335 protein-coding genes, 8 tRNA genes, 1 rRNA gene, 1 other RNA gene and 1 pseudogene (1 of these 346 cut by a window edge) are annotated in these 438,490 nt (G+C 42.6%); 143 read left to right on the forward strand and 203 right to left on the reverse strand.

The genetic code is table 11. From position 1 onward, the window contains the following. The 7 genes from lpxK to rsmG form a co-directional block, all read right to left on the reverse strand. Positions 1 to 347, reverse strand: the 5' end (the start) of a protein-coding gene (gene lpxK / locus ACQKC9_RS04295; protein ID WP_427620628.1) for a tetraacyldisaccharide 4'-kinase. The gene continues 784 nt to the left of window position 1, outside the view; only the first 347 of its 1,131 coding nucleotides appear in the window; it begins with the start codon at positions 345 to 347; its stop codon lies beyond the left edge, outside the window. Between the two features lie 66 nt (positions 348 to 413). Continuing rightward, a complete protein-coding gene (msbA, locus tag ACQKC9_RS04300; protein WP_427620629.1) occupies positions 414 to 2,201 on the reverse strand; it encodes a lipid A export permease/ATP-binding protein MsbA in 1,788 nt (595 codons plus the stop codon). A gap of 75 nt (positions 2,202 to 2,276) precedes the next feature. Continuing rightward, on the reverse strand, positions 2,277 to 2,708 hold the full coding sequence (locus ACQKC9_RS04305; protein WP_057759437.1) for an ExbD/TolR family protein: 432 nt from the start codon (positions 2,706 to 2,708) through the stop codon (positions 2,277 to 2,279). 65 nt (positions 2,709 to 2,773) lie between these two features. Further along, the gene (locus tag ACQKC9_RS04310; protein ID WP_427620630.1) at positions 2,774 to 3,499 is read right to left on the reverse strand and encodes a MotA/TolQ/ExbB proton channel family protein; all 726 of its coding nucleotides are present in this window, start codon (positions 3,497 to 3,499) and stop codon (positions 2,774 to 2,776) included. An 85-nt stretch (positions 3,500 to 3,584) separates the two neighbouring features. Next, the gene (locus tag ACQKC9_RS04315; RefSeq protein ID WP_427620631.1) at positions 3,585 to 4,754 is read right to left on the reverse strand and encodes a ParB/RepB/Spo0J family partition protein; all 1,170 of its coding nucleotides are present in this window, start codon (positions 4,752 to 4,754) and stop codon (positions 3,585 to 3,587) included. A gap of 157 nt (positions 4,755 to 4,911) precedes the next feature. Continuing rightward, positions 4,912 to 5,691, reverse strand: a complete 780-nt coding sequence (locus ACQKC9_RS04320) for a ParA family protein (RefSeq protein WP_427620632.1) — start codon at positions 5,689 to 5,691, stop codon at positions 4,912 to 4,914. Between the two features lie 238 nt (positions 5,692 to 5,929). Continuing rightward, entirely contained in the window at positions 5,930 to 6,607 is a 678-nt protein-coding gene (rsmG, locus tag ACQKC9_RS04325; protein ID WP_427620937.1) for a 16S rRNA (guanine(527)-N(7))-methyltransferase RsmG, read from the reverse strand. A gap of 395 nt (positions 6,608 to 7,002) precedes the next feature. Here rsmG and ACQKC9_RS04330 point away from each other — a divergent pair, with 395 nt between their 5' ends. From ACQKC9_RS04330 to ACQKC9_RS04340, 3 genes are all read left to right on the forward strand, one after another. Further along, on the forward strand, positions 7,003 to 9,843 hold the full coding sequence (locus tag ACQKC9_RS04330) for an AAA family ATPase (protein ID WP_427620633.1): 2,841 nt from the start codon (positions 7,003 to 7,005) through the stop codon (positions 9,841 to 9,843). Between the two features lie 227 nt (positions 9,844 to 10,070). After that, entirely contained in the window at positions 10,071 to 11,213 is a 1,143-nt protein-coding gene (locus ACQKC9_RS04335) for a helix-turn-helix transcriptional regulator (RefSeq protein ID WP_427620634.1), read from the forward strand. A 97-nt stretch (positions 11,214 to 11,310) separates the two neighbouring features. Next, complete coding sequence (locus ACQKC9_RS04340) at positions 11,311 to 11,958, forward strand: TerD family protein (RefSeq protein ID WP_427620635.1); 648 nt, start codon at positions 11,311 to 11,313, stop codon at positions 11,956 to 11,958. Positions 11,959 to 12,085: 127 nt separating this feature from the next. On the opposite strand, the gene ACQKC9_RS04345 is transcribed toward ACQKC9_RS04340, so the two are convergent. Next, entirely contained in the window at positions 12,086 to 13,069 is a 984-nt protein-coding gene (locus tag ACQKC9_RS04345) for an ion transporter (protein ID WP_427620636.1), read from the reverse strand. Positions 13,070 to 13,245: 176 nt separating this feature from the next. Further along, positions 13,246 to 13,500: a hypothetical protein gene (locus tag ACQKC9_RS04350; RefSeq protein ID WP_427620637.1), complete on the reverse strand. Its 255-nt coding sequence runs from the start codon at positions 13,498 to 13,500 to the stop codon at positions 13,246 to 13,248. A gap of 282 nt (positions 13,501 to 13,782) precedes the next feature. Between ACQKC9_RS04350 and ACQKC9_RS04355 the strand changes: the two genes are divergently transcribed. After that, on the forward strand, positions 13,783 to 14,409 hold the full coding sequence (locus tag ACQKC9_RS04355; protein WP_427620939.1) for an OmpW/AlkL family protein: 627 nt from the start codon (positions 13,783 to 13,785) through the stop codon (positions 14,407 to 14,409). 196 nt (positions 14,410 to 14,605) lie between these two features. On the opposite strand, the gene ACQKC9_RS04360 is transcribed toward ACQKC9_RS04355, so the two are convergent. Continuing rightward, a complete protein-coding gene (locus tag ACQKC9_RS04360) occupies positions 14,606 to 16,327 on the reverse strand; it encodes a 2-oxo acid dehydrogenase subunit E2 (protein ID WP_427620638.1) in 1,722 nt (573 codons plus the stop codon). Between the two features lie 28 nt (positions 16,328 to 16,355). Continuing rightward, positions 16,356 to 19,166, reverse strand: coding sequence for a pyruvate dehydrogenase (acetyl-transferring), homodimeric type (aceE, locus tag ACQKC9_RS04365; RefSeq protein ID WP_427620639.1), 2,811 nt, complete (start codon positions 19,164 to 19,166; stop codon positions 16,356 to 16,358). A 609-nt stretch (positions 19,167 to 19,775) separates the two neighbouring features. Between aceE and ACQKC9_RS04370 the strand changes: the two genes are divergently transcribed. The 5 genes from ACQKC9_RS04370 (at position 19,776) to ACQKC9_RS04390 (ending at position 30,980) form a co-directional block, all read left to right on the forward strand. Continuing rightward, positions 19,776 to 21,689 carry a hypothetical protein gene (locus tag ACQKC9_RS04370; RefSeq protein ID WP_427620640.1) on the forward strand — a complete coding sequence of 638 codons (1,914 nt, stop codon included), beginning with the start codon at positions 19,776 to 19,778 and terminating at the stop codon, positions 21,687 to 21,689. A 241-nt stretch (positions 21,690 to 21,930) separates the two neighbouring features. Continuing rightward, positions 21,931 to 22,395, forward strand: a complete 465-nt coding sequence (locus ACQKC9_RS04375) for a hypothetical protein (RefSeq protein ID WP_296207876.1) — start codon at positions 21,931 to 21,933, stop codon at positions 22,393 to 22,395. Positions 22,396 to 22,472: 77 nt separating this feature from the next. Further along, positions 22,473 to 24,581, forward strand: coding sequence for a beta strand repeat-containing protein (locus ACQKC9_RS04380; protein ID WP_427620641.1), 2,109 nt, complete (start codon positions 22,473 to 22,475; stop codon positions 24,579 to 24,581). 139 nt (positions 24,582 to 24,720) lie between these two features. Continuing rightward, positions 24,721 to 30,048 (forward strand): hypothetical protein, encoded by a 5,328-nt coding sequence (locus ACQKC9_RS04385; RefSeq protein WP_427620642.1) that lies wholly within the window; start codon positions 24,721 to 24,723, stop codon positions 30,046 to 30,048. A 155-nt stretch (positions 30,049 to 30,203) separates the two neighbouring features. Next, a complete protein-coding gene (locus ACQKC9_RS04390) occupies positions 30,204 to 30,980 on the forward strand; it encodes a hypothetical protein (RefSeq protein WP_427620643.1) in 777 nt (258 codons plus the stop codon). Between the two features lie 116 nt (positions 30,981 to 31,096). Here the strand turns inward: ACQKC9_RS04390 and ACQKC9_RS04395 are convergent, their stop codons facing one another. From ACQKC9_RS04395 to glpK, 4 genes are all read right to left on the reverse strand, one after another. Beyond that, a complete protein-coding gene (locus tag ACQKC9_RS04395; RefSeq protein ID WP_101205430.1) occupies positions 31,097 to 31,789 on the reverse strand; it encodes a TetR/AcrR family transcriptional regulator in 693 nt (230 codons plus the stop codon). A gap of 237 nt (positions 31,790 to 32,026) precedes the next feature. After that, the gene (locus ACQKC9_RS04400; RefSeq protein ID WP_397476971.1) at positions 32,027 to 33,049 is read right to left on the reverse strand and encodes an endonuclease/exonuclease/phosphatase family protein; all 1,023 of its coding nucleotides are present in this window, start codon (positions 33,047 to 33,049) and stop codon (positions 32,027 to 32,029) included. 265 nt (positions 33,050 to 33,314) lie between these two features. Beyond that, complete coding sequence (locus ACQKC9_RS04405) at positions 33,315 to 33,827, reverse strand: hypothetical protein (protein ID WP_427620644.1); 513 nt, start codon at positions 33,825 to 33,827, stop codon at positions 33,315 to 33,317. A 247-nt stretch (positions 33,828 to 34,074) separates the two neighbouring features. Further along, complete coding sequence (glpK, locus tag ACQKC9_RS04410) at positions 34,075 to 35,685, reverse strand: glycerol kinase GlpK (protein WP_427620645.1); 1,611 nt, start codon at positions 35,683 to 35,685, stop codon at positions 34,075 to 34,077. A 528-nt stretch (positions 35,686 to 36,213) separates the two neighbouring features. Between glpK and ACQKC9_RS04415 the strand changes: the two genes are divergently transcribed. The 5 genes from ACQKC9_RS04415 (at position 36,214) to ACQKC9_RS04435 (ending at position 42,590) form a co-directional block, all read left to right on the forward strand. After that, complete coding sequence (locus ACQKC9_RS04415) at positions 36,214 to 37,872, forward strand: TolC family protein (protein ID WP_427620646.1); 1,659 nt, start codon at positions 36,214 to 36,216, stop codon at positions 37,870 to 37,872. 102 nt (positions 37,873 to 37,974) lie between these two features. Beyond that, positions 37,975 to 38,841 (forward strand): YihY/virulence factor BrkB family protein, encoded by an 867-nt coding sequence (locus tag ACQKC9_RS04420; RefSeq protein WP_114700932.1) that lies wholly within the window; start codon positions 37,975 to 37,977, stop codon positions 38,839 to 38,841. 48 nt (positions 38,842 to 38,889) lie between these two features. After that, on the forward strand, positions 38,890 to 40,089 hold the full coding sequence (locus ACQKC9_RS04425; protein WP_427620647.1) for an HlyD family secretion protein: 1,200 nt from the start codon (positions 38,890 to 38,892) through the stop codon (positions 40,087 to 40,089). Positions 40,090 to 40,092: 3 nt separating this feature from the next. After that, positions 40,093 to 41,400, forward strand: coding sequence for an ABC transporter permease (locus ACQKC9_RS04430; RefSeq protein ID WP_427620648.1), 1,308 nt, complete (start codon positions 40,093 to 40,095; stop codon positions 41,398 to 41,400). Continuing rightward, the gene (locus tag ACQKC9_RS04435; protein WP_427620649.1) at positions 41,400 to 42,590 is read left to right on the forward strand and encodes an ABC transporter permease; all 1,191 of its coding nucleotides are present in this window, start codon (positions 41,400 to 41,402) and stop codon (positions 42,588 to 42,590) included. Before ACQKC9_RS04430 ends, ACQKC9_RS04435 begins: the two co-directional genes overlap by 1 nt. Before the next feature lie 93 nt (positions 42,591 to 42,683). Here ACQKC9_RS04435 and sthA read toward each other — a convergent pair whose 3' ends face one another. From sthA to ppsR, 3 genes are all read right to left on the reverse strand, one after another. Continuing rightward, a complete protein-coding gene (gene sthA, locus ACQKC9_RS04440) occupies positions 42,684 to 44,333 on the reverse strand; it encodes a Si-specific NAD(P)(+) transhydrogenase (RefSeq protein WP_057759390.1) in 1,650 nt (549 codons plus the stop codon). Between the two features lie 100 nt (positions 44,334 to 44,433). Next, on the reverse strand, positions 44,434 to 44,835 hold the full coding sequence (locus tag ACQKC9_RS04445) for a DUF4377 domain-containing protein (RefSeq protein WP_427620650.1): 402 nt from the start codon (positions 44,833 to 44,835) through the stop codon (positions 44,434 to 44,436). A 129-nt stretch (positions 44,836 to 44,964) separates the two neighbouring features. Next, complete coding sequence (gene ppsR / locus ACQKC9_RS04450; protein WP_101205440.1) at positions 44,965 to 45,861, reverse strand: posphoenolpyruvate synthetase regulatory kinase/phosphorylase PpsR; 897 nt, start codon at positions 45,859 to 45,861, stop codon at positions 44,965 to 44,967. Between the two features lie 691 nt (positions 45,862 to 46,552). Here ppsR and ppsA point away from each other — a divergent pair. The 8 genes from ppsA (at position 46,553) to ACQKC9_RS04490 (ending at position 55,173) form a co-directional block, all read left to right on the forward strand. Next, a complete protein-coding gene (ppsA, locus tag ACQKC9_RS04455) occupies positions 46,553 to 48,937 on the forward strand; it encodes a phosphoenolpyruvate synthase (RefSeq protein WP_191115062.1) in 2,385 nt (794 codons plus the stop codon). A gap of 114 nt (positions 48,938 to 49,051) precedes the next feature. Continuing rightward, complete coding sequence (locus ACQKC9_RS04460; RefSeq protein WP_427620651.1) at positions 49,052 to 50,032, forward strand: RDD family protein; 981 nt, start codon at positions 49,052 to 49,054, stop codon at positions 50,030 to 50,032. Between the two features lie 291 nt (positions 50,033 to 50,323). Further along, positions 50,324 to 50,728 (forward strand): 30S ribosomal protein S6, encoded by a 405-nt coding sequence (rpsF, locus tag ACQKC9_RS04465; protein ID WP_101205443.1) that lies wholly within the window; start codon positions 50,324 to 50,326, stop codon positions 50,726 to 50,728. A gap of 16 nt (positions 50,729 to 50,744) precedes the next feature. Next, positions 50,745 to 50,975 (forward strand): 30S ribosomal protein S18, encoded by a 231-nt coding sequence (gene rpsR / locus ACQKC9_RS04470; RefSeq protein ID WP_010198808.1) that lies wholly within the window; start codon positions 50,745 to 50,747, stop codon positions 50,973 to 50,975. A 20-nt stretch (positions 50,976 to 50,995) separates the two neighbouring features. After that, a complete protein-coding gene (gene rplI / locus ACQKC9_RS04475; protein ID WP_057759378.1) occupies positions 50,996 to 51,502 on the forward strand; it encodes a 50S ribosomal protein L9 in 507 nt (168 codons plus the stop codon). A 354-nt stretch (positions 51,503 to 51,856) separates the two neighbouring features. Then, positions 51,857 to 52,096, forward strand: coding sequence for a hypothetical protein (locus ACQKC9_RS04480; protein ID WP_179798876.1), 240 nt, complete (start codon positions 51,857 to 51,859; stop codon positions 52,094 to 52,096). A 470-nt stretch (positions 52,097 to 52,566) separates the two neighbouring features. Next, entirely contained in the window at positions 52,567 to 53,925 is a 1,359-nt protein-coding gene (locus tag ACQKC9_RS04485) for a GntP family permease (protein ID WP_427620652.1), read from the forward strand. Between the two features lie 111 nt (positions 53,926 to 54,036). Then, positions 54,037 to 55,173 carry a glycerate kinase gene (locus tag ACQKC9_RS04490; RefSeq protein ID WP_427620653.1) on the forward strand — a complete coding sequence of 379 codons (1,137 nt, stop codon included), beginning with the start codon at positions 54,037 to 54,039 and terminating at the stop codon, positions 55,171 to 55,173. A gap of 111 nt (positions 55,174 to 55,284) precedes the next feature. On the opposite strand, the gene ACQKC9_RS04495 is transcribed toward ACQKC9_RS04490, so the two are convergent. Beyond that, the gene (locus ACQKC9_RS04495; protein WP_427620654.1) at positions 55,285 to 56,154 is read right to left on the reverse strand and encodes a LysR family transcriptional regulator; all 870 of its coding nucleotides are present in this window, start codon (positions 56,152 to 56,154) and stop codon (positions 55,285 to 55,287) included. Between the two features lie 107 nt (positions 56,155 to 56,261). Between ACQKC9_RS04495 and ACQKC9_RS04500 the strand changes: the two genes are divergently transcribed. Both ACQKC9_RS04500 and ACQKC9_RS04505 read left to right on the forward strand, forming a co-directional pair. Continuing rightward, positions 56,262 to 56,762 carry a lactoylglutathione lyase family protein gene (locus ACQKC9_RS04500; RefSeq protein WP_101205448.1) on the forward strand — a complete coding sequence of 167 codons (501 nt, stop codon included), beginning with the start codon at positions 56,262 to 56,264 and terminating at the stop codon, positions 56,760 to 56,762. 194 nt (positions 56,763 to 56,956) lie between these two features. Next, positions 56,957 to 57,769, forward strand: coding sequence for an enoyl-CoA hydratase (locus tag ACQKC9_RS04505; protein ID WP_427620655.1), 813 nt, complete (start codon positions 56,957 to 56,959; stop codon positions 57,767 to 57,769). 190 nt (positions 57,770 to 57,959) lie between these two features. Here ACQKC9_RS04505 and ACQKC9_RS04510 read toward each other — a convergent pair whose 3' ends face one another. The 3 genes from ACQKC9_RS04510 to ACQKC9_RS04520 form a co-directional block, all read right to left on the reverse strand. Continuing rightward, entirely contained in the window at positions 57,960 to 58,298 is a 339-nt protein-coding gene (locus ACQKC9_RS04510; RefSeq protein WP_102091315.1) for a RidA family protein, read from the reverse strand. 163 nt (positions 58,299 to 58,461) lie between these two features. Beyond that, a complete protein-coding gene (locus ACQKC9_RS04515; protein ID WP_427620656.1) occupies positions 58,462 to 59,709 on the reverse strand; it encodes an NAD(P)/FAD-dependent oxidoreductase in 1,248 nt (415 codons plus the stop codon). A 342-nt stretch (positions 59,710 to 60,051) separates the two neighbouring features. Further along, positions 60,052 to 62,256 carry an ATP-dependent helicase gene (locus ACQKC9_RS04520; RefSeq protein ID WP_427620657.1) on the reverse strand — a complete coding sequence of 735 codons (2,205 nt, stop codon included), beginning with the start codon at positions 62,254 to 62,256 and terminating at the stop codon, positions 60,052 to 60,054. 410 nt (positions 62,257 to 62,666) lie between these two features. Between ACQKC9_RS04520 and ychF the strand changes: the two genes are divergently transcribed. From ychF to ACQKC9_RS04540, 4 genes are all read left to right on the forward strand, one after another. Continuing rightward, entirely contained in the window at positions 62,667 to 63,758 is a 1,092-nt protein-coding gene (gene ychF, locus ACQKC9_RS04525) for a redox-regulated ATPase YchF (RefSeq protein WP_427620658.1), read from the forward strand. 128 nt (positions 63,759 to 63,886) lie between these two features. Further along, complete coding sequence (locus ACQKC9_RS04530; protein WP_427620659.1) at positions 63,887 to 64,495, forward strand: hypothetical protein; 609 nt, start codon at positions 63,887 to 63,889, stop codon at positions 64,493 to 64,495. A gap of 274 nt (positions 64,496 to 64,769) precedes the next feature. Then, positions 64,770 to 66,185 (forward strand): deoxyguanosinetriphosphate triphosphohydrolase, encoded by a 1,416-nt coding sequence (locus tag ACQKC9_RS04535; protein ID WP_427620660.1) that lies wholly within the window; start codon positions 64,770 to 64,772, stop codon positions 66,183 to 66,185. A 104-nt stretch (positions 66,186 to 66,289) separates the two neighbouring features. Further along, positions 66,290 to 66,970 carry a TetR family transcriptional regulator gene (locus tag ACQKC9_RS04540; protein WP_057759356.1) on the forward strand — a complete coding sequence of 227 codons (681 nt, stop codon included), beginning with the start codon at positions 66,290 to 66,292 and terminating at the stop codon, positions 66,968 to 66,970. 22 nt (positions 66,971 to 66,992) lie between these two features. Here the strand turns inward: ACQKC9_RS04540 and gspK are convergent, their stop codons facing one another. The 8 genes from gspK to tsaA form a co-directional block, all read right to left on the reverse strand. Next, positions 66,993 to 68,054: a type II secretion system minor pseudopilin GspK gene (gene gspK, locus ACQKC9_RS04545; protein WP_427620661.1), complete on the reverse strand. Its 1,062-nt coding sequence runs from the start codon at positions 68,052 to 68,054 to the stop codon at positions 66,993 to 66,995. 54 nt (positions 68,055 to 68,108) lie between these two features. Further along, entirely contained in the window at positions 68,109 to 68,927 is an 819-nt protein-coding gene (gene gspJ, locus ACQKC9_RS04550) for a type II secretion system minor pseudopilin GspJ (RefSeq protein WP_427620662.1), read from the reverse strand. Continuing rightward, positions 68,924 to 69,394, reverse strand: a complete 471-nt coding sequence (gspI, locus tag ACQKC9_RS04555) for a type II secretion system minor pseudopilin GspI (RefSeq protein ID WP_427620663.1) — start codon at positions 69,392 to 69,394, stop codon at positions 68,924 to 68,926. The genes gspJ and gspI overlap by 4 nt, the downstream gene beginning before the upstream one ends. A gap of 38 nt (positions 69,395 to 69,432) precedes the next feature. Next, complete coding sequence (locus tag ACQKC9_RS04560; protein WP_427620664.1) at positions 69,433 to 70,062, reverse strand: prepilin-type N-terminal cleavage/methylation domain-containing protein; 630 nt, start codon at positions 70,060 to 70,062, stop codon at positions 69,433 to 69,435. Between the two features lie 362 nt (positions 70,063 to 70,424). Beyond that, on the reverse strand, positions 70,425 to 71,108 hold the full coding sequence (locus tag ACQKC9_RS04565; protein WP_057759351.1) for a TetR/AcrR family transcriptional regulator: 684 nt from the start codon (positions 71,106 to 71,108) through the stop codon (positions 70,425 to 70,427). A 234-nt stretch (positions 71,109 to 71,342) separates the two neighbouring features. Continuing rightward, positions 71,343 to 72,131, reverse strand: a complete 789-nt coding sequence (locus ACQKC9_RS04570; protein WP_427620665.1) for a TatD family hydrolase — start codon at positions 72,129 to 72,131, stop codon at positions 71,343 to 71,345. 158 nt (positions 72,132 to 72,289) lie between these two features. Beyond that, positions 72,290 to 74,077 carry a GspE/PulE family protein gene (locus tag ACQKC9_RS04575; RefSeq protein WP_394124215.1) on the reverse strand — a complete coding sequence of 596 codons (1,788 nt, stop codon included), beginning with the start codon at positions 74,075 to 74,077 and terminating at the stop codon, positions 72,290 to 72,292. Between the two features lie 59 nt (positions 74,078 to 74,136). Next, positions 74,137 to 74,994 carry a tRNA (N6-threonylcarbamoyladenosine(37)-N6)-methyltransferase TrmO gene (gene tsaA / locus ACQKC9_RS04580; protein WP_427620666.1) on the reverse strand — a complete coding sequence of 286 codons (858 nt, stop codon included), beginning with the start codon at positions 74,992 to 74,994 and terminating at the stop codon, positions 74,137 to 74,139. A 426-nt stretch (positions 74,995 to 75,420) separates the two neighbouring features. Between tsaA and ACQKC9_RS04585 the strand changes: the two genes are divergently transcribed. From ACQKC9_RS04585 to ACQKC9_RS04615, 7 genes are all read left to right on the forward strand, one after another. Next, positions 75,421 to 76,194, forward strand: coding sequence for a ferredoxin--NADP reductase (locus tag ACQKC9_RS04585; RefSeq protein ID WP_427620667.1), 774 nt, complete (start codon positions 75,421 to 75,423; stop codon positions 76,192 to 76,194). A 152-nt stretch (positions 76,195 to 76,346) separates the two neighbouring features. Further along, positions 76,347 to 76,433, forward strand: a tRNA-Leu gene (locus tag ACQKC9_RS04590). A gap of 163 nt (positions 76,434 to 76,596) precedes the next feature. Beyond that, positions 76,597 to 77,952 (forward strand): tyrosine-type recombinase/integrase, encoded by a 1,356-nt coding sequence (locus ACQKC9_RS04595; protein ID WP_427620668.1) that lies wholly within the window; start codon positions 76,597 to 76,599, stop codon positions 77,950 to 77,952. Between the two features lie 107 nt (positions 77,953 to 78,059). After that, positions 78,060 to 79,313 (forward strand): DNA cytosine methyltransferase, encoded by a 1,254-nt coding sequence (locus tag ACQKC9_RS04600; protein WP_427620669.1) that lies wholly within the window; start codon positions 78,060 to 78,062, stop codon positions 79,311 to 79,313. A 492-nt stretch (positions 79,314 to 79,805) separates the two neighbouring features. Further along, a complete protein-coding gene (locus ACQKC9_RS04605) occupies positions 79,806 to 81,239 on the forward strand; it encodes an McrB family protein (RefSeq protein WP_427620670.1) in 1,434 nt (477 codons plus the stop codon). A gap of 45 nt (positions 81,240 to 81,284) precedes the next feature. Beyond that, positions 81,285 to 83,759 carry a DUF2357 domain-containing protein gene (locus ACQKC9_RS04610; RefSeq protein ID WP_427620671.1) on the forward strand — a complete coding sequence of 825 codons (2,475 nt, stop codon included), beginning with the start codon at positions 81,285 to 81,287 and terminating at the stop codon, positions 83,757 to 83,759. Between the two features lie 86 nt (positions 83,760 to 83,845). After that, complete coding sequence (locus tag ACQKC9_RS04615) at positions 83,846 to 85,681, forward strand: DUF4209 domain-containing protein (RefSeq protein WP_427620672.1); 1,836 nt, start codon at positions 83,846 to 83,848, stop codon at positions 85,679 to 85,681. A gap of 11 nt (positions 85,682 to 85,692) precedes the next feature. On the opposite strand, the gene ACQKC9_RS04620 is transcribed toward ACQKC9_RS04615, so the two are convergent. Continuing rightward, positions 85,693 to 86,751: a hypothetical protein gene (locus tag ACQKC9_RS04620; protein WP_427620673.1), complete on the reverse strand. Its 1,059-nt coding sequence runs from the start codon at positions 86,749 to 86,751 to the stop codon at positions 85,693 to 85,695. Positions 86,752 to 86,862: 111 nt separating this feature from the next. On the opposite strand from ACQKC9_RS04620, the gene ACQKC9_RS04625 reads away from it, so the two are divergent. The 5 genes from ACQKC9_RS04625 to eutC all read left to right on the forward strand — a co-directional run bounded on the left by ACQKC9_RS04625 (position 86,863) and on the right by eutC (position 93,994). Continuing rightward, the gene (locus tag ACQKC9_RS04625; RefSeq protein ID WP_427620674.1) at positions 86,863 to 87,759 is read left to right on the forward strand and encodes a competence protein CoiA family protein; all 897 of its coding nucleotides are present in this window, start codon (positions 86,863 to 86,865) and stop codon (positions 87,757 to 87,759) included. 451 nt (positions 87,760 to 88,210) lie between these two features. Further along, positions 88,211 to 89,737 carry an aldehyde dehydrogenase gene (gene adh / locus ACQKC9_RS04630; protein WP_427620675.1) on the forward strand — a complete coding sequence of 509 codons (1,527 nt, stop codon included), beginning with the start codon at positions 88,211 to 88,213 and terminating at the stop codon, positions 89,735 to 89,737. Positions 89,738 to 90,004: 267 nt separating this feature from the next. Beyond that, the gene (gene eat / locus ACQKC9_RS04635) at positions 90,005 to 91,447 is read left to right on the forward strand and encodes an ethanolamine permease (RefSeq protein ID WP_427620676.1); all 1,443 of its coding nucleotides are present in this window, start codon (positions 90,005 to 90,007) and stop codon (positions 91,445 to 91,447) included. Positions 91,448 to 91,611: 164 nt separating this feature from the next. After that, a complete protein-coding gene (locus tag ACQKC9_RS04640; protein WP_427620677.1) occupies positions 91,612 to 93,006 on the forward strand; it encodes an ethanolamine ammonia-lyase subunit EutB in 1,395 nt (464 codons plus the stop codon). A gap of 43 nt (positions 93,007 to 93,049) precedes the next feature. After that, the gene (eutC, locus tag ACQKC9_RS04645) at positions 93,050 to 93,994 is read left to right on the forward strand and encodes an ethanolamine ammonia-lyase subunit EutC (protein WP_427620678.1); all 945 of its coding nucleotides are present in this window, start codon (positions 93,050 to 93,052) and stop codon (positions 93,992 to 93,994) included. A 108-nt stretch (positions 93,995 to 94,102) separates the two neighbouring features. On the opposite strand, the gene ACQKC9_RS04650 is transcribed toward eutC, so the two are convergent. From ACQKC9_RS04650 to ACQKC9_RS04665, 4 genes are read right to left on the reverse strand one after another with little or no spacing between them, the layout of a single operon-like run. After that, on the reverse strand, positions 94,103 to 94,594 hold the full coding sequence (locus ACQKC9_RS04650; RefSeq protein WP_427620679.1) for a hypothetical protein: 492 nt from the start codon (positions 94,592 to 94,594) through the stop codon (positions 94,103 to 94,105). 59 nt (positions 94,595 to 94,653) lie between these two features. After that, positions 94,654 to 96,762 carry an AIPR family protein gene (locus tag ACQKC9_RS04655; RefSeq protein WP_427620680.1) on the reverse strand — a complete coding sequence of 703 codons (2,109 nt, stop codon included), beginning with the start codon at positions 96,760 to 96,762 and terminating at the stop codon, positions 94,654 to 94,656. Beyond that, a complete protein-coding gene (locus ACQKC9_RS04660; RefSeq protein WP_427620681.1) occupies positions 96,762 to 99,446 on the reverse strand; it encodes a Z1 domain-containing protein in 2,685 nt (894 codons plus the stop codon). The genes ACQKC9_RS04655 and ACQKC9_RS04660 overlap by 1 nt, the downstream gene beginning before the upstream one ends. A 3-nt stretch (positions 99,447 to 99,449) precedes the next feature. Beyond that, entirely contained in the window at positions 99,450 to 100,922 is a 1,473-nt protein-coding gene (locus ACQKC9_RS04665; protein ID WP_427620682.1) for an ATP-binding protein, read from the reverse strand. 517 nt (positions 100,923 to 101,439) lie between these two features. Between ACQKC9_RS04665 and ACQKC9_RS04670 the strand changes: the two genes are divergently transcribed. Together ACQKC9_RS04670 and ACQKC9_RS04675 are read left to right on the forward strand one after the other, a co-directional pair. Continuing rightward, positions 101,440 to 102,123, forward strand: coding sequence for a hypothetical protein (locus tag ACQKC9_RS04670; RefSeq protein WP_427620683.1), 684 nt, complete (start codon positions 101,440 to 101,442; stop codon positions 102,121 to 102,123). A 44-nt stretch (positions 102,124 to 102,167) separates the two neighbouring features. Next, positions 102,168 to 102,581, forward strand: coding sequence for a hypothetical protein (locus ACQKC9_RS04675; protein WP_427620684.1), 414 nt, complete (start codon positions 102,168 to 102,170; stop codon positions 102,579 to 102,581). Between the two features lie 653 nt (positions 102,582 to 103,234). On the opposite strand, the gene ACQKC9_RS04680 is transcribed toward ACQKC9_RS04675, so the two are convergent. The 6 genes from ACQKC9_RS04680 to ACQKC9_RS04705 all read right to left on the reverse strand — a co-directional run bounded on the left by ACQKC9_RS04680 (position 103,235) and on the right by ACQKC9_RS04705 (position 108,344). Further along, positions 103,235 to 103,486, reverse strand: a complete 252-nt coding sequence (locus ACQKC9_RS04680) for a helix-turn-helix transcriptional regulator (RefSeq protein WP_427620685.1) — start codon at positions 103,484 to 103,486, stop codon at positions 103,235 to 103,237. 168 nt (positions 103,487 to 103,654) lie between these two features. Next, positions 103,655 to 104,566 (reverse strand): hydrolase or metal-binding protein, encoded by a 912-nt coding sequence (locus tag ACQKC9_RS04685; RefSeq protein WP_427620686.1) that lies wholly within the window; start codon positions 104,564 to 104,566, stop codon positions 103,655 to 103,657. Between the two features lie 140 nt (positions 104,567 to 104,706). Next, the gene (locus ACQKC9_RS04690; RefSeq protein ID WP_427620687.1) at positions 104,707 to 105,810 is read right to left on the reverse strand and encodes a YqaJ viral recombinase family protein; all 1,104 of its coding nucleotides are present in this window, start codon (positions 105,808 to 105,810) and stop codon (positions 104,707 to 104,709) included. 109 nt (positions 105,811 to 105,919) lie between these two features. Next, positions 105,920 to 106,915 carry a DUF932 domain-containing protein gene (locus tag ACQKC9_RS04695; RefSeq protein ID WP_427620688.1) on the reverse strand — a complete coding sequence of 332 codons (996 nt, stop codon included), beginning with the start codon at positions 106,913 to 106,915 and terminating at the stop codon, positions 105,920 to 105,922. A gap of 68 nt (positions 106,916 to 106,983) precedes the next feature. Further along, on the reverse strand, positions 106,984 to 107,271 hold the full coding sequence (locus ACQKC9_RS04700; protein WP_238068674.1) for a hypothetical protein: 288 nt from the start codon (positions 107,269 to 107,271) through the stop codon (positions 106,984 to 106,986). Between the two features lie 185 nt (positions 107,272 to 107,456). Beyond that, complete coding sequence (locus ACQKC9_RS04705; RefSeq protein WP_427620689.1) at positions 107,457 to 108,344, reverse strand: YagK/YfjJ domain-containing protein; 888 nt, start codon at positions 108,342 to 108,344, stop codon at positions 107,457 to 107,459. 389 nt (positions 108,345 to 108,733) lie between these two features. Here ACQKC9_RS04705 and ACQKC9_RS04710 point away from each other — a divergent pair, with 389 nt between their 5' ends. Beyond that, positions 108,734 to 110,002: a hypothetical protein gene (locus ACQKC9_RS04710; protein WP_427620691.1), complete on the forward strand. Its 1,269-nt coding sequence runs from the start codon at positions 108,734 to 108,736 to the stop codon at positions 110,000 to 110,002. A gap of 277 nt (positions 110,003 to 110,279) precedes the next feature. On the opposite strand, the gene ACQKC9_RS04715 is transcribed toward ACQKC9_RS04710, so the two are convergent. Next, positions 110,280 to 110,525: a hypothetical protein gene (locus ACQKC9_RS04715; RefSeq protein ID WP_201572470.1), complete on the reverse strand. Its 246-nt coding sequence runs from the start codon at positions 110,523 to 110,525 to the stop codon at positions 110,280 to 110,282. Positions 110,526 to 111,032: 507 nt separating this feature from the next. Here ACQKC9_RS04715 and dinB point away from each other — a divergent pair. The 7 genes from dinB (at position 111,033) to infA (ending at position 119,575) form a co-directional block, all read left to right on the forward strand. Further along, complete coding sequence (dinB, locus tag ACQKC9_RS04720) at positions 111,033 to 112,118, forward strand: DNA polymerase IV (protein ID WP_427620692.1); 1,086 nt, start codon at positions 111,033 to 111,035, stop codon at positions 112,116 to 112,118. A gap of 170 nt (positions 112,119 to 112,288) precedes the next feature. Beyond that, the gene (gene queA / locus ACQKC9_RS04725) at positions 112,289 to 113,491 is read left to right on the forward strand and encodes a tRNA preQ1(34) S-adenosylmethionine ribosyltransferase-isomerase QueA (protein WP_427620693.1); all 1,203 of its coding nucleotides are present in this window, start codon (positions 112,289 to 112,291) and stop codon (positions 113,489 to 113,491) included. Positions 113,492 to 113,601: 110 nt separating this feature from the next. After that, the gene (locus ACQKC9_RS04730) at positions 113,602 to 115,365 is read left to right on the forward strand and encodes a peptigoglycan-binding protein LysM (protein WP_427620695.1); all 1,764 of its coding nucleotides are present in this window, start codon (positions 113,602 to 113,604) and stop codon (positions 115,363 to 115,365) included. A 51-nt stretch (positions 115,366 to 115,416) separates the two neighbouring features. After that, on the forward strand, positions 115,417 to 117,093 hold the full coding sequence (locus tag ACQKC9_RS04735) for a FimV/HubP family polar landmark protein (protein WP_427620696.1): 1,677 nt from the start codon (positions 115,417 to 115,419) through the stop codon (positions 117,091 to 117,093). Between the two features lie 162 nt (positions 117,094 to 117,255). Further along, the gene (locus ACQKC9_RS04740; protein ID WP_427620697.1) at positions 117,256 to 118,356 is read left to right on the forward strand and encodes an asparaginase; all 1,101 of its coding nucleotides are present in this window, start codon (positions 117,256 to 117,258) and stop codon (positions 118,354 to 118,356) included. Positions 118,357 to 118,399: 43 nt separating this feature from the next. Further along, a complete protein-coding gene (gene truA, locus ACQKC9_RS04745; protein WP_427620699.1) occupies positions 118,400 to 119,233 on the forward strand; it encodes a tRNA pseudouridine(38-40) synthase TruA in 834 nt (277 codons plus the stop codon). Positions 119,234 to 119,353: 120 nt separating this feature from the next. Continuing rightward, on the forward strand, positions 119,354 to 119,575 hold the full coding sequence (infA, locus tag ACQKC9_RS04750) for a translation initiation factor IF-1 (protein ID WP_021814850.1): 222 nt from the start codon (positions 119,354 to 119,356) through the stop codon (positions 119,573 to 119,575). A 260-nt stretch (positions 119,576 to 119,835) separates the two neighbouring features. Here infA and ACQKC9_RS04755 read toward each other — a convergent pair whose 3' ends face one another. From ACQKC9_RS04755 to leuC, 5 genes are all read right to left on the reverse strand, one after another. Next, entirely contained in the window at positions 119,836 to 120,957 is a 1,122-nt protein-coding gene (locus ACQKC9_RS04755; RefSeq protein ID WP_427620700.1) for a L,D-transpeptidase family protein, read from the reverse strand. A gap of 367 nt (positions 120,958 to 121,324) precedes the next feature. Further along, a complete protein-coding gene (gene leuB, locus ACQKC9_RS04760; RefSeq protein ID WP_427620701.1) occupies positions 121,325 to 122,428 on the reverse strand; it encodes a 3-isopropylmalate dehydrogenase in 1,104 nt (367 codons plus the stop codon). A 62-nt stretch (positions 122,429 to 122,490) separates the two neighbouring features. Next, positions 122,491 to 123,210 carry a hypothetical protein gene (locus tag ACQKC9_RS04765; RefSeq protein ID WP_427620703.1) on the reverse strand — a complete coding sequence of 240 codons (720 nt, stop codon included), beginning with the start codon at positions 123,208 to 123,210 and terminating at the stop codon, positions 122,491 to 122,493. A 136-nt stretch (positions 123,211 to 123,346) separates the two neighbouring features. Beyond that, entirely contained in the window at positions 123,347 to 123,997 is a 651-nt protein-coding gene (leuD, locus tag ACQKC9_RS04770; protein ID WP_427620704.1) for a 3-isopropylmalate dehydratase small subunit, read from the reverse strand. Between the two features lie 142 nt (positions 123,998 to 124,139). Next, positions 124,140 to 125,558, reverse strand: coding sequence for a 3-isopropylmalate dehydratase large subunit (leuC, locus tag ACQKC9_RS04775; RefSeq protein ID WP_427620705.1), 1,419 nt, complete (start codon positions 125,556 to 125,558; stop codon positions 124,140 to 124,142). Positions 125,559 to 125,933: 375 nt separating this feature from the next. On the opposite strand from leuC, the gene ACQKC9_RS04780 reads away from it, so the two are divergent. Together ACQKC9_RS04780 and putP are read left to right on the forward strand one after the other, a co-directional pair. Beyond that, entirely contained in the window at positions 125,934 to 126,806 is an 873-nt protein-coding gene (locus tag ACQKC9_RS04780) for a LysR family transcriptional regulator (protein ID WP_057759318.1), read from the forward strand. 458 nt (positions 126,807 to 127,264) lie between these two features. Next, positions 127,265 to 128,764, forward strand: coding sequence for a sodium/proline symporter PutP (putP, locus tag ACQKC9_RS04785; protein ID WP_427620706.1), 1,500 nt, complete (start codon positions 127,265 to 127,267; stop codon positions 128,762 to 128,764). 594 nt (positions 128,765 to 129,358) lie between these two features. Here the strand turns inward: putP and ACQKC9_RS04790 are convergent. From ACQKC9_RS04790 to ACQKC9_RS04800, 3 genes are all read right to left on the reverse strand, one after another. Continuing rightward, the gene (locus ACQKC9_RS04790) at positions 129,359 to 130,783 is read right to left on the reverse strand and encodes an outer membrane protein transport protein (protein ID WP_427620708.1); all 1,425 of its coding nucleotides are present in this window, start codon (positions 130,781 to 130,783) and stop codon (positions 129,359 to 129,361) included. A gap of 375 nt (positions 130,784 to 131,158) precedes the next feature. Then, positions 131,159 to 132,658 (reverse strand): outer membrane protein transport protein, encoded by a 1,500-nt coding sequence (locus tag ACQKC9_RS04795; RefSeq protein WP_427620710.1) that lies wholly within the window; start codon positions 132,656 to 132,658, stop codon positions 131,159 to 131,161. Between the two features lie 219 nt (positions 132,659 to 132,877). Beyond that, positions 132,878 to 133,135, reverse strand: a complete 258-nt coding sequence (locus ACQKC9_RS04800) for a SlyX family protein (protein ID WP_427620711.1) — start codon at positions 133,133 to 133,135, stop codon at positions 132,878 to 132,880. 240 nt (positions 133,136 to 133,375) lie between these two features. On the opposite strand from ACQKC9_RS04800, the gene ACQKC9_RS04805 reads away from it, so the two are divergent. The 6 genes from ACQKC9_RS04805 (at position 133,376) to ACQKC9_RS04830 (ending at position 139,750) form a co-directional block, all read left to right on the forward strand. Further along, positions 133,376 to 135,319: an ATP-binding cassette domain-containing protein gene (locus tag ACQKC9_RS04805; RefSeq protein ID WP_427620712.1), complete on the forward strand. Its 1,944-nt coding sequence runs from the start codon at positions 133,376 to 133,378 to the stop codon at positions 135,317 to 135,319. Between the two features lie 521 nt (positions 135,320 to 135,840). Beyond that, positions 135,841 to 136,425, forward strand: a complete 585-nt coding sequence (gene petA, locus ACQKC9_RS04810; RefSeq protein ID WP_057759305.1) for a ubiquinol-cytochrome c reductase iron-sulfur subunit — start codon at positions 135,841 to 135,843, stop codon at positions 136,423 to 136,425. Between the two features lie 22 nt (positions 136,426 to 136,447). Then, positions 136,448 to 137,653, forward strand: coding sequence for a cytochrome b (locus tag ACQKC9_RS04815; protein WP_178379291.1), 1,206 nt, complete (start codon positions 136,448 to 136,450; stop codon positions 137,651 to 137,653). Then, on the forward strand, positions 137,653 to 138,369 hold the full coding sequence (locus ACQKC9_RS04820; protein WP_298807958.1) for a cytochrome c1: 717 nt from the start codon (positions 137,653 to 137,655) through the stop codon (positions 138,367 to 138,369). Before ACQKC9_RS04815 ends, ACQKC9_RS04820 begins: the two co-directional genes overlap by 1 nt. Positions 138,370 to 138,564: 195 nt before the next feature. Then, on the forward strand, positions 138,565 to 139,179 hold the full coding sequence (locus ACQKC9_RS04825) for a glutathione S-transferase N-terminal domain-containing protein (RefSeq protein WP_427620713.1): 615 nt from the start codon (positions 138,565 to 138,567) through the stop codon (positions 139,177 to 139,179). A gap of 133 nt (positions 139,180 to 139,312) precedes the next feature. After that, positions 139,313 to 139,750, forward strand: a complete 438-nt coding sequence (locus ACQKC9_RS04830) for a ClpXP protease specificity-enhancing factor (RefSeq protein WP_427620715.1) — start codon at positions 139,313 to 139,315, stop codon at positions 139,748 to 139,750. A 149-nt stretch (positions 139,751 to 139,899) separates the two neighbouring features. Here the strand turns inward: ACQKC9_RS04830 and dcd are convergent, their stop codons facing one another. The 8 genes from dcd to ACQKC9_RS04870 all read right to left on the reverse strand — a co-directional run bounded on the left by dcd (position 139,900) and on the right by ACQKC9_RS04870 (position 147,741). Further along, positions 139,900 to 140,475, reverse strand: a complete 576-nt coding sequence (dcd, locus tag ACQKC9_RS04835) for a dCTP deaminase (protein ID WP_057759295.1) — start codon at positions 140,473 to 140,475, stop codon at positions 139,900 to 139,902. 154 nt (positions 140,476 to 140,629) lie between these two features. Next, on the reverse strand, positions 140,630 to 141,784 hold the full coding sequence (locus ACQKC9_RS04840) for a DUF2804 domain-containing protein (RefSeq protein ID WP_427620716.1): 1,155 nt from the start codon (positions 141,782 to 141,784) through the stop codon (positions 140,630 to 140,632). A 12-nt stretch (positions 141,785 to 141,796) separates the two neighbouring features. Then, positions 141,797 to 142,234 carry a hypothetical protein gene (locus ACQKC9_RS04845; RefSeq protein WP_427620717.1) on the reverse strand — a complete coding sequence of 146 codons (438 nt, stop codon included), beginning with the start codon at positions 142,232 to 142,234 and terminating at the stop codon, positions 141,797 to 141,799. A 64-nt stretch (positions 142,235 to 142,298) separates the two neighbouring features. Then, positions 142,299 to 143,522, reverse strand: a complete 1,224-nt coding sequence (gene apbC / locus ACQKC9_RS04850) for an iron-sulfur cluster carrier protein ApbC (protein WP_427620718.1) — start codon at positions 143,520 to 143,522, stop codon at positions 142,299 to 142,301. 196 nt (positions 143,523 to 143,718) lie between these two features. Further along, on the reverse strand, positions 143,719 to 144,519 hold the full coding sequence (locus ACQKC9_RS04855; RefSeq protein ID WP_427610978.1) for a 3-hydroxybutyrate dehydrogenase: 801 nt from the start codon (positions 144,517 to 144,519) through the stop codon (positions 143,719 to 143,721). 141 nt (positions 144,520 to 144,660) lie between these two features. Beyond that, a complete protein-coding gene (locus ACQKC9_RS04860) occupies positions 144,661 to 145,290 on the reverse strand; it encodes a 3-oxoacid CoA-transferase subunit B (RefSeq protein WP_427620720.1) in 630 nt (209 codons plus the stop codon). Between the two features lie 141 nt (positions 145,291 to 145,431). Beyond that, positions 145,432 to 146,145: a CoA transferase subunit A gene (locus ACQKC9_RS04865; protein ID WP_427620721.1), complete on the reverse strand. Its 714-nt coding sequence runs from the start codon at positions 146,143 to 146,145 to the stop codon at positions 145,432 to 145,434. Positions 146,146 to 146,400: 255 nt separating this feature from the next. Next, the gene (locus ACQKC9_RS04870) at positions 146,401 to 147,741 is read right to left on the reverse strand and encodes a short-chain fatty acid transporter (protein WP_427620722.1); all 1,341 of its coding nucleotides are present in this window, start codon (positions 147,739 to 147,741) and stop codon (positions 146,401 to 146,403) included. 417 nt (positions 147,742 to 148,158) lie between these two features. Between ACQKC9_RS04870 and ACQKC9_RS04875 the strand changes: the two genes are divergently transcribed. Together ACQKC9_RS04875 and metG are read left to right on the forward strand one after the other, a co-directional pair. Continuing rightward, entirely contained in the window at positions 148,159 to 149,574 is a 1,416-nt protein-coding gene (locus tag ACQKC9_RS04875; protein WP_427620724.1) for a GntP family permease, read from the forward strand. A 352-nt stretch (positions 149,575 to 149,926) separates the two neighbouring features. Beyond that, positions 149,927 to 152,026: a methionine--tRNA ligase gene (gene metG / locus ACQKC9_RS04880; protein WP_427620725.1), complete on the forward strand. Its 2,100-nt coding sequence runs from the start codon at positions 149,927 to 149,929 to the stop codon at positions 152,024 to 152,026. A gap of 113 nt (positions 152,027 to 152,139) precedes the next feature. Here the strand turns inward: metG and ACQKC9_RS04885 are convergent, their stop codons facing one another. Then, positions 152,140 to 152,541: a hypothetical protein gene (locus tag ACQKC9_RS04885; RefSeq protein WP_427620726.1), complete on the reverse strand. Its 402-nt coding sequence runs from the start codon at positions 152,539 to 152,541 to the stop codon at positions 152,140 to 152,142. A 617-nt stretch (positions 152,542 to 153,158) separates the two neighbouring features. Here ACQKC9_RS04885 and ACQKC9_RS04890 point away from each other — a divergent pair. The 10 genes from ACQKC9_RS04890 (at position 153,159) to ACQKC9_RS04935 (ending at position 164,359) form a co-directional block, all read left to right on the forward strand. Further along, positions 153,159 to 154,208, forward strand: a complete 1,050-nt coding sequence (locus ACQKC9_RS04890) for an ABC transporter substrate-binding protein (RefSeq protein ID WP_427620728.1) — start codon at positions 153,159 to 153,161, stop codon at positions 154,206 to 154,208. A 77-nt stretch (positions 154,209 to 154,285) separates the two neighbouring features. Next, positions 154,286 to 155,326, forward strand: a complete 1,041-nt coding sequence (locus ACQKC9_RS04895; protein ID WP_160020900.1) for an ABC transporter substrate-binding protein — start codon at positions 154,286 to 154,288, stop codon at positions 155,324 to 155,326. Positions 155,327 to 155,768: 442 nt separating this feature from the next. Next, a complete protein-coding gene (locus ACQKC9_RS04900) occupies positions 155,769 to 156,668 on the forward strand; it encodes an ABC transporter permease (protein WP_101204314.1) in 900 nt (299 codons plus the stop codon). Between the two features lie 64 nt (positions 156,669 to 156,732). Further along, positions 156,733 to 157,527, forward strand: coding sequence for an ABC transporter ATP-binding protein (locus ACQKC9_RS04905; RefSeq protein ID WP_057759272.1), 795 nt, complete (start codon positions 156,733 to 156,735; stop codon positions 157,525 to 157,527). A gap of 214 nt (positions 157,528 to 157,741) precedes the next feature. Further along, positions 157,742 to 160,063: an FdhF/YdeP family oxidoreductase gene (locus ACQKC9_RS04910; protein ID WP_427620729.1), complete on the forward strand. Its 2,322-nt coding sequence runs from the start codon at positions 157,742 to 157,744 to the stop codon at positions 160,061 to 160,063. A gap of 94 nt (positions 160,064 to 160,157) precedes the next feature. Next, positions 160,158 to 161,240, forward strand: a complete 1,083-nt coding sequence (locus tag ACQKC9_RS04915; protein WP_427620731.1) for a formate dehydrogenase accessory sulfurtransferase FdhD — start codon at positions 160,158 to 160,160, stop codon at positions 161,238 to 161,240. Positions 161,241 to 162,024: 784 nt separating this feature from the next. Continuing rightward, a complete protein-coding gene (locus ACQKC9_RS04920; RefSeq protein ID WP_427620941.1) occupies positions 162,025 to 163,674 on the forward strand; it encodes a sodium:solute symporter family protein in 1,650 nt (549 codons plus the stop codon). Positions 163,675 to 163,758: 84 nt separating this feature from the next. Beyond that, complete coding sequence (locus ACQKC9_RS04925; RefSeq protein WP_427620733.1) at positions 163,759 to 163,893, forward strand: putative transporter small subunit; 135 nt, start codon at positions 163,759 to 163,761, stop codon at positions 163,891 to 163,893. 181 nt (positions 163,894 to 164,074) lie between these two features. Next, positions 164,075 to 164,148 (forward strand) — tRNA-Cys (locus ACQKC9_RS04930). A 124-nt stretch (positions 164,149 to 164,272) separates the two neighbouring features. Beyond that, a tRNA-Leu gene (locus ACQKC9_RS04935) sits at positions 164,273 to 164,359 on the forward strand. 281 nt (positions 164,360 to 164,640) lie between these two features. On the opposite strand, the gene ACQKC9_RS04940 is transcribed toward ACQKC9_RS04935, so the two are convergent. The 3 genes from ACQKC9_RS04940 to ACQKC9_RS04950 all read right to left on the reverse strand — a co-directional run bounded on the left by ACQKC9_RS04940 (position 164,641) and on the right by ACQKC9_RS04950 (position 167,677). Further along, positions 164,641 to 166,269: a long-chain-fatty-acid--CoA ligase gene (locus ACQKC9_RS04940; RefSeq protein ID WP_427620735.1), complete on the reverse strand. Its 1,629-nt coding sequence runs from the start codon at positions 166,267 to 166,269 to the stop codon at positions 164,641 to 164,643. A 292-nt stretch (positions 166,270 to 166,561) separates the two neighbouring features. Then, positions 166,562 to 166,920, reverse strand: a transfer-messenger RNA (tmRNA) gene (gene ssrA / locus ACQKC9_RS04945). An 85-nt stretch (positions 166,921 to 167,005) separates the two neighbouring features. Further along, the gene (locus ACQKC9_RS04950) at positions 167,006 to 167,677 is read right to left on the reverse strand and encodes an alpha/beta hydrolase (protein WP_347161908.1); all 672 of its coding nucleotides are present in this window, start codon (positions 167,675 to 167,677) and stop codon (positions 167,006 to 167,008) included. Positions 167,678 to 168,122: 445 nt separating this feature from the next. On the opposite strand from ACQKC9_RS04950, the gene ACQKC9_RS04955 reads away from it, so the two are divergent. From ACQKC9_RS04955 to ACQKC9_RS04970, 4 genes are all read left to right on the forward strand, one after another. Then, the gene (locus ACQKC9_RS04955) at positions 168,123 to 169,493 is read left to right on the forward strand and encodes a glycerophosphodiester phosphodiesterase family protein (protein WP_427620736.1); all 1,371 of its coding nucleotides are present in this window, start codon (positions 168,123 to 168,125) and stop codon (positions 169,491 to 169,493) included. Positions 169,494 to 169,725: 232 nt separating this feature from the next. After that, complete coding sequence (locus ACQKC9_RS04960; protein WP_427620738.1) at positions 169,726 to 170,505, forward strand: response regulator; 780 nt, start codon at positions 169,726 to 169,728, stop codon at positions 170,503 to 170,505. A gap of 16 nt (positions 170,506 to 170,521) precedes the next feature. Next, entirely contained in the window at positions 170,522 to 172,303 is a 1,782-nt protein-coding gene (gene creC / locus ACQKC9_RS04965) for a two-component system sensor histidine kinase CreC (protein WP_427620739.1), read from the forward strand. A 235-nt stretch (positions 172,304 to 172,538) separates the two neighbouring features. Next, positions 172,539 to 172,739: a hypothetical protein gene (locus ACQKC9_RS04970; protein WP_427620740.1), complete on the forward strand. Its 201-nt coding sequence runs from the start codon at positions 172,539 to 172,541 to the stop codon at positions 172,737 to 172,739. 134 nt (positions 172,740 to 172,873) lie between these two features. On the opposite strand, the gene aroC is transcribed toward ACQKC9_RS04970, so the two are convergent. Then, positions 172,874 to 173,977: a chorismate synthase gene (gene aroC / locus ACQKC9_RS04975; RefSeq protein ID WP_427620742.1), complete on the reverse strand. Its 1,104-nt coding sequence runs from the start codon at positions 173,975 to 173,977 to the stop codon at positions 172,874 to 172,876. A 145-nt stretch (positions 173,978 to 174,122) separates the two neighbouring features. Next, positions 174,123 to 175,295 (reverse strand): 50S ribosomal protein L3 N(5)-glutamine methyltransferase, encoded by a 1,173-nt coding sequence (gene prmB / locus ACQKC9_RS04980; RefSeq protein WP_427610952.1) that lies wholly within the window; start codon positions 175,293 to 175,295, stop codon positions 174,123 to 174,125. 340 nt (positions 175,296 to 175,635) lie between these two features. Between prmB and ACQKC9_RS04985 the strand changes: the two genes are divergently transcribed. After that, complete coding sequence (locus tag ACQKC9_RS04985) at positions 175,636 to 177,039, forward strand: L,D-transpeptidase family protein (protein WP_427620744.1); 1,404 nt, start codon at positions 175,636 to 175,638, stop codon at positions 177,037 to 177,039. A 143-nt stretch (positions 177,040 to 177,182) separates the two neighbouring features. Here ACQKC9_RS04985 and ACQKC9_RS04990 read toward each other — a convergent pair whose 3' ends face one another. Then, positions 177,183 to 177,395, reverse strand: a complete 213-nt coding sequence (locus tag ACQKC9_RS04990) for a hypothetical protein (RefSeq protein ID WP_057759250.1) — start codon at positions 177,393 to 177,395, stop codon at positions 177,183 to 177,185. A 276-nt stretch (positions 177,396 to 177,671) separates the two neighbouring features. Between ACQKC9_RS04990 and ACQKC9_RS04995 the strand changes: the two genes are divergently transcribed. The 5 genes and pseudogenes from ACQKC9_RS04995 to ACQKC9_RS05015 all read left to right on the forward strand — a co-directional run bounded on the left by ACQKC9_RS04995 (position 177,672) and on the right by ACQKC9_RS05015 (position 185,018). Beyond that, positions 177,672 to 179,411 (forward strand): TIGR00341 family protein, encoded by a 1,740-nt coding sequence (locus ACQKC9_RS04995; protein ID WP_427620745.1) that lies wholly within the window; start codon positions 177,672 to 177,674, stop codon positions 179,409 to 179,411. A gap of 154 nt (positions 179,412 to 179,565) precedes the next feature. Next, positions 179,566 to 182,238: an alanine--tRNA ligase gene (gene alaS, locus ACQKC9_RS05000; protein ID WP_427620746.1), complete on the forward strand. Its 2,673-nt coding sequence runs from the start codon at positions 179,566 to 179,568 to the stop codon at positions 182,236 to 182,238. 357 nt (positions 182,239 to 182,595) lie between these two features. Continuing rightward, positions 182,596 to 183,882: an aspartate kinase gene (locus ACQKC9_RS05005; RefSeq protein ID WP_057759246.1), complete on the forward strand. Its 1,287-nt coding sequence runs from the start codon at positions 182,596 to 182,598 to the stop codon at positions 183,880 to 183,882. Positions 183,883 to 184,305: 423 nt separating this feature from the next. Further along, positions 184,306 to 184,473: pseudogene (gene csrA, locus ACQKC9_RS05010) on the forward strand (carbon storage regulator CsrA); the annotation flags it as partial. Between the two features lie 170 nt (positions 184,474 to 184,643). After that, a complete protein-coding gene (locus tag ACQKC9_RS05015) occupies positions 184,644 to 185,018 on the forward strand; it encodes a HopJ type III effector protein (RefSeq protein ID WP_057759243.1) in 375 nt (124 codons plus the stop codon). 108 nt (positions 185,019 to 185,126) lie between these two features. Here the strand turns inward: ACQKC9_RS05015 and ACQKC9_RS05020 are convergent, their stop codons facing one another. Both ACQKC9_RS05020 and ACQKC9_RS05025 read right to left on the reverse strand, forming a co-directional pair. After that, positions 185,127 to 185,438, reverse strand: a complete 312-nt coding sequence (locus ACQKC9_RS05020; RefSeq protein ID WP_102094259.1) for a YeaC family protein — start codon at positions 185,436 to 185,438, stop codon at positions 185,127 to 185,129. Between the two features lie 55 nt (positions 185,439 to 185,493). Further along, positions 185,494 to 186,498: an NAD(+) kinase gene (locus tag ACQKC9_RS05025; protein ID WP_427620748.1), complete on the reverse strand. Its 1,005-nt coding sequence runs from the start codon at positions 186,496 to 186,498 to the stop codon at positions 185,494 to 185,496. A gap of 319 nt (positions 186,499 to 186,817) precedes the next feature. Between ACQKC9_RS05025 and ACQKC9_RS05030 the strand changes: the two genes are divergently transcribed. Then, positions 186,818 to 187,540, forward strand: a complete 723-nt coding sequence (locus tag ACQKC9_RS05030) for a Bax inhibitor-1/YccA family protein (RefSeq protein WP_057759239.1) — start codon at positions 186,818 to 186,820, stop codon at positions 187,538 to 187,540. 98 nt (positions 187,541 to 187,638) lie between these two features. Here ACQKC9_RS05030 and ACQKC9_RS05035 read toward each other — a convergent pair whose 3' ends face one another. Next, complete coding sequence (locus tag ACQKC9_RS05035) at positions 187,639 to 190,437, reverse strand: heavy metal translocating P-type ATPase (protein ID WP_427620750.1); 2,799 nt, start codon at positions 190,435 to 190,437, stop codon at positions 187,639 to 187,641. Between the two features lie 437 nt (positions 190,438 to 190,874). Here ACQKC9_RS05035 and mrcB point away from each other — a divergent pair, with 437 nt between their 5' ends. The 6 genes from mrcB to purH all read left to right on the forward strand — a co-directional run bounded on the left by mrcB (position 190,875) and on the right by purH (position 199,057). Beyond that, positions 190,875 to 193,379, forward strand: coding sequence for a penicillin-binding protein 1B (gene mrcB, locus ACQKC9_RS05040; protein WP_427620752.1), 2,505 nt, complete (start codon positions 190,875 to 190,877; stop codon positions 193,377 to 193,379). Positions 193,380 to 193,459: 80 nt separating this feature from the next. Next, a complete protein-coding gene (locus ACQKC9_RS05045; protein WP_427620753.1) occupies positions 193,460 to 194,272 on the forward strand; it encodes a tetratricopeptide repeat protein in 813 nt (270 codons plus the stop codon). Between the two features lie 134 nt (positions 194,273 to 194,406). After that, complete coding sequence (gene prmA / locus ACQKC9_RS05050) at positions 194,407 to 195,333, forward strand: 50S ribosomal protein L11 methyltransferase (protein ID WP_427620754.1); 927 nt, start codon at positions 194,407 to 194,409, stop codon at positions 195,331 to 195,333. A gap of 172 nt (positions 195,334 to 195,505) precedes the next feature. Beyond that, positions 195,506 to 196,786, forward strand: coding sequence for a DUF3426 domain-containing protein (locus ACQKC9_RS05055; protein WP_427620755.1), 1,281 nt, complete (start codon positions 195,506 to 195,508; stop codon positions 196,784 to 196,786). Between the two features lie 178 nt (positions 196,787 to 196,964). Then, a complete protein-coding gene (gene fis / locus ACQKC9_RS05060; protein ID WP_427620756.1) occupies positions 196,965 to 197,327 on the forward strand; it encodes a DNA-binding transcriptional regulator Fis in 363 nt (120 codons plus the stop codon). Between the two features lie 149 nt (positions 197,328 to 197,476). Continuing rightward, positions 197,477 to 199,057 (forward strand): bifunctional phosphoribosylaminoimidazolecarboxamide formyltransferase/IMP cyclohydrolase, encoded by a 1,581-nt coding sequence (gene purH, locus ACQKC9_RS05065; RefSeq protein WP_427620757.1) that lies wholly within the window; start codon positions 197,477 to 197,479, stop codon positions 199,055 to 199,057. A 181-nt stretch (positions 199,058 to 199,238) separates the two neighbouring features. On the opposite strand, the gene ACQKC9_RS05070 is transcribed toward purH, so the two are convergent. Then, positions 199,239 to 201,113, reverse strand: coding sequence for a SurA N-terminal domain-containing protein (locus ACQKC9_RS05070; RefSeq protein WP_427620758.1), 1,875 nt, complete (start codon positions 201,111 to 201,113; stop codon positions 199,239 to 199,241). Between the two features lie 351 nt (positions 201,114 to 201,464). Further along, a complete protein-coding gene (locus tag ACQKC9_RS05075) occupies positions 201,465 to 201,737 on the reverse strand; it encodes an HU family DNA-binding protein (RefSeq protein ID WP_045445077.1) in 273 nt (90 codons plus the stop codon). A 524-nt stretch (positions 201,738 to 202,261) separates the two neighbouring features. Between ACQKC9_RS05075 and ACQKC9_RS05080 the strand changes: the two genes are divergently transcribed. From ACQKC9_RS05080 to fdx, 8 genes are all read left to right on the forward strand, one after another. Further along, positions 202,262 to 202,906 (forward strand): hypothetical protein, encoded by a 645-nt coding sequence (locus ACQKC9_RS05080; protein ID WP_427620759.1) that lies wholly within the window; start codon positions 202,262 to 202,264, stop codon positions 202,904 to 202,906. 394 nt (positions 202,907 to 203,300) lie between these two features. Further along, positions 203,301 to 203,810: an Rrf2 family transcriptional regulator gene (locus ACQKC9_RS05085; RefSeq protein ID WP_057759222.1), complete on the forward strand. Its 510-nt coding sequence runs from the start codon at positions 203,301 to 203,303 to the stop codon at positions 203,808 to 203,810. Continuing rightward, entirely contained in the window at positions 203,807 to 205,033 is a 1,227-nt protein-coding gene (locus ACQKC9_RS05090; RefSeq protein WP_238053183.1) for an IscS subfamily cysteine desulfurase, read from the forward strand. The genes ACQKC9_RS05085 and ACQKC9_RS05090 overlap by 4 nt, the downstream gene beginning before the upstream one ends. Before the next feature lie 152 nt (positions 205,034 to 205,185). Continuing rightward, positions 205,186 to 205,596 carry a Fe-S cluster assembly scaffold IscU gene (gene iscU / locus ACQKC9_RS05095; protein ID WP_057759218.1) on the forward strand — a complete coding sequence of 137 codons (411 nt, stop codon included), beginning with the start codon at positions 205,186 to 205,188 and terminating at the stop codon, positions 205,594 to 205,596. A gap of 232 nt (positions 205,597 to 205,828) precedes the next feature. Further along, positions 205,829 to 206,149 carry an iron-sulfur cluster assembly protein IscA gene (gene iscA, locus ACQKC9_RS05100; RefSeq protein ID WP_021814983.1) on the forward strand — a complete coding sequence of 107 codons (321 nt, stop codon included), beginning with the start codon at positions 205,829 to 205,831 and terminating at the stop codon, positions 206,147 to 206,149. Between the two features lie 170 nt (positions 206,150 to 206,319). Next, entirely contained in the window at positions 206,320 to 206,901 is a 582-nt protein-coding gene (hscB, locus tag ACQKC9_RS05105; RefSeq protein WP_427620760.1) for a Fe-S protein assembly co-chaperone HscB, read from the forward strand. 209 nt (positions 206,902 to 207,110) lie between these two features. After that, complete coding sequence (gene hscA, locus ACQKC9_RS05110; RefSeq protein ID WP_427620761.1) at positions 207,111 to 208,991, forward strand: Fe-S protein assembly chaperone HscA; 1,881 nt, start codon at positions 207,111 to 207,113, stop codon at positions 208,989 to 208,991. Between the two features lie 86 nt (positions 208,992 to 209,077). Then, the gene (fdx, locus tag ACQKC9_RS05115) at positions 209,078 to 209,416 is read left to right on the forward strand and encodes an ISC system 2Fe-2S type ferredoxin (RefSeq protein ID WP_427620762.1); all 339 of its coding nucleotides are present in this window, start codon (positions 209,078 to 209,080) and stop codon (positions 209,414 to 209,416) included. A gap of 96 nt (positions 209,417 to 209,512) precedes the next feature. On the opposite strand, the gene ACQKC9_RS05120 is transcribed toward fdx, so the two are convergent. The 5 genes from ACQKC9_RS05120 to ACQKC9_RS05140 all read right to left on the reverse strand — a co-directional run bounded on the left by ACQKC9_RS05120 (position 209,513) and on the right by ACQKC9_RS05140 (position 217,190). Further along, a complete protein-coding gene (locus ACQKC9_RS05120) occupies positions 209,513 to 210,934 on the reverse strand; it encodes an adenylate/guanylate cyclase domain-containing protein (protein WP_427620764.1) in 1,422 nt (473 codons plus the stop codon). Between the two features lie 310 nt (positions 210,935 to 211,244). Further along, positions 211,245 to 211,676 (reverse strand): HIT domain-containing protein, encoded by a 432-nt coding sequence (locus ACQKC9_RS05125; protein ID WP_057759208.1) that lies wholly within the window; start codon positions 211,674 to 211,676, stop codon positions 211,245 to 211,247. 150 nt (positions 211,677 to 211,826) lie between these two features. Continuing rightward, complete coding sequence (mfd, locus tag ACQKC9_RS05130; protein WP_427620766.1) at positions 211,827 to 215,537, reverse strand: transcription-repair coupling factor; 3,711 nt, start codon at positions 215,535 to 215,537, stop codon at positions 211,827 to 211,829. Between the two features lie 217 nt (positions 215,538 to 215,754). Next, a complete protein-coding gene (gene rraA, locus ACQKC9_RS05135; protein ID WP_427620768.1) occupies positions 215,755 to 216,291 on the reverse strand; it encodes a ribonuclease E activity regulator RraA in 537 nt (178 codons plus the stop codon). Between the two features lie 197 nt (positions 216,292 to 216,488). Next, complete coding sequence (locus tag ACQKC9_RS05140; protein WP_057759204.1) at positions 216,489 to 217,190, reverse strand: NAD-dependent epimerase/dehydratase family protein; 702 nt, start codon at positions 217,188 to 217,190, stop codon at positions 216,489 to 216,491. Positions 217,191 to 217,654: 464 nt separating this feature from the next. On the opposite strand from ACQKC9_RS05140, the gene rpsT reads away from it, so the two are divergent. Continuing rightward, positions 217,655 to 217,921: a 30S ribosomal protein S20 gene (gene rpsT, locus ACQKC9_RS05145; RefSeq protein ID WP_010200097.1), complete on the forward strand. Its 267-nt coding sequence runs from the start codon at positions 217,655 to 217,657 to the stop codon at positions 217,919 to 217,921. A gap of 155 nt (positions 217,922 to 218,076) precedes the next feature. Here rpsT and ACQKC9_RS05150 read toward each other — a convergent pair whose 3' ends face one another. From ACQKC9_RS05150 to ACQKC9_RS05240, 19 genes are all read right to left on the reverse strand, one after another. Next, positions 218,077 to 218,913 (reverse strand): histidine phosphatase family protein, encoded by an 837-nt coding sequence (locus tag ACQKC9_RS05150; RefSeq protein WP_427620770.1) that lies wholly within the window; start codon positions 218,911 to 218,913, stop codon positions 218,077 to 218,079. Between the two features lie 156 nt (positions 218,914 to 219,069). Continuing rightward, a complete protein-coding gene (locus tag ACQKC9_RS05155) occupies positions 219,070 to 219,867 on the reverse strand; it encodes a metallophosphoesterase (RefSeq protein ID WP_427620771.1) in 798 nt (265 codons plus the stop codon). A gap of 225 nt (positions 219,868 to 220,092) precedes the next feature. Continuing rightward, positions 220,093 to 220,791, reverse strand: a complete 699-nt coding sequence (pyrF, locus tag ACQKC9_RS05160) for an orotidine-5'-phosphate decarboxylase (RefSeq protein ID WP_102091941.1) — start codon at positions 220,789 to 220,791, stop codon at positions 220,093 to 220,095. Positions 220,792 to 220,895: 104 nt separating this feature from the next. After that, the gene (locus ACQKC9_RS05165) at positions 220,896 to 221,303 is read right to left on the reverse strand and encodes a lipopolysaccharide assembly protein LapA domain-containing protein (protein ID WP_102091942.1); all 408 of its coding nucleotides are present in this window, start codon (positions 221,301 to 221,303) and stop codon (positions 220,896 to 220,898) included. A gap of 62 nt (positions 221,304 to 221,365) precedes the next feature. Beyond that, complete coding sequence (locus ACQKC9_RS05170) at positions 221,366 to 221,671, reverse strand: integration host factor subunit beta (protein ID WP_057759195.1); 306 nt, start codon at positions 221,669 to 221,671, stop codon at positions 221,366 to 221,368. A 324-nt stretch (positions 221,672 to 221,995) separates the two neighbouring features. Then, the gene (gene rpsA / locus ACQKC9_RS05175; RefSeq protein ID WP_427620772.1) at positions 221,996 to 223,687 is read right to left on the reverse strand and encodes a 30S ribosomal protein S1; all 1,692 of its coding nucleotides are present in this window, start codon (positions 223,685 to 223,687) and stop codon (positions 221,996 to 221,998) included. A 307-nt stretch (positions 223,688 to 223,994) separates the two neighbouring features. Beyond that, positions 223,995 to 224,702 (reverse strand): (d)CMP kinase, encoded by a 708-nt coding sequence (gene cmk, locus ACQKC9_RS05180; RefSeq protein ID WP_427620943.1) that lies wholly within the window; start codon positions 224,700 to 224,702, stop codon positions 223,995 to 223,997. A gap of 249 nt (positions 224,703 to 224,951) precedes the next feature. Further along, on the reverse strand, positions 224,952 to 225,476 hold the full coding sequence (gene tadA / locus ACQKC9_RS05185) for a tRNA adenosine(34) deaminase TadA (protein ID WP_427620773.1): 525 nt from the start codon (positions 225,474 to 225,476) through the stop codon (positions 224,952 to 224,954). Between the two features lie 27 nt (positions 225,477 to 225,503). Continuing rightward, the gene (locus tag ACQKC9_RS05190; RefSeq protein ID WP_427620775.1) at positions 225,504 to 226,241 is read right to left on the reverse strand and encodes a uracil-DNA glycosylase; all 738 of its coding nucleotides are present in this window, start codon (positions 226,239 to 226,241) and stop codon (positions 225,504 to 225,506) included. A 179-nt stretch (positions 226,242 to 226,420) separates the two neighbouring features. Next, positions 226,421 to 228,952: an ATP-dependent Clp protease ATP-binding subunit ClpA gene (gene clpA, locus ACQKC9_RS05195; RefSeq protein ID WP_427620776.1), complete on the reverse strand. Its 2,532-nt coding sequence runs from the start codon at positions 228,950 to 228,952 to the stop codon at positions 226,421 to 226,423. A 636-nt stretch (positions 228,953 to 229,588) separates the two neighbouring features. Beyond that, complete coding sequence (locus ACQKC9_RS05200) at positions 229,589 to 229,984, reverse strand: ATP-dependent Clp protease adaptor ClpS (RefSeq protein ID WP_101206289.1); 396 nt, start codon at positions 229,982 to 229,984, stop codon at positions 229,589 to 229,591. A gap of 163 nt (positions 229,985 to 230,147) precedes the next feature. After that, entirely contained in the window at positions 230,148 to 231,014 is an 867-nt protein-coding gene (locus ACQKC9_RS05205; protein WP_427620777.1) for a hypothetical protein, read from the reverse strand. A gap of 103 nt (positions 231,015 to 231,117) precedes the next feature. Continuing rightward, complete coding sequence (gene argC / locus ACQKC9_RS05210; RefSeq protein ID WP_404692448.1) at positions 231,118 to 232,185, reverse strand: N-acetyl-gamma-glutamyl-phosphate reductase; 1,068 nt, start codon at positions 232,183 to 232,185, stop codon at positions 231,118 to 231,120. A gap of 137 nt (positions 232,186 to 232,322) precedes the next feature. Beyond that, complete coding sequence (gene hemE / locus ACQKC9_RS05215; protein ID WP_379543983.1) at positions 232,323 to 233,459, reverse strand: uroporphyrinogen decarboxylase; 1,137 nt, start codon at positions 233,457 to 233,459, stop codon at positions 232,323 to 232,325. 92 nt (positions 233,460 to 233,551) lie between these two features. After that, entirely contained in the window at positions 233,552 to 234,724 is a 1,173-nt protein-coding gene (gene proB, locus ACQKC9_RS05220) for a glutamate 5-kinase (protein WP_057759177.1), read from the reverse strand. 78 nt (positions 234,725 to 234,802) lie between these two features. Beyond that, the gene (gene cgtA / locus ACQKC9_RS05225) at positions 234,803 to 236,008 is read right to left on the reverse strand and encodes an Obg family GTPase CgtA (protein WP_057759175.1); all 1,206 of its coding nucleotides are present in this window, start codon (positions 236,006 to 236,008) and stop codon (positions 234,803 to 234,805) included. 290 nt (positions 236,009 to 236,298) lie between these two features. Continuing rightward, positions 236,299 to 237,741 carry a glyceraldehyde-3-phosphate dehydrogenase gene (locus tag ACQKC9_RS05230; protein WP_427620779.1) on the reverse strand — a complete coding sequence of 481 codons (1,443 nt, stop codon included), beginning with the start codon at positions 237,739 to 237,741 and terminating at the stop codon, positions 236,299 to 236,301. A gap of 378 nt (positions 237,742 to 238,119) precedes the next feature. After that, positions 238,120 to 239,352, reverse strand: coding sequence for a lipocalin family protein (locus ACQKC9_RS05235; RefSeq protein ID WP_427620781.1), 1,233 nt, complete (start codon positions 239,350 to 239,352; stop codon positions 238,120 to 238,122). Positions 239,353 to 239,801: 449 nt separating this feature from the next. Beyond that, the gene (locus tag ACQKC9_RS05240; protein ID WP_427620782.1) at positions 239,802 to 240,938 is read right to left on the reverse strand and encodes an NUDIX domain-containing protein; all 1,137 of its coding nucleotides are present in this window, start codon (positions 240,936 to 240,938) and stop codon (positions 239,802 to 239,804) included. 299 nt (positions 240,939 to 241,237) lie between these two features. Between ACQKC9_RS05240 and hemP the strand changes: the two genes are divergently transcribed. Continuing rightward, positions 241,238 to 241,396, forward strand: coding sequence for a hemin uptake protein HemP (gene hemP / locus ACQKC9_RS05245; protein WP_227672156.1), 159 nt, complete (start codon positions 241,238 to 241,240; stop codon positions 241,394 to 241,396). A 151-nt stretch (positions 241,397 to 241,547) separates the two neighbouring features. On the opposite strand, the gene ACQKC9_RS05250 is transcribed toward hemP, so the two are convergent. After that, positions 241,548 to 246,542: a translocation/assembly module TamB domain-containing protein gene (locus ACQKC9_RS05250; protein WP_427620783.1), complete on the reverse strand. Its 4,995-nt coding sequence runs from the start codon at positions 246,540 to 246,542 to the stop codon at positions 241,548 to 241,550. 102 nt (positions 246,543 to 246,644) lie between these two features. Next, positions 246,645 to 250,205, reverse strand: coding sequence for a BamA/TamA family outer membrane protein (locus ACQKC9_RS05255; protein ID WP_427620784.1), 3,561 nt, complete (start codon positions 250,203 to 250,205; stop codon positions 246,645 to 246,647). Between the two features lie 483 nt (positions 250,206 to 250,688). Here ACQKC9_RS05255 and ACQKC9_RS05260 point away from each other — a divergent pair, with 483 nt between their 5' ends. The 7 genes from ACQKC9_RS05260 (at position 250,689) to ACQKC9_RS05290 (ending at position 260,227) form a co-directional block, all read left to right on the forward strand. Then, complete coding sequence (locus ACQKC9_RS05260; RefSeq protein WP_427620785.1) at positions 250,689 to 252,020, forward strand: MFS transporter; 1,332 nt, start codon at positions 250,689 to 250,691, stop codon at positions 252,018 to 252,020. A 246-nt stretch (positions 252,021 to 252,266) separates the two neighbouring features. Continuing rightward, the gene (gene coq7 / locus ACQKC9_RS05265; RefSeq protein ID WP_201548047.1) at positions 252,267 to 252,911 is read left to right on the forward strand and encodes a 2-polyprenyl-3-methyl-6-methoxy-1,4-benzoquinone monooxygenase; all 645 of its coding nucleotides are present in this window, start codon (positions 252,267 to 252,269) and stop codon (positions 252,909 to 252,911) included. A gap of 236 nt (positions 252,912 to 253,147) precedes the next feature. Beyond that, a complete protein-coding gene (locus ACQKC9_RS05270) occupies positions 253,148 to 254,272 on the forward strand; it encodes a hypothetical protein (protein WP_427620787.1) in 1,125 nt (374 codons plus the stop codon). A gap of 301 nt (positions 254,273 to 254,573) precedes the next feature. Next, complete coding sequence (locus ACQKC9_RS05275; protein ID WP_427620788.1) at positions 254,574 to 257,051, forward strand: esterase/lipase family protein; 2,478 nt, start codon at positions 254,574 to 254,576, stop codon at positions 257,049 to 257,051. A 451-nt stretch (positions 257,052 to 257,502) separates the two neighbouring features. Next, complete coding sequence (locus tag ACQKC9_RS05280) at positions 257,503 to 258,999, forward strand: cytochrome ubiquinol oxidase subunit I (RefSeq protein ID WP_298808092.1); 1,497 nt, start codon at positions 257,503 to 257,505, stop codon at positions 258,997 to 258,999. Further along, positions 258,999 to 260,015 carry a cytochrome d ubiquinol oxidase subunit II gene (gene cydB, locus ACQKC9_RS05285; protein ID WP_057759155.1) on the forward strand — a complete coding sequence of 339 codons (1,017 nt, stop codon included), beginning with the start codon at positions 258,999 to 259,001 and terminating at the stop codon, positions 260,013 to 260,015. The genes ACQKC9_RS05280 and cydB overlap by 1 nt, the downstream gene beginning before the upstream one ends. Positions 260,016 to 260,110: 95 nt before the next feature. Beyond that, positions 260,111 to 260,227, forward strand: a complete 117-nt coding sequence (locus tag ACQKC9_RS05290) for a DUF2474 domain-containing protein (protein WP_101206161.1) — start codon at positions 260,111 to 260,113, stop codon at positions 260,225 to 260,227. Positions 260,228 to 260,410: 183 nt separating this feature from the next. On the opposite strand, the gene murU is transcribed toward ACQKC9_RS05290, so the two are convergent. Together murU and ACQKC9_RS05300 are read right to left on the reverse strand one after the other, a co-directional pair. Beyond that, positions 260,411 to 261,148: an N-acetylmuramate alpha-1-phosphate uridylyltransferase MurU gene (gene murU, locus ACQKC9_RS05295; protein ID WP_427620790.1), complete on the reverse strand. Its 738-nt coding sequence runs from the start codon at positions 261,146 to 261,148 to the stop codon at positions 260,411 to 260,413. Between the two features lie 46 nt (positions 261,149 to 261,194). Beyond that, the gene (locus ACQKC9_RS05300) at positions 261,195 to 262,298 is read right to left on the reverse strand and encodes an aminoglycoside phosphotransferase family protein (protein ID WP_427620792.1); all 1,104 of its coding nucleotides are present in this window, start codon (positions 262,296 to 262,298) and stop codon (positions 261,195 to 261,197) included. Positions 262,299 to 262,679: 381 nt separating this feature from the next. Between ACQKC9_RS05300 and ACQKC9_RS05305 the strand changes: the two genes are divergently transcribed. Continuing rightward, positions 262,680 to 265,724 (forward strand): LPS-assembly protein LptD, encoded by a 3,045-nt coding sequence (locus tag ACQKC9_RS05305; RefSeq protein WP_427620794.1) that lies wholly within the window; start codon positions 262,680 to 262,682, stop codon positions 265,722 to 265,724. Positions 265,725 to 265,880: 156 nt separating this feature from the next. After that, the gene (locus ACQKC9_RS05310; RefSeq protein ID WP_427620796.1) at positions 265,881 to 267,272 is read left to right on the forward strand and encodes a peptidylprolyl isomerase; all 1,392 of its coding nucleotides are present in this window, start codon (positions 265,881 to 265,883) and stop codon (positions 267,270 to 267,272) included. Positions 267,273 to 267,748: 476 nt separating this feature from the next. Here the strand turns inward: ACQKC9_RS05310 and ACQKC9_RS05315 are convergent, their stop codons facing one another. Continuing rightward, on the reverse strand, positions 267,749 to 268,879 hold the full coding sequence (locus ACQKC9_RS05315) for an endonuclease/exonuclease/phosphatase family protein (protein ID WP_427620797.1): 1,131 nt from the start codon (positions 268,877 to 268,879) through the stop codon (positions 267,749 to 267,751). A 439-nt stretch (positions 268,880 to 269,318) separates the two neighbouring features. Between ACQKC9_RS05315 and asd the strand changes: the two genes are divergently transcribed. Then, the gene (gene asd, locus ACQKC9_RS05320; RefSeq protein ID WP_427620799.1) at positions 269,319 to 270,452 is read left to right on the forward strand and encodes an aspartate-semialdehyde dehydrogenase; all 1,134 of its coding nucleotides are present in this window, start codon (positions 269,319 to 269,321) and stop codon (positions 270,450 to 270,452) included. A 64-nt stretch (positions 270,453 to 270,516) separates the two neighbouring features. Here the strand turns inward: asd and ACQKC9_RS05325 are convergent, their stop codons facing one another. Then, positions 270,517 to 271,167 carry an SOUL family heme-binding protein gene (locus tag ACQKC9_RS05325; protein ID WP_427620801.1) on the reverse strand — a complete coding sequence of 217 codons (651 nt, stop codon included), beginning with the start codon at positions 271,165 to 271,167 and terminating at the stop codon, positions 270,517 to 270,519. A gap of 360 nt (positions 271,168 to 271,527) precedes the next feature. Between ACQKC9_RS05325 and tgt the strand changes: the two genes are divergently transcribed. Then, entirely contained in the window at positions 271,528 to 272,679 is a 1,152-nt protein-coding gene (tgt, locus tag ACQKC9_RS05330; protein WP_057759140.1) for a tRNA guanosine(34) transglycosylase Tgt, read from the forward strand. Positions 272,680 to 272,820: 141 nt separating this feature from the next. Here the strand turns inward: tgt and ACQKC9_RS05335 are convergent, their stop codons facing one another. From ACQKC9_RS05335 to rimO, 12 genes are all read right to left on the reverse strand, one after another. Continuing rightward, complete coding sequence (locus ACQKC9_RS05335) at positions 272,821 to 274,173, reverse strand: sodium-dependent transporter (RefSeq protein WP_102094408.1); 1,353 nt, start codon at positions 274,171 to 274,173, stop codon at positions 272,821 to 272,823. Between the two features lie 318 nt (positions 274,174 to 274,491). Then, positions 274,492 to 275,271 carry an acyl-ACP--UDP-N-acetylglucosamine O-acyltransferase gene (lpxA, locus tag ACQKC9_RS05340; RefSeq protein ID WP_427620802.1) on the reverse strand — a complete coding sequence of 260 codons (780 nt, stop codon included), beginning with the start codon at positions 275,269 to 275,271 and terminating at the stop codon, positions 274,492 to 274,494. A 173-nt stretch (positions 275,272 to 275,444) separates the two neighbouring features. Continuing rightward, the gene (gene fabZ, locus ACQKC9_RS05345; protein WP_057759133.1) at positions 275,445 to 275,981 is read right to left on the reverse strand and encodes a 3-hydroxyacyl-ACP dehydratase FabZ; all 537 of its coding nucleotides are present in this window, start codon (positions 275,979 to 275,981) and stop codon (positions 275,445 to 275,447) included. A 52-nt stretch (positions 275,982 to 276,033) separates the two neighbouring features. Then, positions 276,034 to 277,050: a UDP-3-O-(3-hydroxymyristoyl)glucosamine N-acyltransferase gene (lpxD, locus tag ACQKC9_RS05350; RefSeq protein WP_427620803.1), complete on the reverse strand. Its 1,017-nt coding sequence runs from the start codon at positions 277,048 to 277,050 to the stop codon at positions 276,034 to 276,036. A gap of 146 nt (positions 277,051 to 277,196) precedes the next feature. After that, a complete protein-coding gene (gene bamA / locus ACQKC9_RS05355; RefSeq protein WP_427620804.1) occupies positions 277,197 to 279,596 on the reverse strand; it encodes an outer membrane protein assembly factor BamA in 2,400 nt (799 codons plus the stop codon). A 262-nt stretch (positions 279,597 to 279,858) separates the two neighbouring features. Beyond that, positions 279,859 to 281,235: an RIP metalloprotease RseP gene (gene rseP, locus ACQKC9_RS05360; RefSeq protein WP_201579405.1), complete on the reverse strand. Its 1,377-nt coding sequence runs from the start codon at positions 281,233 to 281,235 to the stop codon at positions 279,859 to 279,861. A 96-nt stretch (positions 281,236 to 281,331) separates the two neighbouring features. Beyond that, complete coding sequence (gene ispC, locus ACQKC9_RS05365; RefSeq protein ID WP_427620805.1) at positions 281,332 to 282,540, reverse strand: 1-deoxy-D-xylulose-5-phosphate reductoisomerase; 1,209 nt, start codon at positions 282,538 to 282,540, stop codon at positions 281,332 to 281,334. Between the two features lie 176 nt (positions 282,541 to 282,716). After that, complete coding sequence (locus tag ACQKC9_RS05370) at positions 282,717 to 283,526, reverse strand: phosphatidate cytidylyltransferase (RefSeq protein WP_420230311.1); 810 nt, start codon at positions 283,524 to 283,526, stop codon at positions 282,717 to 282,719. Between the two features lie 189 nt (positions 283,527 to 283,715). After that, the gene (uppS, locus tag ACQKC9_RS05375; protein WP_427620806.1) at positions 283,716 to 284,474 is read right to left on the reverse strand and encodes a polyprenyl diphosphate synthase; all 759 of its coding nucleotides are present in this window, start codon (positions 284,472 to 284,474) and stop codon (positions 283,716 to 283,718) included. Positions 284,475 to 284,853: 379 nt separating this feature from the next. After that, entirely contained in the window at positions 284,854 to 285,408 is a 555-nt protein-coding gene (frr, locus tag ACQKC9_RS05380) for a ribosome recycling factor (protein WP_057759123.1), read from the reverse strand. Positions 285,409 to 285,520: 112 nt separating this feature from the next. Beyond that, positions 285,521 to 286,246: a UMP kinase gene (gene pyrH, locus ACQKC9_RS05385; RefSeq protein ID WP_057759121.1), complete on the reverse strand. Its 726-nt coding sequence runs from the start codon at positions 286,244 to 286,246 to the stop codon at positions 285,521 to 285,523. A gap of 172 nt (positions 286,247 to 286,418) precedes the next feature. After that, complete coding sequence (gene rimO, locus ACQKC9_RS05390) at positions 286,419 to 288,005, reverse strand: 30S ribosomal protein S12 methylthiotransferase RimO (protein ID WP_427620807.1); 1,587 nt, start codon at positions 288,003 to 288,005, stop codon at positions 286,419 to 286,421. Between the two features lie 135 nt (positions 288,006 to 288,140). On the opposite strand from rimO, the gene ACQKC9_RS05395 reads away from it, so the two are divergent. The 3 genes from ACQKC9_RS05395 (at position 288,141) to ACQKC9_RS05405 (ending at position 291,689) form a co-directional block, all read left to right on the forward strand. Then, entirely contained in the window at positions 288,141 to 289,505 is a 1,365-nt protein-coding gene (locus ACQKC9_RS05395) for a two-component system sensor histidine kinase NtrB (protein ID WP_427620808.1), read from the forward strand. A gap of 99 nt (positions 289,506 to 289,604) precedes the next feature. Next, positions 289,605 to 291,386 (forward strand): sigma 54-interacting transcriptional regulator, encoded by a 1,782-nt coding sequence (locus ACQKC9_RS05400; RefSeq protein ID WP_427620809.1) that lies wholly within the window; start codon positions 289,605 to 289,607, stop codon positions 291,384 to 291,386. A 218-nt stretch (positions 291,387 to 291,604) separates the two neighbouring features. Continuing rightward, positions 291,605 to 291,689: transfer RNA gene (locus ACQKC9_RS05405), tRNA-Leu, on the forward strand. 213 nt (positions 291,690 to 291,902) lie between these two features. On the opposite strand, the gene ACQKC9_RS05410 is transcribed toward ACQKC9_RS05405, so the two are convergent. From ACQKC9_RS05410 to ACQKC9_RS05420, 3 genes are all read right to left on the reverse strand, one after another. Then, the gene (locus ACQKC9_RS05410) at positions 291,903 to 292,301 is read right to left on the reverse strand and encodes a ribbon-helix-helix domain-containing protein (RefSeq protein ID WP_427620810.1); all 399 of its coding nucleotides are present in this window, start codon (positions 292,299 to 292,301) and stop codon (positions 291,903 to 291,905) included. Between the two features lie 57 nt (positions 292,302 to 292,358). Then, positions 292,359 to 292,919, reverse strand: a complete 561-nt coding sequence (locus ACQKC9_RS05415) for a DJ-1/PfpI family protein (protein WP_323969952.1) — start codon at positions 292,917 to 292,919, stop codon at positions 292,359 to 292,361. Positions 292,920 to 293,073: 154 nt separating this feature from the next. Continuing rightward, positions 293,074 to 294,099, reverse strand: coding sequence for a serine/threonine protein kinase (locus tag ACQKC9_RS05420; protein WP_427620811.1), 1,026 nt, complete (start codon positions 294,097 to 294,099; stop codon positions 293,074 to 293,076). 191 nt (positions 294,100 to 294,290) lie between these two features. Here ACQKC9_RS05420 and ACQKC9_RS05425 point away from each other — a divergent pair, with 191 nt between their 5' ends. After that, positions 294,291 to 295,262 (forward strand): ATP-binding protein, encoded by a 972-nt coding sequence (locus tag ACQKC9_RS05425; RefSeq protein ID WP_427620812.1) that lies wholly within the window; start codon positions 294,291 to 294,293, stop codon positions 295,260 to 295,262. Positions 295,263 to 295,302: 40 nt separating this feature from the next. Here the strand turns inward: ACQKC9_RS05425 and ACQKC9_RS05430 are convergent, their stop codons facing one another. The 7 genes from ACQKC9_RS05430 to ACQKC9_RS05460 all read right to left on the reverse strand — a co-directional run bounded on the left by ACQKC9_RS05430 (position 295,303) and on the right by ACQKC9_RS05460 (position 303,634). Next, a complete protein-coding gene (locus tag ACQKC9_RS05430; RefSeq protein ID WP_427620813.1) occupies positions 295,303 to 296,439 on the reverse strand; it encodes a ribonuclease Z in 1,137 nt (378 codons plus the stop codon). 103 nt (positions 296,440 to 296,542) lie between these two features. After that, complete coding sequence (locus ACQKC9_RS05435; protein ID WP_335731483.1) at positions 296,543 to 296,854, reverse strand: hypothetical protein; 312 nt, start codon at positions 296,852 to 296,854, stop codon at positions 296,543 to 296,545. Positions 296,855 to 296,948: 94 nt separating this feature from the next. Further along, positions 296,949 to 297,617 (reverse strand): glutathione S-transferase, encoded by a 669-nt coding sequence (locus tag ACQKC9_RS05440; protein WP_057759100.1) that lies wholly within the window; start codon positions 297,615 to 297,617, stop codon positions 296,949 to 296,951. 194 nt (positions 297,618 to 297,811) lie between these two features. Continuing rightward, positions 297,812 to 298,882: an EamA family transporter RarD gene (rarD, locus tag ACQKC9_RS05445; protein ID WP_057759099.1), complete on the reverse strand. Its 1,071-nt coding sequence runs from the start codon at positions 298,880 to 298,882 to the stop codon at positions 297,812 to 297,814. Positions 298,883 to 299,122: 240 nt separating this feature from the next. Then, the gene (gene rarD, locus ACQKC9_RS05450; protein ID WP_427620815.1) at positions 299,123 to 300,193 is read right to left on the reverse strand and encodes an EamA family transporter RarD; all 1,071 of its coding nucleotides are present in this window, start codon (positions 300,191 to 300,193) and stop codon (positions 299,123 to 299,125) included. 176 nt (positions 300,194 to 300,369) lie between these two features. Further along, positions 300,370 to 303,162, reverse strand: a complete 2,793-nt coding sequence (gene gyrA / locus ACQKC9_RS05455) for a DNA gyrase subunit A (protein ID WP_427620816.1) — start codon at positions 303,160 to 303,162, stop codon at positions 300,370 to 300,372. 292 nt (positions 303,163 to 303,454) lie between these two features. Further along, entirely contained in the window at positions 303,455 to 303,634 is a 180-nt protein-coding gene (locus ACQKC9_RS05460) for a hypothetical protein (RefSeq protein ID WP_201605401.1), read from the reverse strand. A gap of 415 nt (positions 303,635 to 304,049) precedes the next feature. On the opposite strand from ACQKC9_RS05460, the gene ACQKC9_RS05465 reads away from it, so the two are divergent. Both ACQKC9_RS05465 and ACQKC9_RS05470 read left to right on the forward strand, forming a co-directional pair. Next, entirely contained in the window at positions 304,050 to 304,331 is a 282-nt protein-coding gene (locus ACQKC9_RS05465; RefSeq protein ID WP_427620818.1) for a hypothetical protein, read from the forward strand. 54 nt (positions 304,332 to 304,385) lie between these two features. Next, positions 304,386 to 305,237 carry a methyltransferase domain-containing protein gene (locus tag ACQKC9_RS05470; protein ID WP_427620820.1) on the forward strand — a complete coding sequence of 284 codons (852 nt, stop codon included), beginning with the start codon at positions 304,386 to 304,388 and terminating at the stop codon, positions 305,235 to 305,237. A 33-nt stretch (positions 305,238 to 305,270) separates the two neighbouring features. Here the strand turns inward: ACQKC9_RS05470 and ACQKC9_RS05475 are convergent, their stop codons facing one another. The 7 genes from ACQKC9_RS05475 to ACQKC9_RS05505 form a co-directional block, all read right to left on the reverse strand. Beyond that, a complete protein-coding gene (locus ACQKC9_RS05475) occupies positions 305,271 to 306,596 on the reverse strand; it encodes an ABC transporter ATP-binding protein (protein WP_427620821.1) in 1,326 nt (441 codons plus the stop codon). 124 nt (positions 306,597 to 306,720) lie between these two features. Then, positions 306,721 to 308,397, reverse strand: coding sequence for an ABC transporter permease (locus ACQKC9_RS05480; protein ID WP_427620822.1), 1,677 nt, complete (start codon positions 308,395 to 308,397; stop codon positions 306,721 to 306,723). Positions 308,398 to 308,581: 184 nt separating this feature from the next. Further along, complete coding sequence (locus tag ACQKC9_RS05485) at positions 308,582 to 309,706, reverse strand: extracellular solute-binding protein (RefSeq protein WP_427620823.1); 1,125 nt, start codon at positions 309,704 to 309,706, stop codon at positions 308,582 to 308,584. Between the two features lie 264 nt (positions 309,707 to 309,970). Further along, entirely contained in the window at positions 309,971 to 310,693 is a 723-nt protein-coding gene (locus ACQKC9_RS05490; RefSeq protein ID WP_427620824.1) for a 16S rRNA (uracil(1498)-N(3))-methyltransferase, read from the reverse strand. Beyond that, positions 310,690 to 312,246, reverse strand: a complete 1,557-nt coding sequence (locus ACQKC9_RS05495; RefSeq protein ID WP_427620826.1) for a 3-deoxy-D-manno-octulosonic acid transferase — start codon at positions 312,244 to 312,246, stop codon at positions 310,690 to 310,692. The genes ACQKC9_RS05490 and ACQKC9_RS05495 overlap by 4 nt, the downstream gene beginning before the upstream one ends. A 132-nt stretch (positions 312,247 to 312,378) precedes the next feature. Then, positions 312,379 to 313,893: a tetratricopeptide repeat protein gene (locus tag ACQKC9_RS05500; protein ID WP_427620827.1), complete on the reverse strand. Its 1,515-nt coding sequence runs from the start codon at positions 313,891 to 313,893 to the stop codon at positions 312,379 to 312,381. A 119-nt stretch (positions 313,894 to 314,012) separates the two neighbouring features. Then, positions 314,013 to 315,650 (reverse strand): cardiolipin synthase, encoded by a 1,638-nt coding sequence (locus tag ACQKC9_RS05505; protein ID WP_427620828.1) that lies wholly within the window; start codon positions 315,648 to 315,650, stop codon positions 314,013 to 314,015. A 283-nt stretch (positions 315,651 to 315,933) separates the two neighbouring features. Here ACQKC9_RS05505 and ACQKC9_RS05510 point away from each other — a divergent pair. Both ACQKC9_RS05510 and ACQKC9_RS05515 read left to right on the forward strand, forming a co-directional pair. After that, positions 315,934 to 316,009, forward strand: a tRNA-Val gene (locus ACQKC9_RS05510). 37 nt (positions 316,010 to 316,046) lie between these two features. Continuing rightward, positions 316,047 to 316,123: transfer RNA gene (locus ACQKC9_RS05515), tRNA-Asp, on the forward strand. Between the two features lie 157 nt (positions 316,124 to 316,280). On the opposite strand, the gene modB is transcribed toward ACQKC9_RS05515, so the two are convergent. The 12 genes from modB to surE form a co-directional block, all read right to left on the reverse strand. Continuing rightward, positions 316,281 to 316,982 carry a molybdate ABC transporter permease subunit gene (modB, locus tag ACQKC9_RS05520; RefSeq protein ID WP_427620829.1) on the reverse strand — a complete coding sequence of 234 codons (702 nt, stop codon included), beginning with the start codon at positions 316,980 to 316,982 and terminating at the stop codon, positions 316,281 to 316,283. 46 nt (positions 316,983 to 317,028) lie between these two features. Continuing rightward, a complete protein-coding gene (modA, locus tag ACQKC9_RS05525; RefSeq protein ID WP_427620830.1) occupies positions 317,029 to 317,901 on the reverse strand; it encodes a molybdate ABC transporter substrate-binding protein in 873 nt (290 codons plus the stop codon). Then, positions 317,894 to 318,385, reverse strand: coding sequence for a molybdenum cofactor biosynthesis protein MoaE (locus ACQKC9_RS05530; protein WP_427620831.1), 492 nt, complete (start codon positions 318,383 to 318,385; stop codon positions 317,894 to 317,896). Before ACQKC9_RS05530 ends, modA begins: the two co-directional genes overlap by 8 nt. 77 nt (positions 318,386 to 318,462) lie before the next feature. Beyond that, the gene (locus ACQKC9_RS05535) at positions 318,463 to 318,744 is read right to left on the reverse strand and encodes a MoaD/ThiS family protein (RefSeq protein WP_427620833.1); all 282 of its coding nucleotides are present in this window, start codon (positions 318,742 to 318,744) and stop codon (positions 318,463 to 318,465) included. Between the two features lie 85 nt (positions 318,745 to 318,829). Then, positions 318,830 to 319,336 carry a cyclic pyranopterin monophosphate synthase MoaC gene (gene moaC, locus ACQKC9_RS05540; protein WP_427620834.1) on the reverse strand — a complete coding sequence of 169 codons (507 nt, stop codon included), beginning with the start codon at positions 319,334 to 319,336 and terminating at the stop codon, positions 318,830 to 318,832. 30 nt (positions 319,337 to 319,366) lie between these two features. Continuing rightward, positions 319,367 to 320,110 carry a molybdenum cofactor guanylyltransferase gene (gene mobA / locus ACQKC9_RS05545; protein WP_427620835.1) on the reverse strand — a complete coding sequence of 248 codons (744 nt, stop codon included), beginning with the start codon at positions 320,108 to 320,110 and terminating at the stop codon, positions 319,367 to 319,369. Between the two features lie 18 nt (positions 320,111 to 320,128). Further along, complete coding sequence (gene moaB, locus ACQKC9_RS05550) at positions 320,129 to 320,659, reverse strand: molybdenum cofactor biosynthesis protein B (RefSeq protein WP_102078147.1); 531 nt, start codon at positions 320,657 to 320,659, stop codon at positions 320,129 to 320,131. Between the two features lie 128 nt (positions 320,660 to 320,787). Continuing rightward, positions 320,788 to 321,900 carry a GTP 3',8-cyclase MoaA gene (gene moaA, locus ACQKC9_RS05555; RefSeq protein ID WP_427620836.1) on the reverse strand — a complete coding sequence of 371 codons (1,113 nt, stop codon included), beginning with the start codon at positions 321,898 to 321,900 and terminating at the stop codon, positions 320,788 to 320,790. Between the two features lie 130 nt (positions 321,901 to 322,030). Next, complete coding sequence (locus ACQKC9_RS05560; protein WP_427620837.1) at positions 322,031 to 323,326, reverse strand: molybdopterin molybdotransferase MoeA; 1,296 nt, start codon at positions 323,324 to 323,326, stop codon at positions 322,031 to 322,033. A 406-nt stretch (positions 323,327 to 323,732) separates the two neighbouring features. Continuing rightward, on the reverse strand, positions 323,733 to 325,031 hold the full coding sequence (locus tag ACQKC9_RS05565; RefSeq protein ID WP_427620839.1) for a lytic murein transglycosylase: 1,299 nt from the start codon (positions 325,029 to 325,031) through the stop codon (positions 323,733 to 323,735). A gap of 69 nt (positions 325,032 to 325,100) precedes the next feature. Beyond that, on the reverse strand, positions 325,101 to 325,889 hold the full coding sequence (locus ACQKC9_RS05570; RefSeq protein ID WP_057759055.1) for a peptidoglycan DD-metalloendopeptidase family protein: 789 nt from the start codon (positions 325,887 to 325,889) through the stop codon (positions 325,101 to 325,103). Positions 325,890 to 326,024: 135 nt separating this feature from the next. Beyond that, positions 326,025 to 326,843, reverse strand: coding sequence for a 5'/3'-nucleotidase SurE (gene surE / locus ACQKC9_RS05575; RefSeq protein WP_427620841.1), 819 nt, complete (start codon positions 326,841 to 326,843; stop codon positions 326,025 to 326,027). Between the two features lie 540 nt (positions 326,844 to 327,383). On the opposite strand from surE, the gene ACQKC9_RS05580 reads away from it, so the two are divergent. Then, on the forward strand, positions 327,384 to 327,818 hold the full coding sequence (locus tag ACQKC9_RS05580) for an MCR_0457 family protein (protein ID WP_057759051.1): 435 nt from the start codon (positions 327,384 to 327,386) through the stop codon (positions 327,816 to 327,818). Between the two features lie 500 nt (positions 327,819 to 328,318). Then, complete coding sequence (locus ACQKC9_RS05585) at positions 328,319 to 329,485, forward strand: D-alanyl-D-alanine carboxypeptidase family protein (RefSeq protein WP_201579371.1); 1,167 nt, start codon at positions 328,319 to 328,321, stop codon at positions 329,483 to 329,485. Positions 329,486 to 329,672: 187 nt separating this feature from the next. Here ACQKC9_RS05585 and ACQKC9_RS05590 read toward each other — a convergent pair whose 3' ends face one another. The 12 genes from ACQKC9_RS05590 to ACQKC9_RS05645 form a co-directional block, all read right to left on the reverse strand. Beyond that, a complete protein-coding gene (locus ACQKC9_RS05590) occupies positions 329,673 to 331,625 on the reverse strand; it encodes a sensor histidine kinase (protein ID WP_427620842.1) in 1,953 nt (650 codons plus the stop codon). A 205-nt stretch (positions 331,626 to 331,830) separates the two neighbouring features. Continuing rightward, on the reverse strand, positions 331,831 to 333,252 hold the full coding sequence (der, locus tag ACQKC9_RS05595) for a ribosome biogenesis GTPase Der (RefSeq protein WP_201572747.1): 1,422 nt from the start codon (positions 333,250 to 333,252) through the stop codon (positions 331,831 to 331,833). A gap of 384 nt (positions 333,253 to 333,636) precedes the next feature. Then, entirely contained in the window at positions 333,637 to 334,845 is a 1,209-nt protein-coding gene (gene bamB, locus ACQKC9_RS05600; RefSeq protein WP_427620843.1) for an outer membrane protein assembly factor BamB, read from the reverse strand. Between the two features lie 126 nt (positions 334,846 to 334,971). Then, a complete protein-coding gene (locus ACQKC9_RS05605; protein ID WP_427620845.1) occupies positions 334,972 to 335,766 on the reverse strand; it encodes a YfgM family protein in 795 nt (264 codons plus the stop codon). Positions 335,767 to 335,835: 69 nt separating this feature from the next. Then, positions 335,836 to 337,125 carry a histidine--tRNA ligase gene (hisS, locus tag ACQKC9_RS05610; RefSeq protein WP_427620847.1) on the reverse strand — a complete coding sequence of 430 codons (1,290 nt, stop codon included), beginning with the start codon at positions 337,123 to 337,125 and terminating at the stop codon, positions 335,836 to 335,838. A gap of 123 nt (positions 337,126 to 337,248) precedes the next feature. After that, positions 337,249 to 338,364, reverse strand: a complete 1,116-nt coding sequence (ispG, locus tag ACQKC9_RS05615; protein ID WP_427620848.1) for a flavodoxin-dependent (E)-4-hydroxy-3-methylbut-2-enyl-diphosphate synthase — start codon at positions 338,362 to 338,364, stop codon at positions 337,249 to 337,251. 158 nt (positions 338,365 to 338,522) lie between these two features. Beyond that, entirely contained in the window at positions 338,523 to 339,335 is an 813-nt protein-coding gene (locus tag ACQKC9_RS05620; RefSeq protein WP_102092029.1) for a helix-turn-helix domain-containing protein, read from the reverse strand. Beyond that, positions 339,332 to 340,267 (reverse strand): type IV pilus biogenesis/stability protein PilW, encoded by a 936-nt coding sequence (gene pilW / locus ACQKC9_RS05625; protein ID WP_427620850.1) that lies wholly within the window; start codon positions 340,265 to 340,267, stop codon positions 339,332 to 339,334. Before pilW ends, ACQKC9_RS05620 begins: the two co-directional genes overlap by 4 nt. A gap of 210 nt (positions 340,268 to 340,477) precedes the next feature. Further along, positions 340,478 to 341,707 carry a 23S rRNA (adenine(2503)-C(2))-methyltransferase RlmN gene (rlmN, locus tag ACQKC9_RS05630; RefSeq protein ID WP_427620851.1) on the reverse strand — a complete coding sequence of 410 codons (1,230 nt, stop codon included), beginning with the start codon at positions 341,705 to 341,707 and terminating at the stop codon, positions 340,478 to 340,480. 513 nt (positions 341,708 to 342,220) lie between these two features. Then, positions 342,221 to 342,652: a nucleoside-diphosphate kinase gene (gene ndk / locus ACQKC9_RS05635; protein ID WP_057759031.1), complete on the reverse strand. Its 432-nt coding sequence runs from the start codon at positions 342,650 to 342,652 to the stop codon at positions 342,221 to 342,223. Between the two features lie 331 nt (positions 342,653 to 342,983). Further along, on the reverse strand, positions 342,984 to 344,273 hold the full coding sequence (locus tag ACQKC9_RS05640; protein WP_057759029.1) for an adenylosuccinate synthase: 1,290 nt from the start codon (positions 344,271 to 344,273) through the stop codon (positions 342,984 to 342,986). 208 nt (positions 344,274 to 344,481) lie between these two features. Continuing rightward, the gene (locus ACQKC9_RS05645) at positions 344,482 to 345,780 is read right to left on the reverse strand and encodes an ATP phosphoribosyltransferase regulatory subunit (RefSeq protein ID WP_427620853.1); all 1,299 of its coding nucleotides are present in this window, start codon (positions 345,778 to 345,780) and stop codon (positions 344,482 to 344,484) included. A 488-nt stretch (positions 345,781 to 346,268) separates the two neighbouring features. Between ACQKC9_RS05645 and ACQKC9_RS05650 the strand changes: the two genes are divergently transcribed. Beyond that, positions 346,269 to 346,658: a DUF2237 family protein gene (locus tag ACQKC9_RS05650; RefSeq protein WP_057759025.1), complete on the forward strand. Its 390-nt coding sequence runs from the start codon at positions 346,269 to 346,271 to the stop codon at positions 346,656 to 346,658. 162 nt (positions 346,659 to 346,820) lie between these two features. After that, entirely contained in the window at positions 346,821 to 347,975 is a 1,155-nt protein-coding gene (gene corA / locus ACQKC9_RS05655; protein WP_371546973.1) for a magnesium/cobalt transporter CorA, read from the forward strand. A 79-nt stretch (positions 347,976 to 348,054) separates the two neighbouring features. Here corA and ACQKC9_RS05660 read toward each other — a convergent pair whose 3' ends face one another. From ACQKC9_RS05660 to ACQKC9_RS05735, 16 genes are all read right to left on the reverse strand, one after another. Beyond that, positions 348,055 to 348,573 (reverse strand): phosphate-starvation-inducible protein PsiE, encoded by a 519-nt coding sequence (locus tag ACQKC9_RS05660; protein WP_057759021.1) that lies wholly within the window; start codon positions 348,571 to 348,573, stop codon positions 348,055 to 348,057. Positions 348,574 to 348,672: 99 nt separating this feature from the next. Next, on the reverse strand, positions 348,673 to 349,551 hold the full coding sequence (gene folD / locus ACQKC9_RS05665) for a bifunctional methylenetetrahydrofolate dehydrogenase/methenyltetrahydrofolate cyclohydrolase FolD (protein WP_427620855.1): 879 nt from the start codon (positions 349,549 to 349,551) through the stop codon (positions 348,673 to 348,675). Positions 349,552 to 349,833: 282 nt separating this feature from the next. After that, positions 349,834 to 351,033, reverse strand: a complete 1,200-nt coding sequence (locus tag ACQKC9_RS05670; RefSeq protein WP_427620857.1) for a DegT/DnrJ/EryC1/StrS family aminotransferase — start codon at positions 351,031 to 351,033, stop codon at positions 349,834 to 349,836. Between the two features lie 145 nt (positions 351,034 to 351,178). Then, positions 351,179 to 351,790, reverse strand: a complete 612-nt coding sequence (locus tag ACQKC9_RS05675; protein WP_427620858.1) for a sugar transferase — start codon at positions 351,788 to 351,790, stop codon at positions 351,179 to 351,181. A 3-nt stretch (positions 351,791 to 351,793) separates the two neighbouring features. Further along, entirely contained in the window at positions 351,794 to 352,936 is a 1,143-nt protein-coding gene (locus ACQKC9_RS05680; RefSeq protein WP_427620859.1) for a glycosyltransferase, read from the reverse strand. 32 nt (positions 352,937 to 352,968) lie between these two features. Then, positions 352,969 to 353,832, reverse strand: a complete 864-nt coding sequence (locus ACQKC9_RS05685; RefSeq protein ID WP_427620861.1) for a glycosyltransferase family 2 protein — start codon at positions 353,830 to 353,832, stop codon at positions 352,969 to 352,971. Next, complete coding sequence (locus ACQKC9_RS05690) at positions 353,832 to 354,872, reverse strand: EpsG family protein (protein WP_427620862.1); 1,041 nt, start codon at positions 354,870 to 354,872, stop codon at positions 353,832 to 353,834. The genes ACQKC9_RS05685 and ACQKC9_RS05690 overlap by 1 nt, the downstream gene beginning before the upstream one ends. A gap of 39 nt (positions 354,873 to 354,911) precedes the next feature. Next, positions 354,912 to 356,024 (reverse strand): glycosyltransferase, encoded by a 1,113-nt coding sequence (locus ACQKC9_RS05695; protein ID WP_427620863.1) that lies wholly within the window; start codon positions 356,022 to 356,024, stop codon positions 354,912 to 354,914. Between the two features lie 5 nt (positions 356,025 to 356,029). Further along, positions 356,030 to 357,052 carry a glycosyltransferase family 2 protein gene (locus tag ACQKC9_RS05700; protein ID WP_427620864.1) on the reverse strand — a complete coding sequence of 341 codons (1,023 nt, stop codon included), beginning with the start codon at positions 357,050 to 357,052 and terminating at the stop codon, positions 356,030 to 356,032. A gap of 20 nt (positions 357,053 to 357,072) precedes the next feature. Then, complete coding sequence (locus ACQKC9_RS05705) at positions 357,073 to 358,155, reverse strand: polysaccharide pyruvyl transferase family protein (protein ID WP_427620865.1); 1,083 nt, start codon at positions 358,153 to 358,155, stop codon at positions 357,073 to 357,075. A gap of 13 nt (positions 358,156 to 358,168) precedes the next feature. Continuing rightward, positions 358,169 to 359,359, reverse strand: a complete 1,191-nt coding sequence (locus ACQKC9_RS05710; protein WP_427620866.1) for a hypothetical protein — start codon at positions 359,357 to 359,359, stop codon at positions 358,169 to 358,171. After that, positions 359,352 to 360,368, reverse strand: coding sequence for a glycosyltransferase family 2 protein (locus ACQKC9_RS05715; protein ID WP_427620867.1), 1,017 nt, complete (start codon positions 360,366 to 360,368; stop codon positions 359,352 to 359,354). The genes ACQKC9_RS05710 and ACQKC9_RS05715 overlap by 8 nt, the downstream gene beginning before the upstream one ends. 69 nt (positions 360,369 to 360,437) lie before the next feature. Beyond that, on the reverse strand, positions 360,438 to 361,754 hold the full coding sequence (locus tag ACQKC9_RS05720; RefSeq protein WP_427620868.1) for an oligosaccharide flippase family protein: 1,317 nt from the start codon (positions 361,752 to 361,754) through the stop codon (positions 360,438 to 360,440). Positions 361,755 to 361,896: 142 nt separating this feature from the next. Next, positions 361,897 to 363,906, reverse strand: a complete 2,010-nt coding sequence (locus ACQKC9_RS05725) for a polysaccharide biosynthesis protein (RefSeq protein ID WP_427620869.1) — start codon at positions 363,904 to 363,906, stop codon at positions 361,897 to 361,899. A 58-nt stretch (positions 363,907 to 363,964) separates the two neighbouring features. Continuing rightward, positions 363,965 to 366,226: a polysaccharide biosynthesis tyrosine autokinase gene (locus ACQKC9_RS05730; protein WP_427620870.1), complete on the reverse strand. Its 2,262-nt coding sequence runs from the start codon at positions 366,224 to 366,226 to the stop codon at positions 363,965 to 363,967. A 198-nt stretch (positions 366,227 to 366,424) separates the two neighbouring features. After that, positions 366,425 to 367,471 (reverse strand): polysaccharide biosynthesis/export family protein, encoded by a 1,047-nt coding sequence (locus tag ACQKC9_RS05735; RefSeq protein WP_427620872.1) that lies wholly within the window; start codon positions 367,469 to 367,471, stop codon positions 366,425 to 366,427. Between the two features lie 629 nt (positions 367,472 to 368,100). Between ACQKC9_RS05735 and rluB the strand changes: the two genes are divergently transcribed. Continuing rightward, positions 368,101 to 369,027, forward strand: coding sequence for a 23S rRNA pseudouridine(2605) synthase RluB (gene rluB / locus ACQKC9_RS05740; RefSeq protein WP_101206234.1), 927 nt, complete (start codon positions 368,101 to 368,103; stop codon positions 369,025 to 369,027). 155 nt (positions 369,028 to 369,182) lie between these two features. On the opposite strand, the gene ACQKC9_RS05745 is transcribed toward rluB, so the two are convergent. From ACQKC9_RS05745 to ACQKC9_RS05755, 3 genes are all read right to left on the reverse strand, one after another. After that, on the reverse strand, positions 369,183 to 369,734 hold the full coding sequence (locus ACQKC9_RS05745; RefSeq protein WP_427620874.1) for a hypothetical protein: 552 nt from the start codon (positions 369,732 to 369,734) through the stop codon (positions 369,183 to 369,185). Between the two features lie 40 nt (positions 369,735 to 369,774). Beyond that, complete coding sequence (locus tag ACQKC9_RS05750) at positions 369,775 to 370,461, reverse strand: hypothetical protein (RefSeq protein ID WP_427620875.1); 687 nt, start codon at positions 370,459 to 370,461, stop codon at positions 369,775 to 369,777. 175 nt (positions 370,462 to 370,636) lie between these two features. Further along, positions 370,637 to 371,365, reverse strand: coding sequence for a hypothetical protein (locus tag ACQKC9_RS05755; protein WP_427620946.1), 729 nt, complete (start codon positions 371,363 to 371,365; stop codon positions 370,637 to 370,639). A 166-nt stretch (positions 371,366 to 371,531) separates the two neighbouring features. Between ACQKC9_RS05755 and ACQKC9_RS05760 the strand changes: the two genes are divergently transcribed. Beyond that, positions 371,532 to 372,134, forward strand: coding sequence for a LysE/ArgO family amino acid transporter (locus tag ACQKC9_RS05760; protein WP_427620876.1), 603 nt, complete (start codon positions 371,532 to 371,534; stop codon positions 372,132 to 372,134). A 148-nt stretch (positions 372,135 to 372,282) separates the two neighbouring features. Here ACQKC9_RS05760 and ACQKC9_RS05765 read toward each other — a convergent pair whose 3' ends face one another. From ACQKC9_RS05765 to ACQKC9_RS05775, 3 genes are all read right to left on the reverse strand, one after another. Continuing rightward, positions 372,283 to 372,924, reverse strand: a complete 642-nt coding sequence (locus tag ACQKC9_RS05765; protein ID WP_082624565.1) for a MarC family protein — start codon at positions 372,922 to 372,924, stop codon at positions 372,283 to 372,285. A 299-nt stretch (positions 372,925 to 373,223) separates the two neighbouring features. Beyond that, a complete protein-coding gene (nadC, locus tag ACQKC9_RS05770) occupies positions 373,224 to 374,084 on the reverse strand; it encodes a carboxylating nicotinate-nucleotide diphosphorylase (RefSeq protein WP_427620878.1) in 861 nt (286 codons plus the stop codon). A gap of 160 nt (positions 374,085 to 374,244) precedes the next feature. After that, positions 374,245 to 375,276, reverse strand: a complete 1,032-nt coding sequence (locus tag ACQKC9_RS05775; protein ID WP_101206240.1) for an NUDIX hydrolase — start codon at positions 375,274 to 375,276, stop codon at positions 374,245 to 374,247. A 360-nt stretch (positions 375,277 to 375,636) separates the two neighbouring features. Here ACQKC9_RS05775 and nadA point away from each other — a divergent pair, with 360 nt between their 5' ends. The 3 genes from nadA (at position 375,637) to ACQKC9_RS05790 (ending at position 379,772) form a co-directional block, all read left to right on the forward strand. Continuing rightward, positions 375,637 to 376,776 (forward strand): quinolinate synthase NadA, encoded by a 1,140-nt coding sequence (gene nadA, locus ACQKC9_RS05780; protein WP_427620879.1) that lies wholly within the window; start codon positions 375,637 to 375,639, stop codon positions 376,774 to 376,776. Between the two features lie 70 nt (positions 376,777 to 376,846). Next, positions 376,847 to 378,757, forward strand: coding sequence for an L-aspartate oxidase (nadB, locus tag ACQKC9_RS05785; RefSeq protein WP_427620881.1), 1,911 nt, complete (start codon positions 376,847 to 376,849; stop codon positions 378,755 to 378,757). 121 nt (positions 378,758 to 378,878) lie between these two features. Beyond that, positions 378,879 to 379,772, forward strand: coding sequence for a phosphatidate cytidylyltransferase (locus tag ACQKC9_RS05790; protein WP_427620883.1), 894 nt, complete (start codon positions 378,879 to 378,881; stop codon positions 379,770 to 379,772). A gap of 26 nt (positions 379,773 to 379,798) precedes the next feature. Here ACQKC9_RS05790 and ACQKC9_RS05795 read toward each other — a convergent pair whose 3' ends face one another. From ACQKC9_RS05795 to ACQKC9_RS05805, 3 genes are read right to left on the reverse strand one after another with little or no spacing between them, the layout of a single operon-like run. Then, positions 379,799 to 380,614 (reverse strand): SDR family NAD(P)-dependent oxidoreductase, encoded by an 816-nt coding sequence (locus ACQKC9_RS05795; protein WP_427620884.1) that lies wholly within the window; start codon positions 380,612 to 380,614, stop codon positions 379,799 to 379,801. Further along, positions 380,611 to 381,807 (reverse strand): patatin-like phospholipase family protein, encoded by a 1,197-nt coding sequence (locus ACQKC9_RS05800; protein WP_427620886.1) that lies wholly within the window; start codon positions 381,805 to 381,807, stop codon positions 380,611 to 380,613. The genes ACQKC9_RS05795 and ACQKC9_RS05800 overlap by 4 nt, the downstream gene beginning before the upstream one ends. Positions 381,808 to 381,810: 3 nt before the next feature. Next, positions 381,811 to 384,519: an alpha/beta fold hydrolase gene (locus ACQKC9_RS05805; protein WP_427620887.1), complete on the reverse strand. Its 2,709-nt coding sequence runs from the start codon at positions 384,517 to 384,519 to the stop codon at positions 381,811 to 381,813. A gap of 266 nt (positions 384,520 to 384,785) precedes the next feature. Between ACQKC9_RS05805 and ACQKC9_RS05810 the strand changes: the two genes are divergently transcribed. Continuing rightward, positions 384,786 to 385,697, forward strand: coding sequence for a lysine exporter LysO family protein (locus ACQKC9_RS05810; protein WP_427610843.1), 912 nt, complete (start codon positions 384,786 to 384,788; stop codon positions 385,695 to 385,697). A gap of 3 nt (positions 385,698 to 385,700) precedes the next feature. Here the strand turns inward: ACQKC9_RS05810 and ACQKC9_RS05815 are convergent, their stop codons facing one another. Continuing rightward, positions 385,701 to 386,984 (reverse strand): FAD-dependent monooxygenase, encoded by a 1,284-nt coding sequence (locus ACQKC9_RS05815; protein ID WP_427620888.1) that lies wholly within the window; start codon positions 386,982 to 386,984, stop codon positions 385,701 to 385,703. A 167-nt stretch (positions 386,985 to 387,151) separates the two neighbouring features. Next, positions 387,152 to 388,480 carry a UbiH/UbiF/VisC/COQ6 family ubiquinone biosynthesis hydroxylase gene (locus tag ACQKC9_RS05820; RefSeq protein WP_427620889.1) on the reverse strand — a complete coding sequence of 443 codons (1,329 nt, stop codon included), beginning with the start codon at positions 388,478 to 388,480 and terminating at the stop codon, positions 387,152 to 387,154. Between the two features lie 601 nt (positions 388,481 to 389,081). On the opposite strand from ACQKC9_RS05820, the gene ACQKC9_RS05825 reads away from it, so the two are divergent. Next, positions 389,082 to 390,185 (forward strand): PhoH family protein, encoded by a 1,104-nt coding sequence (locus ACQKC9_RS05825; RefSeq protein WP_179798643.1) that lies wholly within the window; start codon positions 389,082 to 389,084, stop codon positions 390,183 to 390,185. A gap of 317 nt (positions 390,186 to 390,502) precedes the next feature. Beyond that, entirely contained in the window at positions 390,503 to 391,102 is a 600-nt protein-coding gene (gene ybeY / locus ACQKC9_RS05830) for an rRNA maturation RNase YbeY (RefSeq protein ID WP_427620891.1), read from the forward strand. 49 nt (positions 391,103 to 391,151) lie between these two features. Here the strand turns inward: ybeY and ACQKC9_RS05835 are convergent, their stop codons facing one another. Next, entirely contained in the window at positions 391,152 to 392,027 is an 876-nt protein-coding gene (locus ACQKC9_RS05835; protein WP_427620893.1) for a mechanosensitive ion channel family protein, read from the reverse strand. Between the two features lie 193 nt (positions 392,028 to 392,220). After that, the gene (locus ACQKC9_RS05840; protein ID WP_191114835.1) at positions 392,221 to 393,108 is read right to left on the reverse strand and encodes a TonB family protein; all 888 of its coding nucleotides are present in this window, start codon (positions 393,106 to 393,108) and stop codon (positions 392,221 to 392,223) included. A 581-nt stretch (positions 393,109 to 393,689) separates the two neighbouring features. Between ACQKC9_RS05840 and ACQKC9_RS05845 the strand changes: the two genes are divergently transcribed. Further along, entirely contained in the window at positions 393,690 to 394,469 is a 780-nt protein-coding gene (locus ACQKC9_RS05845; RefSeq protein WP_227676866.1) for a hypothetical protein, read from the forward strand. Positions 394,470 to 394,577: 108 nt separating this feature from the next. Here the strand turns inward: ACQKC9_RS05845 and ACQKC9_RS05850 are convergent, their stop codons facing one another. The 14 genes from ACQKC9_RS05850 to ndhC form a co-directional block, all read right to left on the reverse strand. Further along, positions 394,578 to 395,408, reverse strand: a complete 831-nt coding sequence (locus ACQKC9_RS05850) for a ferredoxin--NADP reductase (RefSeq protein WP_427620948.1) — start codon at positions 395,406 to 395,408, stop codon at positions 394,578 to 394,580. 190 nt (positions 395,409 to 395,598) lie between these two features. Continuing rightward, complete coding sequence (locus ACQKC9_RS05855) at positions 395,599 to 397,077, reverse strand: NADH-quinone oxidoreductase subunit N (protein WP_427620895.1); 1,479 nt, start codon at positions 397,075 to 397,077, stop codon at positions 395,599 to 395,601. A 3-nt stretch (positions 397,078 to 397,080) separates the two neighbouring features. Next, positions 397,081 to 398,706, reverse strand: a complete 1,626-nt coding sequence (nuoM, locus tag ACQKC9_RS05860) for an NADH-quinone oxidoreductase subunit M (protein ID WP_341608817.1) — start codon at positions 398,704 to 398,706, stop codon at positions 397,081 to 397,083. Between the two features lie 2 nt (positions 398,707 to 398,708). Then, entirely contained in the window at positions 398,709 to 400,583 is a 1,875-nt protein-coding gene (nuoL, locus tag ACQKC9_RS05865; protein ID WP_427620897.1) for an NADH-quinone oxidoreductase subunit L, read from the reverse strand. A 4-nt stretch (positions 400,584 to 400,587) separates the two neighbouring features. Beyond that, positions 400,588 to 400,896 carry an NADH-quinone oxidoreductase subunit NuoK gene (gene nuoK, locus ACQKC9_RS05870; RefSeq protein ID WP_025653102.1) on the reverse strand — a complete coding sequence of 103 codons (309 nt, stop codon included), beginning with the start codon at positions 400,894 to 400,896 and terminating at the stop codon, positions 400,588 to 400,590. 98 nt (positions 400,897 to 400,994) lie between these two features. After that, positions 400,995 to 401,738, reverse strand: coding sequence for an NADH-quinone oxidoreductase subunit J (gene nuoJ / locus ACQKC9_RS05875; RefSeq protein ID WP_114700722.1), 744 nt, complete (start codon positions 401,736 to 401,738; stop codon positions 400,995 to 400,997). Then, positions 401,735 to 402,283, reverse strand: coding sequence for an NADH-quinone oxidoreductase subunit NuoI (nuoI, locus tag ACQKC9_RS05880; RefSeq protein WP_010198902.1), 549 nt, complete (start codon positions 402,281 to 402,283; stop codon positions 401,735 to 401,737). The genes nuoJ and nuoI overlap by 4 nt, the downstream gene beginning before the upstream one ends. A gap of 55 nt (positions 402,284 to 402,338) precedes the next feature. Continuing rightward, positions 402,339 to 403,331: an NADH-quinone oxidoreductase subunit NuoH gene (gene nuoH / locus ACQKC9_RS05885; protein WP_179798733.1), complete on the reverse strand. Its 993-nt coding sequence runs from the start codon at positions 403,329 to 403,331 to the stop codon at positions 402,339 to 402,341. Positions 403,332 to 403,383: 52 nt separating this feature from the next. Further along, complete coding sequence (gene nuoG, locus ACQKC9_RS05890) at positions 403,384 to 406,452, reverse strand: NADH-quinone oxidoreductase subunit NuoG (RefSeq protein WP_427620899.1); 3,069 nt, start codon at positions 406,450 to 406,452, stop codon at positions 403,384 to 403,386. Positions 406,453 to 406,462: 10 nt separating this feature from the next. After that, positions 406,463 to 407,887 carry an NADH-quinone oxidoreductase subunit NuoF gene (gene nuoF, locus ACQKC9_RS05895; protein WP_427620901.1) on the reverse strand — a complete coding sequence of 475 codons (1,425 nt, stop codon included), beginning with the start codon at positions 407,885 to 407,887 and terminating at the stop codon, positions 406,463 to 406,465. Next, on the reverse strand, positions 407,884 to 408,393 hold the full coding sequence (gene nuoE, locus ACQKC9_RS05900; protein WP_057758927.1) for an NADH-quinone oxidoreductase subunit NuoE: 510 nt from the start codon (positions 408,391 to 408,393) through the stop codon (positions 407,884 to 407,886). The genes nuoF and nuoE overlap by 4 nt, the downstream gene beginning before the upstream one ends. 147 nt (positions 408,394 to 408,540) lie before the next feature. Then, positions 408,541 to 410,316, reverse strand: coding sequence for an NADH-quinone oxidoreductase subunit C/D (gene nuoC / locus ACQKC9_RS05905; protein ID WP_057758925.1), 1,776 nt, complete (start codon positions 410,314 to 410,316; stop codon positions 408,541 to 408,543). 152 nt (positions 410,317 to 410,468) lie between these two features. Then, the gene (locus tag ACQKC9_RS05910; RefSeq protein ID WP_101206265.1) at positions 410,469 to 411,137 is read right to left on the reverse strand and encodes a NuoB/complex I 20 kDa subunit family protein; all 669 of its coding nucleotides are present in this window, start codon (positions 411,135 to 411,137) and stop codon (positions 410,469 to 410,471) included. Positions 411,138 to 411,311: 174 nt separating this feature from the next. Beyond that, positions 411,312 to 411,935 carry an NADH-quinone oxidoreductase subunit A gene (gene ndhC / locus ACQKC9_RS05915; protein WP_427620902.1) on the reverse strand — a complete coding sequence of 208 codons (624 nt, stop codon included), beginning with the start codon at positions 411,933 to 411,935 and terminating at the stop codon, positions 411,312 to 411,314. An 828-nt stretch (positions 411,936 to 412,763) separates the two neighbouring features. On the opposite strand from ndhC, the gene ACQKC9_RS05920 reads away from it, so the two are divergent. The 5 genes from ACQKC9_RS05920 (at position 412,764) to argB (ending at position 419,913) form a co-directional block, all read left to right on the forward strand. Next, positions 412,764 to 414,797, forward strand: coding sequence for a UvrD-helicase domain-containing protein (locus ACQKC9_RS05920; RefSeq protein ID WP_201547616.1), 2,034 nt, complete (start codon positions 412,764 to 412,766; stop codon positions 414,795 to 414,797). Between the two features lie 150 nt (positions 414,798 to 414,947). Then, the gene (gene mgtE, locus ACQKC9_RS05925) at positions 414,948 to 416,351 is read left to right on the forward strand and encodes a magnesium transporter (protein WP_427620904.1); all 1,404 of its coding nucleotides are present in this window, start codon (positions 414,948 to 414,950) and stop codon (positions 416,349 to 416,351) included. 165 nt (positions 416,352 to 416,516) lie between these two features. Further along, a complete protein-coding gene (dut, locus tag ACQKC9_RS05930; protein WP_427620906.1) occupies positions 416,517 to 416,981 on the forward strand; it encodes a dUTP diphosphatase in 465 nt (154 codons plus the stop codon). Positions 416,982 to 417,106: 125 nt separating this feature from the next. Further along, positions 417,107 to 418,924, forward strand: a complete 1,818-nt coding sequence (locus ACQKC9_RS05935; protein WP_427620907.1) for a phosphomannomutase — start codon at positions 417,107 to 417,109, stop codon at positions 418,922 to 418,924. A gap of 77 nt (positions 418,925 to 419,001) precedes the next feature. Continuing rightward, the gene (gene argB / locus ACQKC9_RS05940; RefSeq protein WP_057758912.1) at positions 419,002 to 419,913 is read left to right on the forward strand and encodes an acetylglutamate kinase; all 912 of its coding nucleotides are present in this window, start codon (positions 419,002 to 419,004) and stop codon (positions 419,911 to 419,913) included. 126 nt (positions 419,914 to 420,039) lie between these two features. Here argB and ACQKC9_RS05945 read toward each other — a convergent pair whose 3' ends face one another. After that, complete coding sequence (locus ACQKC9_RS05945; RefSeq protein ID WP_427620908.1) at positions 420,040 to 420,411, reverse strand: Spx/MgsR family RNA polymerase-binding regulatory protein; 372 nt, start codon at positions 420,409 to 420,411, stop codon at positions 420,040 to 420,042. Positions 420,412 to 420,622: 211 nt separating this feature from the next. Between ACQKC9_RS05945 and leuS the strand changes: the two genes are divergently transcribed. The 7 genes from leuS to ACQKC9_RS05980 all read left to right on the forward strand — a co-directional run bounded on the left by leuS (position 420,623) and on the right by ACQKC9_RS05980 (position 429,737). Continuing rightward, complete coding sequence (leuS, locus tag ACQKC9_RS05950) at positions 420,623 to 423,310, forward strand: leucine--tRNA ligase (protein ID WP_427620909.1); 2,688 nt, start codon at positions 420,623 to 420,625, stop codon at positions 423,308 to 423,310. A 66-nt stretch (positions 423,311 to 423,376) separates the two neighbouring features. Next, complete coding sequence (locus ACQKC9_RS05955; RefSeq protein ID WP_427620910.1) at positions 423,377 to 424,093, forward strand: hypothetical protein; 717 nt, start codon at positions 423,377 to 423,379, stop codon at positions 424,091 to 424,093. Between the two features lie 159 nt (positions 424,094 to 424,252). Then, a complete protein-coding gene (holA, locus tag ACQKC9_RS05960; protein WP_427620911.1) occupies positions 424,253 to 425,353 on the forward strand; it encodes a DNA polymerase III subunit delta in 1,101 nt (366 codons plus the stop codon). Between the two features lie 280 nt (positions 425,354 to 425,633). After that, the gene (locus ACQKC9_RS05965) at positions 425,634 to 426,959 is read left to right on the forward strand and encodes an efflux RND transporter periplasmic adaptor subunit (protein ID WP_201547608.1); all 1,326 of its coding nucleotides are present in this window, start codon (positions 425,634 to 425,636) and stop codon (positions 426,957 to 426,959) included. Between the two features lie 323 nt (positions 426,960 to 427,282). Further along, the gene (locus ACQKC9_RS05970) at positions 427,283 to 429,232 is read left to right on the forward strand and encodes a MacB family efflux pump subunit (protein WP_427620950.1); all 1,950 of its coding nucleotides are present in this window, start codon (positions 427,283 to 427,285) and stop codon (positions 429,230 to 429,232) included. Between the two features lie 194 nt (positions 429,233 to 429,426). Continuing rightward, positions 429,427 to 429,502 (forward strand) — tRNA-Lys (locus ACQKC9_RS05975). Between the two features lie 159 nt (positions 429,503 to 429,661). Continuing rightward, positions 429,662 to 429,737 (forward strand) — tRNA-Lys (locus tag ACQKC9_RS05980). A 102-nt stretch (positions 429,738 to 429,839) separates the two neighbouring features. Here ACQKC9_RS05980 and ACQKC9_RS05985 read toward each other — a convergent pair. Then, positions 429,840 to 430,628 carry an MBL fold metallo-hydrolase gene (locus ACQKC9_RS05985; RefSeq protein ID WP_427620912.1) on the reverse strand — a complete coding sequence of 263 codons (789 nt, stop codon included), beginning with the start codon at positions 430,626 to 430,628 and terminating at the stop codon, positions 429,840 to 429,842. A gap of 315 nt (positions 430,629 to 430,943) precedes the next feature. After that, positions 430,944 to 433,031 (reverse strand): catalase, encoded by a 2,088-nt coding sequence (locus ACQKC9_RS05990; protein WP_427620913.1) that lies wholly within the window; start codon positions 433,029 to 433,031, stop codon positions 430,944 to 430,946. A gap of 559 nt (positions 433,032 to 433,590) precedes the next feature. Here ACQKC9_RS05990 and ACQKC9_RS05995 point away from each other — a divergent pair. Beyond that, positions 433,591 to 434,382, forward strand: a complete 792-nt coding sequence (locus tag ACQKC9_RS05995; protein WP_427620914.1) for a dienelactone hydrolase family protein — start codon at positions 433,591 to 433,593, stop codon at positions 434,380 to 434,382. Between the two features lie 127 nt (positions 434,383 to 434,509). On the opposite strand, the gene ACQKC9_RS06000 is transcribed toward ACQKC9_RS05995, so the two are convergent. The 3 genes from ACQKC9_RS06000 to ACQKC9_RS06010 all read right to left on the reverse strand — a co-directional run bounded on the left by ACQKC9_RS06000 (position 434,510) and on the right by ACQKC9_RS06010 (position 436,177). Next, complete coding sequence (locus ACQKC9_RS06000; protein WP_427620915.1) at positions 434,510 to 435,199, reverse strand: DUF938 domain-containing protein; 690 nt, start codon at positions 435,197 to 435,199, stop codon at positions 434,510 to 434,512. A gap of 98 nt (positions 435,200 to 435,297) precedes the next feature. After that, positions 435,298 to 435,762, reverse strand: a complete 465-nt coding sequence (locus tag ACQKC9_RS06005) for a flavodoxin family protein (RefSeq protein WP_427620916.1) — start codon at positions 435,760 to 435,762, stop codon at positions 435,298 to 435,300. 1 nt (position 435,763) lies between these two features. Next, positions 435,764 to 436,177 (reverse strand): OsmC family protein, encoded by a 414-nt coding sequence (locus ACQKC9_RS06010; RefSeq protein ID WP_057758892.1) that lies wholly within the window; start codon positions 436,175 to 436,177, stop codon positions 435,764 to 435,766. 121 nt (positions 436,178 to 436,298) lie between these two features. On the opposite strand from ACQKC9_RS06010, the gene ACQKC9_RS06015 reads away from it, so the two are divergent. Then, positions 436,299 to 438,017 (forward strand): hypothetical protein, encoded by a 1,719-nt coding sequence (locus tag ACQKC9_RS06015; protein WP_427620917.1) that lies wholly within the window; start codon positions 436,299 to 436,301, stop codon positions 438,015 to 438,017. 387 nt (positions 438,018 to 438,404) lie between these two features. Here the strand turns inward: ACQKC9_RS06015 and rrf are convergent. Then, positions 438,405 to 438,490, reverse strand: a 5S ribosomal RNA gene (gene rrf / locus ACQKC9_RS06020); the annotation flags it as partial.

Raw genomic sequence — 438,490 nt, forward strand, 5'->3', positions numbered from 1 at the left:
CACGGCTCATCCCCTACTACATGGGGTAAACTGGTAGCACTAACCAATGCGGGCATTTGACTCGTATCACCGCCATATCCGCGACTGATTACCCCTACTTTTACGCCTTTTTTCTGTAAGTAGCTGACCAGAGCAATGATCAGCGGCGTCTTACCACTACCGCCCACACTGATATTACCAATGACCATCACGGGAATAGGTGCTCGATAGCTTGATAATAGGCCAGCCTTATAAGCTTGACGACGCAAGAAGGTGATGAAACCGTATAACCAACTGATAGGCAGCAACAACCACAACCAAACAGCTTGACGTTGCCATGCGCGGGTGACTGTCGTCTCAATACTCATTAATCAATATCGCTTATCTTATTGGTTCATGGCTGCGTGAAAATTGGCTAAAAGCTTCTAAACTGGCTACTCGAAGTCTCGAGCATACATTTGCGCATAGTGACCTTGCAGTTGCATTAGCTCATTGTGCGTTCCTAATTCAACAATCTGACCACCATCCATCACAGCAATACGATCAGCTGATTCAATAGTCGTTAATCGATGGGCAATGACTAACGTGGTACGGTCTTTCATCACATTATCGAGCGCTTGCTGGATATAATACTCAGACTCATTATCAAGCGCGCTGGTGGCTTCATCTAAAATTAAAATCGGTGCATCCTTTAATAGTGCACGAGCAATCGATAATCGCTGACGCTGACCACCAGATAGTTGCAACCCTTCAGCACCAATTTCACTCTGATAGCCGTTTGGCATTTTCATAATAAAGTCATGAGCGAAGGCATCTTTTGCGGCTTGTTCAACCTCAGCTTGAGTCTTATCAGCTAAACTGCCATAAGCAATATTATTAAATACAGTGGTATTAAACAATACTACCTGCTGGTTCACCATTGCAATCTGGGCACGCAAACTCTCTAACTTAATGTCTTCGATTGGCATACCATCTAATGTGATTTGCCCTGAGGAAGTCTCTAAAGTACGCGTTAACAAATTAACTAGTGATGACTTGCCCGCACCACTTCGCCCTACTAGCGCAACTGTCTCGCCTGCTTTAATATTCAAGGTAAAATCACGTAGAGCCACCGTCGAATCTGGATATACCAAGTTGACATTGTCTAATGACATTTGCCCTGATAGCGCTTTACTGATTGTGCCTGTGTCTTCTTCTTCTGGCTCATCAAGTAGTGCAAAAATCGACTCACCAGCAGCCAGACCTTTTTGCAGCTTCTGATTAATATCAGTCAGTGAACGTACTGGCTTACTTAATAAACCTGCTGCTGCAATGTAAGAGATGAACTCACCTGCTGAAATATCATCTATTACTTCAGGTCGCAGCGCAAGCCAGACGACAACCGCCATCGCAATCGCCATCAATAGCTGTACGGCTGGTGTATTAATACTATTGGTAACAACTACCTTCATACCTTGGCGTAGGTTTTTCTTCGATGTTTTGTCAAAACGTGCTGACTCGTATGATTGACCGCCGTAGTTTTTGACCACTTGATAGCCGCCGATGACTTCATTAGTAATGTGACTGACATTACCCATCGTCTCTTGGATACCTTTTGAGAGCTTAAGATAGCGCTTTGATGCAATGCGCACCAGCCATAGTATTGGTGGCAATACCACAAATAAAATAAGCGTTAGACGCCAATTGCTATAGAACAAAAAACCAATCAACGCGACGACGGTCAAACCATCACGCAGCAAAGTCTTCATTGAGTCTGTACTGGCGGCCGTGACCTGTTCAACATCAAATATCAATTTCGATGAAATCGTACCGGCTGGATTGGCCAAATAAAACGAACTAGGCAAGCGCAGTAACTTATTAAAAACTTCTACGCGTAGCTCATAGACTAAGTTGCGTGAGACCAATGCAGAGTAATAGTTACCCAAAAAACTACCAACCCCGCGCACAAAGAATAGCAATATAATCAATAGCGGAAATAAGGCTTGTTTGCTTCGATCATTCTGATTGATAGCATCAGTAATATATTGCAAGAGCTTGGCAGTCCAAATCTCTGTCCCTGCATTAATCGCAAAACCTAAAGCTGTCAATAGCAATGCCCACCAGTAAGGCTTCAAATACCTTAATAAGCGTAATAATGTCTTACTCTTAGGCGTAACGGGCGATACTGCCGATGCATTTTTAGCAGAAGATTTTTTAGAGTCAGGTAAGTAAGCTTGGCTCATAAAAGCCTCAATTTGGGTATCGTGGTATGAATGGGCTGTGTGTCACACAGTTTTATGATGATAAGGCTATATCTGTTATTGCGGCAGCGTTTGGCCAAGTGGTACCACTGTACTGATGTTTAAATTCAAAAATCCGAGCTTTCCAGCGATATCCATTACTCGTACCACAGACTGATGAGTGGCATTGGCATCCGCTGCAATGACAAATAGCATATCGCGATTGCTGCCCGCCTCTTGCTGCAACATACTGGTCAGTTCAGCCTCATTGCTACTAGCAAGTGTAATGCCGTTGACTAAATAGCTACCATCTTCTTGTACAGCTACTTCGATACTGTTGTTTTGTTCTGTCAGTGCAACACCTTCCGCTTCAGGAAGGATAATATTTAAACGACTAAAGTGATTGAATGAGGTAGCAAGTAATAAAAAAACAATCAAAAATAGTAAACAATCAATCATTGGTGTCAGATTAATTTCAAGCGGTTCAACCGTTGGTTTTCTAAAACGCATATCAATCTCTTTAATTCAGTTACCATTTATAGGCTTAAGACTTCTATTCTTTAAAACCGTATTTACTACACTGCTGCTATACTGGTTTTATCCGAATCCAACGCACCGAATGAACGTTCTTGCACAATGCTATCATCTATTGACTTATGGCTAGAAGATGTAGATGCCTGCGTACTAGCAAGCAAATGATAATCATACAGCTCTTGAATCATAAGCCCTGCTTGAGTCTCAAACTGAGCGTTAATATCAATGATACGGCGCTGAAAATAACGATAAGCAACCAGCGCAGGGATAGCAACAATCATACCAGCAGCGGTAGTGATTAGTGCCTGTGATACGCCAGCGGCTAGCATCGTCGGATCTTGCATCGCGCCATCGGTAATCGCCAAGAACGACGAGATGATTCCTAGTACCGTACCTAGTAGGCCAAGTAACGGAGCTATCGCACCAATAGTACCTAACATATTGATGTTTTTTTCTAACTGATGAACTTGGATGCTGGCACGATTTTGCATGTGCATCGTCATCGACTCTAGCCCATACTGACGATATAACAAACCCGTTGCCAAGATATCGCCAAGTGCCGTCTTTTCTTTTACATTCATCAATTGTGTGCGGCCAATATCACCATTTTCACGTAAGCGAGTGATTAGCTGTTCGCGCAACCTACTAGGAGCGACTTTGTTAAACTGTAGCGTATGGCTACGTTCAATAATAATGACTAATGCCAATATAGAACAGACCACGATAGGTGTCATTAGCCAGCCACCTGCTTTTACCAACTCCCACATACCCACTCTCTTCCGTATTTTTGCAAAAATAGTTGTTCAGAGGCGATTTAGCATTTGGATAGATACAGCTAACTCGCAAACGTTCTTAAGCCTGAGCTTCTATATGTTTAATCAACGCAGCTAATTGATCTTGATTGTGGAAAAATATCTCAACACTACCTTGACCATCTTTTTTATGTTTTAGTTTGACTTCAGCACCAAGCATGTCTGTCAATCTTTGGGTCAAACGCTCTACATCTCGAGATTGTACTTGTTCAGCACGATTGATTTTGGGCGCTGGCTGCAAGATTGACTTGACCAACTTTTCAGCTTCTCGCACGGTCATACCGCCATCGATAATCTTTTGCGCGATGATAGGTTGCTGTTCAGAGGACAACGCCAACAGTGTACGAGCATGACCCATATCTAGCGCACTGTTGGCCAAATGGTCTTTTACTGTATCATGCAGCTGATTTAAACGAAGTAGATTCGATACTGTCGTACGCGCCTTGCCAACGACTTCAGCAATCATGGCATGACTCATACCAAATTCCGTATGAAATCGCTGCAACGCCGCTGCCTGCTCAATCACTGATAAGTCTTCGCGCTGGATGTTTTCAATCAGTGCCAATGCAATTGCCAACTCATCAGATAAGGCACGCTCAATCGCAGGGATAACCGCTTTTCCTGCCATTTTTGCTGCGCGCCAGCGGCGTTCACCAGCGATAATTTCGTGGGTGACAAATGCTTCACTCTTATCCTCATTTGCCAATAGTGGGCGGATAACGATAGGCTGCATCACGCCATGCTGCTCGATAGAGGACGCTAATTCTGCAAGTGCTGTCTCACTCATATCACGACGAGGCTGATACTTACCTGCTTGCAAGCGTGTGACATCAATCTGTACAAGGCTAATCTGATCTTCGGTTGCGCTCGTATCTGCACTATTGCCACGTGATTTGTTGAGCGACACCTTACTAGTAGCACGAGATGAACGTGGCGCGCGAGTGCTACTCTCACTAGCAGCATCGTTATCAGTAGTCTTCGCAGATGATTTTTTACTGGCTTTCGTCGGAGTGATATCAGGCGCCACATCCGTAGACACAGTATCTACAGGCACATTAGCATCTACAGGCACATTAATATCTGGCGCAGCATTTTCACGCGCCACCATGTCGTCTTGCAAGGCAGAGGCGGTAATTTGCTTTTCTTTTTTGATTGACCCTAATAAGGCATCTAAGCCCCGATTAGCAGCCAACCCTCTTTTCTTCGCCATGATTACCTATCCTCTAACGCTAAAATAAAAGCCAATTGATTACTGATGCGGCTTACTAAATACAATGTTAAGTGTTCTATACTTATGCTATTCATTTACTGTCTTGATCAGTGACACTTTTTATCTAAAAATTCTTTGTGAGAACTTTAGATAGAAACTAGCTGCTTTGCTTCATCACTTCAGCGGCCAGCTTTTGATACGCGCGTGCGCCTTTTGACCACCTCTCATACGCAATAACTGGTAAGCCGTGCGCAGGAGCTTCTGCCAAGCGAATATTCCTTGGAATATGAGTCTTGTACATGATATCGCCAAAGTGCGCTTCTAGCTCAGTAGAGACATCACGGGCAAGCGTGTTACGCGCATCAAATAGCGTTCTGACCACACCGCGAATATATAGCTTGGGGTTTAACTCTGTAAGGCGTTCAATGGTTTGTGATAAGTCAGCCAACCCTTCTAGTGCATAGTACTCACACTGCATAGGGATAATCACACTATCTGTAGCCACCAACGCATTAATCGTCAGTAGGTTCAAACTAGGCGCACAATCGATAATCACATAATCGTATGGCTGTTTTTGTGTAGATATCTGATCGTTAACCAATTCGGCCATAGCGGTTTTGAACAGCTCATGACTGTCCGTCTTGCTCATTAAGGTAATGTCCATGCCAGCCAGATCGCGATTGGCACCGATGACATCGAACCCTGCAGGACTGGTAACAATTGCTTCAGACAACGCGACACCATCTAGCAAAACGTCCGCTATGGTAAGATTCAACTCGTTTTTGTCAACACCTGTACCACTGGTCGCATTACCTTGTGGGTCTAAGTCAATCAGCAGTACATGCTTGCGTTTAGCAGCCAAGCTGGCGGTCAAATTTACTGCCGTTGTGGTTTTACCCACACCGCCTTTTTGATTCGCAATTGCTATGATTTCCATACACTCACTCAATTTTATTAGGGTCTATTACTTTTGACTCGGTTGGTACGATTATTTTTATTCAATCTTGTACAGCGACACTCGCTCAGTATTTAAAAATAAGCAATTTATGGTCTAAAATACTCAGTTTATGGTCGAGCATTTTAAATGCTTTTAAATACTATGTCATTTAGATACAGACGTAAACTGTGTTTCACAAAAAACAGTGCCTGTTTCATGACTGCGAAGTATTTATGGTTCAACTATCTTTAGCAGACATTTCAATTAAATGACGACTGTCGTGCAAACGTGGCACCGTCAGCTTGATGGTTTTGATATGCCAATCGCTATCTAATGCATGCAGCTCTTCTTCACTCGGGACTTTGCCTTTCATAGCACATAAGAAGCCACCATCTGCTAATCTTGGCTGCGCGACTTCTACAAAATCTATCAAACTGGCAAACGCTCGTGATGTCACCACAGCATAGCTTGCTTCGTGCGCTTCAATACGAGATGCAATCGGCTGCATATTACTCAAACCGAGCTCGCTGCTGATCTGCTTAATAAAGCGAATTTTCTTCTGATTGCTATCAAGCGCAGTACACTGGCGCTCAGGCTGACAAATGGCAATAATAACTGCTGGCAACCCTGCTCCCGTGCCGATATCTAGCAACGATCCGGCAGGTAAATGCGTTATAATAGACAAACAATCTATCACATGCTTGATCAGCGCTTCTTCTGGATCAGTGATCGCGGTCAGATTATACGCCTTATTCCATAGTAAAAGCTGGTCTAAGTACAATAATAACGTGCGCTGCTGCGTTTCACTTAACGGCAGACCCAGCTCATTTATCGCTTGCGCCAAGATGTTGGCTAGCTTCGGCAGTTGCGAACCAAGCTTTACGAAACCAGTCGGATCAATATTGATAGTACCCATACTAGCAGACGATGAAGAGTTTTTAGCGAAAGCTGACATACAACGAGTTATCCAGTTTGACTTGTGAACCGTTTATTTTATCATGCAGTCTGCCCATTGAATAGTTGCAGATTGCGCCAATGTGGGACATCTTATACTATCTACGCTTATCATGAGGCGTTATTCTGCTTTGATTGTCTCCAATTCGCTGATTAAGTCATTCGTTTTTTACTGTTTACGCTCAAGCATTTGCCTAAATATGATACAAAACTGCGCTTAATGACTTCGCTAATAGGTGACTATATCTTGTAAGATGTCATGATTGATTATAAAAAACTCAGAATACGCATGACTAGATAAAACCAATCACTTCTCATATTCCTTTAATACTTTTTAAGATGATTTTTCAAACGCCTATGACAGAACAACCCTATACCCCTATATTGCAAGTATCAAAAGACGCTAACAATATGGTAGTACCTGCTACCGATACAAAAAACACTAAGCAAACAGCACCTGATACCCCAAACCCTATCTTCACAGAAGTTCAGCAAAATTGTCGCATTTCCGCTGAGCAATTAAAACGCTATAGCGACCCTGATGAATTGCCTACAGACACACGCACGGCGCCCGACTTAGATGTGGGCTTCGGTCAACAACGCGCGCTTAAAGCATTACATACAGCGCTAGATATTAAAGCCAGTGGTTATCATGTGTTTGCCGCTGGTGAAAACGGTTTGGGCAAGCGTACCGTCATTAGTCGTCTGTTAACACGTATTGCCGCCGACGCACCGACGCCAGATGATTGGGTATACGTGCATAATTTCACCGATCCACGCACACCTTTGGCGCTGCGTCTACCAGCTGGTCAAGCCTCGCTATTACAGCAGCAAGTTAATAACTTATGGCAGCAAGCAAAAAAGCGTTTAAGCCAACGCTTTCGTAGCGATCAATACCAGAGCAAAATCGAAGCTATCAAAAACAGTACTCATCAAAAAGAAAGTCATGCCTATGACGCGCTTAATGCTGAAGGCAAACAATATGACCTAGCATTAACGTTTCGCTCGTTCGATAATAAAGCCGTATTTGTTCATCCCAGTCAACTGCCTACAGAAAGCAATAGCGGTGATGATAAGCAAATAAAAATACCTAGCAATCGTAAAAATTCAGAAAAGCTCAACGATAGCGAAAAAGTTCACATTTTGGGCAATGAAAATAATGAGCGTAAGGAAAGCCAAGATTCTACATATGACAATAATGAGTATGAAGCTGAGCTGAATAACTTTGTACAAAAAAACCATATGCAAAAGCGCCTGAGTCAATTGACTATCGCTTTAGAGCAACTAGAAGATGAAGCCAACGATGAGATAGAGGCGTTACATCGTAGTATTGCGCAACGTGCTCTACAGCCGCTATTTACCCCTATCTATGAGCAGTTTTCGACTCACCCACTTGTCGTGGCATATCTCAAGGCTGTATTCGACGACATGGTCACTCATGTAGAGCGTATCGTCAATGGCGATGATGAGGAGTTTGTGACGGCAGTGTTGGCTACAACGCCCAGTCGTTATGCGGTCAATGTTATTGTCAGTCATGCACCTGACAGTGGCGCACCTGTGGTCTTTGAGGATTTGCCAACCCATCTCAATTTGTTAGGGCATGTCGAGCAAATCACCCAATTAGGCACAGTAACCACTGACGTAAGTATGATTCGTGCAGGTGCGCTACATCGCGCCAATGGCGGCTATTTACTGTTAGAAGCTAGCCACGTCCTTGAGCATCCTTATGCATGGCAAGGCTTAAAGCGCGCATTACAATCACGAAAAATCAAACTATCAAGTCTAGAGCAAATGCTGACGCTAACCGGTAGCTTGTCTCTGTCACCAGCGCCTATTGATTTAGATATCAAGGTTATCTTGTTAGGTGAAGCAGATTTATATTACGAGCTGCTAGAGCTTGAGCCTGAATTTGATGCGGTATTCAAAGTCCGCGCTGACTTTCATGACGATGTGCCTCGTACCATTGAGCATGAATTGGCACTGGTCGCAAAAATGGCCGATATCATCGACTATGCCGACCTTTATTCGTTTGATAGTAGCGCGCAGGCCACACTACTTGAGCACTTAAGCCTGCAAGCTGAAGAACAAGATCGCTTAAGCCTACACAGTGATTTGTTGATTAAACTCTTGCATGAATCAAACCGTCACGCTCGCTTAAACAATGAGACTATGGTGACGGCAGATCACGTCACTCAAGCAATCGATGACATGGATGAGCGTTCAGGATATTTGCGCGATCTGTACTGGGATGAGCTTAAAAACGGCCAACAGCTGATTCAAACGCAAGGCGATGCTATCGGACAAGTTAATGCATTAACCGTGGTCAGTTATGCCGATAGTGAGTTTGGCATGCCAGCACGGCTTACTGCGGTCATTCAGCCCAATATTGGCACAGGTGAAATTCTTGATATTGAGCGTGATGTAGACTTGGGCGGTAGTTTACACGCCAAAGGCATGCTGATTATGACCAGCTATTTGCGTGCGTTGTTTAGTCAACATCATGCGCTGAATTTTAGTGCCTCACTGGCGTTCGAGCAAAGCTACGCGCAAATCGATGGTGATAGTGCTACTGTTAGCGAGGGCTGTGCATTGCTATCCGCGTTAGCAAACGTCCCTATCAATCAGTCTCTCGCGATTACTGGATCAATGAACCAGCTAGGCGAAGTACAGGCAGTTGGTGGCATCAATGCCAAAATCGCAGGTTTCTTCGACGCTTGCCGCGAGCAAGAGCTAACAGGCGATCAAGGCGTCGTCATTCCGATGGCTAATGTCAAACAACTGATGCTACGTGACGACATTATCGATGCAGTAAATAGAGGCAAATTTCATATCTATGGCGTCTATACGCTAAGTGAAGCCCTGACGCTGATGACTGGTTTGCCCATCGACACCATGAATAAAAAAGGCCGTTATCGTAAAGATACTTTATTTGGCAAAGTATTAAGCCGTCTGATGCTGTGGGATGAAAACCAAGACAGCACGGACGATATCGATGATGAAAAGTCCAAAAAGAAAGCGAAGAAAAAGCGTAAAGAAAAACGTCAAAAGAAAGAAGATAAGAGAATAAAAGAAAAGCGTAAAGATGAGAGAAGTAATGAGAAAAACAGCGAGACAAGTAGCAAGCAAAGCGATGCTAAGCCTATTGATGACACCCTAAACGATAGCGAGACAACAGCTGTCGATGAAGATGGCAATTAAAATTTGAACGGTACTGCCGATACGTACGCACATTGCTGTTCGACTAGATTCATTGTTATGTCTATGCCTAGATCGAGCAGCTATCATCGAATAACAACTATTAAATAAACATACGCATGTATGAACGTCGCTAGACGCTACGCTGCTTTTCTGCGATGATTAACGGTTCCTGATCGAGTAATATCGTGCCAGAAACCGACTTGTAACTTCATAAAGGGTATCTCTTAATGACTGTACATCCTACTGATGCTGATAACATCCAAGCTCAGTCCAATCCTAGTGAGCAGGCAGGTGCGCTTGCAGCTGTAGACACTGGCACCTCAAAAGAGGTCAATGCCGCCAATATTAATGACAATCGACATGGTGCGGCAACGACTGCTCGGCAATGGCAGGTACTATCACAACTACAGCGCAATCGCTGGGTAGGCACCACGCATATTTATGAGCAGCTGATGATGGCAGGCTTCGATATCAGCCTACGTACTGTCCAACGCGATTTGAACGCCCTTGCCAAACGCTTCCCTATCGAAAAAAACAATGCCAATCCTCAAGGTTGGCGCTGGAAAGAAGACGCCCCATTACAAAGCTTGCCGCATATGAACTTATCACAAGCGGTTGCTTTTAATATGGTCGAGGCCAATCTGACCCAGTTACTGCCACCTGTGATCTTAGATGAATTATTTCCTTGGTTTGACTTAGCACGGCGACAGCTCAAAAACAGCAAAGTGACCCACTCTTGGATAGACAGAGTCCGTATCGAGCCTGCCACACAGCCACTTATCGCACCAGATATAGATTTAGATAGTAAAGACAATATTTACCATGCGCTATTTTATCAGCTGCAAATTCATGCTTGTTATACTCGTAGCAACAAATTACAAGCCAGCGAATATATCCTAAATCCAATCGCAATTATCCAGCGCGGTGTGATTATCTATCTGCTGGCAACTCGTACTGACGATCCAGAAGCCACCATTCGCACCTTTGCCTTACATCGGTTTGATAGTGTTGAGATTCTCGAAACCGCTGCAAAAACACCAGAGAATTTTCAACTCGATACGTATTTGGATGAAGGCAGCATGGGCTTTAGCCACCCACTGTTTGGCGAATTGGACGAGCGTGGCAAGAATACCGCTGTTGAGCTTAGGTTCACTAGGCAAGCTGGTAAGAGTCTGACCGAAAGTAAACTTAATGACGATCAAACCGTGACGCTAAATGAGGATAATACCCTTACTGTAAAAGCCACTGTTAACTTAACCTCACAGCTGGTCTGGTGGCTACGTGGATTTGGTAGTGGCTTATTAGATGCTAAGCCTGAACTACTTTATCAAGCGGTATTAGACAAACCTGCGACAGCAATCAGTGAGTGATATCACTGGTATTAAGCTTGCTTACATCACCATTACTCGAGTAAGCAGTCACTAAATCTAGATAACGGTTAAAAACTAAGAATAAAAAAGGAAAGTTATGTCGACCACCGCCCCATCACCACTGTTGTCAGATAGTTTACGAGGACTGGGACTAGACGCAGGGACTTTATTCTTTGCGCTCAATTATGAATTTACCAAAATTGAGCCAAAAGGCATGTTTAAACGCTTCAAAAAAAATCAAAGCGCGATGGATATTGATCTGGCTTGCGTGTTGTACGATGACAATTGCGTCATCAGTGACATCGTTTGGTTTAAGCAATTACGTGATAAAGCTGAATCGGTCAAGCATCAAGGTGACAGCTTAAATGGTAAGGATCGCGGTGAACAAGCCACGTATCTGGCTCCGCTTGATCAAGAGCAAATCAGATTGGAACTCGAAAAAATTCCCGCTCATATCACTCATATTGGTTTAATCGCCAACTCATACCACGGTCATTCGTTCTCTAGGGTGAAAAAAGGCGAAATTCATCTGAGTGACGATGAAGGAAACCGTTGTTTTGAAGTCAACCTTAAGCAGCTTCCACGCGACTGCACGACGTTATGGGTAGCGCATCTGCGTCGATCTGTTGACGACTGGCATTTAACATTGCAAAACTTACCACTCACTGCAGAAGATCTAGCAGATGCAGCACAAGAAGTGGCTCATGAGTTAGCACGTGCATTGCCTATTCCTCAGGGAATATAAGAGCAATTAGTAATCGCATATAAAAGAGGTCTTGTGCTATCCAAACACAAGACCTCTTTTTATGGGCAAATCATTAGCTGTAATTAATTGCTAAAAACCTATCTGTTATAAATCATCTTACACTTGCCTATAAAACTTCACCGCAATGCGGACAGAAGTTCTTTTGACGTGTCTCAACTTCTCTTTCACGCCGTTCGAGCTCTTGCTCTCGAAGTACTTGTAAAACGATATTTTGTGCCTGCTCTTTATCTAAGCCTAGCTCTCGACGAATTTTATCAATCATCATCTGATTTTGTACCAGATCAAAATCGCTATCAATTAACTGCTCACGAAAGTGCTGTTCAAGCTCTTCACGGCGCTGAGCCAATTCATTCGCTAGTCCTGTCGCTAGAATACCAGCTGGCAGTGCTGCGAGACCTACGCCCAATATCGTAATGACCGCACCCAATATTTTGCCAGCATTAGTAATTGGCGTGACATCTCCATAGCCTACGGTTGTCAGTGTTACCACAGCCCACCACATCGCTTTAGGTATGGACTCAAACTCATCTGGCTGTGCGTGATTCTCTACCAGATATATACCGCTAGAGGCGGTCACAATCATAATAATAAGAATAAAGATAACAGCCTGAAATGAGCCTCGCTCCTTGCTAATCACGACTAGCAAAATACGCATTGAAGCAAAATAACGCGTCAACTTTAGGATTCGAAACAAACGTAAAATACGCAAGAAACGCAAATCAATATTGACAAAGAAATTCAAAAAGGCGGGCACGATGGCTACTAAGTCAATCAATGCGGATGGGCTTCTGAGCCAATCCCATCGCTGTTTCCATGTTGTGTTATCAGGCTTGGCTTCAGCCACACTCCACAGGCGCAATAAGTATTCAATAGAAAAGACAACGATAGAGAAATTTTCAAATAAGGTGAAGTAATCTTGATAAGGGTAATACCACTGATCGACAGACTCTGCTATCACAGCAGCTACGTTAGTCATAATCAAAAATATAAGAAAATAATCAACGTAACGGCTAAATAACGTGTCATGTTCTTCATTTTGTAAAATATCATAAACAAAATGACGCAAGCGCCGTATAGATTGGAATAACATGCCAGCCCTATGCGGTGAAATACCGATTTGATGTTAGTAGAATAAAACAACAGTCAAACAATAAAAACCAAACTTTCATCACAGAACATAGGAGATATTTGCAGCAATCATCCGTGATTTTTATCAGAAACGCTTCATTTGGTACTGACCTGTCCATTATCAGCCATGACTAGCGGCTATACAAAATGCAGATAATAAACATAGACCGATACCAGCAGTATAAACACAATTAATAGGATAGAGAACCTTAAGAACTGTTCGTCAGCACGAAGCTGCTGACTAATATCCTGTGCAGGTATCAAAAACAAGTGACATTCAGGACAACAAGAGTCTACCTGATTCAGTATTTTCATCGTACGCGCATTCGTACAGCGTAGAGGGGAGTTACTGCAATAGCCAAGCATAATATATTGCACCTCTTGTTGAATCATAAATAAGAGATACCGACTCACGTCAATGACACTTACTTAAAGAGCAGCTTTTGTTGTGTTTAATTATAGACTGTAGACAATTGAATTACACGTAAATGTAATTTATTGCAGAAACATTGCTAATTTATATTTAAAACCTTACCGGTAATAATGATTTTCGTATCATAATAGAGATTAAATGTTACAGATTAAACTTTAATCATGACATCATGTATCAGTAGCTAATGCCATCCCTCATTAGATAACTGCTGATAATTTTTTATTACGTTAAGGAATGAAATGATGAAACTACAATCCCTAGTTTTAGCAACTGCTGCTGTACTTACAATGACAACTGCTTTTGCAGTCCCTGCTGGTACTTGGTCTGTTGCTGCTGGCGCACATTATGTTGATCCTAAAAGCGACAACGGTACTCTAGATAACGGTTTATCTGTTGATGTTGATGGCGATGTACGTCCAACTATCAGTGGTGAATATTTCATCGCTAACAACGTTGGTGTTGAACTGCTAGCTGCTATTCCATTCCATCATGACATCACTCTAAAAACTGGTGATACTACTATTGATGCAGAAACTCAGCACCTACCACCTACTCTATCTGTACAGTATCACTTCGATGGCTATGACTTGCCTATGAATGTGAAGCCTTTTGTTGGTGTTGGTGTGAACTACACAACATTTTTCAAAGAAAGAATTTACCTTGGTAACGGTAATGATTTAGAGCTTGATGATAGCGTTGGTGTAGCTGGCCATGTTGGTCTTGATATTCCTTTTGCTCCTACCGAAGCTTTCCGTATCGATGCCCGTTATATGGACATCAAAACAGATGCAAGCCTAAACGGTACTGATATTGGTGAAGTTGATATCAGCCCTTGGGTATATGGCGTAGCATTCGTTAAACAGTTCTAAATTAGTAAAGATACCATGCGTAATAAGAGCCAGCTTGATAGCTGGCTTTTTTGTGCCTATTAACTATGGTTACTACCATCTGTCTACACTAGCTACTAGGCAATTATTTATAAAAATAGCTAATAACCTGTAAGAACAAATAATCTTCATAAAAAAAGACCACCCGTGGGCAGTCTTTTTTTATTGCTAGCTAGCTTTAGATCAAGATACGACGTGGGTCTGCTAGTAACGTTGCGATATAACGAGTAAATACAGCAGCATCTGCGCCATTGATCACACGGTGGTCATAAGACAAAGACAGTGGCAGCATCAAACGTGGCTCAAAGCTTTGTTTTTTAGCATCCCAACGTGGTTGCATACTTGCTTCAGAGACACCTAAGATACCAACTTGTGGCCAATTAACTAGTGGCGTAAACGCTGTACCGCCCAAGTTACCTTGGCTCGATATTGTAAAGCTTGCCCCTTGCAAATCTTTGGTACTGAGCTTCTTATCACGAGCTTTTACTGCAAGCTCGCCGATCTCAATCGCGATTTGCTTCAAGCCTTTATCTTGTACGTTTTTGATAACAGGTACGATAAGACCATCATCAGTTGCCACTGCGATACCCATATTGACACTTTTACGCAATATAACCTGAGTATTGTCATCGCTCAAATGACTATTGAATCGTGGGTGCTGAGTCAACGCGTAAGCAGTAGCTTTAACCACAAATGCCAAGATAGTAAAGCCAACACCTTCAGCTTTCATGCCACCTTTTATCTCACCACGTAGTTTTTCAGTCTCGGTAATATCAGACAGATCGAACTGCGTTACTTGCGGTAGCAAAGTATTGTAGTTGAGCTGTGGTATCGAGACTTTCTGCAAGCGGCTGAGGTCTTGTGTTTCTGTCTCACCCCAGATCTCAGCGTTACTCATGTCAGGCAGCTTCGGTAGACCTGAGCTAACAGGATTACTGCTCACAGGTGCCGCTTTCTGCTTGGTTAGACTGTTTTTAACATGTGCAAACAAGTCTTCTTTTAGAATGCGATCGTTTAGAGCTGAACCATTCACTTGTGTGATATCCACACCCAACTGACGCGCTAGTTTACGGACGGCAGGACCTGCGTACACATCAACCAATTTTTCATTGACCTGTGCTTCAGTTAATTTACCCTCTGTTTTGCTAGCAGGTGTATCAGTATTGATCGGTTTAGCAGCTTGTTTTGGCTCACCAGCGGTTTTAGCAGCTGACTTATCTTCTTTTTTAGCTGGTGCTGACTCTTGTGGTTTAGGCGCTTCAGATTCACTATCAGTAGCATCATCTGCACCACTTGCCATGATGACGATAAAGTCCTGACCATTAGCAACCATATCACCTGCTTCGACCAAGATTTTCTCAATCTTACCAGCAACTGGCGCTGGTACTTCAACCGATGCTTTATCTGATTCGATTAGCAAAATCGATTGCTCAGCGCTAACAGTATCACCAACACTAACCATAATTTCAGAAACTTGTGCCTCATCAACACCTAAGTCAGGTAATGCATGAGTAGTTGCTTTACCAGCATTAGCGGCTGGCTTGGCAGCAGTCTCTGATTGCTTTGATTCAGTTGCAGCAGGTTCAGGTTTTGATTCTGGTTTAACATCGTCTGTGCTGTTCGCTTCTTGCTCTTCAGCAGCAGCACTGTCATCATTGCTTTCTGCGCTATCCTCTGCGCTTTCAAGCTCAATTAGCACCATACCTTCGCTGACTTGATCACCGATAGCAACGCTAATCTTAGTCACTTTACCAGCAGCAGAGCTTGGTACTTCAACTGATGCTTTGTCAGATTCTAATAATACGATGTTGTCGTCTTTTGCGATGACATCACCAATTTCTACCATAATCTCGCTGACTTCGGCGCTATCCACACCTAAATCGGGGGCTTTAATGTCCATGATTTATTTCCTCGTCTTATGGTTATTATTATTTGACATCTTTATCATCAAGTACGTTTGCATCTGCTTGATCTTCAGCACGGCCTTCATTACTAATTTCATCATCGTCTTCAGCGATAAATTCAGGTACAGGATTTGGATTTACGTTACCTGGCGCTGGTGCATCTGGAGACTGATCATAGTAAGACTGCTGCTGCCATGCAGGTGGATGATCCACATCGATACCTAAGCTTGAAATCGCGTCTTTAACCAAACGCATCTCAACTTCACCTTCATCGGCTAGGCGTTTAAGCGTTGCCACAACGATATGCGCAGCATCAACGTTGAAGAAACTACGTAGGTTTTCGCGCGTATCAGAACGGCCGTAACCATCGGTACCTAGAGTCGTGTAAGGACGATTATCTGGTAACCAAGCACGGATTTGCTCTGAGTAGTTACGCATATAATCTGTCGCTGCAACCACGATACCTTCGTGCGGTGCTAACTGCTCAGTAACCCAAGGCACTTTCTCTTCATCCATTGGATGTAGACGGTTGTAATCGTCACAAACCATACCATCACGAGTCAACTCATTAAAGCTGGTTACGCTCCAAACGTTGGACGTAATATTGAACTCGTCTTTTAATATTTGTGATGCTTTTTGTACTTCGCGTAAGATAACACCAGAACCTAATAGCTGCACTTGTGTTGAACCGTTGTCTTCAAGCAAGTACATACCACGTTTGATACCTTCCTCGCTTCCTTCTGGCATAGCAGGTTGCTCGTAGTTTTCGTTCATCAACGTCAAGTAATAGTAAACGCGCTCGCCTTCACCATACATACGGCGTAAACCATCATGCATGACCACAGCTAGCTCATAACCAAAGCAAGGATCGTAGCTGACGCAGTTTGGCACGACATTGAATAGAATCTGTGAATGACCATCTTGATGCTGCAAGCCTTCGCCATTAAGCGTTGTACGACCAGCAGTTGCGCCTAACAAGAAGCCTTGTGCTTGACAATCACCTGCCGCCCAAGCCAAATCACCCACACGTTGGAAACCAAACATTGAGTAGTAAATATACATCGGAATCATCGGTAGCGCGTTCACAGAGTAACTGGTTGCCAATGCAATCCAAGTGCTCATTGCGCCTGCTTCGTTGATACCTTCTTCTAACATGTGACCATCGATAGCTTCTTTATAGCCCATTAACGCTTCACTGTCTTCTGGTGTATATTTTTGGCCAACAGCCGAGTAAATACCCAATTGACGGAACATACCTTCTAGACCAAACGTACGCGCTTCGTCAGGTACGATTGGTACAACGCGATCTTGGATGTCTTTGTTTTTGAGCATCGCAGATAGCAATCTTACAAATACCATCGTTGTAGATTGTTCTTTACCATTGCTACCTTTTAATACCCGATCGAACATTGATAGTTCAGGGATATTTAGTGGAATATGACCACTACGGCGGTTTGGTAAATGACCACCTAACGACTCACGCCGACCTTTTAGATACTTCATTTCCGCCGAACCTTCTTCAGGGCGGTAGAATGGTAGGGTCTCTAACTGCTCATCAGTAAATGGTAAATCAAAACGATCACGGAAATACATCAACGCTTCTTGATCAAGCTTCTTCACCTGATGCGATTTGTTGACTGCTTGCGTTTGAGCAGACAAGCCATAACCTTTAACGGTTTTAACCAAAATAACCGTCGGTTGGCCTTTGGTTTTCATAGCTTCGCTAAAGGCAGCGTAAACTTTGACTGGATCATGGCCGCCACGGTTTAGACGTGAGATTTCTTCGTCAGTCAACGCATCTGCCATCTCTTCTAGCTCTGGATATTTACCAAAGAACTCTTTGCGGGTAAATTCAGGCGTACGCGCTTCATATAGCTGATACTCACCATCCACCACTTCTTCCATACGTTGTTTAAGGACACCCGTATGATCTTTACCAAGTAATGAATCCCAGTTACCGCCCCAAATGACTTTGATGACTCGCCAGCCTGCGCCGCGGAATACTGACTCTAGCTCTTGAATGATTTTACCGTTACCACGGACTGGACCATCAAGACGCTGCAAGTTACAGTTAACTACCCATATTAGATTGTCCAGCTTCTCACGACCAGCGAGAGAAATAGCACCCAAGCTTTCTGGCTCATCCGTTTCACCATCACCTAAGAATGTCCAAATCTTACGACCTTCTTTTTCTAGCAAGCCACGGTTTTCCATATAGCGATGTACATGGGCATGATAGATAGACATGATTGGGCCAAGTCCCATTGATACCGTTGGGAACTGCCAGTAATCAGGCATTAGATATGGATGCGGATAGCTTGATAGGCCTTTGCCGCCTACTTCACGGCGGAAATTATCGAGCTGATCTTCGGTCAAACGACCTTCTAGATAAGAGCGTGCATAGATACCTGGTGCTGAGTGACCTTGATAATAGATCATGTCGCCACCGAAGTGATCGCTAGCGGCGCGGAAGAAATGGTTAAAACCTGTTTCATAAAGCGTTGCACTAGAGGCAAATGTCGCTAAGTGACCACCCAAATCATCATCGTTTTTATTGGCACGCATAACCATAGCAAGTGCGTTGTAGCGAATTAGCGCACGTATCTTACGCTCCATGCCTAGATCGCCTGGGTACATTGGCTCATCTTCGACAGCGATACTATTGACGTACGCAGTGTCTAGTCTGTTGAACGGGAGACCTTCTTGAACTGCCATATTATATAAGGCTTTTAGGAGAAACTGAGCACGGTCCTTGTTTGCGTGTTTAACCACAGATTCAAAGGCTGCCAGCCATTCCTGAGTTTCGGTGCTATCAGCATCCTTATAATAATTCATTCTTGTTAATCCTTTTATATCAGTCATACCTACCTAATGGCAGGGCTTCATTGAAAAATGCATGATGAGAGATTGGTTTACTTATGACATCCTTGCTACGTCCAAGCATTCCCTTGTTTTGTGCGACGATATACAGCTTGATTATAAAAATAGTATTACTCATATCGACAAATGCATCAAAGCAACACATCTGCCAAACCGTCATAATGCTACGACTATTCTATTCAAACGTTAATTACTATGACGTTCCATTATAAGCGTTTACGCGTTGGTTGTTTATGGCTGTAGAGAAATGATGGAATAACAAGTATTTTTTAAATAAATAATGATTAGTTTTTAGGTAAATATTATTTATTAATAGCTTTGCGGAATATGATTGATTGAATATACAACATACGGTAACTGGTCATGACAAAAACGCCATTCATCTATTTAATATGATTTTTACAAAAATATTACTTAAAATACAAAATATGTATAACACATTTTTTTTTGGTAAATAAACGTTTACATTAGGCTTTAATACATAGGAATATTGAGATGCAAAAGGTAGAACGACTTTTGAATTCAACGAAAAAGCATTTATTCAATAGATATATATGTCAGATAATGACATTGCTAGCTGCTATTCCTATGTTTTTTATTAGTAATGTAGCTTTTGCTGAAGCTGATCCCGTATGTCCAAGTGGACATGCTATGTATTATTTAGGTTCTAAGAGTACTACAACAGCGCCTAAAGCTACTTTGAGTTGGTCAGCAGCAGGCAACTCTAGTACCACTTATAGCTTTGACAGTGGTCTTAAACTTGTCTTATCTTTTTCCGATATTAACTTTGTTAGGACTGGCTATCCAGAAGTTAGCAGTTTTACTGGTGTTACTACCAATGCTCTTAACATGCGTCATAGCAGCGAAAAAATCGATGTGAATCATAGGTTGACGGCCACTATTAATAAACCCGTTACAAAATACGGTTTTGTCGTTCAAGACTTGGATGCGAATGCTGCTGGAAGATACACTGAGTCGGTATCAATTGTTACTACAGGTGGTTCTTTTAGCAATTTCGCTAATAACTTTACCGTATCTAATTCAAATAAAACGATTACTGCAAACCAGTGGACCAATTGTAGTCCCACTTTTCCCTGTAATTTTAATATTGAATGGGATGCACAAGCAGCAAATACACCGTTTATTACGACTCATGGCAATAATTATGCTAGTGCCTCTACAACTACATCAACAGGTGATCACGTAGTAGGTTATTCAGACTTCTATTTCTGTCTGGCACCGCCTAAGCTCATCGTAAAAAAAGCGTTGAGTAGTACACGTGTCAACACTAACGACCAATTTGAAATAGCAGTTAGTGGTGGATCATTAGCTGCTAATAGCTTTACTACTACTGGTACAGGCTCGACCATCACTAACGGAACCAGTGCAACGCTTACATTAGCAGATAGTACAAGTTATACCATTACTGAGCGTGTGATGAATGGCACAACCTTAGGTGATATAGCGAACTATAATGCGACTTATATTTGTAGTAATGCTACGACAGGTAGTACTACAGTCATGCCTACCTCAGCAATGAGCTATAATGCTTCAGCCAAGACTCGTTCATTTACGCTTAGTAATGCCACTTATGGCGATGATATTACTTGTACTATTACTAATACTGCAAACTATGTGTTCTCAGGCACCGTATTTAACGATAATGGTAAAATCGTAAGCCCAAATAAAGACGATGTATCAGACAAATATCTAAATAATAGCCTTTACTTTAACGGTAAGTATGATTCACCAACTGAATCTGGTATTCCTTTTACTACAGGTCATACCGTTACTCTAAATAAATGTACAGGTGATAGTGGTACGTTCTCACCTCAGACGGTAAACATTGGTAATGATGGAACCTATAGTTTTAGCTTGACGGCAGCACAAGTAGGTAGTTATACAAGGCTTTGCGTTACTCAAAATGAGCCTAGCAACTATACATATTCTGTAGATACTACGAGCAATGTCCTACAAATAGACATTACTAATAGTAAATACAACTACCCTAGCAATGATTTTGGTGATGTTGTTCAAGAAAATGCTGCGTTGGTATTAATCAAAAGTCAGTATGTCCATGACTGTAGCCTAAATAACCTTGCCACAATTGGTGTTAATTATGACGGTAGTGCTAGTAGTGCGTATAGTACAAAACCAATATCTAATATTATCCCTGGACAATGTATCGCTTATAGAATTGAAGCTATAAATCGCGGTAATGTTTCCTTAGCAGATATTGTTATTAAGGATACGCTACAGAGTAAAAATGACTCTAATAATTCATTGATTACCTCTACCTTAGTCAATCCAACACCTATTGGTGAAAATAGTGGCACTCCATCATTTGCAACAAATTCGGTATCTATTGGCAACAACGGTACAGTTACTACCAATACTTTTTCTTTAGGTACTACCACCACTACTCGCCGTCAGGCCATTCGTTTTAATACTAAATATGGTACTACCATTAGTAACTAAACACTTGTTTATTAAACATTTACTCAAGCCCTGTCTAACCAGACAGGGCTTTTACCGTTTGTATACTCCAAAATGCCAGTTGTCATTTTTGTGATGATTAATTGTATTAATTACGTGAAAATAGAAGAAAGGGAGATAGATGCCTTTTAAAACGACGAATGATATTAGATTACTAGCTCCTCCATCATGATATACGACGTTCGCTTTTTACTGATAGTCATGTTCTAAGAAAGGATTTTATATGAAACGTTTTAACCTCTTACATAATGTCATGCTAGCAACTTTTGCCTCTGCTTGTTTGCTAGGTACTGCTCATGCTGACGACGCTCTAAAAATGGAACTGACTGCTAATCAGGTCATTAAGAATGCGGACGGCAAAACAGTATATTCACCAGTACGTACAGCACCAGCTGGTACTGTCATTCAATACAAAGCAACTTATACCAATACCATCAATAAAGACATTAATGATCTGATGGTGACACTGCCTATTCCTGCAAACATGACTTTTACTGGTGAGGCAAATCCTGCCAGCGCACAAGCCAGCACTGATGGCAAGAACTATGCTGATATGCCGCTAATGCGCAAGGTCGATGGCAAAATGGTTAAAGTTCCGTATTCTGAATACCGTACCTTACGCTGGAATATCAAGTTGTTACCAGCTAAGAAATCAGCTGCTGTGGCTTTAAACACTACTGTTAACTAATTAACAGAAGGTTAAACCTTTATTTTTCACCCTCCCATTATTTATTCGACCTTTTACCATCCATTTTGGAGTACTACATGAAATCAAATACTTTTAACTATAGCTTGCTTGCTGTCGGTATTGCCGCAGTAATGGGTATCTCTGGTGGTGCTAATGCAGCTACTCCTAATACTACTGGTGGTGTTAGTGCAGGAGCGGCACCAATTACCAACGTCGCAACCGCAAACTATAGTGTTGCTGGTATCGCTCAGCCGAACGTTACTTCTAACACAGTGACTGTAAGCGTTAGCGAAACAGCTAACTTTGCACTCGTATCGACTGTTGATGATGGTAGCATTGGTAACGATACTGCTGTTAACAGAACTGCTACGCCAGGTGGTACGACTACCTTTACTCATGCTTTAACCAATACGGGTAACGTAACGGATACTTATACCGTTAATACCACAGGTAATGACTCAGCACTAGTAACAGCTACGCCAGACTATGCTTTAGGTACTGCGCCTGTTACGTTTACTATTGTACAAGCAGATGGTACTCCTCTAAGTTCTGCTCAAGTAGCCGCTTTAAATGGTCAAGCACAGACAGGTACCGTAGCTAATGGTGGTACTATTAAACTACAGCCAGGCACTAGAGCTAATCTAAGCTACGAAGCAGCTACGCCAGACGCTCGTAATGGTAATGACAAAGGCGTTGGTACGTTAACAGCAACCAGTACTTTCTTTACTGCTAATCTTCCAGCAAACGCGACGTTGGTGAACGAAAACCAAACTATCGTGAGATTGCCTACCTTTAAAATTGCAAAAACAGCGACCAGTACTGTCGATTTGACAGTGGCTAATCCGCAGATCAACTATAGTATCGTAGTCACTAACGTGGATACTGAATATAGTACTGCTGCGACTGATATTGTCATCAGGGATGTCCTTCCTGCAGGTTTGAGTTTGCCTAATGGCACAGCCTCAGACGTGACCGTAACTGGTGCTGGCACTGCTACGATTTCTACTGTTGGTACTCGACAAGCTATTAATGTTGCCGTAGCAAACTTAGCCGTTGGCGCAAGTCGCACAATTACTTTCACAGTTAATGTCGATAAAACTCAGTATACAGCTGCTAATAGTTCAGTAACTAACAATGCAGAAGTCTACGATAAGTTCATCGGTGCGGTTAGTCCGTTAATTGCTGCTCCTGTACTTGGTACTGACTATAACATTTTGGATAGTACAAATAACAATATAGATGTGACTAGAGTTCCTGCTGCTGCAGATCAAGCTAACGGCGCTGGTATAGATACTGCTGGTGTGACTAACTTCACCAGACGAGCGGTTGTAGTGAGCAATCCAACGACTAGAGAGATTGCCCCTGCCTCAGGTACTGCTAATCAAGCTATTCACTCAACTCTTATTACTAACAGCGGTCAAGATGCTGAAGGTACCAATGCTAACCCATTGACCTTTACTATTGCTGATGGTGGCAATAATGGGGCTGTTAGACCTGCTACTGGTCCTGTTAGTGCTACTTATACGCCGCCTGGTAATGGAGCTCCGGTTACTATAACACTGCAACCTACCGTTGCTGGTGGTAATACATATACTCTTAATAGCACTACACTACCAACAGCTCAATTTCCAAATGGTATTGCACCTGGTGGCACATTAGCGATCAACTATAATGTGTCGTCGGGCAATGTAGCTGCTCCTGCAACTGTTGCTGATGCTGCAGCTGTTGGTAGCACTGAAACTTCTGTTGTAACGTTAACGCCTGCTGGTATTAATCCACCTGCTGTGACTTCAGTTACGGATACGACTAATGTCAGAGGCTTAACTTTAGTGAAGGCTCAATCCCTAGATGCTGCTTGTGAAGCTACCGTCGCTGCAAGTACTTTTGTTGATACTGCGCTCGAGGCGAAACCTGATCAATGTGTTATCTATCGTATTCAGGCGACTAACACTTCTTCGGCAGCATTAGGTTTTAATCTTACTGGTGTAACGATTTCGGATTTGTTGTCTAACTTTTCAGCTGGTGCGGATTTAGTAGCTAATTCACCTGCTACTTCTGCTACTACGTCATCTACTGCAGGCACAGCTAGTACTACCAGTACTGCGGTTCTTGGTACTAACTATACATTAGTTCCTGGCGGCGTTGGCACCTTGACCTTTAAGATCAAAATTAAAAACGCTCGTTAATTTATATTTAATATTGCAAAGTCTATAAGCTTCACAAGACGCTTATAGACTAACTGTCCAGCTTGACCTAATTGATTTTGATTAGCCAAGCTGGAGCGTTACTACCCTACCCCTTTATATTTTATTGGATAAGCGACATATGACTAAATCTTTGATGACACTGTCTAATCGTGCTACGTTGCATACAGCGAAGATCTCTGCGCTGTCATTTGCAATGTTGCTTATGCAATCAAATACTGCCTCTGCTGCAACTGATTCATTGGTACAACTGATCAATAATACTGCTCAGGCCAGCTATAACGTTGACAGTGATACCAGTACGACTATCAGTACTGACTCAAACCAAGTACAAGTAAAAGCCTCTGCCTTACCTGAGTATGGTATCAGTTTGACTCAGCATGCTTTACGCACAGTCATGCCTAATACACAGGTAAATTGGGTCAACGTGCTGAGTAACACCAGCTATAGTGATCAGACTGTTGAATTGACACTTGCTATATCGCCAACTGTCTCTAATTTAAAGGTCTATCAAGATCTTAATAATAACGGAGAAGTCGATTCAGAAGATCGACAAATCATGCTCGATAACCTTAGCGCTCAGATCAAACTTGGTCAGAGTGAGAGTATTCAGCTTATCGTACAGGCTCTATCAGATGCCAATGGTGAAGATGGCGATACTGCCGACGTGAAGATTGGCGCTATCATATTAGAAGACCCATCAATAGCAGCTGTTGAAGCAATTGACAGACTGGTTATTGTTGAACCTAAAATCAACTTTACTACCCCTCAATTTGACGGTACTAAAACCACCTCGCAAATCGGGGACAACGTTTATATTGATGCCAGTTACGCGCAGTGTAACGTGCAATCTGATAAACCTGATCAAGTATGGATTACTGTTAAGTCGCCAATGACTGGTGATACTTACTCTTTCAAAGGAATCGAGACTGGCAACAATACAGGTAAGTATCACTTATCTGCACCAACACAGAATAATGCCAATGCTATTGACGATAAACTGATTCAGACATTGGTCGACGATACGTTGACTGCTGAGTTAACAGCTTGTATCGATCCTTCTGTTGGCACAGGTGCTGATCAGCTACCAAGTAATAGTGATTTTACTGTACGTATCGATGATCTGAGCTCTCAAGTAAACATCATCGATAATAATGCAAGCCTAGTCGTCACTAAAGAAAGCGATGTCAAAACTGCAGAGCTTGGTGATTATGTCAGCTATACCATTGATATTACCAATAACGGCAAATCGACTGCTTACGATGTACAACTAAAAGACGCTTTACCACGTGGTTTTGACTACGTTGAGAACAGTGTACGTGTTAGTCCAACGACTGATATTGATATCAATCAAGCACAGACTACCGAGTTTAAAGCTGATGGTAAATATCAGGTATTGAACTTAGGAAACATGGCAGTTGGCGAAAGTAAAAAAGTTACTTATCGTGTGCTCATCGGTGCGTCATCACTAGGCGGCGATGGTATCAACCGCGCCACCGCAGTTGCTAGAAATGACCAAGGTCAAAGCGTCGGCTCAAGAGAAGCTCAGTGGAAAATTGATGTAGAACGTGGCGTGATGAATACCGATGGTATTATCGTCGGTAAGGTCTATCACGATATCAACCGCGATGGTATTCAGCAAAAAGAAGACGGCGAGCTTGGTGTCGCTGGTGTACGTATCTATATGGAGAACGGCAACTTCATCGTGACTGATCCTGAAGGTAAATATAACTTCTATGGTATCAGTGCCAAAACACACGTACTAAAAGTCGATCGTACTACTATCCCTAGAGAGACTGAACTGGTTACCCAAAGCAATCGCAATGCTGGTGATGCCGGTAGTCGTTTTGTTGATTTGAAATACGGCGAATTACATCGTGCGGATTTTGCAATCGTTGGTGGCATGGCAGATAGCACTGAGCGCTTAAACGCTGAGCTAATTGCTCGTAGCAAATTAGTAGAAGCTAAAAATGACACGTTAGAGCAAGCGGTAAAAACCGAGCTGACTTTAGATCCTGATTATGATACCGATACTACCGATAATGTAGATGCTAGTGGTTGTAACATCAATGGTGACTTAGACCTTGGTAATAACTGTGATTCGGCTATCGTTAATGACATGGTCAATCCAGTAGATAGCCGTGTTGATATGACAGTGATCACTGTTGCTCCGCCAGTAGAAAAAGAGCTCGAAGAATACTTAAAAGAAGTGGCAAGTAACGATGTTGCCTTCATCAACCTAAACGAAGGTCAGCAGCTTAGCACTTATAAACAAATGGTACAGGTTCAGGCACCGCTTGGGTCTGTGTTCACACTATATGCCAACGGCAAAGCTGTATCAGAACAAAAAATAGGTAAAACTGCTGAGCAAGAAAAACAGAATGTAACGGCTTTCGATTACTATGCTGTTGATTTACAGCGCGGCAAGAACACCTTACGTGGTGTTGCGACTGATATAAATGGTCAGCTCATCTCTGAGCAGACGATTAAGGTATTAACTCCTGACAGCCTACAAGCTATCGACTACCGTACTCAAGCACAGTTAGTACCAGCTGATGGTATTAGTGAATACCAAGTCGTCATCAGCCTAAAAGATCGCGATAATCGTCCTTATATTGGTACTACTTCTCTTACGCTTGATACTAATATCGGTCGTATCAATTTGGAAGACAGCAGCAAAGATCAAGCTGGCACCCAAGTGACTGTATCAGGTGGTGAGCTACTCATACCAGTCATCGCGTCAAGCGTACCAGGTAAGGGCGAGCTCGTCATTGACACTGGTAGCAGCAAACAAATCATTCCGTTACAGTTTACAGCTCAACTACGTCCACTACTCGCTGTTGGTATTGTAGAAGGTGCTATTTCACTAAAAGACTTTGATGGTAGCAGCATTACCGATGCCCAAGGTGCGTTTGAGCAAGAGCTAAATGACTTTGCTGGTAATGATGATTACACAGCTTCTGGTCGTGCCGCGATGTTCCTAAAAGGAAAAGTACGTGGCGACTATCTGCTAACGCTTGCATATGATAGTGATAAAAAAGGCGAGCGTTTGTTCCGTGATATCGATCCGGGCGAATACTATCCTGTCTATGGCGACTCATCAGCTAAAGGCTTCGATGCGCAGTCTACTAGCAAGCTTTACGTGCGCCTTGATAAAGGTCGTTCGTTCGCTATGTATGGTGATTTGAAAACTCAGATTGATGATGACGAAGGTATCAAGCTTGGTCAATATAACCGTACATTAACTGGCCTAAAGGCTCAATTTGAAGATAGCAATACTCGCGTTACTGCCTTTTTAGCAGAGACCAGTACTAGCCAACGTGTAAATGAGACTCGCGGTTTGGGCATTTCAGGCCCATATCCATTGGCTGAGAACTTCGATGCGGTATTAGAAAACTCTGAAACAGTTGAAGTTATTACTCGTGACGCCAACAACCCTGGGCTTATTATCAATCGTGAGACGCTTACTCGCTTTGCTGATTATGAGATCGACCCAATCAGCCGTAGCTTATTCTTGACGGCACCGATTGCTAGTCAAGATATCGAGGGCAATCCTATCTATATCCGTGTCACTGTAGAAGTTGATGAGGGTGGTGAAGATTATTTGGTTGGTGGTATTGCCGCGAAACAGCAACTGACGGATAAGGTCGCCATCGGTGGTAGCTATGTAAATAGCGATGACCCACTGAACAAAGAAGAGTTGGCTAGTGTTAATAGTGTTGTTAAATTCAATGATAAGCTAAAGCTGGTCGCAGAATATGCGATGAACAAAGCTGAAAACCCAAATTTTCAGTCAAGTAATCAAATCAACGCGACAGAATTGACTGATAGTGATGTTGAAGGTAACGCACTACGTATTGAACTTGATTTTGATAATAAGAAAAACACGCTTGCCAAAGCTTATTATAATGATGCTGATGAAGGTTTTGTCACTGGTGCATCACCGCTTACTGCTGGACGTACTGAATCTGGTATAGAGGTTACTCATACTTTAAATGATAAGAAAACTGCTCTTAAGTTAGAAGGCATACGTACAGAAGAGCATACTACTGACGCTAGCCGCGAAGGCGTGCAAGCAAGCGTTGAGCATCGTTTAAGTGAAAACATCGTTGGTGAAATTGGGGTTCGTTATTACAAACAAGACGCGACTGCTGCCTCACGTAATACTCAAGCCGCGACAGACGTTGTAGATATTACAGACGACACTTTGTTTAATGATGACATCATCAATCAGTCAGCGTTAAGCAGTGTTAGTAGTGCTGAAGAAGATATTGAAGGTACGACTGTTCGTGCTCGTATTACCTCTCGTCTACCTAAGTTGAATGATAGCTTGGTATTTGCGGAGTATGAGCAAGATATCGAAAATAGCTCACGTAATGCAACTTCTATCGGTGGTGAGACACCGCTCGGAAATCTAGGTCGACTATACGCACGTCATGATTTGATCAACAGCCTATCTGGTACTTATGGTCTTGATGATACAGATGAGCGTCAACGTACCACTGTTGGTTTTGACGCGACTTACATGAAAGATGGTAAGGTTTATAGTGAATACCGTATGCGCGATGCCATTAGTGCACGTGAGGCAGAAGCAGCCATCGGTCTAAAAAACAAGTGGTATGTTCAAGAAGGTTTAACTTTAAACACTTTATTTGAGCGTGTTGAATCTCTGGAAGGTGAAGAAAGTAACACTGCAACAGCGGCAGGTATCGGTGTTGAATATCTTGCCAAAGAGAATTATAAAGCATCAGGACGTTTTGAAAAACGTTGGGGCGAAACAAGTGATACGCTACTTGGTAGTGCTGGTATCGCCTATCGCTATACTGATGAGGTTACCTTCTTAGCCAAAGACATCTATTCACGCACTGACTATAGTGATGGCGATCGCACTATCAATCGTTTTCAGCTAGGTGCTGCGTATCGTGACTACGATAGCAATCAGTTAGATATGCTTGCAAAATTCGAATATCGTTTGGATGATAATAATACTGGCGATGACGCTTATCAAAAAGACACCATGGTTTGGTCATGGAATGGTAATTACCATCCTACTCGTCCGTTGACGTTGTCTGGACGTTATGCTGGTAAGTATACAGAATACGAGGCAGATAGCTTCACCAGCGATAACACGGCTCATGCTGTTTATGGCCGCGGTCTTTATGATATCAGTGAGCGCTGGGATATTGGATTACAAGCAGGTACTTACTGGAATGATCAAGCAAATGATTTGGCTTATATGCTTGGTGCAGAAGTGGGTTATAGCCCAATGACCAACCTTTGGTTATCACTTGGTTATAACTTCATGGGCTTTGAAGATGAAGATATTGCTTATGACGACAGTACTCAGCAAGGTGCTTACTTTAGATTGCGCTTCAAGTTCGATGAAGACTTATTCAAACGTGAAGACCCACGTAAGAACCAACGTCTGAGCAGCAATTCTGCATTTTAATTGTTCGATACTAATGATACTGTCGTAAGTACAACCCTATGACAGTATCATGATTGTCTTATGGCAAATTATTTTGTCATTCGATAAACAATTAAGTCAGCCCTAGTAATGGTAAATAATACCAACGTTTATTACCTTAACATAAGGTTTACACCATGTTTGATTCAGCCATCAATGCAGCACCTTTCAAGCGCTCAGTATGCGTTACACTATCAGCTTTATTTTCGTTAACCTTTATGCAGCCAGCTTTGGCTGAGAGTGAGACTGTCCAAGTGGCTAATTCAACTAGCATGGGTGAATATTGCCGCGATGATAGTCAGACTCAAGCACGTTCTTATAGATATCAAAGCGAACAACAGCGCCTGTTAAATTGTATGGTCACGCAATTAAAACCCTATCAACAAAAAGACAAGACAGCAGCTCAACAGTATTTCGCTTATAAAGCGCAAGCGTGGTTGAACTATGCTATTCATCAAGACAGTATGAATAGCCGCTCATCCGCAGGTCAAGTTGCGTTAGAAATGGCAGAGCCTATATTGCAAGCGCTGGATAATGATACGGTACAAGACTTGGGCTTGCATCAAGATATTCCGTCTAACTCTGCCTTGATGCGTCCTGATCTATGGGCAATGTTAAGCGCGCTTAAAGACGGTGATGGCATAGCGTCAGCACCACGTGAGATGGCATTTAGTGAAGTGGCTTTGATTTGGGCAGCAACCAACCAATGCGCACGAGGCTGGCGCGAATCTGGTATACATTTTCGCATGGCCGATCGTTGGCTTGAACAAGCCCGCGAAGCTTACGTCAATGCCAATGACTCACAGACCAATGTAGCGCTAGAGAAGTCAATAGTCAGTTATCATAAGCAGTACTCGCCTTTAGATGCGAGCGATGATACTTGCCGTGGACAAGATTTAACATCTAACCGTTAGAATAATCGCTGTTTTATTAAAAATATGACTTTCTATAACTTTCAATCCTATACTAAAAACCAAACATAAAAAAGCCGACATATTTGTCGGCTTTTTCGCGTTTAACTCAAGTTCAATTAGCGGTTTTTACGTGGCAACTTTTCTGGTAGGTAACAACGTAAATAAGCAATAAATGCTGTATTTGCTTCTTGGATATACTCTTCAGTAATACTCTGATGACGGCGATAAGACAACGTAAAGATAGCATTTACGATGCTATAAGCAATCAACAAGGTATCTTGGATATCGTGGAAGTTTGGCATCTCATAACGCTCTGACAAACGCTTATAGACCAGATCAACGATTTGATGATCCATATCTTCACCAAAGCTGTCACCTTCAAAATCAGGTGTATTGGTGTCATAGATAAGCTTGGCTTTTGTCTCATCGTTATGGAATATCGTAATACAATGGTCGATAAGCGCCGTTAAATACCCCTGCCATCTATCATAGTTACCAATATCGACCGTCTCTACCATCTCTAATATTTCAATCGCATTTAAAAAACGCAATGCTAAAAATATTGCTTCAATATTGGGGAAAAAATGGTAAGCAGACGCTCTTGGTATGCCCGCTTCTTCACACACGGCCGCTAACGTAATATCGTTAATAGCATGTGTTTCGCTCAACTTTTTGGCACCAGCCAATAGTTTTTGACGACGTGCACGGCCTTGCTGGCTAGTAAACTTAAACTTATTAGGAACAAGCTTTTTTGCCAATTCCGAATCTACCAACACATCTTCAATCTTTTCGTCTTTATTATCACTCATTGTGAATCTCTTAATGTTGCGCCCTATTTTATAAATATAATCTTCATTGAATAGTATTTATCCTCAAATAAAGGATGGTTGACTGTTGGCTAAAATATAAAGCCTGTATGGTCACTACTATACTCAATGCAGAGGCATCATAAACGCTTGCACATTATCAAGCAAGGGACATGAATAGGTTAAAAAATAATACTACGATCAGCAATTTAATAGAGCTAACCGTCTAATTTTATAAAGTTAATCATTGAGTTTTATTTTCGCCCTTATAATACCATGATCAGTGACTCTATCGGCATAGTCCCACTTCAAATGATCATTAAAATAATCGACTCGTTCGACATAACCAAGCGAAAACTTACTATCAGGCAAGAACTCTTCTGAGACAAATAACTGGTCGATAACTTCTGGCATGCCTTGATATATATGGGTATAGGCAACATCTTTCATCCAGCCATATCGTGCTTGGATACGAGCAGCATCAAAAAGTGCGACATCACGCATACTTTTATCGTAATTAACTTCCCCAGTTTCTGTCATCAACTGAGTAGTCACGCTACCTGTGACATCATTCATATCGCCCAATAGAATCAATGGTTCACGGGTATGTTGCAATCGCTCTATAATAGACATACGGATAGAGGCCGCTTCTGCTGCGCGCATACATAAACTACGAAGCTTGGCGCGAACTCGAATATTTGGATCGTCCATGTCTTCTAATAGGTCACCATTTTCGTCACGTAAGAAAAAAGCACGTTTGCTTTTTAGATGCGCTGTAATAATAGTAATGGGCTGCCCGTAGGCGTCAACACGTAACACTAATGGAGGACGGTTAAAGCGTTGATAAGGACCGATATCAGGTACATCAATAATGGCTTTTGGTGCTATATTTTCTAGCAAACTGGTTTCTAACTGTTTAAATCGGCTGATAATACCGACAGCAGGTGTATTCTGTGCACCCATGCCTTTGGTATATATACTGGCGCTATCGTTACTTGCAAGTGGAATGACCGCATGCTCGGGCTTGAAACCTAGTGAAACAGCTAACGCTTCTAATGCATTACTATCCCAAACCTCTTGTACTGCGATAATGTCAGCATGCGCTTTAGCCAATAAATCTGTAAGACCTCGCAGCTTATGTTCATAGGCTTTATCGTTATAAGCTGGTGCATTTTCATAATAAGTTCGATTAGGGTTCGCAAAGTTCAGCAGGTTGGCCGTTGCGATATAAAACTGTTTATTGCCTTCAGTGTTATTACTCATATATTCCCCATCGCTCTCATTATTATAGTACATAATATTCACGTACGTGTATACGCTGCAAATTTTATGCCTAAAAAAACTTCCAAAGCTAAACCTTGGAAGTTTTAAAATAGCATAAATGTTGATAAGTAGATTTATTAATAGAACTGGACATACAATTAGTCTATTTTAGGTAATGATATAGCAATCCCTGATACTAGTTAATTACTAAATGCATTGATTGCCAAAATTTTGACTAACCGCTCTATTAGTTGCCTAAATTCTCTTATGATACGCGGTTCCATGCATCACGTGATGCTCGACGCGCTTCGTTCCATTCCATGCGAGACTCACCTTTTACTTCGTGCCATGAGCGTTCTAAATCTGCTTCATGATCTTCAAAACGAGCATCTACTGGATAACGAGCACGGTTCGCATAACCAACTGCATATGCTGGATGCAAATCACGGTCGAAATCGTATTCTTCTCTATGGTAGTCCGCATTTGCATACTCTGCACGCCAGTACGCTTCTTCATGAGTTGGATCAATAGCTTCTGCTGCTGCATGACCTGCGCCGCCACCAACGATAGCACCAATAGCACCACCAATTAGCGTACCTAATGGACCTGCCATTGTGCCGATAGCTGCACCTGCTGCTGCACCGCCTACACCGCCGATACCTGTACCTACTGGATGTGAACCTGGCTCACCGGTAATGATGTCTGCGTTTAAATCTTCTTTTGTCTCTTTTGACATATGTTTTACTTCACTGCGATCGATAGCGTCATGGTTACTCATAATATTGTCCTTAAATTATTTATTATTTATTGAATTATTTATTTGCTAATTATTAGCGATCTTACTAAATCCAACTGAAGTATAGAAATTTATAGGTAAGGACAGATAGGCCGATTTTGTAAACTGTGTCCGTATTGCGATTATCTTGCGTTACAGCCTGTATCTTTATCACATTTGTGTACGGCAGCCTCATACTTTGAGTAATTATAAATGTACGATCACAATAAATTTACTAATTAAATCAATCTTATAACGGCATTAGAGACCTTTTGATAGCCTGTTGCCATTTAGCAAGATGTCGCTCACGAGTATCAGCCGACATACTTGGTTTAAACACGCGATCTACTTGCCATGAGGCCTTCATGGTCGATTCGTCATACAGCCCAGTCTTTAAACCTGCGAGGAGTGCTGCGCCCTTTGCCGTAATCTCTGTATCTCTAGGACGTAATACTGGAACACCTAGCAAATCTGCTTGGAACTGCATGAGTAAATCATTATTTGCAGCGCCGCCATCTACCCTCAGCTCAGTCAAAGGATGAGGGCTGTCCTTTTGCATAGCGATAAGCACATCATAGGTTTGATAGGCAACGGCCTCCAATGCAGCGCGAGCAATATGTGCCTTAGTAGTACCGCGGCTCATACCAGTAATGCTAGCACTAATATCCGAACGCCAGTAAGGCGCCCCCAATCCAGTAAATGCCGGCAATAGAACGACATCTTCGCTACTGTCCACTTGACGGGCTAAGTCTTCGACATCACTACTTTGCTGAATCATACCCAAATTATCACGCAGCCATTGAACAATAGCCCCCGCCATAAAAACACTGCCCTCTAGAGCGTAAGTGACTTCCTTTTTGGGTGGTTGTAGCATGCGTTTGCCTGACTGTACGATTTGGTCAAATGACAAATTGTCTGGACGAATTGGTGACGTTTTACGTTGCCATGCGATGGTGGTTAGCAGCTTATGCTCACTCAGTTTTGGCTGTTGGCCAATATTCATTAGCATAAAGCAACCTGTGCCATAAGTGTTTTTGGCCATGCCTGCATCAAGGCAACCTTGCCCAAAGAGCGCTGCTTGCTGATCACCCAATACTGCTTGAATAGGTATTTGCTTTGCAAACAGACCTTTTTTGGTTTTGCCAAAATCACCGTCGGACGATAGTACTTTAGGCAATATATTCATAGGTATGGCAAATCGGTCACAAAGTATCTCTGACCATGCCAGCTTATGGATATCGAATAACAATGTACGAGAAGCATTCGTCACATCGATGACATGCTCCCCGCCTGTGAGCTTATAAATCAGCCAACTATCAATCGTGCCGACCGCTATCTCACCTCTGCTGGCTCGTACACTTAGCTTCGGATTGTTTTCAAGCAACCAAGCAATCTTACTGGCACTAAAATATGGGTCTAAACGCAGGCCTGTAATACGCTGAACTTCATGTGCCATGTTGACGCTATCAACACCCGGATGCACAGGGTCATTCATACTATTGCTAGCGCTTTCAGCAGCAAGCGTCTTACAGTAATTTGCGGTACGCCTGTCTTGCCAAATGATGGCAGGAGCCAGTGGCTTACCAGTTTGCTTATCCCACATCACAATAGACTCGCGCTGATTGGTAATCGCGATACTGGTAACGTCAGTGGCAAGCAACCCTGCCCGATTAATAACATCGTGTGCACAGCTAATCTGAGTTTGCCAAATCTGCTGTGCATCTTGTTCAACGAATCCAGCTCTGGGTGTTTGCAGCGTCGTTGGCTGTTGTACCATTTTGATAGGACGCGCATGATCATCGTACAATATCGCTCGACTCGATGTGGTCCCTTGATCCAACGCTAAAATATACCCTGCCATGACACACCCTCTGCTAATGTTATTTATTCTATTAGATAGCCATTTAGTGACTATTCATTGACTGCTATTTATCGACTAATGCTTATTGAGCATTTTTTATTTATTAATTACTACCTAAATGTTTTCATAATAAGATTAAAAACAAAACCTACTTAAAAATAAATTGCGCGAATTTAAAACGTCTTGTTGGCTATGTTGTTACTTATAAACAGATATTTAAAAATCAAATCAAACCTCTATCATACCGCTACTGGTCGCACAATAGAAAATGGCATAATACTGAGCATTGACCCGTCACCATTGTGGCTCTACAGTGTACCTCTTATGACGAATGACCGCTTGCTAGCGCTTTTAATATAGACATATTTTTATATTAGAATATGAATGATTTATTTGAGCATCATTTTTTCGCTAGCTGGCAAATAGTCTATAATAGTTCAGCAACTTTATATCCTGAGCAATGAAATCTACCGGTGCTGTTCCTTATTTTATAATACCTTACATTCTAATTAATGGCTTATGTGACTTATGAAATTCATTTTATCAGCGCTACCGACTGCTATGATGACAGTTGCAGTCATGAGCGTGCCTGTCATGACTTACGCAAGCACTGACGCTGACAGTATAGAAGTGTCAGATGATGTTACACCAGTGGCTGTGACACAAATCATAGATGTTGATAGTCCAACTGATAATGATAAACCAGCTGTAGCGCCTTTTCATACAGTACCAAACCCTCAAGACGCTGAGTCGCAGGCACTGTCTACGCTTGTTGACCCTATTACACATAAAGCAGTCGATAACAGCTACGCACTAGACGTCTCAAGCTTTTTGAGCTTAGAGCAAGCGCAGCAGCTTCTGGTACAAGTATCACCTAAAATTGCTGCCAATCAAGCAGCGATTGCTGCTAGCGAATACCAAACTGACGCGCTCAGAACTATCGACAATCCACTCGTATTTGCTCGAGTATCTGCCAGTGCCTATCACTTAGACGAGGATATAGATTTATCCTCTCTCAGAAGCGGTATCGTCAACGAAGTAAACAATGGCGTAGATAACATAGTCCCTCCGATAGCAGACCTACCAGACTTTGGTGAGCTGGTCGGTGAGCGTATACCCGACTCCTATAACCTCAAGCGCTCAGGCTCTACATCGGGTGCAGGTCTTGGAGTCGTTTGGCCTATTTATACTGCTGGACGTACAGACGCATTGACTGGCGCCTCGGATGCACGTACACAAGAAGCGATGGCTGATAGCGTGCTGGATAAAAATGAGCTTTATAATACGTTAATTGAGCGTTATTTTAAGGCACAGTTAGCGATTATCGCCGCTTACTTACGAGAAGACGCTTACGATACATTGCAGCAGACCGACCATATGGCCGAGCGTCTGTTTGAAGAAGGTTTTATCTCACGTGTCGATAGACTAGAAGCACAGTCTGCGCTTGCGGATGCCAAAAGTGAATCCGTCAATGCCAATAATGACGCGCGCCTAGCTATGATTGCGCTACAGCGTCTACTACGTACCGACTATCGCATCAAGCCAACCACACCGTTGTTTGTCTCTAGTCGCCCTCTACCAGATGTGAGCTACTTTCAGGACTTGGCACTAAACAACCATCCTGGACTGCAAAAAGTTGCAGCCAAGCGGGCACAGGCTCAGCAGTTACATGCGCTATCAGATACGGGCTACAAGCCTACGGTATTGCTATACGGTTATGGTCAGGTGGAGAAAGATCCAAGCTGGGTCGCTGGTATATCTGCCAGTTGGAAGCTATGGGGCGGACTCGATAAAGCCGCATCATTAGCATCCAGTAGTGCCAAAATACGTCAGGCCGATCTCTCTGAGATTGAAGTTAGTGACAATTTATTGCTATTGGTAGAAAAAAACTGGCACGATGTCAATAATGCTCAATCACGCTATCAGGCACTGCAAAGTAATGTTGATTTGGCAGCAGAAGTATTGCGATTACGACGCTTAGGATTACAAGAAGGTGTAAATACCACCGTTGATGTAGTGCAAGCACAGACGCAATCGCTGAAGGCACGTACTGAGCAAGCACAAGCTGCTAATGACTATGTACAATCATTGGCTGCCCTTATGCAAAGCTGTGGTACGCCACTTGCTTTTAATGCTTATCTCAATGCCGCTGACATTCAATTACCTACTTTATATACTGAGCAATAATGTGATGTGAGAAACCATAAGTCGTGCTGATAAACGCTTTGTATTACCATGAAGTCGACATCAAAAATACTATTACCAACCCTATTACGAACAGCTGCTTTTATGAAAAAACTGACCTCTAAATCGATAAAAAACTGGCTACAGACGTTACTAGAAACGTGGCGTATTGCCAACAACTCTAATGTTTGGGCGCATTGCGCAAGTGTAGGTTTCTTTGGATTCTTATCAATTTTTCCAGTGATGGCTGTATTCGTCCTGCTTTATGGTCTCGCGTTTTCTCCTGCCGAAATGCAAGAGCAAATCTCGCTTTTGAGTCAATTTATACCTGATACAGTATATGAAGTGCTCAACTCCCGTCTGAGCGAGTTGGTTTCTACAACTACGTCTGCTCTGACTTTCAGCCTGCTTATATCGTCCTTGCTCGCACTTTATGCGGGTTCTAAAGGTATTAAGTCTTTAATTATTCTTATTAATCTTGCGTTTCATATCACTCAAGAGCGTAGTTTTGTACAAAGCACGATCCGCGCAGTTGGTTTGACCTTTGCAGCAGTAGTCGTATTGATTATCGCAGTCTCCTCTATCGCGATTATTCCCTTGGGAGCTGCCTACTTCCCTTTCCCTCAGATAGCAAAGACGATTGCGCTTTGGAGCAGGTGGCCCATATTGACAGGTATCATATTCTTAAGCTTTTTGGGTCTTTATCGTCTAGCCCCAAATCGTGATGCCGTCGCCCTCAAAAAACTAATGCCGGGCGCTGCGCTAGCAACGGTTTTATGGATTATATTGTCCATCTTGTTTTCAATTTATGTGCAAAATTTTAATAACTATAGTGCTGAGTTTGGCGCGCTTTCAGCTGCTGTGGTCATTATGCTATGGCTCTATTATTCAGCATTTATCGTCGCTCTTGGTGCTATTTTTAATTCTGAAACTATAGACAACGCCAAACCTTATGCGTTTCGAGTGTACTAGTAATAAACCCTTTATTTTCAACTTTGTTGCTTTAGGAATCTCATTGTCATGACAGAATTACCACGCGAATCAGACGACTCAAATAAATCAGCTGATGCAACCGAGTCAGTGACCTCTCAAGACACACAAAATTCAGTCGATCCTGTAGAAGACGTGTCTGATATTGAACCAGAGCAACCGACACCTGCTTATAATCGTGACGCCTCTAAAACTGACAAATCTGCGCGTATAAAAAAAGCATTACTTGCACTATTCATACTGATTGTTCTGGGTACGATTGCGTATGGCCTATACAAAAGTAATGCGCATAGCGAGCCAGAAGTTATTACGCTGCAAGGGCAAATGCAGATGCAGCAAACGTCTATCGCTGCAAAAGTACCAGGGCGTATTGCCCAGATTATGGTAACAGAGGGCGATACGGTAACAGCAGGTCAGCAACTGGTTGAGATGGATTCGCCTGAGATTAATGCCAAGATTAATCAAGCACGTGCTGGTAAGCAAATCGCGCAAAGCCAATTAGACAAAGCAGAAAATGGGGCGCGCCCGCAAGAAATCGCCCAAGCAAAAGCTGCTTGGCAAGCCAATAAAGCCGCGTCTGACTTGGCAGAAAATACCTATCAGCGTGTCAATCGCCTTTACGAAGAAGGTTTGATGGCGCGACAAAAGCGCGATGAGGCGTATGCTCAATATCTTGCTACTCAAGACCAAACCGAAGCAGCCCGCTTGCAGTATGATCTGGCGTTAGAAGGCGCACGTACTGAAGATAAGTCAGCGGCCACTGCACAAGTCGCACAGGTCGATGCAAAGCTCGATGAAGCGCTAGTAGCAAAAGAGGAAGCGAACCTAAGAAGTCCTATCGCTGGTATCGTTGATAATGTCATTGTGAGTGCTGGAGAAGTCATCGGGCAAGGGGTTCCGCTCCTGACGTTGGTGGATACCAAAGACCAATGGGTAGTACTTAACGTCACTGAGTCTTATTTAAATCAATTTGCTATTGGTCAGACATTTACGGGTACTATCCCAGCGCTGTCATCAACGGATAAACCTTATACGAAACAGTTTACCGTCTATGCGACATCGACCTTATCAGACTTTGCCACTTGGCGTCCGACCAATAATGATGATGGTTTTGATGTGCGTACTTTTGAAGTGAAAGCACGACCATCTAAGCCCGATGCCCGTATCCGCTCAGGTATGAGTGTGGTCGTACGTATCAATCCTACTCCTGTCAATCAGAACCAAGAGTAAGCCATGCACTTGACTAAGTTAAGTGAGGCTTTTTTACGCAGTGCAGCCTACGAGCGCCGTTTTTTGGCAAAAAATCATTGGGACTTTAGCATGGTGGTATGGATACCACTGGCAACAGTGCTGCTAATATGGTGGATATTTTCACAGACTCAAATTACCGATTTGCCTATCGGAGTCATCGATCAAGACAATAGCGATGTTGCCAATACTGCTGTCCGTTACTTAGAGGCCAGTCCTACTTTGACGGTCAGACAGCTGTATTACTCCCAAGCGGATGCAGAGGCTGCCATTTTACAGCGTGACATTTACGCTGTCGTCATTATCCCAGAGGACTTTTCTCGTAATATATTATCAAGCCAGCCTGCTCCATTGATTCTACAAGTCAATGCACAATACGGTACGCACTCTGGTATTATTCAGGCAGGTGTCCAAGCAGTCGCTAGTACATTATCCGCAGGTGTAGAGATTAAGCGATTGGTTAAACAAGGCGTAGCACCATCACAAGCGATGACGGCTTACGCGCCTATCAGTGTGCAGCGTATTAGCTTATTCAATGCTGCAACCAATTATCAGCAGTTTTTGGCATCGACTGTCATACCTGCCTTATTGCATATATTGGCAATGGTCATTGGCGCAACTACGATAGGCCGCGAGTTACGTGATAAGAATATCGGTCGCTGGTACCGTTTTATTGATATAGGAAAGCCTAATTTAACCTTATCTAAACCTTCAAAAACGACATCTTCGCTATCAACCAAACAAGATAGCAGCAATAACAAAACATCATCGAATGCAAAAATGCCCAATTCGGTCAGCCTATCAGTATTGGTCTTTGGCTTATTAGGTAAATACTTTTGGCCAATACTGGCTTATAGCTTGTGGTCAGTGTTGATATTGTGGCTGGCAACGGCCAATCAGAATATCAACATCATGTCTCTCATGGCAGTCTATGCTGGGTTTCTGTGCCTAATGATATTGTCGTTTTGGTTAGGTGCTATTTTTACTTTGAATTCTTTTTCATTACGTATGGGTCTATCGACTACTGGATTTATTTCAGCGCCTTCTTATGCCTTTGCCGGTGTTACTTTTCCATATATTGCGATTAGTGATAGCGCACAATATTGGTCAAATGCCCTGCCGCTAACGCATTATCTCAAACTCCATATTGCACAGTTACAAATGCAAGCACCGATCGCCATCTCTCTACCCATCGTCTATGGCCTCACGCTTGCTGCCATACTAGCGCTAGTACTTGCAGCACTATTAACCAAACGCGCATTGGCGCATCCTGAACGTTGGGGAGCACGCTAATGTCTGCACAATCAAATCATACATACTCAAAAGCTAATTTAACCGACACTCCTGCTTCGCAAAGTTTTTGGACCAGCTTTATTCAAACTTTCAAAGACGTCTTTAGTGATAAAGGCGTACTTTTGATGTTGATTATTGCCCCTATTATTTATGGGTTTTTCTATCCTTGGCCTTACTCGTCTGAGGTGGTCAATCATGTGCCAGTAGGTATCATTGATCATGACAACAGCAACTTATCGCGTACTCTCGTACGCTATGCGAGTGCTAGTCCATATCTAAATACTGAACGATTTATCAATGAGCAGGCTGCCAAAGAAGCCATATGGTCAGATCAAATTGCAGGCTATATGGTGATTCCAACTGGTCTTGAAGAACAAGTTCAGTCCGGAGAGCAAGCGCACGTCAGCGTACTGGGTAACGGCGGTTATTTTATTTTAAATAAAAACGTCCAATTGGGTTTCTCTCAAGCAGTAGGTACAGTATCGGCTGGTATCAAGGTAAAGAAAAGTATTGCGAAAGGCGCTTATGCATCTACCGCAGCACAGAACACGCAAGCTGTACCGCTACGGATTATGCCACTGTATAACCAAACCGAAGGCTATGGTGCTTATGTCGTACCTGCTGTCTCTGTTATTATCTTACAGCAGACACTTTTAATGGCGACTGCGATGCTGATTGGCACATGGTATGAGCAGCGCCGTCACAGTACGAGTGTACGTGGCTGGCTAGGACGTATTGGAGCGCTAAGCTCACTTAGCTTTATCGTTGGCTGCTTTTATTATGGGTGGGCGTTTGAGCTACATCATTATCCACGTGGACAAAATATGCTTGGTACGCTGCTGTTTTTGGCACTATTTTGTCCGACAGTCGCAACGCTCGGCTGCGTACTCGGATTATGGTTCCGGCAACGTGAGCGCAGTATGCAGATCTTAATTTTTATCTCCTTACCGATATTCTTCTTGAGCGGCTACCCTTGGCCAGCAGACCAATTGCCTCAAGTATTACAAGTAATACGTTGGCTAGTACCGACTACGCCTGCAATTAACACCTCTGTGCAGCTTAACCAAATGGGTGCCAGTGTCTCTCAAGTCGCTATAGGATTTTATGCGTTGGCTGGCTTGTGGTTGCTCTATTTTGTTTTATTGCTATTTTTACGCAAGCGTATTCCACAGCGAAAATCCTACTTATAAACCCTCAAATTAATTAAATCTATGAGCATAAAAAAAGCGCTTACTAATAATAGTAGGCGCTTTTTTATTTATACGATATAAGTAGACAATGGTTTAAAACACTCGGTTCAAACCATTCAATGCTGCCACACGATATGCTTCTGCCATCGTTGGATAGTTGAAAGTCGTATTTACAAAGTACTCAAGTGTATTGTTGCTCTTACACTTCATCACTGCTTGACCAATATGAATAATTTCTGAAGCGTGGTTACCATAGCAATGGATGCCTAGAATTTCTAACGTATCACGATGGAACAATATCTTTAATACGCCCGAACGTTCACCAATGATTTGGGCACGTGCCAGATGTTTAAAGAACGCCTGACCCACTTCATACGGAACTTTTTCATCCGTGAGCTCTTGCTCTGTCTTACCGATACAAGAGATTTCAGGAATCGTATAGATACCAGTCGGTACACTAGATACTGGCTCGGCATCACTATCACCAACCATAAATGCAGCGGCACAGCGACCTTGGTCATAGGCAGCAGAGGCTAGTGATGGCCAACCGATTACGTCACCCGCCGCATAGATATTGTCGACGTCCGTACAGTAAGTATCATCTACTTTTAACTGACCACGGCCATTTGCTTTTAGCCCAATGGCTTCTAAGTTCAAGCCTTCGGTGTTACCTGAGCGACCATTTGACCAAAGAATGGCATCAGATTTGATGCGCTTGCCGCTCTTTAAGTGTAAGACCACATAATCATCATGAGTTTCTAGATGATCAATCTCTTCATTACTACGGATAAGCACACCGAACTGTCTAAAGTCATGCGCGATGGCATCACTGATTTCGCTGTCTAAGTAGTTGAGCAACTGATCTTGGTTATTGATCAAATCAACTTTGTAGCCAAGACCGGTAAAGATAGACGCGTACTCACAGCCAATCACCCCTGCACCATAAATGATGATTTTTTTGACCACATAATCCATTTGCAAGATTTTGTCAGAGTCAAAAACGCGTGGATGGTTAAAGTCTAAAATCTCAGGACGGTAAGGACGACTACCGACAGTGATGATGGCTTTATTAAAAGTGATGGTTTCATAAACATTTTCATCGACTTCAATACGTAGCGTATGGGCGTCAATGAAACTTGCCCAACCTTGGATGACTTCAATACGGTTGCGCTCATAAAAACGTGTATGGGTACTGACTTGACGACGAATAACTTGACGCGCCTTAGCCAATACTTCATTTAGCGGTACCTGCTTATATTCCATCGCCTTGGTAAACATTGGATCGCGGCGGAAGTTAATCAAGTTAAATACAGATTGGCGCAATGCTTTACTTGGAATCGTACCAACGTGAGTAGAGTTACCCCCTACTTGATCACGCGGATCGACGACGACAACTCTTTTACCAGATTTAGTCAGCTTCATGGCAGCGGCTTCACCAGCAGGTCCCGCCCCCAAAACAACGGCATCGTACTCATACTCATGATCGTCACTTTTTAGACGACGAGAGTCTTTGGTAAAACCAGATTTAATATCGATTCGTGTGTCATCGAGCGGATTCACTAAGTCAGGATGATGCATAACATCATCAGTCACTTGCTCATGAGTCTGCTCTATCTTTTCTTTTTTGTTCTTACCTTCGGTATGTTCAGGGCTTGGCACGTGTCCGCTAGATTTATTTGATACTTCGGTATGAATATCTTTACCAGTATCGTTGGTCTCGTCGCTTGCACTTTTACTTACCATGATGTCCTCTTTATATTTATTTATCGAGTAAATGTTTGAGATATAAATGAATCAATATGTAGCTGAGTTAGTATCATGTAGATAAATGAATACCGCCCTACTAAGGCATGCCCACCATACGTTGTGACAATATGTTTTGCAATGTCCAATGACCAGTAGCGCTCTGTTGCCCTTCATCAATCTGCGGGCGGGCACTAATGATGTACTCTGTACCAAGGGCTGGTTTGAAATCGTCGATCCAGTCATAAGGAATCTGGAATACGCTACCGTCTTTAGACTTAGCAAGTAGGCATTGCATTGGCAATTCTGAAGCACAAGCAACACGGTTTGGCATGACGGTCAGTGTCTGTGCTTCTCCCAATACGATACTTGGAATATAGCGCGGCTCAGGTACTGGATCCTTTGCAAATGGTGATGTTTGACAAGCACTCAGTAAAGTCGCTGCACTGATTAAACCTGCCAGCAACAACGATGGCTTTATAGATTGAAAGGCTGAAATCATAATATTCTCTATATGATAATTATCTAGGATGAAATGATGTATGTTTATTAGTGTTTTATACGCACTTATTAAAGCTGCCTGAACACTTATTGATACTGATTGAACAGAGACTGTTTAAGCTGACATTCATTATCCAATACGGCGTTTGAGACCTGTCATCTGCAAAATACGCGTGGCAATCTCTTCAACAGACATCTCCGATACATCTAAGCTTGGGATACCGTGCGTGATATAGATACCCTGAATCGCGCGCTGCTCTTGCTGACATTGCTGATAGCTTGAGTAACGACTGCCTGCACGGCGCTCTTGACGGATTTTTACTAAGCGATCAGTATCAATAAGCAAACCAAACAGCTTATCTTTATGCTCACGTAATGCTTTCGGCAACTGATTGTCGTACAAATCATCTTCGGTCAAAGGATAGTTAGCCGCTCGAATACCGAATTGTAATGCTAAGTATAGAGAAGTCGGCGTCTTACCTGAGCGCGACACACCCACCAGAATAATATCGGCTGCATTATAGTGACGAGTACGCGCGCCATCGTCATTGTCTAAGGCAAAATGCACTGCATCGATACGCTCTTTATAGGTCTCAGAATCGACATCATCATGTGCATGCCCTGAATGACCATCTGGCTCCACACCAGTCTCTTCTGCAACACGACCAATCAGACCTTCATACATATCCAAGTTACAGCTGTGTGCTGAGTTGATCTTTTCACGAATCTCAGGATTAACGATCGTATCGAAAACCAATGGCAACGATCCATCGCGCTGATACGCCATATTGATTTGTTCAACCGCATCTTCCGCACGCTCTAAGCTATCGACGTATGGCAATACTCTTGTTTCAAAAGGAACCGAGGCAAACTGACTCAAAATAGCGCGTCCAAGTGTCTCAGCCGTAATTGCTGTGCCATCTGAGATAAAAAACGCCGTTCTAATGGCTTGTGAGCTGTCCAAATTTAGCGCATGGCGATTTTGGATAGTGGACTTAACTTGTTCAGATGGATTGCTTGAGTACATATCGTTGACACCTCGGTTGAAAACTCAATAGTGACCTTCATTTAGTTTTTGGTATAGATTTTAGTAATAATTCAGACTTGGTAGACGTTTAGCAGTTATTGACTATTAATAGCGTGAATTTTACTCGGCTTTTTATAGTTACCTTTATAACTCGTATAACTAGGCTTTATAACTGCCTTCTTAAAACGAGCATTTTTCAGCACCTATACCGCACATTTATCATGCAGTGTGCATCAACTATCTATGCGCTACATTATACGCATATTAGCCTCTTAATAGAAATCAATGTTACAGGCGTACACTTAGCACCAACATTGTCTTTCAACTTGTCGTCATAGTTAATTCACTTCTCATTAAGGCGTTTTTTATGCTTCTTCTATTATGCTTTTTTTATATAGATACATAAGATTGAAACATAAATTATGGAAATACTCTAAATGTGGCTTATTTGAATACGTTTATTTTATGCAGTAATTGGCTTTTATAAGCGCATAACATCGTCACTAACAATGATATTTTTCATCCTAGTAAATACGAAACTTGATTAGACTGGCCCTAATTTATGTAGCAAACCCCACAATTTGTATATTTTTAACAAGTTTTTTGGTGAAAACCCTCGAAATTGTCCTAATATGGCGGTATAATTCACCGTTATAATCTTTACTAAATAACCTTATTTTCTGGAGTTATCATGGCAGCGCAATCTACAGCACTTGTAATCAATCTTGATCAGCTAGGAAAAGACGACATCGAAATGGTTGGTGGTAAGAACGCTTCGCTTGGCGAAATGATCAGCCATCTTTCTGATTTAGGCGTTAGTGTTCCAGGCGGCTTTGCCACCACTTCAAATGCATTCAACCGCTTTTTGACTGAAACAGGCTTGCTTGACAAAATCAACAGCGAGCTAAAAACACTAGATGTAAATGATGTTAATAAGCTTGCGGCTACTGGTAAAAAGATTCGTACTTGGATTATTGAACAAGAACTGCCAAAAGATCTTGAGCAAGAAGTACGTCAATCATTTGAAACCATGAGTGGCGGCGAAGACATCGCTGTTGCTGTACGTTCTTCTGCCACTGCTGAAGATTTGCCAGATGCGTCATTTGCCGGTCAACAAGAAACTTTCTTGAACATTCGCGGTATTGATAACGTCCTAATTGCTATTAAAGAAGTATTTGCCTCTCTATATAACGACCGTGCAATCTCTTACCGTGTACACAAAGGTTTTGAGCACGAGGGTGTTGCACTATCTGCTGCTGTACAGCGTATGGTACGTTCAGAGACTGGTGCTGCTGGTGTTATGTTCACGCTAGATACCGAAAGTGGCTTTGATCAAGTGGTATTCATCACCTCAAGCTATGGCCTAGGTGAAATGGTTGTACAGGGTGCGGTTAACCCAGATGAGTTCTATATCTCTAAGAAATTGCTAGCCAATGGCAAACCGTCAGTTATCCGTCGTAACCTAGGTAGCAAGCATAAGAAAATGGTTTATGGTGATGAAGGCAGCACAGCTAAATCAGTTAAAACCGTTGATGTTGAAAAACAAGATCGTATGCAGTTCTCTTTATCTACTGAAGAGCTAACCTCACTTGCCAAGCAAGCGGTAACGATCGAACAGCATTATGGCCAAGCGATGGATATCGAGTGGGCAAAAGACGGCGATACTAACGAAATCTTTATCGTTCAAGCACGTCCTGAGACTGTTAAGAGCCGTCAAGACAGCAACGTAATGGAACGTTATGTCATCGACACGACTGGCGCAAAAGTATTGTGTGAAGGTCGTTCAATCGGTCAACGTATCGGTTCAGGTAAAGTGCGTATCGTTAGCAACCTAAACGAGATGGACAAAGTAGAAGAAGGCGACGTACTCGTATCAGACATGACTGATCCGGATTGGGAACCAGTTATGAAGCGCGCTTCTGCTATCATCACCAACCGTGGTGGTCGTACCTGTCACGCTGCTATTATCGCGCGTGAGCTAGGTGTGCCAGCTATCGTTGGTTGTGGCAACGCAACTGAGCTATTGGTTGATGGTCAAGACGTAACTGCTTCTTGTGCTGAAGGCGACACTGGTTTCATTTATGAAAGCCAAATCGACTTTGAAGTACAGACTAACTCTGTTGAATCTATGCCAGAGCTAGCATTTAAAGTCATGATGAACGTTGGTAACCCAGATCGCGCATTCTCATTTACCCAAATGCCAAACGAAGGTATTGGTCTTGCACGTCTAGAGTTCATCATTAACCGTATGATTGGTGTGCATCCAAAAGCCTTGCTAAACATGAACAGCTTGCCACGTGAAATTGCGCAAGCAATCCAAGAGCGTATCGCAGGCTATGCATCACCTGTTGACTTCTATGTTGATAAATTGGTTGAAGGTATCTCAACGCTAGCTGTTGCCTTCATGGATCAGCCAGTGATCGTTCGTATGTCAGATTTCAAATCAAACGAATACGCTAACCTGCTTGGTGGTAAGTTATACGAACCATCAGAAGAGAACCCAATGCTTGGTTTCCGCGGTGCTAGCCGTTATGTGTCTGATAACTTCCGTGACTGTTTTGAGCTTGAGTGTAAAGCACTAAAACGTGTACGTGATGACATGGGCTTGACCAACGTTGAGATCATGATTCCATTCGTACGTACTGTTGGCGAAGCCAAAGAAGTCATCGAATTACTTGAGAAAAATGGTCTAAAACGTGGCGAAAATGGTCTACGCGTCATCATGATGTGTGAGCTACCAACCAACGCCCTATTAGCAGAAGAGTTCCTAGAGCATTTCGATGGTTTCTCAATCGGTTCTAACGATTTGACTCAGTTAACACTTGGTCTTGACCGTGACTCAGGTATCGTCTCACATCTATTTGATGAGCGTGATCCTGCTGTTAAGAAACTATTGTCTATGGCTATCGAAGCTTGCCGCAAAGCTGGTAAGTATGTCGGCATCTGTGGTCAAGGTCCATCAGACCATCCAGATCTAGCGTTCTGGTTGATGGAGCAAGGTATTAGCTCAGTGTCATTGAACCCAGACTCAGTACTAGATACTTGGTTCTTCTTAGCTGGTGAAGAAGCGAAGTAAACCGCTGCGTTTAATTACGGCGGTCATTCACACAGTCATTAAAGATACCACTATTAGGGTCTATTTGATTTTTTCAAATAGACCCTAATATAATGTCCTAAGACATGACTAACTATGCAGGCAATTATGCAGATTTTCCTTGCTCGAAATAACGTACAAGCTGGCCCATATCAGTTGGAGCAGCTGAATATCATGCTGGCATCTGGTGAAGTATTGCTTGATGATCTGATGTGGCATGAAGGCTTAGCCCAGTGGCAGCGCGTAGGTGATCTTACCAATAACCAAACGGTTTATCGCCCGACCAGTGCTAACACGCCTGAAGTAAACGACTCTATCATCAATAACGTGACCGTCTTCCCTGAAGATACCAATAAAGCGAAAGATGATAAGTCAGTATCGTTAGATAGACTATATGGCAAACCTGAACGTCCTAAAAACGTAAAAGCCGACATGACAACCAATCGTCATCAAACGCCGCACAACAATGTCTCATTAAACAAGTCTACTCTCAAAAAGGCTGTTGCAGACAACGATAAAGTCGTCGGCAACGTGGTACTTGCACCAATCATGTCACGCATTTTGGCGACTGCATTGAATGGCCTACTTTATGTATTGGCCATACTGCCGCTAGTAATGGCATTGACTAAGATGGATGTGGACTATACCAAGTTCCAAAACATTCAAGATATGGACGCCGCCTATCAATATTCAATGACGCTAATGGAAAGTCTTCCTAGTAGCACATTGATGATGTCACAGGTGATGGTCTTTGGGCTATTTGCCTTGCAATTGGTATTTATTACCATGCGCGGTCAATCACTAGGCAAGCTAATCACTGGTATTCGTGTCGTGGATCAAACCACGCATCGCCTACCTTCGTTCATTAAGCTTATTGGTACACGTACGTTATTGTTATTTATTATCTATAACTTACTGTTTTCGTTTACCAGCTTTTTAGGCTTTGTGATTATTGCTATCCATTATTACATGGCATCTAAAAGCCCTGAAAACATTGGTTGGCATGACAAACTTGCCAAAACCTTAGTGGTAAAAGCAGACAGTAGCCAATTGGTAAAAAAGTCAAAATCTGAATAACAGTATTTTGATTTGGCTATTGGGTTTATAGCTCGTTATACTTAAAAAAGCTGCGTACTATCGCGGCTTTTTTATTTAGCAAAGCTTATTTAGCCTCTTTTTATATTTTATTGGCAGTAGCTTGGTGATTAACCTTTGTGTTAGTTGCCGAGTACTGTTATAATACGGCGCTTTATAAACTAAGCTTATTCTTGATTGTTTTTTATAAAATATGACTAGAATTGGGCTTACCTTATAAATCTCCTTGCTATTAACATAGGGTTAATAGCTACTAATCCGTAAGGAGTCATAATGCGACATTACGAACTGGTGTTACTTGTACACCCAGACCAAAGCGACCAAGTGGTCGGCATGGTTGAGCGCTACATCAAGTTAGTTCAAGACAACAACGGTGTTATCCATCGTCTAGAAGATTGGGGCCGTCGTCAACTGGCTTATCCAATCAACAAGATTCACAAAGCTCATTACGTTCTTTTCAACATTGAAACTGACGGTGAAACTTTAGCTGAACTTGAAGAATTATTCCGTTATAACGACGCGATCATTCGTAGTCTAGTTATGCGCCGTGACGAAGCTGTCACTGAAGAGTCGCAGTTAGCCAAGAATGCCGATGAAAAACGCGCACGCAAAGCAACTACTCGTCGTCCAGACAATCGTGAAAACGATAATGACGACAACGACAACAGTGAAGACTAATTAAAGGAGAATACTCATGGCACGTTTCTATCGCCGTCGCAAATTCTGCCGTTTCACTGCTGAAGGCATCACTCACATCGACTATAAAGATGTTGAATTGCTAAAACAGTACATTAGTGATAATGGTAAAATCGTACCAAGCCGTATTACTGGTACATCTACTAAATATCAGCGTCAATTAGCGACTGCTATCAAGCAAGCTCGTTACTTATCGCTACTTCCATACACTGATAACCATCAAGGTTAACCGCTAACTAGGAATGACTCATGCAAATTATTTTGTTACAGCGTATCGTCAACCTTGGTAAACTCGGTGAAACTGTCGATGTAAAACCAGGTTACGGACGTAACTTTCTTATCCCTCAGGGCAAAGCACTACCTGCTACCAAAGCTAACATCGAAAAGTTCGAAGCACGTCGTGCTGAACTTGAAGCTGAAGAAGCAAAAGAGATCGCTGTTGCTCAAGAGCGTGCTGATGCATTGACTGACGTTAATGTTATCATGCGTGCTAAATCAGGTGACGAAGGCAAGCTATTCGGCTCTATCGGTACTCGCGATATCGCTGAAGCATTGACTAACTCAGGTCTAGAAGTAGACCGTGCTGAAATCAAGCTACCTGAAGGCACTCTACGTCAAGTTGGCGAATACAATGTTGATATTCAGCTACACCATGACGTTACTGCTAGCATCTTAGTTACTATTCTTTCTGAAGATGGTAACAACGAAGATTCAGCTGACGAAGAAGCTGCTGAAGAAGACTATTCTGAAGAGTAATCTTCTATGTAGTTAGACTCAGTCTGCAAAAAGCCAGCAACTTAGGTTGCTGGCTTTTTTATGTGCGTCATTTTTGACATTAGAGTCTATGTATTTAGACAATCTATATCGCTAACTTGTACTCTTTTATCTCGATAAATTAGGATTTTATATATTCCTAAACAGCTGAGGATTCTCAAAAAATCTATTGCTATGATAGCAGTGTTATCTATGCAATATTGTAGTAACTAAATGCAACAACTACCTTAAAAACGCTATACTAAACAACAAGATACTGCCTATATAATCATCTTTATTACTATTAGCAGAATTGGTAATCTACTGCTATCTAATGTACTAATAGGGCGCAAGAACATGAAAGAAAATAATAACATCCATACCAATGACAAGCTTATCTGTACCCAAGGTAATGCATACTATTCCGAAGGTGAAGTATATACAGTTGGCAGAATAGTCAATGACAAATACTTTCAGCTGTTGACCAGTGGCAATGATGATCATTGGTATGCCACGTTGGATGATCAAGGTATTTATGTCAGCTTTGATACTGCAACTGCTACCAATAACAAAGCTTTTTTTGATAAGATTGCCTAACTGTCAATCAGGGCACTCCTTAGAATACCTATCTTAAGAATAACTATTACTCAGGTAGGTAAATATTGCTTAGACAAAAACTGGTCATTATAAATGGCCAGTTTTTTTTGGTTTGAAGTATTAGCAATTGCTAGTTATACAAGTATTTCCATTAGATTCTTCGATGTTTTCTTACTAACTTCCATCATTTCAAAATTAAGTCTCTCTCAATTTTTTGTCAACAGCGCCAACTATTTAACGAATCTATTTCCTAGCGGCGTCTATTTGCTATAAAATATGCCCCTTTAAAATTTCGTATCGTTAGTGATGCAGATAGTTGGTTCGATATCGTTTAAATGTAGACATGGTAAAAGCCTGTGAAAGTACTACGCAAAGTAGACTTAGCACGCTATATACCGTGTTTAATCTCGATATAATTGACTATATTGGCATTGGTAATCAATTAAGATATAAACCATATTGAGACAGTGATGATTGTATTTTGGCTTGTGCTGACCATTCTTTTTATTATTTTCGCTACCGCAAAATTAAAGTGGCATCCCTTTTTAGTGTTGATTTTATCCGCTTTTTTGGTCGCGCTATTTTATCAAGTACCACTTAACACGGTCGCCAAAACGATTTCTGATGGTTTCGGTGGTATCTTAGGTTATATCGGTCTTGTGATTGTATTTGGTACGATTATTGGCTTAATCCTTGAAAAAACGGGTGCTGCTATCGTAATGGCAGAGTCCGTCATCAAAGTATTGGGGCCACGCTTCCCTACTTTGACCATGTCTATTGTCGGTGCAGTCGTTTCTATACCTGTATTTTGTGACTCTGGCTATATTATCTTGAACTCTCTAAAAGAGTCTTTAGCTGAGCGTCTACATGTATCAAGTGTCGCGATGAGCATTGCCTTGGCCACTGGTCTATACGCTACCCATACCTTTGTCCCGCCTACGCCAGGCCCAATCGCAGCGGCAGGTAACTTAGGTCTAGAGTCAAACTTAGGTTTGGTCATCATGGTCGGTGTGGTGGTGACAGCGGTTGCGGTACTGGCTGGCTGGTGGTGGTCTAATCGCTTCCTTAACGCCACTCCTGACAATATCAATGTGGCAGATGCTCCTACAGCCGCAATGCCTGACGGAATGAAAACTCGTGAAGATTATAGCCACTTGCCTTCAGCGACAATGGCTTTCTTACCGATTATCGTTCCTATCATATTAATCTGCCTGTCTTCGGTTGCTAATTTCCCAAGCGCACCATTTGGCAGTAGCATGGTAGCGGAAATTCTGATATTTATTGGTAACCCATTGACTGCGTTACTTGTCGGTTTGTTCTTATCGTTTTTCTTGATTAAATCAAGCCAAAAAACGCAAGAAATCAGCGACAGTATCTCGCAAGGTTTGGTAGTAGCTGCCCCTATCCTATTGATCACTGGTGCTGGTGGTGCATTTGGTGCCATGCTAAAAGTAACACCGATTGGCGATTACCTAGGTTCGACGCTATCTGCTTTGGGTTTAGGTATCTTTATGCCATTTATCGTTTCTGCTGCGCTAAAAACAGCACAAGGCTCAACCACAGTCGCATTGGTTACGACTTCTGCTATGGTTGCCCCACTATTGAGTCAGATCGGCCTAGACAGCGAACTTGGCCGCGTGTTCTGCGTTATGGCAATCGGTGCCGGTGCCATGACCATTTCACATGCCAATGACAGCTTCTTTTGGATTGTTAGCCAGTTTAGTCGCATGAGCGTGGCACAAGCGTACAAAGCTCATTCAATGGCCACTGGTATCCAAGGTGTGACTAGCATCGTATTTATCTGGTTGTTGACCCTAGTGTTTATCTAATCCTAAGATTAGCTGTTTTTACATACGTTTATTTGATGATTGTTAAATAAACGTTTTAAAACATGACACTATCGCAATGATCGTGTCATTAAGATATTCAAAGAGAGCCGTATGAAAATTTTGATTGCCCCTGACTCGTTTAAAGAAAGTTTAGAAGCACTTGATGTTTGCCACGCCATTCAATCTGGCTTTAGTCAAGTGTTTCCAGATGCTGACTATAAGCTGTTGCCAATGGCCGATGGTGGTGAAGGTACCTCAGCGGTATTGTCTTATGTATTGGGCGGGCGCTGGAAAGAAGTCAGAGTACATGACCCATTGATGAGACCGATTACGGCGAAGTACCTATTATTGCCAGACGCGACCGCTGTTATCGAAGTGGCTCAAGCGTGCGGATTGCACCTACTGACAGCTGATGAGCGTAATCCCGTTATTGCGAGTAGTTATGGGGTTGGGGAGCTGATCGAAGATGCGTTAGCAGAAGGTGCTAAGCGTATTGTTATCGGTCTGGGTGGTAGCGCAACCAATGATGCAGGCCTTGGCATGCTAATGGCGCTAGGCATAACATTTCATGACATCAATGATAGCCTACTCACTCATGGTGGTGGCGCACTTGCCAGCCTACATAAGCTCGATAATACTGGCCTTCATGCAAAAATATCAGACACGGTATTTGAGGTTGCTTGTGATGTAACCAATCCACTCTGTGGTCTGCTAGGAGCAAGCGCAGTATTTGGCCCGCAAAAAGGCGCTTGCCCAGAACAAGTCAATACCTTGGATAAAGCACTCAGTCACTTTGCGACCATCTGTGGACAGCATGGCTATGAAGACTGTCAATACGTTGAAGGCGCTGGCGCTGCTGGCGGTCTTGGCTATGCGATGATGACATTCTTTCAAGCTCAGCTAAAGTCAGGCTTTGATACGGTGGCCGAAGTGGCTCATCTGTCACAGCATATCGCAGAGGCTGATCTTGTCATCACTGGCGAAGGTAAGCTTGATGCGCAAACCGCCATGGGTAAAGTGGCAGGCGGTATTAGCCAAATCGCTAAGGCTAGCCGCACACCTGTTATCGCTATCTGCGGCAGCGTCGATGGACTAAAACCTGTCCAAACCAGTCAGTTCGATGTGGTTATGCCGAGTATCCAAAAAGTCGACACGATTGATAATGTGTTGGGTTCTGCTTACAATAATATTGAGACTACTGCTGCTAATATCGCTGCAAGTATCAAACTTGGGCAGACTTTAAAATAGTCGCAATCTTTTATAGTCGCAATCTATCAATGAACATCTTTTGTTAAACGCACAGCTATTGAACTTTCGATTAACCCTTCATTAGCTGTGCATTTATCATTCTCAACATATCTATAGCCATTCTTTTACTTCATCGATGACCGTATGCATTCTATTAGAAAGTGCCTGCTGTCGTCTGACTGCCAGATATAGCGTTTCGCTAACGGCAACTGGTAAATGATGACTGCTAATCAGTTCAGGCTTCGGATAGGCAGCCACTGCATGTGCTGGCAAAACAGTAAAGCCTATTCCTCTGCTGACTGGCTCTAAGATTAACCCTATCTGATTCGAAAAGCCTTTTTTCTCAAAATTATTAATATGCTGGAATTGCTCATAATTGGCAGTCAGTAGCATACCTGCATGATGAGCGCCATCTGGATGATCGATAAATCCAAGCTCGATAAGTTGCTCCCAGCTCGGCTCTACTGTAGTCGCAGGGGTTACTAGTATCAATGCTTCTTGCGCCATAGGCTTGCAGCTAACCGTTTCATCCTCTGAGACATCCGTCATAAAACCAATATCAATCTCGTGATTAGCCAGTGCTCGCTCTATATCAGAATTTGGAGCAAAACGGTAATCAATCACTAGTTTTGGATACTGCTGCTGTAATGTCAAAAGCTGCGGATATAACTTAAGTCCCACACTACCTGGTGACATTAAACGCACCAATCCTTCATAAGATGGATCTTCACCGATACGCTGTTCTAAATTTGATAATCGCTGCAATATCTCGCCTGCTTCTTTATATAGCTGCTCACCTGCATTGGTCAATGAGAACTGCTTTCCTTGTCTAATCAACAAGTCTGTATCTAGTTGCTCCTCTAACTTACTTATGTGTTGGCTCACACCAGACTGCGTCATATATAGACGTTCAGCTGTGCGGGTAAAGTGCCCAACTTCAGCAAGCGTACAGAAAGTTCGTAGCCATGTGATATTAATCATTACGTTTTATACTTATTTATATAATATTTGATAATTTTACATAATGACAGTGCATTTGTATACTGGGCTCACGTTAAACAAGAGTACAGCAAACAGGAGCACAAGCTATGAACAACGTTTATCCAAGAAGCTTTTCACACATCGGTCTGTCAGTCCCTGACTTAGATGCCGCCGTAAAATTTTATACTGAAGTGATGGGTTGGTACACCATCATGGAACCAACTGAGATTGTCGAAGATGACAGCCCGATTGGTGAGATGTGTACTGAAGTATTCGGTGCAGGTTGGGGCAGCTTCCGTATCGCTCACCTATCTACTGGTGACCGTATCGGTGTTGAGATTTTTGAATTTAAAAACCAAGAAAACCCTGAAAACAACTTTGAATACTGGAAAACAGGTATCTTTCACTTCTGCGTCCAAGATCCAAACGTTGAAGAGTTAGCTGAGCGTATGGTTGCCGCAGGTGGTAAAAAGCGTATGGAAAAACCACGCTACTACTACCCTGGCGAAAAACCTTACCGCATGATTTATATGGAAGACCCGTTTGGTAACATCGTTGAGATTTATAGCCACAGTTACGAGCTTATCTATAGCGAAGGCGCATACTAGGTTTAGTATATATACAGCTTAGTATAGATTTAGATTATATCTGATTGAAAAACCAATAGCGTACTCATCATCTGAGTGCGCTATTTTTTCGTGCGCTTTCTATGTGCTCCATCTATCGTATAGAATATGAGCCATGCTACTATTTAGTCAGCTATATATAAAACTATAAACCAACCCATTATCAAGGATGATAAATGACTCAATTAGGCACCACTCTAGACCTAGACGACCTTCTGGTTATTAGAGAAGACAATAAAGAAAGTGGCGTCGTCACGCTCACCTTAAACCAACCCAAACAATTCAATGCGTTGTCCGTTGAAGTGCTGTCTGCTATGCAAGCAGAGCTAGACAGTATCGCTCCAGACAATACAATCAGAGTGGTGGTGATTCAAGCGACAGGCAAGGCGTTCTGTGCTGGTCATAATCTAAAACAAATGCGTGCACACTCAGATGCAGCATTTCATCGTGCCCTATTCCAGCAATGTAGCAAAATGATGCTTACCATCAACCGTATGCCGCAAGTCGTTATCGCAAAAGTACAAGGCATTGCCACAGCCGCAGGATGTCAGCTGGTCGCCGCTTGTGACTTGGCCGTTGCCGCTGATGATGCAAAATTTGCCACCTCTGGGATAAACGTTGGACTTTTCTGCTCCACGCCTGCCGTTGCTGTCAGCCGTAATCTACCTCGTAAGCAAGCGTTTGAGATGCTAATCACAGGTGAGTTCATAGATGCGCATACCGCTTTGCAATATGGATTGATCAATCGAGTTGCACCAGCAGAGCAGTTAAATCAAACACTACAATCACTGATAACGGCGATTACTACCAAGTCTCCGGTAGCAATAAAAACTGGCAAAGATATGTTTTATAAACAACTAGATATGAACATCGAAGATGCGTATGACTATGCCAGTGACGTGATGACTTGTAATATGATGGCAGACGATGTGAGCGAAGGTATTGATGCTTTTATTGAGAAACGCCAAGCGGTATGGAAAGAGTGTTAGTACCTATGACACTAATCATTGTATTGCTTCGCTGACGTTATACGGCGTGTGCTTGGATTAAAAAGCTAGCATATTTCTTTTCAATAATCGAGTTGGCTTATTGCCAAGCATAAAAAAGGCCACGATATCATTATCATGGCCTTTTTTATTTCTATTTAATACTGGTGTTATAGGTACTATGAGCCGTTTATTACTCAGCAGCGATGGCGATCATCTCAACCAATAGCTCAGGACGTGCTAAAGCTGACTCACCACAAGCGCGAGCTGGTGGCTGAACACCTTCAAACCACTGGTCATAGACTTCATTCATAGCAGCAAAATCAGCCATGTCTTTGATCCAGACAGTGACTGATAGTAGCTTTGATTTATCACTACCAACTTCTTCTAGCAACGTTTGAATTTTTTCTAGACAAGTCAATGTTTGCGCTTTGATATCGTCTTCTGCATTACCGACCTGGCCACACAAATAGATAGTTTGGTTATGAATTACGGTTTTACTCATACGTTGATTGCTGTGTAGCTTCTTAATCATGTCTATACCTTTCATTTATTAATTTAAGTCTGTGCTAACTATAGTCAATCCACTATAAAAGCGTTACAGCGTTAACCTCGCTTGAAGTATGACATATACATCTGCACTCGGTTGCCTTGTACCGCTCTTAAATTGGATCAACTATATATCAGATACGCTCTTAGTTAGAAAAACGCTGGGCACTGAACGGTGCAAGATCGACCAATGCAGGTTTATCGTGAATCATTTCTTCAACCAGACGCCCTGTCATTGGCCCTAAGGTAAAGCCTTGATGGCTATGACCAAATGCGAACCATAGCTTGTCATGCTTGTCAGCAGGACCGATTACTGGCTTCATATCAGGCATACAAGGACGTGACCCTGCCCATGCTTCACTCTCAACCGCATCTTCTAATGGCAAGATTTTTTTAGCAAGCTTCAATACAGTTTTTAACTGACCAAAGTTCTTTGGCGCATTCATCGTGGTCATCTCAGCACCAGTAGTGATACGGATACCCTGTTGCATCGGCCCCATCACAAAGCCTTTGTCCATATCAAACATACTATGATTGATAGTATTCTTTTCTGTCACTTTGAAATGCTGATGATAGCCGCGCATTGGGAATAGTGGCAAGTTATAGCCAAGTGGTCTGATCAAATCATTAGACCATGGGCCTGCTGCGATAACCAATTTGTCACTATAGTAGGTATCATTATCAGTGATAACTTTCCAGCCTTCGCCGTCTTGAACGATTTCTTTCACATCGCTTTCTTTGATCGTACCCTGCATATCTTGGAAGTTTTTTGCATAAGCTTTTACGAGCGAGCTTGGGTTTGATACTTGCCAAGAGTTTTTCCAATGAATTGCGCCAACAAAACCTTCAAAATTGGCGCTAGGCTCCATTGCTTTTAGCGCTTCAAGGTTTAGTACGTTATGCTCAACACCTTGGTTACGCGCGTCGATTGCTGATACTTGAGCTTCTTTAAACGTCTCTTCTGAGCGATGCAATTGCAACCAACCATCACGAGTAATGAGCTCGTCAGCACCAGAAGCGCTAATCATAGTTTGGTGCTCACTGGTACAATGCTCAATCAACGTCTGCCACTCTGATTCAATCTTTTTGACTGAAGCTGGCGTAGAGTATTTCCAGTACTGAAGCAGCGCTTGGTGATAACGCAAAATGGCCGGAATACGATAGCGAATATCGGTACCTTGGTTTGGCAACACTCTGATCATTTCTGTCAGCTGACGAGGAAAAGGATGTGTATGAATGGCTTCGCGCTGAATCAATCCTGCATTGCCGTATGAGGTCTCTGACCCTGGCAATTTTTTGTCTAATAATAATACATTTGAGTTATTTTTTTGTAGATGCCACGCGATTGACGTGCCAACCATACCTGCACCGATAACGATAACTTCGTAGCGCATAACCTATCCTTTTCTTAGGGTGTTAATACAGAGTATCAAATATAAGGGTCTAACAGAATTAGGTGGTAATAGTAACGCATTAGGATAAATTTGAAACCCTTATCTGAGAAATATTTTCGCGTCACATACTTTTGGTTATGGGGTTTTTGAGAAGGTATTTTTGATAGGAATAATACTGGCTTTGAGCAATAATATAGCAACAATTTTAGTGAGAATCGCGGCAAATTATCTGATGTTTTTGATCGTGAAATTTTCGACTATTCGAAAGTTCATTTATCTATATTACTCAATAACTTTATTAGCTTATGTTTAATTAGTCAAATAATCAACTAAACATGGGTATTACCACCAAATGGGATCATCGTCTTCTATCATGGTTCGCCTTGTCGTCTCAACCGATACCTCGTTCGTAGATAGTTCAGCGATAAAACGTGACGGTTTATCAAAGTATCCAGAATAACTAGAGAAGTAGTTTGGTGCCGTCAGATATAACTGCGTTTTGGCACGACTACAGGCAACATAAAACAGCTTACGCTCTTCTTCTAATGCTTCAAAGTCATCTAAAGAACGATGATGCGGCGTGATGCCATCTACTAAAGAATTCACAAACACTACTGGCCACTCAAGGCCTTTAGCGCTATGAATGGTCGAGATAGTGACTTTGTCATTGCTACTGTCTTGTCCATTATTCGAATTGCCCATCACAGCAACCGAATCATTGGGTGGGTCTAAAGCGAGATTTTCTAAAAAGCTATCAAGGCTTGTGTGCTCTGTCGCTAAGTTCTTTAGCACCCGAAAATCTTCGGTACGCTCACGCCAATTTTCTTCAATCAGCTTTAGCACTGGAATATAAAACTCAAGAATATGTTCAATAGCTGTCTCGACCGATTCGGCTTGCTGTGCCTTGGTAAGCGCATGATATAGAGGTTCTAGCTGATCGCTCTTTTTTGCAAAAGGCGCGGCCAGTAAGGATTCAAACGCATTGTTGTCAGCAGTAATAGCTTGGGTTAAGCGCGTCGCCGTTACTGCTCCTACCCCTTTAAACAAAGTTAAAATTCGATGCCAAGCAATCGTGTCATTTGGATTGTAAAGGATTTTGACAAAGGCCAATACGTCTTTGATATGCCGTCTTTCAATGAACTTGATGCCACCCACCACGATAAAGGGAATGTTGCGCGCCATAAACTCTAGCTGTACGTAATTGGACTGAAAAGACGTACGGCATAATACCGCAAAGTCGTTGTAGTCATACTCTGGCTTAAGCGCGACAATTTTGTCAGTGATATAGCTCGCTTCTTTTGGCTCATCACTGAGTCGTCGAAATACTGGCTTGTGTCCTTCTATTAGCGCATCAGAATACAGCTGCTTTTGATAACCTAGCGTGATTTGCTCTGACAAAGCATTGATATAATTTAAAACGGACGGCGTACTGCGATAATTTTGCTCAAGCTTAATAAGTTTGGCATGAGGATAAGTCTCACCGAACAGAAGAATGTTTTCATAATTGGCACCGCGAAACGCGTAAATACTTTGATTGTCGTCACCCACTACCATCAGCGATACCGACTCAGGCTCACATATTAAATCGATCAGCTGCTTTTGCGGAATATTGGTGTCTTGGTATTCATCAACCATAATGTAACGATATTGGCTTTGCAGCAGCTGTCGAAAGGTATCATTGGTCTTCAAATGGCGCACTACTTGACTGATGATATCGTCAAAATCATATAAGTGATTGGCGCGCTTGTACTCATGAAAGTCAACTGCCAGCTGCTCGATGATAGGAATGTGCACGGCAATATCAGGGTAGTTACTTTCGATTAAGTCGCGAATATGTATACGTCTGTTTCTAGACGTCGATATGATATTTTGCAGCGTTTTTTTACGTGGAAAGGCTTGTGACTTGGTTTGAGCAGGATACTTTTTTTCTTTATGCACCAAGTCGATAGCATCCTCACTATCGCCAGTATCCAAAATCGTAAACCTTGGATTGATACCGAGCAACCCTGAATACTGGCGTAGCAACATATTACAAAACGAGTGAAAAGTACCACTAGTGATGCTATTTAATGCTTTATCAGTTGGCAGCTTATCCTCAGCCAGCTCTTCATCTGATAGCTCTTGATTTGAAAGACTGCTTGCTAGCAAAGACTTAGCTCTATCTTTTATTTCATTTGCGGCTTTACGCGTAAAGGTCAGTAGCAAAATTTCTTTAGGCGACACCCCATTTTCCAATAGATAACTGGTCCGATAGGTCAAGGTTTTGGTCTTACCTGAGCCAGCTCCAGCAATGACCAATACTTTGCCTTCGATCGTAGTCGCGGCCATTAGCTGATCGGGATTTAACTCACTGGCATAATCGACCTTTAACCCCAATCCACTATCTAGCCTCTGCTTTAACAATTTGATATTTTTCGGCTCAGCAGTATCAATTAAATTTGCCTCTAGCTTCTTAATAGCCTGCTCAAGTCGAGTCAGTTTAGGCTTCATCTCAAGGAAGTTCTGCGGATATTTATAGTGGCGTGTGTCAAAAATCGAGGTTGTCATTGTCTACAATTGCCTTACATTTTATTTTGGCGATATTATCAGCTTATGTCTGACTGTTTATAGCTTTAGAATAAGTATGACTTGTTAAACCTAGCAGAGTATATGTGCTGAATTTTCGGTGAACTTTAAGCCCTTATCTATACGTGACAGTTTAGCATATTAAAAAATAGGATTTATTAGCCCACATAAGCTATGTGTCACTCTTATTGATTCGCCTTATTCATTTTTAAGCCCCAAATATGACCTGCTTTTATCATAAAGCTGCGTATTGTCATCGAGTAAAAACCTGAGCATATACCGTAACAACCTCACCCCTATTCAGGTAAATTTGCTACAATGTGCCCAATTTTGATTTATCATTTAACCAAACTTTATACCAACTGATTTTATTAATACATTGAGAGAATGTTATGGGTTTTAATTGCGGCATCGTCGGCCTACCAAACGTGGGTAAATCCACCTTGTTTAATGCGTTGACCAAAGCGGGTATCGCCGCTGAAAACTTTCCATTTTGTACCAAAGATCCCAACACGGGTATCGTACCAGTACCAGACCCACGCCTAAAACAACTGGCTGACATCGTCAATCCTGAGCGCGTATTACCAACGACGATGGAGTTTGTCGATATCGCAGGTTTGGTTGCAGGCGCGTCAAAAGGCGAAGGCATGGGTAACCAGTTCCTAGCGAACATCCGTGAGACCGATGCAATTGCTCACGTTGTACGCTGTTTTGATGATGACAATGTGGTACACGTTGATGGCCGCGTTAGCCCGATTGATGATATCGAAACTATCAACACTGAACTGGCACTTGCTGATTTAGAAGCTGTTGAACGTGCGGTATTTAACTTGACCAAAAAAGCAAAAGGCGGTGATAAAGACGCTGGCGCCATGCTTAATGTGTTCAAAAAGATTGAGCCATTACTAGCAGAAGGCAAAGCGGCTCGTGCTGCTAACCTAGACGCTGATGAGAAAAAACTGATCAGAAGCTATGGTCTAATCACGCTAAAGCCAACCATGTATATCGCTAACGTTTCTGAAGATGGTTTTGAAAATAACCCATACCTTGACGCTGTTCGTGACTATGCCACTGGTGAAGACTCTATCGTCATCGCGCTATGCAACCAGATCGAATCTGAAATTGCTCAGCTCGATGAAGATGATAAAAAAGACTTCCTAGCTGAAATGGACATGCTCGAGGCCGGTCTTGATCAAGTAATCCGCGGTGGCTATGACTTACTTGATATGCAGACTTATTTTACCGCTGGTGTAAAAGAAGTACGTGCTTGGACCGTCGCTATTGGTGCTACAGCACCGCAAGCAGCTGGCGTGATTCATACTGATTTTGAGCGCGGCTTTATTCGCGCTGAAGTCATTGCGTATGACGACTTTATCGAATACAACGGTGAAAAAGGCGCTGCTGCTGCTGGTAAATCGCGTCTAGAAGGTAAAACTTACATCGTGCAAGATGGCGATGTTATGCACTTTAGATTTAACGTGTAACTTTAAGTAGTGTAGCTTGTTTAAAGTTAATTAGCCGATGTTGGATATTCTCCATCATCGGCTTTATTTTACCTATTTATTGTTATATTATAACATATCTTTATTTTGCTTACTTGAGGACTTATATTTTGACTAATTATTTTTCTAAATTTGCAGGTATTACTATACTAGGTAGTGTGATGGCAGGCTCTCTACTAGGCTGTCAGCCGAACAACAATACCGATGCAGCGGTATCTGAAGAGGCGCCTGTAGATAATCATGCCGAACATGAACAAGGTCATGAGATGCATGATGATAAAGAGCATGAAGATCACGGCCACGAAGAGCATAGTGATATGGAACACGATCATGAAGGGCTTAATCATGAAGATCACAGTCATGAAAGTCATAGCTACGAGGAACATGCGCACGCAGGTCATGATCATGCAACTCATGCCAACAGCAGCACTCCTTTCTCTTGTGAGCCTACTGCTACTATTGGCGTTTCTTATCATAGCGACAGTACACCACAGACAGCGCATTTACTCATCGATGGTATCGAATACGATTTAACAGCTACTGCTAATAGTGAAACTGATGCTGATAAAGGCATCTATACCAGCGATATCGGATTAGACGATACCCACGGCATCATATGGCAAGTAAATGGAGATAAAGCGACGTTGCTTAATAAGACACTGGACAGCGATGTAGCTATCGACAAGGAAGACGTACTTTTTAACTGTCAAAAGTCTTAATATAGTTGGTTCAATATAATTTGAATACAAGCAAGGCGAGTGAAATTACTACCAGTAGTAGGCTAAGCAAAACTGGCACCGTATCCGATTTATAGGGCATTAACTCTAGTCACAGAAGTCTAAAACGGGTACAAGACAGCCGACTACAGATTGTACAAATAGTACGTCTAAGGAGAGTAACGCCGTAGCAGTTTAGTAGTTCTCTGACTATATAGCTGAACCAAGGGTGCTATTTTGCTATGCTAGAGGTTCCCTTGGTTCCGGATGTTTCAATATGCTAAATAAACCAATCTCCTTGTCGTCCCCTACCACACAATGGTCACATCTCCTTAATTCACAACGTCTTGGTGCTTCCAAAAAATTTAATGCCAATACCAGTACTCGTTCTCAGTTTCACAAAGACTATGACAGACTGGTATTTTCTCACTCTTTTCGCCAGCTAAATCAGAAAACCCAAGTCCATCCATTGACCAATCAGCTCGGTATTCATACGCGCCTGACTCACTCTCTAGAAGTTTCTTCTATTGGTCGCTCTTTGGGAATGATGGCTGCCGAAAAAATCCATGATGCACTAGGTAGCGGCCTACCAGCAGGAGTTTCACCAGCAGATGTTGGCGTGATTGTACAAGCAGCTTGTCTCGCTCATGATATTGGTAATCCACCTTTTGGCCACGCTGGAGAATATGCGATTCGTGATTGGTTTAGACAGCCTGAACCGCAAGCAATTTTACAAAATTTAAGCAGCAACGAGCGACTGGATTTACTGGCATACGAGGGTAATGCTCAAGGGTTTCGCCTATTGGCACGTAATGAGCATCATCCTGACAAGGGTGGTATGCGGCTCACCTGTGCCACGCTAGGCGCCTTTATGAAGTATCCGTGGTTGGCAACTCACAGTAACGATGTCAATGACAACCATTATAACGTGCAAAAATTTGGCTGCTTTTATAGCGAGGCGCCTCAACTAGAAGAGTTAGCTACGTGTTTGCACTTACCGCGCTCGGAGCAACACGATGGCTTTGCGCGCCATCCATTGGCTTACTTATTAGAAGCGGCAGATGATATCTGTTATGCGCTAATCGATTTAGAAGATGGCATCAATCTGAATATGCTAACCTATAGCGAAGTTGCCATGATATTTTATGAGCTGATTGGTGAACGTCCAAGCAGCGTAAACTTGCCAGCGCATATGTCTGTCAGACAAAGCCTCGCCTCCCTACGGGCACGAGCCATGATGCGTTTGGTCAATACCGTTACCGATGCTTTTGTATCCAACAGTGATGCATTACTAGCTGGCACGTTGCAAGGCAGCCTATTTGCTCATTGCGATACCAGCGTACAGAATGGTATCAATCAAGCTAAGCAATTAGCACGCGAAAAAATATTCAATCATCCGAGCAAAGTAAGAATGGAGCTGATGGCCAATCAATGCCTGCATAGCCTATTAAATGCCTTTATGCCACTCGCTTGGACTGGCTCCGAATCTGCCACTATGCAGCCGCCGATGTCTTTTGAGCAGCAACGTCTGTTAAAATTGCTACAGCCCCATCTTGACGAACATCGCCGCATATTGTCTGACGATATCTATCATAATGTCTTAAATATTTTGGATTTTATTACAGGTATGAATGACCATGAAGCTTATCGACTGGCGCAAGAACTGCAGGGTCATTGGGGCACAGTGGTTTAAAAGACCAATGAAGGTTTAGTAAATTAACACGAATGGCGTATTTCAGTCGTATTTGTGCGTTGAAATGAGTATGATAAACACCTACCGGACAATTTTGAAATATTATGAGCAGTCGCGAACAAAAGAAACTTCAAACTCGGCACGCCTTTTTTAATGCTGTGCTCGATTTATGTATGACAGGGCAATCTTTTAGCTCTATCAGTCTCAGACAAGTAACACGCGAGGTTGGCGTTGTGCCGACTGCGTTTTATCGCCATTTTGATGATATGGAGTCACTCGGGCGCGCTTTGGTCATTGAGGAATTGGGCGGCACATTAGCCACGTTAAGTGATAGCCTGCAGATTGGCCGCAAACGTAGCTTTGATCGTCAAATCGCAAAAAGTATTCAGCTGTTTTTGTATATGGTCAGCGATCAGCCTTATTACTGGCAGTTTTTGGTCAGTGAGCGTTATGGTGGATCAGAAGCAGTACGCAAAGCCATTAATGAGTTGATTAAGATACACGCTCAAGGTTTGGCAGACGACTTAGCGTTGCAGCCAGCGTTTACCCATATCAATGCTTATGACCGTCGCTTATTGGCTGAGGCTGGCGTAAATATGTTTTTCTCTTGGATTATTGATTGGCTAGAGCTGACTTACACGGAAGATCATGATGATGAAATTGATCTAAACGAAATTGAAGAGAACAAACAGCTAATGCTACATAACTGTACTCGTCAAGCACAGATGCTTTTTTACGGGGCTTATAATTGGAAGTCTAGCGAAGAAACACGTCTAAAAGACTAAATGTCGATCTCAATACCATCCGCTAAAAGCTCGGACGAAATGCCCATAGTCGCTGTGTCACTACTTTGACTTCCTTGGGCATTTTACTGTCTACCTCACTACTATTACTCGCCTGATTATTATTAGCTGTCTGACTACTATTAACTGCTTGATTATTATCAACGACAGCTTTACTAATCAAAACAGTGGCAAAACGCTCTTTCGCCTGACCGACTGTTGCATTATCAGTCGCTGTGATAAGCGCCATAAATGCTTGGCTATCAACGGCAAGCGTTGGTGTTAACGCTTTTCGTTGCTCATCATTTACACTGCCAAATATCGGTAATTGCCATACTGCATCAATAGACGTCAGCGCCTGCTGCGCGCGCATATCTACCAGTGCTTGCATCTGTTGGCTGTTAGCACCATCAACTAGTGCGGCTAACAATACGGGACTGGCAGTATTAATATTAATCGGCACATAATAAGGCACCGCGGTAAGATAAGGCCGTAATACTGCTAATGTCTCAGCACTCACCCCTTTCACCTCTAGTAGCTGATCGATGCTAACAAAAGGCTGATTTGGCAAAGCATTTGTTGCTACAGCGTTTGACTGCTGCGCATATACCGTACTTTCATCACCGCCATCTTGATATACCTCGCCGTCTGCATCTTGCCAATCAAGTATAGTAATAGCGATATCAGGCTCTAGATTTAGTTGCGTGAGTAGTCGTTGGAATACTTCTAAAGCAGTGGTGTTGGCCGCCCCACCTTGATACAAGTTATTAATGTTAAAACGACCAGACTCATCGCGTAGCTCGATGCTGACACTGTGACTAGCCAATGTATAAGGTGGTATAGGCTGCGCCCAGATATCTTGCGCACTATCCGTATCATTGAGGTTGCTATCAGCGCGAATCATCATCACTGCCAACTGTTGACCTGCATCGATATCTTGCAGCAACTGATTTTGATCGAATAACAGACCACTACGCCTAATTGCAATTTTTTGGCTAGCAAGCATCGACCCTGCAACCACAGTAATACTTACTACCAATAATAAGATAGTCAGCAGCGCAACACCGCGTTGAGAGTTCGCAGTCATATACATACATAGCCTTTGTTATTGAGCAATTGATGCATTTTAACTACTACCTTCTCAATTATTCGTTCTCGCACTGCTATTATTGTCACTACTATCATTACCGCTGTTGTCATTATTGGCATTATCATTGCTACTATCATCTGTATCATTGGCTGTGCTTTGACTATTGCTATGCGATATCGGTTGTGGGGCAAGTGCCCATTGCCAAGTGATTGGTATGTCTTGGTATGTAAAGCTAACCACTACTCCTTTCGGTAATAAAACAGCTGTGGGCTTAGGACTCGCCGTATTCGCTGATTGTCTCACCGCGGTATTTGTACTACTACCACTGTTAGCGTCATCGCTCGGAAACTTGGTACTTAGCTCTGGTAGATAAGCTTGCCAGCTTCCTGCTATGACACCTTCGAGCAATACGCTGTCTAGGCTGATGCTGTCACGCCCGCCTTCCATACTGGTATATTGGCGACGTATCAAACGCTCATCCGCAAAAATATATTCGATACGTTGGATGCTATTACTATTCTGATATCTTGGATCAGGATCGGCAAAGCGTACAAAGCTGATATGCTCTCCATCTAAGCTCATAAAGGGCTCAGGCGCTATCTCGCTTATTTGCTCGCTTGATTGGGGTTTATTGTTTGCTACACTAACACTTTGAGTAGTCGACGCTTGATAAGGGATAATTTGACCCATATCTTGCTGTAACTGTAAATAAGCGTACTGCAAGACAGCCAGATTGTCAGCATGGAATTGTGCGCGCTCACGAGCACGGTTGACCCCATCAAACACTTGCCAGCCTGCAACGGCTAACATCGCAAATATTGCCATGGCAACCATTAGCTCAAGCAGTGTAAAACCACGCTGATGCCTCACAGACCGCCCCCGGCCTGCTCGCTATTACCCATCATGTTTAGACCACTCAAATCCAAACTGCCCGTATCTTGCTCAGTATTACTTAGCATCACAGTGATATCAGTGACTGATGTACGCGTCTGTCCATCTATAATAGGCGAAACTGCGATATTTACTTCTTTTAGGGCAGGTGTGATGGCGTCACCGACTGTCATTGCTATTTGCCAATCATGCCCTTGTGAATTAACGGTTTGGGTGCGGTTGGCTGTCAGCCACGTCTCTTGAATACGTAAATCAGCGGCGGCATTTTGAGCGACGAAGTGAGCAAGCGTACGAGTACGCAATATATCAACTGAGCTCAGATATGCACTACTGGCACGGCTCGCCGCGACTGCTACCACTGCCAAAATAGCCAGAGCAACCATCACTTCGATAAGGGTAAAGCCGCTCTCGCGCCCAGACTTGAGTGATATAGATTTTGGTGACATAGGCTGGCTTGTCATAGGAGGTTTGTATAATTTAGTCACTATAACCTCTGTCCGATTCGCATGCTACCATCTGGCATTATGGTAATCACCTCGCCCACTAAACGCGAATCGTGAAGTACTTCAATGGTGACAGGCGTTGCTTGTCCTGTACCAAACCACAATACCTGCGGTACGTTTTGATCGCTAAACCAAGGCTGCAACGTTTGGGTTCGTCCCATATTTTGTAAACTACTAGAATCCAAATTTTGAACTCTAATACTTACGCCAGTAGGCAGTGCAGGTAAGCTAACACTCGACTCAACCTCCCAACTTGGCGTTGGTTTTTGCTCATCAGTAGAGCCTGATAGACCAGCAACCTCTGCCGACAGCTCCATAGCATTCTTAGGCTGACTGTCGGTGCTATCTAGCGTCATATTAGTTTTCTGATACGCAACATATGGATTTGATAGGGTAACGATGACTGGCTCTACTTGTCCTTGCTTATCTGCCTGCATACGCAAACCCATCGGCTGCATACGTTCAGCCGACAATAGGCGAACGTAGCTCAACGAATCGGTAAGATGCTCATAAAAAGCGCGGTTTTTGCGGGATTCACTGCTACCGACAGACAAACTCATTATGCCAGCAAATATAGATAAGATAACCACTACCACCACGATTTCTACCAATGTAAAACCAGTCTGTGTCCGACTGTTTATTGGTGAGACTGATGTTAAGTGATAGGTATTAGTTGATATAGAGACGCAGCGGCGACAATGGCCTGTAGGGCTTATATCTAAGCAATTTGACTGAGACGTTTGACTAATTAGAGTAAAAGAGCAAATAGCCGCTGAACTGGACTGAGTCTTGACAGTGACCGGCATATTGCACCTATAAGCCCAATTTTAATTGTCGCAGAATGAGAAAGGGTTTTAAAGAATGTAGAGGATATATGAATTCGTGCTGCAATAGTAAGCATTACAACACGATTTATTAAAGCCGAAAAAGGTTCACAACCCAAAAATTACTTGCTACTTTATTAATAACTACTTTAGTAGTTGGTATTACGGTGCTCTTCTGATTCAGTATCGATTTGCTCTACCAGCTCTTGCATATCCTCATCCATGACCTCTTCATCATCAGCAGGATAATGGCTTGGCAACTCTAGCACTTGCTGAACAAAGGCATAACGCAGCGTATCACGGCGACCTAAGTAGCGTTGGTAAAAGCTTGAGTTTAAGAGCCCTGCACCGCCCTGACCAATTGCCCAAATAGACGATAGATAATCACGAGTACTCAAATTACTGTGCTCATCTTTTAGGTATGCGCTAATAATATCAATCAAACGCTTCATGCGCTGGCGACGGATATCATATAACTCACCAAACAAACGATTGAGCCCAGTCACTGATGCTGCCAGACGCTCTTCGATTTGGTTCAATAGCATGGCTTTTTGCGGGTTGAACAACTGCTGAAAAATCATACGGGCAACGCCTGCTGACGGGCAGTCATCAATACGGTTAATCTCAAACAATTGCTCTTCGTAACGAATAATAATACGCAGATAAAGCTCATCTTTACTGGAGAAATGCTTGTACAGGGTGCCTTTAGCCAAATCGAGCTGATCTGCCAAACTGTCTAAAGTGATATCACCATCGCCTGACTCAAGTAGCAATTGTTCTGCCATCGCTAAGATGTTCTCTTCTCGTGCCTTGAACTGGTGCTGACGACTCATAATCTCTCCTAAAACATGACAAGATTAAGCATATGACCATCAATTATGTGCGTACATTTGGCAATGAGCGTATAAAACTATACAAGAACTGCTGAAATACCATAAAAGGGATATGCTTATATTTACAAATAGTCATTGATAATCATATAGTTACATTTAGTAATTCAAATACTAAAGGGGGATTGAACTATGAGACCATCACATAAATGACTGACTGGTCATAGCATAACCATTTTAGTGATACTGTGCCAGTAAATTTTCAAAGTTTTTTGCGGTTAATGCTCCGACCTCGTTACTATCACAACCATACATATCTGCGATAAAGCTTGCGACGTAGGGTACGTAGGCGGGCTCATTGGGACGACCACGCTTAGGCACAGGCGCCAGATATGGACTATCTGTTTCAATCAAGATTCTGTCTCTAGGCGTATGTCGTGCAGCGTCTTGGATACTTTGGGCACTTTTGAAACTGACAATACCTGAGAAGGAGATATAAAATCCTAAATCTAAAGCACGTTTCGCAGTCTCCCAATCTTCAGTGAAACAATGGATAATACCATGCTCAGCACCTTCACTTTTTAAGATATCGATTGTATCTTCTTTTGCATCACGCATGTGTATGACAAGCGGTTTTTTTAGTTGCTGACTGGCATGGATATGACGTGCAAGACTGTCTTGCTGCTCTTTTTTATTTTCTGTAGACCAGTAGTAATCTAGCCCTGTCTCGCCTATTGCCCATACATGCTCTTTATCAGCAGTCTCTATTAGACGCTCAACCGTCGCTGATTTCAGTACATCGATATCTTCGCAAGGATGGATTCCTACACTCATCCCTAGATTTAGCGTCTCGTCACCATAGGTGCTCACAATATTGGCAATCTCATCATATTCTGCAAAATCACACATGATTGCCATCGCACGGGTAACATTAGCAGTTTTCATGGCGTCAATCGCGCCAGATAATTTACCATCGTATTTCGTCAAATCTAAACGGTTGAGGTGGCAATGAGTATCTGTAAACATAAATAATCTCGTTGTTAAAACTTTCTCAATTAAAAGTCTGGGAGTTAAAAATTTAAATCTTATTTGCATTGATTGCTGTGAAGGAAGCTGTTTTCAAGTAGCATCGTATTTCCTATTTTTAAAAACCTATTCACTAATGCACGTCCTAATACATGAGACTAATTAAGAGGCACGACTCGCATCACCTCTTCTATGGTTGTCACGCCTTCACTAATACGTTTTGCACCTGATAGACGTAATGGCTGTAGACCTTCACGATAGGCTTGTTGTTTGAGCACATCTAAATTTGTATCGGCTGCGACCAGTTTTTTTAATTCGTTAGACAACGGCATAATCTCGTATAGGCCGACTCGTCCCTGATAACCAGTATGTCGACAATGCTCGCAGCCTTGAGCCATATAAATTTGTGCTGGGGCAGGTGCGCGCCAAGGTTGTACCAACTCCTGCCATTGAATGGCAATCTCACTGTCTGGCACAACGTCTACCGCTTTTTTGCAATGCGGGCATAGCGTACGTAACAAGCGCTGTGCCATTACGCCTAAGATAGTTGCTGATGTCAAAAATGGCTGAATCCCCAAATCATGCAAGCGAGTGATTGAACTTGGCGCATCGTTAGTATGTAGTGTCGAGAGCACCAAATGCCCTGTCAATGAGGCTTGTACTGCCATATTGGCTGTTTCAGCATCACGAATCTCTCCTACCATAATGATGTCAGGATCTTGACGCATCAAGGAGCGAATGCCGTCTGCAAAGTTTAAATCAACGCCTGGATTTACTTGCATTTGGTTAAATGCAGGTTCAATCATTTCAATAGGATCTTCAATGGTACAGACATTGACTTGTTCAGTCGCTAACTGCTTGAGAGTACTATACAAGGTCGTGGTCTTACCTGAACCTGTAGGCCCAGTGACCAAAATAATGCCGTTTGGATGAGCAGTCAATTCATGCCACGTTTCAAGCTGCTTGCCGGATAGACCAAGCTGAGCAAAGGAACGTACCAGTACTTCAGGATCGAACACCCGCATGACCAACTTTTCACCAAACGCGGTTGGCATAGTCGATAAACGAAGTTCTGTCTCTAACCCCTTCGGCGTTCGCGTCTTTAAACGACCGTCTTGTGGTTTACGCTTTTCTGCAACATTTAGCCGTCCTAAAATTTTGATACGTGCGGTCACCGCGACGATGATTGCCAATGGCATCTCATACACCGTATGAAGTACACCATCGATACGGAAGCGCACCTTACCTGTCTCACGGCGTGGCTCTAAATGGATATCACTAGCTCGTTGCTCAAAGGCATATTGCAACAGCCAATCAACAACTCTGACAATATGCTGGTCATTGGCATCAGGGTTGGTATTGTCACCCAATTGCAATAATGCTTCGACATTGGTCACATCGGCAGCTGCACGCTTATGGACACTATTTGCGCCTGCAATCGCTTGGGTGACTTGATAGAACTCTTGACGGTAGCGTTTGATCTGCTCAGGATTGATATAGACCGTACGATAGCTTTTTGATTTGATCAATTTTTCAATACTTGAGTGCCAGTCAGTATAAAAAGGCTGATCCGTTCCGATAATCACTTCGTCTACAGCGACCTCAATCGGTAAAATATGCTGTGAGCGTGCATATTCAAATGACATTAATTGTGTGACTGCAGGGACATCAACTTTTAGAGGATCAATACGAACGAGAGTCATGTCTGCTTTAGCCGCCAACCATTGGTTGAGCCAAGCCAAAGTTAACTTATTTTCAGCGCTATTGTCCGTCGCATGGCCATTTGGCAAGCCAAACTCACTAATCGTTAGTAGAGGATGCTGCGCTTTGTCGCGACGGCTAGTAATGACTAGGTTATAGCCGCGTTGGTCAATCACTTTATCTGCCAATAGCTCATCTAGACACCAACGCAAATCAATCACTATCGAGTACTGTTGAGCAGACATATCTCTCTTCTTCTATTATTTTAAAATGTGTTGTCAAAAACGCTACCGATGTAAGCCAGCTACACCGCAACTACAGCAGTTATCTGTAGCTGTCCTGATTCTATCAACTGAAAACTCACATCAACGGATTTATAACGCATAACAAATGGCATGGCTATCTCTGTCCGTCGATAAGCTGGACGCGGGTCTTGGGCAATTAGCTCTTTGATAATGCTCATATCTGAGCCTATCAATCGACTTTGTATATGATGAATCGTAGACGCAACTGTCGCACTATTCGATCCAGTGTTTGCGTCTTTAATACTTGTATCATCATTATTAGCATTACTAGGCTCGTTTGCGCTTACTAGCATCATAAACTGTTCGTTAGCGGCATCGGTCACGGTTACGTTTAATAACTCTGGAGCAGTTGGTGCAAAACCACTCTCTACCTGAATCAGCGCATCACTATAGGCCACATATGGCTTTATATCGATGATTGGCGTGCCATCTATCATATCAGCACCTTTGATAATCAATAATACACGACCTTGAACTATTTTGACTTGCTCGAGCTTGACGACAGATAGGCCTAGGCCTGAAGGACGATACATGCTTCGACTGGCAAACACCCCTATTTTTTGATTACCGCCCAATCTTGGTGGGCGTACTTGAGCGCGAAAACTAGTACTGGTTTCATTACTGTTTTTATATCGATAATTATGATGAAACTGCCAACTCACCCATATATGGCTAAACTTATCCAAACCATCACATGCAGCTGGCGTATCATATGGCGCTAACATCTCAATGACACTAGTCAAAGCGACTAGGTTTGGCTGGCGCGGCGCACCGAATTTTTGTGAAAGCGGAGCATGATGATAGCCAATAACAGGAGCTTGATGGTAGTTATCTAACAGGGAATTCTCATCAAGCATATACCAACTCCAGTAATACAAAACTGCCCTGATAAAGCAGTTTTGCCAAATGATACAAAATTACTCACTAACGATATTCCATTTTATCATGCTAGACAATCGCTGCTAGACGGATTTTTATTTTAAAGTTTGGTATTATGAGCAAGAAATTTGATGAGAGTCATTTACATTTGGATGATATGACCAGTAATGCTGTCATCGTTGACGCAAATCTACTATGTCTAATGACGTAATAGCTGGCTATATATAAGCTGATAAACCAGCTGTATTACGCTTACTCATCATTTACTCGTTCATAAAAATAGCAGTTTCGACAACGATTAAAAGACTGATACGTTTTTATAATGTTCAATTTAACATTGAAAATTCTGATTTAATGCTTATTCAGACTTAACACACAAATAACAACTTATTAACGAGGACTTTATGTCAAAACTTCGCACCGAAACGGTCACAGAGGTTCATCACTGGAATGACTCTCTATTTAGTATCAAAACCACTCGTGACGATGGCTTACGCTTTCGTAATGGCGAATTTGCGATGATTGGACTTGTTGTTGATGGCAAGCCACTACTACGCGCTTATTCAATTGCCAGCCCTAACTATGAAGATCATTTAGAATTCTTCTCTATTAAAGTTCAAGATGGTCCGTTAACTTCGCGCTTACAGCATATCAAAGTAGGTGATGAGCTGTTAGTCAGTAAAAAACCAACGGGCACACTAGTATTGGACGATCTGCTACCAGGTAAGAATCTGTATATGCTTTCTACTGGTACTGGCCTTGCTCCTTTCTTGTCACTAGCACGTGATCCTGAAGTGTATGAGCGTTTTGACAAAATCATCTTAGTACATGGCGTACGTCATGTTCATGATTTGGCTTATCGTGAGATGTTTGAAAATGAGCTGCCTGATGATGAAATCTTTGGTGAATGGTTCCGCGAAAAATTCATCTATTATCCAACTGTTACGCGTGAAGAATTCAGAAACCAAGGACGTGTCACTGATTTGATGAAATCAGGCAAATTGTTTGAAGATATTGGTTTACCACCAATGAATAAGGATGATGACCGCGTCATGCTTTGTGGCAGTATGCCGTTTAATGCTGAGGTTTCTGCTATTTTAGATGACTTCGGCCTGACTGTTTCACCACGTATGGGTGTGCAAGCAGATTACGCAGTTGAGCGTGCCTTTGTCGGCTAGAATGATGCTATTTAGCATCATTAGAATAAATGAAAAATTGTATAAAATAATACTTGACGCATGTAAATAGGCTGCTATAATACGCAGCCTATACAGTCAACACTGTAACCCAATTCGGTAATATTTAGTTAATAATTATTATCACCTAACATGCCAGTGTGATGGAATTGGTAGACATGACGGATTCAAAATCCGTTGCCTTTAAAAGCGTGTCGGTTCGAGTCCGACCACTGGTACCAATATATAGTTCTATAACTACTTATAGAGCAGCTAAAGCCCCTGATATCAGGGGCTTTGTTGTATCTGGCGTTCCATACTGTCCCATGAATCTATCCTAATCCATGCATCTGATGTACACTACTATGTACACTGGTTTTTAAATGTACATTGGAGATGTCAGTCATGGAAGCACGCAAGCCAATCAGCTCTGACCGTAGCATCAGCAGTCATAAAGCCGATGATAAAGAATATCTGGTCTCTGTAAAAAATCATCCTATGCTTTATCTCATGGTTAGACCTAACGGCACTAAATCTTGGGTTTATCGCTACCTGTCTCCTACTCATTCAAAAAACAAACGTATATCGCTTGGCGTGTATCCAAACGTATCGTTTTCACGTGCCTGTGAAATTTGGCGTGAATATGAAGAGCTATTAAGCCGTAGCATTGACCCCAAAAACCATCGTGAAGAATTGAAGAAAAGTCTTGTTAGTAAAACTAAAAATTCTTTTAATCATTTTGCTTGGGAGTATTTTGAAGGACTAGAGAAGACTCAAAAAGGTAATACGTTAATTCGTAAAAGAGGCCGTTTAGAGCTTATATGCTCCTATATTGGTAATGAACCTATTAGTGAAATTGGCTCACCTAGAATGCTCGAAGTGTTACTAGACATCCAAGCTAACTCATTAAATAAAGTTGGCAAACCCACGGATAAAGCTGAACGCTGTGCAGGCATCGCTAGTGACGTATTTATCTATGCTGGAGCTCGTGGATTCTGTAGCAGCAATCCTGCGGCGCTTATTAAGAGTCAATTAGCTAAGTCTAGCTATGGTCATCGTCCTGCTATCACTAATCCTAAAGATTTGGGCAAACTACTGCGAGCTGTTGAAACCATAGAAGGCGATCCGAACACGATTAACTCCCTTAGGCTATTGGCATTACTATTCGTACGTAACGGTGATCTACGCCGTATGAGATGGGCTGATGTTGATCTAGAGGCTGGTAGGTGGCAATTAAAGCCATTAAAAGGCCAAGGTAAGGTAACTATGGTTAAAGATATGGTCGTCCCCTTACCTGATCAAGCTGTAGCTATACTACGTGAACAGCAAAAAATTAATGGCCATACCGAATATGTCTTTTTTAGCCAAACCGCAAAAAAGCACCAGATCATCTCTGAGAATACAGCAAACAAACGTCTCAAGGATTTAGGTTATCAAAACATACATTGTGCTCATGGCTTTAGAGCGACAGCAAAGACACTCCTACAAGAGCAGTTAAAGTATCCGCTTGTGCTTGTAGAGATGGCATTGGGTCATACCACTAAAGATCCTAACGGCTCAGCTTACGGTCGATTTGAGTACATTGATGATCGTAGTGATATGATGCAGAAGTGGGCTGACTATTTAGACGCTTTGAGAGAAGAAAGAGATACGGCAGAGTTTAGATATGATGCAGAAACAAAAACTGATCCTATGGTTCAGCTTCAGGCACTGATTGATCATTTAGGAGAGGATAAAGTACGTGAGCTATTAAACCAATAATTTTGAAACAGATAGAGTAAAGTTAAATACAGTGATGCTATATAGTGTCGCTCGAAACTGAGATCTCAGTATTAATGTATCATTGAAAATAATAGTTGTGAATAACCATGAAAGATAAATCTGAAATTCTTTGTAAAGCAGAGGAACTAATTCGACCATTAGCAGAGCCTCACATACCTGATGGAACAGAAGTACAAGCCGTGATTGACCAGTGGTTACACGCTTTAGCTACAGATAGTCAGTTGTTTTGTGACTCACGTCTTGCTAAACCAGAAGAACTTAAAAACGATGTAATCTCTATACTTAAAGACGGCAAGGTCTATAAAAGTAGAACTGATTTTTTTAAAATAGTTTTTGATGGTTTGCAATTAAAACCAAACGAAGAAGCAAAGTTCACATTTATTGATTTATTTGCTGGTATTGGTGGTATGAGACTTGGGTTTCAAAATACTGGTGGAGTCTGTGTTTTCTCTTCTGAATTCGACAAACACGCTCAACAAACCTACCAAAGAAACCATGGAGAATATCCATTTGGTGATATTACTTTAATTGACCCAAAGAACATACCTAAACATGATATTTTACTTGCAGGATTTCCTTGTCAGCCCTTTTCTCATGCTGGTCTGAAACTAGGAATCGAAGATACTAGGGGTACGTTATTCCATGATATTGCAAATATTCTTGATCAAAAAAGACCTAGATTTGCTGTATTGGAAAATGTTAAAGGTTTGATTAGTCATGATAAAGGCCACACTCTCAAAGTCATTTTAAATACGCTGACACAAATCGGTTATAGCTGTAATATCCCAAAAGAAGTTATTGAGGAAGGGACTACTAAAGAGATTCAAACATTAGCCAAGAAAATGATATTAAAATCTATTGATTTTGGCATCCCTCAGAATAGGCAAAGAATTTATATTGTGCTTTGGAGAAACGGTGAAATTGATGAGTTCTTATATCCAGAGAGCCTTGGATTGGATACTCGTTTGGGTGATATATTAGAAGGGACTCCAGACCCTAAGCTAACTATATCTGATCGTTTATGGGCTGGTCATCAGCGCCGAAAAATACAAAACAAGAAAAACGGTAAAGGTTTTGGTTATGGTTTAGTATCTCCAGAATCATCTTATACTAATACAATCTCGGCTAGATACTATAAGGATGGTAGTGAGATTTTAATTGAACAGCCTAATCGAAACCCAAGGAAAGTAAGTCCAAGGGAAGCTGCTCGGTTACAGGGATTTCCAGATGATTTTGAATATAGCGATTCGAATACTCAAGCATATAAGCAATTTGGTAATAGTGTAACCGTTAATGTTATTAACGCTCTAGCTGAAAAAATCCAAACAAACTTTAATTAAATGTGAGGCGTTATGTTGCAGTCGCTAAAAGATATCATAGTGGTTGAGCCATTAGTTAATCGCAATACATTACATGACTATAAGATCTCTAATACATCAAAAAATATACTAGCAAACTCCCTTGATAGTACGAGTTACCAGTTTAGTACTTATACTTCGTTTGCTATAACAAGACAAGCTACAGAGACGAGAACAGAAAATTATGCTGTAATACCAAATCAATACTTTTTATACGCTTGTCAGTTATATCAGTTTGCTACAGAACTATATAAATATATAGAGTTATTTGAGAAGGTAAAATCATTAGCTAGTCAGCTTATTGGCAATTATCAACAAATCAAAACTGCTATAAATAACAATCAAATTTTAAAAGATCATTTCAACTCGAACAGTGCTGATATAGAGCTTTTTGCGAAATTTCTTGATCAAGATGATAGTTCATTTAGACTAGGGGCAAAGCAGCTCATTCTTCCTAGTCAGAATGGAAACAGAATGACTGTCAGAGGTAAAAAGGAATGCTTTGGTTCTGTTTTGCTACAAAAAATCAATCTTCCTAATGCATCCTCTAGCATATTCGGTGATTTAGTTTATGATCTATGTGTTGAGAAACGTGCTTTTAAGGTTTTACTAGATGAATATAATAGACTTCAGGCCTTTCCTGTATATTCACGCCCTGTAAATACAGTTGAGCTATCCAAACCCTTCCTACTCCTAGCTGGTATCTCTGGTACTGGCAAAACTCGCTTTGTCCGTGAGCAAGCCAAAGCCACAGGCAGTCTTAATGACACTTACCGCCTGATCTCCGTACGTCCTGACTGGCATGAACCCAGCGATATACTTGGCTATACCTCGCGCTTAGGCGGTGATGGTGACGCTGAATATATTACCACTGACGTACTACAATTCATTGCTAAATCATGGCGTGCCATTATTAATGCAGGTCTTGAGCTAGAGGCTGAGGGTAATGGTCTTGCTGTCATGGGTGGCAAAGGCGAGCTTGAGCAAGTATTGCCTTACTGGCTATGCTTGGATGAAATGAATTTAGCCCCTGTTGAGCAATACTTTGCCGACTATCTATCGGTTCTAGAGACTCGCGAATGGCAGTGGGAGGATGAACAATTCACTTATTGCTGCGATTCTCTTTTAAAGTCAGAGACCATCAAACAATTAGATGATAAAAGCAAATTACGTGATGCATTAGGATTTGCAGATGAACAGTACGATGATGCTTGGGACTTGTTCTGCGAGCATGGGTTGGGTCTGCCCTTTAATTTAATCGTAGCTGGTACGGTCAATATGGATGAAACTACACATGGTTTTTCGCGTAAGGTTATCGATCGTGCTTTGAGTTTTGATTTTGGCGACTTTTTCCCTAATGAATTTGATAACTTTTTTGAACCGACGGTCACTCATAACGCCTTGAGCTACCCTATTTACTCTCAAGCCACTACCGATCAGCTCCCTACGATAGATAGTGACGGCAACAGAAGTATTGGTTTTCTAAAATCAATTAATAAAGTATTAGATGATACACCTTTTCAACTGGCTTTTAGAGCATTGAATGAGCTACTGCTTGCTGTGATTAGCGCCTATCCTGAAGATGAGAAGCAACTGCAAGCTGTATGGGATGACTTTTTGATGTGCAAAGTATTACCACGCATCGAAGGAGATCATGACAAGTTAGCAGTTATAGATGATTCTGTTAGTAGTCATGAGAAGTCGTTACTCACAGAATTAACCGCTATCTTAAAGCAAGAACTTGTTGATATTTGGTCTATGGAAGACGATCAAGATAAACTACGTCCTGATTTATATCGTAAAAATATAGATGGTAGCGTATTAAATATCACTTGTCGTAGCAAGGCTAAACTGGCTTGGATGCAACAACGTTTAGAGCGTTCTGGCTTTACTAGCTTTTGGCCATAAGACTTGCAATTATAGAATAGATATAGCAAAACCAATGGAGTAATAATGCCAGATCTGTTAAGGATACAAACCCCTGATTTTGAGCTGTCCATTTGGTGCAATGACATTGAGAAACGTCAAAAGACCTATCAGTCTACTTTAGAGAAACGTGAGGCCATAAGCGATCATAATGCTCAACCATCTATAGTGCGCTTTTCTCCGCCCTTAGATATTCTCAACACTGATTTTATGGATAAACCCTTTGCTATAGAAGGCAGCTCAACTCCTTCGGGCTTGGTAGAGTCTTTAGAATTAGATGATTTTATCTTTTTTGAGAACCTTCAATATCAGTTTGAAGTCATCTTTACTGGTGACGTGGAAGAAGCGTATCTGAGCCATCGTAGCCACGCTATTAACAAGAGCTTTCGGTTTATTAAGGCAAATAAACAACGTTCAACGCTAGCACGCCTAACAGGTACGATCAATACTGCAAATGATGTTGGTTGGCTACGCCTACCCTTTAATTACATCAAGTCATCTCAAACCCTTAAAAGTACCATTGCTTTTGAAGTGCTACCTACTAAGATGAGTTTGCATGATGACTTACCTAAGATGTATCAGGCTATTGATAATTCCTTTCCACTTTGGCGATTTAGTTTGGTCGAAAAGACCGAACAAGATAGCGCGCAAACCAAACAACGTCATAAGTTTCCACTGCTTTGGCTGGCAAACTTCAGTCATTTGCGTCATCAACTGTCTCATGCCTTAAAGGTTATTAGCCAAGCACCGCATAGTCGCTTACAGGCTCAAACGTCTTATACCAAAGCTGCGAGAATAAAAGGCAAAATATCTGCACGATTAGGAGAAAAAATAAAGGAAGATCTCGATAAGGGTCTGCATGAACAGCGTTATCGAGTCACAAAAAAACAGCTCAGTGTTGATACTCCAGAAAATCGTTTTATCAAAATGGTTGTATCCACTACCAAAAAACGACTGGCTGATTTTGAGCATAAGCTTAGGCAAGATAATAAAAAACCAAGCTCTCAAAGACTATCAAATGCATTCTTAGATGAGCTTAATCAGTGGCAACAACCCTTACAAAAGATGCTAAAACAAGGCTTTATGGCTAATGTTGGTAACTATAATGGTAATGGTCGAGAATCATTGGTGTTGCAACAAAAGGTAGGCTACAGTTCAGTATATAGAATTTGGCAGGAGTTAAAGTTTTACTTGGATATGTTTGATAATCAATCTAGCATTTCTATGAAGTCAGTTGCAGAAATCTATGAGGTGTGGTGTTTTTTGACTTTAAGAAATATCTTAATAGATGAGTTAGGCTTTAATGAGGTCTCTACTAAGAAACAAGAATTACAACTTAAGAAATTTTTTGAATATCAGCTAAAAGACGGTTTTTCTGGTGCATTTAAATTTGAACGTGATGATGGCGTGAAAGTTAGATTGGCTCATGAACCGCCATTCAATAAAACTACTAAACCGATTCGAACTTATTCTGTCAGCCAAAAACCTGATATTTTATTAGAAGTTACCTTCCCTAATGATAGACGGTTTATCTGGTTATTTGATGCAAAATATAGGATCTCCAATATCAAAACAAACAATAAAAACCAATATATTGGCAAACCTACTGAAGATGAGCTAAATCTGTGGCTAAATAAAACAGAGGAAGAAAAGAAAAATTCTACATTCTTCATTGAAGATGGTGTACCTGATGATGCCATCAATCAGATGCACCGTTACCGTGATGCATTGATCCATGTTAATGAAAGCACACACAAAAACGGTGTGGATAAGAGCCGCCCTGTTTTCGGTGCCTTTGCGTTATATCCTGGCTATTTTGATCAGATAAGTAAAGCCAACCCTTACTCTGATACTATCGATGAAATAAGTATTGGTGCTTTTGCGTTATTACCTAGCCTAACTCAAAACAGTACAGAAGCTGATAACAGCTGCTATTGGCTACTAAATTTCTTACGTCAAAATATCGGTAAACGTATTTCTAGTGATGTATCAGACTTAGCGCCCCCTCAATACAAGTCCAGTATGGAAGAAAATATTTACCTACAGGATGCCGTGCGTATTCCGTACGATGGTATGCGACAAGTACTGTATAAAGACTTAACTCTAACGCTAACTGTAGATAAAAGTGATAGCGATTATAGTCTTATTAAAGACGGTACTGTTGCGCTCTATACTTTATCTAAAGACAGTTTATTCACTAGATATGACTACCATGTTTTAAAAGAAGTTCGCTATTTAAGCTTAGCTCTATGTTCTGATCTCGACTCTAACTGTTGCGACATTGAATATGTATGGCCTGTGAAAAAAATGGTCGCTCTCACAGACCATTTTATTTTTGAGCTTGATCAGCCGTTAAAGTTACAAAGCAAAATCAATAACGTACCTGATTCTACTCAACAATACTTTAAGCTGACCACTTTAAGATGCTTACAAAGCGTCAGTGACTTCAACGATATTGAACCAGTATATCAAGAGTTGTGTTCCAAGATAACGGTCTCATAGCAACCAATCGTAGCTCAAGTCAAAGCAACCGTCATAATAAAGTTTATTTGAGTACAAATTATTTATAAAAAACAAGGAAAGCATCAATGTCAGATTCTACTTTATGCTCCGCTACTGAGTTTATCAAAAATAGCAATCTGAACATTAATGATCTATTTGAGCTTGGATACTTCTCTATATCTGTAGCTTACTACAAGCAAGCAAATCTGGAACGAGGACAAGGTAATGAAGCTTTAGCTAATGCGTTACAACTTGCTTCAGATATTTGCTCAATGGCAATCAATCCAAGTAGTCCTAACGATCCTTTTAAGGCTGGCACCACTTACTCTGATGGAAATACTATTCAGCGATCAGCTATTCCAGATGATTTAACAAGTGAACAGCTAGATTTCATAGCAGGTGTTTATACTGACATAACAGACCCTATGATTAGAGCTCGCTTTGCTGACATACTTTGGTTATGCGCAAGTCCAAGAAAAGTCGATTACGCACAAGCTGCTATAGAAAGCTATATGCAACTTCCGATCGACCCTGAAACATGGCACCCTGATATAAAACAGTGCTGGGAACGATGCGTTCAGTTAGCTAGACAAACAAAAGATCGTCAAAAAATACAAAATATCGAGTCAATACTAAAAATTGCTTTTGAAAAATATTACTCAGATAGCCATTTTATGAATCTCTGGCTTGGTGAGATGATTGGACATCACCATCTACTTAGAGACGACCTGACAAAAATTTCAGAAGAGCTATGTGGTCATGGTATAAACCTTTTAAATTCAGGTAACTATTGGAAAGCTCGTGATCATCTTGCTGTGGCTGAAAAGTTTTTTAGGGCTCAACAAGAAGATGATAAGTGGCTAAACTGTTTGCTCTTGTCAGCTGAATGCTTTGTACTTGAAGGTGATTCTCAAGTAACAAATAATATTCAAGGTCAAATGGCTGCTAATCATAGCTATGAAAATGCTCTTCAGACTTATCGAAAAGTTCCAAAAGCGAAGAGAAGTTTGTACGCTGTTAATGAGAAGATGGTTTCTGTCAGAGATAAGATTATTGAAACAGGTCACAACATATTAGATGAAATGCCTGTTTTTCAGCTACCCAGTGTTGATATAACTGACACCGTTAAGGCGTCTATAGAACATGTATCAGATAAGCAAGATCTAAATAATGCTTTATTATATTTTACTACCTTTCCTTCTCCCATATATAAAGACCTGCGATCTCAAGCCTTAGAAAGTCACCAACAGTATTTTCTGAGTAGCTTGTTTGGTAACATTCATTATTCTGGAGATGGGCGAGTTACTGCTAAAACTCCAGCATTAGGTCTTGATTACAAAACAGAAGAAGAAAGCGAACCAGCAATATTTAGTAAAATGACTCAAGACTTTCAGTTAAACATACAGTTTATGGTGCAAGGAAGCATCGTCCCAGCATTAAACCAAATACTTATGGATTTTAGAGTAACAAAGGAGTACTTAATACAGCTATGTAAACTTTCACCCATAGTTCCTAAAGGTCGAGAGTACCTTTTAGCTAGTGCTCTATGGAGCGGTTTTGAGCACGACTTTAGAAACAGCATTCATTTACTTGCTCCTCAAGTCGAACATATAGTGAGAATTTGTTTAAAAAATAATGGCGTTCATACCACTACTATCGATAAAGGTGGTATTGAAAATGAAAATGGTTTATCAACATTGCTCAAGCATGAGCAAGCTGAGGAGGTACTAGGTGAAGACCTACTGTTCGAATTAAAAGCTGTCTTCACCGAATCTATTGGCGCTAACTTACGCAACGATGTTGCTCACGGTTTACTGGATGATCAAAGCTCTGGTTCTCAAGTATCGATTTATGCGTGGTGGATGATTTTGAGATTGGTAGTCAGGTCGTTATTTGACTCTAGCACATCTAATGTTGAATAAATTTTTTAAGTCTAAAGTCCAAGTGCATTATTCACGGAATAATCTTCCATACCTAAAAAGCACCCCCTCATCGTCATCCGATCAAAGCTATATACATGAGCATGAGGCGCTTCCCTACAGCGCCCTACTAGCGGCTGCTTTTGATCTGGTTTACCTTTAGCAAGCTCGATTACGCCAGAGCAAATTGGACAGGTTGCAGTGAACTCTGTAATCCTTGCTATGTTGAGCTTATCTTTATTTCGGTACATTTCAATATCTGCATTATCGACATTGATATTAGCAAAGAACATAGGCGCTTTAACGACACGGTGATAAGGCAACATATATAGTGGCATAAAAAAATACCGCCAGTTTAGATAAGCTACAGGAATGAATGCTACGAAAAGCATAGCTTGCCAAAGCTTAAAATTTTGTAATTCGCTTAGTAATAGGATGACAAGTAACGCAAAGATAGCAACACAGATATCTACCAAAAAACTTAGCATCAGCAAGATCATTAGCAAAATGCCTCGAAAGCTTAAGATCTTTAGCTCACCTTCTTTGAAGAATAGCTTAGTGAATAAAGATGGCTTAATCTCAGAAGTCGCTTTGCGCTCATAAGTAATACTACTTAAATCTTCATAATCCTCAGATTCAAAGACAGCAGATTTAGCTATCTGCTCTTCCTCATTTTCAATAGCTCTAATACTCATCCACACGTAGGTTTTGTTTTTGGCACCACCCTCTGATACAGATGAAATAACTTCTGGTAAATAACCTATATCCTTAAAAGCCTGTTTACAGTCTGGTTGTGATTCGATAAATTTTTCTAACTCTACATTTAATCTATCCGTTTTTATCTTATTTTTAGCAACTTGACTGCTCACAGTATTTTTATTCACGCCCCTCGCTTTGGCATAGATATCTTGTCTTGATAACTTATTAGGTTCAAACCCTTCATCCGAATACTTTATTTTGTTGAGCTGTGCTTCGACTATTATTCTGAGGCAATGATCATAAAAAGTATTTCTTGGAAAATTAAGAAATTGTTTTTCGAGCTCTTCAAAGACACCTAAGTACATGTTTTTCATAGTTAAATACCGATTAAAATCCTATTACGCCCCCAATAGCAGTCTGTTTTAGAGGCAGAATTCTTCTCATAATTACCTCACTCCTAACCAACTAACAAGAGGATGGTAACTATGACTATGTCAATAGCTGTTAATGAGCAAAAGCAAATCGTCAATGTTAAGCAAGTCGAGCGAGGGCTGGCTTGTATGTGTTTTTGCTTTGAATGTGGCGAGCCTGTAGTGGCTCGTAAAGGTGAAAAGAATGAGCACCATTTTGCACACCTAAACAATAAGGAAAGCTGCACTATTCATCCTGAAAGTATCCTACACAAGTTTGCTAAACAAGTCATTATGCAAGAGAGGTATTTAACACTGCCATCACTACCTGATGACGAAAATAGCGAGGATAAAACTTGGCAGTTTGACCACCTTATCGAGGAGCAATCTATAGGCTGTATTCGACCGGATATAGTCGCAACGGTCGATGATGAAATGATGTTTATTGAAGTTGCCGTGACTTCTTTCATCGATACTGATAAAGCAGATTTTATTAAGCAATTAGGCATTAAGACTGTTGAGATCGATTTGAGAGATATCATGACACAAGGTATTGAGGTACCGAGTGAGGAAGCCAAAGATTATATTCTAGACTGTGTCAGTAATAAGCAGTGGATATTCCCAGCACCGAAATCGTTAACAATACCAGTAGCCCCTACACTATTGGTTGAATCCACCTATAACTGCCAAACAGTCACTGAAAATAATATCAATGAAAGCTTTGATAAAAGTTACGACACTTATCGCTTTACTATCAACCATGCTTGGGTCGACGTGAGAGTTTTTAAGTCAGGCATGGTATCTGTTAAATGTGTGAATTTTAACCACGATGTTATTGAGATACTAAAGCAGTGGCGTAACGAAGGTGGCGGTCAGTACAATCAAAAATATAAGTCATGGAATTACTTCAAGCCGTTTTCAGACATTGTCTTTCAGCGACTGCAAGAAATGGATATGACCCCTACTGCTTAAATATAGCTCTACCTAATATTACGGACAACAAAGCTATGACACTCACTACTATGCTGCTAATTATAATCTTGCTAATGATGGCGCTACTTGTATGGACGATATAGCGAATACAATTGCAAAATAAGGCTCTACTAGAGAGCGAACGGGATATTGCGCAAATTAAGAACGATATGCTTGAAAGAAAATGAATTTTTGAAAAAGGATTATATTTTTTAGACTAAAAAATATAATCCTTCCATCATTGTAGAAATTGAAATGGAGGGTTTGGGAATCAAGCAGATGTAAAGCACAATCAAAATTATCGATTCATAATATTTTTATAAAACAAAAACTTACATAAAAATTATCTTTAACTTAAACGAAAATATGAGTAGCATGAAATTATGACTTGATCAGGAAGATCAATTTTAGATAGTTAAAACTATCTTTCTTACACAACAAGGAATCGTTTATGTTATATCCAAATCCCAATACTGAAAACAGTACCGTCCACTTTCGCGAAAAATACGACAATTTTGTCAATGGTGAATGGGTTGCACCCATCGATGGCGAATATTTCGATAACACAAGCCCAATTGATGGTAAAACCATTTGCCAAGTTGCACGTTCAAAAGAAGCAGATATTGAAAAAGCACTAGATGCGGCTCATGCTGCAAAAGATGCCTGGGGTAAGACAAGCGTCACTGAACGTGCCAATCTACTCTTAAAAATCGCTGATAAAATGGAAGCCAATCTAGAAGCTATTGCTATAGCCGAGTGTTATGAGAATGGTAAAGCGGTTCGCGAGACATTAGCTGCCGATATTCCATTAGCTATTGATCATTTCCGTTATTTCGCTGGCGCTATTCGCGCTCAAGAAGGTGGTATTAGTCAAATTGATGATGATACTGTTGCTTATCATTTTCATGAACCACTTGGTGTTGTCGGTCAGATCATTCCATGGAACTTCCCTATCCTAATGGCTGTTTGGAAACTTGCCCCTGCATTAGCTGCTGGCAACTGTGTCGTCCTAAAGCCTGCTGAGCAAACTCCTGCGTCTATTCTCTATATGCTTGAAACAATTGGCATTGGCGATATTTTGCCTAAAGGTGTTTTGAACGTCGTCAATGGCTTCGGGGTCGAGGCCGGTAAACCTCTAGCATCTAACCCACGTATCAATAAAGTCGCCTTTACAGGTGAGACTACTACTGGTCGTCTTATCATGCAATATGCCAGCGAAAACATCATTCCGGTAACGCTAGAGCTTGGCGGTAAGAGTCCAAACATTTTTTTTGCAGACGTTATGGATGAGGACGATGACTTCCTAGACAAAGCAGTTGAGGGCTTAGTTATGTTTGCACTTAACCAAGGTGAAGTTTGTACATGTCCTTCACGCGCTCTTGTTCATGAAAGTATTTATGATGAATTTATCAAACGCTGTATTGAGCGTGTCAAAGCCATCAAAATGGGTAATCCATTAGATACGGATACCATGATCGGTGCACAAGCAAGTTCAGATCAGCTAGAAAAGATTTTATCTTATCTAGATATTGGCAAAAAAGAAGGCGCTAAAGTATTAGTCGGTGGCGAACGTGCCAGGCACGAAGGCGATCTCGGCGATGGCTACTATGTGCAGCCGACTATTTTTGAGGGCACCAATGACATGAGAGTGTTCCAAGAAGAGATATTTGGTCCAGTGCTAGCAGTCACTACTTTCAAAGATGATGAAGAGGCAATGAGTATTGCTAATGATACTTTGTATGGTTTGGGTGCTGGGGTTTGGACTCGTAGCGTACATAAAGCTTATCGCTTTGGACGTGGTATCCAAGCAGGTCGTGTCTGGACCAACTGCTATCATATCTATCCTGCTCATTCTGCGTTCGGCGGTTACAAGCAATCTGGTATTGGCCGTGAAAACCATCTAATGATGCTTGATCATTATCAGCAAACCAAAAACATGCTGGTGTCTTACAGTCCTAAAAAAATGGGGTTCTTTTAATTTCAAAATATGTGCTCTAAAAACATGCTTTTTTCTTACTAAGGCACCGAAATGAAACAAACAATTGTCTCAAAATAGTGCCTTTCCCATTTTATCCATTAGGAAAGTCACTTTTTTGTATGGCACATAATTTGCCTTTAATGGAGATATGACAATATTGTCATGCTTGAACCGAAGAAGCTATGTTGTATTCATTATGAAGTACTTAATATATTTTGATAATAGCTTACCAATTTATTGTCAATTGGCTGAGCTTTGGAGAACGACATGTCTAAAAACGCTGATAGCCAACTAAATGGCGTAGCAGGAAGTACTCAGGCTGAAAATGACTATTTTGCTAAAAGACAATTGAAACAAGGTGCGGTCGGCTGGGTACTATTAATAGGCCTTGGTGTTGCCTACGTGATTTCTGGCGATTTTGCAGGTTGGAACTTTGGACTTGCTCAAGGTGGTTGGGGCGGGATGTTTGTAGCCACTATTGTAGTCGCCATAATGTACCTCTGCATGTGTTTATCTATGTCAGAAATGGCGACAATGCTACCTACTGCAGGTGGCGGTTATAGTTTTGCACGAACTGCTTTTGGACCTTTAGGAGGCTATTTAACGGGTACAGCAATTTTAATTGAATACGCTATTGCGCCAGCCGCTATTGCCGTATTCATTGGTGCCTATTGTGAGTCTCTATTTGGCATTGGTGGTTGGATGGTATATCTAGCTTGTTATATTGTTTTCATAGCCATTCACCTCAAAGGTGCTGGTGAAGCCTTAAAAATTATGTTTGGGATCACAGCCATTGCTTGTATCGCACTAGGTGTATTCATAGTATCAATGATTCCTCATTTTGATAGTAAAAATCTTTTTGACATAGCGGTTGGGAATCAAACAGGAGCAAGCTCATTCTTACCATACGGCTATATCGGGATTTGGGCTGCTGTGCCCTATGCCATTTGGTTCTTTTTAGCAGTTGAAGGTGTACCTTTAGCAGCTGAAGAAGCCAAAGACCCAGCTAAATCATTACCACGTGGATTGATTGGCTCGATGCTAATACTAGCAACATTTGCAATCCTTATACTATTCTTGGGACCAGGAGCTGCTGGTGCGGATGCATTAAAAGACTCAGGTGCACCCTTAGTAGATGCCTTAGCCTCTGTATACGGAGCCAATTCTTGGTTAGCAAGTTTCGTAAATTTCGTTGGCTTGGCTGGTTTGATTGCAAGCTTTTTCTCGATCATATATGCCTACTCTAGACAGATCTTCGCTTTGTCTCGTGCAGGTTACCTACCTAAGAAACTGTCATTAACCAACAATAATAAAGCACCCTATCTAGCTCTTATCGTTCCTGGAATCATAGGCTTTCTATTGTCACTTACTGGTGAAGGTGATTTACTTATCCTGATGGCTGTATTTGGTGCAACCGTTTCGTACGTATTAATGATGGCATCTCATATCAAGTTACGCTTATCTCGACCTGACCTTGCTCGACCTTATAAAACACCCGGTGGCATTTTCACTTCAGGTATTGCTTTAGGTTTGGCATTACTTGCCGTAATAGCAGGGTTAATGGTAGATCCTAAAGTCTGGTTTATGGCTGCTGGTATTTATGCCATATTTATTCTTTATTTCGTTATATTTAGTCGTCACCATTTAGTCAGTGGCACACCAGAGGAAGAGTTCGCGCAAATAGAAGCGGCAGCTGATGAATTGAATTAAATACACTGATTATGATGTTGTATAAGTTAATTAGAAACCTCTCACACGACTCTAAGTTTCAACTAAATTGAAACTTAGAGTTATGATAATCTGAAATATATAGTTTCGTTAGCAATTCACATATTAGAGCTAATCAATGTGCTTACGAAATCAAGGTGGTTAACATGGCATATAAACATACTGTAGGACAACGAAGCTACCAGTTTAAAGACTTAAAAACCTTGCTTGCAAAAGCATCGCCTAGGCGTTCAGGTGATGAGTTAGCTGGAGTAGCTGCCAATGATGCGACAGAGCGTGTAGCAGCACAAATGGCACTAGCAGACTGCTTATTAACTGACTTTCTAGATGACTTTTTAATTTCTTATGAAAAGGATGAAGTCACTCGTTTAATTATGCAGCAGCATGACCCTCAAGCTTTCTCTAAAATATCTAGCTTTACTGTTGGAGACTTAAGAGACTGGCTTTTAGGCGAGTCAGCTACCACAGAGACTATATCAGATTTAAAATATGCCTTTACACCTGAGATGGTAGCAGCTGTCAGTAAAATAATGCGTGTACAAGACCTTATCTTGGTGGCCAAAAAATGTCGCGTGGTCACTAAATTTCGTAATACCATCGGTCTAGAAGGGTCTCTATCCACACGCCTACAACCAAACCATCCAACAGATGATCTATTAGGTATTTCTGCAAGCATCATTGATGGGTTGATGTATGGCAATGGTGATGCGGTCATTGGTATCAATCCTGCTACTGATAATATCCAGAACCTATCAGAATTATTAAAACTACTAGATCATGTTATCTCAGAATATCAAATCCCTACTCAGTCTTGCGTATTAACCCATATCACTTCTGCTATACAGTTAATCAATAAAAACGTACCTGTCGATTTGGTTTTCCAGTCCATCACAGGGAGTGAAAAAGCGAATACCAGCTATGGCATAAACTTAGCGATGTTAAGAGAAGGGTATGAGGCTGCTACGAGTCTTAATCGTGGCACAGTAGGTCAAAATGTCATGTATTTCGAAACAGGTCAAGGTAGTGCGTTATCAAGCAATGCTAACTTTGGTGCTGATCAGCAAACGCTTGAAGCCAGAGCTTATGCTGTGGCTAGAGAGTTTAAACCCTTATTGGTTAATACCGTGGTTGGTTTCATTGGGCCTGAATATCTTTTCGATGGTAAACAGATCATTAGAGCAGGATTAGAAGATCATTTTTGTGGCAAGCTTCTTGGCGTACCCATGGGTTGTGATATTTGCTATACCAATCACGCTGACGCAGATCAGGACGATATGGATACTTTACTAACGTTGTTAGCCAATGCTGGTATTAACTTCATCATGGGCATTCCAGGCTCAGACGATGTGATGCTCAATTATCAGACGACTTCATTCCATGATGCCCTATACATTAGACAACTTCTTGGTCTTACCCCTGCCCCTGAGTTTGCGCTTTGGCTCAGTAATAACGATATCTATACCCAATCTGGTAGTAGTATCAATTGGTCTGACAAACCGTCAGCCTTACTGTCAGGAATAATGGGTAGCAAACTTACTTAAGCGAGAGTATAGAAAACGTCAATACACTATAAAGAGAAATGCTATGTCTACTAATTATTCACAAAATAAGACATCATTGACTGTCAAAGATCATGTCAAATCAAATACAAACAGTGCTAGTGATTTAGTCCATTTAGATCCTTGGGAAAAGTTAAAACAATATACAGATTCTAGAATTGCTTTGGGACGTGTAGGTTGTAGTGTTCCTACTAAGCCCTTGCTCAAGTTTCAGCTTGATCACGCTGAGGCTAAGGATGCCGTATTACAGGATTTGGATGTTGATGCTTTAGTCGTAAAGTTGTCTGATCATTGTCATTCATCTATAGTCGAGCTAGATTTAGAACTCGTTGTAGATGGTTTAGATCAGATAAATAACCAAGATGATCAGGTCAGTGATAATTTGACAATACTGAAAGTAACCAGCCAAGCACAAGATAAGTCCGAATACCTTAAACGTCCAGATTGGGGAAGACTGCTTAGTACTGAATCCGCCAAGCAATTGGAAATATTTGGTAAAGACAAGTCTTACGATGTTGCTATTGTTATGGGAGATGGCTTATCAGCGAGAGCAATAGCCGAGAATGCTCCCAAACTTGTTGCAGAACTCATTTCGCTTTTTAAGGAGAAAGGTTGGACTATTGCACCCTTAGTCATCGCTACTGGTAGCCGTGTCGCTTTAGGGGATGAGGTAGCCGAACGTCTTCATGCCAAAATGCTAGTCATGCTTATAGGAGAGCGTCCAGGTTTGAGCTCTCCTGATAGCTTAGGTATTTACTATACTTGGGAAGCTCAATCTTCGAGTCATGATGCTATGAGGAACTGCATCTCTAATGTGCGCAACGCAGGCTTGCCAACCAGAGTAGCAGCAAGTCGTCTCTTAGCATTAATGGAGAAATCTTATGAGCTCAAGTTATCTGGAGTTGATCTAAAAGATGAGCAAGAACTACCAGTATTAGATCAGGGTCAAACAGCGATTAAGCTACTATGATGACGAAAAAACATTATGAATCGCCTCGATACTATCGGAAACACAATGCTGTGATTTTTTGTCTTGACGATAGTTATGTTGGGACTTTTCCAAAAGCTGTGTAACTGTTTAACGACATAACTTCTCAGCACCTTGTTTGCCTGAGTCACCTTCAGAATTTAGCACATCTGTAATTTTACAACTGCTACCATTACACTTTAACGAAAAGTCTTTTATGCCAATATACTCATTAGTGTACTTAACATTGGCTCTCACCCTGCCGTTACTTAATACTTTATAGCTAATATTCTGAGCTTCATCAATTGAGAAGCCATTACTAGGATTAATACTGAGTGTTTCGTAAGCACTATGACATTCAGTGAGCTCCATGTCGTCATCACTCATGCGACTAATCCTAGATAACGCTACAGCGTTTTGTAAATCTCTATCTGAATATTTAAATAGGCTATCCAATGTATCCACATCTTGACCATTAGCGCTTGCTTTGACTGCGGTATTGTACATATTTTTTACAGTTTTTATCTTCAAAGTATTAGTATCTGCGAAGGCAGGCATCATACCGACGATTATTAAAGGTAATACGTAAATAAGTTTTTTCATTCGTAGAGTCCTTATAAGCTTACTGTTAAGAGTAGTTCACACTGTTCATGTAAATAAGTTTAGGCTTGTTTCAGATAGATACCGTGAGTCTCTAAATCATTTAGCACATGGTTGATCGCTTTAACTTGTCCATTTGTTGGATTACTTCTAGATCTACCTTGTAGCAGATTTGGAATAATAGACACGATATCCTCATCTTTAGCACTCAGTAAATCTTGTTCTTTCGCTTTTTTGATTAACGTTGTCCAGTTACTCACTGGCATAGCGCACAGCTCGTTTAATGAATTAACAGTTTGTACTGCCTTTTTTGCCACGTCTTGCTGCTTTTCTTTGATAACGCTATCTGGCACTAACTGACTTTTGAAGTACATATCAAGCTCAAAGTACTTCTTACTATCAATGATTTTTCGAAACACTGTTAAAGTATCTTTAGCCTTCGCCATGGATAGTACGGCTTTCCCAGACTCTTCACTGAGCTGATTAAGTAACGCATTCACTTTAGTAGACGTCTGGATGAATTGATTATGATAATGGGCATTGACTGACTGGTTGTTCCATATTTTAGGATAGTTAAAATCAAGCGACTCTCTATCCATCAAAGATTTAATCACATAGATGCTATAAGCGGTGATTGTCGCTTTGGTATTACCCACAAATTTTTCTTGGCTATAAACAGACTTCTTACAAGCATTCCAAATAATAAATTTAGCAACGACTTCTTGAAAAAAGTAATCATTGATTTGCTCAGGTGAGTGCTCCCATATTTTCTCTATGGATTGAGCAAACCCTCTAAATGCCATCTGCGCTCCCTTGATCGAATCATGCGGCTTTTTATCAAAAATCAGATATATCTTAGCCAAATCTGTTTTAACAATAAGCTGTGATTTTGGATGCTCAGATTTAAATGCTTTTTTGCCTGCGATGGTCAGTTTACTTTGAGCATTGAGGTACGAACCACGCGCGCGCTCATAGTACCAGCGTGTCTGCTTAATATTATCATCCGATGGCGGTGCCCATACTCGGCGTGAGATCTCTTCAAGGCGTCGATGAAACGGATGGTTAGAGAAAAAGTCAGAGTCTTTAACCGCGTTTTGAGAGTTGGCATATCTTGAAATATTGCTAATTAGCTCATCAGACTTCGAAGCACTGACGACGTTTAGTTTCACTTGTACGTGAATATCCTTCAAATCAGCTCTGTCTTTTTTACGTGTTAATAGTAAGGATGCTGTTGTTTGACCACCGTTCACAATCTGTAAGTTATTCAGCTTAGTAATAGCACGCTTATCAGCGTCATACTCTACCTCTGACGCTGTTGCTGTTATGCCGTTGTTGTAGCTGAAAAATAGTGATGGCTCTGTATTGATTGTTTTTCTAATCCCTTTATTAATCTTGCCACGAAACTCTAAGAAACTACGTACGTTTGCTTCTAATAATCTAGCGCCATATTCATCATATAAGTTTGCCAAAGTTTCGCCATTGATGACGCACAAATAGCTTGTCAGCTCTTCAGACTCAGTTGCGACTAGCGTAGGAATAGCGCCACCCCATTCCATCAAATCAATCTCGATTGCTTCAGATTGAGATTGACTGCTCTCTAAATCATACAGACGCTTCACATCCCAAATATCAACGCGCAAAGGCAAATTGATATCATCCTCAGTATCTCTCTGATTGGCAACACGTTTACTTAACTGAGCATTGGTTAAAATAATCAGCTTTATCGACTCAATACGTGTATATTTTTGGAATATTTCTTTGGCAGCGATATAGCCAGAAGAGCTTTCTTCTAAGCTTTCGATAAAACTGCTGTCTAAAGCATTATTAAAAAATCGAGTTGCAGACTTTTTTAACTGATCAATACGGCTGTTCGTTAGAGTCTGTAAACTATCTTCGTGATTAAAATCATTAATCAGAATAACCAGCTCAAGCGGATCTGAATCAGGGCTATCATAATCTCCATTAAATCCTAATCCATCAATTCGGCCATAACGTGGACGGTGAAAATGATGTAAGTCCATATCGTTAACAACGCCCTGTTCTTGCAGATAAGGCAGGGTTCGCTCTATATATAGAATCTCCTTATATTCACCTTGAGATGATGAGTTGTGATCTAGCTCATTCATCAAGTCATCATAATAACTTTCTAGATCCGTTTGATTGTTCATCATCACTCTCCTAATTCATCATCAGCTTCTTCCATACTGCCGATATAGCCATCTACATATACTTTGTTGACAATGTAGCTTACGGGCTGATGATTTTCAGATTTCGGGAAGCTAATGGCAAATGCAGGTACATGACTTAAATTAGATTCATCCTTATTCGCATCCTCATGACTCTTTTGCTTTTTCTTTAAGTCTAATGATTTGAGTACTAATAAAGGTTTATCTCTATTTTTCCGATAAAATTGAGCTGTTTGGTCGATATCTGCAATGATTCTTTGTTGCTCTGCTTTGTTATATTGATCTTCAGTTAGACCAAAAGCCTCTTCCCAAGGGCGTAAGATACGACCACCACCATCAGCGGTTTTAACATGATCTTGGTGGTAGCAAGACTTAGCAAAGGTACGCAGCTGTGATGGTGCTTGTATACCTAAAAAGCTTTTGTGAATGACGACATCCCATGCTGCCATCTCCTCTTTTCTTTCTAAAATATAAGTATATAGCGCCTCTTTACGATCAAGATCATCTACTGAATACTCATAATTAGAGAGCAATGCGATAATATCGTTCACATTGACATCATTTGCTAAGAAAAATAATTCATGGTCTTTTTCTTTATCATGACTATAAGCGCCATGAAGTCCGTATTGGTCATTAATAGCAGATCCAAAAGTAGCAAACTTACGGCGTTGCTGGTCCAAATCATCTAGCGCAATACCTCTGAGTGTAAAGCTGCTTTCAGAGAAACTTTCGGATAACGTTACTGATTCTGCGTGACGCATTTTATTTTTTGCTGTAATGAGTAAGCCGGTGTTGCTGTTTCTAACTTTTAAGCCATATTCAGATGGCGTTAAGTTATTCTGCTCCATAATGATAAATTCTTTGCGTAGCTCTTCGATAGATTGGGCGATAAAGGCATACCACTCAAATGAAGCGTCAGGAATATAGAGTTTGCACAGGTCACGATAACGATCACGATAGCCAAACCAACGTCCCATCTGTAGCAAAGTATCAGCCATAGCCGTATTACGAATTAAATAGCTAATAGTAAGACCTTCTAGAGTAAAGCCCCTAGACAGACTATAACCACCAATAGCGATCACGTTTAAACCATCTGCATAATTGTCATAATCTAGCTTGTCATCACTTGCGCTATTAATAATTTTAACCTTAATAGTCTCGATAACATTTTGTAGCTTTTTAAAAAATTCATCCACATGACATTCATTGCTATATGCCAAATACTTACGATAAAGGGCGGCTAAGTGATGGTTCTCTATACGCTCATTTTGATCTTTAGCGCCTAAGTATTTTACAGCTCTTCTTATCTCTTCATATTCTTGACTTACTAGCCCGAATACATCTTTTTGTTCTTGTGTTTTGTGAGATACATTAATAAGCATAGATGTATGCCGATTCCCAATCGACCGCACATCTTTGATAACGATACTCACTAGATACTCATACATAGCATCTATCAAGCTTTTTGGTAGCTCTGTAATCTCAAATTCTTTTGGTTTTTTTAATGGGATTGTGTCTTCATTATCATCGATAAACTCAATATAAGGCGAGTCATAATTGGGCTCACCTTGGTCATTCAAGAAAAACTCTTTTGCACCCATATAGTTAGAAGGTGCTTCAAGGGTAAAAATAAAATCTTTCGGAAATAAGTCATCCGCTTTTGCCTGATCATAATCATCAGGATCAATAAAAATATTGGCAAATGGTGTCGCTGTATAGCCGATATATGAGCCTTGACTAAACAAGTTGAACATTTCTCGAATTTGTCCGTTAATTCGAGTGGTCTCATTTGGATTCTTACTAGTATTGATCGAAGCATTATCTGCCTCATCATCGATAATAAGTGCTGGTGTCCCAATAAAACGCTGACCATCCTCATTATTACGTAGCCACTCAATAATATTGTCTAAAGTATGGTAGTTTTTCTTGACGACCATAATTACAGGGTTTTTAGCATTCTCTGGTCTGACCGCAGTTGAGGCACGTATTTTTCCGTTAAAGTCGTCGGTTACAGTAGTGAAGCAGTGTGGTTCATTTGATTTAATAACAGCCATAACCGCTGGATCATTGCTATGCCCTACACCAATATGTTTTTGTTTTTCACTATCTTTGCCAATAAAGCCTTCGTTAACTCGCTTTTGGGTCTGAGATCTTAGATTATTATGAATACCTGTGATCAAGATAATCAGTTTGTAACCATAATCTGCGGCAAGGTTGATCAAAGATAAATAGTTGGCCGTTTTTCCAGACTGAACATTACCGACTACCAATCCTTGACGCTTAAACGGCGTATCAATATTGGGATTACCTAAGCGTTCTAACGTCTCTCTATTAGTAGATTTCATAACACTGATTACTTTACTAGGCAGCTGGCCCTCAGTGCGCAGGTGCTCATAGTAACGATCACTATAATACTCATTACTTGATACAGATTGTAGCCACGGTATGGTTTCTTGTTCTTTATCTAGAATATGGGCTGGCTGCTGCTCAGTACTAAAGTAAGTTTCTATCTTATGCTTGAGCAATTCAAAGGCAGCTTGTTGATCCTCTACCTTTAGACCATGCATCACCATCATTCCTGTAATTGCCTCAGAAGATGATAAATTACTGTTACTGGACATAGCAGCTATGCATGCTTCATAAATTCTGCTAATGGTTTGATCACTCATACTTTAATATCCTTTATTATTCAAAAATAACCGCCAATCTCCTTGGTAGTTACAATAAGGTTCACTCGTTTCTAAAAAACTCTTTATGAGACTGACGTCCAAATTCATATCAGCAAAGTTTTTTAAATAATCTATAGCCAGTGCTTCTATTTCTTTATCCGTTAGCTTCGTCTTAAAGTCTTTTGGTGCGGCGGCATATTCTGAATAAAACTGATCTACAGGAAAACTTTTCTCAATAAGTGCTATCACATCTTTTAACTGACTAGATTGAGATGGTTTTAACTCAGTAATTAGCCTTTGGATTAATGGATGCTCTTTATTAATCTGATAAGACTTCAACCCCTTGTTGGTATATTGATGCCAGACTGGATTGGTGACAGATTTTTTACGATAGCCTTTAGAGTTATAAACGCGCTTAGAGCCAGAAACATAGGTATCTATGTAATGCTTTAACTGATCACGAATCTGGTCAGGCGGCTTGGCATGGGATTTTTTGATATCGATGTGCCATTCACTATCGAAATTATTAGGCAAATCAATCTCGATACGTGTTAGCGCTGTCAAATCAGATTTACTAGTCAACCGAAACCAGTCCCCTAAGATCAATAACCGATTAGCTCGATAAACATAAAACCCTTGCTTATCTCGGTAGCTGCCTAGTGCGTATTTCTCATACTCTATTTGGGTACATTTTGAATGATGCGGTAGCGTATAGCCTTGAATACTAATGTAGGTATTTTTATATCTAATGCTTTCTTTATTATGAAACTGAGTGGCAAGAGAAGAGCGAAAAAATGGATCTACAAAATCAATAGCTCTACCATTGATCCTAATCTGTAAGTTGTCGGCATGTCGATAAGATGTATCCAAGAATCGATGGAAAATCAGTCTCAAATGTGATTCGGCTTCTTCAAATCTTTGCAGTAAGTGCGTTTCGCTGCCTAGCTTGTGATCGTCATTTAAACGATCGCACTGCTCCCATACAACTAATGTACCTGTATCTATTTCTTTTAAGCGGCTTACTTGATAAGCGGTATCAATAGCATCTGTACTTAACTGAATTAATTTCCAGCTATTACTCTGTGATACCTGATCAAGATCCCAACACATACCGTGAATGTGATCGAACTGCTTCGTTATCACAGTTAAACGTTTGCACTGAGAAAATGACGCTGTTTTCAAACCTAAACCAAACCTTCCTAGATCTTTATTATCACGCTCAATTAAAGGGTTTTTTGAACCAATGGTCATCGCTTTAACAAGATCATCACGATTCATTCCATCACCATTATCGATAATTGCAACTTTGGTTTCTGGTTTTATATCAAACGCGATATCAACAAGACTTGCACTTGCTGTAATACTGTTATCAATCAAGTCAGCTAATGCTGTGTCTAATTCATAGCCAATATCTCTCAAAGATTGCATCAATGCGGCAGCATTTGGTGGGCTGTCTATCATGTTTAATGTTGTCATATCTGTTATTACTTACTTCCGTTTATGCTAGTTTAATTAGCAACCAATTTACTGACGCCTCATCTTTTATGAAACTATTTTCAGAATTTTTAGCAAACTATATTTCATATTTTTGCAGCTCCTTACCACAGTTCGAAGCACTTACACTGCATAATCTAATTGAATATATGTTTGCTCTTTAGTCACTCTTTTTTGTAACACTTCAATTCCATTACAAACTAAATAGTTTACTTAATTCCAATACTTAAAACTATCATAGTTATGACTATCAGGGTCTACAAATAATAAATTTCTCTTGAAATATTTTGTATTATGCTATATTTATTCATATATAGTTCACTATTTTCAAATGCCTACAATTTTCCATTTACGTTATTGAGTTTTATCTTCTAGTTATCATCCAAACTATTTATTATTAACTAAATAAAGGCAGTAAAAGCTAACATCTGTTCGATAAAATTATAATATCCTTTAATCACTATCAACCCATAACTCAATCTATTCAAAAGGCATTTTTATGACTATGAAACCTTCGATGCTAGTTGCTTCGCTTTTTAGTACAACAATGATGTTAATAGGCTGTGTTCAAACCAATGCTATTACGCAATCTGTGAGTAACGCTGCTACTGAAACTGTCGGTGGGTTTAAAACTGCTTTTGAAGGTTATGCTAAATCTAACACACCGAAAAAACAAAAGGAGCTAGCAAACGCCTATCACATGTTTGGTTGGATGGAAGACGGTTGTATTGGAGATAGCTCTTTTGACTATCAGAAAATTGCTCTGCTTAACTCACAACTTATTGAAAACATTAAAGCAGTTCGAGACGTTCCAATCGTTGATCCTGTTATAGATGATGGTTATGAGTATTATGTAAAGCCGAAGTCACAATGGCATCCTGGTTTTGCTCGTATAATTGATGATGTCAATATAGATGTTAATTATGAATATACTGAGTATCATTTTAAGTTCAAAGATAATGTTTTCTACCGCGGTCAACCTTTGGCAGAATATTATTATAAATTTAGACCTGAGTCTGAGGGTGGTCAGGAAGTTCTAAAATTTACAAGAAATGCTGATGTAAATAGTATTTGGCCTAACTTCAAAGGTCGTCAAGTTGAAGATTCGATGGATGGTAGCTTGTATGAGTCTAAGGCTGAATACGACACGAAAAACAAGACACTCACTTGTCGTTTTGATTAGATAAAGAATCCGTTAACTACCTATAAATAAGCAGAGGGAACATAATGAATTACAAAACCATTGCTATTGCTTTTGCTGCTTTAAGCCTACCTCTGCTCTCGTATGCTCACTCGTCTCCTGATCAAGTTAAAGTTTGTTATAGCTTCGCTGGCGATACTTTAGAACAGACACAGTCATGTATCATCTCATCAGGTGGTGGTGCTGGCGGAGTTTATGAAAATATAAAAATTGGTAATAAGTATCATTTATTTGAAGGGGCATGCGGTATGGATGGCGAATGCGATTACTCTTATTACCCAAGTGGTCCAGATAGCAATATAAAACCTAAGCAAGTTATTTCTTACCTAAGAGATGGCACATTCCATACGAAGGTAAAGCCATCAGAAGCTGCCAATGCCAATCACCTACTTTACTGTTACAAAACTAAGAACGGCTCTTTAGATATCTGTACTAATTAATTTATAAGGATTTATAACGAAAAAAATATTCATTGGACTAGCGGTAATGTTTATCAGTGTTTCTAGCTTTGCTGGTCTACCTGAAATGATGAAAATATATAAGAATCCTAAATAAGCGCCGAAAATATCAGCTTGTAAAGGTGATACTTATTGCAATGGGTTTATAGCTCTATCAAAACAGTGGAAAGATATTCCTAACTCTTATCGCTATAAAGGCGAGTACGACATTAAAGCTTATGCTAAAAATGGTGTGACTTACGATAGTTAAGGCCGAAACCGAGGTTTAGAAAATGGCTTTTACTGGTCTACCGATAAATCGCATAGCTTTATAAACAGTCTTGATAAGTACATTGAAACTAAAGGACATGTACCTGACAGTCATGAAGGTGGCTTAGCGGTTCTTTTATATATTGAGGACAAAAATGGCTGGGTAGAAAATTTCTGATAGCTATTATCGAAGTCTAAAAATACTAACTTTCAATATTTTTTTAAAATGCGAATAGTTTGATTCTACTTATTTATCTTCTAGAAACATGTTCTAGTGAAACTGCTTGTATTAAAATACTGATCCGACTACGTTTACTCAGGCTTATAAATGGTTTTGAATAAAAAATAAACCGCCCTACTCTTAGTAGTAAGGCGGTTCAGTAAGCCTAGGCTAATCGCTCAGCTATCTTAGTTTCAATCCACTCTGCAATCTCACTAGCTACCCACACTACCCTAACCTGTGTAAGCTGTATTTTCTTAGGAAATGTTGAGTCATAGCGCTTGGATTTTTTATTGTTAAGCTCGTATATTGTGGAACGACTAAGACCTGTGTAATGACCGACATCTTTGATGCTTAGTAGCTGTGGGATGTGATTACATTGTTTGATCACAGGCTGTGTTGCATTAAAGTTTTCCATGACTAGCTCCTTTGTAAGTTAATGAGAATCTTTCTTCTCATACAGTTACGGAGTCCCATATTTTTTTACGGCATCCCATGTGGTCCAATGACTAGCCTTAATTGAAGCAACGAAAAAAGGAGCTGAATAATAAGCTCCTTTCTTATGCCGTCTATCCGTACTGCTGCTTTAACTTATAGCTGTCACACTCTCTCTTAAACTTCTTTCAATATTACCGACATTGTAGGGAGCGATACTATTTTGCGACCCTCCTTGATGACTACTGCTAACATCACCTGTCTCTACAGGATAAAACTCATCCACTACCTCCATTGCATCTTCGCTATCGAAACCAAAGCATGATTTCACGTAACCAAGCTTTGCTGCTGTTTCTAGTGCTGCTTGATCAAAGCCATGTTCGCTAAGCTCCTTATCAATGGCCCCAGCATCTTGTACCGCTTGTTTTAGTGTCACATCATCGCGTAGCGTTAAATCTACAAAGTAGATCGGAGTTCGATAGCTTTGCGTAGTGCTCTTACCTCTAAGCGTGAGTTGTAATGGTAGACACGACAGCTTGTTGCCTGATACCGCTGCGAAATAGCTTAAGCGTGCAGCTAAGGTACGTATGCTATTGAAGCCTGTGGTGCGAAAGATGAACGTACCCAGCTCATCGTCTTCACTCAGATTCGCGTACAGTCTGCCATACGGCTTACAAGCGCTGCCTTGCGCCAGTGGACAGCGATCAGGTGACGGGCAAGGCAATTGCTCTACACCATTATTGGTTCGACGTTGACACTGCTCACCGTCGCCAACACATAGCGGGCGTCCGGTCTGTCTATCAAACAGCGTGTACTCAGCACGTAGGTTAAGTTCAGGATCATTAAACAACATACGTACCGGTATTTGTCTCAGCTTACCGTCATTCTTTTCGCGTAGCTTTGCATCGAGTGGATGGTTGATCCAGCCATCCTTGTTTTGGACTTGACTGGTGATGGTGAATTGATCGTCTTTGGCAGGTAAACGCTTGCCATCTTTTACGATGATACGTCCGATGCTGATACGACCTAAAACTGGTGGGGTTATCGTTAGACCTTTAATCATGGTGATATTCCTTATATGTTTAATAGAATGTGTTTGCCCATAAAAAAGCCCACCTGTGCTAGGTGGGCAGTTATGCGCTTGCTTTGATTTATTAGCTTTGACTGGTTGATTGCTGCGCTGATGATTGAGTGACCTTTAGCTCAGTCATTAAGCACAACGAAGCGTCTGCTGCCTTGCTTTGTTTTACTGAATTGCTTAAGCAATTCAGGATGGGCTTTGATGACTGCCTTGCTATCTAGACCGACACTGTCTTTCGAGCGCTTCCATGAAATAGCCCCTTTTTCAAACACGGCAACTTCGTTATCGGCAACCAGCGTTTGCAGCTGGTGCTTCACTTGGTCATAGCGCTGCTCTAACTCTTGCATACAGTCACGATAGCTAAGCAATTGCTCAAACAGCTTATTAGCTCCGTTATCTTCCCGCAGATCAACCTTGCTTGATGGCTTAGCGGTTGGATACAGTAGCTTTAATGCACGGGCTGCTGACTCAGAATGATCCGGAGTTGGTGGCGTATCTGTTTCCACGTACTGCCAGAACAGACGCTCATGCTCCATGATAGAATCAATCAAGCGCTCGTCACGCTCAACTTTGTAGATCTTAGCTTCATGTCCACATAGCAGTACACAGATATGCGCAGCAGCTTTACCTGTGACTGCTAATTGATGCTGAACTTGGCACGTCACATACAACGGCACGCCATGCTTCCATAGCTTGGCACCATGTTCACCAGCGGTTTTACACTCTAGTATCTGTACCTCATCATTGCCAGTAATGGCATAGTCTAGGTTAGCCAGCATAAAGGCTTTGTCAGGATTAGGGTGCTGCAAGATGGCATTGACGCGGCGTACCTTATTGCCTGTATGCTCTTGGTAGTATTTAGCCACCATTGGCTCTAAGGTATTGCCCCAGTAGAGTGGTGAATAGCCTTCAATGCTCTCATCGATGTTTGAGGTCATGCGACCAGTCTTGATCATCCATAGCTCAAGCATGGATAAATACGGATGAATACCACAGGCAGCAGCGGCATCAGAGCTGCCAATGCCTTGCTTACGAAACTGTAGCCAGTCTTCACGGCTCAAAGATTTGGTATTGACCAGGCGCTTAGCAGTGGTTGATATGTTCAGTTGGGTAGGTTTGTCAGCAGTATCGCTTTGCTTCGTTTTCACTACTGATGATTTAAACTTCACGGTGGCACGTTTGGCTTGTCTTGGCTGAGTAGAACTGTTTAATGCGATCATGTTCATGGCAAATTCCTTAGATAAATTGACTATTGGGATTCAATGAAATAAGCGACATAAAAAACCACGCTCGAAGGCGTGGTTGATTGTATTGTCAGACTTTAAACGTGACTGGTTAAGCCAGCATCAGTAGCGATTCCTCTAAACCCTTTTGCTTAAGCTTAGCGCCAGAGCCAAACCAAGCACCATCTAATCTATGGTCTCGCGACATCGCCCTACGTTCGTGATCGACGTATTCAGTGATACTGCATAGCAAACCATAAGCGGTGTCTTTGGCAGCATCAAGATCCGCCCCGCGACCTTGACCGTTAAACATATTCATCACCTGATTCATCGCTTTTGCATTAGGAACCGCATCTTTTTCCTTCTTAGCCGTATTAAACAGAATTAAGCCATCGTCTTTAACATCGTTAAACACGCGGTTTAAATAATTGGCCGCTTCTGCTTGAGTGACTCGTCTATTGGTTAATTGTTTCATCTCATAGTTAAACTCATTCCATTGATTAACAGATACGCCTAATTGCTGCTTTACCTTTTTGGCATCAAAGGTAGTGCTATGCGGTACTTTCACCACACCGCCACTACCATCAGCTAAGCTGATCGCTAAAGTGTTATTACATACCACGCGAATATTGGTAAATTGTGCTGTGGTGGCAAGCGTGCCATCAAAAGCAGTTGCTAGTAGCAAATAGCCATGACTGACATCACCGCCGCGTAACGTCGCGGATTGCCCCGTACGGGCGAGTGCCCAGAACTTACGTCCACCTTTTAACACCCCTGCGGTCTCCAGCTCAAAGTCAGCTTGTTCAGTCAGGTCACGATAAAACTCTAAGATCTCACTGGGTTGTACTTCTTGATAGCGCTGACTCACAACAGATAGTGGCTCTAAAGTGTCACTACGGTACAGTACCTTGCTATTGTCATAAGGCATGATTAGGTTTTGACCTTTATCATTGGTTGCCATGTAGCTCACATCTGATGATCCAATACGCCAATCCATACCTGCTTGCTTGGCCCAGACTTCAATAGGCTGCTTGGGTGACAACTCGTTGCCAAGTCCGTGCCAAGGGGTTTCGCCAACGTATGCCATGCTCTCGATTAAATGTGCCATGTTATTGCTCCTTTATGGTTCGATAAAATAAGTGGTTTGATAAGTGAGGGACTAAATAAATGAGGAGATCAGATACTGAAGGTGTGCTGACAGGTATTGCATAAATAGCGCGGTGTAAGAACCGCTTTAATGAGTGGTGGTTGGATCAGCTTTTGTTGTGCCAGATTGATCACAGTAGCAATAGCACCGCCTGCAACCATGCCAATCATAGGGTTGATCTTGTAGTACTTGCAGACGCTAACACCAAGACTGACTAATAGCTTAGGTGAGAACAGATGCTCTGCCATACTCTGTGTATTGGTATCTATATTTTCTATAACATGGGCTGAGTGACAGCTCGGACAGATAGGTTTCATAGCATCTCCTTGATAGTAGCGCATAAAAAAGGCCTGCTATAAAGCAGACCTTGATTAGACGTTGAGGGATAGATAAGAACGCGATAGCTACTTATCTCATCTCATGGCGATACTGTATATCTGAGATTATTTTGATATTAAGGGATATCTATGCTGAGGCTTTGTTAAACACCACTCTTACCGAGCTAGTGAGTCATGCTTTGCCCAAACATATTCATATTCGGTAAAGACACTTTAAGACGCTGATAGCTACCATCAGGCTTGTCAGGACTGGTTAAATACAAGGCAGCATTAACAGCATTTTCGACTTCTTGCATGTTGTTACGATGAATCATCCCGATACCAAGTTTACCGTAGCGTGCAAGTCCTTCCTTATACTCCCTAGTATTTAAGACAAAGCAATATCCAACGTCATCAGTTATATCTCGCCATTTTTGTCCAACTTGATCAGCCAAATAATTGTCCTGGTAATGTTTTGAGCTATCAAAGATCAATAGCAAATGACAGTGAAAGCCACCATTTTCCTCACCCTGTTCTAACGACCAAGCGTACCTCAATAAATGCGTAAAACAAGTATCGCCATTATGGATAGCCTCTCTTAATTTTTTCATATGAAAATCGAAATCACGAATAGTAATGTGATGGCTGTTTTCTTGTATGTATTTTAAATCCACTCTAACAAATAATAATCTTGAGTAATTTGAGATTAGAGTTCGAACATTATTCTCTAAACGCTTACCGTTTTGATGACTCTGATAACGCCACGCACTATAGTCTTTTCTAATTGTCTTCTCATGACTTAACAGCAACTGAATAAATTGTACTGTCTTTTCATTATCCCAAAATACGTTATAAGTATAAGCATCACCAACAATTATATTAGTGCTTTCTATAAATGCCTGGATTGGTTTTAAATATTTAAATTCAGGATCAAAGCTAATCATGAACGAGTAATAGAACTCGTTCAATCGACTTTTGATTTGTTGAAAACTGATCGTACCGAACAGTACATCTCTAACCAGTCTGTCGACGTTAGAGATAAGTTGTGAGTGGTTAACAGGTGAGTAGATCATGGCTTGATTTCCTATGAATATAAAGTTGAATGGGTATTACATATATTCATAGGGTTGTGTATTTTTTTACTACTGAGTGCGGATACGATCCGCTTTAGTTAAGTAGTACTTAATGTAAGTTATATTATAGTACCAACAATTTGAGGGTATACAGATCGCAGTTTTATGCAAGCCACGCTTGGGTTTATGAAAAATACAATACAGCAAATCACTGTATTTTAACGAAGATGATGAGGATGGAGTTAGCTAATAGAATATTTCTAAAATCTCTAGTGAAAGATGGTTTTATAGTATATATTTTCCGGTATAACATACATCCACACTAACGATAAAATGACGGTTTTATGATGTAATACTGATGATATAATTTAACTAATTATGAAGAGACAATGATGCAACCAACTATAGATTATGATGATAATCATTCAACAATAGGAAAAATAGTTAAGGGTTCCAATGAATATGAAACTTACTGGCATATATATAACTATAGAATGAGTTATGAAGGGTTTAAAGATCCAGTGCCTAGAGAACCTAAATTTTATAAAGATATCTTGATTGAGTTACTGGAGAACTCAGGTAAAAGTAAAAGAGAGGTTGAAGCTCTGCTGAAGAATACTCCACGCATTTTGACCCCTTTTCAGTACGTTGGTTGGTTTTACAAAGATGACAGAGCTTCGTTATGGTTAAAAATAGTTTGTAATAGATTTACAAACAACATGCCTCCAATCAGTAATAAAATTGATATTAGAAATTTTTTACATGACTTGATATACAATTCAAACATAGTTATAAGGAACAATGCTATAAATTTTATAGGTCCAGTTTATAAGCAAAGAAAACTAGATAGTATAGAGTCTTTTAAAAGACTAGAAAAAATTTACATGAAATCAAAAATAGATAAAAGATCGGTAGCGTTTTTACGTGATAATAAAAATGTAGAGCATGCGTATAACTATATAAAAGATAAGGTGCCGACCATATCTATATTTAAATACACCCAAGATATTATCTTTGATACAACAAGCGATAAGTCGAATTACATTCTAGCGGTTCTTGATTACTGGAATTTTGAGAAACTATGGGGTAGCAACAATCTTGCGCAATTAAATGGTAAAGTTGATGAGCAAACAAGAGAAGAGTTTATAAAGAAAATAAAAGATGCTTGTAACTCGAAAAATTCTCGTGATAGGGCTAAGAAACTTAAACAGACTGGCTTAGAGCTGACGAAACAGAATAAAGAGAACCTAAGATATCTTGCTAAGAGTCATGGCAAGACACAACAAGATATCTTAAATGAGTTGGTTGGATTGGCTTATAATCAGACACGAAATCAAGAAATTCAACTAAACTCATCCTTTCCTAATCAAGATGCTTTTTTCGATAGCATTCCTCAAACGCAGCCCTCTAGCTCGCAAAGTGAAGATAAGTTAATTCCAAAAGGCAACATGTTGAATGACTATAAAGAGGAGCCGAGTCGCTCGTATAATACAGAATCTTCTATTACGTCAGTATGCGATAATGAGAAACTACCGACTGTCACCCCTACACCCAAACAGGAAGCTAGTTCACTACAAACATTTCTTCCTGAAGAAAATTATGGAAAACAAATTGAAGATGCAGGTAATGTCAATACAGACAGCTACCATAAGTTATAACTCAAAATAGGGGTAAGTCTTCTAGCTTGCATAAAATCAAGGTACAATACACTTATTGAACCTTCATCTTTGATCCAAGATTTTGAAATCAGCACTCTATGTACACTATGGTGTACACCTAAATTTATTAAAAATAATTTTTTATTTAATATCAATAACTTAATTGCTATATACCGTTCCGACCACTGGTACCATTATTTAGTACAAACTAGCCTCCTTTATCGGAGGTTTTTTTGTGCTTATTATTTATATTTGTTTTAATAAATTCCGAGCTCGTTTATATCGATACTTCAAATGGCATGACAGCGCTTATCTTAATCGGTACCGCATAACTCCATGGCATGCCAGCACTACAATAAAAATATCCATCATTAAATGACACAATATAGGCTGTAAAATCATTACCACACTGATCCATCATCGCTTGTTCATCGCTTTCATCACACACTGCGCACCATATTTTTTTATCACCCCGCGCTAGCATTGCTCGTGTCAAATCGCTCCCTTTTAATTCATGACTCATCATCAGCTCCTTAATTATCTTGAACTTTCTCATTACTATTTTTTTAGAAAGTTAATTTACCAGTACTCAATTTATAAGTTTGGTATGAGCTATAAACAATGTCTTATCAGGTAAATACAATTCCTATAAAAGACTATTTATTACTTTCATAACTATTGATTATCGTGGTTAATATATTGTAAAACGATAGCATTAGAACTGTAACATATAACTATAATATTCATGATGGAAGGCAATAATATTCAGACAGGCGGTATAGAAAATTTGAAAAACTTAAGGTATAAACCATACTGAACATCTCTTAGTGAACATATGTTAACTATATTAAATTTACTAGTGTTTTAACGCCATATATCTTTGATATATTAACCTTACACTATATTTAATTATTGATATATAAATTATTCACATATTGCCATATTTTTATGGTTCTATATTCGAAAAAAACCTTTACCGTTTAATAATCGATACTAAAATAAAAGTATTGAGTGATGTAAAATATTAATCATGAAAACTCCTACAGCATCCAGTCCACGTAAAATCATTCATATAGATATGGATGCGTTTTATACCAGTGTAGAACAACGTGACTTCCCAGAATTACGGGGCAAGCCACTAGTGGTTGGTGGAGATCCAAATGGTCGCGGTGTTGTAGCAGCGGCTAGCTATGAGGTTCGTCAGTTTGGAGTGCGCTCAGCCATGTCTTGCTATGAGGCTCGCAAACGTTGTCCAGAAGTCATATTTGTTAGACCACGTTTTGAAGTATATCGAGCTGTTAGCAGCGATATTCGAAATATCATGTACAGCTTAACGCCTCATGTTGAGCCATTATCGCTAGATGAGGCTTATCTTGATGTCACTGGTCTCACGGTACATAAAGGCTCAGCGACATTAATGGCCAACTGGTTAAGAGCACAAATATTGCAACATACAGGATTGACTTCTTCTGCTGGCGTATCCTTCAACAAGATGTTAGCCAAGATTGCCTCTGATATTAATAAGCCTAACGGCACCGCTATTATCACACCAAAAGACGCTGATGCTTTTATTAGCACACTGCCTATTGAACGATTTCATGGGATAGGTAAAGCAACGGCAAGACGATTACATGCGATGGGCGTGACAAGCGGTGCTGATCTACGCCGTATGTCAGCCGAAGTATTGATTAATGAGTTTGGTAAGCGCGGACAGTTTTATCATGATATCGCTCATGGTCGCGATGAACGCGCTGTCAAATCTGAGCGCCTGCATAAGTCTGTTGGTTCGGAGACTACTTTTAGAGAAAACCTAGACGATGACACGGCGTTACGTGTACAAATCTATGAACAAAATGCGGATGCCTTCGCGCAACTGCACAAAAAAAATCTCATCGCTCATACTATAACGCTCAAGGTTAAGTATGCCGACTTTACTCAGATTACCCGTACGCACACGCTAACCACCGCTTTTAGTAGCGCTGAATCTGCACATTACTGGTTAGACAAGTTATTCTTAGATATTCCGCGCCAGCTCCCTATCCGACTAGTCGGGGTCACTTTTTCGTCATTGGCACCTGCAGCCCAACTATTGCTTCAATTAAATTTATTTGAGTAAAATAAGCAAAGACTAACGTAGTAAACATTAGAACAGTTAAAAATCATTGCTTAGGCTATTTAAGCAATTCAAACAGGTTTTGTATACGGTGACTACTTAGTAAAGCAACCTTTTGTAGCAGTATTTCTGCTACAATTATGCCAAAATTTCTATCCATTTAAAGACTGATTATGACCAACGCTCACACTGCATCTTCCGATTCTAATACTCCGCTTGATACCAATAACAACAGTAACGTCTTAGATTATCTAAGCGTGGAAGATTACGACTATGACCTACCAGATAGTTTGATTGCGCGATATCCATTGGCACAGCGTTCTGCTTCAAAACTTTTGTACTTGCCTGCTCACACTGACACAAATGCTACGCCTGTAGAAGACTGTTTGTTTTCTGAATTGCCTGAATTATTAAACGCTGGAGACCTTATTGTCTTTAATGATACAAAGGTGATGAAGGCACGCCTATTTGGTCAAAAAGATACTGGCGGTAAACTTGAGGTTTTGATTGAACGATTGATTGCTGTCTCAGACTTAGATATAACGACACTGCATTTAGAAGATTCAAATAATGAATCAGTCAACCAAGAACATATTGCCCTTTGCCATGTAAAAGCCAGCAAAGCACTGAAACTTAGTCAACGTTTTCAACTTGCCGATAATCATATGAGTGGCGCGATGATTGGTCGTCAGGACAACTTGTTTATTTTAGCCTTTGATGCACCAATTTTGCCTGATTTAGAACTTTACGGTGAGTTACCTATCCCGCCTTACTTTGAACGTCATGCTGATGACACTGATAATATTCGTTATCAAACGGTGTTTCATGATCCTGCTAAGCTTGCAAGTGTCGCTGCACCGACAGCAAGTTTGCATTTCGATGAATTGGTGCTCAATAAATTGGCAGAAAAAGGCATTAATACCGCTTTTGTGACATTACATGTTGGCGCTGGTACTTTTGCGCCAGTTAAAACAGACAACCTACTCAATCATACTATGCACAGTGAATATGCACATCTGCCACAAGCAACTGCTGAGCTAATTAATCAAACGCATGCAAATGGTAATAAGGTCATCGCGATTGGTACCACGGTGACTCGCGTCCTTGAAACGGCGTATCAAAAAACGGCTATTAATGGACAAGCACTCTCTAGTTGGTCAGGGGACACAGACATCTTTATTTATCCAGGGTTTAAATTCGGTGTCATTGACCAACTGTTAACAAACTTTCATTTACCCAAATCGACGTTGCTAATGTTGGTATCAGCTTTTTCTGGCAAAGCATCGATTGAACATGCCTATCAACATGCTATTGAAAAAGAATATCGATTCTTTAGCTATGGCGATGCTATGTTACTTGACAAGAAAATAAGCTGAACATTAAATAAACATTTATGCATTGGACGCAACAGTTGTGAAATAAACTGGTAAACTAAACCGTACTTTGTTATAACAGCAAAGATAACTTATTTTGTAAAGGACTGCTCATGTCTTGTCATTTATCTCGTCGCTTGACTCCTGTACATCGCGCGGTATCGATGGCATTACTTTATTCTGTAGGTTTGGCCGCTATTATTCCAAGCGCGCAAGCGGCAACTATCGGTAAGACAGTTGTTAGTTCAGCTCAGCATGAACCGTTGAGCGCAAGTATCGTGGTCACTGACATACGAGCGGCTGATTTTTCAGCGAGCTTGGCCAATCCAGTCATCTATCAACAGATGGGCTTGACTCCGACTGACTCAATGCAGGTGCGCTTTCAAGCAACTTCAGCGACCAGTGGTCAGGTATTAATCAGCACATCACAGCCTGTGTCCAAGCCTTTCGCTGATTTGGTCTTATCGATCAATGATAATGGGCAGCAAAATGTTGTACCAAAAACATTATTAATGCCGTTAAACGATAGTCTACCGATTAATAATGCTTCCAAGAACAATGTCAAAGGTACTCAGAAACTTAATTTACCAAGTGTTTCTGCAAGCGCTGCAAAACCGTTAACCGTAAGAAAAGGTGCACCGCCGCCACTAATATCAGTATCTAACGCTGCTGAAAACCAACCAGCTCTAGCAAACATAGCAGCAGTTGATTCCTCTATTTCTAGATCAGTGTCTAACATACAAGCTCCAACAGTGACTGCTACTTCGCAGACTAGCAACCTTACTTACGCACCTAGTCGGCTTGATAATGGTCGCTTGAATAGCAACTCTGATATAAAAAACACTAGCAGTAATGCAAAGAATACTAACAACAGCATTAGTTCAGGTTCAGCGAACCGTTTAGATAGCAGTGATTTGAGTGCAAACAACAGCACTGAAACTGCAAAAGTTGGTGCCAATGATAGCGCTAAGGCAAATATTAAAAACACTCCTATCTTAGATAAAGTATTGATTGATAAACCACTCGACACTCTAAATATTCAAGTCACACGGCAGATACAGCCGAGTCGTAAAAAAACAGACGCTGACGCATCACCCGTATTGACTCCGACTACTAGAATCTTAGCAAGCAATACTGAGAAAAATGCTACTAGCGTCTTAGCAGCTTCTATTGACAATACAACGTCGAAAACTCCTAACAGCGCTATCAATAATGTACCTTCAAATGATAGAGCAACAGATAGCTCGACAATCAATCAATACCAAGTACAACGTAACGATAGCCTATGGATTATTGCTCAGCAGATCGCGCAAGAAAACAATCTAGATACTTCCATCGTGATGAAGCAAATTCAGTCACAAAACCCTGATGCCTTTATCAATAAAGACGCGGATCAATTAAAAGCAGATGCTAAGCTTATTTTGCCTAGTTATGATGTCATACCATCACAGAAAAATTTAGAAGCAGCTATCGATGCACAAAGACAGTATATGCGCAGAGCAAATACAACGGCGATGCAAAAAACAGCTCAAAGACCTTTTAAAAAACCCTCTATAAGCATGCAATCGGTCAAACGCCCTGAAAAAGCCACTACGACTAAAACACAAAATTTATCAAAAGCACAATTCTCTGTGCTTGCGCCTGGGCGAGATGGAAATGCAGATGGCACTCAAGCGAAAGCGGCATCAAACACAGGGAATGGTTTGAGTACAGATATATTAGAGACACTCAAAGCATCGCGGCAACAGGCAGCATCACAGGCTCAGCGTCTATCAAGTACCAGTAGCACTCTTAGTAGCTATACTAAAAAAATTCAATTACAAAACCAGAAATTGGCTGAGCTACAGGCTCGTCTCGAAAAATTACGCAATCAATAATTGCCTAACTGATTCATACATTAGATTGTGATCACAGGCGTAGGAATAACTATGGACAATATGCTATATATCATCGCTGGATTGGCGCTTATTCTGTTAGTGGCTGCTTTATTCTTGCGCAAAAACAAGGCGCAGAAATCGTCAGCACCTTCGCCTATTAGTGCAAGAAAAGGTACGCCTACTCCATCACAAAAAGTAGATTATGGTACTCCTACCCACACTAATGCCAGTAATAGCCATAAATTTGACCATATCACTATTGCACAGCGTTTTATGGATCAGCAGCGCTATGACAAGGCGATCGAAACCATTAAACGTGGTTTAAGTGAAAAACCTCATAACAGTGCATTGTCTCTTAAACTACTCAGCATATACGCGACGATAAACCAGCCAGAAGATTTTGATAATATTTATGAGTCTATAAAAACTCATAATGATAGTCAGACTATCGCTCAAGCAGATGAGATAAGAAATCTATCTTTTGATGAATTAGAACCTACCGCTGCGCAAACATTGACAACGGACAATGCCAATGATGATTTTGGCGGTATTAACTTTGATCTGCCTATTAGTCAGAATGATAGTACTAATGCAGTAGCTCATCAGTCAACTGAAGAAAGTAATAACGATACTGCAGTAAACGAGACTGCAATAAATGATCCTATCGACAGCTTAGAGCTATCAGACAAAGTCGACAATGTTAGTTCTATTACCGAAAATCCGAATGATAGCTTTGATCTGACTCTCAGCGATTTAGAGAATGATTTCGATGCGCCTAATACGACAAGTGAAACGCCTGTCACACCATTGGACAATGTAGATAACGACGTTTTAGAGAGCTCTGCTAACGATAATGTTAGTAATAACGAAGATAACGATCTTAGTGACTTTGAGTTTGACTTTGATTCATTTGATGATACTTCGAATGAATCATCTATAGACACTAACCTCTCACATGATGACAATGAGAAAGCAGTACTAGAAGAAGATTTTATCTTAGACTTCGATGATTTAGCAGCCGATACAGACAAAGATAATGTCATAGCTAATGACGTATCTGTCAACACTGAACAACACTCTATTGATACTGTCCAAAACGGTGAAGATGACTTTACTTTATCTTTGGGCAACCTAGATACATCAGATGATATCAATACTATCTTTAATGATAACCTATCTACGACTGAAACAAATAGTGATATCGATAACTTTATTTTTGAGGATATTGACTTTGAAGACAACGCCTCTGAAAACACTACTCTTAAAGAAAACAGCTTTACAGATATTAACCTTGAGGAACCATTACTCAATGATGATATCGAGGTTAATGATGTTAGCGATGTTGAAGAATCGAATATAGCACCTGCTACACCATTAAGATTTGACGACAATACACTGATAGACGATGATTTCAATATTGACGATGCTGATTCTCTATTTGACGCTCCGTCGACCACTATTCCAGCCTCTACAGCTGCGCCAGTTGAGAATGACATTTCTATCACGCCTCAAGAGACTGAATCGGCAGAAGATTTTTCATCACGTTTCGCAGCAGATTTTGATTTCGTAAAGTCACTAGACAGTAATCAAGTAACGTTAGACTTGGCAGATCAATATCTACAACTGGGTGAATATGACAGTGCAAAGCGTCTACTCAATGAGGTGATAGCTCAAGGTAATAGTGAACAGAAACAGCAAGCACAGTTACTACTTGAACGTACTGCGTAGTTAATCGTCTAGTCTCTTATCAGCAAGTACTTCCTAATCACGGGATGCTTGCTGATTTTTTTGCATTTAACTCTAATACTATCTATTATTGAACCCTTTAGCCATCGTTGCTCAATTCTCCAGCACCTCTTTTCTTCCATACTTGTTTACTGTGTTGATACTATGCCATCTTCTGTTATGCTCAAAAATCTATCCGATCCTATTCAACTGATTTACGCTGGTGGTACCTTTGGTAGCTATGGTAGACCTTTAGCGCCATTATCAGCAGAAGTGTTTTTGCCTACTCTACAAAAACTTTTATCTGCACAAGACAGTACGAATAATTTACCAACAATCTCATGGTTAGAAAACACCCTGATCAAAGACAGCAGCCAGCTTACCCCTAATGATTTTACGCATTTCTATCAACTACTACTGAATGCTTATACCAAAGGTGATAGACGCTTTGTACTCATCACTGGCACGGATACGTTGAGTTACTTAGGCGCATTTTTAGCAGAAGCGTTTGCAGGTAGTGATATTTGTATTGTTCTGACCGCAAGTATGCGCCCATTATTAGACAGTGAGATATTGCATTCCTATAACATCGATGAACATAGCGATGCTTGGGGCAATCTCAACGACTCATTAAAACTAGCCGCTGCTGGTGAGTCAGGCGTGAAGATTAGTTTTGGCGGCGAATCATGGCCTGCTCAAACGGTACAGAAAATTCACAGTCATGATCTGATGGCATTTACTGGTCATTCCCGCGCCGCTTATCCAGCCAATAGCTATATAAAAATTCTACCTGACACTCGTAGGCAACATTGGCTTGGTGACCAACAAGACTTGCTGTCCAGTATTAAAACACGTGCTGAAAACGCGAGTGTTCATGCGCTATATTGCCTACCTAACGATGTTTCGATGATAAACAACCAGCTACAAGCTTTATTGTCGCAGCCACCATGTGGCATTATTCTATTAGGGTTTGGCGCCGGTAACATCCCTTATTCAGCTGCATTAGCAGAGACACTAACCCTTGCTCATGAGCGTGGACATATGGTGATATCAGCCAGTCAATGTCCATTTGGTGGCGTCAGCGATAGTTATGCGGCAGGCAGTTGGCAGTACGAGCATCATGTCATTGCTGGTGGACGTTTGACCATACCTGCTATTTATGCCCGATTACTATGGTTGCTACTTCGCTATGATAGTCCTGCAAGACGCAGACAGCGTTGGTTGAACAATATCAGTCAAACTGGCACTAGCATCAAAAAGCGCTAAGCGACTTTTAATTAACTCCCATTTTATAAGTTTAGAAACCCTAATGTCTGAGACTGAAATTATTGAAACTGCACCAACCTACACTTTAGCGATTGCTATTGAGTTCTTAGGAACGCATTATCATGGCTGGCAACGACAACGAGAGGTTTTGGGTGTACAAGAAGCCTTAGAGACAGCTATCGGCAAAGTTGCCAATGAGCCTGTAGAAGTCATCGCAGCTGGGCGTACTGATGCCAGCGTCCATGCTAGCAATATGATTGCCCATTTTACAACTCATGCGTATCGCCCAACTCATAACTGGTTACGCGGTGTGAACAGCCTGCTTCCCGATGATATTGCTCTACGCTGGATACAACCCATGCCAGCTGATTTTCATGCGCGCTTTGGTGCCATTGCTCGTCGCTATCGTTATATTACGCTCAACCAAGCACAGCGCCCTGCCATACTAAATCATCAAGTGACTCATATCTATGAACCGCTTGATTTGAAAGCCATGCAGCAAGCAGCAGCTGATATCGTCGGTACACACGATTTTAGCAGTTACCGTGCTGCGGCCTGTCAGTCCAATCAGCCAGTGCGCACGATTAGCCATGCCAACCTCTTTGCTCATGGTCAATTTATCGTTTTTGATATACAAGCAGATGGGTTTTTACATCATATGGTTCGCAATTTGATGGGCACATTGTATGCCATTGGTAGACATGAGCTAGAGCCAGCAGATTTCTTAAATATTCTACATAAAAAAGATCGAACGATTGCACCACCTACCGCTTCAGGTGATGGATTGTATTTTATCAATGCCTATTATCCTGAACGTTTTCAAAGCTTATTGCCAGATGCGCCATTAACGCCTGTCTGGTTAAATTTGCCTGATTAAGAGTTATGGTTTGGCATACATATCACTTACATGCTGTCAAGTCAAAAGCAGGTTCGTATTGCTTTAATCCGCTAACTTACGTATAATATGGGCTTATTTTTTAATTGATTGATACAAATTATGGCAAAAGACGATATTATTGAATTTGAAGGCGAAGTCATTGATACCCTTCCTAATACTTTGTTCAAAGTTCGTTTAGAAAACGGGCACGAAATCATTGCGCATATTTCTGGTAAGATGCGTAAGCATTATATTCGTATCTTGACAGGTGATAAGGTTAAAGTTGAAATGACACCTTATGACCTATCTAAAGGCCGTATCACCTACCGTGGTAAAAACTAAATACTGACTGACCAATATGGTTGTGAAAGTATTAGCATTGGTAAGATACAGCCAATAGCCGAATAGCTACGTTATCGCTGATAGCTGATATGACGCTTGGGTAGTGAAACTGATAATAATAATGAAAATGCTAATCTGCTCATTATTGCCTATCAATATTTTAGTTATTTAGTATTGACTGTTTCTAATTACCACAAAAAATACCGCTAGATTTTAGCGGTATTTTTTTGTCCATTTTTTATGGCTTAGTACTATCGCATTTAACTAAATTCGACAGTCGCGCCGTTTTTTATGACTCCGAGCAGACTAAGCGCATCCCAGTTGGTCAAACGCACGCAGCCTGCTGATGCTTGACGACTGATACGAGCAGGATCTGGTGATCCATGAATGCCATAAGTTGGTTTACTAAGTCCAATCCATACTGAGCCTACTGGATTGTTGGGACCTGGTGGAATGATAGACTTGCTACCGTCATTTGCCGTATAAGTATAGTTCGGCTCGTGCACCTTTACCTTAACAGTATGCGTACCTGTTGGTGATGGTGTCGCTGTACTGCCCACTGTCGTCGGATAGCTAGCAATCAAGTTATTGTTCTCATCATATGCGTAGAGTGTTTCAGTGGCTTTATCAGCGACAACGCGATGCACAGGCTTAGTGTTAGGATTGCCAGGATTATATACCGTGATAATTTCACCAGCAGTAAAACTGGCATCAGGATTAAGCGATTTTAAATATTTTTCACTAATATGAAACTTCTCTGCCAACGCCTCAGTAATGCTTTCGTAGTACATCCCCTCAAGCTTGGATTTGGCAACAGAATCAGCAGGTATGGTTGTGGTTTTAACATTCACATCTGCTTCAGTAAGCTGATAACTGACTAATACTGGTTGAGTCGTGAGCTTCTCATTCTTGGTCAGTGCTTGCCACGTCTCATTGTTCAACGTATCAGTTACGTCTAAACCATTTGCTTTTTGAAACGCCTGCATGGCTTTGCGAGTATTTTTGCCCCAGTACCCATCAATAGGCCCTACTCCGTTATGATGCCAGTTTAATAGAGCCTGCAGCTTTGTTCCTATATTACGATCGATCTCTGCATCCGCCGTCCAGGTGACATTGTTTACTTTTTTTGCATTGTCAGATAGATTCTCGGTTGTGTATTTAATCGTAGGTAGTAGCTTATTTAATGAAGTCGCGGCCTTACTATCTCCTGTTAACTTTTGACTTACGCCGTTAGTCACCGGACTGACTTCTGCCGGAGCTTTGATGCTATTACTTGCGTTCACACTATCCGTTGTCTCTGCTGCGATGCTTTGCCCCATGAATAGCAAGCTAGAGAGACTAACCACTGTCAATGCTTTACTGATTCTTGTTAATTGATACATGTAACACTCCTCATTTAAAAAATTCTATTATTATTTTCAGTTTGCAAATACTACAGTTTTTTAGATTTTAGAACTTACCTCTGTCATCTAGGTTTTTACTATTATATTTTTGCCAAAAGTAAAAGATTTTAAGTCTTTTACGAGTCATCAATATTGTCATATTACCTTGTGAGCATATAACAGCTTTATGTTAAAAGGAGCTTCGTTGTACAGCGTCTCTGTTAATAAGGCACTTGTAGTATATAAGCTTGGCTAACAGATAAACGATAAAAAACCCATAAGCCACTTGGTAGCTTATGGGTATATAACACGCAAAATGAGACTGTGGAAAATGCTATATAGGAATAGCCTTTAAGCGCAAGTTAACTTATATCAGTTTGGCCAAGACCGCTTGACCCATTTCTTTACAGCCTACCTGCTTAAGTCCAGCTTCGCTGCTATCTAAAATATCCAGCGTACGTAGACCATCATCAAGCACATCACTGACTGCCTGTTCAATTGCTTGTGCCGCTTCTTCTTGCTTGAAGGTGTAACGCAGCATCATAGCAACAGACAAGATAGTCGCTAACGGGTTGGCTTTATCCTGTCCTGCGATATCAGGTGCTGAACCATGACACGGCTCATACATACCCTTACCTGACTCATCTAAGCTCGCTGATGGCAACATACCAATAGAGCCTGTCAACATCGCCGCTTCATCAGATAGGATATCGCCAAACATGTTTCCCGTCACCATAACATCGAACTGCTTAGGATCTTTAATCAACTGCATGCAAGCATTGTCAGCATACATATGTGATAACGCTACATCGCTATAGTCAGCTTGCTGCATCTCGATCATCGTCTGTTTCCACAGCTCGGTGACTTCTAACACATTGGCTTTATCAACTGAACATACCTTAGCTGCTGTGCCTGCTGCTTGCGCACGCGTTTTTGCTAATTCAAAAGCAACTTTACCAATACGCTGAATCTCACTTGTGCTATACACCATCGTGTTATAGCCCTGCTGCTCACCGTTTTCTAGTGTGCGGATACCACGAGGCTCACCGAAATAGATACCGCCCGTCAGTTCACGAACGATCAATAAATCTAGGCCTGAGATAATTTCAGGTTTGATACTTGAGGCATTAGCCAACTGTGGATAGAGCTTGGCTACACGTAGATTGGCAAATAAACCAAGCTCGCCGCGGATTTTCAATAGACCGCGCTCAGGGCGTTTACTACGCTCGATTGCATCCCATTTAGGACCACCAACTGCACCTAGCAATACGGCATCTGCGGCGTGAGCACGGGCCAATGTCTCATCTGGCAAAGGTTCACCAGTTGCATCAATAGCCACACCGCCAATCAATCCAGACTCAAGCGTTAAATCAAGTGAAAACTTGTCATTGATAGCCTTAAGCACGTCAATGGCTTGGGTCATGATTTCAGGGCCAATACCATCACCCGCTAATGTTAAAATCGTTGCCATACTGATCCTTTTGGAATGTTTTTATTGGTTGGTTATATTTTTGAGCTTTTTATACTCATATTTTATGCTGCCATTTTTTTGGCTTTGGGTGCTGATGTTACTGCTTTGGCCATACCAGTCTCTACAAACTCGCCTTGATGCTCAGCGTCTAGTTGCTTACAGAATCGGCGCTGTACTTTCGTACCTTGTAACAGCTCAATACATAAAGGCTCAGGTGATGCTGTATCTAGTAAACTGCCTGATTTTTCGCTGCTCTTCTTTTGATAAGCACGTAACTGATAGGTACCTGCTTCAGTGAAATCATGAATCATCGCAAAACGTTCAACATAGCCCATGTTATTTTCTGGATAAAAATTCACATGTACTTCGTGTTTGGCAGGCATAACCCGTGCATAGTAGTTGGTCAATCCTGGCATACTCGAAGGCGCTAACGGCACAACTTGTATGTCATTTTTATTGACGAGTGGTGTCATATCCACATTCATCGATGTTTTTGCCATACCTTCTTGACGTGGTAAGGCTGTCATAATCTGAGGATTGATTGGCTCGTGACTATTAGGCGCGATAATGAGCGTTTTATCTATCTGCACAATTTCGCAATGATATGTACCTACACAGGCAATATTTACTTCACCAGCAATAGGTTTAATTTTACCTACCCATGCCTCGGCACTCTCTGCTTCATTTATTTTTTGATAGCCCGTCAATAGCTGACAGCCTGACAGTAATAAGCTTGCAGCAACAATTGTACTTGTCCATAGAGCATAACGTTTTGTATTCATAATGGCGGCTACTATTCAAGAGAGATAATAAAATGTAGTGAAAAACTATTCTTCATTTTAGACAGTTCACCGCCATAACTCAACGCTGCGTTGCGACTACTCATATTTTATTAGCAGTAGATTATAGAATGACTCTCTACGCTCTTACGTCGTTAAATATCCACGGTGTTTTTTGCATCATTTGTTGCTCATAAGTTTTGATAGCATCACTTTGTTGCAAGGTTAGACCAATATCATCCAGTCCGTTTAATAAGCAATGTTTGCGAAAAGCATCTACTTCAAAGGCATACTCTTCACCAGTTGGTGTGATGACGACTTGACGCTCAAGATCGGCGGTCAATTCATAACCTTCGTTATCAAAAGTCGCCTTCATTAACGTATCTACAATCGCTTCATCCAACACAATCGGCAACATGCCATTTTTAAAGCAGTTATTGTAAAAGATATCAGCAAAACTAGGCGCAATTACCGTACGGAAACCATACTCTGAAAGTGCCCAAGGCGCATGCTCACGACTAGAGCCACAGCCAAAGTTTCTACGTGCTAGCAAGATAGTCGCACCTTGATAACGCGGTTTATTCAATACAAAATCTGGATTGATGACTCGTGTGCTGTTGTCTTGACCAGGATAGCCTTCATCAAGATAGCGCCAATCGTCAAATAGATTTACGCCAAAACCTGTACGTTTAATAGACTTTAAAAACTGTTTTGCGATAATTTGGTCGGTATCGACGTTTGCGCGATCTAACGGGCAAACGATACCGGTTTGGGTGTTATAAGCTTGCATAAAATTTCCTATCAATTATATTTTTGCTGGCTGATGATCTTGATAAGCGTATTAAACAGTAAATAATTTTTTACCACTTTTGACAGCATGCTCATATATTTATCGTTCATAAAAGCATGATGTCAGCTACTTATTATCAGTCTTAAAACGTACGAACATCCACGAAATGACCTGCCAACGCGGCGGCAGCTGCCATTGCTGGGCTTACTAAATGCGTACGACCACCGTTACCCTGACGACCTTCAAAATTACGATTAGACGTTGAGGCACAGTGCTCTTGCGGCTCAAGTTTGTCTGCATTCATCGCAAGACACATCGAGCAGCCCGGCTCACGCCATTCAAAACCAGCTTCAGTAAATAACGCATCCAAACCTTCAGCCTCTGCTTGCAACTTCACCTGTCCAGAACCTGCAACAACGATCGCTTCTTTTACGTTATCAGCAACTTTGCGACCTTTGATTACCGCTGCCGCATCACGTAAATCTTCGATACGTGAATTGGTACATGAACCGATAAATATACGGTCAAGTTGGATATCCGTAATTTTCTGACCAGCTTCTAGTCCCATATAGGTATAAGCACGTAACCAGCCCTCTTCTTGAGCTTCATCAATGGCTTGATCTGGTGTCGGTACAGATTGCGTAATATCTACCACCATCTCAGGCGATGTACCCCAAGATACTTGCGGTGCGATCTGACTACCATCGATTTCTACTACAGTATCAAATACCGCGTCATCGTCTGAATATAGTGTACGCCAGTAGGCTTCCGCTTGTTCCCATTGTGCTTCGCTTGGCGCATATGGACGACCTTTGACATAATCAATCGTCGTGTCATCGACCGCAACCATACCGACACGCGCGCCTGCCTCAATCGCCATGTTACAGACGGTCATACGACCTTCCATACTCATGTCTTCGAACACTTGACCTGCAAATTCAATCGCGTGTCCTGTTCCACCTGCTGTACCAATCTTCGCAATAATAGCTAACACTACATCTTTAGAAGTGACGCCAGTGCCAAGTTGACCAGTGACGCGGATTTGCATATTTTTTGATTTCTTTTGAATCAAACACTGTGTGGCCAATACATGCTCAACTTCGGAGGTTCCGATACCATGAGCCAAACAGCCAAGTGCTCCGTGGGTCGCTGTATGCGAGTCACCGCAAACAACTGTCATACCTGGCAAGACCAAACCTTGCTCAGGACCGACCACGTGCAAAATTCCTTGACGCGCATCATTGATAGTAAATTCAGCAATATCAAACTTGGTGCAATTATCGTCCAACGTGACAACCTGCAAGCGTGATACCTTGTCTTTAATCCCCGGTACACCTTCTAGGCGCTCTTTGGTAACAGTTGGCACATTATGATCTGGACTAGCAATGTTAGCTGATAAGCGCCATGGCGCTCTGTTTGCTAATTCCAACCCTTCAAATGCTTGCGGACTCGTCACTTCGTGCAACAGGTGGCGGTCGATATAAATCAGGCTCGAACCATCGTCGCGCTTGGTGACTTCGTGAGCGTTCCAAAGTTTGTCATATAACGTTTGACCAGCCATGTTGCTATCCTTTATAGGTTACTAATTACTTAATTTTTTACTTACTTGCATACTGCCAAGCTAAGATTCTATGTAAATGCTATGTCTATCTATAATGTTTAATAATTACTGTCGTATCTAAGACTTAAATATTATTTCTTCAGGAGACTCGACATATGACTAAAATTAACGCTTAAAATACGTTTTAAATGGCAAATAACCAATTTTTTAGAATAAATATGTCACAATATGCCTCGATGTCTTGTGATTATAGCAGGCAAATCCTATAATAATAATTGATGATTTTTAACCAGACGCAAACTTTTATTTCTAATACGTTGTGATTGGGTCAGCCAACTTTTATTTATAGCTCATAAAGTAGCTAAGGACATTCGTTTGAACACCACAAACTTGACGACATTCGTTACCGTTATGCACACTGGCAGTATCTCAGGCGCCGCAGAAAAGCTATTTATCACGCAGCCTGCTGTCAGTAAACGTATCAAAAACTTAGAAGACGAGTTTAACATTACCTTGTTTGATACGGTAGGACGTGGAATTGTACCTACTCAAGCTGCTAGTGAAATGCTACCTCATGCCAAACGTTGGCTAGAAGACTATGAAAACTTTAAAATTAACTTACAGCATTCTCAGCACATCGTCTCTGGCAAGTTAGTTATTGGTACTAGCCATCATATTGGCCTACATCATTTAGCACCTGTCCTGAAACACTTCATTCAAGCTTATCCAGCTGTTCAGTTAGAAGTACACTTCGTAGATTCTGAAAAAGCGCACAAAGCCGTATTGGATGGTGATTTGTCTTTAGCCTTTGTTACGCTTCCACCTGTCTATGATAAGCGGCTAACCTACCATACGCTATGGTCAGATCCTCTCTACTTCATGACTGGTACGCTATCAGCGTTGGCAACCAAATCAAATGTCACTTTAGAGCAGCTAGCCCGATACCCTGCTATTCTACCGTCTGCCAATACCTTTACCAGTCAGATTACTTTGGCCGAATTTGCCAAGCATAACCTAAAACCTTATGCCACGATGAGTACCAACCCGCTTGAATCCATTCGGATGCTGGTTTCTGTTGGACTGGGTTGGTCAGTACTGCCTCAAACGATGGTCAGCCAAGATTTGGAACGTATTGATATGGCAGACAATATTGAGCTACAGCGTTATCTAGGTGTGGTCATTAATCCAAAGCTTACACAGTCTAGCAGTGTTACTGCGCTCTTAGATTTACTGGCGCCTATTGAATAAGACTCGCTGGATATAATAATATATAAATTCAACCTATTCGCATTTGTATCTCTCATGCGTTATAATACGCTTGACGTTGTTTGTATAACAAAAATTTACCACAAGGACACTGATAGTCATATATTGAATACTTCTAGTAAGATATGATGGTTAACAGTAGGTTTAATGGTTTTGGTTGATTGTGTAGGTTGCTAATACTCATATACAAATAGCAGATGCGAGCAATAACAATAGATAAGTGGAATGCGAAATTCCCATTGTTCTCTATCTCTATATGAGTGCTAGCCATAGAACGACATCAATCATATATAACTACAGAAGATACTGAAAAAAGCCATTATGTCTTAATTAATGGCTTTTTTTGTCTTTAAATATTGTTTTGGACATCGCCTTGTAGGACAGAACTTTTATAGTTAAAAAATAATTACAGCCAACCATGTTGGTTAAGGACAATTTATATGAACGGAGTTTCTAGTGGCGTGCTGATATCACTCGGCGCCTATTTCTTAGTGATGATTGGGATTGGTGTTTACGCTTATTTTAAGCAAGCCAATGATACTGAAGGCTATATGTTAGGGGGTCGTAACTTAGGCCCAGCAGTAACCGCACTTTCTGCAGGTGCATCAGATATGTCAGGTTGGTTACTACTTGGCTTACCTGGTTATATGTTTGCCGATGGTGTGGTCAGTATTTGGATCGCGCTAGGTTTGACATTAGGTGCATTATTAAACTATCTCATCGTAGCACCTCGCCTTCGTGTTTATACCGAAGTGGCTGACAACGCTATCACCCTACCCGATTATTTCGCCAACCGCTTTGAAGACAAGTCGCACATGCTACGCGTCATCTCAGCCGTGGTCATCATTCTATTCTTTACCGTCTATACCGCTGCAAGTCTTGTCGGTGGTGGTAAACTCTTCGAAAGCTCACTAAATCTATCGTATAGTACTGGCCTATGGGTTACTGCTGGTGTGGTTGTGGCTTATACGCTATTCGGTGGTTTCTTAGCAGTATCTATGACCGATTTCGTACAGGGCGTCATCATGCTATTTGCCATGGTAATCGTACCTGTCGTTGCCTTTACTGATCTTGGTGGTATTTCAGCTACGACAGAAGCGGTTAGAAATATCGACCCTACCCTTTTAGACGTTACTAGCGGTATGAGTGTCATCGGTATTATTTCGTTAATGGCATGGGGCTTAGGTTACTTTGGCCAGCCGCATATTATCGTACGTTTTATGGCAATTCGTTCAGTTAGAGATGTACCGACCGCACGTAACATCGGTATGAGCTGGATGGTTGTGAGTCTGATTGGTTCACTAATGACTGGTTTTGCTGGTCGTGCCTACGTACAAAAAACTGCGATGACACTGGACGACCCTGAGACTATTTTCTTAGTATTCACTCAGTTCTTGTTCCATCCATTGGTTTCAGGCTTCCTATTAGCAGCTATTTTAGCGGCAATTATGAGTACTATCTCATCACAGCTATTGGTTGTATCAAGCTCTCTAACCAAAGATGTGTACAAACTATTCTTTGATAAAGATGCACCAGAAGCTCGCCAAGTATTGGTTGGTCGTATCTCAGTTATCATCGTCGCTATCGTTGCCATTATGCTAGCATCTAACCCAGATAGCTCAGTATTGAACCTAGTTTCTAACGCATGGGCAGGATTTGGTGCTGCGTTTGGTCCATTGGTTATCTTCAGCCTTACATGGCGTGGTATGAACCGTAATGGTGCTGTTGCCGGTATGGTTGTTGGTGCTTTGACTGTTATCCTATGGATTTATGGTCCTTTCCAAGTAGATGATATGGCACTAAATAGCTGGTTATACGCTATCGTTCCAGGCTTTATCTTAAGTACTATCGCTATCTTTGCCGTTAGTATCATGACTGGTGGCCCAAGACCTTCAGTTTCTGCTAAGTACAAAGAGATGGAGTTAAACTTAAACAAATAAGTTTACGTAATGTCTTAAGATTATCGTTATAAAAAAACCTCGTCACTATTGGCGAGGTTTTTTTATGAGTAACGATTTAGTATATTTAACCTACTATAGTATCGAATCAAGAAAACTTATCACAATTGAGACAGTGTATGGACAGCGATAGTAGTATCTAGTAGCTCTGTGATGGATATACTAAGCCAGATTGTCCTAGCCTTTTTAGCAGCCCAACTGCTGTTCACTTCTACGAAGTAGACCTTATTAATAAAACTACTTATCTTTAGAATTGTATTTTACTACCTGTTCATACGTATACATCGTCGTACACCTTGAGTATATTATGCTGTTATTAACAGCTTACTTACTAAATATTCGATAAGATATAAGTACATATCTGCTCTTGATCCGAAGGATATGCGTCATATATGGATACGTAGCTAAACTAGGCAAATAAGATATAGCCCTGCTATATGAATTAATACTATAGAGATTATCTTTGCTGTTACATCTATATTCGAGAACTAACAGTCAAATAGGTAATAGAAAGTTCATAAAAAAAGCGACCCATCATAGGTCGCTTTTTTAATACATAATAAGTATTAAACCAAATTACCTTGCTTGATAAGATACCTTCACACCAGCGATGAAGCCATCATTGTCTTCAAAATCCGCAACAATTTTATCACTAGGTAGTTGACCTTGAGCATCACCGAACCACAGGTATTTACCACCAGCAGATACTGCCCAATTTTCCGTGACGTTATATTTGGCTCCAAGACCAACACTATAATAACCTTCAACTGGGCCTAACGACGTTGTTGGATTACCAGCACCACTATCCCAACCAACGGTACCGCTAATCGCAAGTGCTGGTGCTACGCGTTTCGCTAAACCTAGTTCCACTTGCCACTGGTCATCTTTATATTCCACTAAGTTTAATCCATCAGGGCCATAACTAATTTTACTAGTGTCATTATAAAGTGGCGGCGTAATGACAAAGTCGCTCCAAGGTACCCAGCGTACTTTTGCCGTTGCTAGTGTTGTAGGATTGATGCCCGTTTGGAAATCAAAGTTAACTGATTTAGGGGTAGAGATTTCATACTTACTGTTTCTATTTGCTGCTGCAGCTGCTTGTTCTGGAGTAGCTCCTGCTGCTGTGGCTCTAATAGCTACTAACGGATACGACTCGGATATTTGTATATCATGATCGATTTCAGAGCGGTAAGTTAAAGCAGCTTTTAAGGCAATTTCAGGCTTATAATAAGCAATACCTGCGATATAACCATAGTCCATATCAGGGTTACTGGTTGAGGTATAACCTGAAGCAGGGCCATAAGCTAGACCACGTAACTTAGTGTCTGCCTCAATACGCTGAGCAACTGGGCCACCATAAACTTGAAAGTTTTTATTGGCACCAAACTTCATACCAATAAGACCTGTTAAACTTTGACTGCGCACTTCAACGTTGGTGTTTTCGCCTGCAGTACCCGCCTCAGCTTGTGCGACTGCAACTGCACCACGTAATCCATCTAACTGAGCTTGCTGTTCTGGAGTTAGTACACCAGCGGCCTCTCCTGGAGCAAGCGCACCGATGCCAGCCTGCGCTGCTGCAAGACTCGGAGCTGCACCATTGGTAATAGAAGCAATAGAGGCATCAACGTCGCCTTCTGATACAAAGTTGCCTTGGGTATATTCAGCAGCTGCACCGAAAGGTTCGTCATATAAAATACCAACACTAAAGGTATCGTTAATGTCAGCTTTTACGCCATAGCGGAAAAAGTCATAAGACTCAGCGATATCACCTGTCTTATCACCACGTACGTAGTCATTCTGAGAAGGGTTAGTGTTAGCACTATCATAACCACTTACATCAGCATCAATATAAGTATAGACGGCTTCTGCATAGGTACCATCTTGAAAGAAAGCAGTGACATCTTGGCCTGAACGATCAAGACCAGCAGCATTAGTCATGCTAGCGACAGAGAGAGTAGCGATTGCTACTGCAAGGGTTTTCAAGTGAAAGGTAGTGCGCATTGTGTATCTCCAACGGTCCTTGTTGTATTACTACTTTAATAATCAATATATAGCATTACTGCGCTTAACATTGAGAGTATCAAAGTCGTGTCCTAAGTTGAATACTAATGCCTTTTTGACACTAAAACAACAATTAAAGTGCTTTATTTCTCAATTATGACTGAACAGTACAAATAAGATATAAATCAAACAATGTCGTTTACTTCTACTTTTAAATATGAATTTCTTAAAAAATATTTGTTCACAGGAGAGTTTTTCTTCAGGATAAAACGGGTTCACTATGACTATAATACTGCCTATAAAAAAAGCGACCCTTAAAGGATCGCTTTTTTATAAATAACATTTAAAATATTTGCTATATAACTAAGCTGTGAATTACTGAGCTTGGTAAGAAACTTTTACACCAAGTACAAACCCGTCGTTGTTTTCAAAGTCACTAACAATAGCTTTCGTTGGAATCTGACCTTCTGCATCACCAAACCATAGATACTTACCACCAGCAGATACGGCCCAGTTTTCAGTAACGTTGTATTTAGCGCCTAAGCCTGCACTATAGTAGCCTTCGATAGGACCCAATGAAGTTACAGGGTTGCCAGCACCACTATCCCAACCAACAGTACCACTCACTGCCAGTGCTGGCGCTAAGCGTTTAGCCAGACCTAACTCTACTTGCCATTGGTCATCATCATAGCTGACTAAAGATAAACCTTTATCATCATTAGTTGCTTGCTTACTTACTTCATTATAAAGTGGTGGAACGATTGCAAAATCACTCCATGGTACCCAGCGTACTTTTGCAGTAGCTAACGTTGTAGGGTTGATACCAGTTTGGAAATCGAAGTTAACTGATTTAGGTGTAGTGATATCTAGCGTATTACCTTGATTCGCTTCACCACCTAAAGCTGCTACTACTGGATATGTTTCATCGATATTTGAGCTGTGGTCAATTTCAGAACGATAGGTCAAAGCCGCCTTTAGAGCGATTTCGGGCTTACTGTAAGATACACCTGCGATATAGCCATAGTCGGTATCAGAGCTAATATGAGCGGTATAGCCTGTAGCAGCACTGTAAGCACTACCACGAAGACTTACATCAGCTTTGATACGCTGGACAACAGGACCACCGTACACTTGGAATTCTTTGTTTTGACCAAACTTAGCACCTAGGATACCTGTGATGCTTTCGCTACGGACTTCAACATTTGTGCCTTCATCATTCGCAAGGCGACCATCCGCAAAGCCTTCTAATTGCTCAAGTTGATTTAACTGTGCTTGACCTGCTGCTAGCTGCGTTTCGCCAGCGGCGATACCTGCTAAACCAGCATTAATCTGTGGACGCAGTGTAGGCTCAAGTGCTGGGTTTTGATTAACAGCTGCTTGCGCTTGTCTTACTTGCTCTCTAACTGCATTTAAACGAGTTTCAGCAGCAGTTAACTGATTTTGAGTACCTTCAACTAAACCTTTCAACTCTTCTATATTATTAACGCCTAATCCACCTAGACGCGATGCAATAATATTATTAACAGCATCAGTTGGTGCGCCTACAAAGTTATTATTTCCAGTGTAATCGGCCGCTGCACCGAAAGGCTCATCATATAAAATACCAACACTGAATGTATCGTTGATATCTGTTTTTACGCCATAACGGAAAAAGTCATAAGACTCTGCGATGTCATCGATCTTATTACCTGAGGTATCTTTTCCGGTAACGTCAGCATCGATATAAGTGTAGACAGCTTCTGCATAAGTGCCGTCTTGTAGGAATGCGGTGATATCTTGGCCTGAGCGATCAAGACCAGCAGCACTAGCGACGCTAGCAACTGAAAGAGTAGCAACAGCTACTGCAAGAGTTTTTAAATGAAAGGTGTGGCGCATTTTATATCTCCAAACATCCGCATTGTTTTACTGTTTTACCTAGTTTTAATAGGCAATCAGTATCCGAGGTGGAAGATAGTAAAGATTTTTTAACACTAAAACAACTACAAAAACACATTATTTCTATGTTATGACCACATAGTCATCAGACAGTATCTATATATGAAAATACGTATATATTTTCCGTTATTAGAGGCTTTTCTGTCTAATTTCTACTTATTAATAATGTGGTGGTCTGTCTGCCATTACATCGAATGGTGCAATGCCACTTTCTGTATCCTGACCCTCAATCTGTTTATAAATCAGCTGTAGTTGACGTTGCAGCGTATGAATATCTCTGTCTTGTCGCGTGATTACGTCATCCAGTCGTTCGACAGTTACTTCGAGATGCGCGAGGCTCATTTGCAAATCGACTACTTGGGCTTGCAAATCATTTTGAATATCAGAAGTATCATATGTAATTTTAGGTTGGTTCATATTTTTCTCTAAATTATAGTAAGTATTAAATTGAAAGAATGAATTGTTAAGGGGTTTAAGGGGTGCTGTAGATTAGCGATAAATATACGAACATATTCATGGAATAGCAGCAGTTAGTAAAAGCAATAAATAGTACTAATAAAACTATTTACTCGCACTACAGTGATGCGGTGGCATGTTATACTGCAGGCAATTTTGCAACAACCCCTACCTCACTATTATATAAGCTTAAGATACTCTATGGCACTGATTCATTTAAAAGACATTCACTTAGCCTTTGGCGTCGCGCCTGTTCTTGATGGTATTGATTTTTCTATCAATACAGGCGAGCGTGTGTGCTTGATTGGCCGCAACGGCGAAGGTAAATCCACTTTGTTTAAACTGATCAATGGCTCATTGCAGCCTGACAGTGGCGAGATTATTACCAACAGTAGCATGCGTGTAGCGATGCTAGAGCAAGACGTTCCTGAGACCAGCGGTCGCATATTAGACATCGTTATGGGCGGTAGTCGTCGTACGGCTGATTTGCTCATTAACTATAATAAGCAAGTCGATATGTGTGCGAATGGCGATATGGATGCCTGTGAGCATATGGCGACCCTACAACATGATATCGATGCGGTACATGGCTGGGACTTAGAACGCGATGCCATGCGTCTGATTACGACCATGGGTCTTAATCCAGAAGATGACTTATCATCACTATCTGGTGGTCGTAAACGCCGCGTGTTGCTTGCTCGTGCGCTAGTTACCAAGCCTGATGTACTACTACTAGATGAGCCAACCAACCATTTGGATGTCGAAAGTATCGAATGGTTAGAGCGCTTTTTGCTGGATTGGCAAGGTTTGACGTTGTTGTTCGTGACTCATGATAGAGCATTCGTCAATAAACTTTCGACTCGCATTATTGAGCTTGACCGTGGCCAATTGACCAGCTATGACGTGACACAAGGTGAAGGTGGTTACGCGCGCTATCAAGAGCTAAAAGAACTACAGTTACAGGCTGAAGAAAAGAACAATGCCAACTTTGATAAAAAACTGGCACAAGAAGAAGTTTGGATTCGCCAAGGTATCAAAGCACGTCGTACCCGTAACGAAGGCCGTGTCCGTGAATTAAAAGCCTTACGTGAAGAGCGTAGCGATCGCCGTGAGCAAGTCGGTAATGTCAATATCACCATGGGTCAAGGCGAGAAAAGCGGTAAGCTTGTCTGTAAAGTTAAAAACTTACATCTTGAATATGACGGTAACGTACTAGTAGATGATTTTACGACCACTATTATGCGTGGCGATAAGATTGGTATTGTCGGCCCTAACGGTGCTGGCAAAACTACACTTATTAAAGCCCTACTCGATATGTCTGATGATGAAGTGACCAAGTCTGGTAGTGTCGAATTAGGTACTAATCTGAAAATCGCCTTTTTTGATCAGCTGCGTGATCAATTGGATCTTGAAGCAAGCGTTGCGCAAAACGTTTCGGAAGGTTCTGACTTTGTAGAAGTTGGCGGCCGTAAGACGCATATCATGAGCTACTTGCAAGATTTCTTATTTGCCCCAGAGCGTGCACGTACACCAGTGAAAGCATTGTCTGGTGGTGAGCGTAACCGAGTACTACTGGCCAAACAGTTATTGAAGCCTGCCAATATTTTGGTACTCGATGAGCCGACCAACGATTTGGATATGGCAACACTTGAGCTATTAGAAGAATCAGTCGCCAGCTTTGGTGGTACGATTTTGCTAATCAGTCATGATCGCTCATTCATGGACAACGTCGTCACCTCTACGTGGGTGTTTGGCGAAGATGAAGATGGCAAAGGAGTGGTTAATGAGTATGTAGGTGGTTATCAAGAGTACCTCGTACAAAAGAACCGTGAAGAAGCATCCCGTGCTGCCAAAGCACCTGCCAACAATGCAGCTAGTAATAAAGCGGCAAACAAGTCTGGCGCAGCAGCGAAACCAAATAAGGCAGCCAAAAAGCTAAATTATAATGATCAACGTGAACTAGATAACTTGCCAAAAGAAATCGCTGCACTCGAAGCCGAACAAGCTCAATTGCAAGAAAAGCTGGCCGATGGCTCTTGGTTCAATACTGACTTTGATGCGGCGACAGCTGCTAGTGAACGTCTTTTAACCATCGAAGATGAGATGATGCACAAGCTTGAACGTTGGAGTGAGCTTGAAGGCTAGTATTGGCAACTCTCTAGCTGAGTTTATTGGAATATCGCATGTGTACTTTGCATTGCGTATTTCGATAAACAAGTTTCTGATAGCCTGACAAAACCTTATTAATTATTATGAAGACATCACCACTTTATTATATAGAGTGGTGATATTTGTTTTACAGCAACTTACAAAGTAGTTAGATGGTGAAAGTTAGTGAACATTACCTTAATTTCAAGTATCATTCGCTATTGCTGAAAATCCTTATTATTTATAAGGTCATCACATCATAATCCTTGTTAAAGCAAAGTTAGCGTTAAACGTTGATAATCCAACTGTTTTGGTTTGATTGTCATATTCAACCTTCTAATATGTCCTATTGAGGTTGCTTTATTTTTAACGCAATAATTTATTTTATCACCGAAATAGCTTAGAATAGCAACAATTAGCAAAATTAGGCACAGCTAAAGTGGCTTGATATTGTATATTTTCTAAGCCACAAACCCAGTGTGGGATAATCCCATTTCATTCACCTGGAGGAAGTATTAATGAGCCAAGCCGAAGGCGTTAATGTACAACGCCGTAGAGTTCTTATTGCCTCAACTGCCGCGATTGGTGCAGCTGGGGTAGCTGCCGTGGCGACACCTTTTGTCCGTTCTTGGTACCCAAGCGCTAAAGCTGAGGCTGCAGGGGCTGCAGTGACCCAAGATATTGGTTCTATCGAAGATGGACAAATGATCGTCGTCAAATACCGTGGTAAACCTATTTATGTGGTTAAGCGCACCGAAGACATGGTTGCAGGACTAGAGTCAGTCAAACCTCTATTATCTGACCCTGAGTCTGATGCGTCTCTACAACCTGAATATTGCAAAAATCCTACTCGCTCTTTAGATCCAACCGTATTGGTTGTCGAAGGCGTTTGCACACATTTGGGCTGTGCACCAAACTACCGTCCTGATGTGGGCGCGGTGGATTTAGGTGGTAATGATTGGTACGGCGGATTTTTCTGTCCGTGTCACGGGTCAAAATATGACTTAGCAGGTCGCGTGTATAGCGGCGTCCCTGCACCACTTAATTTACCCGTTCCAGAATATGGTATGGATGGTACCATCTTGACGGTTGGGGAGGCTTAATATGAGTATGGGTAAAAAGTTAATGCATTGGGTGGACGCGCGTTTTCCAGCGACCGAAACCTATGAATACCATATGTCAAAGTACTACGCACCAAAGAACTTTAACTTTTGGTACTTCTTTGGCGTGCTATCAATGATTGTATTGGTCAACCAATTGGTGACTGGTATATGGCTTACGATGATGTACAACCCAAGTGCCGAAGGGGCATTTGCGTCTGTTGAATACATCATGCGTGACGTAAAAGGTGGTTGGCTCATTCGCTATATGCACTCAACCGGCGCATCTGCGTTTTTCGTCGTTGTATATCTGCATATGTTTAGAGCCTTGCTATACGGTTCATACCAAAAACCTCGTGAGCTTATTTGGCTCATCGGTATGGGTATCTACCTAGCACTTATGGCAGAAGGTTTCTTTGGATACCTACTACCTTGGGGCAACATGTCATTCTGGGGTGCTCAGGTTATCTTGAACTTACCTGCGGCGTTACCAGTGATTGGTGATGGGCTTGCTGAATGGGTACGTGGTGACTATATCATCTCTGGTATTACCCTAAACCGTTTCTTCGCTCTACACGTTGTTGCTATTCCATTAGTACTCGTGGGCCTAGTATTTATGCATATTGTGGCGTTGCACCATGTGGGTTCGAACAACCCTGATGGTATCGACATCAAAAAGCTAAAAGATAAAAATGGTGTGCCATTAGACGGTATCGAATTCCATCCGTACTACACCGTGCATGACATGGTTGGTATCGTAGTATTCTTTATCTGTTTCTTTGCAGTGGTATTCTTCTTCCCAGAAGGCGGCGGTTTCTTCCTTGAGCCACCAAACTTTGAGACAGCGAACTCACTGAAAACACCAGCGCATATTGCACCAGTATGGTACTACACGCCTTTCTACGCTATCTTGCGTGCGGTTCCTGATAAGCTTGGTGGTGTTATCGCAATGGGTGCTGCAATTGCCGTATTGTTCTTGATTCCATGGCTTGATAGATCGCCTGTACGCTCTATGCGTTATAAAGGTATCTTGTCTAAAATCGCGCTTACTGTATTTGCTATTAGCTTTGTTGTATTGGGCTACTTGGGTGCAACACCTGCTACCCCAACGGCAACTATCATGGCTCGTGTATTCACGATTCTATATTTCTTGTTCTTCTTACTGATGCCGTTCTACACTGCCATTGAGAAGTGTAAACAGCCACCAGAACGCGTTACCGGAGGTCACTAATGAGCACGCTAATTAAATCCCTAGCTGGTCTAGGCTTAGGCGCGGCATTGACGTTGACTGCTGGTACGGCAATGGCAGCTGGTGGTCACGGATGTGGCACATTTACTAATGCTGAAGGTGTTGAAGAGCATTTGGCTTGTAGTACTGCTCCTATTGATTTTACCAATAAGGGCTCGCTACAAAACGGTGCAAAAATCTTTATGAACTACTGTGCTGGGTGCCACTCAGCCAAGTATGTTCGTCACTCACGCATTGCCAAAGATTTAGAGATACCGCCTGAGTTGGTTGAAAAGTATTTGATGGTTACTACCGATCAAATCGGTGACCACATTACTGCTGAAATCGATCCTGAGATTCAAGCGTCTTGGTTTGGCGCAGCGCCTCCTGATTTATCACTTGAGACACGTCTGCGTGGCGATGACTGGGTATATACTTACCTACTGTCGTTCTATGAAGATCCAAGCCGTCCTTGGGGTGCGAACAACTTAGTACTGGCCAATGCAGCGATGCCTCACGTATTGCATAATATGCAAGAAGAGCTGAGCCAAGAAGAGTTTGAATCTGAGGTTGGTGACTTGGTTAACTTTATGGCGTGGATGGGTGAACCTGCTCGTCACGACCGTCAAGTAATTGGTTTCTTTGTAATTCTATTCTTATTAGTACTGCTCATCCCAGTTTACTTATTGAATAAAGAATTCTGGAAAGATGTCAAATAAGTCATCGTCAGCAGATAGTTTTTAGAAATAAAAAAGGCACTACTTCGGTAGTGCTTTTTTGTGCCTTGATATAAAGTGTAAATACTAGATAAGCCGGAAAATAAGTCGCTCAGCGCTAATGTTTACGTACACTACCTTGATAAACGTTGCGAGTTTGTTTACGATGACAACCTTCACTATTAACATTAGGCTTTCATGATTGATGCGAATGACATTCCAAGTAGTCAGCTAATTTTGTATGCTGATGACGGCTACGACAGTCATGTGGTACGCCTATTACTTGAAGAAAAAAAGCTCGCTTACTATTTGTCTCGCTTACATTCTGAGCGCCCTGAAGATTTGACTGAGCTAAACCCCTATCATACCTTGCCTGTATTACAGCAGCGTGAGATTGCGATTTATGAGATTAACGTTATTTTTGAATATCTTGAAGAGCGTTATCACACCAATAAATTGCTCCCTGAGACACCGCAAGAGCGTGCACAGTTTCGCCAACTGGCTTGGCGCATTCAGCGTGATTGGTTAGTACTTGGTAAACGCTTGTTGACACATCCAGATAGCTTTAATAAAGCACAAGCCGCCGTTGCCAAAAAACAGCTCAGTGATTCGTTAATTACTCTGTCACCGCTGTTTGCTCATAAGCCTTATTTTATGGCTGATGAGTTCGGTTGGTGTGACGTGTTATTAGCACCCCTATTATGGCGATTAGATGAGATGGGGATTGAGCTGCCACGTGCAATCAGCCGTCCATTGTTTGAATACCAAATGAGAGTGTTTGAGCGCAGTAGCTTCCAAAAAAGCGTGCGTTGATTAGACAAGTATCAAAAGCTGTCCTAAAATAAAGTATAAATAAGATAGACGTTAATTGGCATTTGTCATGTGATAAATTGCTAAACGAGATATTTTTCAATTATTAAAAATTATTAGTATAGGAAATCATTAGATGAGCGAAACCACCTCTATTACACCTACCCGTCCTTATATGGTACGCGCACTATATCAATGGATAGAAGACAACGCTCTGACGCCATACTTGATGGTTGATGCCACTGCTGACAATGTGCAAATACCAACCGAGCATGTGCAAGACGGTCGTATCGTATTAAATATCGCCAGCCGTGCTACGGGCAACATGAGTATGGAAAATGATTATATTCACTTTAGCGCGCGCTTCGGCGGCGTATCACAAGAAATCTGGGTGCCACTTACTGCGGTGATGGGTATCTACGCTAAAGAGAACTCGCAAGGGATGTTCTTTGATCCAAAAGAATATGATAACTATCAGCCAGAAGACGACTCAGCGCCAACGTCTAACAATAGCCCTGCTAAAGCGCCTAAGCCAAAGCGCGATAATAAAGCGGGTTTAAAGGTTTTAAAGTAGAAAGTCTTGAAATAAATAGAACCTTAGACCAGTTCTCTTTAACACAATAAAAAAGCTAGCCATATTTAATATGACTAGCTTTTTTATTAACTATTTAAAGGCTTATTAACTTTCTATAATTGATAAGCTTTTAAACGGACGCCTACTGATTAGGTTCTTGGCAGTGTCACACCGCGTTGACCTTGGTATTTACCACCGCGATCTTTATAACTGGTCTCACAGACATCATCAGCATCACTTTGGAAAAACAACATTTGCGCAACGCCTTCACCAGCATAGATACGGGCTGGTAAATTAGTCGTATTACTAAACTCTAAAGTGACGTGCCCTTCCCACTCAGGCTCAAGCGGCGTTACGTTGACAATAATACCGCAGCGCGCGTAAGTTGACTTACCTAGGCAAATAGTCAATACATCACGTGGAATACGGAAGTACTCCATAGTACGTGCTAAAGCAAACGAGTTAGGTGGAATGATGCACTCATCACCAACGATATCGATAAAGCTTTTATCATCGAAGTTTTTGGGATCAACGACGACTGAGTGTACGTTGGTGAATACTTTAAACTCAGGGGCACAGCGCACGTCATAACCATAGCTTGAGGTGCCGTAGCTCACCAAACGCTCGCCTGCATCGTTGAAGCGCACTTGACCCGCCTCAAATGGTTCAATCATGCCATGCTCTTCGGCCATTTTACGAATCCAGCGGTCAGACTTGATAGACATTGTTGTTCCTTAGCAAATATTTAATAGCGGTTATGATAACAGTATTTTGATAGCGACGATTATACGGAATTGACAGCAAAATTTATAGAGGAGCGGCTACTTAAAACTGAATACAACCAATAATCTCATTTACTCCCATGTTATATCTTAGAAGCTACCATTTGGCAAAATGATCTTCTGCGAGCCCCATGACATTATCAAGCCTAATGACTTCATCTCTTATTCGAATTTCACCATTATAAAACCCTATCCACTGCTCAAAGATACTGGCTATCACACCAAAATCATCAGTCTTTTTATAGACGGTAATCGGTGTGAAGCTCAAATCAATATCGACATTGCTCCACCCTAGATTTTGATGATAGATACGCCATGGCTTTGATATGCTAGCATCACTTTCTACACTTCCTATAATTGGCTCAAGACTGTCTGGCTGACTTGATCGAATATTTGAATCCTCACGAGCAAACATAACGGGTGGTAAATAAAATATCTGCCCATCAAGCCAGCAAGCATTTTCACTGGCTCCTGTCTCATTGACACCCATAGACAGATTGAGCAAAAAGTGACGGCCATCTGACAAATAGCTAGTGATACAGCTCCAAAACCAATTGGTCTCATGACGCATATAGCCGAGCGTCCAATCTAGATTGGCAATAGTAGCATCGGTGAAAGTTATTTTTTGAGGTTGAGCGTCAGGAGTATTAAATGCTGAGTTGGCTTTAATGAGTAAATGCCCAGATAGTGCGGTCAACGGCTCTTTTTGCGTAAACGTCCAGCCACGCCTACCAGTCGGCGTACATATGGCTAACGGTTGTGCGCTTCGTGCTAACGCTGCCGTTATTGCAACATACTGACTGTCGAGCGCAATATTCATCTGAGCAGGACTAAAATCCAAGGTGACGCTGAGCTTTGTATGTGTAAATGCCATCTGCCCTTGATAACCATCACCGTCTAAGTGCGTATGATGCGTCAAAGGCTGTAGCGCCTCACAGACTTCCAGCTGCTGAGTATCCTCATTATAAATGTAAACGAAAGCACTAGTCGCAAGCTTAATCGTTGCGAGCGCGAGGCACACTCGATAAGGGGGCTGGCGTATCTGAATGAAGCAGAATTGGTTGGCTTTTAGTTCTTTACGCCAGTTAGGTAAGGATTTTTGTGAAATGAGATGACTATGATAGTCTAAGTAATTGATACTTTTGACTTGGGAGAAAACACCAAAGGTAGGCTGACCATTTTGGATAAGGTATTCGAGATTTGCCAGTTTTAAGTTGGCGGCAGTATACAGTTTGTCGTGGCTTTTATTCATGATATCGGCATCCTAGCCAAATTTTTCTAAAGGTACTATCTGTCCTTGATAGCTCACGGTGCTATGTGAAATTCTTCTTTTTGCCTGTACAGCACCCACAAAAAACGCTTCAGTTATCACCTTAACTTCAATATGGGTTAATCCATCTGCTAGTGTTTCTGTAACATTGATTGATGCAAGCGCACTCACCCATAAAAAGTGTCTTGGAAACTTTTTTAACAGCTCAGCGAGAGCCTTTGCGAATTTGTTAAAATCGGCAATTACCATTCGGCGATTGCTAAAGTCAGCATTAATCTGATAGCGTTTGCTACTACCATCTTTATAGTAGCAAACGGCAATCAACTGATTGTTTGAGAGTTCAATGATGTATATCGGCGGTCGAAATAATCGTAAGACTCTATACTGCTTGAGAGTATTGTCTAAATGGCTTTGATAAGTAGATAAGTTCAAGATATCCTCTTTTTAGACAATACATTCACTTTAAAAGTCGCCAGCTTAGGCGACTTGTCCATCATCAAAAAATCCGCTTATCATCGACAGGCTTTGCAAATTTATTGATATTGGTTTCGATATTTTTGGCAATATCTAGATAATATTGTGCAAACTCATCATCAGCTAAGACGCTTGGCACGCCTTTATCAACTTGTGCACGAATGCCACTGGCAAGTGGTAGCTGACCCAATAGTGGTACCTGATATTGCTCAGCGATAAACTCACCGCCACCCGTACCAAAAATAGCTTCAGTATGATTACAGTTACTACAAGTGTGTAGCGCCATATTTTCAACGACACCAAGCACAGGGATATTGGTTTTGTTAAACATCTCGATGCCTTTTTGAGCATCAAGTAGTGCAACATGCTGCGGCGTTGTGACAACAACAGCGCCCGTGACTGGTATGCGCTGTGCCAAGGTCAGCTGTATATCTCCTGTACCTGGCGGCATATCTATCACTAAATAATCTAGCTGCGGCCAGTTGGTTTGATTATAAAGTTGCATCAATGCACCCGTTGCCTTCGGTCCACGCCATGCAACAGGGGTATTATCTCCATCAAGCAAGCTACCGATAGAGAGCATTGCCATACCATGCGCATCGACCGGTACGAATTGCTCATTTTCCAGTTGCGGCTTCACATCAGCGACGCCCAACATCGTTGGCATACTAGGACCATAGATATCGGCATCTAGCACACCAACACGATTGCCAAGCTTCTGTAGTGCTAAGGCGATATTGACCGTGGTGGTTGATTTGCCAACACCGCCCTTACCTGATGCCACAACAATAATATGACGGATACGAGGATGCGCTGCCAACGATGCTTGCGTAGGTGCAGCTTTCGTAATCGGTGGCTCAGCGTTAGTGCTACTAGCGTTGTTATTAGCGCCAGATGAAGGCTGGGATTCCATCGCATTGGTTGTCTTTGGCATCTGTTTTGGTAAGCTCGAGCCTGAACCTTTTTCTGGCGCAGGCAGACGCACATTCATATGAATCGTAGTAATACCATGTGGATGTAGCAACTGCCCAAGCTCCTGCTGGATAACTTCAGGATTGCTGTCTTTCGGCAAACGCAGGTCTAAGGTAAGTGCTTCGCCATCACGCTCAAGTCCTGTGACCATCGTGGCAATACTGACAGCACCTATTTCATATCCAAGTAGGACTTTGTCGACGGCACTATCGCGCTCTGCCTGCTGCTGAGGCGTTTCGGTTTTTGTGGTTTTTTTCTTCATAAAGTTAAACATAGCTACTATTATGGCCTATACAAGTGGGTAGATCTGGCAAATCGCTCAAGTCGTCTCATTGCATATCTTACAGCTGATAGCGTTAATGAGTATATTAGCCAAACCTTCTATTGTAACAGTGTAGCTGAATTGGACATATAAAAAAACCACAACGCCAGTAGGTCTGACGTTGTGGTATATGCAAATTGTATATATATTAATTCATAAACCAACCATGACTGGCCACGATAGATTGTCCAGTGAATACATTGGTTGGGAAAGCCGCTAAAAATAGCGCCAATTGGGCAATATCTTCTACTGTCGTAAACTCTTTATCTACGGTATTAACCAACATGATATCGTTAATAACCGACTCTTCACTAATGCCTTTTTCAGCTGCTTGTTCTGGGATTTGTTTTTCGACCAACGGCGTTTTGACAAACCCTGGGCAAATCACATGCGAGCGTACTTTGTGCGCTGCACCTTCTTTGGCCAATACACGGCACAGTCCTAGTAGTCCATGCTTAGCAGTCACGTAAGGGGCTTTATATAATGAGGCCTCATGTGAGTGCGCAGAGCCCATATAAATAACTGTGCCGCCCTTATCACCTTTATACATGTGCTTAATCGCGGCTTTAGTGGTCAAAAAAGCGCCATCTAAGTGGATGTTCAGCATTTTTTTCCAATCGCTAAACGCCATTTTATCGATAGGGTCAATGATCTGAATACCAGCATTAGAAACCAAAATATCAATACTACCAAAAGTATCGACTAGCTGCTGTACACCATCGTTTACCGCCTCTTCTGAGGTAACATCCATAGCAATCGCCAGAGCACGTCCACCAGCAGCTTCAATAGCATCAACGGTTTTTTGTGCCGCTTCAAGGTTGATATCGGCAATACCAACCGCTGCGCCTGCTTTTGCATAAGTTTCAGCGATGTCACGTCCGATACCACTTGCAGAGCCAGTGACCAATGCTACTTTGCCTGTCAAATCTTGTTCTAATTGGGTCGCCATACATATTCCTTATCATGGTCTAAAATATTATTAGTTTTTATGAAATTGAACTGAACAAATACGCCACTATAATCATAGTGGCGTATTTATTTGCGGGATAAAACATATTAATCTTACGACAGTCACTTTACTGTACAAAGTTTACTGAATAATACTTACTGGTGTTTTTTCTTGTAGTTCGTCAAAGCTTACACCATCTGCTAACTCAACCAGTTTGAGGCCTTCATCAGTAACATCTAATACAGCAAACTCAGTAATGATACGATCAACCACGCCTTTACCCGTCAATGGTAGCTCACAGTTTGCCAAGATTTTTGGATCGCCGTGTTTATTAACTTGCTCCATCAATACAATCACGCGCTGCACGCCTGCGACCAAATCCATCGCCCCGCCCATACCTTTGACCATCTTTTTGGGAATCATCCAGTTAGCAAGGTCGCCTTTTTCTGAGACTTCCATTGCGCCCAATATGGCCAAGTTGACATGACCACCACGAATCATTGAAAAAGACTCTGAGCTACTAAAATAACTGGCTCCTGCCTCTGCGGTTACTGTTTGCTTACCCGCATTAATCAAGTCGGCATCGACGTTTTCTGCTGTAGGGAACTCACCAATACCTAGCAAGCCATTCTCTGATTGTAGCCATACGTCTACGCCTTCAGGAATGTAGTTGGCGACCAACGTTGGGAGACCGATGCCTAGGTTCACATAGTAGCCATCTTGTAGCTCTTTTGCAGCGCGTTGCGCCATTTGCTCTCTTGTCCATGCCATGCTGATTTCCTTATTTTTTGCGATATTCTATTTTTATTCATTTAGACAGCCAGTTATTTAATCAATTGGCTGTCTAAACTGTTATCAATCTAAAATTGACTATTGATTTCACGTACGATTAAGTATCGACCACGTGTTTATTTATGCGCCTTCTACGGCTTTGGTCGTGGTTTTTTCGATACGTTTTTCAGGGCTAGCATTCAATACAATACGCTGAACAAAAATACCCGGTAGATGCACTTCATCTGGATCAAACGTACCTGTCTCGACGATTTCTTCGACTTCGACGATCGTGGTTTTACCGGCCATCGCGCAGTCTGGGTTGAAGTTACGAGCGGTTTTATTAAAGATTAGGTTGCCCGCTTTATCAGCCTTTTGCGCTTTAATTAGAGCGACATCAGCGCGTAACGAATGCTCTAGCACATAAGTACGACCATCAAAATCACGAGTCTCTTTGCCTTCAGCGACTAATGTACCTACGCCCGTTGCGGTATAAAACGCAGGAATACCAGCGCCGCCTGAGCGCAATTTTTCAGCCAATGTCCCTTGCGGCGTCAATTCAACCTCTAGCTCGCCTGCCAAATACTGGCGCTCAAACTCTTTGTTTTCGCCCACATAAGATGAAATCATTTTTTTGATTTGGCGTGTCTGTAGTAACAGACCGAGACCGAAGTCATCGACACCAGCATTGTTACTGATACAAGTTAGCTCTTTAACTTCGCTATCGCGCAATGCTGCGATTAATGCTTCTGGAATACCGCATAGTCCGAAGCCACCGATCGCGAGCGTTTGCCCGTCACTGACGACACCTTTTAGCGCTTCTTCGGCACTGTTATATACTTTTGATTGACTCATGCTTATCTCCTATGACTGTTATTTATATTTTTAAACCGTGCATAACCTAATGCTGAATTAAGTATCTCAATTATCCGTTTGATTGTTGCTTTTAATAAAACCTAACAGTGAAAATTCATCATGCTTATTTTTCTTTTAAGCGTTATAACGCCATATAGTCGATTCAATTTAAAAATAGTACAAGGCAACCGAGTGTAGATGTATATTAAATACTTCAAGCGAGGTTAACGCAGTAATATTTTTATAGTGGAATGACTATACCAATAGCCAAAACACACTCATGATAATGGCACCCGATACTGCCAGTACTATCAGACAGTAGCCCATGATAGCGCGTGCATCCAAACCTGCGATACCTAATAATGGTAGAGCCCAAAACGGCTGAATCATGTTGGTCCACGCATCACCCCACGCAATCGCCATCGCAGTAATGGCTGGACTAACACCTAGCTCAATACCAGCAGGAATCATAACAGGGCCCTGTACCGCAAACTGTCCACCGCCCGACGGTACAAAGACGTTGACCAAACCAGCACTTAAAAATGCAAAAATTGGAAAACTGTCTGCGGAAGCCGAATTGACAAAAAACTCGGTCACTTGCGTACTGATAGAGATGCCACCTGCATTTGCTCCCGTCATGATACCCATGATGCCGCCATAGAACGGGAACAATAGCACAATACCTGTGATGCCACCTATTCCTGAGTGTACGGCACGATAATAACGCTCTAGCGTGCCATGCGATAGCAAACCTATGAACAAGAATAGCCCAATGACGATGTTTAGCCCTAAGTTAAAACCGTTACTGCCAAACTCGCTAATATAGTACATCAGTGCTAAGGCCAATAAGATAACAGCGATAATACGGCTATCATCTAGCTTTTGTGCAGGCGTATCTCTTTGGGGGGCGACGTAGATCTCTTCTTTGATCAGTTTAGGATCAATAACCGTAGGATTTTTAGGATGCATAAAGCGATTGACGAGTGGCAAAATAATGATGAGCAAACCTACTAGCAGCATGTTGTAGCCTGCAAATACCGTTTGCGATAAAGGCACTGCTTCTGTCATAGTGTTGCCTGACAACGTCAGTAGCGTATCACCGCCCGAGCTAAGTGTTAGCGGTATCGAACCTGAAAACCCACCATGCCAAATTACAAAGCCTGAATAGGCGGCAGCGACCAATAGCGGATAGTCGACGTTAGCCACTTTTCTGGCCAGTGCCTTCGCAAAGATTGCCCCGATGATAAGACCAAACCCCCAGTTTATCCATGAACCAACCAGACCAACCAAGGTTGATACGATAATAGCGGTCGTAGGAGAGTGCACTCTACTAGCGAGATTGTCCAATAAGCGCTGAATAAATGGTGCACTAGCAAAGGCATAACCGGTCACTAGAACCAACGCCATTTGCATAGCAAAGCTATGCAGTGACCATAGTCCGTTGCCCCAGTGCCCTGCCATAGCAATCATGTTTTGGCCAGTAGTAGCCAGTCCTACAGCAAACGCGATAAGGGTCAAAACGATCGAAAATACGAATGGGGATGGTAGGTAGCGATTGACTAACTGCACGCTCATATTAGTGATGGCACTAAACATATTCACATTCCTTGTAAATTTGATGTTTGGTTTTAAGAGTTGTCATTAGCGCCTTGTTGAACGCTTATCAGATTTGAGTGCGGTTATTGCCACCACATCTGATATAGGGCAAGCATTATATTTTATATTGGTATTCATAACAATACATTCTATCTCGCTATATCATGCGTGAAACACTTGTGCTAACTTAACATATTATTTTCGTAGCGACTAGAAAATAACTATCAGCGCATGTGAGTCAACGCTGTGCAGGAGTTAAATTGTCGAGATATTAATGGTTAGCAGTCTATAAGTCTATAAATCTAGATTTATGTTTGATAAAACAGACGGAATAGGCTTATTTTGATTAATTTTATTGACCTACATCGACAAGCACGGCATACTCGCTGCCTTATTTTTTTGCCAAGGAGGGCCGTCATGTTTAGTACACTTGCTATTGTCATTACCCTATTATTACTCATGTTCTTTGCTTATCGCGGTTATTCTGTGCTGATCCTAGCACCGATTATGGCGACACTAGCAGTCTTACTGTCAGGTGACTTCTTAAGCACCATTCCCGCTTATACCGATGTCTTTATGGGCGCGTTAAGTGGATTCTTACTCAAATTCTTCCCGATATTCTTGCTAGGCGCACTATTTGGCCGCCTAATGGCAGACTCTGGCGCAGCAACTGCCATTGCCAATACGGTCGTCGAAAAACTCGGTGCTAGCAAAGCCATCCTTGCGGTGATTTTGGTCTGTGCTATTTTGACCTATGGCGGCGTATCGTTGTTCGTTGTGGCTTTTGCTATCTATCCAATTGCCAAAGACTTGTTTAGAGCGGCAGATATTCCAAAGCGTTTGATTCCAGCAGCGATTGCCCTAGGGTCATTTACGTTTACGATGACTGCACTGCCAGGCACGCCAGCTATCCAAAACGCTATTCCAATTCCTTACTACAACACCAACGTATTTGCCGCGCCTATTTTGGGTATCATCGGTGGTACGATCATGTTTGTCTGTGGTTGGATGTGGCTTCAGTCACGCGCCAGAAAAGCTAATGCAGCAGGCGAAGGTTATGGTCAGCATGACGAAGAAGATGTAGGCGGCGTTGGCGCAACGGCAAAAGAAGCTGAGGTATTAAACACTCACCATACTTCTTTTACCATTGCGATGATTCCACTTGTATTGGTCATTGGCTTAAACGCTATATTGACCTATATGGTTTTCCCATCGATAGATTTCAGCAGTCTACAAACTCAATTCCCAGACTTAAATGTCGCAGGCTCGCTTGGGTTATGGTCAATTATTATCTCGTTGGTCGTGGCTTGTGTGGTGTTAATTCTGCTGCGTATCGGACATTGGAATAATCTACAAAAAACCATTAACCGTGGTACTTATGATTCTATGCTGCCGATTTTTAATACCGCATCAGAAGTGGGTTACGGTGCGGTTATTGCTTCGCTCGCAGGCTTCCTTATCATTCGTGATAGCATCCTAAACCTAAACCCTGACAACCCTCTGATCTCAGAAGCGGTCGCTATGACTACGCTTGCTGGTATCACAGGTTCATCGTCTGGCGGTTTGAGTATTGCGCTGTCGACATTGGGTGAAGATTATCTAAGAATGGCAGTCAATGCCGGTATTGACCCTGAGTTGATGCACCGCGTAGCCGTTATGGCGGCAGGCGGCCTTGATACGCTTCCGCACAGTGGCGCTGTCATCACCTTACTAGCGATTTGTGGTCTGACCCATAAGCAGTCTTATTTGAACTTAGCGATGGTTACAATGGTCATTCCATTGGTCGCTGTAGTCGCTGTGATTATCTTAGGTACGATGTTCGGTTCATTCTAAGCTAGCTTAGCCATTTATTATGACTAACTACTCGTATTTGAGCGAATAATGGATAAATAAAAAACCCACTCGGCATACTGCTTGGTGGGTTTTTTCATGGCTGATTGATAACTATTCTATAACTATCAAATACGATGCAAGGCTATTGTTTATGGTTAATAAATGCCTGACAAATGAGAAGTAATTACCAAGGAATATCACAAATTTATTTGATTTACGGTATCATAGGCACACTTTTTGAATTTTTATTATTTTTAGAAGTTTTTAGCATTAACGATGTCGCATCGATGAGCGATGAACCGCTTGGGATGTTCGATAACTAACCCGTTTATATAAAAATATAGGTGATTTTGTGCGTGAGATTCTAGTAACCAGTGCGCTGCCCTACGCCAATGGCTATATCCATTTGGGGCATCTTGTAGAATATATTCAGACTGACATTTGGGTACGTGCGATGAAAGCGCAAGGCCATCAGGTCACCTATGTCTGCGCGGATGATGCACACGGTACGGCAATCATGCTCAAAGCAGAAGCCAATGGCGTAACGCCAGAGGAACAAATTGCCTCAGTTAAAGCCTCACATGAAGCGGATTTTTCAAAGTTCCTTATCAACTTTGATAACTACCACAGCACTCATTCAGAAGAAAACAAACAGTTCTCTGAGTTGATTTATCGTCGTCTCAATGATGCTGGTCATATCAGCACAAAGGATGTTGAGCAGTTATTTGATCCTGAAAAGCAATTATTCTTAGCCGATCGCTTTGTCAAAGGTACTTGTCCAGAGTGTGATTCACCAGACCAGTACGGCGATAACTGTGAAGTATGTGGTACTACGTACGATGCAACGGATCTAAAAGACCCGCATTCGACACTGTCTAATGCAACGCCTGTGCTCAAAACCTCTAAGCATTATTTCTTTGATTTGCCAGAGTTTGAGCAGTTCCTAAAAGATTGGACGCGCAGTGACAATCGCTTGCAAACGTCAGTAGCCAATAAATTGCAAGAATGGTTTGAGGCAGGACTTGCCAGCTGGGATATCTCACGTGATGCGCCCTACTTCGGCTTCCAAATTCCAGACACCCCAAGCGATGAGCCAGACAAATACTTTTATGTGTGGCTAGATGCGCCAGTGGGCTACATGGCAAGCTTTAAGAACCTGTGTGATAAGCGTGCAGGGACAGAGCAAGCGCTTGATTTTGACCGCTACTGGGCACAAGAAAACGAGCACAAAACTGAGGTTTATCACTTCATCGGTAAAGACATCGTTTACTTCCATGCCTTGTTTTGGCCAGCGATGTTAGCTGGTAGCGAATACCGTACACCGACTGGCGTCTTTGCCCATGGCTTCTTGATGGTCAATGGCGAAAAAATGAGTAAGTCACGCGGTACTTTTATTAAGGCCGAAACGTATGCTGAGCACTTACATCCTGAATACCTGCGTTATTATTTCGCCAGTAAACTGTCTGACAAAGTTGAAGACATCAACTTAGATTTAGAAGACTTTATGCAAAAGGTCAACTCTGACTTGGTTGGTAAAGTCGTCAATATCGCCAGTCGTAGTGCAGGGTTCTTGGTTAAGAAGTACGACGGTATGCTGTCAGAAGTTTGCGTCGAGTCAGAGCTATTAGAAGACATCACCAAAACGGGCGATGAGATTGCTGCTGCTTATGAGAATCGTGAATTCTCGCGTGCTATGCGCCTAATCATGCAATGTGCGGACAAAGCTAACGAATATATCGATGCCAAAAAACCATGGTCACTAGCGAAATTGGAGGGTACTGAGCAAGAAGTTCAAGACGTCTGCTCGGTCGCTATCAATATTTTCCGTCAATTGATGGTTTATCTCGCGCCAGTATTACCTGAGCTGACTAATAATGCTAAAGAGTTTTTGAACCTTGATGATTTAAGTTTTTCCAGTCGTAATGAGTGGTTACTAGGTCATAAAATCAATAAGTTCAAACCACTGATGCAACGTATCGAAGAAAAAGATATTGAAGCAATGGTAGAAGATTCTAAAGCATCATTAACTCAAGCAGACGCTCCTGCTGCGACTGACAATAGTAAGCCTGCCGCAAAAGACAAAGCATCTGCAACAGCTGCTAGTACTGATGCCGAGCAAATTGATTATATTGGTATCGAAGACTTTGCCAAAGTCGAGATGAAAGTCGCACACGTCTTAGAGTGTAACCATGTAGAAGGTGCTGACAAATTACTACAGTTCACGCTAGATGTTGGCGAAGACAAACCACGTAACGTATTCAGTGGTATTCGCAAGTTTTATGAGCCTGAGCAATTGATTAATAAGAAAGTCATTTGCGTGACCAACCTTGCCCCGCGTAAGATGAAATTTGGCGTATCAGAAGGCATGGTATTGTCAACTGGCGAGCCAAAGACAGGCTTAACCATCGTTACCTTGCCAGATGCTTGTGTTGTTGGTGACGTATTGGCTTAGCTGTTATTTTTAAGATGAAAAAATAAAAAAAGATGCCCTAAGTGGCATCTTTTTTTATGATTGATTTAGCAAATGACTAAAAACCAAGCCTTGTATTTATCTGCTCAAAATCCTTATCTACTCAAGATATCGATAATCTGCAACGTATCATTAATCACTGTCACAATGTTATTCTCTGGGGTACGAATACGAACGTAACGCTCATCATAACGGTCTAAAACGACAGAGCGGTCATAATCCCTTCTATCAATCTTGCCGACTACTCTATAACCGTATCTATCAAGATCACGCTTAAATGAGGCATTCGGGCTGGCATTGCGATAAGCGTTAATACTTGGGTGGGCATTGCCGCTATGCTTATAGTTTTTACTAACATGGGCAGAGTTACCTTTGCTATTACCATGTCCATTACCGTGCCCGTTTCCATGACCATCTTTTGCCATAGCAGGCAATCCAATCAAAGAAGTAGCAGTGATACCGGCGATGGTTAATAACTTAAGATTAGCAGTATTCATAATATTATCCTCAAAATAGTCATTCGAAAAATAGTCATTCGAAAAAGTTAGATAAATGATAGCGTCTATTTCATATCCACTATTCAGCACAATGTCATCCAAATGACTGGATTATCTCTAGAATTATCATATTTCTCGTATAAAAATTAGCTTACGTTAATTATGAAGTGAGTACGTAATAGATGCGTTGCTAGGATGTAAGTCTTTTGCATATGGTTTGAGCAAACAAAAGTACCCTAGCGGCATCCGTTATATTAGATCTACATAAGAGCTTCAATGCATCACGCGTCTTAATAAGATAAAAAGAAGTGATGATTTTTTTATTATCCATCACCATGACCGCTACACATTAATTTCTTATTGCGATAACTTACATTACTGTCATAATATGAACATAATAATCGATGGAACGATTACTTTATTTAATTGTTAGCCTGCTATCTCAGCATCAACATAGCATTGACTTGGCTAATCTGCATTCTTCAATATCATGGCAAAAAACCAAAGTACACCAAACAGATGAGCAAAATGACTACTATATAAGTTAGTAGGCTCAGTCAGTCTGGCCGTATCTACTTGGTTTTTGCGATTGATATAACCTATGAGTTAACCTAATAATGACTATCGCTTCTACTCTACGCTTAAGCCTATATGGCGTTGCTCTTAGTGCCATTAGCACACTTGGACTAATCGGCTGCTCAAACTCCTCTACCGAGACCGCAGCGACTGCTGAAAATAGCACGGCTACAGACAAACCTGCCAAATCTATTGCCATTACTCAAATCGTTGAGCATCCATCATTAGATGATATGCGCCGCGGTATTATTGATGAATTGGCTGATAACGGTTATGTCGAAGGTCAAAACCTAACTGTTAACTTTCAAAGTGCGCAAGGAAACACAGCGACTGCAGGACAGATTGCCAAGCAATTTGCAGGAGACAACCCTGATGCGATCGTAGCAATCTCAACGCCTTCTGCGCAGTCAGTGGTAGCCGCGACCACCACTATCCCTATTATCTACACTGCTGTGTCAGATCCGCTAGGTGCCAAGCTTATCACAGCCGATGGCAAGCCCTTTCAAAGCAATTTGACTGGACTCTCAAGCCAGTTGCCGCTAGAGCCGCAGTTGGATTTGTTACAGCAAATAAAGCCTGAATTAAAAACCATCGGTTATGTCTATAGCCCAGGTGAAGCAAACTCAGTGTCATTGCGTGAAAATCTAAAACAAGCTTTGCCAGCAAGAGGTCTGTCACTATTAGACATTCCTGCCAATCGTCCAACGGATATCGGTATGGCGACACGCAGTTTGCAAGGACGCGCAGATATCATCTATACCTCATTTGACAACAATGTTGCTTCTGCCTTTGAGGCCATGACCCAAGCAGCAAATGAGCTAAAGTTACCAATTATCGCGTCTGATGAATTCAGTGTAAAACGCGGCGCGACTGCTGCGCTTGGTGTTAATGACTATGACTTTGGTCGTACCACTGGCAAGATGGTATATCGCGTGTTAAATGGCGAAGCGGTCAACACCATCAAACCTGAAGTCATGAATGATCTGACCCTATATGTCAGTCCTAAGCACGCCAAAACACAAGGTGTCAGCTTGCCAGCAGAGTTACTAAAAAACGCCATCAATGTTGATATTGATGCCGAAACCAAATAAAAAGTAGTAAGCTATCTATTAGCTCGTCAATTATTTATATAGTGTACGGACACACTATTATTTTAGGAGTAAGACCCATGTTGTCTCAAAATCGTTTTGGTCGTTTTAATTTCGGTAAGGCTTTATTATTAGGCGGTGTATGTACGGCTATCTTGACTGGTTGTAACCAATCAGCACAAGATGATGGCTCCACGGATGCTGCCGCTAGTGGTGATGCAGCAACGGCTATGAAGACTGTTGCGATTACCGCTATCGTCGAACATCCAGCGCTTGATGATGTACGTAAAGGCGTCATCGACGAGCTAAACGAAGCAGGCTTCAAGGACGGTGAAAACCTAACGGTTAATTTCCAAAGCGCGCAAGGAAACACTGCTACTGCTGGTCAGATTGCCAAACAATTTGTCGCTGATGCACCAGACGTTATCGTCGCTATTGCAACACCATCTGCGCAGTCTGTTGCCGCTTCTACTAGCAGCATTCCATTGGTATTCTCAGCAGTTACTGACCCAGTAGCCGCAAAACTGGTACCTAAGCTAGATGGATCTGGCACCAACGTTACAGGCGCATCAGATGCCCTACCGTATGAGCCACAGATTGATTTGATGCGTCAAATCATTCCATCATTGAAGAACGTCGGTTATGTCTATAGCCCAGGTGAAGTCAACTCAACGATTATCTTAAAAAATCTAAAAGAGAAGCTAACACCACTCGGTATCAATGTATTAGAAGCACCTGCACAGCGTAGTAACGACATTGCGATGGCAGCGCGTAGTCTCGAAGGTAAGGTCGATATGATCTATACTTCAACTGACAACAACGTAGTATCAGCGTACGAGTCACTTTATCAAATCGCTAAACAAAGTAAGATTCCTCTAATTGCCTCAGACACTAGCTCAGTTGAGCGCGGTGCCGTTGCTGCTCTAGGCGTGAACTACTATGAGCTTGGCCGCGAAACTGGTAAAATTGTCGTACGTATTTTAAACGGTGAAAAAGCAGGTGCTATCCCTGTTTACACTCCACAAGCGCTTGATCTATACGTCAGTCCAAAACACGCTAAAGAAGAAGGCATCACGTTGCCACAAGCGGTTATCGATAAAGCAAAAGAAGTGGTAGAATAACGCACCTTTGTATTTGGCTCAAAATAGCAGGTATAAATAGGAAAGCGACACGAATCAATACTGTGTTGTCTACCTTAAAATATACGGCTAATAATTAAACAAGAAACCCAGCTATGAGTCATTAGGCTGGGCTTCTTGTCTAAACAGAGTCTTTTTTGCAAGCGTGTTTAATAGTGCTGTATTTGTCTGGTAATTTATCTGATACTTGTTAAGTAGAGGATAGGTCTATTGATTGCATTGCAGTGCCTTTAACCATCGCTTCAAACCAAGGTAGCTTATGATCGCTGTTAATCGTGATATGTTTTGGTTTACCCTAACCGCAGATTGCTTAATCTGTTAAATTCACCGCTTAGCTGTTTAGCAGGTAGATGATTTTGGCAATTGCCATTTACTTATCTTGGTACCATACGCTAGACACTTGGTTATGACTTACTGATCTCTTATGTCTTTAATTGCTTTTTTTGGTGCGCTTGAAAGTGGTCTGATTTATGGCCTAGTAGCACTCGGTGTGCTTATCTCATTTCGTACGCTCGACTTCCCTGATTTGACCGCTGATGGTAGTTTTCCGTTAGGTGGCGCAGTCGCTGGTATTTCTATCATCGCTGGTATCAACCCATGGTTGGCCTGTGCTTTTGGGATGTTAGCAGGTTCAGTCGCTGGTATCGTCACGGCATGGCTACATGTCAAACTTGGCATCTTGCAACTGCTTGCCAGTATCTTGGTCATGGTTGCCTTATATTCTGTCAACCTACGTATCATGGGCGCGCCAAACCTACCTCTTCTTGGTGAAACCACAGTGTTTAGCACCTTGGTGACTGATGGTAACGGTTATTGGATGCGCTGCCTGATTATTGGTGTCGTTGTCGCAGCTGCTATGTTATTTTTGAACTGGTTCTATAGCACTGAGACAGGTCTGTCGATGCGCGCTACTGGCTCAAACCTAAGAATGGCACAGGCGCAAGGTATCAATACCTCGTGGATGACCATCATCGGTATGGCGATTTCCAACGGTTTGATTGCCCTAGCAGGTGCGCTGTTTGTTCAGACTCAGGGTGGCGCAGACATCTCCATTGGTATCGGTACGATTGTCATTGGTCTAGCAGCGGTCATCATCGGTGAGACGATCATTCCTGCCAAGCGTATTTGGCTGATTACCTTTGCCGTTGTTGTCGGCGCGGTATTGTACAAACTGTTTATTCAGGTCGCACTATCAAGCGATACGCTACGTAGCATCGGCTTTGGTCCACAGGATTTGAACTTGATTACCGCATTGCTCGTGGTACTAGCCTTGGTATTGCCAAAAGCGAAAACCAAGTTTTTATCACGCAAGGTTCGCGCCTAATGACAGTCAAAGCAAGTATTGATAATACTTGTGACGCTTGAAGAGACAATAAGGAATAACGATTATGATGCAAGCCACCGATTTACGGTTGACCTTTAACCCAGGCACGCCTATCGAAAACCCTGCCCTACGCGGTATCAGTTTAAATATTGCTGATGGTGAATTTGTCACTGTCATCGGTACCAATGGCGCAGGTAAATCTACTTTTTTGAACGCAGTAAGCGGTACGACGCGCGTTGATAGTGGCTCAATCTTGCTAAATGGCATTGATGTGACAAAAAAGTCTGCCCATCAACGCGCGCATTGGGTTGCTCGCGTCTTTCAGGATCCGATGGCCGGCACTTGTGAAGCTCTCACGATTGAAGAAAATATGGCTTTGGCCTACAAACGCGGCGGTAATCGCGGTCTAAAATTTGCATTGAACCAGAACAACCGCGATTTGTTCCGGGAAAAACTATCCGTTTTAAAATTAGGTTTAGAAAATCGTTTAACCGATCGTATGGGTCTGCTCTCTGGCGGTCAACGCCAAGCGGTAAGTCTGCTAATGGCATCATTGCAGCCTTCTAAGATTTTGTTGCTTGATGAGCATACTGCGGCTCTCGATCCAAAGACTGCGGCATTTGTCTTAGAATTGACTGATAAGATTGTCACGGACAATAAGCTGACCACGATGATGGTTACTCACTCTATGCAACAAGCATTGGCACATGGTACCCGCACCGTTATGCTGCACCAAGGTCAAGTAGTGCTAGATGTGGCTGGTGACATTCGCAAAGGCATGACCGTACATGACCTACTTGATATGTTCGAGCAAACACGTGGCGAAAAAGTTGAAGACGATAGCCTGATTTTAAGCTAAGTTTTTGAGCTAATGGTGTCCATGACTTACGACTTATAAATTTGTACCTGTCGATACAACCATTTCCGACAACCTCAAAAACCTTCAAGAGAATTGATTTTTCTTGGAGGTTTTTTGTTATCTATAGTTAATGATCATATGAACTTTCCACTGTCCATTATATAGTTATCGTCTATTAAAGCTTCGCTGTTGTCATCTATCTATGAGGTCTGTCATGCGCAAAATTCCTATCTACTCCCACCCTGCTGCTGGTTGGCCTGCGCTGATCTCCTCTACCCAAAAGCTAATGGACTATAAGACATTTTTGCGCGGTGGTATAAGTGTATTTAAAAGCAATCAGCCACAAGGCGGATTTGACTGCCCAGGCTGTGCTTGGCCTGACCATAAGTCACACAAAGCCATCGATGTCTGTGAAAACGGCATTAAAGTCATTGCCAGTGAGACCATGACCCACAAAGCAGATGCCGATTTTTTTGCAAGACATACCGTTACTGAACTACAGGGCTGGACTGGTTACGAGCTTGAGCACAGTGGCCGCTTATCAGAGCCGATGTATTATGATGCCGCGCAAGATCGCTACGTCCCTATCCCTTGGGAAGCTGCTTATAGCCTGATCGCTGAGCAGTTAGGACAGCTAGATTCACCTGATGAGGCATTATTTTATACGTCAGGCCGCGTGACCAATGAGCCTGCCTTCTTATTTCAGTTATTTGTACGCTGCTTTGGTACCAATAATTTGCCTGATTGCTCAAACATGTGTCACGAGCCAACCTCAGTAATGCTAAGCAGACAGCTAGGTATTGGTAAAGCGACCGTGATGCTAGAAGATTTCGAGCAGGCCAAGCTGATATTAATGTTTGGGCAAAACCCAGCAACTAACCATCCACGTATGTTAGAGATGCTCGCCCATGCCCATGATCAAGGCTGTCGAATCATCTCAATTAACCCGATGCGTGAACAAGGTTTAAGCAAGTTCAGAAATCCACAAAAACCAACACACATGGCAGCCGGTCAAAGTGCTGACATGGTCGATGATGTTATTCAAATTCAAATCGGCGGTGATGCAGCGCTATTGACGGGCATTGCCAAATGGCTGATCGAAAACGATAAAATCAATCATGATTTTATTACCACTCATACTTCAGGCTTTGAACCTCTAAAGCATTGGCTAACAGAGCAATCATGGACAGATATCACACTTGGCTGCGGTATTTCTCAGACAGATATTATTAATCTCGCTGAGCTCGTGGCTGATAGTCCAGCAACGATTTGTACGTGGGGTATGGGCATTACTCAGCATGTGCAAGGTGATGACAATGTGGCGATGATTACCAATTTGCTACTGCTGATGGGCATGATTGGTATCGACGGCGCCGGTGCATCTCCAGTACGTGGACACTCCAACGTACAGGGCGATCGCACTATGGGTATCCATGAACGCCCTAGCAAAAGCTTACTAGACAGTTTAGAGCATGTATTTGAGCACCCTATGCCGCAAGAGCATGGCTACGATGTCGTCACAGGTGCCAAGGCTCTTATCGCAGGTAAATTAAAAGTCTTTATGGGCATGGGTGGTAACTACGCAGTGGCTGCCCCTGATACTAGCGCCATTGAACAAGCCTTAACCACTACTCAGCTTAATATATTTGTCGGCACTAAGCTTAATGAAACTATGCTATACCCAAGTGCTAATAATTTAATCCTACCTTGCTTAGGCCGTACCGAGCGTATTGTCACCACAAAGGGTGAGCAATTTGCCACTATCGAAGACTCTATGTGTCAAATCGTACCTACTCAGGGCAAGCTCAAACCTGTTAGTGATACTTTAAAATCTGAAGCACAAATCGTAGCGGATATTGCGACCCATGTACTCGGCGCCGACACGTCTATTCCTTGGCTGGCCATGAGTGAAGATTTTGATATTATTCGAGACTATATCGCTCAAGCCATTAATGGATTTGAAGACTTTAATCAGCGTATTCGCACTTCTGAGCGTGGCTTTCATTTGTATCATGCGGCGCGTCATCGTGTATGGAATACCGAGAGCGGCACAGCTCAGTTTGAAGTGCCACAATATCCGATTACTTTTGTCGCTGCACAAATGGCAGCTGCAAACGATATCGATGATATTGAAAATACAGCGCAAAAAGTTTGGCAATTGACTAGTGTCCGTAGCCACGATCAATTCAACACTATGATTTTTGGGTTTAAAGACCGCTATCGTCAAACGGATCGCCGTGACGTGCTATTCATGCATCCCGATGAGATAAGCCGTTTGGGTTGGCAAAAAGGTGACCGTGTTATGGTCACTCGCCAGCGTGCTAAAGATAGCCTAGAGCAACCACGCGTATTAGGCCCATTGGTATTGAGCGAGATGGATATTGCCTCTAACGCTGTTGCTGCTTATTACCCTGAGTGCAATGACCTCTTTGATTTAGATACACATGCGCCAGATTCTCATATCCCAGCGTACAAATCGACGACCGTCGTGTTAGAGCGCGTAGAGGCAAATACATCGATAGCTACGCCTGCGTAAATCATACTGCGGAGAGCTAATGAGAATAATATTTTCATTGGCTCTCCCTCTAGATGACCATAAGCACGCTCATAATTTTAGGCCATGATAAACCGTGATAACCATTGAAAATAATGCTGAGCAAAGTGAGGCTCTTATCGACCCCGCTATGATAGATAACTCAACCGACATTAAGAGAGTTGTACCTAAATCATCTAACGATGAGAGGTTATCAGAGACACCACTTGCTCGTAGTCACTTAGCACAAAAGCATCATTACCCGTCAGTTAGTAGTGACCCTAATCATGACTCTCACCTTCAAATTGAATCTCAGACTACTAGCTTAGCCGTAGAAGCTGCGGTCTCTATTATCATTAATGGGATTCATTATGCTGTGCTGATGGCTAGTCCTCATCAGTTAGAGTATTTGGCTGTTGGGTTCTTATTTAGCGAAGGCTTAATTCAATACAGTCACGAGTTACTCGACTGGGAAGTGACTCATCTTGCAGATCTAGCTAGCTATCAGCAGTTTGCTCAAGATTCGAATGATGAAAGTCTTGACTCAGTATCAATTGAGCAAAGCTTAGAACAATTTCAAGATTACGATATCTATGTCGTGGAGTTGGTATTGAGCCAACGCTGTCATCAACGTATCCAAGCACAAAAACGGCAGCTTGCAGGGCGTACAGGCTGTGGTATGTGCGGTATTACTGGATTAACACAAGCTTTGCCTGATTTAAGTGCTTACTCACCAGACTATTTACACTATGAACATAACCGACAGACAGGTATAACTGGCATTCAAACGAGCGCACCAAGTCTTGACTACCTATTGGCACTGCGTCAACAAGTGGATGCCGCGCAGCATACACATCAGCTGACAGGCGCAGTACATGCCACAGCAACGATACATAATCAGCAGCTACATTTATTTGAGGATGTAGGCCGCCATAATGCACTTGATAAACTCATCGGTTGGCAATTACGACAAAAAGCAGACGTTAGCTGTGTGCTCATGACTTCGCGTCTTTCTATTGAACTGGTTCAAAAGTCTATTCGAAGTCAAATCCCGTGGCTAGTTGGCATGTCAGCACCCACCAGTACAGCAGTGCGCGTGGCTGAGCGTTATGGCCTTGGATTGGCTGGATTTTTACGTGATAATCGAGTCACTTACTATACCAAACAAGATAATATATAAAAATTCATTTCTACTTGTTCATTGGGAGCACCCGTCTATCGCTCGTTATCTATTTCTTTTTAATGAAAACTTCAGATAACTATCTACAGTTATAATTTAGCTCATAGCGATATATCACTCGATCCTGCTCATAATAAATCCCTATCTTTCAATGCTTTATTGAACATCTTATTAAATCTCTTTAAATAAATACTTATATGTCATCTTCGGTCATTGTCTGGTAAATATCGGATAATGTTTGAGGTTAGTGACGTAATAGGTTACTCTTACCGCGCAAATATGTTACAGGTACTTAACAAATATGTAGTTTTATTTATTAATGCTGCTTAGTAACACATCAATCGCAATAGATGAGTAAAGACTTCTCAGCTATTGCTTATTACAGCTGATAAGGCTGTCTAAATCGAGTTCGGGTCATGCAATCATGGCTTAGTGCTTATTCGTAATTCCGCTATAGATACTCATCATATGAGCTTTCTTTAGCATGTAGCTACCTTTGTGTATGCCTATTAATAGCGTGATGGTTTACCCATTAACTGACGCCTATTGAGAGTAGTCCCTGTCTTTTTGATTTGACACTATTTGTCTCATTAAGATTTGGGCGTGACACTTAGCATTTGCTTACCACTACAGTTGGTATTTTCGCTATTTATATTAGCCACATACGTTCGGTATGAGGGCTGTGTAAGCTGTGCTGTATTCCTAATGGTTTGGTATCTTTCATTTTTACTGAACTTTATTCATCAACTAACAATTGCGAGGTCTGAGTTTGAAAACTGAGTCATTGTTCCAATTTTCATCATTAACGATTATTTTATTATTATTAGCATTTTATGGCGGCACCTATTTACTGTCCTTATTAATCAAAAAAGATAAAGAAACAACTTCTGGGTTTATGGTCGCAGGTCACGGTGTTGGATTTGGTATGGGTGCAGCCAGTATGACCGCCACTTGGATTTGGGCCGCCTCATTTTATGCTGCGGCTACCTCTGGCTATAAATACGGCGTCTCAGGGCCGATACATTATGGCTTTTGGGGTGCATTGATGATTTTATTCATCTACCCTTTCGGTATGCGCTTTCGTGAATTGGCGCCAGACGGTCATACACTAGGTGAACTGATTCATGCCCGCCACGGTTCATCAAGCCAATTAATCTTAGCCATATCCAATATTATGGGCAGTTTAATTAGCTTGATGGTCAACTTTACCGCTGCTGGAGCATTGGTGTCAGTTTTATCACCACTATCGTTCCAAACAGGGGTAATGATCGCAGGTATCGGTGTACTGAGTTACACATTGACATCAGGGTTTCGAGCGTCCGTTTTTACCGATTTTGCCCAATTGGTCGCTCTAATGGCCATTGGTATTGTTATTATCCCCGCCGTGTTATTTGCTATGGGTGGTCCTGAGGTCATGGTTAGCGGACTATCAAACCTGACATTAGAGCAGCAGAACTTCTTCTCCTCTGAGGCATTCTTTCAACAAGGTGCACCTTATTTTGTCGCTGTATTAGCATATGCTATCGGTAACCAAACCATCACTCAGCGCCTATTTGCGATCGATAAAACCAAAATTAAAGCAACGTTTATCACTGCCACAGTCGGCTACGCTGGTATCGTCATTGGCCTTGGGATGATTGGACTAATGGCTGTGACGATTGGCGTCGAGCCACTCGATGGCAATATGAACAACCTTATCCCTCAAATGGTCAGTACTTATCTGCACCCTGTCTTTATCGCCTTATTCTTTATTTTAGTGATTGGGTCATTGTCCTCAACCGCTGACTCAGATTTATCAGCGCTATCAACTATTATGATGGCCGATGTCTACGGTAAAAACATCGCCAAAAAAGGCCATGTTAAACCTAAAACCATGATGCTAATTGGTCGTGGCACGATGATTGTTGCGACAGCAGCTGGACTAATTTTTGCGAGCTTTAAACTTGATATTCTCGTCATGCTAGTGTTCGTTGGGGCACTATGGGGCGCTATCGTCTTCCCTGTCATCGCCAGTGTGTTTTGGAATCGCGTCACCAATACTGCCTTTACCTCAGCCGTTATCGTCGGACTACTCTTATTTTGCGTTGCCCGTTTCGAATTACTTCCAATCACTGGTGTCACCGCCCTATTCTTTGAAATACTGGCCAGTGTTGGTGCAGCAGTCGTTATTGGTCTAATGGTCTTTGGGTTCTTAGGTCGTAAGATTGGCATGGTCGCCGCAGTTATTACGCTTGTGTTGATGCTTATCTTCGCTACTGGCTTCTTGCGTCAATATATGGTCCTACTAGCCTCTTTAACAGCTTACGGCGCTAGTACCGTCGTCTGTGTGATTATCAGCCTGATGGGAGACGAACACTTCGACTTCGACTTAATTAAGCAGCGTGTGGGCAATTACGACAAAAAATCGGAAATACCATCGTTACTTAAATATTAAACCAAAGTCGCTTTATCCGAGTACCGATTAGTCAGGAGTATTTGGCTAATCGCTATTTACTTAGCAATATTATAAGGAGATATCATGGACAACGTTTTTATCTACGGCTTATATATCTTAATTTGGCCTGCCATTACTCTTGGCGTACTCGTATTAATTTGCACGGCCACTTATCGTGATGTGAGAAGTGCTAAACGTGACAATAGAGATATTGTTTAGCGTACTATATTTTAAACAATCATCATTAAACGTTGGTTTACTGACGGCTTGAAAAAGCCTATTAATAGTATAAATGTCCTGAAATTGGGGCTAAATATAGACAAGATAGTAAATAAGCTGTTTTTAATTAAGAAAGGACTTGTAATTTACTATATTTTTGCTAATATAGGCGACCTTGATTGGCTGGATGGCAGAGTGGTCATGCAGCGGACTGCAACTCCGTTAACGCCGGTTCGATTCCGACTCCAGCCTCCAATTATTTATTAACTTTACGTTAATTTTGGCTTGCATTATTATCACAACCGATTATAATAGCGACCACTTATCTAGTAACTAGATGGTCTATCAGCTAGTTTACATTTTAGATAAAACAAGTTTTGCCCGGGTGGTGAAATTGGTAGACACAAGGGATTTAAAATCCCTCGCTAGCAATAGCGTGCCGGTTCAAGTCCGGCTCCGGGTACCATTACATAGTCCTATACTATCTTATAGAACAGCTAAAGCCCCTGATATCAGGGGCTTTGTTGTATCTGGCGTTCTATACTGTCCTACTTTATCTATCCCAATCCATGCATCTGATGTACATGAATCTCTTAATGCTCGTTTACAATAATAATGACAAGCGATATAGATGACGAGCATTTCAACTACTCTATTCACCTATACCACTATTCTTAGAGAAATCTGACTAGACTACACACTTGGTTTTGCAAGTGGCATTGTCAATCTTCTCTTTTAACAGCTAAATCAGCTATCCAACAATACATTGCCATAGTCATCACGCAGATCTTTTTTGACCATTTTCCCAGCGCCATTTAGGACGATATTATCTACAAATATGACTTTATCTGGCACTTGCCAGCTGGCGATCTTACCTTCGTAAAAGCTCAGTACTTGCGACTCATCGATTTCTGAATCTGGTTCTTTCACCACAATCAATACTGGACGTTCGCTCCATTTTTTATGCTTTGCAGCAATAGCGGCCGCCATTCTTATCTGCGGATGGGCGACTGCGATGTTTTCCAGCTCTACTGACGATATCCATTCTCCACCAGATTTGATCAAATCTTTTGAGCGGTCTCGAATATTCATATAGCCATCAGCATCAATGGTTGCAATATCCCCTGTGTCGAACCAGCCGTCTTCAGTTATCGCATCAGGGTTCTCGGTATAATAATCGTTGATGATCCAATGCCCTTTGATCTGTAAACGACCTTGAGACATACCATCTTCTTCGACTCGCTGTAGCGGCTCGTCAGTATCTATGAGACGTAGCTGAACACCATAGGGCGGACGACCTTGAGAATTACGCAACTCATTAATCTCATCTTTACTCAGCGATTTATGCTTGGCTTTTATTTGATTCATTGTTCCAAGTGGGCTGGTTTCTGTCATACCCCAACCATGCACCGCATCGCAGTTAAAGTCTTCTCTAAACGTTTTGATTACCGATGGTGGACATGCGGCCCCTCCGACAATAGTACGCGTCATGCTATCAAGCTTACTACCTCTGGCTTTGGCAGCGGTCAATAGACTTTGCCAAATTGTTGGAACCCCTAGAGCAACTGTGACATGATAATCATCAATGAGAGATACTAGGCTGTCACCATCGAGATTTGGACCAGGAAGTATGAGAGAGCAACCAGTCAAGGCAGCCGCATAAGGTGTGCCCCACGCATTGACATGGAACATCGGTACTACGGGTAACAAAACATCTTGTGCAGAGAGCGCGGAGACATCAGGCATGCACAATGCCATCGCATGTAGCACAGAAGAGCGATGCGTATATAAAATCCCTTTAGGGTTACCGGTAGTTCCGGATGTGTAGCATAAAGAGCTGGCTGTTGCTTCATCGAATTGAGGCCAGTCAAAGTCAGTCGAGTTTTCTGCTAATAGCTCATCAAAGAACAGTACATTAGGCAGTTTTTCTACGATACTATCATCTCGATCACCGAGACAAATGAAGTGTTCAACACCTTTGATATGCTCTTTGATTGCCATAATTAGCGGTAGGAAAGTAGTATCAAAAAACAGTACTCGATCATCAGCGTCATTGATAATGTAGCTAAGCTGCTCAGGGAACAAACGTGGATTGATAGTATGGCAAACCATGCCACTACCTGAAATCGCATACCAAGCTTCTAAGTGCCGACGATTATTCCAAGCCAAAGTTGCTATGCGTTCTGATGATTTAAGTCCCAGTGCAGCCAACGCATTGGCCAATCGTTTTGAGTTATCTGAGACAGTGCGCCAATTGGTATGAGTCATCTGTCCATCGACTTCTTTGGACAAAACCGCCGTATCACCATGATAACGGGCAGCGTGTTCGATTAGACCACTGATCAGCAATGGCTGATACATCATTTTTCCTAACATAATACATTCCCTGTAGTTATTTGAAAGTCCGCTTATTCTCGCTACTGCATCGCCTGATGCGAAGAATAGGCTTCAACTAAGAATAATCAGAATTATTCTGTAAGACAAGTTAATATTATGTTCTCCATAGACAACAAAAAATTGTGATTCAACTCCAAAGACTTGATGATTACTCTATATAAATATTTTTTATATTCTCATAAAAAGTTTGTCAGCATCATGACTCGTTTAATTAACCATAAAATTTAGACAAAAAAAATCCGACCACCTAAGTGATCGGATTTTTAATGTTTGGTGGAGATGGCGGGAGTTGAACCCGCGTCCGCCAGCATTACGCTCATGAATCTACATGTTTAGTTTCTGTCTTTAGTTTTAATCCGCACCGATCCGACAGTCAGGATGGATTGGACGATTCTCTACTTTTGAACCCAAGCAATTGAGACAATCACTTGTGGCGAGCCTACATGCGGACGCTTCAACTTAGTTAACCAACTGTAGGTGATCAGCAACTAAGTAAGCAGGGTTTAAGCTGCTAGAGCGTAAGTTTCGTCGTTTGCGACTATAACAATATATGTTTGATTAACGAGAGGACATACACTCTCGACATGCATCATTGAGTTTCATCACCAGCGTCGAAGCCAGAACATCCCCAATAAGACTGGCTATTATATAGGAGATATCGGTTATGTTTCAACCTATAAGTAGCCTGCATTACATTACGTTACAGCTTAATAGATTATGCCAAAACAGTGTTTAACCATTTACCGATATTTTGGATCTGCGGCATACAGACCTGATGCGCCATCGGATACGTATTGTAGGACACATTATAGTCCTTTGCTGACAGTAACTGCTGTGCTTGCTCACCTAGGATGACAGGCACAACTGGGTCATGCGAGCCATGCTCAATCAAAATCGGCATGTCTTTATTGGCAGCACTATATTCAATATTGTCGTTGGTTGCTAAGTACGTAGAGAGCGTCATCAAACCAGCCAAACGCTTTGGATAGCCAAGTGCTACATGGTACGCAACTGCCCCGCCCTGAGAAAACCCTGCGATGACGATATGCTCTGGTAACACGCCGCGCTCTATCTCACGACTGATCAAATCTTGTATCTGCTGAGCAGATTCTTCAATCTGAGTCACATCTACTTTACGCTCCAGACTCATCTCTATGATGTCGTACCATGCTGGCATCACCATACCGCCATTTACCGTAACTGGGCGTTTAGGTGCATGTGGGAAGATAAAACGTACTGCCATATCATCAGCCAACCCAAGCTGCGGTACCACTGGCTCAAAATCATGACCGCTAGCACCTAAACCGTGAAGCCAAATCACTGCGCGATCTATCTTTTTTTGAGAGGGATTGTGCTCAACGACGACTGCATCTAAATAGTTACTCATAGTTATCCTTAATAATGTAGTGAGATATGCCTTAAGCATTTCTATATTTTTGCCAAAATAACGTGTGTGTCATTATATGGTCAATATCATCTGTTAGTTTGAGAGTATGGTCAATAGTGAGGCACTAAACGGACAATAGCAAAAATAAGAACAGTATAAGAAGACACGTATGATTTTACGACCGATAAGCTCAATACTATCAAGTTTAAATACTGTCAAGCTCAAATACTATCAGCTGCCTATTCTTTAGTACATGTGCCTACAATTGTATCCGCATTAATGCCAAGTTCTTACAAGGCCAATTTCCTACAAAACTAAGTTCTTACAAGAATGCATGACCTTTAGTTTCTTTTAGCAAGTAGCAACTAATAGTCAAACGTTAATTTTTCAATTCCTATCCATACGTCCGATGGGATTTTTTTATAATTTTGCAGGAACATTTTACATGACAATTTCTAATAAATCAGCGCTTGAGCTGAGTAAGCACACGCTGGCTAAGGTTAATAAGATTAATTTCGCCTTACCTTTAACGCTGATCAGCTCATTATTGATAGTAGGCTGCACTACCGATAGCCGCTCAACGCTCACATCAAAAGCCCCTTTATCGACAGCGCAACCGCAATCACAGCCACAATCGCCCTCATCTATCGCATATACCTATGGAGTGCGTCCGTTTTATTTGATAAATGATATGGACGAGGGACCACTAAAAGAAGAGCTACAGGCATGCCGAGGGCAACTGCCAAGTAAGACAGATTTCTCTATTGCGCATCGAGGTGCGCCGTTACAGCTGCCTGAACATACTTATGATAGCTACGTGGCATCAGCACAAATGGGTGCTGGCATCTTGGAATGTGATGTCGCTTTTACCAACGATGGTGAGCTTGTCTGTCGTCATGCCCAAAATGATTTGCACACCACTACTAATATATTAGCCACACCGCTCGCCAAACAATGCACTGTGCCGCCCATATTGGACGCTACAGGCAAACTTACCAATGCTGATAGTATCGAATGCCGTACCTCAGATATCAGTGCCGCTCAGTTTAAAACCTTGACGGGTAAGATGGATGCTGCCAATAAAAAAGCAACCAGTATTAGCGAGTATATGAACGCAACCGCGCCTTGGCGAACGGATTTGTACTCGCAAAACGGCAAAGTTTTAACTCTAAAAGAGCATATCGCATTGGCTCGTAAGCTAGGTATGAAGCACACGCCTGAGTTAAAAGCACCCGCCGTGACCATGCCGTTTAATGGCTATCGTTTGGACGATTACCGTCAACAGCTGATCGATACTTATAAGGCAGCGGATGTGCCTGCAAGTGATGTATTTGCCCAGTCATTTAATATAGAAGATCTTGATTACTGGATCAAAAACGAACCAGCTTATGGGGCTAATGCCGTCTATCTAATCGATGACAGTAATGAGACCGCTAAGGACAAAACATTTGATAAAAATGACGCAACCACTTGGAAGCACTCATTGGCTGATATCAAAGCACGTGGCATTAACACCATTGCTCCAGCACTTTGGTTGCTAGTCACTACTGATGGTAAGGGAAATATGCAACCATCAGAATACGCAAAACAAGCCAAAGCCAATGGTCTAAAAATCATTACTTGGTCGATAGAGCGTTCAGGACCATTAACCGATGGTGGCGATTGGTACTATAGTGGTCTTGGTAATGCTATCAACAATGATGGTGATATGATGAATTATATTGACGTACTAGCGCAAGACGTCGGTGTCCAAGGTATTTTCTCAGATTGGCCCTCTACAGTGAGCTACTATGCCAACTGCAAAGGTCTTAAGTAGGTTTTCGCTTAGTCTATTAATAGACAGTCATGCTTAATTTTCGTTACCAAGGCCAGCTTATTTATTGAGCTGGCCTTTTTGTTGAATGTATTAAAATAATTACATCGCACACTGTCTACTGAGCACCTTACTTTTCCATTAACTTTTCACACCATTTGACTCGTGGCAGCAAGAGCAGTCTGCTCTTTTGTGCTACGATAATTTACTAAGCTTATAAAACGATGTAGAGACTATGACCCATATTTTACTGGTAGAAGATGATCCTGCGATCGCGATGTCGCTTAAGGTTACTTGCAAGCGCGAAGGCTGGCAGATAACTTGGTTGGATAATGCCAGTAGCGTGCTGCCGATGCTGCATAGTCATGAAGCACAAGATCTATCGGCGATCATTATGGATGTCGGTCTGCCAGATGGTGACGGCTTGAGCCTATGTCAACAAATACGTCATACACCTGATATCGACGCCTTAAAAGATTTGCCTATCGTGTTTTTGACCGCGCGTAGCGATGAGGTCGATCGGATTTTGGGATTAGAGATGGGCGGTGATGATTACTGTGCTAAGCCTTTTAGTCCACGTGAGTTGGTCGCACGCCTAAAAGCCATTTGGCGCCGTGAACAGCTGATTCAGCAATCAAGCTCTCATACCATAGACTCAGATAACAGTACTGATAATACTTCCTCAAATAATCTATCAGGACAAGCACTAACGTTTGAAAATCAATCTGGCGTTTGGCATTATCAACCGCTCAACTATTCATTAACGTGGCAAGAGCAAAAGCTTGAGCTTAGTAATACAGAACGCAAAATTTTGCTAACTTTATTGAAAGCACCGCATCAAGTCTTTAGCCGTGAGCAATTACTTAGCGCAGTAAGCGACTATCCTGATCACCGCTTGGCGCGAACTATAGACAGCCATATCAAATCAATTCGTAAACAGCTCGCTATGGTAGATGCTAATGTCGATGTCATCCATACACATCGTGGACTGGGTTATGCACTATGTCCCGCTTAACAGTGGCTGCTAGTTTATGAATAATAAAACCAATCCTACTGAAAATGATATTCATAACGACCAAAGCAATTGGTATGCCAAATTGCACCCCATTGGTACTGCTCAGCAAGCTCCTAAACGCAAACGACTGCTCAATTTAAGTATATTTTTTAGGATTTGGCTAGCCGTTGCGTTAGTGCTCGTCATATGCGGCGTGGTCGTGTTTACTCAATTGTTTGGCTACGTCAAGCCAACCGCGCAGCAAGTCATCGAAGACACGCTCCTAGACACCAGTAAATTACTCGCGGCCAGTCTACAGGTGCCGTTATCTACAGGACAGTTATATGACGAGGACTATCAAGCGCAACTTGATGCTGCATTTGTCGGCATTCCAACGATAGATGAAACGCTCAGTCCTGTCGATCAAACCAAAAGCTACAGTAGCTTTCGTGTATATGTGACAGACAGTAGCGGCATAGTCATTTACGACTCCCTGCCCAAACCTGATAATAATGAAGGGCAGAACTATGGACGCTGGAATGATGTCTATCTCACCTTAAAGGGACAATACGGCGCAAGAAGCACACTGCGAGACTATCAGCGACGCGATGGTTCAGTCATGTATGTGGCACAACCCATCAAAAATCCATCTGGAGATATCATCGGTGTGGTCAGTGTCGGTAAGCCTGTCGCTAGCGTATTGCCTTATTTAGATGACACGCGTAACCGCATGCTTATCACCGCACTACTTATCAGTATCGCCGCCCTTATACTGGCAGGTCTAGTAGCATGGTGGCTTAAGCAAAGTATTACCTTAGTGACTCAATATACCAGTGCATTGGCAGAAGACACCAAAAAGCCCTATTTCTATCTAGGTCATGAATTAAATAGCCTGACAGATACCATCGAGACTATGAAGCATCGACTCGAAAATCGAGCTTATGTCACTGATTATGTCCATACTTTGACCCACGAGCTAAAAAGCCCTTTGACTGCCATACGTGCCAGTAGTGAGCTGTTAGAGGACGATGGACTAGATGGCAATAAACTAGATGATGAAGATCGGCAGATGCTCATTGAGACGGTTGGTGAGCAAAGTGTAAAAATGCAACAGCTCATCGACCGACTTCTGTTGCTTGCTAAAGTAGAACAGCCTACCTTTAAACTTAACCGACAATTGACTCCCCTATTACCGCTTTTGCAAAGTCTGATCAGAGATAATACAGCCAAGCAGCAACAGCAGAATCTATACCCTATTGATATACATATTGATAATAAGAATGTGAACAATACTGCAAACTTGCCAGCAGAAATACTGGCAGCGACCAGTGTGTATGCTGACCAATTTTGGTTAATACAGGTACTGCAAAATGTGCTTGATAATGCCATTCATTTTGCTGATAACACTGTTGAGATTTCATTGCATAGCACTGCTCGGACCGTCACTATCGATATATTCAATGATGGTAAGCTACTACCCGAATATGCTGTCGCAAAAGCCTTTGAGCGTTACTTTAGCTTGTCTCATCAAAGCCAATCATCATCTCAAGCAACGGAACAAACAACGAATTACACAGATAGCAATGACCTAAATATAGAGTCGGCAGATCCGACGACTGAGCCGAGGCAAACTAACCATAGTAGTAATACGCTCAAGAAAGGCACGGGCCTTGGACTCACCTTAGTAAAGCAAGTGATTGAACATCATGGTGGTCAGGTAGCCATCAATAATATCCATGCCAATGATAATAAAGCTACTGATACTAGTAAAAACCAGCGTTCTGGTGTGATGGTTAGTATCACCCTGCCCTTAGCTTGAGAATAATAACTTATAGTCGATTCAATTTAAGAGTAGTACAAGGCAACCGAGTGCAGATGTATATGTGATACTTCAAGCGAGGTTAACGCTGTAATACTTTTATAGTGGAATGACTATATAATAGTTCATCAACTTTCCATCATGACTACACAGGATTTCTACTTCTTTATTTTACGATAGCACTAGGATCTGTTGAACCGTCAAATTCGTAAAGTAAATTAGGAGTAGAAAGTCTATGTCACATCAATCAATTAATAACCCTGTTATAAATAACCTAATCGGCCTTAGCCGTCATCACTGTACACAGGCATTATCAAACCAAGGCGTCGATAGTATTGAGTTTGGTCATTGGCTAGCAATTCCTAGTCAGCGGTTGTTATTGGTATTCCGACATCAGCAGTGTGTGGCTATTGATGAGTATCAACTGGCAGCCTAATATCCTGTTCGCTCAACACATTAACTGTATTTAGGTAATAACTGTATTTTATTTGGACATAAAAAAGCCCTTTATCATTTCTAGTATTAAACTACTGGAAACAACAAAGGGCTGATTACTCTATGACAAAAATACTAAGTAATCGACTGTACTGGCGGCTTCACATCCGCGTTTTGACCGCGATGACGCAGATAGTGATCGAGCACTACAATCGCTAGCATCGCCTCTGCAATGGGCGTAGCACGCACACCAACGCAAGGATCATGACGACCTTTGGTGAGCATATCGACTGCTTCACCTTGAGTGTTAATACTCTTGCCAGCGGTGGTAATGCTAGACGTTGGTTTTAAAGCAATACTCACACGGATATCTTGGCCTGATGAGATACCGCCCAAAACACCACCAGCATGGTTGGCTGCAAACCCATCTGGCGTCAGCTCATCACGAGCACTATGTCCGAATTGACCTGCCACCGCCATCCCATCACCAATCTCGACGCCTTTCACCGCATTGATACTCATCATAGCATGAGCGATATCAGCATCTAAACGATCAAACACTGGCTCGCCTAAGCCTACTGGCACACCGCTAGCGATGATATCAAGGCGCGCGCCACAGCTAGTGCCTTCTCGGCGCAAATTATCAATCAAGGTTTCAAAACGGCCAATCGCTTCTTTGTCTGCACAAAAGAACGGATTACTGTTTACAAACTCCCAGTCAATTTGGCTTGGGTCTAAGACATTACTATGCTCATTGCCGATTTGAGTCACGTGACCACGAATTTGTACGCCCAGACGTTCTTGCAAGTATTTCTTGGCGATAGCACCAGCCGCCACTCGCATGGCCGTTTCACGCGCTGAAGAACGACCACCACCACGATAGTCACGGAAGCCATATTTCATACTATAAGTATAGTCAGCGTGTCCAGGACGGAAAGTGTCTTTGATATCGCTATAGTCTTTGGATTTTTGATTGGTATTGCGAATCAATAAACCGATAGACGTACCTGTGGTTTTGCCTTCAAATACGCCAGAGATAATCTCAACTTCATCAGATTCACGGCGCTGGGTTGAATACTTAGAGGTACCCGGTTTGCGACGATCCAAATCTACTTGTAGGTCGTCTGCAGATAATGTTAAACCTGGTGGTACGCCATCAACGATGGCCATAAGGCCTGGCCCATGCGACTCACCGCAGGTGGTGACTGTAAAAACCTGCCCAATACTATTGCCTGCCATAACTGTCCTTAAACAAGTAAACGCTACTGATGACTATGTGACCAATCACTCATGGTTATTGCTTGTGTTGCTTATAATGAGTGATTGTAGTTGTTGCTTATAGTTTCGGCTCATGAAGCCGACGTCTATTTAACCTAATATCTGTCTATTGAAGGCTATCTAATAGCTGAACATAAGAGGCAAACAATTGACGGTTTGAAATTAGCTCATCATAGGTAATCGCAAAGACACCATGCCCGCCATGTGCAAACTTCAACCAATCAAATTGGATTTCAGGATAGGCTTGTTTTAGGGCCCATTCGCTGTCACCTACTTCACAGATCAGCAAACCATCTGGGCTAAGGTAATCTGGCGCTTCAAATAAGATACGATGTACCAAATCTAAGCCGTCTTGGCCAGCTGCAAGTGCATGCTCAGGCTCATATAAAAACTCAGGCGGCAAATCTGCCATGATAGCGGCGTCTACGTACGGTGGATTGGTGACGATAAGCTCATACTGGTTCTCAGCAGGTATCTTGGCAAACAAATCAGACTCGATTACGTTTACTTGATGGCCAAGATCATGATGATCGACATTGACCATTGCCACTTCTAATGCGCCTTTATCGATATCGACGGCATCGACCAACGCATCAACGAAACGGGTAGCAAGCGCGATTGCGATACAACCAGAGCCAGTACACAAGTCCAAGATACGCTCAGGCTGCGATAACTGCTTTACATCCAAGCCATGGTCATAAAATACCGCTGACTTTTCGTTCGGACTGATACCCAGTGGTTTGGCCAATTCGGTAACTTCAAAGTACGGATGGAACTGCTGACGAATCAACTCTGCAATCGGTGAGCGAGGAATAAGAACACGCTCATCAACATAAAAAGGCAGGTCGCAGAAATACGACAAGTTAATCAAATAACTTAGCGGCTTACGCTCAGCGATACGCTCTTCTAACAGTCCTAGTACCAACTGCTTCTCAGACGTGGTCAGACGACAGTCTAAAATCTGCTCATTGGCAGACCAATCGAGAGACAAAGAGTGCAAGACAATGGCTGACGCTTCTGCAAACTCATCGGTCGTGCCTTGTGCGACAACGACGTCGTAGTTACGCAGCTGCGTGACTGAAAAACGAATAAAGTCGCGAATACTGACGAGCTGCTCACGTGCTTCGTTTAGCTCTGCATGTAAGTTAGCAAATTCATCGTGCTCACCAAGAAGTCCAGTCTCTAAATCATACTCCATCTCACCGTCTAAGCCCTCAGACTCATCATTGAAGTATTGGTTTTGAAACTCTTCTGCACTCATTGTTTGGTCTTCTGACATATCGCACCTTGTGGATTAACTGCTAGCGGGTTAAATTGCTTTTTGCTAAAAATCGTTATATTAAATAAAATTCAGTCATACATTATAGACGTAAACCTCTAGTAGCGCCAATAACTGTCATTTTTACTTGCACAAAAAATAGTGCGAATAATGAACAGTTTGCGTAAGAATCGAGCACGACGCCATACACACCTTGGTTAAATTATTACCCAACTGTAGCGAATACGTCAGCAGTTGACGTTTGGCAAGTCTTAAATGCAAAAAGATGTGTCAAAAGTTTGCGATGCAATCAAATTATGCGCATAATAGCCGCATTAGTAGCAACCACAAGTGACTCAATATGATGAAAATAAAGCCAATTATTACTGCCATATCTATCGCAGCTGTAAGTGCTAGTGTAGCCGCACTTGCTGCACCTGCCGATAGTACTCGCACATTGCCAGTACGCACGGCTGACGCTATGCCAGGTCTTGCCAAAAAGGTCAGCCTTAATGTGCAAGAGAACCGTAGTCGCTCAGATGGCGCTGCTACTGTACAGTTAAATACAGAGAAAGCGAAACCAGTCGACAGCATGAACCAGCTTATCAATAATAAGCAAGAAGCCAACCAAAACGTGCCAGCCCCAGCTGCTGACAATATGAGCGCAGCAGAACTGACGCGTAAAGATGAGCAAGCTGACCGCAATGATGACATTAGTGAAGGTCAAGCCGTTGCTGCGCCTAGCGATCTATCATCTATCGACTCTTCTGATCCACTCGCTTTTGAGTTACCAGAGAGTGAGAAGCGTCAAGACTTTAGCGATGATCCGACCATCAAAAACATCGAAGACAAAGATGGTAAGAAGCACACAACGCTGAACTTGTCGAACTATGCTAAGCAAGTGAATGGTGCTGTCTGGTCACCTAATATGAAAGTCAACTCAGCGATGACGATCAAAATGCAGGCGCTGCTCGATTGGAACCATGCTTCTCCTGGTCCTATCGATGGCGGTTGGGGTATGAATAGCAAAAAAGCCCTTGTTAACTTCCAAACGATGAAAGGCTTGCCAGCGACTGGTAAAATGGACCAAAAAACTTGGGATGCTTTGGTTAAAAATATCCCTGCGAACAAACCTGTATTGGTCACTTATACGTTGACCGCAGACGATATCAATACCAATTTTGCGACTACCCCTTCTGGTTCAGAAGCGAAGTCAAAAATGAAGGGTCTTTATTATCAAGATATTAAAGAGATGCTAGGTGAACGTTTCCATATGGATGTACGTTACTTAGACAAACTCAACAAAAATAAAAAGTACGCTATTGGCGAGACTATCACAGTGCTAAATACTCGTGACAAGCTGAACCAACGTATCAATCGCGTAGTCGCTAATAAAGCCGACAAAACATTGTATGCTTATAATGGTGACAAATTGGTTGCTACTTATCCGACGACCGTTGGTAGCGATGCCACACCGTCTCCAAAAGGCACGTTCAAAATTATCAATAAAGTGAAGATGCCTTGGTATAAATCAACCGTTGGTGAAGGCGCTCAAAAGAAAGTTCATATGATAGCACCAGGACCAAACAACCCAGTCGGTGTCGTTTGGATGGGATTATCTAAGCCTTCTTACGGTTTACATGGCTCACCAGTACCTGAAGGTATCAGTCGTCAAGGCTCAGCAGGTTGTGTTCGTTTGACCAACTGGGATGTGTTAGAAGTTTATGCCAATATCGAAAATGGCGCAGTTGTCGAACTTCAATAAATAGAACCTTATTAGAACTAGCTTCGATGCTAGTTAGTAGATATTTTTAATGATAAAAAAGACCTCAATATTGAGGTCTTTTTTGTTTGCTGATGGGCGGTTCCACTCCACATCGATAATACTGCTTGTCTTTATGTTTTACTTTATGTCTTATAGCCTTCCTCATTCCCAGTAATACTGCCAATTTTTTTGGTAAAGAATAACCCTGCAGGTATCGAAGCTAGAACGCCCAATCCCACTGCTATTTGAATATGAAATATCTCATCGAACCCTGTAATGAGAGCACCAATCATAAAAAGTCCGATAGTCACGGTGGCTGTCATTGAGTATATGACAGAAAATAATGGCCAGTTCATAAGTTATTCCTTATCTTTATTGTGGATATAATATATTTAACCTTAATTCCACAAAAAAAGTAAGTATTTACCGTGAACCCTTGTAGCATCTATATTGAATGACTTTTGAATAAAAACCATGCTATTATTAAGGTTTTCGACTTAAACATAAGAAACATCAGTTCTTACTTCCATCTTCTTTCTACTCTTTTTTACAATTTTCAAGAATCCCCTATATCTTTATCTATTTATCATTACAATAATGACTTTCTTTCTCTACTAAGAACGCCATCTGCTATGTCCTCATCTGAAAAAAACACTGCGCCTAACTCAGTGGATCAAAATGATTTATCAGCCACTACTGACGCTTCTCACAATCAAGACGCGACAATTGACCCCGTAGTTGATGATGCCGCTGTAGACAGTGATGAAAGCGAAGACAATCAACACAAGCAATCGACTGATACAGATGGCGGAATAGACTCCGAAGTAGACACTGAATGTGCGCAGCCACCTGACGCCGAAATAACCATGGAAACCATCAGTGACGAGGTGGTCGTAGCAACATTGGAGTCGACAGAACCTGAGTCACAGTCAAATACTGAAGCGTCTGAGATTGCAGAGTCAGAGACTATAAAAGCGAAAGAAAAGTCCGATTTCTTCCAGTCGGATACGGCGGAAACAACAGAAAAAAGTGCTCAAAATGATAGTGATGCTGAAGTAACGGTAGAAGCAGAAGACGACTATGTTGATGACACAGACATCGCAGCACAGTCATCAGATAACAAAACAGCCAATCAACAACAGATAAAAAATGCATCTAGTCGCGATGACGGCAATCAAAATAATAACTCAGAAGATAAAAGCCAAAATAAAGACACCGATGTAGAAGATAGCGACGCTCAAAAGGCTCAAGATGAAAGTGACGAAGATGAGGTTCAAGAGGAAAAAGAAGCCAAGCTTGAGTCTTATAAGCAGTTTGTCGCCGAACAGTTTAGCAATCAAAAGGTAGATTACCCAGAAGTACGGGTTAGGATTGAGGCAAACGCGCTGCCTAGCAAGATGTACTTCATCATGAATATTTTGTCTGCCATCATTGCCAGTTATGGGCTAGTGACCAATTCAGCAGCCGTAGTCATCGGAGCCATGTTGGTTGCGATGATGCTAGGCCCTATCACGGGTATAGCGCTAGCAATTATCGATCACCGTATGCCCTTACTGCGTAAGTCGCTCTTTACCGTCATTATTGGTGTCTCATTGGTGGTATTGGTCGGCTTTATCGTTGGTTGGCTACATAAGGATCAACCGCTAACGGCAGAAATCCTATCTCGCACCCAGCCTACCTCCATGGATCTGATGATTGCTCTAGCAGGTGGTACGGCTGGCGCGTACGCGATGGTATCTCCGCATCTCTCGGTTGCGGTTGTCGGCGTTGCAGTTGCCACAGCCTTAGTACCACCACTGGCTGCTAGCGGTATCTTACTCGCTAATGGCGAGATGCAGCTTGGTCTTGGGGCGCTATTATTGGCAGCGACCAACATTCTTGCTATCCAGTTTACCAATGCGCTTGTCTTATGGGTCTTAGGGTTTCGTCGTTTGGTCGATGACGACTATAAATCCAATACCTATCTGACTTTTTTGCAGCGTAACGCGGTGACTTTATTACTACTTGGTGGCCTAGGTGCCTACTTAACCATCAACCTACAGACCAATGCCAAGCAGCAAGTATTTGAGAGTAGTGTCAAAGAAGCCATCAACAACTACTTTATCGACCAAGGTAATGTATTGACCAATACGCAGTTTGATACCTCAGAAGAGAACCAAGTGGTGCGAGCAATCGTGCGTGGAGAGACTTTGCCGAGTTCATACGATGTTCGCCAGATTGAAACGCTCATTACCAATGATATGGCAGAGAATTTCCCAGAGTACTTGCCAATTAAGCTTCAACTACGCTATTTGCCTGTGCAAGTAATCGAGTCCAATCCAACCACACAAGACAAATTGGATGAAACTGATGCGGCCATTTTGACCAATTAGCCTCAATACTCTATAAATTAGGCAATGACTAACACACGTATAATAACCTAGTAGTTATAACTCTTGTACCAAGAGCTTGGGCGTTTGTGCTAAAATCGCTTGCAAAATTATTTTATGTCATTTACTCAATTCTATCCGTCAGTAAGGAGCCGCTGTGAGCCAGCCATTTCGCTCAGCCGATATTCGCCAAGCCTTTATCGATTTTTTCATAAGCAAGCAGCACACCCAAGTTTCATCGTCTAGCTTGATTCCACATAATGATCCGACATTGCTATTTACCAATGCTGGTATGAATCAGTTTAAAGAGACCTTTTTGGGTATGGAACCACGTGACTATACACGTGCGGTAACCTCTCAAAAGTGCGTACGTGCTGGCGGCAAACATAATGATTTAGATAATGTCGGCTATACCGCACGTCATCATACTTTCTTTGAAATGCTTGGTAATTTCTCGTTTGGTGATTACTTTAAGCAAGCAGGCATCGAGTATATCTGGGAGTTTTTGACCTCAGATAAGTGGTTAGCGATTGATAAAAATCGTCTCTATGTGACTATTTATGAAACTGACGACGAAGCCTTTGAGATTTGGAATAAAAACATCGGCATTCCAAGTGAGCGCATCATTCGTATTGGTGATAACAAAGGTGCTCCTTACGCTTCTGATAACTTTTGGACAATGGGCGACACGGGTCCTTGTGGTCCTTGTACCGAAGTCTTTTATGACCACGGTGCCGATATCGAAGGCGGCCTGCCAGGTACGCCAGAAGAAGACGGCGATCGCTATATTGAGATTTGGAACTGTGTATTCATGCAGTTCAATCGTCAAAAGGACGGCACGCTATTGCCACTGCCAGCACCAAGTGTCGATACAGGCATGGGTCTTGAGCGTATTAGTGCCATCATGCAAGGCGTTCATGGCAACTACGAGATCGATTTGTTTGTCCATTTAATGGATGCAGCAGCTGAAATCCTAGAGATCAGCAACGAGCAACAATCATCATTGAAAGTCATCGCCGACCATATTCGTGCCGTGGCGTTTTTGATTGCTGATGGCGTCACGCCAAGTAATGAAGGTCGTGGCTATGTATTGCGCCGTGTCATTCGTCGTGCGGTACGTCATGGCAATAAGCTAGGCGCTGATAGTGAGTTCTTCTATAAGATGGTAGCGCCGCTTGTGGCTGAAATGGGCAGTGCCTATCCTGAGCTGAAAGACAAGCAGAGCGTCATCGAAAGTGCTATTCAAAAAGAAGAAGCACAGTTTGCTAAAACATTGGCCCAAGGCTTACGTTTACTTGCCAGCGAACTTGAAGGCTTACAAGATGGCGATACGCTATCTGGTGAAGCGGCATTTAAGCTTTATGATACCTATGGTTTCCCACTTGACTTGACCGCCGATATCACTCGTGAGCGTGGTATCTCTATTGATGAAGCAGAATTTGATGAGCATATGCAGGCACAACGTGAGCGTGCGCGTGATGCTGGCAAGTTTGACGTCGATTACAGCAGCGTTATCCAAGTAGAAACGCCAACGACATTTATCGGCTATGAGCAGCTTGAAGAAGACGGCGTGACTATTGACGCGCTTTATCAAGACGGCAACCCAGCAGACAGCTTAACAGAAGGCATGGAAGGCGTTGTGGTATTGGATCGCACCCCATTTTATGCTGAAGGTGGTGGTCAAGTTGGTGAGCTTGGTGAAATCCGTACGGCATCTGGCGTCTTTGAAGTGCAAGATACCAAAAAATCTGGTCAGGCGATTATCCATTATGGTGTCGTGACCATGGGTGATATCAGCACTAAGCAAACCGCTGAAGCGCAAGTACTGTCTAGCATTCGTGCAGCCAGTGCCAAAAACCACTCGGCCACTCACCTATTGCACGCAGCGCTAAGAGAAGTGCTAGGCGATGCGGTCACGCAAAAAGGCTCACTAGTCTCAAGCGAAGTGCTACGTTTTGACTTTGCTTACGATAAGCCTGTTAGCGCCGCTGAAATCATGCGTGTCGAACGTCTCGTTAATGAGCAAATTCAAGCCAACACCCCTGCCCGTATCGAGCACATGTCGATTGACGAAGCGATGAACCAAGGCGCTATGGCACTGTTTGGCGAAAAATACGGTAGTGACGTTCGAGTCCTAACCATGGGTACAGACCGTATCGTTGATGGTCAGCGCAAGCCTTTCTCTATCGAGCTATGCGGTGGCTTGCACGTACAGCGTACGGGCGATATTGGTGTGCTAAAAATCACCAGTGAGTCTGGTATTGCGGCTGGTATCCGCCGAGTTGAAGCTGTCACTGGCATGAACGCGGTCAAGAATATTCAGCAAAGCGAGCAACAACTGAGCGAATTGGCAAGTCAGCTGAAAGTAAAACGTCCTGAAGTGGCGCAACGTGTTCGTACTATGGCTGATAAGCAACGCGACCTAGAAAAACAACTAGAGCGCTTGCAGCAAAAAATCGCCAGTGCTCAAGCAGCCAATTTGCTTGATGATGTACAAACGATCGCAGGTACGCCAGTTCTTATCAGCACTTTAAGCGGTATCGATGGTAAATCCATCCGTACGCTAATGGACGACATCAAATCAAAACTGCCTGATAGCGTGATTGTATTGATTGGTGATAAAGATGACCAGTTAGCACTCGCAGCGAGCGTCGCAAAACCTGTCACTGCCAAAGTCAAAGCTGGTGATATTATTCGTCATTTGGCAGGTGAGCTTGGTGGTAAAGGTGGAGGTAAGCCTGACTACGCACAAGGAGGCGCACCGAAGTCTAGCAACAGTACATCGATTATCAGCGCTCTACCTGCTTGGATTGAAACCCAGCTTAGCTAAACTAGCGAATATTAAGCTAGTGAATATATTGGTATAGCGCATCACAATGTACCTTATATTTATCGCATAGCTTTACTCTACTACGCATAAAATACATGATTGGTTATAACTACTATAACCAATCGCCATACATCTAAGCGCTCCTGAGGCTTAAAGTTATGCGGTAGATATGGTATAAAGGTCAACGTTTGGGCATATTGTTCATTCCATAAGGTTGATATATACCATTAGAAGAATGAAAAACCTAAAGGCATAACTCTTATCATCTGGCTTTATTTATACAAGCATTGGCGAGTATCACATTGACTCTCATCAATGACAATAAAAAGTCATTATTGAATAAATAGGTAGATTTTTATGGCGTTAATAGTACAGAAATACGGCGGCACCTCGATGGGCAGTATCGACCGCATCAAAAACGTCGCCAAACGAGTCAAACGCTGGCATGACAATGGTCACCAAGTGGTCGTCGTGGTCTCAGCCATGAGCGGCGAAACTAACCGTTTGATTGATCTAGCTCGCCAAATTAGCACGCAGCCTGATCCTCGCGAATACGATCAAATGGTCTCAACAGGTGAGCAGGTTTCTATCTCACTCCTCGCTATGGCCATTAAAGAGCTTGGTATTGGTGCCCGTTCAATGACTGGTCGCCAAGTCGCAATTAAAACCGACAATGCCCATAATAAAGCCCGTATCGAAAGCATCGATGACAAAAACATACGCGAGCAATTAGATGCTGGCAATATCGTTATTGTGGCAGGCTTCCAAGGTATTGACGAAGAAGGCAACGCGACCACATTAGGACGCGGCGGTTCTGATACCACAGGTGTGGCGATTGCTGCGGCCTTGGGCGCTGACGAGTGTCAAATTTATACCGATGTCGATGGTGTTTATACCACTGACCCTCGTGTGACCTCAAAAGCCAAAAAACTTGAAAAAATTACGTTTGAAGAAATGCTTGAAATGGCAAGTCTTGGCTCTAAGATTCTACAAATTCGCTCAGTAGAATTCGCTGGTAAATATGGCGTGCCACTACGTGTACTCTCTAGCTTTGATGAAAACACAGACGGTAGCTTTGACCAAGAATTTCAAGACAACGTTGGTACCCTAATTACGATAGACGAAGGAGACAATATGGAACAGGCAATCATCTCAGGTATCGCGTTCAACAGAGACGAAGCAAAAATCTTAGTACGCGGCGTGCCTGACCATCCTGGCATCGCCTCTGCTATCTTAAGCCCAATTGGTCGTGCCAATATCGAAATCGATATGATTGTACAAAACCTTTCAGATAACGGTACCACTGACTTTACTTTCACAGTTAACCGCACTGATTTAGATAAGACGCTAAAAGTGCTTAACGAAGAAGTAAAAGATGAAATTGGTGCCAAAGAAATATTGGGTAACAGTGAAGTTGTTAAAGTTTCATTAGTTGGTGTTGGCATGCGCTCACACGCAGGTGTCGCTAGCCTTATGTTCCAGACATTAGCTGAAAACAACATCAACATCCAAATGATTTCAACCAGCGAAATCAAAGTGTCAGTTCTGATTCAAGATCAACACCTAGAAAAAGCCGTTAAGTCATTGCACACGGCATTTGGCCTAGATCGTGAAGACGGCGAAAGCAAAATCGCTGGGCTATAAGACATAAAAACTGTTAAAATATGGCATTAGCTTTAATGGTTATCTATTAACCGCTATTAATGACTTTATATAGTATGTAGATAAACAGCATTTAAATTAATAGCGTTTGAATTAATAGTATCCAAATAAATACAGTACTTAAATAAAATAGGATCTTTTTAGGTCCTATTTTTATTTTTTAGCATAGTTGAAATGAGCATTTACCTAATAGTTTTGTGAAAAACCGTGACAGTATCTGTTATGCCGCCTATAATGGGGCTTTCATTTGGGCTAAATGAATCTACCTATCATTACCGCTATTGGCACGATATCTGGCATCGTGATAATGGTTATATTACATGTTTGGTGCTGCGGTGATGTTCTGCAATTGAGAAGTAATCTGATGAGTAATAATTTGTTGATGCGACATAAGGAGTGTGACGCATGTTAATTTTGACACGCCGCGTGGGCGAAACCCTAATGATTGGCGACGAAGTAAGTGTGACGGTTCTAGGCGTCAAAGGCAATCAAGTACGTATCGGTGTAAACGCACCTAAAGATATTGCAGTACACCGCGAAGAGATTTATCAACGTATTCAGCATGAGCGTTCTGTACAGTCGCAAATGCAGCATCTTGAGCAAGGCAACTTTTCGCCTTCGTTTGATGACGAAGACTACTTTAATCGCTAAATTATAATACTGAACGCTCAACGGCTATTACCATCATTGAGCACACATAAATATTATATTGTTTTTTTAATCTGCTCTGAGGTCATTTATTTATGAGTATCCGCCAATCAGATGTATCGGCATTACTTAATGGTTTGAACAAAAAAGCCATTGGATTCAATGATGTCATCAGCTTTATCGATGATTTTTATCGCTACGCGCCTGCCCCTTTTGTAAATGGGATGGTACATAATGCAGCCGGTGAGAACGAAGGTAGCGCAAAGATTTTTGGTTTTGCTAAGCACCATGGCCTGAACCAATTGGACACGCTTAAACTATTTGGCGAACATTATGCCAAGGTACAAGCAACGCCTAACGGTACCGATCATGCCAATATCCGCAATTTTTTACATTGGGGCTGGCAAGGATTTTTGATGCAAAAGAACCCGCTAACGGTTCGTCCTAGTGTCGATACGACTGCTATTTAATCATTTATGATGATTTAATTATTGGTAAAGTAAAAAAAGCCACGCTATATAGCGTGGCTTTTTTCTGACAATTGTTTTTATAATAACTATTATAGACTTCTTATAAACCTATTTATCACGGAACTTAACAGGCTGTACCGCGCCTTTAGGATTCGGCATATTAGGATAGTGATGCTCGTGTTCGACGTCACATTCAGCGCCAACGACAGTACCATCGTCTTTTACAGGTTTATGAATATAACCTGTACGCTCAGCTGGCGGCAGATGCTCATGTTCCCATACCATCACTGCTTGCATACAAGTCTCACGCTGCTCAGCGGTAATCTTACGACCGTCAGGCCATTTACCTAGCTCAATCGCCATACGAAATTTATCAACCACTTCGGGCGTTAGACTTGCTAGTATTGTTTGTTTATCCATCTTACCTACTCTCCACTACCATTTTTTGTATCATATTTGGGTCTAATAGATACGCTTATTCATCGTCTATAATATCATCATCGACATCAAGACTGAATTCTTCGGCATGTACGTTCCAGTGCAGCTTTGTACGGCAGGCCTCATAAAAGTCAAACCCAGGCGGGTGCAACAAAGTAAGCTTATCAGGATGCTTACGAATATGTAAGCGCTGCTCTTGCTCAAGTGGCACGCTTGGCTTACCATCTGCACTCACCATCGGCTGAGTACGATTGTCTTCGTGGATACGAATACAGACCTCACTATTACCACTGACCACAATCGGTCTGCTAGATAATGTATGGGGATGCATCGGCACCAGACAAATAGCGTCCATACTCGGATGAATGATTGGACCGCCACCTGATAAGGCATAAGCGGTAGAGCCAGTCGGTGTTGCTGCTATCAGGCCATCACTATGCTGTCTATAAACATCATGTCCATCAATTTTCATCTGAAAATCAATCATATGTACGGATTTACCAGCATGCAGTACGATGTCGTTCAGCGCCATGTCTTCATGAATAATTTTGCGCCCTTCTCGTATCTCCATCGTCAATAAGAACCGATGATCCAGTTGATAGTCTCCCATCAACACTTGACGTAACTTAAACGCAGCTTCATCAGGTTTTACATCTGCTAAGAACCCTAAACGACCACGGTTTACCCCTAGTACAGGTACACGGTAGCGTGCTAGCGCTTCAGCAGCATGTAGTATCGAACCATCACCGCCAACAACAATAACCAAATCACAAATTTCACCAATCAAACCACGTTTGACGATTTTGACTCTTTCTATATCTGTGAGGTCAAGCGTTGGCAAATTGGCCGTTTGTACATCCATTATCAACGTCAAATCCATGTCATTGACGGTTTGGGCAATCTGTACCAAGCTTTGAGTGACACTACGTTTACCAGCACGGCCCATCAGACCAATGCGCCTAAAGGCGGGGTTTTTAATAGCGTGGAATAGCTCTGATTCATGTAAGTGTGGCAATCTTGCTGACTGCGCTGAGTTTTCCATAAAACGACTCGGTATAACGGTGAAGTACAAGGTAATGATAGCGATAAATGCGCGCTTAGACTAGCATGTTTATGAATTATCGTTGTTAACTGTCGTAACTGACCCCATATAAAAGCTATCGAATGTTTTCCTTAGCTGAATCTTTCTGTTCAATTGTCAAATTAACGTATTGATCGATACAGTAGCCCGATGCGCTAGCCAATGAGCAGTCTAAGGTCGAGCCGCAGCGGTTGTCACGCAAACACAGTTGACAATAATGGCGGTTTTGCTAAAGTAACTAACATCACTATTTTTATATATTACTATTAAGGACTTATGTATGGCCAATCCTATTGTCAGTCGCGCAGAACTTGCGATCGGCGGTAATCCAATGACGGTCAAAGGCGTAATTCAAAAGACCAGCTTGTTACTTGGTTTATCAGCCATTACTGGTGTGGGCTTTTTCTTTTATGCGCTTATGGCAGGTTTATCGCAAGGTTTTATTACGATGGCAGCCTTTGGTAGCATGATTGCTGCGTTTGTTCTGGCTCTTTTTATTACCTTTAAGCCGCAAAAAGCCAAGACTTTGGCAGTGCCTTACGCCTTGCTAGAAGGTATATTTTTGGGCGGTATCTCATTATTTTTCATGAGAATGTATCCAACAGTACCAGTCACGGCGATGTGCGCAACTTTCGTCACAGCTGCAGTTATGCTGGGGCTATATCGTTCAGGTCTAGTTAAGGTTACTGAAAAGTTCCGCTCTATCGTGACCTCGGCGGTTATTGCCATTATGCTTGTCTATGTAGCACAGTGGGTACTTTCTCTAGCGTTTGGTTCATCACTACCATTCCTATTTGAAGGTGGCGCTATTGCTATTGGCTTTAGCTTATTTGTCATCGTTATCGCTTCTTTCACCTTGCTATTAGATTTCGATAATATTGATCGTGGTGTTGCGATGGGTGTTTCTGAAGATTACGAATGGTTGTTCAGTATTGGTATTCTTGCGACCTTAGTTTGGATGTATATCGAATTTATGCGCCTATTAAGCTATCTACAAGACTAATTGTAAGAGCTACCTAACAGTATCTCTGTATAGAAAAAACCGCCTTTCATTTGATGCAAGGCGGTTTTTTTATGGGCAGGTTTTACAGTCTTTCTTAACTAAGCACGTTTTAGACGTAGAGCATTTAACACGACAAACAATGAGCTAAGTGACATCCCAATCGCAGCGAGCCACGGTGGTACATAGCCTAAAGCCGCTGGTATCAGGACGATACTGTTGTAAGCGAGCGCCCAGCGGAAGTTTTGCTTGATAATACGTTCCGTTTTATCAGAGATACGTTTAGCCGCAGTGATGGCCTCGATTTGTCCATTTAAGATAATACTATCACTAGATACTTGTGCTAAGTCTGCCGCACCTGCAATCGAGGTCGAGACATCTGCTGCGGCTAACACTGGTGCATCATTGATACCATCACCTACCATCAATACCACAGCACCGTTAGCTTGCAGCTGCTGAATATGATTGACCTTATCAGTTGGTGATAGTCCATTGTATGCTGCTTGCATACCTAAACTCTCAGCCATCAATAGCGCTTGCGGGCTTGGGTCACCTGTCAACATAACAGACTCGATACCTAGTTCTTTGAGCGTATCAAGCATCGACTGCGCACTATCACGTACCTTGTCATTGAAATAAAAACATGCCAGCGCTTGCCATCCGTTATCATCAGTGTTCTGACAAGATAATACCACTGCTGAGCTGGCTCGCTGAGCTACCAGATCAATGGTTAAATCATTACTAGCATCTATATCATTGGCGCTATTATCTGTTCTGTCTAACGCAAAGTCCTTGTGACCGATTCGATATACAGTGCCATCAATAATCGCTTCTACACCGCCCGCTGGATAATGCTGTACGGCTTGCGTCGATGGTAGATGTAACTGATAGGCCGCCGTCAGTAACGCGTGGGCAATTGGATGCCGACTCCCTACTTCTAGAGCAGCTGCAATTGCCAACAGCGTATCTTTTTGAGCCGTTGAAGATAAACCATCAGATTCGGTCTGAATTTTTGGCGCTACCAACTCGATATTTAATAAATTTGGCTTGCCATAAGTTAGCGTGCCAGTCTTATCAAAAGCAACATGCGTGATTTCAGCCAGCGTTTGTAATGTATGTCCACGCGTCGTCAAAAAACCATAACTTGCCAGACGATTGGTTGAGACGGTCAAGGCAATCGGCGTCGCCAATGACAATGCACAAGGACAAGTAGCGACCAAGACTGCCACGGTTGCCCAAATCGCTTGGCTTGGGTCAACGATATACCAGCCAACAAACACTAAAACTGATAGCACTAAGATACGCGCCACAAACCAACGTGCCAGCTTGTCTGCTTGCTGCGCCAGTTTGGGTTTTTCGCTCATGGCACGATTCATCAATCGATCAATTAAACCTATCTGACTGTCTTTTGGCAATGCGGTGACTAGCATTTCAAACGGCTGGCTATCGTTTTGTGCACCGCCGACAATATAATCCCCTTGGGTCTTGATAATTAAATCACCTTCACCCGTCAGTAGACTTTGTGACACCGTTGCAGTAGAACTTAGCAAGATACCATCACTGATAATCTCTGAACCTGCCTCAACCAAAATAATATCACCCACTTGTAAACTATGAGCGGTGACCATTTGCTTTGACTCTATATCGCCTTCGGGTTGTGATTGCGCATTCTGTTGGTTGCGTGACTGCTGCCAATCTTGAGCGATACGCGATGTGATCTGATGAACATTGGCATCCATACGCTGCATAAAATCAGGCATAACTTCAACAGCCATACCCGGATCCTTCTGAGCCTCATCTTCGATAACTTCACCTTGTTGAGACGCATTTTCTTTCGGCAGTTGTAAAATACGCTCGGCAGCGGCTTTATTTTCAGCGACTTTTTGTACCAATACCGGCTCAACCACCACCAAATCATTAGCCATAGTGGCGGCTTTTAGACGTGCGTTGTGCTCGATATAACGCCCTGCCAGCAAAAAGAAAATAAACATGCTGACCGAGTCATAGTATGTCTCCCCTTGCCCAGTGATAGTGGCGTAGAGACTGGCAAAGAAAGTAATAATCAACGCAAGACTGACGGGCACATCCATATTGACTTGGCGGGCACGAATCGCTGACCATGCAGAGGTAAAGAAAGGAATACCAGCATAGAAAAATACAGGCGTGCTCACAAATAAAGATACCCAACGCAAAAAGTCACGCTGGAATATCAACATGTCGCTATATTCACCAAAATAAAGCGCAACAGCATACATCATCGCCTGCATCGAACCTAGTGCAGCGATGCCGAGACGCAATAGCATTTGATTATTATGACGTGCCAGCATGGCTTCGTGAGTATCTTGGCGATAAGGCTTGGCTTCGTAGCCGATTTCATTGATGACCGCTAAAATGCGACTGATGGGTAACTTATCTTCATCCCAAATGACCCGCATACGTTGGTTGGTCAAATTTACCTGACATTTCCCAATACCCTCTAGTTCATCGAGGCGCGACTCAATCAGCCAAGTACAGGCAGCACAGCGTAAGTTATTAACAGACAGCTCTGCTACTGACATGCCATCTTGCGCGTAAACGAATTGTGATTTTATCTCGTCATGATCGTAGACTTCGAGGCGCGTCAGCTGAGTTGGCAAACTTGCCGTACGGTTAATCTCTGAACGGTCAAGATAATACTGCTCAAGACCAGCCTCTACTATGCTTTGGGCAGCTAACTGACAGCCCATACAACACATCTCTCGTGACTGACCTAATATCTCGGCATAAAACGGTGGCTGAGGTACGGGGTCGCCGCAGTGAAAACAGTGGTCAGCCAACGGAAGCACTAATCCTTCGATGATAGAAGTGTCTTCATAAGAGTGATTGGTAGCAGATGATACTGATGATGGAATACTAGACATAGTCGCGCTTACTTCCTTTGACAGGCTTGCTTAAAATGCATTCACTTAAAGCAAACTTGCTCGTATTGACTGTACTGTACGTCATCCAATAGAGCCGTTTTTAATCACATGAATATCACTACTGTTAGTAGCGCAGTATTAATAACAAGCGGCTAATAGCAAACAATTAGCAACAGCGAATTCATACAAAATACATCGTGAGGGCCATCGTAAATTGTTATCTTATATGGCGTTTATCTACCAGATTGAAAGTGACTGACGCTTTATTACAAGTATCGGTCTTTTAATAGGGATTATACTATAAGCCATCGCTATGAGCAGTACCATCACTCATGGTCTACGACCAATAAATGCCTGCGTTGACGATGATAGATTGAAAAATTTGTCAATTTGCGTCATTATGAGGCAGTTTTTTATCCAAAAATGGTGCGACATCCGTGCAAAAACCTAATTACAAGTTACCAAATACCAAGTTATCGGCGTCATCTAAGTCTGCTATGCATACGCTACCCTCACAGCAGCGCGGCTTGGTCTTTAGTAGTCTGCTATTAATTATCATCATTGCAGGCATGGTGCTGTTGGCGCTGTATTTGATCAAACTTGATCGCACCATTACTCATAAGTTTGAGGGCAAGCGCTGGGATATTCCAGCCAAAGTATATTCGCAGCCGCTTGAGCTGTATCAAGGCGCCAATGTCGATAGAGATACGATGAAGACATGGCTAGAGTTGCTTAACTATCAAAGTAACAAAGCTTATGATCGTACGGGTACCTATCATCGGACAGGTAATACTTACTTTATTCACACTCGCGGCTTTACGTATAGTGCTAATGATAAAGATGCCGAGCAAGTTATCAAAATGACGATTTCTGGTAATAAAGTAGAGTCTATCCAGAGTACCCTACCTGCCAAAAGCGGCATCATTCGTCTAGAGCCTGTCAATATCGGTGGTATCTATCCAGACAGCAATGAAGATCGGATGGTTGTGTCTTTGGACGAAGTGCCTCAGCCGTTAATTGATGCCCTTATCGCTACCGAAGATCGCGCGTTTTATGAGCATAAAGGGGTATCGGTACGTGGTATCGCCCGTGCCGTAATCAATAACTTTACTGGTGGTGCCAGACAAGGTGGTTCGACAATCACTCAGCAGCTGATCAAAAACTTTTACCTCAATTCAGATCGCACTATCAAACGCAAAGCCAATGAAGCCTTGATGGCCGTGCTACTTGAGCTGCATTACAGCAAAGATGAGATTTTACAGACCTATTTGAATGAGATTTATCTGGGTCAAAATGGCAACCGCTCTATCAATGGTTTTGGTTTAGCATCACAGTTTTATTTTGACAAACCACTTAATGAGCTGCGCTTAGATCAGCAAGCGATGCTGGTTGGTATGGCAAAAGGCCCAAGTATCTATAATCCACGTCGCAATCCAAATGACTCAAAAGCACGCCGTGATGTGGTACTTAATAACATGCTGACCATGGGCACACTGAGCCAAGAAGACTACGACAAAGCCTTAAAGCAACCGCTTGGTATCGTGGACAAGCCTGCTGAAGGCAAAAGCCAGTTCCCTGACTTCTTAGATATTGTTAAACGTGAGCTAAATACTGTTTATTATTCTGACGACCTCAAGAACGAAGGTCTGATTATTATCAGTACTCTAGACCCTATCGCTCAATTGGCCGCAGACAAAGCCGTTGATAGAAAACTTGGTGAACTGCGCCGTAACAGCAGCAAAACTAAAGATTTACAAGGTGCGTTGGTGAGTGCCAATCCTGAGACTGGTGAGCTAGTATCTGTTGTAGGTAGCGGCAGTGAATTTACAGGGTTTAATCGCGCGGTCGATGCCAAACGCCAAGTTGGCTCGTTGCTGAAGCCTATCATTTATATGACTGCGCTTGAGAGCGGTCGTTATAACTTGGCCAGTTCAGTAGATGACTCCCCTATTACGGTCAATCTAAACGACGGTACTGACTGGAACCCTAAAAACTACGACAACCGTGATCATGGCTATGTACCATTTACCACGGCATTGTCTCAATCGTATAACCAAGCAGCAGTACGCTTAGGTATGGAGTTCGGCGTTAATACCTTTGCTAAGCAATTACAGCGTATGGGTATCAAAGAAAAAATCCCACCTTACCCATCAGCATTACTAGGCTCAGTTAATTTGAGTCCGATGGATATGCTTGGTATTTACCAAGTATTTGCTACTGGTGGCTTCCGCACGCCTATTCACAGTATCCGTACGGTCATTGATGATCGCGGCCGTATTTTACAGCGTACTGGGCTTAACACTCAGCGCAGTATTCCACCTGAAACTAACTTTTTGACCAACTATGCATTACAGCAAGTCGTATCAAATGGTACCGCCAGACGTGCGCAATCACTCGGCAGCAATTTAAACCTAGCAGGAAAAACAGGTACAACAAACGACTACCGCGATGCTTGGTTTGCAGGCTATAGTGGCAACTATGTAAGTGTCGTTTGGGTTGGCCGTGATGATAATAAACCGATTGGTTTGAGTGGTGGTACTGGCGCCTTACCAGTTTGGGTAGATTATATGAAACGCCTAAAACTGACTCCAGTTGCTCTACCAGAGCCAGAAGGTATCGAGTGGTTATGGCTAGAGAACAACTCAGGCAAACTGTCTAATGAACGCTGCGCCAACGCTCGCTACCTACCAGTAATGTCAGCTCATCTACCAGAAGAAGCTAGCAGTTGTGCGCTAAGCCTGTACCAGCAAGATCGTGCGCGTGAACAGACACAATTTCAGAACCAGCAAGGTGATATCAATCAACAACGTCGCCGCGAAGGTTTAGAGATTCCAAATGGTGAAGCTGTTGAATCTGATGGTGCAGAAGGTAGCAGCGAGCAAAGTGAAGGTGATGAAGACCGTGCTGATACTTGGTATGACCGCGCTGTTGAATGGTTCTAACTATTGAGTGGTTCTAGCTGTTGAATGGCTCTAATAGTGTTTTTGATATTTAGCTTTTAATATTTAAAAAAGGTTTTAACATGATGGTGTCATCTTTACGGACAACTACTTCAGTAAAACAAACCATAATGCTATGGCGTAATAAAATTACGTCAAGCAATACCTTACTTGCAGGCAGCGCGGTCGTTGGTATATTAAGCCTAAGTGCTTGTCAAACAGCACCTAGCACGTCGACCACAGTGCAAACAACGCCTGTTCAAACATTACCAACGTCACAACCGACAGTACAATCAACGACAACTGCCCCAGCGCCTATCGCTGAAGCAAATGATCAAAGCAACTATCCAACCGAGCCTTACGATGCAGTTGAACAGTCCGAAACACCAAATCCGTTAACGCAAGAGACACCTGTATTTACGCCTCCTGCACCAGAAGTGACGCAGCCTGATCCTGTTATCATTGCGCCTTCTCGTAACGACTATATAATCTCTGAGCCATCGGTACCGTCGCATAATGAGTTACTTGAGCACGCTAGAAGAAACTCGCAACAACGTACTCAACAATCTGCCAGCAACAATAGTAATCTGCCTGCGTTTCGCAATTTGATGCAAGTAGGTATCAGTCAGTTGAAAGCAGGCAATCTAACCAATGCAGAGAACAGCTTTACCCGTGCACAGCGTCTAGCACCCAAATCATCGGCGGTATACTTCTATTTGGCACAAGTAGCATTGAAAAAGAACCAGCCTCGTAAGGCAGAAGCGATGGCACGTCGTGGTCTTAGTGTCTCTCAAGACAGTAATCGTAGACGAGCACTATGGCAAGTTATATTGCAATCAGGACAAGCTCAGGGTAACTCACGCGTGGTCAATGAAGCAAAACAAGCATTGCGCTAATAACCGAGTATTTGTACCTCTTAGATTTATTAGTTAAAACATCTATATACATTATTCATTTCATTGTGTGTAGACTTATCTCGGGCATTCCCTAACACATACACTTATTTTTATTTCCGCTTAAGGTTATCTTTATGGCATGGCAACAACTGCATTTACAATGTGAAAAATCAAACGTCGACTTGGCTGAAGCGCTTTTATTAGAGGCAGGTGCATTATCAATAGCTTTAGACGATGCTGGCGATCAACCTCTGTTTGAGCCACTTCCAGGTGAATCACCGCTTTGGGATGAGGTGATACTAACAGGATTGTTTGATGCGACTACTGATGCTGGCAGTCGTCAAGCGGTTGAGCAATTAAGTCATGAAATTGCTGCACAAGTGCAAGCTACTCGTATTTGGCTAACGGCTGTTGATGATAAGGACTGGGAGCGCGAGTGGATGAGCAACTATCATCCTATCGAATGTGCTAATGACTTATGGATTGTGCCTGACTGGCTAACGCCGCCTAACCCTGAAGCCACCAATATCATTATGGATCCAGGCTTGGCATTTGGTACTGGCTATCATGCTACGACTCGCCTGTGCCTAGACTGGCTAACAGAGCAAGACCTAACAGATAAAGTGATTATCGATTATGGTTGTGGCTCAGGCATTCTAGGGATTGCTGCTTTATTATTGGGTGCACGTCAGGTATATGCAGTCGACATTGACCCGCAGGCGGTACTTGCTACCAATCAGAACGCGGTACGCAACGATGTAGGCAATCGTTTGCAGGCATTCTTGCCAGAAGAATTTACAGAGTATTGCTCGCAACATGATGTTTTACCTGTAGAAGTGATCGTTGCCAATATTTTAGCAAAGCCGCTTATCGGTTTAGCACCTTACTTTGCGACACTCATTGCGCCAAAGGGCCGTATCGTATTAGCAGGTTTGATTGAGTCGCAAACCGAGCAAGTCACTGAAGCCTATCAGCCATATTTTGCACTGGATCCGAAGCATGCTTTTACTGCGCAAGAAGACCAACACTGGCAGCGTTTATCAGGTACATTTACTAGCTAGCAACATTTAATTACATCTGTTACGATAGAGGGCAGTCAAATGTTATGTGTTTGACGCCACTCTGTCTTTGCCCATGATTCATCGAAATTGAAAAAGTACAATGAGTATTGTGGGCAGCTATTGGTGAGTGGCTAAGCGGTATTGATAACCATACTTTTTTGGATTCGCCTCTATGACCACGCCAATAAAAACCCAATGCCCCCATTGCCAAGCTTGCTATAGTGTTAAACAAACTCAATTGAATCAAGTCAATGCTACCATCAGCTGTGATCGGTGCCAGCAAATTTTTTTGGTCAATAAGCATCTTGTGGTAAATTCTGAGGTTATTCAAAAACCAACACCACAAAAAAATATTCCTGCTCAACAAAAAGCTCAAACTCAACCGATATCAAATGAGCAAAAAGCGAATACTAGTAGCAATCAGCATGAACTTCAAAATGTGCCAAATCGCCCCACAGCTTCAATCAGTAAGAAAAAATCATCTGGTACTTTGATTCATGACGACTTAATCTATGATGATATGGATATAGACGATCCAGAAGAGAACGTTCAAGAGTATGACTCATTAGATAGCATGGATGCATGGTTAACCCAAGCCAGTAATACCAGTCCTAGCGTAGAAACCACAGAAAAACCAAAAGCGCCCTCTTCTAAAGAAACTATCAAAAGCCCTAATCCATCAATAAAGAAACCATCTACTCGTACAATATCAGCATCAGCATCAGCATCAGCATCAGCATCAACACAGAACATGCTTAGCTCGGCAGCGGCCAATGATATTCATGCCAATATTGAGAGTACTGATAACAATTCGTGGCTGCAAAAACTATTAGAAGAACAAAATCAAGATGAAGAAACACCGCCAGATGACACAGACTTATCACAGCTTCTATCTGATATGGGAGTACCCGTTAAAGATGAAGAGCCTGCTGCCGACGATCGTTTAAGAAAAACCCAGCTACCGTTTGCACCAACCCAAACGACACGTTCTATTGCATCACTATTATGGGTACTAGGTTGTTTGGTCCTAGCACTGCTACTCGCGGCTCAGTATGTTATTTTTAACTTAGAAAATTTAGTGAAAAACCCAGCCTATGCTCAGCGTCTCCAATCGATCTGCTCTGTCGCTGCCTGCAGCTTGCCCAGTGCAGACTTATCAGCGCTTACCATCAACAATACCTTTCATAGAAGCAGTCAGATTAAAACTGCTGGTACATTTAGTGATATAGGCGCTACTCTAAGTAATGGCAGCCCGCAGGCACAATTATACCCCAATGTTAAAATAAGCGTTTACGGTAGAGACAAGCTTATTGGAGAGTTCATTGCAGATCCAAACGATTATTTATTAGGCAAGCAAAGTCAGTTAGCTGCCAATACAGATAGACAGCTATTATTTACTATCCCTGTTGCTAACGCGCAAATTCGCGACATTACTATGACCGCTCTTTATTAAATTAAGTTGTCATATATAAATAAGCGTGAGTAGAAAACACGCTGTAAATTCATTTTCAATTAAACCGTGATAGCCAAGATAACGATGAATCTATCAGCGCTAGGCGATATTAATTTGATATACTATGGTTCTGACCCCTTACAATCAGAATTTTTCTTCATCTCAAGGATATTATTTTATGGCACCTCATGCACAGCATAATGCCAATCATTTTGCTAAAAGCTCTGAGTACCCTGCCGATTATAATAAAGACGAATACCAACCGCCTACGCAGGGCTTTGATTTTGCTAGTCAAAACTATACAAATAGTGCGCAGCAACCTCTACGGGTTCATGTAGAGCGTGTGGTACGTCAATACTTTGCGATGCTAGGAGATGAGATGCCCACTGATTTATATGAGCTGATTTTGAAGCAAGTCGAAGAGCCTCTCTTATCTGTCGTCCTAGAAAAAACAAGAGGCAACCAAACCAAATGTGCTCAGATATTAGGCCTAAATCGAGGCACTTTGCGCAAAAAAATGAAGACCTATGATTTAATGTAGCATTGTTATATGAGCTTACCCATCATCATTGACTATCATTATGTATGGCAATTAAATGTTCCCCGCTTTATCTATCATGATACGGCATACCGTTGTCATCATCACCTTGCCAGACGTTTACGTCAGGCTTTTTTTATGGAAAATTTCTTATGAGTACAACCCCACTTGCCCTACTATCGGTCTCCGATAAGTCTAACATCGTCGAGTTTGCTCAAGGCCTTCTCAAAGCAGGTTTTGGTTTATTATCTACTGGCGGTACTTATCGCTTGCTCACAGAAAACAACGTCGACGTGACTGAAGTATCAGATTACACAGGCTTTCCTGAAATGATGGATGGCCGTGTTAAAACGCTACATCCTAAGATTCACGGTGGTATTCTAGGACGCCGTGGTACAGATGATGCAGTAATGAGTGATCATGCGATCGAACGTATCGACTTGGTCGTCGTGAACTTATATCCGTTTGCTGAAACGATTGCACGTGCTGACGTAACTATGAACGACGCTATCGAAAACATCGATATTGGTGGCCCTACCATGGTACGTTCAGCGGCGAAAAACCACGCTCATGTGGGTATCGTCACTGATCCAGCTGATTATGACCGTGTACTTAACGCCTTAGATGGTGGTACTGAACTGACGACTGCTTTACGTTATGATTTGGCCGTAAAGGCATTTGAGCATACTGCACAGTACGACGGTATGATTGCCAACTTCTTAGGTAGCCGTGTCAACGAAACTCAAGAACCAGAAAACTTCCCACGTACATTCAATGTACAGCTTGAAAAAGCACAAGACCTACGCTACGGTGAAAACCCGCATCAAAATGCAGCTTTCTATACTGAAAACCAGCCTTTAAAAAGCAAACAAGCCTCAATCGCAACGGCTAAGCAGTTACAAGGCAAAGCGCTATCTTATAATAATATCGCTGATACCGATGCTGCGCTTGAGTGCGTTAAAGCTTTCAGCGCGCCTGCTTGCGTTATCGTTAAGCATGCCAACCCTTGCGGTGTCGCTGTTGATAATGACCAAGTAGCGGCTTATCGTACTGCTTTTAGCACTGATCCTGAATCATCTTTTGGCGGTATCATCGCATTCAACCGTCCGTTGACGCTTGCTGCTGCAAAGGCAATTATCGACAATCAGTTCGTAGAAGTGATTATTGCACCTAGTATCGAAGACGGTGTACTTGAAGCGACAGCTACTAAGAAAAACGTACGTGTCTTGGTATGCGGCGAGCTACCAGCACCAGATCAGCGCGATATCCAACTTGACTATAAGCGCGTTAACGGTGGCTTACTGGTACAAGAGCAAGACCTTGGTTTAATCACTGCTAACGACCTAAAAATTGTCACTGATGTACAACCAACTGAAGCGCAAGTGGCAGATCTACTGTTCAGCTGGAACGTGGCAAAATACGTCAAATCTAATGCCATTGTCTACGCAAAAGGCCAACGTACTATCGGTATTGGCGCAGGCCAAATGAGCCGCGTTAACTCAGCACGTATTGCTGCTATCAAAGCAGAACATGCTGGACTAGCAACTGAAGGTGCTGTTATGGCATCAGATGCGTTCTTCCCTTTCCGTGATGGCATCGACAATGCTGCTGAAGTAGGTATCTCTGCTATCATTCAGCCAGGTGGCTCTATGCGTGATGACGAAACCATTGCTGCTGCTAATGAGCATGGTATCGCGATGGTATTTACTGGCATGCGCCATTTCCGCCATTAAACAATCACCTATTAGTTTAAGACTAGGATTAGTCGCAGCAATTGTATTTATTACTGCGACTAATTTTCAGCTTCTATAGTATTCGTGATAATTATCGTTAAAGCATCACCCAAAAAAAAGCCACTGCATCAATCGATACAGTGGCTTTTTTAATAGCTAAGAATAACGAACTAGCAAATACTTAGCGTCCTTGCGCATTTGCCATGTTGCTTTCATTAATCTCAACCGTATATACCATACGTAGATAGTCCAAATAGTCTTGCAACTGGTCTTGGCCTAAATTGTCACGAATAATACTGGCTGTTTGCGCTCTTTGCATATCAGACAGTGGTGACTGCTGCTCAGTTTTAATACGGTCTCCAACCAGTAGCGTTGCACCCATCTCAGTCTCACTAGCAATCGCAACAACACCGTTATCAGCGGCTTGTTTGCTAAATGCCAACCCACGCTCTTTGTCCGTTAGCTGCGTCGTTTGACGGTTAATTTCACCCAGTGCTTGGAAGCTTACCGACTGCTTATTTATATCAGCTGGCGTCTTGATACCAGCAGCCAATGCTTTAGCGTCTTTTAAAGCTAATGCTGTCGCTTTCTGCTGACGAAGTATTTGAGTGATTCTTGGGGTTGCATTTGCTAGAGCAAGCGTCTTAGTAGGACGATAATTGCTCGGCTGTAGCCATACGGTACCGTTACCAACTTCTACGCCCGCCGTTACCGCTTGATCTTGAATAGTAAACTCATCAAATGCCTGTTTAACGACTGTTGGTTGCGGCAGTGCAGACTTATTATTCACTTTACGATAATCTTTAATACGCTTGAGGCTGACATTTTCTTGCTGTGCAATATCTTCGATACTGAAACCATCTGCTGCCAAATCATTGATTGATGTCACTTTATCAGCATAGATTTCCTGACGTTTATATTCTTTTGCTTTTGCAGTCAACTCTTCACGCATACTGTCTAGGCTTGGAACCTTTTTACCATTGTCTTCAGTGACCGTAAATATCTGATAACCAAAGCTAGTCTTGATAGGTGCAGTCACATCACCAACGCTCAACCCTTCTAGTGCCTCTTGTACAGTATCTGCATCACTGCCAAACACTGACGGATTAAAGCGTCCGATATCACCACCTGTTTCACCTGATGGATCGTCCGACTCTGCTTTAGCAAGCGCAGCAAACGCTTCACCTTTATTCAGACGTGCTTTCACTTTATCGGCTCGTGTCTTAGCATCTTTACCAGTAAACAGAATCTGACTGACTTTACGCTCATCAGTAGCCGAAATGCTCTGCTTATATGCTTCGTACTGTTGCTGCAATTGTTCTGCTGTTACTTCATCAACCTTGATAGTTTGCGGGCTGAGCTGAATATAAGCCAAGTCAACCATCGCTGCACTTTTCAATATGTCTTTGTTAGCATCATAGTAAGACTGAATGTCTGTTTTGCTAAGCTTAACTTTGTCAGCATAGTCTTGCCAATTAAAGCGATGTACCCAAACGTTGCGCGACTCAAGTTGCAAGTCAATCAATTGACTGACCGCTTGCATAGGATAAACGGCCGTACCAACGATACTAGCATTTAGTTGATCCAAGCTTAACTGATTGCGAAATTCTGCAAATAGCTGGTTTTTAGTCATGCCGCGTTGACGCAAGAAGTTTGAGAACTGATCGTTTGAAAAGTTACCTTCTGCATCTTGGAATATTTCTTCTTGACGTAACAGACGATTGATCGTGTCGTCAGACACTGTCATACCAAGCTTGCCTGCTTGCTGCTCTAACAACGTACGGTCGATTAGACCCTTTAATACTTGCTCATGAAGCACATCTTCATTCAATAAGCTGGCATCTTCGACTTGCTCTAGCACTTCAGAACGACGGCTATTGACAGCAGTTTGATACTCGGACAATCCTACGCTTGCCTCACCTACCTGCGCAATCTGATTGGGATCGACGTTGCCGCCAAAATAGCTTTCGACACCCAAGAGAGCGAGCGGCGATAGGCATAAAATCAATAAAATGCGACCTGGCCAGCTTTTTAAGAAATCGCGCAATTTATCCATAGTTATCTCTGCTTTATTAACCTATATTGATGAAAAACCATTGTAATACTGTTAGGAGCTGTTAAGTGCAACCTGCCAACATCAGTGCTATATAAGCTAGCAATGGTAAGAGTAAGAGCGTATGCATTTTATAGTAAAAAACAAAATTTACTAAAGAAATCTGACTTAAATGACACACCTATCGCGCGCCCTATGATACGTGATTTTTCATGCAGACTCAAAATATTCACAACGCATGATACAAACTATAGCGATAAAAAAAGCACCTAAATATTAGGTGCTCTCTTCGATGGCTAGCTCATTACCTCAGCTATAGACCACCGACTATCATTTTACGCTTAAAAAGGCGGCTTAGTTCAAGCGCTCTTTTAAGTTTTTACCAGCTTTGAAGCTTGGTACTTTGCTTGCTGGAATGCTTAGCTCTTCGCCAGTCTTAGGGTTACGACCAGTGCGTGCTTTGCGATCTTTTACACTGAAAGTACCAAAGCCAACTAATGAGATGCTATCGCCAGCTTCTAGCGCTTCGCCAACACTTTCCATAACAGCGTTTAGTGCATCACCAGCTTGGGTTTTATTTAGACCACTTTTGTCTGCGATGCTATCAATTAATTCTGACTTATTCATAAAATTTCCTTCAAGTTTAAGGGGGTAATAAATGCTCACGCCAAGTATTGTAACGCTCTCATGGTGCTTACGCAATAAAAACTACCTAACTGGCGCATTAACAGGTTCTTCTTTGTTATCGTCTTTATATCAAGGCAGCATAAGGAGCGCAAGCGATTTTACATATTTTTGTGCTCTACACTACGTATTTGACACCTAATGTTACGCAAAGCGTTAGGAATTTATATATAAGTGGCTCTGTATAACTGAGACGATTGGCTTTCCTATTTTCTACGCTTTGTCAGATTTGTCAATTGCCGTCTGTGCATTGCTATGCATTAAGTTTGTATATTACTGGTCATAAATAAGAGTGTCTTTATTGACTGCTAAATTGTAATGTAATAGTTTAGCCACTACAGAAACTAGCGTTACTTTTTATTATAAAGACGTTACTATAAGCAAAATATCACTGCAAGTATTGGGCAAATACAGACTTCTGTTTGCTAAATATCTAAAACTTGCTAAATAAAAAACGGATTACTTACATGAAGCGTTCTACGTTGTCTCACTCTTTTCTTAATATCATTTTAGTATTTATCGAGTCGGCGCTGACATTATTGTTACGTTTGGATCCTGAATTGCGTAAGGCCGCTTATCCGCTTGCTAAGCAAGGCACCGTGGTGGCGCTTCGCCTGTATTTACCGCATGTAGAAGTATTTGCCACCTTTAGTACCAAAGGCGTGTTACTAGATGCTCAGCTGCCGATTGGTCGTAGTGAGCCTGACGTGGTTATCAATGCCTACAGCATTCAAGTTATCAACGCCATCACCACTCATGATAGCGAAACCACTGAAAAGCTACAGATGCGCGGTGAGTCGATTCAAGTACAACTGGTTAAACAGTTTATTATGCAACTTGGGCTTGGCAGCTTGATTCAGGGGCTGATCAAAAAGATAAAGGGTGGTAAAGCCAAAACCAAACCTACAGAAGCTGATCTGGAAGAAAAAAAGAACAACTACAAACTTCGTATTAAAGAACAGCAAACACAGATTAATACCTTGACCATCAAAAACCGTGAACTTGAAACAACCGTAAAAGAGCTTCAAAGCAAGCAAAAGACGTTGATAATTGTCACTGTTGTTGCGCTTGTCATTATGATCGGTTCAGTCATCGCACTATTGATGAATTAGTTTTGGTTCGCTGAATTACTTATAAATAAGCGTTCAATGTCTTCTATAGATATTGAACGCTTATTTTTTACTTGATCAAATATATCTGAGCAGACAAATTAAGCTGCTTATATCTCACTCATATCTCTCTTCTGAACATCATTGTTTTTATCAATTACAGCAATAAGCTTGATTAACCATTGAACCACACTTTAATCTTGACTAAATTACTCGGGATTAAGTATAATTACCTTAATCGTTGCACACATCGGGTTAATCATCTGTTGTTCAATAACGATAAGACAAAACTTAGCTGACGTATTATTGGTTGCTCTTTTTATCTTATGAGTACTTATTAAAACCTTTGGCTAAGATCGTTGTTAAACATAAATGACATCAAGTTTGGAGATAACACATGCGTTTGACTACTCGGGGCAGATACGCTGTTACCGCATTATTAGATTTGGCATTGCAGACTAGCCAACAAGACAGTGCTGTATCATTATCCGATATCGCCAAACGGCAATCGATTTCAATCTCGTATCTTGAACAGTTATTTTCTAAACTCCGCAAACGCGGCCTTGTCACGAGTATTCGCGGTGCTGCAGGTGGTTACCACCTAGCTAAACCATTGAATGAGATAGATGTGATGAGCATCATATCTGCGGTTGATGAGTCAGTAAATGCGATGCAGTGTGAAGGACGCGGTGACTGTCAAGGTGGTACAATGTGCCTAACTCACGATCTGTGGTGTGCACTATCAAATCATATCGAACAGTACTTGAAAAATATAACATTAGCGCAATTATTAGATATGGAAAACGTGCAGTCAGTCTCAGAGCGTCAGCACACCTCTACAAAAGATATTTCCATAAAAGACATTAATACTATTACTCTATCGAACAGCGAGGCAAACCCAGCATGAGCCAACATAACAACCTTATATACTTAGATTATGCCGCCACTACCCCAGTTGCTAAATCAGTAGCTGCCAAGATGAGCGAGTATTTGACTGTAGATGGTGTCTTTGGTAACCCAGCTTCACGCTCACATGGTTACGGCTGGCAAGCGGAAGAAGCAGTAGAAACTGCTCGCGGTCAAGTGGCTGAAGTAATCAACGCTGATCCACGCGAAATCGTCTTTACTTCTGGTGCGACTGAGTCTGACAACCTAGCTATTAAGGGTGCAGCACATTTTTATCAGTCTCGTGGCAAACATATCATTACCAGTAAAATTGAGCACAAAGCTGTATTAGATACCTGCCGCGAGCTTGAGCAAGAAGGTTTTGAGATTACGTATCTTGAGCCACAGCCAAGCACAGGTCTTATCTTGCCAGAGCAAGTAAAAGCAGCACTGCGTGATGATACTATTTTAGTATCACTTATGATGGTAAACAATGAGCTTGGTACTATTACTGATGTTGCAGCGATTGGTGAAATCACTCGCGAAGCTGGCGTAGTTTTCCATGTTGATGGCGCACAGTCTGTTGGTAAAGTAAAAATCAATCTTGAAGAAATGAAAATTGATTTGATGAGCTTCTCAGGTCATAAAGCATACGGCCCTAAAGGTATCGGTGCATTGTTTGTTCGTCGTAAGCCACGTATCCGCTTGAAAGCTGAGCAACATGGCGGTGGTCATGAGCGTGGTATGCGTTCAGGTACTTTACCAACGCATCAAATCGTTGGCCTAGGCGCAGCATTTGCTTTAGCTAATGAAAGCTATGAAGCCGACCATGCACATGCTGCAAAATTGCGTCAAAAGCTTTGGGATGGCCTACAAGACATCGAAGAGATTTACTTAAATGGTGATCTTGAGAATAGCGTACCAAACATTGTAAACATCAGCTTTAACTTCGTCGAAGGCGAGTCATTGATGATGTCACTTAAAGATTTAGCGGTATCATCAGGTTCAGCCTGTACGTCAGCAACGCTTGAGCCATCATATGTACTACGTGCAATTGGTCGTCCAGATGAATTGGCACATAGCTCAATCCGCTTTAGCTTCGGCCGTTATACTACTGACGAAGACATCGATACCGTTATCAAACAGATGCATGAAGCCGTTGACAAACTACGTGCCCTATCACCACTTTGGGATATGTATCAAGAAGGTGTTGATCTAAACTCAGTCGAGTGGGCTGAGCATTAATTTCTAATATAGCTTTTTAATATAGCTAGCAACATATTTATGAAACGATTGATCAGACAATTAAATTAAGCGTTTGACCCCAATTATCGATGAGTAGTTAGACACTTAAAGTTGATAAACGACTACTCATCATCTAACTAGGAGAAAACCCCATGGCCTATAGTGACCAAGTTATTGATCATTACGAAAACCCACGCAACGTTGGTAATCTTGACAAAAATGCCAAAAACGTTGGTACCGGCATGGTCGGTGCCCCAGCATGTGGCGATGTAATGCGTCTACAAATCCAAGTCGACGATAATGGTATTATCGAAGATGCGCGTTTTAAGACTTATGGCTGCGGCTCAGCGATTGCTTCAAGCTCGCTTGTTACTGAGTGGTTAAAAGGCAAAAGCTTGGATCAAGCTGGCGAAATCAAAAACAACGATATCGCTCAAGAGCTAGCATTACCACCAGTAAAAGTGCATTGCTCTGTACTTGCAGAAGACGCTATTAAAGCCGCTATTAGCGACTATAAAGGTAAGCATGGCGTAGCAGCTCCAGCAGAAGAAGCTGCGATCTAAATTAAGCTAGGCTAAGCCTGCTAGCGTATGCGCTACGTTGTACTAGCAACGCTAAAGTAGCAATGTGTAATCGCTACTGACGCTAAAGAGGTGACAATGACACTTATGTAATTGTCACCTTTTGTTTTCTAATAGTCGTAAGCCTACACTTTTGGCAATCTTGTAATTCTGGTTGTCAGTTTATCTAGATTTTTTTATTGATATTTATGATTAATAGTCAATGGGAGTTGGCATGATTGAAATGACAGAACGCGCCGCTCAGCATGTTCGAGACTTTTTGGACAATCGCGGCAAAGGCGAAGGCATTCGAGTTGGTATCCGTACGGCGGGTTGCTCGGGCTTGGCTTACGTTTTAGAGTTTGTAGATACCCCTGATGAAAATGACACGCGTTATGAAAGTCGCGGTGTTAGCATCTTTATTGATCCTAAAAGCCTCGTATATTTAGACGGCTTGTTGATGGATTACGAAAAAGAAGGTCTAAACGAAGGCTTTAAATTCACCAACCCTAACCAAAAGGGTGAATGTGGTTGCGGTGAGTCGTTTACAGTTTAATTATTCAATGGCTGAAAACCGATATATTTATGCTTCAACAAACTTTCATAAGAATAGTGCAGTATCTCTGCTATCGCTATGAAGAAAGGTTAATTTAGTTAGCCAAGCGATTCAGTATTCTTAGCTAGGTCATGACCTCAAAAACAAATAAAAAAGCAAGGCATCAGATTATGACAGATATTACTTCAGAACCACAGTTTGATAACTTCTTTGCCCTATTTGAGCAGCCTGTACAATTTGAAATTAATCAAAGCAGTCTAGAGCAACGTTTGCGCTTGCTGCAAAAACGCTATCATCCTGATAATGTTGCCAAAAATCAGACCGATATGGTTCAAGCACAGTTGCAGTCTGAAAAAGCATCGGCTTTAATCAATCAAGCGTATCAGACTCTAAGCGCTCCTGATAGTCGTGCTGGTTATTTACTAGACATGGCGGATCAAGCACAAAACATAGAGCATTCAATCGCAGATTTAGACTTTTTGGAAGATGCGATGCAGATGCGTATGGATCTAGATGATGCTATCGAAGACAAAGATCTTGCAGCCTTGCAGCAATTACATCCTCAAATTACAGAGCGTCTAGCAAATCAATCTGAACGCTTTAGCAACGCTTATCAAAATCAAGATTGGCAAACAGCGATTGATGCGACACAGAAACTAAAATTTTTGGTTAAGCTAAATGCTGATGTGACGACTGGGCTTGATGATGTCGCAAATTCGTCGCATTCAGATGACGATGACCTATACGTCTAAACGTCTGTGGTTATGGCTCTCACTAATAAGCTAAATTCTATATATTTGGTTAAAATAGTAACCGTGATACCGTATAATCTTTGAGCCTAAGCGCGTCAAACTGTCAGAATCTGTATTCCATGGAGTGAGATTACCGACGTTAAGCTTTCGTACTACATATGCTATATTTGCTCCATTTCACTTATTCATTTTATCTCTGAGTTATCCTTATGTCTTTAATGCAAATTGCTGAACCCAATCAAAGCGCTCAACCTCACCAACATAAATTTGGCTTGGGCATTGACCTTGGCACTACACGCTCGTTGGTTGCTGTGGTGCGTTCAGGTAAGGCACAAGTCTTAGAGGCAGGGTCAGAGACAGATACATTATTACCGTCTGTTGTCTATTATCCAGCGACTGGTACGCCATTGGTTGGCTATGATGCCCTAGCGCATTTAGCGGATGATCCAAAAAATACGATCGTCTCGGCTAAGCGTTTTATGGGTCGTAGTCAAGCTGATATCAAATTCTCTCATCCTTATGAGTTATCTGGTAATAAAGATGATATGCCTGCCTTTGTAACGGCTCAAGGCGAGGTTTCTCCTGTTGCAGTATCAGCGCGTATCTTAGCCGCTCTTGAGCAACGTGCAGCGAGTGCCTTACCTGCAGATAGCATTGAAGGTGCCGTAATTACGGTACCCGCTTATTTTGATGAAGCACAGCGCCAAGCAACCAAAGATGCCGCTCAAGCAGCGGGTATCAACGTACTACGTTTACTCAATGAACCAACGGCGGCTGCGGTCGCTTATGGTCTTGACCAATCATCAGAAGACAATAAAAAAGAAAGCTATTACTTAATCTATGATTTGGGCGGTGGTACTTTTGACGTCTCTATCTTAAAACTTACCGATGGTGTCTTTGAGGTATTGGCAACTGGTGGTAATAGTGCGTTAGGCGGTGATGATATTGATCGTCTTATTACCAATTGGATTATTAAACAATTAAATATCGATCCAAAAGACGTAAGCCTACATGACAAATCAATACTAGCTCAACAAGCTAAAGCTTATAAACAAGCATTGACTGACGCTGAGCAAGTGGACATCAGTGTTAGTGTCAATGGTCAGTCTTATCAAGGCGTATTAAGCCGTACAGATGTACTAACTATCGTAGAGCCTGTTAGTCGCCGTACGCTAAGCGTGTGCGAACAAGTACTACGCGATGCTAAGCTGTCTACTAAAGATCTAGATGAAGTTATCTTAGTGGGCGGTTCGACTCGTATGCCTGCAGTACAGCAAATCGTGACTGAATTTTTTGCTAAGCAGCCACTTTGCCGTTTAAATCCAGATGAGGTGGTTGCCTTGGGCGCTGCCCAGACTGCTCATCAATTGGTCAATGGTGATAGTGACAACAATTTATTGTTATTGGACGTGACGCCATTGTCATTAGGTCTTGAGACCATGGGTGGTTTGGTTGAAGTACTGATACCACGTAATACGCCTATCCCTGTAAAAAAACGTCAAGTGTTTACTACTTACCAAGATGGTCAAACAGGCATGGTGATTCACGTGGTGCAAGGTGAGCGCGAGACGGTAGAAAACTGTCGCTCACTGGGACGTTTTGAGCTGTATGGTATCCCGCCAATGAAAGCTGGGTTTGCTCGTATTGAAGTTACCTTTAGTATTGATGCCAACGGTCAGCTTACTGTCAGTGCGCAAGAAACTACAACCAAAACAGAAAGCAAAATCGAGATTGTGCCTTCTTATGGTCTATCAGATGAGCAAAAAGAACAGTTGCTTGTTGCAGGGTTTAAACACGCAGAAGAAGACAAAAATGCGCGTTCTTTAATTGAGACCAAAGTAGAAGCGGAACGTGAAGTACTTGCCCTAGAGTCGGCACTTAACGAATTTTCGGCGTTGCTCTCTGTCGAAGAACAACAGTCCCTAGCAGAGCATATACAAGCGCTACGTAACTCTCTTAGCACTGATGACTTAGCGCTTATTGAAACGCAACAAGCACAGCTTAAGCCACATAGTGATGCCTTTGCTGCACGTATTATGAATCAAAGCGTCAAGACCAGTATGGCCGGTACTAGTGCCAAAGACTGGTAATAAATACATCGACAAATATAGCTTAGTTAACATATTAAGCTAACTTCTAATATTTTTTAAATTGATTAGCATCGGACAGATAATTTATGCCAAAAATTACCGTACTACCCCATCACGAAATTTGCCCTGAAGGTGCAGAAGTTGAGCTACAAGCTGGTGAAAACTTGTGCAAAGCACTATTAGAAAAAGGCATTAAAATCGAGCATGCCTGTGAGATGTCAAAAGCTTGTACCACATGTCATGTCGTAGTACGTAAAGGTTTCAACAGTTTGGATGAGATGGATGATATTGAAGCCGATCTGCTTGATCGTGCTTGGGGACTAGAGCCTGATTCACGTTTATCTTGTCAGGTCATGCTTGATGATGATGACTTGACCATCGAAGTCCCTAAATATACCCTCAATCACGCTAAAGAAAATCATTAAACACTGATAATACTTCCTAGTTATGACTAAAAAGGCCAGCTATATGATAGCTGGCCTTTTTCTATATATGAATTTGAGATATTAAACTTGAAACGCTTACTTGCGATTGGCATTCTCACGTTTACTTTCTGCAGCTATGCCCTTTGCTACTTTTTCTTCCTCTTGCTCGATGCGTTCCAACGCAAAATTTAAACGAGCTCTAATATCTTGATAATCATTGTCTTTCATATCTTTAAAATTTAAATGCAAATTGAAACCAGGCAATGTGTGGTCGACCCATTTAGATAAATGACCTGTACTGGCACTAGGGTCAAGTACTTGCCATGCATCGACCTTTTCATCAATACCCTTCACGCAAAATGCGGCAACGTGCTCACATTCATAGTTATGGCAAATATAATCGTAAGTGCTTTCACTGACCAATATCTGATCTTTGCCCGCGCAGGACTCAAGCCTAGAAGCTAGGTTGGCTTCTTTGCCAATGATGGTATAGCTTAATCGACTATTACTACCAAAATTACCAACGTGACAGTAGCCAGTGGTGATACCAACACGTATATACAAGCCTTCAAACCCCATTAACCGCCATTTCTGACGTAAGGTGCGCATTTCTCGGCGCATATCAATTGCCATCGCCACACAATCTAGTGCATCTTGACGCGAGCCGCGGCTATTCGGCTCACCAAAAAAACATACCATGCCATCACCAATAAACTTATCAAGCACTGCGCCATGTTTATCAGCGATTGACGTCATACAATGCATATAAGTATTGAGAATGTCTGACAAGTTGTCAGAGCTTAGACTATCAGACAGTTCGGTAAAGCCGACAATATCTGAAAACATGATAGTTATTTTTGCGCGTTTATTAGAAACACTAACGGGGCTATCCGATTTGACAATAGGCTCCCAAATTTGTGGTGGTACAAAACGGGTCAGCTTATTGATCACTGATACCATTGTGCTTAGGCGTCCCCCTGCCTTATGGGCAGAAGCCTTATAACCAATGTACTCTTGATATATACGCCAGAACTGATACAAAATAACGCCTAAGCTTGCCACCATTACTATCAATGGTAATAAGCCCTCATCAAAGCCCATACTATTCGCATCTAGGACTATGCTAACGTAGTAAAATACAATAATCGTCACAACAGATACAGATAACAGTCTGAGGTGATTCTCAGGTCGGCTAAGAATGATACGCACACCAATCAAAGCAGCCAAGCTGATTGATATGACCGTACAGCATTGTAGTGAGCCGATGACAACCGATAATAGAATAATAACGATATTAGACGTCCAAAAGCTGGTCTGGCGTCGGTAGTTATATATCAGGATCATGAGGCTTGGCAATGTAATAATAACCAATAGTGCCATTGAGATAGAGCGGAAGTCGTAGTATATAGCACGCAATACAACCGTCAGTATTAACACGAACACTTCTGGATAGTCAAAACGACAGGTCCCGGTGTCCTTTAACGGCGTCATTGGTTTGAATGTCTCTGAGAAGGTCATATGAGTTTCACTTAAATAAGGTGAGCTATCTGAGAGACAAAGGCATACTACACTAGCACATGTGCATCATTTGCCCTTATGACGATTTATCATAAGATATATCTAATAATATATTATACTTTCGAAATAAGTTTAAACAAGGTTACTGATGACTACAAGGCGACCTTTTGTCTAGTTTATTGGCTGTTTTACAGTTGTATTCAAACTTAATTAAAAAGAGAGGCCAGATACATTTAAGTATCTGGCCTCTCTTTTTACCTATAAAATTTAGGTTCAAGCTATTCTTATTGAAGGCAGAATAGACTGATAATTACATTTGCCAATCAAACGGCATTTGGTGATGACCACGTAATGCCATCATCAATGTTTGCTGCATTTGCGCCAACACTTCTTTAGTATATGGCACAGCTGGCACACCCCATACTGGGTTTGGCCACTGCATGTCATTTTGATAACGGACAATATGATGAAAATGAAGTTGTGGTACTTGATTACCAAGAGCGGCTACATTCATTTTATCGGCTTGGAAGGTTTTGGCTAACTGACTCGACAACCAGCTCGACTCTCGTAAAAACTGTGTTTGGTCTGCCTCAGACAACTCATATAACTCTTTGATACCGGAGACACGCGGCACCAATATAAGCCAAGGAAATTGGCAGTCATTGATTAAACGACAAGTGGATAATGGAAAATCCCCCACTAAAAAACTATCAGCAGCAAGTTTATGATGAAGTTGGAACATAATGACGGTTCTCTTGTTGTTTAATGCAAATAAAATACAGAAGGTTAAAAAGTTAGTTTAGCTATTTTATCAGTTATCGGGTTGATAAAATAGCACCATAATTTACTGGCTTAGATTAACTACCTAGCCTACTTAACAACCAACTATGTGCTAAGCAGGCTCTGTCACCATATGCTCGCTAAAATAGCGCAGCAGTTCTTGTATGACCGTCACTCGCTGTTGCGGTGTGGCCAGTTTATCGCTATTTTGGTAACGGATGCCAGATGCGCCATTCATACGATAATGCTGACCATTTGATTGGATCAATTTAATAATCGCTAACGCATCAACTGGAGTATCAGGCGCAAATTCCAGCGTCATACTACTACTATTGGCATCGATTTTATTGATTTTGAGCGGCTCTGCTTGTAAGCGTAATCCATGAATAGCGAATAGCTGCTTGGTTTGATCTGGCAGTGCCCCAAAGCGATCTATCATTTCCGTACGAATATCCGTCAACGCCTCTTTATCATCGGTATTACTAATACGCTTATAGAACAATAAGCGCTGATGCACGTCATGTAGATACTCTTCTGGAATAAGAGCAGAGCTGTGTAGGTTGATTTCACTGGTCAACGACAATGGTGTATTTAAATCAGGCTCCTTGCCAGCTTTGATGGCTTTAGTCGCACGCTCAAGCATATCCATATACAAGCTAAAGCCAATCGCCTGCATATTACCACTTTGCTGCTTGCCTAGTATCTCACCTGCACCGCGAATCTCTAAATCTTCACTTGCCAGCATAAAACCTGCACCCAAAGTATTGGCGCGTTCAATCGCATGCAAACGGCGCTTGGCATCGCCTTTGAGTCCTTTCAGAGAAGGCACTAGTAAGTAACAATACGCTTGATGATGACTACGTCCTACTCGACCACGCAGCTGATGTAATTGCGCAAGACCAAACTTATCTGCACGCTCAATGATGATCGTATTGGCATTGGGCACATCAATACCCGTCTCGATAATGGTAGAGCAAACCAACACGTTGAACTTTTTATGATAAAACTGCTGCATGATCTGCTCAAGTTGGCGCTCTTGCATTTGCCCATGAGCTACTCCTACTCTTGCTTCTGGCACTAGGTCACGAATGGTCTCTGCCATACGCTCGATACTAGCAACATCATTATGTAGCAAATATACCTGCCCACCACGCAGAAGCTCACGCAATATGGCTTCTTTCATCAGGGCTTCTGTCTTTTGCATCACAAAGGTCTTGATGGCAAGACGACGAGCAGGCGGTGTGGCGATAATCGACATATCGCGCATACCTGAGAGCGCCATATTTAGCGTTCTAGGGATCGGAGTTGCCGTCATAGACATACTATCGACATCTGTCTGAATGGCCTTGATACGTTCCTTATGACGTACTCCAAAGCGATGCTCTTCATCCACAATCATCAGGCCAAGATTTGCAAATTTCACATCTGGTTGTAGCAGTTTATGAGTACCAATGACAATGTCCACTTTGCCAGCGGCCAAATCGGCCAGTACCATTTCTTGATGTTTTTTGCCGCCAAAGCGAGACAAACTTTCAATGCGAACTGGCCAATCGGCAAAACGATCGCGGAAATTGTCTTCATGCTGACCGGCAAGTAATGTGGTAGGCACCAGTACGGCAACCTGATAACCAGCACTAACGGCAATAAACGCCGCTCGCATCGCGACTTCTGTTTTACCAAAACCAACGTCGCCACAAATGAGACGATCCATCGGCTGGTTTTGTCTCATGTCTTCCATTACGGCATAAATGGCATTGGCTTGGTCGGCGGTTTCTTCAAAGGCAAACTGACTGGCAAATAGCTCATACTGCGATGGGTCTATTTTGAAATGAATGCCAACTTTGGCCTCACGTCTTGCCTGCATATTGAGCAATTCAGCAGCGACGTCATGAATTTGCTCTAATGCTTTTTGCTTGGCTCGATCCCATTTGCCACTACCGATCTTATGGAGCGGTGCTAAGGCAGGATCACCGCCACTATAGCGACTAATCATTTGCAGATTGGCCACTGGCACATAGATACTAGCGTCATCAGAATATTTTAGGTGGATAAACTCTTGCTCACCATCGCCCACATCTAAGGTAATTAAGCCATTATAACGACCGATACCATGCTCGATATGCACTACTGGACTGCCATCTGTTATTTCAGTAACACTCTTGACTAAGAACTCTTCTGACACACCGCTTTGGCGACGACGGCGTGTCTGTAATACTTGACGACCAAACAGCTGTGTCTCGCTAATCAGCACCAAACGCTCAGGCACATAGACACCGCGCTCAATTGGCGCTACGGTCAAACCGACATGCGGTAAGTGACTGTTGTTAATAGCGCTGGTTTTATCTGCGGCTAAAAATGCCTCAAAGCTATCATACGCCTTGATATCAATCTTGCCTTTGAAGAGTTCAATGAGAATCTCGCGACGGCCTGCAGTCTCTGCAACGATTAGTACGGGTGTTGAAGTCTTTGATTGCGTATCCAAGAAGTCGAGCAATTCTGATAATGGTTCAGACTTTTGATGATTAACTGCTAATTGTGGCGGCTCTTGAGCACTTAATGTCACCAGTCCTTGTTGTTTAGTAGGCGTTAGTGAGAGTTGCGGCTGAGAGGAATCTTTACCTTCTGACGATGCCACATCATTCATCGTAGCCAGTTCATCACGAGCACTTAATATAACTCGTGGATATTGATTGAGCTGTTCATTAAGCGCGTTAGATAATAGATACAGCATTGCTGGCTCTACGATAGGCTTATCAATATCATGGCGACGCTCTTCGTAGCGACGCTGGATTTGTGACCAGTAATCAGCTTGTTTTTCATTGATTAATTCATCGGTGATAAACAATGCATCGCTTGGTAAATAGGAAAATAAGCTACTCTCCGCCTCCCAATCTTTTAAGTCAAAAAATAGTGGCTGATAATACTCTAATCCACTACTGGCAATCCCTGCCATTACGTCTTTGTGCAGCTCAGACTTACGGCTACTGGTATTAGGGAACATCGCAGCAAAGTTCGTGCGGAACGTCTCACGCCCTTCATCGAGCGGAAACTCTTTGGCGGGTAATATTTGAAATTGGTCGATAGGTTTAGAGATATCTGGCATCTTATGCAGTAGTGACAATGACTCTTTCGCCATACTGGTATCAGTGCCCGTTAACATAGCCTTCAAATCATCAGCAGTCAATGTACGCTGCGTTTGAGGATGAAAAAAGCGAATCGTTTCGATTTCATCATCGAACAAGTCTAAACGTAGCGGAAAAGGCTGACCCATGGCAAAAATATCAATAATACTGCCACGCACTGCAAACTCACCTGGTTCAAAGACATTTTCAACAGCGCGGTAACCTGCTTTTGCCAACAGCCCACGTTGGGTATTGATATCAAATCGATCGCCGACACTCAAATCAAAATGCTGACCAATTAACCAGCTTGGCGGTGCGACGCGATGCATTAATGCTTGTATCGAAATAAGCAGCACGCCCGTTTTTGGCATATCCGTCAACAGATTGATGCGTTCGCTAACGATGTCTTGATGTGGAGATAGCTCATCATAGGTTAGCGTTTCCCAGTCAGGGAATACGTAAGCATCGACTCCGCAAAATGCCAGCTCAGTCTCTATTTGATTGAGTTGGTTCTGGTCACGTGCCACCACAACTTTTAGGCGCTCGGCAACATTCCACATAGGCGTTTGCACCAAGCTTGCCAACCATAAACTGCTGACCGCACCATGGACAGGCGCTAGCCAACGCCGCTCGGCATTTTGGATAGGAAACAACTGCTGGTTAATAGGGTCAAACGCATCAGTCAAAGCAGTAATAGGCATAAAGAATAGGATCAAAGTTAAGGAGTCAGAAAGCTATTATACGAATATTTGAGCAATTACCAAAACTTATGCCGTAACGGTTTGTCACTTAAGAGTTTACCCATTAATGAGTAAGTGTTAACAACGATTATTGCGCTTTAACTGTCATTACATAACAAAAAACCCCAACTGATAAGCTGAGGTTTTCGTTTTTACTAATCAAGCCAAGCCTAAAACTTCAGCTGATAAGTGATTTATCATTAACGATGATGCCATTGTTGTCAGCATAAACGAACATACCCGAGTTCAACGTTAAGTCACCAAAGCTGATTTCGACATCTGTTTGACCTTCATCTCGGCGGGTCGATTTACGCGGGATACAACCAAGCGCCATCACACCAAGCGCCATCTCTGCCATGTCATCAACATCGCGGACACAACCATATACAATAACTCCAGCCCAGCCGTTATCGATAGCCGATTGTGCAATCATATCGCCTAACAATGCACAACGCATAGAGCCGCCACCATCAACAACCAATACTTTGCCATTGCCTTCTTTATCTTTGCCATCGCTATTCAGTAGTGATTTAACACGGCTATTGTCTTCAAAGCACTTAACCGTCACGATTTCGCCGCAGAATTTGTCTTTCGCACCAAACTGACGGAATGACTTACCTTCGATATTTGGCAAGCATACTTGCGACTCAGGATTGGCATCCAATAGATCACAAGTGACAAAATTCCCTCTATCCATTTGTATCGATTCTGACATTGCTTCTGCTCCTTGTTTTAGTGATTCAACTGACTGGTGTTTCAATACTGATTGATGCTTTGATAATAGTTAATAGTTATTGTGTTTTTTACTCTTATATTTTTGTTCTAATGCAATCTTGTCCCAATGCAATTAACAATCGATATCTGTAACTTTCCAGTTTTAAGACTGAATCTGTCACTAGAAAAACTGTCCTTTTATTTTTTAACACGGGTCATCGCTAGCATCTGCTTATTTTCAATAATGTCGATATGCTTAATTTGAGGTTCAGTACGATATTTACTACGATGGTAGATATCATGAGCACTCATGGCCATAGCACTGGCAACGCGTTTAGCAGAAATAGGATGTAACGATAGTGACTCTGACACGAGCGGCGAGATGAGTTTAAAGGCTTTTTGACCAATGCTCTCAAGCGGACGACCTTTATGCTTACCAAGCAATAACGACGGGCGGAAGACGACCAATTGTCCAAAATCTAATGCCATAACAGCCTGCTCTGTCTCAGCCTTGACTCGATTGTATAAAAAACGACTGTCAATATCCGCATTCATTGAGGAGAGTAAAAAGAAATTCTCGACCCCTTTGTCACGACATAACTTGGCAAAGTTTACGTTATAGTCTCGATCTACCTTGCGAAAAGCCTCATCACTACCAGCCTGCTTTTTTGTCGTACCCAAACAACTAAAAGCATCCGTGGTTCGATCGGCACCAACGCTTGCAAACACTTCAGAGAGATTATCAAAATCATTAATTTGATAAAAACGCATGCTGGCATTAATGTAGCGTGGCGGACGACGAGCAATCACAATCAATGTGTCATAAAGCTCACTCAGTTGCTTTACCAAATGCTGCCCTACTAACCCTGTTGCGCCAATCACAATTGCTTTTCGCTGCATACCCTATCCACTTATATAACATTAGATGAACTATATTGATGAGAAAATACCTATATCAAGGTCTATCGTTAGAATATCATACCTAAATTCCTCAATAACTGACGCTATTATATAGGATATATTGTAAGAGATTTTATCAACCCTCTACGTCTATCAACGCTTACTATTGATTTAGTTACTAGAATGACCCAAATTCGATGATATTACGTAACTTCTTTGAGCATTAATCATCAAATATATTGTCCTTAGTTCAATAATTTGCTAAGATAATCGGCTTTACACGTCAACGCTGTTTAATTATTCCAAACAGCTCTGGCGCTTACGATGATCTATTCATATTAGATACTTTAATATCAGACATCGACATCATATTTGACGAGACGGCTGCTCGTCACCGATGATTGTTAAACCCATTATTGCAATCAACATTCATATTTTTATCTATCTTTATCAAGGAGATACGCGTGGCTAATACTGCACAAGCTCGTAAACGCGCCCGTCAAAACACCAAACGTCGTCAGAACTCTGCGTCACAACGCTCTATGGTTCGTACTTACTTAAAACGTGTTGATGCGGCTATCGCAGCTAAAGATTATGACGCGGCTACCGAAGCTTACAAAAAAGCGGTACCAGTTCTTGATCGTATGGCTGACAAAGGTATTATTCATAAGAATAAAGCTGCTCGTCGTAAGAGCCGCCTAAACAAAACAATCAAAGGCTTACAAGCTTAAGATTTGTATTGGTTAGACCGCATTTCGCTTTTATAGCGTAATGACTAAAACCTTGTCACTGGTTCTAATACCGTGGCAAGGTTTTTTTATGCCTATTCAAAATGTATTCAACGAATAGTTGCTATATCAACTCATTTCAATGTTTGAACAAAGTATCAATTCCACTTTACTTCTGGCGGCAATAGCAACTTGCTAGGATGGTAACCAGCTGCACGATAACCTTCTAATAATGAACTAATCGGCCGAGTATATACCTGACCCCGCCAAATGAAATGCGCGCTCGCTTGATCAAATGGCTTATCATCAAACCATAAGAACACGCCTTCCATCATCTTTGGCCAATCATTCCAATCAATCTCTACCACATCGAACATGACGGCTAAGAATGCAGATAGCAACGTGTCATGACTCACAGCGAGCATCAGATGGCCGTGCTGCGGCTGATTCTGGTAAAAAAGCGACAGGATATCCAAACCGCCTTGATAGGTGTTTTTGGTCCCTTCGAGATTTCCTTGCAAAAAGCGATTGATAAAGTTCAGGACGCCAATTTCTTTGAACACAGGATTGGCTATTTCAGGCTCAGTGACGAGGCTACCAGGCTCAACTAACAATGATTGATGCGTAATGTCACGCCGTAGTCCTGCCCCCTCTTGCATCAACTGCGCGGTATCGATACAACGCCCAATCGGGCTAGATATACTATCGACGTCGAGCGAATATGGTAGATGACCTGATAACCATCGACCCCAAGACTTTGCCAGTATGCGTCCTTTAGGAGTCAACGGTAACTGATAGCTAGCAAAACCATTACCATCAGAGCGCTCGCGTAAAGAGTGCCTGGTAAATAGAATCAGCCGCTTATTTTCAGGCAATAGGCTGACGGAGGAAATCATGCTATCTGGTAGGTGCGAAGGTGCAGGCGCGCTTGGGGTGTGACTCGCGAGCTTGTCAGCAGATATTTTGGACAGGGTGTTATTTAGATATTTACTCATGACAGCAAGCCTAGCAGATTTCTTATCAGGAATGAACCACAGACAAATCTAGTTGCAATATATCTTATAAATACCTTCACTCTTTCAAAAAACACTTTATTTAAAAGAGTCTATACCTAAAATAAATGAAGATTTGCCAAATATTTACATGCGTTCCTAGCCAATATCAATGACTTTGTCCCATGCAAACTCTAATGCCGTACTACTAACCTCATTAGGATAAGCTCGTGGATTGACGATCACTCGCGTATTACCAATTTTATAATCAAATGCTTCATGAGTATGTCCGTGTACCCAAAGCATCGGTGCCCAATCTTCGTGCATCCACCCTGACAAGTCACTAACAAAAGCCGCATTACTCGGTAGATTGGCATATTTTTCAGACACCGATAATGCACTGACGCTATGATGACTCATTACCACAGTTTTTTTACCAAGTTTATAAGATTCGATCAAAGCTTGCTGTAGCCACTGACGATGCTCAGCATGAATCTGCATAGATACTTCAGGTGAAAACAGTTCGTTGCCTGCGTAAATCTGCTTATAATCACGCATAAAATTCCTAGCAGCGGCCATGGTGTCTTCGTTAGCATGATACTGATAATCAGTCCAAAGCGTACAACCTAAAAGGCGTATATCACCGATATCGATATGCTGACATTGTAAGACGCGAACCCCTTTTTTAGACGCAGTATCATAGTTATCCCAAGTTGCCAGTTTATGGTCAAAGCTCAACACATCTTCATCAAAGTATTCATGATTACCAGCGATAGTAATCAGGGGAACTTCTAAGAGCGCTGCTTGCTCTTGCAACCACGGCATACCTTTGTCGCTATTAGCAGTATCCCCTGCTACCAATACTAAATCTGCATCAGTTTTAGGAATATGTCCAACAGGGTGCAATTGACGTGCATAACTATCAATATGTAAGTCACTCAATATCTGTAATTTCATATTATCCAACATCATTTAGTGGCGTTATTATTAAAAACCTAATTAGCGATAAACGCTCATAGCAGTACTACTGATATTTAGCTAAATGAGCGTTTTTGATATAGTTATTATATTTTAGAAAGGTTGTAAGAATAAATTTAAGTAGTGTAGCAGCTTTTTCTATGTCATTAAAAAGTAAAAAGACAGCCATTTAGGCTGTCTTTTTTTCTTAACGTCTATTTAAACTCAAATACTTTGAAGTATTGTCTGTAGTTTAGCAGCAGGGTCTGAAGCTTGAGTGATCGAACGACCAATGACTAAATAATCAGAACCGTCTATTAGCGCCTGACTTGGTGTACAGATACGTTTTTGATCATCTGCATTATCTTCAGCTAAGCGAATACCAGGCGTCACCAGTTTAAAATCCTGACCACATAACGCTTTAAGTGCCTTTGCTTCTTGAGCCGAGCAAACCACACCATCTAAACCAGCCTGCTTGGTCAATTGTGCTAGTCGGCTCACTTGGGTATCTAAGCTATCAGTGATGCCTGTTTGCATCAACGCTTCACTATCCATAGAAGTCAGTACGGTGACTGCGATAAGCAAGGTATCGAGATCTCTATCTAGCAAGCGCTGTTTTGCCAATGACATGGCTTCTAGACCTGCGCTAGCATGGACATTCACCATCCAGACACCAAGCTCAGCGGCAGCCAATACTGCTTGGGCAGTAGTATTAGGAATGTCATGGAATTTTAAGTCTAAGAACACTTCAAAATCACGTTGATGCAATGCTTTGATGATATCAGGACCACAACGGGTAAACAGCTCTTTACCGACTTTCAATCGACATTGGGATGGATCTAACTGATCAGCTAGCGCCAAAGACGCCTCTACCGTCATATTGTCTAGAGCGACGACAACTGGAGAGTTAATTACATTATTCATGGTTTTACCACATATTTTGAAGTTATCAAAGTACTGTATTTGAGGTCAATACTGCGTTCGTTGAACTATCACCTAGCAGATCACATAAAAGATTACCTAATGAATTAATCTCGTCTACGCTTAGACAGAGTAGAACCTTCAGTTAGGCTAGTCGCGTCACTACTTTGCACATTAGCAGCAGAAGCACCATAAACAGCTTCATCTACTGTTGGCGCGCTTGCTTGACGATCGATAACTGTATTGGCTTGAGTCAATTGCTCTTGCAGGTTTGCGTTTGCTTTTTGCAGACGTGAGATTTCCCACTTATTTTGCAGCACACGAAAGATAAGCAATGCCAGTAAAATACCAATGACAATACCTAGCATCAAACACAAAATAAGTAGCAACCCTAGATTCATCGTAGGTGCTTGTGAAAACAGTAGGTTGACTCCGACCTCAGTATTATTTGCCAATACCAAACCAAGTGAATAGGCAAAGCTCAAGAATAGCAATACAAATAGTAGAAAGCGCATGAGACAGTTACCTCAGTTTGGAATGATAAATTTTGACGGTTAGATAGCCAGTGCTGGTTTAACTAACCGTTTGCTACCGTATCGTTTACTGCTTCGCGTAAGGCCTTGCCTGGTTTAAAGTGTGGAATCGCTTTAGCCGGTACAGGTACACTTTCACCTGTCTTAGGGTTGCGTCCCATACGGGCACGGCGGTGATGTAGACAAAAACTACCGAATCCGCGAACTTCGACTCGGCCATCATTGGCTAAAGTATGGGTCATCAAGTTTAAGATTTCACGCACTGCGTCATCAACCACGGTGTCTGCCATGTTGTCACAGTTTGCACTCAAATTACTAATAAATTCGGATTTGTTAATCGCTTGCTGCATTATTACGCTTGCCTTGTTGATTAATGGATAAGCTGATGATAAGTCAACGCTCTATAGTATGTAAACGCGTGTGGATAATTGAATTATAAAGACTGAATCTTTGAAAACTAACATTCAGAATCGCATTATGACTACAAAAAGCTTATAACTATCATCTCGTTACTCAATGGTGCAAATGATAGCGGATATTAGCGTAAATGGGAATAAGAGTTTGCCCATTTGGCTAAAAACCTCTATTACTAACTGTGTTAATAAAATCTAATCATAAAAAAAAGCGACCGAAGTCGCTTTTTTTATATTACTTTTATATCAATAGTTTGCAGCTTACTGCATTTGCTCTTTGATCAAATCACCAATAGTTTTTGGCTGTGCATCAGAACCTGGAGCAGCAGCAGTAGTGTTCGTGCTACCAAGATCTTTAATCGCTTGACGCTCTTCAGCTTCGTCTTTCGCTTTGATAGACAAGTTGATGTTGCGTGTTTTACGATCAACACTGATGATTTTCGCTTCCACGTCATCACCAACAGTTAGATGCTTAGTTGCATCTTCAACGCGATCACGTTGGATTTCAGAAGCACGTAGATAAGCTTCAACTTCGTCAGCAAGTTCGATAGTAGCGCCTTTAGCATCTACTTCTTTTACTTTACCATTAACGATAGCACCACGGTCATTGTTGACTAGGTATTCGTTGAATGGATCAGAGCTTAACTGCTTAACGCCTAGGCTGATACGGTTAGCTTCTGCATCTACAGACAATACCATTGCTTCAACGGTGTCACCTTTGTTGTAGTTACGGATAGCATCTTCGCCAGTTTCGTTCCAAGAGATATCAGATAGATGAACAAGACCATCAATACCACCGTCTAGACCGATAAAGATACCGAAGTCAGTGATTGATTTGATAGTACCAGTGATTTTATCACCGCGCTCATGTTTCTTATCAAACTCATCCCATGGGTTAGCTAGAGTTTGTTTGATACCTAGGCTGATACGACGACGTTCTTCATCGATATCAAGAATCATTACTTCAACTTCATCGCCCACTTGAACAACTTTAGATGGGTGGATGTTTTTGTTGGTATGATCCATTTCTGATACGTGTACTAGACCTTCGATACCTTCAGAAATCTCAGCGAAACAACCATAGTCAGTCAAGTTGGTTACGCGAGCTTTTACAACACTACCTACTGGGTAAGTGCCGCCAACGTTATCCCAAGGATCAGTACCAAGTTGTTTTAGACCTAGGCTTACGCGATTGCGTTCACGGTCAAACTTCAATACTTTAACTTTTAGGTCTTGGCCAACTTCAACAACTTCAGATGGATGCTTGATACGGCGCCATGCCATGTCAGTGATGTGCAATAGACCATCGATACCACCTAGATCAACGAACGCGCCGTAATCAGTAAGGTTCTTAACGATACCTTCGATCTCGATGCCTTCTTCAAGCTTGTTCAATAGCTCTTCGCGCTCAGCTGAGTTTTCAGCTTCCATAACTGCACGACGGCTAACAACAACGTTGTTGCGTTTCTGGTCAAGTTTGATGACTTTGAATTCTAGCTCTTTGCCTTCAAGATGCGTTGTATCACGGATAGGACGTACATCTACCAATGAACCTGGTAAGAACGCGCGTACTGAACCGATATCTACAGTGAAACCGCCTTTAACTTTGCTTGAAATGATACCTTTAACGATTTCATCGTTATCAGCGATTTTTTCAAGGAAGTTCCAAGTTTCAACACGTTTAGCTTTCTCACGTGACAGCAAGGTTTGACCCATGCCGTTATCAACCGCTTCAACTACGACATCAACGCTATCGCCAACTTCAACTTCAAGTTCGCCTTCTTCGCTTAAAAACTCTTCACGAGCGACGATACCTTCAGATTTAAGACCAGTATCTACTGTGATCCAATCGCTATCGATGGCCACAACAGCACCTGTAATAACCGAGCCACGCTCGATATCTAGGCCCTGCTCTTCAATGCTCGCTTCAAATAGTTCAGCAAATGATTCCATTATGTCTACCTTTGTATAGCCGTATCCTGTCCAGCACAGTACGGATCAAATTTATGATTGTATAGAACGAAATACTGGTTTTATATCCCATGCAATCATATAAAAAAACGTTTGTTGATAGCGAGCTCATCGTAATAAAAACTGACTAACAACAACTGTCTTATATCGAATGCAACATCTTGAATAAACTAAATTTTTCTTACTGCTTTAATAAAATTTCACTTAACCGTATTATTTTATACTAAAACAATGATTAATAGGAAACTTTTTAGTACTTAATATGTTGTTTTTACTAGCTATTAAATGACTAACTAGTGAAAAATACACCTTTATCTTGGCAATGCTTTTTGACTTGCTCATATACTGCATCAGCATTAAGCTCTGAACTATCAAGTAATAACGCATCTGCCGCAGGCTTCGATGGCGCTGTACTACGATTTTCATCACGGTCATCACGTTCTTTTATCGTCGCTAAAATTGCCTCAAAATCTGCTGTTTGACCAGCGTTCAATAATTGAGTCACACGGCGCTCAGCACGTGCCTCAGCACTGGCTGTCAAAAACACCTTAACATCAGCATCTGGAAAAACGACCGTACCCATATCACGGCCATCAGCAACCAAACCAGAACGAGTGGCCATATCTTGTTGTAGCTTGAGCAATGCTTGGCGAACCTGTGGAAAAACAGCTATCTGTGATGCATAGCCTCCGACCGTTTCATTGCGTACTTGCTCACCTACTGCTTGTCCATTAACAATGATATCTACACGCCCTGAGTCATTGTTCGGTACAAACGCTATCTCTAAGCTTTCAGTCAATGCTAATACAGCATCTTCGTCAATTGGTTGGCTAGCATCTGCGCTAATCAAACCTGCTTCAAAGGCTTTTAGACCAACAATTCTATAAAGCGCACCAGAGTCTAACAACTGATAGCCTAACACTTGTGCTAGACGCCATGTGACCGTGCCTTTACCAGCGCCACTAGGACCATCGATACAAATAACAGGATAGCGCATTGATAAGGTATGGCTATTCTCTGTATTGAGTAAAACATTATCAGGTGTAGAACTAGTCATAATACTTACTCAATAATATGCGTTACTTATATCGCTTATCATATGTCATTAATAAAACGATATTTATTCGTATGTTAAGTCTTTAATAGCCTATTAAGATGGGTGCTATCAAATAGGGCAATATTATAGCAAAAAATCATCGTGACCACTAGCACCAAGACTGATATCTTGTTTATTAGTATTTTGAGTTTACATAGTGGCCTTATTCTTTTTTGCCGCTTGCCTACGCTCACGAAAAAATGTCTTAAGTATTTGACTGCTATGCTCGCTGCATAATCCATTATAGGCTTGAATACTATGGTTATAGAAAGGTTGTAATGATAAGTCCATTTGACTACCAACCATCCCAGCACGCGGTTCACTCGCTGCGTACACCAGCTTGTTTACACGCGCATGGATTAATGCACCAATACACATTGTACAAGGCTCCAGAGTGACATATAAAGTAGTCTGTAGCGGCAGTCGATAGTTTTCTAAACGCGTACAAGCATCTCTTAATGCAACTATCTCTGCATGAGCAGTAGCATCATGGCTACTAATAGGTTGATTAAATCCTTGGCCGATAATCTGCTGATCATGTACTAATACCGCACCTACCGGTACCTCTCCTCGCTCAGCGCCTTGCTTAGCAAGTTGGATTGCCTCTCGCATCCATTTAACGTCTTCAACTGACCAAAAGGTGCTAGCCTGAATATTTAAAGGTTGATACGGCATTAAGCTTATATTCTGTATATTTTGCATTTATTGTGGTAATTGCCAGTCAATTGGAATTTGGCCATACTGCACCAAGTAGTCATTTGTTTTAGAAAAAGGTTTAGTGCCAAAGAAGCCGCCACGATTTGCCGCCAATGGTGATGGATGTACCGCTGTCAGAATCAAATGCTTATCGGTATCGATATACTTGCCTTTCTTCTGGGCTTTACTACCCCACAAAATAAATACGGTATGCTTTGTCTGTTCATTGACGGCATCGATGACGGCATCAGTAAACTGTTCCCAACCTTTATTTTGATGACTGTTTGGCTCGCCTTCTCGTACAGTTAGTGAGCTATTAAGCAGGAGAACGCCTTGCTTCGCCCAGTACGTCAAATCGCCATGCGCTGAAGGCCGAATACCAATGTCATCTGCCATTTCTTTGAGCAAGTTATTCAATGATGGTGGCTTTGGAATGGCTTTAGGAACAGAAAATGATAACCCCATAGCCTGACCTGGACGATGATAAGGATCTTGTCCCAAGATTACCACTTTGACTTGTGATAACGGCGTGAGATTAAGCGCATTGAACATCAATGGTGCAGGCGGATAGATACTATCATCGGACTGGTAGGCTTCCTTCAAAAATGCGCGTAGATTGTCCATATTTTCAGACGTTAGCTCATCTGCTAATGCCGTTTTCCAATCTTCTGGTAAACGGACATTGTCTAAAATCGCTTGTTTTTGTTCTGGAGTCTTGGTTGTCGGTTCATCAAAAAGTTCCATAGTGTGTCCTTTTTATACTTATTATCTTGTTATAAGTTCCATAGCTTTGTTAAAGCCAGCTTAATGTAAATAATCATACTAACAAAAAATTGTGTGCGCTTTGTTGATAAATTATAGCAATAAAAAAACGGCTACCGCTGTAATACGGTAGCCGTTTTTGTCATATTAGCACCAGTAACTTAGCTAGCTAGAGACTCAGAATCAGGATGCGGTTCATGAGTTTCAACAACTGTTAGAATAATACGACTATCAGCTGAGCCTTTGTCTGATACCTTATCAAGCTTCATCGTATCACTCTCTTGGGAATCATCGACTTTAGGCTCTAAAGTCAGATGTACGACACCGCCATTGACCAAGTCACCAAACAAAATCATACTTGCCAATGGTTTTTTGATTTCATCTTGAATCAGACGTTGCATCGGACGTGCACCCATTAGACGGTCATAGCCTTTATCTGCTAGGTAATCACGTACATCATCATCAATCTCTAACGTTACTTGCTTATCATCAAGTTGTACTTGTAATTCAACCAAGAACTTATCGACAACCGATACAACAACTGACGTATCTAGAGGATTGAACTGAATAATGGCGTCTAGGCGATTACGGAACTCTGGCGTGAAGACACGTTTCAGTGACTCTGTGTTATCACGACTATGGTCTTGTTGAGTAAAGCCCATTGACGAGCGACTGATACTATCAGCACCAACGTTCGTTGTCATAATAACGATGACTTGCTTAAAGATGGCCACACGACCATTGTTATCGGTCAACGTACCATGATCCATAACTTGTAGTAACAAGTTGAAGACATCTGGATGCGCCTTTTCAATCTCATCAAGCAACAATACACAATGTGGATGCTGATTGATTTTTTCGGTAAGCAAGCCGCCTTGATCATAGCCAACATAACCTGGAGGCGCACCGATCAAGCGTGATGCCGTATGCGCTTCCATATACTCTGACATATCAAAGCGTACCAATTCTACACCTAACAGGTTCGCTAGCTGACGTGATACTTCTGTTTTACCCACACCAGTTGGGCCTGCAAACATAAACGAACCAATTGGCTTATCAGGTGCTTTTAATCCTGCACGTGATAGCTTGATGGCATCAGCCAACGTAGCAATCGCCTCATCTTGACCAAACACCAAGTGCTTCAGATCTCGATCTAAGTGTTCAAGGATACTCTTGTCATCACTCGATACAGATTTGGGTGGAATACGTGCTAGTTTAGCAATAATAGCTTCAATATCAGCCACATCGATTTTCATCGGTGGCTTTTGACCTTTTGATAATTTCACACCATCTGCTGATTTAGCACTATCGCTTGCTTTCGCAGTCGCTGCTTCATCCTGCATTTCATTATCTGTATCACCATCGATATCAGCATCAATCTGCGCATCAAAATCTTGCTCTAAATCAGCAATGAAACTTTCTTCCGCTTCGATATCATCGACATCAGGCACCACACCTAAGCGCTTATATGCACCTGCTTCGTCAATCACGTCAATAGCTTTGTCAGGTAAAAAACGCTCATGAATATGTTTGGCTGATAACTGTACCGCTGTGACCAACGCTTCATCCGTATACTCAACATTATGAAATTCTTCATAACGAGGTTTTAGACCACGCAGGATATCGATGGTGTCATCCACACTAGGTTCTTTAACATCGATTTTTTGGAAACGACGCGACAATGCATGATCTTTTTCAAATACTTGGCGATACTCAGTAAAGGTCGTTGAACCAATACAACGCAGCTCACCGTTAGCAAGCGCTGGCTTGATAAGATTCGATACATCCATATTGCTGCTCATAGATGAACCAGCACCAATAATCATATGAATTTCATCGATAAAAAGAATAGCATTTGGTTTTTTCTTTAACGCATCAAGCAATGACTTCATACGTTTTTCAAAGTCACCGCGATACTTAGTTCCCGCAATCAGTGAACCAATATCTAGGCTATAAATCACGCAACCATTAAGGGGCTTTGGTGCTTTGTCGTTAATAATTAACCATGCTAAACCTTCAGCGATAGAGGTTTTACCGACACCAGGCTCACCTACTAGCAATGGGTTATTTTTACGACGACGGCACAGTACTTGGGCAGCACGTTCAATTTCAGAAGCACGTCCAATCAAAGGATCGGTTTTACCTTCAGCAGCTCGCTGGTTTAGATTGGTCGCAAATTCAACTAAGGGATCTTTACTGGTCTTTTCAGAAGCACTACGACGCTCAGTGCCTGCAGAACCGCGTGATTCAGAAGGCTCTTCTTTATCTTGGCCGTGTGATAAATACTGGGTTAACTCAAGGCGACTGATGCCTTGTTTTTTAAGCAGGTAGACAGCATAGGTATCATGTTCTGAAAACATAGAGACCAAAATATCAGACCCTTCCACCAGACGACCACCACCGATCGACTGCACGTGAAAAATAGCACGCTGCAAGATACGATCAAAGCTTTGAGTCGGCTGCGGTGACTGTTCTGTATCAGCATCGATAGTTGGCGTGTGTTTATTAATATAAACCTCAAGCTCAGTACGCAACGCCGAGACATTAGCATTACAAGCAGTCAACGTATTGGCAGCATGAGTGTTTTCTAATAAGGCCAAAAGCAAGTGTTCAACAGTGAGATACTCATGCGATTTTTGGCGCGCAAGCGTCATTGCTAAACGTAGAGAAACTTCAAGATGACGACTTAACATAACAACTTCCTACGGTTATATCTATCTTTATAATTGATAGTTTTATGAATGAGTTAGTAAGTAAATCAGGGCGATAGATGAATTGTTCAAGGGCTATATTCGTATTATTAGAAGTCATGAATAAATGAGGTGAGCGGTAGACTATTTATTAGATACTATAATCTCGCTATCAGCCAACAGTAATCACAACTATCCATGGCCGCTTTTCTTTATATCAACACGATACTTCGACGGAGTCAATCTATTAACACAGACTAAAATGTATCAAAGCGTGCTACAAGCTAGTAGCGACAACCTTAATAACGAATATTAAATGTTGAAAAACTGATTAGATAGAAAGAGAGATTGATATTTAAAAAGCTAGAAATGACGTGGTTTTAGCAAGTTCAACGGAGATACTTAGTCCAAAACTATTGGACAGGCTGTTTAATAGATAGGGTTATTCGCTATAGAAATCAATACTATATGAATAATAAAACTATTTTAAGAGGCAAAGTTCATATATAAGAGGAGTGACTGAAAAATCAAAAAAGCTCACTATAATGGTGAGCTTTAATATGGATTACTTAGAAATAGAGAACAGTAGGTAAAGCTTTAATAGAGCCATATATCAGTATAAGATATTAATAAATTGCTCTACTCGCCTTGGTGCGGTTCGATTTGGGTCAATAACGGATAACCTTCACGATGTGCCAGACTATTTACTTTTTTGGCCTTAGTCTCGGCGATATCTTTAGGATAAATGCCAGCAATGCCTTTGCTGCTATTATGAATAGTCAGCATAATCTCGACTGCAGAATCCATACTATGACGAAATTCTGACTGCAATATATATACAACAAACTCCATCGGCGTGTAGTTGTCATTGTACATAACGACCGCATACATAGGCGGTTTGGCTACTTCAGGCTCTGCGACCAACACATCTGCTTGCGGTGACGTTTCGCCATCGGTATCACCGTCTTGTGCACGATGAGCAGGCATATTGGGAAAGTGCCAATCAGCAACCGTTGGCGTGGCTTGTGATATCATTTTTTTCATCATAATCAAAATATAATTATAAGGTAAGTTTAAGATAGAGGATGTTAAGGTAGGCGATAAGGCATGGTATAAAGCACAACCACTAACTAAGGCCATTGTGCTTTGATTTCAACCACAGCATCGTCACTGAGTGTTTCATTAAGACATGAGGTAATTAAGGTACGATAGGACTTTCATCAACTTCTGGTAAATCTAGGAGCGATGGTAGCATGTTATCCACACTATCACCGAGCTTCCAGTCATACAATTGCTCTGCTTTTTGACCACCAGCTTGCAAAATCAGTTTGGCTTGTAATGGTCTAAAGCCTGATGGCATTACAAAGCGACCACGTATACGAACGATACCTTCGATCATATGGTATGCAGGGTCAAGTGGCACCTCTACAAGGTCATCATTGTTAAGTAGCGTCAATACAGGCCGTAGGCGTTTGGCTTGACCATCGCTGCTGAGCATCCCAATATCAAAACCATACTCAAAAGCATTTTCAGGTAGTGGCGAAATTTTGGCACCTAATACCTGTAAAGGCATACCACCTTTCTCACGAATGACATCTGAATATAGCTCATTGAGCTGTGACACTTGTTTATTTTCTACCGTCAATTCTTGCTGGCTTTCACGCAGTTCTTTTAAATTAGCCAAACTGATAGCCAGTTCTTGTTTGGCAGTCGCTGCTTGGTTAGTAGCTATCTTATTGCTAAGGCGCAAGTCTTCTAGTGCTTGTGTCGCTTCAGTGCTATCGATAATTGCTTGCTTGGCTTCTGTTTCCATCGAATGAAGGCCACGTTGGTAGCCAAGCTTATGACCAAATACCAGCCCAACCACCGCTGTCACTAATACGGCTACAACGAACAGTGCCAATACCAATGTAGAAGCGCCGCGTTGTGAGCTAGCAATACCACTTATAGGGACATTATTATTTCTAAAGGAATGCTGTTTGCGCTCCAAGCTAGGTATAACTGAGTCTTTGCACGATAGACGTGCTGGCTGTGAGCAAAAGCGTAGTACGAGCTGAACACGCATTTAGACAGTATCTCTTAAGGGTAAGGGCAAGTCATTATAGCCGAATTTATAATCAATACCTAGCACCGAAAATGTGAATGATTGGAATATGAAGTCGTTGATATTAAGGAACAATCGGTGCAAAGTTCAGCCCCATTGACTCATCAAAACCAAACATTACGTTCATGTTTTGCACAGCCTGACCAGCAGCACCTTTGACTAAGTTATCTTGAACAACGATAACTGTTAGCTCAGCACGCTCATTGTCCTGATGTACCGCAATACGTAAACGGTTACTAGCACGAACACTGCGCGTATCGGGATAAAGCCCCTTTGGCATGACATCAACAAACAACTCTGACGTATAGCTATTTTCAAATGCTTGCTGCCAATCGATAGCAGCGCCAGCATCGGTCAGCTCCATATGAATAGAGCTTAGCATGCCCCGAATCATCGGTACTAAATGCGGCAAAAAGCGAATGCGATGCGCGAACTGACTGTCTAATAACTGTGCAACACCCTGCTCAATCTCTGGTAAATGACGATGGCCTTCGACGCTATAAGCCTTAAAGCTATCTGTTGTCTCAGCATAATTGAGTGCAAGTGATGCTTGACGGCCTGCACCAGACACACCAGATTTTGCATCAATTACAATACGAGACTCAATCAAACGCTCTGCTTGCTTATTCTGGGCTTCGATAATTGGTTTTAGACCCAAAATCGCAGTGGTTGGATAACAGCCTGGGTTGCCTACTAGTAACGCATTCGCAAGCTTGTCACGATTGATTTCTGGTAGGCCATAGACTGCTGTTTTCAACAGTTCAGGACAAGCATGTGACTGCTTGTACCAATGCTCAAAGTCAGTCAGTGACTGCAAACGAAAGTCAGCAGCCAAATCGATAACCTTGACGCCAGCTTGTGTCAGCGCTTCAGCTTGCTTCATTGCAACACCATGCGGCGTCGCAAAAAATACAACATCACATTTTTGCAATGCAGCAAGCGTATTATCACCCAAGTCGCTAAAAACGATGTCAGACACACCGCGTAAGCTTGGGAAGATTTCATCAGCACGAGTGCCAGCTTCGCTACGAGAAGTTAATAAATCAATAGAAACCTCAGGATGAGCAGATAATAGGCGAATAAGCTCAATACCCGTATAGCCTGTACCACCGACGATCGCTGCTGAAATCATAAAACACCCTTTTCTTGGTAAATACTAAATATGCACTGATAGATTCTATATTTGCCTGTAATGCGTGTAGTTCTACAAATCATGCAATTCTACAAATACAGAACAAAGACAGAATCACTCTCTAAATATTCTGACTGTTAAATTTTATAGTCGTGTACTGCATCTACAAACACTTTGGCGTTGTCAGGGTTAACCCATTGGGTGATACCATGACCTAAGTTTGCTATGTAACCAGTCTTTTCACCATCAGCGTAAGCACGGTCAAGCATGGCGTTCACTTCCGAACGGATAGTTGCAGGCGAACCATATAACGTCGCTGGATCTAAGTTGCCTTGGATAGCTTTGCTGCTTTGCAGTTTTTTATGCTTTTTGGTCAATTGACGCTGACTTTCGGTCAATACTTGACGTGCACGATCAATCGGCATCGTCCAGTCTAGACCTAGCACATCTGCTTCGCTGTCAGCCTGAATATCAAGCCATAACCCACCACCTTTAGTGAATAGCACTACAGGTACTTGTGGATGACGTTCCTTTAGTTCGGCGACAATACGTTTATTATAAATGTGTGAAAATTCGATAAATTGACGATGGCCTAACGCCCCGCCCCAACTATCAAATATCTGAACGATTTGAGCGCCAGCTATGATTTGGGCATCTAAGTAGTCGATAACTGACGTTGCAAGCTTGTCTAGTAACTGATGTAAAAAATCAGGGTTACTATACAAAAAGCCTTTGGTATAACGATAATCTTTCGAGCTACCGCCTTCTATCATATAAGTAGCCAATGTCCACGGACTACCAGAAAAACCGAATAATGGAACTTGACCATTTAGCGCTTTACGAATGCTGGTTACCGCACGCATGACATAGTCTAGAGAATCGTTTGGCTCAAGCACTGGCAATCTATCAAGATCAGCCTGCTCACGGATAGGATGTTTGAACTTAGGGCCTTCACCCGTTTCGAAATACAAGCCCAATCCCATCGCATCAGGGATAGTTAGAATATCACTAAATAAAATGGCAGCATCTAAATCATAACGGCGCAATGGCTGTAGAGTCACTTCAGTAGCGCGGGCTGTATCTTTGCACAGGCTCATAAAGTCACCTGCTTCAGCACGAGTGGCCTTATATTCTGGCAAATAACGACCAGCTTGGCGCATCATCCATACCGGTGTGGTATCAATGGGCTCAAAACGTAATGCACGTAGCAATCTATCATTTTTTAAAGGTGCAAACTGTTGCTGAACCGAGTTACTACCGTCTGAAGCACTCATGTACAAATCTCCAAAACAGCACAATATCCATATTTATAAATGGATATTGTGCTGGATAAAATAAGTTGAATAAAAAAGGTTATATAAAAGCGCTACACAGTTAATGCAAGATTGTCACGGTGTACCATGACGACACGTTCTTCGCTACTGCCAAAGATCTTATCGAACTGTTCGGTACGCTCACGAGCAACGCGGCGCGCATCATTCGATGAGAAGTTTACCTGCCCAACGGCTATGCGTTCGCCAGTATCTTGATGAATGATTTCTACCACATCACCTTCATCAAATCCGCCCTGCACTTCTACAACACCCACTGGCAATAAACTTCTATTGTGCTCAGTCAATGCTCTTGCAGCACCTGCATCGACGACCAAGCTACCTGACATGCGCAGATGCGCAGCTAGCCATTGCTTACGCGCAATGATTTTATCTTCGTCATTAGTAGTCAACAAGGTACCTACGGCTTCGCCTGATACCACACGAGTGATAACGTCATCGATAGCACCGCTGACGATAACGGTAGGACAACCACCCATTGCTGCAAGGCGTCCAGCGCGGATTTTGGTCAACATACCACCGCGTCCAAGTTTACCGCCGTCTCCTGCAATATCAAATAAGTAATCCGCCATTGCACGTTCTTGGCGAATCATCTTGGCATCAGGATTATCACGTGGGTTATCAGTGAAGACACCTTCTTGATCGGTTAAGATAATGTACAAATCAGCATTAACCATCGCGGCTGCCATCGCACCCAAGGTATCGTTATCGCCAAATTTAATCTCATCAATCGTGATGGTGTCGTTCTCATTAATAACAGGTAGTACGCGCCACTCTAATAACTGTGTCAGCGCACCCGTCGTATTGAGATAACGACTACGATTAGACAAGTCATCATGAGTTAGGAGTAGCTGCGAGCTTTGAATGCCATGCTGAATCAAAGCTGACCACCATGTTTCAATCAACCCCATTTGACCAATAGAAGCACAGGCTTGTAGTGCTGCTAGTTTTTTGGGACGTTCCTCAAGGTTCATACGTACCACACCTTCAGCAACGGCACCTGATGATACTAGCAGTACCTCAACGCCTTTTTTGTGCAGCTTAGCAATTTGCTTTGCCCACTCATATATGGCAGTACGATCCAGCCCTCGACCGTTATTGGTTAATAGTGATGAACCAATTTTGACAATAACGCGCTGAATATCAAAGTTGCGAGTTTGCTTAACAAATCTTGCTTCTTCCATCGTGTTTGCTATGTCATCTGCCATATAAACTCCTTTTTTTCATATTAATTGATTGTAGGGATTAAATTCACAATTCAAGTATAACTGCTCAAGCATACTAGCTTAAGGAACGTACATTACCTCAACGCCATCGTCATCATCGTCGTCAAAATCAGACGCATCCAAGCCTTCACGTGCTGCTTTACGAGCCGCACGATATGCTTCACGCTGTGCTTCAGTGTTCAGACGTACTTCAGCTTCTAGACGCTCAAAACGTTCTTTTTGTGCTTCAGCGAAGATAGGATCTTCTATTTCACGCTCACGCTCAAGTTCGATATCATTCATCAAATGATATTTGACCGCATCAACGCCTTCACCAGTTAGCGTTGCGGTACGGAAGACCATACCAGTCCAACCAAGCTCTGCCACAATATGGGTACAAAGCGCATTCAAATCTTCATCATTGACCTGATCGATTTTGTTTAATACCAAAATCTGCGGTAAGTTGGCCAATTCAGGGGAAAAACGCTCAAGCTCGTTTAAAATAACACGGGCATTCTCGACTGGGTCGCTGCCATCAACAGGCTTAACATCAACTAAGTGTAGTAGACGACGCGTACGCGCAACATGTTTTAAGAAGCGAATACCAAGTCCGGCACCTTCTGATGCACCTTCAATAAGACCAGGAATATCGGCCATCACAAATGAGCGATGACGACCAATATCGACCACACCCAAGTTTGGTACTAGGGTGGTAAACGGATAGTCAGCCACTTTTGGTCTAGCAGCAGAGACTTGACGGATAAAGGTCGATTTACCCGCATTAGGCAAACCAATCAAACCAACATCAGCCACTACTTTTAGCTCAAACTTAAGAACTTTTAGCTCACCTTCAAAACCTGACGTCGCTTTACGCGGCGCTTGGTTGGTCGAGCTTTTGAAATGGGTATTACCCAGACCACCATCACCACCTTTGGCAATCAGTAGTGTCTGGCCAATCTCAATCAAATCGCCCAATACCTCGTCTGTCTCGGTATCAACTACCGTCGTACCAACTGGTACTGGTAAATAAAGATCGTCAGACCCTTTACCTGAACAGTTTCTACTATGGCCGTTCTCAGCACGCATAGCGTCATGACGACGCGTATAACGATAGTCAACTAGGGTGTTGGTGTTATCTTCTGCAATGACATACACATCTCCGCCCTTGCCGCCATCACCACCATCAGGTCCACCACGTGGGACATACTTCTCTCGGCGAAAACTGGCGATTCCGTTACCACCGTCACCTGCTTTTACCGTTACGACGGCTTCATCAATAAATCGCATCTTACGTTCCTTAATTCACAATCCAGTCTATAAACTGGTTACAACCAACGGTTGTATTTTGGGGTTTTGCTATGTTGTTGCGTCAAAATGCACACTGTATAAATACTGCTTTTACTTAGTGCCCATTATGACAATAACACCCGACAATCAATCGGACTATCGGGTGTTTAAGTATGACAGTTAAAGTCCTACCAAGCTATTCAAAGTAGCATCTGCTACAGCGCCATTCTTGTGACACGATAGCGCTACTATACTTGGTATGACGTTATTGCTCTACTGTATTTAGTAATCTATGCTGGAATCTGAGTGTAGCTGATTCCGGCCATTTGCGTCGCCAAACGCAATACCTGAGTACTATAACCTACTTCGTTGTCATACCAAACATATACGATGGCTTGGTTGTCAGTCAAAATAGTGGCTTGAGCATCAATAATACCCACATGAGTCGTACCAACGAAATCCGTTGATACCGCTTCTGTAGAGTCTGTATAAGCAATCTGCGACTGCCAAGTGCTGCTGTTAGCCATTTTACGCAAGAACTCATTTAACGCATCAGCGCTTGCTGGTGCAGTTTTTAGATTCACGTTCAAGATAGCTAAGCTGACGTTTGGTGTTGGTACACGAATAGCGTTACCCGTTAGCTTACCATTTAATTCTGGCAATGCTTTACCAACAGCTTTTGCAGCGCCAGTACTAGTGATAACCATGTTCATCACAGCACTACGACCACGGCGGTCTGCTTTATGGTAGTTATCAACTAAGTTCTGATCATTGGTAAATGAGTGAATAGTCTCTACATGACCATTTACAATACCGTACTCATCGTTCAGTACATTCAAAGTTGGCGTAATTGCATTGGTCGTACAGCTAGCAGCACTAACAATCGTATCGTCACCAACGGTGTCATTGTTCACGCCATAAACGACGTTTTTGATATCGCCGCCAGCAGGTGCGGTTAGTAGTACTTTTTTCACGCCAGTAGACTGTAAATGTTTGCCAAGGCCTGCTTCGTCTTTCCAAATACCCGTGTTATCGATAACAAGAGCATTATCGATACCATAAGCAGTATAGTCGATTTCGCTTGGGTCTTTGGCATAGACAACTTGTACAAAACGACCATTAACGATCATGCCGTTATTATCATCATCGATACTGATGCCGCCTAAGAATCTACCATGGATTGAGTCACGCTCAAGCAATGAGATGCGCTTAGCCAAGTCGCCAGCAGCAGCTGGACGTACAACGATCGCTTTTAGCTGTAGACCTTTTGCGCTTGAGGCTTGTGACAATAGCAGACGAGTCAAAATACGACCGATACGGCCGAAACCATACAGCACAACATCCGTCGCGCCGTTTACAGCACCAGCGTTGTTGATAGACTGTAGAGCCGTTTGTAAGTCAGTATCATTAGCAATCAGTTGACCAACATCGATACGAGTGGCTTGGATATCAGTGTTTTCTGAGATAACTTTTACCATTGCTAGAGTATCAGCGATATCGATAGCTTTGGCACCATGGTCGCGTAGCGCTACTTTTTGATGTAAAGCAAGTATTTGACCAACTGAGGTAGAGTCTAGCGTTTCGCCAAACAAAGTCACTTGTACGTCTTGCTGGTTATAGAGCTTGTTTAGTAGCCCCATAAGCTCAATCGCTTGTTGCTCTTGATTGTTGTAGTTGTTCAAGTGGTCTTGATGTAATTGGCGTAAGGTATCAGCGTTGCTCACGAGAAACATCCTTATGGTCAGTAATGTATGATCAATAAAATATGAAGAAGTATAAAATAGATAGGTCGTGTATGCTCTAAATGGCGACTCTAATATGATAATCAACCACTATCAATATGGGTCATTGACACTAGAGTATTTGAATCGCCTAGATTTTAGCCTAAAACGCCTCATTTTGCCAGTAGTAACCGATTAGCTAGTGTGCATAATAGGTTTTACTCTCGTATATAGCTCTTATATACAGCTCTTATATATAGCTCTTATATATAGTTCTCATATACAGCTAGTAATAAAAATAAAGGCAGCCACATATGCTGCCTTATCGAGACGTAATAAAATACTAATCGCTATATGGTTTAATTAAAGCAGTAAATTCAGTTACATCTATTATGGTGCTAGATTCACCGTTTGATTACTCTGCGACGTCAATGTAAACTCTTTTAAGTCATAACCTTGCTGCTGAGCAATTTGACGATATTTGGTATACGTTTCCTGACTGATATTTGGCGAGCGTGCTAGTAACCATAAGTATTTTTTATCAGGTGTCCCTACTAGCGCGGTTTTATACTCTGCATCACGTGCCAGCACCCAATAATCAGCACGGCCGACTGGAATCCAGCGAATCCACTTCGGTAAAAACGTCACTTTTAGTTTGCTGCCGCTTTCATCGACTGGCTTAGCCAGACCTTCTGCGACGATACCTGAACCGTCCTCGCTCACACATTTATTAGTAACCGTGATTCCTGAGCCGTCATCTTTTTGAGCATAATTGGCGGTCACATCACCAGCACACTTGCGCTGGAAATACATCGGCAAACGACCAATCTCATACCAAGTACCTGCATAGGTGTTCAGATCTACGCTATCTACAGTAGTTGGCGTGCTTGCAGATTTATGAATAATATCGCTTGGCTTAACCGATAGCACATCAGTCGTGGTCTTCTCGCTCATCGCATCATCAGACATGCCATTAGTTGCCGTGTTATTAGTTGCCATGTTTACTGGCGGCGTGGCCGCATAGGCTGAGAACGCTGCTAACGGTATAATAATCGCTAAGGCAATGCCTGTATGTTTGATAAGTCCATTCATAAATATGCGCTCCGGTATTTCTTTGTAAGATGAATTATTTGTTGATGAATCACTGATTTGCTTAGCGTCGATGGCGTGTTCAGAACTACTGTTTAGATTATCTATTTGATCCTCTAACAGTCCTGACATTAATGGCTCATCTTCATTTAGCTTTTGTGGTTGCTTATTTTGCGCTGACTTATAACCAGATGATTTATAGCCACTAGCCACGTCATGATTGTCCTCATTGCTATTTTTTAGATCTTTGCTTATCTCGTTGTTACTCATAGCTGACTCTTTTGCCCTAGGGCTTTTGTCGGCGCTTTTGTATCCAAAATAGCTGTCTTGCGAAGACGTGTCTTTTGCCAGATGGTGCGAATATTCGCCATTCGAGCTGTCGTGATTATAGCTAGCATCGTTACTAGCTTGGTTTGTCTGTTGCGTATCATCGCCATATTCATTGTCATTGAGCGATTGCTTAGGCTGCTGAAGTTGAGAACCAGCTGCCTGTGAATCAGTCCATGCTGACTCAGGTAACTTATTGGTTTTCATAGGAGTACCATTCTTAAATAGTGATTGTTAAAAACGCTTTATGTACGGCATCTATTTGGTCTCGTTTTCTAAAAGCCATTTGCTTTGGTATAAATTATTCGTGCAAAACTTGACTCTACAAAAGCTTTTTTATTATTGTATTTTGAACATTACTTTTGGTTAGTCACTCGTCTATAGAAATAAGATCAACGTATCGTAGATATGCAATATATATTAAGGACAACTGGACTATTAAAACAGTAGTGCAATGTAGGAAAACGCAACGGTTTGTAAGTAACTATGGGGTTTGAGTGTTGTTTGAACACATCATAACCACACAGTTACTTACTGGATAACTAAGTTAAAAATCAGTTATTTGAACTTACTAAGCTTAATACGCACGTTTAATACGAGTCACATTCAGGCACATGACACCGTAGATTCCCTATAGCTTTCTTGAGTCATGCGAATTATATGAACTGACGAATACCTGCCACACTGATACCGCCATACTGCAATGCTTGATTGAGCATAGCAGGCTCTAGACCACCTAACCCAATAACAGGCATATCAGCTAAATCTGCCAACGCTGACCATGCTTCCCAGCCAAGCGGTACGTCATTAGGATGCGTTTGGGTAGCGAGTACAGGCGATACGAAAGTACCGATTACTGGTGGTAATGCATTCTGTATGCGCATGCTGGCAAGTTTGTTGGCGACTGTTATGCTCGCGATGTCATGACAGCTGACGATGAGCGGACGGTCTTTAGATAACGACTGCGTGAGAGCTGTAGGATTGCCATCCTTATCAAAACACTGCATCAGTGTCGAGTGTGTCAAATGCTTGGCAACTATTCGCTGGCCAGTTTCTGTCTCATTAGCGGTTAGTAATTCCTCAACGTTCAAAGGCTGCTCATTATCATTAGGTAAAATCGCTAAAATATCTGGGCGTGCTGTCATCAGTTGCTCAGCAAGATGCTTAGAATTTGCGTCTTTCAAGCGGATATATACCCATGACTCTGATGCTAACTTTTCTTGATGATACTGTAGCCATGCCGCCGCTGCATCAGTGTGTGTACCGAAATGTGCTAGAGGATAAGTAATCGCTATCTTCGATGGGAGCTTCAACCACTCAAGGATTGTCTTGTTAGCAGCGGGCAAATGATACGCTCCTGCCAAAAGCTGTAATTTGGTCACCCAAGTTAATGCCTGCCCTTCTAAACCCTGCTCACGGTGTTTATGATGCTCGTACTGCTCTGCTGTCAGCTCAATCTTATAAACCTGTAAGCTGACCTGCTTGTCGCCATAATCATGATGCAAACGCCCAAGCTTAACGATAGTATTATTATCAAGCAGGATACCCGTCTCTTCAGCTACCTCTCTTATCAACGCCTGCGCTGCTGACTCATTTGTTTCTATCTTTCCGCCGACGAACTCGTAACGATTTCCTTGATGCTGCGTAGCATCTCGAAACCCAAGCAAATACTGATCTTTATAATGAATGACAGCCACTGCAACATTGATAATGCTAGGTTTGTTAGTTTTCGCCTTACTATTTGTTTTACTGTCCGGCTTCGTCTCTGATTGTTGATTTGACCCGTTCAACATACTTATATCCTTTGTTTCGGTATTTACTCTGACTATTTTTGATAATTTAATAGTTTTTATAGGCTAAATGATTTATTTAAATTTACCACCTAACTCATTAATTCATATAGATAAAAAACTCATTCGAGATATTTTATGACAGCGAACTTAGATAAGTTTACATAATAACTGCATTTTATTTTATCAATTGCCTTGCAAATTTATCAAATCTAAATGATAATTATTATCGTTAAAAACAATTACGCTATGGTTAGCCAATTTTATAAGCCACTTTTTTTCAAAAGGAATTTACTATGAGCATGGTCATCTCTCGTTATTTAAACTGTCGTGAAAACCGTTTACCTACTCTGCAATCACAACACCTATTTGCATTGACTAAAGAGGTACGTATCGAGCATGAAGGCGAAGAGTATCGACTACGCCTAACTCGCAACAATCGCTTGATTCTAACCAAGTAACGTCTATTTCAATAGTATCTGTTTCAATACTTCTATAAAAAAACGCCTTCATTATGAGGCGTTTTTTTATAGGTTCTACAACTTAAAAATAATTTCAAAAGCGCTCTCAGCTGACATCAATTAGAAAGCCGTCATCTTCTGAATGAACGATTTAAAACTGCCAACTATAGACCACATCTACTGCATTTTCAGCTGCTGAGCTTGCTTCCACATAGATACGGCGTGTCAATTGATAACGAACAGAAAGACTGTTTTGCGCATTGAAAACACCCACACCATATCGAATGTACAAATCAGGCGTTACGTACCCTGTGACGTTGACATTAGTGTCTTCGCTACTACCTGAGGCATCGACTGTCAGACTCTGCAAACCAAAAGCTTGCCCGATTTGATTAGTCAGGCTACGAGTGCCACTCAAACCGAAGCTCAGTCCAGCGGCTGCCAAATTATTGGTCACTTGCGATTTAAACCCTTGTTCACTGATTTGCGTTGCGCTCTTGTTATCGATGCGACCTGTCACCAACGCGTTCATTGCTTGTTGCTGGGTCAATCCTGCATTGTTAAAGACGATAATATTGGGGCTTTCAGTCGTCCCCTTGACACGCAGACCGACCGTTTTACCATTAATCGTTTTGGCCGCTTCAATACTCAAGTTCGGCTTCATCACATCACCATTGAAACGAACTTGACCATAATTTAGCTCTAGGCTCTGTCCAAAGGCATTGATATTGGTACGGCGTGAGACCTGTACAACACCTCTGGCACGCATGATACCTGTGCCATTCTGAGTCAAATTAATCGCACCTGCCAATGGAATGACAGCGCCAAAACCACGGAAATTGATATCATCGCCCAAATCAACACCGATATCCGCATTGATTGACCAAGGTTTTGAGATAGCCAGTACTTCATCGATATTACCAATCAAACGACGATCTAGTACGACTGCATCTTCGGTTTGAGTGATGATATCTTCGCTGGCTTCAGGCGGACGAATGGTCGCAGACGGCACACTGATCGCCCCTTTTATATCAACATAACGGTCGCCTGGGCGCACAATGATATCGATATCAGGATCAATTTCAGCAACCAGTAGTGGCGGCTGAGTGATGACTAGGCCTTCACCGACAATACTCAACTTGGCCTGCAGTTTTTGCTGCCAATTGACTGTCCCTGACAATTCGCCTTCACCTGTACCACTATTGAATGTGCCATCAATGGTCGCTTGTGTGCCGCGGATTTTGGCTGCCACATTTACTTTGGACAGATTCACTGGCAAATCAAGCATGGCTATACGGCCATCAGAGAGTTTTACATCGCCATAGAACTGCGGTTTGGTTAAGGTACCACCTAGGCCACCTGCCATTGTGACGTTACCTCTTAGGACGCGCATACCAGGGAAGAAAGGCTTAAATATCGCAAGATCAAGCTCGTTCAGCACCAGTGCACCAGAAATTGGTTTAGGGTCTTTATAAGGATCGACGATCACCTCAGCATAGCCACGCGCACCGCGTCCAGTATTGATATCGGTACGCAGTTTGATACCCTCAGGCACAGACAAAGCAATGAGAGACACACGCTTGTATGGCAAGGTCATTGATGTGCTTTCGCCATCTTGAGCGAGGCCTATCTTGCCGTTATCTGAGTATAGCGTGGTATTAATGGTTGGCGGACGACCACGTTGCCACCCAACGATTGCTTTACCATTAATCTTGCCATTCCAGTCAATATCTTCTGGCAAGAACACTGAGAATAACGATGTATCTAAATTCTGCAACGCTACATTGACTTCACCTTGGTCTGGCGATGCCACTAGTTTTTCTCGTAGACAGAGCTTGCCAGTTTGATCCGTGGCCTGCCAACAGTGAGCGGCAAGCTGTACTTTTAGATCACGGTTCTCACCACCCTGATTGTAAGGTAAATTCACAATCAGCTGTGCAGGTTGCAATTGATTCAAAGTCGCATATTTAGATTTGATGCGGCCTTTTCCAATGACACCTGACCAGCTTAGCCTATCTCGATCAAAACCACCTTTTAGCCTAGCGCCGACATCGAGTTGCTTATTGGCCACATTGAGATCGACCACATGAGACTTTTCGGTCCCATTAAAAGACGCTTTAACACTATCGAAACTTTGACCAGCAGCATCTAGACCTTCAGCCGTCACAATTAGCTGACTTGGGCTATTGGCTAAGTTAACTAGCTTGCCGCGTACACGACCTTGACGCAATATAAAGCCAGGTAGCGCGAGTCGCTCACCGACCAAATCAATATAAATAGTAGGCAGTGCTTGTCCAGCCGGTTGAGACAGCGTGGCACCGCCAGTGACTTTACCAGCCAGTTGGCTAGACAGCTGATCTAGACTGGTGATGTTAATTTTGGTTTGTAGCTGTTTGGCATTGCCGTTAGCCGTGACATAGTTGTCACCCCAACGCAGTACCAGATTATTAGCATTTAGGCTATCAATCAAAGCATTTACTTGCTTATACTGTGCTTGGGCATCTTGGGTCTGAAGTTGTTTGAAGTAACTTGCTAAATCTTTGGGCAAACGCATTTTCGCCGATAGGCTGCCTTTGGCACTCAGTTGCTGCCCTTTTAGCATGCCATTCAGATTGACTTGTTTAATATTGATGATTTGCTGCGTGTCACTCCATCGGCCATCTGTATCAATCGTACCAGTGATAAGGCTTGGGGTATCTTTTAGGAAATAGCCAATGTTAAAACGATCCATCACTGCCTTGATATCCCACGCAACGCCTTGACGCACATCAACGGTACCGCTGGCATCAATACTACCTGCCGCACCCACATGACGGAAACGATTGATACGGATCAGCTGACTGTCACCACTGGCTTCTATATTCAGCTTACCTGCTGGCAATTGCTCGGCATCCAATATGCCGTTGAAATTTACGGCAAAGCGCTGCAAAGTACCTGCAGTATTTTTGCTGTTCTTTGGTGCATTTTGCCATTCGCCACTGGTTTTTAAATCGCCTGTGATTATCGCTGGATTATTGGGTAAGAAATAACCCAAATTGAACTGGTCAAAATGACCATCTATATTCCAGCCGATATTTTTACGTAAGTCGATGACCCCTTTCGCATCAACTGCGCCCGCTTCACCCTTATAGTTCAGCTTACGAATACTAATCAGCTTTGGCGTACCCGCAGCATCGATAGACAGACGACCTTGTGGTACATCTGCCGTATCAATCCGACCATCAAAACGCGCATCGAACACCGACAGCTCACCACCTACGATATCGACACTGGCATCGCCAGCACCAGTAATACCGATAGCACGATCTGCTTGCGTCGCATCGAGCTGCGCTTGCATATCGGTATTGTTTAAAGTAATCACATGACGCTGTCCGCTGACACCTTTTTTGGTGATATTTAGCAGTCGACCACGCGCACTTATACTACCTGTTAAGCGCTCAAGCGGTAGATCGCTACGATATTTCTTAGGGAGTAAACCTTTGGTACTGGCATCAATCTGCCATGTCAGTGGACGCTGTTTGCTCGCTAACTGAATCTGTCCTGTGCCGGACAAGTCTCCTACTATGCCGTTATAATTAAGACGATTGATATCTATAACATCACCAGCCTTACGTATACGTAGATCATAGTTACCCTTGGGAGCAGCATTTAGTTCATTGATAACGGCATTGGCATCGACTGATAGGGTCGAACCACGAACAATGACGTCCGCCTGCCCACTAGGACTGTCGATATTGCCAATATTGGGTACGTTGCGGCGGGTTAAGTTTTTCCAGTTAGCATCAATATACCAAGGCGCGACTTGCTTAGATTTAGCAGAAGTTTTACCACGGACCATATTGGCATTGATATGCTCACCATCACGCTGACGCAAATCTGCATCAATTTGCGTGTTACCAGTGGCATTCTGCTGCTGATAACGCAATGACAACCTACCGTTAAGGGTTTGCGGCGCATAAGCTTTAAAGTCAATATATTCATCCGGAATAGCTTGGCGAATATCAAAGTTGCTACCCGTCGCACGCACTGTGGCCTCAAAGCTGTTTTTCCAATCTAAAATACCTTGTAACGCCAAACGTCCCGCTGGCACGTCAGCATCTAGGCGATCTATACGTAGCTGACTGTTGGCGATAACGGCGCGGCCTTGGTAATGACCTGATGGAATGTCTTTGGCCGTCAATTCAGTATTGATACGCAGCCGTATCTCAGAGATGACACCAGAAGCTGTGGCTGTACCGCTTTGTAGGCGAATATTTTGGCTATCAGCGTAAGGGATAAGAATATCATCCCACTGTAGTTTTGCATCGAACGGCGCACCCGCATCCAACCCCTGTACTACAAAGTCGCCTTTCACATCGCTATCGTTATAACGACTGCGTACTTTACCGACAGTACGTTTGAGCGTTCCCGTTGCAGAGATATTCAATGGGTCGATATAGGCTTTTTCAAGGGCGCTGACTTCCGCAATCGCACTCAAATCTAGTGGATAATCACCCTGTAGGTCGATCTCTCCTTGTAAGGCACTGACTTTCACGATATCAGCATACTGCAAATCACCACGGCCAACAGTCACCGTGCTACCTACCCACGTCAGGTCACGCGCCGTAATATCTTGAATAACGATAGGATCTTTGGTTACTTGCTTATAAGTAATTTTCTTAATTTTTGCTTGATCAAAACGCAAGTTTACTGGCAACTTTAAAGTTTTATAATCAAACGGTTCACCAGTAGGCGGTTTTTTATTGATAATCTCTATGGTCTGGATGTCTGCATCACTTAAATGCACTTCTTTTGCAAATACTGCACGCCAGCCTATTTTCACATAGGCTTTATCTACCAATATCTCAAGATCTTCAGTCGCTTCAATATCGATATCAGTGACCCAAATACCATCGCGCAGGTTACCGCGTCCATATTTAAAATCAATACCTGTTTCGACACTGATTTTTTCTAATATAAACTTCGTACCAGCGTCAGTCCCAGCCGCATAAAAGAATATGGCAAACATGATCGCCAGTACGATGAGCACCAATACCAGTAGTTTGAGCAGAAATGACAACGGATACCAACGCCTAACGGCACGGGCATCACGCTGTGCTGGATCTTCATCTGGAGCATTATTAGGCGGGGTATTTTCTGTCAGCATGACACTCAACTACGTTAAAAAATGAAGACCAGCAATCGGTACGATAAGTGATAATTAGAACATTTGGAGCTACTAAACAGTTGGAACTACTACATTGAGCGATTATAACGGTGAACCAATAAAGAAGTGCAGTCGTACAGGAATGCTTTCCTCTGTCACGCCAGCAGCCACATCGACACGCACCATTCCTACAGGCGATGCCCAGCGGATACCGACACCGACACCGACTTTTGTCTCAGTATCAAAATCTTTGTCATAGGCATTACCGACATCAGTGAAGAATGCACCACGGAAACCTGGTTTAAATTCATAGTTATACTCAGCACTACCGACCGCTAGTACCTGCCCGCCCGTTAGATAGCCTTTATCTAATGGTGACAAGCTCTCGTAATCATAACCGCGGATACTCTGATCGCCACCTGCAAAGAAACGCAGTTTATAAGGCACATCGTAAAAATCATCGGCCCAAATATAACCGGCATTAGCACTACCTAATACTTGATGCTTTTTGTCTTCGCCAAAGCTATAGATACCACTAACGCCTGCGCGAATAATCGCCATATCGGTATCACTGAATGCGCTATCAGTGCCAGCCTCGATTGAGTAGTACTGGCGCATGCCCTGCGTTGGGTTAGTAGCGTTATCAGTATCTGTTTTATTCATACCATAGCCAAACAATAGCGCACGCTGTTTCGGACTTGAAGAGGTAAAGCGGATAGGCAAATCATCTAATGCTGCCCCATCAACCCCCGTCTCAAGCTCATCCAAGCGGTAACGCACAGAGTAGCTACGGTTCCAACCAGTGTCACTACGGATATTGCGTGCCAAGGCCGCTTTTAGTGTCGTGGTTGATAGATCAAAGTTGCCTTCACCTTGGTCAATCACTTCCTCTTCATAAGTAAGACGCCCATCTAGCTTATCATTGAGCGGATGATTCCATGGTCGACTGGCATACACAGCCACATTTTTGCTGATTCTCGACACTTCTGTTTCTGCACCTGCTTGATAGCCTTGGCGATTGAGCAAGTTATAGTCAATTTTTGCGGTGGCGCGAACGCCTGTATCTGTTCCATAACCCAGACCAACTTGAGCATCACGTGGTTTATCCGCGTATACAAACACATATAAAGGTATTTTTTTGCTTTCTGCAACGTCTTGCGGCGTTTTACGTCCTGCTAGCGTTGGCGGTACAAAGTTTTCATCAGCGATCAGACTCTTTTCATCGGGGAATATCTTTTGTGCGACATTACTGATTGAGTCACTGATTTTGCCCAATAGGTTATCAGCTTCCTGATCTTTTTCATCGAGCACACGATCATTTGGCAAACGGCTCAGTCGTTCTGCTTTTTGTCTGATGGCTTGCAGCTTATCAAGGGTGGCTTCATCAGCTTCAAAATCAATCGCAGCGATATCCGCTTCATTGACCGTCTCGCCGCTGTTAGCACTCAGAGCATTATCACTCTCTGCGCCTATGTCGCTATTATCATTGACCGTATCTTCTTTGCTAGCAGTTACATTTGAGGCAGCTGCGCCATCATTGCTACTCAGATCTGCAATGCCATCATTGTCTACATTGTTAATGTCGTCATCTAGTGTGCCGTTACCTTCGGTAGCAGCATTGTCAAACGCTAAGGTACCAGCTTCACTACTATCAGTTGGTGGTAGTATCGACTCGACGTTGACCGTATTAAAGTAACGAGTTGCCGATAAGTCATTACTAAACTTAGTGACTGCTGGACGATAAAACGGCTCGCCCGGCGTAAAGCCATAGAGCTGTTGTAATAATGAAAGCTCTACTGGTAGCTTGTCGGGGTCTTGGGTCAGCGTATTGGTTTCTTTGTCGTAGGTAAAAAACACCACATCATCAAACTCGTAACGATCACCCGTGTTATAAACCAACGAGACATCTGCTTTATTGTCCGGCAAGATGATATCAACGGATTTGTTCAGCCAATACTGGTCAAAGTAGCCGTAGGTATTACTCAAAGACTCTAAAGCCGCTTTACTGCTCTTATAGACGCGGTGATTAAAGATATCGCCTTCTTGCGGCGGCAAGTCTGCCTCAAGCATGGCAAATTCTTCTTGCTCACTGCCCTCACCGCGAATCTCAATAATACGGCTATCTACCAGTACTGGCTCGCCTAGTTCTTCAATCACAACATTGACTGTGTCACGGTCAGGTTGGGTCAGACGCAGCTCAACCTCGTAGTAACCAACGGCTTTAGCAGCATTCTGTGCCGTCTCACGCAAACGTGGCAATGCCGCAGTAAAGTCAATAACCGACTGAACGGAAGTGTCATCCAGTGCTGCTTTGATGTTTTTCATCGGCTGAATATCATTGTCAGCCTCAATCAACTGAGCCTTACCGTTAGGAGAATCTTCAGCGGATACTTGCTCTAGATAAATAGTGGTTTCTACATTTGGCAAAGCCACCACGCCACCGTCGTTAAAAAAGCGATTGTACAGACGCGTCACGATATTACCTCTATTGCGCGCGCGTGGCCGTGGTCTATTGGCTTGTTCGATACTTTGATCAACGGCCTGAGTATCATTCTGATAATCTGGTAGATAGTCATTCGGATTGATAATATCTGTTGTCGTACCTTCTACATTGGCAGGCACATTCGTGCCAGCTATCACCTCATCACTACTATCATCAGTCGTCAGGCCACTTTCATTCTTAACAATAGCTTCAGTGCTAACAACATCTTCATTGCTCACAGCACCACTCACCTCAATCGGACGTGACATCCCTTCAGCTGTACTCGCCTGTTCTTGCGTTGTTTCACTTCTACCCAACGTATCAAGGTTGTTAGGTGCTGGCAAGTTTGTTGCATCTAGCTCTGTATCTAGACCAATTGGCGATATTGTGTCATCTAACGTAGCGATTGGCGCATCAAAATCACTGTCATTATTGCTAATATTGATACTATCAATGTCTTGAGCGTTCTGCGCATCCATTGCAGCTAGCTCACGATCGATCTGCTCAGGCGTCATCATTTGATAGCCTTGCTGCTGAATCTCGGTTGCTTGTTGCAACAGGTCATCATTAGCATAGTTTGACTGAGCATTATTGGGATTATATGAATTGCTTGGACTCTCAGGGAAACTCTCTAGATCTTGAGAGTTGTTGTTTTGAGAAGTTGCGTTTTGAGCATTGGCATTTTGCGTCGTCGAGTTTTTAGATACTGACTTTGTCGAGTTAGGTTTCTTAATGCCCAAGCTCTGCTCGCTATAGTCGTCCAATACTGACTGATCGATGATGCCTTGTTCCACTGCTTTTTTCAGACGAAGCGCATCTAGAGCCATATCTAGCTGAGTATCGTCATCTGACAATGTAGCTGATTGCTTGATAGATGCTTGATCATTTGCACTTTGACTATTGTTAGTCTGGTTACTAAGCGTTTGATTACCGTCAGTTTGGTCAGCAGCAGATGAGTTAGTGATAGCGGTATTGTTTGCATTATTGATGGTATCTGCCATTGCCGCAGGTGCCATACCGAACAAACTGGTCGCAAGCGCAGTGCACAATGCAGAGCGTCTGAAATTTTTGCGCGGCGCTGCTGGATATGTACTTGGATTATTACTATCGTTTTGGATTATGGCTGTGTCACGCTGCATCATTAGACCCTTGCATGCTCGAGTTGAAGGCTGCTTTATCATCTTTACGTCCTATCAGCTCACGCGGCACAATCTTATCAACGATAACGATCGTCAAGTCTGACCGGTGAATAAACTTATAGCAGTTATCTGCAATTAATGGTTTACTACTTTAATTTTATGACTGGTTATCTATAGTGTCGGCTTTAGCACTGTATGTCTATCGCCTTGTAGGTCTACTAGCTTAGAGAAGGCTACTAGCTTATAAATAGCATTGATGGGTAGTAGCCTTTGTTTTCACTACTATTTATACCCTAAAACACAATCACATAAAATTTATAAATCATAACTTAGTTAAATATCGAATCATAGCATTGACTGCATGTATTTTCACCGAAGCCTTGCTATTATACGGCTTAATATTGATAAAACCTATGCTATATCTTGATATAGTTTTTAATAAAATTTACGATTATTATCATAAAAAAATTGTCGTTCAGCGCCGCTATTTTCTCTATCAGTCGCGATTTATCTGTAGGAATGTCCATGTCCAACCAGTTTCAGTTATTCAAGCGCCGTCGTTTTAGCGCTATGTTTTTCACCCAGTTTTTGGGCGCATTCAATGACAATATTTTTAAGCAGGCGCTCATACTGGTGCTGACTTATACTGCCGCCAGTAAATTGGGGGTAGAGGTCAGCATCCTTAATAACTTGGCCGCCATGTTATTCATCCTACCCTACTTTTTGTTTTCTGCTTTGGCAGGACAGATTGCTGATAAGTATGAAAAATCAAAGCTCACGCAGTTTATCAAACTCCTTGAGCTAGTCATTATGGCAGTTGCTGCGGTCGGCTTTGTCTTTGAATGGTATGCACTGCTATTTGTCGCGTTGTTTTTGATGGGTACACATTCGACTTTCTTTGGACCGATCAAATACGCTTATCTGCCGCAAGCGATGAAAGAAGATGAACTGGTCGGCGCCAACGGCCTTTTTCAGATGGGTACTTCGCTGGCTATTTTGGTCGGGATGATTGTCGCTGGTATTTTGACTCAGCTATCACAATCCCTGTATTGGATTAGTGCCACGGTGTTGGTTGTCGCTGTTTTGGGATATTTAGCCGCACGCTATATCCCTACTATGCCAGCGATGCAGCCTGACCTGAAGATTAACTGGAATATTATTACGACTAGCTTAGCCACGGTACGTTACTTATACTCCTTGCCTTTTTTGTTCTTTATCATTCTTGGTAACAGCTGGTTTTGGTTTTATGGGGCGACGTTTTTGACCCAAGTGCCAGAGTTCAGCAAGGTGATTTTGCTTGGTGATGAGTCAGTCGTTATTTTCTTACTCACATTGTTTTCTGTTGGCGTGTCGATCGGTTCGGTGCTGTGCAAAACATTGACCAAAAACAAAGTCAGCTTGCGTCTATTGCCTTTTGGTATTGCTGGATTAAGTATCTTTGCTATTGATTTGTATTTTTCACTTTCAGGTTTAGATATAAATGTGAATAATGACACATTACTTGGCATCGGTGATTTGTTTAATATAAGTGGTAGCTGGCGTGTCTTCGCGGATTTATTCTTATTAGGGTTCAGCGGTGGTTTGTATATCGTACCGCTATATGCTTCTATGCAAGCCTACGCACCTAAGAGTCATCGAGCACGCATCGTAGGTGCGAATAATATTTTTAATGCGATATTTATGGTTACCTCAGCGATTTTTGCGATTGTTATCTTAAATGTTTTAGGGTTTACGCTACCGCAGCTATTCTTGGTAACAGGACTATTGAATATATTGTTTGGTGCATTTTTATACATCAAACTCAATAAACATATTAAGCACGCCGTTATCCAAACTAACGATGGTATAGCACCGTAAATATGGTTAACGCCGTAAATAAGTTTGGCTCCATAGATGTAGTCTAATGTTGGGCTGATGACTTCGTTACTCTTATCGCTATAGCAACCTACGAACTATCTATAAGTTATTTATGGGCTACCTAGACAGTAATATTCGAGCCGATAATTTGGATTGTTTGTTATAGTAATACGCATCATGCCGTTGCTTTTAGACGGTAACATACTTTATTTTATTGACAGTTTTTAACACCATCAGGAGTGAGTTATGACCCTGCGTCCTTTATCTAAAATTGACCAGTTGTTACTTGGGGTCGATAAGGCATTACGAGCTGTCGTGCCCCATTCCAATCCAAGCACGCGTCCGTTGCCCGTCAGTAGCGATGAGATTCCTGAGCTGACCATCACAGAGGCGCGGCACGTTTCAGGTCTTATGCGTATCAATCATACAGGTGAAGTATGTGCGCAAGGTCTATACCATGGCCAAGCATTTGCCGCAAAAGACACTGGTGTCAAACAAGCCATGCAACAATCGGCCGAAGAAGAAGTCGATCATTTGGTCTGGTGCGAGACTCGTCTAAGCGAACTTGGTAGCCATGCCAGCGTATTTACGCCGCTTTGGTACGGTATGTCTTTTGGACTCGGTGCAGTCGCAGGCGCGATCTCAAATGAGTTTAGCTTAGGGTTTGTAGCAGAAACAGAAGCGCAGGTCAGCGAGCATCTACAGGATCATATCAAGCAATTACCTGAACATGATCAGCGCTCAAAAGAAATATTGGCACAAATGGATAAAGAGGAGCTGCATCATCGCGAGCTAGCACTTGCAAGCGGCGGCGCTGCTTTGTCTCCAGCAGTACGTCGGACCATGCGATGGATGGCAAATCGTATGAAAGATACCGCTTATCATTTATAGCTTATGGTTACAGGTACTGTGGTTAGCTGCTGTTATCGATTTTCTTACTAATTAATAGCGGCACAGATTTACGTAGGTTTGCTTAATTCTAGTGATTAACAATCCTACCACAGATAGCGTAAAGCTTAATTTGCTACGGTATTAAAAATTTGTACGATTTTGCAGCAATGCGCTATTTATATTACCGTCCAATCAATGAATAACAACCAAATAAATTAAACAAGGTAACGATTTTTATGAAAGCGATTCTCTCTAGTAGCCACTCTATTAAGTCACCGAAGTTTGCAACGTTGACCGTCATGGCTGCAACCTGTGCCATGCTGTTATCTGCACCTGTCAATGCAGCAGAAACTGATGCTACCGCAACGGCTGTACCTAGTGCGATGGATTCAAGCAAACGTGTGATTCGTCTTGCTCGTCCTAATGCAGCTATCAGTCCTGCTCAAGCCAACACCGCACAAACAAGCTTGCCAGCAACACCTGCCAGCAACAGCCAGCCGACTAATGCGCAAACAACTAACATGCAACTAAGCGGCACTCTGCAAAACAATGCATCTGTTAGTACTGCTCAACCTCAAACACCACAAATGATGTCGCCTGCTGCTGCACCTGTCATGAACGGCACTACTCGTGTCTATGAGCCTGGTCCAATGACAGCCACCGGTATCGACTTGCGTAGCGGACAACTTCCGAATATTCCTACACCGCGAGTACAGCTCTCAGACATGAGCTTTGTGAAAACTGTACTGATTCCACAACAAAAAGGGCTAGGTACTGATAAGCTTGATGTTAGCTTATTAGACGATTTCATCGCTGACGTATCCCCTAACGCACGTCACTATCCACCAAACTTCCCTAATCGCTCACAGCGTCATTACACACGTGAAAAAATCAAAGTATTGGCTGATTGGATCGAACCGTACGCCAAGTCGCCAGATGCGTCTTTTGATGTGTTGCTTCGTGCCGCTAAGCTAAACGGTATGGGTCGTAATCTAGATTTGGGTTCAGACTACACGGTACGTGGTGGTCAGTATGTCGATCGCGCTATCAAGCTGCAACCTGATAGTGGTGAGGCTAACTTCCTATACGGCATGATGCTATCAGAAGGTGGCGGGTTCAAAGAAGGTCAAAAGTATCTAGACCGAGCTGTCGCTTTAGGATACACCGAAGCAGAACAAAGCTTGGCACAGTCAGATCTACTCAGTGACCGCCGTGCTAATGCGTTAGAGCGTCTACGTCGTCTTGAAGGGCAATACCCTAACAATACTGTTATTCCTCAACAAATCAAACTCGTTGAAGAAGGCAAATTCTATATTTGGGATATCCCTGCTCCTGACATCAGTGTAAAACCAGGTGCATAGAAATGCTGTACTTGTTGAGACTAGCTGCTACTGAGGGTTTGATTTATAAAATATTTGTTTAATAAGACCCTCAATAGATAAAATTTTTAATAAGTAATCTAAGTTTCAAATACCAAGCGCTTTTGTTTTATATCTATGAGGCAAAAGCGCTTTTTTTTGACTAGCAGAAAACCATTCGTTTTAAAACTCGCTTTTGTAGAATTGCAAATAAATAGTCTAACGTCAAAAGTTGCGCTACACTCATTATCAATTGCTACCTTCATTACTCATCTCTCATAACTACCGTTTATTGGACTGACTTATGACTTTCGCTGGCTTTGGCAAACAGACAATAGTGCATACTAATAAAAAAACTCTGCCCATTACGTCACTTATGCTTTTGGCGGCAGCAGTATTGCTACCAGCGTGTAGTACGGTGACGGTCGATAAACAAGCCTCTGCTAAGACCATCTCAGCGCAGCGTGGCAATATCGTCACTGATAACGCGCTAAGTAGCGATACAGCATCTGCTTTGCTGTCAGCAGGACTGAATGAGCAAGCCTGTATGCAGCAATTTGACTTATGCTTGACTCAGCTCTCTGATAGTATGCTTAACAGGCACTATCGGCCTGCCTTAGCTATTTTTGCAGAACTGCACTATGCAAAAGCGCGTCAACTATCTGATTCAAAAAACTGTCGTAATGCGCTTGCACGCCCGCCACTTGATCCGTATTACGCCAATGCGCCCTTAAGTGATGATGACGCAAAAACACAGCAAGAAGAGACCGACCTGTGCTTAACCGATTATCAAGCAAGGTTGTTTGATGCCGTCAAATACAGCTATACCTACCTATTTTATGACAGCTTAACCCATGACTTTGAAGGTGCAGAGCAAAATAGCAATAGCCATCGTGCGCAAAACCGTATTCCAAATGACAATGACATTCAGACCCAAGATATTTATAACGCTGCTAGCAATGACGTTATTACTCAAATCTATCAATCAACTGAAAATGCCAATAAGTTGATGGGTGATACAACAGTAGAGTATTTGCCAATAACCTCTACCAAGCGTGATAACACGGATGAAGCAGCGATTGCCAATCGACCACCACTAAAGGGCAAAGCAACAGACCAAGTTAAAGTCATGAAAGTGACCGTAAATGACTACAATCTTGATATTTATTTGCCCAACGAAAACAACTATCTGCAAAATGCTCATAAACAAACTTCCGCTTTGGCAGACTTATCATCCACTTATGAGCTGCGGCTCTCCGGTCTCAATTCCGTGAGTAAGCGTCCTGGTTTGGGCATCAGTTTGGTAGCATCGTTGGATGATCGCTATACAACCACAATCCGTCAATTATTGGTCGCCTCCTTATCTGGTCGTCTAACAAATGAGGATAAAAATACGGACGACAGCGAGCCAAGCTCACGTATTTATCCGACGGGACATCTTTTACTAACTGGATTGATTAAGCCAGATGGCAATAGCGTATTAGATGCGCTAGGCAGTCGTAAGCTTGATATTCATTTATACAACCCGTACCAAACCGAATCCGTTAATATTCTCAATAATGACTACCCACTGGCAGCCAACTTTTCGGCGGGATATGGTTTATGGTTATCAGAGAACCAGTTAGATGGTGTGGGTTATTTAAACTTGATTACTCGCCAACCAGATGCTCAGCTGCCCAAACTCTTCATGCTTGAACCTTATGATCCTGATAAACGCGTGTTGATTATGTTGCACGGGCTAGCTTCTAGTCCGGCCACATGGGTCAATCTGACCAACGATATTCTTAATGATGACAAGCTGCGTGATAATTACCAAGTTTGGCAAATATTCTATCCAACCAATCTGCCTATTTTAGAAAATCGCTACCAGATCCAGCAGTTAATCAACAGCACCTACCAGCAGACTGATCCCAATGGACAAAATCGTGCCAGTCAAAACAGTGTGATTATCAGTCATAGTATGGGTGCCATTATCGCTCGTATGATGCTATCTGATGAAAACTTAGTCGATGATTTAGATAAGCTTAATGACAAAGATATCCTCTCTAGCAATGAAAAGCAGCAAATCCGTAACGCGCTCAAGACTTCTTTTGGCGAAGATGAGTTAAAAGAACGATTTGAGCTACAGGCATTGCCGCAAGTAGACACCGCTGTTTTTCTATCTGCACCTTTCCGTGGTACCGATTATGCAGATCGCTGGTTCACCCGTGCGCTACGCCGCATCGTTTACTTACCTGTAGGTTTGGTCAAGACATTCACGGATAACTTAGCAACCATTGCCACACAAGGCGACTTGGCGCAAAACCCACTGGGCGCGTTATATTTGCAGAACGGTGCTAGCCAGTTAAGTGACAAGTCTTCTTTTATAGAGTTAACCAAAGACATCACTATGAATGAGCGTATCACTTACCATTCAATCATTGCCAATAACGATGCCGATATCACTAAAGGACTGGCACAAACACAACCAAATGGTGCCAAGATTGATTTGTCTCAAGCGGTAGAAGACAACTCTGGAAATGAAACGGCGAGCGTTGATGTGAGTAATAATACTGAGACATCACAGCTACCACCCGAGCCGCTTGTTGCTGCTGTGACAGTCAATGATGATATCAGTCAGGCACTGACCGAGCGTTTGTCAGATGGTATTGTTCCTTACAACAGTGCCCATCTCAATGGTGCCGCGTCTGAAACTATTATCAATGGCGGTCATAGTATTCAGACCAATCCGCAGACCATTTTGACGTTGCGAAGAATTTTGCATAAGCAGCTACAAGAATGATGTAGATTTTTGTTATTTCACGAGGTTTTTGACATATAAATCGTAACCTTTAAACATCAGTCATAGCTTTCAGATATGCAGTATGTTCACGCATACTGCTTTGTTTTTAATAATATTAATTTTATTTTTCAATGTTTGAATTATGTTATTTTGGTGACTCTGAGGTCTGCAACAGACAGACTGGGTTGCTTGCGTGTATATCTAGGTGAGCGCATAATATATCTATAGCACATGACAGTAATATGTAAATTTATAAGGACATAAATTATTCAATTCAGCTAAACAGTGAGTCGCAAACTTAGCCACAATTTATGTCTAATGGAGCTAAGTCCACGTCACTGAGCTATTGCCCGTAATGCTTGCCACTTTGATCGATGGATAGTTACGGACAGTTACTTGAGCGTTGTATGGAAGTCAGCGCTATTCAGCTAACAGATGAGAGTAACCGTTTATGTTCGCTACATTTATGATTGACCAGCTCGATGCGCTGATGCTTGCGCGTATCCAATTCGCTTTTGTTATCTCGTTCCATATCGTCTTTCCCGCCTTTTCTATCGGTCTAGCCAGCTGGCTTGCGGTGCTTGAATTCCGCTGGTTAAGAACTGGTGAACCTATCTATGCTGAAGTCTACAAGCATTGGGTCAAAATATTTGCTGTCGTCTTTGGTTTAGGCGTGGTATCAGGCGTGGTAATGTCCTACCAGTTCGGTACTAACTGGGCTGTATTCTCTGATAAAGCCGGTAACGTTTTAGGCCCATTACTCGCCTATGAGGTACTGACAGCGTTCTTCTTAGAAGCGTCCTTCTTAGGTATTATGCTATTTGGTTGGGGCCGCGTGAGCAAACGCATGCATTTTGCCTCAACCGCCATCGTTGCTATCGGTACCTTGATTTCAGGTTTTTGGATATTGGCCGCCAACAGCTTTATGCAGACCCCTCAAGGTTTTATGATGGGTGCAGATGGCCTGCTCTATCCTACCGACTGGCTTGAAATTATCTTCAACCCTTCATTCCCTTACCGCTACGCTCATATGATGACCGCAGCATTTCTGACGACTGCTTTTGTCATCGGTGGTATCGGTGCTTACTATATTCAATCTAAAAAGCATGTCGAGCACCGCGCGCATGGTCGTGTAATGCTAGGTATGGCAATGATTATGGCCATCTTTGTTGCGCCGGCGCAGGTATTGATTGGTGATGAACATGGTCTAAATACGCTTGAGCATCAACCTGCTAAAGTTGCTGCGATGGAAGGACTTTGGGAAGATGAGCGCGGTGCCGCACTACGTCTCTTTGCAATTCCTGACCAAGAAAATCAGACCAATAAGTACGAAGTAAAAATTCCTTATGTGACTGGTTTAATCCTAACCCACTCGTTAGATGGTGAAGTTAAAGGGCTTAAAAACTGGGCACCTGAAGATCAACCACCTGTCATTATTGTGTTTTGGGCATTTCGTATCATGGTAGGTATTGGCATGCTTATGGTACTGGTCGGCCTATTCAGTCTATACAAATACTTCAAGAAACAGCAGTTCGATACTGACAGTGTCTGGTTTCACCGTGCTTGGATGATGATGACTCCGCTTGGTTTTATCGCATTGCTATCAGGTTGGTTCGTAACCGAGACAGGACGTCAGCCTTGGACAGTTTATGGGGTGATTCGCACTGCTGAAAGTATGTCTCCGCTTGCAGCACAGCAAGTAGCGACCACATTGATTGGCTTTATCGTGCTGTACATATTTGTCTTTGGTGCAGGCAGTTTTTATATCTTGCGCTTGATTGCTCAAGGGCCGAAACCTTATACAGATCCTGCAGAAGACAACTTCTACGAGCACTCAGTGACCGAGAGTCAAGGCCGCGCGTTAAGTGGTGATAGTAATCCTGCCAAAGGTACTGAAGAAGGCTTAGATGAGCCTGCAAACGACGTCGATGATGGAGGATTACGCTAATGTTTAACTTCGGTGATGTATTAGATTTACCTCTCATTTGGGGCGGTTTGATTGCTTTGTCTGTCTTTGTCTATGTACTGCTTGATGGCTTTGATTTGGGCTGCGGTATTTTGTTCCCATTTGCAGGCTCAGATAAAAACCGTAGCCGCATGATGAACTCTATCGCGCCATTTTGGGACGGTAATGAGACGTGGCTAGTACTAGGCGGTGGTGGTCTATTCGCAGCATTCCCTGTTGCTTATGGCATCATTATGACAGGTCTTTATTTACCCGTGACTGCCATGTTGTTCGGTCTTATCATGCGCGGTGTGGCGTTTGAGTTTCGCTTTAAATCCTCTTCGCGCCGGCATGTATGGGATACCTTTTTCTTTGTCGGTTCAGTCGTTGCCACTTTCTCTCAAGGCATTATGCTTGGGGCGTTAGTGCAAGGGTTAGAAGCCAGTAACCGCCTATATACTGGTGGCCCATTTGATTGGCTCACACCCTTCTCGATTGTGTGCGGATTTGCCATGATTATTGGTTATGCCTTACTTGGCTCGACGTGGCTTATCATAAAAACAGAGCACACATTACAAGTATGGGCGCGCCAAGTTTCTAGATGGATGCTTACTGCGTTGCTAGTAGCGATGGTTGTGGTCACAGCGTTTATGTACTTCTCAGACATCGATGCATTAGAAGGATGGTTTAGTTTCCCAGATTTATTATACCTCGCTCCTATGCCTATCATTGTCATGCTTTTATTCTTTATCATGCGTAAAGACTTAAAAACAGAGCGTGAGTATCGTCCATTTTTACTAACGGTTGCCTTATTTTTAATGGGTTATATTGGGGTTTGTTTCGCCCTATTCCCTTATATCGTACCGTATCAAATGACGATTTATGAAGCTGCTGCTGCCGATACCTCGTTATCATTTATGCTGATTGGCGCCTGTATCATGTTACCGATTATCTTGAGCTATACAGCATTTGCTTACTATACCTTTAAAGGTAAGTCTGATCACAATCCAATGTACTAGTCGCTAATCGCGACGGACAACGGATCAGCTAAAAAGGATGGCTATCATCGTTTATAGATGGTAGTCAGACTTCATACGCTAATCAGGAGATCTCTATGAAAAAGTTCAGTAAAAAACAATCGCAATGGGCATGGTTCGTGGGTCTATATTTGGCAGGGTTCTTAGTGGTGTTTACCATTGCTCAGCTAATTAAACTGGCCATGGGTGTTTAGCGTAACTGCCTAATCATACGATTGAGTAGTTGGTTAGTTAGCTAATAAATAGCTTGCTAGATGCTAAATTTGCATTTTTGTCTTGCAAATACCTCTTTTAAGAATGTCGTAAAAAATAACTCTATATGCATAAAAAAAGCAGCGTTGAATAATCAACGCTGCTTTTTATTTATCTTAAATTTATCAGCTTGGCCTACCTGCATGCTTGATATCATTCTGTTCGATAAACTCATTAACCTGTGTTAGACGCTCTGGGGTCCCCACGTCTATCCAATTATCTGTCGTCACTTCAGCAGTAATCTGAAACTTTATCATTGCTTGCTTTAGTAGTGGTGCTAATGCCGCAGGCTGTCCTGATACTAACCCTTCTACCAATTTTGGTGACATTACGCTAATACCTGCAAAGGTATACTTATCTGCATCGCCAACCGGTTGTTCACTAGCAAGACCATTATTAATCGCGAAATCGCCGCCATTATTGTGCTCTGGATTATCAATCAATAACAAATGCGCGCGCTGATCCGCTCCCAATGTATAGTCTGTTAATCGAGAGAAATCATAGGTAGTCCAGACGTCAGAATTGACCAGAATAAACGGCTCATCTTTTAGTTTACCTGATTGCAATGCCTGAAAAACGCCGCCTGCGGTCTCAAGTGGTTCATCGTCTTCTACTGACCAATGCAGCTTTACACCATACTGTGAACCGTCGCCTAAGCTGTCCATTAGCTTATCTGCCAACCATGATGCATTGACCGTGATATCGGTAATGCCTGCTGCTTGTAGTGCTTTAATATGCCATACAATAAGCGGCTGACCCGCGACTTCAACCAAAGGCTTAGGTGTCTCAAGTGTTAATGGACGTAGGCGTGTTCCCTTGCCCGCTGCCAAAATCATGGCTTGTGTAATCGTAGAGGTAGACATCTGCGCTCCTATCTTTATTATTTAAATTAATTTAGCTGAGCGTCATCTACGCTGAAGCAAACTTCTCTTTATAAGCAGGTAGCACTGCCTCTTGTAACCATTGATTAAACGATATAACTGATTGTTTGAGTTCATCGCTGCCATGTTTGGCAAGCCAGTTTAATTCAATAATCAAATCACGCATGACTTTAGGAATATCCGCCAAATAGCGGTCTTTGCCATCACGCTCAGACAAACGAATAAAGATCCCTAATACCTTTAGATGACGTTGTACGCCTATAACATTCACATCGTTTTCAAACTGCACCGCACTATCAGCAGTGGTTAGTGATTTTTGTTTTTGTAGCTGCCAAAAGTCCTCAATCCATGCAGCTATCTGGTTCTCTGACCACTCAACATAAGCATCGCGGACTAACGACACTAAATCATAAGCATACGAGCCAATGACGGCATCTTGAAAATCAATCACGCCCAGCTTTGATTGATCTGCTTGGTCTTGCATAAGGTTGCGGCTGTGATAATCACGATGTACCACCACTTGTGGCTGTCGCAAAATCTCATTCATTAATGCTATTTTTAGATTTCCCCAGACTTGCTCATTTAGCGCTATACCAATATAAGGCATAAACCATTCACTAAATAAATCCATCTCACGGTCTAATAGTGCTGTGTCATAATCTGGCAGCTGATGTTGCGACCTTGCCGTTTCTACTGGTACCGTTTGTAGCGCCACTAATGTCTGCATTGCTAGCTGATAGTAGTCATTGATTTGGTCTGAGGTGGCATCGACAAGCAAATGGGCAAATTCTACTGTGCCAAAATCTTGTAATACCAAAAATCCTTTTTCTACATTTTGTGCAGTCAGAGTCGGCACGTTGACAGCAGGTGCCATCAGCTTAGCGACATTGATAAACTGCAGCATCGCATCTTGCTCGTCAGCGGAGTCCATGACGATATAATGCTTGTTGGCGCTATCGTCTGTCTCTGATAGTTCGATACGATGATATCGGCGGGCACTAGCGTCGCCAGGTAAGCTGTCTAGACTAAATGTTTGATCTAAAAAGACTTGCTGTAACCATTGTTCTAATTGCTGTTGACGGTTGTTATTTTCATCGATCATATCAGTCTCTAAAGTCGTTTTGTCAGTCATATTGGACATCGCTGGTTAAATATAAGTCATAAATAATTAAAGTAGTGATAAGTCGGACAAATACTTGCTAAAATAGCAATATGCGGCGGTGCTATACAAGCTGCCACAGACGTATTGCTATATCATTCAATATTTGATGTCGGATAGAATCGCTATCGCTACTTAAAAATCAGCATGGCTATATTATAAATTTTGGTAAATAGTGTAGCTGATTTGGTTTTTTTTGACTATGATTAGTCGTCATTATATGTAAAACATTCAAATTTTTGAGAATACATTAGTCATATTTTAGTTGCTCGTTCACTGCTTTATGTCGTTCGGTGAAACCGCTACTAAATTCAGTCATGCAATCCAATAAGCTCTGCAATCATAGGTGTGCCCTTGTTATATTCTCCGCTTTACCAAAGCATCCGCTTGATCTTATTTGGTGCCTTAGGCTTATCTAGCCTAACTGTCAGTGCTGCCATTGGTGATGCCAATACGCAAAAAACTGAACCACTCACTACGGACAGTACAGGCAGCTATGCGTCTAATAGTGTAGCGACTGACGCCAATAGTATTAGTCGTACTCAAAGTAATGATGGCTATCAAGAAGCAGATATTCTAAATGACAGCTATCAAGAGAATACTAATTCTGCTAATACGAATAACGTTACTTTATCGAATGATACTGCGTTAGATAGCAGATTCTCTGAGAACAATGACCTAGATATTACAGAGATTAATGAGGCTGCTAATCTAAATTCAGAAACTAGCAACCAACCAAGCAGTAATACACTAGATAGCAATGCCTTTGTCCCTAAAGCGATAACAACGGACAATGGCAAACTAGATCTTAATGATGAGAGTATTCAAGCCAGCTTAATGCGCTTAGCAGAGTTTTATGAGCTAACTCCAGATACCGATGCTTCAACATTAAACAATGAGGCTATCAATACTGAAGCGAACAATGCTCATAATAATGCGATGCCTGCTGCACAGACGATTCCAAAGGTCGGTAGAGATTTACGTCTACTGCCGAAGGCCGTGGACAGTGCCCAGCGCTGTGAAGGTCAATGGGTATATCCGCAGAGTAACCCCAACTATCAACGCGCTGTAAACGAAGCTGGTACGGCAAACGGACAACCAGCACCAAATGTGGCTAGCATTCCGAACAATCAAGCTCCTTTATTTACCGAGTCAGATTACGGTTATTACAATAACGTGAATTACGCTGAGCTATCTGGCAATGTAAAAATTGACCAAGGTACTCAGCATATCGAAGCAGAAAAAGTCATGATTGACCTGAGCAATGGCGTTGCAGCTGCTCAAGGCAAAGTCATGTTTACAGATAATGCGACTGGGCAGCGTACAAGCAACGTCTCTACAAACAATGCCGCTACAAATAACGGCCAAGCTAGCTTTAACGATAGAGCGGCACAAGGCGGCCTAATTGGCGTCGCGGATAGCTTGAATTACAATACTGAGACTGGTCAATCAACAGCCAATGATGTGGCTTTTGCCAGTGTTGGACTACAAGCGCACGGCTATGCCAAACGCTTAAACAAACCTAACGAGAGTGAATATGAGCTGGATCAGGTTATGTTTAGTACCTGTCCACCTACCAACCGCAAATGGCAATTTGAAGCCAAAAGTATTGATCTAAATACCGATACAGGGCGCGGCGAAGCTTATAACACCACTTTCCGTGTGGCTGACATACCCGTATTTTATCTACCCTACTTTAACTTCCCGATAGACAGTCGCCGTAGTAGTGGATTTTTATTACCAAGTGCCAGTGTCAGTAGTGAAAGCGGTCTTGAAGTTGATATCCCGTATTATTTCAACTTAGCGCCTAACTATGATGCTACTCTTAACACGCATATTTATACTGACCGTAACCCTATGCTATCAGGTGAGTTCCGTTATCTGACCGAGAATTATGGGGAAGGTATTTTAAACGGTTCATACTTACCAAACGATAAAGAGTATGACGACGAAGATCGTAGCAGCTTGTTTTATGACCACACTTGGTCGTCGAAAAGCATTCCACGATTAAGCGCTGACGCCGAATACAACTATGTATCAGATGCCGATTACCTTAATGATTTTGATACGTTGGGATTATCGGACAGCACCATAAACTTGCCACGTCGTGCCCGCGTCAATTATTACAATGATTATGTCGATGGTGAACTAAAAGTAGAAACCTTCCAGACTTTAGATGCATTCACTGATAGTGGTGAAGCGTTAGAAGACAAAGACAAGCCGTACTCACGCTTGCCACAGCTCAAATTAAATTATCGCCTGCCTTGGGCTGAGCGCTTCGATATCACTGGTATTCATGATTCTGCATACTTCAAAAAATCTATCGATGATGGCTCTGAAAACGAAAAAAGTGGTGCACGTATTTACAATAAACTGAGCGCTGCCTATCCGATGGAAACCTCTTGGGGTTATATCAAACCTAAGCTTAGCTTGCAGCATCTATATACTTCATATGATGAAGATAGCTTAGAAGATAATCAGCTTAGTGAAGAAGATGGCAGTCAATCGGTGTTTGTTCCGCAAGCCAGTATCGATGCAGGTCTACACTTCTATCAAGCGGGCTCACCATTTGGTGCGTTTGACGATACGATGGGCGGCTATCGTTTACTTAGTCCACGCGTAAAATATACGTATTCACCGTATAAGAACCAAAACGATATTCCTAACTTTAATACGCGTATTGCCTCTATTAACTATGAGCAGCTGTTTTCGGACAGTTGGTTCTTAGGTCATGATCGTTTGCAGGATTTGCATTCTATTACGCCTGGTGTCAATTATCGTTACATCGATGCAACGGGTGTGACACGTTTTGATGGTAGCATTGCAGAACAGTTCTATCTAGATGATGGACGTGTAACACTTGATGACGATCAGCCAGTATTTACCTCGTCTTCTTCAGGTATGGTATGGGATACCAGCACTCAGCCTTATAATAATTTTTGGGTTGATGTTAGCGGTGCCCTAACCAGTAACTATGATTTGAACTACATTACGACTGAGCTGCGTTATCAGCCATCAGACAATAGCTTATTTAACGTAGGTTATGTCAAACGCCAGCGTGATGACAATACCGATCAGTTGCCACTATCGGCGTTTACCGCTTCCGCTGTTTTCCCTATCAATAACAGCTGGCGCATATTGGCTCAGGGTCAGTACGATTATAATCGTAACAAGATGCTTGATTCACTCATCGGTGTTGATTACGAAGATTGCTGTTTCGGCTTTGCTGTCTATGGTCGCCGCTATTACAATGACCTAAACGTAAAAGACGAGCCAACACAAGCTATTATGGCAGAAGTTAGATTAAATGGTCTTGGCAGCGGTAGTAGCCGCTTGACACGATTGCTTGCTGATAAGATTTTAGGCTTTGAACCTGTACAGACGGCATGGAAAGACTAACCAGTTTTTTGCTAGATTAGAGTTATTTACGTAAATATTTATAAGACACTATTTAAACCCCTATTATGGGAAACGCTGTCGAATATTTTATTATTAAGAGTATTGGATAGAGTTGACCGACTACCATCCGATGCAATGACATTTATGAGGAGCATCATGAGATTTTTTTCTTTACGTCAGACTAGCAGAGCAGTATTGCTATCTATGGCAGGCCTTACGCTTACGTTAAGTGCCAACGCTGCTACTGTCAAACCTGCAGCGGCTCAAGCTTCTACTTCTGTTGCGCAAAGCTCAGTTGATCGCTTGACGCCAGCCAATAGCACAGACGGTATTATTGCCCTAGTTAATGAAAATGCTATCTTAAAAAGCGAACTGGTTGATGCTATCGAGCAAACTCAAGCACGTGCAAAAGCTGCTGGAGAGCCTATCGCAAACTCAGCACAACTACAGTCTGAAGTGTTAAACGCACTTATTTTGCGTGAACTACAACTGTCTATGGTCAAACGCGCGGGACTGTCTGCCGATGAAGCAGAAATCAATCAACGTCTTGGTCAAATCGCTCAAGCTGAAGGCCTTAATAGCATCGCAGCATTGCAGCAACGTCTAGATGCAGCGCAACCTGGTAGTTATGCCAATCTACGTGCCAAACTGATCGAAGAGGCTTCTATCCAAGCGCTACAGCAGCGTCAAATTACTCGCCGAGTACGTATTAGCGAGCAGGACATTGATGCATTTTTGGCCTCACCTGAAGCCAAACGTCTGAACCAAAGCGAATATCAAACCATTCACGTACGTGTGCCTTATATAGATGACTATAGTCGCCTATCGGCCGCTCAACGTGAAGAAGCATTAAAAGTCGCGCAAGCATTACGCACGCGTTTGCTTGAGCCAAATGTCAACGTCGCTGAAGCTGTTACTGCTAGCCAAGGAAGCTATCCGATTCCATTACAAGGTGGAGATATGGGCTTTCACAAGGCCGCTTCTTTACCGACAGAGCTGTCTAGCAAAATTACCAAGCTAGACGTTGGTACTGTAAGCGAGCCATTATTGACTCCTGAAGGGATTGATATCATCAAGCTTGCTGATAAAAAAGCCAGCAATACAATGCTGATACCACAGTGGCATACTCGCCATATCTTAGTCAAAGTCGATGATCTACAGACTGACGCGCTTGCTGAACAAAAAATCAATGATCTATACGAGCAGCTTCGTAGCGGCGCTGATTTTGCTAGTTTAGCTTCAACGTATTCAGATGATCCAGGTTCTGCGGGACGTGGCGGCGACCTTGATTGGGTTAGCGAAGAAGATATGGTTGGTCCATTTGAAGCCACAATGAAAAATACGGCTGTTGGCGACTACTCTGCGCCATTCAAGACACAGTTTGGTTGGCATATCCTAAAAGTCGACGGTAAGCGCGATCAAGATATTAGCGAGCAATATCGTCGCAATATGGCACGTCAAGCGTTGTATCAACGCCTAGCACCACAAGCTCAAGAAGACTGGTTACAAGAGCTACGTGCTGGCGCTTATATTCAGATACTTGGCTAGTATGTTGCAATAAGCTAATAGTATTAAGTTAGCGAAAGTACTGAATCGATTTAAATAAAGAAGGGTATATGCCATTGCATATACCCTTCTTTATTTCGCGCAGTTAGATATTTAACTGGATGCTTTAAAAAAATATCAAAGTTAAATAGTTTAAATCTTGATAAATCAAAATCTATACACAAAGAAAAACCCCGAACCTAGGGCGATTGGTTCAGGGTTTCAATACTTCGTGTTATTGTTATTATCTCTCTTCCGTGCTGACTCATCCTAAGTCATTTAACAGTATTATATAAGACAGCGGGCTGACCTGTGCTTTTATTGATACTGTCTCAACACTACATCCATGCGTATCCTTGTGTTGATGGATGTATTATAGGCCAATGGATTTGGTGCCGATAGAAGCTAAAGACTCTATTTTGCGTAAGCATATGCTTACATCACTTTTATGCATTACCGTTAATAAACGGCCTCTTTTATTAACCAAAACTGCGCTGCTCTTGTCTGTGCTCTTCTGACACTTTTTCGCCTTCTTTCTTGCCTTCTTCGATTTTGTTGTCAGTTTCTTGGATATCTTCTGCTTGTGCAGTAGGCGCATTGCCTTCTTGCTTGCTTGCCTCTTCTGGCTCATATTGTAAGGTAGTCATCACAGGAAAGTGATCAGATCCTACGGATGGCATACGCTGAATATCAACTACTGTAAAACAGGCACTATGAAAGATATGGTCTAGAGCCCAACGCAGAAATGGGTATTTAACATGGAAGGTATTAATAAAATGTCGACCAATACGAGGATCTAGTAGGCCAGAGATACGCTGAAAGCGACGCGTGGTTTTTGACCATGCGACATCATTGAGATCACCTGCCAGTATTGCCGTTTGGTCGTTTTCTTTTATGTGTTTACCTACCATGAGCAGCTCAGCATCACGCGTGGTGGATTTATCAGCTTCAGTTGGGCTAGGCGGCATGGGATGCAAGCAATATAACCAAATGACGCGGCCTCCTTGCAAACGCAATTGAGTATGTATAGACGGTATATCATCAATCATCAAGTACTTAACTTCAGGATCAATCAGCTCAAGCTTAGAATACAAGTGCATGCCATATAGATTATCTAGTGGCACTTTCACGGTATAGGGATAGTCAGACTCGACTTGCTGTAAGGCTTGCTCCCATTTCTTGTCACTCTCTAATGTAATTAAGATATCCGGCTGCTTTTGCTTAACCAAATCGACCAGTTTTTTTGTTTCGTCATTGGGCGTCAATACGTTTGATACCATGATTTTTATTTGATGCGCTTGCCCTTCTGGCTTATCTTTTGCCTTTTGAACTTCTTTTTTCCATAGCTTAGTATACGGCAGTACCATTCTCAGCTGAAATGCTAACGTACCGCTCAACACAACAAATAATATCCATTGCCCTAATTCCCACTCTGAGAAAAACACTATCATGCCGACCCAAGCGATAATACCAAGCACCATTATTTGGATGCGTGGAAACTCAACACCACGCACCCACCAGTTATCTAGCGGCAGCCAGCCCCAGATTGTGACAAAGGCGATGAATCCTGCTAGACCTTGTAAGGCGTAATATAATAGTGAGAGATCCATAAATAGGTACTAACCGTTGATTGAAATATTAATAGAGCCGATGATGTATATTGGTTAAGCTTTTGTTTGATAAGAAATATCGTGGTTGTAACTCACCTGACATTAAATAACTAACGTCGAGTAACTGTGTTTGAGACTTACTTTAGCATTTCAGAAGATTCTCGCCTACTGGTGAGTCTCAATTATGTGACAACTATCATAAAACGTTACAATATTAGATTACGCAATGTAATGAGTGCTTTATTAAACACCATATTTTTGAGGTCGCAAGGTCGCCAAGTATCTCTTCAATAGTAATAACTTAAAGTTATGGCCGACATAGTTAATAGTGTATGGAAAACGACCAAATAATAGCCAAAACGCCTTGCTTTTTCGCGCCATTCACGGCATTGTTATCGGTTGACGATGCAACAAATAATTGTAAATAGGATTGAACTTCATGAGTGATTTAACAGTAGGTTTGGTAGGCTGGCGCGGTATGGTAGGGTCAGTATTGATACAACGTATGCAGGAAGAAAATGACTTCAACGGTATTACACCCGTGTTTTTTTCTACCAGTAATGCTGGTGGTGATGCACCAAAATTCGATGGTATTGAAACCGGCCAACTAAAAGACGCTCATGATATTGACGCACTTGCTGCTTGTGATGTCGTTATTACTTGCCAAGGTGGTGACTATACGTCAAAAGTCCATCAACCATTGCGTGATAGTGGTTGGAACGGCTATTGGGTTGATGCGGCAAGTACGCTGCGAATGAAAGATGACAGCATCATCATTCTTGATCCAGTCAACCGTAACGTTATTGATAGTGCCCTAGCCAACGGCAAAAAAGACTTTATCGGTGGCAACTGTACCGTATCATTGATGCTGATGGCTATCGGTGAGCTGTTTAATAAAGGTTGGGTCGAATGGGTCAGCGCGATGACATATCAAGCTGCTAGTGGCTCTGGCGCAAACAACATGCGCGAGCTCATCAACGGTATGGGTGTATTGCGTGATGCCGTCCAAGACGAATTGGCTGACCCTGCTAGTGCTATTCTTGAGATTGATAAAAAAATCGCTCAGACTCAGCGCTCAGCAGACTTCCCTACACAATACTTCGGTGTACCACTGGCAGGTAGCTTGATTCCTTATATCGATGCTCAGCTAGAAAACAAACAGTCAAAAGAGGAATGGAAAGGCGGCGTCGAGACCAATAAGATCTTGGGTAATGATGAAGCCAGTACGATTCCTATTGACGGTATGTGTGTACGCGTCGGTGCCATGCGTTGTCATGCGCAAGGTCTAACGATCAAACTGAAAAAAGACATTCCGCTAGAAGAAATCGAAGCTGCACTCAAAAACAGTGGCAACGAGTGGTTGGACTTGGTCGAAGATGATAAAGAAGCTACTATGAATCGCCTAACGCCAGTAGCAGTGACTGGCACCTTAACTGTTGCTCTAGGTCGCTTGCGTAAGTTGAATATGGGCCCTGAGTATCTAGGCGCATTTACTGTTGGTGATCAGTTGTTATGGGGCGCAGCAGAACCATTACGTCGCATGCTTAATATCATCCGTGAGCAAAACGTCTAACTCAGATACCTTAAATGAAGCACAAAAAAGACAGCGATTGCTGTCTTTTTTTATGGGCTGTTTACTATTTAGGTTGATACGCAATCATCACCTCATTGCGACGTAAGAATGGTAGCGTCCAAGGCGGGTTATAACGAGCCAATTCAGGCTCGCCTGTAGGCGTCAAATTCTGGTCTTGCATCCATGTTTGCAGCGCTTCAGTTTTTTCCGCTACTTTATCTTCTCCTGCGAGCCAAGAGAACTTAATCACACCGTAAGTTTGTGCAGGCACTTCTATAATCTCAACGTTTGGATTGTTTGGCTTTGGCAGTGTTTGCATCGTATATTTACTAGGCATCGTAAATTGCACGCGCCACTTACCATCGTCTTGTTGCATACTGACTGGTGCTGTCATGGCAATTTTTTGTGACTCATTATCACTTTTTTTGTTATCAGCTTGCATCGTGACAGGTGCCGTCATACTAATTTTACTACTGTCTCCACTTGGGGCTGTGTTATTACCAAAAATATAGTCCGCTAAAATCTTAAACCCTTCACGACTTGCTGAGTCTTGGTCACCACTCACCCACGTTTGCGCCACTAGCTGCTCATCATAACGACGCAGCTCAAAGTCATCTACTTGGGTCAATACTGTGTATTTCGGCTCTTCGGTAGCCATAGCCCCTCCTGATATCAATAATGAACCACTCAATAATAAATAAGCTGTCTTTTTCATGTCATATCTCCAGCATCTAAAAGCATGATGTGGCAATGATTATTACCTCACCTGTATAACTTCTACTGTATCAACAGACCTTTAGCACTGTCTGTGTCTTTTGGCGTGCTATCTGTGTTTTTTGGTTATAGTAAAGCAATATTGACCAAAGTGTATATTGTGCGTATATCGATGACACCTAATAACTATAGCTAGAGAACGCTAAAAAGAGTACAAGGCCGCCAACTGAAAACTGTACAAGTAGTACATTTAGGGAGAGTAACGCTGTAGCAGTTCAGTGATTCTCTGACTATATGTCCAAAAAACCGCTAACAATGTTATAATTAGCGCCATTTTCATAGCTTAAATAGCGGTTATCATATGCAATTTGTCTTACATAAAACGGCCAGCGGTGCAACGCGTGCACGCCGTGGTACGGTTCATCTCAATCATGGCGACGTGCAAACGCCTGCTTTTATGCCTGTTGGTACTTATGGTACGGTCAAAGGCATGCTTCCACGTGATATCGAAGCCATTGGTGCTGATATTATTTTGGGCAATACCTTCCATCTCTGGTTACGTCCGGGTACTGAAGTCATTGATAAATTTGGTGGCTTACATAAGTTTATGCATTGGGACAAGCCTATCTTGACCGATTCAGGCGGCTTCCAAGTATTCAGCCTCGGCGCAATGCGTAAAATTACCGAAGAAGGCGTAAATTTTAAATCTCCTATCGATGGCGCAAAGGTGTTTCTGTCTCCAGAAAAATCTATGCAGATTCAGTACAGCTTGAACTCGGACATCGTCATGCAGTTCGATGAATGTACGCCTTATCCAGCCACTCATGACGAAGCGAAAAAGTCGTTAGAGCTATCATTACGTTGGGGACAGCGCTGTATCGATGAGCACAACAGACTGGGCAGCACTAACGCATTGTTCGGTATCGTGCAAGGCAGTATGTATCCTGATTTGCGTCAGCAATCACTTGAAGGCCTATTAGAGATTGGTTTTGATGGTTATGCTATTGGTGGTCTTTCAGTTGGCGAGCCTAAAGAAGAGATGATAGATGTCCTAGACTACCTGCCTGACGATATGCCAGCAGATAAGCCACGCTATCTTATGGGTGTTGGTAAGCCTGAGGATTTAGTTGAAGGCGTACGCCGCGGTGTGGATATGTTCGACTGTGTGATGCCAACGCGTAACGCGCGTAATGGCCATTACTTTGTGACGGGCGATGCAGACAATGCTGGCGTGGTACGTATCCGTAATAGCCAATATCGCAATGATGAAGGCCCACTAGATCCTGAGTGCGACTGCTATACTTGCCAAAACTTTAGCCGCGCTTATCTGTACCATCTTAATAAGTGTAAAGAGATGCTAGGTGCTCAGTTAGCGACCATTCATAATTTACGCTATTACCAACGTTTGATGCAGGGTATTAGAGATGCTATCGAGCAAGATAAATTTGATGAGTTTGTCAGCGAGTTTTATGCCAAACGCGGTCAAACGGTTCCTGAGTTAAACTTGCGTTAATCCTGTTTAATATTTACTACTTGTTATCTAAATCTGTTGAAATAAAAAAGGGCTTAAGAATAATCTTAAGCCCTTTTTTTGTGCTGCTTTTATCATTTAATGATTATCACCTAATGATTCAAATAGTGTCAACTCTGACTACTATCCCATCAATGACGTCACAAATACTACAATAACAGCGATTGGCGCGATGAATTTTGCAACGATTTGCCACAGCTGCCATGTACCATTAGATAAACCAAGCTCTTGCTGAATGTTACGTTGATCCATTTTCCAACCAACAAATACAATTGCTGCCAGACCTGTTAGAGGCAATAGGAACTTACTAGTAAGCTTATCTAATGCATCAAAGATACCATTACCCATGATAGTAAAGTCAGACCATAGGTTGAACGATAGCAATGCTGCAATACCTAACAACCAGATTACTGTACTTGCCACGATAGTCGATACAGTACGACTCATCGACGTACGCTCTTCTAACAACTCAACGGTTGGCTCAAGTAACGAGATAGATGAGGTAATAGCGGCAAAGGTAATAAGTAAGAAGAACAATGCACCAATGATAGTACCTGCACCCATGCTACCGAAAGCAATTGGCAAGCTTACAAAGATAAGACCAGGACCTGATGCAGGATCTAGACCGTTGCTAAAGATGATTGGGAAGATGGCAAGACCAGCAGCCAACGCAATAACCGTATCTAAAATAACAACGGTACGTGCTGTCTTTAGCAAGTTCACTTCACGGCCCAAATATGAACCATAAGCGACCATGATGCCCATACCAATTGATAAGGTGAAGAATGCATGACCTAATGCTGCAAGCATAACATCAGCCGTTAGTTTACTAAGATCTGGCGTAAATAGGTAAGCAACTGCTTCACCGAATCCACCGTTCATCACGTTATAACCGACGATAACGAACAGAATTACACCCAATAATGGCATCAAAATCTTAGCTGTTTTTTCGATACCGCTTGTCACACCAATACCAACGATGACAGCGGTTAAAATCATGAATACCGTGTGCCAAATCGTCAATGTACCAGCGGATGCAAGCATAGCATCAAAGGTTGCAGCAACAGAATCACTGTCTTGACCAGCAAAGCTACCTGTTGCAACTTTAGTAATATAGTTAAGCGCCCAACCACCGATCACACTATAGAACGATAAAATTAAGAAGCCACCTAAGATACCAGTAGCACCAACGATGCCCCAGCTACGTGACTTACCTTCAGTCGCTGCTACGTCTGAAAAGGTATTGACTGGGTTTTTTTGACCACGTCGACCAATTAACCATTCAGCAACTAATATCGGAAAACCGACCAGCGCGATACAGAACAAATAAGCAATAACGAAAGCTGAACCACCGCTTTCACCAACCATGTATGGAAATTTCCATATGTTTCCTAAACCAACTGCTGAGCCTACTGCTGCCAATACGAAGCCAAAGCTTGAGCTCCATTGGGCATGTTCTTGTTTATTGATAGCCATTTTTTCCGTCCTCGTGCTTCAATTAACGTTACTGATAATCTTCCTTGATCAACATAAATAGTCAGCCTTACCATTGGACTATTTAGTAAACGCTTCGATGTGAAACGCCCAGCAACATTAAGAAAGAATTGATTACAATATCGTAAACGCTCAGTTTCTGCTAAGCGACCAAAAAAGTCAAGTGCTCATAAATATAAAAAGCCATAACAAATAGTTATGGCTTCTACGTAATTCGCCTTCATTCCATAAGAATTTAGCTTATTAAAAGTATCAAACTCATCATTAATCGAGTTATGCTTTAATCGTGTTATGCTTTCTTTAGCGTACAACACCGCGGCTACTATTTTGTAATGAATCAATAAGTAGCTGAATTTTTGGCTCTTTAGCCAATAGCTCACTATGTAAGACTTCCAACGCTTGTGCAGTGGTCAAACCTGATCTGAAAATCGTACGATACGCTTGACGTAATACATTAATGGTTTCTTTTGACCAACCTTTACGGCGCATACCTTCGATATTAAGTCCATGAGCCTTTGCTGGATTGCCAGATACCATCGTAAATGCAGCCACATCTTTTAAAATAAGGCTTGCTCCGCCAATCAAGCTATAATCATCTACTGTACAAAACTGATGTATGCCTGAGTTACCACCGATGATTGTATGGTCGCCAATAGTCACATGCCCCGCTACACCAACATTATTAGCCAGTACGTTATGATCGCCAATGACACAATCATGTGCGACATGGGTGTTTACCATCAGTAGATTATGACTGCCGATTTTAGTCAGCTCGCCGTCTTGCGCCGTACCGCGATGTAAGCTACAGGCTTCACGAATCATATTGTGATCACCGATTTCAAGCCAAGTGCGCTCACCTGCATATTTCAAGTCTTGAGGATCTTCGCCAATACTAGCAAACTGATAAAACTCATTGTGTTGACCAATACGAGTCAGCTTAGTCACAACGACATGTCTATGCAAAACCGTATGCGCACCAATTGTTACTTCATCACCAACGATACAATAGGGCCCGATGATAGCAGTCTCGTCAATCTGCGCGGACGGTGAGATGAGTGCTGTAGGATGAATCTGACTCATAAGATGGGCCCTTGTATCATTTGATGCGAGTAAATAATAAAAAAGTATCGCTATTTCAGTGTTACTAACGAAGCTAATACCAGTTGCGTTGTCGAGTTTACATATAGCTGTTTATTGCAGTGATAGTGAGCGATTTCAATATCGCTCTTTGTACAGTATGGATTATTAAAAACTTAAGCACCCTTCGTGTTAGCAGGTTTTTGCTGCTCTTGACGCGCAATCATGATTTGAGCACTAGCAGCCAGTTCATCTTCGACATGGACAGTACAATCAAATTTATAGATACCATGTCTTTGCATCACGGTTTTTGCACGAATGATAAGCTGATCACCAGGAATCACACGGCGTTTAAAACGGACTTTATCCACACCTGCAAACAGATAGAGATAACCGTCTTCTGCTGTCAGTCCTGCACTGATAAAACCAAGCACACCTGACACCTGCGCCATCGACTCCACCATCAATACCCCTGGCATAATCGGCTCATCAGGAAAGTGACCATTAAAGAACTCTTCATTAATAGTCACGTTTTTGATACCAGTAATACACTCGCCTGGCGTACAAGCTACAATACGATCTACCAGCATAAAAGGATAGCGATGCGGTAAGTAATGCTTAATCGTATGATACGTCAATGGTAGCGTAAGACCTTGCTCAGCCAAGCTTTTAACGTCTTCATCAGTTGGGATATCTATATTGTTATTGCTCATAATGACGCTTCCTTGCTGTGTTTTGAATATCTATTATTTGTTTGTGTTTGCATTAGTTATTGCCTAGCTGACGAAAACGTACAGCAGCACGTCGCCAATTAGCAGTTGGCATTGCAGCCGTACCAGATGAATATGAACCAGCGGTTTTAATGGATTTGGTTACCATGGTCATACCAGATAAAACAACATCGTCTGTAATCTCGATATGTCCTGTGATACCAACAGCGCCGCCTATTATACAGCGCTTACCTATCGTAGTACTACCCGCAATGCCAGTTTGAGCAGCAATAGCCGTGCCGTCACCGATACGGACGTTATGGGCAACTTGTACCAAATTATCAATAATCACGTGATTGCCAATAACAGTATCATCGATAGCGCCACGATCGATACACGTCTGGCTACCAACTCGTACATAATCACCAATAATGACTCGGCCTAACTGGGCAATGCGTTCCCACCCTGTGTTACTAGGATCTTTAGTAGGCGCAAAACCGAACCCTTCAGATCCGATGCTGACCCCTGCATGCAATCTGACATGATTGCCAATGACACACTCAGGCCCAACAACGACTTGCGACTTAATCACACAATCGGTGCCAATACTAGTATTGGCTTCAATCACGACATGAGCATCGAGTGAGCTACGCGCCCCTATTTGTACATTGTCACCAATCACACAAAAAGGACCGATATTGACCTGCTCGCCAATAACAGCACTGTTTGCAATCACAGCACTAGGATGAATCCCCTTAGATAAAAAATGACGTGCAAACAGCTGACTGGCACTGGCATAAGCCAAATATGGATTTGAGACGACTAGCGCTATCGCTGAGGTAGGCACTTGGTCACGATATGCTTCCGTCACCAACACCGCGCCTGCATCACTGCTAGCCAAGCTAGAGATATAGTGAGGATCTGCTAAAAAGCTTAACTGCTGCTGACTGGCCGTCGTCAAACTACCGACGCTACTGAATGGTTGACACAATTGCTCAGTATCAATCTCAGCCTTATTAATAATAGGCTGACGCTGCTCAATTCGAGTAATGAGTTGCTCAATCGTTATCATAATGACTATTAATAAAATATGGTTATAAATGAAACGGTCGCCAAAATAACAATGCGTTTTGACGACCTACTAAGCTCTAATGATATTTCCGTCTATTTGAGACAATCTTTGAAACTGCTCAAATAGATGAGAGTAATGTCATTAATTTAGAATGTATTACCAATCTGGAACTGGACTTTTTCAGTCTCATCGCCCTCTTTGTCACCAAATGGTACCGCGTAGCTAAGTGAAATTGGACCAATTGGCGTATACCAAGTGATACCAGCACCCGCACTGTAGCGGAAGTCATTGTCTTGGGTCAGTAATGGAACATCTGAATCATTAAAAGTGCGATCTTCTTTATCAGAGGTGTCAAAGACCTGACCACCTTCAGCAAACAATACTGGGCGTACTTGATCTGCCCAATCACCTTTAAACGGCATTGGTAAAATTAATTCAGCACCAAACGTTGCTAGCGCATTACCACCAACCTCTTCTGCGGTGAAGGTTTGGTTATCTGGATCATTGACCGCATCAAGATAAACTTGTGATTTAGGTCCTAGTGTCGATGATTCATAGCCACGTACTGAGCCATAACCACCAGCATAGAAATTTTCATAGAACGGTAAATCATTACCATAACCAAGCTTAGTATAACCACGCGCGATCACGTCTTTATAAATAGGGTAATATATATTGCCGCTATAAGTTAGCTTTTGGTAATTGGCGTCGCCAAGACCGATGGTTGCATCAATCGCATGGCTCATTCCTTTGGTAGGGAATACTGGACGGTCTAAAGTGCTGTAGTCCCAACCAAATAATAGATTGTAAGTCTGATAATCATTCTTGAAGGTGGCAACACCATCAGTATCAACTTCAGGCGTTTTTGTACCGCCCTCGTCTAGAATCTCTTGGACATTAGATATACCTAGGTAACGACCACCACGAACCTTTGTGTTGTCTACATTTAAACCAGCACTAAGGCGTTTGGTCTCATCAATAGGATAGCTGTAGTTCAGCGTCGCACCATATGAATCGGTCACATAGTTACTAACGTTGTCATCATCATATTTGGTTTTGCGATAGTAACCGCTGATACCTTGAGAAACACCATTTTCTGTAAAGTACGGATCAGTATAACCTAGGCTATAAGAGTCGCGTGTCTCTGAACGAGAAAGCGCAGCCTTGACACGGTTACCGGTACCCATAAAGTTGTTTTGGGTCAGATCCAACTGGAAAGTCACACCACCACTTTGTGAGTAACCAGCTGCAATCGTTGAACTACCAGAAGGCTGCTCTTCAACCACATAGTTTACATCAACTTGGTCTGGCTGATTAGGTACGGGCTTAACGTCGACAGTGACATTTTTAAAGAAGCCAGTACGCATCAAACGCGTGCGGGATAGCTGAATTTTGTCATTGGACGACAGCGTACCTTCTAACTGACGCATCTCACGACGTAATACTTCGTCTTGCGTTTTAATATTACCCGTAAAGTTAATACGGCGAACGTAGATAGGACGTGCAGGATCGATATAGTAATCGACATCGACCATTTTCGTATCGTCATTGATACGTGGTACTGGTCTAATTTGAGCTAGATAATATCCTTCATTACCATAGCGTCTTTTAAGAGAAGCAGTAGTTTCGTCTAGTTTAGCTTGCGAGTATTTTTCATTAGATGCAAAGCTAACCAGCTCTTTTAGCTCACTATTCTCAAAGGTAGGTTTACCTAAAAAGTTCACTTCGCCAAACTGGTATTGCTCGCCTTCGCTTAGGCTAACTTCGATAAACACGCTACTCTTGTCTTCGCTGATGTTCAATACGGCATTATCAACTGAAAAACGCACATAACCATCGTTCTGATATAGTGCCTTTAAACTCTCTAGACTGGCAGCCAGTTTTTCTTGAGCATAACGATCAGACTTAGACAGTAGACGCGTCCATGAAGATTCTTTTACCGCGAAAACGTCTTTAATCTCTTCATCACTAAAGTGCTTATTACCAATAATGTTGATATCGACAACTTTAGCAGGCTTGCCTTCTACAAAGCGTACGTCAAGTTTTACGCGGTTGCCATCAAGTACCGTTTGATCTACTTCGATATTACTATTGTAGTAACCTTGGCTAATATATTGCTGTTGTAGCTCATTGGCCACGCCTTGCAAAGTAGACTGCTTGAGCACGTCACCAGCAGACAGTCCAGCATTCTTCAATCCCTGCTCAAGCCCTTCTTTTGGAATGAGCTTGTTACCTTCAAAGGTTACTTCAGCGATTGTTGGACGCTCAATGACGTCAAATCTTAGCTTGCCACCTTCGACACGGCTTTGAATATCAGCAAAGTTCTCAGTTGCATATAGCGCCTTAATACTGGCAGCTAAGCTACTATCATTCACCGTATCGCCTACCGTAATAGGTAAGACCGGATAGAGGCTATCAGGGGTTAGGCGTTGTAAGCCATTAAAACCGATGTCAGTTACTACAAATTCTGCAGCCTGTACTGGCATACTCATCATCGCTACAACTAACGGCAACCCAGCCGCGCTCATAATTAAAGGCGTACGCATAAACACTATCCGTCAATAAAAAAATTGCTTAAGTTAAGTTAAAAGGCACGTATTGTCTAACCCGTGCGCATAAGTTTATAAACCCATGCAAGGGTAACTCAGAACACTTTATATAAATTGCATCACAAAATAAACTAAAAATTACGATTAGTACAGAGGCTGCGACACAGAGTAGCATGCACATCATAACAATAATCAGCCTATAATAGGCGTAAAACCATTAGTATATCGTGCTTTATCAGCCATATTGCTCATCAGCCGATCAAAATAGCCGGCTAATGTCATTACCAATTGCTAACACCATGAAACCTGCCAGCAAGAGTAAACCGATATTTAGACCGACCATTTGTACACCTTCAGACAGTGGCTTACCACGGATCAGCTCAATAAAATGATAGACAATATGACCACCATCTAATACTGGAATCGGCAAAAGGTTTAAGACAGCAAGACTCAAGCTAATTAGCGCCGCTGTCGATAATACCATCTGCCAACTGATATCAAAGCTTTGTTTAGCGACTTTGGCAATGGTAATTGGGCCTGATAGATTGTCTAAACCAATCATACCTGACAGCATTTTTCCCATTGAGCTTACGGTCATTACTGCGAGCTGCTCAGTCTTTTCAAATGACTTCACTAACGACTCACTAGGACCATAGACCACGGTGGTCTTATAATCATCAGGAATAACAATCTCAGTCTGATCCACCATTGCACCAATCTGTCCGTAATCATTACCCAAGTTGTCTTTTTTGCCTTGAGGCATAATCTGCAACTGTACTGACTTATCATCACGCAACACCGTAAAGTTCAACAGCGTTTCAGGATTATCACGAATGATACGCGTGGCAGTAATCCAATCTTCGATTGACTCATTATTAATAGCAGTAATGCGGTCGCCAACCTTTAGACCTTGGCGGCTAGCGGCACCATCGGGAGCCAAACCACCTACAATCGGCGCAATCTGCGGCTGCCACGGCAACATACCAAAGCTGGTCAATGCGTCTTTGCCTTGAGCCTCGCCTTGCATAAACTGCGTAACTGGTGCTTTATATGTCTTAGTCGACTGATCGGTTTGGGCATCTGACTGCAAGGTAATGCTGACATTATCCGTCTCACCCATACGTCCTGCAAGGCGATAGTTAATACCTTCCCATGTCTGCACATCATGTCCATCAATCGCAACGATCTTATCGCCGACTGGCAGCTGTGCCATTGCAGCAGGCGTATCTGGTAGTACCTGACCAATCTTAGTCGCCAACTGCTCAGATGGGGTCATAAATAGTACCCAAAATAGCGCGATAGCGATGACAAAATTCATGATAGGGCCAGCTGCAACGATAGCAATTTTCTTGAGCGGATGCTGCCGATTAAACGCAAGGTGCTGCTCATCTTTTGCGACATTACCTTCACGTTCATCCAGCATTTTTACATAACCGCCAAGTGGCAATGCTGAGATACGATAATCAATACCGCTCTTTTTGCTGGTCCAACCAAAAACTTTAGGACCAAAACCGATAGAGTACGTTAGCACTTTGACACCGCAAAGCCGCGCCACAATATAATGTCCCCACTCGTGTAAGGCAATAAGCGGGCCCAAGACAAATATGGCGGCAAGAAGTGTTAGTAAAAACGTCATGATTTTTTCTCAGTATTGTCTCTCAGCATTTTTATCAACATCTTCGCTAATATCGTTTATTAATGTCATGTATCAGCTAAGAGACGCTTGCTACAATTATGTCAGCTTTGCTACCAACTTATCAGTCAGATGGCGTGCAATCTTATCGATTGCCAATATATCTTCTATGTCAGCAGTTTCGTCTAATGGGGGCAGCTGTATGTCATTTAAGGCTTGTTCGTTAATATCAGCAATATTCGTCAAACGTATTTTACCATCGAGGAACGCCGCCACTGCAATTTCATTTGCCGCATTAAGCACAATCGTGGCTTGTGTTCCAGCTTGCATGGCTTGACGAGCCAAACGCAGGCAGGCGAATTTTTGCAAGTCAGGCTCAATAAACTCCAAACCACTAAGTGCAAATAAGTCTAACGGCTGTGAGCCACTATCAATTCGATCAGGATAACTCAGCGCGTGCGCAATGGGCGTTTTCATGTCTGGACTGCCCAGCTGTGCTAAAAAGCTGCCATCGCTATATTCTACCATTGAGTGAATGATACTTTGTGGATGAATGACCACATTTATTTTATCTTCAGGCAAATCAAATAAATGACAGGCTTCTATCAGCTCAAGCCCCTTGTTCATCATCGTCGCCGAATCGACGGATATCTTTTGACCCATCGACCAATTAGGGTGTTTGACCGCTTCTGCGACACTTGCCTGCTGCATTTGCTCGAACGACTGCTGCAAAAATGGCCCACCAGAGGCTGTTAACCATAGTTTACGGACACCATGATTTGGCTGATGAATTTGCGTATTGTCTTGCTGAATAGCAAGTGGTAAGCATTGAAAAATGGCATTGTGTTCAGAGTCCAGCGGCAGTAAAGTAGCTTTATGCGTCTTGACCGCATCAATCATGACCTTACCTGCCATGACTAAGGCTTCTTTATTGGCCAATAAGATACGCTTACCTGCACGTGCTGCTGCCAATGTAGACGGCAGTCCTGCCGCCCCTACAATCGCCGCTACAACCGTATCAGTCTGTGAGTCAGTGGCAATATCTACCAATCCTGCCTCGCCCCCTACGACATCACTATCAATCCCTGCGGCTTTAAGCCTGTTAGCAAAATCATCCACGGCTGACGTAGGCACACTAACGCGTTTCGGCAAAAACTGCTGACAAAGCGCAAATAGCTTATCTAAGCGATGATAGCCTGATAAAGCATAGACTTCATAAGTGTGCGGTTGCGCCGCCAATATTGCTAAGGTGCTATCGCCAATCGAGCCTGTCGCGCCTAGTACGGCGATGCGTTGCGTCATAACCATCAATGCCCATGATACTTAAAAATAATGAAAATAGAATATCGTCTGTTAACTATAAAGCCACTGCTCTGATAACTTCGCTTGTCATACCAACGCATTGCTCGCTGTCTGACTTATACCAATATTATGGTGAACTGACTACAGAACAGGTCTAAATAGAACAGTGCTGCTATATAACCTTACACCACTATCAAACCAAGCTGCTGTATCGCCCAAAAACCAAGGGCAAATATCGGTGTGGCAGACAACAGTGAATCAATACGATCAAGGATACCACCGTGACCTGGCAAGATAGTGCCTGAATCTTTTACATCAGCACGGCGCTTGAGCATCGACTCGAACAAGTCCCCAAGTACAGAGGCAAGAATAGTGATGGCCGATAACGCTACAAATGCGATTAACGGTACACCGGTCAGCTGTAATTTAAAGACGCTAATGGCTACCACAACTAACAGCCCTGTGACGAGGCCACCAGCCAACCCTTCCATGCTCTTATTGGGTGAGACATTGGGTGCCATTTTTCGGCGACCAAGCTTGCGTCCAACGAAATATGCGCCACTATCTGCACACCATACTAATAAGAACACATACAGCAGCCACCACGCAGATAACTGCCAGAGATAGAACATCGCCGTGATAGATGCCGTCAAAATAACCGCGCCCATCATTGCCAGCTGGTTGCCGTACCATCTCGTCTGTGTTGGGAAGACTCGAACCCAAGACAGCGCCATCAGCCATATAATGAGTGACGCCACCCACCAAAACAACCAAGTTACCTTGAACATCAGTGAGAATATAGTAAGCGCTAAAATCAATAGAACGAATACCACAGGCTGGCGCCATTTAGGCATCAATTTAGCCCACTCATGAGCGGCGATAATGACCCCAATGGCCAACAGTGGTGCAAATAAAATAGGCGTTTGGCTCGCAAACATTGCAATACCAACGATAATAACGAGAACAATTGCCGTCTTAATTCGTTGCCACATACTTATCGAGCCTTATAATAATGAAGAACAGATGGTCAAAAAATGCATTATAGCAGCTAACTAACGATGGCCTAGCGATAGCATTCAATACTAATTCAAGCCGTTTATCATTGCATAAACCAACCCTATTGACCAGTTATACAATACTAACTGAACTGAACTGACTAAACTTATCTATCAGCTCACTGCTCAGTGACCTTGCTGCTCTATCACTACCTGCTCGCTGGTTTTGCCAAAGCGGCGTTGACGTTTAGCAAACTCTGCGATCATCAAAGCCAGCTCTTCTGCTGTAAAATTTGGCCACAATGTAGGAGTGAAGAACAGCTCAGCATAAGCAGATTGCCACAATAAGAAATTAGAAATACGATACTCGCCGCCCGTACGTACCAGCATATCTACTGCTGGGGTATCAGCTAATTGTACGTAGTTACCTAACAGCTCTTCGCTGACATCTTCAGCTTTTAATTCGCCAGCTTGCACTTGCTGAGCCAGCTGTTGTGCTGCGTTTGCGATATCCCACTGCCCACCGTAACTAATCGCAATCACCAGCGTCATCGCATCAAACTTTGCCGTTTTTTCTTCTGCATCAGCCATGAGCGTTTGTAATGACTCACTAAGCTGGCTACGGTCACCGATGAAACGCAAGCGAATACGATACTCATTCATGCGCGGCATTTGCTCATGAATCGTCGATGTGAGTAGCTGCATCAACAACGCTACCTCACTAGGCGGTCTCTGCCAATTTTCGCTAGAAAACGCAAATACGGTCAGCACTTCAATGCCTGTATTGACACAATACTCGACAATAGGATCTAGCGCATCTTTGCCAGCCACATGCCCTTGACCGTGGCCCAAGTCATTGGCCTTACCATAGCGATTGTTACCATCCATAATGATGGCGATATGACGAGGAAGAATAGCGGGCGCCAAAACGGCTGAAGTGGACATAGGCGAACTTGCTTATTGTTAAGGTAAAATAATAATAACGTGTGCAACGGCGATTAAAAAGCGCCATTTATATAATTCACTAACTTATCACAATTGCGTCGTTAGTTTTTAGTGCTCAGAATGCGATGGACACAGCTCAAGCAATCACACCTTTAGATATGGCTTGATATAGTTGATTCAGTTTAAAAAAGAGACAAGGCAACCGAGTGCAGATGTAACTGTGATACGTCAAGCGAGGTTAGCGCTGTCACTCTTTTATAGAGGATTGACTATATCAGTCTACATAATAATAAACAGCCAATAGCTATAAAGTATTGGCTGCTCAATTACAGATAATCTTCCGAACTGATTCTTGCTATAAATGGCAAGTATACCAGTATTAAACTTCCATCAAATCGCTTTCTTTCTTACTCAAGCGAGCATCGATCGTTTCGATATATTTGTCAGTGATTTTTTGAATATCATCACTAGCGCGGCGCTCATCATCTTCTGAGATTTCCTTTTCTTTTGCCAAATCTTTGATGTCATTCATCATGTCACGGCGAATATTACGGATAGAAACGCGGCTGCTCTCAGCTTCACCACGTGCAAGCTTTTGCATATCGCGACGAGTATCTTCTGTCAATGCTGGCATCGGCACACGAATCACATCAGCAGACATTGGGTTTAGACCCAAATCTGCTTCACGAATGGCCTTATCTACTGCTTGCACCATCGTACGGTCAAACGGTTGAACCAGTAAGGTACGTGAATCTTCAACGTTCACGCTTGCCACTTGGTTCAATGGTGTATCAGAACCGTAGTAGCTGACCATCACACCTGACAACATACCTGGATGCGCACGGCCAGTACGAACTTTACTGAAAGTGCTTTCAAGCGCTTCCAATGTTTTTTGCATGCGTGCTTCGCCGTCTTGTTTAATCTCTTTAATCATTGTGTATCCTTATTTATCGTTACCGACAAATCTTTTATTTGCTATTGGGATATTAATTATTTGTTGCTAATCGTTAGCTATTTACTGACGTTAATTACCAGTATTGCATCAATTAATGAAAAACTCGTGTACCTTCATTTTCACCCATGATGACATTCAACAATGCATTAGGCTTAGTCATGTCAAACACTTGTAGCGGCACGTTATGCTCACGGCACAGTGCAATAGCCGTTAAATCCATGACGCCTAGCTTTTGCTCTAGTACTTCATCAAAAGTCAGACCGTCATATTTGACTGCATCATCATGTAGGCTCGGGTCTTTGTCGTAAACGCCGTCGACCTTGGTCGCTTTTAAAATCAAACCAGCTTCGATCTCGATACCGCGCAAACAAGCAGCAGTGTCAGTGGTAAAGAATGGGTTACCCGTACCTGCGACAAAGATACAAACTTCGCCGTTTTTAAGATAACGAATGGCATTACGACTGCTATAGCTTTCAGTAACTTCACCAATTGGCAATGCAGACATCAAGCGCGTTTTTATGTTGCGACGCTCAAGCGCATCACGCATTGCCAGTCCGTTCATAACGGTCGCTAGCATACCCATCTGATCACCAGTAACGCGGCCAACGAGACCTTCTTTTTGTAACTGCGCACCGCGATATAAGTTACCACCGCCAACTACGATACCCACTTGGACACCAAGTCCACGCAAGTGAGCGATAGACAAGCTCATTTTATCAAGCACTTCGGTATCGATACCCATGTCTTTACTACCAGCTAAGGCTTCACCGGAGAGTTTCAGCAAGATACGAGCGTAACGCGGGTTTTTGTCAGACATGAGGTCACCTTGTTATCATGAAATTATAAAGAAAATTATCGGTAAAATACAAATCGAGTTTGCCCACAACGCCACACTTACAGCTAAGCGTATTAAAAAGGCTAAATTGCGCTAATTGTAGCAAAAACTGCCCGCCATTGGGCAATTTTCACTCGCATATCTTATTGGATATCTAGCCTTGATAACTGGCGAATAGATCGTATTCGCTAGCATCATCGATAGTCACGGTTAAGAACTGCCCTACTTTAACTTGAGCGTTGATGTCATCAACATAGACATGACCATCAATTTCAGGTGCATCAGCATAGCTACGGCAAATAGCAATATTTTCATCGCTATCAATTTCATCGACCAATACCGTTAAGGTCTTGCCGACTTTTTCCTGTAGCTTTTGCGCTGAAATATCTTGCTGTAGCGCCATTAAATGCTCATAGCGAGACTGCTTAACGTCTTCAGGCACATGATCAGGCAAGTCATTGGCCACTGCGCCTTCTACTTCTGAATAAGTAAATGCACCCACGCGATCGAGGCGTGCTTCAACTAACCAATCAAGCAAGCACTGAAAATCTTCTTCTGTCTCGCCAGGGAAGCCAACCACAAAGGTCGAACGAATCACGATATCAGGACAGATATCACGCCACGCTTTGATACGGGCCAAAGTGTTTTCGCTATGCGCAGGACGTTTCATTGCTTTTAGGATACGATGACTGGCATGCTGGAACGGAATGTCCAGATAAGGGAGCAGTTTCTTCTCACCCATCAACTCAACGACTTTGTCTACGTGTGGATACGGATAGATATAATGCAGGCGTACCCAAATGCCCAAATCGTTCAATGCTTGGCATAAGTCATAAAACTTAGACTTGAGCGGCATACCATTCCAAAAGCTGGTCTTGTACTTTAGGTCAAGGCCATATGCCGAGGTATCTTGCGAGATAATAAGTAATTCTTTCACGCCAGCTTTTTTGAGCGCCAGTGCTTCGTTCATTACATTATCAATCGGGCGCGATACCAAATCACCGCGCAAGCTTGGGATAATGCAGAACGTACAACGGTGATTACAGCCTTCTGATATTTTTAGATAAGCATAATGGCTTGGGGTCAGTTTGATACCCGCTTCATTAATCAAATCTATTTTTGGGTCATAGTTGGCGTCTTGACTGCGATTTGGCTTAGGCACATGCTGCGCTACTGCCGTAATTACTTCATCATAGGCATGTGCGCCCGTTACTGCTAGTACAGCTGGATGCATCTCACGGATTTTGTCCGCTTCTTTGCCCAGACAGCCAGTAACAATCACTTTACCGTTTTTGCTAATGGCCTCGCCGATCGCATCAAGCGACTCTTGTACCGCTGACTCAATAAAGCCGCAAGTGTTTACCACGACCAAGTCGGCACCGTCATAATCGCTGGCTACTTGATAGCCGTCACGGCTTAGCTCAGTGATAATACGCTCACTATCCACCAATGCTTTTGGACAACCTAGTGACACAAAACCAATCTTTGGCGCTGCACTAACTGGCATCGTAGCAGTGGCATTGGCAGTCGTTACATCGCTGCTTTGGGCTACACTACGGTTCTGGTTGTGGTTGGCTTTATGATGGTAAGGTTGTTTAGCATCTGTTTGACTGACATCTGCCTGACTCTGCGCTTGTACTATGGTAGGCGCGGCAGGATTGAAGATAGTGGCAGTGTCTTTTACGGCAGATAGAGGAGCTGCTGCTGTCGTATTCACTGACTCGGTAGAAGTTTTGGACATGGCTGACCTTGCTAGAGATAAATTGGCTGAGCGCATTGTACGTTTTTTTTGCAAAAATCACCAGTTTTGCCGCTCTATAGTCTTGATTTGTGGTTAAATATTATCTCAAGCATCTGACTTTTTTGGGCCCTACTGATGAACGCTGATTTTATAACCGCTAAAACAACCCCTGACCTCGCATTTATATCTCAGCATTTATTCACCGCTATTTTATGGGTCAACGATGAGCTATCAATCACACGGTTGAATGCTCAAGCCGAGCAGCTACTTGCCATTAGTAGTGGCAGACTAATCAATCAATCCATCTTAACCCTGCTCGCACCTGATGAATTGAAGACTAAAGATACTGTATCTATAGATAATGATAGTAATGATGCAAATGAAAATGAGCCTTCGAGCGAGCCAGCTTACTCGTTGACCGAGCGCTTTGTGCAAGCACAGAACTATCAGCAGCCTTTTATCGATCATGACCACATCATAAAAACACCGCTAAACGGTAATTTATCATTGTCAGTCGATTATAGTGTCACACCGGTCATCTATGAGCAGCAGCCTTATTTTATTATCGAGATGTGGGGTAAAGATCGGCAAAGTCGTATCTCTGAGGAGCAGCGTCAACAACAGCAGTATACAGTTGCCCGTCATATGCTGCGCTCGGTGGCCCACGAAATAAAAAACCCTCTTGCTGGTATTCGCGGGGCAGCCCAGCTGTTGCAACGGCAGTTTATTAAATTCAGCGACGCATCTACTGCTAACACCTCTAGCGCTGATAATGCTTTGACAACTACCAACGCTGACACGCAGCATGATTTGCAAAAAATGAATCAAAAGCTGCGCAACTATACGGACATTATTATTTCAGAAACTGATCGATTGACTCATCTTATTGGGCAGCTTCTGGGTTCCAATCAACTGCCAAACTGGCAAACGCTTAATATTCATGAGCCTCTAGAGCATGTCTTAACCTTAGTGACCAATCAGTATCCACAGGTAGTGTTACAGCGTGATTATGATTTATCATTGCCAGAGTTGTGTGCAGATAAGGATCAGCTGATTCAAGTGTTTTTAAACCTTATTAATAATGCTTGTGAGTCGATGACTGAGTTCGAACAAACACTACAACAGAATAAAATCTCAGAGTCTCAAGAATCACCACAAGCTGCCATACAAACTGAGAGCAATTCTGACTATCAACCGACATTGCATATTCAAACACGGGTTGCCTTTCAGCATACAATCGTCGGACAGCAGCACAAGCAAGTGATGCAAATTACTATTACCGATAATGGCTCAGGTATTGATCCAGCGCTTATCGGTCAGATATTTTTCCCGATGGTCACTAGCCGTGCAGCCGGTACAGGTCTTGGATTATCCATCGTCCAAGATATTATCAGTCATCATCATGGTATGATTGATGTGAGCTCGACAAAAGAGCAAGAGGATAAGCAAACCCGATTTACGCTATACCTACCATTTACTCAACCCATCACTGAGACATAAAACAAATTATGAATTTATGAATTAAAGGCTGCTAAGTTTCATAACGCTCAACTCCCAATCCCCAACTTACCATCAATAATTGCTGATTAGGCCCAATACATGACTGAATATAGCGACGACTTCCAACCTAAAAGCGATGATCAATCACCACAATCACAAATAGTAACTGTGAATAATGCACCCAGCGACCACCCTGCAACATTGTGGTTAATCGATGACGATGCAGCCCTACGTATGGTGTTGGCCGACACGTTTGAAGATGCTGGATTGACCGTTATCAGTTTTACTCAAGCACAAGCAGCATGGACTCGCCTTAACGATGTGTTAAAACAGCAAGAGTCAGCAGAGCAATTACCAGATGTCATATTGACCGATATTCGCATGCCAATGATGGATGGGTTGTCTTTTAGCGACTGGGTCCATCAGCATTTTCCCAAAATGCCAATCGTAATTATGACGGCACACTCAGACCTGACCTCTGCTATCAATAGCTATCAGACTGGTGCTTTTGAATACCTGCCCAAGCCTTTTGACTTAGATGATGCGGTTGCAACGATTTATAAAGCCATCAATTATCAGCCTAATTTAGAAACAACGACTGTTTCCCTTTCAGATAAACCCAATACCAATACAACATCTGACACTTCCACTGAAGATCTGATAAAACCTAAAGTAGCACCTGCCAGTAAGACAACCAAAGACAATAAGAGCAAAGGTGCCGGCGTAACCAAAGATAATGGTAACCCTAGCGGCATCATTGGACAGTCACCAGCCATGCAAACGGTGTTTCGTGCTATTGGCAGGCTGGCACAATCTCCCATTTCTGTCTTAATTACTGGTGAGTCTGGAACAGGTAAAGAGTTGGTTGCCAGTGCTTTACATCAACACTCCCCGCGTAAGCAGCAACCGTTTATTGCGCTTAATATGGCAGCCATACCGCATGACTTGATCGAGTCTGAGCTGTTCGGTCACGAAAAAGGTGCGTTCACTGGTGCAACGACAATGCGTCAAGGCCGTTTTGAGCAGGCAGACGGCGGTACTCTATTTCTAGATGAAATCGGCGACATGCCTTTTAGCACTCAGACACGGCTGTTACGCGTACTGGCCAATGGTGAGTTTTATCGTGTTGGTGGTCAGCAGCCCATAAAGGTCGATGTACGTATCATCGCAGCCACCCACCAAAACTTAGAAGAGCTGGTAAAACAAAGCCGATTCCGCGAAGATTTGTTTTATCGCCTCAATGTCATTCGATTACCCCTACCACCACTACGTACACGCCCTGAAGACATTCCTGCATTAGCCCTCTACTTTATGCAGTCTGCTGCAGAGCAAATGAACACCTCTCCAAAGCATTTACATCCTGCCGCATTGCAAATTATGCAGACGTTTGACTGGCGCGGTAACGTGCGTCAATTAGAAAACGTCTGCTTGTGGCTAACCGTGATGGCCACTGGTGATACGGTGATGGCGACAGATTTGCCACCAGAGCTACTTGAAAACATCTCACCTAGTACGGTGCTTTATGAAGAGCATGGCGCATCACAGGAAGACGCTCAAGAGAACTTGGTACAAAGTGGAAATGTATTAAATAGTAGTGCGTTAAACAGTCATCAAAATGAGCGACGTAGCCAGTTGCCTAAAAACCAAAGTTGGCAGCAAGCATTGGCTGATTGGGCTGAGCAGTCGCTAAGCACGGGGGAAACTGATATTTTGCAAACAGCAACCCCTGAGTTTGAGCGTGTTTTATTAACAGCAGCACTCAATCATAGCGGCGGCAAAAAGATAGAGGCCGCGAGCTTACTTGGTTGGGGACGCAATACTCTGACACGCAAATTACAGCAGTTGGATATCTCTGCCCCGAGAGTACCAACTAAAGAATAAATAAACGCATAAAACATGATATTAAATTATTATTAATATCAATTACTTAAAATTAATATCGAAAATAAATGATAAATAATTAAAAATAATTGCAAATAGGGGTTGCCAAACAATTAAAACTCTATATAATAGCCAACCACTGAGACGCACTACCGAATCAGTTAACTATCTAGATAGCGTTTGAGTTTAATCGCTTTTGATGATAGAGTAACGAAAATGGGGCTGTGGCGGAATTGGTAGACGCACCAGATTTAGGTTCTGGCGCCGCAAGGTGTGAGAGTTCGAGTCTCTCCAGCCCCACCATTTTCGGATAGTACATCTTAGACCAAATATCAAAACCTGCTTTTTAGCAGGTTTTTTTGTGTCTGGAATTTGGTGTTAAAACTATAAAATATCTCATCAAGAGCATTAATCTACTTTTCTACCCTTTATAAGTCTATTAGCACTTCATCCATACTCTGATAGCGCCCACTTACCCGCTGCATCAATGCTTTCATATACTTGTCATAGATAGAACTAATTAATAGAAAGGTTTCCCTCATTATCATTGAATAATGCACTACGTTGATTTTTACGGAGGGCTTCACGTTGAATGATATTTTTTGCATCGACTTTTTCTAAAGGCAATCTTGTTTCGCGAGAAAGATCGCCATCGGCTATTAAAGACAAATAACGAGAACAACAAACTCTTAAAAAAGAGGTGAAATTGCCAATGTCATGATCAGCATCGAGAGATTCGAGGTATAGCTTAGTGATCAGCTGATTAACTGTCATTTGATCGCGAAATGACAACTCTTCTAATATATCCCAAAAAAACACTTCTAAACGAATTGAAGTGACAACGCCCTGAATGCGAAGTGATTTGGTTTTAGAGCTCCACAAGCTGTCGTCAGCACTAATAAAAAGTTGGCACATATATATCCTCTCTCGATACTGGGGTCTATTGAACGTTCAACAAACCCGAATTAATGCTTATAGCAAAGCAACAAACTGCTTTAGCATCGCTGGGTGGGCAGGCCATGCAGGTGCCGTTACCAGTTGGCCATCTGTAATAGCGCCATCCATAGGTAACTCGACATACTCAGCGCCAGCCATTTCTATTTCTGGCTGGCACGCAGGATAAGCAGATACTTTTTTACCCTTCAATACGCCAGCAGCCGTCAGCATTTGTGGCCCATGGCAAACTGAGGCAATCGGTTTATCAGTATTTGCGAAATGCTGAATCATTGCAATGACCTTAGCATTTAAGCGCAAGTATTCTGGTGCACGTCCACCTGGTAAATACAAAGCATCGTAGTCTTCTACATTGATATCGGCAAAAGACGCATTAAGGACAAAATTATGACCGCGTTTTTCGGTATAAGTTTGATCACCTTCGAAGTCGTGTATTGAGGTAGCAATGCTATCACCTGCCACTTTATCTGGGCATACCGCATCAACCTCATGCCCCATCGCTAGTAGTGCTTGGAACGGAACCATGTTTTCATAGTCTTCAACAAAATCACCGGTAATGATAAGTACTTTAGCCATGATATTCTCACTGTATTGTAATGAAATATGGGAACCCAAATTAGCTTATAGCGACTTCGCTTAAAATGAGCCTGAATATCCATTCAAACATAAAAAACAACGACTGGGTAATATGTGAATACTACAAACAATCACTTTTTAAAATAAAATAATAAATTCAGCTGTTGTCTAATAACTTCAAATCTATCAACATCTTATCCATATCCCGATACCGTCTCTCTTCCCGCTTCGCCAATGCTTTATCGACAATACATTGATAGTGACTATATTCTGATGGTAACGTTGGAATAGGTTGTTGGCAATGCTGAATCGCCCACGTTTTTAATTTCTTATTGCTATTGGCGCTTACCTGAAACAGTCGCTTGCCTGTTAATATCTCAACCATCATTACGCCAAACGCGTAGATATCACTTTGTACCGTTGCACTCTGACCTTGCCAGCGCTCAGGTGCGAGATACGCTGGTGTGCCAGCAGGATTTGTTTGGCTATTAGCCACCATCATACGTTGTGATAAAGTAAAATCAGTGAGTAACAATCTAGGAGTCAGACTATTACTCATGCTATCTGCTGACCATTCATCGTCAAAACCTTCAAGCAGAATATTACTAGGTTTAATATCATTGTGTAACCAGCCAGCCTGATGCAAATTGGCTATCAAGTATGCAGCCTGAGTGATGAAATGATGCTTTTGTGATGCTCTCAATGACAGATGTCTTGAAGCAGTCAGCTGACTCGCCAAGCTACCATTAGGATAATAAGGCGTGACTACTATAACTAGTCGTTGCAACTGCGATAGTATCTGAACATCTACGCAATTTTGAGCCAATAGTGGCGGTGCGATAACGTTATCTTTGATTTTCAATGAAGCATTTACAGCAGCTAAAACCTCTGCTTCATGACTTAAATCGAGATAGATAGGATAAGCATCGGCACTCAACTGCCATTTAACCATCACGCTACCAAATTGCAGATGCTGGGCACGTGTTAGCCCTTGGAAGTAAGTATTTTCGATATTTTGCGTTTTGATATCTTGCGTTTGTTCTGTGCTTTGCTGAGCAATACGTTGATGCACTATCTCCCTAAAATATTGTGCGTCCAGTTCTTGGGTAATAATGGGCAATAGCTGCATCGCCTGCGCTTGCAAGGCTTGCGTAATAGACGGATTACTGGCACTATTTTCCATGGTATTGTTTCTCATAATATAGTGAGATTATTGCCTTCCCATTCGTATCATTTCCAAAGATAATAATAACGCGAATAATGATTACAAGTACTACGATTAATAGGTACTAAGATTGTAGGCACTGAAATTTCAGCAGCGTTAATTGTATTTTTGGGTATGGTATTAAAGACAACCTTAATGCTAGAGCCACTATGTCACAACCAACTATCCCAACCACGCCATCTGATCAACCCACTTATGCCCTACCCGCACCTTTGTTAGACTTACTCAGTCAGTACATACAAGAGCGAGTCACACCAACTATTGAAATCGATCCGAGCCAGCTTGCTTATCGCTGGGTTGGTGGACGCACTGGTCACCTGCAGACTTTGTCGGTCAATTTATTTTTGAGCTTAGATGACTTGCATGGTATCGATACGCAAAAGTCGAAACTGGTACAAAACACCCGTCAGTTTATTAAAGGTTATCCTGCCAACCATGTATTGATGTCAGGCACACGCGGTGCTGGTAAGTCATCATTGATTCGCGCTTTGCTACAAGCCCATCATAGTGAAGGCTTACGTATTATTGAAGTTGCCCGCGATGATCTGCAAGTATTGGATAAGATTCGTGCTGCTATTAATGCTCTACCAGCAGATTGTCATTGCCGCTATATCGTATACTGTGATGACCTCGCTTTTAATGGTCAAGACGAAAGCTATCGTGCGCTAAAGAGCGTGCTCGATGGCTCGCTAGACTCTGAGCAAGACAAACTACTGGTCTACGCCACCAGTAATCGCCGTCGCTTGCTACCGCAGATGATGAAAGACAATGTCGATATTTATAATGGGCAGACGGATGAAGTCAATCCCTATGAAGCTATTGATGAGACCGTGTCATTATCAGATCGATTCGGTTTGTCCCTCACCTTCCACCCTATGGATCAGCAGACTTATTTGCAAATCGTTCAGCACTATCTAAATTTAGAGCAGCAAAAAATCTCAGCTGATATGGATATTGATGCTAAGGACATTTTGGAAAGTCAGTCTATGCCTGATAAGATCAGAAAGGATGCGCTACGTTGGGCCTCAGAACGTGGTGGTCGCTCAGGACGAGTCGCTTATCAATTTAGCCGTTTTTGGAGTGGTAAAACACAATTGGCTATCGAAGACAGTAAGCGCTAGGTCATATCTAACGCTAAATCATATCTAAGCTTAGCCATATCTAATCACTGCGTGCAGAGCCTATATACTGCACGCGACTCTCTTCTTGACTGCCCTCTTGATTGCTTACTAATTCAACTGCACCATCGACCATATATTGGTCAAAATCTACTGCTAACCAAAGATTATCTTTATAAATGTTCTCAGCATCTAAACGAATATTTGCCATGTTTGGTGTCTTGCTATTAGGATTATCAAAACCCTGATAACGGGCGCTAAAGTGGGTCAAAATGATGTTTTTCAGGTTCATCTTTTGCGCGAATGTGCCCACCACATACGCACTGCTATGCATTGGGTCATAGTCAGGGTTTCTGGCTTGAATAGCCATCATGACCTCATGCGTATAAGTGGCTTCATGCACCAATAAATCCGCATTGATAACGGCTTCGCTTAACAAATTTGGCGTATCATTGTCTCCTGCCACCACTATTCGCGTCCGCTGTATTTCCTCATCAACATAGTCTACTGAGTGCAATTGTCTATTATCCTCAGTCGTGACATCTTCGCCTTGCTGTAACTTGCCCCACAGCGCACTGGCTGGAATACCATCTGCCACAAGCTTATCTGTATTAAGGAGGCGGCGGCTAATAGTCTGAGTAATACCAAAGGCATTAGAAGCAACCCGATGTGATAGCCGCGTAATATCAATATCAAGCTGATGTTGGTCGCTTAAGCTAATGTTGACTTTGTTCGTATCACCTTGCTCAGCTAACACCTCTTCAATCGCTACAAAATTAAGAGCAAAAGGTAAATACAATTCCGTGGTTAAGGTAATGGCATCAAGCAAAGTAGCAATCGCTTTTGGGGCAATCAAAGTTAATGGTTCACGGCGTCCTGACATAGCAGCACTAGCTAGCAACCCTGGTAGACCATAGCAATGATCACCATGCACATGAGTGATGCAGATAGCAGCCAATTGATGTAATGAAAGCTTAGTATGTAGCAACTGCTGCTGCGTGCCCTCTCCGCAATCAATCAGCACCCATGGACGCGATTTCTTACTCTGATTATTCTGTTGACGACTTCCTTGCTGTACGCCAGAGGTATGTGGATTCAGACACTCTATTGCCAGTGCAGTCACATTACGCTGTTTGGTCGGTACACCTGCAGAGGTACCTAAAAAGGTTAGCTTTAGCATAATGATGCCTTTTATTTATCAGGAGTACTTTCTGAGAAGTACGAGAGCGTCTCTTCACTCTAAAACGATTACAGAAGTAGAATAAACGAAGAGTATGCCCTAGCTACGACAGTTGGCATATCATGGTCTTTTGACCTTCAATCATTTGCCCACCATTGGCAGTGCACTCATTTACCATATTCGATTCGTAAGATTTCCAGCCACCATAAAAGCTCGCTGCACACAGAATTACCACCAGAATTTTCTGTGACCACGACTTGATAGAGACTTGCTGGCTATTAATCTGTTGTCTATTATTTTCTTGCATACTGGTATCTTGCTTATTAAGTGACGTTTGAGTTGCTGACTGATTATCGTCTTTATCTAGGCTATCTTGTTTCAGATGGTCTTTATTCGAGGTATTTAGATCTGTCATAACATTATCCTAAAAAAGGCTTTGTTTATTCATAAACAAAGCCTTTGGTCTACATGGCTACTTAAGCGTTGAGAGAGGATTATACCAGTATCCTCTAAAAATTCAGACGGCCGCCCTTTTTTTCTGCTCGCTTAAAGGCATCTCGCTCTTCGCAGCGTTTGAGCCAGTTCAAAAGATTGGTATATTTACTCTGATCTAAACCTGCACCAGCATTGGCACCCAAGACTGCAAGATGCATTTGAATATCAGCGGCGCTAAATTCACTACCTGCAAACCAATGGTTTTCATGTAGATGACGCTCCATCATATCTAGCATCTTCTCCAAACCGCTACTGATCATGTTTTTTTCAATCTGACCTTGGATTTTTTTGCTGATAGGTTTGATTAGCATCGGCGACTGAGACACTACTTTTGTGAATACCAAACGCATGACCAACAGTGGCATCAATGAAGCCTCTGCAAAGTGTAGCCAAAACGTATAAGCTTCCCACGCTGCTTCGTTATTATCGTCAGGTTTGAACTGCTTTTCTTTATCGTAGTGCTTAATCAGATATTCAATGATAAACCCTGACTCAATCAGCACACGATCGTCCGCTTCTAGTATCGGTGCATTACCAATCGGATGCACTTGCTTTAAGCTATCAGGAGCACGGTATGCCTTGTTGCGCTCATAGCAAGTCAATTTATAATCCGCGCCGAGCTCTTCCAACAGCCAGATAATACGAAACGAGCGCGAGTTTGCTAAATGATGAAGATGTAACATAAACCGTCCTAGTTATATATTGTAGTAAATCAGCCATAATATCTCAGATATAGCGCCATATGTTCACTCAATCGCGGCACTACTGCTCTCGATAATAGCGTAATTTCTACTTCTTTAATACTGTGAGTTGGCAGACATGATGGAAAACTATGCCTACCGAATCGATACTATCTAAGACGGTGTACTTTTTGACATCAATCTAAATGCAATGCTTCAATCTTGCGCGTCATTTTATCTATCTTTTGCTGATATTTTTTGATCTGACGGAATCGATGCGCGATTAGCACGCCTTTGATACGGCGATTTTTCAGGCGGCGACGAGGTGGAAAACTGCCCACTTGTGGCTCATTGTAGCCGTGTAAGCGGTCTTCACGTTTACGCGCCATATAGCCCAACGCGCTATCAGCAATCATAATTAGCAGTGCGATGAAAATCATGCTGTACATCAGCATGGAGCCACCATCATGTAAATTACGATCTAAAATTGCGATTGAGAAGATAAACAAGAATATCGGCTCAAGGTAGCATAAAGTCCCAAACAGTGAGACAGGCAGCTTCTGACTGGCTACCATTGTCAGTGACATTGCAGCAGTACTAATAATGCCTAATAGCGGCAGCAGATACCAAAGCTTGTGGTTGGTGATTGCTACTTCAAAACCACCATTCATATACAGCGCGACCAATACCACTGGTAACAACAATACAAGGTCTGAAATCAGACCAGTAATAGGCGGTACTGCCAACTTGCGACGCAGTAGATAATAAGGAGGATAACCCAAGCAAACAAATAAAGTCGCCCAAGAAATAGCGCCATACTCAAAAATATCGTAAGCGATACCGAGACCTGCACATACGATAGCAGCCCACTGAAGTAAGCTCATGTCTTCGTTGTAAAAGAACCTGCCGACAACGATCATAATCATCGGATATAGGAAATAACCCAACGTTACCTCAAGTCCCAAACCATTGACTGGCGCCCACATAAATATCCAGATTTGCGCGCCCAAAATCGGTGTGGGTAATATAAATAAAAACCACTCTTTTGCGTTCTTTAGTGTTTTTAGATAATCGAAAATGTGCTGCCACTGCTTTAATACGCTGACCAGCAGCACGAGACTAAAAAACATTGTCAGCACGCGCCACGAAGCGACTTGCGTACCTGATAATGGTTGCAGCAGTAGACCAAATAAGAACAGTAATGAGTATAAAAAATTTGCAGCGACAGCAGTGATTGTACCCTGCGAGGTTTGGTTAGTAGTCAGCATCACAACAGCCTTTAAAGATTGGGGCACATCCATGGCAATTTTTAAAAAAAACAAAAGCCTCAGACGAGAACGTCTGAGGCTTTTGCATATAAGGTCGTCGCGCAATCTAAGTTGAACGCTTTTGATGTATTAGGCTTACATCATGGTCGGCATTATGTCAAAGTCAGAATGAATAAGCAATGCCACTGTTCATCTAGTGTCTAAACTTTTAAATTGAGTAAATTTAATGCAGGTAAGTGCTTATTTTGCATCAAGTTGTTCGATTTTTTGCTGTATCTTATCCATCTTCTTTTGGTAACGACGAATCTTACGAAAACGATGGGCTTTTAGCACGCCATCGATACGCTGATTGATAAAATGACGACGCGGAGGAAAGCCGCCAATCTGAAGCTCTCTATAACCATGCAAGCGATCATTACGCTGACGAACGAGATAGCCTTTTATGCTATCAGCCATCATAACCAGTAGCGCAAGGGTAATCATGCCGTACATAAAGAGCGAACCACCTTCTTCAAGGCTTTGACTCAGAATCGTGATAGACAACACAAATAACAGCATCGGCTCTATATAACTTAGCGCCCCAAACAGTGATACTGGCAACTTACTACTGGCAATCATCGTCAGCGACATCGCAAGCGCACTAAAAGCACCAAGCAGCGGCAATAGATACCAGAACTTGATATCTTGCGCCGCAACATCAAAACCGCCCGTCATATAGAGCACGATGAGCACGACTGGTGTCAACAGCGTCAAATCAAACAATAACCCTGTAATAGGCGGTACAGAAAGGGTGCGCCGTAGCAGATAATACGGTGGATAACCCAAGCATACAAACAACGTCACCCAAGAGACCGAACCATACTGAACAATATCGTAGCCGATACCGAGTGCTGCAAATATCGCGGCAGCCCATTGCAAGATGCTCATATACTCATGGTAAAAGAATCGACCAAGCACAATCATCACTAGCGGCAATAAAAAATAGCCCAACGTAACATCGAGACCAAACCCATTGACCGGCGCCCACATAAACAACCAAATCTGCCCACCTAGGATTGGTGCAGGTAGTATAAATATTAACCATTCCTTGACTGTCTTTAGCGTCTTTATATAATCAAAAACACGTTGCCACTGCTTAGTCAAACTGACCAATATCACCAAACTGAGCAACATCATGAGCACACGCCATGACGCTACCTGCGTCCCTGTTAAGGGCAACATAAACAGTCCAAACAAAAACATCATCGAGAATAAAAAGCTCGATGATACCGAAGCAACCGTTCCCTGAAAAGTTTGATTGGTCGTAAGCATAACAACAGCCTTAAAAAATAGAACCTTATTTACAGTATTGAAAAAATGAGAATGAAAAAACAAAAGCCTCCGACGATAACGTCAGAGGCTTTTTTCTAGAAAAATGCTAAGAGACTAGACTCAAAAGCTAATTACCAAGACTATTACTCGTCATCGTCTTATGCATAGTTAGTCTATTATAGATTGTCACTTGGTTTATTATCGTTTGCAATATCAATCGCATCATCGACGTCGGTAGTTGCGGTATTGTCAGTTGTCGCATCAATATCTATCTGCTCCTGACCTTCTACATCAAACGTACCGTCTTCTCTCATGGCATCGATAAGCTCGTCATCGCTCTCTTCGTGCTCAACACGCGCCATGGCAACCAGCTTTTCATCTTTTGACAGACGAATCAGTGTAACACCTTGTGTATTACGGCCAGAGCTAGCGACATGCTCAACTGGGGTACGAACCAACGTACCTTTATCAGAGATTAAGATAATATCATCGGTAGAGTCAACCTTGGTCGCTCGTACTAGTGCGCCATTACGTTCACTAGTCTTGATAGCGATCACACCGCCACCGCCACGATTTTGTGTATTGAACTCATCAATGAAGGTACGTTTACCAAAGCCGTTTTCACAAGCAATCAAGATTTCACGTACATCATCTTCGATAACGACTAATGATTTGATGAATTCATCAGTAGCCAGACGCATACCGCGGACGCCTTTAGCTGTACGGCCCATCGCACGCGCATCATTCTCATCGAAACGAATGGCTTTACCACTTGAAGCAAACAACATCACTTCTTGACTACCGTTAGTGATACGAGCGCTGACCAATTTATCACCGTCTTCTAATCCAACTGCAATCAAACCGTTCGAGCGAATATTAGCAAACTGCTTCAGCTCTACCCGCTTCACTGTACCGTTGGCCGTGGCAAAGAATACAAAAGGCGGCTCTGCTTGGTTGCTATCTTCTACCGAATCGTCATCATTGCTTACTTCTGACACTTCACTTACTACTGATGTATCTTCCACAATTTTTGGAATTGGTAGTATGGTTGTAACAGTTTCGTCGCTATTTAGACCAATTAGATTGACCAATGGACGACCACGAGCACCGCGACTGGCAATTGGTACTTCAAAACCACGTAAGCTAAAGACACGTCCACTATCAGTGAAACACAGTACCGTAGAATGCGTTGATGTCACGACTAAATGATCGATTACATCGTCTTCTTTCATTGCCGTAGCAGACTTACCTTTACCGCCACGTTTTTGTGCAACATAATCATCAATCGGCTGAGTTTTGGCGTAACCAGTACGCGATACTGTCATGACGACCGTTTGCTCAGGGATAAGATCTTCGCGACTAAAGTCCATACGTGAATCGATGATATCGGTACGGCGCTCATCACCAAAGTTATCACGAATCTCGATCATTTCATTAGAGATAATCGCCATCAGCTTATCAAAATCGCCAAGAATAGACTCTAAGTGTGCGATTTCACGCAGTAAGTCTTGGTATTCTTCGGTCAATTTATCTTGCTCAAGACCCGTTAAACGATGCAATTGCATATCTAAAATCGCATTGACCTGCTCAAGTGACAAGCGATAGCGCTCTTCGCCTTCGATCAGACCAAATGGCGCTTTAGGATCTTCGCCTTCGATAAACTCAGGACGTACCGATTGACTACCAGCAGCCGTAAGCATCGCAACAACGCTACCTGAGCCCCATGTGTTATTTAATAGACTTTCACGTGCTAGACCACGGTTTGCCGACGCTTTAATCGTCGCAATAATTTCGTCGATATTGGCTAGTGCGACCGTTAGACCTTCTAGCAAATGACCACGAACGCGGGCTTTGTTCAATTCATAAATCGTACGGCGGGTCACCACTTCTTGACGATGACGGACAAATGCAGCGATAAGCTGACGCAAGGTCAATAGTTTTGGCTGACCATTATCGAGTGCCACCATATTGATACTAAAGCTAGACTCTAGCGGCGTTTGTAGAAATAGGTTATTAACAATAACTTCAGCGGTCTCGCCACGACGTAAGTCAATAGCGATACGCATACCGTCTTTATCAGACTCATCACGAATTTCGCTAATGCCTTCGATTTTTTTATCACGTACCAGCTCTGCGATACGCTCGATCAGCTTGGCTTTGTTAGCCTGATAAGGTACTTCGGTAAATACAATGCGCTCACGATCGCGGTTAACGCCAGCATTGCTCATCGGCTCGATATGATAACGACCACGAATATGCAAACGGCCTTTACCCGTACGATAAGCATCTAAAATGCCCGCGCGGCCATAGATAATACCGCCCGTAGGGAAATCAGGACCTGAGATATGCGACATCAGCTCTTCAGCTGAAACTTGTGGATTTTCAGCATAGGCCAAACAAGCATTAATCACTTCAGTCAAATTATGCGGGGCCATATTGGTCGCCATACCAACGGCAATACCCGTCGCACCATTGACCAATAGGTTAGGAATACGCGCTGGCATCACGCTTGGCATGCGCTCAGAGCCGTCGTAGTTGTCTTCCCAATCGACCGTGTCTTTGTCCAAATCAGCGAGCATCTGGTGGGTCAGTTTGGTCATACGTACTTCGGTATAACGCATCGCTGCCGGAGGATCATCGTCGATCGAGCCAAAGTTACCTTGACCATCAACCATTGGATAGCGCAAGCTGAAATCCTGCGCCATACGGACGATGGCATCATAGACGGCACTATCGCCATGTGGATGGTACTTACCGATAACATCACCAACCACACGTGCTGATTTTTTATACGGTTTATTATAATCGTTTGATAGCACGTGCATGGCATACATCACGCGGCGGTGTACAGGTTTGAACCCATCACGCACATCAGGCAGCGCACGCGAGACGATCACGCTCATCGCATAATCCAAATACGACTGCTTTAGTTCATCTACGATGCCAATAGGACTGACCGATTCGCTCATATACACTCCTTCACTCACATTTTTTTCTAACGTTGACACATCGCTTATGGTACCCATAGATCATATAAAAATACTGCCACATAAATGGGCAGTCATGACCAAAATAGACACCATAAAAAAACACTGCTACACGTGCAAAACAATAGGAAAATAGCGATAGTTTTAATGTTTAATAAAAGAAGCTATTTTAGCACAAATTTGCTGATTTAGGGGGTTCTGACCACCATTAAAATCAAGCTAGGCGGTTCATTTGCAGTGATATTTTGAATTACTGACACACGCTAAAATAATTCTAATGGCAGGTTTTTTTTGATTGACTGATTTTGCCATTTTTACAGACGAACTTACCATCTGCTGAGCAATGAGACACCCCGCCCATTTTACCCGAACAAGGCGTATTTCGAGCTTGTGCTTGGCTCATAGATGTAAAGGCAAATACTAGGGCGAGTAGCGCTGTGCTGATTGATTTCATTGTTTATTCACCGTATTTGATGGATATTAAATAGAAAAATACTATACTCATTTAGTACGGCTCGACAAGATTTATTTTGACTAACTGAATGAATACTTATATTTCTATCTACAGTTCAACACGACATTTAATTTAACGCTAAAATCTTGAGCATAGAGCTCATACGTGGTTTGCATATAAGCTCTATTGGCAAACAACTAAGATGCTTAGAATATTTAGCTAGTCCAACGATGCATACAACTTGCTTTGTCATGAGCTAATAGCTTTCAAAATCATATTATTTTAATGAGCACATTATGATTTAAACCACTTTAATGCGGTTATTTTTTAGTGATACTGGACAAAAAAATTCTAAACGCTACACTACCTCATCTTTTATAGCACTTACATAACGACCTAACAGGCTACTTTTATTATGGATATCATTCTTGCAATTTTTTGGATTTTAGCAATGGTGCTATACAGCTTTTCGAGCGATTACGTTGCTAGCTTTCCTAACCATAACAATCGCGCTGTCCCTTATGTCCGTTGGGGAGCACTTTTAGTCGCTATGGCTTTATCAGCATACTTGTCAAAAGCCTATCAAGAAAACCTACAAGGCAATGGTATGTGGGTGTTTGTTATCGTGGTATTTGTGGTTATTGTTTTAGCGAAGGTCGTTTTTAAATGGGTAATTAACAGACGCCTGAAACGCTAATTAATACTGAATAGTTTTATTAATTTGACCCTCTTAATTATTGATCTAATACCTATGCCAATTAAACATCAAGATAGCCAGCCTGACTCAAACCTTTCTATACCAGCAGAAAACGATCGAGCAGATCGTAGTTTCGATGCCATTGCCGATCATTTCGAAAAGAAAGTGTATGGTGGTCTAAAAGGCGAGATACGATTGGCTGTGCTACGCCGTGATATTTTTGAATATAGCGCGCAGATGAGTGAGGCGCTTGGGCGACCTTTACGTATCTTGGATGTGGGTGCAGGGCTTGCGCAAATTGCGATAGAACTTGCTGCTCAAGGTCATAGTGTAGTCATCAATGATATATCAGCAAATATGCTTGAGAAGGCAAAAGCGAGCGCAGAGAAAATCGATAAAAAGCTAGACATCACTTGGTATGTCTGCCCTTATCAGGCGCTTGAAGAAAAACTGGCTCAGACAGAGACAGAAAAGTTTGATTTGATTATGTCGCACGCGCTACTCGAATGGTTGGCAGAACCAGCAGCGGTCATGGACTTCTTTGATCAATATCTAACAGATGATGGCGCGCTGTCTTTGTGCTTTTATAATCCTGCAAGCTTTGATTATCGTAACCTTATCATGGGAAATTTTAATCTACTCGATAATACAAACTATAAGGCAGACAATAAGAAAAGTCTGACACCCAATCATCCCGTCGCTAAAGAAGAAGTCGAGTCTTGGCTCAAAGCGCATGATTATCAGACGGTACGTAGCAGTGGTCTACGAGTGTTTCATGACTATGCACCGCTCAAGCGTGGCGGGCATAACGACCCAGATGCAGTGATCAGAATGGAGTTACGCTACTCACAATTAGAGCCGTACAAATGGCTTGGCCGTTATTTACACATTTTGGCTAAACGGTAAATTTAGAAGATTACCCAAGAATGATGAAGACTACTAAACCTCTTCATCCATTCTCGATGATCTATCGTATTCTGACCAAGTAGTGGCATTGATGTCTTTTTCATCGAAGACTACGACATGCTCTAGCAAAGGCAGAATGCCAATATGCGAGCCGATTGCATGGTTATGATGGCTCGCAACCAAGGATAAAACAGTCTGTCCGTCATCTAACTGCAGTCGATACAAGTAGTTGGCACCGCGAAAAACACGTCCGATAACCAAAGCTGTCTGCGTACTGTCATCATCATGAATAATATCATCAGGGCGTACGAGTACTTTGATCGGTGTGCCATTTGGATAATCATACGCGCAATATTGTGGTTGTCCTGATTCATCATAGACTTCCATGCGGCGATAGATATTCCCTAGCGCAGTCTCAACATGACCTTCTTTGATGATACCGTCTATCATGGCGCCTTCGCCTACGAATTCTGCAACAAAAGGACTGACAGGCTCATGATACAGCTCGCTTGGCCTTGCCCACTGTACCAATCGCCCTTTATCCATTACCCCTACTTTATCCGCTAGCGCAAACGCTTCATTTTGATCATGAGTGACCAAAATCGCTGTAGTGTTGGTACGTTTGAGAATATCACGGACATTCATTGCTAGTGATTCACGCAGCACCACATCTAGATTAGAGAATGGTTCATCAAGTAATAGTAGTTTTGGTTTGGGTGCTAGCGCTCTTGCGAGAGCAACACGCTGCTGCTGACCACCAGAGAGCTCATTAGGGCGTTTGTCTGCATGCTCAGTCAATTCAACTAAACTTAGCATCTCAGCCACCCGAGCTTTTTTGTCAGCAGCTGACCATTTATTAAGACCAAAGGCGATGTTCTTTGCCACGCTTAAATGACCAAACAGAGCATAATCCTGAAATACCATGCCCATGCCACGCTTGGCTGGCGCCACTGCAAACGATTGGCGAGCAGTTTTTTCTGTTAAGCGTTGATTGTTCAGATAGATAGTGCCGCCGCGACTTTGCTCCAGTCCTGCAATAGCTCGAAGTGCTGTAGTCTTCCCGCAGCCGCTATAACCTAAGAAGCAACCAATCTCGCCTTGCTCCAACATCAATGATAGACCATTGACGACGATAGAATCGTCATAGCCTACGATGAGATTTTGCACACTAAAGTAAGGATCTGTCGCGATATGTTTCTCAGTATTTTGTTGTGAGGTATTGCTTTGTTCTACAGTTTTATTCGTCTGAACTGGATTGATTCTATTTTGTGACAGTGGTGATTTTGCTACAGGCATATGACTAGCCCGAGCCTTTTCTGACTTAGAATTTGTGGAGTCGTTCATTGAATCAGTGTACATAGACGGTACCAGTTCGCTATTAGTAAGTAAAACCATCGATAAAACAGAGCAAATTATAATATAGTTGACACTACGAATGTGCTGTTAAACCTATGCCAAATTATTGCTATTAGCTTCGTTGCTATTAGCTATGTTTGTCGCTTTGACGCAGTAATATCCAGACAGGGAGCAATCCAACTAGCACGATTAGCAAACTCGGCAATGCGGCTCGCCCCCACATACCTTCGCTCGTCATTTCAAACACTCGTACTGCAAGCGTATCCCAGCCTTGACGCCGTGTCATCAGCGTAATGGGCATCTCTTTCATCACTTCGACAAAGCCCATCAGTAATGCAGTCAATACACCAGGGCTAAGCACAGGCAGCATCACATGGCGCCAGCGCTGATAAGGACTGTCGCTCAGTAATTTTGCAGCAGCCTCCTGATTGACAGTCAATCGTTGCAGTTGTCTGTCAACTGGCTGAAAACTCACTGTCATAAAACGTGTCGATAATGCCAGTAGCATAACAATGACACTGCCAGAAAGCACTTGCTGTGAGGTGATACCAAACGCAATCATTTGATTATCAAGCCATGCAATAGGTATAAATATCCCTACCGCCAACACAGTCCCCGGTACGACATAGCCTAAATTGGCTAAAGTGGTCATTAGCTTAGTCGACTTATCAGGATACTGCCGTTTAATCCACGCAATGATAACGGCCAAAAAGGCAATAAACAACGTGGTCATACTAGCAATCATGAGGCTGTTGGTGACAAAATCAATGTAACGTGCATCAAAATCTTGGCGAAAATTAAGTGCTGTCCAATAGATGAGCTGCAAGAAAGGAATTAAGAAGGCAACTAAAAAGATCAGCGTACACAGCAACGTCATGGCCAGCTTAGCAGGTCTGCTAGCATCGAAACGTTGGCTGCTACCTTGGGTAAGTGAGCTACCACGCTTCGCTTGCCAATACTGCTCAAACAATACCACGATAAAAATCACACCAATGAGCAAGGCTGCTAGCTGAGCCGCTGTGGTCAAACTAAAGAAACCAAACCACGCCTTATAAATGGCGGTAGTAAAAGTATCGACATTGAATACGGATACTGCACCGAAATCTGCTAAGGTTTCCATACTGGCTAGCAATAAGCCACCTATAATCCAAGGCAGTGCCTGTGGTAGAGCCAGTCGAAAAAACACACGGCTACGACTCAAACCAAGCATCTGCCCCGCTTCTATCGCTCGCCTGCCTTGTGACAAAAATGCCTGACGCGCGAGCAGATATACGTAAGGGTAAAACGCTAGCGACAATATCAAGCCTGCGCCCCATACATTCCTTATCGACGGTATAGCAGTACTAATACCAGAATCGCGTAAAGCTGTCTGTAGCGGCCCACTAAAGTCAACAATGCCGATAGTGACAAATGCCAATACATAAGCAGGGATGGCAAGTGGCAACATCAACGCCCACGAAAAGAAACGCTGACCAGGGAAACGATACATACTAGTAACCCAAGCCAGAGCAGTACCAATAGTGCCTGAAACGACAGTCACCATAAGCAATAAAATCGCCGTGTTTTTGAGCACTTGCGGCAGTACATAGTCTGCCATGTGTGTCCAAATCTCTGCCACTGGCTGAGTCCACGACAGCAGCACGATTAAAATCGGTACTAGCATAAACAATGAAATCAGCCCTAAGACTGATTTCGAGATAATACGTTTACGAAGGGCGTGGTCTTGGCTGACAGTCTGCTGGTCATTAACACCGTCATTGACAGTATCGTTTTGACTAACAGACGCATCTGGCGTTGTGATCATATTATCATTACCGTGTCATACGTATAGAGACCTTATAAGCTTATACCAACCTCAAAATCGTCATTACCTAAATAACTCATCTGTAATAACTAACCTTTGAACCTATTCTTTAAAAGCTATTGTTTAAGAACTATTGTCTCGAAGTTATGATTTTGCGATTGGTATCAGTATTACTGGCGATCCCTTATTTATAACCCGCTTTATCCATCATTTGGATAGCTTGAGTTTGTAGTTCACCGAATTTCTGTACATTGATATCGTCTTTTTTGAACTCGCCCCATGATCTGAGCATATCTGACTCATCGATACCTACTTTTACTGGGAATTCTTTGTCAGAGCTGGCATAAAGACCTTGTGCCTCATCAGATGACAACCACTCTATCAGTTTAAGCGTACCATCTGGATTGTCTGAACCTGCAACCACACCAGCGCCTGAGATGTTTACGTGCGTACCAGTCGTATCTTGGTTTGCCCAGAATATCTTCACAGGGAAGTTTGGTTTTTCGTCCAATAGACGACCATAGTAGTAACTATTAGCAATACCGACTTCACACTGACCAGCAGCGATGGCTTCTAGCATCGCAACGTCATCACTGAACACGTCAGTCGCTAGGTTATCAACCCACCCTTTAATAACTGCTTCGGTCTTCTCTTCGCCCAAATGCTCCATCATGCTAGCAACAAGCGATTGGTTATAGACCTTTTTAGAGGTACGTAAGCATAGTTTGCCTTTCCATTTTGGATCGGCCAAATCTGCATAAGTAGATAACTGGTCGGCAGTAACTTTACTTGGGTCATAAAAGATAGTACGTGCACGTAGTGACAGACCTGTCCACTGACCTTTTGGATCACGGTATTTTGCAGGGACATTGGCTTCTAATACAGTAGACGATACTGGCTGTAATAGGCCTTGCTCTGCAGCCTGCCATAAGTTACCAGCATCAACAGTCAATAGCATATCAGCTGGAGTATTCTGACCTTCAGCTTTTAGACGCGCCATCAAAGGCCCAGTTTGGTCTGTAACCAGTTCAACTTTTACGCCTGTTTGCTCAGTATAGCGATCTAACAATGGCTTAATCAGCTGCTCATTACGTGATGAGTAGATAGTAATTGTCTGACCATCAGCAGTCGTAGATTCTTCAGTTGCTGCTTGCTGCTCAGCACCTGTTTCTGTTGACTCTACTTCTACGCTCTCTTCTGTGGTTGAAGAATTACTACAACCTGCCAAACCCAACATCATGCCAAATACGGCTGCAGGTAGGATAAGCTTCGTAGAGGTTAGATTAGCGCTGATAGCGTTCAATGACATGGTTTTCCCCATAGTAATGCTATAAAAAAAGTAAGACGGATGATGAGACAAAATAACAGTGATTATAACGCTGACTTGCTAAGCGCTAGCAGTAATCAGGCCATAATATATCAAAGCAACATACTAATGGAAGTGAGATTAATTATCAATACATTTGTTTAACTGACAAATATACCAGCGATGAGTCTTTATCATTGATTTTTAAGAACTATTTTTCACCAGCTCTTTCAATAGTTTGGTCTAGCGACGCGTTTTAGTGTCCATCTAAAGCAACCATTGCCCTAAGATTGCATTGACCGCAGCTTCTGTTCGCAAAATACGAGAGCCTATATGTACAGGCGTGCAACCCTGCGCTGTCAGCAGTTCTATCTCATAGTCGATCCAGCCACCTTCAGCGCCTATGCAGACTATACTCGGTAGCTCTCGTGATGGTTGCTGTGGTAAAAACTCAGAAAATGACTGCTGACTATAAGGATGCGCGACAATCGCTCGATTGCTTATTAGGCTTGCAAGTGAGTCTTCGACAAATGGCTTAAAACGTTTTTGTAGCGTAATACTAGGAGCGATCGTATCGATGCTTTGCTGCAGACCTTCTAATACAAACTCGTCAATCCGCTCAAGCATGGGACTTTGCCAATAGCTTTTTTGAGTACGGTAGCTATTGATAAGAATGATATCGCGTACACCAAGCGCCGTCATATCCATGATCAATCGCCGTAGCACTTTAGGACGCGGTAACGCTAAAATAACAGTCAGATCCAATTTGGCAGGCGGCACAGTATTCAGCTGGACGTTACCTAGCTGAATGCTGTCAGAGGTAATATCTTCGATAACAGCCGTACCAAGGTTACCGCCTATTTGGCCAATTTTAAGCGTATCACCGACTTTTGCGTCTAGCACTTTAGTCACATGGCTGACTTGAGACAAGGCATCGATTTTTGCTGCGTTTGCTGAGAAATTTTCAGCGGGCAATAATATACAGTTCATAAGCTATCTTGGTTAGAAGACATCTCGATTGCGTCTTCAATCATAGTAAATTGGCGGGTCAATACCGCTTGCTGCTGTATCGTCATTTGCTCGCCAGCCTGCCCTGCCTCTGCAGCCAATGACAAATTGCTCAGCCAAGTCGCCAACTGCGTATAGATACTCACAGCGTCTTCACGGTTATAAGCTGTTTTCTTACGAGAAGTTTTTTTGTTCGCCTTTAACTGATCATCACTGACTATCTGTGCATCTGTACTACTTGCGCGATTTGACTCGATTTGACAATAAAAATCATTACTTGGCTGATATAAAGCGCCTACGCTAGCCAATTTGTCTATCACGCTTTGGCAAGACTGAGTATAACGCCCCATCAGTACAGGCGTGGCCACACTTGCAGGCTCTACTGGATTATGCCCACCAATATCTACCAGCGAGCCACCCACAAACGCTACATTTGCCAATGTATACCAAGTCATCATCTCACCCATGCTGTCTGCTAGATAGACTTGCGTATCTGCATCAATCACGTCTCCATCACTGCGCCGAGCCATATTTAACCCAGTTTTCTGAATGAGTTCTGCTACTGCGTCAAAACGCTCAGGATGTCTAGGGACAATAACAAGCAATGTATCTGCTAATGTGGCTTGAGACAGTAGTTGCTGCTGCAATGACAACGCTGCTGCCTCTTCGCCATCATGAGTACTCGCAGCTACCCACACAGGACGATCTGCTATACCAAAATCTGCTCGCAGATCAGCTTTCTTACTATAAATACGGTTATCTTCTACCGCTTGGTCATCAGTTTTGGACGCATTGATTACCCACTTTAATGAGCCTGCCACGCGAATTTGGGCGCTACTAGCCCCTAGTTGCCTAAAGCGTTTAGCAGAGTCGCTGTCTTGCGCAATTATTAAGGAAAGGTTTTTCATCATGCTGGCGCTAACTGCACCAATTTTTTGATAGCTCTGAAAAGAAGAAGCAGATAGTCGACCGTTGACTAGGATACTTGGAATACAGTGCTGGGATAATTTGGTCAAGATATTTGCCCATAGCTCTGTTTCTACAAACAGTGCAGCGATAGGCTGTACATGCGTTAAGAAAGTCTCGATAACAGCAGGGCTGTCGACTGGCACATAGCTATGACTCATCTGACCTTGAGCTATCTGTTCTGCGAAACGACTGGCGCCACGAGCAAAACCTGTCTGAGTCGTATTGGTCAACCATATCTGATAGCCATTAGCCAATAACATATCTAGTAAAGGCGCGACCGTATTGGTCTCGCCTAATGAGACTGCGTGGCACCAAATCACCCCTTTATCGATATCAGCATTGACCACTGGACGCGGTGGATACTGCTTACCGAAACGCTGATCGATTTCCTGCTGATAATTGTCGTTTTTATGAGATCGACGCCATACTTGCAGACGATATAGTGGCTTTAGCAGCCCAATAAGAGACTGATAGTATAAAGGTGTCTCGTGTACCGCACGACTAGGCGATGATACAGGGTCAATTGGATTTGCAGAGTGGTCAGACGAAGTATTAGATGATGGCATGGAACAGCCCAAATTAGTTATGAATCAAACAATAAAAGGGTAAAGGTAAAGCGCGCCAATTCTACCTGAATTTAAGCTGTAACAATAAGCTTTTAAAAAGTTACTGAGTAAATAGTTATTAGATAATGATTGTTAGATAATGACTATTATCAATAAAGCGACTGCGATGATTGCGCCAATTAACAGCTGATAACGCTTGGTGCTGTACTGCTCTTGCTTCTGTGTGGTCAGCAGCATTTCTGCTTGCTGCCATTGCTTGACCAGATTGGCCGCTTCTGCATGACCATTATCCGCTGCTTGCTCTAACCAGTATTTACCGCTATCTATATCTTGGGATACCCCTACTCCTTGGTAATACATTTTACTGAGTAGACGCTGAGCACGGCTGTCATTTTTACTGGCGGCTTGATTAACCCAATCTACGCCAGATTTTTTTTGATTGACACTGTCCGCTGTCAAACTTTCACCTAACAATTCATACATGGCCAAACGTAGCATAGCCGCTGTATTACCATTTTCAGCAGCCGCTTGTAGTATTAGAAGCGCTTTGTTTTTTGCCGCGATGTGATCATTTGAAAATATAACTTGGCGACGAGGCTTGTTCTGCTTGGCAATATGCTGCTCGAACTGATCCAGTACTTTACGTGCTTGCAGATACTGGACATCACCAGTTGGTTGTGGCACCGTTATCTCATCTAATTCTATAAGCAGTTGCGTAAACATCTCTGGCGTTGATGTATTCTTTACAGATGACGTAGGCTTGGCTGTTGGCTTCATTACTTTAGTCAGCTCAGGCTTTATTGGACTCTCAGACTCAGGAGGTACTACGCTTGCTTGCAACTCAGGTACAGTGTCAGACATAGCAGATGGAGCTGCGAGACTTTCACTATCAGTTACAACTATATTGGCTTGGTTACGCTCAGCTCCTATCGATACTTCTTCTTGCTTTTCCAGAAGCTCACTCGATTGGCTAGTACTGACATGCATATTTGAATCTGCGCTCGGAGCGATGCTATCAGTGACTTGATGAGTGGTTGCTTTGTGCGTTATTGCTTTGTGCGCTGTTAATTCGGACACTGAATGAACGTCGTTACTTAAAATAGTTGGTAGTCTAAGGCTAACCGCTTGATATAACCCACTATCTACTTGCCCGCCTTGTACTGCGTCAAACTGCCGATCAATATGACCAAACAGACGCAGCCCTATTGGCTCTAGTGCAAAAAATAAGCGCTCTTTAACCCCACCATTATCATAACCAACAGCCATATGCTGATAAAAATCATCGGTGATCAACGTTAGCTCAGGGTAACGTTTACGCAGCTCAAACTGACCATACCAATGTGGCTTGCTTTGCCACTGCTGCGCCAATACACGACCGGCATAAAACGCCAAAAACATCATGAAATTACGATAGCGCTCATCGACCAGCAGCGTCATCTCATCCCACATACCGCTCTTGATCATATCTCGGCGCACTTGGGACAATAGCGTATCGATACGCTGTAAACTCTCAAGCGACTCGTCTAGCGTACAAGCACGCAGCTCAGTTTCGTAGGCGATACCGCCTGCAATAGGACGCCCAGCCAAGAAGTCTTGCCAATAGCCTTCTGCAATATAGTCCAGTGGTGTTAAAGGTGATGCAGACATAGACGGACGTGACCTCTTTGCAGATAGATAAACCAAAAAAGTATAGGCTATAAGATTGCTACTACTACTAAAACAATAGAACGATATTGGTAGATTACCTTACCCTAAAAATCCGAGTGCTACAATAAAGGACTGAACAAGCGCACGACATTATCAAACAAGCGTTTTGATCCGTGACGCTGTTGCCACTCATCACTATCTAGGATTCGGCAGTTTTCTAAATAGACTTCCTGACAGTCCGCTACTTGGGCAACCATTTCTGGCGTATAAATCGCCAAACTGACTTCCATATTTAGATAAAAGCTGCGCATATCAATGTTGACGGTGCCAAATAAACAATAATCATCATCGATAACCACTGTTTTTGCGTGTAGCAAACCACCTCTAAACAAGGCAATCGTTACTCCAGCATCCAACAACTCTTGATAATAAGCTTGAGAAGCGTGCTGTACCAGAAACGAGTCTACTTTTTCAGGAACAATAATTGTTACATCAACGCCGCGCTTAGCCGCTATCGTCAGCGCACCTGATAGGGACTCATCAGGGACAAAGTAAGGCGTGGTAATGCGGATGCGCTTATTGGCACGATGAATCACGGTAACTAACGTATTGTAAATCACATGAGCCGTTAGCTGCGGTGCTGAAGGTATTAGCTGCGCCAAGACCTTATCCACGACAGGCATCTTTGGTACGACAATCGAGGTGGCGCCTATATCTGGCTGCTCATTATCATCAACCGTATCCGTTAATACTTTCACCCGGCTATTTAGATCATTGATGGTCGGATGCATCACATATAATTTACGGGTATAGTTATTCACCCGCTGATGCAGTTCAGCAAGATTGTCATTACTTTCAGCACCGATGTCGGTAACAATCACCTTAGCCATCGCTGTATTAATACTAATCGAGTGCTGGCTAGTCGTTCGTAGCGCCACATCAACCCATTGACCGACATTTTTATTTTGCTTAAAAAACCTTGGATCAACCAGATTGAAGCTGCCGATATAGCCAATATGTTCATCGATAACCACCATTTTACGATGATTGCGCAAATCAGAACGTTTAAATAATGTCTTAAACAACCCTACTGGCAATGACTGATGGACATAAACCCCTGCTTTTTCTAATTTGCGGTGCACGCTACTATTAATAAAGCTAAAGCTGCCCACACTATCAGCCAATATATGACACTCTACGCCGCGCTGAGCCGCTACAGACAGCGCTTCTATGACTTCTAACACCTGTCCTTTTGGATAGACAATATAAAATTCCATGAGGACAATACGCTGGGCGGCATGGATATCTTCAATCAGACGCTGGAAAATAGAAGCGGGATCCGTCAACAGCTGCATTTGATGATTGGGAAATACGCCAAACCCTGTCCAGCGCGTTCCTATTTGGCTAACACCGCGGTAGTTGGCTGGTAATAAGTCCTGCCCTTTGTCAAAAATCAGATGCTCACGCCTTGCCATATCATTCATCAAGATGCTGGCTTGGTCTACGCGTTCACGATAGCGCCGTCCAATCATCGGCTCACCGAGTAGGATATAAGCCACAAAACCAAATACTGGTAACGTGTAAAGCACAGCCACCCAAGCGATAGACACGCCAATATTGCGCTGCACAGAAACCACGCGCAGCGTCATTACTATCATAAGTACAATATGTAGTACCAGACCTAGACCCGCTAAGTCTCCCCAAGTCCAGCTAGTAAAAGTATCTTTAATAGTAAAAGTGTTTATATTGGCCTCCATTAACTGTGTTCAACGAGCAAATCATCCATAGTATAGTAGCTTTTCACCGCCAAACAACAAATAATGATAATAAGTGTTTTTTTATAAATGCTATATAATACATGGCTTTGAGTGCTATTTTTGATAGATTACAAGTCCAATTTATAATTATTTTCTAAAAATATTAAAATAATATTTGACACCCAACTGTAAATCTATATAATACACTCCCACAGCAACGGAGCTTAGTGACAAACTTAAGAGCTCAGTTAATGTTGAATAAATTGCCTAGCAATTGTTCGAAGGGTGATTAGCTCAGTTGGTAGAGCGTCTGCCTTACACGCAGAATGTCGGCGGTTCGAATCCGTCATCACCCACCACTTCTTAGCAAGTGGCTAAACAAGCTAAGAGACCTAAGCAGCGGTAGTTCAGTTGGTTAGAATACCGGCCTGTCACGCCGGGGGTCGCGGGTTCGAGTCCCGTCCGCTGCGCCATATTTAAAACGAATTTAAACCTTTGAGTTTAAGCAAGTTTCGCCTCAAGCATTAGATTGTTTGAGGTTTTTTTGTGTCTGCGTATTTTGTTTAGACATTGTTTATATAGCTACTATGCTACCTAACACTCCTTAACTCGCATACAAATGTTCCAGTGCTATGGACGTTGACTTATTCGGCTTACGCTAGCGATTAACGCTACCATCACTACACCCATAATAATCAAAATACCAGACATCATGTGCGCCGCCTCATAGTTGAGCGCTTCTACTTGCTCATATATAGCAATCGATACCACCTTAGTCTCACCTGAGATGCTGCCGCCTATCATCAGTACCACCCCAAACTCCCCAATGGTATGAGCAAAGCTCACCAAACTCCCCAAAATGATACCAACACGCGCTTGCGGTAAGGCCACTTTCATAAACCGTCGTATACGACTTGGTTCTAGGAGATGAGCGACTTCTGTGACACTTTGTGGAATACGCAGAAACTGTGCATAGACAGGCTGTATATAGAACGGTAACGAGTAAATAATGGAACCAATGACCAGACCTTCAAAGGTGAAAACCAATGGGCTAATATTATGTTCGCTCAACCACTTACCGATACCCACACTAGGACTGAGCAATAACAATAGATAAAAACCAATCACGGTAGGTGGTAGCACCAGAGGCATCGCAATGATGCCCATGAGCAGTACCTTAAGACGTCCTATTACTTTTATGCGGCTCGGCTTAGCCAACCAATAAGCGATAGGCGTTGCAAATAATAATAAGCATAAGGTAGTCACGCAAGCGAGCTTGATGCTCACCCAAAATGGACTGAGCATATCTGACATAAGAGACTGGTCGATCATATAATGTCACTGCTCGTTCTATGATGAGAGGGGTTAGTCTAACGTATTACTGGACGGCCAGATAGCCTGCTTGCAAGAAGTGCTGCTGCCCTGCTTTTGAGCGCAGATAGTCGGTGAAGTCTGCTGCTGGGGCGGTGTTATTAACGATTATCCCATCTTGTAAGATAGCTGGATAAGACGCTGGTAATAAGGTAATAAACTGCTCAGGCTTGGCTTTAATCGCAACAAGCTGAGACTGTGCTACAAACCCATAGTCCACACTACCCGTATGCGCATATTGAAATGCTTGACCAATATTCTCTGCTTGTATCAGACGCTTTTGAGCACTTAACGTGTCATACATACTTTGTGACTGTAGATAAGCTTTTGCCGCGGCGCCGTAAGGAGCAAGGTTAGGGTTCGCAATAGCTACCTTGCTGTCCTGAGTAAAGTCAGCACCGGTAAACACATCATCCAGCGACGTTGGCGTAAAATCGTTTAAAGGTTTGATGACACTATAGAGTGCCAATTGACCTCTGGTATACGTAAAAGGCTTGGTTAATTTACGCTCTTCATTAGTAGTATCAGCTAAATTTTCATCAGCCAATTTAGCAGGAAAATCTTGATTGGCAGACAAGAAAATATCATACGGTGCCCCTGCTTTGATTTGCGCATATAACTTACCAGAAGATGCATAAGTAACTTCAATATCTGAAATACCTGAGATATTTTGGGCAGATGAGCTGTTATCAGCCTTATAGCTATCAATGATATGATGGAGTACATCAGATAAGTTAGCAGCCGCAGCGATACGCAATGTTTGAGCTGGTTCAACTTTATCAGAAGCAAGCGCCATATTGGCGTCTTTGTCTTGCGTACAAGCATTTAGTGACAATAGCAGACAAGCAGATACACAGACAGTAACTAATGACTTAACCATTATTACTGAGCCATTTAGACGAGTCGTCTTCGTAGTATTCTTGCTTCCACACAGGAATATCCGCTTTGATGGTATCTAATATCCAGCGACAAGCATCAAATGCTGGATAACGATGCGCTGACACTACCCCAACCCACACAGCTACATCGCCAATTTCTAGCGCACCGATACGATGTATCGCAATAGCATGCGTAATTTCAAAACGCTTTTTGGCTTCTTCTACAATGGTGCGACCTTGATTGATGGCCAAATCCTCATACCCATAATAGGTAAGACGATCAACGCTCGTAGCGTTATTATGATTACGCACTCGCCCTTCAAAACAAACAAACGCGCCGCAGCTGTCATTATCTAACGTACTTTTTAGCCTATCTTCGTCAATCGCAATATCTAGTAGCGCAAAACCATCACGCTCAGCGATAAGGTAAGCCTCGTCAGCACTACGTTTGATGCTCATTGAATGATCGTGGACGTTGTCGGTCATTTTTCTTCTCTATTTATTATTTTTTCTTTATAGCTGCTAAATAGCCACTGATAAAATGGACACTAATAAATGCTTGTCTAACCACCAGCGACTGGCGTGATGAAAACTACGCTATCACCATCATTTATCTGGTCAGTCCATTTAGCAAAGTAGTCATTTACTGCAACGCGTAGCTCCGAATGCGGACGGCTAAAGCGATGCTTTTGACTAAGCTGTTCGTATAATTCAGTCAATGACGTATCCTGCTGCACGCTTACTGTCTCTTGCTGACAATTGGCCTCGTCAGCCAAACTGGCAAAATACATGACATTAATATTCATCGTTGATTCGATATCAGCTGTCACATCGATAGCACTCATAAACCTCTCCCTCTTATGCAAGCTTCCTTGCTTGGCACTTAGCATATTTTTATTAATTGATGACGCACTCTGCAGTGTTATTACTTTAAGCATGACTATAGTCTGACTTGCCACCTGTCTTTTTGACCAAATGAATATCATCTATAACGATATCATGCGATAGTGCTTTGGTCATATCATAGATAGTCAAACAGGCAACACTCACAGCGGTTAACGCTTCCATCTCTACGCCTGTTTTATGCGTGACTTTGACAGTAGCGCTTACCACAATACTACTAAGTGCATCGTTGTACTCAAAGCTCAAGCCTATTTTATCTAGCGGTAGTGGATGACAAAGCGGTATCAGATCATGAGTGCGTTTGGCCGCCATGATACCAGCGATATGAGCTGTTTGCGTGATGCTGCCTTTTTTGGTCATCCCATCAGCCGCTTTAATCTGCGCATAAATCTCATTAGGAAAGCGTACTTGTCCAGTGGCATTGGCTTCTCGCGTCGTTGCTGTCTTACCACTGACATCGACCATGGTAATATCACCATCACTATCTAAGTGAGATAAAGTAGATTGCTGATTTATCTGAACGCTGTCACTCATTTATATAACCTTTCTTATGTGATATTTTTATTATTTTGGTAGAGCAGCACATGCCTGCTTAAACTCTTCAGGCGTATTAAAGTTGGTTAGATTTTGCCACTCTTCGCTAAATGGTACGGAGTGTACAAAAGGTTGAATAAACTGCATCACTCTACGCTGTCCGCTATCTATATAGGCCTTCAAATCAGGCTCGATGCTTAGCTGATACAGTCCTAATAGTGGATACAAATGACCGTCATCTTTTAAGCAAATTATTTTTTTATCGGTAGCAAGGCTTATTTCACATTGTAATTTCTGCCACAAGTCAGTTGCTGGTATTAAGCTATCACAGCTAATAACCAGTAACCATAATTTATTCTTGTTCTTTGATTCATATAAATCGTGCAAGCTGAGCAGTGTTTGCAGTGCTGATTCAATAGCGACCAATGCGCCGCCAGTTTTGACCTGCTCATCATGCTCACTAGAGTCAATATCAACACCATAATCAGCAATGTGAATAACAGGCGCATTAGGTTTTTCTGAATGGACATCTAAACCAGTCTGAAAGCCGCAACCGTTATCTGCAACCAATATAGGAACCGGTAACTTACTCGCATGGCGAACATGATAATCTAACAGCTGCTCGCCTGACGGTAGCGTCAACATAGCCTTAGCCGTTCCCATACGTCTAGATGCACCGCCTGCCAAGATAACCACGCCTGCCAAAACATCCAGATTATTTGAGCAATCTGTCACTATGCCATTACCTGTCAGACTTGACTGTATATCACTCATAGCTCAATTATTTATAACTCAATCATGGCTGGGGTTTTGTGCCAAAAAATGCGGTACAAAATTGCACGGACGAGTACGACTGTCAAACTGATCCTTTAATATATTTTCCCAACCCGTACGGCAAGCACCAGAAGAACCTGGTAGACAGAATATACCCGTACCGTTGGCCATGCCAGCAACTGCTCGCGATTGTACGGTAGACATACCGATTTCATCTTTTGAGATTAAACGGAACATTTCACCAAAGCCATCGATTGATTTGTCAAACAGCACACTCACAGCTTCTGGCATGCTATCTCTGATGAAGAACCCTGTACCACCAGTGGTAATAACCGCATGAACGTCTGGACTAGCAATCCAGCCACTAATGACTGCGCGAATCTGGTAAATATCGTCGGTGATTAATTGACGATCTGCTAAATGATGCCCTGCTTCGGTCAAGCTATCTACTAAATACTGGCCTGACGTATCTTCTGCCAGCGTACGGCTATCGGAAACAGTCAATACAGCAATATTAAGCGGTGTAAATTGTGCAGCAGGCTTACTCATAAATAATCCTTTATAGATGTCATTTTATAATTGTATTAAAAAGCGGTTGTATCAAAAAAAGCTATGTTAAAAAAGATTGCATTGAAAAACAGTCTCTATCAGCGTCATGATTGTAGACTTGGAATATCTTAACCACCGATTATCGATAGATTGTGCATGATGCCACTGTTAGAGTCATGCAGATGATGATGCTCAGGCTTGATTGGCATAAAGCTATGTAAAGTGTTTACCAGTCCTTGGATATCGTCTTGCTGTAAGTATGGACGGATATCGTAGTTGCCTTGGTCAAACAGACACAAATGCACCTTGCCTTGGCTGCTTACGCGCAAGCGGTTACAGGTATCACAGAAGTGCGCCGCATATGGGGCAATCATACCGATACGACCGACATATTCAGGGTGGCTGTACTCTACTGCTGGACCATCGGCACTACCGCGCTCGTGCGGCTGCCAACCATTTTCTAACAGGTAATCAGTGATAATATCAGACTGAGCATGCTGAGCAAAAAACAAATCGCTATTATCACTGGTCTGCATAAATTCGATAAAGCGGTAAGTCACTTGTCTGTCTTTGACATAGTCGATCGCCGTGATTAAGTTCTCAAAAGCAGTCTCTGCCATTAAGACACTATTTATTTTGAGTTTGATATCAGTCGTTTCTAACAACGTATCCATGTCAGCCAATATCTGCGGCAAGGTATCAAAGCCTGTCATTTTATGAAAAGTAGCGGCATCAAAACTGTCCATACTGATATTGAGCTGATCAAGTCCAGCCGCTTGCCAGTTGGCTATATGTTTACCCAATTTATAACCGTTACTGGTCATCGCAACTGTCTCAATACCGTCAGTCTGCTTAATCGTTTCGATGATTTCGACAACATCACGACGAATAGAGGGCTCACCACCCGTAATTCTAACTTTTTTGGTACCTACTTGAGCAAAGCCGCGCACCAAAGTTGCAATTTCAGAGATACTCAGCTCATCATCAGAGCGCTTACCTTGATAACCATTTGGCAGGCAATACTCACAGCGAAAATTACAAAAGTCAGTAATAGACAGACGCAAGTAAGTCAGGCGCCGTGCAAACCCATCGGTTAGCGGTTGGTGATAGTCACTCATCTGCTCAGTGGGCACGACTAAGGAAGGCTCTATGTAGCCATCAGACAATGCCGGTGCCAAGCTCGGTGAATACAGTTGCGGGCTGTCTATTTTGTGTTTGTCATCTATGTTGTCATCAATCATATGTTACTGCCATCAGTACTGCTTACTATAAGCACTACTTTGTTATTCGTGTTTAGCATACCAGTGTAAGGTTATAGGGTTGCTCTTTAGCTTTATGCGACCACCTTACAATAAATTGGCAAACGATGAATTAGCGATGTAGCCAAGGAAACGGTTGTACAACGACATCACTACCAGCTCCTACGTTCCCACTGTCTTTGTCCAATACAATAAAGCAATTGGCGCGGCTCAGCTGTTTGATTCTATGTGACTGCTGTCTTGAGAAACACTCAACTTGATAATGACCTGTCTCATCTCGTGACAGTACGCCACGCTGAAAGTCTTTGCGACCGGGAGATTTTCTGATATCACTGATAAGTTTGGCTTTGATCGTTAGCGGCATCGGCTGCTCTGATACGCTAGCACCTGACATTTGCCACAATGCAGGAATCACAAACTGTAGCGTACCCACGACCGTAGAAAGCGGATTGCCCGGTAGGCCAAAATACAGTACTGGCTTATCGAGATTTTTATTCAATTCACCAAATACAAAGGGCTTACCAGGCTTCATCGCTACTTTATAATGGTTAATTTGACCTAATGTTTCGATCACCGTGGTCAAAAAATCATAGTCACCAACTGAGACACCTGCTGTCGATATCAGCACATCACAGTCCTGCATGGCCTCATTGACTGCGATAGTTGTCTGCTCTAGGTTATCAGGGATAATGCCATAATCACGAATAGTGATAGGCAGATCTGATAGCAAGCTTTTGAGCGTCGGAGTATTAGAGTTATATATTTGGGCTAGACTTTGCAGCTCATTGCCAATAGCCACGAGCTCATCACCTGTTGCCAACACGCCTACAACGAGCGGCTGGAACACGTTTACTTGGCTAATACCAAGGTTGGCGAGTAAGCTAATATCTGCAGAATTGAGTCGTTTACCGATTTTCAAAACGGCTTCACCGGACTCAATTTCTTCACCTTGCGAGCGGATATTATCATCAACTTTGGCAGTTTGCGTGAGCGTAATTTTGTAAGGTCGAGATTTATCAACGGTTGCTCTGATATCTGCAAAATTTGTATTCTCTTGCATAATGACCGTATCACAGCAATCTGGCACGACTGCACCCGTAAAAATCCGTACCCCTTGCCCTGCCGCTGTCTTACCAGTATAAGCACTACCAGCTTGCGACTCACCAACGATTCCGATAGTACTGCTTTCTGATAACTCACTACCTTTGGCAATCGCATAACCATCCATTGCAGATAGGTTTTGTCGCGGCACATCAAAAGGCGAAGCAATATCTTGAGCCAGTATATGATTTAGACTGTCTAGCAACTCTAGAGTGTTAACGGCTCTTTTTTGTAGTGGAAAGTCAGTAATATGATAATTATCTATCCGTTGCTGTATCGCAGCTTGTAGTTCTTCCATGGTAATCATAAGGTCACGCTCTTTCTGTCGTTCTAATTATTTATAATCGAAACTGTTATTAAAAATGGTCATTAAAAACTGTCACTTAAAACTCTGAGTAAAAGTCATCGTTAAAAAACACATTATCTAGAGTCTATCATTCAAAGTATCAACTTTCTTGTATTAACCTTGTCCTGATAAGTTTTGAATAAAGCCAGATTACACTGGTCTTAATATTTGATATTTGTTGCATTGTCAATGGTGTTAAAGACGTCAGCAAAATCAGACATAGATTGAGACAAAAAAAGCACCTTGGCAAGGTGCTTTTTGTAGAACAAAGTAAATTATCGTTTGATGACTAGTGACTAATTCATAATGGCTAAGTACGATTAAAAAGAGCCACTTTTATACAGTGTATAAATACCGTCAGTTTACCTCACCATCCAGCCAATAAAGACGCACTGTTTTGAGTAATGAAGCCATCTGGTGTTTGGCCGTTATCTGCTTGCCAGCGCTGGAACGCCATACGAGTATTGGTACCCACGATACCATCAGCACCTTTGGTATCATAACCCATACTAGTCAACCGACGCTGTAGGTTAGTCACTTGCGTAGTCGATAATGGACGCTCATAACGAGGCCAAGCTTTTTGCAAACCGCTTTGTCCATTAATCGTTTTGCCTAGCAGACTAACACCTAATGCATAGCTTGATGAGTTGTTATAGACTTTGATCACATCAAAGTTTGGGCTTAGCAATAAGACTGGACCGTCTTTACCAGCGGGTAACCATAGCTCCATCTGAGTATTGGCATCTAAGTAAACGTCCGCTATCGTATCGACGCCCATCGCAGCCCATCTAGCAGCAGGTTGTTTACTACCAACCACTGAGTAATCAAACGAGGCTGGCACCGTTGCTTCATAAAAAGGCGCTAAGCCACGAACCCAACCTGAGTTACTAAGATAGTTCGCCGTCGAAGCTAGTGCATCACCAGTGGCCCATGGATTACGATGCCCATTACCATCACCATCGACCCCTTGTTTGAGCCAAGTCTCAGGGATAAACTGGGTTTGTCCCATACCGCCTGCCCAAGAACCATCCAGCTGTGACCATGATACGTCACCGCGTTGTAGCAGTGTCGCTAACGATAGCAACTGCGTTTCCGCGAATTCTTGACGACGACCGTCATAAGCAAGGCTGGCAAGCGAGCTTGGCAAATCGCTATTGCCCGTCACAGCACCATACGATGACTCCATGCCCCATATCGCAGCGATAATCTCTGCATTAACCCCATACTGAGACTCTAGCTGAGACAAATAAGCACGCTGCTCAGCAAATTTGCGCTTCCCTACACTGACGCGTCCACTTGATACCGCAGAATCTACGTATTCCCACGGCATCTTAGAAAATTCGGGCTGACCTGAATCTAATGAGATGACTTGCTGATTTAGATAAGCAGAGTCAAGCAATCGACCAATCACTTGGGCATCATAGCCTGATGATATTGCACGCATAGAAAAGTCTGACTTCCAATCAGAAAAGCTACTGTAGCTAGGCTTTGGCGCAGGCTGCGGTTTTACGACTGGCGCAGGTGTTGGTTTGACCTGAACGGTTTGAGTTTGAGTAATCTCAACGCCGCCTTGACGAACAGGCTTACTTTGCATTGCCTGCTGGCTTGTACACCCGACCATCACTAACGCTGGCACAAAGGTGAGGTATTGCTTTTTTAATCTCATAAAAAATCTCAAACATGAATAAATAAAATGGCGCACAGTGGCCAAGCTATCCGTAGCTATTATTTAAGTCTAACGCCCAAGTACGCTACGTGGGTCAATAGGATTACCATTTAAGCGAACCTGAAACTCTAAGCCTACCTCATTGGTCTGACCACTGCTGCCCATACTGGCAATGCGTTGGCCACGCTGTACTGTATCACCCTCTTGCACCAATAATTGGCTATTGTGCGCGTAGGCTGTGATGTAGTTATCACTATGACGAATCATAATTAGATTGCCATACTCTGGCAGACCGTTGCCTGAGTAAAGCACAGTTCCTGATTGGCTGGCAAGTACTGGATCACCAACTTTACCCGCAAACCACATTCCCATATTGCCTGCAGCAGGGTCAATGTTACGAGTTACTGGGTTGCGCGTAGGATAATCATAACCAGAGGTCGAGTTGGCAGTGGCTTCATACGCTGGTGTTTGAGATTGGGTCACAGGTGGCGTATAAGTTGGTTGCGTTTGAACTGGAGCACTGTAGCTATTGTTACTTGCAGTGGTGGCCGCATTGCCTTGCCATAGTTTGAGCCATTGGCCACTATAGATGGTATATTTACTATCTAGATTATTCATCGCTCCGATTTGACGGTAGTTCAGACGATAGCGCGCTGCAATCTGGCTGACCGTATCGCCGCGTTGTACACGGTGATAGTTAGGGACGCCTTGCGCGTTAGTAATAATCTTAGGACCTGCTTGGTTTGCTGACTGATACGTGGGCTTCGTTGCACAGCCGACGACAGATAGAGTAGCGACTGCCATAGTACCAATCAAAGCGGCTTTAACAAGGTGCGATCCAGCTATGATTTTTTTCATACAAGGTTCCTATTCTTTGTGTTGCTCATTCATTGTTTAATCATTCAAAAGCGCTTAATGTCATACAAGAGTCTTTTGATATTCTCATAACACGTTAGTGTTTAATAAGCCGGTATGGATTATATCTTATAGAATTTATAGCGCGAGTGTTGATAATCTATCTAGCGCTGCCGTTGGCGTATGATGTAGGCGTACTGGTGACAAACTGACATACCCTGCCGCTACGGCCTGATAATCTGTCATCATATCCTGATTCGCTTGTACCGCATCGATTGACGTCTCTGATGATCGCTCATTTTTACCTTTTCGTAGAGACAACCAATATGCATCTCGGCCGCGTGGGTCTATCATATGGCGTACTGGCTGAGCAGCTTGCTTATGGCCTAGCGAGGTTATTTTTCGACCCTTGATATCATCGGCATGCCGCACATCAGGAATATTAACGTTTAATACATGATAGGGCAAACTTTTAAGCATCTCTAAAACCGAAGTTTCAGTAAGCAGTTTGACGATTTCATGTGCGGCCACTTGATAATCACTGGCTGATTCTTGCCCGCCGTTTTTGACACCCCCGCCTACCAAAGACGTTGCTATAGCAGGGATACCAGATAGTTGTGCAGTCAATGCAGCACCGAAAGTACCAGAGAACATCACATCCTGTCCAAGGTTGGCCCCTGAGTTGATACCTGTAATCACGCAGTCAAAGTCACTATCACGATACAACTCATGGATTGCCAAATAAACACAGTCAGCTGGTGAGCCGTTTACCGCTATAAATCCAGAAGGCAGCTGATGCGTATGCAGTGGTCTTGAAACACTTAACGCACTGGCATAGCCGCTTTGTTCATCGTTCGGGGCGACGACCACCACTTCTCCAATGGTCGATAACGCCTGAGATAGTGCCAATAATCCTGGCGCATACACACCGTCATCATTACTAATTAAAAATCTCATTTCTGCTCAGTATATAGTTAATATTTTATTGCCGATTTTTCTACATCTCTATTTGGTGATACTACTATCGTGCTATATCTGTTCAAAATGGCCCTCAAAGAACGATGCCCATATTTAAAATGAAAACATGATACTCTAATTCTCCAACGACATGACGCCTCAGTCTAACGAAAAAGTATCGTTTTGATAGCATGGGCGATTATAACTGAATAATATAAAGACACGAACCCTGTCGTTAGCAAAGTAACGCTCTCATCTCATATTAATGGTTATATGAGAAAAATAGCGTGACAAATATTTGTATAGAGCGGATGACAACCAGTAGATTAAGCATCGCGTTACAATACGCAACACCCCACAACAATACAAACCGATGTACTGATACTGAAGTAACGTCATTAAGGTATGCTACTGATATGTTGCTAAAAAATGGTCTTGGCTCACAAGATATCTACACATAAATCAATATTTTATGTGACTTTTGTTTTTTTACCGATTAACATATGACCATTAAATAAAGACGAGCGAGTGTAATACTGAATGAATAAACAATCGATATTATCTATAGCTTCTGTGATAGCAAATACTGCCTCAAAAGTTGGGATTGCAGGACTGATAACGTCTGTTGCTATGCTGTCTCAAGCTTCTAATGCTGCGAATAACTCTGGCACTACCATTCCGCTAGATATGTCTGGCATTAACATTACTAAGCACGAAATTGCGGTGATGCAGGTACTATCAGAGATATGCCCACCAATGCTAAATGGTAAGCAAAAACAGCGGTTCTATAAGTCGTACACTGTACAGCTGCATGAGCTAATGCCTTCTCTAGAAGATCCAAAAGCGGCTATTCAATACCTATCTACACAGCAAGACTATCGCCAGATACTACAAGGTATTCGTAGTTGGACGATGGGATTCTCAAAGCAAGAAAACAAAGCACTATGTGAAGATTTGGCAAACGCGGATTACTAGAAGATTCGTTAGTTTGATTTAACGACTAGCGTCATCTGCTTAGCTTATTAATAATATTGGTATTAACGATAATAAAATAAAAGCTATGTACTCTTTATAACATCGGTTAAGCAAATATTATCAACTGATTGTTTAGATATCTGTAGCATCAAAGCTTGCTGTCACTTTACTTGTTATTCACAAGCAGTGCAGCAGGCTTTTTTGTGAGCGTTAAATCTTTATTACAGAGACTGGTCAGATGATAGTCAGAACAAATATATGATAGGCCTTCATTTTTCTTTTTAAACTTGCCTTATTTTTGCATTTATCGATTCCCCATCGGTAGTCATTTTGCTAAGATAAGGCGTTAATTTTATGTCTATTGTGTAGGCGTTACTATTTTCGTCGATACATTATTTTAAACACTGCATTTAAGACATGCTGCTTAAAATAATGTATGGAAATAGGTACAAAACATAAGCGATAGATACATTTGGTTCCATGATGCGGTGTAATGATATATGACAGTAAAGCGTGTAAAAAATCAGCTGGTACAGCTGGTAGTTGGTGTAAGTATCTCGATGAGTGCAGTAGTGGCAAACGCAGCCATTCAACCACCTGAAATGGACAATACTGCCTATGTGTTGATGGACTATAACACTGGCGAAATTTTGGCTCAAAAGAACGCCAATGAGGCGCTGCCGCCAGCATCTCTGACTAAGATGATGACCAGTTATATCATTGAGCAACGCTTAGCATCAGGCGACCTGAAAGAAGATGAACAGGTATTGATGAGTCCAAACGCATGGTGCCGTGGTAGCAGCAGCCAATCTTGTATGTATGTGCCTGTGAACAAAACTGCCAGCGTCATCGATATGCTACGCGGTATTATCATTCAATCAGGTAATGATGCATCAAAAGCCATGGCTGAACATATTGCTGGTAGCGAAGCCTCGTTTGCGATCTTGATGAACGAACAAGCGCAAAAAATTGGCATGGAGAACTCTAACTTTGTCAATGCTACCGGTATGCCTGATGAAGGTCATTTAGCATCTGCTTTGGATTTGTCTAAACTTGCTCGCGCTATTATCAAAAACAGCGGCGACTACTATAGTATCTACGCAGAAAAAGAGTTTACTTATAACGGTATTACCCAAGGTAACCGTAATGCTCTGCTGATTACTGACCCAACTGTTGATGGCTTAAAAACAGGCCACACTGATGCGGCAGGCTACTGCTTGGTTGCGTCAAGTAACCGTGAAGGCATGCGTCTAATCTCTGTCATTATGGGTACCAAGAGCCAACAGGCTCGCGCCGATCAGTCACGCGAACTACTTAACTGGGGTTTCGGTCACTTTACAACGGTTACCAAGGCGCCTGCTGGACAGTTCGTTAGTAAGCTTCCAGTATGGTTTGGAGAAGCTGACGAGGTAGAACTGGCAACTGGCGACAACTTGCAAATTCTAACCAGTAAAACCCAGAAAAATAAAATCACCACAGTGGTTGATATCCCTGAGAGCTTAGAAGCACCAATCAAAAAAGGTCAGGAAGTTGGTAAAATGATGGCTGTCATCGATGGTAAAGCGGTAGCCTCAGTTCCAATTATCGCAACCAATGATATCGAACAGTCAGGCTTTATGAGCCGTACTTGGGAACATATCGTACGCTGGGTAAAGAATCTTCTCTAAGAGAAACCTTTAAAAAGCAATTCTAGCTAAAAACTGTTTAAAAAAAGACGCCTCAAAATGGGCGTCTTTTTTTTATACCTACTTTAGGTCTAAAGTGCTTTGATACTGAAAAGTCGAAAATATGAGAAATGCTACCTAGTAAAATAAACCCAACTAGGAGCATAGATCTAGTAGAACTGTACTACGTCTAAACCAACCATTGTTTTAATAGGTCGCTTAACGCTTTGTCCTTATAAGTAGCAATATGGCAATAATCGACACCAGCTGCTTTTAAACCATACTCAAAACTGCCTACATAGCGCGCCCGATGCTGCGGATACCAATATACCAATAACGCACGATGCTCGCTCTTACTACCCTCATCGCTTTCATATTGACGGATACGTTTGGCTAGCATCGCGGCTTTTTCTGGGAAAACATCTTCAGCAAACATCACTATGTCAACTTTCTGCTTACGCATCTCCTCTATGACGAGTTGGTTACCTTGACGACAAATAATCGTAGCCCCTAGGTATTCCAGTTCCTCTAACAAGGAGCCTGTCTCATGATAGTAATAATAAATAATCGTTAGGCCAGACAATAAGCGCTGCTGTTTTGATTGCTGTTGATTGGGCATCGCTATGGTCAGCGTAAACTGTGTACCTACGCCAAGTACACTATCCACATCTATAGTAGCACCCATAAGCTGTGCCATTTGTCTAACGATCGGTAAGCCAACCCCTGAGCCTTCATACTGGCGAGTTTGCGACGAATCTACCTGAAAGAATGGATTAAATATATCGTCTAGGTGCTCATTATCGATACCAATACCTGTATCTTTCACGCTAATCTGCCAACGATTACTTTTATTAAAATGTGTCAGTTGCGACGTAATCGTAATTTTTCCGACAGGCGTAAACTTAATCGCATTGTTAAGCAGTATCGATAGTATCTGATGTATTTTTTCTGAATCACCGTACAGGCTATAGTCTATATGATGGATATTACTGATTAACTCTAGCCCTTTTTGCGTAGCCGTATTTTCAAACTTGGCAAGCAGATCTGCGATTAACTGTAATGGGTTAAACTCATTTTTATGAATTCTTATCTGGCCTTTTTGAATCTGGTTCAACTGTATAATATGATCTAACGACAATACCAATTTATCACTACCACTACTGATAATCTCTACCGCGTCTTTTTGCTCTCTGTTGAGCGCCTCATGATCTAATAGTTGTAAACCACCTACAATTGCATTCAACGACGTTTTTAATTCATGAGAAATCATGCTTTGAAAATTATGCAATTGCACATCAAGTGATACATCTTTATTGTGCAATTGCTGTTCAAAGGCCGCAAGGGTTTCATAACCTTGCCTCGCTTCTTGTAAACGGTTGAATAACACAATTAGTGCTTTTTTGATTTGGGTCAGTTCTTGGAAATTAAATTGCTGCGGAATGACTGGCAGTTGCTCTAGATTTGCGTTGTCTATGACAATGTCACAAACATCGGTCAATGCTTCGATATCTTTGACTGGCCAATTAAGCTTTCTAAAAATGTATAAGGCAAACATAACAATCAGTACCACTGTTGTTAGCCATAACCATAGGATATTTTGGAACCAATGTAAACGTAGCAACTCTACGTCCATCGTAATATTGATATAACCAATCAATGTGCTATTTTCAGTCGTCTCATCTGGCGCTGACGATTCGCTCATAATATTTGATAAAGTCAGTGCTAACTGTTGATTGGAATCGGACTTATTGGACGCGATACTACTGGCATCAAGGTCTTTACTAATCACTGGATAGTTGAAACTGACCGTATGCGCAAATAAAGCATTTTTCCAATCAGCAAGCGACTGGTCTATATCTTCAATTGGCTCAGAGGTGGAATAGAAAACAATACTTTGAATAGTCGGTTCATTTTCTAATAAGATATTGACTTGTTCAGCCACAACATCTGCCCCATCTGCAGTCGATGCGCTAGTCGTTAGTAGCGATGCCAATTGCTGAATATGCTGTTCTTTTTCTTGATAGTGATGCACTAAACCATAAAGAAAAGGCAATAAAAAACCTGCCAGCACTGCCAATACGACAGCTTGTATGACAGAACGCCAGATAAGTACGGGGATGGTTTGAGACGAACGGTTGTTCATATCACTCTACTGAGTCGCGTGCAGCTTTCATTTATAGTACAGGTATTTTAAAGATGTGATAAGTAAAACATTTGAGTATTTTTTGAAACTAAGATAGCTATTTATAAGCCCAAACTATAGCGTATTAATAGAAAAATGTCATCGCGCTATCGAACGCGATGACATTAATCATAAAGCTAAAGATATAATGCCTAAAATATGAGGATTAACGAGGCTTTTTATCTTTGGTAGTAAATTTCTGTGATCGATTACGCTCACGCTGACGCAATTGCTGAGCTTTAGCTTTAGTCGGCGTGTCGCTCTTATTCGCATATGGGTTATCGTTTTGCTTCAAGATAACGTTAAGCGGTGTGCCTTCTAGCTTAAACACTTGACGGAATTGGTTCTCTAGATAACGTTGATAGCTCTTAGGAAGCGAACTGGTTTGGTTACCATGAATAACAATAACGGGTGGATTGTGGCCACCAATATGCGCATAACGTAACTTGATACGACGACCAGCAACGGTCGGTGGCGGATTGGCCGTTACCGCATCTTGCAAAATCTGAGTCAAACGGTTGGTCGATACTTCAAACATCGAAGATTTGTACGCACGTAAAATAGACGGATATAAATTACCGACGCCTGTACCATGCAATGCTGAAATCAAATGTATTTTTACATAAGGAATAAAGCTAAAACGGCGATCCATTTCAAGCTTGATATAGTCTCTTTGATCTTGCGTTAGACCATCCCACTTGTTGATCGCAACGACTAACGCTCGTCCAGCGTCAAGCGCATAGCCAATCATATGTAAATCTTGATCCACGATACCTTCGTGAGCATCAATGACAATCACAGTTACGTTAGAATCTTCAATCGCTTGCAAGGTCTTGATGACGGAGAATTTTTCTACTTTTTCATCGATTTTACCACGGCGACGTACACCAGCAGTGTCGATCAAAACATAGTCGCGACCTTCACGCTGATAAGGAATATAAATACTATCACGCGTCGTGCCTGGCATATCGAATACCACTACTCGATCTTCGCCAAGCAGGCGGTTTACGAGCGTCGATTTACCAACGTTTGGACGACCGATAATGGCAAGCTTCAAGCCTCTTGGCTCTACTATGTTTTCTTGCTCAGGCATATCAGCCGTTAGCACTTCAAGTAAGTTACCCACACCGCGACCATGACTGGCTGCCATCGGATACGGCTCACCCAAGCCTAGTGCATAAAACTCAGCAGGTGCTGCATCATGTACGCCGTCGACTTTATTGGCAACAACATAGACAGGCTTGCCTAACGTATGCAAAAATTTACCAATTTCAGCATCAGCGCCAATCATACCGGCACGAGCGTCAACAACGAATACGATGATATCTGCTTCATGGATTGCTGTATGCGACTGCTCAGACATATAGTCATCAATATTACCGCTACCGTCATCAGCTTCACCGATACCACCCGTATCTACAACGATAAAGGATTTGTCTTCATAAGTTGCATCACCGTACTGACGGTCACGAGTCAATCCTGAAAGGTCAGCGACCAATGCCTGCCGACTTTTTGTGAACTGATTAAATAAGGTGGATTTACCGACGTTTGGACGACCAATTAAGGCGACCACAGGCTTGATACTCATGGGTTACTCTCAGTGAAAGACACAATGACGGGCAGTACAGTTATTCTTATAACCAGTGACATAACAATAGTAATAGATATGCTGCAATTGACCGTGAATTAAAATGAATGATAGAACAATAGCAAAAATAATAGATGGCTATTTTACGATTAAAAATAGTATATAGGATGGCTTCATTATACATAAATAAGTAGTATATATGGATAGCACATCGGTCGCATAGAGTACGCGAAAGCCTGTGTTTAAACAAGCAATTTACACAAGGCACTAAACGCTGACTAAGCAGCGTTTGTGTTTCATAAATGACAATCAAGAATAAGCTTAAGGGCTATAGTAGAATATTACACTTCATTAATCACCGATAAGCACCTAACTATATAGTTATTAGCGTACTAACTGCCAGATAGCAACTTGTCCTGACGTACTTTGAGTCATTAAACGGCTACCTTGGACTTGCAAGTTGGTCAATGCACCTTTTGTCTCTACACGACTAACGATGCTACCCGTAGCAGGGTTAAACAAATGCACTACGCCATCGAAATCACCAATAGCGATATAGTTTCCAATCATCACAGGATTGGTAAGATCACGATAAGCCAATTCGTCACTTTCCCAAAGTGTCTCGCCACTGTTGCGATCATAAGCAACTACTTTGCCATCTAGACTGGTCGCGATGACTTGCTGAGTATTTACCGCCAATGATTTGAGACTCGCAATTTCATTGACGAACATCACCTGACGCGAGGCCAAATCAATACCTAATAGCTGACCACTATAGCTGATCGCAAATAACTGATTTTTATCTACGATAGGTTTGCCATCGACATCGCTCATACGCTCAACTTCACTACTACCAGCGCCTACGCCAACACGTCTTGACCATAGCGGAAGACCGTTATCGACAGTAATTGCGTGCAAACGACCATCAGCTGTCGCCAAAAGTGCCGTCTCATTGTCTAATAAAGTTGGCGCAGCGCTACCGCGAACGCTGATAGCAGGTACTTGAGTTGCGAACTGCCATACTGACTGTCCCGTTTGCAGCGACAGACCGTGTAAGAAACCATCATTCGCTGATAATACCACACGGTTATTGGTAATCAGTGCTGGTGTCAAAACCGAACCTGATAACTGCTGCTGCCAACGCTTTGCACCAGTCGTGCTATCGAACGCCATAACCTTACCACCACGAGTACTAACGATAGCTGTCTGGCTCAATGCATCTACTGCAACACCGCCGGTGATTTGATCGTCAACATTGATTGACCATACACGCTCGCCTGCACTATTGAACCCTGACAGTTCACCACCGCGTGATGCAGTAACGATTTGACCATTGGCATAGCCAACTTGCAAATCTAGCGGATCTTTTTTGCTGGCTTTTTTGTTGCCAACATCGGTACTAAATACGGGCTGTAGTACGCTAATCGGCTGAGCGATTTGTACCAATTTTACCGGATCATTAACGACAGGCTTAATACCGCGATTACATCCAATCACTGCCGTGCTCATTACTGCCAGTACGGCCACATGCATGACTGTCTTTTTGATAATCTTGGTGTTTAACATTTTGCTAGAGCGAATAGATTGAGTCATTGTATGTTCTCATTACAGATAAATTATTATTAATTGGTAAATTGGCCAACGGCAAATTAGTAATCATTAGGTTATATTAAAAAAGAGCTTTGGCTGATTACCAACTCTCAATACTATCCTACTGACTTACTGCCCTGCTTCGACAGCGACTTCATTCGAGGTATCCATCACTAGCGATGGCTCAGGAGCAGATGGCTCTTGAATAAGACTGGTTTGCTCAACAATCGGCTCAGCCGTGATACCTAAGCTTTCCATCTTTAATGCCAATACTGCACGCGTTTCTTGACGGCTACGTAATAGCTCCCACGCATTGCTATAAGATTTAATCGCTGAATCTTTATTGTCTTGCGCTAAGTAAATATCCCCTAGTAGCTCCTGCTGACTTGCTTCAAACGAGCTTGGCATATCATTGTTTGCTTCTGATAGTGCAGCATCTGTATCACCTGCGGCCAATAATGTTTTTGCATAGCGTAAACGAGTAATCGCTTCTAGACCAGCATCACCCAAATCGATGGCCAATGCTTTTTTGAATGTCTCAGTCGCTGCTGCAAAGTCATCATTATCTACTTGCTGACGTGCCTTTATCATTAGCGCTTGCCATGCATAAACCGACTCACCATGCGTGCCGACCAAAGTATCAATATCTTTGTCTAGTTGGCTACGACTTTGAGTAAGTGCTTCTTGAGCCTCTGCCTCTAAATCTGGGTTTTGCGAGGCCAGTTTGACCTCTTCGTTTAGCTGCTGAATATCAGCATATTGATCGGCGGCGACGGTATCTACTCGCGCATGGTTGTTTTGCCAGTACGTCCAACCGAAATAGGCGGCCAGTGCTAACAAAATCGCAGTGACGATATAACTACCATATTGCTTTAACGCTTGCATGGAGTTATCTGCATTTGGCGAATTAGGTGTCAGAGCCATATATATTTACCTGATAAAATTTACATTAAATTGCTGGTGCGACAAACAAATCTGATTAGTCAAAGTCGATTAGCGACGAGAAAAGTTATCTTTATTTGATAGCCAATCTTGGGCGACCGTCTTTTGCTCACCTGTCTGCATGTCTTTAATACTAATCGTATGATCATCCAGCTCTTGCTGGGCGATGATGACTGTCAATGCCGCGCCTGACTTGTCTGCCTTCTTCATTTGCGCTTTTAGACTCGTGGCACTGGCCATCTTTACTCGTACATCTGGACGACTGTGACGTAAGTTCTGTGCATAGCTTATACCAGCACTATATACCTCAGGATGGGCCACAACGAATACATCACAAGCAGGTATGTCAGCAATCGGCGCTACCGCTTCTATCAGTAATAATAGACGCTCAAGCCCCATTGCAAAACCAACACCAGGCTCAGATTTTACTGGTTTACTACCATCTGTACCGATTGATTTTAATTGCCCTACTAGCCCGTCATAACGACCACCCGCACAAACGGTGGCTTGGCTTCCAAGCTTGTCCGTTACCCATTCAAATACCGTTTTATTGTAATAATCAAGGCCACGTACTAAGTGCGGATTGATTTCAAAATCAATACTAAGCGCAGTCAAATAGGCTTTGACCTGCTCAAAATGTGCCACACTCTCTTCACCCAAGAAGTCAGCAAGCTTTGGCGCATCTGCCAATACTGCTTGCGTGCTCGCCTCTTTACTATCCAAGATACGTAAAGGATTAGTCGTTAGACGACGTTTGCTGTCTTCGTCTAGCTGGTCTTTTTTATCAGTTAAATAGGTAACCAATGCTTCGCGATAAGCATAGCGCTCATCCAGCTCACCCAAACTGTTTAGTTGCAAACGCATCTCATTGTTGAGGCCTAGCTCTTTCCACATCAGATGAGTCATGGCAATCAGCTCAGCATCAGCATCTGGTAATGCACTACCAAAGCTCTCGACACCTAACTGATGAAACTGGCGATAGCGGCCTTTTTGCGGACGCTCGTAGCGGAACATCGGACCGATATACCAAAGCTTAGGCGTGTCCCCACGTAGCAAGTTGTGCTCGATAACTGCGCGTACTGCTCCAGCTGTGCCTTCAGGACGTAGCGCTAACGGCGTTGGCGGCTCAGATTTATCAGTAAAGCTGTACATTTCTTTTTCGACGATGTCAGTCGCGCCGCCAATAGCACGGGCAAACAGATCCGTTTGTTCAACGATTGGCAAGCGAATATGCTCGTAACCGTACCTACCAAGTACATCAGCCAATATCGCTTCTAAATGCAACCACTTTGCTGATTGGTCAGGCAAAATATCATTAAAACCTTTGATAGCTTTGATCATGGTACGGTCGTATCCTTAAATATTTAACAGGTATTCTATTATTGTTTTCTATGTACTTAAATAAGCGTTGTATCTAATTGATGCTATGACGATATAGCTTAACGTATCAATCTAATGTATGACTTATTTTACGCGAATGATTTCATTCTCACGCTTTTTCGCCAAGTCTTCTGCATGGGCGCGAACCATACCTTCTATTTCATCAACCAAATTGCCTGTATCGATAAGGTGGCTTTTTTCACCCATACGATAGACCAATGATCTAGGGGCAGCACCAACGATACCGATATCGGCCTCTTTTGCTTCTCCTGGACCGTTTACCTTGCAGCCGATCACAGATAGATTCATTGGTTCACGAATATCTTCTAGGCGCAACTCTAACGCTGTCATTACTTTAATCACGTCAAACTCTTGACGCGAGCAACTTGGGCAAGCGATAAAGTTTACGCCGTTCGAGCGAATATTAAGCGATTTTAGAATATCAAAACCAATCTTAATCTCTTCTTCAGGCTCAGCGGCTAACGAGATACGAATAGTATCGCCAATACCGTCTAGCAATAATCCACCTAGCGCAATAGCAGATTTAACAGCGCCCGTACGGTAGACACCCGCTTCCGTCACGCCCAAATGTAATGGATTATCAATTTGCGCTGATATTAAACGATAAGCATCCAATGTCAAAAACACGTTGCTGGCTTTGACAGATACTTTATATTGGTCAAAATTAAGACGCTCTAAAATATCAATATGGCGCATTGCCGACTCTAGCATTGCCTCGCCAGTTGGCTCAGTATACTTACGCTGTATGTCTTTTTCTAAAGAGCCAGCGTTGACGCCAATACGAATCGGAATATTATGGTACTTGGCACAAGCGACCACTTCACGTACTTTGGCATCGCTACCAATGTTACCAGGGTTGATACGTAAACAATCAGCGCCCGCTTCAGCGACTGCCAAAGCGATTTTATGATCAAAATGCACATCAGCGATCAAAGGCACGCTTACCAGTTTACGAATTTCACCAAAAGCTTTGACAGTATCCATTGTTGGCGTTGATACGCGCATCAAATCAGCACCTGCTTCGACACAACGCTCGATTTGGGCAACAGTCGCTGCTACATCACAGGTGTCAGTGTTGGTCATGCTCTGTACGCTAATTGGTGCATCACCACCAACCGCGACATCACCGACATAGATTTTTTTGGTCAGACGACGATTAATAGGCGATGGCATTGACATACATAAATCCTTGAATCAAAAATAGAAAAGCCCTAGGCCTTTGTACATATAATATAAACCAGCTAAATCGACAAACACATATTCGCTTTATTCAAACACATGGCTGCTTCATCCAAACATATGAGTGCTTTATTCAAATTTGGTGCTTATGCAACTGACTATGGTGTCAATTCAAAAGTAGCTTGCTTATCTGTTGCATACGTATCTAACGCAACTGGTTGTTGATTGAGCATCAAGCTAACATTATCGATATTATCAATTTGCACATTAAACGGTGGCATACCTGATAAGTCATAGTTACCCGCAGACTGAGAACCATTTATCAGACTGTTTCCAGAAGCATCCGTGATACTAACCACAGCGTCGCTTGTCAATACAAGGTTTAGGTTAGCCGTTGCTGCAGCATCACCTAGATTCAATGCAGAGCCAGAAGCACCAACGCCACTCGCGTCACTATTGATGGCGGCACCTTGGGCTTGCTCTATCGCTGACATGTCTTCAACAGCTGATACAGGCTCTTGGGTGTTCTCTTTGCTAGCGTTACTCACCATACGGAATAGGAACACCGCCAAGATAATCAATCCGATAACGCCTATGATCAATAGCGGGTTAAAGCGGATGCGGTTGTGAGTATCACGCTGCAAAGTCCCCATTGGGCGCAGTGGCGTATCGATATTGCTGGCTGATTTGGCCTTTAGCTCATTGGGATAAGCGGCATCGAAGCTACTAGCGATTTTTGCTGAATCTAAGCCCAGATATTTGGCATAGTTAATCGCAAAACCACGAGCAAACGCAGCCTGTGGTAGCTCAGCGAAGTTTTCGCTTTCTAGCGCTTCTAGATGACGCTTTAGAATAAACAGCTCAGCCGCGGCTGCGTCTAAAGTTACTTGCTTATTTTTACGGGCTTGCTGCAACACGGCACCAAATGATCCCTGAGCGTTAGATTGAGTGTTAGATGATGGGGTGATCATTTCCATGGTGCCTCTGGATTGTTAAGCCAAGTCTTAAGTTGTTTTGCTTCATCACTTAGCGGATAAGCGGATAAAAGCTGCTGTGCCAATTGCTGGCGCGTTGTTATATTATTTTGTGCTGCTGCAAGCTTGATACCTTGTAAGAGCAAGCGCGGGCTAACACCCTGCCCTTGCACCAATATCAGCGTCTCATCATACAGTCTCTGTGCCTGCGGTACACGCTGTTGGTCGAGCAGCAAATCTACCAGTTCGATATGAGCAATGATGCTATTACGATTGCCATCAAGTGCCCGTAAAAATGCTTTTGAAGCAGCACTATTATCACCTAACTGTAGATAAGTACGACCTAGGTTTTCTAGCGCGCCAATACGGCCTTCATAGCCTAGCGTCGCCCCTGCAATCTCAAACTGTTCTGCTGCTTCACGGTAGCGCTTTGTCTGTGACAAATACACGCCATAATTATTGTGTGCTTGTACAAAGTCTTTATCTAGCGCGATTGCTTTTTTGAAGTACTCATCAGCTTTGGCTAGATTGATACGGCTGCCTTCTTGCTGCAACAAAACGCCCATCATATCATAGGCTGGCGCATAACGGCTATCGGCAGCAAAGGCTTTTTCAAGCTGCTGCTGCGCGGTATCTAGCTCATTTTTTCGGATGTATTGCGCGGCAAGTGAGGTACGTACACGGGCGATTTCCTGCTGATCTAAATTTCGATCGTTGCTAGCGCGCGTAGATGTTTGATAAGGAGAGTTGCCTAGCAAATCATTAGTCGGGGTGGTCTGACAGCCACTTAATACAAGAACGCCAAATACTGCCGATAGCACTGCACGCTTTGGCAAAGCGGTTTGGGCAGCACTGATACTCGACTGCTGATAAAATTTAGAAAATGATTTTTGATATTTGAACTGACAAGAATTTTTAGAAGTCATCATAGCCGCCATCATAAAACTGGGATTCAATGCGTTCGATCTTCGAGACCTCAGTTTAATAGATTTAATCCCTATAAGTACAATTTAGTTGTTATTAATTGCCACGTTCTGCAATCTTGACAGTCATTGCTACATTTTCTTACCATTGCGACAGACAAAAGACAGCTAAAACGCTATACCAGTCATATATAACGCTTATTCTCTCAAAGACTACTAAACACTTTCACGATCTTTGATACTTTGCTGCCATGCGGCTGAGCGTCTAGTACGATCGGCCACTTGTCCAACCAATTGGCCACAAGCAGCATCGATGTCATCACCACGTGTTTGACGAATCGTACAAACAAAACCTGCTTCGCTCAATATATTACTAAACGCATGAATACGGTTGTTGCTTGATTTATCATACGGTGCATGTGGGAATGGGTTGAACGGAATAAGGTTAATCTTACTTGGTAACCCTTCTAATAGCGCAACCAACTGATGGGCATGCTCATTGCTATCATTGACGCCATCAAGCATCACATACTCGATTGTAACGTGTTTCTTATGACGTGGATTGACATCATAAACATAGTTTTTTGCCGCTGCAATCAGCTCTTCTAATGGATATTTCTTGTTAATTGGTACTAACTCATTACGCAGCTCATCATTTGGCGCATGCAGGGAAATGGCCAATGCCACGTCGATGTCTTGCGCTAACTGATACATTTTCGGGACGACACCAGAAGTCGATAACGTGACGCGACGCTTTGACAGTCCATAAGCATGGTCGCTTAGCATCAACTCCATTGAGCCTACTACAGGCTTGTAGTTCAATAGCGGCTCACCCATGCCCATCATCACCACGTTGGTGACGTTATTTTCCCATAGGCTATGATCAACGTTTTCTAAGCTTTCATTTTCATCTGTCATATATGACGCATTAGCGACCCATAACTGACCGATAATTTCAGCCGCACTTAAGTCACGCTCAAACCCTTGCTTGCCTGTACTACAGAAGCTACAGTCCAATGCACAGCCTACTTGAGAAGACACGCATAATGTCTTGCGGCCATTTAACTTGCTATCATCTGCAGGGATAAGCACCGTCTCAACCAACGAGCCGCCGGTGACTTCAAACACCCACTTACGCGTACCATCATCACTGTATTGACGATGAATCACTTTGGGCGGTACCACACAAGCATTAAGCGACAATTTATCTCGTAATGACTTACTCAAATTGGTCATTTGCTCAAAATCTGTTACGCCATGCTGATAAATCCACTTAATCACCTGAGTTGAGCGGAACGGCTTTTCGCCAATACTCTTAAAGTAATTAGCCAGTTGCGCTTGCGTCATACCCAATAGATTGGTTTTGGCATGTGCCTCATCTACCAGCTTAATGCTATCAGTAATCTTAGCAGGTACGTGCTGAGTAGGTGTTTGAACAGTTGACATAATAGGTAACCTTTTTGCAGAAGCTTAGATAAGCGGTGCAATTATTTATATGGGCTTTGCCATACATACATGGGTGCATGAGCAATCCGCTATGAGCGCAGTTTTTCGAATTGACAAAAACATACTGATAAGGGATTGATAACGCTAAGTAAAATTAATAATGAGGCAAGTCATTAAGAATTTCAATGAATAATATAATCACAGAACTCTAAAGCGGATACAAGGCAGCCAACTGCAGATTGTACAAGTAGTACATCTAAGGAGGGTAATGCCCTAGCAGTTTAGTAATTCTTTGACTATAGGATTATTATAATAGCTAAAACGGCCTATACCCATAAGATATAAGCCGTCTCGCAAACCAACTATAAACAATCAATGTTGTAAATAATTCGTCTATAGTCAATCAAGTATAAAACTCATACAGGTAAGATCAGTCTAAATCGTAGCTGTCTTATTATAGCAGTTACCTCAAACAAATCGAACGCCGTAAAAGCTTATAGTTTATTTACTATATTAGCGTGTACGTGCACAAACTTCATCATCGCTGAAGAAGTAGCTGATTTCACGTGCTGCTGATTCAGCTGAATCTGAACCATGTACTGCGTTTTCGTCGATGCTGCTAGCGAAGTCAGCACGGATAGTGCCTTCAGCAGCTTCTTTTGGGTTAGTTGCACCCATGATTTCACGATGCTGAGCGATAGCGTTTTCGCCTTCTAGTACTGATACCAATACTGGACCTGACATCATGAAAGATTTTAGGTCGTTGTAAAATGGACGCTCAGCGTGCTCAGCATAAAAACCGCCTGCTTTTTCATCATCAAGTTGTAGCATTTTAGCTGCAACAATTTTTAGACCAGCTTGTTCGAAACGGCTATAGATAGCGCCGATGTGGTTGCCAGCAACTGCGTCAGGTTTGATGATAGATAAAGTACGTTCGTTAGCCATGAGAAGCTCCTAATAAATGATAAATTCAATAAAATATGAAAAATTAATGCGTTGTTTTAGCTTTAGCCACAATGTTGACTTGGACTGTTTTACACAACTCATGGTATATCAGTGTATAACCATAAGCGCCAACATCGGATTGCTGCCTATTATAATGATTAAGACCATAAATGATAGGGTTAATTTATGACCATACCTTGCATAAAAGTAAATTTATTGTGCATTAGTCGTTGATAATGCTATAAGTTCTAACAAAAGCAAAAACCCCAACGCTCAGCATCGGGGTTTTTTATTAATACTCAAAACTATTTAATCAAGTTTGTAGTACAAATTAAGCGTCGTACGGATCACGCAATACGATCGTTTCTTCACGATCAGGACCAGTCGAGATAATATCAACTGGGCAACCGATCAATGCTTCAATACGCTTGATGTATTTTTTAGCGTTTTCTGGAAGCTCATCATAGTTAGTGATACCAACGGTAGACTCACTCCAGCCTTGCATCGTTTCATATTTAGGCGTAACTGACTCATAGAATTCAGCATCATGTGCGCCTGCACACTCAGTCTCAGGTAGGTTATAACCTACACCGATTAGCAACTCTTCAAGACCATCTAGTACGTCAAGCTTGGTCAAGCAGATACCTGACATAGAGTTAAGTACTACTGCACGGCGTAATGCTTCTGCATCGAACCAACCACAGCGACGTGCACGGCCAGTCGTCGCACCAAATTCATGACCGACTTTGGCTAAGTGAGCACCAACATCGTCAAACAATTCAGTTGGGAATGGGCCACTACCAACGCGCGTAGTGTATGCTTTGGTGATACCAAGTACATAGTCTAAATACAATGGACCGATACCTGTACCCGTTGATACACCGCCAGCAGTTACACTTGAGCTAGTTACAAACGGATAAGTACCATGGTCGATATCAAGTAGCGTACCTTGAGCACCTTCAAACATTAGGTTTTTGCCAGCTAGACGTAATTGATTTAGGTCTTCAGTTACATCAGTAACCATACCTTTAATCTCTTCTTTCCACTCTTTACAAAGCTTAAGTGTCTCATCAAAATCAATCGCTTCAACTTTATAGTACTCAGTCAGTTGGAAGTTGTGATATTCGATTAGGTTACGTAGTTTTTCTTCTAGATCTTCACGGAACAAATCAGCAAGTTTAATCGCACGGCGCGCTACTTTATCTTCGTATGCAGGGCCGATACCGCGACCTGTTGTACCGATTTTACCAGAGCCGCGCTTGGCTTCACGAGCTTGATCAAGTGCCACGTGATAAGGCATGATAAGTGGGCAATTAGGAGAGATACGTAGACGCTCACGTACTGGTACGTTGTTGTCTTCTAGCTCTTTCATCTCTTTTAGTAGTGCGTCAGGTGCTAACACCACGCCATTACCGATAAAGCAAGTGACGCCTTCACGCAAGATACCTGATGGAATCAAATGCAAGACAGTGGTTTTGCCATCGACAACCAACGTGTGACCAGCATTATGACCGCCTTGGAAGCGGGCTACTGCTGAGGCTTTTTCGGTAAGTAAATCAACGATTTTACCCTTACCTTCGTCGCCCCATTGGCTACCCAAAACTACAACATTCTTACCCATGATCAATCCTTACCTTTATGTATTGAGGTGTGTGCAATAAAAGCTGAAAAATTAAAATGATTTTCTTAGCTATATCTTTTTATCTCAGTGATTCATGAAATAGAAACACTGAGATATCTAACAAATAATTTTACGTTCTCGTAATCTGTACTGAATAATTTTGGTTACGTGCGCCGCGTGCGCCATTCAATCGCCTACTATCAGACAGTTAAACAGTCTGTAGCTGCCATTGACTGTCATCAGCCATGCTCAAACGATGCGTCACATCATCTGGACTATCCTGTGCATCTAATGGCATAGTGACGCGATAGCCTTGCTGACGTAGACTCTCTACTTGCTGCAGTAGCGTCTGCATCTCATCTGTATTTGCATTAGACAAAGCGGCAAAATCAACCAAGACAACGGTTGGCGCATCTAACTGTGTATGAGCCAGCAATCGGCTGACATCCATACTAAACCCCGTAGCCGCACGTAACGCTTGCGTCTGACTTTGCATACCATCAAAACGACCACCACGTACGAGTGGCTGCGTTTCACTATTGATATAACCATTGAAGACGATGCCAGTGTGATAGTGGTAACCTGATAGCTCAGTCACATCAATACTGACTGGGCACTGCCATTGGTCTTGTAGATAGTTTTTCAAACGCTGTAGCTCATCGATCGCCGTCGCGATTTGGCTGTCTTGCTGTGCTGCATCTGATAATTTGGCTAATAGGTTTGCGATATCGTGACCAAAGCGTGCCAACACATAAAAATCATCACCCATTGGCAAAGCGCGGCAAACACGCTTAAGCTCTGGTAGGTTTTTATTGGCATATAAGTACATCAATTGCTCAGTATCACTGTCTGACAATTCAGCCAATTCAGCCAAACGTTTGAATATCGCCACGTGACCCAAATCGATATGGAGCGCTGCACTCATATTGAGTTTGTTTACCATCGTAAATAGCACGTCTATTAGCTCAATATCTGCCGCTAGCGACGCACAGCCAAATATCTCAGCACCTAACTGTAGCGGCGTACGTGAGCCAAACAGACCTGATGGCAAGGTATGGATCACATCACCAACGTAGCAATAACGCGCAATACCCGTACCGCCATGATGCGCATCGATACGCAAAATCTGCGGGGTAATGTCAGCGCGTACGCCCATTAGGCGACCAGTCAACTGATCGATAATCTTAAAGGTTTGACGTTTCAGATCTTCTGACGCATCACTTAGTAAAGACTCAGTAAACTCGATCATCGGTGGACAAACCAGCTGATAACCATGAGTAATAAGCTGCTCGATTAACTGATGTCTAAGCACTTCTTGCTTGTGCGCATCTTCAAACAGGACATCAACCACCCCATCAGGCAATAGCCAACTATTGGCAACATCACTGCCAAAGTTACTCAAATATGGCATGCGATTGGGTGCAGCATTATTTTCAGCAGGCTGAGACACTGTTTCGTTGGTAGAATTTGGCTGGGCAGGTTTTGCAGAATCAGAACTAACAGACACAATAAATCCTTGTTTGGCGTATCGCTTACCAAAAACGCGGTACTGATGCGGTACTTAAAGGGTGATTTGCCGGGTATTGCCGCTGTGTGTATTTATTTTTAACGCGCAACATCATTGACCCAATTATTTATAAACAAACCAGGTAACCGCAAAAGGGTGAATAATAAGTATAATTTAGAATGATAAGACGAGTATCTTTATGCGCTAAAAAATTGCGACAAATAATCAAGGCACTTTATGCTTTAGTTTAGCATAGCACTCAAGGTTCGCCTAGTGACAATTAGCCACAATCACTATCTAATTACAGTTCAATTTCTGCTTATTAGCTTAGCAGATATAACAGTCATCGTTGATGTATTTGGCTTAATATTGGGTTAATAGCCGAGAGGTTTCTTTTTTGTTAACCATAAGATAATGAGCGTAATTACGGCAACGTCATCAACACAGACTCATGATACACTAACACATATTTTTATCTCGGAAGCCTTATGTCATCTGATTACCACCCAAACCCTGCCATCAACCAAACCAATGTCTTAGGCACCGCACTTGCCAGCTGTTGTTTCGATCCAATTACTGGCTATTATCGCAATGGTTTTTGCCATACTGGCAACCATGATGTTGGTCAACATACCGTCTGCGCCAAAATGACCAGCGAGTTTTTAAACTTCTCTGCCAGTCGCGGTAACGACCTGATTACCCCACTACCTGAATACAACTTTCCTGGTCTCAAACCTGGTGACTACTGGTGCATCTGCGCGCTACGTTGGGTTGAAGCATTGGACTTCGATATTGCACCGCAAATAAAGTTAGAAGCATGTCACGAGAGCCTACTGGCATTGGTAGATATCGATACGCTAAAAAGCTATGCCCTATAGAAATCTATGCCCTATAAATAGTATTGGCACACGATAAAACCGTAGCCACGTTCACAGCATATTTGGATTATTGAAGTTTTTTATTATATGACAGGAAAGTATATGGAAAATGATAATAATCAATTGATTAAAAAAACGGCTCATATTGCGCCTGATTCCAATATGAATCATATCTATGCCAATATGAATGACAAGCATCTCTATTTGGACGATGATGATAGCTATATTTATGGGGATGTGGACGCCACTACTGAAGATACTATTGAGACCATGACGGTCTACGATCCTGACTCTGAACGCTATGAAGATATTGATTCATCAAGTGCAGGCGAAGTAGTCAATTGCTACGCTTATTCACGTAAAACAGGTGAGAATCTTAATAGAGTGGCGCTCAACGATGTGAGTCGTACACTAGGGAACAACGGTCAATTTATTTGGCTTGGGCTATATGATCCAAGCTTAGAAACCATGGTCAAAGTAAAAGAAGCCTTTGACCTGCATGAGCTAGCGATTGAAGATGCTTTTGCTGATCATCAACGGGCCAAGGTCGAAAACTACGATAATGATATGGTCTTTGTGGTGCTACGTACAGCCAAGCTCGAAGACAATGTCATTCGTTATGGTACTACTGCGATATTTATGGGTAAAAACTACCTCATTACGATTCGCAATGGCCCGTCAAACTCTTATGCGCCAGTACGTGAGCACTGCCATCGTCGCCCCGAAAAGCTACGTATGGGCCCTATCTTTGTACTACATGCTATCCTCGATTTTATCGTTGATAACTATATGCCGATTACCGATCGATTAGGCCGTTACTTGCGCGAGCAAGAGCGCTATGTGTTTACCTCTGAGTTTGATAAAGGCACGCTAAAAAACCTCTATGAGCTTAAATCGCAACTGGTACATATGCGCGCCATTATCTTACCTGTGCAGGACATCTGTAGCTTTTTTATCAATCATAAAAAAAGTGAGATTGTCTCTGGTTTCTCTCAAGCCGCTAAGCCGTATTTCCGCGATGTTAACGATCACCTGTTGCACTCACTAGATGCTATTAATGGTCTCAATGAAATGCTGAGCGTGGTGATGAATACCTATATGGCGATGGTCAATATGGGTCAGAATGAAGTGGTGCGTAAGCTCGCGGCATGGGCAGGTATTCTAGCAGTACCAACAGCTATCGCTGGCATCTATGGCATGAACTTTGACTTTATGCCTGAGCTACATTGGAAATACTCTTACCTTGTCATTATGGCCATTATTATCGCCTTATGTAGCTATCTGTACTACAATTTCAAAAGATTGAAATGGTTGTAATGCCAAATGCCATCCGTAAAAAAAGAGCAACCACTGGTCGCTCTTTTTTGTATTGCTATCTTTTTATATTGCTATCTAATTATTCACGGCGATGCTTAGTATGGCTATCGGGCGCTTGAGCATTATCAGGCAATAGCGCCTTAACTGTTAGGTTTGCATGCTGCTTATCAAGATTGTCTTCTGGGCGACCAAATGTTTTGGCCGTCCAAGTCAGGATTACAATAGAGCCGCTCAGTAGCATGATGGCCACGGAAATTGTCGCTAGTAGCCATAAATGGAAATAGTCTGAAACAGCCTGCACATCAACTACCAAATGTCGTGACAATGCTGTTATGGCAATAAATATCAAAAACTGTACTGGCAGTCGGTGGGTTTTAAAGTAGATACCTATCATAGCCAGTAGCTCAAGGTAAATAAATAACATCAATATGTCTTTTAGATCCGCTGAACCCTTCTGGACAATATAAATAAACTCTTTACCTGCAGTCCAAACGACAACCACACTGATTAGAAATAAAATAACGTAATGACAGACATCGACAAACTCTCTACCAATACTTTGTAGTCGCTCATGGACACCTACATTTTTTTTAGCCATGTTTAGGTCCTATCAACTGAAATGTGGTTGATTTAGCCTGAGTCTATGTTACCTCAGGCCCCTTATATATCGGCAATCAGTATTCGTATGACTATTTTTTTAGCCGTTATTCAAACCTGCTGACTTTTCAGCAGCATCGACCGTTTGGCGAATAAGCGTGTTGATAGTCATCGGTCCAACGCCGCCTGGTACTGGCGTATAAGCGCTGGCAATGTTTTCCATACCTGTCATTTCGATATCACCAACACCGCCATCATCTGTAGGATGGAAGCCTGCATCAACGACAACCGCTCCTGCTTTGATCCACTCCGCTTTAATCAGCTCAGGTACACCTACTGCACCAACCACAATATCTGCACGCTTAATATGCGCCGCCAAATCTTGAGTTCTTGAATGGCAGATTGTCACCGTACAGTTAGCATTCAATAGCATCATCGCCATTGGCTTACCTAGGATAGCACTACGCCCTACGACTACTGCTTCTTTACCTGATAGCTCGATATTATGATGCTCTAACAAATGCATAATGCCCTGCGGTGTGCATGAGCCATAAGCTGACTGCTGCATCGCCATACGACCAAAACCAAGACAGGTCACACCATCGACGTCTTTTGCTAAATCAATCTGCTCAAAGCAAGCTCGCTCATCAATATGCTCAGGAACCGGATGCTGTAGCAAAATACCATGTACATCTGGATTACTATTTAACTCATCTATCTTTGCCATGAGCTGCTCAGTGGTCGTGGCACTTGGCATCTCAACGCGTATAGAGTCCATGCCAACACGCTTACAAGCGTTGCCTTTCATACGAACATAAGTGGCAGAGGCTGGATCGTCACCAACCAATATCGTCGCTAAGCTTGGGGTGCGGCCAGTCTTTTCCTTGATCGTATCTACGCGCGTGCGCAGATCCTGTTCTATTTGTTTGGCAAGTGCTTTGCCGTCCAAAACGGTGGCGGATTCTTGGGCAGTAGACATAGTAACTCCAATAGAGGGTACGATATAAAAAAATAAAGACAGCGCGCGCAAATACTTTGCATGCCTGTCCTTTGCTTCGTCAATCTTTGACTAAGAGTAATATTGTACCTGTGTACGCTACAAAATCCTAGCGTAAGATAAAGCCTGCGCACTGATAAATTTTTATAATAAGTCAATTAAACAGTATTGCTTATATATAGGCAAATGTATCTTGTACTTTCAATAAAAATAGCGTCAACTATAAGGTGATTTCATAAGAATAATCACTTAGACAGTATCGTTTTATTTAACCATCGAACCAAATACGCTATCGATCGCCTGTATTGTCAGTTTAATTTCAGCCGCCGTCAGCGTAGGATGCACTAGAAACATGAGACTACTCTCACCTAGCTGCTTTGCCATTGGTAATCTAATCCTTGGACGCAACCCTGTATTATCAAAAGCCTTTTCTAAATAGACTTCTGACGCAGATCCAGAAAAGCAAGGCACATCTTGATGATTAATCGCTTCAATAATGCGATCACGTGTCCAGCCATTAGCTAGGTTTTCTTGTTGCACATAGACATATAATTTATAGTAGGCGTGGTTCGTATTTGAGAACTCCGCTAAATGCTCTAGTCTCGGCACACAAAGGTAGCCTTTGGACTCCCATTTGCTACATGCCTTTAGTATGGCTTGCGCATTAGTAGTCCGTTTGGCTGTCCACTCACTCATTTTCTCCAGTTGAATACGCCCTAAAACGCCTTGCATCTCAGTCATACGCCAATTGGTGCCAAAGCTCTCATGGAGCCAGTTGTAGCCAGGTGATTGCTCCGTTTCATAGACTGCCGCATAGCTCTTACCATGATCCTTATACGCCCACATTTTTCGCCATAGTAGCTCGCTATCGGTGGTGACCATACCGCCCTCACCTCCTGTGGTCATAATTTTATCTTGGCAAAAACTCCATGCCCCAACATGACCAATACTGCCCACGCTTCGCCCTTTATATCGTGCGCCATGAGCTTGCGCGCAGTCTTCAATAACATATAAGTCATGCTCATTTGCCAGTGCCATAATGCTGTCCATATCACATGGCCAGCCAGCCAGATGGACGCACACGATACCTTTGGTTTTATCACTCAGTACAGCTGTGATGCTCTCAGCGGTGATATTGCCAGTTGCTTCATCGACATCTGCAAATATGGGCGTCGCACCTGCATTGACGATTGATGAAATACTGGCAATAAAGGTACGCGGTGTGACAATGACCTCATCATCTGTACCTATATCGAGTGCTTGTAACGCGACATCCAATGCCAAGGTGCCATTACCCAACGCTATTGCGTACTTACTACCTACCCAGTCAGCAAACTCTCGCTCAAACTGACGACATTCTTCGCCTGTCCAATAATTGACTTTGTTAGATAGTAGTACTCGACTGACAGCATCAGCCTCATGTTGCGTGAATTTTGGCCAAGGTGAAAAAGGAGTATTTAGCATATGTTCCTCTATGGTACTTATGTCTAATGTTATGTCACGCTCTACAATAAACTGCTCGCTATGTTATTAATCTTTTTATCTATCATGCTTTGTTTCATGCCTAAATTTTTCAATTAGCTGTATTGCTATCAGCACAGAGTATTTTTTAAAGCATTTCTTCATTAATACTATTGCCCATGAATTTACTCATAGTCGCTTCGCCCTCAGCACTAATACCATCTTTAACAATAACTTTTTTCACTGTTTTAAGTAAAATCTTGATATCTAACCACAGCGACTGATTGTCCACATACCATGTGTCCAATGCAAACCTCTCATTCCATCCAATAGCGTTGCGACCATTGACTTGAGCATACCCTGTAATACCTGGGCGGACATCGTGTCGGCGCGCTTGTTCATCATTATATAAGGGCAGATACTCCATCAATAATGGTCGCGGGCCCACTAGACTCATATCGCCTTTTATGACATTCCAAAGTTCAGGCAACTCATCAAGGCTGGTGTTACGCAACGCTTTACCAAACGATGTCAATCGCGCGCCATCTTCCAAAGGATTGCCATCTGCGTCTATATCATCTTTCATGGAACGAAACTTTATCATCTCAAATGGCTTACCATACAGACCTGGACGAATCTGACGAAATAGAACAGGCGCGCCAAGATTTTTACTCACCTTGTATGCAGTTGCAGCATAGACAGGAGACAGCACTACTAATGCTGTCGTTGCACCTACAATGTCAAATAGTCGTTTTATCATCCGTTAGGCCTTATTTGTATGGTGTAGATAAAAATCCAAATAACTCTGCCATAGTTCTTTTTGTTCGAAGTTCTGAATCGCCCAAGCTCTTGCTTTAGGATACTTATCTTTAAAATTGATATCAGTGATTGCTTGCTTGATGGCTTCTGTCACGATCACAGTGTCTTTTAACTGGAACTTTTGACCGCTGATATCTTGTTTTACACTATCTTTTACACCAACCACATCATAGGCAAACGTTGGCACACCGCAACTAGCCGCTTCGATAGCAACATTCCCAAAACCCTCTCGGTAGCTTAAAAATAGATGCAAATCAGCACACTGAATTACCTCTTCTACTTTCGGATTGGCTGGTATATATACGCCCTTACCTTCTTTCACTATTCTATCCACGACCGCCTTGCCGATGTCATCTTCGAAATCTCCGATGAATATAAAGTGAATATTCTCTGATTTAAGGCTTTCAGATATCTCACCAATGTCTTTTAGGCCTTTATCTTCACAAATTCTACCGACAACACAAATTACAAAAGCGTCTACAGGCACTCTATACTGTCGTCTTAATTTTTGTTTTTCCATTTGCTCTACCGGTCTGAGTACATCAATATCAATACCGTTAAATGAACCATTATCGATGACACGCGCCTTATATTCTTTAAGGAGATTCTCTGACAAGCACACATTTACTAAAGAATCAGAAACGAATAGAACCTCATGAGAAAGACCAAAGCTAAGTTGATCAAGACCCTGAAAAGCGCGCTTCTTTAAACCTGAAAAGTTCTCATAGGCTCGTCCCACACTAAAGGCAACTCTTCTCTTTTGCATAGTGAGTGTGCTGGCTATGCTTCCTAACAATAAAGCCTTTGGTGTTAAATAAACCACAATATCAAATCGCCTAATGAACAGGTAACGAGTCAATAGCACTAACGACTTGGTATCTTGTAGTACAGAAGGCTTGCGCTGAAAATTTAAATCAACCACTTCTCCTAGATTACGAGCTCGTAAAATATCTAACTGTTCCCTACTACCGCCACAGATTAATGTAATCTCAAAGTTTGAAGAGTCTCTAATATATTCAAGCTGATTGCGATACAACACATTAAAAGAAACGGCGTCCGTCATAATAAAGCATATTTTTGGTTTCATTTAAGCACCTCATTATTACTTCATTGATAAATTTATTCAGCAACCAAACCATCAACAACCGCTTGGTGGCTGTCTTTGAGTTCCTCGGACATCGTTATTTTGTTTCTTTTATTGGCTATTTTTTGCAAGAGCCCTAGCGAGGCTAATAACCTTACCGCGCCTACTTTTACTTCTAACTTAGCTCTGTCGACGATATTGGTTTTTTTATACTCACTATATGTTGTAAGACTATCTTTGTAAGATCGAACAATTTTTGCCAATGATAGATTGCCCTCTTCTCTATAGTAATAGAGCAAGTCTGGGAGCACGGCTAAGCGCAAATCCTGTTTGGATATGGCTCTGCACCACAGGTCATAATCTTCAGATCGTGGATAGTTCTCGTTGTATCTATTACGCTCATACCAACTTTTTTTTGCCAAAATAGACGCATGAACAATGGGATATGCAGTCTCCACACTCTCAAATCTTGTATATAAATCGTCTACATGACGACAGCCATACACCTTGTTTTGAGCATCAATAGATACTACGCCAGTCGACACTAAGTCATAACTGGGATTGTTCTCTAAAAAGTTTATTTGAACAGCCAATCTATCTGGGTGAATGAGATCGTCAGCATCCATACGGGCAATGTAATCATATTTTGATTCATCAATAAGCTGGTTCAGACGAGCAGGCAGTTTCTTGTTGGAACCATCAGATATCACTCTTATTCTGCTATCAATCTTCTCAAACTGTTTGGCTATTGCTAGCGAGTTGTCTGTAGAACCATCATCTATCAAGATAAGCTCCCACAGCTCGTATGTCTGCGCCCATATCGACTTTATGGCTGTCGCCAGATAGGCTTCAGCGTTATAGATAGGAATGCCAATTGAGATATAAGCGTGACTTTTCATCAGAACACCTCAAACATAGGATTGATAATATAAGGACTCAGGTCGCTGAACTTTGATGTCGTCAATATGAAATACGCAAGGAAGATAAACACACTGATGATATAGACATAAATGTTATTTATCTTTTTCAAAACCACAGGCAGTAACAAAACCAAAGTCCATGTGAAATACGAAATGATTCTTTGCGGCCCTGAAGCGCTAGTACCCAATAGCGCTAGCGGTATGACAAAAACCACGCCTGATGCATAAAACATCAATAGCTGTTGAAAGTTCTTGTCTTTAATTTTATATACATAGGTCGCAATAATAATGAGAAGCATGAGCACTGTGTAAAACCCAAGTGTCAAAAACCCGCCTGACTCTTCAGATACTTTTGCATAGTCTTCATATCGATCATTAGTAGATGAAATATAAGATACGAGCAACCTACTAACGAATAACGACCCAAAAAACGTCGCAAGTATTTTATAAGCTGGCTTCACTCTCAAATTTACAATGAAATAAAATGGAATGATAAATAAAGCCGTGATATGAAAAAATGATGCAATGGCACATATTAATAGATAAGGAAAAAGCCGTTTCTCTAGCAGATAAGGAATAGCCAAAGTAAACAAAGCCATTGCAATTCCTTGACGCAATCCATTGAATGAAAAGGTATAGACGCCTAACGTAATAAACAGAAATACAGAGAGCCAATAGTTCACACTGTATCTTCTGATGACTTTCAAATAGCAATAGACGATAACCAAGCTGGTGATAATCAGTAGCCAAAAATAGTTATTCGTCACATGCAGTAATGAATACTCAAATAGCTGGTAGCCGTACTCAACATCTTCATTAAATCTAAAGGACTCAGGACTCAATTTATTATTAAAATTCCTGGTATAGTTTGCAGTATCTGTACCGACCCAATAGCTACGACTGCCTGCGAACAGGGCTAAAATAATCAAAGGCAGCCAAAAAGACGTACGATTGAGAGATTTTTTCTCCAGTACTATCCAGAAAACAACAAGGCTAAGGACCAACAGATAAGGAAGCATTTAACCCTCTATAAAGTAGCTGAATATTAAGTAAAAGCCTTATCGCATATTCAAATACATTTGCGTTAACTTCTGCGAATTGGTCGCGGCGCTAAAGCCATGTAGATTTAGCGCATTCATTATTTCTGCTTCATTGGATATTGGAGGCTGAAAACTCAGCAAACTATCCGCCCAAACATTGGCTGACTGTATAGGTAAAAAACATACAAGTCCAAGTCCTAAATCTACTTCAGGTGATACTTGATCAGAAACCAATGCCATAAGTCCTACTGTCTGACTTTCTACCAAGACCACTGGAAAACCTTCATGCAGGGATGGCATAATCATACAGTCAGCACTGGCCATTAACTCAGTAATATCAGTACGCATACCCAAAAACCTAATGTTATCCCCTAAGGCTTGCTCTTTCACTTGTCGTCTTAATTGATCTTCCAATGGACCTTGTCCAACGATATATAAAGTAAAGTCAATCTGACGTTTTTTCATCTGCTCAGCGATTTCTAAAGAAAACTGATGATTTTTAACCTCACTGAGACGACCGACTTGGATGATTTTTAACCCTTTATCTCCAAATTTTTTAGCACCAAACTCCTGATCAATATAATGCCGTGATTGGTTAGCGACTGTCATCATCTGCTGTATATCAACAGCATTGGGCAGTAGCCACACATCTTTTGTAGTACCAAATAGGTAATTTGCAGCATGGTCACCGCAGCTAATTCTCTTAGTAGCCAAGGTACGATTGGTAATTAATGCCCATTGTTCATATATTTTTTTAATAATATTGGTTTTACCATTACTGGTGCTATGAGAGTGCGAAATGCGATGCGGCACGCCAGCACCTTTAGCAGCCAACAGATGAAAAGCATTGTTTAATAGCATATGAGCATGAACGATTCGATAATCAGGCTGCTGTTTAAGGAATTTTTTAAGTTTGAGCATGCGCGTTAATGAATGACCAGCTAAAATCGGTATAACCCTACCGCCCAACGCTATTATCTCAGCGTCATAGTCGCCGATCTCGTCGGTAAAAGTGACAAAATCAAACTGAATCTGGCGATGATCTATATGACGATATAAATTCATAAGCATGGTCTCTGCCCCAGCACGATCCATTTTTCCCATTATGTGCAGTACTCTTCGGATAGTCATATCATTTACCTTTTAAGAAACATAAAACCAACTTTGCTTCTCTTAACTATTTCCAATTTGCTTCCTTTTAAACTTGTTTCTCTCTCTAGTGCTTGACGAAGCACCTGTATTATAAGCAGCGCGATTTGGCTTGGCATACGTACTATATTGCTGATCACTATATTTCTTAACGTCCGTTTATTCTGATAACCATTTAATCGTAGCGTTTTATCTGCTTTTTTAGCTTGTGCTAATGCCCTTATTAAATACTCATTGTCTATACGGGTGAGGATGCTCCAATGACTCTGTCTGGTTTTATCGGCAAGTATTTTTTTAACTTCATCTGCTTGATAGTCTTCTACTAGGTTCATGACTTCTGAATGAATAATAAATAGGTCTAATAGCTTTTTATCTGTTGAACCCGTAATCGACGTGCCTCGCTGTCTATACAGGTAAAAATCAATAGGCAACTGATATCTAACCTTAGTACATAAGCCAAGATGCCAATGGAACGGCCAATCCTCGTAATACAAACCCACTGGAAAACTTAGAGAAGCCGTTTGCACGACACTGGATTTAATAAATTTTAGCCATGCAAAATGCGGTAGGCTGAAATACGAATCGTCTATTTTAGTGGCATAGGATGCCAAGCTAGCAGCTGGATACGGTAGTTCATTCTCTGCCGCTTCCTCTTTGAACGGTGCAAAACCATATATCACTACTTCTGCATTCGTAGTAAGAGCACAATCTACACAAGCTGCTACTAAGCGAGTATCTACGATGTCATCAGAATCAACAAACATCATATAATCGCCTACTGCAGATTTAATACCAGTATTACGAGCAGCAGAAAGGCCGCTGTTTTCATTATGTTGAATGACTCTGATACGCTTATCTGTAAGATATAAGGCAAGTGCTTGTTTTGAATTATCAGTAGAGCAATCTTCAACGACAATAATTTCAATATTCTTATAGGTTTGCTGCTTGATAGATTCTAAGCACGCGTCGATATATAACGCGACGTTATATACTGGCACGATAATGCTCACCAATGGCTCTGCTACGCTAGTCATATAATAACCACCGACTTTTCTAAATCATGGTATTCATTGATATGAACGAGTGACTCATTCATGGTGCCATGAGACAGGGATAGCAGTTTGTCGATATGTTTCGAAATCTCAGCAACCTCATCTAATTCTAAAAACACAAGTCTTGGATGATTACGTAACCAGTCTAACTGCGTTTGCCTTATCTTATGATTGGAGTTCGGCAATACCAAGCAAGGTGTACCCGATAGTAAACATAAAATCATGCCATGTAGGCGGTCTGTCACGACCAATTTTACAGCACGAAACTGATTAAGCTTGTCAGTCAGTAATTTTTTGCAATGTGCTTCGTCCAATTGAGAGCCGCCAGCATGGGTATCTGTCTTTTCAATATGATAGCCAGTATCTGCTAAGGCTTTGTCTATCATTGCATACTGCTCACCTGATAGCGCAGCTTCTTTGTCATCTCGTAAGCATCGCAGAATAGTTGACGACTCTACGTCATTTGTCGTCCCAAGTACTGCTGCGTTTGCACTCATAACGATATCTGGCACAAGACCAACATGGACATTGCTATACTCGGCAAAAAGCTTGATAAGTTTGGCCGCTGTCATCGACTCTCTAGCGAAAATGTGTATATCTGGGTGCTTGGCGTAGACCTTTACGATACGATGCAATGCTCGTTTAGACTTAGCAGAATCACTCCAATCCAAGGTCTGGGGAAAACACACAACGCGATTCGTAGGAAACGTATTGATAACTAATTGGCGCAGCTCCTCAATATCAGGATACGAGCTACCCATATTTCCTCCCCCAATAATAGTGACAATATCTCTGTGCTGTATTTGTTGTTTAATCGAATTAAGCACCAATCTGGTTTGACTAATAGGAACACTGACAACTTCATAATCAGTCATCACATGTTGCAAATATTGCTTTTGAGCGTAAGAGATAGCGATATCACCAATATTGCCATAGTCAGCCGCCAGAAAAATGAAGCATCGATTACTACTAGGCAAGTGCAAATCACGCACGCCCATATAAGTAACTAAGTGTTGTTTTAGTCTAAGTGGTATGAGCTTTTTTATGGCGGTAGTATTCATTTTTGACACTCCCTTATTTATTTCTCATTAACGTCTTTTTTACCCACATACGACGTCTTGAACCAAAAGGAAATAATCTATTCAAGTTAGGAGGCGGTTTACGTTTGAGTACTTTTTCAATGTATGGAAGCCACTCAAGACCCCTGCCCATTTCAATCATCTCTTGACGAATTAGATACCAGTCTATGCGTACAGCGTCACTTTTCAGAACCATGAACCTGAAAAGTGACGAATCTATCGGGGTGTCAAAACAAGCAGGGTTATCAACACCTGCAAGTAAGAGATTCAGTCGAGTTCGTACACATTTTTCACAGTGACCGCAGTTTCTATCATGCTTATTGCCAACCCAGCAAACACGTAAGTTTCGTATACCTATAGACCAATTTGAAAGAATAATTAATTTCTCAGAGCGACGAAACCCTGCACCATCATGAATAATTCTAAAGTTACCACAGCTCAATAATGGATCTGTTATGGGATGTGAACCCCATGGAGTAAGTAATACATCATAAGAATCGCCACTACCGATGAGTCCAATTCCTGCATATCGTTTCAATCCACATAGAACGGAAGCAATGGCAGCCGCATGATATTCTTCCCAATCGATAGACCACAATGTTCGAACATTCGTCTTAACGGGTAGTAGATCAACGTTAATATCAGAAAGTACTTTGGTCGCTATCTCTACAGCACTATTAAAACCTTCTGTATCATCTAAAGGTATATCAAAGCCATGCACAAAAACCCCTGCTTTAATATCTTGCGTGGCATATCCTGCTCTGCCTGTCGCATGACGATAAGCGGTAAATTGAGCATCCACGCCACCAGAAAATGCAGCAATCGCACCATCTACTTGTATGTCGCGCGATCTAATACGATCAACTTGTATATCAATCAAAAAATAACGCTCTGGTAACCATTTATTCCAGACATACTGTAGCTCTGTCAGGTTGGCTAATAGCTCGCGGGACACACTGCCATGAACCCGAATAGCCGCACGTAACTGCATCGCGGGTAATAATGTGGCTAATAAATAAGAGTCGCAATCATCATCTTCCGGCATTGGTAGATTGATAGGATACGTAAACCACAACTCTTGCTCATTGACACTTTCACCCATGGTTGTTTGTTTCAGACAACAAGAACGAGTCTGTCCGCTTTCATCACTTTTTAATGAATGAGGAAACAAATCAATATTAAACATGTCTTTTTACCTTTGCTTTAGACCAAGACAGCTGCAAAAAAGCCAATGTCATCACATACCAACATCGTGAAAAACACGAAATCAAGATACGAATACCGCGTGCTGGATGTCGTTGATGGTAATGTGGCAAACAGTTCTGATAAACGAAAGATTGGCGTATTTTTATCAACTCTGCATGGCGTTTTCTCATCTGAATATGAGCCAAATTATTGAGTAAATATGGCAGCATATGCTCGATATAACTACGGGCGAAATCCGATAGCAGCACTTGCTTCTCAGTAGCACTGATAGACCAGTCATGTATCCTGACTCTAGCGTTATAGTCTGCTTCAATAGACTCGAGCAGGCCTGGCTTATATTGCAAACTCGTCATCGAAGTAACATTTTCATAGTAGTTATAGGGACAGTCGGGTACGACAGACAAATGGTTCGCTTTCCCCAAGCACTCAATATTAAAAATACCGTCTTCACCAAGTTTTATGTCACAATTAAACCGCAAATCCGCTATCAGTCTTTTGCTATAAACCTTGGTAGTTACATACCAATATACATTTCTATTCTCTGTCACTCTCAGCTGTAGCGTTTTAATGTCTTGCCGTGAATATTCTGCTGTAATGTTACGGCGCTCGAGCACATCGCCATCTAACATTATGCGCTTATGACCAAACGCCAACATCTCGATATCCTGATTAACCGTTTGTGCAATCACAAAGTCAAAATACCAATCATCGATAGTGTCGTCCGCATCTATAAAAACGATATAGTCGCCAGTTGCGATATCAAGTCCAGTATTACGAGCATCTGCCACGCCTCCATTTTTTTGATATTTCACTGTAACCCATGCCCTATCACTTTCCCACCTGTGCAATAACCTAGCAGTTTCATCATTAGAACCATCGTCAATAACTATCAATTCAATCTCATGGCTTTTTTTTGCAACGTCAATACTACCAATACAACGATCAATAGTAGCGGCGGCATTAAATGCGGCGATAATAACTGAAATCATAGTGAGCCTCTTAAGTTGAGACTTCTAATGCATATCCTTTGTGCCATCTAACGCAGTCAAAACATTTACCTACTGCGGCACTTCATGAATATGAACAAGACGCCGAAAAGCGACATAAACGATAGATAAACTAAGCAATACCCCAACAAATGAGAACAGGGCAATAGCTACCATATCTGACTCAAAAACGTAAAAACCTATATACAGCGCTGCAGCACGAAATATCACTGCAAAAATCTCTCTAATCAAAAGAAAGCGCTGCAAACGTAATGCTGGCAATGCCGCAGTACTCGCACCTGATACCAAGCTGATCAAAAGCCAAATAGAAAGCCACTGCGAATAACTCCCTGCTAATGCCCACTCTGCGCCAAATACTAAAGAAAAAAGATAATCGCCAAAAACGAACACCGTACCGAATGGTACAATACCAACCACCAATAGAATTACCGTCACTTTTAATAAAAATTGATAAGCTTCTGGTGACTTTGCTGTGATCGCACGCGTAATCTTAGGATAAAAAACCTCTCCAACAGCTTGGCCTAACAACATCGCTGGTGCACCGAGCACAAGAACAGCCAACGAATACTGCCCAGCAGAAGAAGCACTAAATAGTGATGCTAATAAGATAGTTGGCAGCCCTACTGAAGCAGCATTAAGCATACTTTGCGGCATACGGTATATGGCAAAGTCACGCTGCGATATAGCAGCGTTACGAATACCAACCGTGCCAAACCAGTTTCGGACATTTAATACACCAATCCTAGGTACCCGAAGCATCTGCATCATAAAATTCGTGAGCTGTCCTGCTATCGTTAATAAAATAAGCAACATACCAGAGGGGGCCAATACACCACCTATCAACTTACTGGTATCTGTCACAAGCTTGCTCTCTACATAAGCACGAGCCTTGGCTTTGAACAAACCTACTCTGATAGCAGACTGATCAGCAACAGATAGAAACGCGCCGGCCAATAGCGTCAACGGTATGAGATACAACATGTATGGTGCACTTTCCATACCCGTCCATCGTGCCAAATAAACATTGCCGAAATAGACAGCGATGAACGCTATAGCCGCTATAAACAAGCTAAGCAATACAGACAATCTGATAATGGCAGCGGCATCCTCATCATTATCAGGCATCACAATGGCATTGGCATAACCCATGGTCGCAATCGGAGTAATAATACTGATGACTGCGGCAAATGCGGCAGCAATACCAAAATCTTCAGGGCTATATAATCTGGTGAGAAATGGCATAAAGACCATAGCGATTGCCTGACCAGCAGCAATACCGCCTCCAACCATGGCCACATCTCGTACAAAGTGACTGGTTTTCAATCGACTGATTACGCTCTGTATCGATAAAAACACTTCAGAGGTCATTACTCATCATCCAATTTGGTATGTCACAGCATTTATATAAATCACCATATCCTAAACAATCTTACCAATAAGTGATTTCATCATCTTTTCAATATCAACCTTGTCACCGCTATTTAATATCCTTACCTAATAACACTACTACTCAACCAATCACCTCTAACTGCTCTACATCTGTCCTTGTGACATCAGCTTCATCGCTTTCTCGGTAGCCTTCAACGAAGGTCCTAAACTGTTCTTTCAACCATTGAGTATCGTGCCGCTTTGATCTTTCGATAAACTCAAATAAGATAGCTTCGATGTCTTCCAATGGAAAACTATGCTCCATTGCTTGCATAATGAGTGGATGAAACGTGGTCTCTATGTTGTCGGCACCAATGATTAACTCTTCATAGAGCTTTTCACCTGGCCGCAATCCAGTAAACACAATTTCGATATCACCGTTAGGATTGCTCGCATCTTTTAGCTCGCACCCTGTCAGACGAATCATACGTTTGGCAAGATCCACGATTTTGACGGGTGCACCCATATCAAGCACAAATACCTCACCACCGAACGCCATAGCTCCTGCTTGGATAACCAAACTGGCCGCTTCTGGTATGGTCATAAAGTAGCGCGTGATGTCTGGATGAGTGATGGTAATCGGACCACCTTGTTCAATTTGTCTAGTAAAAAGTGGCACTACGGAGCCTGATGAACCCAAAACATTACCGAAACGCACCATACTAAAACACGTATGACTGTTGCTTTGGCTCAGTCCTTGGCAGACAAGCTCAGCCAAACGTTTAGAGGCTCCCATCACGTTGGTCGGTCGCACTGCTTTGTCAGTAGAGATCAATACAAACGTATCAACGTGAGCCTTTATCGCGGCACAAGCACAATGGTAGGTGCCTTTAGTATTGTTAATCGTGCCTTCAAATGGATTGGACTCGACAATCGGTACATGTTTGTATGCAGCAGCGTGATAAATCGTTTTTATATGGTATTTTTCGAATATATTGATTAATTTTTTTTCGTTACCCACGCTTCCAATGATGCTAATAATCTCAGTATCTTGATATTCAATACTACTAACGACATTACTAGCGACAAGGCTTCTAAGTTCCTGATCGATCGTGTACAAAGCATATTCAGACTGCTCGTATAACACCAAGCATGTAGGTTTATTTTTCATGATTTGTCTACACAGCTCACTCCCAATAGAACCCCCTGCCCCTGTTACGAGTACGTTTTTATCCGTAATGTTCTTTTGGAGGAGCTCAGCAACTGGTTCGACAGTCTCTCTTTCAAGCACATCTAGTATATCAACCGGACGTATATGGCTGACTGTTACGATCTCATCAGCAAGCTCTCGTAAGCTCGGTAAATCTTTTAATTTGACAGAAACGCCTGACAGGCTATCCATAATCTGTTTTTTACGACCACGGCTCATAGAAGGTATTGCCAAAATCACTTGCGCGACATTTAATTTTTCTATCAACCAAGGTAGCGCATGAGCGGCATATATTTTTTTACCATGTAGATAAGCCCCTATCAGCCGCGGATCATCATCGATATATGCCACTACATTGTATTTATGAGAATGTCTCAAGCTCTCTAATAGCTCTCTACCAGCCGATCCTGCGCCATAAATAATCACGTTATCGCAGCAACTATCTAGGCGATCTTGGTTGTCTGGTTTCTGTAGTCGATTCAGTAACCCGCGAATCATTAGCCGACTGTTCCACAACCAAATAAAGAATAAGAATAGAAATATAATTGGCGCTGAGCGCGGCATCATTGATACTGGATTTACATAAATGATGAACTGATAAACGATAATAAGTAATAAAAATAACTGTAGTACTCGACCCATCGCCGCATCGAAAAACCCTCTAGAGGCACCTCTATAAAAGCCAATCAGATATAAGCTGACGACAGGTATTAGTGCATAAAAAGCCAACACCATAAGGCCAATTTGATCATCGACATAACCCTGACGCAATGCCAGTGCCGCTACCAAGCAAAGGACAGCAACTGAAAAATCGATACCAAATAAGATAGAGCATTTAGCAAAGCGTGGTAAGGCTAATAAAAACAGCGTCATACGCTTCGACCATCGATGGAGGTCACTTGGCGTTTGATAAGCATTGTTAGACTCTGTTTTTATAAACATAAGATCCACCTACTTAAGTTATGACGCTCGTTTGCCATGGACAATGAACATTAGCTAACTACGAATTGTGTCCATAAGCATAATGGTAGTGATAGCTGTACCTGTTCAAAATACTTTGCTGTATGTCATTTAAGATGATGCCATCGACTTGTACGTTTGCTTTACTCATCTGTTTGATGGCATAGACCAACTGACCTTCTACTGAATGATCAAATTTGGTGACGATCAGTACTTTGTCTGCGTGTTGTGCCAATACCATGGCGTCTGATGCAGCCAATATAGGAGGTGCATCAATAACGATATAGTCATACTTCGTTTTGAGCGCTGCCATCAAATGATTGAACCTCTCTCCTATCAATAACGAAGTCGGGTTATGCGACGGCCGTCCCCGTGATATAAGGTTAATATTTTCCATGCCAGTCGGTTGAATAAAGCTTTCAAGGTTTAACTTAGCCATATCAATATCTAATCGAGGCTCATCGGCTGATAAAGAGCTATCTTTATCTTGCAGTAAGTAGTCTGTGAGACCACTGTCTGGATTCATACCAAACATTTTGTGCAGCTCCCCTAAACGCATATCTCCATCGATAATCAGTACTTTTTTATCAAGCTGTGCAAATACCTCAGATAAATTAGCCGTAATAAAAGACTTACCGACACCTGGGCTTTCTCCAGTGATTAATATGGTCTGAGCGGACTTTTCATCTGCTGTCTTCGTCGTCTTACCAAATAAAAGGTTTGTCCGTAAATTTTTAATTGCTTCATAACTCAAGCCATTGTGATCAACGTGCGCAAGCATTCGACCAGTATTTTTTTTGTTCCTACCTAGCTTAGATATCGAGGTCGAACGTGGAATCGTTGCAATGACAGGAATTCCCGTTTTAGACTCTAGATGTTCTGGGTCCTTTACGACATTTCTAATTAAATTTCTGATTAAAACCAGCATCACCCCAAGTACAGTACCTACGAGTAGCGCCAGCAACATAATTTGGAATTTGTTTGGTGCAATGGCATCGAAGGTACTGGTCGGTCTATCTAGAATACGGGCATAACCAACCTGACCAGCTCTAACGATTTTTAATTGTTCATAATTTTTGAGCAGTGTGAGGTAAATCTCTCTATTAATAGCTGTATCTTCTGATAGCTTTAAGAACTCTCGCTGTATTTCAGGCAGTCCTGCAACGGTGCTACCTATCGCTCCTATTCGACTGTTGAGGACTTTTAGTTGCTCATTTATCTGGATAACGAGTGGGTGCTCATTGGTATAGTAAGTCGTTAGATCTGCTCTCTTTAATTTGAGATCATTGAGCTGCTCATCGATTCGAGACTTTTCATTTAGTAATAGCTCAGCTTCTTTACCTACATCGATGGTGCCGTGCTTTTTACGAAATTCATTGAACTGAGCTTCAGAGGCGTCTAATTTTTCTTTTAACGCTGGAATCTGCGTTTCCATAAAAGCCAATGTTTTGGTCGTTTCTTCCGTACCACGAGATTGGTTTTGATCGATATATGACTGGACTACCTGATCAAGTGTGGTCGTGATTTGCTGTTGATTTGTGCCTGTCATCGACAGCTGAATAATGTTGGTTTTATCCCCTTTTTCTTCCACAGACAAGGCGCTATTCATTGCATCTGTCGTGGTCTTTAAGGTCTGCTGAGTGATGCCAATAGGGTAACCGTCTGCAGGTAGCTCGGTCACCGTAATGTTAATCTCACCGTTTACCCCATTGAACTGATACGGCTGACCCAATTGTCCTTTGAAATCATCTATTCCATTGCTCAGGACAAACCCTGTGTCAGACTGTGATAGCGTAAAATATTGGTTTAAATACGCTGGTGACACATCGAACTGATTGATTTGTACGATCCCGTTTTTTGTGCTCAAAGACACACCGTCATTTGTGTTCAACTGAGTGTTAATGCGGTCGTTTGTTATTTTATCGAGATAGCCAATATTAGGATCGGTCAGTTTGATGTCTAGATGTAGCATATCGACGACTGGCTCTAGTATCATCCGAGACCGTATGAGCTCGGCTTCTGCCTCAGCCTTGCTCACTTCTTCTCCGACCAACTCTGAGATATTCGCCCCAAGCGCATCGACTCCTTGGGAGTTTTCTTCAATTTGGATCAGCGCATCAGACTTGAAGGTTGGATTAATATAGCGTGTATAGAAAAATCCTATTAAGAGTCCGACTGCTGCCATGAGCGCTATGACTTTCCAGCCACGCAACAAAACCAAAACCAGCGCCGTTAAGTCGATGTTGTCATTGTCGTTGTCACCCTTAGGTGTCGATAGGTCTTTTGAATCTATATTATTCATAACCATATACCCATTATTCAATGTTAATCGCTTAATAGCTTTCGCTTAGCTCCAAGACCCTAACTGCCCTTGACTGCAGTTAGATTGCTCTCTGCCTTATCGCACCTTATAAAATCTATCACTCTACTTCCTATTCTTATCTCACTTAATCTCAGTATCGAAATTCAAAGCACATCCAGTATTTTCACTAGCCATCATTTATAACCCTGATATCACGTTGATGGCAGAGGTTGATGGTAGTATCGCGCTAATCACACGATTCCAGCGAGCCAAGCCTGTTGGATCTACATAAAGAATGTCATTGGCTTGCATGTCGAAGCGACTGGCTAATGCTAAGCTTGTGATGCTCTGCATGTCGACGTAATAGATATTGGTGTACTGGTACTGAGGGTTGTCGCGCACGATATATACTTTGGCTGCGTTAGCCGTATTGGGATTTAGTCCATTTGACTCGCCTAATACATGCGCTAAGCTCAGCCCCTGTTCTGGAATCGCAACTGGCTCAATTTTGCCAAATTCACCCAATACGTAGACCTTATTGCGGCTTTGGCTATTGACGTGAATAGAGTCACCATCCCGCAGATAGATTTGATTGGCAGACAGCCCCATTCTTTGTAGTGACTGCACTCCTAAGCGATAGCTGTTGCCCTGACGGTTGAGCACAATATTGTTTGAATCGCCAGTCTCGGTAGTACCACCTGCCATAGAGATAGCCCCATATACCGACACTGGCACATCAGCTATAGGAAACTCACCAGACTGCTTCACCGCACCATCTACGAAAAACTTGCTGCCACGGTAATTGATAATTTTGACTTGAGGATCTGAGTATTTGAGATAGCGCTGTAGTTTGCTTTGCAACGTAGCGGTGAACTGCGGCACGCTCAGCCCACTGGCTTGAACTCTGCCTATCAATGGAAACTGTATATACCCTTGTTGATCTACCGTTAAGCTAGCAGTTGACGCATTAATATCTGGATAATTGGTAAGGATGATATTCAGCACATCCCCTTTCGCAATGCCGTAATTGACGCGTCCAGAGGTTTTGATCAAATGAGAGAGATCTTGAGTAACAGTAGGTGGCGCTGTACGCGGTAAAGTTGCCAGACTTAAAGGCTGAATATGAAATTGAAGACCGTTTTCTGCAGTAAAGGTGCCAGATTCAGGAAGATTTCCTGACTGAAGTCCTGAGTTGATCGTACAGCCACTAAACAACCCCATTAGAAATAAGCAAAATATGCTCATTACCAAGAAGCGTTTGTGTACAAAAATGAAATATTTATTAACCATAACAGTTACTCATATTTATATTTGTGAATCAAACCAAGAAACCTCACCACAGCATTTATATTCGTAAAAAAGAATATATTTAATAAATATACACCTAAACTATATTCAGTGCAATACATATAACCTGCCATAAAATAATTAAGTTATTATTTTGCAATTGCTTATCAAGCCCTTTATTTACGGCTAATTACGAAGATTGATATCAACTTTTAGATTATTTAGCGATAAAAAAATGCAAGTGAAAACAGCTTCATCATAAATAAAATTTTTATTTTTAATTTGAAGAAATCTAACTTAATGAAGGCTTGTTTCGATTGCATTTATGATTGGAACTATCCTTTTAATGCCGAAGTAGTGTAAGTGTTTGTATCTATGTATTAACTTATATAGTTACTCACTGAGAGTTTTCGAGTCTATATTTTGTATACGACTAATAAACTTTTATTGATTAGCACCATGTTTGTTTATACATTAATAACCAGTAAGGTATTGGTTTACGTGCTAAATTTGTTAAAATAGCGTAGAATAGTCAATCCAATTTTTTACATTGAGAAATGTAAACCCACCGACTCAAGGATATTATGATGAAAGACGAAAAATTACAGAAAGCACTCGCCCGTATGGGACTTGGTTCACGCCGCCAAATGGAAGAAGTCATCAAATCTGGCCGCGTAACGGTTAACAACGGTCCTGCGACCATCGGTGATCGCGTCTCGCAGGGTGATGAGATTCGCGTTGATGGCCGTCAAATAAAATACACTTCTGAAAATGAGAAGCGTCGCCGTGTTATCGCTTACTACAAGCCTGAAGGCGAAGTTTGCTCTGCTAAAGATCCAGAAGGTCGCCCAACTGTCTTTGAACGTTTGCCAAAGCTGACTCATGACCGCTGGGTAATGGTTGGACGTTTGGATATCAACTCAACTGGCCTATTATTATTTACTAATGATGGCGAAATGGCGCATCGCTTGATGCATCCATCTGGTGAAGTTACTCGTGAATATGCCGTACGTGTATTGGGTGAAGTAACGCCTGATATCGCTCGTGCATTGACCGCTGGTGTCATGCTAGAAGATGGCCTTGCAAAATTTGAAGACATTAAAGAAGGCGGCGGCGAAGGCGTCAACAAGTGGTATCACGTCCAGCTAAAAGAAGGCCGAAACCGCGAAGTACGTCGTTTATTTGAATCACAAGGTCTAAAAGTTAGTCGTCTACTACGTACACGCTATGGCACGATTGTTCTACCAAAAGAGCTACGTACTGGCCGTTTCTTAGAGCTTGATAAAAAAGAAATCAACACGTTGACGGATTTGGTCAGCTTGCGTCCACGTTATGGCACGGGTCTACATGGCGCAGCCAAAGAAAAGCAAGAACGTATCAGAAACAAGCCGCTTAAAGCGCGTCGCACTGACACTCGTAGCGATAACCGCAATAGCAGCGCGAAACCTAAAAGTAGTGCTAGCCCTGCTAGCCGCGGTACACGTAACACCCGTGATCGCAATGATAAGCGCTAGTTGATTTGGTTTAACATTATTCTAAGTCTTAAATAGATTTAGAGTAAACATAAAAAAGCGGTCAATGATGAATAGTCATTGACCGCTTTTTTCGTGTCTCTTTATAGGCGTCACAGTTTGCAGGCATCATAGTTGCTTAATATAAAAATAGCCGCTCAGCTGTCGTGGCTATTAATATAGTGTTTCATAACTCGCAGCTCTTGTAGCTGCTCCTCGTCCATTTGTGCCAGTAGTCTATCTAAACGCTGCTCAATATTATCTAAAACACTCTGCAATAACTCACTAGCCTCTAACCTCTTTTCGCTATTCTCATTAGTGGCATTTATATTTGTTAATTGGTAATGAGTAGCTAGCATTTCGGGTAACCGTGTTTGCAGCATTTTATTCAACACAAACTGTGCTTCTGTTATCGCTGGTGTCTTATTCTGAGTTTGTATGGCTGCTTGATAAGCGTGATAGCTGCTCACTTTCTCATCGATACGTTTTATCTGACGAAGTTGCTGCTCTGACAATGTTTTTAAGTGCTGTTTATTTAACGTTAACTGCTGCAAGCTTAATGTGGCTAATGACAAGGGCGCATTGTAATCCTGATAAGTGAGTACGCCAGGTGAGATACCGACGGCTTTATGAAAAGCCTGCCAGCCTTTTCTACCTAGATAAAAGGTAGTGACGGTCGTTACAATACCGATGCCTATTAAGATACTCATATACGTTTGCTCTTTACCCTTTCACCATTCAACTTTGTGTTTATAGCTTAATATCTTCAGCACTCACATTTTCACCAGTTGGGCTTTCAATCGCTTGGATATTTACATCACTGCTAGCATTATTATTGGCATTACTACTGGCATTGCTATCGGGCTTTTGAAACTCTGTATTGCTAGTAGAATTGTCAAAACGTTTTTGGAGATAGCGATTGGTTGCGAGTAGCTTTTGACCGTCTTGATGATATGACGCGTTGAGCAGGTCATCGAACTGTGTGTTAATTGTCTTAAGCACATCTAACAAGGCTTCTTTGCCAGTGACATTAGAATGTTTAATTTTGGTAGTGTCAGCAAGCGCACTATCCGTAACATCTAAATCGTGCAAGCGGCGATAATCAGCGACGGCTTGTGGCACGTGCCTATCCATTAGGTTTTGAATCATAATATAAGTTTCATTGACGGTATCCTTATCATCAATCTTGCCATCATTATTGGTATCGCCATACATGACACGCAGCTTTTCACCCTTTATGTTAATTTGCTCCAGAGCGGTTTTAACGTCGTCAGGTAGGCTTTTTTCAGGTATATAACCCAGTTGCGGCATCGCCTTATATTCGAGCATTTTGGGTGCTGTGACTTTTTTAATGCCACGGTAACCTAGATATAACCCAGCCGCTGGCAACAGCCCATACAAAACAAACATTACGAACATCGCAGTCATTTGGGTCATTATATTGTCCTTATTACTTATCAGAATGTCGTGGCTGATTTCTTATGGTTGTTATTATTAAACAAAAAAATAAGGCTCTATTAAAGCCCTATATTGTTATGCACTGGGTCGATTGTGTTTTTTGATAATACTTAACCTTTTCAAATGTACGAGAGAAAGTGTCATCAGCGAAAATTTAACTTTGCGTACGACTCTTAACATAGCGGTGGGTTGAGGCAAGGCGGTTCAGAACCGTTTGGTGCAATTCATCTAATAATTCGTCAAGCTCATAATCAATTTCTAAGAACAAATCTGTAAGCATATCACCGGCCGTCATCTTGCCCTGCACCATGTTATTTTTAGTGCGATGCGGACTAAATCGTTGTAGCTGCTCATAATGATGCAATGCCTCAGGGATACTTTCGGACACCAGTTTGTCGATGACGAACTGACGCTCATTGTGTTGCTGCTGTTGCTGTTCGTTCAGCTCACTACTCCACTCACGATAACGCTTTAACTTACCGTTGATACGATCTAATATCGCAACGGCCTCGATAGGCATGGCATTTAGGGTGGCCTCATCGACCACATTAACAAGCTCAGTCATAATCGGACAACGTCCATGTTTGAGATACCACAAAGTATCTGGGTCAAAAGGCGGTCTATTGGTTGGGCGCATTTGAGCACGATTACTCAGATAGCGATCGGTCAAGGGTGTGGATGATTGGCTATCACTCACTTGTGCCAACGCATCACATATACGGTTTACACGTTCAGGCGGAGTCAGTGTAGAACGCTCATGTACTGCGTGATTGCTATCACTATTGGTAGCAGCATCCTGTTCATGATTGACACTCATCTCCTGAGCATTCTTTGCTGCTAATGTCGGTAGGTCATCTTGAGCTTGCCCAAATGACTGTAGCATTCTTGTCAAACTGACTACCATGACTTGCTCTGCCCCTCGTCTATTACACTCACATTGTGCGCATATTGCATACATTCATTCAATAGCGTATCTTAGCAGGTTTTTGCTGGCCTGCCAGTAAGCAAAATGTCACCATCCCTACACGCCAACCGTTAAGCACCGTATTATGAATGCTCCCGATTATATCTCTGGTTTCCTACTTGGGCTATCTCTCATCATTGCTATTGGCTCTCAAAACGCCTTTGTACTCAAACAAGGTCTCAAACGCGAACACATATTTTTTGTTTGTTTGTTTTGTGCAGTGAGCGATGCGTTTTTAATCTCAGCAGGCGTTGGTGGTTTTGGTGCAGTTACGGCCCGCTATCCTCACGTTATAGATATCGCAAAAATAGCAGGCGTTATATTTTTATTAGGTTACGGCTTGCAGAGTTTGTATGCCAGCGTACGTGTGTCACATGCTTTAACTGTCGAAGGACAAGTCGTCACGAGTTTGAAAAAAGCCTTGTTACTATGTTTTGGCTTTACTTGGTTAAACCCGCACGTCTATCTAGACACATTGGTACTCGTCGGCATGGTCTCTACAGGCGCAAGCAGTAAATTGACGTTTGCCGCAGGCGCAATTAGCGCCTCGTTCTTTTTCTTCTTTGCGCTTGGGTATGGTGCGCGATTACTTAGGCCTCTATTTGAGAAACCTAAGGCATGGAACATACTGGACGCTTTGATAGGGTTACTGATGCTGTATCTGGCTTGGCATTTGTATCAAAGCTGATAGAGGTATGACTGAGAAATGATAGATAAGCTGAGTGTTGAATAAACTGAATATTAAGTAAACAACGTATTGGATAAACTAAATCACATCGATATCCGCTAACCACTGTATAAATATACATGGTTAGCGGTAATATTGTATTGATCGTTTACATCAAGCTAGGAAAAAGCGTACGCAGACCATTAACGATAATTTCGATAGAAACGGCTGCTAATAGCATACCCATGATTCGACTCATGATGTTCAAGCCAGTATCGCCTAGTAAGCGACTGATACGACCTGCCGCCATCAATGCCAAATAGCAAAACAGACTGATAAATAAGCCAGCAATCAAAATGGCAGATACCTGCAAAATACCTGATACTTGTGAAGAATAAATGATAACCGTAGAGATACCACCAGGCCCAATCATCATCGGAATCGCGAGGGGAACCACGGCAGCTGCCATCGAGACTGGCGCATCTTTTACATGATCAACATCGAAGTTTTCTTGATCAGGTTTAACAGGGTTACCCTCTCCATTCATCATATTTAGGGCAATTAAAAACACCAATATACCGCCTGCCAATTGGAACGAGCCGATAGAAATACCAAGGGTTTTTAGTAGCGTCTCACCTGCAATCGTAAAAAAGCTGATGGTGATGAAAATGGTCAGACAAGCAACGCGCGCGACCTTACGTCGATTGTTCATCGAATAGCCGCGAGTCAAATCTAAAAATAACGTCAATGCGCTAAATGGATTGATCAATACCATAAAGGCTAGGATTATCTTGATAATTTCAGTATTCACTGAGCGCTCGCTTGTCTATTGATACTGCTTGTGCAAAAAGATAAGGTCATCGTGCGAGTGCAACGATGACCCAATAGGCAACTAAAAATAGCATTGTAGCATAGGCAGATAAGCTAATAAAATCATTAACTTTGCGCCGTTACGCCTACATATCACCTTAGTAAAGCTTCAGTGTAAAAACAAGCATTTAATAGGTTGTCAGCACAAGCTATTAGTAATTACCGATCTATTAACTCGGTGATAGCCCTTGTCATAAAATCAAGCGTATATAACGCTATTAGCCTTTATTACGCCTGCCCTTATGCACTAAAATCTAACCCAATATCTAAAGCAGTCGTACTGTGCGTCAAATAACCCATCGCGATAAAATCAACCCCTGTACTTGCTGCCGCTTGTACCGTTTCAGGCGTAATACCACCTGAGGCTTCAGTCTTTGCGCGTCCCTGACACATAGCAACCGCTTGCGACAATGTTTCAGGCGACATATTGTCTAATAGTACTAAACTCACACCGGCATCCAATGCTTGCTCTAATTGCTCTAGCGTATCGACTTCGACCTCAATAGGAATAAGATGCCCAGCAAATTTCTGTGCTTGCTGAATGGCTGTTTTTATATCACCAGCAATAGCGATATGATTGTCTTTAATTAAAATAGCATCATCCAACCCCAAGCGATGATTGCGTCCGCCACCGCAGCGTACGGCGTATTTTTGTACGATACGTAAGCCTGGAATGGTCTTACGTGTACAAGTAATTTGCGCAGGATATTGCGCCACGCTATCGACAATTTGACGGGTCGCTGTTGCAATACCGCTAAGATGGGTCATAAAGTTCAGTGCCGTGCGTTCTGCTGTCAATAAGTGACGCGCGTTACCTTTTACGGTCGCTAACACTGCGCCAGCCTCTACTGTTTCGCCATCCTGTACTTGTGCAATAAACTCAATTTGCGTATCGACTAAGGCAAAAGACAAACGTGCCAAGTCGATACCACATATAACGCCTGCTTGCCGCGCCTTGATCTGTAGCTGCGCTTGCATATCTGCTGGGATAGTAGCTTGTGACGTTACATCACCACGCCTACCCAAATCTTCAGTTAGTGCATTCTCAACCAATGGCTTGAGCAATACGTCATCCAATGCTGGCTCTTTTTCAATTGTCATCTTTGACCCTTATTTAGGCATGATATTGATAGAAACTGCTCGTCATTTAAACTCAAAATGAGCATAAATATAGCGTAAAGTTAGCGACCCTGCAAGGAAAGGTGACAAATTTTTCGTCTTACAAACCGATTTAGAGATAAAACAGACTGGCTTAAAATGACTATTTGCGCTTAGGAAGTTTGCTATCCATCAATAAACTCTGTAATTCAATATCATGGCGGAAGCGATATAACTTGGCAGGACGACCGCGCTGAGCAGTACTACTCTCTCCTGTCTCCATTACTAGGTTTTGCGAATCGAGCAAGCGACGGAAGTTTTGCTTGTGCAAACGCACGCCTGATAACGCCTCAACACTCTGCTGCAACTGCGATAAGGTAAAGACGTCTGGCATCAGACCAAAAATAAGCGGTCTATATTCAATCTTCGCGCGCAGTCTTGAGATAGCAGTAGCAATCACGCGACGGTGATCATAATACATGGGGACGCCTATGCGTTGTGACCAGTCCTCTGGCAAGGCAACAGCTTGATAATTGGGCGGATAATTAGGGGCTTCGGGTATCAGACCTGCTTCATAAAGCATTTCATAACGTAGTAATACATGTTCTGCAATCCATTCTCTACTTTCATTATCGTGTTCGTTGACGGATTGACTGTCAGTGAGTTTGCCACTTGCCAAAAACGCTTCGTCCAGCCCCCAACATAAGCCAATGCGCTGACGCCTGCGCTGTTGGACAATCGAGTCGTTGGCAGTATTGGCCCATTCGAGTAGCGCAGGCACGATAAAGTCCATAATGATACTGGGCATACCGTCCAGATGATTTTCCCATGGGAAATAATCGTACCAATCTCGCCAGAGTGCTTTGCTTTGGAGTGCCTGCGTTTGCGTCTCTTGCACCAAACCCAAATAACTCACATACACCAACGCATGGCCATCAATATTACGCCTGTTAGTATCGACAAAGGTATATAACTGCTCCAAATATCCAAGCGGTTGTTGTGTTTGCTCCTCTACCCACTGACGTACGCCCGCTTGCAACGAGCGATGTAGCGGCATAAGTGGCCCATTTGGCAACAGCTTGCCTTGGTCAACGGTTAAAACGCGCGCGATATGATCTGTGATAGCGACCAACACGGCGACCACTTCTGTCGTGCCGCTACCTTGCTGGTGCGCATGTGAATAAGACAACGTCATGGCTTTGGGAATTATCCTTTTTCTCTGAAATGTGAAAGGCTATTGGGGTCAGTAGCTATGGTATGACTTAGTATAGCTCGAATCTAAAACTATCATAGTCTGTGGTTGTAAGTATGAAAAATCAATGGCGATAAATAGTCATAAGAAGCATGAATTAGCATTATTTTTAAGCTTAGTACGGTTTAAATGCACATCACTTTAAGCACTAAAACCTAATCTTTTGACTTATTAAGTATAAAAAACCACTTGTAATTATGCTCAAAATGAGCATAATTAATACAACTTATAAATTTACTATGTTCGATTATCTATTTTTTAGCTCATACATTTATCGTTATCGCACCAACAAAGGCTGCCATTATGAAAAAATATCCTTACGACGCACCTATCATGAGTACGGACAATCGCATCGCCACTCAGATGAACATTGAATACGCCAAGGCTAAAATGCCAGCAGACTTGCCTCGCGCTGAACGCATCGTGGTTGAAGAAAAAATCAAGAAGCTACTGAAAGAGAATAATGCCGTACTGGTAGCTCACTACTATGTCGACCCTTTTATCCAAGACTTGGCATTGGCAACCGGTGGCTGCGTCGGTGACTCACTTGAAATGGCTCGGTTTGGACAAGCTCATAGCGCTCAAACATTGGTTGTCGCTGGTGTACGCTTCATGGGTGAATCAGCAAAAATATTAAGCATGGAAAAGACTGTACTCATGCCAGATTTGGAAGCCGAGTGCTCGCTTGATTTGGGCTGCCCTGCTGATGAGTTTTCAGCATTTTGTGATGCTCATCCTGAACGTACTGTGGTCGTCTATGCCAATACCAGCGCCGCGGTAAAAGCGAGAGCTGATTGGGTGGTCACCTCATCTGTCGGTATCGACATCGTTCGTCATTTACATGCCCAAGGTGAGCCGATTATTTGGGGCCCTGACCGTCATTTGGGCAAATACATCGCTCGTGAGACTGGCGCAGACATGTTGCTGTGGCAAGGGTCTTGCCTCGTGCATAACGAATTCAAAGCCACTGAACTTTTGCAATTAAAAGAGGAACATCCAGAGGCCAAAGTCTTGGTACATCCTGAGTCACCTGATAGCGTGGTTGAACTAGCCGATGTGGTCGGCTCGACTAGCAAGCTTTTGCAATCAACGTATGAGATGGATGCTGATACCTTTATCGTCGCTACTGATTTAGGCATATTACACGAGATGCAAAAACGCTCGCCAAACAAACGCTTTTTGGCCGCGCCAACTGCTGGCGAGAGTGCAAGCTGTAAGAGCTGCGCGTTTTGTCCTTGGATGGCCATGAACGGTCTAAAAGGGATTGAGCAGTGCTTAACCAATCAAAGCGGTGAAGTGCTAATGACACCTGAGTTAGCGACTGCAGCAAAAAAACCATTACAACGGATGCTTGATTTTGCTGAATCACAAAAGCAACGTGTAGCCGCCAGTGGCGACATAGTAAAAGACCGTACACTGTTCACTAACGTTGGGGCAGCCTAGCATGAGTCAGTCGCATTCAGTTGATTGTTCCAACACCACTCGCTATAAAAATAACAGGAGCAGCAGTGATATGAGTAATATTATAAAAACTGATGTTCTTATCATTGGGGCTGGTCTAGCAGGCTTGAGCACCGCGCTATCTCTGCCAAAATCGCTGAATATCACTGTTTTAAGCAAAGCGGCACTTGAGGTTTGCTCAAGTCACTACGCTCAAGGTGGTATCGCAGCCAGCTTAGACACGGCGGACTCTGTGACTGATCATGTCGCTGACACCTTAATCGCTGGTGCAGGATTGTGTGCGACGGACAATACTGCCCGTATCTTGGGTGCAGGACAGCAAGCGGTGCAGTGGCTATGCGAGCAAGGTGTGCCATTTACTCAAACCACTTTAACTAAAGAAAATGATAATACACCTGATTTTTCAGTCTTAAAAACCAGTGACTTACACTTGACCAAAGAAGGCGGTCATGGCTGTAGACGTGTGGCTCATGCGGATGATGCAACGGGTCGGCACGTGATGGATGCATTAAACATCAAAGCACAGACTGCGGCCAATATCACTATCTTGCCTTATCATGAAGCGTTAGAGTTACTGACTTCACCTATGATTAGCAGCTCTTCTTTTAGCATGAACGGTAGCGAGATTAAACATTGTCGAGGGGCGTTGGTCTTTGATCATATCAATGAGCGCCAACTCACCATTTATAGTTCAGCTGTCGTACTCGCTAGTGGTGGCTTAGGTCAGTTATTTAAGCGTTCCAGCGCGCCTAACGTCTGTGTTGGTGATGGCGTCATGATGGCATGGCAAGCAGGCTGTCGTTTGGCAAATTTAGAATTTATTCAATTTCACCCAACGGGCTTAGCGTTAGATGACAGCAGTTTTTTGATATCTGAAGCGTTACGCGGTGAAGGTGGACGACTCTATTGTCCACAGACTGGTACGCGCTTTATGTTAGACATTGATGAGCGCGCTGAATTGGCGCCACGCGATATCGTCGCTCGAGCAATAGCCAATCAGATTAGTAGTAACGGACTTGGCTACGTGCATCTTAATGTCAGTCACTTGCCAGCCGCATTTATACAAGCGCATTTCCCGCAGATTTATCAGACGCTGCTAGCACTCGGCGTCGATATGACCACAGACCCTATTCCAGTCGCTCCGACTGCCCACTATAGTTGTGGCGGCGTGGTGACTGATGCCAATGGTTTGACCGATATTGCAGGGCTGTATGCAGCAGGCGAAGTTGCTTATACAGGGTTGCATGGGGCCAATCGTTTAGCAAGCAATTCATTGTTGGAGTGTGTGGTGGTTGGTCGCAACATCGCAGCTAATTTGCCATGTTACTTAACAAAATTGGATCGCTTAAAGAACTTAGAAGCTTTAGAGAAAACGGCTGAAGCTTTAGAGAGAACAGCTCAGCCACATACGACTATTCATTATGAACTGCATCAGTTAGCTGCCGGTATTTGGCAATATCCGACATTAGAAAACACGCAATTTGTTATCTTGCCCTCTTCTAAGCAGTCATCGTATCCAACTTATAAGGTCGATAAAGCATTTCATTCTAACGTAGATCTTGCAGAGATAACTATAGCATTGAAAGCTCTTTTGACAGCCAATATGGGCATCACACGTAGCGACGAAAAATTAGAGCAAGCATTGCGACAAATTGAGCAGTGGCAAGAGTCAATCGAACATACTGAAACCATGCTATCTGATGTGAGCAGTAACGCCCCTACTACTGACAGTGAACTTGTCATTTTTCAACTGGCGAGGCAATTAGAGTTAGCAACGATGATTGTTCAATCGGCTTATCAGCGCTTTGAGAGTCGCGGTGGGCATTACCGTGAGGATTATCCTAACTTAGCTGAAACGCCTTTAACCAGTATCATTCTGCCATCAATAAACGCTACGCTTAACTCCTTTTCTCACGTTATAGAAGACGAACGTTATCTGATACCTGTTACTGACCATATTTGAGCGTACGACAGATAATAGCCAAACCCATCAAGGGCGACATCTAACACTATAGTTAAAGAGGCATTTAAGCTATCATTATGGATAGGCTTAAAATATTACCTCTTCTTTGAGTGCCCATGGTATGGCTTCTGATATTGTGTTTGTGATTGCCCTGATGATAACTGTCAGTTTGGCTTGGAGTGTACTTGCCGTACCTCGTCTGCGCAAACGCTTGCCAAAAATCTATTTGATAGCCCGCTCATGGTGGTTGATGCTCGCCGCGCTCTGCACTTGCTATGTGATTGCAAAAATAACAAACGATACGCAAGGCTCACATTCGCAAGTATATGCCTATCAATGGCTGCTCATTTTATTTTTTATATTAATTGGTTTACGCGGCAGCTACGAGATTAAACGCCTATGGTGTTTACGCAGTAAAGCCGTACTCATTCATAAACTCCAAGCGCAAGGCTTACAGCCAAGTACGCTCCTGCTACCGAAAGCCCATCTCAATTCAACTCAATACTATACGCGGCTTAACTCCTTAGACCTGCTATTAAGTATTGCATTCATCTCACTCATCATTAGCCTTATTGTCTTACAGCAATTGACCTGGCAACGCGAACAATATGGCGTTTTACTCTTCGTATTATTTGCCAGTCAGTTCAACGATATTGCCCAATATCTATGCGGAAGAATGCTTGGGCGCAAGCTTTTTAAACGAGGTCTTGCTCCGACTATTAGCCCGAATAAAAGCATTGAAGGTGCTATCTTTGGCAGTTTAGTTGCAGCAATCCTGGCATCAGTATTAGGTCTTTGGCTCACCCCTTTTGATTGGTGGGTCTGTCTATTAGCTGCGTATAGTTTGGCTGTGAGCGGTATTTTTGGCGATCTATTAGAATCAGCATTTAAACGCCAACACGGGGTGAAAGACACCGGAACGATGCTCGCTGGTCATGGTGGGGTATTAGATCGGATAGATAGTTTGCTGATTGGAGTGCCAGTATTTACCCTACTCTACTGGTTATTTGGTTAAATACAATCAAAGCACAGATAGCAGAGTCATTTGGCTCTATCCAGTTTACTGCGCAATATCCAATTGAGCACAGGCTTTGGTAAATGATTTAAAGCACTCGTGATATAGCGCATCGAGCGTGGAAATATCGCCAGTTCCACATCATCGTCAATCGCTTGCATAATATGATTAACTGCCGCTTGCGTGCTCATAATAAATGGCTTATGGCTAGCATCGCCATCGTTTAAATCACGTAATGCTTGGGTGTCGATATAGCCTGAGGCAATACAGTTCACTTGGATATCATAAGGTATAAGTGCTGCTCGATAAGCGCTAGCCGTAGCAATCATTGCGCGCTTGCTTTTTGCATAGAGGCTGGCATAAGGATAATCCATCGTACCTGCGATAGAGGCAATACAGATGAGGCTAGGTCTATCGCTTTTGCTAGCGTCCAATGACTGATATTGCTGCTTTAACTGACTGCTTGCCCATCTAAAAACTTGCTCAAACGCCTGTAAATTAATCGCTAGCATTTGGTCGCTATCTGCTTGATTTAAGTAATGGATACGCTCATTGGTATAGCTACCAGCACTATAGACCAGCCTTTGAAATGGAATACCTGACAAATTGTCTAATAACGTTTGCGTTTGATTTGGTTCAGTTAAATCACACACATAAGTTACGATAGCAGGATGCTGGCTGTTGATATCGGTTATCTTTGCTGCGCTACTTCCGATAACGCTCACCTGCCAGCCAAGCGTCTGATGATTCAGCGCTAATGCCAAGCCAAGGCCACTCGTACCACCAACGATAATAATATGCGGCGCATGGTTTCTAGTGATACCTTTTGCGATGTTTTTCATAATTTATGCTGCTGTATATAGTTGACCGTACGCTGATAGCCATATTGCCATTGCGCCTGCATTTGCTGCACAAAACCGTCATAGTCGCTGTGTATTAGCTCAACGGTCATTTGCTTTAGGTTAAAACGCTTTTGCACATTGTGCCCTCTCAGTTGCTGCTCGTTATCTGCAAATGGTAACCAATGTAGCTGACGGTTTTTATTAATGGTTTCAGTGGGCGCCGACACACTGATTGGTTGATAATCATGCACCTGTGCCAAGCGCTTATTGGGATCGAAACCAAAGACGCGCTGAATCGCGGGAGCAGCCAGCCATGCGTCATAACCTGCCTTAGTCTCTGCAAATACGCTATCACCCAACTGACAGGCCAACTCAATCGGTGTGAGATTAATCACACCTCCTAAACACCAGCCAAGCTCTGGGATATGTGTTGGCGGTAGATAGTACATGTCTGCCATAGAAGCGCGAATCACTGGGGCAAAATCCCATTGTGTTTGAACCTTTACAGAAGGGTGTATGCGTCCGTTTGCAAATATATGCGCTGGTGACGTTATTTGTTCGTCAGCCAGACCTGATACAAGGTCTGGCAAACTTGCTAAGCACGGCGGCGCAAATAACAACTCTTGCAGTGCGAGTTTTTCATTATACAGACTATCAGCAGGTGCTTGATACAATCGACTGGCAATGATTGCTATTTCTGGTGTTGCTTTATCAGTATTGCCACTATCATTATTACTAGTAGCAAACTGCGACAGCTCATCTAGCCAGTACTGATCGTTATCGATACGAAACATCGCCAACTGCCGTAACTCATTTAACAGTCGCTCGTAGCTGTCTGCTTGACGTTGTCCTTGTCCATTATCCCTTTGCTTTGATAACCGCCAACGCTTAAGTGCGCTCGTCATATAGCGTAGCTTTAGACGTGTATTGGCTTCATCTGGCGCGACATGTCTGATGGCAGTGATGACACGATACAACTCACGGCTGCACATCAACGCTTGCAAATCCTTAGGGTCAGGCGCAAGTTGTACTAAATAAGCAGATAAACTGCCACCGCAAGTACCAACGATAATATCTGGTGTCAAATCATGCGCTGCTAAGGCTGCATAACTGCCCAAATAATAACCAAAACGTGACCCTCCTCCTGAGAAAAGTTGAACACGCTCGTAAGGTTTAACCTGCTCATTGTTCATCTATTACTCGTTATCAGCTGGTGCGGTTTTAATCGCTAACGAAACAGTAAAGATACCAAAGCGATCGATACGCATGGCAACCTTTTTAAAACCTGCCCTCTCAACCAGTTGATCCATCTCCGCCTGCGAACGGCAACGCATCACCCAACTACTACCACGGTGATTGTTTAATGTTTTACTGATAAATTCTTGCTCAGGGTGCCACGGTTGGTTGGTATAAATCAAATAACCGCCCGATTTTAAACTATCATGAATACCTGCTAAAGCTGTCGCTGGTAGCGCATTATCAGAGAACAACTCAAACAACCCAGAAGCAATAGCAAGATCTGATTTTTTAGTATCGGCGCTAGTATCATTCGTATGTGCATTGATATAACTGGCTGCGTCAAACGCATCCTTTTGACTGGTCACGACTCGACTGCTCATGGCCAAACGCTCCGCCTTTGCTTGCAATGCTTGGATATTATGCATTTCATAATCACGCAATTCAGCATATAAATTTGTAAATTCTGTCAGTAGATCAAACGCATAAAAACCATGACCACTAGCGATATCTAACAGTTTTGGTTGGTATGATTTATTGCTACCTTGGTTTTTATCTTCAATATCTGCAAGTGCTAAGCGTGCCAACTCCAATATGTGCTCACGGCGAATACGAATACCTTGCCAGCCGATATTATTTAAATAAAACTTATCGACTGCCTGTCCAAATTTATTCTGACCGCTGGGCTTGTTGTAATAGACATGATCTAGCGAATGACCTGAATCAAATCCATGCTCCAGCCCTGTGGCAATCGCATCGCTGACATGACCGAACTTTTGCATCGCAAAACGGGTAATTGCAAAGTTTGGATTGAATGGTTTAATCGCCAAACGATCTACTTTATCTTTACTGGCACTGTTTAAGTGAGCCGTACTCAAATCAGGGGCTTGGACTGGTGTGCTAAATATTTCCTCAGCAAACTCAATACAGTCGGCGAATACGTCGGCTTTATTGGTCTCATGAAAGATTGCATGATAGCTGTCTGGATACAACTGCCAGCGTTTGATCGGTGTGTTAATCGCCTCATAGAATTTCCGCTCAGCCTGTTTATCGACCACATAATCCTTGCCTGCACATAAGACAAACGTCGGTACGGTGATAGCACCAGCATCATCGAGTAGACGCTGCCCCGTTGCATGGGTATCAATGAGTAAATCAGTCGAGATACTATTCGATATCAATGGATCGGCATTATAGGCTTGCTGCGCGTCTTTATCATGGGTCAGTACTTGTGCTTTAACGTAGCTGCTGACACGGGACATCAGACCTAGCGTACGCGCCACCTTCAATGACGGTATGGCAAAGGGCAAATACAAGCGAATACTGAGCGCAGGCGTTCCAAGTATCATGCCGCGAATATTTGGCGCATAATCGTGTACCCATGCTGCTGCCAATACCGCGCCGATACTGCTAGCGACAATCAATGTATCTTCAATCGCAATGCCTGTTTGCTCAATCACCAGTTGTACAAAACCCTCTAAATCTCGCTCAAGCTCGGTAACGCTATCAGCATGATCTTTGATACCCCCTGAGCGCCCATTACCGCGCGCATCCCACGCAAACACCTGATAGCCAGCTGTTGCAAACTGCTCTCCTAGCTCTGCCAATCGTCCCGAATGCTCATGCCCTCGGTGCAATAAAATAACTTGGCGCAACGGTTGGTTGGCTTGCTTGATAGCTGATTTTTTCATGTCTTCTAAAGGCATCGTTAGCCAATAGCGATAATAAATAGCCGTGCCGTCGTAAGCGTTATAACAGCTCTCACCATTGATGATTTCAGATGCAGGTAAATCAAAACCAACACTGGCCTGTTCTTCGAATTTTTGACTATCAACGGTTGTGGTTGGCATTTCTTTGAACTCCAATGGGCGAGCGTTATCAGTAGAAGTATTTGGCAAAACAACAGTGAGAGATAGGGAGTTGTTTGTTGACTCATCCAGTACGGATCGCAGCTCAGGTGGGTTGTGCATCAAGTATAACTCTGTCATATAACGTAGTCGATTAAGACAAGTCTTTAATAATATTATCTCTGTTAGTATAAATAATTGACTCATTCTGATAGCAGGTAAAGTCCCCTGCGTTTTAATACCGACTGGCGCTTTGGCTCTAATGCCCATAAACGCACCAAGCATACCTAATAAGAAGGCACGATCGCTTTTGCCCAAAGGCCCTTGATTAGCACGAACACCTAACATGGTATTACTAGTAACGCCTAACAGCTCGGTGCCAATACTAAGGGCGATCAGAGCAATGATATGATGCTGAGAAGTTGATATATACGTTGGCAAATTAACTATTAACGTTTGCTGTTCTTTATCATTGATATGATGGGTCAGAATATGAGGGATCAGGCTCGCTAATAGCGCCGTATCGGCAACCATATCACCTACTTCGTTTAACACGGCTCCTAGCGTTGATGCCTGCCCATGCTCACGCGCCATCATACCATCGATGGCATTGAGTGCCATACGTACAAACAATGATGAAGGCAATAAAAGCCACAGCCGCTGCTTTTCAGCCGTTGGTTTGGCAATGATATAGGCAGTACCGACACTTAATAAAGCAGCGGATACCGTCACTTGGTTAGCGGTAATGTTTTGCTCAACCAGCGTATTGCTTATCGGACGTAGTTGATTTTGAAACTGAGTTTTGAGCTGATATAGCGACATGAGTCTAGCCAAATATTTTCAGTACTTTAATGTAGCAACAAAAGTTTATAAGGTAAAGAATTACAAAGCGCTCAAAAATGGTCAAACATTTTGAAAAAAGATATTTATTAATATCATTATAAGCGTCCAGTTTTGTCTATTTTAATTAACAACGACCAATGATTTGCACTGAATCTCAGTGGCTCATACCAGTATTGTTAACCTTATATGGTACAATCTTCAGCTTCTTAAAAACGCCTTATTAAAAATGCTGCGAGCCCGTCATCATGCAAAGCCTAGTCACCCTTGTTCTGGTATTAATGCCAATGTTTATTGGCTTTGCCATTCCGTCTAACCCTACTATGACAAAAGTGGCCGACAAAGGTCTATCATACCTGGTATTCGTCATCCTGGCGTTGATCGGCATTGAGCTGTCTCAGGTAGAAGGTCTAGGTAATCAGCTGGGTGAAATTGCGCTGTATGTCACTGTATTATCAATACTGACAATTGGTACGGGATTGTTTGCGCTTATGCTGTTTGACCATCTGCGTCCGTGGCATGCCAAAAAACCAAGCGTAAAATCTAAAGAGCATCGGGTGAGCATTCGCGGTAGCTTGGCACAAGTGGTTTGTGTGGTGATTGGGATGGTGATTGGCTATTTCTTGCCTGCTGGTTATATGCCGCCTGAAAACTCTATGACCGTCATGCTGATGATTTTAATTTTACTGGTCGGTATAGGCTTAAAAGGCTCGGGCATCACCTTAAAAGAAGTGTTGCTCAATAAACGTGGCGTAGAAATGAGTGTCATCTTTACGCTAGCGGTATTGGCGGGTGGCCTTATTTTCGCGCTACTATTTACTGATGTGTCGTGGACGAAAGGCTTAGCATTATCGTCAGGGTTTGGTTGGTACTCGCTGTCAGCGATTGTAATGACCGATGCTTATGGCGCGGTTTGGGGCAGTGTCGCGTTGTTTAATGACTTGGTACGTGAGTTCTTTGCGTTAATCTTTATTCCGGTATTTATGCGCAAATACCCTTCTGCCGCGGTTGGGCTTGGCGGCGCGACCAGTTTAGACTTTACCTTGCCTATCATTCAGCAGTCAGGTGGTCTAAAAGTCGTGCCACTAGCGATTAGCTTTGGGTTTTTGATCAATATTGTCTCACCAGTGCTGATGGTGTTCTTTTCGGCGCTTGGGTAGCTCCTACACCCCACTCGCCTGCTTAGCAAACAAACGCATTAATGGCTTGATTTTGCTGACTCGGTACATACCTTCATTACGGATTTGCTGCACAGGACGCATTTGGGCAAGCGACCCTGCAAATAACCAGTTAAGCGCAGAAAAGCTGTGCATCATTAGGCTGTTATGCGGACGGCGCGAACGCTCATAATGACGTAGCGTTTGATTGCTGCCCCAAAGCGTACCACCACTACGTGTAAAGTCATGCGCTAATTGCTCACATAATACTTGCACGTCCAGCATACCGAGGTTCAATCCTTGACCTGCCAGCGGATGTACGCCATGAGCAGCGTCACCGATGAGTACCAAGTTATCAGCGACGTAGCTTTTCGCTTGCTGAGCCGCTAATGGAAAACTAGCGATAGACTCAATCTGATTAATCGCACCCAACTCGTAATTGCTGGCAGCTGCTAACTTATCAGCAATAAAACGATCTTCTTCCTCTATCAATGCTAATGCTTGATTGCGCGGCAATGTCCATACGATCGACTGCCAATGCTGCGGATTTGTCTTATCAACATCGGTTATATCAGCTAGCGGCAATAGTGCCAACGTACCCGTCGGTAGCATAGCTTGGCGTGCTGTCGCTTGATGCGGTTTCTCAGTCTGAATCGCACAGCAAATCGCCGTTTGATTATAGTCAAGCGTATCTACGCCAATCCCTGCTTGCTGACGGACAAATGAACCGCGCCCATCAGCGCCAACTAATAGACGCGCATCAATCACTTCGCCATTATCTAGAGTGACACGGTAGCCTTGCTGCGCCCCTAACCAATCCATATCAACAACTTTGTGACCAGCGATAAGGGTGAGATACTCACTGACATCAGCTTCATGCAAGCGTTGCCATAATGCGTGCTCGATAACAGCAGGCTCAACCATACTACCTAATAATGTAGGCTCATGATTTTTACTACTACTATCCTCGGCGCCGCTGTCTTCACTTTCGCCAAATAATAACTCACCCATACCATTTAGCTGCCATACCTGCATTTGCGAGTAGTCTGCTTTGCGTTTAGAGGCGGCAATCTTTTGCCACGCGCCAATGTCTTTAAGTAAATTAATACTAGCCATACTAAGTGCATAGACACGTGCGTCACGTTTGCTAAGTACGTCTTGCCAAGCTGACTCATCACGCTCAGGACGGGCATCAATCAACGTCACCGGCATTTTTTCCTGTGCCAGCTTTAGAGCAAGCGTCGCCCCAACGATACCGCTACCGATAATCAACGTATAGTTGTTTTTCATAAGGTGTCTCTCAATATTGCTCAATATTAGAATGCTTATTATCAATCTTGATTACAGTTAGTTGATTCAGTTTAAAAGAGAGACAAGGCAACCGAGTGCAGATGTATAGGCAATACTTCAAGCGAGGTTAACGCTGTCACTCTTTTAAAGAGGATTTAACTATAGCGCTATGATTTTAAACCCATCGCATAAGTAGCAACTAATGGCTTAATATTTGGCAATTTATCAAAGGCCAATAACGCCATATTTCGCGCCAGCTTAATCGCGGGGTTAGGATGCGTGAAGCCGTGTACTACCGCATCACAAAAACGAATCACTCGCTTCTGGTCAGTTTGACGTGCTTTTTCATAACGTTTTAATAGCTGTGCATCACCGATATCTGCGCCTTTGAGCACTTGTGCATTTAGCATTTGTGCCAGCACATGTGCATCTCGCATACAGAGATTAAAGCCTTGGCCAGCGACAGGGTGTAAGGTATGAGCGGCATTGCCCATAATGACGCAGCGCCCCTCTACTTGCTTATCCGCTAGTACGCGGTTCAATGGATAGGCGCCGCGGCGACCAGCAGCGATAAACTTGCCAGCGCGTTGACCGAAAGCTTGCTGTAGCGTCTGCAAGAAATGGGCATCGTCTTCTAAGTATCTGGTTTCTTCACCTGTTGGGCATACCCACACGACAGAGCGTCTGTAGCCTTGTTGATACTCATCATTGCCATCGCCCTTTGGATCAGTCAGTGGGAGCACAGCAAGTGGGCCTGCTGGACTAAAACGCTCAATCGCTGCATGCTCGTGTGGCGTATCTGTCTCTACTACGCCGACGATGGCCGTTTGCTGATAGTCATACGTGGTTGTACCGATATCTAGCAATTGTCGTACTGTAGAATCGCGCCCATCACAAGCGACTAATACGCTAGCTTGCAGCTGCTGCTCGTTTTCGGCTTCATCATTGTAATTGAAGCTAAGTGTCACACTATCGGTCTGCTGCTGGACCGTTGTCACATTGGCATTATCTATCAAGGTAATTAATGGCTCTTGCTGTGCGGCTAATAAAAGCTTACGCCCCAGCCAAGCGTTTTCGATGACTTGCCCAAATGACTCGACCTTTTCCTCTGCTTTATTCAGCTGCGCGCGCCCAAAACTGCCTTGCTCACTAATCTGTACAGTGTCGATACGGCAGGCATGGCTTTGTAACTCATCCCACAGTCCAATCTCTTGATATATCTGTACCGTGCGCCGCGATAACGCCGTATTGCGACTGTCTAAATAATGGCTGCGAGTCCTATCATCCGTTGGACTGATGGTTGGATAGCTGTTTTTTTCTAATAAGGTACTCGCAATACCGTGATGGGCCAATAGCAATGCAAAAGACAAACCAACATGACCACCACCTGCGATAAGCACTTGCTGGTCAGTTATCGCTTCTTTCTTTTTAGAGATGCCGTCAAACTTTTTAGATATGCTGCCAGCATTGGATAAATGTGAATCAGTATCTTGCATTGTTATTTTCCTATTATAATTTTTTGGACAAGCAATTTATTAGTGATAGACAACTGCTCGTCACTGACTTTATTTTATAATTTTTATCGTGTCGCTGCTGTTATTAGATGGGTTGCAGCAAACTATGGTATCGCCCATAGATTACCACAAATTGTCCATTATGCCGTGGTCTTAACCGTAGACAAATCGTTTCTTTACTCTCATCATAAACGAGGTTTATATTTATAAAACTCAAATATCTTAATCTTATTAAAGCACTATCATACGATGGGCAGCGATGAATTATATAGAACTGATAGCAATATCAAATCGATCTATAGAAAATCGCGGTAGCAGTTGCAATCCGCATACAAAAACAGCGTTATCTATCTGATGTATGGCTTGAAATTTAAAATTTCTCTACCATAATGAAGGCAAGACTTTTCATTATTTTCATTTATTACCTTCCACAAAAACAACAATAATATCGCCGTCATTTTTATCATCTATAATCTTTTTACCACCTAAAAAACTGTAACGCCACTAACTATTTTATCTCTGCAACCCATCACGCAATTAAAACCAAATCATAGCGTCGGGTACACAATAAAAGGATAATCGCTTGACTGATTCCATGAGCCGCCGTATAAAGTTTGAATCACTGACCCCAGCACAGCTAAAAACCGTGCTTGGTGAATACAACAATCACATGAAATATATCCAAGAACGCCTCGATATTAAAATCATGCAGCGCCAAGGCGATTTTTGCCTGAGTGGCGATGTGACCAATGTCGAACGCGGTGAACGTATTATCTACAAAATGGTAGATGAAGCACAGAACACCAAAGACATCAGTGCAGAAGAGCTGCACCTCATCATCCAATCTAGTCTCTCTCGTGATGAAGACATCGAAGAAGACGAGCAAGACCACGATGATATGGAATATGATGAAGACTTGGATGAGGCTAGCGAGTTTACGCCCATCAGTTTACGTACACGTAAGGGTCGCATCGTTCCGCGCGGTGGCAACCAACAGCGCTACGTAAAAAACGTCCTGAGTTCCGATGTGTCGTTTGGTATTGGGCCAGCTGGTACGGGTAAAACGTATCTAGCAGTCGCTTGTGCCGTGGATATGCTTGAGCGTAATGAGATTGAACGTATTTTGCTAGTGCGTCCAGCGGTAGAAGCTGGCGAAAAGCTAGGCTTCTTGCCAGGTGATTTGACCCAAAAAATCGATCCATACTTGCGCCCATTATATGACGCGCTCTATGAGATGATAGGCTTTGAAAAAGTCGGTAAAATGATTGAGCGTCAGATTATCGAAGTGGCACCGCTTGCCTATATGCGTGGTCGTACTTTGAATAACTCGTTTGTCATTCTAGATGAAGCGCAAAACACCACGCCTGAACAGATGAAAATGTTTTTGACGCGTTTGGGCTTTGGCTCACGTGCCGTCATCACTGGGGATATTACTCAGGTCGATTTGCCACGTGGTCATAAGTCAGGCTTGGCACAAGCGATGGATATTCTAAAAGATATCGAAGAGATTCATATCACAAAGTTTGATTCAAAAGACGTCGTACGACATCAATTGGTACAACAAATTGTTGAAGCCTATGATGTGTTTGATGAAGAGCAAATGGCTTTAGAAGAAAAACGTAAGTTTGAACGTATTAAAGAACAAGAGCGTAGACAAGCCGTCGCTAATGCAGCAGCCAATCTTTAGTAATCAAGCTAATCACTGAATTACAATCATTTGCTATAAGCATTTAGCTTGTATAAGAAAACCGGATTACTCAAAGTAGTCCGGTTTTTTCTTACCGACAGTTTATTGAATTTAGCTCTTTCGCTACTAGTCGCCTACCAGTAACTTAGCTATAGTAGCCTCTATACATTCTATACATTGGCCTTTATTTATTAACCAAAAACTTAGCAATGAAAGACAATACTTGAGCTACTTTTATATTAAAAGAGCTGGCAAATAAATCACCTAGAAGATGCAGCCTTAAAAACGCATTTATTTATAATAAAAAGGACAGTAACATGAGCCAACCTGACAATACTAATTTTGACGACAAGATCGCTAGTAACCATGCCAGCTTAGCAGCACTTGATATCAGTGCGACCGACAGTATTGATGATGAAATATTAGATACTTTTTATAATCGCGAGCATTTACTATCAGTCATGATGGCGACTTTAGATTATATAGATGGTCGTATTAATAACGGTCTGACCCTACCCTATTTTGCAGATATCGATCCTGAGCTATGGCAAGAAAAGTCTAAAACACTAGATATATATATTACTGATGACGTCGAAGGCCGTGCTTTAAATCTAGAAGCACGGGGTAAAGACTATGCGACCAACATTTTGTCTTATCCAAGCGAATTACCTGCAGCCGTCATTGAGCTGATGCCAACATTACCTCTTGGAGAGCTGATTATCTGTCATGAAGTGATGGTACGTGAAGCGGCTGAACAGGACAAAACAGTGGCGCAGCACATCAGCCATTTGCTAGTGCATGGCGTGCTACACCTACTGGGTTTTGATCACGAGCTCGGACAAGCTGAGCAAAATGAGATGGAGTACTTTGAAATTGAGATTTTGGCAGGTCTAAACCTACCAAATCCTTATGTCTAAACTAGCACTGCTTTATTAAACAGTCTTCTAACTCTTAGACAGCTACTCATTAATCTTTAGTTAATGGTAGCTTTTGCGCTTGACCCATCTGATTGATCATATGGTCTAAGCCTTTGACATGGACGCTGCGCTGCGGGAATGGAATCTCAATCTTCTCATCATCTAAAGCTTGCTTGAATTGCTCTAGTAACTCGCATTGCATCGACCACCAGTCGGCATTGGTTGTCCAAACGTTTAGGGTAAGGTCTACTGAATTGTCGCCTAGATTGGTCACTCGCACGATAGGCTCAGGATCAGTAAAGGCCAATGGGTTGTTTTTCGCCAAACTCAACATCACGTCTTTAGCCGTTTTGATATCAGCATCGTAGCCAATACCGACGGTGATATCGACGCGGCGATTGGGTAGCGCTGTATAATTGACCACAGGTGAAGTCGTGATATCGCTATTAGGAATGATGATATCGTGATTGTTAATGGTCGTCAGATGGGTATTAACCAAAGTAATCTCAGTCACCGTACCTGTGTAGCTACTAATCTGTACATAATCGCCGCGTACAAACGGGCGAAACGTCACAATCATAATACCAGCGGCAAAATTTGATAGCTGGTCTTTTAATGACAAACCAACGGCAACAGCGGCACCACCTAGGATCGCAACGACCGAAGTAGTCTGTACACCGACTTTGCTAAGTGCAGCTAAAATCACTACAACCAATAGCACACCATACAATAGACGACTTAAAAAACTAGCAACTGTCTCGTCCAGATGGCTACGCGTCATCAGGCGATCGGAAAAAGCGACTGCCTTTTTGGCAAGCCAACGTCCCACGATAAATATAAGTATTGCTAAAGCGACTTTAATGACCAACTCTAGGGCATTGCTCGTTAAGGTAGCGACATCGACGGTAAAACCTAAAAATTCCATACTGACTCTTTATTTTATAAGCTGTGTGTTATGAACTTGGGTATCTGTAATGATAAAAAAATAGTGCGTTAAGCGTTATTCTTAACAGTTGTGTTTTCAGCAACTTTATTCTCAGTAGCTTTAATTTCAGTAGCTTTTTTCTTAGTGCTTGTCTCTTTAGCACCTGTCTTCTTAGTGCTTGAATACATTAACCTTAGTACGTTACTTCGACTGTATCACTATAGCGGTAAGTACGTATCAAGCGCAGCTCGACGATATCGCTCATGTCTTCGGTAAATTTACCAAAGGGTGCTGCTTGTCGTACCGACTGTTTGGCCGCTTCATCCAATATCGTAGAGTTTGAGCTTTCAAGTAAACGAATGGCTTTGATATTGCCGTCGTTACTGATGATAACCATAAGCCGTACTTCGCCCGTAATACCTTGGGCACGCGCTTGCACAGGATAGTGCAAGTTGCCCACTCGCTCGACATGCTCACGGAATGTATTGATATAATCGGCTGCCGCACCCCGTGTGGTCGAGTTACTATCCATGGTCACGACTTTAGATTTGGTCGCGTAGACCTGCTGACGCTGAGATAGCTGAGCCTCTAAGGTTGCAATCTGCTTACGTAGCCGCTCTTCTTGTGCCATCGCATCATCTTGCGCTTGCTCGCTATCATTATCCGACTCTACAGTGGCCTGACGCCAACTTAACGTCGTGCGTAGGTAGCTTTCTTGATAGCGCTGCTGACGCACTTTACGCTGTAAATTAACGATGTCTTGAGTCTCACTCATTTGCTCAGCAGACATTGCACTTAACTGATTGTTCTCTTGTCTGAGCTGCTCTTCTATTGTACCGCCGCCCTCTTGTGAAGCATTGGCAATAAAGTGTGCATCTTCATTGGGCTGCATATTGTCGGTCAGTACCTTTGCCACATCTTGCATCATAGCAGCTGGGTCTTTTCCCATAGAGAAGCTAATTCCGAAAATAATCAGCACATGAACAGCCACCGCAATAACAATAGCGACAGGCAAACTTATATCGCGCTTGGGCGCTTGCGCGGAAAAATGATAGCTCTGTGAGTCTTTTATATAGGCCACAATGAATCTCAGCTTGTGAGCACATCAGTACAAAGCACTATTTAACAAGTGTTGTAACGATAGGCATGATTTATACTGGCGCTATCATAACATGACATAGAATTATGTCGCCAGTATAAGCACTGAGACGGCATTTTGACATCTGCCATGCAGTATTGGTAACCTTATCCGCTGATTGAAAAACATGCATTTGAGAATATATAAGGCAGACGAAACACTGTCTATACCAAATGAATTGCTATAAAACGCATGTGTTCATTTTGAAGCCACTGTATTTGTTATATACTGCTTTAGCACAATAGCATTAGTAGCACGATACTTTGCAACAATCAAAACTGTGCATCGTCTTAATTAGGCACAGTAGATGATCAAGCAGCACAGTAAGTGCGGATTTACTGTTTACTAGTATCAGAGGTCAGTTTTTCGCTTTTGCTACCTATCAGTATAAAAATTACTAATGGTCGTAGATATTCAGAAATTATAGATGATTAGCGTTCGTTTAAATTAATGATAGCCTGCAAAGTTTGTTTAGCCATTTTTACGTCACCGATTGAATGACGCGCCCTATAAGGATAATAAGTTTGAGTGACTTTGATAACGTGAATAATTCAGACAATTTTGATGAGTTCTTCGAGAGTATTGGCTATCGTTTTGACGAGTCATTCGGCAGTGGTTGGGAGCGTATCGCCCAATCGGTTAAAGATATCTATAATAAAACGACGGACAAGTTCGAAGATGAGTTGTCATTGCCAGTGGCACAGACTTACGTTAATGATGCACTACAAACATTCGTCACCGACAATGTAAAAGCCATTTTAGAGCTACGCGTCGAGATGCATGATGACTGGTTTCGTTTGTACTGCACTGTCAATGCAGGCGGCATCTATGCCGAGGTAGCAAGTAACTTTAGCCTAGTTCACGTTCAGCTCGATCGCAATGTGCAGCGCTTTGTGTTTGGTCAGCAAACTTATACCGATATATTAAATCTGCGCTGCGAATCTTTCGTGAAACGCCAAGGCGTCAAACTTGCGATTTGGTTTTATCATAGCGTCCTCAAAAAAGACCCTTTAGGATTTATTCTGTCGTACGTCAATATTGCTCGCGCAAAAGACGAAGTGATTTATCTCGATATCCATCGTTGGTTAAAAAATAATAAGAAAATCATGAGTACCTTGCATAAGGTACAGATAAATTATGGTGAGCTAGAAGAAGAGCAAATGATTTTGAAGGCTCAAATCAACTATCGTGATTTGCTGGCGGCCAGCAGTAACGAAGATATCATTGGTGATGATGACGATCCTGAATTGATGCAAGGCCCTATTAATCCTGTAGATGATGCGACTGAGCCAAGCCAAGAGTAAGTCGCTAATGTTTTATCGCATAAGACAATGTTTTATCCCATAAAAAAACGCTGCATCTATAAGGCCAAGAACCTTTAAGATGCAGCGTTTTTTTATTGAAGTCGATAACTACCAGTAGTTCTCTACGGCAATATTACCCTCACCGCGGCGATTCATGACCAGTCCCAGTGTCTTTAACGCCTCTTTAGTATCTTCTACCATATCTGGGTTGCCACATAGCATGACATGCGTAGTATCAATATCTAATGCGATACCCGCGCGCTCTTGCAACGTCCCCTCTAGCAGTAGCTTCGGCAGACGCTCTGATAACGCGCCTTCGACAGGCTCACGAGTGACGATTGGGATAAAGATAAGCTTTGCTGGATTATCAACCAGCGTACCGAAGTCTTCTTGTAGGCTCTCGATTTTTTCAACGTACGCAAGTTCTTCCGTCGAACGGGCACTATAAGCCAGTACAATGTGCTCGTAATCTTCCCATGTCTTTAAATCTTGCAGCATCGACAAAAACGGTGCTAAGCCAGTGCCTGTTGCTAGCAGCCATAAGTCTTTTGGCAATGGTTTTTGGTAGCGTGCTAACGTCAAAAACCCAAATGGCATGGTATTAAGCAGTAGCTCATCGCCCACTTGTAAATGCTGCAATTGCGAGGTAAATGCACCGTCAGGAATCACGATAGAGAAAAACTCTATCACCTCATCAAATGGCGAAGAGACTATCGAATACGCGCGAAAAACATCTTCATTCAATGCGGTATCAGCAGTTTCATCACTTGCATCAGTTTGCTGGTAATATTTTAATTGACTAGGATTGACGCCCAAGCGTACAAACTGCCCCGCTGTAAACTTAAAACTATCGGGACGGCCGACGGTAAAGCTAAATAAATTTGGCGTCCATGTGGTTTTGCTGAGCACCGTTACGGTTTGAATATTATCACTCATAATTATTCGTCACTTATACTTTATTAAACTGTATTTTTATAAGATATCTTTGATAGGCAAAAGAAGATAAATGCCAAAAAGGTAAGCATAAAAAAGATGCGCCAAGCTTATCATAAAGCTGGCGCATCTTGGTTTTTTAACCGTAACAACAGATAGATCGCAGCGACTTATCTGTTGTATTAACTCAGCGACATTACCAAATGCGAGCCAAACTTGCCCACTCAATCATACTATTTGGCAAGATACCAAAGAATAGAATAATCGCCGTCACAGCAATGACCATGATACCACCGGTACGAATACCCCATTGCCCAGACACGTCAAACTCGATGAACTGCTTAGGACGTTTGAACAGCGTGAGTAACACACGTAAGTAATAGAATAGACCAATCGCACTACCCAAGATAATCATCGCAGCCAAGAACCAGTTGGTTCCCTGTACCGCAGCTAAGATAGCAAATAGCTTGGTGATAAAGCCTGCCGTCAACGGAATACCAGCCAATGACAACATCATGATGGTCATCACAGCGGTTAATACTGGACGACGCCAGAATAGCCCTTGATAATGCGTCAGCTCATCGGCTTCACCAGATAAGCGATATGGACTCGACATCAATGTCACTACACCAAAGGCACCGATAGAGGTAAAGGCATAAACCGCCATATACATACTAGAGATACTATCTGCGGCTGAACCAATGCTGACAATCACGATCATCACATAACCCATATGAGCAATAGATGAGTAACCGAGTAGACGTTTAAGACTGGTTTGACGTACTGCCAATAAGTTACCTACCAAGATAGATAAAGTAGCCATGACCATCAATAGCATTTGCACTGATGGCAATGCCAGCAAAGCCGTATCGATTAAGAAACGCACGGCTAATGCCATCATCGCCACTTTTGATACGGATGCTAAAAAGGTAGCGATAGGCGCTGGGGCACCTTCATAAACATCTGGCGTCCACATGTGGAAAGGAGCAGCCGAGAGTTTAAAGGCGATACCAAACATCATCATTGCCGCGCCTAATATCAGTAGTGGCGACTCAAAGATATTGCCTAGCACCATGCTGATTGGCTTAAATGCTAGAGAGCCTACTTCTGCATAGATAAAGGCCATACCCATCAGCAATGTCGCTGATGCAGTCGCTGACAATACCAAATACTTCAATCCCGACTCAAGCGACTGGTTGCGCATATAAGTATAAGCAAGCAAACCATATAACGGTACTGACAGCATCTCCAAGCTCATAAAGAATGACGCCATATGCTGCGCGCTTACCATGAGTAATGCACCAATGGTCGATAGCAGCATGAGCAAGTACAGCTCTTCTTTATTGTCTTTGAGGTTAGCTAAATACGCATAAGACAGCGTACAACAAGCCAAGGCACAGATAAAAATCACCACCATATTAAACTGAGCAAAGTTATCTATAACAAATAACTGCTCAGCGTTTGGTGCGATAGAACCGCTGTCAATCACACCGATCATCTGCCCGATAAGGGTAAATAGACCAACATTCAAGCCTGCCACTGTAATCGTACCAGTGACCATGTGCGAGCGTTTAAAGGTAATCGCGATCATAACCGTCAGTACCGTAATCACTACGGCGATAATCGGCGCGTAAGGCAACAATCCTATCAAATCATTCATCGTAATATCATTCATGACTTAACGTGCCTCCATTACATCAAGCAGCTGCGACGCATCTACCTGTGTCACTTGACTGTATATATATGCGTTATTGATCCACTGCATTGCGTGACTTGAGGTATCAAGGAACGGCTGTGGGTACAGTCCGAGCCATACCAAACCAGCAGCTAACATCAGTAGTAATGACAGCTCGCGCTTGCCCAAATCTTTTAGTTTACGTGCAGGTAAGCCATGTGACTTAGTTTCTCGCTCTGCCAATGCAGCGATGTTGTTTTCACCAAATAGTGCGCGATGAATCAAAATCAACGAGTAAAGACCTGCTAATACCAAACTGAATGTCGCAAAAACCACAAACACTGGATACTGAGCAAATGAGCCAAATAAAATCATGAACTCGCCAATGAAGTTACCCGTACCTGGAATACCTAGTAAAGCAGCACAGAAGAACATCAGTATCGGTGCGTAGTAACGGAACTGTCCCCACATACCACCCATCAAGGTTAAATCGCGTGTATGCAGACGCTCATATAGCTGTCCTGCCATGATGAATAGTGCGGCTGAACTCAAACCATGAGCAAGCATCTGAATCATCAGACCTTGTAAGCTGAGCAATGTTCCAGCATAAATTGCTAGTACCACAAAACCCATGTGCGAGATACTGGTATACGCCAGCAAACGCTTCATGTCGGTCTGCATAAATGCAAGCCATGCACCGTAAAAGATACCAATCGTACCTAGAGTAATTGCTATCGGTGCAAACTCTTGTGACGCTGCTGGAAATAGCGGCAACACAAAACGAATCAAGCCATATGCAGCAGTCTTAATTAGCACACCTGCCAAATCCACCGAACCTGCCGTTGGTGCCTGCGCATGCGCATCTGGCAACCAGCCGTGGAAAGGAATGATTGGCAACTTCACCGCAAAGCCAATGAAGAAGCACAGCATGATTGGATATTCCCAGCCGCCAAGTGACGTACCGAGCAGGTCATTATAGTTAAAGCTCACTACCCCTTTTTGGGCATAGCTGATAATGACCAATACCAAAATACCGATGAGCATGATAAGCCCAGACGCTTGGGTATAGATAAAGAACTTAGTTGCGGCATACTCTTTGGTTTTGCCAACCACATCATGACCCCAAATGGCGATCAAGAAGTAGATAGGAACCAGCATCATCTCCCAGAAGAAGAAGAATAAGAATAGGTCAATCGCTAAGAAAACACCAATAACGCCGCCCAAACTCCATAGCAAGTTTAAATGGAAAAAGCCAACGCGGCGCTGAATCTCATTCCAAGAACAAGCAACGGCGGCCACACCAAGCAACCCTGTTAGGGCCACCATCATCAGTGACAAACCATCTAGCGCTAAGTGAAAGCTAATACCAAAGCTTGGTATCCATGGCACACTAAATTCTGCTACCCAAGGCACTGCAGCATCTGGTGCAATGACCTGCTTGCTCATACCGCTAAAATCGCCCTGCTGCCAAAGTACCAATGACAAAGCAAAGGTCAACATCATACCGATCAAGGCAATCCAGCGCGGCAGACGTTTATTAAATCGCTCTACTACCCAGCATAGCAATCCTGCAATAAAAGGAATTGCGATTAATGCTGGTAGCATCCACGTTTGTTGTAACTCAATCATCTTTACACCACCGTCATCATTACCAGCACCAGCAATACAGCCATACCCAAGCCAAAGCTTGTGGCATAACCTCGAAGAGACCCTGTTTGCGTCGCAGACAATACTTTATTACCAGCTGAGGCCAGCTTAGGTAACAGCAACCACGTTTTATCGATAGGGTCGGCTTTTAATAAGCGGCCGATGAATAAAAAGGGTTTTACAAAAATCACATCATATAGCGCGTCAAAACCTAGGCCATGATAGCACCAATGATATAGCGCCCCACCAATACGTGAGCGCTTAAAGCTAGTGAGCAAGCGACCTTTGTTGACAACATACAATAGTGCGGCCAATATCAAACCTGCTGCCATGGCACCCATCGCGATATATTCTGCGGTGTGCTTAGCATGCGCTTGACCAGCAACTTCTAATAGATGACCCACGCTCTCTGGCAATACACCATCTAATGGCGGTGTAATCCAAGCACCAACGGCTGTAGATAGCACTAGCAAAACGGTCAAAGGTAACCAGTACGAAACGCCTGATAGCTTATGCGCATGGGTTTTTTCTTCGCCAAAGAAGATGATCCAAATCATACGGAACGTATAAATCGCCGTTAGGAACGCACCGAATACACCCATATAAAATAGTACTAAGTGACCTGTGGCATAAGTTTCCCAAAGAATTGCTTCTTTAGAATAAAAACCAACGGTAACCCAAGGTATCGCAGCGAGTGCACCGCCACCGATGATATAACACCAAAATACCAATGGTATCTTTTTGCGCAGACCACCCATCTTAAAGATGTCTTGCTCGTGATGTACCGCAAGGATGACCGCACCTGATGATAAGAACAGCAATGCTTTAAAGAAAGCATGGGTCATCAAATGGAAGATTGCCCCTTGCCACGCGCCCACGCCCAATGCCAAAAACATATAGCCAATCTGACTCATGGTCGAATACGCAAGAATACGTTTGATGTCTGTTTGCGCGAGTGCACAGAATCCAGCAACGACCAGCGTCAATGCCCCTACGCCGCCCACCCAATACAATAAGATACCTGGAGTCAGCTCAAACAATGGATGTAAACGAGCAATCAGATAAACCCCTGCCGTCACCATCGTTGCAGCGTGAATCAATGCCGATACTGGTGTTGGACCTGCCATCGCATCAGCAAGCCATGTATGTAGTGGCAACTGGGCTGATTTACCCATCGCGCCGCCGACCAACATCATAGTCGTTAGCATCATCGTTGGGTTATTAACATCGAATACTTCTGGCGCGCGCGTAATAATCTCTTGAATATTAAGCGTACCGAATTCGCGGAATAATAAAAACAAACCAAAGGCTAAGAACACATCACCCACACGAGTAACGGTAAAGGCTTTCATCGCGGCACGGCCGTTGGCTCTGTCGTGATAATAATAACCAATCAATAAGTACGAACAGATACCCACGCCTTCCCAACCGAGATATAGCAAGAACAAATCATCTGCGAGTACCAGTAACAACATACTGGCCACAAACAAGTTCATATAGCTAAAGAAACGAGCAAAGCCAGTGTCGCCTTTCATATACCAAGAGGCAAACAGGTGAATCAAAAAGCCAATCCCAGTAATGACACCAGTCATGGTCAATGCTAAACCATCAAAGCTCAAACCGAAATGTGGGGCAAAATCGCCAACTTGGAACCATGTCCATAGCGGAACTTCTATTACCGTTCCAGCTGGATTGGTGGTCGAAAAGGTATAGCTAACCACTAGCGTACATAATGCTGAGAGCAACATGCTACCTACGCCAACAATCGCTGCGACCGTCTCCGATAATTTGTCGCGCATAAAGGCTAAAATCAAAAAGCCAATGAGCGGGAATATAAAGGTTAATGGTAATAAACTCATGACATCATCCTTTCATCTCATTGGCGCTATCGACATCGAGATGCCCACGCTGATGATAAAAACGCAATAATATTGCCAGACCAATTGACGCTTCAGCCGCGGCCAAGGTCAAAATAAAGATAAACATAATCTGTCCGTCTGGATCTACCCAGCGACTACCTGCTACTACAAATGCCAATGCTGCCGCATTCATCATGATCTCAAGACTCATGAGCATAAATAGGAAGTTACGTCGTACCATGACACCGCACAGACCGATAGCAAATAAAATACCTGCCAAAATCAGTCCATGACTCATGGGTATCATACCCAGTACATTTTGCGCCTCAGCAACTGGCTGTACTAAGCCTGCCACCTCGTGGGCAAACGGCACGTTTGACACATCTTGTGCCACGCTTGCTGCTAGTACCATTAGTCTGACTCCTTGCGCGTAACTTTGTTCGCACCTACTTGACTACCTGCTTTCATGCCTACCTTCATACCAACATAGTCATGCGGATCAACATCTTTATATTCATAAGGCTTAGCCATTTCTACGCCATCATGCTGTGTAAGCGTACTATCATTGTCGTATTGTTTGATACTGCCTACGCTTGGCTTGAAATTTTGGCTATCGTTACCGATGACCTCATCGTCGACTGTCTCTTTACCTAAATGATAAGCGGCGACCAAGGCTGCCAATAATAGCAATGCGGCTACTTCAACCAGCATAATGTATTTGGTAAATAACACCGTACCGACTGCTTTGGCAGAGATAGTCGTGCCACCCATCATGACAGCTTCATCATGATTGAGACCAATCATCGCATAGAGCACAACGGCAATAATTATCGTCAATCCTGTCGGTATCGCCCAAGTGCCTGCATCGAGCCAACGCTCTTCGCGCTCGTCATTACTCATGCCCAAATTAAGCATCATGATAACGAAAACAAATAGCACCATAATGGCACCAGCATAGACAACAATCTCTAATGCTCCTGCAAACGGCGCACCTAATACAAAAAATATCCCAGCAATTGCCAACAACGACACAATCATCGATAAGATAGCATGCACTGGATTGGCCTGAGTCACTACGCGCAGACTGGCAAATATCGCCACTGCTGCAAGCGAATAAAACCCAGCCAATTCAGGATGGTTTAAAATATTCATCATGGTAGCAAGCTCCTTAGATCAATCGGTGCAGACTCATTTTGTGCTGCGCCTTTTGGTTTATCTGCTACCGCCATACCTGTCACACGATAATAGTTATAATCAGGGTATTTACCTGGTCCTGAAATGAGCAAATGCTCTTTTTCGTAGACCAAATCTTGGCGCTTATATTCACCCAGCTCAAAATCTGGGGTCATTTGAATCGCTGTCGTTGGACAGGCTTCTTCACACAATCCACAAAAGATACAGCGTGAGAAATTGATACGGAAAAACTCTGGATACCAGCGTCCATCTTCGCGCTCGGCTTTTTGTAATGAGATACACCCTACCGGACATGCCACCGCACACAAGTTACAAGCGACACAGCGCTCGTCTCCATCAGGATCACGCGTGAGGACAATACGTCCACGAAAACGCGGCGGTACAGGTACCGGCTCTTCAGGATAAAGGATGGTGTCACGCGGTCTGAGCGCATGACTATTGACCATCCACATGCTGCGGACAATGGTAAATATACCAATGACGGTCTTTTTTATGGTAGTAAACATGGGATTATTATCCTTATCAGCTTTACCCTAGTTCATCAGTGATGGCTAGTAATGACTATAACGTTGGGGAAAAGATCAAAATGACCGCAGCAGTAATCAACAGATTGATCAAGGTTACGGGCAGACATACTTTCCAGCCAAAGTTCATCACCTGATCATAACGCGGACGCATGAGTGAGCCTCGAGCCAAAACAAACATGGTCATAAAGAACAGCGTTTTAATCATGAACCAAAAAGCTGGTGGAATAAATGGAATATCTAGATTGAACGGCGCGAGCCAACCGCCAAAGAACAAGCAAGTCATCAAAGCAGAAATCAAGACAACGTTGACATACTCACCAATGAAGAACATACCAAACTTCATGCCAGAATATTCGACATGATAACCTTCAGCCAGTTCTTGCTCTGCTTCTGGTTGGTCAAATGGATGTCTATGCGTAACGGCCACACCAGCCACGACAAAGGTCAAAAAGCCAAAGAACTGTGGAATGATATACCAGCCATCCGCTTGTGCTTCGACAATGGCGCGCAAGTTAAATGAACCTGTCAGGGCAACAACGCCCATCAACGACAAACCCAAAAACACTTCGTAGCTGATCGTCTGTGCTGCTGAGCGTAAACCACCGAGTAGTGAGAATTTGTTGGCAGAGGCCCAACCACCGAACATCACCGCATAAACCGCAATACCTGCCATGGCAAAGAAAAACAGAATACCAATATCCCAATCAACCACGCCAAGCGTTGGCGAGATAGGAATAATGGCAAATGAAGCCAAGGCAGTAAACATTGCGACCGCAGGTGCCAAGGTGAACATAAACTTATCGGTAAAGTTTGGTGTCCAATCTTCTTTAAAGAAGATTTTGAGCATATCGGCGACTAACTGCAACGAACCAAAAGGCCCAACACGGTTTGGACCATAACGATCTTGCCATAAGGCCAACATACGGCGCTCATAGATAATCATCATCGCGGCAACCAATACCACAACCAAAAAGATGACTAGTGATTGACCCACCAAAAACAGAATAGACCAAGTATCAAAGCTCATGCTATTGGCCAAAAAGCTTGGCACATCAGGGATAATACGGGTAACTTGCATATTACACCTCCTGTGTGGTGGTCGGCGCTGCGTTTATTTGCGCAGTATCGTTATTGTTCATCATGTCGTTAGCCATGCTACCCATCATCGTCACTGGTGCATCTACTTTACGCACCGACGCTGGCATCGATGGGTGAATGATACTCACCTGCCCGACTGGGTAACCGATACAACCTTCTGCTAAGTAACCGACAATCTGTACTGGCAAGGTGATTTGTTGCTTATCAATCTCAATCGCTAGGTAATCACCAGCAGTGATATTCCAGTCTTTGGCATCGTCTATACCAATACGCCATGCTGCAACGGGTAGTTGCTCTGCGACAATTGGGCTACGTGATGCCATCATTGAGCTGGCATAGATATTATGAATCGGTACCAGTTTCGCTTGGCCTTGCTGCAAGTCAGTTGTATTCGAAGACATCGCTTCTGGCGCCACATATTGACGAGTGGCTAGGCGCTCTAGCTGATCGAACAAACGCACACCTGGATCACCATTTTTCAGATGACCGCCGACTTTGTCTTGGTATTTATTCCACGCTTGCGGTGAGTTCCAACCTGCCGCATTGGCAAAAGGAATCATCGAGCTTGGCGTTTCTTTACCGCTATAACCCTCCATTGAGAAGGTCAAACCAGTGTCCAAATCTTTTGGCTGCATTGGCTCGTGTACTGAGATTGGCGCACGCATAGCAGTACGACCTGAATAACGACGCGGTTGACGCGCGATTTTCAGACCCGTTATACGGTAATCAGCATCAGGTGCAGCGCCTTTAATACCCGAAAGTTTAGGATGGGTGGCAATCAATGCATTGATGACATCATCCAACTGCGTCCAGTCGACATCACGACCTTCAATGCTGCTATGCACAGCATGTATCCAGCGCCAACCTTCTTTGATACTGCTCATCGGATGGTAGTATTCGTTATCGTAAACTTGGAAGAAACGCTGCGCACGGCCTTCAGCTGATATCAATGTACCATCTGCTTCTGCAAAGCTAGCCGCTGGTAATACGATATCGACGTCTTTGTGCCAATCAAGGAGCTGATGATCTAACGCAATGACCGTTTTATCAGTCAGTAGCTGCGTCAATTTATTGGCATCAATCGCATCTGTTAGCTGGTTTTCTGCAACCACAACCACATCGTAATCAGTCGCTAGCAGTTCTTCAACTGACTGACCGCCAAGCATACAAACGCCCATGCTATTGGCATCAGGAACCGTTAGATAGATACCGGCTTGTGTCTGATACTTGTTATTTACTTCTTTTAACTCAAGTTTTTCAGCAGGCTCACGTTCGACATCATCTTGAGCTTCTGTATTTACACCTGTTTCAGGTTTGTTTGGCTTGGCAGATAAATCTTGGTCTTCTTCAGGCTGGTCATTAGCCGCTTTTGCTTGCGCTGCCTGTACTTTGGCATTATGTGCCTCAACCTGCTGCTGCTCAGTCGCTTTGATTGCCGCGCGTTTTTGGGTCAATGCTTGGGTAATCTGTGCCGCTGCTTCTATCAATGCGGTAGAAGACAAGCTACTACCCGAGACAACTAACGGCTTATCAGCTTGAATCAAGTCATAAGCGATTTGCTGCGCCAACGCTTGCATACCGTCAGTTTCAGCACTTGCATCAGCTGTTTGTGGATCTGCTATGTCTGCTAAATCATCAGCGAAATTAGCGATTTCATCAGCAACCTTGAAGCCAAGTTTAGTGATATCTTCAGGGGTCGCCACTACGCTCACTTTACTGATATCTTCTAACTTAGTTTGCGTTACATCGATGACATAGACTGGGCTTAGCGCATCTTGAGCGATACGCTTAACTGGTTCAGCAAGCCAAGGCTGCGTTTGCAGCGCCGCCGCCATTTTTAGGCCTTCATTTTTTGCCGCTTGACGTACTGACAAAGCGACACGTGATGAAGTTTGCGTGATGTCTTCACCTAATACGAGCACCGCATCATGCGTTTCGATATCGGTCATGCTAGGGTTATAAATGCCTTCCGTGCTAAGCACTTCGATGCATTTATTGACCAGTGCTTGCTGCTGATGATTCAGACCTGTTGAGAAGTTATCAAAGCCGACCAGATTTTTTAGCGCAAAGTTAGTCTCTAAACTGGCACGCGGTGAGCCAATTCCGATGACTTTTTTATCTTTGATACGTTTGATGGTTTCATCAAGTGCGTAGTCAATATTGATTTTGACATGCTTATCATTGATACGTTCAAGCGCTTGGGTTGGACGATCATCACGATTGACATAGCCATAACCAAAGCGGCCACGGTCACATAAGAAATAGCGGTTTACTTCGCCGTTATAGCGGTTTTCGATACGGCGCAATTCACCATAACGCTCGCCCGGTGAGATATTACAACCAGCTGAGCAACCATGACAGATGCTTGGCGCATACTGCATGTCCCATTTACGGTTGTAGCGCTCAGAGTGGGTTTTATCAGTAAACACACCTGTTGGGCAGACTTCGGTTAAATTTCCTGAAAATTCGCTTTCAAACTGACCATCTTTATCACGGCCAAAGTAAACACGATTGTTTGAGCCATAAACGCCCAAATCTTCGCCGCCCGCATAGTCTTTATAAAAACGTACACAGCGATAGCAAGCGATACAACGGTTCATCTCATGCGCGATGAATGGACCAAGCTCTTGGTTATGATGCGTGCGTTTGGTAAAGCGATAGCGACGACGGCTATGACCTGACATATAGGTCATGTCCTGCAAATGACAATGTCCGCCCTCTTCACAGGTTGGACAGTCATGTGGATGGTTGGTCATGAGTAGCTCAACCATCGACTTGCGGAATGCTTTGGCTTCATCGTCAGTCACAGAGATGTACATATCATCGCCAGGAGCGACCATACATGACATGACGAGACGACCGCGACCTGCTTCCATATCTTCTTTATTTTGGAATTGCTTGACCGCGCACTGACGGCACGATCCTACTGAGCCAAGGGCTGGATGATAACAAAAATACGGCACATCAATGCCGAGTGATAAGCAGGCTTGTAGCAAGTTATCTGCGCTATCTACTTCGACAGTGGTTCCATCAATATGTATGACTGCCATGCCGCTCTCCTTATTTCACTACTGGCTGTTGGTTGGCTGCAGCATCAATAACATCGACACCAACCGCCTGCGCGATTTTTTGATCAAACTCTGGACGGAAATATTTAATCGCACTCATTAGTGGTTCCATCGCACCTGGGGCATGCGCACAGAATGTTTTACCAATCCATAAATCACGCGTCAGGCCTTCTAGTTTTTCTACATCGCCCACTTGCCCTTCACCATCATTGATGGCGGTAAGCAATTTAACGCCCCATGGCAGACCATCACGGCATGGTGTACACCAACCACATGACTCACGCTGAAAGAAAATCTCAAGGTTACGTAGTAATGGCACCATGTCTTGTGATTCATCGACGACCATAATCAGACCAGTACCCATACGGCTACCCGCATTTTGAATGGTGTCAAAATCCACCACCACATCCAAATGTTCTGCGGTCAAAAAGTCAGTCGAGGCGCCGCCCGGTAGCCATGCTTTGAGCGTTTTACCATCTTTCATACCACCCGCTAAATCTTCAATGATTTCGCGTGCCGTATAGCCAAACGGTAATTCCCACAGACCTGGGTCATTGACCAATCCTGAGCAGCCAAATAGTTTGGTGCCTGGCGTTTTACTTTTGCCTTTAATTTCAGATAACGACTGATACCATTCAACGCCATGATTCAAAATCGCTGGCATATTGCATAGAGTTTCAACGTTGTTGACAACGGTTGGACGACCCCATGCACCAGAGATTTGTGGAAACGGCGGCTTGGTACGTGGGTTAGCACGGCGGCCTTCTAGACAATTAATTAGCGCTGTTTCTTCACCGCAGATATAACGTCCAGCGCCCGTATGCACATGCAGATTAAAACTAAAATCTGAGCCTAAAATATTGTCGCCCATGAGATTATTGGCCAAGCACTCTTCGATAGCAGCGACCAAACGTTCAGCGGCCAAGATATACTCACCGCGGATAAAGATATAACCATCAGTGGCGCCAATCGCATGAGCGGTAATGAGCATACCTTCGATCAGCTGAAACGGTAGACGCTCCATGAGCAAACGGTCTTTAAACGTGCCCGGCTCCATTTCATCAGCATTACAGATGAGATAACGCGGCAAACCATCCGGCGGTGACATAAACGACCATTTAAGACCAGCGTTAAAACCTGCACCACCGCGACCCCTGACATTGGCGGCTTTAATCATATTGCCGACGTCTTTAGGCGATTTGGATAGCGCTTCTTTTAGACCAGTAAAGCCTTTTAGAGACTCATAAGTAGCTAAATCAAGCACCGCATCATGATGCGCTAGACGCCACGTCAAAGGCTTAGTTTCGCTAGTGGCTGTCACTTTATCCCCATAGATTGGAACACGCTGTGCATTTAGCTGGCTTGGCGCTTGGCCTTGACAGCGACGAGCAATTTGCTCTGAAATCGTCAAACTCATGCGTATAGCTCCAATAATTGCGCGACCTCAGATGGCTGGACAGGGCCGTAAGTGTCTTCATCGATCAGTACCGCTGGTCCCTTATCACAGTTGCCCAAGCAGCAAATTGGCAATAGGGTAAAACGTCCGTCAGCAGTTGTCTGACCATACTCAATACCCAGCTGTGATCTAATCTCAGCTGACAGCGCCTCATAACCTGTCAAATAACACGCCACAGAGTCACATATGAGAATCACATGGCGACCGACAGGTTGGCGATAAATACGGTTAAAGAAAGTCGCAACCCCATCCATGTCTGACATCGGGATGTCTAGGATGTTGGCAATGGCATTTGCTTGCGCATCATCGACCCAACCGTTGCGCTTTTGCACAATTTTTAGCGCATCTAATGAGGCAGCACGCGCCTGTGGGTAATGGTGCATAAACTCATGAATGGCAGCGATTTCATCACTGGTGAGAATGCTTTCCACATCTACTTTTGGCATTTTGTCGGAAACAATTTTCATAATATTCTGTCTTTCCTCACTCATCCTGCTCTATCACAAGCCAATATCAGTCTGATTGAAACTGTGGTTATATTGACGAGTGACAGCATTTTGGTGTGCCATCAGGCAATAATATATTGATGAACAAATACTTTTGAAGCAGCGGTTCTAACGATCACAATCCGCCATCACAATATCAATCGATGCCAAATACATAATGGCATCAGAAACCAGCGAGCCATTGATGACCGATGGCATCTGCTGTAAATGCGCAAATGTCGGTGTACGAATACGGGTACGATAGCTCATCGTGGCCTTGTCTGAGGTGATGTAATAACTGTTCAGACCTTTAGTCGCCTCAACGATCGTCGTACATTCGCCCGCTGGCATCACAGGACCCCAAGATACCGAGATAAAGTGATTAATAAGCGTTTCGATATCATTTAATGTACGGTCTTTTGGCGGTGGTACAGCCAGTGGATGATCCGCTTTATAAGGGCCTTGTGGCATATTGTCCATGCACTGGCGAATAATACGCAATGACTGACGCATCTCTTCGACTTTTACCATACAGCGGTCATAAGCATCACCGTTGTAACCGACTGGCACTTCAAAGTCGTAATTCTCATAGCCCATGTATGGACGTGCTTTACGTAAATCAAAGTCAACGCCAGTCGCACGCAGACCTGCACCCGTGACGCCCCAAGCAAGTGCTTGCTTAGCATTATACTGAGCAACCCCTTGAGTACGGCCTTTGAGCACGCTGTTTTGTAATGCTGCTTTGACATATTCGTCCAAGCGTTTTGGCATCCAATCTAAGAACTCACGAACCAGACGCTGCCAACCACGTGGTAGATCAGCAGCTGTACCGCCAATACGGAACCAAGCAGGATGCATACGATAGCCAGTCACGGCTTCGATGACATCATAGGCTTTTTGGCGATCGGTAAACATATAGAATACAGGGGTCATACCACCCGCATCCTGAATGAACGTACCGACGAATAGTAAGTTATTGGTAATACGGAAAAACTCACTCATCATCACGCGAATGGTTTCAGCGCGTGGAGGAATAGTAATTCCTGCAAGCTTTTCGACCGACATGATGTACGGCAGCTCATTCATCACACCGCCGAGATAATCAATACGGTCGGTATAAGGAATAAATGAGTGCCATGTTTGACGCTCAGCCATTTTTTCTGCGCCGCGATGGTGATAGCCGATATCAGGGATACAGTCGACGACTTCTTCACCATCTAGCTGTAATACCAAACGGAACGCACCATGAGCAGAGGGATGGTTAGGACCGATGTTCAAGAACATAAAGTCTTCGTCACGACCTGAACGCTTCATGCCCCATTCTTCTGGGACAAAACGCAGGTTCTCTTGCTCGTACTGTTGCTTGGCCGTATTCAAGAAGTATGGGGTAAACTCAGTCGCACGCGCATGATACTCTTTACGCAGTGGATGACCTTCCCAATATTTTGGTAATAAAATACGGGTCAAATGCGGATGACCTGTAAAGACAATACCGAACATGTCCCACACTTCACGCTCATACCAGTTGGCATTTGGCCAAATATTGGTGGCGCTCGGTACATTGACATCGTCTTCGCTTAGCGCGACCTTGATGCGTACATCGCTATTGCGCTCAAGCGACATCAAGTGATAAAACACCGTAAAGTCACTGTCAGGCAAACCCGCGCGATGCTGGCGTAAACGCTCATCTATCGCTGACAAGTCAAATAGCATGACATAAGGTTTAGGCAGTTTGCGCAAGAATAAGAGAATATCTAATAAATCAGCACGCGCCACCCAAACCGTTGGAATCTCATCCACAGTCTGCTGCACGACAAATTTACCAGCATACTTTTGCTCCAGCTCTGTGATGACTGCTGGGACGGGCTTGATCTTAGGATCTATGTTTTCGACTACCGTGACCATGAATGATGTATTCCTTCATTAATCATAACTGAACTATGTTAGTCATAACCGAACTATGTCAACCATAACTGAGCTATGTTAATCATAACCTAACTATGATAAGCGCATAAAATATTGAAACTGTTGCTATAAGTCTGAATGCTGTTTGAAACTTAAATACTATCTGGGCTGCGCAAGTTTTTGACAGCGATACGATCTGCCTGCTTGCGGTCACGCTCAGGCGTCATTTGCGGCTGATAGATACCCTGCTCATTGACATGGATACCCAGCGGACGACGCTCTTTAGTAATAGATTCTTGTAACAACATCAAACCCTGAATAAGCGCTTCTGGACGCGGCGGACAACCTGGCACATACACATCAACAGGGATAATCTTATCGACGCCTTGTACGACAGAATAAATATCATACATGCCGCCCGAGTTGGCACAGGCACCCATAGAGATAACCCATTTTGGCTCAAGCATTTGCTCATATAGGCGCTGGATGACAGGGGCCATCTTAACGAAGCAAGTACCAGCGACGATCATGACATCTGCCTGACGAGGCGAGGCACGAATAACCTCTGCCCCAAAACGTGACAAATCATGAACGGCGGTTAAGGTAGTAGCGTATTCAACATAACAGCAAGAGGTACCAAAGTTAAATGGCCAAAGTGAGTTCTTACGCCCCCAGTTTGCTGTTGAATGAACGAGGTCTTCGAGACGACCCATAAAGACGTTTTTATTCACTTCATCTTCGATAGGATCATTGACCGTTTGACTGGTCTGTGCAGGATAGGTATCTGCATCGGGGTTGGCTTTTGTTAATGTGTATTTCATAACATACAACCTTTATATTAGGCTTGGCGTGGCAATCATCTTGCGCGCGCTGTCGCCATAATTTTATTATTAATAAGTGGCTAATCATCAGCGATCATTAATACAAGCAGAACTGACGCTTTCATGCTTTGCTGCTCGTTTTTGCAAACGCCATAAGCTGAGCATCAACTGCTATTAACGTTCAGTTTTGTCCTGCTGAGCAGACGTCGCAAAATCCACAGAAGTAACGTTACCCGTGGTATTAATGTGATCGATGTTTTGTAGATGACGACGATTGGTCTCAATATTGTTTGAGACATTGATTTGACCGGATGACTGCGCTGGCACTTTACCTGTCGGATCGACCATTAGCTCATGAGCACCATCAAACTTGGTAATGTCTGCCAAATTAAAGCCTGCAGGCGCCGCATATAAGCGTGCTTTTTTACGTAGCTTGTCAGCAGGTGCCCAGTTCATCGCACCCAAGCTCAGCTCATAAATCAAACCGATAATTAGAATAGTGATAAACGTGCCAGCGGCGGCAAAGCCAAGCCAACCCGCCTCTCGTACTGACACAGCATAAGCGTAGAGATATAACGCCTCTAAATCAAAAATCACAAAGAAAATTGCGACCAAATAAAATTTAGCAGACAAACGAATACGGGCGTTGCCAGATCCGACAACACCCGCTTCAAATACTTCTTCTTTTTGTGAGCCTTGAGAGCGGCCACCAAGCAAACGCGGTACAACCAGCATAAAGACAACTAGCCCAATGGCGGCTAAGATAAAAGCAACTGCTGACCAATTAAAAGCAGACATGATAATACGTGCTCCTCACCCAATCGAGTGTCATACACAGCGCAAGTACTGACCTACGAGGGTCGCCTCACGACAGGTATAACGTAGACGAAAACACAAAGTGACTTCATTTAAGTAATTGTCACTGCACTTCAGTAACTGTCACTGTGTTTAAGTAACTGTCATTGAGTCACATGTTAGGTATTTTGCTGGTAACAACCAATTATCAAGCTTATTGACGACGATGTCAGACGTGACCAACTGTAGAGATTCCGGTATACGCGCGGATAAAGGCTGGTCGCCCAACGCATCTTCTAACAACGTAAGATCAACGTATTAAATCAATATCATATCTGACTGCTTACTTAATTGATTTAATAGCTCATTACACGTGGTCAACAATGACGTGACAACTGGCATAAATTATTTACGTACTATACGCATATCAGTGCCTAAAAGCTAGTTTTTAACTGTATTGAACGGTCACTTTCTGTGTAAAAAAAATGTGTTTTTTTTACTATGAATTATGATATAGACCTTACCTTATATTAACCCCAAATCCGTACTTTTGGCTACGAACAAACACTGCCACGCTATTTGTCAAAAATCAAGTGTCCGAATACCCCACTTTCATCACCCAAGTCCTCCCCCAAAGTGAGCATTTTTGCTTTATAATGACCCACCAGATTTTTATGATATGCCATCATCAAACCTTAAATTCTATTATTCTTATAATAAAGATTATTAAAATATCGCAATGATACGAATTTTGATGATGCGCGCTGCGTTTATCTATCTTTTTCATATCAGCGCTACCCTCTTTTTTGCTTTTGTCTTACAGGTCACGTTATGAGTCAACTCAATCCCAAACAATCCGAGGCCATGCTCTACGTATCTGGTCCATTACTTGTACTTGCAGGTGCTGGCTCCGGCAAAACCTCTGTGATTACGCGTAAGATTGCTTATCTAATCCAAGAATGTGACATGCCAGCTGAGCGTATCACCGCCGTGACCTTTACCAATAAAGCGGCACGTGAGATGAAAGCGCGGGTAAGCAAACTGCTACCAAGCGAAAAAATGCGCGGGTTAACGGTATCGACCTTTCACCAATTTGGTCTACAGTTTTTGCGCTATGAGCTGATTCATACCCCGCTAAAAGGCAATTTTTCCATCATGGACAGCGATGACAGTAAGCGCCTCTTGATGGAGCTGATGATGCGCGACAACTTAAGCGGCGCTGAAAGTCGCGAGTTGGTCGGTAAAGCCATCAAAATGATTTCGGATTGGAAAAATGACTTGGTCGAGCCTGATAAGGCGATGGAAACGCTAGACGATCCAGAAGACATGATTTTTGCGACGTTATATGCGCTTTATGAGCGTAACTTGCGGGCTTACAATGCCGTCGATTTTGATGACTTGATTGTATTGCCAACCAAAATATTACGTGAAAACAGAGAGCTGCGTGACAAATGGCAAAACCGTATTCGCTATTTATTGGTCGATGAGTATCAAGATACCAACACTGCCCAGTATGAGATGATTAAGTATTTGGTCGGTCCGCAAGGTCGCTTCACCGTGGTGGGTGATGATGACCAATCTATCTATGCATGGCGCGGGGCAAAGCCTGAAAACATGGCGCTGCTCAAAGAAGATTTTCCAAAACTGAAAATCGTTATGCTTGAGCAAAATTATCGCTCAACCACGCGTATCTTGACCTCTGCCAACGCCGTTATTCTAAATAACGAGCATTTATTCGAGAAAAAACTGTGGTCAGATAAAGGTCAAGGCGAAAAAATCCGCATCATCAATTGTCGTAATGACGATGATGAATCGGAGCGTGTGGCCAAAGAAATCGTCACGCATAAACTGCGTTTCGGTAATGAGTGGGAACAGTATGCCGTACTGTACCGCAGTAACTTTCAAGCACGTATGCTAGAGGCACAATTACGTCAACTGCAAGTGCCTTATAAATTATCAGGCGGTCAGTCATTCTTTGCACGTAGTGAAATCAAAGACATCATGGGGTATCTGCGTCTGATTCTGAATCCCGAAGATGACAGCGCGTTTTTGCGTATTATCAATACACCCAAGCGCGGTATGGGACCCGCCACGCTAGAAAAACTCGGCTTATTTGCGCAAGAGCACAGCATATCGCTATTGGCTTCTTGTACCCATGCTGGCCTGACTCATGTATTGCCGTCAAAGGCTTATGGTACGATAAAAGAGTTTGGTGAATTCATCGAGCACTATACGCGTGAGCTGGATCAACACCCAGACCCTGTGCCGATCGTACGACAGATGATTGATGAGACAGGGTATATTGACTTTGTCCGTAGCGATGCCAAAACGCCGCAACAAGAAAAAAACCGTATCGATAATATCGATATGCTCTACACCAGTATTCAGTCGTTGATTAATCGTGCTGAAGAAGACGAAGATCGGACGATTGATACCATCATTCGTAAGCTGGTTTTGCTTGATATGCTTGAGCAACAGCAAGAAGAAGAGAATACCAACAAAGTCAATTTGATGACCTTACATGCGGCAAAGGGCTTGGAGTTTGATTTTGTTTATATCATGGGGCTTGAGGAAGAGATGTTGCCGCATCGCAATTCTATTATGAGTGAGACGGTCGAAGAAGAGCGCCGTCTGATGTACGTGGGCATTACCCGTGCGCGTCGTGAGCTGACATTGACGCTCGCGACCCAGCGCCGTGCCGGTGGTCAGATGCGCGTTACCTCAGAATCAAGATTTTTGGATGAGCTACCTGAGGATCATATTGACTGGCCTGCCAAAGCGAAAAAGAAAAAAGCGACCAAAGATCCAGAAGCCGTCGCTGATGAATATCTGGCCAATATTCGAGCATTACTGGGTAAGCGTTAACCTTACTCAAGACATTTAAGCACCTAAGCAATAAACACCTAAGTAAAACGCTTGCAAGAACACGCTTTAGACTGTGCAAAAAACGATTGTTATAATCGTTATTGTTCTTCATATACTGTAAAAACTCGACTGTAAAAATTTGGAACACTTATGCCTACCCCGATGCCAAATCAGGAACGAACTGCCATGCTGTCAGGAGACTATAATTCGGCTGAATATAGTGCCGAATATAAGCTTCTGTATCTGCAGGGGTTGGTTGCTGATAAAGCATACGAGGCCATTACAGAGTTTTTGGAAAAGCAGTCCGAATATGAGATTGCCAACCTACTAGAATCCTTTCCAACTCAAAATCGTCTGTTGATTTGGGCGCAGGTGCCAGAGCACATCAAAGGTGAAGTGCTTGCCGAGCTAGATGTCGATACGCGCCAGCCATTGATGGAGAACATTTCTTCTCAAGAAATCTCCTTGTTTACCCAAGACCTCGATGCGCAAGATATCTCTGAGATTTTGGACACTGTCACTGAGAGCGTACGTACCTCAGTCATGGCAACGCTAGACGAAGAAACTCGGGTCCAAGTCAATAAGCTTGATACTTATGCCGACTGGGAAGTGGGTAGCTATATGGATCCCGATATTATCCAGATAAGGGATGATATCTATTTGGCGGATGTGCAAGAGTGGCTGCGTGAAAACGACGACCTGCTCGATGACGAAAGCCAAGAGCTGCTCGTTGTCGATCAAAGCCAGCAATTACTGGGACTACTCAGTCTAGTAGACTTAATTAAGCATAGACAAAACACCTTAGTCTCGGAGCTAATTGATACAGCCATTACAATTAATGATCGCTTGGATATTCAAGATGCAGCTGCAATTTTTCGTTCAGAAGACATTCGTTTTGCGCCCGTCATCAATAGCCATGGCGAGCTGGTCGGTCAACTAAACGGTGAAGACATCATGGAGATTATCCAAGATGATGTCGACAGCACCATGAAAAACCTCGCTGGTGTTAGCCAAGATGAAGAGCTGTTTGCCCCTATCCTAACCAGCGCCAAAAGCCGTAGCGTCTGGCTAGGTATCAATTTATGTACTGCCCTATTGGCCGCAGCAGTGATTGGACAGTTTGAAGAAGTACTAGCACAAGTCGTGGCGCTAGCGATATTGATGCCAGTAGTCGCCAGTATGGGCGGTATTGCTGGCTCGCAGACGCTGACGGTTGTTATCCGCGGGATGGCGATGGGTCAGATCGGTGGTTCTAACCGTGTCTGGCTGTTGAATAAAGAGCTGTGGGTAGGTGCGATAAACGGTATCATCTGGGCGATAATTATGGCGTTTATTGCTCAGTTATGGTTTCATGATATTAAGATCAGTGCCGTCATCGGTTTTGCCATTGCGATCAACATGACTGCGGCTAACGTCTCTGGTATCAGCATACCGCTGATGCTAAAAAGAATGAATATCGACCCTGCGCTATCTGCTTCGGTTATCTTAACAACCGTCACGGATATTGTCGGCTTTATGTCCTTTTTAGGATTGGCCAGCGTATTGATACTCTAGTTGATTGCTAATTACTGAATTGCTAAATTGCTAAATTGCTGAACAATTAAAATATAGAATTGTTATTTATATAAAAATGTCGAATAAGATTTATTTAGACCATAGTTCAAGACCCTAATTTTAAATCATAATTTAAAAACCATCAAATCGTTAAGTGAGTGTGTTATGCAAGCTGTACAAGTTAAAGTTATCAACCCTAAAATTACTGAAGATAAAGCGTTTTCTCTACCAACTCGTGCCACCGATGGCAGTGCAGGTATTGATTTGCGTGCTTGCATTGATGAGCCATTAACGATTAAAGCAGGTGAAACCCATTTAATTGGCACAGGCCTTGCGGTTTATATTCAAGATCCTAATTATGCAGGTATGATTTTACCGCGTTCAGGTCTTGGTCATAAGCACGGTATCGTCTTGGGTAACTTGGTTGGGCTAATTGATGCCGACTATCAGGGTGAGCTGATGGTTAGTATTTGGAACCGCAGTAGCGACGACTTTGTTCTTAACCCAGCTGAGCGTATGGCACAGTACATCGTGGTACCTGTTGCGCGTCCTGAGTTTGAAGTGGTTGCAGAATTCAGTGATGAAAGCGTACGCGGTGCGGGCGGGTTTGGACATTCAGGTCGTCAGTAGTAGCTATTTTGTTGGTCAATTTTTTAGATAGCGTTTAAGGTTTTGCTCAAGCCATATATAAAACCTTGCGCTATTTATTTTTATTTATCATTGAACATCTATCACGGTTATAAGGAGAATAAGCAATGCCACCTTTTGCGGCGCAGCAATCCTTATTCCGTGCTTATGATATTCGTGGTACCAACCAGTATTTCACTAGCAGTTTTATACAAGCGTTAGGCCATGCTTTTGCTACTCTCTATAATGCGCAAGACAGCCAACCGTCTCGAAATATCAGTGCTAACGCCTCTAATGCTAGTACCTCTGTTGAGACTAAGCAGAATGTTGTCGTTATTGGTTATGATATACGTATTGGTAGTGAGGCTATTGCACGTACGCTCTCTACTGTACTAGCTCAGCAGGGTTTACGTGTAATTCAATTAGGTCTGGTTACTACGCCGATGATGGCATTTTGGGCAGCGCAGTATCAAGGTCATGGCATTGTCGTAACTGCTAGCCATTCTGCCAAAGACATACTAGGCATCAAATGGTTAGTGAATAACAAGTCTCCTAGCAGCTCAGAGATACAGACGCTCTATCATCAGCTAAGCGCTCATCATAGTTGTCACGCTTATCCCGATAATCAAGCTAACAATTCTGCCTTGTGTTCAGAAAACAATGCAAGCATTGATAGTAGCCACGATTCAGAATTACCGATTGATTTGCTTGAGCAACTACCTTCTGATCAAATAGCAAACGTTTATATCGATGCTATTTCGCAGGTATTCGAACAATTATTTCAGCGTAATCAACCTACAACTGAAGCCAATCAGAAAAACGCTTATAAACTTGATTTGGTCATAGTTATTGACTGTATGCATGGCGCCACTGGGAGCATTGCTCAGCGCTTGTTTGAACGTTTTTGCCAACAGGTCATTTTTCTCAATGATACACCTGATGGTAATTTCCCCCTTGGTAATCCAGATCCCACCGAACCAAACCGCTTAAACGAATTGCAACGAGCCGTTGTGCTGCATGCAGCAGATATCGGCTTGGCGTTTGATGGAGATGGCGATCGTTTGATGATCGTTGATAACAACGGCAAGATAGTTACGCCCGATCATTTACTCTATCTATTGGCACGTATTGCTATTACTGAACATCCTAACTCTCTTAGCGACTCTTTATTAGCATCTGAAGTTCTTTTCGACATTAAGTGCGCCCATCATTTGCCAAGACTGTTATCTGAGCTTGGTACTACACCTGTAATTAGCAAAACTGGCAGCAGCTTTATGCGCCAGCAGGTACAACATCCTGACAATCAGATTGTCTTTGCTGGTGAATTATCAGGGCATTTCATCTTTAATGACAACCGCTTTATCCCTTATGATGATGCGATGTATGCCGCATTACGGTTGCTGCATTGGCTTGACCAAACTCAGAATGATGCTAATGATAAAAAACAACTATCAGATATCATCCAAAGCTTGCCCACTATAGTTAGTACTGCTGACCATTACTTGCCAATGCCGCAAACAGCTACTACCGACTGCTCACTTGTGGAGCAATTAACGAGATTTTGTCATTATTTGCAGCATCTAGTAGATATGTCTACTCATAGTATTTCTTCATCTATTCAGCTGCGAAAGAACTCTTGCTTGCCTGTCACAACATGCAAGTCATCAATGTGTACTTGCGCTACTGCAAAGGCGCAAATAGCATTAAAACAGACGCATGAATTATTACCTGTAGGAACCAAGCTGAGCTGTATCGATGGTGTGCGTTTAGACTTTGCGCATGGCTTTGGCGTACTGCGCCAATCAAATACCAGCAATAGCCTGACCGCGCGCTTTGCGGGTGACAGTATAGATGACCTAAAAGATATTCAGGCGACATTTGCCACTTTATGCCGACCATTTAACGCAGCGTTAGCTGAACAGATTCTTGCTATTCCTGCGGAGTAGCCACATAACATATATCACTGTCTCACTAGACATAGTAGAAAAACAACCAATTTAAACCCGGCCCTTAGGAGTTTGTAATGACGCTTAATTTAGATGATGCCAAAAACACCGCTGAAGTATTGACCACTGCTCTGCCCTATATCCAGCGTTTTGTTGATAAACTCATCGTCGTAAAATACGGCGGTAACGCCATGACCGACCCTGAGCTTGAGAGCTCATTTGCTCGTGATATCGTTTTGCTAAAAACCGTCGGTATGCATCCAGTAGTCGTACATGGTGGTGGCCCGCAAGTTGACAACCTCCTAAAAGAGCTTGGCCGTCAATCAGACCGTATCGATGGCATGCGCGTCACTGACAAAAGCACCATGGATATCGTAGAGATGGTCTTGGGCGGTAGCGTCAACAAATCGATTGTTAGCTTGATTAACAAACATGGCGGTCGCGCGATTGGTCTTACAGGTAAAGATGCCAACTTGATTCAAGCAAAAAAACTGATGATGGAAAAAATTGGCGCAGATGGTATCGCTGTACCAGTTGATTTAGGATTCGTCGGTGATGTGGTAAGCGTCAATAAAGACGTGATTAACATGTTAATTGCCTCAGACTTTATCCCTGTAATCGCGCCACTTGGCGTTGACGCTGAAGGCAATACCTATAATATTAATGCTGACCTAGTCGCGGGTAAAGTGGCAGAGTTTTTACAAGCAGAGAAACTGATGTTATTAACCAATATCAAAGGCGTATTGGGACGTGACGGCGAAGTGGTGACTGGACTCACGCCAAAGAAAGTCGATAGCTTAATCGAAGATGGCACTATCTCAGGCGGCATGATTCCCAAAATCCAATGTGCGCTTGATGCGGTACGTAGCGGCGTCAAAAGCGCGGTAATCGTTGATGGCCGTGTCCCTCATGCGACCTTACTTGAGATTTTTACCAACGAAGGGGTTGGTACGCTCATTAGTCGTGAGATAGACTCATCGTTGAGCTAGAAAAATATAGCAATACTAGATTAAAAAAGCTAAGTGTAAAAAAGCCCGAGTTGATATAAGCGCTCGGGCTTTTTTGTGCAGTTTTATCTTTAATAATGAGACTGGCTTAATTTTTATAGCTCAAATTTACGAAAAAACTTTATCAAACTCCGTTTCATCGAAGCCGCATAGTAATACTGCTTGATCTCTATCTGCCAACTGACCTTCTACAATCGGACGTTTGATCATGCTGGTATTTGCCACGAGTAAATCTATTGCGGTGTCTACACTAGCATCAGCTGCTTGCTTTTGACTGTCGTCTAGCTTGCGCCATGTCGTACCACGCTTATTGAGCACTTTTTCGATACCTAGCTCATTTACCCAGCGCTGTACTGTATCTTTCTCAATACCTTGTTTTTTATAATCGTGAAAATCATAGCTGACATCTAGATCGTTTAGCTTAGTGAATGCTTTTTTCATCGTGCTACAAGATTTGATACCGTAAATGGTGTTGGTCATGATAAATCCTCATAAATATTCATTAACTTGTCTATTATACCTAAGGCTGACGGGATATAGAGAATGCATTACTTTTAATCGTCAAACCTAGTAAGCAACTGCATCATATCGTCGCAATTTTCGCCAAATTACGCTATGCTATGGCATTGTCAAATTCCACCTATTTTGATCCGTATTAAACAAATCAGTATCAACCAATTTCGAGCCGACTATGAGCAACGCCGTGACAGCAGACCAAACAGAAAACAATTATTATAACCCACAAGCGATAGAAGCCGCGCAGCAGACCAAATGGGCCACTGACAAGCGCTTTGAAGTAAGCAATGAGCCAAGCGACAAGCCAAGTCGTTACATGCTATCGATGTTCCCTTATCCAAGTGGTAAGCTGCATATGGGCCACGTACGTAACTATACGATTTCTGACGTATTAAGCCGTTATTATCGCCTAAAAGGTTTTGAGGTCATGCAGCCAATGGGCTGGGATGGTTTTGGCTTGCCAGCAGAAAACGCAGCAATTGCTAACCAGACGCCACCCGCTGCATGGACATTTGCCAATATTGACAGTATGCGTGCGCAGCTTAAATTGCTAGGCCTGTCTATTGATTGGTCACGTGAATTTGCAACTTGTAGCCCTGAGTATTATCAGTGGGAGCAGTGGTTATTCTTGCAATTGTACAAAAAAGGCTTGGTCTACAAAAAGTTGTCGACGGTCAATTGGGACCCTGTTGACAATACCGTCTTAGCAAACGAGCAAGTCATCGATGGTAAAGGCTGGCGTAGTGGTGCTGCGGTCGAAAAACGCGACATCCCAATGTACTACTTCAACATCACTGACTATGCTGATGAGCTATTGGATGATTTGGATCAGCTAGAAGGTCATTGGCCATCTGAAGTACTAACCATGCAGCGTAACTGGATTGGTCGTAGTGCTGGTATGGAAGTCCACTTCCCTTATGAGCTTGCTGGTGAAGAAAACACCTTAGATGTGTTCACTACTCGTCCTGATACCTTGATGGGTGTGACTTATGTTGCTGTTGCCGCAGAGCATCCACTTGCACAGTATGCCTCTGAGCAAGATGACGCAATCGCTCAATTCTGTGCCCTTTGCAAGAAAGGCTCAGTCGCTGAAGCTGATCTGGCCAAAGCTGAAAAAATCGGTATGGATACAGGTCTCACTGTGACGCATCCTTTGACTGGTGAAGAAGTCCCAGTTTGGGTTGCCAACTACGTATTGATGAGCTACGGCTCAGGCGCAGTCATGGCAGTACCTGCTCATGATGAGCGTGATTATGAATTTGCGGTTAAGTACGACCTACCAATCAAGCAAGTCATCAATGTGCCTGAAGGTTACTTTGATGAGCTAAAAGCAGATGCTAAAGCGAACGATAGTGAGGTCAATCTTGCTTATACCGAGCGCAATACCTTAGTTAATTCAGGTGAGTTTGACGGTCTAGACTTTGAGCAAGCATTCGAAGCAATGCTTGCCAAGCTTGAGCCAAAAGAGCTGGCTAAGAAAAAAATTCAATATCGCCTACGTGATTGGGGGGTTTCTCGCCAGCGCTATTGGGGCTGCCCTATCCCAATGATCAATTGTGAGCATTGTGGTACGGTGCCTGTTGAAGAGCAAGACCTACCAGTTGTATTGCCGACTGATGTCGTACCTGATGGTCGAGGTAATCCACTTAAAAATATACCAGAATTTGTTAATACTACTTGTCCTAAATGTGGCAACCCTGCTGAGCGTGAGACCGATACCTTTGACACATTCGTAGAGTCAAGCTGGTACTATGCACGTTTTGCTAGCCCAAATGACGCACAAAACATGGTCAACAAGTCTGCTGCTAACAAATGGTTGCCAGTCGATCAATACGTTGGCGGTGTCGAGCATGCGGTAATGCATCTATTGTATGCACGCTTCTTCCACAAGCTGATGCGCGACGAAAACTTAGTCACAGGCGACGAGCCATTTGCCAATCTAATGACCCAAGGCATGGTGCTTGCTGGTACGTTCTACCGCGTCAATGCGGATGGCAGTACGACCTACTACTTTGCAGAAGATATCGATATTGACTTCAACGAACGCGGTCAACCAATCAAAGCTATCTTAAAATCTGACGGCCAGCCAGTGACGATTGGCAAAATCGAAAAAATGTCTAAATCAAAGAACAATGGCGTAGACCCCCAACTAACCATTGATAAATATGGTGCTGATACGGTTCGTTTATATACGCTGTTTACTGCGCCTGCTGATCAAACGCTTGAATGGTCAGACGACGCGCTTAAAGGCCCTTATAATTTTGTGAAAAAAGTATGGCGTATTGCAACCGATCATATGCAAGCGCTAACGGCCGCCAATATCAGTATTGATACGTTTAATAGTGCTACCTTGAACACAGACGGTCTAAGCAAAGAAGCCAAAAACTTACGCCGTAAAACGCACGAAACGATTGCTAAGATTGATAGTGATTTGGGTGATCGTCTGGCATTGAACACGCCAGTATCAAGCCTGATGGAGCTTGCTAATGAGTTGACTGGTTTTAACGCGAGTAATGAACAAGAGCTGCACGTCAAACACGAAGCATTGACCAACCTACTGATTATGTTATCTGTATATGCGCCGCACGTTGGTGAGCATCTGCTTGAGCAGTTGGGTCTTGACACCTTAACCTTAGACTACCCAACGGTGGATGAAAGTGCGCTGGTACAGGACATGATCACGATGGTGGTACAGGTCAATGGTAAGATGCGTGGTAAGATGGATGTCGCACCAAATAGCGATCCTGAGCAGCTAAAAGAGCAAGCTCGTACCATGGAAAGCGTGGCAAAATTCATCACGGGCGAGATCAAAAAAGAAATCGTTGTTCCTAACAAACTGGTTAACATCGTGGTTGTAGGCTGAGGTCTCTTGAGCTGAGTATTTTAGGCTTAGTGCTCTAAGTCTTCTTATCATATGAGGATAGCGTTTATGTCATACAAGCATCGAGCTGAGCAGGCGCAACCAGAATCAAGCGCATACAGCCTAGCTAATAAAAAGTCCCATGGCCAAAAGCTCGGAGCAGTCTTACTTGCTACGCTGCCAATGTTCGGTGTGGTAGGTGCAGCGACGGCTCTTAGCGGCTGTGGCTTCCAGCTGCGTGGTTACGACTCAGCGATGCTGCTTGACGTCGAAAAAACAGCAGTTATTATCGAAGACAATCGCACCTCATTCCCGCTGAAACTACCATTGACGCGTCGCCTAAAGACGTTAGGTGTCGATGTTATTGATAATATGAGCTCGGAAGAAGTTGCCCGCAATAACCAACAAGCAGGGGCTGAGTCTATTGCCGCTATCGATATCCGTAACGTACGTTTTAAGCGTTACGAATTGGTTGGCGTATTAACAGAGATTCGCTTGGTACTATCAGCAGATGTCAGCTATCAAACGATGGAAAATGGTAAGCCTGTAACACTGAGCAACCCCATTCAAGTCGAGCGAAGCTATCAGTACAACGAAGCATCTGTTAGTACTGACGATCAGCAAGGCGATCAGACTCGCGATTGGCTCTATGATACTTTAGCTCGCCGTATCACTGACCAGTACGTTGCTATCTCGCTTCCAAAAGTCGCACCTGCTGCCAAACAGTCTATACAGATGAATAAAGGTGTGACACCAACCGTTGTCGTCGTACCACAACCGGAATAGTTAGTCGTTCTGATTATCAAACGATACCATTTCTAGAAATATAAGTAGCAAACTAAGCGAGCGTAAGTACTACATTGAGTAGACTAAGCTAGCTTGACACTGCTAATCATATTTTTGGAATTGGTATTACCTGCTCATCAACCTGTGTAACACCACGCTATGCAAGATACTTTCATAAAAGCATACCCAAAACTACTGCAGCCTTCCGTTGCGGTAGCGGGCTTGTGGCTAGCGCACGGTGACGAACCATTACTCAGTCAATGGTTAATAGATGCACTGCGTCCACACTGGCGCGCACAGAACTATGCAATCAAACGTATAGAGCTGATTTCTGTTAAGAGCTGGCAAGAAGTGCTGTCAGAGCTTGGCAGCCAGTCTTTATTTGATGACGCCAGTGCCTTAATCGTGACGGGTAACCATAAGCCTGACAAAGCAGTTATCGCCGAGCTGGAACGTTTTGCGGTCGAGGCACAAGCTGGCACACACGGTCATAGTGTGTTGTGGCTCACACCTAAGCAAGACAAACGCAGCCAGAGCAGCAAATGGTTTGCTCTTTTTTCACAATACGGCAATGTCATTGATTTCAATTTATACAATGAGCAGCAGCGCCAACAGCTACTACAAATACAAGCTCAGAAGTTTGGCTTACGATTGTCTCAAGAGGCGTGGCAGCTACTCATGTCACACACTGAGCATCATTTGCTAAGTGCTTATCAAACCCTATGGCGACTGTCCTATTTGTTTGCACCGCAGCTAGTTGCTAATAACAGTACTAGTGAAAATAGTGCTACTGACAACAGTACCGAACAATCTAATAGCTTTTCACAACCTACAAATAATGTGGCATTGGATATTGCAGACCTACAAGCAGCGTTGGTCAGCGACGCGCAGTTTAGTGTGTTTGATTTGTCTGATGCGATGCTTGCGGGCAATAGTACGCAGGTTGCCAAAATCATGTTTCAGCTAAAATCGACCGATGAGCCTACTACTTTAGTACTCTGGGCTATTAGCAAAGACATGCGTCAAATCATTCAACTTATGGACGGTCAAGACCCTCAAGCATTAGGCATTTGGCGTAGTAAGCAAGGGTTGTACCAACAAGCCTGTCGTCGTCAGTCAAAACAACAAACGAGCGAATGGCCTGCTCTGCTTTACCGATGTGACCAAGCTATTAAAGGATTAATTCGTCAACCAGCATGGGAGCTATTATTGCAAGCAGCACTAGAGCTTGCAGGTAAGCGTTTATTTGCTATGCGCTAAGACTGATCCACTTGTCACCACCTTTTATTGTTTCTACTATTAACAAGTTATCCATCTCTTCTCTTACTGGTTTAACATTTAAACGCTATAAATTCAGATTCTACTACCTTATCTTGTTCTCCTATAATCTCCGTTTTATTGATTTTTAGTAAGCATTTCTTTTCTGTACCTGTCTCTGTTCTTGACTACCTTAACCTTTCGTAAACTAATTTCCATTCCCTTTTGTAGGTGAAGTCTCTACTATATCTACACTTGATTTAATTGTGATTGGATTGTTGTCATGCGCAAAATAAGCAAAAAGTCTGCTATAAAATGGGGTGTCATTGCCTTAATTATCGTAGCATTAGGGGCTTTGGCCTATACTTTTTTAAAACCAGAAGAAACCACACCTAACTATTTAACCGCAACCGTTGAAGTCGGTGATATTGAAAACAATGTCATGGCGTCCGGTAAAGTAAAGGCGTTAAATACCGTCGATGTAGGGGCACAGGTATCTGGTGAAGTAAAACGCCTGTACGTTGAAGTCGGTGACGAGGTGAAACAAGGCGATTTGATTGCGCAGATTGATCAAGTGACTCAGAAGAACAGCCTGAGCAATGAACAAGCTAGTCTTGAACAAAGCGAAGCTGCGCTACAAAGTGCTCAAGCAGAATCGTTGAGCAAACAAGCCAGTCTAAAAAGTGCCTATGCCGATCTTGCCAGCCGTCAGTCTGAGCTCAAACAAGCACAGTCTGATTTTGCGCGTTTGCAAGACTTAGTCGCGATCGACGCTATCTCGCAGCAAGAATACGACACGCAAGCGACCAGTGTTGAGACCGCAAAAGCAGCCGTTGCCAATGCGCGTGCGGCTATCGATACAGCAAAAGCGGCGATTGCGACCACTGAAGCCAATATCAACAGTCAGCAAGCAGCATTACGCAAATCACGAACCAACGTCAGTACTGCTGAAGAAGATTTGAGCTATACAACGATTCGCGCCCCGATATCAGGTACCGTCGTTTCTATTACGACTGAGCAAGGTACTACGGTTAACGCTAATCAAACGGCACCAACATTGGTGACGCTAGCGGATTTATCGACCGTACGTATCAATGCGCAAATCTCCGAAGCTGACGTTATCAATGTTAATGCTGGTATGCCTGCTTATTTCAACATCATCGGTAATCCAGACCAGCAATATGATGCGACGTTGACTGCTATCGAGCCTGCCCCAGAGCAAATCAGTAGTACCAGCTCGACAGACGCTGCTATCTATTATGTCGGCTACGTAGAAGTGCCGAACCCTGACCGCTTGTTCCGAATTGATATGACTGCGCAGATTTATATCATCGTCAATGAAGCCAAAAACGCCTTATTAGTACCGTCAACAGTGATACAAGAAAAACGCTCTAAAGGTAAAGAAAAAGGCAAAGCAGCCACTGGCAAGTTTGTACGTGTATTAAAAGAGGATGGAACCGTAGAAGAGCGTACTGTAGAAGTCGGTATCGATAACCGAGTAAATGCGCAAATCTTAAGTGGTTTGAAAGAAGGGGAAGAAGTAATCATCAGTGAAGAAAGTGGTAAGAAATCAGGTAGCGGCCGTATCCCTGGTGGACCTCGAATGTAACTTGCTCTTTGACTATGTTGAATAAAAAAGGGCTTGTTAAACATAGCAGCCCTTTCATAACAACGCTATAACGCTTATTAGCCTTTATTAAAGACACTGCTATGACTATATCTCAATCTCCTAAACCCTCGACTGAAGATAGCTCTGAAAGTAGCACGGCTCAAAACTTAGGGTCACACACTTCTGCTAACCCTTCAAACAACTCAAATAACTTAGACAATTTGGATAACTTAAATAACTTAGACAGCTCTGATAATTTAAATAACTTAAATAATCGGGCAAAAACCAATACCGTTAATCACCCTGCACCAGGCAAGCCTATTATGGAGTTGTCTGGCATTATCAGAGAGTTCCCTGCTGGTGAGCAAACTATTCGCGTCTTGCATGACATCAATCTAACTATCAATCAAGGTGAGATGGTTGCTATCATTGGACAGTCAGGCTCTGGTAAGTCTACCTTGATGAATATCTTAGGTTGTTTAGATCAAGCCACTGCTGGCGATTATAAGATTTATGGCCAATCTGCCCGTAAACTTGACGCCGATCAGCTGGCCGAACTGCGCCGTGAGCATTTTGGTTTTATTTTTCAGCGTTATCATTTGCTTGGTGATATCAGTGCCAAAGATAACGTCGCCGTCCCTGCCGTGTATGCGGGTATGGATACCGATGCACGCACCAATCGTGCTGAGAAGCTACTAACTGACCTTGGCCTTGGCAATAAGGTCAATAACCGTCCCAATCAGCTCTCAGGTGGACAGCAGCAGCGTGTTTCTGTTGCTCGTGCACTGATGAATGGTGGTGACGTGATCTTGGCAGATGAGCCAACGGGTGCCCTAGACAGTAAGTCTGGCGAAGACGTCATGGCGATTTTGCATGATCTCAGTGCACAAGGTCATACCATTATCATGGTCACACATGATCCAAAGCTGGCGGCACAAGCGGAGCGTGTGATTGAGCTAAAAGACGGCTATGTCATCGCTGACTATCAAACTGAACATTATAAGCAAACAGACAAAAAACCAGAATCTATCCTTGGTGAACACCGTAAAAGTGCCTTTGGTAGCTTTATCGATCGACTGCTTGAAGCGTTTAAAATGTCTTTGCTTGCCATGCGTGCGCATAAGATGCGTACCCTACTGACCATGCTCGGCATTATCATCGGTATTGCCGCAGTCGTATCTATCGTAGGTCTTGGACAAGGCTCTCAGCAGCAAATCCTCGCTAATATCAGCTCGTTAGGTACTAATACCATCACCGTCAATGATGGCTACCCTAGAGGCGACCCTAGACGCCGCTATAATGATGACAACTTGACGCCAGAAGACGCCGAAGCGGTCGGCAATCAGCCCTATATTATCAGTGTTAGCCCTCAAGTGAATGCCAACTCTAGCGTGCGCTATCGTAGTATACAAGAGGACGCTACCGTCAACGGCGTTGGTGAAGACTATCTAACCGTCACTGGTGAGACATTGGCATTGGGCCAAGGGTTTGATGCAAAAAGCGTCACATTACGTAGTCAAGATATCATCATCGATGACAATGCTAAGCAGACCTTTTTTTCAGATATTGATAATCCTGTTGGTGAGGTAATATTGGTTGGTAGTGTGCCTGGGCGCGTGATTGGCGTCCTTGAAGAGAGTGATGGTGGCTTTGGCCCCAGTGTGACGACGCCTACTATCTATATGCCTTATACAACGGTGATGTCGCGTGTCACGGGTAGTACCAATATTGACCGCTTTGTAGCGTTATTAGACGATAGTATCTCTTCTAGCGCCGCAGAAACGGCCATCTCTGATTTAATAGAGAGTCGCCATGGTAAAGATGACTTTGAGCTGCGCAATTCAGACTCTATCCGTCAAACGATCGAATCGACGACAGGCACGATGACCCTACTTATTTCATCAGTCGCGGTTATTTCATTGATCGTCGGCGGTATTGGGGTGATGAATATCATGCTGGTCTCTGTCACTGAACGAACTAATGAGATTGGCGTACGTATGGCAGTAGGCGCGCGTCAGAGCGATATTATGCAGCAGTTCCTCATTGAGGCCGTTTTGGTCTGTATCTTAGGGGGACTGATCGGTATTGGACTGGCATTTGCCATTGGCGAGCTGATCAATAGCGTGGGTGGTGATAATTTCAAAGTTATCTATTCATCAACCTCTATTATTGCCGCTTTTGTTTGTTCGACGTTAATTGGCGTAGTATTTGGATTCTTGCCAGCGCGTAATGCTGCCAAATTAGATCCTGTTGAAGCACTTTCTCGAGACTAATAACCGATTATTGACTCGCTTTAGCCAAAAATAGAGCAGTCAATATCAATATAATGATGAAAATTTAAAGAAACTGGAATAAATTGGTAATTTTATAAGAGAATTACACTTTTTTTATCATGTGGGGTTGTAATTGTCATAATAATATATATAATGTGCTCTCACGTTTAGGGATACAAACACTTTAAACGTTAGGGCTGTTAGCTCAGTTGGTAGAGCAGTTGACTTTTAATCAATTGGTCCCGCGTTCGAGTCGCGGACAGCCCACCATATTTAGTTTAATCTTTATTAATCGTTCTGCCCTATCCGGTAGTAGACTAATAAAGATAAGTTTAAAAGACATCGTTAAGATGTTTAGTTTTAGAAAGTTCTTTAGTTAGAATTTTCTCTTGCAGAGTTGAAAAGCATCGCTTTTTTATATACTCTTCAGGGCTGTTAGCTCAGTTGGTAGAGCAGTTGACTTTTAATCAATTGGTCCCGCGTTCGAGTCGCGGACAGCCCACCATATTTAGAAAGCCCAGTTACTAAGATAGTAACTGGGCTTTTTTTCGTCTGGGCTTTTTAAACGTTGTTTTTTAGCTATTAGTTTCTTAGCTTTTATATACCTCTATTTATTATGCTTGCGTTTAAACAGTCTAAAGTTATCTCTCTTGCGCCATAGTAGTTTATGTCTGATCGTATCTTTGATGGTACGTGGGTGCTTGGGCGCATGAGCAATAAACTCATCAAACTCTGCCTCGCTCATTGCAAGCTCTCGTCCATGAGCCATCATCACCATTGACGGTTGTAATGCCCTGATTTTTTTTAACGATTGAACATAGTCTTTAGGATAGTAGACAGGAAATGGCGCTACAAATTTATGGCGCAACTTAATGATTAAATCAGCGGTGTATACTTCGCGACTGGGTAGATGAAACAAAGACAAGTCACGATCCGTATGACCTGGCGTCTCTAATACTTGCCATTCATCAAAATGTGGCACAAGCTCGCCATCTGTGACGGTGATATCTAGTTTTAGACTTGCCGAGTAATATAGGTTTTTAAGTGGGCGTCCTTGACGTCTGGCCACATAATATCCTAGATGTATATCTACAAAGTGCATCGTGCGCCCACCAATACCGCTATACCACTGCTTTTTTCTATCTGCTGAGACAATCAGACAGCCCGTCTTTTCTCGAAACTTATTCGCACCGCCTGCATGGTCTGGATGCATATGTGTGACCACCACTACTTTTAGGTCGGTGACGGGTCGTTTTAACGTTGTCTTAATATAGTCAAGCACCATCGGTACATCAGCACGGCAGCAACCATCTAACAGCATTATTTTATCTGGATATACGGCCAGATAGCTACTCTGGATATATCCTTCTAAACGTACAATTTCACATAGACTCATTGGTGTTCCCTACCTCATTCGTCGTTATTATTGTGAGGCTTTTGTTCAGTTTTATAGCCAATCTTTAGTATAGCGCCCGTCACTATAAATAAAATGACTTTGAGTGAACGCTTGTGACTATATACAGAAGTAATATGGCATACAGAGACGATGCAGCTAACAGCTAACCATAGACAACTTACTACTCATAACCGCCTATATAATTCTATCCATGACAACTCTCACCTTATTAATAAAAAGCAAAAACCCAGCGCTTAGGCTGAGTTTAAGTAAACATTTAGCATTTAGATAGTTTGTAAATTACCTGCTTATCGACTAAGCAAGATCACGAACCTTTGGCTCACGTTCCCATAGACGAGACTTAGCATTACTGATAAAGGCATCTAACTCAGCCAATGGCGTCACAAATTCATCTTTTTCAACTGGTAGTTTACTTAGGATAAATTCATCAGTCGCGCCGCAATAGGCGATGGCTTTGCAATGATTGTACGCATCATTGAACCAATCTAGTGCTGAGCTGTCTTTTGCGAGCTTTCTAGCTTGGTCAGGCATGATGATACTAACGACGGCATCAAACATTACTGACGGACCACCAGCGAGGCGCTCATCAGCTTGTATGCGTGTACCATCATCCAATACGACTTCTTTATTAGGCGCTACGATTTTGACGCTAGCACCCTGCGCTTTGGCAGCATCTTCGAACTTTTTGACTTCACTACTATTAGAACCTTCTGCGACTAAGATACCAATCATGCGACCTTTTAGGCTATCAGGCGTTAAGCCAATAGTTTGTACCGCTTTAGAGGTTCCCAAGTCTTGCACCGGTGCAGCTGCATCAGCTGGCTCTGGTAGCTCCATACCCAATGCCGTTGCTACGCGGTTGGCCAAATCTTCATCGATATGAATTAAATGGCTAAGCATACGCGTACGCACATGGGCTGTATCTACCTTACCTAGCTCAAACGCATAAGCGGTTGCGATATGTGCTTGCTCAGTTGCGGTCTGACTACGATAGAACATACGTGGCTGACTATAATGATCGGCAAAGCTCTCGTCACGTACGCGACCTTTTACGCCATCATCTAATTGCTCATGGAATGAGTTGAAACCACGTTTAGCGCTTTCACGAGGACGAGTTGGATCTAAGCTTTGTGGCTCATAGAGTACACGCGTCTTAGGCACTTGCATCTGCATATGACCATCTTGCTGATTGTTAGCAAACGGACATTTTGGTGCATTAATAGGAATCTGGGCAAAGTTTGGCGAGCCTAGACGTGATAGCTGGGTGTCCAAGTAACTGAACAAACGACCTTGTAATAATGGGTCATTACTGAAATCAACGCCCGGTGGCAGATGCGATGGGCAGAATGCTACCTGCTCAGTCTCTGCAAAGAAATTATCTGGATAGCGGTTCAATACCATTTTACCGACGACTTTCACTGGCACCAACTCTTCTGGAATCAGCTTGGTCGCATCGAGATGGTCAAATGGGAATTCGTTTGCTTCTTCTTCAGTAAATAACTGTACGCCAAACTCCCATTCAGGATAGTCGCCATTGTTAATTGACTCAAACAAGTCGCGGCGATGATAGTCAGGATCAGCACCTGAGATTTTCACTGCCTCATCCCATGTGGTTGACTGTACGCCCAATACTGGCTTCCAATGGAAACGTACAAAGGTACTCTTACCGTCTTTATTGATTAAGCGATAGCTATGAATACCAAAACCTTCCATCATGCGTAGACTACGTGGTAGACCGCGATCACTCATCAGCCAAATCAGATTGTGCATGGTTTCAGGACTTAACGAGACAAAATCCCAAAACGTATCATGAGCAGAGGCCGCTTGCGGGAAACCACGATCTGGTTCTGGTTTTACCGCATGAATCAAATCTGGAAACTTCATCGCATCTTGAATAAAGAAGATTGGCATGTTGTTACCAACAATGTCCCAGTTACCTTCTTCTGTATACATTTTCACAGCAAAACCGCGTACATCACGTGGTGTATCTTTTGAGCCTTTGTTACCCGCTACCGTTGAGAAACGCGTAAACAATGGCGTTTGTTTACCTGTTTCGGTCAATACTTTGGCAGTCGTATATTCTTCTAGTGATTCTGTCAGCTCAAAATAACCGTGTGCGGCACTACCTCGAGCATGGACGATACGCTCAGGGATACGCTCATGGTCAAAATGATTAATTTTTTCACGTAATACAAAATCCTCTAATAGCGTCGGTCCACGTGAACCTGCTTTTAGAGAGTTTTGGTTATCAGCGATTGCCACACCTTGTTGAGTGGTTAATACTTTGGTGTCATCACCTGCACGCTGATGGGTTTCACCACCATTGCCACGTTCCATATTCATGTTTTTGGCGGGGTCCGTATGATCGATATTATTATTCATAAAAAATCCTAGCTAATAGATTGAGAGTGCTCTTTTAAATCATTAAAAGAGTGCCTACACAGGTTTGATATCCTTTGAGATAGTGGTGACTTCATCTGTCATTTGTTTATCTGTGTTTATAGCATTGTCGAGCATTAAATTGATATCGCACTAAAATTCGTAAAGGAATAATAGGCTTAGGAGTTATAGTACCCAAAAAATAAGTCAAATATAGTTGCGTATATAGTAAACCTTGTTGATATTTAGTTAACGTTTATAGACGCCATAAAGCGACTACTTTAGATGGTCTTAAAGGCGCATAAACGTTAACAATAGAATCTTGTAATGTAGTTATTCTTTAAGGTATGCTTTTTATGCAGTACTAGAGACTATTGATAAATAAATTGGCAGGGTTTTAGCCTTATATTTATCTTTTTTATGTCGTTGGATTCAGATAATTTCGTTACAAGAAAACCGAGCGCAAGCTGTACATTAGTATGGTCAGCGAGGATAACGATGTAGCGGACCTATAGGGATTTGATGATGCGACTATTTTTATATAACTATAAGGCCACCTACCATGTTACCAACTCTAAGCTCCCTGACTAAAAAACCTTATCACTCATTGCTAGTAGGCGCGTCAATGGGTCTAATGGCATTAACGTTCAGTCAAACGGCTGCTGCTATCACGACCAAAAACGTAACTTATACGGTTGATGATAAAGCGTACGAAGGCTATTACGCAAAAGCGGACAAGCCAAACGCACCTTTTATCTTATTGATTCATGATTGGGATGGTCTAACTGACTATGAGCGCAAACGTGCTGACATGTTAGCGGCTGAAGGCTACAACGTATTAGCGGCCGATATGTTTGGACAAGGCGTTCGCCCCACTTCTATCGAAGAAAACAAACGCCTAACTGGGGAACTATATGATGATCGTAATAAAATGCGCCGCATATTGGCAGGGGCATTAACGGCAGGACAGCTACAAGGCAACGATGTGCGCAAAGGCACGACTATGGGATATTGTTTCGGCGGTACGGTCGCGTTAGAGCTTGCCCGTTCAGGTTTTGAGCAAAAAGCCTTTGTACCTTTCCACGGTGCATTCGATATTCCAACTGGTCAAAGCTATGACAAAACTACGGGAGAAATCCTAGTATTTCATGGCTCTGCTGATGAATCTGTCTCTTTAGAGAGCTTTGCGACTTTAGGCAAGACATTAGAAGCAGCCAAAATCCCTCATGAGATGGTTACCTATAGTGGCGCACCACATGCCTTTAGCGTATTTGGCAGCGATAGATATGACGCCCGCGCCGATGAGCGCTCTTGGAAACGTTACTTGGACTTTTTAGCAGAAGAATATAAATAACCTAGCAGCACAAATTAAATAAGTAATAATATAAGCAAACCCAAACAAAAAGACACCTCAACAAGATCTGATAACGATCCATTAAGGTGTCTTTTTATTTATTTAGTTTTTGCTGACGCTTTAAAACTTAGCGCTTCCGAAATACCAATAGCTGATTATTAGCAGGCATCGCATATGTTTTTCTGAGTTGTAAATGATGAGCATTTGCTAGACTGACGACGTCTTCTTTATGGCGAATGCCGCTGTCAGGATTACCTGCTCTCAACATCGCATCAAATCGCTGATTCCCCTCACTAGTATATTTGCCATCTTCGTTAAATGGGCCATATATAATCAACTTACCGTCCACAGGTAACGCATCACCAGTCAATGCAAATAATCGCTCTACCAAAGCCCAGCTAATAATATGCAAAGTATTGGCCGTAAATATCGCATCGTAAGGTTTGTCTACATAACTGCTATTTAAACGACCACTATCTGAATGACTACTAACAGGTACTGAGTCATGCGCTAAATCAAACGCTAATGGCGAATATAAATTGGGTGCAGGATACGCATTGTGCCAAGCGATTATATGGCGGTGATTACTAATCACATCACTGGTTTGCCATTTTAAATGTGGCAAATGAGGCGCAAAGTAGACACTATGCTGACCTGTCCCAGAACCAACTTCTAATACATGACTAGAGCTTTGTAGCTCGGTTTGGAGTACTTCTAGAATAGGCTGTTTATTATTTTCACACGCTTGAGAAAACGGCAATGCAGAAATATCTACTTTATTATTTGGATTATCACTATCTATATTATCGTCATGCATCACTATCCTCCCAGACTGTTTGTTATGCTAAGCGTTGATAGCAGTAGATTAACAAGCACTGTCTAAGACTAACCTAGTAGCCGCCAACCAACTCACAACTAGTAAATACCTGCCTCTACCCCAGCGGCAAGCGTCATAGCAAGCTCTTCTACTTGCTCAGCAAAGCTATCTTGCCAATCGCCTTGTAGTATCAGCGCCTCTTGAGTCCATGACCAACGTAACCCCGTTGTAATCGTTTTGAGCGCAAGCTTGGTACCTGTACCATCATGCCCCGCGCGTATATATACCGCAAATGGCATACCTTGCTTTTCTTCTAACACTGAATAGTAGCAACGATCAAAAAAATCCTTGGTTAGCCCTGCCATATACGCTAGATTTTCAGTCGTACCTAGCAGTAAGGCATCAGCAGCCAACACGTCTTCAGGCTGCGTATCCTGCGGTGATTTCAAAATCACAGTGATATCTATATCAGGATGATTGGCACCGTCATAAGCTGCCTGCGCCAATTTTTGAGTATTAGGCGATGGCGCATGAGCAACAATGAGTAAAGTCTTAGTAGACATATTAGGCTTCTGTGCCATTGTTAAACACTAAGTTTTGAGTGATAGCAGGATCCAAGCTATTGCCTACTGGACAGGTTAACGCAGTTTTATAAAATCGCTTTAAGGTACTCTCGTCCAATGCTTTCGAAAAATTAACCACAACGTGTATTTCACTCACACGTCTTGGTTTCGCCGCCATGACTTTGGTAACTTCTGCGGTCGTACCTGAGATATCGATATCCATCGCTTCGGCTTTGATACCAATAATCGTTAAGATACAACTGCCCAAACTGGTCGCTAGCAAATCAGTCGGAGAAAACGCTTCGCCCTTGCCATGATTGTCCGTCGGCGCATCAGTGATGATTTGATTATTCGACTGTAGGTGAATGGCTTGGGTGCGTAAATTGCCTTGGTAGGTTACTTTTGAGGTTGTCATAATCTTGCCTTAGTTTATTAAACTAGCTGCCTGAGAAATAAAGATGCTGTGATAGTTATTTGATAGATGCTAAGATAGCGAGCATTTGTGCAAACATTAGTTCTGTAAAGGAAATTGTAATATGTATGTGTATGAGCTCTCAGAATACCAAGTTTATCAATTAAAATCGATAGACCCAGCATTAGGTGGTAACTGGAAAACCATTCTTATCAGTATTTTGCCGCAGCTCGATATACCCAGTCGTAAAAGTGTGTACGAAAAAATATTATCAAAAAGGAACATTAGCCCAAATTTTACTTATATCATTCCAGATGATTTGAGAAGTTTGTTATCTAAAACAGCAATTCGTCATCGAGAGCTAAAAGCAATCGCTATACAGATGTTGAAATTTATTGAGTCCAAGCCGGATTCATATGATGCTATTGAACTTGCTGATAAAGTAGAGGCGATGATCGATTATCTTAACCGTATTGATATAGGTGATCATATTTTAGACCAAAAAAGTCGTGAAAGTATAAAAAAAGCATTTTTATACGATTTAGCATTTTGGATCGATAATGTAAATCTTATAGTACAACCTGGTATAAGGCACTTAAATACTGATATCGTAAAAACATACTTTAAAGAAGTATTTATTAAGCAAAAGATTCAGGGGCGAGACTTTCGTGCATGGGATTCTACTGATATAGACTTTCAGGAACAAGACAAATTACCCGATATTATAAAAAGAGAGGCAAAGCGTAAAAAGTTCTTTGTCATTGAAAGTGAGCGTTACTGGTTTTTAATAGGTATTGCCGACAAATCAAGACAAAATCCTTATTCTATTAAACGTTTTTTGCATGAAGATGGCGGTAGTAATGATTTATTTGTATATCTGACACACGTTGTCATTAGAAAAGAGCTTATAGATGAAGAACGTTATATACGACACGTTAAATACTGTACAAGTCGACTATACACTTTGGATGCTGGTGTATCAGACACAATCATCAAATTTATAGCAGAAGCACAACATCTCTGTAAGACACAAATTATACCTCTACTCAAAAAAGAATTGAAAAAAGACGGCGAAGAGACAGAATATCATATCAGTAAGCGTATGAATGACTATGAGCACCAAATCACAATTTCGATTTTGAATAAATTACCTAATATAATTAATAATGCAGTCACTGATAGTGATGATCGATACTATTTATTTTATTATTTGACTAAAATTTTTAATAAACTTATAGATAATCTCCAAAACTTTCAATTACGACCTATCGCTACATATTCTTCTAATGTAGAAATTATGATTGCCAGGCTAATTAGCTTCAAATATTTTCTAGATACGATTTATGATTCATTAGAGGATAAAAAATTTGAGATAAAAAATTTCACTAATGCTTCTAAAGAAATAATTGCAATTGTCAAGGAAGCTTTCGATAGTACTGAACAGAACCTGATACAGTTGAATCAATTAGAAGAAAAATTAAAATTTTATCTTGAAACTAAGGGAAATGGTAGTATTTGGCAAAAAATAAAGGTCGGTTTCCCACCAAATTATACTTTAGAAGATGTGGAACATTCAAAGAATGAAGCGAAAAATGAGTTTTTTCTATCCATCATAAATTTAGCTAAAAAACATAATGATAATATTGTTTACGTAGAATTTGACTGCAATGAAGTCTTAAATGAATACTATCGTCACTATGCCATTGCTAATGAAAAGATGGCAATAGCACGACTACCAAAGGTACTACGATTACCTGAAGATAAGAAAACATTTAATATTCAAAAGACTAATGAAGCAATTCATCACAACGTATTTATATTCGACAAGAAATATGTATCATGATCTATTCTTTTTTAGACAAATTTTTCGTATAAGAGTCTTATTTGACTATCATAGGGAAAGTTCATGAACTCAATTACTAGTAGCTTTCCATCGCCAAACTGCACGCAAAGAGAAGCCCCCAACGCTCACGCATTGGGGGCTTTATCTAGGTATAGAGAGCTGACGAACGAGAAGAGCACTGTAAAAATTGCATACCAATTTTAGGCAGCGCAAGAGCTATCTACAGGCCTAGCCTTTCATCTTGCGCTATGGACGACTGTCTCCCAGACAGCCGTTACTCCTTACTCACCTTTAAATAGGATTTGCTGCGTAGGTCAATAGGAATAAAGATAGACGCAAAGAAAAGCCCCCTCCGCGTTAGCGAAGGGGGCTTTATCTAGAATAGAGAGCTGACGATGACCTACTCTCACATGGGCGAACCACACTACCATTGGCGCTACGATGTTTCACTTCTGAGTTCGGGAAGGGATCAG

The organism is Psychrobacter sp. NPDC078409 (genome assembly GCF_050268505.1).
GTDB lineage: Bacteria > Pseudomonadota > Gammaproteobacteria > Pseudomonadales > Moraxellaceae > Psychrobacter.

Bases quoted from the DNA above. Each gene is read 5' to 3' on its own strand.
- ACQKC9_RS05530 (WP_427620831.1), bottom strand. From the start codon at position 318,385: ATGACCGACAACGTCCACGATCATTCAATGAGCATCAAACGTAGTGCT.
- clpA (WP_427620776.1), bottom strand. From the start codon at position 228,952: ATGTTAAGTCGTCATCTTGAAGTTTCTCTACGTTTAGCAATGACGCTT.
- argB (WP_057758912.1), top strand. From the start codon at position 419,002: ATGACGCTTAATTTAGATGATGCCAAAAACACCGCTGAAGTATTGACC.
- ACQKC9_RS04335 (WP_427620634.1), top strand. From the start codon at position 10,071: ATGACTGTACATCCTACTGATGCTGATAACATCCAAGCTCAGTCCAAT.
- ACQKC9_RS04990 (WP_057759250.1), bottom strand. From the start codon at position 177,395: ATGAACTGGCCATTATTTTCTGTCATATACTCAATGACAGCCACCGTG.
- apbC (WP_427620718.1), bottom strand. From the start codon at position 143,522: ATGTTTAACTTTATGAAGAAAAAAACCACAAAAACCGAAACGCCTCAG.
- ACQKC9_RS05715 (WP_427620867.1), bottom strand. From the start codon at position 360,368: ATGATTTCAGTTATTATCGCCGCATTTAATGCCGCCGCTACTATTGAT.
- ACQKC9_RS04910 (WP_427620729.1), top strand. From the start codon at position 157,742: ATGCGCAAAATTCCTATCTACTCCCACCCTGCTGCTGGTTGGCCTGCG.
- ACQKC9_RS05605 (WP_427620845.1), bottom strand. From the start codon at position 335,766: ATGGCTCTGACACCTAATTCGCCAAATGCAGATAACTCCATGCAAGCG.
- gyrA (WP_427620816.1), bottom strand. From the start codon at position 303,162: ATGAGCGAATCGGTCAGTCCTATTGGCATCGTAGATGAACTAAAGCAG.
- ACQKC9_RS05775 (WP_101206240.1), bottom strand. From the start codon at position 375,276: ATGACGTTGTCTTATTCACATGCGCACCAGCAAGGTAGCGGCACGACA.
- ACQKC9_RS05650 (WP_057759025.1), top strand. From the start codon at position 346,269: ATGTCATCTGATTACCACCCAAACCCTGCCATCAACCAAACCAATGTC.
- ACQKC9_RS05440 (WP_057759100.1), bottom strand. From the start codon at position 297,617: ATGTTACATCTTCATCATTTAGCAAACTCGCGCTCGTTTCGTATTATC.
- nuoG (WP_427620899.1), bottom strand. From the start codon at position 406,452: ATGGCAGTCATACATATTGATGGAACCACTGTCGAAGTAGATAGCGCA.
- ACQKC9_RS05495 (WP_427620826.1), bottom strand. From the start codon at position 312,246: ATGCCATCATCTAATACTTCGTCTGACCACTCTGCAAATCCAATTGAC.
- folD (WP_427620855.1), bottom strand. From the start codon at position 349,551: ATGTCTACTGCCCAAGAATCCGCCACCGTTTTGGACGGCAAAGCACTT.
- leuB (WP_427620701.1), bottom strand. From the start codon at position 122,428: ATGGCAACGATTTTAACATTAGCGGGTGATGGTATTGGCCCTGAAATC.
- ACQKC9_RS04970 (WP_427620740.1), top strand. From the start codon at position 172,539: ATGTCACATCAATCAATTAATAACCCTGTTATAAATAACCTAATCGGC.
- ACQKC9_RS05425 (WP_427620812.1), top strand. From the start codon at position 294,291: ATGTCACAACCAACTATCCCAACCACGCCATCTGATCAACCCACTTAT.
- prmA (WP_427620754.1), top strand. From the start codon at position 194,407: ATGGCATGGCAACAACTGCATTTACAATGTGAAAAATCAAACGTCGAC.
- ACQKC9_RS05590 (WP_427620842.1), bottom strand. From the start codon at position 331,625: ATGAACAACCGTTCGTCTCAAACCATCCCCGTACTTATCTGGCGTTCT.
- ACQKC9_RS05395 (WP_427620808.1), top strand. From the start codon at position 288,141: ATGAACGCTGATTTTATAACCGCTAAAACAACCCCTGACCTCGCATTT.
- ppsA (WP_191115062.1), top strand. From the start codon at position 46,553: ATGGCAGCGCAATCTACAGCACTTGTAATCAATCTTGATCAGCTAGGA.
- ACQKC9_RS05200 (WP_101206289.1), bottom strand. From the start codon at position 229,984: ATGATATCACAAGCCACGCCAACGGTTGCTGATTGGCACTTTCCCAAT.
- bamB (WP_427620843.1), bottom strand. From the start codon at position 334,845: ATGACTCAATCTATTCGCTCTAGCAAAATGTTAAACACCAAGATTATC.
- ACQKC9_RS05235 (WP_427620781.1), bottom strand. From the start codon at position 239,352: ATGAAAACCAATAAGTTACCTGAGTCAGCATGGACTGATTCACAGGCA.
- ACQKC9_RS05755 (WP_427620946.1), bottom strand. From the start codon at position 371,365: ATGCTACAGTCATTTGGGCAAGCTCAAGATGACCTACCGACATTAGCA.
- leuS (WP_427620909.1), top strand. From the start codon at position 420,623: ATGAGCAACGCCGTGACAGCAGACCAAACAGAAAACAATTATTATAAC.
- ACQKC9_RS04755 (WP_427620700.1), bottom strand. From the start codon at position 120,957: ATGTATCAATTAACAAGAATCAGTAAAGCATTGACAGTGGTTAGTCTC.
- rpsF (WP_101205443.1), top strand. From the start codon at position 50,324: ATGCGACATTACGAACTGGTGTTACTTGTACACCCAGACCAAAGCGAC.
- ACQKC9_RS04485 (WP_427620652.1), top strand. From the start codon at position 52,567: ATGATTGTATTTTGGCTTGTGCTGACCATTCTTTTTATTATTTTCGCT.
- ACQKC9_RS05300 (WP_427620792.1), bottom strand. From the start codon at position 262,298: ATGACTGACAAAACGACTTTAGAGACTGATATGATCGATGAAAATAAC.
- ACQKC9_RS05735 (WP_427620872.1), bottom strand. From the start codon at position 367,471: ATGAGCATATTTTGCTTATTTCTAATGGGGTTGTTTAGTGGCTGTACG.
- dinB (WP_427620692.1), top strand. From the start codon at position 111,033: ATGAAAACTCCTACAGCATCCAGTCCACGTAAAATCATTCATATAGAT.
- ispG (WP_427620848.1), bottom strand. From the start codon at position 338,364: ATGTCAATGCCATCGCCTATTAATCGTCGTCTGACCAAAAAAATCTAT.
- ACQKC9_RS05325 (WP_427620801.1), bottom strand. From the start codon at position 271,167: ATGAAAAAGACAGCTTATTTATTATTGAGTGGTTCATTATTGATATCA.
- ACQKC9_RS04700 (WP_238068674.1), bottom strand. From the start codon at position 107,271: ATGAAACCTATCTGTCCGAGCTGTCACTCAGCCCATGTTATAGAAAAT.
- ACQKC9_RS05410 (WP_427620810.1), bottom strand. From the start codon at position 292,301: ATGTGCCAACTTTTTATTAGTGCTGACGACAGCTTGTGGAGCTCTAAA.
- ACQKC9_RS05990 (WP_427620913.1), bottom strand. From the start codon at position 433,031: ATGAATAATAATATCGATCATACGGACCCCGCCAAAAACATGAATATG.
- ACQKC9_RS05125 (WP_057759208.1), bottom strand. From the start codon at position 211,676: ATGTTCCAACTTCATCATAAACTTGCTGCTGATAGTTTTTTAGTGGGG.
- ACQKC9_RS04815 (WP_178379291.1), top strand. From the start codon at position 136,448: ATGCATTGGGTGGACGCGCGTTTTCCAGCGACCGAAACCTATGAATAC.
- rraA (WP_427620768.1), bottom strand. From the start codon at position 216,291: ATGTCAGAATCGATACAAATGGATAGAGGGAATTTTGTCACTTGTGAT.
- ppsR (WP_101205440.1), bottom strand. From the start codon at position 45,861: ATGTACTCAAGCAATCCATCTGAACAAGTTAAGTCCACTATCCAAAAT.
- ACQKC9_RS04900 (WP_101204314.1), top strand. From the start codon at position 155,769: ATGTCTTTAATTGCTTTTTTTGGTGCGCTTGAAAGTGGTCTGATTTAT.
- ACQKC9_RS05760 (WP_427620876.1), top strand. From the start codon at position 371,532: ATGAATGCTCCCGATTATATCTCTGGTTTCCTACTTGGGCTATCTCTC.
- ACQKC9_RS05535 (WP_427620833.1), bottom strand. From the start codon at position 318,744: ATGAGTGCTATCGATGTGACAGCTGATATCGAATCAACGATGAATATT.
- ACQKC9_RS05485 (WP_427620823.1), bottom strand. From the start codon at position 309,706: ATGTCATTGAACGCTATCAGCGCTAATCTAACCTCTACGAAGCTTATC.
- ACQKC9_RS04330 (WP_427620633.1), top strand. From the start codon at position 7,003: ATGACAGAACAACCCTATACCCCTATATTGCAAGTATCAAAAGACGCT.
- ACQKC9_RS05800 (WP_427620886.1), bottom strand. From the start codon at position 381,807: ATGAACAATGAGCAGGTTAAACCTTACGAGCGTGTTCAACTTTTCTCA.
- ACQKC9_RS05690 (WP_427620862.1), bottom strand. From the start codon at position 354,872: ATGCTTCCTTATCTGTTGGTCCTTAGCCTTGTTGTTTTCTGGATAGTA.
- ACQKC9_RS04520 (WP_427620657.1), bottom strand. From the start codon at position 62,256: ATGACAACCTCGATTTTTGACACACGCCACTATAAATATCCGCAGAAC.
- ACQKC9_RS05275 (WP_427620788.1), top strand. From the start codon at position 254,574: ATGACTTTCGCTGGCTTTGGCAAACAGACAATAGTGCATACTAATAAA.
- gspI (WP_427620663.1), bottom strand. From the start codon at position 69,394: ATGTCACCAAAATCTATATCACTCAAGTCTGGGCGCGAGAGCGGCTTT.
- ACQKC9_RS04860 (WP_427620720.1), bottom strand. From the start codon at position 145,290: ATGGCATGGACAAGAGAGCAAATGGCGCAACGCGCTGCAAAAGAGCTA.
- hscA (WP_427620761.1), top strand. From the start codon at position 207,111: ATGTCTTTAATGCAAATTGCTGAACCCAATCAAAGCGCTCAACCTCAC.
- ACQKC9_RS05730 (WP_427620870.1), bottom strand. From the start codon at position 366,226: ATGAATAATATAGATTCAAAAGACCTATCGACACCTAAGGGTGACAAC.
- ACQKC9_RS06010 (WP_057758892.1), bottom strand. From the start codon at position 436,177: ATGACAACCTCAAAAGTAACCTACCAAGGCAATTTACGCACCCAAGCC.
- cmk (WP_427620943.1), bottom strand. From the start codon at position 224,702: ATGCGCTATCCTGTTATTTGTATCGATGGTCCTAGTGGCGCTGGTAAA.
- ACQKC9_RS05370 (WP_420230311.1), bottom strand. From the start codon at position 283,526: ATGTGGCAACGAATTAAGACGGCAATTGTTCTCGTTATTATCGTTGGT.
- ACQKC9_RS04670 (WP_427620683.1), top strand. From the start codon at position 101,440: ATGACTATGAAACCTTCGATGCTAGTTGCTTCGCTTTTTAGTACAACA.
- rimO (WP_427620807.1), bottom strand. From the start codon at position 288,005: ATGTCCAAAACTTCTACCGAGTCAGTGAATACGACAGCAGCAGCTCCT.
- ACQKC9_RS05955 (WP_427620910.1), top strand. From the start codon at position 423,377: ATGTCATACAAGCATCGAGCTGAGCAGGCGCAACCAGAATCAAGCGCA.
- ACQKC9_RS04435 (WP_427620649.1), top strand. From the start codon at position 41,400: ATGTCTGCACAATCAAATCATACATACTCAAAAGCTAATTTAACCGAC.
- ACQKC9_RS04505 (WP_427620655.1), top strand. From the start codon at position 56,957: ATGACTCAATTAGGCACCACTCTAGACCTAGACGACCTTCTGGTTATT.
- ACQKC9_RS04795 (WP_427620710.1), bottom strand. From the start codon at position 132,658: ATGCGCCACACCTTTCATTTAAAAACTCTTGCAGTAGCTGTTGCTACT.
- ACQKC9_RS04575 (WP_394124215.1), bottom strand. From the start codon at position 74,077: ATGTCTGCTCAACAGTACTCGATAGTGATTGATTTGCGTTGGTGTCTA.
- ACQKC9_RS04865 (WP_427620721.1), bottom strand. From the start codon at position 146,145: ATGAGTCAATCAAAAGTATATAACAGTGCCGAAGAAGCGCTAAAAGGT.
- rplI (WP_057759378.1), top strand. From the start codon at position 50,996: ATGCAAATTATTTTGTTACAGCGTATCGTCAACCTTGGTAAACTCGGT.
- ACQKC9_RS05920 (WP_201547616.1), top strand. From the start codon at position 412,764: ATGAGTCAACTCAATCCCAAACAATCCGAGGCCATGCTCTACGTATCT.
- ACQKC9_RS04430 (WP_427620648.1), top strand. From the start codon at position 40,093: ATGCACTTGACTAAGTTAAGTGAGGCTTTTTTACGCAGTGCAGCCTAC.
- lpxD (WP_427620803.1), bottom strand. From the start codon at position 277,050: ATGATAACGATTGAGCAACTCATTACTCGAATTGAGCAGCGTCAGCCT.
- ACQKC9_RS05430 (WP_427620813.1), bottom strand. From the start codon at position 296,439: ATGCTAAAGCTAACCTTTTTAGGTACCTCTGCAGGTGTACCGACCAAA.
- ACQKC9_RS05005 (WP_057759246.1), top strand. From the start codon at position 182,596: ATGGCGTTAATAGTACAGAAATACGGCGGCACCTCGATGGGCAGTATC.
- ACQKC9_RS05685 (WP_427620861.1), bottom strand. From the start codon at position 353,832: ATGAAAAGTCACGCTTATATCTCAATTGGCATTCCTATCTATAACGCT.
- ACQKC9_RS04460 (WP_427620651.1), top strand. From the start codon at position 49,052: ATGCAGGCAATTATGCAGATTTTCCTTGCTCGAAATAACGTACAAGCT.
- eat (WP_427620676.1), top strand. From the start codon at position 90,005: ATGTCTAAAAACGCTGATAGCCAACTAAATGGCGTAGCAGGAAGTACT.
- leuC (WP_427620705.1), bottom strand. From the start codon at position 125,558: ATGGCTGGTCAAACGTTATATGACAAACTTTGGAACGCTCACGAAGTC.
- ACQKC9_RS05080 (WP_427620759.1), top strand. From the start codon at position 202,262: ATGAAGCGTTCTACGTTGTCTCACTCTTTTCTTAATATCATTTTAGTA.
- ACQKC9_RS04320 (WP_427620632.1), bottom strand. From the start codon at position 5,691: ATGGAAATCATAGCAATTGCGAATCAAAAAGGCGGTGTGGGTAAAACC.
- ACQKC9_RS05675 (WP_427620858.1), bottom strand. From the start codon at position 351,790: ATGATAAAACGACTATTTGACATTGTAGGTGCAACGACAGCATTAGTA.
- ACQKC9_RS04515 (WP_427620656.1), bottom strand. From the start codon at position 59,709: ATGCGCTACGAAGTTATCGTTATCGGTGCAGGTATGGTTGGCACGTCA.
- ACQKC9_RS04420 (WP_114700932.1), top strand. From the start codon at position 37,975: ATGAAAAAACTGACCTCTAAATCGATAAAAAACTGGCTACAGACGTTA.
- ACQKC9_RS04735 (WP_427620696.1), top strand. From the start codon at position 115,417: ATGGACAATATGCTATATATCATCGCTGGATTGGCGCTTATTCTGTTA.
- eutC (WP_427620678.1), top strand. From the start codon at position 93,050: ATGTCTACTAATTATTCACAAAATAAGACATCATTGACTGTCAAAGAT.
- ACQKC9_RS05855 (WP_427620895.1), bottom strand. From the start codon at position 397,077: ATGAATGATATTACGATGAATGATTTGATAGGATTGTTGCCTTACGCG.
- modA (WP_427620830.1), bottom strand. From the start codon at position 317,901: ATGGTTAAGTCATTAGTTACTGTCTGTGTATCTGCTTGTCTGCTATTG.
- ACQKC9_RS05255 (WP_427620784.1), bottom strand. From the start codon at position 250,205: ATGATAAAGCAGCCTTCAACTCGAGCATGCAAGGGTCTAATGATGCAG.
- leuD (WP_427620704.1), bottom strand. From the start codon at position 123,997: ATGCAAGCTTATAACACCCAAACCGGTATCGTTTGCCCGTTAGATCGC.
- ACQKC9_RS04660 (WP_427620681.1), bottom strand. From the start codon at position 99,446: ATGAGTGATCAAACCATTAGCAGAATTTATGAAGCATGCATAGCTGCT.
- surE (WP_427620841.1), bottom strand. From the start codon at position 326,843: ATGAGATTTTTAATTAGTAATGATGACGGTGTGTATGCGCCAGGATTA.
- nuoI (WP_010198902.1), bottom strand. From the start codon at position 402,283: ATGTTTACTACCATAAAAAAGACCGTCATTGGTATATTTACCATTGTC.
- gspK (WP_427620661.1), bottom strand. From the start codon at position 68,054: ATGACTGCGAACTCTCAACGCGGTGTTGCGCTGCTGACTATCTTATTA.
- rpsR (WP_010198808.1), top strand. From the start codon at position 50,745: ATGGCACGTTTCTATCGCCGTCGCAAATTCTGCCGTTTCACTGCTGAA.
- ACQKC9_RS04650 (WP_427620679.1), bottom strand. From the start codon at position 94,594: ATGAAAAAACTTATTTACGTATTACCTTTAATAATCGTCGGTATGATG.
- holA (WP_427620911.1), top strand. From the start codon at position 424,253: ATGCAAGATACTTTCATAAAAGCATACCCAAAACTACTGCAGCCTTCC.
- aceE (WP_427620639.1), bottom strand. From the start codon at position 19,166: ATGAATTATTATAAGGATGCTGATAGCACCGAAACTCAGGAATGGCTG.
- ACQKC9_RS04805 (WP_427620712.1), top strand. From the start codon at position 133,376: ATGGCACTGATTCATTTAAAAGACATTCACTTAGCCTTTGGCGTCGCG.
- ACQKC9_RS04340 (WP_427620635.1), top strand. From the start codon at position 11,311: ATGTCGACCACCGCCCCATCACCACTGTTGTCAGATAGTTTACGAGGA.
- ACQKC9_RS05270 (WP_427620787.1), top strand. From the start codon at position 253,148: ATGAAAGCGATTCTCTCTAGTAGCCACTCTATTAAGTCACCGAAGTTT.
- dut (WP_427620906.1), top strand. From the start codon at position 416,517: ATGCAAGCTGTACAAGTTAAAGTTATCAACCCTAAAATTACTGAAGAT.
- ACQKC9_RS04710 (WP_427620691.1), top strand. From the start codon at position 108,734: ATGATGCAACCAACTATAGATTATGATGATAATCATTCAACAATAGGA.
- pilW (WP_427620850.1), bottom strand. From the start codon at position 340,267: ATGATGACTTCTAAAAATTCTTGTCAGTTCAAATATCAAAAATCATTT.
- ACQKC9_RS05945 (WP_427620908.1), bottom strand. From the start codon at position 420,411: ATGACCAACACCATTTACGGTATCAAATCTTGTAGCACGATGAAAAAA.
- ACQKC9_RS04790 (WP_427620708.1), bottom strand. From the start codon at position 130,783: ATGCGCACTACCTTTCACTTGAAAACCCTTGCAGTAGCAATCGCTACT.
- ACQKC9_RS04765 (WP_427620703.1), bottom strand. From the start codon at position 123,210: ATGAATACAAAACGTTATGCTCTATGGACAAGTACAATTGTTGCTGCA.
- ACQKC9_RS04665 (WP_427620682.1), bottom strand. From the start codon at position 100,922: ATGACAACATTAAACATGATAGACAGCCCACCAAATGCTGCCGCATTG.
- infA (WP_021814850.1), top strand. From the start codon at position 119,354: ATGGCAAAAGACGATATTATTGAATTTGAAGGCGAAGTCATTGATACC.
- ACQKC9_RS05720 (WP_427620868.1), bottom strand. From the start codon at position 361,754: ATGACCTCTGAAGTGTTTTTATCGATACAGAGCGTAATCAGTCGATTG.
- nadC (WP_427620878.1), bottom strand. From the start codon at position 374,084: ATGACAATTGAAAAAGAGCCAGCATTGGATGACGTATTGCTCAAGCCA.
- hscB (WP_427620760.1), top strand. From the start codon at position 206,320: ATGACAGATATTACTTCAGAACCACAGTTTGATAACTTCTTTGCCCTA.
- ACQKC9_RS05640 (WP_057759029.1), bottom strand. From the start codon at position 344,273: ATGGGTAAGAATGTTGTAGTTTTGGGTAGCCAATGGGGCGACGAAGGT.
- ACQKC9_RS04380 (WP_427620641.1), top strand. From the start codon at position 22,473: ATGAAATCAAATACTTTTAACTATAGCTTGCTTGCTGTCGGTATTGCC.
- ACQKC9_RS05465 (WP_427620818.1), top strand. From the start codon at position 304,050: ATGGATATCATTCTTGCAATTTTTTGGATTTTAGCAATGGTGCTATAC.
- ACQKC9_RS04940 (WP_427620735.1), bottom strand. From the start codon at position 166,269: ATGTTAGGAAAAATGATGTATCAGCCATTGCTGATCAGTGGTCTAATC.
- hisS (WP_427620847.1), bottom strand. From the start codon at position 337,125: ATGATCAAAGCTATCAAAGGTTTTAATGATATTTTGCCTGACCAATCA.
- ACQKC9_RS04820 (WP_298807958.1), top strand. From the start codon at position 137,653: ATGAGCACGCTAATTAAATCCCTAGCTGGTCTAGGCTTAGGCGCGGCA.
- ACQKC9_RS05500 (WP_427620827.1), bottom strand. From the start codon at position 313,893: ATGTCTGCATCACCTTTAACACCACTGGACTATATTGCAGAAGGCTAT.
- nadA (WP_427620879.1), top strand. From the start codon at position 375,637: ATGAAAAAATATCCTTACGACGCACCTATCATGAGTACGGACAATCGC.
- rarD (WP_057759099.1), bottom strand. From the start codon at position 298,882: ATGCTGACTACTAACCAAACCTCGCAGGGTACAATCACTGCTGTCGCT.
- ACQKC9_RS05745 (WP_427620874.1), bottom strand. From the start codon at position 369,734: ATGAGTATCTTAATAGGCATCGGTATTGTAACGACCGTCACTACCTTT.
- nadB (WP_427620881.1), top strand. From the start codon at position 376,847: ATGAGTAATATTATAAAAACTGATGTTCTTATCATTGGGGCTGGTCTA.
- ACQKC9_RS04960 (WP_427620738.1), top strand. From the start codon at position 169,726: ATGACCCATATTTTACTGGTAGAAGATGATCCTGCGATCGCGATGTCG.
- ACQKC9_RS05205 (WP_427620777.1), bottom strand. From the start codon at position 231,014: ATGCGTGTTCAGCTCGTACTACGCTTTTGCTCACAGCCAGCACGTCTA.
- ychF (WP_427620658.1), top strand. From the start codon at position 62,667: ATGGGTTTTAATTGCGGCATCGTCGGCCTACCAAACGTGGGTAAATCC.
- ACQKC9_RS05710 (WP_427620866.1), bottom strand. From the start codon at position 359,359: ATGTTTAATATTGATTTGTTTCCTCATTCATTAAAAAGTGATGAAAGC.
- pyrF (WP_102091941.1), bottom strand. From the start codon at position 220,791: ATGAATAATGTAATTAACTCTCCAGTTGTCGTCGCTCTAGACAATATG.
- ACQKC9_RS04890 (WP_427620728.1), top strand. From the start codon at position 153,159: ATGACTATCGCTTCTACTCTACGCTTAAGCCTATATGGCGTTGCTCTT.
- ACQKC9_RS04350 (WP_427620637.1), bottom strand. From the start codon at position 13,500: ATGATTCAACAAGAGGTGCAATATATTATGCTTGGCTATTGCAGTAAC.
- ACQKC9_RS04955 (WP_427620736.1), top strand. From the start codon at position 168,123: ATGACAATTTCTAATAAATCAGCGCTTGAGCTGAGTAAGCACACGCTG.
- rlmN (WP_427620851.1), bottom strand. From the start codon at position 341,707: ATGTCAACTGTTCAAACACCTACTCAGCACGTACCTGCTAAGATTACT.
- ACQKC9_RS06000 (WP_427620915.1), bottom strand. From the start codon at position 435,199: ATGCATGACGATAATATAGATAGTGATAATCCAAATAATAAAGTAGAT.
- ACQKC9_RS04355 (WP_427620939.1), top strand. From the start codon at position 13,783: ATGAAACTACAATCCCTAGTTTTAGCAACTGCTGCTGTACTTACAATG.
- ACQKC9_RS05725 (WP_427620869.1), bottom strand. From the start codon at position 363,906: ATGTTTATAAAAACAGAGTCTAACAATGCTTATCAAACGCCAAGTGAC.
- ACQKC9_RS05910 (WP_101206265.1), bottom strand. From the start codon at position 411,137: ATGAAATACACATTAACAAAAGCCAACCCCGATGCAGATACCTATCCT.
- ACQKC9_RS04690 (WP_427620687.1), bottom strand. From the start codon at position 105,810: ATGAACATGATCGCATTAAACAGTTCTACTCAGCCAAGACAAGCCAAA.
- rarD (WP_427620815.1), bottom strand. From the start codon at position 300,193: ATGCTTACGACCAATCAAACTTTTCAGGGAACGGTTGCTTCGGTATCA.
- ACQKC9_RS04715 (WP_201572470.1), bottom strand. From the start codon at position 110,525: ATGAGTCATGAATTAAAAGGGAGCGATTTGACACGAGCAATGCTAGCG.
- ACQKC9_RS05505 (WP_427620828.1), bottom strand. From the start codon at position 315,650: ATGGAGGCCAATATAAACACTTTTACTATTAAAGATACTTTTACTAGC.
- fabZ (WP_057759133.1), bottom strand. From the start codon at position 275,981: ATGAGCAATAACAATATAGATATCCCAACTGATGAAGACGTTAAAAGC.
- ACQKC9_RS05460 (WP_201605401.1), bottom strand. From the start codon at position 303,634: ATGAAATCAATCAGCACAGCGCTACTCGCCCTAGTATTTGCCTTTACA.
- ACQKC9_RS05470 (WP_427620820.1), top strand. From the start codon at position 304,386: ATGCCAATTAAACATCAAGATAGCCAGCCTGACTCAAACCTTTCTATA.
- ACQKC9_RS05055 (WP_427620755.1), top strand. From the start codon at position 195,506: ATGACCACGCCAATAAAAACCCAATGCCCCCATTGCCAAGCTTGCTAT.
- ACQKC9_RS04695 (WP_427620688.1), bottom strand. From the start codon at position 106,915: ATGGCACATTTAATCGAGAGCATGGCATACGTTGGCGAAACCCCTTGG.
- ACQKC9_RS04405 (WP_427620644.1), bottom strand. From the start codon at position 33,827: ATGAGTAACCATGACGCTATCGATCGCAGTGAAGTAAAACATATGTCA.
- ACQKC9_RS05435 (WP_335731483.1), bottom strand. From the start codon at position 296,854: ATGACAGATCTAAATACCTCGAATAAAGACCATCTGAAACAAGATAGC.
- ACQKC9_RS04625 (WP_427620674.1), top strand. From the start codon at position 86,863: ATGACTATGTCAATAGCTGTTAATGAGCAAAAGCAAATCGTCAATGTT.
- ACQKC9_RS05240 (WP_427620782.1), bottom strand. From the start codon at position 240,938: ATGTTGAACGGGTCAAATCAACAATCAGAGACGAAGCCGGACAGTAAA.
- ACQKC9_RS04740 (WP_427620697.1), top strand. From the start codon at position 117,256: ATGCCATCTTCTGTTATGCTCAAAAATCTATCCGATCCTATTCAACTG.
- ACQKC9_RS04595 (WP_427620668.1), top strand. From the start codon at position 76,597: ATGGAAGCACGCAAGCCAATCAGCTCTGACCGTAGCATCAGCAGTCAT.
- ACQKC9_RS04800 (WP_427620711.1), bottom strand. From the start codon at position 133,135: ATGAACCAACCTAAAATTACATATGATACTTCTGATATTCAAAATGAT.
- ACQKC9_RS05150 (WP_427620770.1), bottom strand. From the start codon at position 218,913: ATGAGTAAATATCTAAATAACACCCTGTCCAAAATATCTGCTGACAAG.
- ACQKC9_RS05490 (WP_427620824.1), bottom strand. From the start codon at position 310,693: ATGAACTGTATATTATTGCCCGCTGAAAATTTCTCAGCAAACGCAGCA.
- rluB (WP_101206234.1), top strand. From the start codon at position 368,101: ATGAAAGACGAAAAATTACAGAAAGCACTCGCCCGTATGGGACTTGGT.
- ACQKC9_RS05965 (WP_201547608.1), top strand. From the start codon at position 425,634: ATGCGCAAAATAAGCAAAAAGTCTGCTATAAAATGGGGTGTCATTGCC.
- ACQKC9_RS05280 (WP_298808092.1), top strand. From the start codon at position 257,503: ATGTTCGCTACATTTATGATTGACCAGCTCGATGCGCTGATGCTTGCG.
- cydB (WP_057759155.1), top strand. From the start codon at position 258,999: ATGTTTAACTTCGGTGATGTATTAGATTTACCTCTCATTTGGGGCGGT.
- ACQKC9_RS04640 (WP_427620677.1), top strand. From the start codon at position 91,612: ATGGCATATAAACATACTGTAGGACAACGAAGCTACCAGTTTAAAGAC.
- ACQKC9_RS04615 (WP_427620672.1), top strand. From the start codon at position 83,846: ATGTCAGATTCTACTTTATGCTCCGCTACTGAGTTTATCAAAAATAGC.
- ACQKC9_RS04390 (WP_427620643.1), top strand. From the start codon at position 30,204: ATGTTTGATTCAGCCATCAATGCAGCACCTTTCAAGCGCTCAGTATGC.
- ACQKC9_RS05995 (WP_427620914.1), top strand. From the start codon at position 433,591: ATGTTACCAACTCTAAGCTCCCTGACTAAAAAACCTTATCACTCATTG.
- ACQKC9_RS04950 (WP_347161908.1), bottom strand. From the start codon at position 167,677: ATGAGTAACTATTTAGATGCAGTCGTCGTTGAGCACAATCCCTCTCAA.
- ACQKC9_RS05985 (WP_427620912.1), bottom strand. From the start codon at position 430,628: ATGAGTCTATGTGAAATTGTACGTTTAGAAGGATATATCCAGAGTAGC.
- ACQKC9_RS05310 (WP_427620796.1), top strand. From the start codon at position 265,881: ATGAGATTTTTTTCTTTACGTCAGACTAGCAGAGCAGTATTGCTATCT.
- ACQKC9_RS05140 (WP_057759204.1), bottom strand. From the start codon at position 217,190: ATGCAGCGAAAAGCAATTGTGATTGGCGCAACAGGGTTAGTAGGGCAG.
- nuoH (WP_179798733.1), bottom strand. From the start codon at position 403,331: ATGAGCTTTGATACTTGGTCTATTCTGTTTTTGGTGGGTCAATCACTA.
- rpsA (WP_427620772.1), bottom strand. From the start codon at position 223,687: ATGGAATCATTTGCTGAACTATTTGAAGCGAGCATTGAAGAGCAGGGC.
- ACQKC9_RS04875 (WP_427620724.1), top strand. From the start codon at position 148,159: ATGTTTAGTACACTTGCTATTGTCATTACCCTATTATTACTCATGTTC.
- ACQKC9_RS04605 (WP_427620670.1), top strand. From the start codon at position 79,806: ATGACTGTCAGAGGTAAAAAGGAATGCTTTGGTTCTGTTTTGCTACAA.
- ACQKC9_RS05705 (WP_427620865.1), bottom strand. From the start codon at position 358,155: ATGAATACTACCGCCATAAAAAAGCTCATACCACTTAGACTAAAACAA.
- ndhC (WP_427620902.1), bottom strand. From the start codon at position 411,935: ATGTCTGCTTTTAATTGGTCAGCAGTTGCTTTTATCTTAGCCGCCATT.
- ACQKC9_RS05170 (WP_057759195.1), bottom strand. From the start codon at position 221,671: ATGCAGCAAGCGATTAACAAATCCGAATTTATTAGTAATTTGAGTGCA.
- ACQKC9_RS05260 (WP_427620785.1), top strand. From the start codon at position 250,689: ATGTCCAACCAGTTTCAGTTATTCAAGCGCCGTCGTTTTAGCGCTATG.
- sthA (WP_057759390.1), bottom strand. From the start codon at position 44,333: ATGGTAAGTAAAAGTGCAAGCGACGAGACCAACGATACTGGTAAAGAT.
- proB (WP_057759177.1), bottom strand. From the start codon at position 234,724: ATGGCAGATGACATAGCAAACACGATGGAAGAAGCAAGATTTGTTAAG.
- ACQKC9_RS06005 (WP_427620916.1), bottom strand. From the start codon at position 435,762: ATGTCTACTAAGACTTTACTCATTGTTGCTCATGCGCCATCGCCTAAT.
- ACQKC9_RS05795 (WP_427620884.1), bottom strand. From the start codon at position 380,614: ATGAAAAACATCGCAAAAGGTATCACTAGAAACCATGCGCCGCATATT.
- ACQKC9_RS04825 (WP_427620713.1), top strand. From the start codon at position 138,565: ATGATTGATGCGAATGACATTCCAAGTAGTCAGCTAATTTTGTATGCT.
- ACQKC9_RS05565 (WP_427620839.1), bottom strand. From the start codon at position 325,031: ATGAGATTAAAAAAGCAATACCTCACCTTTGTGCCAGCGTTAGTGATG.
- ACQKC9_RS04680 (WP_427620685.1), bottom strand. From the start codon at position 103,486: ATGGAAAACTTTAATGCAACACAGCCTGTGATCAAACAATGTAATCAC.
- ispC (WP_427620805.1), bottom strand. From the start codon at position 282,540: ATGGTTATGACGCAACGCATCGCCGTACTAGGCGCGACAGGCTCGATT.
- ACQKC9_RS04540 (WP_057759356.1), top strand. From the start codon at position 66,290: ATGAGCAGTCGCGAACAAAAGAAACTTCAAACTCGGCACGCCTTTTTT.
- ACQKC9_RS05085 (WP_057759222.1), top strand. From the start codon at position 203,301: ATGCGTTTGACTACTCGGGGCAGATACGCTGTTACCGCATTATTAGAT.
- ACQKC9_RS04610 (WP_427620671.1), top strand. From the start codon at position 81,285: ATGCCAGATCTGTTAAGGATACAAACCCCTGATTTTGAGCTGTCCATT.
- nuoM (WP_341608817.1), bottom strand. From the start codon at position 398,706: ATGATTGAGTTACAACAAACGTGGATGCTACCAGCATTAATCGCAATT.
- ACQKC9_RS05165 (WP_102091942.1), bottom strand. From the start codon at position 221,303: ATGCGCTTTCTACTATTTGTATTGCTATTCTTGAGCTTTGCCTATTCA.
- ACQKC9_RS05070 (WP_427620758.1), bottom strand. From the start codon at position 201,113: ATGGATAAATTGCGCGATTTCTTAAAAAGCTGGCCAGGTCGCATTTTA.
- argC (WP_404692448.1), bottom strand. From the start codon at position 232,185: ATGATTTCAGCAGCGATCGTCGGTGGTACAGGCTATACGGGTATTGAG.
- adh (WP_427620675.1), top strand. From the start codon at position 88,211: ATGTTATATCCAAATCCCAATACTGAAAACAGTACCGTCCACTTTCGC.
- ACQKC9_RS05695 (WP_427620863.1), bottom strand. From the start codon at position 356,024: ATGACTATCCGAAGAGTACTGCACATAATGGGAAAAATGGATCGTGCT.
- ACQKC9_RS04370 (WP_427620640.1), top strand. From the start codon at position 19,776: ATGACATTGCTAGCTGCTATTCCTATGTTTTTTATTAGTAATGTAGCT.
- ACQKC9_RS05030 (WP_057759239.1), top strand. From the start codon at position 186,818: ATGGCCAATCCTATTGTCAGTCGCGCAGAACTTGCGATCGGCGGTAAT.
- ACQKC9_RS04305 (WP_057759437.1), bottom strand. From the start codon at position 2,708: ATGCGTTTTAGAAAACCAACGGTTGAACCGCTTGAAATTAATCTGACA.
- tsaA (WP_427620666.1), bottom strand. From the start codon at position 74,994: ATGCTTGATGAGAATTCCCTGTTAGATAACTACCATCAAGCTCCTGTT.
- nuoF (WP_427620901.1), bottom strand. From the start codon at position 407,887: ATGAGTTTGACGATTTCAGAGCAAATTGCTCGTCGCTGTCAAGGCCAA.
- queA (WP_427620693.1), top strand. From the start codon at position 112,289: ATGACCAACGCTCACACTGCATCTTCCGATTCTAATACTCCGCTTGAT.
- ACQKC9_RS04855 (WP_427610978.1), bottom strand. From the start codon at position 144,519: ATGGCGACCCAATTAGAACAAGATTTGACAGGCAAAGTAGCATTGGTC.
- lpxA (WP_427620802.1), bottom strand. From the start codon at position 275,271: ATGAGTCAGATTCATCCTACAGCACTCATCTCACCGTCCGCGCAGATT.
- cgtA (WP_057759175.1), bottom strand. From the start codon at position 236,008: ATGCGATTTATTGATGAAGCCGTCGTAACGGTAAAAGCAGGTGACGGT.
- ACQKC9_RS06015 (WP_427620917.1), top strand. From the start codon at position 436,299: ATGTATGTGTATGAGCTCTCAGAATACCAAGTTTATCAATTAAAATCG.
- ACQKC9_RS05230 (WP_427620779.1), bottom strand. From the start codon at position 237,741: ATGTTTCTCGTGAGCAACGCTGATACCTTACGCCAATTACATCAAGAC.
- uppS (WP_427620806.1), bottom strand. From the start codon at position 284,474: ATGTCCACTTCAGCCGTTTTGGCGCCCGCTATTCTTCCTCGTCATATC.
- ACQKC9_RS05835 (WP_427620893.1), bottom strand. From the start codon at position 392,027: ATGGAATTTTTAGGTTTTACCGTCGATGTCGCTACCTTAACGAGCAAT.
- nuoC (WP_057758925.1), bottom strand. From the start codon at position 410,316: ATGGTCACGGTAGTCGAAAACATAGATCCTAAGATCAAGCCCGTCCCA.
- ACQKC9_RS05805 (WP_427620887.1), bottom strand. From the start codon at position 384,519: ATGTCGCTATATCAGCTCAAAACTCAGTTTCAAAATCAACTACGTCCG.
- pyrH (WP_057759121.1), bottom strand. From the start codon at position 286,246: ATGTCTGACAAAAACCCGCGTTACGCTCGTATCTTGCTGAAACTCTCC.
- hemP (WP_227672156.1), top strand. From the start codon at position 241,238: ATGGTCATCTCTCGTTATTTAAACTGTCGTGAAAACCGTTTACCTACT.
- ACQKC9_RS04375 (WP_296207876.1), top strand. From the start codon at position 21,931: ATGAAACGTTTTAACCTCTTACATAATGTCATGCTAGCAACTTTTGCC.
- ACQKC9_RS05335 (WP_102094408.1), bottom strand. From the start codon at position 274,173: ATGGCTATCAATAAACAAGAACATGCCCAATGGAGCTCAAGCTTTGGC.
- bamA (WP_427620804.1), bottom strand. From the start codon at position 279,596: ATGCGTACGCCTTTAATTATGAGCGCGGCTGGGTTGCCGTTAGTTGTA.
- ndk (WP_057759031.1), bottom strand. From the start codon at position 342,652: ATGGCTAACGAACGTACTTTATCTATCATCAAACCTGACGCAGTTGCT.
- ACQKC9_RS05020 (WP_102094259.1), bottom strand. From the start codon at position 185,438: ATGGATAAACAAACAATACTAGCAAGTCTAACGCCCGAAGTGGTTGAT.
- ACQKC9_RS04570 (WP_427620665.1), bottom strand. From the start codon at position 72,131: ATGTTTACAGATACTCATTGCCACCTCAACCGTTTAGATTTGACGAAA.
- ACQKC9_RS05015 (WP_057759243.1), top strand. From the start codon at position 184,644: ATGAGTATCCGCCAATCAGATGTATCGGCATTACTTAATGGTTTGAAC.
- ACQKC9_RS04425 (WP_427620647.1), top strand. From the start codon at position 38,890: ATGACAGAATTACCACGCGAATCAGACGACTCAAATAAATCAGCTGAT.
- nuoL (WP_427620897.1), bottom strand. From the start codon at position 400,583: ATGAGTTTATTACCATTAACCTTTATATTCCCGCTCATTGGCTTTTTG.
- glpK (WP_427620645.1), bottom strand. From the start codon at position 35,685: ATGGCAGGGTATATTTTAGCGTTGGATCAAGGGACCACATCGAGTCGA.
- ACQKC9_RS05585 (WP_201579371.1), top strand. From the start codon at position 328,319: ATGACAGTAAAGCGTGTAAAAAATCAGCTGGTACAGCTGGTAGTTGGT.
- ACQKC9_RS04495 (WP_427620654.1), bottom strand. From the start codon at position 56,154: ATGATTAATATCACATGGCTACGAACTTTCTGTACGCTTGCTGAAGTT.
- ACQKC9_RS05075 (WP_045445077.1), bottom strand. From the start codon at position 201,737: ATGAATAAGTCAGAATTAATTGATAGCATCGCAGACAAAAGTGGTCTA.
- ACQKC9_RS04345 (WP_427620636.1), bottom strand. From the start codon at position 13,069: ATGTTATTCCAATCTATACGGCGCTTGCGTCATTTTGTTTATGATATT.
- ACQKC9_RS05820 (WP_427620889.1), bottom strand. From the start codon at position 388,480: ATGCAAGATACTGATTCACATTTATCCAATGCTGGCAGCATATCTAAA.
- ACQKC9_RS04985 (WP_427620744.1), top strand. From the start codon at position 175,636: ATGATGAAAATAAAGCCAATTATTACTGCCATATCTATCGCAGCTGTA.
- ACQKC9_RS04490 (WP_427620653.1), top strand. From the start codon at position 54,037: ATGAAAATTTTGATTGCCCCTGACTCGTTTAAAGAAAGTTTAGAAGCA.
- der (WP_201572747.1), bottom strand. From the start codon at position 333,252: ATGAGTATCAAGCCTGTGGTCGCCTTAATTGGTCGTCCAAACGTCGGT.
- mgtE (WP_427620904.1), top strand. From the start codon at position 414,948: ATGCCTACCCCGATGCCAAATCAGGAACGAACTGCCATGCTGTCAGGA.
- ACQKC9_RS05620 (WP_102092029.1), bottom strand. From the start codon at position 339,335: ATGATCACCCCATCATCTAACACTCAATCTAACGCTCAGGGATCATTT.
- ACQKC9_RS05045 (WP_427620753.1), top strand. From the start codon at position 193,460: ATGATGGTGTCATCTTTACGGACAACTACTTCAGTAAAACAAACCATA.
- ACQKC9_RS05570 (WP_057759055.1), bottom strand. From the start codon at position 325,889: ATGAAAAAAATCATAGCTGGATCGCACCTTGTTAAAGCCGCTTTGATT.
- ACQKC9_RS04840 (WP_427620716.1), bottom strand. From the start codon at position 141,784: ATGAATAAAAGCCACGACAAACTGTATACTGCCGCCAACTTAAAACTG.
- moaA (WP_427620836.1), bottom strand. From the start codon at position 321,900: ATGATTGATGACAACATAGATGACAAACACAAAATAGACAGCCCGCAA.
- ACQKC9_RS05035 (WP_427620750.1), bottom strand. From the start codon at position 190,437: ATGTCTAGTATTCCATCATCAGTATCATCTGCTACCAATCACTCTTAT.
- ybeY (WP_427620891.1), top strand. From the start codon at position 390,503: ATGAGCCAACCTGACAATACTAATTTTGACGACAAGATCGCTAGTAAC.
- ACQKC9_RS05750 (WP_427620875.1), bottom strand. From the start codon at position 370,461: ATGACCCAAATGACTGCGATGTTCGTAATGTTTGTTTTGTATGGGCTG.
- ACQKC9_RS04310 (WP_427620630.1), bottom strand. From the start codon at position 3,499: ATGTGGGAGTTGGTAAAAGCAGGTGGCTGGCTAATGACACCTATCGTG.
- fis (WP_427620756.1), top strand. From the start codon at position 196,965: ATGGCACCTCATGCACAGCATAATGCCAATCATTTTGCTAAAAGCTCT.
- ACQKC9_RS04620 (WP_427620673.1), bottom strand. From the start codon at position 86,751: ATGAAAAACATGTACTTAGGTGTCTTTGAAGAGCTCGAAAAACAATTT.
- msbA (WP_427620629.1), bottom strand. From the start codon at position 2,201: ATGAGCCAAGCTTACTTACCTGACTCTAAAAAATCTTCTGCTAAAAAT.
- ACQKC9_RS05025 (WP_427620748.1), bottom strand. From the start codon at position 186,498: ATGGAAAACTCAGCGCAGTCAGCAAGATTGCCACACTTACATGAATCA.
- nuoE (WP_057758927.1), bottom strand. From the start codon at position 408,393: ATGAAAATTGTTTCCGACAAAATGCCAAAAGTAGATGTGGAAAGCATT.
- ACQKC9_RS04480 (WP_179798876.1), top strand. From the start codon at position 51,857: ATGAAAGAAAATAATAACATCCATACCAATGACAAGCTTATCTGTACC.
- ACQKC9_RS04995 (WP_427620745.1), top strand. From the start codon at position 177,672: ATGTCCTCATCTGAAAAAAACACTGCGCCTAACTCAGTGGATCAAAAT.
- purH (WP_427620757.1), top strand. From the start codon at position 197,477: ATGAGTACAACCCCACTTGCCCTACTATCGGTCTCCGATAAGTCTAAC.
- truA (WP_427620699.1), top strand. From the start codon at position 118,400: ATGTCTGAGACTGAAATTATTGAAACTGCACCAACCTACACTTTAGCG.
- mfd (WP_427620766.1), bottom strand. From the start codon at position 215,537: ATGCCTATTACTGCTTTGACTGATGCGTTTGACCCTATTAACCAGCAG.
- ACQKC9_RS04500 (WP_101205448.1), top strand. From the start codon at position 56,262: ATGAACAACGTTTATCCAAGAAGCTTTTCACACATCGGTCTGTCAGTC.
- ACQKC9_RS05810 (WP_427610843.1), top strand. From the start codon at position 384,786: ATGCAAAGCCTAGTCACCCTTGTTCTGGTATTAATGCCAATGTTTATT.
- ACQKC9_RS04730 (WP_427620695.1), top strand. From the start codon at position 113,602: ATGTCTTGTCATTTATCTCGTCGCTTGACTCCTGTACATCGCGCGGTA.
- creC (WP_427620739.1), top strand. From the start codon at position 170,522: ATGAATAATAAAACCAATCCTACTGAAAATGATATTCATAACGACCAA.
- ACQKC9_RS04925 (WP_427620733.1), top strand. From the start codon at position 163,759: ATGGACAACGTTTTTATCTACGGCTTATATATCTTAATTTGGCCTGCC.
- ACQKC9_RS05970 (WP_427620950.1), top strand. From the start codon at position 427,283: ATGGAGTTGTCTGGCATTATCAGAGAGTTCCCTGCTGGTGAGCAAACT.
- ACQKC9_RS05400 (WP_427620809.1), top strand. From the start codon at position 289,605: ATGACTGAATATAGCGACGACTTCCAACCTAAAAGCGATGATCAATCA.
- ACQKC9_RS04675 (WP_427620684.1), top strand. From the start codon at position 102,168: ATGAATTACAAAACCATTGCTATTGCTTTTGCTGCTTTAAGCCTACCT.
- ACQKC9_RS04905 (WP_057759272.1), top strand. From the start codon at position 156,733: ATGATGCAAGCCACCGATTTACGGTTGACCTTTAACCCAGGCACGCCT.
- frr (WP_057759123.1), bottom strand. From the start codon at position 285,408: ATGATTAAAGAGATTAAACAAGACGGCGAAGCACGCATGCAAAAAACA.
- ACQKC9_RS05680 (WP_427620859.1), bottom strand. From the start codon at position 352,936: ATGAAACCAAAAATATGCTTTATTATGACGGACGCCGTTTCTTTTAAT.
- putP (WP_427620706.1), top strand. From the start codon at position 127,265: ATGAACGGAGTTTCTAGTGGCGTGCTGATATCACTCGGCGCCTATTTC.
- ACQKC9_RS05670 (WP_427620857.1), bottom strand. From the start codon at position 351,033: ATGCTAAATACTCCTTTTTCACCTTGGCCAAAATTCACGCAACATGAG.
- ACQKC9_RS04315 (WP_427620631.1), bottom strand. From the start codon at position 4,754: ATGGCGAAGAAAAGAGGGTTGGCTGCTAATCGGGGCTTAGATGCCTTA.
- ACQKC9_RS05190 (WP_427620775.1), bottom strand. From the start codon at position 226,241: ATGGAACTTTTTGATGAACCGACAACCAAGACTCCAGAACAAAAACAA.
- ACQKC9_RS05420 (WP_427620811.1), bottom strand. From the start codon at position 294,099: ATGGAAAATAGTGCCAGTAATCCGTCTATTACGCAAGCCTTGCAAGCG.
- coq7 (WP_201548047.1), top strand. From the start codon at position 252,267: ATGACCCTGCGTCCTTTATCTAAAATTGACCAGTTGTTACTTGGGGTC.
- tadA (WP_427620773.1), bottom strand. From the start codon at position 225,476: ATGCCGTATCAACCTTTAAATATTCAGGCTAGCACCTTTTGGTCAGTT.
- petA (WP_057759305.1), top strand. From the start codon at position 135,841: ATGAGCCAAGCCGAAGGCGTTAATGTACAACGCCGTAGAGTTCTTATT.
- aroC (WP_427620742.1), bottom strand. From the start codon at position 173,977: ATGGCAGGCAATAGTATTGGGCAGGTTTTTACAGTCACCACCTGCGGT.
- ACQKC9_RS05315 (WP_427620797.1), bottom strand. From the start codon at position 268,879: ATGGATCTCTCACTATTATATTACGCCTTACAAGGTCTAGCAGGATTC.
- ACQKC9_RS04415 (WP_427620646.1), top strand. From the start codon at position 36,214: ATGAAATTCATTTTATCAGCGCTACCGACTGCTATGATGACAGTTGCA.
- ACQKC9_RS05935 (WP_427620907.1), top strand. From the start codon at position 417,107: ATGCCACCTTTTGCGGCGCAGCAATCCTTATTCCGTGCTTATGATATT.
- iscA (WP_021814983.1), top strand. From the start codon at position 205,829: ATGATTGAAATGACAGAACGCGCCGCTCAGCATGTTCGAGACTTTTTG.
- nuoJ (WP_114700722.1), bottom strand. From the start codon at position 401,738: ATGATGAATATTTTAAACCATCCTGAATTGGCTGGGTTTTATTCGCTT.
- ACQKC9_RS04600 (WP_427620669.1), top strand. From the start codon at position 78,060: ATGAAAGATAAATCTGAAATTCTTTGTAAAGCAGAGGAACTAATTCGA.
- corA (WP_371546973.1), top strand. From the start codon at position 346,821: ATGAATCATATCTATGCCAATATGAATGACAAGCATCTCTATTTGGAC.
- ACQKC9_RS04705 (WP_427620689.1), bottom strand. From the start codon at position 108,344: ATGATCTACTCACCTGTTAACCACTCACAACTTATCTCTAACGTCGAC.
- ACQKC9_RS05660 (WP_057759021.1), bottom strand. From the start codon at position 348,573: ATGGCTAAAAAAAATGTAGGTGTCCATGAGCGACTACAAAGTATTGGT.
- rsmG (WP_427620937.1), bottom strand. From the start codon at position 6,607: ATGGGTACTATCAATATTGATCCGACTGGTTTCGTAAAGCTTGGTTCG.
- modB (WP_427620829.1), bottom strand. From the start codon at position 316,982: ATGATCGACCAGTCTCTTATGTCAGATATGCTCAGTCCATTTTGGGTG.
- ACQKC9_RS04830 (WP_427620715.1), top strand. From the start codon at position 139,313: ATGAGCGAAACCACCTCTATTACACCTACCCGTCCTTATATGGTACGC.
- tgt (WP_057759140.1), top strand. From the start codon at position 271,528: ATGCAATTTGTCTTACATAAAACGGCCAGCGGTGCAACGCGTGCACGC.
- ACQKC9_RS04385 (WP_427620642.1), top strand. From the start codon at position 24,721: ATGACTAAATCTTTGATGACACTGTCTAATCGTGCTACGTTGCATACA.
- ACQKC9_RS05480 (WP_427620822.1), bottom strand. From the start codon at position 308,397: ATGATCACAACGCCAGATGCGTCTGTTAGTCAAAACGATACTGTCAAT.
- iscU (WP_057759218.1), top strand. From the start codon at position 205,186: ATGGCCTATAGTGACCAAGTTATTGATCATTACGAAAACCCACGCAAC.
- ACQKC9_RS04870 (WP_427620722.1), bottom strand. From the start codon at position 147,741: ATGTTTAGTGCCATCACTAATATGAGCGTGCAGTTAGTCAATCGCTAC.
- ACQKC9_RS04895 (WP_160020900.1), top strand. From the start codon at position 154,286: ATGTTGTCTCAAAATCGTTTTGGTCGTTTTAATTTCGGTAAGGCTTTA.
- ACQKC9_RS05475 (WP_427620821.1), bottom strand. From the start codon at position 306,596: ATGTACACTGATTCAATGAACGACTCCACAAATTCTAAGTCAGAAAAG.
- ACQKC9_RS04360 (WP_427620638.1), bottom strand. From the start codon at position 16,327: ATGGACATTAAAGCCCCCGATTTAGGTGTGGATAGCGCCGAAGTCAGC.
- hemE (WP_379543983.1), bottom strand. From the start codon at position 233,459: ATGAGTGCTTCAGACGGTAGTAACTCGGTTCAGCAACAGTTTGCACCT.
- ACQKC9_RS05250 (WP_427620783.1), bottom strand. From the start codon at position 246,542: ATGCTGACAGAAAATACCCCGCCTAATAATGCTCCAGATGAAGATCCA.
- asd (WP_427620799.1), top strand. From the start codon at position 269,319: ATGAGTGATTTAACAGTAGGTTTGGTAGGCTGGCGCGGTATGGTAGGG.
- rseP (WP_201579405.1), bottom strand. From the start codon at position 281,235: ATGACGTTTTTACTAACACTTCTTGCCGCCATATTTGTCTTGGGCCCG.
- ACQKC9_RS05120 (WP_427620764.1), bottom strand. From the start codon at position 210,934: ATGACCTTCTCAGAGACATTCAAACCAATGACGCCGTTAAAGGACACC.
- ACQKC9_RS04885 (WP_427620726.1), bottom strand. From the start codon at position 152,541: ATGAATACTGCTAATCTTAAGTTATTAACCATCGCCGGTATCACTGCT.
- ACQKC9_RS05155 (WP_427620771.1), bottom strand. From the start codon at position 219,867: ATGAAATTACAGATATTGAGTGACTTACATATTGATAGTTATGCACGT.
- moaB (WP_102078147.1), bottom strand. From the start codon at position 320,659: ATGAGTAAGCCTGCTGCACAATTTACACCGCTTAATATTGCTGTATTG.
- ACQKC9_RS04685 (WP_427620686.1), bottom strand. From the start codon at position 104,566: ATGATTAAAGGTCTAACGATAACCCCACCAGTTTTAGGTCGTATCAGC.
- murU (WP_427620790.1), bottom strand. From the start codon at position 261,148: ATGTCTACCTCTACGATTACACAAGCCATGATTTTGGCAGCGGGCAAG.
- moaC (WP_427620834.1), bottom strand. From the start codon at position 319,336: ATGAGTGACAGCGTTCAGATAAATCAGCAATCTACTTTATCTCACTTA.
- ACQKC9_RS04400 (WP_397476971.1), bottom strand. From the start codon at position 33,049: ATGAGTAATAACACTGAAGGCAATAAACAGTTTTATATCGCAACGGCC.
- ACQKC9_RS04585 (WP_427620667.1), top strand. From the start codon at position 75,421: ATGTCAAAACTTCGCACCGAAACGGTCACAGAGGTTCATCACTGGAAT.
- ACQKC9_RS04535 (WP_427620660.1), top strand. From the start codon at position 64,770: ATGCTAAATAAACCAATCTCCTTGTCGTCCCCTACCACACAATGGTCA.
- ACQKC9_RS05790 (WP_427620883.1), top strand. From the start codon at position 378,879: ATGGCTTCTGATATTGTGTTTGTGATTGCCCTGATGATAACTGTCAGT.
- ACQKC9_RS04395 (WP_101205430.1), bottom strand. From the start codon at position 31,789: ATGAGTGATAATAAAGACGAAAAGATTGAAGATGTGTTGGTAGATTCG.
- ACQKC9_RS05580 (WP_057759051.1), top strand. From the start codon at position 327,384: ATGAATAAACAATCGATATTATCTATAGCTTCTGTGATAGCAAATACT.
- ACQKC9_RS04445 (WP_427620650.1), bottom strand. From the start codon at position 44,835: ATGATTTCAGCCTTTCAATCTATAAAGCCATCGTTGTTGCTGGCAGGT.
- ACQKC9_RS04565 (WP_057759351.1), bottom strand. From the start codon at position 71,108: ATGAGTCGTCAGCACCAGTTCAAGGCACGAGAAGAGAACATCTTAGCG.
- ACQKC9_RS05560 (WP_427620837.1), bottom strand. From the start codon at position 323,326: ATGATTACCATGGAAGAACTACAAGCTGCGATACAGCAACGGATAGAT.
- dcd (WP_057759295.1), bottom strand. From the start codon at position 140,475: ATGTCTATCAAGTCTGACCGCTGGATTCGTAAAATGGCCGAAGAGCAT.
- prmB (WP_427610952.1), bottom strand. From the start codon at position 175,295: ATGTCAGAAGACCAAACAATGAGTGCAGAAGAGTTTCAAAACCAATAC.
- ACQKC9_RS05815 (WP_427620888.1), bottom strand. From the start codon at position 386,984: ATGAAAAACAACTATACGTTGATTATCGGTAGCGGTATCGTTGGGGCG.
- mobA (WP_427620835.1), bottom strand. From the start codon at position 320,110: ATGAGTGATATACAGTCAAGTCTGACAGGTAATGGCATAGTGACAGAT.
- fdx (WP_427620762.1), top strand. From the start codon at position 209,078: ATGCCAAAAATTACCGTACTACCCCATCACGAAATTTGCCCTGAAGGT.
- ACQKC9_RS05290 (WP_101206161.1), top strand. From the start codon at position 260,111: ATGAAAAAGTTCAGTAAAAAACAATCGCAATGGGCATGGTTCGTGGGT.
- ACQKC9_RS04655 (WP_427620680.1), bottom strand. From the start codon at position 96,762: ATGATGAACAATCAAACGGATCTAGAAAGTTATTATGATGACTTGATG.
- ACQKC9_RS05090 (WP_238053183.1), top strand. From the start codon at position 203,807: ATGAGCCAACATAACAACCTTATATACTTAGATTATGCCGCCACTACC.